Origin of the sequence: Mycoplasmopsis edwardii (genome assembly GCF_900476105.1) — a bacterium.
Taxonomy (GTDB): domain Bacteria; phylum Bacillota_I; class Bacilli_A; order Mycoplasmatales; family Metamycoplasmataceae; genus Mycoplasmopsis; species Mycoplasmopsis edwardii.
In genome coordinates, this window is sequence record NZ_LS991951.1 from 57672 (window position 1) to 519044 (window position 461373).

The window sequence follows — 461373 nt, forward strand, 5'->3', positions numbered from 1 at the left end:
CAGTAATCTCTAATATACTAGAAAAACTACTATCAATTTGTTCTCATTGATATTCGATATCCTTAGTTAACTCAAGTAGCACAACTTGTTTTTTATTTATTTTTTTAAAAATTCTTGAAATTCTAAACAGCATAAATCAAGATTTAAGGATTTTACCTTTTTTAACATATTCTTTGTTAATATCAAAGTTTTTGTAAAGGTATCCAATTTTTTGAGATATATCAAAATTAATTTTTTGCACATCTAATGAAAGTTTTTCAAACTGCGGATCACTTTTTGCAAGTTGAGATAATTTTTGAATTGAAGTTTTATTACTGTTTTTAATTCTTCTTGCTTCGTTTCCTAGTTTTTCATTTTTATTTTCAAGTTTATTTAAAATTAGTTTTCTTAATAAAAAGAAAATTACGACTAAAAAAAGGATGATGAATAAAGATAAAAGTACTCATATAAATATTTTTAAATTCATTTCACCTCCTTTTTAGAATTATTTTTTAGTACTTTGTCTTTGAGAGATTTCTCTTTTTAAATCAAAATCTACTCTGTATAAAAAGTCATCAATAGCTTCTGCTAAACCGGCTTGTTCAACTGTTGATGTATAGTATTTTGCAAATTGCATTGTGTATGGATCAGTATTTTCCATTGCATATGAATAACCTGCAACTTGGAACATTGAGATATCATTTTGACTATCTCCAATAGCCATAACTTCAGACAAATCAGCATTAAAAACATTTTTACAGAATCATTCAATTCCTGAACCTTTTGAAACTCCAGGTTTTGTTATTTCAATGTGTTTTTCAAGAACAACAATGTTTAAATTGATTTTTCTTTCTTTTGCAAGCTCTGCAAATTTGTGTAATTTTTCTGGTTTTCCATATGTTTCAATTTTGTGTAAATCATTTGGAATTTCACCATTTTCAATTCATTGGTCATATTCACAAAACTCTGTAAAGAATTGTCTTTGATTATCAGTTGCATCTTTTAAGTAAAATCTATCTGTTGCAAAATAATAAAGTGGTAAACCTACTTCTTCAGCAAGATCTCATATTTTTTTAGCTTCATCTAAATCAATGTATTCTATATGAAGAACTTTTTTCTCATGGTTATCGTATAAAAACGCACCATTTGAAAAAGAAATATATCTACCTCCAAGCTCATCAGCAAGCTTTTTAATTTTGTCATAAGGTCCATTTCCGGTACTTATAACAAAGTGAACTCCTTTCTTAACTACTTCATTAACTTTTAATTTATTTAATTCTGGCAACTCTTTACCTGGAAAAGGGTAAATTGTTCCATCAACGTCACTAAAAATTGCTACATTTCTCATAGTATCACAATTATAAACTATTATAAAAAATCATAAAATTATGAGGAATTTTTAAGTCAAATTAACACTTTTTACTAAAGTAAAATATTAGAATTTTCGCAAGATAGTGTAAAATTTCTATTATGAATCCAATTATTAAAAGACTTAAAGAAAAACAACAACAAGACAAAAGAAAATTAAAAATTTACACAATACTTGACAACGTTATTTCATTCTCAATTATTATTTTGAATATTTCCTCAATTGCAATCGCAATTTATGCCTTAGTTAAATTGATTATGATTGCTCAAAAAGATCCGAAAACTACTCATAGTGCTTCATTTGTGCTTTTAATCGTTTTTGCTGCATTGCTTGTATTTTCATTCTTTTTAACAATAGCTTTATCAATTTACAAGCAAAATAGTAATACGGCCGAGTATCAAAAAATACTTAACACACTTTACTATGTGCAAGACAAATTCATTGCTAAAAAATTAACCGAAGAGCAATTAAATCAAATTTTAGATGCATTATGAGAAAAAGCTTCAATGAAAAGAAAACTTGCAATTAAAAATGCAATCCAAAGTGACTTAAAAACTTCGAATAAGGCGGTTAAATAATGGCTAAAAAACAATCACCATTTGTAAAAAGGTTTTTAGAAATTCAAAGAAATACTGAAATTAAAAAATATATCTTTGGAACACTATATTACTCACTTAATTTAGTCACATTTTTATCAGCTTTATATGTTGCTATTATTGCGGTTTATTTCATTGCAGGAAATAACAAAAATTACCCCGGGGATGTTAACCCATATCGTTTAGAGTTTTGAAAAGATAGTGCAAACTACATCTTATTTACAACAATTATTAACTCAGTTACAAGTGTTATTACTTCATGTATTTCATTTTTTGCTGTTAACTCAAAATTTGAGTTCCTAAAAAAGAAATCTAACTTATTAAAATTTGAATACATTTTATTCAAGAACAAAAAATGAATATATGCAAATGAAGTGGTTGCTGACAATGAATTTGTTCTATTTAAAAGAGCCTTAAGTATTTTAGAAACAAATAGATATAAATCTTCAACATTCTTAACATTTGATGAAGGGAATAAATAAGAAATATGAAACCAGAATTACAAGAAAAAATTAAAAAAGTTCAAAAGAAGTCATTAAAGAAATATTTAATTAGTAGATGAACATTCATTATCTTAAGCTTAACAGGGATTATCATTGCGGCCTTAATTGTTATCTTAAACTTATACGCAATTAGATGAAATGAAAAACCAGTTGAAACAATGGATTTATTTGTTAAAATCGCACTAACATCTGCTTTTACTACTTTCTTTTTAACAATCCAAGCTTTCTTAAATATTTCAGGAACTAAATCAAAAGTTAAACAAAATGTTGATAAAATCAATGAGATTGTAGATTTAGTTCAAAACAAAGAAACACTTGAACAAGAAGATGTTGATAATATTTTTGAGGTACTTTAGTGCAAAACAAAAATACAATATTAAATAAAATTAAATACTCTGAAATTGAGAACTTTGTTTTCGATTTAGATGGGACACTTTTAAATAAAGATTCAGAATTAATTCCAGAAAATTTACAAACAATTAAAGAACTTCAAGAAGACAATAAAAACATTATTATCGCAACAGGAAGACCACTTTATACAGCTCAGAAAATCATTGATCAAATTCAAGTTAAGTTTCCAGTCATTTTAGCTAATGGAGCATTGATTTGAGATAATAAAAAAGATCAGTTATACAAAAGTTTTGCAATCAAAAAATCCTCAGCTAAAGCTATTTACAAAAAATTAGTTGATATGCAATATGAATTCTTAGTTTATGTACCAGGAAAAATTCTTGGATTTAATTCAAATAAAACAGACTTTTTTGCTAAGAAAAATTACCCAATTAGAGTTGGTGAAAATCATTATGCTGAAGGTAACTTTTTAGAAACATTTGATAACTATGATGCATGTAAGTTTTTTGTTATAAAAAATTCAAACTCAGATGAAAGTTGAGATGAATTTAAAACATTTTTAAAAGATTATGATGAAGATGCTCATGGATTAATTTCAGAATGACCAAATTTAGATATTATGTCTAACAATTCATCAAAAGGTGAAGCACTTAAATACTTGTTTAAAGACTTTAATTTAGACATCAATAAAACAATTTCATTTGGTGATGCTGAAAACGATGTTTCAATGTTTCAAGTAACAAAATATTCAGGTTCATTTGCGAACTCAAAACATAAAGATGTTTTAAATCATGCATCAATTATCTTTGATTCAAATAACGAACCATGATTTGCAAATTTTATTAAACAAATTAGAAATAATAAATAATGCTACATTTTGAAATGTAGTTTTATTTTGCTTTCAATTACAGAGAATAATTTTAAGATTTATAAATTTCTTGTATAATAAAGTTCCAAATAAAAAAAGGTATAAAGAGGATGGTAGTTCGACAACAATAACCATCGCCAACCTGCATAATTGTAAGGTGGATAGTCAGGAGGCATTAGCCTTAACATACTATAAAAATTCTTTATACCTCCTAATAAAATAGAGAGGTTTTTTATATGAAAAAATTATTTACAAGTGAATCAGTTGGAAAAGGTCATCCAGATAAATTATGTGACCAAATTTCAGACACAATTTTAGATGCTTATTTAGCATTAGATCCGTCTTCTAAAGTTGCGATTGAAACAATGGCAAGTGGACACAACATTTTTATCGCAGGTGAAGTTCAATCAAATGCAGATATTCATGTTATTGAAATTGCTATTAACATTTTAAAATCATTAGGATATTTTACAAGTCAAACAAGTATTGTTACTGACATAAGAAAACAAAGCCCTGATATTGCCCAAGGTGTTAACTTACAAAACGATGAAATTGGTGCTGGTGATCAAGGTATTATGTTTGGTTATGCAACAAATGAAACTAAAGAATACATGCCTTTAGCAATCACATTAGCCCATGAATTAGTTAAAAGAGCAGAAAACTTAAGAAGTAATGGTCATTTCAGATGAGCGAAAGCAGACATGAAATCACAAGTTACATTAGATTACACAGATCCAAAACATACAAAAGTTGATACAGTTTTAATGAGCATCCAACACTCATCAAAATATGTTGAACAAGAATTTAAAGATTACATTAAAAACGAAATCATTGTACCTACATTAAAAGATTATGATTTAGATGAACCTACAAATATTTTAATTAACCCAACCGGGCAATTTATTATTGGTGGTCCAATTGGCGACACAGGTCTTACAGGTAGAAAAATTATTGTTGACACATATGGCGGTGCTTCAAGACATGGTGGTGGAGCATTCAGCGGAAAAGATGCTACTAAAGTTGATAGATCAGCAGCATATGCAGCTCGTTGAGTAGCTAAAAACTTAGTTGCAGCAGGATTATCTGATAGAATTGAAATTCAATTATCATATGCAATTGGTGTTGCTAAGCCCGTTTCAGTTTTAGTTGAAACATTTGGAACAGAAAAAGTAAAAGTTGAGTACATTGAACAAGTGGTAAGTCAAACCTTTGATTTAACACCAAAAGGAATTATTAATGCACTTGATTTAAAAAGACCGATTTTCTCAAAAACTTCATATTTTGGACATTTTGGTAGAACTGATGTAGAGTTTACATGAGAAAGACTTGACAAAGTGGAAGAAATTAAAGCTTTAGTTGCTAAGATTCAAAATGAAAATAAATAAGAAAAAGAACAAAGGTAAATTAAGTGACCTTTGTTTTTGTTAACCCTTACTTTTAACACTATGTGCAAGGCTTAAAGGTAAAATTAATCTATGAGTGTCTAAAAATTTTTAACTTGTTTGAAAGTGTTAATTTTCATTATTTTCAATTAAAAGAAAGAAAAAACCTACTTAAGTAAGTATATATACTTACTTGTTTTTTAATTTGAAATTATTTTACTCTTGGTTTTATAACTAAAAGTTATAAAATTAATTTATAAAGAAATCTTCAATCAGAGGCACAATGAAACATAAAAAACTTATTCCACTTTTCGCACTTTCTGTTGCCGCAGTTCCTCTTGCGGTTGTTTCGTCATTCAGAGATAATGACCACCACAGAATTATTTGACAAGATTCCAGTTTGTCATACTACAACAATAATAACTACAACATTAACGATTATGACTTTAGTACATGAATGAGCGAGATTAATGATAACAAATCATTCTTCGATTTAAGTATTCCAGGTTCTCATGACTCGGGTATGTGAGATGGTTCTGGTATTGCATGAGCTTTTGGAAGTAGACACGCTAGAACTCAGTCATTAAATATTCCAAACCAATTAAAAGCTGGTATTCGTGCTTTTGATATTAGGTTAGATAGCGAAATGTGATTAAGACACGGGGATACTTATTCAACATTGCGTTTTTGAGATTGAATGAACCAAATTGTAGATTTTTTAAAAGCTCACCCAAGAGAGTTCGTTGTTGCTAGAATTAAAGATGAAGGTTTCAATGTACATGATAGAGGATTGGCAAAACATGCTTCAGAATTGTATGAACATCAATTAAACTTACACAGTAGTCACATCTTCAACCACTGAGGTCGCTATAAAGATGACTTAGATTGAAGAGTTAAAAACCTTAGAGGTAAATTAATTATCATCAACAACTGACACCACAAAGTTAATGAGATGCGTCGTGGTGGTGCCCTTTACGATGATATTATTACTAGAACATATTCACTACAAGATCAATATCAACAAAGAAATACTAAAACAAAAGCTAGATTAGTTCATGAACACATGGAAAGATCTAACTCTGCTCCAATTAGGGATAAACAATTATTTGTTAACTTTACATCAATCAGTAGTGCTGGGGCACTTGGTAGTGACCCTTCTGGTTTTGCTGGAGACATGAATTGAAGAGTTAATGATAACGTTAAAAATAGACCTGACTTAACAAAATTAGGGATTGTATTTATGGATTTCCCAGGAGCGTCATTAATTCAAACAATTTTTAAAACAAACTACTACTTAAAGGACGAAGAACTTGCTTTAGGTTACCATAAGCCTTTAGCTACAAATGTAAGCGTTGATAGAATTTCTAACTCAAGCAACCAAGTTACAATTAATGGTAATAATTTAGCAGACTTAAGAATCGAAATTCGTTATAAAGGAAATACAGTTCAAAAAGTTATTGTTCCAGGTGATGTTGAAAACTCATATACTTTTAATTTTACTGGAGGAATTTTTGAAGTAGATGATAGCTATACTTTCCAATTCTACAAAGAATATCCTGCTTCATATTTCTACTCAAGTAAAAGATATAATCAATTCGAAATTACTCAACAAGCTCATGATGATGCATTCTATGAAAATGTAAATGCTCTTAAATCAAGAATTGAGAGTTTAATGGAAACTTACAATGGTAAGTCAAATGAAGTTAAGGATTATCTTAACAACTATTTCTTAAATAAAATTAAGTCATTAACAGTGTCAAATGCAACTAATAAAGAAAAGCTCAATTTATTGAGAGGTCAATTCATTCAATACCAAAGTGTATTTAATGATATTCGTACAATTATAACTGAATTCCAAACAGTTAATGATGAATTACAAAGATTGGCAGATGAGCTAAATGAATTTATTAAAAGTGACATTAGAAATGAATTCAATCAATTCTTAAATAACTTAAATCAATACTTAAGAACAGTTTTAATTGATAGTGTGAATATTGATCAAATTAGATTAAATGATATTTGAGATAACATTAGAAGTAAAAAACAAATAATGTCGAACATTATTATTTATTTAAAATCATTTAAGACAGTTAATGTGTCTCAACTTTTAAGTGAATTAAAATCTAAGGCAACTGAATTAGGTGTTGATCATGATTACATTAATAATGTTGATGAACCTACAAAATTAATCATCCTTAATGCTTCAAACCAATTAATGAGATCAGAAGAAACATACACTGAGCCACATTTAAATTCATTTAAACAAAAACTTGAAAGAGAAAAAAATAAATATCAAAAAACTCTTACAAAAATTAGAACAATTAAAACAAAATTAAATACCTTACAATTAACTCCGCAAGAAGTTAGTTTATTTGTTTCTAGAATTAATAACATTGTAAGAGAAGAAAATTCAAATCCTGAAGCATTAACAAATGACTTGCAAGAATACCAAAACTTAATTACTGAAGGTATTGCGTTAATTAATGCTGATGAAGAATTCCAATCAGATAATTACTTTGATAATATTACAGATCTAAAAACATCTTACTTAGATAAAATTGGTAACTTAAAAACATATATCTCTTTAAGAACAACAGAACCAGTTGACAAGTTAACATACAGTGACATCATTCCTGAGATTAAAAAAATCAAAGAACAAATTAAAGAAAAAACAAGAGTACAAAAAGAATTTGTTAATAAGATTAATGCTTTAGAGAAAATTTTCCCTAGACAAAAAGAATACTTTAACAACTTAGTTAAATCTGATGATAATGTAGGAACTCAAATTTTTGATAATGCAGAAGCTCTTAATGAAAGGGATTATGTTGGTAAATTTGCTCTTCTTACAGATTTAAATGAAGCTCAACATAATAGATATATTGATGAAATTGGTGAAATTGTCGATTATGAAGAAATTGAAACAATCTACAACAAATACATCATTTTAAACAGAAAAATGACTGAATTAAAAGAACTTATTAATGATTTAAGCGATTATGATAGTTTAGATAGTTTTGGGTCACTTACACAAGAAGAACAAAGAGCATTTATTTCAATTTATGATGCAGCAAGAGAAACATTTGAAGGTGATTCTGAAATGCCTGCAGTAATTAATGCAATTGAAAACCTTGAAAAATACTTCTACTTAAAATATGCTGAATTAAACAATAAAATTAATACACTTAGACAACAAATTAACTCAGATAAAAAACTTTATATTTTCTAAAAAAATAAACTTCTTACAAAACTAAAAAGAGTTAGAAACAATGACCAATTTGATGCTGTTCAATCAGATTATGACTCAATTATGTCTAATTACTTATATGACCAAGATTGAAGTTTCTTTTCAAGTTTAGCAGATGTAAAAATTGACCATATTATGAACTCATTAAAAACATTTACAAATGAAGATGAGTACAATGCTAGAAAAGCACATTACTATGCTGTTAAAGCTGCGCTTGATCAAGCATTAAATGTAAAAGCAAATAACGAAGACTACAAAAATGCTAGATATTATGTAAGAAACAATGAAGCAGCAAAAATAAAACTTGACCAAACATTCAATGAACTTAAACAAGTAATTGAAGATGATACATTAAGCATTACAGTTATTAATGAAAAAAGAGAAAACTTTATAAACGCTATTAGAGAAGCTGAAGAATCCAGTTTAGAATTCATCCATGATGAAGAGTTAAGGGCTGCAATCACAGAATATAGTCAAAGAAAAAATAATGTACTTGAAAGAATTCATAGAGAAAGAATAACAAACACATTCCCTCTTAAAAAACAATTTTTAGATGAGACAAATAAAAAAGTTGCAGCTTCTGAATCCATTGCTTTAGCGGCAAATGCTAGATTAGAAGACATTAAAGCGCAAATTAAAGTTATTAAAGATATAGCGGATGGTTTTGATGGAGAAATAAGAAAAATCGATGACCAAATCAACAAAGATTTAGAAATTCAAAGAAAGCTTGAAGAGTATGTCAAATTAATTTATTATACAATTGAGGATAAAACTAAATTATCTAGCCAATATACTCAAAATGAATTAACATTAGTAAATAATACACCTGCAAATGTTCTTAACTTAAGAATTACTCCAAATGATAGAAAAGGTAGAATGCTTTTAGAGTTCACTGTATCATATGAAGGATTTTCAAAAAGAAATAGACAAATCTTAGAAGGATTTAAACTAAATGAAGATGGTGCTAGAGAGCAACTTGAATCACTTAAAGCACAATTCAGAAAATTAAAAACAAAAGCCGAACAAAAACTTTCATATGTAAATGATTTAGGATTTAAACCAGTTTATGACAAGTTAAATAAATCATTAGTAAAAGCTGATGCTATATTTAATAGAGAGTCTTTAGTTTATTCAGATGGATTAAATGCATTTAATGAATTAAATGAAACATACAACAATATTGATGATCTTATCAACGAAGAAAAAAATAACTTAATTATTGAACTTCAAAAACTTAAAATTAATTCTAGGGAAGAAAGAAGAAAAATAATTCAAGGTTTACCAAACACAAACATTTTAACTAATGAACTTAATTCGATTACAAACTTCATAGATGAAATTGATGTTAACAATATTGTTGATTTAAGCAAATCATACAAAAGAGCTTCACAAAAATTTAATACACTGCATGGAACACTAACAGAAACATTAACTACTTTCTTGAAACAAGAAATTTCAAAATCGTCAGCTACATTAAGAAACTACAGTGTTATCCCATCAACAATTAAAGCTAATGAAGTTGTGTTCTCACACAATAACGCTTTAAATATTTCAAATATTGTACTTATACCAAATGATTTAGGTTTAACATTAACAGTTAGTGCAAGATTTAATTTATTTGATTTATATGAAGATAAAACATTCTATATTTCAGGATTTAGATTCGATAAAAGTGATTTAGATCAATTAAAAGCAAAATATGATGAGAATGCAGTTAAGATTAGAGAAAAATTAGTTGACTTAATTGAACATCATCAAGAATTTGTTAAAGAAAAATTATCAATAATTAGTGCATTAGATAAAGATATGACTACAGAAAATATCACAATCTACAAAAACTCATTAAAAGCATTAGAAACAATTGTTAAAGAAATTTCATCATTAGAGTCAAGTCAATCATCAAACCAAAATAACTCATTAGTAAATGATTTCAAATTGTCATTAGATATAGAAGATCGCGAAAACTATTGATCAACAGATATTAGTGAACAAAGTTTATCTTATGATTCAGAAAATTACAATGTAATTTCAATTAACTTAATTCCAAACCTTGAAGAAGGTAGATTATTAGTAGAAGTAAAAATCGATATAGATAATCAAACAGTTAATAAACACTTTGAATTTTTCGGTTTCCGTTCAAGAGAAACTCTTCAAAGTAAACTTAATAATATTCTTAATGAAATTAATGAGTTATCAAAAAACATTCAAAAAGCAAGCGATGAAGAAAAAGAGTTTATAAATAATTTCAAAGAATCAGTAAACGCTTCGAAAAATGACTCAAACATTTTATTATTACAAGATAAAGTTGAAAGAGCATATCCTACTCAAATGGAAAAACTTTATGAATATTTCAAAGATAAAGATATTAACAACTGAAATCTACTTTGAAGTTTACTTGGAATACCTGTTTTAGGAGCATTAGTAGGTATCTTTATCAAGTTTAAATGATTCAAAAAATAAAGCAGAGGAAACTCTGTTTTTTATTTAAGCTTTAATGAGATTATTTCCATATTAACTAATTTTGACTTTCTCATTTGGTATAATTATTAAGTTAAATAAGTTATATAAAGGAGAGTAATTATGCAAGAAAGAAAAGAAGTTACCATTGGTTTTGACTTAGGTGTTGCTTCAGTGGGTTGAGCAATTGTCGACAGTAATAAAAACACAGTTTACCACCTAGGTTCAAGGCTTTTTGATAACCCAGAAACAAGTGTAGAAAGAAGAGAAAAAAGAGGTGCTAGGCGTTTATTGAGAAGAAGAAAATATAGAAACAAAAAGTTTTATAACTTAATAAAACGCACAAAAGTATTTGGTTTTAAAACAAGAGAAGAGATTGAAACTAAATTTACAGAATTAGCAATTAAATATCCAAACATAATTGAACTTAAAGTTAAAGGATTAACTTCACAACTTAATTACGACGAAATTGTTTGAGTGCTTCATGATTATTTAAAAAATAGAGGGCATTTTTATGAAGTAAAAGACATTAGTATTGATCCAAATAATATTAAGTTAGAAGAATTACCTTCATTTAAACTTCATGAGTTTTACAAAAAGTATGGATATTTTAAAGGTGCATTAGGTGAAAAAACCATTAATGACAAATTTGGTCAATTCTTTAACTTTTCAAATAAAGATTGAACTAAAGAAGTTGATTATTTCTTTAATGTGCAAAAAGACTTAATCACAGAAGAATTCATTGAAGAGTTTAAAAAACTCTTCATGTTTACAAGAGATATGTCTAAAGGACCTGGAAGTGACAATATGCCTAGTCCATATAGTGTTTATGGAAAATACGGGGATGATGGTAAGGGTGGAAGATACGTAAATATTTGAGATAAAAATATCGGTAAATGTTCAATCTTCACATCTGAAATTAGAGCACCAAAATACTTACCATCTGCTCTTATCTTCAATTTATTAAATGAATTAACAAATATTAGGTTATATAACAAAGAAAACAAAAAACTTACTTTACTTTGAAGATTATCGCCAGAAGATAAATTTGCAATTGTTAAAGAAGTCTTAGAATATTCAAAACTAAAAGATGACAAATTAACAAACAGTAAAATCAATAAAATAGTTAAAAAAGTTTCTCTTAAATCAATTGATATTGAATTAGAGAAAAACGGATATGATATCGAAGCTATTAAACTGATGAATCAAAATAGTGAACCAAATGTTTATGGATTAGGTTTATCAGGTTTAGATATCGAAAAGAATGATTTTAAATTCCAAAAATTAGAAACATTAAATGAGTTTACAAAATATTTACACCAGTTAGAGATTGATTTTGATTTTCATAATTCAGAGGAATTATTTAAAACATTAAAAAATATTGATGATTTATATTTATTATTAATTTATCAAAACAATGCTAGATCAGTTAATTTTGAAATTAAACAATTTATCGAAAAACATAGTGAATGGCAGGTTGAGGGACTTGAACAAAAGATAATTAACTTATTTAATGAAATTGGAAATAAATTTGAAAATCATACTTCAAAAACACATAGTTTATCTTCAAAAGCTATTTACTTTATTTCACCAAAATTATTAAAGAATACAGAAGGTTGAAACCTAGAAGCTTTAAAATTTAAAGACCAAGAATTAATGGAAGAAATTGAAAAACAAAATTCTTTAATTATTAAACAAGATAAAAAATATTTATCAGATTCATTTTTACAAGAGGCGATTTTACCGCCAAGTGTCAAAGCGACTTTTAAACATGCAACAATTATTTTTAATCAGATAATTAAAGAATTTTCATCAAAATACGACATTACTAAAGTTGTTATTGAGCTTGCTAGAGATATGACCAAAGAACAACAAGAAGAAGCAAGCAAAAACCTCAAGAGTTCTGAGAAAGAAAAAAGACAAAAAGTTAAAAAATACTTACAAGAAAAAGGGGTAGATCTTTCAATTTTTTATGAAAATGGTACAGAAGAAATTTCTAACAAATATGTTTATAAATTATTCTTATGAATTTCACAAGATTTTAAAGACCCATACACAGGCGAGGAGATTAGACCAGAACATATTATTCGCAATAATGTTCAAATCGATCATATTATTCCTTATAGCTTATCTTATGATGATTCTGGAGCAAATAAAGTTTTAGTTTTTGATTCAACCAACCAAGTGAAGGGGCAATCATTACCATACAACTTTATTACTTTAAAAGGCGACAATCATCCGTGAAATTGATCGACATTTGAAAAATATGTTGAAAGAGTTATTGTTAAAAATCCTGAATCAATTTTGAGTCCTAAGGAAAGAAAACGAAAAGCAATTAATTTATTAACTAAATCATTTGATCAAAGCGAAAACTCTGGATTCTTAGCAAGAAATTTAAACGATACTAGATATGCAACAATTTTATTTAGAGATCAATTAATAAACTACTCAGAAAATCATAAAAGAGATAATGACAAAAACATGTTCCAAGTTATAGCTATGAATGGAGCTGTTACTTCATTTTTAAGAAAGAATATGACAAAAGACAGTGGTTTAAAAGTCAAAGACAGAGATGACTATTCACACCATGCTTATGACGCAGCTATTATTGCACTATTCTCAAATTATACAAAAACTTTATACCACTTACTTAATACTAAATTAAATGGAACAATCACAAAAAGAGATGAAGGTAATTGAGTAATTGAAAACCCAATAACAGGTGAGATCAAAAAGCTAAGCCATGAAGATTGACAAAGTATTAAAAATAATAAAGAAGCAAAATTAATAGCTAGAGATATAGAAAATTATTTAGTATATAAAGATGATGAAGTAATGTTCTATAGACAAACAAAAAGAAAAACAAATAGACAATTATTTAAAGAGACAATTTACAGTATAGAAACTATAACTAATGAGAATGGAGAGAAAGAATACTATAAAAAAGAAAAAATAAATATCATAAATGAGAAAAATATTTATTATCACCTTGTAAAAGATAGACATACATTAATTATAAATAAGTCAAATCCAGAAGTAATAGACAAGATGATCGAGATCATTGAAAAATATGGAGAGGGTAAAATTCCTTCTCGTCATGAAATATTAAATGGTAAATCATCAGAAAATAAAAGTATAAATTATAATGATTTCCTAAAAAAATATATGAATGATTTATATGTAGTGTTTCCAGATAAATTCACAAAAGAGTATATTGAACAAATGCTTACAAATAAAACTTTTATTCTTTATGACGAAATTAATGATACAGTTAGAAATCTTAAGTATTTAAGAGTTTTAAACGACAAACCAATCGAAGATATTAGAAAAAATCAAGTTATTAAAAAATTCAATGCGAAAGATGGTACTCCAAAAGCATTCTATGAAGATTTTAATTCACTTGGCGCAATTGTATTTAAAAACGCAAGAAACGAGTATAAGAAACTTGCAATTAATGGACAAATTGCAACTTTTGGAGATCCAAAATTTAACTTTGAAGACTTTAATAGTTATGATCAAGAAAAAATCAATTACTATAAAAATGTATATGGAATTGACGAATCATTTGAGTTTTATACATTCATTTTCCCGGGAACTACACTAGTTAATAAAGATACAAAAGAATTATGATATGTTTCTAGCATTCAAACTATCAACAATGTTTTTCAAATAAAATACATTAATATGGTTACCCCAAAACAAAAAATGGTTAATACACAGTCACTAATCAATAATTATGAACAGATAAAAATTAATCCTCTTGGTATAAGTAAAAAAAGTATTGTTGACAAATAAAATATGCTATAATATATGAGTACAAGATATTATTCTTTACCCAAATATTGTACATCCTAAATATAAGGCACTTTTTATAAGTTGCCGTAATTTACTGAAGGCATAGCCTTCAGTTTTTTATTAAATGACAAAGAAAGTAATCGAAATTTCACAAAGTGAATACGTTTCATATTTTTTAAATTCTTTAATTGTTAAAACAGAAAGCCAAAGAGTAATAATACCTATTTCACAAATTGATACAGTTTTAATTACTAATCCAAGGTGCACAATTTCTGTGCCCCTTATTAACGAGCTTGTAAATCAAAATGTTAATATCATTATGTGTGATTCAAAATTTAAGCCAACTGTTCAAATTTCACCAATTAATGGGTATTATTCAAATAAGAATTTTCTTTCGCAAATAAAATGAGATCAGGATTTCAAGGGATCCAATTGAAAGCAAATAATTAAGTTAAAGATACTTAATTACACAAAGTTGATACACTTTTTTGACATTTCTAATACAGAAGATATCGAGAAGTTAGTTTGATATTATGAAGCAGTATTAGATCACGATAAAACTAATGCAGAAGGCCATGCTGCTAAATTAACTTTTAAGATTTTATATGGTAGTGAATTTACAAGGGATGATGAGAGTATTATTAATTCATTTTTAGATTATGGGTATACAGTTTTAATGACTTATGTTTCAAGATCCATTGTTAAAAATGGATTAGATAATAGAATTGGAATCTTTCACAAAAGCTTTAATAATCATTTTGCATTATCATCTGATGTAATGGAACCATTAAGACCAATTATTGATAAACTTGTTTATTCACACATTCAGTCATATGATAAAAAAGATTTTATGCTTTTCAAAAAAGATTTATTTTGCTTATTTGAAGAGAAAATTAAAGTAAATAACTCATTGTTAACAGTCAATGAATATATTGATAAACTAATTAAAAAAATGATTCTTAATGACATTAATATCGAGGAGTTTGTCATTGAATGAGAGTAGAGGTCGTAAAATGAGAATCATTTTAATGTACGACATTTATAATGATGAGAATCAAAAAGAATCGGCAAACAAGTTTAGAAAGCACATAATTTCTCTTGGATATCACATGATTCAATATTCAGTTTATTCAAAGTGCATTGGGTCTCATACAATGTATAAATATGAACTTAATAAAGTAAAAAGCAAATTACCAAACAGAGCGAATATAAGGGTTTTAATGGTAACAGAAGATCAATATAAGAAAATAGAACTTTTAACAGGTCAAAAGTCATACAATAAATTAATTAGTGAAGAGGAGAAATACATAGAAATTTAATTATGCTAAAAATTAAAATACATTCAAAATCGATTGTTAATTTCACAGGATTAACATGCATAAATGTAGATAATACTACAAAATACTTACAAAAACTTTTTCAATATGAAACCACAAATAGTGAAAATGTATTACTAATTGATGGAATAAATATAAGTATAAAGGATTGTTTAATAATAAGCCCGTTAACCAAAATGGAAACATTATACAATTTTACAGCAAAAAGCATCTTAAACAAGATGGTAAATAACTATGACTGAGACATAAATAAAATTCTTAATTTCAATTATTTAAAAAATGTTGCAAATGATATTAATAGCAAAATTGGTGTAGAACTTTTAAATGTTAATGAGTCACCAAGCAAAATTTTTAAATCAATGTTAGATGTTGAAAATAATCAATTCATTCACCCTGAACAGCTATACAAATTCTTAAAAAACTCTGAAAGCGCGGAAAGACAAACTATTATACTTGTTGATTTTGATGATATTAGTGTTGCTGAATTGTTTAAATATATAAGTAACTTTAATATTATTATTTTAACTAATAATGCCTTTGATCTAGTTAAGAGCCCAGAAGAAGTGCCGTTAATTAATTTTATTGACAAAAACTACAAAACTTTAGAATTTATAGAAACACAAGAAATATTCAGATACTTTGTAGAAGAATATTTCCAAAAAGACTTCGACATCATTGATGTCGAACATATTTTTAATAAAGAATTTATGGAAAATATGAAAATTTCAATTTTTTTAAAATAAAAAAGTTGAAATGAGGTTTTAGCGTTGTACAATATTTGGGTAAAGAATAACTTTAATATTTCTCTCACTGCTATCGTTTCGGTTTTAGAGTTGTACAATATTTGGGTAAAGAATAACATATGTTAAAAATTCAAGAATTAAAAAATGGTTTTAGAGTTGTACAATATTTGGGTAAAGAATAACATATGTTAAAAATTCAAGAATTAAAAAATGGTTTTAGGGTTGTACAATATTTGGGTAAAGAATAACAAAGAGGTATTTAAAATGATTATTAAAGAAGTTTTAGAGTTGTACAATATTTGGGTAAAGAATAACAACATAATGGAAAATATTTATCAGTATATGGTTTTAGAGTTGTACAATATTTGGGTAAAGAATAACAATGAGTTTAAAAGGTTAATTGATTATATTGTTTTAGCGTTGTACAATATTTGGGTAAAGAATAACTAAATTAATGTTATATAAAATATTAGGTAAGTTTTAGCGTTGTACAATATTTGGGTAAAGAATAACAAAATATTGATACTACTATAGCTATACCAGGTTTTAGCGTTGTACAATGTTTGAACAAATAGTATTAAAAAAATATTTGGACTTATACACCAAATATTTTTTATATTTTGTTATGAAATTTTATTTTATAACCTTAAGTACTGGTTCTTCCATTGTTGCAACTTCTTCGCTCACAAATAATGAGTCAATATTTGATGCATTGCTTTCAGGTAAGATTGTCACAATAACATCGGATGAGAAATTATTAGCTCTAATTTTAGCTAGGTCAACTTCAACAAAACCATCACCTTTTTTAACTTCATCACCTATGTTAACTTTTTCAGTAAAACCATCACCTTGCATTTTTACAGTATCAATACCAATGTGAATAAATACTTTTAAACCATTTTTGCTTTCAAATACATATGCATGTTTAGTTGGAAACATAACTTCTAATTTTCCACTAATAGGTGCTTTTAATAAAACTTTTGTATCAGCATTACTAAATTCAACCGCAAAACCTTTTCCCATACTTTCGCTCGAGAAGGCAAGATCATTAACTTTAGCAAGTTCCTTTATTTTTCCAGGATAAACTGAAAAAACCTCTAATTCATTTGTTGAATTATTTTTTTAAATAAATTTGAAAAAAATCCCATAAAGACTCCTTAAGAAAACATTTGCATATATTATATAACTTTCTGCAGTTAAATCATATAATTTAATTCAAAGTGAATTCAAAAAAATGATTTATATACCTATACGAAATACAAAAACATTGCTAACCCACCCATTTTTAATTTATGAGCCAAACAAAGAAAAGTGGTATAATTTAATTGTTACGAATCATAAAGAGGAGTTGCACAAGTGCAACTCTTTACTATTTTTAAGGAGTTTTATGGATTACAAAAAAATGTTAACTGAAACATTTGGTGATGTGATCATCTCTGCTAAATTAACAGATACTTTTGGTAAAACACTAGAAGTTGTGGTTGATTATAGAGATTTAAACAAAGTAGAAGAGATTTCTAAAAAAATAAGTACATACCTAGATGAACAAGAGTGATTTAGTGATGAATACTTTTTAGAAGTCTTATCTAAAGGTGAAGATATTGAAATAGCTGTTGATAACATTCAAATGTTTATTAACGAAACGGTTAAAGTAAATTTAATTAAACCATTTAGTGGTCATGATACTTTAATTGTCAAGGTACTTGAAAATCAAGAAGCACAAATTATGTTTCAATGAAACCAAAAAGGTCGTATAAGAAAAATTTTAATCGACAAACAAAACATAAGTAAGATCGAGAAATACATAAAATTTTAATGAGGATATATGTCAAGAAAAAAAGAAGAAATCAAAGATAATAACTTATCACATTTCGAGCAAGTTCACTTTTTCGAATTATTAAGTGGATTCTCTGAAAGCAAAAAACTAAAAAAAGAAATTATTACTGAGATCTTTAGAAGTGAAATTCAAAAGGTTATTAATAAATCATTTGACCCTGAAGCTGAAATTGAAATCCAAATTAATGAAGATGAAAAAACAGCTAAGTTATTAAACGTTAAGGGTCAAGCGATTTCTAAAGAATCAATTGATTCATTTTATGATGGAGCAGAAAACTCAGAAGTTCACAAATTTATTTATTCAGTAATTGAGCAATTACCTTCAAAAGAACAATCTAAATATTCAGATGGTGATGAAATTGTTATTGAATTCACATTCAGTGATTTACCACAAAGATCAAAAGCGGCTATTTTAAATGGTGTTAGATCTGAAATCAAAATCGCTGAACAAGTAAGAGTTCAAACATTATTTGAAGATAAGATTGGACAAAACTTCCAAGCAGAAGTTAATACAGCTATGAAGTTTGGTTATGATATTGAAATCCATTTCGATGGTGACCACTTTAGAGCTTTTTTACCTAAAAATAAAGCTAATAGAAGTAAGAAACTTAACCCGGGTTCAATTATCGAAGTTATTTTGGAAAAAATTAACTTAGAAAAAACAGCTTTTTCACTAGAAGTTTCAATGATTGATCCTAAGGAAGTTGAAAAAGTATTAAAAGAAGAAATTTATGAAATTGAAAATGGTGATATTGAAATTGTAAAAGTTGAAAGAGATGGGGGGAACAGAACAAAAGTTGCTGTTAGATCAAATCCTTCAAGAACATTTGATTTTGATGTTATTGGTTCGATTTTTGGTGAAGGTGCTAAAAGAATTTTAGCTGTATCTGAAAGAGTTGGTGAATCAATTGATATTGTTAGATATTCAGACAATAAAAAAGAATTTATTAAGAATGCAATTTCGCCAATCAAACCAGTTGATGTTTTAGTTACAAGGAATTTTGAAAAAGCATTTGCAATTGTGCATGATGAGGATGTTACAAAGGCAATTGGTAGACGTGGTATTAACGTTGAGTTAGCTTCAAAATTAACTCAAATTAAAATTGAAGTTTTAAGTGTATCTGATGCAGATAAGAAAAAATTACCATACAATAAAGACAACTTACACACTACACCAAAAAGTTCTCTTATTGATAAACCATTATTCAAGAAATCTCAACCAAAAATTAATAAGAAATCAAAAGCTGCAAAATTCCTTGATGCTATCGAAATGGAAAGGGCTTTAAGCAATTTTGATGACGATTTACAAACATTTATTTCACAAGATGTTCAATTAGAGCAACAATCACAAAAAGCTTCACCAAAACCTGAGAAAGTGCAAAAACAATTGAACTCACAAGATATTGATAGTATTTTTGATGAGTTAAACAACACAATTGAATCAGAAGAATCAACAAAATATGATTTTGTTGAAAACTTAAATGAAATGTGAGACCCAAGCTTCGTTGATGGAGATGAAGAGTTCGATAACCTTGAAGAACAAGTTGAAAAAGAAGAAGTTAAAGAAAATAAAAAAACAAATAACAAAGAAAATAAAACAATTATTAAGGAATACAAAAAGATTAAAGATTTCAAAGTTGATAATGATTTAGCTAACTATGGTTTAGATAGTGATATTGACTTAAGTGATTTTGATGAAGATGACTGAAAATAATTCTTTTACAAGAAAATGTATTGTTACTAATCAAATTATTGAAGTATCTAACTTAATTAGATTTGATTATAAAAAACAAACAAATGAAATTAAAATCGATTGAAATAATAATCTAAATGGAAGAGGTGCATACTTCATTCCGACAGTAGATAATTGACAAAAACTCAAAAAGACTAAATCCTTAAATAGAGTTTTTAAAACCAATTTTACCTTTGAGAAGTACGAAGAAATCGAAAATGAATTAAAGGAGTTACTATGAGCAAAAAGAACAACAGAATAAGTAACGTTAAAGATATTAAAGAACAATTACAAACTACTAAAACAGAGTTAAAAGATGGTATTTTTGTTTTTACTGGAAAAATGTCAATTAGCGACTTTTCTCAACTAACAAAAATCAATGCTAATGATATTATTAAAAAATTCTTTTTAAAAGGAAAAATGTATAACTTAAACCACATTCTGGACGAAGAAGAAATTGCAGAACTTTGTATAGAAAATGGTTACGACTTCAAAAAAGAAACAAATGTTGACGGTTCTAACTTTTTAGATGAAGTTTTCTTTGAAGACGAAGAAAAAGATCTTGTAAGAAGATATCCTATCATTGCTGTTATGGGGCACGTTGACCATGGTAAAACAACACTTATTGATAAAATTAGAAATTCAAACATTGTTTCAACAGAATCAAGTGGTATCACACAACATACAGGTGCTTATCAGATTTCACACAAAAATAGCAAGATTACGTTCTTAGATACACCAGGGCACGAAGCTTTCACAAAAATGCGTGCTAGAGGCGCTAAAGTTACAGATATTATTATCTTAGTTGTTGCTGCTGATGATGGGGTTATGCCTCAAACTAAAGAAGCAATTATTCATGCTAAAGCTGCTAATGTTCCTGTTATTGTTTTTGTTAACAAGATGGATAAACCAAATAAAGATTTAGATAGATTGAAAGGTGAATTAGCTGAAGCAGAAGTCGTTATTGAAGAATATGGTGGTGATACACAAATTGTTTATGGTTCAGCTTTAAAAGGCGAAGGGATTACTGAATTATTTGATGCAATTATGTTACTTTCTGAAATACTTGACTTAAAAGCAAACCCTAAAAGATACCCAATTGGTACAATTATTGAATCAAGAATTGATAAAGGTTCTGGTGCTGTATCAACAATTATTGTTGAGAACGGTACTTTAATGAAAGGTGACTTTATTGTTGCTGGTTCAAAATATGGAAGAATTAGAACATTAACTGATTCATTAGGTAATTCATTAGAAAAAGTTATTCCTGGATCACCTGCTATTATTACTGGATTAAACTATGCTCCAGATGCAGGGGATAGATTTGTTGGGTTTAACGATGAAAAATTCGCTAAGAAATTAGCAAATGAAAAAGCTATTTCAGAAAAAATGAACTTATTACATGACAAGAGCTTAACAGCAGTTAACGCTGACGGTAAAAAAGTTATTAATGTTATTGTAAAAAGTGATGTTCACGGAACAAGTGAAGCCATTAAAGGTCAAATTAATGGTTTAGAAAATAGTGATGCTATTATTAAAGTTATTGCAGCAAGTGCAGGGCATGTAAATGGAAGTGATTTATTACTTGCTCAAGCTTCAAAAGCTATTATCTTTGTGTTTAACTTAAGAACACCAGTTACTATGAAACAAAATGCTGCTAACCAAAACATTAGTATTATTGAGCATGATGTTATTTACAAAATTATTGAAGACTGTAATAACTTCCTTGATGGGGAAAAGGCCCCAATTTATGAAGAAAGAAAAACAGGGGATGCACACATTATCAAAGTCTTTTTCTATTCAAAAGTTGGTAAGATTGCTGGATGTATGATGGATGCTGGTTTTGTAAAAGACAAAGCAAAAGTTAAAGTTTATAGACGCGGAAAATTAATTCATGAAGGAGTTATTGATAGCTTACGTCGTGAATTAAATGATGTTAAAGAAGTTGTTAAGGGTAAAGATTTTGGTACACATATCAAAAACTTTAACGATATCGAGGAAGATGATGTTCTTGAATTCTTTGAGGACGTCAGAATTAATTAAGGATAATTATGAATATAAAAAATCTTATTAGAGATGTTAAAGACTTTCCCAAACAAGGTATAGTTTTTAAAGACATTTCACCATTATTAGCAGATGGAGAAGCATTGAATTACACAATTAAAGAAATTGCTAAACACGCTGCTAGTGCCGATATTATTGTAGGGCCAGATGCTAGAGGTTTCTTATTTGGTACACCAGCTGCTGCTTTCCTTAAAAAGCCATTTATTATGGTTAGAAAGCCAAAAAAATTACCAGGTGAAGTTATTTCGATGTCTTATGACTTAGAATATGGTTCAAATGTTTTAGAAATTCAAAAAGGTTTCGTTAAACCTGGTCAAAAAGCAGTTATTGTTGATGATGTTCTAGCAACAGGTGGAACAACAAAGGCAATCATCAAGTTACTGGAATCACAAGGTGTAGAAGTAACAAAAGTTGTTGTTCTTTTAGAATTAGAAGAACTTAAAGGAAGAGAATTAATTGGACAAAATATTGAAATTGTTTCATTAATCAAAGTTTAAAACATACAAAAAAGTAAGCCTTAAAACTTACTTTTTATTTATTTCTTTTCGAAATTTCTTCAACATTATTATTAAACTCATCAATTAATTGACCAGAAATTTCTAACTTGCTATCAAAGTTATGTGCAATTTGGGTATTTCTTTTATGTAATTTTAAAATACGTTTTTCATTTAAGTAAAATTTGTATGTACCTGCAAATTTAATTACGACATAAACTAAGGTTGCAATGAATAATAAAGCAGAAAGAGTTACTTATAAAAGTCACATAACTGATCATGAATTTGAAAAATCAAAATTAGGATCTCATTTTTCTTGTAATCAAGCTGAAAGTTCTCAAATTCCTGAAACAGAAATAAATGAAGTACCCATAATCACGAATAGAGAAAGAACAGTTTGTTTAAAAGCTTTTTTTGACTCGTATTTTGTAATGATACTTAATTTCTTTTTATCTTTGTACTCATTTATTTTTTCAAATAATTCATCAAACTTTTGACTTAACACATCACTTAAAGAAGTTGCAAAAGTAGAATACTTCTCAATTAAATCGATATCATATATAGTAAAGAATCTATCATCCTCTGTGTATGATCCTTTGTTGTTAAATGAATCATTCATCTTTCTCTTTATCAATCTATTTTGATATGTATTTAAGAGATTTCAACCTCATGTTAAGTAATAAAAAGCTTTTGTCCAATTTGGGTTAATATTAGGATTTAATAACTCGTGTTCAAATTTATAATTATTAAAGAATTCAAGATCAACAACTCTAATATCTCATTCTTGAATATCGAATATATCATTATTACTTGAAGTTAAGTTCACTTTAAATTTATTAATAATTTCTCGATCAAGATCAGCATCATTAAAAAATGTAACATCTCTAGTTTTTGTTTTAAGTGACTTGATTAAGTACTTTTCAAAAATATCAGGTACTATATCAGCTTTAACAACCTTAAACAAAATTTGATAAAAGATTTTTTTAGCTACTTCAAAATTTAATTGTTTCACTTTATTTAAGTCTTCTTCAAAGTTTTCATATTCATTTGCAAAAGCGGTTTGAATAATAATTGATTCATTTGGTAATACAAATAAATTAGCATTATTGTCAATTGATTTTGATTCACCAAAAGTTTCTTTAATTGCATCTTGAATATTAAGTTTGTAAATTCTTTTTATTTTGTCTTCGATTGAATTTTCTACAATCTTGATCTTATTATCGATATTGATCATTCCATCAAAAACTGAATCACTATAATCAAATTTTTTGTTTTTCTCTAGTTTATCAAAAATCAATTCATGATAAATTGCATTTAAAGAATTTTTTTTAGCTTCTCATCCGCTTGTTGAAGTTTTGAAGTTTAAGATCAAATCTTTTACATTGATTTTTGTAATAACTCTTGAATAAACTGTTTGTTTATTTATAATCTTTGACTTATTTTGTTTCATGCTTGATATTATAATTTTTTTTAATTAATTTAGAAATTAATTAGGGATAAATGAATAATTAAAATCCTCTTGATAGAGGACCGAATTATTATTAATTTGTTGCTTGCGCAGGGAATGTTGCTTCAAATTTTGAACTTACTTCTGTTTCAACTGTTTGAACATTGTTTAAGTTTTCCCTAGTTGCATAATTAACAACAGCATTTAATTTAGTGTTAAAAATTACTTTATTATTTGTTTTATCAAATTCTAAAACAGTTCTTTTGAAATTAATAGATGAATTAGATGATGTTTCAAAAGTAGAAATAATTTTTCTTAAGAAATTCTCTTTTTCATTAACATTGTCTTTGACTTTGTTATATTCTTCTTCAAGTTTATTTATGTTATCAAATTTCTTAACTTCAGCTTCATTTCAAGAAATATTTTTAACATACATTCCATCTTGAAATACTTTTTCAGAATACTTTTGGAAACCCTTTAATTCATAAACATATTCAATGTTATCACTTAAGTAATTTGCACTTTTGTTTTTGAAAATAACTTTTAAATATAATGTTCCTTCAATGTCGTTAGCATATGATTTAAAGTCTAAATTATAATCACTTAAGAAGTAGTTTAATGTTAATCCGTTTGGTTGGTTAAATCCGAATAATTTTTCTTTATTTAATTTATCTTTTGTGAATAAAGTTTTAAAAATTAATTGTTTTTTTCAGAAATCTTTATCACCTTTTGGTGTGTTGTATGAATATCTAATGAATGTAGGATAATTAGCATATTTACTTGCTAATGTTTGTGATTTATCTAAATTACCTGTTTCAAGCGCAAATGAAGATAATTCAACATTTAAAATAAGATTTGAGTTAGTTTTGCTTTCATTATTTTGATTTTTTTCTGCTTGTTTTTTAGAATTAGTCGCTAAGTAAACAAGCGTTAAAGACGTTACTGTAGTGATTCCTAAAAATAAAGCACCAAGTTTCATTATTTTACTCATTTGATTCCTCCATAAAGTTTTCATTAATATCATTCATTAATTCATTAATTCTAAATCCTGTTTCAGATGAAACAATAAAGTATTTAAAGCTTCCATATTTAAGTTGAGATGCTTTAATATCTTTAAGTAATTTTGATTTATCTTTTTGTTTAAGTTTATCTGCTTTTGTATAAATTAAAGTAAATGGTAAATTAATGTCTTTTAAGTAGTTTATAACCACATCATCGTTTTTGGTGATTCCATGTCTAGAATCGATTAATAAATAAATGTGTTTAAGATTTTTTCTTGTTTCTAAATAGTTTTCAACCATTAACATCATTTTCTTTGACTGCTCAATTGATACCCTAGCATATCCATAACCAGGAAGGTCAACAAACACTGCTCCATTTTCATTTTCAAAGAAATTTAATAATTGTGTTCTACCAGGAGTTTTAGATACTCTGGCCATTTTTCTATTTAAAACAATTGCATTTATAAGACTACTTTTACCTACATTAGAGCGCCCTCAAAAAGCGATTTCGTAATTAGGATGTTGATATCAATTTGATTCATTTGTAGCAGATTTAACAAACTTAAACATTATTTACCTTTCATTGCCTTAATTAATGAGGAAGAGTGATTTAAATATTGATCATCAGGTATTAATAAAATAGTTTCAAGATCATTGTTAATAATCTTATTACCACTAGCTAAATCTAACTCATATTTATAATCTAAATTATTTCTAGCTGACCTAATTAAAAATTTAATATTTAATTCTTTAGCCACATTTGCTGTAAGCATTTCTTGGCACCCCTCAAGAACTTCTGCGTTTGTGATGTCTTTAATCTTTGATTTAACATCATTAATGTTTTTAATTATATCATTTTTTTCTTTTTCTGGATTTTGAGCAACTAGTACATAAACCTTATCAAATAGTTTGCAAGCTTTTTTTAAAACAGACAAATGCCCTTCATGCATCGGGTTGAAAGAACCTGCATAAAGGGCATTTTTCTTTTTAATTTGCATTATTTACTAATATTAACTGAATTTCTTGCAATAACTAATTCTTCGTTTGTTCTAATTACGTATACTGGCACTTCACTATCAGGTGTAGAGATTAATTTGTAATCACCGATTTTACCTCAGTTTAAATCTTTGTCTAATTTAATTTTTCTAAAGAATAATTTTGAAACAATTTCTTCACGAATTGCTGCACCGTTTTCTCCAATACCTGCTGTGAAAACAATAGCATCAGGATTTCCTCCAATTTTGTTGAAGTAAATTGAAGTATAGTCGGCAATTTTTTGTGAGAAAAGATCTAATGCAAAAATAGCATCTTGATTACCTTCGTCAGCTTTTGATCTTAAATCTCTCATATCACTTGAAATACCCGAAACACCTAATAAACCACTTTGTTTATTTAAAATATTTGTGAATTCTGAAATAGAGTAGTTTTTGGCCTTCATAACAAACTCATGGATAGAAGGATCAATATCACCACTTCTTGTTCCCATCATAATACCTGCTAATGGTGTCATACCCATTGAAGTATCAAATGATTTAGAATCCTTAACAGCACATAAACTTGCTCCATTACCTAAGTGTAAGTTAATGAAGTTAACTTTATCTTTTTTAAGAATTTCTTGAAGTTTTTCTGTGATGAATTGGTGACTAATTCCGTGTGCACCAAATTTTTTGATACCTAATTCATCTGTTAATTTTTTAGAAATTGGGTATGAATAGTTTACTTTTTGAATTGTTGTATGGAAAGCTGTATCAAAGTCAGCTGTTAATTTTGCGTCTGGGAATACTTTTTTGAACCCTAAGATTGATTGCAATGCACCAGGGTTGTGTAATGGTGCATAGATTGAACATTTATCAATAATATCAATAACTTTTTCATCAATAACTGTTGTGCTTTTAATGTAATCTCCACCTTGAACAACCCTGAATCCAATATTTTCAATTTCTTCTTTTGATTTAACTAAGTTGATTTCTAACATTAATTTGTATAACTCATTAACTGCAACTTCATGGTTTGGAAGCGGTAATTCTTTTTCAAATTTTTCGCCATTAAATTTAATACTAATAACACCCACTGGCAATGTAATTCTTTCGGCAAGACCACTTGCAATTAAACTAAAATCACTTTTTGAGAATAAACTCATTTTTATTGAGCTACTTCCTGCATTAATAACTAAAACTTTACTCATGTTTTCTCCCTTGTGCTCTTTGAGCAACTAAATATATTGTATTTTTAATATCTTCTACACTTAGGTTTCCTGAAATGTGAGCGATATTTTCTTTAACACCTAAAAAGATTTGGCCTGAAGTTTCATATTTACTAATTAAACTGATAATATCATAAGAAACATCATATGTATTTTTGTTGGCAAAAATCAATCAATTTTGATTTGTGTCTAACGCTTCATTCAATCTAACCTGGTTTTGAACTTTAATAGATGGATCAATATTTTTAATTACCTCTAATAGTTTAGATTGATTTAAGTCTTTATTTAATAATACTAAATCACCTAAGTCTGAAATTTCTTTTTTGTACTCATTTAAGTTCACAGCAACTTGTGAAAGTAAATTAACTTCATTTTTCTTAACTTCATTTGTATAAGACATAAAGAAGTGTTTTTCTTCATTTTGTGCAAATGAAACAAATGAAATAATTTTATCTTCATTTAAATAACTTAAACTTGATTTTAACGAATCAACAAATGTCTCAAAAGAACTTGTTAAGCCACCAATAATTCCATCAATTCTTTTTTCCTTCAATAACACTAAAGAATGAAATAATGTTTTGTTAGTAGCGAATAACTTTTTAGTGCTTTCATAATTAAACGTACCATTCGTTAATTCAATAAATCTTGCAAGGTTATTTTCCTCTTCTTTTATATTCTTTATATCAATTAAATCTTCCAACTTAAAGAACTTAATATTACTTAAAATTCCGATGCTTTGAACTGCTTGTTTTACTTTTTCATTTTGACTATCTAAAAGTAAAATTCTTACACCAGAACTCTTCTTTAATTTTTGTTCTACTTGTTTAAAATAACTCATAATTTTCCTTGTATTAATTTTACTTTTAAAAAAAAGATTTTTTAACAAAATCTTTTCTTTTGTTTTTTAAATAATTTAGACTACTTTAATAAGTACTTCTTTTGAAAAGTGTTCACCTTTTAAATGATCTCTCTCGACGTGAATAATTTCAATTTTCTCGTTTGCTTTTGTGTGAACACCGTGTTTTTGACCACGACGGAATCCTTTTATTAATCCTTCTAATTCTTCTAATGAATTAGCTTTAGCGATAATTTCGCTGCTTGATAATAATTTAGCTTTGTATTTGTACATAACTACCTCCGTAATACATATTTATTATATAAACTTACGATAAAAATATCTTAAAAAAGAACAAAAACTTGACTAACTTATGTTAATTTTTCATATTTTTTCCACCTTTAAGACAAAATAAAACAGAACAAAAAGGCACAAAATACTAAAAATTACAAAAAAATGTTATTTTTATGCACTTTTCTAACTTTTTCCAAAAAATAACTATTTTTAATTGAAATATAATATATAATTTTTTTATAAATAATTTTTTAAACAAGAAAGGCTTCAATATGAAAAAAGTATTATTTTTAGATGGTGCAGTTTTTAGCAATAACGCATCATTCTCATCAGCTTTAATGAATGAATTTCACTCATTATTAGGTAAACCAGAAAGAATCAACTTAAACGACACAGAATTTGGTCAAGTTTCATTATGCAAAAACACATTCCCAGCTTTCTATGGACAAGTTGAAAGCGACAAATGAATTAATAAATTAAAAGAAACAGATTTATTAGTTCTTTCATCATCAATGATTAACTTTACAGTTCCAACAGTTGTTAAAAACTTCTTTGATGGAATCGCAGTTCCAGACAAAACATTCTCATACAGATTATCAAAAGATGGAAACCCTGTTGGATTATTAAACAACTTAAACGTTATTTTTGTTACAACACAAGGTGGACCTCAAGCAGAAGGTACAAAATCATTACAAGTTCAATGATTAGAACAAGTATTCAAATTTGTTGGTGCTAAATCAATTAACTTCATCGAAGTTAATGGTACAAAATTACCTCCATTAGCTGGAATTAACCCAGAAGAATACGCTAAAACACGTGCAGCTGAATTCAAAAAACTTGTTGACAGCTTATAATTAAAAAATCGCAGAATTCTTTCTGCTTTTTTTCATGCCTTTTATAAGGCATTAACTTTAAAAATTTTATAGTAAAATTTAAATGTAATTCGAGGGAGGGGAAAATGAATTTAAAAAAGTTTTTTAAATTACCATTAATCTTAGCTTTCGCTTCAGGAGCTTCATTTTTAACATCATGCAGCTTTCTAGAAAGAATTATTGAAAATGTTATTGGTGACGAAGAGGAAACAACTCACAACACATATGAGGTAAAACCAAATTATCCTAATGTTGATGAAATTTCAACATTCAAAGAACTTTTACCAATAACAGATAAAGAAGTTTATATTACATCAGGTATTAGTGAAAAAGATAAAGAAGCAACTTTAAAAAGTTATAATGCTACATCAATTAATGATTATTCAGAAATTAAAGAATACAAAAGAAAAAATACTTCAAAAAGTCAATACTATTTAGAGTACAAAGATAAACATACAAATGTTATTTTTAGAGATTTTAGTTACCATGTTGATGAACAAGGAAAAAGAAGATACTTACTTGGAAAACGTGGTTTAGTAATTCTTGCTCAAGAGTTTAAAAGAAAAATTCCATTTGGTAGTGAGATTTATGATTTTAACTCAGTCAATATTAATGATTTTGAAGTTATTAATGATAAAGCAAATGGATTATATATCCCATTAAGTAAGAAAATGTATATTAATGGATCTACATATGCTGAAAAGAACTTTTCTATTTATGAAATTATTGGTGGAATGATGCCAACAATTTTCCATGAATACATGCACCATTGAGCAACTATTTATGCTGAGTCAGCTTTAGTTAATGATGCTAAAGTTGATGTTGCAAACGGCGATAATATTGAAGAAAGAAAAACAACATTAATTTATTATGATCCAACTACAACTGCGGATAATGTTGATCACAATCATGGTGTTACACAGTTTTGAAATGCTTATTTTGCCTCTAAGTTTTACAAACTTTTAAACTTTGATGTTGATAAAAAAGCAAGCTTAAAATTTTCAGCCTTGCAAAAATTAGGTGTCGACCTTAATGATCTACCAAACTTTTTATATACAAGACTTTCTTTAAATGATATTTGAAGAATTTCAAATGAATTAGAAGTCCCCGATCATTTAAAAAATAACCCGCCAGCTAATTTATCAATGCATTTTTCACCAAGTGGAACATTCTCAGTAACTAAATCTAAATTAAAATATACATTCTCATTAACTGAATTGGTGCCTAGAGAATATTCAAAATATGCTTTTGAATCATACTTCTCAATTAGGGATGAAAATGAATCATATAATAATGTTGCAACAAAAAAACCTACATTAAATTGATTCGGAATTAGATACTTTTCAAAGGATTCAAACGGTAAAGAAGTTAAAGTTTTCTCACCATCAGGAAATGCTGAAGACTGATCTAAAACATACTTAAATAATTTTGACTCATTAAGAAGACAATATTGATTCCAAAACGGAATTGGTAAAAATGAGTATGATGATGAAGACAAATTTAATGCAACAGTCTTTCCAAATTCTGTTTTTGATATTAGTGCATTCAGATATAAAGTTCAAGGATATCCAAATTATTTAGCAGCTTTACCAAGCGATAAAACCAGATTAAGATCTGTTGAATTTTACAAAATGTTTCTTGAAACAATGGGTTATGGAAAAACCATCAGTCAAATCTATTATCAAAATGCTTTTGCTTCAGAATCAGCTAAAAATGTTGCAATTGATAAAACAAAAGTAACTAATATTAAGTTTACTGGTTTTGTTAAAACAGACGAAGTTGTTACAGGTATTGCTGTTAAAAATAAAAACGGAATTTATAAACAATCCCCATTTGATTATTCAGCTTCATTTAGCTTCTTTGGTCACAAAAACTATGATGAAGGGGCAACTTTATTTAAAGAAGAAAATAACAAAATCACAGTTAGCGAAGATCGTAAAAAACAAATTGATAATAGACTTTACCCTAAAGATGCAGGTTATGCAGATAATTATTTAAGTTACATAACTCGAGATTGAATTAATGTTGATGAAGATGGAATGTCTGTTTACTTATGAAATGATTTAAATAATGATGGAAAAGCTTCTGAAGATGAATTGCTTGATAGAGAAATTTCACTTCCAAAACAAAGAGCTGTTTCAACCTCAAGATCTACAAATTACTCTGATAGAGACTTTAAAAAATACTATGTTGAAAAGATTGATGGTAAAACAATACTTAAAGGAATTAAATAATGGAATGAGATTTTAGCGCGATAAAAGTTGGAAAAATGGTTAATATTCAAGCGTACAAACATGATGGTTTTCTTTATAGACAATGATCAAATGCTAAAATCATTTTTCACAACAAAAGACATATAGTTTTATCATTAAAAGGAACAAGAGTAACTGAAACATTAAAGAGTCGTAAAGGGTGATCTTATAAAGATGATGCTTTATGATTTATTCCTAAAAAATCATTTTATAACACAATCGTAATGTTTAAAGCCGGTGTTGGTAAGTCATATTATACAAATCTAGCTTCATATCCAATTTTTGAAGAAAACACAATTAAGTTCATAGACTATGATTTAGATCTTAAAAGTTACCCAACAAAAGAACTTCAAATTGTTGATAAAGAAGAGTTCAATGAAAATTCACTTGCTTATGGTTATTCACCACAAATTAAGAGCAAGATCTTAAATGAAGTTAAAAACATTGTTGAACTTTATAGTACAAATGAATACTTTTTTAATGATGGAATAATTGATTATTACCTCGAAATAATGCACAATGACAAACTTATTTCAGAAAACAAATTCAATGCTTATCGAAGTGTAAAAAGACATAGTTTATGCGAAGAAACAGATATGATTAAAAATCTTAAAAACTTCAAAAGAAATAAATAAGATATCACTTTATGTGACTGGGAAAAAATCATTCGGAGACTTCCGAGTGATTTTTTCACATATTTAAAAAAGAATATTTATAAGACATTTAAAAACAGAAAAATGAGTAAAAATCTTTAACGCATATGATGATTTCAAAAATCTAAAGATCGGTAAATTTGAATTCGAACAAATTTCTTTTTCTATTAGACAAAATTATTGGAATAAAGAATCATTAAAAAAGAATGTTGAAAAAATAAAAATGTATAAGTTTAAAATGAATATTCAATCTAAAACTGGTAAATCAACCAATAAAGCAAAGATTTTATTAATAGCAAGATCAACATATTACGAAAATTAAAAGTTAAAAAAGTCGAGAAACAAAAACTTATTAAACACGAAGAAGTTATTCGTCAAAGTTTTGTGGATAACAAAATGAGATATGGCAGAAGAAGATTATCCAAATATTTATTTTTAACTTATAACATTGAAGTGAACTCAATAACCCTTGGTAACTACATGAAAAGATTAAATCTATTCACTTTTGTACGTAGAAAAAAACAAAAAGAACATAAAAATATTAATGTTAAGTTTGCGGATTTGGTTCAAAGAGATTATAATTCAAAAAATAATATAATTTGCGCAACTGATGTAACTTATATACCAACACCAAAAGATATTAATCAAAACCATATTTATTTATCAGATATAATTGATCATAAACAAAGTTTGTAACATATGAAATATCATAAAATAATGATACTAAATTAGTTTTAAATATATATTAGTCATTATTTAGACAAAATGTATGTTTTTAAATAATATTAATAACCAATTCAATTAGTAACCAGTTACCTTTTATTTTCTTGATAATATATTTCGTTATACACATGGAAACATTTCCTAAAAACTAATTTTTTTCTTTAAAAAAAGATATAATTAAATTGTTGATAAAAACAATAAAGGATAAATAACATGAAAAAAAGATTTTGATCACTATTGGTTTTACCATTTTTCTTAACTGTTGGATGTACTGCCGGTAACCCAAATACCGAACAAGATAAAAAAGTTATTAATGAAAACGATGTAACTGACTATGATTTTAGTGAAAAAAATTTTTTTGTCGATAAACGTTGATATGATTTATTAAATATTTATCACAAGAATAATTTTGATAATAAAGAAAAATTAAAACTATTAACAAACGACCAATCATGAGTTATATTAAAAATTATCAAAGACAAAAAATATAATAATGAATACAAGGGAATAATTGAAAATTTTCTAAAATCATTAACAATTGAAAAATTAGATAAGTCAGCTTCTTTAAATTTAAGTTATTTAATGCATATTAAGTCAGTAATGATAGATAATGAACCGAATAATATTGATTACTTAAATTTTGTGGATGAATCAAAACTAAACAATGACAAAGTAATAAAAAGTAAATTAAATTTTGATAGTCTTTTTCAAAATGTTTTAAACAGACAAAAAGAGGATTTAGTTGAATTAAGAAATTCTTTTTATAATTTAAATCACAAAAACATCATTTTTAACTTTAGTAACTACCGATTAAAATTTTATAGTGATAATATTTTTGAAAGGAAATATAAAGATATTTTTGATACTTTTAATGATTATAACATTTATCAAATGCATGAAACAAGACCACACCCATTTTATAATGACGGATTGCCAAGAGATTTGTTTCCGCCTTATGCTTCTTTTATAGATAAAATGGAAGCTCCTTGACCAGAAGGCTTTCTTGATGATCTTAGAATTGTTATGAAGAAAGAAGAAATTAATGCAGATGATATTAAAGCAATAACTAATAAATCATATGAAGAAGGAGTTAAAGTATCAGTTAAGGACCCTTATTTATATAATGATTTAAACTCATCAGGTTTACCAACAACATATATAAATTTTAAAGTAAAAAGAAACTTAGATAGTAATAAAAAATATTATATTCAATCAGATGAAACTGTAGTTAATAATAAATATATTTTAAGAACAATTGCCATTAACGAAAATAAAAAAATAATACCTGCCAAGGAATTTGAAAGCTACTTTAAAGGAATAAAAGAAGAACCTAATTCTCAAAAAGAGTTTTCAATGAGTTTAGATACATCAAAATTATTTGATAAAAATAACTCACAACTACCAGTAGTTTATTTTATGATCCCTGATTTAGTTTTTAGTAAAGGAGTTATAGAATCAATACAAAAAATTTTGAATAATTATCTGGATAGTGTAAAAGAATTACCACCTACTTCGATTATTTCTTTGAACAATTTATTTCCCTTCTTTAAAAGCAAAGAAGAATATGAAAGATTTTTCAATTAAAAATAAAATTTTAATTGAAAAACCAAAAGCAATAGACTGCAAAAAATCATTCGGACACTTCCGAGTGATTTTTTCAAAAAAACTTATTAGTAAGTGAGTTCTCTTATTAAATATAAAAACCTGCTTCTCTGATCACGTTTTTATAATGTTTTTTTAGATTATAGTCCATGTTGTAACTTACAACAGTTAGATATCTTTTAAAGCTGTTAAAAGAGGCTCACACAGCACTTAGGTATTCAACGCTATTATTTTCAACTTCTATAAAGTGTTTATTACACAAAAACCCGCCTTTATATAGATCAAAACTAATTAAGTTATTCCTGCTTTTGCAAATTCTGCAACCATCATAACTAGGATTAATACCAAAATAAAACATACTTTGTGCATAAAAAAAAGTAAGTAATTTTTTATTATTATCTTTACTTAAGTATTCAAAAGTTCTTAAATATAATTCGAATAAGTGGTTGCTTTCTTTGATGTTTGAAAACAGCTTCTCAAGAGAGTTAAAATATGAACTATTTGAGTAATTTGTCATGTCAAAAATTTGCAACATATTAGCTGTTTTTAAGCGTCCAATTGAGCCTTTTAACCTTGCTCCAAAATACTCAATTTCAACTATTGAACCTGGGTGTAAATTAGCTCTATTTTTTGATAAAGGCTTGTGTAAGCCGTTAGCAACTAAGTCAAAAACACCATTGTGATTAAAGAGTCTCACAATGTGATTATTATCATGTCTTAATGTGACTTTTAACACTAATGCTTTAGTTATTTTGCTAGACATTTTACCCCGATTTAGCTGTTATTTTATTTCTTTTAAAAATGTAATTATATTTTATAATATAAATTATTATATTTTCACTAAAAATGAGAATATTAGAATATTTAATTTTTTTCTTAAATTAAGTAAACGAGGTAATTATGAATATTGAAGAAATCAAAAAAATTTTTATTAAGATTATTACATCAACACCAGGTATTAAAAAACTACATGGACTATCATATGTTGACTCTATTCTAACTATTTCAGAAGATTCGACTGATATGTCTCTTGAAGATATGGTTATTGCGAATGAGACTCCAGAAGGATGAAACTTTCAAATCGCCATTTCGGTTTTAGAAGAAATCAGAGTTAAAGATTTAAATACCGAGTTATACAAAAAGTTATTTTACGAATTTAGAAGAAAAAAAATTAAGTTAAAAAATTTAACAATTATTTTGAAAGGAGTTGTTAATGGCTAGAAAAGTATTTTTAGATGGTCTGACATTTGCTAAAGCAATGGTCTCTGGTGCAAACGCACTTAAAAATTCCAAAGACCGTATTGATGCACTTAATGTCTTTCCTGTACCTGATGGTGATACAGGAACAAACATGTCATCAACAGCTATTTCGATTGTTCCTAAAATGCAATTAGTAACAAAAGATACTGATATTGCAGAAGTTACTAAAACAATTTCGACAAGCATGATTTATGAAGCTAGAGGAAACTCTGGTGTTATCCTAAGTCAAATTTTTAAAGGGTTTGCTTTAGGGTGTGAAGAAAAAATGGATTTAGACTTACAAGAGTTTCTTGTGGCTTTACAATCTGCAGTTGACAGATCTTACAAATCTGTTTTCAAACCAGTTGAGGGAACAATCTTAACAGTTATTAGAGAAACAACAGAAAACATTGTTAAAAAATATAAAGGAGTGGATGAGGATAAAGTAACCATCAAAGAAGTTTGAGGTGACTTATTAGAATTTTGTAGAAGAAGTTGTGACGAAACTCCAAACAAATTAAAAACTCTTAGAGAAGTTGGTGTAACTGACTCAGGTGGTGAAGGGCTATACAAAATCTTCTGAGGAATTAACGAATACTTAAATGATAGACCAGTTGAAATTTCTGATGTTGCTGAAGATGTTTCTGTGTTCTTGAGTGATACAGAAGTTTATGAAGGTGAATTTGGATATTGTACAGAGGTTTTAATTGATCTTAACGAACCAGAAAAATTTGATAGAGAAGCTTTTGTTAAGAAAGTTGAAAAGAAAGCTAACTCACTTGTTGTTGTTAGTGATGATAATATCTTAAAAGTTCATGGTCATACATTAAAACCAGGTGAATTCTTAAATATTGCTCAACAATATGGAGAGTTTATTAAGATTAAATCTGAGAACATGACTTTACAAGCAAATAACTCAAAAGCAAATAACGAAAAGTTTAATGAAGCTAAAAAAGATCAAGATAGAGTTAAATGTGCAATTATCTCATGTAACTTAGGAAGTGGAATTATTGAGAAAATGAAAGAACTTGGTGCAAGTTATGTAATTGAATCAGGTGAAACTCAAAACCCTTCTGCTCAAGATATCATTAATGCAATTCAAGCAACTAATGCTGACAACATCTTTGTTTTACCAAACAGTTCAAATGTTATTTTGGTTGCTCAACAAGCTGCACAAGTAGTTGATGACAAGAACATTATTGTTATTCCAACCAAAACACAAATTCAAGGTTTAACAGCTGTGCTTAACTTTAGCCCAGAAGCAGACGCTGAAGATAACTTAGAAATGATGACTGATTCAATTAGTGAAGTTCAAACTGGTGAAGTTACTAGAGCAATTAGACAAACTAAACTTAACGGTGTTGAAATTAACAATGGTGATTATTTATCAATTCTAAATGGAAAAATAATTGCTTCTTCAAAAACAGCAAATCAAGCCTTAAGAAAACTTGTTAAGAAAATGATTAAAGGTTCAAGTGAAATCATCTCAATTTACTATGGTGATGAAGGTAACTTAAGTGAAGCTGAAGAACTTGCGAACTTCATTGATGCCAACTATGATATCGAAGTAGATATCATTGAAGGGAATCAACCAAACTATCATTACTTAATAGGGGTTGAATAATATGAAGAAAATCATAATCGACACTAATGGTCTTGATAATGGAGCTCAAGTAGTTTATGATGCTGCAGTTACCATTCTCAAAAAAATTAGTGATTTAGAAATTACTTTAATTGGTGATACTTCAAATATTAACAAACACACTGAAATTCAAAATATCAATTTTATAGAAAACACAACCAAATTATCTGACCCAAGAAATATTAGACAATCATTAAGAGAAAATACTTCGATGAATCAAGCAATCATGGATTTAAAAGAAGGAAATTATGATGGAGTTATTTCTGGTGGTGATAGCGGGAGCTACATGGCTTCGTTAACATTCAAGTCAGGAAGAATCGAAGGTATTTCTCGTCCAGTCTTTATGCCAATTGCAACAGGATTGAATAAAAGAAAAACTTTATTCATGGATGTTGGAGCTAACTTAGAAGTAAAATCAGATAATTTATATGAATGAGCAAAATTAGGAACTGCATTTTACAAAACAATGTTTAATGAAAATTTTCCAAAAGTAACTTTATTAAATATCGGAACCGAAGATTACAAAGGTTTTGATTTTATAAAAGAAGCAGCAGAATTAATAAAGAATGATCATTCATTAAACTACATAGGTTTCTCAGAGCCGAGAAATCTTTTAAAAGGTGAATATGATATTGCTTTAATAGATGGGTATGGTGGTAACTTAATTCTTAAAAGCTATGAAGGTGCTATATTCACATTCAAAGATGCTATCAAGGAATCTGCATTCAAGAGTCTTAGAACTAAAATTGGTGCATGATTAATGAAACCTGCATTTAAAGATGTTATGAAAAAACTAGATTATCGTAATGTAGGTGCTGCATGAGTGCTTGGTGTTCAAAACTTAGCATTAAAAATACATGGTTCAAGTGATGCAAAAGCTGTTTACAGTTCAATTGAACAAATGTATCATGCAATTGATAAGAAACTTGCAGAAAAACTCAATGGGTGAAAAAATGTCTAATAGCTATACTCAAAACATTTTGAACTTCTTAAAACAGGAAAAAATAGAAGCAAAAAACATTGAAGTTTTTTATCAAGCTACAACTCACAAATCTTTCAAACACAATAAAAAAGATATGAGAAAAGTCAACTATGAAAAGCTAGAATTTTTAGGTGATTCAGTTTTAGACTTTATCGTTTCAGCTCACATTTTTCAAAACAATCGCGAAAGTTCACAAGGGGAATTAACAAGATATCGTGCATCACTTGTTCAAACAGATACACTTTCAGCAATAAGCAAAAAACTTGGTATTTTAAAATTGATCAGAACAGGGCCAGGTCAAATGAAAAATGAAGTTTTAAATTCAACTAAAGTTCAAGCAGATGTTTTTGAAGCAATGGTTGGAGCAATATTTGTTGACCAAGGTTTTATTGAAGCTAAAAACTTTGTAGACAAACATTTACTTTCTCAAATTAAAAGAAATGAAAGCTTAGCGATCTCTGATCATAAGGATCCAAAAACAGAATTGCAAGAACATTTCCAAAGTTTTAGTAGAGAAAATATTTCTTATTATGTCGAAGAAAGAGAAAACAAAACTTTCGAAGCAAAAGCAATGCATGACAAGAAAGTTTACGGTATTGGTACAGGTCTTTCTAAAAAAGAAGCTGAAATTAATGCTGCAAAAGATGCATTAAATAAATTAAAATAGGGGTTAAAATGAAATTAATTAAATTAGAAGCTCACGGATTTAAGTCTTTTGCTGATCCTGTTGTTCTACGTTTTGATGGTGGAGTTGCTGGAATCGTTGGGCCAAATGGTTCAGGTAAAAGTAACATTAATGATGCCATTAGATGAGTTTTAGGGGAACAAAGTTCTAAAGAATTACGTGGTGATAACATGGAAGATGTTATCTTTGCTGGTTCAAAAACAGTGCAGCCAATGAACAAAGCTCAAGTTTCTTTAACATTTGAAAACAAAGACAGATTATGTTCAATTGATTCTGATTATGTTGTGATTACTCGTGCTTTAGAACGTGGTAAAGGAATTAACGATTACTTTATTAATGGTGAAAAAGCTAGATATAAAGATATTAAAACAATCGCAATGGAAACAGGGATTGGTAAGAGTTCACTTGCCATTATTTCTCAAGGTACAGTTTCTGACATTGCACAATCTTCTGACGAAGATAGAAGATTAATTTTTGAAGAAGCAGCTGGAATTTCAAAATATAGAACAAGAAAACTTGAAGCTCAAAGAAAACTTGAATCAGCTGAACAAACTTTAAAAATTGTTGATACAAAAATTAGTGAAGTTGAAAAGAGGCTTGAAATTCTTAAAAAGCAAGCTGAGAAAGCTTACAAATACAAACAAATTAGCGATGATCTTAAAAATGTTGAAATTGGATATTTAGCATACAACATCGAAAAAAATGCTGCTATTCATGATAAATTATCAGAAGAGCTTGCTGGTGTTAAAGAAACAGAAGAAGCATACAGAAAAGACATTGACACAATTAATGAGCAACTTCAAGAAAAATCAGAAAGTCTTAAAGGTATTAACAAATTAATTCAAGAAATTTCTGCTGGTAAAAATGTTCTTGAATTACGTATTAAAGCTTTAGAAGAAAACATTGCTCAAGCTAAAGCACGTAGAGATGTTATGCTTGAAGGTAAAGGGACTCTTGATGAGAAATCAAGATTACAAGCTGTTATAAGTGCTGTAAATAGTCTTGAGTTCGAATTAACAACTCACAAACAATCATTTGATGAACTTTACTCAAAAGAAACTTCATTATCAAATGAAATTGAAGAATTAGAGAAAAAAGTTAACGAGCTTAATATTTCTGTAAATAAATATAAAGAAGAAGAAAGAACTATTAAAGCAAACTTAAATCTTTTAAAACAAACAAAACAAAACAAAACAAACTTATTCAAAGGAACTAAAACAATCCTTGATAACAAAGCAAGTTTTAGAGGATTCAAAGGTATTGTCGCAGATTTAATTACTGCACCAAACGAATATCTTCCAGCATTAGAAACAATTCTTAAAAATGCTGCGCAACACATTGTTGTGGATCACTCAGATACAGCTGTTAAAGCAATTAACTTCTTAAAAGCAAACGATGGTGGTAGAGCTACATTTATTCCTCTTTCATCTATTAATGCCAAATTCGTTCGTGATGATTATTTATTAGTAACAAGAAATAATCCAGGTTTCATTGGTGTTGCTTCAGAGCTAGTTACAGTTGCAGAAGAATATAGAGTATTAAGCCAATTCTTATTAGGTAACGTTATTGTTGTTACTGATATTAAAGCAGCCAATGAAATTGCTACAATCATCGAGAAAAAATACATGGTTGTTACACTTGAAGGTGACATCATTAGAGTTGGTGGTGTTATGGTTGGAGGTACTCAAGAAGCTTCAGAAAATATTCTTGGTATCGAACAAAAAATTAAAGAAAACGAAGAACTTATTCCAGGGTTACACGCAATGATTGAAAAATTAAATGCACAAGCCCTTGAATCTACAGAATTAATTAAAACAAAAACCAGAGAGTTATCTCAAACAAGTGTTCAAGTAAGACTTTTAAATCAAAAAATCAAAGAACTTGAAAATGATATTGAAAAACACAAAACAGATTTACACGTTAATAAATCAATTTTAGATGGAAAACAACTTGATGGTGATTTAGAAAACTTAACTTCTGCAGAAGCAGAAATTGCAAAACAAAAGAAAGATCTTGCTTTACTTGATTTCAATTTATTAACAAACATTGAACAAAAAGAAGCTGTTGCTGCTGATAGAGAAGTTCTTTCAAAAAGATTAGCAGATCAATCAAATCTTTTAAACAACTTGCTTTCTTCATTTACTAAAAAATCTGAAGATAACATTAAAGCAAAATCGCAATTAGAAGTTGATAAAGAAAGATTGAACACATACTATGGGTTAACTTTAGAGAATGCTAAAGAAAATTATCAATTAACAATGTCTCCTGACGCTGCCGCTGAAAATGTTAGAGAGTTAAGAATTGCTATTTCTGAATTAGGAAGCGTCAACTTAGAATCAATCGCAGAATATGAAGAAGTAAATGAAAGATACCAAAACGATATTCAAAACCGTGATGAAGTTATTGAAGCTAAAAATATTTGTTTAGCTGCTATTGATGAAATGGACAAGAAAATTGTTACAAGATTAACAAACATTGTTAACGATGTTAATCAAGAAATGCACAAAGTATTCTCATCAATGTTTGGTGGTGGTACTGCAAAAGTTGAATTTGTAGATCCTAAAAACATTTTAGAAACAGGAATTAGTATTTACGCTCAACCTCCAGGTAAAACAGTTAAAAACTTAAAATTATTCTCAGGTGGTGAAAAATCACTTATCGCTATCTCATTATTATTCGCGATCTTAAGGGCTAGACCATTACCATTATGTATCTTAGACGAGGTTGAAGCTGCACTTGATGAAGCCAACGTTGTTAGATATGCAGAATACTTACAAGAACTTAAACACCAAACACAATTCTTAGTTATTACACATAGAACAGGAACAATGACAAGGGTTGATGCTTTATTTGGTGCCACAATGCAAAAACGTGGTGTTACAAACTTCTTTAGTGTTGAATTAGAAGAAGCTAAAAAACTTATTGATCAAGATTAATAAATAAAAATTACAACCATTTTTGTGGCTGTAATTTTTTTAATTTGCCTGTGTTTTAACAAAATCAAAAATATAGTAGTAAATTAAAATCAATTCATAGTAGTAAGGAATGTAATTTTTATCTTCAAAAATTTTCTTTAATAATCTACCGACATATTCTTTTTTGATAATGATTTTTTGCACACCGTCTGCAAGTGGAACAACTTGCAATTCATTTTCAAGATTTTTTTGTCTACTTTTAACTAAATTATAGTTATCTGCGATATATTTTGCAAGTTTTTGATGCTCATTTGCAAAAAATTCCTTATCTGTAAAAGTGCTATAAAAATTATTTCCACTAACTACAAGTCTAATCATGTAGTAAATTTCTTCTAACATTTTTCTCATTGTTGTAGTGTTTTCATTGTTAAAAATAGACTCAAAATTTGAAAAGTTATTATCAACTGCATCTGAATTTCAAATTAAATTTACCATGTGGTTTGGGTATTTTTTAACAACTGTTCTAGTTGCTTGATTTGCAGCTTTAAGTCTATCATTCATTTGTTTTTCTTTTCCAAGTATTTTCCTATTAGCTGTGAAAATATAATAAATAGTATTACTTTGAAAATCATGAGGACGTGATGAAAATACTTTTCATGCAAAATCATCTCAGTTGTAATCTGTTTTACCTTGTGAAAGACTTATTGCTTCTAATCTAAATTCATTGTTTGGATCTTGAGGATTATCTGATGAACTATTTCTGCTGCTATCAGGCTCTGAAGCAACAGGAGGATTAGATGTTTCTCCTTCTTTGGTAACGTCTGCATTTGATGCATTTGAACTGTCTGGTTTATTTGCGTCAGTTGATGGATTTTCTTGGTTATTTGAACCTTTATCATCTTTTGAGTTTTCAGATTGTTCAGAAGCAGGAGTTTCCACTTTTGGGTGTTCACTTGGTTTTGAACCATCTTTGCTAGGCTCTGATGTTGATGAACCACTTTGTGTATCCTTCTCTGTAGAATTGTCTGTAGTTTTAGTGTCTTCACTATTATCTTTTGAAATGTTACTTGGTTGTTGTGTTTCAGTCTTAGTATCATTACATGATAATGAAATTAACATGGGTAAACTAGCCGAAACTGCAATTGCAAGAAGTTTGATTTTTTTATACATAACACTCACCTTTCTTTAAATGTTAAGTAACCCCACGTTTCCATTATACCAAACATTTAATAAAAAAATCAACTTTAATTTCAAGTTGACTTAAAAAATATAAATATTTTATAAATTTAAAATAATTCATCCTTAGCTATTAATTTATATTCGCCCAACTTAAGGTTGTTTGGCAAGTCCAGGTTATTAAACTTGATTCTTTTAAGGTAAATGACTTTTAAATCAAATTTTTGAAACATTCTTTTAATTTGATGAAACTTACCTTCGCTTATAGTTAAGTTTGCTTCATTTTTCTTTAATATTATTAACTCAGATGGTTTTGTTATTTTGTCTTCCTTAATATCAACGCCATTTTTAAATTCATCAACCAATTCTGGTTTAATTTCTCCATCAACTCTTACGAAATAAGTTTTTGGTACATGTTTTTTAGGTGCTAATAAATTATGAGTAAGCTCACCATCATTTGTGATAATTAATAACCCTTCGGTATCGATATCTAAACGTCCTACAGTGTGTAAATCTTCTAAGTTTTGATACTTTGGATCAAGTAAATCAAAGACAGTTTTATGTAAACTATCACGATTTGCACATACATAATTTGCAGGTTTATTCATTAAAATATAAACATTACTTAAATCTTCAATAACATTGTTATTAACTTTAATAATATCATTTTTAGATATCAAAACTGATGATTTAATGACTTGTTCATTAATAGTTATTTTTCCTTGTTTCATTAAGTTTTTAATTTCAGATCTTGAGTAATTTGTATTATTAGAAATGAATTTTTCAAGTTTAATTTTTTTCATATTTTTAATTATATATTTTTTATTTAACTATATAAGTACAAAATGAGTTATTAAGCTAGTTTTAAATGTGAAAAATTTACATAGTTTTCAAGCTTATAAAATTATGTATAAGCAACAATTCTAGTATAATTTATATTACATAATTCAAGAATATTATTAAGGAGTAATTATGAACAAAAAAGTTATTGCTTTCTCAAGTGATCATGCCGCATTCGGTTTAAAAGAAGAATTAAAAAAATATGTAGAATCATTAGGATACGAAGTAGTTGATTTAGGTCCAGAAACAGATAAAGTTTCAGTAAGTTATGCTGAACAAGGCCATGCATTAGCTAACTATGTTAATGAGAAAAAACCAGAATTTGGAATCGCTATGTGTGGAACAGGTTTAGGTATTTCATATGCATTAAACAGACACAAACACATTAGAGCTGCTAGAGTTGTATCAGTAGAAGATGCACACTTAGCAAAATTACACAATGACGCTAACGTTTTAGTTTTCGGTGGTCGTCAAATTGATTTTGAAGAAGCAAAAAGAATGGTTGATGAATACATTAAAACAGAATTTGAAGGTGGACGCCACCAAGCAAGAATCGACCAGATTGATGAGGATTAAAATATGGATAAAAAAGAATTAAAAGCTGTATGACACATTACAAAAGATAAAGAAAAAGATAAATGAAGAGTTTATAGAGAAGGTGCCGAAAGAGCAACGATCTTATTCGATACACAAAAAGAAGCTATTCCTTACGCAAGAGATTTAGCAAAGAAAAATAATGGAACATACTACATTCACGGTGAAAACGGAAAAATCCGTGATGGTAAAGGGTACAAAGATAAATAAAAAAACAAAAGCCATTTGGCTTTTGTTTTTTATCTTGATAAATACTAAGGTTTAGTATCTGGATCAGCTTTCCCCATAGCTTTTCACTTTTCTAATAAAGCAATTCATTCTTCTTCGTTTGAACATGATAAATACTCTAAATCATCTGCATTGATGCTTCTATCAAATTGTGGAGAAGTGTTGCTTTGTGTGTATTTAGCATATCAATCTTTAACTTCTTTTATATCTGATAAAACTTCATGTTCATTAACTTTAAATGGATATGCTTTAATGATTCTTTCATTTAAGTCAACTTTTTCAGGTTCTAAATAGTCGTTAATATTAAGTTGTTTATCTTCTTTTAAAAATGCAGCAACAATTGTATACATTTCAACTTTTTCGTTTAACTTTTTACTCATTAAGTATGCATATAATTGAGCTTGTTTTCTGTAAGCTGGATCAACATTACTTTTGTTTCACAGCTCATATTTTTTTTCACCTGCCGTTTTAATTTCCAAGATGATTTTCTTGCTTGGTATATAACCATCAGGAACCCCGCTAATAACATCATCAATACCTTTAAAGTAATCATATTCCACTTCAGAAGCAACGAAGTTCTGAATTTCTAGCCCTTTAAAACTAGATCTTAAAACATCAAAGATTTTTGGCTCAAGAACTACCCCAGCATTAATATATTTTTTACTTAAAACAGGCATTTTAAGTCTTGTGATATGGCAATAAGCCTTAAACTCATTTTTAAATGCATCACCTTTGATTAAGATGTCACCTACCGAACTACCCCCAATTTTCTTAAAACCATTTCACTTATCAAAAGTTAGTAACTCTTTATGAAATTCAGACTTTAAAACAAGTACCTTGTTTTCTCAATCAATTGTGTAATGTACATTATTGTAATATTTTCTTGATACTTTCATATATTTATTATACTCCTTTTGCCTATTGATTTTAAAAACTTGAGTATATCTCAAGTTTTTAAATTTATTTTATAAAGTTTTCAATAACTGTATTTGCAACTATTTCTACTGCAGTAAAGTTAGCTGCTCAGTTTCTATCAATTAATGTATCTTGAGGAACGATGTGGTTAAATGTGAATGTTAATTTATCAAAACTAATTTCTGTTGAATTATCATCAACTCCAGGTACGAATTTTTCAGCATCCATGAATTTTTCAATTCTAATTGATACAACTTTAACTTCATGCCCTTCTTTAATGTTTTCATTTAACATTTTTACATTTCTAATAAAGTAATCAAGTTCGTTTGGAAATCTAAGGTCATCGATTAAATATAAACTGCTTGATTCATGTTTAATTGACTCTTGGATTGTTTCGTTAATCTTATCAAATACTTTACCACATCAAATATTATTATCGATGTTTCTACCAACTTCTCCCATTGCGATTCAAAGTGGCCTAACAACTTCTTTGTTTTTACCATCTCACTCTAATTGTTTTAAGATAGGTTCAGTAATATCTTTAATTGGTTGCGCGAATGAAAAGATGTGTACATTATCATTGAATCTTTTTAATGACTTTTCTTTAATCGCGTTTGTTAAAAGGCCCTTTCCACTTCTTCTTTTACCATTTATAAGAACGATTATGTGTTTTTTCTTTTTCATATTTTCTCCCCGTTATTAGTTGTGGTTTATTTATTATATAAAAAGATTTACCATTGGTAAGAAAAAAACAATTTTATGTGCACTTATAAATGACATAAAACTGTTTAATACTATATATCATATGTTTTAGTTAATTTTGATATGTGAAATATTCCACATTTAACTAAACAAGTTTAAATAATTGTTTTGATTTTTCTGCTTTAGAAGCAACTTCTTGAATGTTGTTTAATGAAGAGAATTTTGTTGTAGAAACAACAATGTGTTTATCAATGTTTTCTGAATCAAATTTTTTAAGATTTAATTCAAATAATAATGTTCCAGCTTTAACTTCTTCATTTAATTTTACTTTTGGTTCTAAACCAATTCCATCAAGTTTATAGCTGTCTTGGCCTAAAACTACAACTAATTCAACACCCTCTTTTGAAGAGAAAATAAATTGATTTTTGTTAGCGGGCATCATTGTAATTTTTCCATCAAAAGGAGCAACAACTTTACTATCATCAGATATTAAGATAGCGACTCCGTTACCAACTAAACCTTCTGAGAAAATTCCGTCTTTTAAATCTTTAAGTGCAACAATTTTACCATTAACTGGTGATAAAACAACTTGTTCACTTACTTCACTTACAACTTGATTATTTGTGTTTTTGTTTTGTTCAATAGCTGATTTAACTTGCTTACTCATTGCTCTTAAAAGTGGTGAGTATTTTTTAACATTAAAGTTAAGTTCTTCAACACCTTCACCTAGTTCAACTTGAACGTGTTTTGTTCCTTCAAAAATAACAACTTTCTTAGCACCAAGTTTTTTAAACTGTTCTTCATTAACTAGTTTAACATTTTTTAAATCATATCTTAATTCTGAAACACTTGCATTGAATCCATTGATGTTATCGATTCCTCCAAATGCTTCTACAATATTCATGATATTTTGTGGAACTTCTTGACCACATACACAACCAAAAAATGGTTTGCATGAACAACTATTATTTAATTTTTCCATTAGTAACTCCTGTATTTATGAAACTTTATATATTTTACCAAATTATGTATTCTTCAAAAATAAATGAAAAAATACTCTAACTGAGGGATTAGAGTATTTTTTATGTTTTTATCTAAATATCCTACTTGAATAAATCTATGAATAATATAAGAAGTTAAAAGTAACCAAATTTATACTGTTACCAAATATAATAATTGTGAGTTTAAACTATGCAAAGTGAATAAATTGTTTTTTATAAAGTATGCGACATAAAGTTAAAGGAAAGAGAATTTACATAACAAATTATAAAAAAAGAAAGGATATGTAGAATATTTAGATCAGTATTAAGACCAAAATACTTTAAACATTTAGTAATTTTAATAAATGTTGCTTAGATACGAGATCTAAACATCAAAGTATAACACAGAAATACATTGCTATAAAGTAAAATAAAAATAAATTGTGGTAAAGTTACCACAAATCTTGATATTAAAGCAATTATGAGGTCAAATTTTAGTAATTTGCTATCATATCGTTTTGTGAAATACCTTTATAAAAAACAGCATAAAAAAATGGTGGAGATAACGGGAGTCGAACCCGTGTCCACACATAAATTATTTAATGCGTCTACAGTTTATGTTATTTTGTAATATTGTTAACAAAAAATAACCAAAACAATTAACAATATTTAGCTAAATCTCATTATCAGTTCGCAACACTGAAAACCATCCTTTAAGACCTACTTATACACTAAAGGAGTCATGTATAAGCAACTTGTTGCTATTTATTAAGCAAAAGCAAGATTTGTGTTTTGTGCATACATTGGGTATGCGAATTTTTCTTCTTGTTTTCCGTTTAAGAAAGCCTAGTAAGAATTATAGTCTCTCACACTACTGCAACACTAAATAACCCATGCATGTCGAAACCATTATATCCCCATTAAAAGTTTTTAAGAAGTTTGTTAATTCTTTTTTGAGTCTCTTCTTTTGCGATTTTTTCACGCTTATCATATTTCTTAAGACCTCTAGCAAGCGCTATTTCTATTTTTAATAAAGAGTCTTTATTAAAATATAGTTTTAAAGGAATTAAAGTAATTGGTTGAGTATCTAGTTGAAATTTAATCTTACGAATTTCATTTTTATGCATCAATAATTTACGATCAGCTGTTTCATCGCCTTTAACCTGCATGTATTGTTTAAAAAAGGAATCTTTGATTCATAATTCATTTTTATAAATTGAACAAAAAGCATTAGTTAATGAGACTTCACCAGCTCTAGCGCTTTTTACTTCTCAACCTTTTAAAGCAATACCTGCTTCAAATTTTTCTAAGATTTCATAATCCCTGAAAGCAATTTTATTATTTGACACTATCTTCATAAGCAATATAAATTTTACTATAAATAATCTAAAGTGATTACTAATTGCGTTAATGAATGTTTAAATGTACTTTTAAAGTATATCTTATGAGTTTTAGTTGTGAAAAATTTTCATAACTTGAGTTTTTTTCTAGCACATTAAACAAAAATGTTATAGAATAATAAGTACATGGAAACTTTTTCAATATAAGTTTCTTTTGTAATTAGTTTTTTTTATATGTTTTTAAGGGGGTTTAATGGAAGATAACAAAGATTTAATCGAACAAATTGATGAAGAAGTTATTGAAGAAGTTAAAAAGGATAAAAATCTATTTTCAAACAAAAGTAAAAAAGATGAAATTGCAGATGCATTAATGGGAAAAGAGATATTTTCAAACAGTCTGGTTAAGAAAAATACTGTTTATAACCGTACCAAAATGTCAAACTTTGGTATTAAGTTAAGTAGTTTATATTCACAAATGCCTGCATGAAAATTAGTATTAATAACAACAGTGACCGCTTTATTCTTTGGAGTAATCAGTGTATTCTTTGTTAAAAACGTAGGTATTTATAATTTTGGTCTAGCAGCTTTCGGGCAATCAATTGCTAGGTTAACAGTTGTCCTTTTTAAAGAAGGACAAATTACACCGGTATTAAGGAATTTAATTGAACAATTCATTTTCTGAATTGCTTATATTATTTTAAGTATTCCAATATTTATTTTTGGGTACAAAAGAATTGGTAAAACTTTTTCTAACTTAACAGTTTTATTTTTAGTTGTTTCGTCAATTACATCATTTTCAATTGGATTGATACCAGGAGCAAATGAAATTTATTTAATTGGTGATTTCTCAAATGGTGAAGTTAAAGCTGCTTTACCTGAATTCAAGAAAAAATTAAGTTCAATTATCCCTTTACTTTGAAAAGACGGTGGTAATATTATTGCGTTATTTGTTTATGCAATTGTTTATGGATATTTATTAGCATGAATCTTTGCGATTATTCAAATAATCGGAGGAACTGCAGGAGTAACAGGAATTATTGGTGAATGATATGCGAATGAAAAACAAAAATCATTTGGAACAATTTCAGGTTACATGAATATTGTAATTGTTTTAATAGGGGTTGGTGTTGGTTCATGATTACCAGGTTCATTATTATTATCTGAAGCCGGTAAATTAGGAACAGATGAACATCTAAAATTAATTACATCTAAAGCTTGAAGTTTTGAACTTTACCTTTCACCAAACTTTATAGCAACAGTTTTAACAAACGTTGTGTACATTATTGCACTTAACAAACTTTATCCTAAATTCAAACTTGTTAGAGTTGAAATCTTTTCTTTAAATAAATCAGCAGATATTGCAACAATTATTACACAAGATAAGAAAATTGTTACAGGATTAACTGAATTTCATGCGCATGGAGGATTCTCAAAAGAAAAATTAAATGTAATTACAACAATTACACTATTCAGGCAAGTTAACAGGATTATAAAAGATGTAAGAAAAATTGATGCAGAAGCATTTATATCTGTATCAGATGTCAAAAGTATAGACGGGCACATTTACTTACCGAAAAATAAATTCTAATACTAAAAAGCCATATAAGCATTGACTTGTATGGTTTTTATATTTTTATTTTCAAAGCACAAAAATCCTTTTATTAATTATGGAAAACATACCATATTTAACCACTTTTACACGAAGAATTAGGAATATATATTTATACATATAATTTTAAAAAACAATTTAAGTACAGGATTATGAAGAAATTTTTCAGGAATATCATTTTTTTGTAACGCTTATTAGTTTGTCTGTTATCACAATATCTTGTTCAACAAAACAAGAAATCGAAGTAAGTGAAACAAATAAGTTAGAAAACGAGTATTGAGAATTGTGATTAAAAGAGAAAAAATTAAATGCTGAATTATATAAATCTGAAGAAGCGCTATTTTCTGGTAGTGTAATGAAAGAAAGATTTAATATAAAATTATTAGAGTTAAAGAAAAAACAGATTATATATCTAAATGTAAAAAAAAGGAATTAGAAGAGGCTATTAAATGGATGAAAGTTATCATTAAAGATTATGAATGACGCATTTGAGACAAAAAGAGAAAGAATGATTGAAGACAATAATAGATTAATTCAAACAAAAAGACCATACAAGTTAATTCTTATATGGTCTTTTTGTTTTGTTTAAAAATGATTTGCTTAGGTTATTTCTTGTGTTTTTTATTCAATTAAATAGTTTATTTAATTTAAAATCATTTTTAATGATTCAATAAAATATCTCGAGCAATATAAAGAATAAAAATGCAGGTAAAATTAATGGGAATATGCGACCATATAGGTTCTTTTCTTGATAATCGTTGATTTTTTCAGTTATTGTTATAGTCGCAAAAACACCATATGAAATACCATTTCTAAATGTATTTTCATATTCAAAAACAATTAATGATCTAATGTCCTTGAATGCTTCAGGAAGAATTCTCTTTCTGTATATTCATCATGTTGAAAAACCTAATGAAGAACAAAGTTTTAATTCATAATTTGAGAATGCATTTATTTTGCTATTAAAATGCTTTGTAAGTGATCTAAAAGCAACTAATGATAAAACAATTGTTATTGAAGTTACTGGCTCTAAAAACGTGTTAAATAACACAAAATAAACTACTACTGGTAATGACTTAATTACTACTAATAGCACTTTGAATGTAAATGAAACTCATACATTGTTTATTCTCTCGCTCATGTAAAATGCAAAAACAATCGAAATTAAAACTGCAAAATATAAACTCACATAAGTTTTCATAAAGATTACTCAGTAGTCTAAATAATAAACATAATTTACTTTTATATCGCTAAAATCAAAAACATAAAAGTCTTTTAAGTATTTTCCAAATTTTGTGAAATTAATAGTTGAATTTGCTAAATCGACAAAGCTTATTATGTAAATCACAAGAAAAACAATTTTAACTATTAAAAGGATAATTCATGTTAAGTTATAAATTGGAGACTTTCAATAATCTTGATCTTTTGTTCTTTTGTGAATGTATGATTTTAAGTATTTGTTATATAAGAACATAAATATCTCGATAACAAATACAACCATAAATAAGTAAAATAAACTAATACCTAAGTATGAAAAATCACTTGAAAATGTATCGATTCAAAATCCTATACCGATAATTCCTATTCTTCCTAAAATTGCGCTTCAACGTACGTTTGATTCATATGATAAAAATGAATTCATTACGTATCTGTTTCTATTTGATAAATAAATGTTTTTATAAAAGCTCACAAGTTTACTTTTACCAAGTTTGATATCTAATCAATAATATTTAGTTTCGGCACTTTCTATAATTTCTAAATAATATTTATGCATTCACAATCATGTACTTCAACAAAATATCATTCATGCAGCTAGAAAGCTGCTAAATATACTTTTGAATAATAATATAAATACAACAAATGGAAACGCCCTAAAAAACACTAAAATGAATTTTAAAATAAATGATGGTTCCCTATTTTTGTGGATATTTGTAGCTGATAAGTATGAAGTGATTGATGATAAAATCAATCCTGTTATAGTTCCTCCAGTTACTGTTTTAAGTGTAATTCAAATGTAATCCAAGTTTAATTTTCATAGCGAATCACCAGGTAAATCCGGGTGTTGACTATTAAATTTAAACAATTCGCTTAAATGGTGTTTTAACCTTACAAAACCTTTTGTATATATATGACTAAAGAAATTTAGTTCATACATAAAGTAAATTAATATGACGAATGAAAAAGCCCAAAGAAATATTTTGATAAAATTTCTTTTATCAATCTCACAATTGAATTTTTTATATGTCATAGTAATATTTCCCAAGACTTTCGATATCAAACTCATTAGAAGGAATTTCGAACACACCATCATTAACTCGATCAAAAGTAAATAATCTGTCAAAATGATATGCAGAACTTAAATCATGAATTGCTATAAAAATGATTTTGTCACTTTTATATCTGTTTAATATTTCAAATACATGTTTTGAATTCAGGATATCTAAATTGCTTGTTGGTTCATCAGCTAATATAATTTCAGGTTTGTTAAATAACATTTGCACTATGCTTAATCTTTGTTTCTGACCTGACGATAGATTTGAAATTTTTTCAAATGCTAAGTCTTCTACATTAAATTCTTTTAATAAATAAAATAATTCAATTCTTTGGTGTTTAGTTAAAATCCTAAAGAATTTATAAAACATGTTTTTATAATGTGGGTAACTTATTAAAATGTTTTGGTAAAAATCGGTAAATTCTAATAAGTTATGATCGGGCCTTAAATAATATATTTTGTTTTTAAATTTTTTGAGTAATGATTTTGATGCTTGTTTAATTGATACATTATCAAAAATAATTTCACCATCAATTAACATTTCTTTATCAAATATTGCTTTGAGTAATGTGGACTTTCCACACCCACTTTTACCAATTATTCCGTTAATCTGCCCCTTAAAAAGTTCTAGATTAACATTCTTTAATACAACTTCTTTGTTATACCCTATGTTTGCATTTTTAAACTTCATTTAATTCCTTATTCAAAAGATTTTTTTACTATGTTTCAGAATTGATCATTTTCATTTTCAATAAATGAATATCCGTGGAATCCTGAATGCGGACCTCATGGGTCTTGTTTTTGTGTTGCGAGTTCATTAAGAACTTCTGATAAAACTTTGATTTGTTTTTTAGAAATTTTATTACTGAAAAGTCCTACATTGTATGGAAGAACATCAGATACAGTTAAGAAAGAAACCTTTTGATTTGCTCTTTTTGATTCATCAACTGATAATTTATCATTATCTTTGTATTTTGTTCATGTGTAAACACCTTCATTGTCGAAGAAGATTTTCTTATTAATATTACTTTCCTCGTTCATGTTTTTTCAAGCAGCTTTACTTACTTTATCACTATGGTTACGTACTAAGTTTAAAAATGAAGTAAATTTATCGCCAAAGTGTTTTTTCATTAAGGCTTGAGGCAATAAGTATTTGCTTCCAGAACTTGAACTACCAATTCCGATTCCATAACTCACGAATTTTTCTAAGTCTTTTTCATTTCAAGCTTTAATAATGTTGTTTGTATCCTCTTCGTTAGCTACAACAACAATTAAACCTCTTTGGTAAGGTGTTGTACCTTCATTAAAAAAACTTCTATATACACTTCCATCTCAATTATTTCCATTTTCTTTATCATTTCAATTTGATCTCGGAATTCTATTAAATAATTCTAATTGAGCTTTTGCAATCTCTCTAAGAGGATCATTTTCTAAACCATCTTTATAAACTTCATTGTTAGAATTTTTAGAGCCTTTAAATGAAAGTCCTCTTGTTTGGATACCTACAGAAATATTGTTTGCAACAATTTCTTTTTGATTAGAAAAAACTTGTCCTGCAGATACAAAGACAACATCTTGCTTTTCTTTTAAAATATCATCAAAGTTAACCTTGTAGTTATCTTCACCTTCAAACGAGAATTTAACATCAAAGTTAAAACCTTTTGCTTTTATTAGTTCATTAACCTTAGATTCAAATTCAATTGCTTTTGGATCTTGGCCATTTAAACTATTGTTTAATTTAATTCTGATTAATTTTGCTTCTGCAACATTTCCTTGATTTTGTTTTTGTTCTGAACAAGAACTTACAATTAATGGTACAGAAACTAAACATGTAGTTAATAATAATTTGTTAAATATTTTTTTCATAATTTCTCCTTAATTTTAGGACAAAAGTAGGAGAGTTGAAGACTCGCTACGCTAGTATTAACTAGATCAGCTATTAAGAGTATTTCTCAACTATTTAAAAATAGTACCCCTGTCCATGTTTTATATTATATTACAATAGTCAAATTAATAAAAAAACTAGCATAGCTAGAATTTTATTTAGTTTTAATTTTTAAGATTGCTTTTCATGCAAAACCTAGTCCTGCTGGTGCTAAAAATGCAATTACAAATAATAATAAATCAAGAGTAACAATTAACCCTACACTACTTGTTTTGATAAAGAACGGTCTATAGAAATGCAAGAATGAATAAATGATAGCTCCATTTTTAAAATCATATTGTGAACCACTTCCAAGATACACAAACATTGCAAAGAAAAAGTATGCAACAACAATTAAAGATAATGAATAAATGTTTTTAAAACTCACTTTAATTTGTCTTCTCATTAAGAATAAAACGATGAATCCTAAAACAGGATTAACACAATGCGTAACAAGTGAACTAATTACACTATGAATTTTGTTCCATTTTTGTGTTCATGAAATTAGTCCTCAATAAATAAAGAATGTAATTGTGATTAAAACAACTGAATTAAAGAATCAAATTTTAACTTTCTCACTTTCTGGTTTATAAGCTACCAAAAGAAGCATAACACCTAAAAATATATTAGTTAAACTTGTGTAATATAGCAAGTGAACAAAAACACCAAACACTTCATGAAACTTAATGTAGTATGAATTTGTTGACTTTTCATAACCAAAAAAACCTTGAAAAACCATTGCAAAAGTTATAAAGAAAACACTTGATAATAAAACAAATATCCCTGATCAAAATGCAATCTTTTGTTGTTTAGGATAAGATATAAAATTTTTCATAAAAAAATTATACAAAAGAAAGGTTTTTCAGCAAGTTTTTTACAATTTTGCATAATATTTACATTCAAAAAAGCACATTTTTTTATATAATATTAAACAATTATGAATAAATCAAAAATCAAAAATTTTGCCATCATTGCGCATATAGATCACGGAAAGAGTACTTTAGCTGACGGTATTTTAGAATTAACTAATACAGTTGCAAAAAGAGAACTTAATGAGCAATTTTTAGATTCAATGGATCTTGAAAAAGAGCGTGGAATCACTATTAAGTTAAATGCTGTTCAAATTAAGTATAAAGATTATATTTTCCACTTAATAGACACCCCAGGACATGTTGACTTTACATATGAAGTTTCAAGGTCACTTGCAGCTTGTGAAGGTGCTTTATTAATTGTTGACGCAACACAAGGCATTGAAGCTCAAACATTGGCTAATGTTTATTTAGCATTAGAAAATAATTTAGAGATTATTCCTGTAATTAATAAAATTGACTTACCAAGTGCTGACATTGAAGGTGTAAAACGTGAAATTGAAGAAGTTATTGGTATTTCAACAGAAAATGCTGTTTTAGTTTCTGCTAAAACGCGTTTAGGTGTAGATAACTTGCTTGAAGCAATTGTTGAACACATTCCTAGCCCAAAAGATGCTGATGATGATAAGCCACTTAAAGCGCTAATTTTCGATAGTTACTTTGATCCTTATCGTGGTGTAGTTATGCTTGTTCGTATTTTTGAAGGTCAACTTAAAACGGGTGATAAATTCAAATTTATGTCTAGAACAGATGAAGAAAACTCATACCATGTTATTGATTTAGGGGTTAGAAATCCACATGAATCAAAAAAAGATCTTCTTTCAGCAGGTGAAGTTGGTTGAGTTTCAGCAGCCATCCGTGATGCTAAAGAAGTTAACGTAGGAGATACAATTACTTTAATTGAAAATCCAACTAAAGAAGCTTTACCCGGATACAAAAAAATGAAACCAGTTGTTTTCACAGGATTTTATCCAGTTGATACTAGAGACTACTCAATGTTAAAAGAGAGTTTAGAAAAAATTTCATTAAGCGACTCTTCAATAACATGAGAACAAGAAACTTCAAAAGCATTAGGATTTGGATTCAGGGTAGGTTTTTTAGGTCTATTACACATGGAGATTTTACAAGAAAGACTTGATAGAGAATATAAAGTTGGAATTATAGCAACCAGCCCTAGTGTTGAGTATAGAGTTACAATGACTAATGGTGAAGTTGAAATGATTGCCAACCCAACATTACTTCCAGATCGTACATTTATTGAAAAAATTGAAGAACCTTATGTTGAAGCACACATATTTGTTCCAAATGAATACATCGGAAACGTTATGGAACTTTGTCAAAACAAGAGAGGTATATATAAATCATTAGATATGATTGATTCAAAGAGAAGTTCAGTTGTTTATGAATTACCACTGGCTGAAACAATTTTTGATTTCTTTGATAGATTAAAATCGACTACAAAAGGTTATGCATCATTTGAATATGAATGATTAGGATACAGAGAAAGTGATTTAGTTAAAGTTGATATCTTACTTAATGGGGATAAAGTTGATGCTTTCTCATTAATCACACACCGTGAACGAGCTTATGAAAATGCGCGTGAGTTATGTCAAAAACTTAAAGAAGCAATTCCGAGGCAAAACTTTGAAGTTCCAGTTCAAGCAACTATTGGTGGTAAGATAATTGCAAGAGAAACCATTAAGGCATATAGAAAAGACGTTACTGCTAAGTTATATGGTGGTGATGTTACTAGACGTCAAAAGCTTCTTAAAAAACAAAAAGAAGGTAAAAAAAGAATGAAAAAACTTGGGAGCATTGAAGTTCCGCAAGAAGCATTCTTATCAATCCTTAAAAATAATATTGATCCCAAAAAATAAGGAGGTTTTATGAAACCAAATTTAAGAGATGATTTTTACGAATACGTAAATCATGATTGACTTAAGGAAGCAAAAATTCCTGAAGATAGATCATCAATTGGTTCATTTGTTGAAATGGACATCGAATTAGAAAAATTATTAAAAACAACAATTGATAAATGATATAAAGATGCATCTACTTTACCAGATGATAAATTAATCCACGAGTATGTAAAATTTTATTCAATGGTAATTGATGAAGAAAAAAGAGCAGAATTAAAATGAGAACCTGTTAGAGAATTTTTAAACAAAATTGAAGAAATCAAATCATTTAAAGAATTATTTAATAAAGAAAGAGAATTCTGATTAAAGTACACTGCTTTACCATTTGATGTTGAAATTTATGATGACTTTGTTGATAACTCAAAAAGAATTTTATGAGTATCAAATTCAAGTTCACATATTTTACCTTCAAAAGAAACTTATTCAAATGAAACAGAAAGTACAAAATTACTTACAGCATGATCAAACATGGTGATTGACTTATTAGTAAGTTACGGTTTTTCAAATGAAGAAGCTAAAGCTAAAGTCGAAAAAGCATTAGACTTTGATTTATTCTACAAAGACTTTTTATTAAGTTCAGTTGAAAAAGCTAATTATGTTGCAATGTACAACTTACAATCAATGGATAAAATCAAATCTTATTCAAAACAATATGATTTAGAAAAAGTTGTAACAAGCATTCTGAAACAAAGACCAGAAAATGGTTCAGTTGTTAATGCAAGATTCTTTGAAAACTTTGACCAAATTTTCACTGAAGAAAGATTCGAATCTTATAAAGCCCACATGTTTATCTTTAACTTACTTTCAACTACTTCATTTTTAAGCGAAGAAATTAGACTTAAAGCAAATGAATTCAAAAAAGCTTTATACTCAATTGATAAATCAAGAAGTTTAAGTGATTTTAGTTTTGATTTAACTAATAAATTTTTCGGAATGCCTTTAGGTATGTATTATGCTAGAGAATACTTCGGTGAAAAAGCTAAAAAAGATGTTGAACATATGGTTCAAAGTATGATTCAAATCTACAAAAATAGATTAACAGAAAATAAATGACTTTCAAAAGAAACAATTGAAAAAGCAATTAAAAAACTTTCAAAAATGGATGTTATGGTAGGATACCCAGAAGTTATTAGACCATATTACCAAGAATTCAAGGTTACAACATATCAAGAAGGTGGCAACTTATTCAAGAATGTTAAAGAATTTTCAAGAATAATTGCTGAATATACATTATCTTTATACCTTAAGAATGAAGATAAAAGATTTTGAAGCATGTCTCCGGCAACAATTAATGCTTACTATAGTCCACTAAAAAATCATATCGTATTCCCGGCAGCCATTTTATCTTGACCATTTTACAACTTAGATAGAGTTTCATCTGCAAATTATGGTGGAATTGGTGCAGTTATCGCTCATGAAATTTCACATGGATTTGACAACAATGGTTCACAATTCGATGAAAATGGTTCATTAAACAACTGATGAACAGATTCAGATAGAAAAGAATTTGAATTAAGAACTCAAAAAGCAATTGAATTATTTGATGGAAGAGAAACAAAGTTTGGAAAAGTTAACGGTAAACTTACAGTGTCTGAAAACATTGCTGACCTTGGTGGTTTTGAATGTGCTTTAGCAGCAGCCAGTTTAGAAAAAGATTTTGTTATTGAAGAATTCTTTAAATCATGAGCAACAATTTGACGTTCAATTTATAAAGAAGGCGCAGCTAAAAGACAACTTGAAGTTGATGTTCACTCACCAACAAAAATTAGAGCAAATGTGATTTTAGCTAACAATGAAGAATTTGCAAAATTATATGAAATTAAAGAAACAGACAAAATGTATGTTTCACCTGAAAAAAGAGTTAAAATCTGATAAATTAAATAATGTCAAAAGTCATGACCTTCTCATGGCTTTTGATTTTTTTAAACTACATAATATTGACTAACTTTTTGCAAAAAGTACTTTTTTAATTTAAATTTTAACTATATAATTAATTTATATGAAAAATGCTAGAGTTTACAAATTAGTTAATCAAGACAAAGAAAACTTTTTAAAAGAATTTAATATTAGTGAAAAACAAGTTCAAGAAAACAATTTATTTATTACAGATATTAACCTTGATGAAAACCTTTTTCAAGTATTTACTTTTATTAAAAACACAATTAATATTACAATTTCAAAACTTAAAAAATTAAACTGAGAAACAAAAAATTCAAAAGATTTTCAATACGTGGATAAAACAATTAAATTTGAAGATAAAATCAAAAGTCTTATCGAATTTGAGCAATTTGATGATATTAATGATTTTGTTGCAAAAATTATGTTAGTTCTATTGCAAAACCCTCGTTTAATCAAATCTAATAAAAGATTTTATTTAACATTTTTATTAGTGTTACTTAAGTCATTAGGATATAACTTTAAACTTGGTGGTAACTTTGAAAAAGAATTTGATTTATATTACTTTTTTATTGCCCTTTCAAATGTTGATTCTAATTTTATTTTAAGTGATTCATTTTTCTCTTCAGAAAGAGGAGATATTGATTTAAGTCAATTACACAAAAAAGTTCAAGAAAGATTACACAATAATTGTTCAAATATTTCAGTCAAAGAAAGACATTTACAAATCTTAAGTGAAATCAAAGAATTCTTAAAAGAAAAAATGTTAATTGATTTTGATCAAAACTATGAACCAAACAAATTATTAATAGAAAGAAAAATTATTTTACCTACCGAAACGGATATAGAAAAAGCTTTTGATTCACTTATTAATTCAATTGAATGAGAAAGAATTTATAATAAACTTATTTCACTTTCTAAGATTTAATTACTCAATGTGGAAATTTATTTCCACATTGAGTTTTTTTATTATTTTAAACTTTATAAAATTATAAAATTATTATATGGCTAATGAATATCAAATAATTGAAGATTACTTACTAAAGAATATGAAAAAGATACCTAAAAAAGGTGATTCAAAATGAAAAATTCTTGACATGATTGAGAATCGTACAGATGAGTTTTTAGAATGTAATACGATTTCACTTTCTAAAAAACTTGGAGTAAGTCAAGCTGCCGTTTCAAGGTTTGCAAGTGCACTTGAGTTTGCGACGTTTAATGATTTACAAATTTATGTTTCATCAAGAAGTCAAAAAAGAGAAGACATTGAACTAAATTTAGTACAAAAGAAAGGCATGTCTTTAACAGACATGATTTCTAACATTAGATCACATTATATTTATGCAATTGAAAAAACAATCGAATTAATAGCAACAAATAAAGAAGTTAAAGAATATATTGATAGAATGTTAAAACACCCAAAAGTTACAATTATTTTCGGAATTGGTGAATCGGCGCTCGTCGCAAAATACTTTGCAAATAATTTAAGAAAAGTAGGATTTAACGCCATTTTCTTAGATGATGTACATGACTTTTTCTCATTTAGTCAAATAATGAAAGATAAAATTCATGTTACCTTAATTTCGAAATCAGGATCAACTTTAGAGATCAAAAAAGTTTTAAATTATTTAGATGAAAATAATCTTGATTATGCAATGTGAACAAAAAATAAAGAGTTAATCAATGATAAAAGAAATATTATTTTATTTGATAGCATTAAGCAATCTTACAGAATAGGGCCACTTGGTTCAAAAATTTCTGCCTTCTTAGTTGCTGATATTATCTTCTCATATTTAGCTTATAAAATTGACAAAGATAAAACCATTTTTAAAAATGTAGATCACTTATTAGAAGATTGAAACTCTTTGATACCAAATCAAGATAAGTGATAAATCACACCTGCTTTATATAGTTAATTTATATAAAGCATTTTTCATATATTTTTTTGTAATATATTGTATTGTGCTATAATAGTATTGCCTTTTGAATAGGCAAACTAAATTTAAAATAAAAAAATAAAATAATATTTTGAAATTTTAAAAACATGTTATAATATTCAAGCACAAAAGATATGACGTTGCCGATTTAGCTCAGCGGTAGAGCAGCTGGCTGTTAACCAGTTGGTCGTTGGTTCAATCCCAATAATCGGCGCCATTGTTTGGTCTGTTGGTGAAGCGGTTAACACACATGGTTTTCATCCATGCATGCACGGGTTCGATTCCCGTACAGACTGCCATTATGGAAGATTAGCTCAGCTGGGAGAGCGTCGCCCTTACAAGGCGAATGTCATGGGTTCGAGTCCCTTATCTTCCACCACGCCGTCTTAGCTCAGTTGGTAGAGCAACTGACTTGTAATCAGTAGGTCGTAGGTTCGAGTCCTATAGACGGCACCATATTGAGTGCTTTTTTTAATGAAAAAATTGACTTACAACAAGTAGTGCGCGAATGGTGAAATTGGCAGACACGCTAGATTTAGGCTCTAGTGCCTTACGGTATGAGGGTTCGAGTCCCTCTTCGCGCACCATTTTTTTATGAACTTATCCATATTATTTTACAAAATTAACCCCTCATATTTTTATATGCTAAGTTTGTAAGAAAAACAATTTGATGTAATTATTATTTTATTATCTTATTTTTTAAAGTTCATAGATTATAAACTTGCCCTTGCGAGTCGAACTACTAGGTGAATCATTTTTGCATTCTCCTTCTCCTATCATCTTGATATATTACAGTTAGATTTATTTTTTTATTTGTTTTTGTAATATTTTGTTTTTATCCCTTTTGTACATTACATCAAATCATAAACATTATTCTATATATTTTATTTATAACTTTTATAACATATTATTTATTACAAAAAAATCACTATTAATTTAGTGATTTTCTTTTTTATTTTTTATTAATTGACATTAAGTTTAATATTATTATAAATAAGTTGAAGTAAGTAATTAAGAATTCAAGAGCATAATACATGCTCTTTTTGAAAAGTGTTTCATTATTATCAAAGTAAATGTTTTGAGCTTCATTACTCATCATTTTAAAAGTTCAAATAGTCATAACACTTAATAAGACAACTTCTAAAACTAATAATCAGAAGTATGCCCTATATACAAAGAATGAAACAATGAATGTTATAAATACTGCTAATCCTAATGCGATTAATAAGTAATTTAATCTGGCGAAGCTAATTACATTAAATACTGATAAACATGCTCCAATGGCAATAATAATAATCGGGATTAATGCTGCAAATAATAAACTTCTTGTATCAAATGTAGATCCTAATCTTAAAATAACAAATTTAAGAACAACCGAAGCAACGAATGATCAAGCAAGTATATTTAGAACAAGCAAGATAACATTGACTACCATTCCTTTATTAATTGTATTTCTACTTCTAAATCAACTTAGCAACATTATTACTATTCATGCTGGTATCATTAAGTAAAATGTTAATGAGTTATCAATTCTTGCAATTAATGATAGGAATAAAAACATTAAACCAAAGAATGCTAAAATCCCTAAGGCAAAAATCCCAAATACAGATCCCCAAAAAATATTTACTTGTTTTGTTCTTAGCTTACTGTAATTAATATCTAAATTCATAAGTTAAATTATAACATATTTTATCTTCAAAAAATAACAAAAGTGTTCGTAAAATGTCTACTTATAAATTACTTTTAAGTCTATGAGACACACATTTTAGTAAGAATTTAGCAATAAAAAATATTGTCTCTTTATATGAAAAAATTTCAATTTATCTAATTTTTAATTACTAAAAAATCAATAAATTGAACTTTTAGTCCTATATTTAAGTGACTTTTTAGCAAAAATCTTTTTTTAAGATTTAACAAATAATATATATAATATTATTAAGTTATAAAAATAACAAAATCAAAATAAAAATATTAAAAAGGACATTTATGAAACGTTTATTATGTTTATATAAACCAAGTTTAGACAAAAACTACCCTTGAGCTTTAAAACACCCAAAAGTTGACTCAGCTTTAGCTCTTTTCAAAACACGTAAAGATGCTTTAAACTGATTCTTATCATTAGATTATGATTGTGCAACATGATTCCAAACAAGCAAAAAAATCTTTGGTGGATTATTAATCTCAGAAAAAAATAGTGATTCAGTATTTGAATTTGACTTAGACGTTGAAAGATTCGATGGAAAAGTTAACTATGCAGAAGCATTAGAAGAAATCTATGTTTCACCAAAAACAGGATTAAGAGATCAAAAATTAGCTGATAAATATGTTGATCAATTAAAAGATTTCAAAATTTTAAGAGACCACAGAACATACTTCCCGGCAGATGACGATTATGTAGTTGAGAGAAAGAAATCATCAAAAGATATTCAAATTGAAAAATTAACACAAGAAGTTAATGAATTAGATGAATTATTAAAAGACTCAAACGGAAAATTCACAAAAGAAATCGAAGAATTAAAACTTAAATTACAAGACAGTAACGCTGACAAAGAAGCTTTATTAAAAGAAATCGAAGCTTTAAGAAAGAAAATTGTTGCTGAATCAGTAACACAAACTAAAGCTGCTGAAAAAGCTGTTGCTGAAAGTAAAAACTCAAAAGAAGAGAAAAAAGTTGTAGAAAAAGTTGAAGTTATTAAGGAAGTTATTAAAGAAGTTCCTGTCTACATTGAAAAAGAAGTTATTAAAGAAGTTTTTGTTGAAAGCAAAGGAGCAAAAGCTCAACCAGTTGAAAGCAAGAAATATGCTTACATTAATGATTTAGTTTTAAACAAACAATTAGAATCATTAGCTTTATACGCTAAAAAATTAGAAAAAGTAGCTAACTCATACGAAAAAGAAGTTATTACTTCAGAAAAAGACTTTAACGAAATTAAAGTTGAATTAGATAGAGTTTTAGTATTAGAAAAATCATTATCAAAATCATTAACAGATAAAGATGCAAAACACTTATTAAAATTAGTTTCTAAATCATTAGCAGTTTCAGTAGAAAAACTTTCAAAAGTTGTTAAAGGTTCAAAAGATGTAGAATACATCCCTGCAAAATTTGTTTACTACAGAGACTCAAAAGAAAACATTAGATTAGCTCAAGTTATTTCATACGTAGCATATGAAGGAAAACACATCGGATTCGTTGCTGAAAAAGATTATAAATACTCAGTATTTGCTTCACCTTCTAAAGATTCACACTTTTTAGTGTTTGAATCAATTGCAGATGCACAAGTTGTTGCATCATCATCTTCAAAAGAAGTTGTTAAAGTTAAAGATGAAAATTCATGAATTTACACATTCTGATCAATCATTTTATATGGTTTAGCATACATCATTTTATTAGCATTAGTTATTGTTTTAGCTATCGCTTACTTCGGATAATATAAAAAAATAGAGGCATTATTTGCTTCTATTTTTTATACACTTTGAAGATTGTTATGATTTATTAGACCATCATTATATAAACGCAATAAAAAAACTTATAACATGAAGCTATAAGTTTTTTTATTATTATAAATCAATATTTTTAACGTATTTAGCGTTTTGTGAAATGAATTCTTTTCTGGGTTCAACGTTTTCGCCCATTAATGTTTCAAATATTCTATCTGCTCTATATGCATCTTCAATTTGAACTTGTAGCATTTTTCTTTTCTCAGGTAACATTGTTGTTTCTTTTAATTGTTGTGCATCCATTTCTCCAAGTCCTTTATAACGTTGAATTGTTATTTTTGTAGAACTATTTAATGAAGCTAATATTTCTTCTTTTTCTTTATCGTTGAATGCATAAAACACTGATTTATTTTGTTGAATTTTATATAAAGGAGGTTGAGCGATATAAATAAATCCATATTCAATTAAAGGTTTAAAATATCTATAGAAGAATGTTAATAATAATGTTCTAATGTGAGCACCATCAACGTCAGCGTCAGTCATAATAATAATTTTATGGTATCTAAGTTTATTGATGTTAAAAGTACTATCGATTCCGGCACCCATAGCGTTTATTAATGACATAATTTCTTCATTCATAAAGATCTTATCTCTTTTAGCTCTTTCAGTGTTAAGAATTTTACCTTTAAGTGGTAAAATGGCTTGAAAAACCTTATCTCTACCCATTTTAGCTGAACCACCAGCTGATTGCCCCTCGACTATAAATAGTTCACAAATTTCAGCATTTTTAGACGAACAAGGCGCAAGTTTACCAGGCATTGTTCCACTTTCAAATGGAATTTTCTTTCTTTCATTATCTCTAGCTGCATTAGAAGCAATTCTACTTCTTCTTGCTGAAATAGCTTTTTCAATAATCTTTTTAGCTAAGTCTGGATTTTCATTTAAGAATCTTTCAAAGATTGATGAGTAAACTTCATTAACTGCTTTACGAGCATCTTTAGAACCTAACTTACCTTTGGTTTGACCTTCGAACTGAGGGTCTGGGTGTTTAATAGAAATAACTGCAACAAGACCTTCAACTAAGTCATCTCTAATGAATTTATCGGCTTCAGATTTAATAAAACCTTTTTCAATTGCATAGTTATTAACTAATCTCATTAATGCATCATAGTATCCTGTTAGGTGAGATCCACCTTCATGTGTTGAGATGTTATTTGTATATGTTATTAAGTTTGATCTATAAAAATCAGAAAGATATTGAGAAGCAACTTCTACACCAATAACTACATCTTTACCTGTGATTTCATGTTTGTATGTATAATCACCACTTGCATATAAAATGCTTGTTAATGGTGTTGATCCTCTATTTAATTCTGTTACATAATCAACAATACCATTTTCGTACTTGAATTCTTGATATGTGTTGTCTCTTTCATCTGTAACACTTACAAATAAACCTTTATTTAAATAAGCAATTTGTTTAGCGTGATCAGCAATTAACTCTTTATCAAAAGGAAGTTTTTCCATAATTGTGTAATCTGGTTTAAATTGAATTTTAGTACCTGTTCCACCTTCAGAATAAGTATCAATAATTTTTGTATGTTGTTTAGTTACACCACCATCAGCGAATTCTGCGAAATAAACATTACCATCTCTTTTTACTCAAGCTTTCATCGAAGTACTTAAAGCATTAACAACACTGGCTCCAACCCCGTGTAATCCACCACTAACTTTATAAGCATTAGATTCGAACTTACCACCAGCGTTTAACTTTGTTAAAACAACCTCTAAAGCACTAATTCCAAAAGTAGGGTGTGTACCAACAGGAATACCTCTACCATTATCTTCGACGATGATTTCATTATCTTTTGTGATTGTAATGTTAATTTTGTTAGCAAAACCAGCCATACATTCATCAACTGAGTTATCCACAATTTCTCAAACCATGTGGTGTAAACCAGTTTTTGAAGTACTACCAATATACATTCCAGGACGTTTTCTAACGTGAGCAAGACCTTCTAAATAGGTAATATTAGAAGCATCATAATTTTGTTGCTTTTCTGACATTCTTATCTCCTTTTTTATTACATATATTTATATATGTAATAAATTATATCACAAAACTCAATTTTTAGTTTTGATCTAACTTATGATATATATCGCTTAGTTTGAACTTTCAAATTCCTAACTGTTTTATTTTGGCACTTTCTTGTTGCTGTATTAAAGTTTTATGAAAGTTGTACATTTCTTGTGTTTTGGTGTAAAACATTTTATTTGGCGAATGAGATTGTATGAATGCAACTCTTGCAAATCCTTGCGCAATTAACTCTTCATTTAGGGAAGGATTTTTATTGTTGAGGTAAAGTATTGCAACGGTTCTATTATACTGATCACTTGTTATTCGCTTTAGATAAATCATATTAGAATTGTCTTTTAATCTCATTATTACATAATTTTTTGCTATATTTGCATGGATATTTTCATACTTTGCTAATTCGTTTTCATTAACATTTTTCTTCAATGTTTCTGGTGTATCAATACCATAAAACCGTATAGTTTCTGCCTTGTTATTCTCATTTTTAAGAACTATAGTATCACCATCAAGAACTTTTAACACTTGCATTTTGGTGTTTTGTTCATTGAATGTAAATGAACAAGAAATTGAAGGTATAGAGATAAATAACAATAATGTTAGGATTAATCATTTCATATATTTTAATGATATAGTTAATAAAAATGTGAACAAAAAAAGCACCAAAAGGTGCCTTTAATTATGATTAATTATGCTTTGTTGTTTGAACCAAATTCATGAATTTTTTCTTTAACAGTTTCACACATTGCTTCAAATCCTGGTTTGTAAAGTTTACGTGGGTCAAAGTTTTTGCCTTCTAAGTCTTTACCACTTAAAATGTATTCTCTTAAGGCTTTGTGGTTAGCTTGTTGTAATTCTGTGTTAACGTTAATTTTTGTAACACCTAAACTAATAGCTTTTTTAATTTGTTCTGTTGGAATACCACTTCCACCATGTAAAACAATTCCAATACCTGCTGCTGCAGAAATTTCTTGTAATTTATCAAAGTTTAATGATTCTCATGAAGCTGGGTATGGACCATGAATGTTTCCAATACCTGCTGCTAAAACATCGATTCCTAATTGTGAGATTTTTCTTGCTTCTTCTGGATCTGCAAATTCTCCGTTACCAACAATACCATCTTCTTCACCACCGATTGTACCAACTTCAGCTTCGAATGACATATTTTTAGATTTAGCTAATTCAACTAATTCTCTTGTTTTTGTGTAGTTTTCTTCAAATGGGAAGTGTGATCCATCAAACATTAATGATGTATATCCATCTGTTTCAATAGCTTTTTTAGCACCTTCATATGATCCATGGTCTAAATGTAAAGCAACTGGAACTGTGATGTTTAAGTCATTAATTAAACCTAAAACCATTCCACTTACAACGTTAAAACCACCCATGTATTTAACTGCACCTTCACTTGTTGCTATGATGATTGGTGATTTTTCTTTTTCTGCTGTTAATAAAGCAGCTTTTGCTCATTCTAAGTTATTGATGTTAATGTGAGGGATAGCATATTTCCCTTGTTTAGCTCTTTTTAAAATTTCTTTTGCATTAACTAATGCCATTTCAAACTCCTTTAATTAAAATTTTTGTGTCTTGAACTTCAAGTTCCATCTTCATTTCTAAAGAATTTTTTATCAACAGTTAATAAACGGTATAATTCACCAATTCTTTTTTCTCTAATTTTTTCATATGTTTCATTAGGATCTGTGATTAAAAATCTTTTCATTCAAATTTCTTTTAACTCATTTTCAACAATTTCAAAGATTTCGTCAAAAGTAAAGTTTCTATTTGGTTCACTTAAAATTACTTGGCTAGCAACTTCTAGCATTGTAGTATTTTTCATATTACACCTAACCTTCCAGATGATTGTAATTTTTAATAATTATATATTAAAAACCATTTTTTTAAACTCAAAAACTGGAATAGTCATGTTGTACTACAAAAGAAAAAATAAAAAAGTCATGTTATAAACATGACTAAGATTATTTTAAATAAATAATTACATTGTTTCAGGCGCATTTACGCCAATTAAATCTAATGCAACTTTAAAGACTACTTGAACAGCTAAAACTAATGAACTGTAGTGTTCTTCATATTCATGACCTATTAATTTTGTCTCAGCATAAAAACTATTGAACAAGTTTGATAAGTTAAGTAAATATTGACTTAATAAATTAACTTTTGAAGTATTAATAATTGTTCTAATTAATTCAGGAAATTCGTCAAGTAATAAGATGATTTTCTTAGCTTTTTCGGTAATATTTGCTTCAAAATCAATTTTGTAAGGTTTTAAGTTTTTCAGTAATGAAACTGTTCTCGCATATGAATATTGAACATTAAATACTGGGTTATTTGCATCTTTTGAGTTAGCTTCATCAATATCAAAATCGTATTTTGTATTGATTTCTCTTGTTAACATCATAAATCTAATCGCATCAGATGAAGTGTTATCAAGTAAGTCTGCTAATGTAACGCTTGTACCAGCTCTTTTAGACATCTTGAATTCTTCGCCATTTTTAATTAATCTAACTAATTGAATAATTAAAAATTCAAGATTTTTTGGATCATAACCTAATGATTCAATGGCGATTCTCATTCTATCAACATAACCTGAGTGATCTGCTCCCCAAATATTTACTAAATAATCACATTTTTGAAGTTTTGTTTCATGGTAAGCAATATCTGGTGTTAAGTATGTATAAAATCCATCACTCTTAATTAAAACCCTATCTTTATCATCTCCAAATTTAGTTGTTTCTAAAAATAATGCACCATCTTTTGTATATGTATTTTTTGAAAGTTTTTCTAAAACAGGCTTAATTAAGTTATTTTCTGTAAGTTTTTTTTCACTTGAAAATGTATCAAAGAAAACATTAATTTTAGATAAATCTGATTTAATTTTGTTTAATAAAATTTCAGTTGCAACTTCTTTAAGTTTATCGATTTTAGTTTCGTAATCATGTAAAAAGAAGTCGCCATATTTTTCTTTAATTTGTTCAGCTGCTCAAATAATATCTGTTCCTCTATAAGAATCTTCAGGCATTTGCGTAGAGATGCCGAATAATTCTTTATATCTAACAATAATTGATTCAGCTAAAATATTAATTTGATTACCAGCATCATTAACATAATATTCTGCTTCAACTTTGTGACCTGCATGTCTTAAAATTCTCACTAAAGAATCTCCGAACACTGCACCTCTAACATGACCAACATGTAAAAATCCTGTTGGGTTAGCCGAAACAAATTCAACATTAATTTTTTTTGAATCAACAAAGTTTGAACCATAAGATTTGTCTTGATCAATAATGTTTTTAATAACTTCTGAGTATAAAGTTTTATTTACAACAATATTAATGAATCCAGGCGCAGTAACACTTACATATTCAAGATTTTTATCAGATTCTAAAACTTCTTTTACTTTATTTGCAATTTCTAATGGTGCTGCTTTTTTGAACTTTTTAAGAACAAATGCTAAGTTAGTAGAAAAGTCATAATTAATTTGATTTAGATTACTGCTTTCAGGCACATTGGGTTCAGTGATTAAGAAATTTAAATTCTCTAAATCAACTTCTGAATCAAAAAAGTTTTCTTGATTAAGTTTAGCAATAGAATTACTTAAAATTTGTTTAATTTTTTGCTTTAATGTCATAATTAACCTTTCGTTTTTATTAAGATTTAATAGGTATTCTGTATTGATTATTTATATTAATTTTATAAAAAATAAAAAATATTTATAATATAAATATGCTAAAAATTTATGTTTGTGGCCCAACAGTCTACAATTTTGTTCATATCGGTAATTTAAGACCTATTTTAACTTATGATTTAATGCTTAAAGCAGCAAGAAAGCTAGGTATTGAATTCAAGTTTATTCACAATATTACAGACATTGATGACAAAATAATTAATCAAGCTTTAAAAGAAGGTACTAGCGAAAAAGTAGTCGCTTCAAAATATGCAAATGATTATTTAGATTTATTAAAAAAATTTAATGTAGACACTATTTCGAATATAGAATATGTGACTGAAAATTTAGGTGAAATTGATGCTTTAATTAATCAGATGAAACAAAAAGGTGATGCTTACCAAATTAATGGTAATGTATGATTTAATGTTCAAAAAAATGTTGCAAATTATGGTTTGGTTTCAGGTCAAAAACTTGAAAATATGAATTATGAAGATCAAGAGTTTGAAAAGCAAAATGCAGCAGATTTCGCTTTATGAAAAGAAACTGAAGTTGGTATCAAATATGATTCTTCATTGGGTTTGGGAAGACCAGGATGACATACAGAATGTGTTGCTATGATACATAAACATTTTGGTGATGAAGGATTAGATTTACATGGTGGAGGAATGGATTTAACCTTTCCTCATCATGAAAACGAAAACATTCAATATTTTAGTATAACAGGTAAACCGATTACTAAAAAATGATTAAGGACAGGACAAATAAATTTAAACAATGAAAAAATGTCTAAATCATTAAACAATGTTTTCTTAGCAAGAGACTTTATCGCTAAATATTCAACAGATCATTTGAGAATGGCTTTTTTATTAAATTCAATTACATCAATTATTAATTTTGATGAGAATTTATTAAATAACATAAATTTACTATTCAAAAAAATTAAGAAAATTTACTTTTTTAGTTCACTATCAAACGACGATAAAAATCAATATAATGAAAGTGAATTTAAAAGTTTCATGACCGAAATCTATGGACTTAGATTTTCAAACTTTAATAAGAAGTTAAATGAACTTATTAAAGAAATTAATGTTTCAAAAAACCCTTTAAGCATTAATTTATTAATAAATATTCTTGACTCATTAGGATTTAATTTCAAGCAATTTGATTATGATAAATTTGTTCCAATTTATCATGAATGACAAGACTTGTTGAAAGGTAAAAATTATCAAGAAGCTGACAAATTAAGAACAATTTTGCTTGAAAATGACCTTGTTTAAAGTTTACTAATATTATGAAAAATAGGAGCTAGTTATATGAAAGAATTATTAGTGTGTGGAAAAAATTCAGTTATTGATGCATACAACAGCGATATCAAAATTAAGAAGATTTTAATTAGTAATAAAGAAAACATGAAAATGTTCGATAACAAGAAAGTGTTAGTAGAAGTTAAGGATAATGCATTCTTAAATAAATTAACAAATGACAACCACCAAGGATTTGTCGCCTTAATTGAAGAATTGGCATATAGAGATATTGAATATTTAATCAAAAATAAACCAAATATTGTTTTAGTTCTTGATAAAATTCAAGACCCACATAATTTAGGAGCTATTTTAAGAACGGCGAATGCTTCAGGAGTTAAACATATCATTTTTCCAAAAGAGCATTCAGCCTCAATCAACTCTACTTCATTAAAGGTTTCTTCAGGTGGTTTTGTCGGAATGAATTTTTATAGAGTAAATAGTTTATCTGCAACAATAACAAAATTAAAAAAAGCCGGATATTGAATTTATGCTACAGCACTAGATGAACAAGCTGTTCCACACACAAAAGTTAATTACAATGACCCAACTGTTATTGTAGTCGGAAATGAAGGGGATGGTGTATCAAAAAGTGTATTATCAGTTAGTGATACAAAAGTTTATATTAATCAAAGAGGATCAGTGCAATCATTAAATGTTTCAGTAGCGACTGGAATTATACTTTTTGATTACTTAGCAAAATATGAAAAGGATAAAAATTAAGGTTAGTACCTTAAATCAAAATATTATTAATTTTCTTGAATTATCAAATTTAGAAACAATTTCTGAAACTAGATTAATCAATAGATTTCAAACAATGTATGCCAAAGATATTAATATAATGTCTAGAAAACTACATTGGTTATATACTAAAAATAATATTGAATATGATGAAATTAAAAACCAGTTATTAATATGTTTTTGAGATCTTGTAATAGATCCAAATTCCTTAAGTCAACCATACGGGAACTTTAAGTCTTACTTTTGACAAACAATTAAACTTAATTTGCTTAATAGGTTTAACAAAATGTACAATACTCAATACTCATTTGAGTCAACAGTAAGCTATAATAAAACAAATTTAGCTTCACTAAGTCAAAAAATTGCAAGAGCAAATATTGATGTTAAAAATAACTTAACATTAGATAATCTTAAAAGATTTTTAACAAGTGATGAAATGACTTATTTAAACAATAAATTAAACTGTAGAAAACAACTTTTATCAAATCACAAACAGTCAGAAATGTTACAAAATATTAAAAAGAAAATTCAACTATACTTATAAAACAAAGCAACCACTAAAATTGTGGTTGTTTTTTGTGAAATTTTTGTTATTTCTTTTCATTTAATTAGAAAAGTGCTAATATTAAGTTATATAACTTAAAAGTAAAATAAAAGGAGTATTTTATGCCAAAATTTAGAAGAGTATTCATGATCGTAACTGACGGTCTTGGAATTGGGCCTGATCGAGATCAAAAAGCTTTTGGTGATGCAGGTGCAAATACAATTAGATCAGCTTCAATGGTTGAAGAATTTAAAATTGATAATTGAAAAAAATTAGGAATTGGTAATATTACAGATTTAAATGGTAACTATCATGTTTCTAAACCATTAGCTTACATGGCTAAAGTTCAAGAGGTCTCAAATGCTAAAGATACATTAGCGGGACACTGAGAAATGATGGGTATTAAAACACTTGTTCCATTTCCTACATTTACAGAAAATGGTTTCCCAGAAGACTTAATTAATGAACTTTCAAAAGCTTGAGATGGAAGACCAATTGTTGGTAATAAATCATCTTCAGGTACAGATATTATTAATGAATTAGCGCACGAAGAAAAAGAAAGAGGAGCAATTATTGTTTATACTTCAAATGACTCAGTATTACAAATTTGTGCTCATGAAGAATGAACAGGATTAGATAACCTTTATAGATATGCTAAAGCAGCAAGAGAAATTTGTTCATCACGTCCAGAATGAAACGTAGGTCGTATTATTGCTAGACCATATGTTGGTGATTTTGGAAACTTTACAAGAACTTTCAACCGTCACGATTACGCAAATAAACCAGATGAATTAATTTTAAATCGTTTACAAGAAAAAGGTGTTGAAGTTATTTCAATCGGTAAAATTAATGATATTTTTGTTGGTCAAGGTATTTCAACTCACTACCCAAGTGAAGGTGATGCTCATGGAATGGATATCACAATTGACTTAGCAACAAAAGATGGAGAAAACCAATTAATCTTCACAAACTTAGTTCAATTTGACTCTCATTATGGTCACAGAAGAAATGTAAGAGGATACGCTCAAAATATTGCAAACCTTGATGATAAAATCGGTAAACTTATTAATGCTATGAGAGAAGATGACTTATTAATTATGACATCTGACCATGGTAATGACCCATTATATCCAGGCTTCAACCATACTAGGGAATTCTTACCAGCAACAATCTTTTCAAAATCATTTAAGAGCCCAAAAGTTTTACCAAACTTTGAAGGTCTTGGTACATTAGGAAATATTATTGCAAGAAACTTTGGTGCTGAAATTGTAAAAGAAACTGGTGATGACGTTTTCGATCAATTAGTTTAATAAATTTAATACATAAGATAGCCTCTTATGTATTTTTTACACCAAATATATAATTAGATCTTTATTTATATTAAAAATAATATTAGAAATAACTTTGAGCTTTTAAATTCAAGGATACCTAACCTAGAAAAATATTCAAATAACATTCAAAAAAATTCAATTAGAAAAATTGAAAAAGCATTCGAGGAGAAGTTTTACAAACAAAGTTTACTATTAAAATTAGAAAATATTAAAACTCTAGGATATGATAAAGTAGTTGATATAAAAGATGCAGAAACTATTGAATTAGTTTCATTAGAAGAAAAAGAATAAAAGCCATTTTTCTAACAAAAAACACAAAATATGATTGAAAAAAATAAAACAAATACACAAAAGTTACCATTTGCTTATTTTTTTACACCATTAAAAAAGTGCTTTTTTACTCAAAAATAGTAAAAAAATTAAACTTTTTTTATTTTTTAAAAAATAATAAACATACTATAATTTATTAAGTTTTATAAGGATTTATATGAAAAACAAATTTACAGAAAAACAATTTTTATTTTATGGATTAAATTACATTATTGGATTTGGTTTTATAGCAACTATTTCTAGCGTTGTAAGCAAAGGACTATGAGGTATTTTAATTTTCGTTTTAACAGCATTTATCTCAATGTCAGTTATGCTTGCTTTTGCAAGAGGAAGCCAAAACTACGGTAAGGAAGTTGGTGGGACTTATGCATATGCAAAAAAAGCCTTTCCAGGTGATGATTTAAAAAGCAGATTAATTTTATTTTTACAAGGTTGAAACCAATTTGCACAGGTACCATTGTTTTCAGCTACAACACCATTATTTTTTATCGGTTTACTTGGTGAATTTGATTCAGGACATAAAACAATTTATCAATTCTCCGCAATCGCATTCTTTGTTTTATTAACTGTAATTAGTTCCTTTGGTATAAGAACTTCAAAATGATTTATTTTCTTTACTGCAATTATTAAATGATTAACAATTGCAATTGGTTTAAGCATAGTTGCATATTACTCATTTTCAAGTTTCCAATTTGGGGCTAACTTCGAAAAAAACCCAACAATTGATATTAGTATTATAGTTACTTCAGTACTTTCATTCATTTATGCATTTGCTGGTGGTGAAGGTTTAGCGGGTATTTCTGCTGATGTAGAAACAAAAAGATTCAAAAAGATTTTAATGATTATTTTTGGTGTTGTTTTAACATTCTACTTCGTGTTTTACATGGTTTATTTAGGTTTAGATAAAGCAGTATTAAATGGCGAAGGAAGTAGTTCAGTAAACTTTGCAAGAATATTTAGAGTCGGAATGGGTCTTACAGGTGTAATTATGTTTACAGTTGGAACATTCTTTAATAGAGTTGGTTCATCACTCAGTTCATTAATTTACTATGCAAGAACAGTTGTTCCTTTAGCGCAAGATGGATTTATCCCTGGAATTTTTGCTAAAAAATCTAAGAAAACAGGAGAATATAGAAACGCAATTATTTTTGTTGCAATTTTCTCGATTTCATCAATGTTAATTTTTACAACCATTCCTTACTTTTTAGGTATTGAAGACCAATTTGGTGCAGTTTTAAATGCAGGTAATATAGTGTTCTTGATGCAATACTTACTAACAATGTCAACAATTTTATATTTATCAAGAAAAGATAAAACATTCGTTGTACCAATTTGAGAAAAAATTCTATACGTATTAGCGATTTCACTTATCGCATTTATCGTTTTAACAGCTTTAATTCCGCCAATTGTTGGTACAAAATACAGTGTTTCAAGCGCAATTTTATTACCAAGTTATGTTGGTACAATGTTGATTGGTTACTTAATTTGATACATTTGATATTTAATTCAAAAATACCACCCAAACAACTGATTTACAAGAAGTGAAAAAGAAGAAAAAATAGAACCAGCATTCATTTATTCTGCAAATGAAATTGAATAAAAGTGAGCTTTGGCTCATTTTTATTTCGAATTTTACTAGTTAAGAAAACTTGTATACATTTACACATAATTAGGGTAAAATTTATTTATAAATTTAAAACTCATTTTAGGAGAAAGAGATGAAAAAAATTAGAACACGTTATGCACCAAGTCCAACAGGATATTTACACATTGGTGGTGCAAGAACTGCATTATTTAGTTACTTATTTGCTAAACACTTTAATGGAGATTTTGTTTTTAGACTAGAAGACACAGATGTTAAAAGAAATGTTGAAGGTGGTGAAGAATCTCAACTTAATAACCTTGCCTGATTAGGCATTATTCCTGATGAATCTCCGCTTAAACCAAATCCTAAACATGGTAAATATAGACAAAGTGAAAAACTTGAAAGATACTTATCAATTGCTAATGAATTAATTGCTAAAGGTTTTGCTTATAAAGCTTATGATAACACTGAAGAACTTGAAAAGCAAAAAGAAGAAAGCGATGCAAAAGGGATTCCAAGCTTTAGATATGATAAAAATTGATTAAAAATTTCTGATGAGGAAAAATCTAGAAGAGATGCAAATGGCGAATACTCAATTAGATTTTCAATGCCTAAAAATCAAGAACTTTCATGAAACGATATTGTTAGAGGTGAAATTTCATTTAATTCAGATGAAATTGCAGACTGAGTTATTTATAAATCAGATGGGTTTCCAACATATAACTTTGCTGTAGTTATTGATGATTATGATATGGAAATAACACATATTTTAAGAGGAGAAGAACATATCGGAAACACTCCAAAACAACTTGCTATTTATAATGCTTTAGGTTGAGAAATTCCACAATTTGGACACTTAACTATCATCACAAATATGGAAGGAAAAAAACTTTCAAAAAGAGATACTTCATTAAAACAATTTATTGAAGACTACAAAAATGAAGGTTACATTCCTCAAGCAATTTTCAACTTCTTAACTTTATTAGGTTGAACAGCTGAAGATGCTTCTGAATTAATGTCAAAAGAAGAAATTATTCAGAAATTTGACCCAAATAGACTAAGTAAAAGCCCTTCAAAATTTGATATCCAAAAAATGAATTGATTCTCAAAACAATACTTCAAAAACTTAGATAATAATCTAATTTTAGAACAGTTAAATTTAAGCAACATCAATAAAAGTAGTAAATGATTAACTTTATTTGTAGATACATTTAAATCAAGTGTTGCTACAATTTCAGAACTTAAAAATGAACTTAATGTTTACTTAAATTCAAACATTGAAAAATTTGATTTTAATGAAGAAGAATTAAAGGTTGTTAGCGAATTCAAGAACCTATTAAATCAAGCAAACGAATTTACAGTTGAAAATATTCAAGCATGCATTAATAAAACATCTGAAAATACTTCTGCGAAAGGTAAAAAATTATTCTTGCCTATTAGAAAAGCTACTACATCACTTGAACATGGCCCAGAACTTGCTAAAGCAATCTTTTTATTTGGAAAAGAGAAAGTCGATAAATCATTGGAGCAATACTAATGCAACTAAAATTTAAATCAGAAATCAATCAAAATGATAATGTAAAGAACATTGAATTTACAGTTCCAGTAACCGTTTATGATGAAGAAAAATTTAAAGTTCTTGCATTTGATGAACCAAATACAAACTTAAAGAGTATGATTGAACTAAGCGAAGATGAAATCAATATTCACAACAGTAGTTCAACAATATATTTAAAGTATCAGCAAGAACATGAATTCACATTTCATTTAGATCACCAAGGTAAGTTATTTGAGCTTTTATGAGTAACAAATTGAACTAAAAAAGAGTTTAAAGAAAACTATTATAACTTTACATATTCAATCAAATCAAATAATTCACATATTGGTGAATTTACAATAACTTTAGAACTTGTAGAATAAGATTATCACTAGCATTTTGCTAGTGATTTTTTACATCAAAAGAAACTAAAAAATGGTATAATGATTTTAATTAATAAATATATTTATTAAACCTTTTTGTCATTAAATAATTATTTTAGGAGGAAGAATGGAAAATGTTCGCATTTTTGCATTAGGTGGACAAGATGAAAACGGTAAGAACTCATATGTTTTTGCTCATGAAGAAGATTTATATGTTATAAACGCAGGGGTTAAGGTTCCAATTAACTCACAAAACGGTGTTGATACTTTAATACCTGACTTTACACACTTAGAAAAAAACAAGGATAAGATTAAAGGTATTTTTATAAGTGATATTCGTAACGAAAGTTTTTCAGCTTTACCGTGATTAATTATGAAAGTTCCCGGGTTAAGAATCTATACTTCACAACTTAGTAAAGAAATTATTCTTGAAAGACTTTCGAAATATGGAATCAAGAAAGATTCATATAAAATCATTGTTTTAGATGAAAGAAAAAAAATTGGTAACATTTATGTTCAACCAATTTCATTACCAGGTAGTGTTCCAGGAAATATAGGATTTGACTTTATTACAAAAACCGGTGATTATGTTTTTATGTTTAACTTTGTTGAAGGTGATTTAGATATTTTTGGAAGAACTTGATTTTTACATTTACCAAAATTATTTAACAAAAGAAAAGTTGTTGCATTAGTATCTGATGCAGGTAAAACAAACTTTAATGGTAGAGCAATTGATAAGAATAAACTTCCTGACTCAATTACTAAAACTTTTGAAACTGCCAAAAACAATGAAAGAATTATTGTTGGTGCATATAGTGAAGATATGGTTTCATTACACAAAATTCTTAAACTTGCAATTAAGCACAAAAGACCAGTTGTTACATATGGTAAAACTTATGCAGATCTTTTAGAAATCACAAAGAAGCTTGCAGATCAACTTAATAAACCATTAGAATTACCAGAAATTATTGATTACAAACAAATTTCAAAAAATAAAAACGCAGTTGTTTTAGTAACTGGAGCAATTGAAAGATTATTTAGTAGATTTTTAAGAATTACATCAGATGAAGATGTTTACTTAAAATTACTTCCATCAGATAACATTATCATGATAGCTCCCCCAGTAAATGGACTTGAATCACAAGCCGCCTTTACGTTAGATGAAATTGCTAGAGTTTCTAAAAAATTAATTGATGTAGCAGATAATGAATATTTCTACTGTAGACCATACAAAGATGATATTTTAAATTTAATCAAGAATTTAAAACCTAATTTCTTTGTTCCGGCTCAAGGGCTTTATAGATATTTAACTGATGCAGCCAATCACATTGAAAGTGATGATCTTTCAAAAGAAACACAAAGCATTGTTTTATTAAATGGTAAAATACTTCATTTCCAAGATGGTCATAAAATATCACACAGCGGAAAAATTAAAGAAGTTGGTGATGTTATTGTTGATGGTTTTGGAGTTGGTGACATTTCATCTGAAGTTATTGCTGAAAGAGAAGTTTTAGGCAGAGAAGGTGTAATTATCATTAATTCACTTTATGATGCAAAGCAAAGAAAAATTATTGGTAAATTACACATTAACTATGTTGGTGTAATTGACGGCAATGAGCAAGAAGAAATGAATAAATTAATTAAGTCTGTAATCATTGAGTTAATCTCAGGCAGAGTATATTCATCAATGTTTGAACTAAATGAAAAAGTTAGAAAATCAATTAGAAAGAAAATATTTAAAACAACAGGCAAAGAACCATTGGTTGCTTTAACGCTTACACAGGTTTAATCTTATGAAATTAAAACACATATACAATAAATTAAATATTAAGTATGTTGAAAAAAATGACAAAATTTCTTTATCAAGAAAATGAAATAAAAAAGACATTATTTTAAATAGTATCTTTATTACTTTATTTTTATTTATGGTTGCAAATGCAATTGCATACTTAGTACCTAATGTTGCAGACAATTTTAAAATATTTTATATATTCTCATTTGGTATTGCTTTTGGTGGAGCAATATGAATCTTTATTCCATTCATTGCAATTATCTTATTATTAAGAATAATTAATTCAAACATGGAATCAAAAAGCATTTACTGAACTACAAGAAGACATAAAGTTTATTGATGAGTTTTCAAAAAGAAAGTTACTTCAATTGCCTTAATGTTATTTATTGCTTTAGTATTACTTTATCACGTTGTTTTACATTTTGTTAATCCAGAACTAAACACATTTGATTTTAACACCGCGAACCTTGATGTTTTATTTACAAAAGGATGATGATACCAATTTTATGATTTATATAAAGACTCAAATGATATTAACTTAAATTTAATTAACAACTATTCGGTTTTTAGAAATGTAGGATTTTTATTTGATACTTTATCAAATATTACATACTATCTTTCTATATCATTCATTTCACCAATCTTATTAATTATTATTTTAATATTAGCGTCAATCAAAATTTTATTTGCACCAAAATTATTTATCAAAATCAATGGTAAACGAAAATTATGATTCAAAAAATCAATCATTGATGAAAAGACATACATCAAATCACCTAAATCTATATTTATATTGACTGAATCAACTGAATTGATTTTTGAATTCTTTGAATTTTTAGAAACTTTAAACAAAGATTTAAGGCTTAAAAATGAAACAGTTAGAAGTTTAAGGAAAAAGGTTCTTAAATCATTATCTATTAATAACTTAGATAAAGCAATCGAATCATTCTTAAAACTTAAAGCAAACGAGCAAATTGAACAAGCACCTGAAATATTTGAAGAAACCTATATTGATGATCAAGTTGATGAAGCACACCAAATAGATGATAAACTATTTTATGAGACAGCTGAACTTGATATTCCTGAATTTGAGCAACCAATTTTAGTACAACAAGAAATTAAGAAACCAGAACCTATTATTGAAGAACATATAAATAATATAGAAGTTGCAGTTCAAAAAGAATTTAATGTTAAGCATCAAGAACAACAACCTTCAATTAATAATGAAGGAAAAGTTGAAGATAAAAAACCAGAGTCTAAAAAAGAGAATGAAAAACCAAACTTAGAATGGCTTGATAAATTAGCGCCATTTGATTAGGAGTTATAATGTTTGAAAAAATGACATGAAAAAATGCTGAAAACGAAATTAAGAAAAATAAAGATTTAATTTTCCTTACTTTTACAACTGAATGATGTGGTGATTGTAAGATGATGAAAAGAACTTTTGATAATATCGCAAATAAATTTAATGACAAATCAGAGATTCGTTTCATTAACGTGGACGCTGAAGAAGCCAACTTATTTAGAAATCCCGATACAAAATGAAAAGTTTTAAAAGTCCCAACAATGATTTTACTTGAAGGAGAAGAAATCGTTCAAAAAGCATTTGAATATGTTCCTGAAGAAGTGTTATCAAACTGAATTGAGAAGAAAGCTTTATAGTTGATACACCAAAAGGAGTTGTTAGAAAATAAAACGGAAAAAAATGATTTCCGTTTTTTATTTTTTGAATTATAATAGATTAGCAACTATAACTGTGAACTATAAGGTTGTTAGCCCGCCAAATGTTGTTGAGGACGTGCTAAGTTTTTATAGGGAGTTATGTTCAAAAAATAGAACAAAGGAGACAACCCAAATGAGTAAATTAAACATCAAGGTTAAAGGGTTTGACCACGTTACTGTTGACCAAGCAGCTAAAAAAATCTTTTTAGCAGCCAAAGAAGAAGGTGCAAAAGTAAGTGGACCAATTCCATTACCAACAAAAAGAGATGAAATTACTATTTTAAGATCTGTTCACGTTAACAAAAAATCACGTGAGCAATTTGAAAGCAGAACACACCAAAGATTAGTTGTAATTACTGATGCTTCTGCAAAAGCAAAAGATAAAATCGAAAGACTTGAATTACCAGTTGGTGTAGGAATTCAAATCAAAGTTAAATAAAAAAATATCTTAAGGAGAAAATATGAAAGGAATCTTAGGACGTAAAGTTGGTATGACTCAAATTTACAGCGAAACAGGTGCAAGAATACCTGTTACTGTAATAGAAGTACAACCAAATGTTGTATCAAAAGTTTTAACAAATGATAAAAATGGTTACGTTGCTACACAATTAGCATCATTTGATAAAAAAGAAAACAGATCAAACAACCCAGAAAAAGGTCATTTCAAAAAAGCTAATACAACACCTAAGCGCTACGTAAAAGAAGTTCGTGACATGTCAGGTTATGAACTTGGACAAATTATTAAAGCTGACATTTTTGCAGCAGGTGAACTTGTAGACATTACAGGAACATCAAAAGGTAAAGGATTTGCTGGAACAATTAAAAGACACAACCAACACATTGGACCTAAATCACACGGTGGTGGTGGTGGATCACAACCGGTAAGACAAACAGGATCACTTGGGGACATCTCAGGTAACAGAGTTTTCAAAGGTATGACAATGCCTGGACACTTAGGACACGTTAAAACAACAGTTCAAAACTTAGAAGTTGTTAAAGTTGATTCAGAAAACAATTTATTATTAATTAAAGGATCAATTCCTGGTCCTAAAAAATCATTTGTTGTTATTAAACAAGCTGTTAAAGGGTTACCAAACCGTGAACAAATTAAACTTGTTGACATTGCTGAAGTTTTAAAAATGAATGAATTAGTTGAACATGCTAAAAAATATGGAATTGAAGTTAAAGTTGGAATGCATTCATCAGAACTTGAAGCTTTAATTAAAGAAGCAGAAGAAAAAGCTGAAGGAGATAAATAATGGCTGAAACAAAGAAAAAAGTTGCTTCTACTGCAACTGCAACAAAAAAACCAGCAGCTAAAAAAGCTACATCAACAACTACAAAATCTACAACAGCTAAAAAGACTACTTCTACATCATCAAAAACAACTACAGCTAAAAAACCAGCAGCTGTTAAATCAGTTAAAGTAAGTGTACAAAAAGAAGCAAAAGTACAAAAAGTTTCATTTGAAGCTAAAAACTTACCACAAAACTTATTTGCAAGTGAAAAAATTTATGAACAAGCAATCTTTGACTCTATTCTTTCAGAAAGAGCTTCAAGAAGACAAGGTACACACCAAGTTAAAAACCGTGCTGAAGTTTCAGGTAGTGGTAAAAAACCATGAAGACAAAAAGGAACAGGTAGAGCACGTCATAGCTCAATGCGTTCACCTATTTGAGTAGGTGGTGGTAGAGCATTTGGTCCACAAGCTAACAAAAATTACTCACTTAAAGTTAATAAAAAAGTTAAATACGCAGCATTCTTATCTGCATTAACATTATTAGCAAATGATAAAGCAGTTTTAGTAAACGATTTATCATTAAAAGAAATTAAAACAAAAGCTTTAGTTAAACAATTAGAAGAATTAAAAGTAAATCACTTAAAACACATTTTAGTTGTTACAGAAAATGAATTTGTATTTAAATCATCATTAAACTTACAAAATGTTAATGCTGTTAAAGCGAACTCAGTTACTGTTGAAAACTTAATTGGTGCAGATGTTATGATTATTTCAAATGAAAGTCTTGAAATCTTAAAAGAAAGAGGTAGATAATTATGGAATTAACAAAAGTTATTAAATCACCTATTCTTACAGAAAAATCAGATAGATTAAGATCAAACGAAAAAAACCCAGTTTTCACATTTAAAGTTGACTATGCAGCAAACAAATACCAAATTAAAGAAGCTGTTGAAACAATTTTTAATGTAAAAGTTGAATCAGTAAACACAATTAAAATTGATAAACAACCAAGAAACATTGGTCGTTACCACGGGTTTACAAACCGTTACAAAAAAGCAATGGTTAAATTAGTTGAAGGAAGCAACCTTAACTACTTACCAAGTGATGAACAAGAAGCAAAAATCGTTTCTGACGATAAAAAAGTTGCTAAAAAAGAAGCTAAAGCTAAAAAATCTTCAGATGTTGAAGCAAAAGTTGCTAAAAAAATAGCTACTAAAAAATCAGTTGCTACAAAAACAACTGCAGTTAAAAAACCTGCTACAACAAAACGTAAAGTTGGTGGAGAATAATTATTTCACCTTCTAAAAAAGAAAAATAATAAGATATTAAATATAAATAAGCGGAAATAAGTGCTTAAAAGACAGATCCGCAACTATTTTTAAGCAAAGGAGAACATATTATGGCAATGAAATATCATAAGCCAACTACTAACGGTCGTAGAAATATGTCATCTCTTGATTTCAAACAAAACTTATCAGGTCACGCACCAGAAAAATCATTATTGGTTAATTTAAAAAACCATGCTGGTCGTAACAACCAAGGTAAGATTACTGTTAGACATCATGGAGGACGTGTTAAACGTTTCTACAGATTAGTAGATTTCAAACGTAATAAAGATAACATTCCAGCTATTGTTAAAACAATCGAATATGATCCAAATAGATCAGCAAACATTTGTTTATTAGCATATGCTGATGGAGAAAAAAGATACATTTTAGCTCCAAAAGGTATTAAATTAGGACAAGTTGTTGTTTCTGGTGAAACAGCTGATATTGTTGTTGGTAATGCTTTACCATTAACAAACATTCCAGAAGGTACATTTGTTCACAATATTGAAATGCAACCAGGTGGAGGTGGAATTATTGCACGTAGTGCTGGAGTTTCAGCTCAAATTCTAGGTAAAGATGACAACGGTAAATATGTTGTCTTAAAATTAAAATCAGGTGAAACACGTCGTGTGTTAGCACGTTGTCGTGCTACAATCGGGGTTGTAGGAAACGAAGAACACTTATTAGTTAATGTTGGTAAAGCTGGAATTAACAGACATAAAGGTATTAGACCTACAGTTCGTGGTTCAGTTATGAACCCAGTAGACCACCCACACGGGGGAGGGGAAGGGAAACAACCAGTTGGTCGTAAAGCTCCTCTTACTCCATGAGGTAAAAAAGCTCTTGGTGTTAAAACTAGAAAAACTAAAAAATCTTCAAACAAACTTATTTTAAGAAGAAGAAAGGATGCTAAATAATGGCTCGTAGTCTTAAAAAAGGTCCATTCGCAGATGACCATTTACTTAAAAAAGTAGATGCCATTGTTGAAGGGAAAGCACCTAAAAAACCAATTAAAACTTGATCAAGACGTTCAACAATCTTCCCAAGTTTCGTTGGGTTAACATTTGCAGTACACAATGGAAAACAATTTAATGAAGTTTATGTAACTGACGATATGGTTGGTCACAAATTAGGAGAATTTTCACCTACAAGAACATTCTCAGGTCACGGTGCAGATAAAGGTAAGAAAAAATAATGAAAAACCAACAAGCTCAAGCACACGTTAAATTACAAAGAGTAAGTGTATCAAAAGCTAAATTAGTAGCTGCATTATTCAGAGGAAAAAACGTAGATATTGCTTTAGGTATCTTATACAACACATCTAAAAAATCAGCGCCAATTTTCATTAAATTATTAAACTCAGCTATTGCAAACGCTACAAACAACCACGGAATGAACGCATCAAAATTATTCGTAAAAGAAGTTCGTGTAAATGAAGGTCCTACTCTTAAAAGATTTCAACCAAGAAGTAGGGGAAATGCTTATTCAATTTTCAAACGTACATCTAATTTATCAATTATTTTAGAGGAGAGAAACTAATGGGACAAAAAGTCAATCCTAATGGATTCCGTTATGGAGTTTCAAAAGAACACAATTCAAAATGATTCGCAGATAAAGACAACTTTGGTTCATACTTAGTTGAAGATGCTAAAATTTACAAATTCTTTGATAAATTAATTCGTCAATACCAAATTGGAAAATTAGAAGTAAGAAGAAATAAAGAAAATAAAGTTACAGTTTTAATCCACACAGTTAAACCAGCAGCAGTTTTAGGTCAAGAAGGTAAAAATATCCAAGAATTAACTGTTAAATTACAAAAATTTGTTCAAAACAGAAAACTTAATGTTAACTTACAAGTTGTTGAACTTAAAAAACCTGATTTAAATGCAAAATTATTAGCAGAAATGATTGCTACAAAATTAGAAAACCGTGAAAGCTTCCGTTCAGCACAAAAATTAGCTATTAGATTAGCTATGAAATCTGGTGCTAAAGGTATCAAAACAATGGTAAGCGGACGTTTAAATGGTGTTGATATGGCTCGTTCAGAAGGTTATTCTGAAGGAGAAATGAAATTACATACATTAAGACAAGATGTTGATTATGCAACAGCTACAGCTAGAACTACATACGGTGCTATCGGTGTTAAAGTGTGAGTTTCATTAGGAGAAATTTTAGGAGGTGATAAATAATGTTACAACCTAAAAGAACCAAATACAGAAAACCTTTCTTAGTAAAACACGATAAACGTAAAGCTACTAAAGGTAACACAGTTTCATTTGGTGAGTTTGGATTACAAGCAGTCACATCTGCATGAGTTACAGCTCGTCAAATTGAGTCAGCTCGTATTGCAGCTACTCGTAGAATGGGTCGTGAAGGACAAGTTATTATTAGAATCTTCCCTCACTTCGCAAAAACTTCTAAACCAATCGGTGTACGTATGGGATCAGGGAAAGGTACACCTGAATTATGATATACAGCAGTTAAAGTAAACACAATGATGTTTGAAGTTAGTGGTGTTGCTGAAGACATTGCACGTGATGCATTACGTCTTGCAGGTCACAAATTACCAGTTAAATGAAAAATTGTTAAAAAAGAAGGAGATAATTAATTATGGCTTATGCAGATTTAAAGAAAAAGTCAGTTGAAGAACTTGAAACATTAGTTTTACAACTTAAAGCAGAATTATTCTCTTTAAAATACAAAAACACAATTGGTGACTTAAAAGAAACACACAAAATTAAAGAACTAAGAAACAACGTTGCAAAAGCCCTTACAGCTTTAAACGAGAAAAAAGGAGCTAAATAGTTATGGAAAGAAATACAAGAAAAACCTTAACAGGTACAGTTGTTTCAGCTGGTAAATCAGCTAAAACAATTATTGTAGCAGTTGATACATACAAAAAACACCCATTATACTCAAAACGTTTCAAATCTACAAAAAGATTTGCAGTACACGATGAAAACCAAGTAGCGAAATTAGATGACGTTGTTGTTATCATGGAAACAAGACCACTTTCAAAAACAAAACGTTTTAGATTAGTATCAGTAACATCTTCAAAAGAAGGAAATAATTAATGTTATTAGAATTATCAAGAGCAAACGTTGCAGATAACTCAGGTGCAAAAGAAATCGGTGTTATCCGTGTTTTAGGTGGATCAAAGAAAAAAGTTGCTAATATTGGTGATATCGTTGTATGTTCAGTTAAAAAAGCTATTCCTAACGGAATGGTAAAAGAAGGTCAAGTTGTTAAAGCGGTTATTGTTCGTTCATCATACGGAATTCACCGTAACAATGGTACATACATTCGTTTTGATGACAACGCAGTTGTAATACTTAAAGAAGATTTAACTCCACGTGGAACTCGTGTTTTCGGACCAGTTGCTCGTGAAATCCGTGAAAAGTTTCCAAAAATCGTTTCTTTAGCACCAGAAGTTTTATAGGAGTCAATTATTATGTCTAAAATTAAATTTAAGAAAAATGATGAAGTTATAGTTATTGCTGGTAAAGAAAAAGGAAAAATCGGAACAATTGAAAAAGTATTACACGAAAAACAAAGAGTTGTTATTAAGGATGTCAATATCGTTAAAAAACACAATAAACCTACACAACAAAATCAAGATGGGTCAATTACAGAATTTGCTGCTCCAATCCATGTTTCAAACGTTGCATACTTAGTTAAAAAAGCTTCAAAAAATCAACCAAATCAATTCTCAAAACTTGGATACAAACTTAATAAAGATGGAAAAAAAGTGAGAGTTGTAAGAAAAACTCAAAAGGAAATCTAATATATGTTAAAACAAAGATATTTAGAAAAAGCAGTTCCTGCTCTTAAAGAAAAATACAATTACTCATCATCAATGCAAGTTCCAAGAATTGAAAAAGTTATTTTAAACATGACTGCTGGTAAAGAAGTTTCAAACTCAAAAGCTATTGAAGAAGTTTTACAAGAATTAACACTTATTTCAGGACAAAAACCATTCGAAACAAAAGCTAAAAAATCAAACGCTTCATGAAAATTACGTGAAGGTATGCCTATGGGTGGAAAAGTTACACTTCGTAGAGAAAGAATGTGAGATTTCTTAGAAAAATTAATTAACATTTCATTACCACGTGTTCGTGATTTCCGTGGTGTAAATCCTAAAGCATTTGACGGTAGAGGTAACTTTGCTTTAGGTATTAAAGAACAAATCATTTTCCCAGAAATCGAATTTGACAAAATTCGTCGTATCAAAGGGCTTGATGTACTTATTGTTACTTCAGCAAATACTGATGATGAAGCTAGAAGTTTATTAGAACTTTTAGGTGTACCATTTGAAAAAAAAGGAGCTAAATAATGGCTAGAAAAGCATTAATTGAAAAAGCTAAACGTCATCCAAAATTCTCTACACGTGCTTACACACGTTGTGAATTATGTGGAAGACCACATTCAGTTTTAAGAAAATACAAAGTTTGCCGTATTTGTTTTAGAAATTTAGCACACGAAGGAAAAATTCCAGGTGTTAAGAAAGCGAGTTGATAATTATGTTTATTACAGATCCAATTTCAGATTTAATCGTTCGTATTAAGAACGCAAACGCTAGAAAACATAAAACTGTTTCAATTCCATTTTCAGTTAAGAAAGAAGCTATTGTTAAGTTAATTGAAAGTCAAGGGTACATTTCTTCATACACAGTTGAAGGTGAAGGAACACAAAAATCATTAGTAATTACATTAAAATACAAAAAAGGTCAAGCAGCTATCGTGGGAATTAAAAGAGTTTCAAAACCAGGTTTAAGAGTATATGTAAAATCAGAAGAAATTCCATCTATTCTTTCAGGTTATGGAACAGTAATTATCTCAACTTCAAAAGGATTAATGACAGGAGCAGAAGCTAGAAAGGAAAATGTAGGTGGTGAAATTATCGCTTACATTTGATAGGTATTTAATATGTCACGTGTTGGAAATCGTGTTTTAACAATACCTGCTGGTACATCTGTAGTAGTAGAAGGTTCAAAAGTTACTGTTAAAGGTGCTTTAGGAGTATTAGAAAGAGAATTCAGTCCATTAATCTCAGTTGTAGTTGAAGGAAATCAAGTTACAACAGTTCGTGCAAACGATGAAAAAGTTACAAAACAATTACACGGAACAACTAACTCTCATATTTCAAATATGATCGAAGGTGTTTCAAAAGGATTCCGTAAAGATTTAGAAATTAAAGGGGTTGGGTACAAAGCTGTTTTAACAGGTTCACAACTTGTTATTTCTGCAGGATACAGCCACAACGTTACTTTAAATGTTCCATCAGACGTTAAAGTAACAGTAGCAAAACCTACTGAAGTTTCAGTAACAGGAATCAATAAACAAAGTGTAGGACACTTTGCATCAATAATTCGTGATGTTAGAAGACCAAGCGTTTATTCAGGTAAAGGTATTTCATACAAAGGTGAACAAATTAGACGTAAAGAAGGGAAAACTGCTTCTAAAAAATAATAAGAAGCTAGTTAGGTGAAAATTATGGCAAAATTATCAAGAAATGAAGCTAGAAAACAAAAACACTTTCGTGCTCGTTACCGTGTTAGCGGTACAGCTACAAAACCTCGTCTAAACGTATTTAAATCACACCAAAACTTTTATGCTCAATTAATCGATGACGTTAAAGGTGTTACATTAGCAAGTGCATCAACATTATCATCAAAAGAATACGGTGGAAATGTTGAATCTGCAAAAAAACTTGGTTTATTAATGGGAGATAAAATTAATAAATTAGGAATTAAAGAAATCGTTTTTGACCGTAGTGGATACATTTTCCATGGGCGTGTTAAAGCATTTGCAGAATCAGTAAGAGAGAAAGGAGTTAAATTCTAATTATGTCACAAGAAAAAGAAACAAAATTAGTTAAAAATGAAGCAGGAACAAAAGAAGTTGTTGCTAAAAGAGCTCCAAGACCTAAAAAAGTTGAAGAATCAGCTAATGGTGAAAAACAACAAGATCGTCGTCCAAGAAGAAATAACCAATCAAGAGATCGTCGTCCAAAAGTAGAATCAGAATACACAGAAAAATTAATTGATGTTGCTCGTGTTACAAAAGTTGTTAAAGGTGGAAGAAGATTCAGCTTCTCAGCTTTCGTAGTTATCGGTAACAAAAAAGGTAGCGTTGGATACGGACACGGAAAAGCAAACGAAGTTCCAGATGCTATCAAAAAAGCAGTTAAAGATGCTAAAAACAATTTAGTAAATGTTCCATTAAATGAAAAAACAGGTACAATTCCTCATGAAACAAATGCTAAATTTTTATCATCAAAAGTTATGCTAAAACCTGCTCCAAAAGGAAAAGGACTTATTGCTTCAGGAACAGTTCGTGCTGTTGTTGAATTAGCAGGATATTCTGATATTGTTACAAAAACATACGGATCACGTTCAAAAGCTAACATTGTTAAAGCTACAGTTAAAGCGCTTCAAGCATTAAGAACACCAGAACAAATTGCTGAAATCAGAGATAAAGATGTAAAGGATCTTAAATAATTATGGCTATTAAATTACATTCATTAAAATTCACAGAAGGTTCAAGACCAGAAAAACACCGTAAAGGTCGTGGGCATGCGGCTGGTAAAGGTAAACAAGCTGGTAAAGGACAATCAGGTCAAAACAAACGTAAAGGACACAGACTAGGATTCGAAGGGGGTCAAACACCATGATTCCGTCGTATCGGGAAACGTGGATTTACAAATGTTAACCATGTTGAATACCAAGTTGTTAACTTAAAAGACATCGAATTAAGATTTGAAAATAACTCTGAAATTACAATTGAAAGCTTATTTGCTTCTGGATTAATTAAAAGAAACTTACCAATCAAATTACTTGGAAATGGAACTTTAACAAAAAAAGTTACAATTTACGTAAACAAAGCTAGTGAATCAGCTAAAGAATCTGTTGAAAAAGCTGGTGGAAAAATCATCGAATTATAATTATAAAATCAACCATTACGGTTGATTTTTTGTATCTTAATAAACAAATTTAATGTTGATAAGTAAAAATATTCAAAAACGCATGAAATGAAAGTTTATTTGGTTATTTAAATCAATTTTATTACCCTTTTAAACTTAATTTATGAATAAATATCAACTGTTAATTAGTTTATTTGAAAGTTATAGAAAAACTAGCTTAATTTAAGCTAGTTCTTTTATTATATTTTGAATGATTTTTTAATGTAGTCAGCAACTTCTTTTGATTCTTTTTCTTTACCAATTTTTTCTAAGATGCTAATGCTTGTTGATAAGTAATCTGAAATATTTTTAGATTCTTCTGCGCTTGCAAGTTTTTCAAATAAAGCAACAAATTCATTTTCTTTTGCTTTAATTCCTTCTTTCATGTACTCTCTAACAAATTCAATAGCAACTTGTTTTTCAGCTAATTGTTTAAATTCTTCTTCAACTTTCTCTTCTGTTGATTTAACTAATTTTAAGTATTCACGCTTTTTCATTCCGAATGATTCTAATGATTTTTCAAATTCTTTTCTTAATTCATCAATTCTTGAACTTACAAAAACACCATTTAATTTCATACCTGCTTTTTCAAATGCACTGTATGCTAAATCATCTAAGTAAGCATTAAGTTTTGTTGTAAGACCATTTAAGTGTAATTTAAATGTTGTGAATTTTTCAAAGTCTTTTAATGATTCAACGTTTGGTATTCCTAATGATTTAATCATTTCATCTGAAACGTTAACTGTTTGTTGTCTAAAAATCTTATTAATTTTAACTTGGAATACCGCTTCTTTGTTTGCATATTCTTTAACAAAGTAATTTGCTGGGAACTTAACATTAACATCACCTTTGTAACCAACTTTTTTATCTAATAATTGATCTTCAAAACCAGCAATAAAACTATTTGAACCTAATTCTAAATCATATCCATTAGCTTCACCACCTTCGAAGGCTTCATTATTAATGAACCCCTTGAAGTCAATGTTAACTGTATCGTGCAATTTTGTTTTTTCAGCTTTATCTTTAACTTCTGTTTTTTGTGTTAAATGACTTGTAACGTGACTCATTTCTGTTTCAACGTCTTTTTTAGAAACTTTAGGTAATTCAAATTTAACATCAACTTTTTTGAAATCTAAATCATCAAAAACTGGTAATGTTGGATAAGTAACGATAATTGTTAAATCTTTTTCTTTTTCATTTTTAACATCAATGTTAGAAATCATTGGAATGTATTTAATTTCTTTTTCCATTAAGTGTTTTGCGATTTCTAGTCTTTTTGAATCAAGGTATTCATTTAAAACTTTGTTTTCAATTGCATGGTAATCAACTCTAGCAAGTAATTTATCTTTAGGTGCTTTACCAGGTCTATAACCAGGAACTTTAATTTTTGCGCTAGCTTCTTGAACTAATTTATCAAATCTTGCTTTAAAATCTTCAAATTTATAAACAAGTTCAACAGTAACTAAACTACTTTTTTTGTCATATTTGTGTTTTAACATTATGTCTCCATTTCTTATAAAAATATATGAAATATATTTTACACTATTTCCTTACTAATTTTTAAAAATGAATTAATTTTATCAGGTTCAGTTTTGCCCATTAAAATTGAAATAATCAATTTAAAAATAGTTGTTTGTATTTTTTCTACATATAAAATTTCAGCAAGAACTTTAGCAGCTTCTTTTCCTTCAACAGTACTAGTATACTCACTATTAGCTCTTTCTAAACCGTTTTCAGCTAAATATTTACCATAGCTATAATTTCTACTTTTGTCTGATGTGCATGTTAGAACAACATCACCAAAAGTTGAGAAATCAAACATTGATTTATATTTCTTTTCCTTTGCGATTTTATTGTAAATTGCTAGAATTTCTTTCACACCCATTGTTAAGAAAGCAATTGTTGTATTTTTTGAATCATCATAATGAGATAAGATACCCATACCAATCGCCAATGTATTTTTTAATGAAGCAAATAACTCGGCCATAAACCAATCATTCATTTGTGATAAAGCGAAATAATCGGTTCTAAACGCTTGAGCAACTAGTTTATTGAATTTAATATCATCACCAATAATATTTATTACTGTAGTTTTCTTTTCAAATAATTCTTGCGCAAATGAAGGTCCAAGGATTGTGGCGAAGCCATTTAAATTGTTTTTCATTTTTTGCTTAATAAACTCTGAGAAAAACATCCTTGTTGAGCTTTCAAAACCTTTAGCGATATTTATAATATTAAATTTTTGATCACTTCTTAATTCAATTATTTTGTCGATAACATCACCTATTGCAAATGATGGAACAGCCAAAACAATTATTTCTGAATTATCCAAAACATATTCTAAGCTTTTAGTAGCAGAAATTAATTCAGGATTTGTAAATTTTGTTTGATTAAAATATTTAGTATTGAGTCCATTATTTATATCTGATATTTCTTTTTCATTGATACCATACATAATAACTTCATAGTTATTAGTTGTTAAAGCGTTTGCTAAGGCCGATCCATAAGCTCCGGTACCTATGAATCCAAATTTATATTTCTTTTCCATACAATTTAAATTATATAAAAAATGTTTAATAAATAATTACAAATATCTCATAATCATTTATTAAACATTTATTTGGCAGGAGTAGCAGGATTCGAACCCACAACACACGGGGTTGAAGCCCGTTGTTCTACCGTTGAACTATACTCCTAATTGCTCAATTATTATACAATAAAATTAGGTTAAAAAAAATTTTTTTATTATTGATTTTTTTAAACTTTGTGTATAATATTATAGCAATCCGGGGGGATAGCAAAGCGGCCAAATGCGGGTGGCTGTAACCCACTTTCTTAGGATTCGGGGGTTCGAATCCCTCTCCCCCCACCATTTTGCCCCATAGCCAAGCGGTAAGGCATCGGGTTTTGGTTCCGACACGCGTTAGTTCGAATCTAACTGGGGCAGCCATATCATCACTCTCTAAGTGATGTTTTTTATACTCTTTTTCTATAAAAAAGGTATAATAGAATAACTTATGAACAAAAGAGAATTAGATAAAATTACACCAATGGAAGTGGATTTTGCCAAATGATATACAGATGTTGTTAAGAATGGTAATTTAATTGCTTATGGGCCAACAAAAGGTTCATTAATTTTAAAACCAAATTCATACGGTATTTGAGAAATGATCCAAAAAGAATTAAATGAAATTTTTAAATCAAAAGGTGTGCAAAATGTTTATATGCCTTTATTAATACCTGAAAGTTTATTCTCAATTGAAAAAGAGCATATTGCTGGATTTAATCCTGAATTAGCAACTGTAACTCATGTAGGTGATAAAGAGTTGAGTGAAAAATTATTTATTAGACCAACATCAGAAGTTTTATTTGCTGACTTATTTAAAAAATCAATTAATTCGCACAATGATTTACCGATGGTATTAAACCAATGAGCAAATGTTGTTAGATGAGAAAAAACAACAAATCCATTTTTAAGATCAAGAGAGTTCCTTTGACAAGAAGGACACACATGTCATTCAGAAACAACAGAAGCCAGAAGATTCACAAGAGAAATGATTAATACATATGCTAAATTTCTTAAAAACTATTTAGCTATCCCTACAATTGTTGGGAGAAAAACACCAAGAGAAAAATTTGCTGGCGCTTGTTCAACATATACAATTGAAGCAATGATGAAAGATGGTAAAGCGCTGCAATCTGGAACTAGCCATTATTTAGCGCAAAACTTTTCAAAACCATATAACATTAAATTTAAAACAAGTGAAAACACAGAAGAATTTGTTTATCAAACTTCATGAGGTGTTACAACAAGATTAATTGGCGCTTTAATTATGACTCATGGTGATAATAGAGGAATCATTATTCCACCTCGTATTGCTCCTACTCAAATTGATGTTTTAGAAATTTTTGGTAACAAAGATGAAAACGTTGGTAAAGTTGCTAAAAAGATTGCAATTGATTTAGGTAGAAAATTCAGAGTTAATCTTGATTCAAGTGATAAAAATCCAGGATTTAAAGCTTCAAACAGTGAAATTCAAGGAGTTCCATTAAGAGTTGAAGTTGGACCTAGAGATTTACAAAACGATGAAGTAACCGTTGTTAGAAGAGATACTTTAGAAAAAGAAGTTATTAAAATCAAAGATCTTAAAGAAAGAGTAACTGCTCTTTTAGATGAAATCCATGATAATTTATACAACTCAGCAAAAGCAAGAATGGAAGCAAGAACTGTTTCAGTTTCAAATTACGAAGATTTCAAAAAAGAAATTGCAAATTCCAACTTTGTTATTGCGCCATTTTGTTGTTCAGATGAGGCTGAAGAATTTATTCAACAAGAAACAGGGGCAACAGCTCGTTGCATACCAATTAAAGATTTAGTTAAACCAGAAGAAAACGCAACATGTATTTTCCCAGAATGTAAAAATGGAACAAAAAGATACGTTGTATTCGCTAAAGCCTATTAAAATGTGGAAAAAACCAGGGTTTTTTTCCTTTTTTTGTTCCTTTTTTAGTTTTTTTCTTGCTCTATCAAGAAAAAGTCATAAACTTTAATTGAAGGAGATCAAGATGAGCGAATTTGAAATGAAAATGTTTGAGCTTGAAATTGAAGGTAACAAAGACTTTTATGCGAAGGTTTTAAAATTTATCGAAGACCTATTTGCGAACTATTTATCATTTCAAAAAGTATATAAACAATATTTACTAAAAATGAAATTAGAGGAAAGATTTTTCCCTGACGACAAAGAAATAAAAGAAGTTAGAAAAATTTTAGAAAGACGACTAAATAGTAAAACACACTTAATTACAATGATTTTAAAATCACTTTCGCCTGAATCTTCATGAATTATTGAAAATTGTTATTTAAACGAAAATACAAGAGATTACACTGAGTGATATTTAAAACATTTTTCAAAAACAACTTTTTATAAAAAGAAAAGAATTGCAATTTTAGAGTTCGCAAATTACTACTTTGGTTTATTTTAATCAATCATTACAAGTCAGAGAAAAAGAAAAAGAATCTAATATTTTAGTTCGTAATCAAATCGAAAGTAAACTTTACTTAAATGACGAATACAAAAACTTTGATATTTCTAAATTAAATTTTGAAATAGAAATATTTAACACATTAAAAAGCCCTAAGCAATATATCTATTTTGATTTTTCAGATAAAAGTAAAATGCATTACTTAAGTTATTATTACATTGTAAAAATTAACAGGGAAAAGTCACTATCAATCATTAGATCAAGTAAATTATTTTTAGATCTTAACACTATATTAAAAGGCAATGATCAACTAAATGATATAAGTATTGAAATATACAAAACCCATTCAGAAAAACATATTGGTACATATAAGTTTAGTTTTAATGATGAAAAAAGAAACAATTTATCAATCAAAAGCAGCGACAAAATCAAAAGAGTGAAAGTAGAATATTCAACTATTTTCCAAATTAATAAAGGAAAAATAAATACAACTCACAAATATCTTAATTTAGCTATTAAATGAAATGATTTATCTAAAGAAGAAGAGATTAAAGAAGTTGGAGAAATTACGTATTATTTTGATATACAAAGGAAAGATATATTAAAACTATATGATATAAACAATGAAAATTGAGTATTTAAAAATCCAAAATTATTTATCCCTAAAATTTATAAAGATAAGTTGGGTATTGAGTTGGTTGAACGAAAAGTTTTTAATGATAAAGTTAAAAAATCAAAATTAATTGTTAATGATTCATTGTTAACAAATTTTGAAAAAGGTGAAATTACTAAAAGTGATACATACGAAGCGCAACGAAGTATAAAAATGCCTAAACAAGTTAGTCCCAAACAAGAATTCACTTTATCATTTACTTTCTTAAATTCACAAATTAACTTTTCATTAAATAATGCTGGCTTTAAAAGAGAATTTACTTTTACATCTACAGTTCCTAAAATTTTAGAAAATAATTTAACAAAACAAGGTAGTTATAGATATAAAATTAGCGGTGAAGAATTGTTAAAAATATTAAATTCAGATAACAAGAATTTTAGAATTGAAAAGTTCTATGTTCCAAATAAAAAAGAAGATTACTAAATCAAAAATACTTGCAACACTTTTATTATCAGTTTTTGTAGGAACAATTTTTTACATTGTGATAAAAGAAGTTACCAAAGTTAGCACCAAAAAAGAACAAGAAACTGAAGAAATAATATTTGACAAACCTCAAAAAGAATATAGGAGCATTTTTCCTGAGATAACTTCAGATTTTATTCAAGAAATAATTGAAAAAGATGAAAGTGGAAAAGTAATTTTTGATGAAAAACTAATTAATAAAATATTCAAATCGATTTTTATAAGGTTAAACGTTTTTGTAGGTAACATAGAGTTTGATTATGAAATCTTTGAAGAAGATAACAAGATAGTTTTATACTTTAAACATGTAAATGGTGAGGAAATTCTGGAAACTAAAAGTTATGAGATTATTTTATAATTTTGTATAATTTGGTTATGAAGAATATTAAACAACAGGTTTTAGATAATTTTACAAGAGTAGCTAGAAAGAAAGTTACAGAAAATGATGATATAAAAGCATTGAATATTGATTCATTAGATTTAGCTGAAATTATTGTTTTAGCAGAAGAAGAGTTTAATATTTCAATATCAGATGAAGAACTAATGTCTTTAGTTCTAGTATCAGATGTCATCAAATTAATCAAAAGCAAACATGAGTAGTCATTTTTAAAAAACTGGTCCTTAGACCAGTTTTTCTAATTCTTATTTAAATTTTCCAAGAATTGATTGGATTCTTTCTTTTGTCGGTTCAACAACTAAGAATGTACCCGCAACAACAGCATCAGCACCTGCTTTTAAACATAATGGACCAGTTTCTGAATTAATTCCACCATCTACTTGAATTAAGTAATCATAAGAGTTATTATTTCTGATAGATTTTAATTCTTTAACTTTATCAAGTGAAGATTCCATAAATTTTTGTCCACCTTTTCCAGGTTCAACAGACATAACTAAAACAAGTGATAATTTATCTAAAAAGTTTTTGATTGTTGCAACACTTGTGTTCGGTTTGATTGCTAAACCAATTTTTAATTCATGTTTATTTTTTTCTAAAAATTCATTAAATTTATCTAAATCATTTTCAATAGCTTCATAATGGAAAGTTAAAATATCAACATTATTTTTTAACTGTTCAACATAGTCATATGGGTTAACAACCATTAAGTGAGCATCTTTAATGTGTTTTTTAGCATTTTTATCAATATTAACAATTTCTTCAACTTCAATAGCTGTATTAGGAACAAAATTTCCATCCATAACGTCATAGTGGATTCATTTAATTCCATTTTCAATTAATGTTTCAGCCATTTGTAATCTTTGTTCTTTTTCAACGTTTAATAAACTTGGTGTAACGTATTTTAACATTATCTTTTCTCCTTAATTTCTTTTAAAAGTTTTAAATAGTTTTCGTATCTAAACTCTTCAATTTCTTGATTTTGTAAGGCTAACTTTATAGCACAATCATTTTCATTTTCATTAAAGTGTAAGCAACTTCTGTATTTACAAAATTGAGCAAATTCCCTAAAGTTTTTAAAGCTTTTAGCTAATTCTATTTCTTCCATTGGTACTTCAAGAGATGAAAAACCCGGTGTATCAATTAAAAAACCATCTAAAAAGTCAATTATTTGAGTGACTCTTGTGGTGTGCTTTCCTCTACCTAGAGCTTTTGAAATAGTTTGTGTATTATAATTAAAGCTTCCTAATTTATTTATAGCAGTTGTTTTACCAACCCCACTTTGCCCCATAAACAAAGTAAACTTATTTGTGAATAAATGGTGCAAGTGATCTAGATTTTCTTCTTTTCCTAATAAAAAGACATCATACCCCATCTTTTTATATTTTTCACTTCAATAGATTGCATCATTTTCATTTAAGTCAGATTTTGTAATAAAAATAATTGGTTTAATATTCTTAAATTCAATAATACTTAAATACTTATCAATTAAGAAACTACTAAATTTTGGTTCTTCAATAGACATAACAATAACCACTTGATCAATGTTAGCAACTTTTGGCCTAACTAACTCATTTTCACGTTCTTTAATATCGACAATTAAATCGTTTTTAATTTCAACAATATCTCCAACTAAAGGAGAAATATTATTATATCTTAATTTACCTGCTGCGGGAATTTTGATTCTTTCTCTATTTTCAAGATTACAGATTTCAAAACTACCAGCAACAATTGAAAATATTCTAAAATTACCCATTGAAAACCCCTAACTGTCAACCCGTGATTGCGAGTGCAGCAATTATTAAAAGAATAACGATTACTGCAACAATCATAAATGTAGTTGAGTTTATAATATCTATAAGAGATTTCTTAGTCTTCAGAGTTTTGATTGAAATAGGCTTCTCAAGTTTCCTATAGTCTTTTAATGATGTTAAAACATCTGATCTAAAGTCTCAAACCGATTTATATCTATCATTAGGATTTTTTGCCGTTGCTTTAATAATGATGTTGCAAACAGATTGAGGTAAGTCGCGATAATTTTTAGGATTTGGAAATTCCATATCTCTATGCATTAAAATAGTTTGATGTTGTTGTTCACTTTCGAAAGGATATTTACCAATTAACATTTCATAATAAACAATACCAATTGCATAAATATCAACTGCCTTTGTGATTTTAGCGTTCTTTGTAACATATTCGGGCGCTGAATAATGTGGTGAACAAACTACAGCATTTGTTTTAGTGAATCTATGTGATTCTTCATCAACAGATATCCCAAGATCTATAATCTTGATATAATAGTCATCTTGAATCATAATGTTTTGTGACTTAATATCACGGTGAATTATTCCGTTTGAATGAAGTTCACCAATTGCATTAGCGATTTGTCTAATGAAATTGTTTGCTAAATTTACAGGTAGTTGCCTATTTTTTTTAAGCATGTCATATAAAGTTTCGCCTTTTACAAGTTCCATTACATAAAACTGTTCTTTTTCATCTGAATGAAACTCAATTAATTTTGGGAAATGTTCTGAATTAATTTTCTTAAGAAGTTTAATTTCACTAAGGAATCTTTTTTTAGAAACCTCATTAAAATCATCATATCTATACTTAAGTGCATATTCAACAGTTGGATCACTTTTTAATCTTACTGAACAAACAACACCCATTCCGCCATACCCTAGAATTCTACCAATCTTGTACTTTTGGTGAACAATTGAAGTTTCTCGAATTTGTAAACTTTTAACATTACTCATAATCAATCTCCATTAAAACAGCACTTATATTATCATTTGATTCATTGATTAAAGCGCTTTGAACCAATTTATTAAGTTTTGTTTCTGTTTCTCAATCTTGATTACTTACAACAAAATACATTTCATCATTATTTAAGAATTCATGCATTCCATCAGATGTTAATAAAATTTTTGTAATTGGGTTTTCAGGATCATAATCAAGGCTGATAATATCGACTTTTGTATCAAGTTCAGCCCCTAAAGCACTTGTTAAATATCTGTGGTAATGGTAATTATCTACAAAGTTCTTTTCTTCGATTCCTTCATCAATTCACCTATTGAGTAAATTATGATCTTTTGTTGCTTGAATAAATTCCCCTTTTTGTTTATAAATGTAGCATCTTGAATCACCACTATAAAATAGAATAATCTTTTTAATTTCTTTTAAGTAAATAAAAGCAACAATTGTACTACCCATATTCTTTTTATCAGGTTGTTCAAAAATTACTTTTTTCATTTCATTTTTAATATTTGAAATAGAGTTAAAAATAAATTCTCTAACATCAGGATATTCAATACTTTTAAATGCATTCATGAAATCTCAACTTAAAACATTAATTGCAATGCTGGCTGCATAATCTCCATTTTTATGACCACCCATTCCGTCACACAATACACCTAAATAAGCATGATCATTAATAAAATATCCAACACGATCTTCGTTGTTGGATCTAACATTACCTTTTTCGCTTATTTTACTTATTCTTATCAATGCCTAACTCCTTGTGTAAGATTTCTCTAATTTCGTTGGCGGCTCTTTCAGGTATATCGTTAATTATTTTGTATCTAAAAATTACTGATTCAGCAATTTCGGTTTCAGCTTTTTTAAGTCTTTCTTTTAAGGTTTGACTATTTTCTGAACCTCTTGTAATAATTCTTTTTCTTAAGTCATCAATTGAAGGTGGTGCTAAAAAGATGGTAATTAAGTTATATTTTTCATCAAGCTTTTCGTTCTTGAATTTATTAATAACTTTTTTAACTCCAGTTGTTTCAATTTCAAGCATAGGAACCATTTTTTTATCATGAATCTTTTTTAATTCAGAATAAAGTGTTCCATAGTAATTATTTAAGTGATATGAAAATTCTAAAAATTTACGACTTTTCATCTTGTCTCTAAAATTCTCAGTGTCGATAAAATAGTAATGAATTCCATTAAGTTCACCATTTCTTGGTTTTCTTGTAGTAGCAGAACATGAAAGTGAAAGATTAAGTTCTTCAAACTCAAAAAGTAGCCTCTCAATTGTGCCTTTTCCTACTCCACTTGGGCCAGTTAAAATAATAATGGGTTCTTTAGAATTCATTTCTTTTTTCATAATGCTATTTTACCACATATTATGATCTTTTTGATATATAAAAATTATAGTTATTTAATAATAAATAAAAACATAAATGATAAAATACATATAGCTAAATTTACTACTATAAAGGATTCTATGTTTTACAAATTTTATAAAAAGATTGGTGACTTTTCAAACAAGACAATTCGTCAAATAGCAAAAGAAGTTAATGCTGATAAAATTGGTCATATTGGAATTTTAGATCCTCTTGCAGAAGGATTAATGATCTTTGCTACAAATGAAGATACCAAGTTATTTGAATACATTAAAAATGATAATAAAACTTATATTGCTTCAGCTAAGTTTTTTCAAAGTAGCGACACTTTAGATATAACCGGAAATGTTATTAGTCATGATAAAAAAGTTATAACTAAAGAAAAGCTTGATGAAGCAATAAGTTGAGCTAAAAGTTTAAAAGAACAAATTCCGCCGATTTATAGTGCTAAAAAAATTAATGGTAAAAAAGCTTATGAATATGCTAGAAATGGTGAAGAAGTAAAAATGAGAACTCAAAAAATCACTATTCACAATATTGAGTTACTTGAATTTAATGGTGAAGATTTTTTAATTAAAACAACTGTATCATCAGGAACGTATATAAGAGCACTTTTGGTAGATATTGCTAAATATTTAGGTACAACATGTGTAATGACAAAACTTAAAAGATCAGCTGTTGGCCAAGTTAAATTAGGAAACTTAGAGCCTGATCAATACTCATTAATTAACAATAATGAACTTTTTGATATCGAAACTTATGAAGCAAATCAAAAAGAACTTGCTGAATTAAGTTTTGGAAGAAAAATTTATATTAAAACAAATGATAAAACATTGTTTATAATCAATCCAATAACAAAAGAAATTTGCTCAGTTGGTAAAGTTGAAAAAAATTACTTTTATCCTAAAAAAGTTTTTAACAAGAGGTTACAATGAAACAATTAAAAGACATTATTAAAATTGCTGCATTTGATGTAGATGGAACAATATTACCTAATGGACATACAAAATTCCAAGAAAAAACTAAAGAAATGTTCAAATTACTTAAGGAGAACAATATTACCACTGTTGTTGCGAGCGCAAGAGAATTCGCAACAATTGGTGACTTTTTAGAACAATTAGGTCATGTAGATTACTTTATTGGTGCTAATGGTTCATTTATTTGAGATGTAAAGAATCAAAAATTCATTTATAAAGCCACAATTGATAAAGAAGTTGTTAAACAAGTTTACAACAAATTCAAAGATCAAATGGTCGCTATGGCTGTAACTGACTTTGATAAAGTGTATAAAACACCAAACTTAAAAACTGATACATGATTTATTAAGCCATTCCAAGAAAATTACTTAGACTATGATGAAGAAAAGCTTAATAACACAGATTTATATTTAATTACTTTTAACACTACAGACCCAAGAAGCCTTTCAGATCAAGTCGAAGAGTTTATTAAAGAAAAAAACTTTGATGTTGAAATTGCTTCAAGGTGATCAAGAGGATTTTGAATCAGCCCTAAAAACATTAATAAAAGTAGCACTTTACAAATTTTATGCAGACATTTAGGTATTTCGATGGATAACTTAATTGCATTTGGAGATAGTTCAAATGATTATGAAATGCTTAGAGATGCATATTACGGTGTTGCAATGGAAAGAGCAAATAATAAACTTAAAGAAATTGCTAATGATGTTGCAATCGACTGTGAATATGAAGGATGTTATTTAAAACTTAAGGAATTACATTTAATTTAATATGAATGACTTAAAAATTTATAGTTTAAAAAACTTTGAAACACTTCAAAACGATATTTTCATGTTAGGTAGTTTTGAATCATTTCACCTAGGTCATTACCAAATTTATAAAAAGGCACAAAGCCTTAAAAAAGAAAATCAAAGGTTAATTTTAGTTACTTTTAAACAAGAAACTTTTGATTTCAAAAACAAAGGCAGCTTTTTTCAAAGCAACAATGCAAATTACTTTAATTTAGTGGAACTTGAATTTGATGCAGTTTTAGAAATTGATTTTCAAGAAATTAAAAACTTGCAAGCTCTAGAATTTTTAAATTTACTTAAAAAAGATAAAGCTATTAATTTATGTTTTGGTCAAGACTTTAAGCTTGGAAAAGATAAGCAAGCATTGAATGAAATTGATTTAAAACTAATACATAATATTAATTTACATATGGTTGAAATTTTTAAGTTTAAAAACAAAAAAATTTCAACATCATTTTTAAAAGAACTGGTCACTTTTGGTGATATTAAGTTTTTAAATGAATTATTAGTTTATAACTTCACAATTGAAGCAGATTTAAAAGAAAATGAACTAACAGCTAACAGAAAACAGCTTTTACCTCATGCCGGATTTTATGTTGCCAAAGTTTATTTAAATAACTTAATTTATTTTTCAATAATTCAAGTTAATAAACAAAATAAACTAAAATGACATTTAATTGACTTAGACGAGTTATTCCAGAATAGCATTAAAGATGGAAAAATGTATATTGAGTTACTTGATAAAATTCATTTAACAGTCTCTGATTATGATGATTTTTTACAAGAAGAATTTAAGGAAAAAGCTAAAAAATATTTTTTAGAATCACAACTATAAAGTGATATAATAAGCAAGCTTAAATATAGCAAACACAAATTTTAGACTTGGTTAGTTCACAAAAGTACTTGCTAGGTTTAAAACATAATACAAAAAAACAGGAGATATTATGGTTTCAAAAGAAAGAAAAGCTGAATTAATCAAAAAATTCGGTAAAAATGCAAAAGACACAGGAAACACAGCTGTGCAAATCGCTATCTTAACAGAAGATATCGAATCATTAAAACCTCACTTTTTAAATAACCCTAAAGATAACCACTCACGTAGAGGTTTCTTAGCTAAAATTTCACAACGTAAAGTTTTATTAAAACACCTTAAAGAAGCAAACTTAGAAGAATACAACAAAGTTATCGAAGCTTTAAACATTCGTAAGTAATTGGTGAATTAGGAGAATTAGATTATGGCAAGAAGATGTCAATTATCAGGTGTTGGTCCTTTAACAGGAAACACACGTTCACACGCTATGAATGCTTCTAAAAGAAAATTTAACGTTAACTTACAAAAAGTTAGAGTTACAATCGATGGTCAAAGAATGACTTTACGTGTTAGTGCAAAAACTTTAAAAACTTTAAAAACAAAAGGTTTAGTATAATTAAAAAAGTTAGCCATTTAATGGTTAACTTTTTTAAATTATTCTTGATTACAATTATCGAAAATCTTTCAACGGGTTTATCATCCAAGAGTTGATAATTTATATTGACTTTAAATTCAAATAAATAACTACCATCTCTTTTCTTAGTATGTTTTGTAATTTCTAATGGCTATCATTCAAGAACTCAGAGTCACTAATTGCGCTAAGTTCAAAGTTTTCAATTGTCATTTGATCAACAGGTTTTTCAACTTTTCTTTTAATCACAATTGAATTACTGCAACAAAATTTTTTTATTAATAAACTCTGCATTTTCATACATTCCTGAATGACTTTTATAAAAGATATTATATTGATCACCAAATTCACTTGCAATTTTATCGATTAAGTCTTGATCATTTTTGCTATATGTACCAAGAACAATCAAACTTTCTTTACCATTCCCGCTTTTTGCTTTAGAACTTTATCTTTTTCTCTTCTTCAATAATTACCAATGATTGCAGTTCAATAAGTAGATAATCTTTTCTTATTTATATCCCTTGTGTTAAAAATTATATCTTTGAGTTTTTAAGAAGCTTTATATTCAAAAAATGAATAATGATTTTTTAATTCTAAATGTTCAAAAAGTTTTGTTGTTGTGGATTGCTTCATAAAATATTAACATTTTTAAAATAGCTAGAAACAATATATTGATTACCTCTATCTGAATCTTTATATTTGTTAACTACACTAACTCAAGCATTTGCCATTCTTTATAATTAACATTTTTAAATCAAGTCTGATCAAAATAATTTTCAATAATTCATTTGAGCTTTCTAAATCTTTGGTATTTTTTTACAACTCTATTATTTTTAAAAACTTTCAATGAACTAATATTAATATCCTTATGTTAGTTACCAAAATCAGGAGAGACATAAAAATGTGACTCAGTTTTTGATAACATAGCTAGCCCTTATTAAATTATAAAAAGGTTGTACACCGAAACTTTAGAAGTATAAATTAACATCTGTTTGATCTTGTAAGCCTAAAATATTTTGTGTTTTATCTATTTCAAAATTTATTGTGTCAATTTTTGATTTTCCATAACAAATTTATTAATTTTATTTTTCCTAATTTCATTTGCACCATATAAAGAAAAAACTGATATCCCCCCACCTATTAATAAAATTTCTAAACCAAAAAGAAAAGTTTTAGTAATTTTTTTCATGTTTTTAGTAATATCACTTTTTTAATTTACAGTAAAAGCAAAATGAAAAAAGCACAAACTGGATTCGTTCCATTTATATAATTAATTTTATTAAATAATGAAAAAATAACGCTTTAATTGCGTTATCTTTAAATAAGAAAAGGGTTATCAAATGTCGAGAGAGATAACACTTAACTTAAAATAATTGTAAACTAAAAAAATAATTCAACTAAATAAAAAAATATTTTTGTTCATTTTTTTATTTCATATATAAATAATATAACTTTTTTTTGAATGAATTTTCTTTTTAAAATAAAATATAAAAAATTCTTTGCAAAAAAAATTATGTGCTATAATTATCTTGCGCTTTTGATAAGCGTGAAGTTCTTTGAAAACTAGATATACACAAAACATGACAGTCAATTTTTTCGAGAGTTTGATCCTGGCTCAGGATGAACGCTGGCTGTGTGCCTAATACATGCATGTCGAGCGGAGTTCTTAGGAACTTAGCGGCGAATGGGTGAGTAACACGTACTTAACATGCCTTTTAGATTGGGACAACGATGAGAAATTATCGCTAATACCGGATACTTATATGGTTCGCATGAACTATATATAAAAGGAGCTTTACGGCTTCACTAAAAGATTGGGGTGCGGAACATTAGCTAGTTGGTAAGGTAATGGCTTACCAAGGCGATGATGTTTAGCGGGGTTGAGAGACTGATCCGCCACACTGGGACTGAGATACGGCCCAGACTCCTACGGGAGGCAGCAGTAGGGAATTTTCCACAATGGACGAAAGTCTGATGGAGCGACACAGCGTGCAGGATGAAGGCCTTCGGGTTGTAAACTGCTGTTATAAGGGAAGAAAAAGCAGTAGAGGAAATGCTATTGCCTTGACGGTACCTTGTCAGAAAGCAACGGCTAACTATGTGCCAGCAGCCGCGGTAATACATAGGTTGCAAGCGTTATCCGGAATTATTGGGCGTAAAGCGTCTGTAGGTTGTTTGTTAAGTCTGGCGTGAAAACTTGGGGCTCAACCCCAAATTGCGTTGGATACTGGCAAGCTAGAATTGTGTAGAGGTTAGCGGAATTCCTAGTGAAGCGGTGAAATGCGTAGATATTAGGAAGAACACCAACATGGCGAAGGCAGCTAACTGGGCACATATTGACACTGAGAGACGAAAGCGTGGGGAGCAAACAGGATTAGATACCCTGGTAGTCCACGCTGTAAACGATGATGATTAGCTGATAGAAAACTATCGGCGCAGCTAACGCATTAAATCATCCGCCTGAGTAGTATGCTCGCAAGAGTGAAACTTAAAGGAATTGACGGGGATCCGCACAAGCGGTGGAGCATGTGGTTTAATTTGAAGATACGCGTAGAACCTTACCCACTCTTGACATCTTCCGCAAAGCTATAGAGATATAGTGGAGGCTAACGGAATGACAGATGGTGCATGGTTGTCGTCAGCTCGTGTCGTGAGATGTTCGGTTAAGTCCTGCAACGAGCGCAACCCTTGTCCTTAGTTAATTTTCTAGGGAGACTGCCCGAGTAATTGGGAGGAAGGTGGGGACGACGTCAAATCATCATGCCTCTTACGAGTGGGGCAACACACGTGCTACAATGGACGGTACAAAGAGAAGCAAGACGGCGACGTGGAGCAAATCTCAAAAAACCGTTCTCAGTTCGGATTGTAGTCTGCAACTCGACTACATGAAGTCGGAATCGCTAGTAATCGTAGATCAGCTACGCTACGGTGAATACGTTCTCGGGTCTTGTACACACCGCCCGTCACACCATGGGAGCTGGTAATGCCCGAAGTCGGTTTTGTTAACTACGGAGACAACTGCCTAAGGCAGGGCCGGTGACTGGGGTGAAGTCGTAACAAGGTATCCCTACGAGAACGTGGGGATGGATTACCTCCTTTCTACGGAGTACATTAAGTTACAATTCATTTTAGTAACAATTACCTATTTTACATGGTTATCAATTATTTAATTTTAACGTCATGTGTCGCATGATAACCCGACAGTATATCTAGTTTTGAGAGAATTTCTCTCTTTGTTCTTTGAAAACTAAATAGTAAAGATAAATTAATATAACAACGACATCAAAAAATAAATTAGTCAATTTGTTTTGTGATACCGAGTAATTATTATTAATATAATAATTTATTAAAATGTCTTTGAATACATCAACAACAATAGGAAAATATTGATCTTTTAAATAAGTAAGAGTTTGTGGTGGATGCCTTGGGTCTGGAAGTCGATGAAGGACGTGATTACCTGCGATAAGCCTCGTGGAGCTGGATATAAGCTACGATACGGGGATTTCCGAATGGGGAAACCTAGTTAGAGTAATTTCTAACTGCATCAAGATGAATACATAGTCTTGATAGCGAGACACGTTGTGAACTGAAACATCTTAGTAGCAACAGGAAGAGAAAATAAATAATGATTCCATCAGTAGCGGCGAGCGAACGTGGAACAGCCCAAACCATCTATATGATGGGGTTGTAGGACTATCTACACGAAGTTACAAATTTTTGTTATAGCAGAAAAAGTTGGGAAACTTTAGCATAGAGGGTGATACTCCCGTATGCGAAATGGCAAGAACTTCTGATAGTATCCTGAGTAGGGCGGGGCACGTGAAACCCTGTCTGAATCTGCCGGGACCATCCGGTAAGGCTAAATACTAACCAGACACCGATAGTGAACTAGTACCGTGAGGGAAAGGTGAAAAGAACCCCGGGAGGGGAGTGAAATAGATTCTGAAACCACTTACTTACAATTAGTCAGAGGCCGTTAATGGCTGATGGCGTACATCTTGCAGTATGGACCGGCGAGTTATGTTAACATGCGAGGTTAAGCAGAAAAAAGCGGAGCCGTAGAGAAATCGAGTCTTAATAGGGCGTTTAGTATGTTGATATATACCCGAAACCATGTGATCTATTCATGAGCAGGCTGAAGCTTGGATAACACCAAGTGGAGGGCCGAACCGTAGTACGCTGAAAAGTGCCCGGATGACTTGTGAATAGTGGAGAAATTCCAATCGAACTTGGAGATAGCTGGTTCTCCTCGAAATAGCTTTAGGGCTAGCGTGTGATGTTAAACTTTGGTGGTAGAGCACTGAATATGGAATGGCCGCGCCTAGCGGTACTGACTATAATCAAACTCCGAATACCATTGTGTATTGTCATGCAGTCGGAACCGGGGTGCTAACGTCCCGGCTCGCGAGGGCAACAACCCAGATCGTCGGCTAAGGTCCCAAAATTATGTTAAGTCAGAAAGGTTGTGAGATTTCATAAACAACTAGGAGGTTGGCTTAGAAGCAGCCACCCTTTAAAGAGTGCGTAATAGCTCACTAGTCAAGAGATCTTGCGCCAATAATGTAACGGGAGTAAAACATAATACCGAAGCCACGGGTACGAAAGTACGTTAGAGGAGCGTTCTTAGTGCGGCGAAGTCAGACCGTGAGGACTGGTGGAGCGCTAAGAAGTGAGAATGCCGGTATGAGTAACGATTCGTGGTGAGAATCCACGACGCCTATTGGGAAAGGTTTCCTGGGGAAGGTTCGTCCACCCAGGGTTAGTCAGGGCCTAAGGAGAGGCTGAAAAGCGTATCCGATGGACAACAGGTTAATATTCCTGTACCGCCTTGATATAGTGATGGAGTGACGGAGAAGGATAACACTACCTATTATTGGATTTAGGGGTAAGTAATAACTGGTGAATATAGTCAAATGCGTATTCTACAACCGGGAGTTACGATGCATAGAACTTAGGTTTGAATTGTGTGATTTCATGCTTCCAAGAAAAGCTTCTAAACGTTTAAATATCAGGGTGCCTGTACCGAGAACGGACACACGTTCCCAAGATGAGTATTCTAAGGCGAGCGAGAAAACCAATGTTAAGGAACTCTGCAAATTAACCCCGTAAGTTCGCGAAAAGGGGTGCCAACCCTAAAAAGTTGGCCACAGTAAATTGTGAGGGGCAACTGTTTATCAAAAACACAGCTCTCTGCTAAACCGCAAGGTGATGTATAGGGGGTGAAGCCTGCCCAGTGCCCGAAGGTTAAGTGGATGCGTTAGCTTATGCGAAGCGTTGAAATGAAGCCCGGGTGAACGGCGGCCGTAACTATAACGGTCCTAAGGTAGCGAAATTCCTTGTCGGCTAAATACTGACCTGCACGAAAGGCGCAATGATCTCTCAACTGTCTCAACATTGGACTCGGTGAAATTATGGTCCCAGTGAAAACGCTGGGTACCCGCATCAAGACGAAAAGACCCCATGGAGCTTTACTACAACTTCGTATTGGAACTTGGCCTAACATGTGTAGGATAGGTGGGAGACGGTGATGCTGAGGCGCTAGCCTTAGAGGAGTCGACCTTGAAATACCACCCTTGGTATGTTGAGTTTCTAACCTGCCGCCGTTATCCGGCGGGGAGACAGTGCGTGGTGGGTAGTTTGACTGGGGCGGTCGCCTCCTAAAAGGTAACGGAGGCGTTCAAAGGTACACTCAATACGGTCAGAAACCGTATGTAGAGCGCAAAGGTAGAAGTGTGCTTGACTGCGAGACCTACAAGTCGAGCAGGTGCGAAAGCAGGACTTAGTGATCCGGCTGTACGTCATGGAACGGCAGTCGCTCAACGGATAAAAGTTACCCTGGGGATAACAGGCTTATCTTGCCCAAGAGATCACATCGACGGCAAGGTTTGGCACCTCGATGTCGGCTCATCGCATCCTGGAGCTGGAGTCGGTTCCAAGGGTTTGGCTGTTCGCCAATTAAAGCGGTACGCGAGCTGGGTTCAGAACGTCGTGAGACAGTTCGGTCCCTATCTGATGTGGGCGTTGGAATATTGATGAGAGCTGCTCTTAGTACGAGAGGACCGGAGTGGACGTACCGCTGGTGTTCCAGTTGTTCCGCCAGGAGCATAGCTGGGTAGCTAAGTACGGAAGGGATAACCGCTGAAAGCATCTAAGTGGGAAGCCTCCTCAGAGATAAGTATTCCCTTGAAATTCCTTGTAGACTACGAGGTTGATAGGATGGAAGTGTAAGTGTGGTAACACATTCAGCTGACCATTACTAATAAATTGATAGGTTTAAAAGAAATGTATTCAAGACATTTTAATGAATTATTAATTACTATTTAGTTTTCAGAGAACACGCTCCATATGGAGTATTTTTTTATACTTTGTAAAAAAAATATTCAATTTTTTATATGTATTAAGAAAAATATGCTATACTATATGAGCAATAAAAAATAAACAAAAAATATTTTTGGATATTAAAACTTTTATTGTATAATACTATAGCCTAAAAAAACGGAGAAGTAGCTCAGCTTGGTAGAGCACTACATTTGGGCTGTAGTGGTCGCAGGTTCAAATCCTGTCTTCTTCACCATTTATGGGGGGTTAGCTCATTTGGCTAGAGCGCCTGCCTTGCACGCAGGAGGTGGTGGGTTCGAATCCCATACTCTCCACCATATTATGGCACTGTAGCTCAGTTGGTTAGAGCATCCGGTTCATACCCGGAAGGTCAAGAGTTCGACTCTCTTCGGTGCTACCATTAAATAACCTAAGCTTCAGGACCTATAGCTCAATGGTTAGAGCAACCGGCTCATAACCGGTCGGTTACAGGTTCGAGTCCTGTTAGGTCCACCAAATATAATGGGTGATTACCCAAGTCCGGCTGAAGGGAGCAGTCTTGAAAACTGCCAGGGGCTTCACGGCCCGCGGGGGTTCAAATCCCTCATCACCCGCCATTATAACAAACTGATATATTCACATCGCGGAGTGGAGCAGTTTGGCAGCTCGTCGGGCTCATAACCCGAAGGTCACAGGTTCGAGTCCTGTCTCCGCAACCAAAAGGTCCAGTGGTAAAGTGGTTTAATACGCCTCCCTGTCACGGAGGAGAACGCGGGTTCGATCCCCGTCTGGACCGCCATTTATGGCCCTGTAGCTCAGTTGGTAGAGCAACAGATTGAAGCTCTGTGTGTCGCTGGTTCGATTCCTGCCGGGGCCACCATAAAAGTAATAACTCTATTTTATAAATTGATGATTTCACTTTATAAAATAGAGTTATTTTTTTACAAAAAATGCATCTATAAAATGCTAAATTTATATAGTAAATTTTGTATAATTTAAATATTATATTTAGATAATAAAAAGGAGTTAAAATGGATTATAAAAACACCTTAAATATGCCTCAAACAGACTTTGAAATGAGAGCAAATTTAACAAGTAAAGAAACAGATTATAGAAAGTTTTGAGAAGAAAACCAAATTTACAATAAAGCAATTTTAAAAAATAAAAATAATGAAAAATTTATTTTACATGATGGGCCACCATATGCAAATGGCGATATTCATATTGGTCATGCTTTAAATAAGATTCTTAAAGATATTATTGTAAGATACAAATCAATTAAGGGTTTTTACTCACCTTTTGTTTTGGGTTGAGATACACATGGTTTACCAATTGAACACAAGATGCTTTCAGTGGCTAACTTAAATAAAGAAGACTTAAATGCTGTAACTTTAAGAAAAAGAGCTGCCGAATATGCAACTGAACAAATTAAGAATCAAAAAATACAGTTTGCTTCATTACAATTATTTACTGATATGAACAAAGTTTATATCACAATGGATAAAAAATATGAAGTAGAGCAATTAAAAGTTCTTAAAAAACTTTCTCTTGATGGACTTGTTTATAAAGCGTTAAAACCTGTTTATTGATCACCAAGTTCACAAAGTGCTTTAGCTGAATCAGAAGTTGAATATCATGATGTTGTTTCACCTTCAATCTTCGTAGCTTTTGATGTTGTGAAATCAGAATTTGATAAAATCCAAGCTGGTGATCACTTAATCATTTGAACAACAACTCCTTGAACATTAATTGCTAATTCCGGGGTTGCAGTTGGTAAAGATATTGAATACTCAAGAGTAAAATACAATAATAAATACTACGTAATTGCTTCTGAATTACTTGATAATGTTTTAGCTACTTTAGAATGAGAAGGTTTTGAAGTTATTTCAACATTCTTTGGTAAAGATATTAATGATGTTTGATATTCAACACCAATTTTCAAAAAAGATGCTCCAGTTGTGTTAGGACACCATGTTACTACAGAAAGTGGATCAGGATTAGTTCATATTGCTCCATTATTTGGTGAAGATGACTTCCAAATTGGTAAGGCAAATAATTTAGACATGATTATGCATATTTCAGATAAAGGATACATCTACAACACAAATACTAAATTTGATGGTATGTTCTATGATGATGCTAATAAAGCAATCTCAGAATTCTTAGGTGAAAAATTATTACACTTCAAAAGATTTAAACACTCATACCCACATGACTGAAGAACAAATAAACCAATTATCTTTAGAGGAACACCGCAATGATTCGTTTCGATTGATAAAATTAGAGACAAAATTCTATATGAAATCGAACACAAAGTTAAAACACATTCAGACTGAGCTAAAAAACGTTTAAGCAAAATGATCGAAAACAGAAATGATTGAACAATCTCAAGACAACGTTCATGAGGTGTACCACTTATTTTCTTCTATGATCAAAATGATAATCCTGTAATTGAAGAAGAAATCTTTGATTATGTAATTAACTTAGTTGCAGAACACGGAACAGATGTTTGATGAGAAAAAGAAACAGATGAATTATTACCTGAAAAATATAGAAACAAAGGTTTCAAAAGAGAAATGGACATTATGGATGTTTGATTTGATTCAGGTGTTTCATCAGTTGCAACAAACATTGATGATGGATTTAGTCAATCACCATTTGACGCTTACTTAGAAGGTTCAGACCAATACAGAGGATGATTTAACTCTTCAATTATTAATTCAGTTGCATACAAAGGTGTTAGTCCATATATTAACTTAATTTCTCACGGTTTCACATTAGACGAAAAAGGTGAGAAAATGTCTAAATCAAAAGGTAACACAATTTCACCACTTGATGTTGTTAATAAGCGTGGTGCTGATATTTTAAGATTGTGAGTAGCAAATAGTGAATATACAAATGATGTTACTATCTCAGATAAAATCTTAGATCAAAATGCTGAAATTTACCGTAAGATTAGAAACACAATTAGATTCTTACTTGGTAACCTAAATGGTTATACATATAATCCAAACACAAAACGCGAAGGAATTCACTTATTTATTAAAGAGCAACTTGAAGAACTTAAATTAAACATTCAAAATGCTTATGATCAATTTAAATTCATTAACGTTGTTAAGTTAATTAATAACTACATAGTTGAATTATCAAGCTTTTACTTATCGGTTACAAAAGACATTTTATACATTAGAGAATTCAATGATCAAGAAAGATTAATGACATTAGCTAACATGTATGAAATTGTAGAATACTTAATTATTGCTTTAGCTCCTATTTTACCTACAACAAGTGAAGAAGCTTACAAATTCTTAAACAAAGCAAATAAACAAGAGTCAGTAATGCTTGAAACACTTGAAAACATTTCAAAAGCAAACATTAATTACGAGGTATTAGAACAATACAAAGAATTCTTTGAATTAAGAGATAAAGTTAATGTTTTAATTGAAAATGAAGTTAAAAACGGAAGTGTTAAACGTGCTAATGAATTAGAGTTATTCCTTAATGTTAAAGATAATGAATTCTTAAACTCACTAGATCTTAAAAACTTATTATCAGTTGGTAAAATCACATTTTCAAATGATGAATTTAAAGTTCAAAAATTCGAATCTGAAAAATGCTTAAGATGTTGAAATCATTTTGAAAAAGACCAAATTAAAGAAGATCTTTGTTTAAATTGTTATGGAATCATTAAAAAACAAATTTAATAAATTTTTAACAAATATTAAAGTTAACAAAGACAAAATTATTATTTCATATATTATTTGTCTTACAGCATTTATTATCTTCTTGTCTATAGATCAAGTTACTAAAAGTTTACTTTTTGAACATGGATCAGTTTTTGAAGGTAAATATGATGGTGATTTATTTTATGTAAAGCTTGCAGATGAAAGATTCGTTATTGCTGAAAGTATTTACCCAAAGGAATCAGATCAATGAATAAATTATAAAATTATTGGAATAAGAAGTATTTGACATGGAGGAGTAACCTTCTTAAAAACAAGGAACCAAACCTTCATTCAAGGACTAAGTATTTTATTCTTGATAGTTATGCCGTTTACTTTATTATTTAACCACAAACGTTATAAATTAATCGGATTCATTATTGGTTTAGTTCTTGCAGGAACTGCAGGAAACATGATTGATAGATTTGTTTTCTTAGGACACGTTAAAGATATTTTATTCATTCCATTTGTTAGAGATAGAGGCACATTTAATGCTGCTGATGTGGAAATAATGTTAGGAATTGCTATCTTTGTAATAAATACATTATTTGGTTCATTTAGAAAACGTGAATATCAAAATATACAAGACTTAGTTGTTTAGCAACTTAGTCTTTTTATTTTTGTTTATTATAAATATCTTATAATATAAATCCATATAATAAGGTATGCAATACCTATGATTCATACTTAATTTTAATACCAAAATGTCATTAAGTTTTTTATACTTTTGAATATCAAAAAAGCAAAAAAATAGTAAAATTTTCTTAATATGAAAATGACTTCAAATTTCACGAAAAAAATTAAAAATAAATGTTGTAGAATGCTTGGTATTAAGCATGAAGAAAACCTTGATGATTTAGAAAAAGTTGACCCAGAAGTACACCTAAACTCAATTGATATTGAGATGCACAAACTTAAGTATAAAATGGGTAAATACTTATACAATACTAAAAAAGAAAAATTATCAATCCAAATTCTCTTTAAAAGATATTGATATAAAGTTTTACTTCTTTTAGTTGCTGCCGCAATATTCAATGCTGGAATTCAAATTTTTTTAAATAGAGCAGAAACTATTCCTTCCGGTGTTACAGGGATACCAACATTAATTCAATATGTTGCTAAGGATACAAAAAAATATTTCGCTTTAATTTATTTAGGATGTAATATACCTTTATTCTTACTATTTGGTTTCAAAATTAAGAAGAGCTTTGTTATTTTAACTCTAATCTTTATGATTTTCCAAATACTTACAAACTTAATTTTTACTCAACCCACTGTAGCTCAATGATTTGAAGAAAACATAAAATTAACTGAGAAATATGATTCCTACACAGGGTGAAGTAACTTAATATATACATTCATTGGAGCAATGTTTGTCGCTGTTGGGATTGCCATTTCATGAAAAGCTGGTGGATCAACTGGAGGAACTGATATTGTCGGATATTACTTTTCAACTAAATCTAAAAAAAGTGTTGGACAAGTTTTATCAATTATTGGATTCACTACAGCAATTATTTTCCTTGTAATATTTGCGTTTATTAAACCAAACTACTTAAAAGAAGAACCATTAAGCATTGAAAAAGTTCTTGCGTTACCAACTAATGAATATGTTGAATTACATGATTATAAAGGTATCGCTCAAGAAGAAGCAGCTGTAACTCAAAGATATCAATTGCTATATAAAAATTGAAAAGAATCAAGAATTTATTTTGGAATGCGTGAAGTAAGTACATTCTTTTATATCTTAGTAACTAACATTGTTATTAATATCTTATATCCGAAATACAAAAAAGTTTCATTAACTATTGTAAGTTCAAATCCCGAAAAAGTCTTAGCTTACTTTAAATTAATTAACTATTGACATTCATATAGAATTGAAAAATATACATCAGGATATACAGGTAAAGAAGGTTACAAAATTGAAACAGTAATGCTTTTACTTGAAACAAATAACATCATTTCTGACCTTAAGAAAATCGATAGCAAAATCTGAATTTCAATCAAGGGTGTTTCGAATATCGTAGGAAGCTTTACCACAGACTTTGTTGAATAATAAAGAATCATCGCATGATGATTTTTTTATTCCTTTTATTGTTTATTATTCACAAAAAAATATTTGTGAAATGAAAGGAGGTAAAATGAAACTAAGTAATTTGAACAAAGTTCCTAAAGATAAATGGAAAATGATTAAGCCATCATTTGCAATATCAAGCTTAATTGCAAGCATCCCAATGCTTATGGGTTCATTAGGAAGCATTGTAGGACTATTTAAAGCAAGTTTCTCGATAAGCGGAGAAATCAAAGATAAATTAACAGCGTACAAATGAGATAACACTAAAAAAGTGCAAGAAGATGCATCATTTAATATTTTTTAAAATAACAGAAAAAAATCATGCAAGGCAGCATGATTTTTTCATCTTATAAGTTTTCTTTAAGTAATTCTTCAACTTGTCCCATAGTTGATAAATTAATCGCTTTTTCAGCTAATTCTTGCATTTTATTAAACTCTAATGAGTTAATTAATTCTCTTGTAGCTAAGATATTGCTTGAACTCATTGAAAATTCATCAAGTCCTAAACCAAGTAATAAAGGAACTGCTCTTTTATCACCGGCCATTTCTCCACACATACCGGCTCATTTTCCGTGTTTATGTGCACCATCAATAACCATTTTAATTAATCTTAAAATAGATGGGTTAAGTGGTTGGTATAAGTAAGAAATGTTTTCATTCATTCTATCTGCAGCCATCGAGTATTGAATTAAGTCATTTGTTCCAATTGAAACGAAGTCTGCATGTTCACAGAATTTATCACTTAAAACAGCTGCCGCTGGAGTTTCCATCATTAAACCAACTTCAATTTCATTCATTGGTTTAATGTTCTTATTATCTTTAGCAACTTCTAAGTAAGCTTCTTGATAAACTTTTTTAGCTTCTAAGAATTCATCAACATTAGTGATCATAGGGAACATAATAGCAACTTTTCCAAATTCACTTGCTCTAATTAAAGCTCTAAGTTGCGTTTTAAAAATATCTGGATTTTGTAAACAAAATCTAATTGCTCTATAACCTAAAAATGGATTCATTTCTTCAGGGAACTTAAAGTATTTTAAAGTTTTATCTCCACCAATATCAAGTGTTCTAATAACAACTCTTTTACCATTCATTCCTTGTACAACTTTTTTATATGCTTCGAATTGTTCTTCTTCTGTTGGTCAATTATCATTATCCATGTATAAAAATTCAGATCTAAATAATCCAACTGCTTCACCATCATTTTCGAGCACACTATCTAAGTCTTTAGGTGTACCAATGTTACCTGCTAATTCAACATGTTTTCCATCTGATGTTTTAGATTCTTTTCCTTTTAATTTAGATAATCTTTCTAAGTATTCTTGATATTTAATTTTTGCTTTCTCAAATTTAGCTAATTCATCACCTGTAGGATTCAAAACAACTTCACCAGTTGAACCATCCAAAGCAATATAATCATTAGATTTTGCATGTTCCATAATAACATTTGTTCCAACAACAGAAGGAATACCTAAACTTCTAGCCATAATTGCAGTATGTGATGTAGGACCACCAATATTAGTTACAAAACCTTTAACATATTTTTTGTTTAATCTAACAGTTTGAGATGGGCTTAAATCTTCTGCTACAATAACAACTTCTTCTGAAATGTTTTCTAAATCTGGTTCTTCGATATTATTAAACGCATATAAAAGTTTTTTAAGAACATCTTTAACATCAGCTGCTCTTTCTTTTAAATATGGGTCATCTAACATAGCAAATGTTTCAGCAAAACCATTGTAAAATTCGCTGGCAGCATATTCTGCTGTTTGTGAATTGTCTTTAATGCTATTTTCAATTGTTTCAATTGCATATGGATCTAAAACAAAACCAATATGTGCATCAAAAATTGCGCTGTGTTCTGGATCATGTGCTAAAGCTTTTGTTTTCTCAATTTTGTTTACAACAATATCTCTAGCACTTTTGTATAATTCTAATTCTTTTTCAATATTATTTGTTGTTTGTGTAATTTCTAAAGGAAGTTCTTCAATCTTAAAAATCTTTGAGATTGCAACACCTTTAGAAGCACCAATACCTTTGATTTTCATAAATACCTCTTTTTGAATGTCTTATACATTAATTTTATAAAAATATTTTGATTAAAAACCTTTCTCATAAATTTATCACAAAAAATAATGGAAACAATTCCATCGCTTTTGATAAATAAACAATTTATTTAATTCTTATCAGCTACTTAATATAAAAAATAGGTTAAGACCTATCAATATTTGAAAAAAACTTATGAGTTTTAAAATTACATGTTATAATATCCATGATCCTTACGTAAGTAAGAGTGTGTATTATTTATAAATATACTTCTTGAGCCGCTATATAATGCTCCTTTCCCTTGAATAATACATTAAAAAAGTTTCACATTTGTGGAACTTTTTTCATATTTTTTTTGTTATAATGTCTTTTATGAAAAATAAAGACAAAAAAACGATCTCATATAAAGAAATTGCTGAACAAGCTAAAACATCAATCTCAACAATTAGTAGATACTATAATGATGGTTATGTTTCAGAAAGAACAAAAGAAAAAATCTTAGAAGTAGTTACAAAAAATGAATACTTTCCTAACCATGGCGCAAGATTAATTAGAGGTAAAGATAATTCGATTTTTGTTGTTATGCCTATTTGAACACAAAGCTTATACAACTCAATTATCAGTGGAATAATTACAGCCGCAACAAAAAATGGAAGAAGAGTTAACGCAACTTATTCAAACACAAGTACAGTAGATTATATTGAAACAATTAGATATGCACTTTCATGAAAACCTTTAGCTGTTGTTGTTTTAGTGCCTCAATATGATAAAGACTTATTTGACTTCTTAAGAAAGATTCAAGATACTACAATAGTTGTTTACGGACATAAAGTTACAGGTTTAAACTGAATTAAACCAGATTTAAAACAAGGATTTTATGATGTAGTTAAAAAGTTTATTGAACCACAATCTAAGAAAGTTGCGTTTGTTGTAGATACAAGATTAAGTGAAAGTCAAAAAACAGAAAGAATTTCTGGTTTCGAAGCTGCATGTAGAGAACTTGATGTTGAAGGTGTGGTTTTAACAATTGAAGGTAAAAAAGATTTAGCAGCTCTAGTTGAATTGAGCAAAAACCTTAAAAACCTTGGGATTAGAAATGTTGTATGTTCAACACACGAAACATATGTTTCAATTACAACAACATTAGGAACTAAAGAATTTAATGTTACAGATATTGGTTACCAATCAATTTATGATAATATCAAAAACTATAAAGCTAAAATATTTATTGATTACCCTAGAATTGGTTTGATTATTGACAAAATGATTACTGATGTTAAAGAAACAGGTGAATTACAAGAAAAAGTTATTAACACCATGATTATTTCATCAGATAAAAACTAATTTAAGGAAACACAATGAAAATTGATCTTAAAAAGAACTATAACTATTTATTTGATAATTTCACAAACATTATTTGAAATATCGAAGTCGACAAGCAAAAATTCTCACCAATTAATTACAGAATCTTTAGATGAATTAGAAATACTTATTTAATTTTGGTTGCAATTACATGTTTAATTTCACTGCTTACTTTGTTTAAACCAATTGATAGTATTGCGTTTGTTTGAAATATTATTATTTCCATTTTACAAATTTTTTCATTCTTCTTCTTTGTTTTTGATTATGTAAGTCACTTCATCACTTATCAAAATTTTTTAGCAAAACAAGGTAAGAAATACAAATCATATAAAATGGTTCTTAAATACATTTTCTCATTTTTTGGAATTTTATTATTTTTATGTATTTTAAGCTCCATTCATGTTATTTCAAATATTGGTGCAATTAGTCATGATGCACAAAGAGTTTTTGATACAATGAAAATCCTTAACTTAGCAAGAGTTGTAAGATTCTTTGCTGTATTAACAATTTTTGCACCATTCAGAACAATCTTTGGAGTATTTAAAAAACAAAGAAAAGTATTAATTAACGTGCTTTTAATCTCGTTATTTTTAATTGTTATCTTCGCATTGATTATCTGAAATGCAGAAGTGCAACACTTAGAAGATACTAAAGCTGAATTCTTATCACAAAACAATATTCAAAACACTTGAATCTCAATTTACCAAAACTTTATTAAAGAACAATTTGTAACAGAAGAAGCTAAAACACAATGATTACAGGCGAATAAAGTTACACAAGCTAATATGGACTTAGTTGCTTCAAAAATTGATGCATATGAAGGCTTAAGTTCAGGCTACATCACAACATTCTTTGATGCAGTTTACTTCGCAACAATTACATTAACAACAATTGGATATGGTGATTTATTACCACATGCTACAATGAGTAGAATTATTGTTACAATCAATAGCTTACTTGCCTTAGCAATTATCGCTATCCCATCCGGGGTTATCGCAAGTGAATTCCTTTCTGCAACTCAAGACAGAATAACTACTAAGAAAAAAGAAAAAGAAAATAACGAAGGAAAATAATAAAATGATTAAATTAGGTTCTCATATATCATTTAAAAAACCAGGTTATTTACCAGAAGCAATTCAAGAGTCAATTGATAATGGTGCTAACACAATGATGATTTATTTAGGTGCTCCACAAAGCACTCAAAGGGTTCCGGTCGAAAATTATAGACTTCAAGAATACTTAGAAAAATATGCTCAACATATTCCACAAGAAGATATTATCGTTCATGCTCCATATGTTATCAACCCTGCTAATCCAGATAAAGCAGACTACTCTAATAACTTTTTAATTCAAGAAATCAAAAGAATGAACTATGTAGGTGCAAAATATTTAGTTTTACATCCAGGAGCTTCAACAACATTCGAAACTCAAGAAGCTTTAGATCAGCTTGTAGATAGTTTAAAATTCATTTTAGAGCAAACTAAAGATGTTGTAATTTGTATTGAAACAATGGCTGGTAAAGGTACTGAAATTGGAATTAATTTTGAACAAATTAAATTCATTCTCGATTGAGTTAAATCAGATCGTTTAGCTGTTTGTCTTGATACTTGTCATTTATGAGATGCAGGATACGATTTACAAGAATATGAAGAATTTAAAAAAGAATTAGTTAAATATGACTTACTTAAAGATGTTAAAGTTATTCATTTAAATGATTCTAAACATGAAGTATTCTCAAGAAAGGATCGTCACGCAAATATTGGTCAAGGTACAATTGGACTTGAAACATTAAGAAAATTTGTTCATGACAAAGATTTTCATAATATTCCAATTATTCTAGAAACACCATGAGTTGATGATAAACCAATTTATAAAGAAGAAATTCAAATGCTTCTTAACAAATAATAACAGACTCCTTTTAAATATGGGAAAAACCATTCGGAAGTGCCCGAATGATTTTTCCCAGTCTATTTATAGGAGTTTTTTTATTCCCTTTTTAGTTTATCACTTCATAAATAACATTTTTTTAGTACAATTTAAATTAGTAATTACAAATAACATTACACTATTAAATAAGGAGACATTCATGAAAAAAACAGTATTAATTGTTATTGATGGTTTAGGTCTAAGGAAAGAAACTCAAGGTAATGGGTTTGCATTAGCTGATACACCAACATTTGATAAATTATTTAAAGAATATCCAAACTCAATCATTCAAGCATCAGGTCAATATGTAGGGTTGCCAGAAGGGCAAATGGGTAACTCAGAAGTAGGTCACTTGAACATTGGTGCAGGTACAATTGTTTACACAGGATTATCATTAATCAAAAAAGCTTTAAATGACGGAACATACAAAGATACAAAAGCCTTTGTTGAAGTATTTGAAGATGTTAAGAAAAACAATTCAACACTACACTTAATGGGACTTTTATCACCTGGAGGAGTTCACTCACTAGAAGATCACTTATTTGAGTTATTACATGCAGCAAACGCATACGGACTTAAAAAAGTTTCTGTTCATGTTTTCGGTGACGGAAGAGACGTTGCTCCAAAATCAATCAAGGCTTCAATGGTTAAACTTGATGAAATTTGCCAAAAATATGGATACAACATCGCTACAGTAGCGGGTAGATTCTACGCAATGGATCGTGATAAGATGTTTGATAGAGTCGAAAAAGCTTACCAAGCTATTTTAGGTAACTCAGAAAGTAAATTTGAAAATGCAATTGATTTTGTTGAATCACAATATTCACAAGATATTACAGATGAGTTCTTTGTTCCTTCAATAAATTCAAAACTTTCAAAAGATGCATTCGCTAAAGATGGAGACTCAATTATTTTCTTTAACTTCCGTCCAGATAGAGCAAGACAATTAACTCACTTATTCATCAATTCAGATTTATATGATGTCAAAGCATCACAACCAGTTAAAATTAATAAATTTGCTTCAATGATGAAATATGAAGGTTTAAACACAATTATTGCTTTTGATGAAATGGAAATTCCAATGCCCATTGGTAAAGTTCTTGAGCTTGCTGGTAAAAAACAATTAAGAATTGCTGAAACACAAAAATACGCTCACGTAACATTCTTTATGGATGGTGGAAATGATATTGAATTCAAAAATTCAAAACGTATTATGGTTGACTCATTAAAAGTTGAATCATATGCTGATGCGCCAGAAATGTCTGCTAAAGGTATAACAGATGAATTACTTAAAAACGCACTTGATTATGATGTAACAATCATGAACTTTGCTAACCCAGATATGGTTGGTCACACAGGTAACTTACAATCAACAATTAAAGCTGTTGCATTTTTAGATACACAAATTAAACGTATTGTCGAGTGAGCTGAAGCAAATGATGTAACAGTATTTATTACAGCAGATCACGGTAATGCTGAAATTACAGAAGACGAAAATGGTAAACCAGCTACAAAACACACAAGTAGCCCAGTAATGTTAATTTGTACAGATAAAAATGTTAAATTAAAAGACGGAGCATTAGCTAATGTTGCTCCAACAGTACTTGATTATATTAAAGTAGCACAACCAAAAGAAATGGATCAAGATTCACTTTTAGTGAAATAATTTTGCCTCACTTTTTATAAAGTGATGCTTTTTATTAATTTTTTAAAGGAGTTATTATGAAAAAACAAACAAAATTTATTATTCAAACTGGTGGAGTTTTATCAGGTTTAGGAAAAGGCGTTACCCTAGCAAGTATTGGTAATTTACTTAAAATGCAAGGTTTTAGTGTTTTTGTTATGAAACTAGACCCATACTTAAATATTGACCCAGGAGTTATGTCGCCAGTAGAACATGGTGAAGTATATGTTACTAGCGACGGAGGAGAAACAGATCTAGATTTAGGACACTATGAAAGATTTATTGACGTTAAGTTAACTAAAAAAAGTAACTATACAACAGGTAAAATCCTCACTCATGTTTTTGAAAAAGAAAGAAAGGGATTATACAATGGTAAAACAGTTCAAATCGTTCCGCATGTTGTTGATGAAATAATTGAAATAATTGAGAATATTGAAAAAGAACAAAAACCTGACTTTATGTTAATAGAAATTGGTGGTACAGTTGGTGATATTGAATCAAACCCATACATTTATGCTATTTCGAAATTTAAATCACTAAGGAAAAACGATATTTTATTAAGTCACCTTGCTTTTGTTCCTTATCTAAGTGCTTCAAATGAATATAAATCAAAACCTTCCCAAGTATCAATCTCAACACTTCGTTCATTTGGTTTAAACCCTGATTTACTTTTATTAAGATCACAAGGTAAAGTAGACCAAAAAATTGTACAAAAAGTAGCAGAAGCATCATTTTTAGATTCTCAAAATGTTATTAATATTCCTGATAAAGCGAACATTTATGAGATCCCACTATTCTTAAAAGTTCAAAATGTACTTGAAGTAATATATAAACACTTTGGGATTAAGAAAACTATTAAAGAAAACGTTTACAATAAATGAATTAACTTTGTAAGTCAATACCTTAAAGAAAATAAAAACAAAATTAAATTACTATTAGTAGGTAAGTACACCGAACTAGAAGATGCGTATTTATCAATCATCACATCATTAAAAATATCAGCAGCACACAATGATATTGAGTTAGAATACAAATTAATTAATGCGGATTATATTAATGAAGAAAACATTTCTGAAACAATCGACAAGTATGACGGTGTATTGATCTTACCTGGTTTTGGAGCTAGGGGCTTTGAAGCTAAAGTTAGAGTAGCAAAATACACTAGAGAAAAACAAATACCAACTTTAGGAATTTGTTTAGGGTTTCAAGCAATGAGTGTTGCACAAGCTAGAATTAAAGGTATTTCAAATGCAACAAGTAAAGAATTTGCAGATGAAAGCATGAGCCAAACATTTGTATTAACTCCTTTTTATGAAAACGGTGATAAAGATATTCTTGGTGGAACATTAAGACTTGGCGAATACCCAATTATCGCTAAAGACAACACGCTAGCAAAAGAAATTTATGGTTCAAATATATTTTATGAAAGACATCGCCACAGATATGAAATTAACCCTGAATATAGAAATAAATTAGAGGATAATGAATTTAAGTTCTCAGGAGTACATCCTGAAACTGGTGTAGCAGAAATTTGTGAAGTTAAAAATCATCCGTTTTATTTAGGTGTTCAATACCACCCTGAGTTTACAACAAGAGTTTTAACTTCGAATCCACTATTTGATAAATTTATAAGTGTTGTAAAAAATATCAAATAATGTGTAATATCAATAAAAAAGCAATAGTATATTAGTTACTATTGTTTTTTATTTGTACCAAATGTAATTGTGAATTACAAAGAAAACATTACTCTAAATATCAGACAAACCAATTAATAAATCTAAGAGTTATTTAATTGTAAATAATTACTAAAATAATTTAATCATAACTTTAGTAAATAATTTTATAAGAGATATTTTCAATGTTTAAGTGATTATCAATAAATCAAAAAAACTTGCACAAGTGATTTTTAAATTTTATAATAAAAAAAAGTTAACTTAATAGTTAACATTAGTTAAATATTTAAAACCTCATCCGGAACACTTATCATGTATATGGCAGGGGTTAAAGGAATCGAACCCTTACATTCAGTTTTGGAGACTGCAGCACTACCATTATACTAAACCCCCACAAATATTTACTATTTGATAATATTATAACTTATTTAAGAAATCTACACAAGAGCTTAGTTATTGTATTTTAATATTTGATGAGAAAATTTTACTTAATTTAATCAAATTTTTATTAGTGTTCGCAATTCTTTTGAATAGTAAAAATCATTTAAAATGTTATAATACAATTTATGAAAAAGATAGCTAAAAAGATAATAAAAATTAATTTTCAAGAGATAAATTTATTGCCAAAATGAACCATTAAAAAGATGGTTTTTGTTGCCATATTAATAGCGATTTCAGTAAGTTTTGCTGTTGTTGTTGTACAAATTATGCCTTTAGCTATTATTCCTTCATTTAAGATTTCATTTATTGGATTGCCAATCAAAATTACAGGGTTTATTTTTGGACCAGCTATTGGGGTTTTTGTTGGTTTGATAAGTGATTTACTTTCGATTTTATTTATTCCCCCTGCTGGATATCATCCACTATATACTGTAGCTGCAGCTATTAACGGACTAGTATCCGGAATTTTCGGGGTTTATTTTACCCATGTCTTAAAAACAGCATTTAGTCCTGAATATAAAATTCAAAGAATAGTTCAAAAAATTTCAATTCTTGGAGTTAAGTATAATGCAGCAAAAATGAATCAAAATTATAAACTTGCAGATAAGTATGCATTAGCCATTATTAAACTTGACAACAAAAAAGCATACATTAAAGAAAATGAAAGCATAAGAACACTTAAAAATATCAATGTTATTGTTTCTTTAGTTATCTTAACTTTAGTTCTTGGTATTATTTCAATCATAATTTATTATAGTCCACAAGAAATTTTAGACAGATCATTTATTTCGGATAAAAGAATTTTACTTCCGCTTATGAGTTTAGGAACTATTTCGATGATGTTCTTTGTTTCGATCGGTAGGTTTAAATTTAAATCAAAAACTTTCTTAGCGCTTGCGCCAATAGTTTCATTTAGTGCAGTGCTTGAATTAGTTAATTTACCAGTTCTTTCATATGCAGATTTATATTCAATTGGTGGTGGTGAAAAATCTGATATTTTCATTTGAATTACTCAACATGTAATCTTAAGCCCAGTTAAAATTTGGTTTAATGTTTTTGTTATTTATTTCTCTTATTCAATTGTTTATAAATTAATAAACAAAAATAATGCTCTTTCTTACAAATAATTATGAAAAGTAATAACTTCTTAAAAATTTCAAATATATTTGAAAATTTTGAAAAACCATACACTCTCAAAAACGAAAATAATACAAAATTAGAGCATTATATTAACATACCAGAAATATATCTTGATAAAAGAAGCACAGCCTTTTATATTTCGAGAAATAACAAAAACTTAAACTTTAAAAACATTTGGAAATCATTAAAGTCAAATAAGAATAGCACTATTTTCTTCAAAAACCTTATTGATGGCAAAGAAACATTTTTAACTAAAAAAGCTGATATTTTCAAGAAGATTGCATTTGTTGATTTTCACGAAGAAGACAACAATACAAACAACATTTTACCCTTTGTAGATATTTGGCAAGCTTGTGTTGATTCATATGAAAATAACAAAAAAGAATTTGATTTAAGGATTTTTAATAAAGATTTTGAGTTAACAATGAAGAATTCATTTTTCTCAAAGATTTCATTTTATTCAAATAGTATACATTCAATAAACTTATCGTATGAAACATATTTTAGTAACATTATTCGCCAGTTCCATGAAAAACAAGGTAAAAATAAATATTCACATGAGTCAATTATAAATTTACTTAATTCAACAAAAGGAACATTATCAGAATATAGATTTTTAATGTCTAATACTTTAATTGCTTTCTTTAAAGAGTTAAAAGAAAACCACACTAGATTAATTGATGAATATGAGAAAACTGACTTCAACCTTTCTAGAAAATCAATTGAACAAAACCAAACAGCTCTTAGATATATGAAGAAAATTAATCATTCTTCTATCCAAAAAGTTTGAGCAGATATTCAAAAAAGAGATGTCGAAACAGAGCTTAATTTTTTCAAAAGTTACAAAGCTAAAATTACTAAGAAAAATAAAACATACATTCTTTCAATTATTAAAAAAATTAAAGGTGAAAGAAAAATTCTTAAAATCAAACTTAAGAATCTTCCTCGCGATGATGATAAGTGATTAGAAGTTTATAAAAACTTATTAATCAAGAAGAGTTTAGTTAAATTCTGAAAAAAGCACTTCAGGGATATTTTATACCTTAAAACCAACATGATTTTTGAACTAGAAAATTACATAAATCACGAAATTAAAATGTTCTCTGAAAACCGCTTCTTCCCGATTCTTAAATCTAAGAAAAGTAAATATGAAAAAATCAAAAGAATAAAAGAAGTTGTTCATTATGAATTTGATATTCAAATCGATTTATATACTTCTGAGTCTAATAAAACAAAAGCAAAAATCAATAATGAATTTCAATGCTTATATAATAAGAAAAAAGAATTATCTAGCCTTGTTTTCACAAGAAAAGAAATTACAGCAGAAAAATCAAGTATTTTTAACTTTGAACAATCAATCAAACTTGCCGAAGCAGAAGTTAGATGAAGTGATTCGTCACAAGAAAAATTATTTAATTCATTTTTAAATAAAAAAGAATTAAAGGTTTCTAAGTTAGAAAAAAATATTAAGAATTATAAAAAAATGATCGATCCACTCCTTAGCTTAATTGAGTCTGCGGTATCAAAATCATTTGACCCAAAAGCTATTAGAGAAACACCTGTTTATAATGAAATAAAAAGGCTTAAAAAGCTTTTAACATTCAAAGAATGGGCGTTAGATTTACTTATTTCTTTAGCTAAGTTCACTTCTTCGAAAGGAAGAGTTCCAAAAAGCCTTGAGATTGAGTATTTAGCATCTTTAAAGTTTATTAACATATATGAAAACATATCAATTAAAATTGATAAGTTCTTTGAACCATATAAGAACCTTGACTTTAAAGATAGATTTAAACTGAAATTTGTTAAACATAGTCTTGAAGGTATTAAAATCTTGTTTGTTCAAGATGATGAAGAAAATGTTTCATATGACTCTAAAAAAGAGATTTTAAGAACATTGAATAATATTTCTGATAAGTTCAAAAATTCATTTGTCTTTATTACTGATGATTTAGAAATTATTGAAGATTTATTTGACGAAGTTTACTTTTTTGATGATTATAAACTTCTTGAATGAGGATCACAAAAAGAAATTAAGAAAAAACCAATTAACCCATTTGTTTATGAATTGATCAAAAAAGGAAGAGTTGGTGAACAACTTAATGAAATGTATAGAAATAATCAATTCTATATTAACGACGGCGTTATTACAGCCGGTAACAAAAAGCATTTTGTTTTAGCTAGTTTACAAGATTTTGATAGATGAATTATTAAGAACTATAATGATTCTAAATTGCGCTTTTTAAATGATTCTAAGGTCATTTCTCCAACACAAAAAACTAAGACAATGGAAGCCGTTATTATGAAAGGATACTTTGATGGTAACGAAGTCTTTTTAGATGAAGTTAATGAAGATTACTATGATTCGTACTTACAAAAAAGTTATATGGTTGATGACTATGTTAACTGAAGCAAAGAAAACGAACAAATCAAGCACGAAGTTTCTCAAGAAGAAACTGAAAAAGTTGTATAAAAAGAAGGCAATTGCCTTCATTTTTTATAATTTAGAAACTTCAATAATTGCTTTTTTGTTTTTAAGATTGCTTTCAATAACCTTAAAGGCAATCTCATTTTCAAGAACAAAGCGCATGTTTTTATATAGTTTATTTTTATTAGTCTTTTTAGTTAATCAATCTGCAAGACTCATATCTTCTTCATCTTCTTCAAGATGACTTGTTTCAATTTCAAGTTGTTTAAATAATTCTCACATGATAACATCTTCTTCAACTCTAGATTTTTCTAAAGAAATTTCATAGATCTTTTCTTCGTTATCATATTCATCATATATTTCACCAATGATTTCTTCAATGATGTCTTCAATAGTGATAATTCCAATGATTTCTGAACTGTTGTTATTTTCTGTAACAAAAGCCATTTGTGCTCTAGCGGTTCTCATTTTTTCAAGAGCACTTGACAAAATTGAGTTAGCCGAAACAGTAGGCACTTGTTTCATATAATTCATGATTTTACCTTTTTGCAAGTGGAAAATATCTTTAAGAAGTAAAATCCCAATTAGTTTTCCATCTTGTTCAATAGGTAAACGTGAGTAGTTAGTTTCTTTAAAAATTTCATGAGCTTCTTTTATGTTTGCTTTAAATCTTATTGATGTAACATCTTTTAATCTAATATAGTGTGATAAAACTTTTGTTGAGTCTAAGTCCAATGCTTTTTGAGCAAGGATACTTTCTCCAGTTTGTAATACACCTTCTTCTTGAGCTAAGTTAATAATTGATTTTAAATCTTCTTCAGAGTTTGTTACATAAACCTTTTTTGAAATTTTAGAAATAGGTCATGTTAAAAGTCAAAAGATTCAATAATTTAAGTCAATATATCAACCAAAAAATTGTAAATATCTTTTTGGATATTGTTTAGCAATTAACTTTGGTGTAATTTCTCCGAAAATAACTAATAAAGGAGTAACAACAGCTGTAGAAATGATAATAACTAATTCATCATTATCAACAATCATTTTACCTAATAAAAAGGCTGTTAAAGTTGAAGAAACAACGTTTACTAAGTTATTACCAATTAATATTGTTGTTAAGATTCTATTGTATCTTTTATGGTGTTTTTCAATTAAAGAAGCAAACTTCTCGTTGTTTTCTTTCATTTCATGAATTTTAACACTCGAAAATGAAGAATAAGCAGTTTCACACCCACTATAAATAGCACTAAGCATGAAAAGAAAGATTAAGAGAACTAAAAGTCCTATTTGAGCTCCTAGACTAATTGAATGCATAAGAACCCACTTTATTTAATGTTTTAAGTAATTGTTTACTATAATACGTTTCCATTTTTGCCCCTAAATTATTATGATTTTTCATCAAAGAAAGTAACAATATTACCTTTATATAACATTTCTGTATAGCCTGGTTGTCCGTTACGGTTTTTTGCAACTGTTACTTGTGTTAAGCTATATTCATCAAATTTACTTGCATCATCGTCTTTTTTTGGATCGAGAATATTTCTGCTTAAAAAGATAACAATGTCAGCATCTTGTTCGATTGCCCCTGATTCCCTTAAGTCACTTAATTGTGGTCTTTTTTCGGTTCTTTGCTCAACTGAACGAGAAAGTTGCGATAATGCAATGATCGGAATTTTAAGGTCTAATGCAAGCACTTTTAAACTTCTAGAAATCTGAGCAACTTCATTTTGTCTGTTACCATTTAAATTGTGCCCACTTATAAGTTGTAAGTAATCAATTACAACTAGCTTTAAACCACCAGGAACAATCTTGTGTAAGTGCTTGATTTTTCAAATTAAATCAGTGATTCTACTTGATGTATTATCATCAAGGAATAAATTTTCATTATTAATGTTTTCCTTGAATGAATTAGCTAGAATTTCAAGTTCATTTGATTGTAATAAACTTGGTTTTTGTAATTTTGCCAAGTGGATATTTGTTATAGAAGAAAATAAACGGTATGTTAATTCAGTATATGGCATTTCAAGAGAAATAAATGCACAATGGTTTGGTTTGATAGTTGTTATACCATCTTCTGATATCTCTGTAACACTAGAAATGTTTTTAACAATATTTAATGCTAATGCTGTTTTACCGACTCCAGGACGAGCAGCTAAAACTATTAATTGTCCTGGTTTAAATCCTTTGATAATTTGATCTAGTTTATCAAATCCAGTTAACAAACCTTCAGGAAGCTTGTTTTCAAGCGCAAGGCCTATTAACTCTTCCATTTCCTTTGTCGCAGATGCAAAACTAATGAAAGAACTGTTTTGTAGTGAACTTAAGTTATTTTCTTCTAAAAATGTTTCAAAATCTTGAACTGAACCATCTCATGTGATTTTCTTGTTATGGCTCATTGCGTCAAGGGATAAGTTGTAGAAGACTTCAAGGTTTCTCATTTTGTTTAACTCAATTAAGTTTTCAACGTTATTTAAGAAGTTTTCTTCATTAACAAACATTGAACTAATTTCGTTAATTAAATTGGTTGTTACCAATGGATATTTAATTTTTGATTCTTCATCTTCAATCATGTTTCTGATTTCAAAGAAGTCAACTGAAGAACCAAAACCAATAAGTTCTCTTTTATCTTTTATATATCTAAATAAGTCTTTATGTCCTTGATAAAAAAAGTGTTCATCAGTAAGATATTGAGTTGCTAATTGTTGTTTTTCTGAATCCGCCATCATGAGGTTTAAAACAGTTTTTTCAATCACACGATTTTGGAATAAGGTATTTTCATTTGTTTGTTTTATAAAGTTTTCAAAGTTATTGTACTTTACAAAATTCTTATTTTTACTTTTTGACATTAGTAATGTTGATTTCTATTCTTAATTTTGCCTCGATATCTTTGTATACATAAACTGCAATTTCATGAGATCCATGTGAAACAAGGTGGATTTTTTGTAATGCATGTTTTTGTAAGTTGAACCCAAGTTCTTTAAGTTTTTTATCTACATCTTTAGTAGAAACTGAACCATGAACGTTTAAGTTGCCATTGCCGTCAATGTTTGATGTTAAGTTGAATTTTAATGTTAACTCTTCAAGTTTTTCTTTTAATCTTAAAGCATTTGTTCTGTGTTCATGTTCATCTGCTGCAAGATTATCTAATCTTTTGTTTAATTGAGCTAATGTTTGTTCGTTGTAAGGCACAGCTAAACCTTTTTTGATTAAGAAGTTAGTTCCATATCCTCCTGATACTTCAATAACTGTATTTGCTTTTCCGTCTTTAGAATCTTTAATTAATATTACTTTCATTGTTAATTTGTCTCCCTGATGTTGTTATTGCGAATTTTATGTTATCAACAAAAATTTCTAGATCTTCTTCACTTGTTGCAGCAGCAGTACTAAAGTGTCCACCACCACCAACAGCTTCACAAATAATCTGAACATTTGTTTCTATACCTCTAGCACTTAATTTGTAAGTGTTAGTTCCTTCTAATTTAGCTACTACAAAGGATGCAATTCTACCTTTGATTTTTAAGATCTCATTAGCAGCAATTGAAATTACGTCATTTGTTGCTTCAATATCTGAATAAGCTAAATAGTATCCTTCTTTAATCTCTAGTGTATTAGCAAGGATCTTCTTAATTTTTTCTTCTGTATCTTCATCGATTTTTAATAATTCACCACTTTTAAGTGAACTTGCTCCTTTTGCTTCTAATCAAGAAGCAGCTTCATAAGTTCTTGGTGTAACTGATTTTGAGAATTGGATTGTATCTAAATAAATTCCGTTTAATAATAATTGTGCACAAGTTTTAGAAATAAGTACTTTGTATTCTAAGAATGAAATTATTTCGGTAACAATTTCTGAAGCACTTGAGGAACTGGTTTCTACGTAGCAATTTGTTTTTGGTGCAAACTCAATTGATCTTGCAAGCCTATGGTGGTCAAAAACAAATATGTTTTCTCTATGCACATCGTCAATTGCGTTTGGATTATCAGTTCTATTTGGATCTGCAATATCTACAAAAACAACAAGTGTTTTGTGTGTTGTGTGTTTAAGTGCGTAATTAGATTTAACAAATACACTAGCAGATTCTGTAGCAAAAGAATCTTTGGTATCTTTAAATAAACTTTTTACTGTATTATCAAATGTGTCTAAAACAATATGAACATCCTTATTAAAGTTTTTAGCTATTTCATAAATACCATAAGCTGCACCAATTGCGTCCAAGTCAGCTCATTTATGCCCATAAATAAAGATATTTTCGATTTCAGGATCATTAAGTTTTTTCTCAAGGTTCCTTGTTATGTTTTTGATAATTGTTCTATTATTATCGATTAAGATCTCTGTATTTGATCCTAAGTAGATAGGAGGTTGATTGTTTGAATAAATGGTAATTTGATCTCCACCACGTGATTGTGCTTGAACTAAGGCTTTTTTAGCTTGTTCAATTTTTTTCTTAAGCGATGTTCACCCATATGCAAAACCACCACTTAAAGAAATTTTGTTAATTGATGGATCATCTAATCTTTTGTTAACTTGTAAAAATAAATCAAAGTTTTCATTTATTAGTTGTTTTAAACTTTGCTCATTAGTAAAGATTAAGAATTTACCATTAGTGTATTGTCTATAAGCTAAGTTATATTTTTCTGTATATTCGTTGATTGAGTCGATTACAACTTTATTAATTTTGAATAATTGCTCTTCAGAAAGTATTGATTGATAAAGTTGGTAGTTATCAATTTCAATTTCACCAATAACAGGCATTTGTTCTAGTGTTTGAATTTTGTAAATTAATTCAGGTGTAATATCTCTAATGATAATTAAGTTACTCAAAGGTCAAAACTGAACTTCATATGTTTTGTTTGAATACTCAAATTCAAAAATTTTTTGAGATAAGTCTTTTGAAACTTTGTACTTAGAGTCAATTTTTAGTAGTAGTTCATTAATTTTCATTCCTACGAAGTCTCTACCAAAAGTTGATCTAATAAAGTGACTTGATCAAACAATTTGTTGTTTGGTGTCAAAGATGCAAACTCCTATGTTGTTCTTGGTCATGATTTCTTCAATAAATCCATTGAATGATTTTTTGATAAGATCACGTGAACGAGAGAATTCTAAAAGTGCATAGAAACCTAACATCATACCTGAAATTAAGATAATTAAAATTCCTAATGCAACAAGTGCTGATATTCTCTTATCGTTCTCTAAAACAATAAACATTGCTAGAAAACTAATGAAAAGAATAAAAATCAGTGAAATAAGTACAATTAGCAATCATTTCTTCTGTCTTTTTGTCATATTACCTCTATCTAATATTTATTTTATAAATATTATTTAATTATATCATTTATTCTATAGAATAAAAAAACACATCTTTATGATGTGCAATAAAACCATATTTTAGTGACTGTGTGTATGGAATGATAATACAAACGCAGCTAAAATTACTCCTAAAAATAAAGTTACGATTGTTAAAATTCAGCTTTTTTTACTAAAGTTTACATGGTAAAACTCTGGGAAGAACTCTACAAGCGAAGTGAATAAGAAAATTCCTGAAACTGAGGCATAAATAAGGGATTTACCTGCATTATTTATTGAACCACCTGCATACATTCCGATTATCATGAATGGTAAAAATAATGATAATCCTAAAAATGATAATAATAATGCTTTTATTGGTGAATAACCAGCATCTTTTAGTCTCACGTAAAACACTACTTCTTCTGGTATTAAATGTAAGATTAAAGAAAGGAAATAAGCAGTTGTAATTGAAGAAATATTTGACTTAACTTCTCCTATACTGTTAGGCACAAATAAACTTAAGTTATATCCTAATAAAAGGCCTTCTGGAATTCTGTGAGTAAGTAATAATAGTAGTGCAATTACTTTTAATCTTGTTTCAGTTTTCTTAAATAAAGCTTGATCTGCTATTTCTAATTTATCATCATTATTAAAGATGAAATCTTCATGTGAATGTGTGTGGTCATGGGTATGTCCGTCTTCAACTGAATGCTCGTGTACAAAGACGCTTAACCTTTTCGAAGCAAGTAGTTTTTTATTAAATTTATATGAGATCACGAATTTAATAAAAAATGAAAATGCGATACCTAAAATTAAACCACCAACAACAAATAAGATGTTATAACCATATAAAGTTACTTTAGCTACATTTAATCCGAATGTTGTATTAACAAATAAATTAGAATTCTCTAATGCTTCTCTTAAAAAACCAAATGTAGCTAGAACAATAAAGAAACCTGTTGAAAATGAATAAACATAAATACTAAATGTTTTCTTTAATTTTTTACCAATAACTGGTAAGAAAAGAGCTATTAATACTGGTATAAATAACATAGCTCCTAAAAAGATAAAAATTAAGAATAATTGTGAAAGTCAAGCAATTTGAACTGAATCATTAATTGCTTCATATAAATTTTCAATTCATTGCATATTTATTAGTTATTGAATTTGATTTCGATATTGTGGTAAACCTCTTGAACATCGTCATCTTCTTTTAATTTGTCGACAAAGTCTAAAAGTTTTTTCTCTTTTTCTTCATCATATTCTGCATACATGTTAGGAATGTATGTAACTTCACATTGAATAAATGTATCAATATTTAAAGCACTTTCAATTGAATTTTTTAATGTACTAAAGTTTTCTGGAGCACATAATAAAACAAATGAATCACCTTCATTTTCAATGTTTTCAACATTGTTTTCTAAAGCAATCATCATTAAATCATCTTCTGAAACAAATTCTTTAGAAATCTCAATAATTCCTTTTTTATCAAAGGCAAAAGGAATTTGACCTGTTTTACCTAAAGTTGCATTTTGTTTGTTAAAGTAAGCTTGAATATTTGATTTAACTCTATTAACATTATCACTAAGTGTAACTACGATAAAAGTAGCTCCACCACTTACTGTAGCATTGAAAAGTAATTCTGTATAAGCTTCTGAACTTTTAGCTCCTTTAGCTTTAGCAATCGCTCTTTCAATATTATCCTTAGGCATATTTTTAGATTTAGCTTTAGCAATCGCTAATTTTAATGCTGGGTTCATGTCAGGATCTGGTCCTGCTGAAGCTGCTACATAAATTTCTTTTGAAAGCTTTTGGAAAATTTTCCCTCTAGCTGCATCTTGTGCACCTTTACGGTGTGCGATATTGGCTGCGTGTGAGTGTCCTGCCATAATAAATCTCCTTATTTAATATTTCTTACTGTATAAATTTTATCTCTCTTATGTTGAGTGATTTTATGTTTAAATTCAATTTTTTTAATTGTGTCTGAATTTAAATACTTTTTCAATAAAGTTGGATTATCAATGTGATTTAAGTAAAAATCTAGTTCATCATAACTGAATCCAAGTTCACTTTCATCAGTTTGACCTTCTCATAAACCAGCAGATGGTGCTTTATTGATGATTGAACCGGGAACATTCATTAAACTAGCTAAAAATCTAACTTCACCTTTTGTGATTTTAGAAATTGGTAATAAATCAGCTCCACCATCACCAAACTTTGTGAAATAACCAATAAAAACTTCATCTGCGTTATCAGTTCCAAGCACTAAATAGTCGTTTTCTTGTGCTAACGCATATAAAGTAGTCATTCTTAATCTTGGTTTAATATTCGAAATAGCCAGTTTATTTGATAAATCAAAATTACTTACAAGTGATTCAAATGTTTTGGTCAAATCAACTGTTAGAAATTTATCATTAAATGCTTTTTCTAGTTCTCAAATATGATTTTTATCACTATCAGTCATGCTGATAATAGGCATAATTACACCTAAAGTATCATTTGGTGCAACTGATTTTGCAAGGGCATAAACTAAACTTGAATCAATCCCACCACTAATACCAACAATAAATCCTTTTGCATTAGCCTTTTTTAACTTATTTTTAAGAAAATTTTGTATTTTTAAGATGTATGAATTTGCAATATTTTCATCATATTGAACAATGTTGTTCTTGTAACTTGAAATTTTACTCATTAATCCTCCTTTAATATTCATATATTTTACAATAATCTGTCCAAAATCCTATAACTATATAAGTGAAATGAAAGGAAACGAAAATGGCCGATACAAAAATTTTAAAATATGTAAGATTTGTTAAATTTTTAAATTATTTTGTTAAAAGATTCCTATTTTTGGACACTCTGAAAGTTATTTTATTGATATTTTGAGTAATACAAAAAAATAACACTTTTTATTGTATAATAATAAAAAATTTGTTGATAGGAGAAGATGTGCTTAAAATACTAAAACACCCACTTATTGATATTAAATTAACCAAAATGAGAGATGTTAATTGCAATCATAATGAATTCAGAAGAAACCTTAATGAAATAGGTTCTTTAATGGTTTATGAAATTATGCGTAATTATGAAACAAAGAAAGTTACTGTTAAAACCCCTTTAAACCAAGAATTTGATGGTGATAACTTTAATAAAGAAATTGTCCTAGTACCTATTTTGAGAGCAGGTTTAGGAATGACTGATGGACTTTTAAACTTGATTCCTGAATCAAGAGTTGGACATATTGGAATGTATAGAGATGAAAACACTTTAACACCAAAGGAATACTTCTACAAAATTCCAAATGTTGATAAAGATAGTTTATTAATTGTTGTCGATCCGATGCTTGCGACCGGTAATTCAGCAGTTGATGCAATCAGAAGATTAAAACAAGATGGTTTTACAAATATTAAACTTGTGTGTTTAGTAGGTGTGCAAGAAGGTGTTGATAATATTGAAAATAATTTTGGAAAAGATTTTGAAATTTATCTAGCATCACTTGATTACAAATTAAATAAACATGGATATATTGAACCAGGTTTAGGTGACGCAGGTGATAGAATCTTTGGAACAAAATAAAAGGAGAAATAATGAACGAAAACAAAAAAATAATTTTACATACTATTGTTTTTAAAGAAAAAGCAGTTGCATTTCCTGGCGCAATTGTTGAAAGAGAATTTGAAAATGTTGATGACTTTTTAAGTTTTGAAAAAGCAAAGAAAGGTGATACATTCGCAGTTCTTTATCAAGTAGAAAATACTGGTTTAAACTCTAGAGGTATTATTGCTACATTTTTAAAATTAAACAAGTATGATGGTTCAAAAAAATCAAAACCCAAATATACAATTACATTTAAAGTTAAATCATTTTATGATGCAGAAGAACTTGGTCTTGTAGTTTTTGATAAAGAAAAAGGCGGGATTATTAAAGAATTAATTGATCAAGCCCGTATTGATGAATTATTAGAAACAAAAGGATTAGGTGGTTTTGGATTTGGGACTGCTGGTTTTAGAGATGATATTGATCCATTTGATACAATTCTTAATATTAATGATTTAACGTCTGAATTAACTAAAATGACAGATATGTTAAAAAATCTTGCAAAACCAATTGAGAATGATAGCAAAACAAGCAGTACATTTGAAAGTTTTGTTCTTGACAAATTACCATTAGAAAAATCAAAAAACGCAACTATTTCATGAATTGAAACTTTAATCAATGAAAATAGCGAATATTCAAAATCAGAAAATTATACACAAAGAACTAGAGAATTATTATTTACAATATTGTCATATTTAAACGATGAGTTCTTTAACAAAAGTGAACTTTTTGAAGAATTTAGTATGTCAAAAATTACAGAAGTTTTAGTTAAAGTTTCTGATGTACTTGGTTTAAGTGCAGAAATTAATCAACAAGTTCAAACAAATATGAATAAAAAGTTATCTATTCAACAAAAAGAATTTATCCTGCGTGAAAAAGTTAAAGTTCTACAAGAAGAACTTTCAAACATTAATGTCCCAATAAATGAAGATGATTATTCAAGAGATTTAAAAGATAAGGTAAAAAATAAAATTTATCCTGATTCTGTAAAAAAATTAATTTCAGAAGAAAATAAAAGATCAAGCGAAATGATGCCTGTTTCTCCTGAAGCATCAATTTCAAAAACATATGTTGCTAACCTTAAAAAACTTCCATGAAGAAAAACACAAAAAGAGTTCTTAGATATCAAATATGCAAGAGAAGTTTTAGATAAATATCATTATGGTCTTGATAAAGTTAAGGAAAGAATTATTGAATATATCGCTGTTATTATTAACCAAAAATTAAATGACAAAGATACTTCTAAAAAACTTTCTTTAGATTCAGAACATGAAGTTGATATGTCATTATTCAAAGAAGATAAAAATGAAAAAGAAACATTTAATAATGTTCCAATCATTTGTTTAGTAGGTCCTCCTGGTACAGGTAAAACTTCATTATCAAAAGCAATTGCTGAGTCACTGAAAAGAAAATTCATCAAAATTTCATTAGGTGGAGTTCATGATGAAAGTGAAATTAGAGGACATCGTAGAACTTATGTTGGTGCTATGCCTGGTAAATTAATTAAAGGTATTTTAAAAGCAGAAGTTTCTAACCCTGTTATTTTACTTGATGAAATTGATAAAATGGCTTCTACAAATAAAGGAGATCCTGCTTCAGCAATGCTTGAAGTGTTAGATCCTGAACAAAATTCAAAATTCCAAGATCACTACCTTGAACATGAATATGACCTTTCAAAAGCAATCTTCATTGCTACTGCAAATTATTATGAAAATATTCCTCACGCATTAATTGACCGTGTAGAAGTAATTGAGCTTTCTTCATACACATTAACCGAAAAAATCAATATTGCTAAAAATCACTTATTACCAAAAGTTATTGAACAAGTAGGATTAAAAGAAAACTTCTTTAACATTGATGATAAAACTTTTGAATACATCATTAAACATTACACAAATGAAGCCGGTGTTCGTGGACTTAAGCGAATTTTAGATAAAATTGCTAGAAAATACACATTAAAATTATTGGAAACACCTGAAAAAGATAGACCATCTTCATACACAGTAAAAGTTGAAGATTTAGAAGATTTAATTGGGGTTGTTATCTATAAAAGAGAAAGTGAACTAGAAGAAGAAAAACCAGGTACAGTAAATGGTTTAGCATATACTTCATATGGTGGTTCAACTTTACAAATCGAAGTAAATATTTACCCAGGTAAAGAGGAAATCAAAATTACTGGTTCATTAAAAGATGTTATGAAAGAATCTGCGCAAATCTCTTTATCATATGTTAAATCAAATGCAAGTAGATTTGGTATTGAAGAGTTTGATTTTGATAAAAACACAATTCACATCCACGTTCCAGAAGGTGCGGTTCCAAAAGATGGACCAAGTGCTGGTGTAACATTTACAACAGCATTAATCTCAGCGCTTAAAAAATTCTCTGTGCCATCAAAATATGGTATGACAGGAGAAATCACATTACGTGGTAAAGTTTTAGATATTGGTGGTTTAAAAGAGAAATCATTTGCAGCAAGTCAAAAAAGCATTAGTACAGTATTTATTCCTGAAGGAAATGTTAAAAACTTAAAAGACATTCCCGAAGAAATCAAAAAAACAATTACTTATATTCCAGTTAAAAATTACGAAGAAATTTATGATGTAATTTTTATGAATAAAAAACATTTGAAAGAGATTAAAGTTAAATAATGAATAAGCATTTTACTGCTAAATCATTTACATTTTTTACTATTAACTTTATTGTTGGTTTAGGTTTTATATCAACAATAACCACAGTTTTAAAATTAGGATATTGAGGCTACTTAGTTATTGCTTTATCTTTATTAACTGTTTTAGGAACTTCATTAGTATTTTCTAGATTATCAAATAAGTATAGCGATCACTATGGTGGATCATACGCTTTTGCTAGAAATATTGATGATGATATTGCTAATAACACTTATTCAATGGAATATAATTCGAAACAAAATACTTCAACAAGAACGAAAAAAAGTTTTTTAAGAAACTTTATTTTCTTTATTGGGTGAAACCAATTTATACAAAGTCCAATTTTATCTTCGATTTCACCATTACTTTTATCAAGTGTTATTGAAGGTATTTTAGGAGAAAATGTCCCAAACAAACTTGCAATATTATGAATTATCAGAACACTTTCTGTTGTTATATTTGCATTATTAATAATTATTTCAACACTAGGATTAAAACTAAGTACAAAAGTAATTTTTGCAACATCAATTGTTAAATGATCAATTTTAGCCATTGGTATTGTTTTGATCATGACTCAAATTTCGTTAGATGGATATTCTCAAAGTTTAGAAGCAACAAAAAATATTTCAGCTAAAACCATTTTCTCAAGCACATTATTATTCATTTTTGCTTTTGCAGGAATTGAAGATATGGCTGCAATGACCAAAGATGTTCACTTTAAAAACTTTAGAACAATTTTACTAACAGCAATTGGTGCTATATTTGTGTTTTATATGGGTGTTTATACAGTTATGCTTGGTCTTGAACAAAGCGGAGCAATAAACAATAAGTTTTACCATTATTATTCACTTGCTTTAGGTACATTTGGTTTGGTTTTATTCATCATTGGATTTATATCAAATGATATCGGATATAAAATTACTCAAACTGTTTCAACAGCAAGAAAACTTGTTCCTTTAGCAGAAGATAATTTAATTCACGAAATGTTTTCCGAACACAACTCAAAACAAGAATATAAAAAGGCAATTATATTTGTCGCAATATTTACATTAATATCAATGATTTCATTATCATTATATGTTTTATTGGCACAAAAACCTGGTGAAGAAAACTACTTCGATGCTGTTATCAATATGAGCTGTGTTGCATTGCTAGTAGAAGATATTTTCACATTCATTGTCGCTTTTGTTTTACAAAAGAAAAAGAAAATTGAAAAAATACCATTTTGAGAACAAGTTATTTATTTTTTAAGTATTATTTGAGCAGGGTTTTTAGTTTTAACATTCTTTGTTCCTAACATCTTAGGAGAAAGCATAAGCGCATCAGAAATCTTCACAATTATTGGATATTTTGTATTTATTTTAATAGGATTTGGAATAAGATATTATTCATATAGACACAAGAAATATTTATTAAAGAAACAAATTAAAATTAGTTAATTATTTATATAAGCTAACCAAGTTGTTGGTTAGTTTTTGTATACATATTGATAAAGTAAGTTGATAAAAAAGCAATATATAAATAATTAATACTAAAAAGATGTTTACTAAAGATTATTCTAATCTAAAAAATTATTTAGTGAAAAATGATAATATTTTTACTTATTCTCAAAACTCATCATACCCATTCATGTTAAAAAAAATTTATTAAATATTATTACTAAAAATACTATATTAAGAAAAGTTTATTAGCGTTATCTTTAGATGATTTTTTCCAAAATTAAAAAAATGCTGAAGAGTATAAAGAATTATTGTGTGCATTTATAAGAAAAGTGGTTAGATGGTATTTTTTCCCTTATAAAACACATAGTTTTAAATCTATACATTTTATTAAATTAAAAAAATCTTGACTACTCATTTTTTAATTATTTTTATTAGTTTTTTAATATTAAAAGTAAAATTTTATTTATGGTACAAAATTTAAAGTATCAACAAGAACAATAACAAGATATGGAACTTTTTTAAAACAAAATCCAAATCAAAATTTAAATGAAATTAAACACGGAAATAGGAGAATCAAAAATGAGAAATAAATCAAACAGAAGCTGAATAGCATTAGTATTACTTTCATTTTTCTTAGGAGTATTAGGAATAGATAGATTTTATGCAGGTAGAACACTTTTAGGTCTACTAAAACTATTTACAGCAGGCGGTTTTGGTATAATAGCACTTATTGACTTTATACTTGCTTTATTAGGATTAATGAAAGATTCAGATGGTCTTTACATTAGACCATAAAAAATAAAAAACAACAATCTAAACAGGTAAAATTTTTTCGGACACTTTGATCCTATTCGGATTCAATTCTTGGATTTAACAAAAATTGAATCCGAATAGGATTTTGTTTTTACATTTTTATTCTTTTATAATTATATAAATTTACAAATTCATTAATTTTGTATGATAATTCATCAAAATTCATTTGATGACACTTCATAGAAAAGCCAAAAAAAATTTCGCTTTTAAGTATCGAAAAAAATACTCAATTTCACGATTATCTAAACTATTACCAATTCTAGACATTGATATCTTTCCGTTTAAAGATTTAATTTTATCAATATAATCTATTGAAGAATATGCAGAACCACGATCTGAATGCAAAATAAAATTATTTTTTAAATTTTGTATTATTAATATTACTTAAAACTAATTGAGTATCATTATTTAATGATATTTCATATGTTACAAACTTTGTTTTATGATCAGTTATATCTGATAAATATGATTTTGATTAATATCTTTTGGTGCTGGTATATAAGTTACATCGGTTGCGTAAATTATATTATTTTTTGAATTATAATCTCTTTGAACCAAATCCGCAAACTTAACATTAGTATTTTTATGTTCTTTTTGTCTCTTTTTTCTACGTACAAAAGTGAATAAATTTAATCTTTTCATATAGTTACCAAGTGTTTTTGGGTTCACTTTAATGTTATAAGTTAAAAATAAATATTTGGATAATCTTCTTCCATATCTCATTTTGTTATCAGTAAAACTTTGACGAATAACTTCTTCGTGTTTAATAAGTTTTTGTTTTTTAATTTTTTAACTTTTAACTTTTCATAATATGTTGATCTGGCTATTAATAGAATCTTTGCTATGTTTCTAGATGAAAGCTTTTCTATTTTTTTGATATTTTTAACATCAAGATCAATGTTATTTTTATTAAAAATTATGTAGTAATATTTTATAACCGCATCTTTTTCATCATCTTTTAGGGTATCAATTCATGTATAGTCGAGAACTTTCCTTTTCTTTCTCCCTACGCCTTTACATTTTTTGCTTGCTCTACCAGTTTTTGACTGAATATTCATATTCAAATGATACATTTTTCTTTTTTCAACATTCCTTTTAATGATTCTTTATTCCAATAATTTTGTCTAATTGAAAAAGAGATTTGTTCAAACTCAAATTTCTAATCCTGCGATTCTTGAAGTCATCATATGCATTGAAGATTTTTACTCATTCTCCTGTTTTTAAACATCTCATAAATATTATTCTTTTAAATGTGTGAAAAAATCACCCGGAAGTGTCCGAATGATTTTTACCATACTAAAAAGTGTTCGTTTGTTTTTTCTGATCTAATATCTTAGAAAACTTTTTTATTCTTCAGTTACTTCTTCTGAAATATCTTTAATATTGCCGATTTGATTTTGTGTTATTCGATTAACATCAAGTAAAAAGTTTTGTTTATAAAACTTTTCTTGGAAAGCTTTATCAATTTTTTTAATTGTATTTTCTTCTATATTTCTAATTTTATCTTTAATTTTTTCTGACTCTAACTTGATTGTATCTGCAAATTTAGAAATATCTGATAATCTTTCTTGTAGTCTTTCAAAATTTTCTCTAATGTTTTTATCGAAGAATTCTTCAAACTCTTTTATTATTCTTTCTTTTTGTTTAAAATTCATTTCTTTATAAGAAATTTCAGTTTGTTTTTCAAAAAGCATTCTTAACATTTTGACTAAAGAAATAAATGTTACGTCTCTAACAACAAAAATATTATTATAGTTTCTTGCAAAATTTATGAATATAGACTCATCAGGGTTCAATTCTGTAACCAATATTCCAAAATTAGCTCCATAATTTTTGACATCTTTGGCTAATTTGTCATAAAATTCCGCATTTTTCTTTGAACCGTCTTCTGTTAATTTTGCCTTTGCTTCTATCACTAATTTCCCGATTACATTATCTTCATTTTTTTTATCTAGAAACTCTATAACAATATCTGGCATTCTGCCGTTTATTGCTTGTGTTGCTTTATTAAATCTAATACTTGTATCCATACTAAAAGAATCTTCAAGCATATTTAATAAGTGATCTTCAAATTCATTACCGATTGTCTTAATATTATTGTTTTTTCAACTTGATTTTGATCTTGCTTCAATTAATTGTCCATTTAATTTATTAATTTCTGCAACTTTATCATTAATAATATTATCTTTATTATTTTTCTCTTCCTCGAGGAATTTTATTTTTTCATCTTTGTATAATGAATTCGCATTTAACATATTTATTTTATCTTCAAGTTCTTTACGAAGATATAAAAGAGCCATTTCTTTTTCTTGCTTATGATTTGACACTTGAGCTTTTAACGTATTTATTTCTGTTTCAAACTTTGAAATTTTTTCTTGCATTTCAAGTTTTTTATTTAAATTAAATCTTTTTTCATTCTCATCATTTTCCTTTTTTAATAAAGAGACTTTTTCATTAAATTCTTTCTCTTTGCGAGAAAGTAATTCTGCTTGATTTTTTATCTTGTTTTGAATATCATTAAATTCAAGTTCTTTTTTAGTAGCTATAAGTTCTCTTTCTTTTCTTAAAGCTTCATTTAAATCTGCATTGAACTTTGTTGATAATAATTTTGTATTTTTTTCAATTTCTTCTTTTAATAAAGATTGATGCTTTTCTAATAACTCATTTTTTTCTGATTCAAATTTAATGATTAAATCATTATATTCTTTTGATTCAGTAACTTTTTTTGAAAAGTGTTCTTGTGCCTTATTATATATTTCCTCTTCTTTGGCTCTTGAAATAATATTTGAAGCTTTAGATATATAACTAGTTATTTCTTTTGAACCAGCATCTAAAATTTCTTTTAATGAAATAAAATCACCAGGTTGTGCATTTTCAAGAAGTTCAAATTCCATTTCATCTAAATTTTTAATTTTTATAAGTATTTTTTTCATATTAATTCCTTTCGTTTTTTTGATAATTTAATTATATACTTTTCGAAAACCAAAAACCCAAAAAACAAGTAAATCTTCTTTTTTATTAGAGTAAAATATGAGGGAATTCTGTCATGGAAAAACTAACTTTTATCTCTATATAATAGTGATAAAAGTTTTATCAATAATTTATTTTTATACTTTATCATTCAATTTAAATACTGTTTTTACAGGACATTTTTAAAAAATTTTTTCTTGCAAAAAAACTAAATTAATAAAAAAGTTATTTTTTGCAAAAGATAGACTAGGAAAAATCACACGGAAGTGTCTGAATGGTTTTCCCGGTCTAGAACTTTAACCTTAGTGACTTTTTTAAAACAATTGTTACATTGAAATTTTTGATATTTTAATAAATCTTTAGAATGTTTGCTAGTTATAAGATTAATTTCGTTTTTTATTGCTATCATGTCTCTTTTTATTTTTTTAGATACTTTTTTGAATTGATATACCTTGACTAATTTCAAAAAAAGCATTATAAATTGAATCAATGTCCATTTGTTTTTTCTGCAAATTTCTAGTTAGTTCTAATTTTTTGAAACTTTCAAATGGCATCAATATTTTCAGCAATCTCATAATGAGTATATTTATTTTCTTTCTTTGATTGATCAAAAATACAGATTCATTTTTCTAAATTTTTCTTTAAAATATTAATGTATCATTTCTTATTTTTGCACAATTATTTTATTATAGGATACATAAAAAAGTCATATGCATGTTTAACTTGCATATGACTTTTCTAATTAATATTTTTTATGCAAAATCAATGTTGTGCTTGACTTTGTATTTTGAAAACATTGACTTTTTGAGCCAATGTTTTCTTTGTTTGAATACTACCTTTTTATGTAAGACTCCTATTTATTGATTTTAAATATTTTTTTCACTTTTTTTATTATGAATCATTTTGAAATGAATATTATTAAAACTGTGATTGATATAATAGCAATCATTGTGAATAAAAATATATTATTGATTTCAGCTATGGAAATGAAATGTTTGAACCAATTAATGAAAATAGCGATAAATAAAATATCTATTAAAAGTGCAACAATTAAAGACAATAATAAATATATAAAGTTATTTCTTTTTGTTGTAGTATATATGTCTTTTCTGATTTCATTATTAACTAACGATATATCTATTTGTTTGAGATATTTTAATAATAATAAGTTAAAATATGAAGGAAATTTTGGTTCTTTAAAATTTTTATCAAATTCTTCATCAGATAAACCCTGAGCATTACTTTTATAGCTTTTATATGCAAAAAATAAACAAATAACTAATAAATTAGCCGCAATAACCAACGAAATGGGTTGTATATAAAATAAGAAAATTTCAATAATTTTTTGTGTATATTCATTAGTCTTTGATTTTTGAAACGGTATTAAAAATCCTAAAATGATTAATAAAAAGAAATTAACATATATGAAAATAATAAAAGTTAAAGTCAATTTTTTCTTTTTTAACCATCTTTCAAGATAAAAAACAATAGATTCCATTAGTAACCACCTCCTATGTATATAATCAGTTAACAAATCAATTTCATCAAAAGTTAATTCAAATTCATTAAAATTAATTATATTATTAGTTAATCTATTTACATTTAAAATGATTTCCTTAATTTTTTGATATCAATTTTCATTAATTGATTTTACAAATATAGCTTCAATATTAACATCATCTATTTTTGGAATCAGAAACTTTGGATAAAATCCTAAATTCTTTTCTATAATAATTTTTTGAATATGTTTTATATCATTAAAAAACAATGAATTTAGATGCGAAATTCTAATATCATATTTGTTAAAAATTAATAAATCAATATCGTTATTTTTCCTTTTTAATAAGTTATAAAATTTTAAAACAGTACTTCCTTGAATAATTTTGGCATAATTAGGATTATTGTTATTTAATATATTTTTTAAATCTTTTTTTGTACATAATAAACTTAAATTTGATAACTGATATAAAATAAAAATTTATTTTCCCCTTTCTTAATAATATTATAACCAAAGTCAGAAATGTGCTATTCATATTGGGTAATATCATATATTTTTTGTGAAAACTTTTCATACTACATTTGTGTGTAAAAAACTGAATTGTCAACCAAGTTCAAGTAAACGGTGATTTTTTATACACTTTAACACTTTTCTGATCCTATTGATTAGACAAGTCAAGCGCAAAAGTATAAAACAAAATCCTATTCGAATTCAATTTTTGGTTAAATCCAAGAATTGAATTCGAATAGGATTAAAGTGTCCGAAAAAATTTTCCCTATTTATTTTGATGTGTTTTTTAAATTCATATAATGAGCCGATTATTCATATAATTTTCTGAACTTTAATTTCAATAAAGTCAAAAATCCTTTAAAATTTCATAGAAAGGAAAAAATGATAAAAAATATTAATGAAGAATATGTTAAAAACCGTATTGGTTTAACAAAAAAACAAGTGCAAGAAGCGCTTGCTCAATATGGTGAAAACAAAATTAGAAGTGATAAAAAAATCAATATCTTTAAAGTGTTCTTTTCACAATTTAAAGACTTCATGATTATTTTACTTTTAATCGCAGCAACATTCAGTTTAAGTGTTGCATTTTATGAAACATTTGGTTCAAGTCATAAACCTGAAACTAAAGATATCATCATTAGTTTCGTTGAACCATTTATTATTTTGGTTGTTATTATTCTTAACTCTTGTTTAGGTACTTATCAAGAGATTAAAAGTGATCAAGCTGTTAAAGCGCTCGAGAAAAATAATCAATTAAGTGCCAAGGTTATTAGAGACGGAAAAATTATTTCTGTTCCTTCTTTAAAAGTTGTGCCTGGCGATTTATTAATTGTTGAAGCAGGTGACTCGGTTAGTGCTGATGGTATTTTACTTGAAGCATACTCATTGCAAGCAGTTGAATCGGCTTTAACAGGTGAATCATTACCAGTTGATAAAAAAGTGAATTTAGAATTAGATGTTACAAACCTTGCTTTAGGAGAAAGATCTAATTATTTATTTTCAGGTACTCATATTACAAATGGTAGAGGTATTATCTTAGTTACGCAAACAGGATTAAATACTGAAATAGGTAAAATTAATAAGTTAATTGAAATTCAAGAAGTGCAATTAACACCATTACAACTTAAATTAAACAAACTAAGTAGAATATTTGGTATCACAGGTGTTATCTTATTATTCTTAACAACGATTTCACAATTAATAATTACAAATACAGTTTTAATCGAAAATGGTTGAAGCTCACCAAACACTTATTCAAGTGCTTTAATTGTAGGTATTTCATTAGCAGTTGCAGCGATACCAGAAGGATTAATTACCTTCACAACAGTTTTACTTGCAATTGGTGTTTCAAAAATGACCAAAGAAAACGTTATTATTAAAGCGTTTCCAGCTGTTGAAACACTTGGTTCAACAAGTATTATTTGTTCAGATAAAACCGGTACATTAACTGAAAACAAAATGACTGTAGTCAAATTCTGAGACGTTGAAAGTAATCAAACACCAGACAACTCAAAAGCATTATCATACTTAGTGGCATGTTGTGATGCTTCTGTTACTTTAAAAGAAAACGGTGAATATACAGAAGTTGGAGATCCAACAGAAACAGGAATCTTAATTTACGGATTACAAAACAAAAATTCAGCAAACAACTTCTTCTTATCACACAACAAATTGGATTCTATCCCATTTGATAGTGATAGAAAGGCAATGTCTATTTTAGTTGACTCTAACAAAGATAAAAACATCATCATTGTTAAAGGTGCTCCAGATGTTATTTTATCTAAATCAAACAATGTAAAACCTGAATACATGCAAACAATCGAACAATGATCAAATAACGCATATAGGGTTATTGCGGTTGCTTATAAAGAAGTTTCTAAAGATAAACAGTCATTATCATTAGAAGATGAAAGTGACTTAACATTCTTAGGAATCATTGGAATGATCGATCCAGCTAGAAGCGGGGTTAAAGAAAGTATTGACGAAGCTTTAGAGGCAGGTATTAAACCAATTATGATTACAGGAGACCACTTAACAACAGCAGTTGCTATTGCAAAAGAACTTGGAATTTACCAAGAAGGCGATTTAGCCATCACAGGTGCTCAATTAGCGCAAATGAGTGATGAAGAATTATTTAATACAGTAAGAAAAATTTCAGTTTATGCAAGAGTTAACCCTTCAGATAAATTAAGAATTGTTAAATCATGACAAGCTCACAAAGAAGTTGTTGCTATGACTGGTGACGGAGTTAACGATGCTCCTGCACTTAAAGCAAGTGATGTTGGTCTTGCGATGGGTATCACAGGAACTGATGTTTCTAAACAAGCTGCAGATGTTATCTTAACTGATGATAACTTTACAACAATTGTTAAAGGTATTAAAAGCGGTAGAGAAACATTTGACAGAATAAAATCAGTTATTTTAAACTTATTAGTTTCTTCATTAACAGAAATAATTGTTATGTTAATTGGATTATTTGTTTTATCATTTATCTTCAAAGATTCTATTAAAGGAAAAGATTTAATTATTCTTTCAGCTTCACAATTATTATGAATTAACTTATTAACACACGGATTACCTGCAATTGCCTTAGGTATGACTCCAAATGATGTTGACGTAATGAAAAGAAAACCTTTTGCCAAAACAGAAAGTATTTTCTCAAGAGGTATGGGTGTTCAATTAATTATCCAAAGTAGCATTTTAAGTTTAGCATCAGTTGTATCATACTTAATTGTAGGTTTCTATACTCAAAGTCAAAGCATTACTGGCGATGATTTTATTAGATTAACATCAACAGCAATGTTTATCACATTAGGTGTTGGAGCAAGTTTAAACTCATTAAACTTAATGAGTAAAAACTCAATTTTTGTTTCAAGTATTGCTAAATATAAACTTGTTTATTTAGCAAGTTCATTCTCAACAATTTGTGTTTTATTTGCAGCATTTGTACCAGGTGTTAGAGATGTCTTTAAAATGGCTGAAATCTCAAACATCGCAAACTACAATTACATTTACTGATTAATTCCAATTTTACTTGGATTTACTCTTGTGTTTTACAGCGAAGTAAAAAAACTTTACACAAATGTGTTAGCTCAAAAATTACAATTTCAACATTAATTAAACTTAAAGTCACCATTAAGGTGGCTTTATTTTTTATAAAATAAAGTTAATAACATTTGAATTGAAGTTCAAAAATAAGCGAAAAAACTAAATTTATCTTAAATATAAAGCTGATATCATATATAATTTAGTAATGAAAACTAAAGCACCACGATACTCAAGAAGAAAGATTAAAACATCAATTTTAATCTTAGGTTTTTTATACAAAATCCATAAACCATACCAAAAAATGATAGTGCTTGCGCTAATTGCAATTATTGCATCATTTTTAGGGGTTTTATTCTTACAAAATGTTGGTTTATATGCTTTAGGAATTGAATCGCTTGGTCAAGCAATCGGGAACTTACTTTACTATACAACAGGAAGCAAAACCTTGTTTGATATCGCCTTCTGGGTTATTTTCTTTTTATTAAATATCCCATTATTCATTTTGTCATATTTTAAAATTAGTAAACATTTCACATATTGAAATATTTACTTTATCTTCTTTTATTCATTTTCAGGTCTTGCATTTGCATCAATTCCAGGAATTGATAAAGTCTTTGTCTTTGCTAACTTAGATGCTAATCCAGCGGTTGCTAATGGTGTTGAAAATATCTTTGCATTTTTAGGAAAAAGTAATATTAAAGTTGTTTTATGAAATAATCCAACTGATAACTTTAAACAAGTTTCTATTTTCTTGTATGCAATTTCATCAGCTCTTATCCAAAGTTTTGCAATAGTTGCAACATTGATTATCGGTGGTTCAACTGGTGGATTTGATATTTATGGAATGTATGAAGCAAAAGTTAAATCAAGAGATATTGCTTCAGTGTTCTTTATCTTAAATATTGTTTCATTATTTATTGCCAATGTTTTAGGTACTTATGTACCTTCATCATTAGCGATCTCAAACTTTATAAATCATAATCAAGATATGCCGGATGGTATCAAAGAATTAATGAAACTTAATTCACCATGAGGTTTTGATTTATTCTTTAATCCGAACTTAATTGCAGGTATTTTCTTAATTTTAGTTAACGCAATATTTGTTAACTTAACTTATCCAAAATATAAACTTGTGCAAACTCAGATATATTGCACCAATCCATTTGAGTTAATTGAACAAATCAATAAAGCATCCCACAGGGTTTATACTTTCTCTGTGCACAAAGTTTATGGTGGATATTCAAGACAAGTGCAACACATGATTGTTACTAATACTCAATATCTAGATGCTGCAGGTTTATTCGAAGTGACTAAGAAAATCAACAGCGAATTATTTATCTCTATCATTGACCTTAAAAAAGGTGATGGATATATGTTTATTGAAGAATAATTAAAATGAAAAACCATGCTAAGCATGGTTTTTTGTTATTTAATTTCTAACCTAATTTCTTTCATTAAAGTTTCTTTCGCTTTTTCAAAATCATCATGTTGTTTTTGAGCTGCATCTTTATCTTCTTGGCTAGAAGCATTATTTACATTTAATGTTGGATAATTTAATGAATTTAATCTTTTTCCAAATAGATTTTGATATTCTTCATCGCTTAAGGCGAAGTAGATATCAAAATCAATTTCATTAGCAAGTTGAATTTGCGGCAATGCAGTAATAAATGCATATTTTTGATTATAAATAACATCAAATGAATTATCATCAATAACTTTATTTGACTCTAAATCATATGAAGGAGATAAATCAACTTTAATTGTGTTGTTTTCAACTAATACAGATTTAACTAATAATCTATTAAATTGATAAAGTCCTAAATTAATAGAATTAAGTTCTTTTGAGATATCATTATTCACAACTTCGAACCCAATTTTATTTTGTACATCTTTGTTAATTGGTAAAGTTAATTTAATTATATGATTTACATCACTTGGAACAAGTGAAGAAAGCTTTTTAATTGTGCTCATATTTTCAGTTGATGCTTGATCTTCATCTGAATTAATTGGCGCATCATCTTCAACTAAATCAAATGATTTTGTAGATTTGTTTTTATTATATAAAACAACTTTAGCTTCACTTTCTGAATTATTATTAACTAAAGTCACACTAACAAAATCACTAGCTATTAAATTATTTTCAATTGAAGTGAATAAAAGATTTTTATAACTATCATAAAACTTATCTAAAATCTTAATTTGAGTTTCTTCTTTTAAAATTTCTTTTAATGATTCAACATTATTAAATGCAACATTTAATGTTTGATTTTCTTGAATTTGTAGCTTTTTATCAAATAAATTAGTATTAATTAAACTGAATTTTGTTGAAGCGCTTGGTAAATTTTCTGAAAAATAAGATTTAGCTAATTTTTCATCAAATGTTTTAATTATTTCTAATGACTCGTTATTAAATTTTTTGATCAATTCACTATCTTGTAAAAATGAACTAAATTTCTCTTTTTCATAATAAACAGAAAGTTCATTTTTAAAACTTTTAATATTATTTTGTAGGATTAAAACTTCACTTTCTTGTTTTAATAAACTAATTTTTGAATTAATATAATCAACTTGTAAATTAGATCTGAAAACAGTTGCAAAGTTTACAAATGAATCAATAATTTTTCCAATTTTGTTACGTGTATCTTCAGGTATTTTAATTAATTGGCTTACCGGACTTAAAATATCAACAATTCACTTTCTTCCGAAATCATTTAATAAGCTAAATTTTGCAACATCTTTTAGGTCTTTTACAGTAAGTTGATCACTAAAACTTTTTATAATTTTAGTTGAGTTTTCATCGAATTTTTTATCATCTTTTAAACTTTCTAAAAGTTCAATAATTTCACTTTGAGACTGTTTTCAGTTTTCTATTTTGTCTTTATTTTGAGTATTTTTAAAGAATTTAGTAATTTCAACTGCAAGAATCTTTCTTGTTTCATAAAGGAAATTATTAAAAGCATAAGCAACATTTTTGTCTGAAAAACTTGTTTGTGAACTAACTTTTTCAGCTTGTTTTGGTGCACAAGCAACAAAGGCAAACATTAAAGGTGTTGATGATAAAGTCCACAATGTTTTATATATATTTTTTAATTTCATGTATTTATTATATTAAAAAGAGTCATTTTTGTGGTATTATTTTAATAAATATATTTATTAATAAATATAAAGGGGTTTATATGTCAATATTAACAGTTGTTTTAATTATGATTAGTTTTTTCATTATTATTGTTTCATTCTTAATGTCTCCAGATTCAAATGGTTTTTCAGGAGCATTAGTAGGTAGTGGTGATTTAGATTTATTTAAAGTATCAAAAGAAAGAGGAGTTAAGAAAGTTCTAAAATACTCAATGATGATTTTTGGTTTTATCTTATTAGGAACATCATTATTAATTAGACTTTTTATTTAAAACATGAATCAAGAAAAAATATTAAAGTATATTCGTGAAGCAAAATCAAGAACTTTTTTAGAAATTGCAAAGTATTTTAGAATTTCGCCATCAAATAACAAAGAATTAACATCTTTATTATCAGTATTACAAAAACAATATAAGGTTTTTAAAAACAATAAAGATGAATATTATGCCCCAATTTTAAAAGATACTATTGTAGGTAACTTACAAGTTTCTGCTAAAGGAACTTTTGGATTCGTGGATTATGATATTGACGAAGTAAATAACACAAAGAATAGTGCATATATAAAAAACTTTAATTTTAATGGAGCTTTACACAATGACACAGTTAAAGTTAATCTTTATGAAAATACTAAAGAAGATGCAAAACTACTTGACGGCGTAATTGTTGAAGTTGTCCAAAGAAATAATGAAGAAATTCAAGGATTCATTAAAGAAAAGAATTCAAATACATATTTTGTTCCTGTTGACGCAAGGTTTCAAGGTTTTACATGAACAATTGTTTCAAGTTTAGTTCAAACAAAACTTAATGACTTAGTAGTTGCCAAAATTGTTAAATACGAAAACAAAAATATTTTAATTCAACTTGATAGAGTTATCACAAACGAAGCGGATCCAATGGTGTATGTAAAATATTATTTAGAAAATATTAAGGCACCAAGCGGATTTCCGAAAGAGTTAGATAAAGAAGTAGCTAACATTCCATCAACAATTGATAATGAACTTTTAGATAATAGAGTTGATTTAACAAATAGAATTATTGTTACAATTGATGGTGATGATACCAAGGATTTTGACGATGCTATTTATGTTGAAAAACTTGCTAACGGAAATTATCTTCTTGGAGTTTATATTGCCGATGTTTCATACTATGTTAAAGAAGGAACAGCAATCGATGATGAAGCTTTAAAAAGAGGGACAAGTATTTATTTAGTTGATAGAGTTATCCCGATGCTCCCTGTCGAATTATCAAACGGTATCTGTTCATTAAACCCAAATGAGAAAAGATTTGTAATGGCATGCGAAATGGAAATTGACACCCAAGGTAACAATGTAAATGTAAATGTTTTCCAAGGTATTATTGAAAGTAAATTCCGTTTAACATATAAACAAGTTGATAAATTCTATAACTCTAATGATTTAGGTAATGCTGAAGGACACAAAGACACTAGAGAACTTAAAGACATGTTGAATAAAGCTAAAGAATTAAGTTTAGTTTTACATAAATATAAAGTTGATCAAGGTTATGTAGATTTTGAAATTTCTGAACCTAAAATTAAACTTGATGAGTTTGGTTCAGTTAAAGAAATTATTATTAACCAACGTGGTTTTTCAGAAGTTTTAATCGAAGACTTCATGGTTAGAGCTAACGAAACCATTGCTAAGTTTTTATTTGATAAAAAACTACCAGCATTATATAGGATCCATGAATCACCTGATGAACTTAAATTAACAAATTTAAAAAACTCATTATCAGCAATTGATATCAAAAATATTAAACTTAATGCTAATAACATTACTCCAAAATCATTTGCTTCATTTGTTGAAAACATTAAAACAGTTCGTGATGATGATTTTGTAAAATTAATGTTTTTGAGAACAATGCAAAAAGCTGTATACTCAAGTCAAAATATTGGTCACTTTGGACTTGCATCTGAATTTTATTGCCACTTTACTAGTCCAATCAGAAGATATCCAGATTTAGTAATACATAGAGTTTTAAGAGAATTAGTTTTAAACAAAAACTTTGATCTATATGACAAGTTTGTTGAAAATATGACTACTTATGGTGATTTAAATACAAAAGCTGAGCAAAAAGCAGTGCAAATTGAAAGAAATGTAAATGATTTAAAATTTGCTGAATTCTTAAAAAACAAAGTTGGTCAAGTTTATAAAGCACAAATTCTAAGCATTTTACCTTTTGGTTTCTTTGTTGAATTTGAATTTAAAGCAAGTGGCTTAGTTCATAAAACAACATTAGTTGACGGAGTTTATGAAGCAAATGAAACTTTAACAACTTTATCAAATGGCAAAAGAACCTTTAAATTAGGTGATTTTGTTAATGTTGTGATTTTAGGAACTGATCTTGTTGAAGGTAAAGTTGATTGTTCTTTAGAAGATTTATATCAAGACTATATTGCTTCAAAATCTAAACCATTTGATGCAAGAAAAAATAATTTAAAGAAAAATGATAAAAATGATAACAAACGAAAATTTAAAAAATAGAAAACTTGAAAAGAATTCTTTAGGATTTGATTCAGATCTTTATATATATCAAGATAAAGAAATGTTTAATTATTCAGTAGACACAATTTTATTAGGGAACTTTATTTACCTTAATTCCAAAATCAAGAGAACACTTGAAATTGGTGCTAATAATGGAGCTTTATCAATTTTTGTTGCTGCAAGAAATAAGGAATTAAAAATTGATGCAGTCGAAATTCAAGAAAAAGCTGCTGAACTTGCAATAGAAAATGTTAAGTTAAACAACTTGCAAGATCAAATTAACATTATTAATCAAGACTTTAAAGAATTTTGAAAAATACACACAAAAAACACTGCTAAAAAATACCAAAGTATTTTTTGCAATCCACCTTTTTATGAAGCTGATAAATCAAAAATCAAAAAAGATGTTAATCAAGAAATGCTCATTGCAACTCATGAAATCATGCTTACTCTTGATGAATTAGTTTTAGGATGCTCAAAAATTATCGAACAAAAAGGTTTCTTAACAATTGTTTTACCAATCGAAAGATCGATTGATGCATTTGTTGCTTTAAGAAAATATAAATTCGAACCAAAAAGAATTCAATATGTATACACAAGATTAACTGAAAAACCAAAATTTGCATTAATAGAAGCAAGATATCAAACTGGTTCAGGAACACATTTTCTTAAAAACATTTATTTACATGATCATAATGATAAATTAAATCATGACTACTTACCAGAAGTCAAAGAATTATACAAACCAATTAAAGTTTAGGAGAGATATGAAAAAAAGATCATATATTACGACACCAATTTACTATGCTAGTGGTAATTTACACATTGGGCATTTATATACAACTACATTAGCTTGAACAATTGCTAATTTCAAAAAACTTTTAGGTTATGAAGTTAAAATGCTTACTGGTAGTGACGAACATGGTTTAAAAATCCAACAAAAAGCAGAAGAGTTAGGTAAAAAGCCACAAGAATTAGTAGACGAACTTTCTGCAAAGTTTATACAAATGTGAAAAGATTTTGGCATTAATTATGATTATTTTTGAAGAACAAGCAATAAAGATCATAAAGAAAGAGTTCAAAAAATATTTAGCTACTTCTTAAAAAATGGTTTTATTTATAAAGATGAGTATAAAGGATTGTATTCAGTTAGCGATGAAGAATTTTTAACAGAGACTCAAGCGCTCAAAAAAGATGGTAAACTTTATCATCCTGTTAGTCATAAAGAGTTAACTATCGTGTCTGAAGAAAGCTACTTTTTTGACATGCAAAAGTTTGTTCCATGACTTGAAGAGTATATTGATCAAAACCCAAACTGATTAATGCCACACAAAACAAAAAATGAAATTTTAACTAACTTTATTAAAGCAGGGCTTGAAAATCTTTCAGTAACAAGAATTAATATTGACTGAGGAATTAGGGTTTTAGAAGATCCAAAACATACTTTATATGTTTGATTAGATGCATTATGCAACTATATAACAGCTTTAGAATATGATGTTGAAAACCCAACTTCAAAGAACTTTTTAGATTTTTGACAAGACGAAAACGCTGAAGTTATCCATTTAGTTGGTAAAGAAATCACAAGATTTCATATGATTTATTGACCAATTTTTCTTAAAGCTTTAAACATCAAACAACCAACAAGAGTGCAATCACATGGTTGAATTTTAGATGACCAAGGTAGAAAAATGTCTAAATCATTAAACAACGTTGTTGATCCATATGAACTTTTATCTAAGTATCACCCAGAAATGATTAAATACTTTTTAGCTTCTCAAATTAATTTTGGCGAGGATGGTCTTTTTGATGAAAAAAGATTTGTTGATATTATCAACTCAGATTTAATTAATAGTTTTGGTAACTTAGTATCTAGAACATTAAAAATGAAATTTAATTCATTTAATCAAACACCTTTAAATTACACAGAAAGCAACAATGAATTAGATTCCGAAATAGAAAACAAAATCAAAGAAAACTTAGATTCATACATTGAAGAGTTTAACGAATTAAAAGTTGATAAGGCATTAAAACATGCAATTAGTTTATCAAATGCGCTAAACAAGTATATTGATGAAACAAAACCATGAACTTTAAAAGAAGACTTAATTAGGCTTGAAGAAGTTTTAGTTAGATTATTAAACGGTATTTATGCAGTGGCCACATGTTTACAAGTTGTTTTACCACAAAAAATGCAAGAAGTTCAAGAGGCATTAGGTCTTAGTGAACTTAAAATTGAAGATATTTTAAACTTCAATAAATTTGCAGATAAAATTCAACATGAACAATTCATGTTATTTGAAAGAATTAAGAGGTAATTATGATATATTCCAAATCATTTAAATATATAATCAATCCTGAAAAATTAAAAGGATTTATTGATTATTTATACATTTTTACTCAAAAAGTAAGAATGCAAGAAACAAACTTATCATTTGAATATGGTCTTGAAGGAAAAGATAAAATTGTAATTTTACAAAGATGATCTACAAGAAATGATTATGAACAATTTATCAAACAGCCAGAGTTTGATAATGAATTAAAAACATTAGAAAAAATGGCTAAAAAAACAGAAATTCTATTTGACCTTGATTTAGAAAGATAAAATTTTAAACAAAAATAGTTATAAAATTAACTTTATTAAAATATGTGGAAACTTTCCACATTTTTTATATTTTATTTAACCAAGAATTAAGCAAAATGAGTATTTCTAATATAATATAAATAGAAATTATGAGATGAACTTGTTTTGTAATTTCTTGTTTTTTAAAGAATAAAAAACTATTTGAAATAAGAGAATTTTATTAGTATAAGGAGACTTAAATATGTCTAAAAAAATTAAAAAGTACTTATTAGCCGGTACAAGTGTAGCTTCTTTAGCATTAGTTGCAGGTGCTATTTCTTGTACACCAAGTCAAGCAGGGCTTTCAGAAAGTCAAATTGAATTATACAAAGATCAACTTGAAAGTTTTTCAAAGAAACTTCCTGAATCAGAAAGAGAAGCAATTGAAGCAAAAATTGCAAATTTAAAAACTCTTTCAGATATTGATGCAATTAAAACAAAAATTCAAGAAATCATGGATGAAACAAAACCTGGTTACTTCGAGAGACTTGATGCTTCAACAGAAACAAATAGACTTTTCGCACAAGAAGTTAAAGATCAAATCGTTTTAGCAACAACTTTCTCAGAAAGCGGTTCACAAGCAAGAACAATTAAAAGTATTTTAGAAGAATACAACAAATTAGTAGATCAAATGCTTGCAGTTAAAAATGACTCAACTAAAACTGATGAAGAAAAAGCTGCTAAATACAAAGAATTAGGAATTTCTCCATTAGCAAAAAAAGTTGTTCATAAAGTTCTTGGTTCAGGATATCAAGTTGGTGCTGAAAAAGTTGGATTAGGGTTATCATCTAAAGATGAAAAAACATTCTTCAACTTAATCGTTAACTACTCAACAGTTGCTGCCAAATTAGCTGAAAAAGATATGCTTTTAAGCTTTAACTCATTAGATGACTCAATCAATGTTGACGTCGACTACTTCGACAAAGGTTTTGCAGCAGTTAATAACTCAATTGAAAACGTTAATAAAAAATCTACATATGTTTTACCAATCTTCAAAAGTACTAAAGTATTAGCTATTAACTCACCAGTATTAGGATACATTTTAAAAACAATGAGAGATCATGGCGTTGTGTTCGAGACAGAAGATCAGTCAAACACTTTCTTTGAGGACATTATTGCAAAAGGTGCAAATGATGCAACTACAGTTGAAACATTATGAGGTGCACCAGTCGCAACAATTGATACAGTATTACAAGAATATAAAGCAACAGGCTTCAAACTTTCTAAATCAATTTTTGATTCATATACATCACTTTTAGATTTTGCTAACATTGCTCAAAAAATGTTCGAAATATCAAGTAAAGGACTTGACTCAGATGTTCATGTTTTCGGTATTGATGACATGACTGGAGTTTATGAACAAGCATTATATGCTGCAATTGGAGCAAATCCAGACAAAATGCTACAAACAGTTTCAAATAATGATAACAAAATCAAAGTTAACTATTCATCAATTAGACAAAAAGATGGTGATGCATATATTAATTCACAAAAAATCTACACTAAGTTTACAGAAGCATTTAGAAGTGGTTCAACATATGCATTCCCATCAGGGCAATATAGTTCAAATGATCAAACAAAACACAAGTTTGCATTTTCTATTGGTTCAACAGCTGGTTACTTCCATAACTTTAAAGCGCAAGGTGACGCAGTTTCAGTTTTAAAACACACAGAAACAAAATATGAATTTGAGGCTGCACCAAACTTTTTCACAGATAATGATAAAGCCCCTGAAGGTTCATTAGCATGAGTCGGAAAGTACAAAAATAGTATTTTTGGAGCATCTCGTGTTGAAGCGCTTCCTCCATATACATATAAATTAAAAAACACTGATGATGAACAAAAAATTACAGCATTGCAAGCAGCTCAAACTTCATTAAACTTCTTTGTAAATCCTGCTTCGGCAGATCCAAAACAACTTAGTTGATTTGAAGCAATGAAAAAAGTTGGTTCAGATAAAGTTGAAGTTATTGCATTAGTTAATAATAACAAACAAGAAGTGTTTTTAGTTGCTATTAAAGATGTTGCAGAAAAAGGTAAAGCAAATGTTAGAGAAGGAAACACAAACTTAGAAGCTGCTGGAATTACTTATAAATCATTAAGTGATACAGGATTATTAAACCAAAACGAATTAGTTTCACATGCTACACCAAGCAAATGATTACCTACAGACAGTAAAAAAGTTTTATTTGCACAAGGTCCATCATTAATTGGTATTAAATCAAATAACGAAGATGAAGATGCAACAAGAGCTTTCGTAAAATGATTATTAGAATCTAAAAAAGAAATTACATTCGGTAAAGCAAAAAGCACAGCGCTTGACCAACTTCAAAAAAGTGCAAGCTACATTACAGCAACAGCTGATTTAAATACAAAAAATGGTCAATCAATTTATGGAAAAAATGAATACTTAAAAATTGCTTACGAAGAATTTAAGGCTTCATCATTAGATGACAATTATGTTGTATTTGAAGAACCAGCTGGTGTTAATGCCGATGCATTCAGAAAACAAATTGCTACAGCTTGAGAAACAACACAATCAAACATTGTAAACAAAACATCAGGAAACAGTTTTGAAAGCTTTGTACAATACCTTACAGAAGGTCAAAAATAATTAATAAACTATAATGCAATATAAATATAATTTGTTAAAGCAAATTATATTTATTATTATTATTATTTTAGTAAATTCACATTATAAGGAGAGGAATGAAAAGTAACAAAAAGAAATTCTTATTGTTTTTATCAAGCATCTCAACAATAGGTGTGTTCGGAAGTGTTGTTTCATGTAGTGCACCAAACTCAAGTAAACAAATTGACACTTCAAAAGAAGAATTGGTTGAATCAAGTGATTCATTTCCAATTTATTCAAACGAAAAATTAATTTATTCTGATAATAAAATTAGTAATGATGAGTTTTTAACAATTAGAATGCAAAATGCCAAATTAAGTTTTGACGACAAAGAAAGTAAATATACTTTATTTGCAAGAGGGATTAAAACTGACTCAGGAAAAAGAGTTAAATATCACAAAGCAATTTCATTACTAGAAGAAAGAATTAATAAATTTTTAAATGAAAAATATGCTAATAAAATTCAATTAGCAAAACCAGCAGGAAATAAAATTTTCGTAGATGAATCAAAATCTACTGGGTTGCCTAAAGAAGTTACAATCGGACTAAATGGACAAGTTGTAACATTAAAACTTGCAGGAGCACAAAAACACCTTAACTTAGGAAACTTAGGTAAAAAAGGTGTTAGTCATGATGATCAGTATCTTGCACAATCAATCAGTTCAATTAAGACTCTATATTCATTTAAATACAATGCTTTTTTAAATGATAAGTTAATTAAATCCTTAGAACATTTAAATATCGAATATTCACATGATACACCTTTAAAACCAATGCTTAAAGATTTACCTATAAACTCAGATGAATCTAACTTTAAAGCAACAAATATTTCATTTACAAATGAAAAATTTGGTTCACGAGGATTTAGGGCAACAGTTATTGATGTTTCAGATGGAGATACAGTAACAGTTACAGCTAACGAAACAAAACAAGTAGGTACTGTAAAAATTGACCAAGGGAAATCATACAAAATTAGATTAGCTGGAATTGATACACCTGAAAAAGCTGTTGGTAATAATAAATCTGGTTCAATTACATCGCCAGCATTTGAATATTCGTTTGCATTACATGCAACAAAATTTGCCGAAACACTTTTAGGTAATGGTTCTAAATTTGGGCAAGATGTATTTATTGGTTTTGTTAATGGACAAGATACATACGGAAGAATAACAGCAGATGTTTTCTTTGGTGAAAACTACAAATATTCATACAATACAGAAATTGTTAGAGCTGGACATTCATTACCATATAAAAATCAAACATGAGAAGCAAAATTCAAAGAAAAAGATACCGACTCTTATGAATACAATGTTTACCCATTAATTGCAAAAGCATTTAAAGAAGCAATTCAAAATAATAAAGGTATCTTTAATTACTTTACAAATCCTTACGTTGCTTCACAAAATATTTATTTAATTAAAAATAATAGTGAATGAACACCATTCTACTGAGAAAAAACTACAAAAGAAAATACTGTATATGACTATATAACAGAAAAATAATCGAAAGGAAATTCAATGATTATCTTAAAGAAAATTATCAATGCTTTAAAAGAAAAAGCTGTTAAATTAGATCAAGTATCTTTAGAAAAAATCTCAAATTACTATAATGAATTCAATCAAAGTACTAATGTTGATTTACCAGCAATTGAATTAAAGAACTTAAATATTGACTTTGGTGAAACATTAGCCGTTGACAATGTTAGTTTCAAGATTCCAGAAGGAAAATTAGTAACACTTTTAGGACCATCTGGATCAGGTAAAACAACAACATTAAACGCTATTGCTGGATTATTAACAGTAACATCAGGTAAAATTCTTTTCAAAGGAAAAGATGTTACTGATTTTACACCTCAAAAAAGAAAAATTGGTTTTGTTTTCCAAAACTATGCTCTTTATCCACACTTAAGTGTTTATGCTAATATTGCTTTCCCATTAAAAAATGATTTTAACTGACAATTTAAAACATTCTTAAAAAGAGAAAAAGCTCGTAATGAAATCAAAATTTTATACTTAGAAAAATTAGGTGCTACAAAAAGCGAAATTCAAGACTTAAGAGACGCCTTTAACAAGTGAGAAGTAATCTCAGAAGAATTACCACACAAACTTAACAAAAAATATGCTCAACTTGTTGAAGATTACGAAAAAGCTCACACTGAATATAAATTAGCTTCAGTTCACGAAACATCAAAAATTTCATTATTAACAAAAAATGTTTTAAAAACAAATGAAAAATTACGTAAGGATTCTAAAGAAAAATTATTAAGAATTACTGAAAAATACAATAATGATTTAGATAACAACTTATTACCAAAAACATTAGTTAAAGCAGAAATCTTAAAAAATGTTCCTTCAAAATTTGTTAAATATCAACCATTGCCATATGAATCAATTGAAGAAAGAACAAAAGAATTAAACAATTTTGCTGCTGAATTAATGTCTGTTAAATTTGAAGAATTAGTACTTGAAGATAGAAAATTAGTTGTTAAATTAGAAGAAAAAGTTTTAAAACTTTTAACAAGATACAAATTCATTCAAAAACAAAAAGAAATTGTTGATGAATATGCTTTAATCAAAAAAGAAAAACAAGAAGCGTATAATGCTGCTAAAAAAGAATTTAGCAACACATTAAAAACAAACAATGATTATTTAACATTAAAAAAAGATGCTTTAAATTTACCTCTTGTTGCTAAAAAACACTTCTACAAGTTATCATCAGCTTTAGAATTAAAATATCACTTAAAAGAAACAATGAAACAAGTAAGAAGTAATGAACTTAAAAACTTCTTATCAGATGAAGATAAAGCAAAAATTAAAGAGCTTTCAAAAGATAATATTTCACTTAAAAAAGCAATCCACAATGAAGTTATGGAAGTTGCAAACCGTGTTGAAATTGTTAAAATCCTTCAAAAGAAACCAACAAGATTATCTGGAGGACAACAACAACGTGTTTCTATTGCTAGAGCGATTGTTAAAAAACCAGAAATTCTTTTAATGGATGAGCCTCTTTCAAACTTAGATGCAAAATTACGTATTTCTACACGTCAATGAATTAGAGAAATTCAACAATCATTAGGTATTACAACTGTTTTCGTTACACACGACCAAGAAGAAGCTATGTCTATCTCAGATATTATCGTATGTATGTCAACAGCTAAAGTTCAACAATTAGGTTCACCACTTGAACTTTATAACATGCCTAAAAATCAATTCGTTGCTCGCTTCTTAGGTATGCCAGAAATGGGATTATTCCCATCTGAACTTAAAGATGGAAAATTATTCATTGCAAATAAAGAAGTAAAAGAAATTTCATTCAAAGACAGATCAAATTCAACATTAAATGTTGGAGTTCGTTCAGAAGACTACATTATTAAAGCCGGAAATCAAAGATACATGTTTAAAGGTAAGGTTGTAGTTCAAGAAAACTTTGGAAAAGAAAGTAAATTAGTTGTTGAAATTGAAAACGTAGGACGTATTAATTTCTTATTAGACAACTCAAGAAATTACAAAGTTGGAGATTCAATTTTCTTTGACTTACCATTAAATAAATTACATATTTTTGATGCAGCTACAGAAGAAAGAATTTCATATGAATTCAATGACAAATAAGTTACACTTATTTATTTCTAAATACATACCATTTTTACTAAATTGATCACTAAAAACTCAATCTAGAAAAAAAGCTGCACTTTCGCATTCAATTTTAGATAGAAGAACACCATTATGAATGCCACTTTTATTCTTACTTCCTGGTGTGATTCTATTAGTTATGTTCACAATAGTTCCGCTTGTCTTAAATTTAAAAGAATCATTATTTAATAGTGATGGTGAATTAACATTTGATAACTATATAGCTACATTCACTGACCCTCGTTTTGCAGTAGGGGTGAGAAACTCATTTATTTATGGATTAGCTGTTTTACCTTTTGTTATGGCAATTTCATTAACAATTTCATCTGTTATTGCTAAATTACACAGAAAATGAGCAAAAGGATTCTGACAAACAGTATTCTTCTTACCATACATCACAAACGCGGTAGCTGCATCTACAGCATTCATTCAGTTATTCAGCTCAAATGGTCTCCTAAACGCAGTTTTAGGTTCAAAAACACCATGACTTGAAACAAGTAACCAATTTACTTTTAATGCCTTATTAGCTATGTTTATTAACGGTATTTGAAGTGGACTTGCATTTAACATCTTAATCTTCACAACAGCTATGCTTGGAGTTGATAAAAACTTATACAAATCAGCTTCAATTGATGGCTGTGGAGAAGTTAAACAATTTTTCACAATTACATTACCTTCAATTAGAGGTACAATTAACTTCTTAATTACACTTGGTATAATCGGTGGATTAAAAGTATTCCCACTAGCATTATTCAACAACAAACCAGAAAATGCATTCGCATATGGTGGTGGTACATTAATGCTTTATGTTTACTTAGTTACTAAAAATGGTAACTTTGCCTTAGCTGGAGCTTCAGCTATCTCATTATTTATTATTGGGGTAAGTTACTCTTCAGTTATTAGAGGTGGATTCTTTATGGTTCAATTAACACTTAATAATTTAGGAGAAAGAAATGTTTGAGTTAAAGTTAAAGCTACAAAAATTCCTGATAGCCAAAAAGCTTAGAAGAAATCAAGAAACAGTTTCTTCACAAGTAACCGAAAAGAATCTATTAAACATTGCATTTAGTGTTATTTTAAAACTATTATTATTATCATTCTTTGGATTAGTAATAATTTTCCCATTTATCTTTATGATTAACATCTCTTTAATGACTGATGATGAATCTGAAGCATTAAAAAGATCATTCCAATTTGCTTCTGATTTTACTGTAGGTAAAACTTACTTTGTTCAAGCAGAAGGTGGTTCAGGTGGTTTTGACATTAGACCATGATCAGAAGTTGTGCAAAACACATATTCTAGAGCCATAACATCAGGATATTGACAATCATTAATGGTTACATCTGTTAATGTGCTCTTATCAGTATTCTTCAAAATATTCATTACATTCTTAATGGGGTACGCATTCTCATTAAGAAATTGAAGATTCAAAGGATTAATTTGATTCTTAGCACTAGCGTTGCTAGTTTTACCTGAAGTAGCCTTACTTTCAGGACAATATACAGTTGTTGTTAAAACAAACTTAAGATCTTCATTATTTACAGTCTTATTAGCAATGGTTTTACCATTCTCAGCAAGTATTTTCAATACTGTTATGTACAAAAATGCTTTTGAAGCAATTCCAGGAAGAATTAAAGAGGTTTCATTAGTTGATGGAGCCGGAGGAATGAAATACTTATTCAAAGTTGCTTTCCCAATGGTTATTCCTACAACTTTAACAATCGTTATCTTAACAGCTTTAGCTTCATGAAATGCTTACTTATGACCATCAATCGTTAATGGTGATAACAAAAGCTGACAATTAATTTCAGTTTGATTATTCAAAGCGGGAATTGATGAAAGAGACTCTAATGCAGGTTCAAATGTTCAATTAAACATTAGAATGGCTGCTGCAATTATCGTTATCTTACCAATGTTTGTAGTTTACTTATTATTTAGAAAAAGAATTATGAATGCAATTAGTAGACAAGGTTCTACAATTAAAGGATAGTTATGAGCGGATACAAAAGAAAAGTTATTACATGAACAATAATTTCTGTTATTGCTCTTGCTGCTATTATTGGATTAGCTATATTTATTTCGCAATTAAGTGACATTATTGCACTTAATGAAAATGTAACTTTAGATGAAAAAATTATTGATACATATAACTTCGCAAGATCATACTCAATAGGAGGTTTAGCATTTGCTTGCATCATTTTCATAATGGGTGTTGTAATTTCATATGCCGGAATTAAATCATGAAAATATGTAGAAATGTTTAGTTAATATGAAAAAAGTATTTAACAAAAAATTTAAATTTATTTTTGCTGGATCAATTTTAACAAGCATGATTCCTTTAACAGCTGTTTCATGTCTTTATGAAAAAGATGATACAGTTGTTTATGCGAGAGAATTCCTTCAAGAAAATCCATTTTTATCTAAAACTAGAGTAGCTAACCAAAATAATAAAGTTCTTAAAAACTTTGAAGATAATTTATATACTACAAACATCTTAACATTTGACTTTTCAATTATTGACTTAAGATTCAAATTTAATACAATGAAAGTTAACAACGAACATTTAGTTCAAACAATTGACAACATAGTTAAAATTGAAGGTCAAAATATTTCTCTTAACCAAAAAAACTATGACAAGTTCAAAAAACTTATTAATGAAACAGAAACTAACTTCTATAAATATATTACTTCACACCCTGATCTTTCACAAAGAACAAATGATGATATTGTATTATTAATTAATCAAAATAAACTTATTTCTCAAGATTTCGATAAAAAATTTGAAGAATTAAAGGAATTAATTAATGAATACAAAAATGACTACAAAGGTACTAAAAGCCTTTTAGAAATTTTAAAAACAATCTTTGCAACTGATAAAACAAGTTCAATTATCGAATTAGAGAAAAAAATTCAAAGTAGTTTAAGTTCACTGCTTTCAAAATCTATTTACTATATTCATGTAAGTGACTTTGACCAAGTAGTAACATATGATCAATTAGATGCTATTGTTCAAAACTTCGTTAAAAATACACCATGAGCTGCATATTACTACTGATCAAAAGTTGAAAGCAGCAAACCTGCATCAAGTAGATCAGAATATGCTCCAACACCAGAATTTATTACTTTTGATCAAACAAGCTTATCGTATAAAATAGAATTCAGAGTCGATATCGTTAACAATGGTATCCCATCACCTGCATTCCAAGAAATTTGAAATTCAATCAAAAAAGAATACTCTCAAAAAGCAAGAAAAGAAGATGCTAAAAAAGTGTTTTCATTAGTATGAAATAAATTCCTTGAACTTTCACCATCATACAAAGTTGATGAAACATTATTAGAAAGCACAAAATTCGGTATTCGTCAAGGATTTGGACCATTTTACCTTGCTTTAGGTATTAACCCATCAACAAAAGCAGAAGATTTAAATTATAGAGTTTTTAGAGAACCACTTTCACCAACTGAAACATTAGAGTTCTTAGAAAACCCAAGTGCATATGTTGATAACAACCTTGATAAAATCTTATTAACTAATAAAGAATATGCAAAAGAATCTAAAATTAAAAGCGAAAATGAAGAAATTAAAAAATTAAGATCAGCTTCTGGTGACAGAGCACTTAACGAACAAAAAATTGCAGTTTCAAAAAATAGAATTGCATTATTAAAAGAAGAATTGCAAGTTGTGCATGAATTTAGAGCTAAATACTTAGCACTAAAATCACAACTTAAAGACAATCCTGGCTCACAAGAAATTCTTGATAAAATTAAAAAACTTAAAGCTCCATATGAAAAAGATATCGAGATAGTTCACAAGAAAATTGAAGAAAAAGGATTGGCTGATTCAAAAACAACACACTTCAGTTTAGCTGATTTATTCTCAAAATTATTATTCTTAAACGGAGTTTACAAAACTCAAGTTACTAAAGTATTCAAAACAAATGATCAAGGTGAAAAAGTTTATAGATACATAGTTGAATTCTTTGATGAAAAAGAAAACAAATGATTCGCAATAAGTATTTATGACTTATTAAAAGCGCAACAAAGTAATAAAGCTACAAAAGTAGATATTTCTAATTACATCAAAGATAATTTAGATGGATATCAAGTTGATGAACATTCATTAGAAAACGCAAACATAAGAAATTAAACTAATATAAAAATATTTGGATTTAACTCCAAGTATTTTTTATTTATCACTAAAATAAATTAGAGAATAAATTAAATTTAAACTTGATAACAACCTATAATCCCTAGATTTAGGAAATTTTGCCTGTTTATTATTTTCAATAATTTAGTAAAATTAAATTATGAAAATGAAAAACAAATTTAAGTTTTGATTTCTTTCATCAACCTTTATTTCAATTCCGATAATTACAGTCTCATGTACGGCTGAAAAGAGAACAAAAGATAGCATTAAAGATTTTAATGATTACTTAAATAATATTGAAAAGAAAAATGATCCAAGATACAAATATTTCATTCCAATTTTAAAATACACAGTTGGTTCTTTAAATGGACTAATTGATTCAGTTCAACAAAGAGCTTATTATTTTTCAGAATCTCAATGAAATAATATCAATGCACAAGTTGCTGCTAGAAAAGTTTTATTTCAAGAAGTTGAAAATGAATTAAATAAAGTAAGTGAAGAAAAAATCAATGACCCTAGTGAAGGAATTAAATCAAACAAATTTTTAGATTTTTATTTTACATTGCACGGACTTGGTGAAACTAAATTCACATCATTTAAAGATGCCTCAGAAAATTTAAATCTAACACAATGATGAACAAAATATTCAAAAGCCTTCATCTTAAATGATTTATTAAACAAAACTCCACTTGCTTTAGCTGCTGGTGCATCTAATGAACTCAAAAATCTTCATAGCACAACACTTAATATCTTTAAAAGCCAAGATAAGAAAAAGCCAACCAAAGAAATTGTCTTAATTGATAATTTTGTATCAGATTACTCAAAGGAAATTGAAAAAAGAATTAAAGAGTTAATTGAAGTTGATGATAGATACTTTGAAACATTAAATAAGTTTAACTTACTAAATGATGAATTCGAAAAAAATGAGACTTTAATCAAAGAATCATTTAAGAAATACTTTGATTTAATTTCTGAAGTTAGGTCTTCATATTTAGAAACATTATTAATTGACCCAATTTTATCTCCGGTAACATATGATGAATGAGGGATTTTCTTCTTTAGCTTCTCATATAGAATCACAGAAATTTTACTTAACATAATCAACTATAAACTAGAAGAGAATATTAAGTATGTTTCAGAATTATTAAAATCAATTAAAGATGAAATATCTGAAAATGAATATAATGCCTTAGAAGATAAAATTTCTAAATCTAACAATAAAGAAGAAAATGATAAAGTTTTTGATGAAGTCTACCAGAAGGTTTTAAGTTTTATTAAAAAAGACATTCAGATCAATGAATCAAAAGAAATCATCAAAAAATATTTAGAAGAAAATAAAGGTAATTAAATTATGATGCAAATAGGGAATTCTAAAGTAGCAATTGATGCTATTGAAAAATATGACAACATTATAATCTTTCACCATATTAGACCTGATGGTGATTGTCTTGGTTCACAAGGTGGATTAGCAGAACTCATCAAAACAAATTATCCAAACAAAAAAGTTTATAAAGTAGGAAATAATGAAAATATCTTTCCATTCATGAACTTTGACTTTCAAGATGAAAGTGAAATTGATTATAAAAACTCATTAGCAATTGTAGTTGATGCTTCAAGTGGCGACAGGATTCAATGTTCAGAAATCTTGTATCAAAATAAAACAACTGCTAAATTAAGAATTGACCATCACCCAAATGAAAGTGATATTGTATATGACTATGTTTATGTTGATGAGAAATTTGTAGCAGCTGCTGAAATGGTTGCGCAAATTGCATATGATGCAAAATGAAAAATAACTAAAAGAGCTTCTGAATTTATTTATTTAGGAATTAACACTGATTCAGGGAGGTTTTCATTACCTGATACGTCAGCTAGAACTCATAAGTTAGTTGCGTATTTAATGCACAATGGTTTTCATCCACAAACAATTTTAAGAAACCTAAACCAAAGAAATTTAAGAGATATTCAAATTTCAGGCCACATCTTATCAAACTTTAAAAAAGATGGAGATGTTTTATATTTTGAAGCTAATAAAAAGTTTATGGAGCAATTTTCTTTAAACTCATTTGAAGCTTCACAATTTGTTAACGTTTTAGCAAACATAGATGATAATAGATGTTGAGCTTTATTCATTGAGCTTGAAGAGGGGCCAATAAGAGTTAGAATCAGATCTAATGGTCCATCAATGATATCTGTAGCTAAATACTTTGGCGGAGGCGGTCATGATGATAGAGGCGGATTTAACATCGAATCATTTGATCAAGTTAAAAAAGTAACTAATAAATTAAATCAAGCAATTAAAGAATGAAGGGAAAAGTAATTTTATGCAAATAGGAAATTCTAAAGTAGCAATTGAAGCTATTGAAAAATATGACAACATTATAATCTTTCACCACATTAGACCTGATGGTGATTGCCTTGGTTCACAAGCAGGACTTGCTGAATTAATTAAAACAAACTATCCAAACAAAAAAGTTTATACAGTAGGAAACAACCAACATACGTTTGACTTTATGAACTATCACTATGATGATATTGATACAATTGACTTTAATAACTCATTAGCAATTGTAGTTGATGCTTCAAGTGGAGACAGAATTGAATGCTCAGAGCTTTTATATGAAAAAAGAACTACAGCTAGATTAAGAATTGACCACCATCCTAATGGCGCAGATATTGATTATGAATACAACTATATTGATGAAAAATTTGTAGCAGCTGCTGAGATGGTTGCGCAAATTGCATATGATGCAAAATGAAAAGTAACACAAAAAGCTTCTGGACACATTTATTTAGGAATCAACACAGATTCAGGCAGATTCTTATATCCAGACACATCTGCTAGAACACATGAATTAGTTGCTTTCTTAATGCAAAACGGATTCCATCCACAAAACATCTTAAGAGAACTAAATAAAAGAAGCTTAAAAGACATCCAAGTATCAGGAAAAATTTTAAGTAACTTTAAAAAAGAAGGCAGAGTATTATATTATGTAATTGATGAAGCTTTCTTAAAAGAGTTTGAACTAGATTCGCTTAGAGCAGCTTTATATGTAAATGAATTAGCAAACATTGATGATAATTCATGTTGAGCTTTATTTGTGCAAATGGAAGATGGAAAAATTAGAGGACGTTTAAGATCTAACGGACCATTAGTAAATGAAGTGGCTAGGGAATTCAATGGTGGTGGACATGATAATGCAGCTGGTTGCACACTTGATTCATTCGATCAAATCCCACAAGTACTTAAATTATTAAATCAAGCTATTACAAAATGAGAGGAAAAATAATTATGAAAATCGGTAATTTAGAATTAGTAACAAAAGAACTTTACAAATATGATAGTATTGTAATTTTTCACCATATTAGACCTGATGGAGATTGCCTTGGTTCACAATTTGGGTTGAAAGAATTAATAAAAACTAACTTCCCAAATAAAAAAGTTTACGCAATTGGTGACCACAAAGATACTTTTGACTTCTTAGACTTCACAATGGATAAAGTTCCAAGTGATGAAATCTTAAAAAACTCACTTGGTGTTGTAGTTGATGCAAATCACAAAGAAAGAATTGAATCTCGTGAAGTATTAGATAAAAACTTATTTGCCCAAGTTATTAGAATCGACCATCACCCTAACGATGATGATTTAGGTGATAATGCAGTTAGATGAGTAGATAGCTCATATTCAGCAGCTGATGAAATGGTTACAGAAATCGCCGTAGTTAATGGCTGAAAAATTACACCTAAAGCAGCAAACTACTTATATTTAGGAATCAACACAGATTCAGGTAGATTTTTATTCAATAATGTTAAAGCAAGAACTTTATACTTAGCTTCAAAATTATATGAAGCAGGTCTTGAAGCAGATTATATTCACACAAGCTTATCAAAAACTTCATTAGAAGATCTTAAATTTAATTCATGATTATTATCAACATTAAAAACAAGAGATGGTGTTGCATACATTCAAAACAGATTAGAAGATACAAAAAAATTAGGCAAAACATCTCAATCATCAATGAGAGTTAACAGTATTGCAAATATTAAAGGATTCCCATTCTGAGTTCAATTCCTTGAAGAAGAAGATGGAAGAGTTAGAGTGGAATTTAGATCTAATGGACCAATCGTTAGAAATGTTGCTGTTAAATGAGGAGGTGGAGGTCACGAAAGAGCCTCAGGCGCAATTATTGATTCATTTGACTTAGTTGAAAAAGTTATTGATGATTGTGCAGCGGAAGTTAAGAGATATCAAGCAGAAAATAAAATGGCTTAGGCTATTTTATTTTTTATACTTGTTTTTTAAAACTTTATAATATAATAGATCTCAGAAATTTCAATAAGAGAAATTCCTACAATAAAAAAAGTTAAAAATATTTTTTGTTTTAAAAAATTTGTACTATAATTCTAGTGCACATTTTGAGAAAAATGAAGTTCTTTGAAAACTAGATATACACAAAACATGACAGTCAATTTTTTCGAGAGTTTGATCCTGGCTCAGGATGAACGCTGGCTGTGTGCCTAATACATGCATGTCGAGCGGAGTTCTTCGGAACTTAGCGGCGAATGGGTGAGTAACACGTACTTAACATGCCTTTTAGATTGGGACAACGATGAGAAATTATCGCTAATACCGGATACTTATATGGTTCGCATGAACTATATATAAAAGGAGCTTTACGGCTTCACTAAAAGATTGGGGTGCGGAACATTAGCTAGTTGGTAAGGTAATGGCTTACCAAGGCGATGATGTTTAGCGGGGTTGAGAGACTGATCCGCCACACTGGGACTGAGATACGGCCCAGACTCCTACGGGAGGCAGCAGTAGGGAATTTTCCACAATGGACGAAAGTCTGATGGAGCGACACAGCGTGCAGGATGAAGGCCTTCGGGTTGTAAACTGCTGTTATAAGGGAAGAAAAAGCAGTAGAGGAAATGCTATTGCCTTGACGGTACCTTGTCAGAAAGCAACGGCTAACTATGTGCCAGCAGCCGCGGTAATACATAGGTTGCAAGCATTATCCGGAATTATTGGGCGTAAAGCGTCTGTAGGTTGTTTGTTAAGTCTGGCGTGAAAACTTGGGGCTCAACCCCAAATTGCGTTGGATACTGGCAAGCTAGAATTGTGTAGAGGTTAGCGGAATTCCTAGTGAAGCGGTGAAATGCGTAGATATTAGGAAGAACACCAACATGGCGAAGGCAGCTAACTGGGCACATATTGACACTGAGAGACGAAAGCGTGGGGAGCAAACAGGATTAGATACCCTGGTAGTCCACGCTGTAAACGATGATGATTAGCTGATAGAAAACTATCGGCGCAGCTAACGCATTAAATCATCCGCCTGAGTAGTATGCTCGCAAGAGTGAAACTTAAAGGAATTGACGGGGATCCGCACAAGCGGTGGAGCATGTGGTTTAATTTGAAGATACGCGTAGAACCTTACCCACTCTTGACATCTTCCGCAAAGCTATAGAGATATAGTGGAGGCTAACGGAATGACAGATGGTGCATGGTTGTCGTCAGCTCGTGTCGTGAGATGTTCGGTTAAGTCCTGCAACGAGCGCAACCCTTGTCCTTAGTTAATTTTCTAGGGAGACTGCCCGAGTAATTGGGAGGAAGGTGGGGACGACGTCAAATCATCATGCCTCTTACGAGTGGGGCAACACACGTGCTACAATGGACGGTACAAAGAGAAGCAAGACGGCGACGTGGAGCAAATCTCAAAAAACCGTTCTCAGTTCGGATTGTAGTCTGCAACTCGACTACATGAAGTCGGAATCGCTAGTAATCGTAGATCAGCTACGCTACGGTGAATACGTTCTCGGGTCTTGTACACACCGCCCGTCACACCATGGGAGCTGGTAATGCCCGAAGTCGGTTTTGTTAACTACGGAGACAACTGCCTAAGGCAGGGCCGGTGACTGGGGTGAAGTCGTAACAAGGTATCCCTACGAGAACGTGGGGATGGATTACCTCCTTTCTACGGAGTACATTAAGTTACAATTCATTTTAGTAACAATTACCTATTTTACATGGTTATCAATTATTTAATTTTAACGTCATGTGTCGCATGATAACCCGACAGTATATCTAGTTTTGAGAGAATTTCTCTCTTTGTTCTTTGAAAACTAAATAGTAAAGATAAATTAATATAACAACGACATCAAAAAAATAAATTAGTCAATTTGTTTTGTGATACCGAGTAATTATTATTAAATATAATAATTTATTAAAATGTCTTTGAATACATCAACAACAATAGGAAAATATTGATCTTTTAAATAAGTAAGAGTTTGTGGTGGATGCCTTGGGTCTGGAAGTCGATGAAGGACGTGATTACCTGCGATAAGCCTCGTGGAGCTGGATATAAGCTACGATACGGGGATTTCCGAATGGGGAAACCTAGTTAGAGTAATTTCTAACTGCATCAAGATGAATACATAGTCTTGATAGCGAGACACGTTGTGAACTGAAACATCTTAGTAGCAACAGGAAGAGAAAATAAATAATGATTCCATCAGTAGCGGCGAGCGAACGTGGAAGAGCCCAAACCATCTATATGATGGGGTTGTAGGACTATCTACACGAAGTTACAAATTCTTGTTATAGCAGAAAAAGTTGGGAAACTTTAGCATAGAGGGTGATACTCCCGTATGCAAAATGGCAAGAACTTCTGATAGTATCCTGAGTAGGGCGGGGCACGTGAAACCCTGTCTGAATCTGCCGGGACCATCCGGTAAGGCTAAATACTAACCAGACACCGATAGTGAACTAGTACCGTGAGGGAAAGGTGAAAAGAACCCCGGGAGGGGAGTGAAATAGATTCTGAAACCACTTACTTACAATTAGTCAGAGGCCGTTAATGGCTGATGGCGTACATCTTGCAGTATGGACCGGCGAGTTATGTTAACATGCGAGGTTAAGCAGAAAAAAGCGGAGCCGTAGAGAAATCGAGTCTTAATAGGGCGTTTAGTATGTTGATATATACCCGAAACCATGTGATCTATTCATGAGCAGGCTGAAGCTTGGATAACACCAAGTGGAGGGCCGAACCGTAGTACGCTGAAAAGTGCCCGGATGACTTGTGAATAGTGGAGAAATTCCAATCGAACTTGGAGATAGCTGGTTCTCCTCGAAATAGCTTTAGGGCTAGCGTGTGATGTTAAACTTTGGTGGTAGAGCACTGAATATGGAATGGCCGCGCCTAGCGGTACTGACTATAATCAAACTCCGAATACCATTGTGTATTGTCATGCAGTCGGAACCGGGGTGCTAACGTCCCGGCTCGCGAGGGCAACAACCCAGATCGTCGGCTAAGGTCCCAAAATTATGTTAAGTCAGAAAGGTTGTGAGATTTCATAAACAACTAGGAGGTTGGCTTAGAAGCAGCCACCCTTTAAAGAGTGCGTAATAGCTCACTAGTCAAGAGATCTTGCGCCAATAATGTAACGGGAGTAAAACATAATACCGAAGCCACGGGTACGAAAGTACGTTAGAGGAGCGTTCTTAGTGCGGCGAAGTCAGACCGTGAGGACTGGTGGAGCGCTAAGAAGTGAGAATGCCGGTATGAGTAACGATTCGTGGTGAGAATCCACGACGCCTATTGGGAAAGGTTTCCTGGGGAAGGTTCGTCCACCCAGGGTTAGTCAGGGCCTAAGGAGAGGCTGAAAAGCGTATCCGATGGACAACAGGTTAATATTCCTGTACCGCCTTGATATAGTGATGGAGTGACGGAGAAGGATAACACTACCTATTATTGGATTTAGGGGTAAGTAATAACTGGTGAATATAGTCAAATGCGTATTCTACAACCGGGAGTTACGATGCATAGAACTTAGGTTTGAATTGTGTGATTTCATGCTTCCAAGAAAAGCTTCTAAACGTTTAAATATCAGGGTGCCTGTACCGAGAACGGACACACGTTCCCAAGATGAGTATTCTAAGGCGAGCGAGAAAACCAATGTTAAGGAACTCTGCAAATTAACCCCGTAAGTTCGCGAAAAGGGGTGCCAACCCTAAAAAGTTGGCCACAGTAAATTGTGAGGGGCAACTGTTTATCAAAAACACAGCTCTCTGCTAAACCGCAAGGTGATGTATAGGGGGTGAAGCCTGCCCAGTGCCCGAAGGTTAAGTGGATGCGTTAGCTTATGCGAAGCGTTGAAATGAAGCCCGGGTGAACGGCGGCCGTAACTATAACGGTCCTAAGGTAGCGAAATTCCTTGTCGGCTAAATACTGACCTGCACGAAAGGCGCAATGATCTCTCAACTGTCTCAACATTGGACTCGGTGAAATTATGGTCCCAGTGAAAACGCTGGGTACCCGCATCAAGACGAAAAGACCCCATGGAGCTTTACTACAACTTCGTATTGGAACTTGGCCTAACATGTGTAGGATAGGTGGGAGACGGTGATGCTGAGGCGCTAGCCTTAGAGGAGTCGACCTTGAAATACCACCCTTGGTATGTTGAGTTTCTAACCTGCCGCCGTTATCCGGCGGGGAGACAGTGCGTGGTGGGTAGTTTGACTGGGGCGGTCGCCTCCTAAAAGGTAACGGAGGCGTTCAAAGGTACACTCAATACGGTCAGAAACCGTATGTAGAGCGCAAAGGTAGAAGTGTGCTTGACTGCGAGACCTACAAGTCGAGCAGGTGCGAAAGCAGGACTTAGTGATCCGGCTGTACGTCATGGAACGGCAGTCGCTCAACGGATAAAAGTTACCCTGGGGATAACAGGCTTATCTTGCCCAAGAGATCACATCGACGGCAAGGTTTGGCACCTCGATGTCGGCTCATCGCATCCTGGAGCTGGAGTCGGTTCCAAGGGTTTGGCTGTTCGCCAATTAAAGCGGTACGCGAGCTGGGTTCAGAACGTCGTGAGACAGTTCGGTCCCTATCTGATGTGGGCGTTGGAATATTGATGAGAGCTGCTCTTAGTACGAGAGGACCGGAGTGGACGTACCGCTGGTGTTCCAGTTGTTCCGCCAGGAGCATAGCTGGGTAGCTAAGTACGGAAGGGATAACCGCTGAAAGCATCTAAGTGGGAAGCCTCCTCAGAGATAAGTATTCCCTTGAAATTCCTTGTAGACTACGAGGTTGATAGGATGGAAGTGTAAGTGTGGTAACACATTCAGCTGACCATTACTAATAAATTGATAGGTTTAAAAGAAATGTATTCAAGACATTTTAATGAATTATTAATTACTATTTAGTTTTCAGAGAACACGCTCCATATGGAGTATTTTTTTATTTCTTAAATTTCATTTTTATGATAAAATACATAAGCATTAATTAAACAGCAGTTTGTTATATTTATTTTGTAATTTAGACATGCATCAAATATTGTTAGTAAGTATGCTGAAAAACTGAAAACATTAAGTACTAAATTAACATAAATAGAAACAAACCCTCTATAATTATGCAGAAAGAGGAAATAACATGTCAAGATATACAGGACCAGTATTTAAAAAAGCTCGTCGTTTAGGTTTCTCTATTTTAGAAAATGGAAAAGAATTTTCAAAAGGTAGAAAAAGAACATATGCACCTGGACAACACGGAAACAAAAGAGTTAAATTATCAGATTACGGATTACACTTATATGAAAAACAAAAAGTTAAACACTTATTTGGTGTAAGTGAAAAACAATTACGTAAAACATTTGAAAAAGCTATTAAAATCAAAGGTGTTACAGGTACAAACTTATTACAATTATTAGAAGTTCGTTTAGATAACATTGTTTACAGAGCAGGATTTGCTACAACAAGAAGACAAGCTCGTCAATTAGTTAATCACGGACACTTTACTTTAAACGGTAAAAAAGCAAACATCCCTTCAATGGTTGTTTCAATCAATGACGTTGTTGAATTAAAAGAAAAATCAAGATCAAACAAACAAATTACTGAAGCATTAGAAGCTAAAACAACTGCTGCATGATTAACAAGAAAAGACTTTAACGTTAAATTAGATAGATTACCAGAAAGAAGCGAAATTCATCAAGAAATTAAAGATGCATTAATCGTTGAGTTCTACTCTAAATAATTAGTTAGGAGAATTGATATATGAAAAAAAATCTTCACCCACAATACCACGAAGTTAAAATTAGTTGTTCAACATGTGGTACAAACTTTTCTTTTAAATCAGTAAGAAAAAACTTTTCAGTTGATGTTTGTTCAGGTTGCCATGCAGTGTTCACAGGAAATAGAACACAAGTTAAAGCAACAGGAAGAATCGATAAATTTAACAAACGTTTAGAAAAAATGAGTAAATAATACAAAAATCAGCCAAAAGCTGATTTTTTCTTTTAACACAAAAATCTTCAAATAAAAAATATTATATTTAAAGATGCAACAAAAATGTGAAAATTTTCCATATATAAAACAAGTATGGAAAAAATTCCATGCATTTTTTTACTTGACTAGTCAAGTTGGAAAAAACATCATCAAAATAGAAAAATTTCTTTTTTATAATTTCACCATGTAAATTTTTTAATTTGCAAAAATGCTAAAGGAGAACGCATGAAAAATAAATACGATGTAGTAATAGTAGGGGGTGGTATTATCGGTGGTGTAATTGCCTATGAATTATCACAATATAAATTAAAAACCTTATTATTAGAAAAAAACCCAGTTTTCGCTGATGAAACATCTAAAGGTAACTCGGGTGCTATTCATGGTGGATTTGACCCAGAACCACACAAAATTGAGGCTAAATTAAACGTTCTTGGTAACGAATTATGAAGAACAAAAATCTTCAAAGACCTTGATTTTCCACATGTTCAAGTTGATTCATTAATTCTTGCTTTTAATGAAGAGGAAATGAAACATGTTCACATGTTATACGACCGTGGACTTAAAAACAAAGTGCCAGCAGAATTTTTAAAAGTTATTAGTAAAGAAGAAGTTCTAAAAAGAGAACCTAATGTAAATCCTAAAGTTGTAGGAGCCTTGTTATGTACAAGTTCATGAGCTATTGACCCAGTTAGAGCAACATATGCATTTATGGGTGCAAGTGAACAAAATGGTACAGAATTAAGAAGAAGTGCTGAAGTAACAGATATTAAATTTAAAAATGATGAATTTGATATTACTTTAGCAAATGGTGATGTAGTAACATCTAAAGTTGTTATTAATGCCGCAGGTCACTATGCAGACGTTTTAGCTGAAAAAGCAGGATATGGTGACTTCAAACAAACAACACGTAGAGGTGAATATAGAATTTTAGCTAGAACAGAAGCAGGAATTGTTAACTCAATTTGCTTCAAAGTTCCAACAATTCACGGTAAAGGTGTTATTGTTGCCCCAATGTTAGATGGACGTGTTTTAGTAGGACCAACTGCAGAAGAAGGCGTACCAAAAGAAGAAACAAGATTAGTAACAAAAGAAAAATTTGATTACATTGGCCAAATTGGAAAAGAAATTATTCCATCAATCAGACTTGAAAAAACAGAAATGACTTTAGCAGGTTCAAGACCAATTGATATTGAAACAAATGACTTTGTTATTAGACCAGCAAAAGACAATGCTAGATTTATTAACGCTGCAGGTATGCAATCTCCAGCTATTGCTTCAGCACCAGCTATCGCAATCGAAATTGCTAAATTAGTTGAAGCTGCAGGACTTAAACTAGAGAAAAACCCTAATTACAATCCTAAATTCAAAGTACAATTCTAATATTAAACTTAAAGGAGAAATATGAAAGATAAATATGTAATTACACTTGACTCAGGTACAACATCTTGTCGTACATTAGTTGTTAACCATGCAGGTGAAATTGTTGCAAGTAGTCAAACAGAGTTTACTCAACACTTTCCAAAATCAGGTTGAGTAGAACATGACCCACTTGAAATTTGAAACGTTCAATTATCTACAATGCAATCTGCAAAACATAAAGCAAAAATTAAATCACACGATATTGTTGCTTTGGGTATCACAAACCAACGTGAAACAGTTGTTCTTTGAGATAAAGAAACAGGATTACCTGTATACAATGCAATTGTTTGACAAGATCGTAGAACATCAGATTACTGTGATGGTCTTGTAGCGGAAGGGTGATCAGAAAAAATTACTGAAAAAACAGGATTAATTATTAATCCATACTTCAGTGCAACAAAAATTCGTTGAATCCTTAAAAATGTTCCTGAAGCGCAACAAAAACTTAAAGAAGGTAAGTTATTAGCAGGAACAATTGATACATGATTAATGTGAAAATTAACAGATGGTAAAGTACACGCAACTGACGTATCAAATGCATCAAGAACAATGATCTTTAACATCCATACATTAGACTGAGATCAAGAAATCTTAGACTTATTAGAAATTCCTAGATGAATTTTACCTGAAGTTAAATCATCTTCAGAACACTATGGATATGTAAAACCACAACACTTATCAAATAAAGCCGTTGGACAAGTTCCAATTACAGGTATCGCAGGAGACCAACAATCAGCATTATTCGGACAAATGTGTACAGAAGTTGGTATGGTTAAAAATACATATGGAACAGGATGTTTCACATTAGTTAACACAGGGACAACCGCTGTAAAAAGTAAAAACAAACTTTTAACAACAATTGCATGAAAACTCGGAAAAGAAAAAACAGTTTATGCATTAGAAGGATCAGTTTTCATTGCTGGTGCTGCTATTAAATGATTAAGAGATTCAATCAGGATTATTTACGATTGAGCTGAATCAGACTTCTTTGCATCATTAGTAGATGATGATCAAAGAGTTTATGTAGTTCCATCATTCACAGGTTTAGGGGCACCATACTGAGATTCAAATTCACGTGGAGCAATATTCGGACTTGAAAGAGGAACAAAAAGAGAACACATAGTTAAAGCTACATTAGACTCAATTGCTTACCAATCAAACGACTTAATTAAAGCTATGCAAAAAGATTTAGGTAAACCTATTATCTTATTAAAAGTTGACGGTGGAGCATCAAAATCAAACTACTTAATGCAATTCCAAGCATCCATTGCTGACATTAAAGTAGAAAGACCATCAAACATTGAAACTACAGGATTAGGAGCATCATACTTAGCTGGTTTAGCAGTAGGGTTCTGAAAAGATATTGAAGAACTTAAAGAATTAAACAAACCAGAAAAAGTATTCGAACCTAAATTCGAAAAACATGAAATTGAAAAATTATTAAAAGGTTGAGATTTAGCTGTTAATAAAACTCTAAACTGAACAAAAGATATTGAATAAAATAAGAATAGAAATATAAAAATATAAAACAAATAAATAGGAAGGTATTATAAAATGTTATACTTATCAGAATTTTTAGGTACATTACTTCTTGTTTTACTTGGTAACGGTGTTGTATACAGCGTTTCAGCAAAACGTATGTTCGCAAACCAACCAGGTAAATGAGTTGTAATTGCTTTAGCATGAGGACTTGCTGTTTTCGTAGGTGTTGTTGTAGCAAGTTCATTAGGTGGACCAGCACACTTAAACCCTGCAGTTACTGTCTTTTCATTAATTAGTGGAAAATTCGCAAACCCAAGCGAACTTGCATATATTCCATTACAAATCTTAGGAGCAATGACTGCTCAAATTATCTTAAACTTTATTAATTGAAAACACATTGGAGAAACAGATTTAGCTTCAGTTCGTGGTGCACACGCAACAGGACCTGCATTCTCAAATAAAAAAGAAAAAGCAACAATTTTCAACTTCTCATATGAATTAGTTGGAACATTAGTATTAGTTGGAGTAATCTTTGCGTTTGGTAAAGGTGGTAATAAAGAAGCATTAAGTCATTTAGGACCATTACCAGTTACATTATTAGTTATGTCAATCGGTATGTCACTTGGTTCATCAACAGGATACGCAATTAACCCTGCTCGTGATTTAGGACCAAGAATTGTTTACTTCGCAATGGAAAAATTATTATTAACAGCTAGAAAAGAAGAACATGTTGGAGGAAACTTTGAATATGGATGAGTACCAGCTGTAGCACCATTATTAGGTGGAGCAATTATTGGAGCATTAGCTTTAATTTAATAACTAAATCATAAGCATATAAAAATAAAAATAAATTTGTGCCTTGGCGCAAATTTATTGCTATAACATAAAAAAATATTCTTTGGAGAAATTATGAAAAAATTCATTAATAAAAAAGAAAATATCGTTGAAGAAATGATTAACGGGATTTTAAAAACAAACCCAAATGTAGAAAGAGTTGAAGGATTTAATGTTATTGTTAACAAACACTTCGATAAAAATAAAGTTGCCTTAATTTCAGGTGGTGGATCAGGACATGAACCAGCACACATGGGATTTGTTGGTGACGGAATGCTTTCAGGAGCAGTTGCTGGTGAAGTTTTCACATCACCAACACCAGATCAAGTTGAAGCAGCTATTAATGCACTTGACTCAAAAGCTGGTACATTATTAATTATCAAAAACTATACAGGTGATAAATTAAACTTCGAAATCGCACAACAATTAGCACAAGCAAGCGGTAAAGATGTTGAAACAGTTTTAGTAAACGATGATGTTGCTGTTGAAAACTCAACATGAACAATTGGACGTAGAGAAATCGCAGGAACAGTATATGTTCATAAAATTGCTGGAGCATTAGCTCAAAGAGGTGGATCATTAGCAGAAGTTAAAGCGGTTGCTCAAAAAGTTATTGACAACGTTAGAACATTTGGTATCTCACTTAACTCAATTTACATTCCTACAACAGGTAAAAAATCATTTGAATTAAATGAAACAGAAATTGAATTTGGATTAGGAATTCACGGTGAACCTGGAATTAAAAGAGAATCAATTAAGAGTTCAAAAGAAATCGTTGAAGAAATGATTGATTTAATCTTAAAAGATTATGATTACAAAGGTTCAGAAGTTGCTTTAATGATTAACGGACTTGGTGGAACACCAGAAATGGAGTTATTCATTGTCGCAAATGACGCACACAACTATTTAGCGCAAAAAGGAATTAAAGTATACACATCAAATGTTGGTAACTTTATGACATCATTAGAAATGCAAGGTGTTTCAATTTCATTATTAAAATTAGACTCACAATTAAAAGAATTATTAATGGATAAAAACGAGGTAAAATCTTGAAAATAGATGTAAATAAATTTAACAGTATTGTTAATAATATTTATTCTGAATTAAAAGCAAACGAAGACTTTATTTCAGGGTTAGATCAATCAATTGGTGACGGAGATCACGGATACAATATTGTAAGAGGATTTAATGCAGTTTTAGAATTAAATCACACTTCAATGAATCTTGAAACATACTTCATGCAAATTGGTAGAACATTAATGGCTAAAGTCGGTGGTGCTTCAGGACCATTATACGGTATGAGTTTCATGAAAGGTGCTTCAGCATTTAAAGGACTTGATGAAATTACATTTGATTCATTTAAAGTATTTGTTAATAACTTTGCTGCAAGCTTAGAATTATTAGGTAAAGTACAATTAAATGAAAAAACAATGTACGACATTTGAAAACCATTAGCTATTAAATTAGAAACAGTATCAGAAATTAACGAATCTACTAAAGAAGAAATTACAAAATATTTAGATGAACTTTTAGCAAATACAGCAAACATGGTGGCTACAAAAGGTAGAGCATCATATTTAAAAGATAGGTCAAAAGGAACAATGGATCCTGGATCATTCACATCTACAATTATTCTTAAAAACATTTTAAAAGGATTTTAATGAATAAAAAATTATTTATATTAATTAGTCACTACAATGACTTAGCAAGAGTTATAAAAGAATACGTTTCAAAAATGCTCCCAATTAACAACGAAAATATTGAAATAGTTGCTTTAGGGGGAATTAATAACGGAACAGAAATTGGTACAGAGCCAATGCAAATTTTAGAAACTATTGAAGCACGTCCAGAAATTAATGAAATCTTTATCTTTTCAGACCTTGGGTCAGCAACATTAGCAGCTGAATCAATCGCAACAATGGTAATGGACAAAAAAGTACATGTTTCAAAAGGTTCTTTTGTTGAAAACACATTCTCAGCATATGTTTTAGCAAATGTTGGAGCTTCATTTGAAGAAGTTCAAGTCGCTGCTGAAGAAAAAGTTGTTAAATAATTAAATAAAAATAAAAAGAAAAAAGTTCAAGTTTATACTTGAACTTTTTTAAAAAAATAAAAATACATCATTCATGTAATGTTTAATTATTTAAAACTTTGTATTACATGAAAAAAGCCATTTTTTGATTAAAAAAAATGGGGCGGTCGACGGGATTCGAACCCGCGCATGACGGGACCACAACCCGCTGTGTTAACCACTTCACCACGACCGCCATTTAAAGCTAACTTATTATATATCATTTAATCAACTATCAAAGAAAAAATAATCAAGTTTATCAAATTTGCAATATTGCTAACTTTAAATTAAACTAATTAATAATATTTTTTATTTCATTAAATATCCATTCTCAATATCTTTCTTTTTGAACAGAAATAAAAATATTATGCATGAATAAATTATTTTGTTTCATATACATAACTAATTCATCACTATGAATTTTGATTCCTTCATTATTGAATTCATTTGTAAAGTTTGTTTGAAAAGTTTTTATCTTACCATCTATATTTATATTAATATTAAATTCGCTATTATTAATTTGTTTTTCAGTTAAATTAAGTAAATAAAGATCATTATCTTCCCTTTTAACAATTCCGTTAAAATATTCATAATTATGAAGTGATAAAACAAAATAAATTAATAAACCAACCAAAGCAAACAAAATGCAAAGCACTAAAAATAAAATTAATTGATCAATTTTAAATTTCATTCAAGATAACCTCGCTTGCATTTTGAAAAATATATCTATCTGTATGGCTAATTTCAATCACTAACTTATCATTTAAGTACTCCTGCAAAACTTCTTTTAAAGTTTTAAAAACATTTTGATTAAGATTTTCAAATGATTCATCAAAAATAATTACATCATAGTCATTAAGAAAAATTTTAAGTATTTTAATTATTGCTATTTGACCTTTTGATAATTCATTAACATTCTTTCAGTTGATATTTTCAATATCAAAGTTTATATCCTTGAAAATTAGGTCAAGTTGATATTTTTTAATAATCGCTTTTAAATGTACAAAATCATTGATTCCAAGATATTCTAAAATACTTGTTTTTATGGTACTTAACTCAGAATTTAAGTAGCACATTTTTTCTTTTAAATCCTCATTATTGAATAATTCAATAATTTGATCATTAACCATAATTTCACCTTTATCAGAAGGCAATAAACCTACAAGAATTTTGCTTAATGTGCTTTTACCAGAACCATTTCTCCCAATCAATTTAACTTTATCTTGAAATATCATGCGATCAATATTAATGATTTTGTTTGAATTAGGATATGAAAAATCAACATATGAAACTTTTAAAGTTTTTATTTTGTTAATAAAATTCTTTAAAGAAGGTTGATACTCTTTTTTGTTTTGATAAAAAACCTGAGTTAACTTTACTTTAGCTCTAAAATTAATTAAACCGCTTATATTTTCGAAGAAACCTTTTAAAGGTTTTATAAATAAATTAAGCGAAGTAAGAAAATATATAAAATTAGGCAACTCTAATCTATTTTCTCAAATCTCATTTGCACCAACTAAACATATTACTAGTGGTGTTATTATTTCAATTAATGAATTTAGAGAATTTACTAAAATTAATTTCTTATTGTATTCTAATGACTGATTAACAAATTTTTCATTACTTAAAGTTCATTTACTTAAAATTGAATTTGATAATATATGGTGTTCAAATTCTTTAATAGAGTTGACATAATTTTCGAAATGCAAATCTCCTTCAAAGTTTTGGGTAAGAATTTTATGAAAATTTGAATCAAATATTTTTTTCTTTATAAAACTTAAAATTAATATAAAAATTCCTAAAGCGCCTAAAATGATCAACATAATATTATTAATATTTTTCAAAATTAATAATGAGATACTGAAACTAAGAATATTTATGATAAGACTAGGAAAAAACATTTGTTTTATAGATAATATCTCATAAATGCTTGCGAAACGATTTTTGATCTCTAGTGTTGATAACTTGAGTGCCATTTTTTTATTTGATATATTAAATTGATTTAACAGATATATAAATATTTCTGAAACTTTTTTATTGTAAATTATGTTAGTGATCCTATTTGTTATATTTTGTATCAAATACAAAATAACAATCATTATTATCGATGAAATACCAATTAATAGTATCTCATTTTTTAATTTATACACAATGATTGTGTTTATGATCTTTTTATTAATCAATGGTAATACTATTAAAAATATTAATTCAAGCATAAGCATTAATGTTATATATAAATGTTCTTTGTTAAATTCAAATAAACTAAAATAACTTCCCTTATTTTTATTATCTTTTACTTCATTTACTTCGTTTTTTACGTTTTTAAACTCAATAAACTCAATTAATAAACCTCTAAAAATACTTTGGAATTCATTAAATTCAAGTGTGTTTTCTTTACCAATATTTGGATCATAGTATGTTATATGACTATTTGATTTATTTGTTATTAAAACCATGTGTTCATAGTTATTTAATCTAACGATTGCACCAAAAGGCAATTCAGTTTTATCAAGTTTCACAAGTTGCGAATATTCTGTTTCATAAACTTCGATACTTCAGTTATAAAGATTAATAATTTTATCAAAATTACTTAAAGAAACACCATTTTCATCATATGTAGTTTGGAATTTAAGTTCATCAATATTAACATGTTTATCTTTGAAATTTTCTAAAAAGTATTTAAAAACATAAAGCGAACAATCTCTTGTATCTATTTGTTTGTATTTACTAGTCATAATATATCTCCATCTTATTTCGCTTATTAAATAATTTTTAATTAATGACGAACTAAAACAGAACAAATTATTTTGGAAAAAGTAATAAAAAAACTGGCTAATCACCAGAAATTAATTTAATTTTTTGAGTTTATTCATTGCATGAGCAATTTGTACATGTGCAATTTGTGCATGAGCAATTTTTGCATGAGCAAATTTTTTTGTTTTCCATAAACTCTCCTAATTTAATTTTGGTGCCCAAGACAGGACTTGAACCTGCACGGATTGCTCCACTAGATCCTTAGTCTAGCGTGTCTGCCAATTTCACCACTCGGGCATGTATAAATATTTTACCACAATTTTAAAAAATGGAAGTTTTCCATAAAAAAATATCTTTTTTGAATCTTTTTAATCCTTATGTAAAAAAATATATATAATTCCTACTATCTAAAAGATTATGGTTAAAGGAGAAATATGTCATTTCAAAAAGAATTAGAAAATAAATTATCAGAAATGAATAATGCTATTAATTCTAAAAAAACAATTTTATTAATAGATGGTGAAGACCAAAGATCAATTGAAACAGTGAAAATGATTTCTAAAACAAACTTAGTAAATGTTGTTTTATTAGTAAAAGAAAAAAACAATGAATTACCTTCAAATATTATTCAAGAAGTTATTTCGAATGAAAAGAAAGAACAATACGCAAACCAATTCTTCGAATTTAGAAATGGTAAAGAAACAATGGAGTCGGCTAAGAAAAGTCTAGAAGGTGCTCCATTTTATGCAATGATGATGTTAAAGAACAAAGAAGTTGACGGAGTAGTAGGTGGATTAAATTATACAACAGCAGATATTCTTAGAGCTGGTTTTAAAGTTATTGGTCCTAAAAAAGGTATCAAAACAATTTCATCAGCGATGATTATGCACAAAGAAACTGAAAAATACATTTTTTCAGATATTTCAGTTAACATTAAACCTAATGCAGATCAATTATCTGAAATCGGATTAAATGCAAGTGATTTTGCAAAGGGTTTAGGATTAGAACCTAAAATTGCTTTCTTATCATTTTCAACTGATGGTTCAGGGATGAGTGATGAATCAAAATTAGTTGCCGAAGCAGTTGCTAAATTTAATGAAGTAAGCGATGTTAAAGCGATTGGTGAAATTCAATTTGATGCAGCATTTGATGAAACAGTTAGAAAAGCAAAATACAAAAAAGAATCATATTCAGGAAAAACAAATGTTTTTGTATTCCCTACATTAGATGCAGGAAACATTGGTTATAAAATTGCACAACGTTTAGGTGGATTTGGAGCTATTGGCCCAGTTATTACAGGTATCTCAAGTCCTGTTAATGATCTTTCAAGAGGTTCAACACCAGAAGATGTATACAACACAATTTTAATTACAGCTTTACAAGCATTTCAAGAAAAGAAATAAGCGTCATGCTTATTTTTTTCATATTTTTTCCACATTTTTGAAAAAGATAAAATAATGTGGAAAATTTTCATAAAATTTTGCATTTTTATTTTAAAAAAACAAAATGTATCATAAAAAATTTATAATTTATCACATACTTAACAAAATTAATATATATCGGAGGTTAATGTGAAAATTATATCTATAGGAGCAAACCATGCTGGTACTTCATTTTTAAGAACAATGAAGAAAGTATCACCAGATGCGCAATTAGTTGCTTACGAAAGAAATACAGACATTTCATTTTTAGGATGTGGTATTGCGTTATGAGTAGGAGGAGAATTCGAAAGTCCAGATGGATTATTCTACTCAAGCATTGAAGAATTAAAAGGATTAGGGATCGATATTAAAATTTCTCATGAAGTTATTGGAATTAACAAAGAAGAAAAATATGTAACAGTTAAAAACTTAGTTACAGGAGAAACATTTAATGACAACTATGACAAATTAGTTTTTGCTGGAGGAACATGACCAATTATTCCACCATTTGAAAACGTTGGATTAGAAAATATCTTAATTTCAAAAATCTTTGCACATGCAAAAGAAATTAAAGCAAAAGCACTTTCAAAAGATGTTAAAAACGTTGTTGTTGTAGGTGCTGGATACATCGGAATCGAATTAGTTGAAGCTTTCCACAAATACGGTAAAAAAGTTACATTAATTGATATGCAAGACAGAATCATTCCAAACTACTTTGATGAAGAATTCACAAGCAAAATTGAAGCTAAAATGGCTCAAAGTGGAATTAGAATGCAACTTGGAGAAAAAGTTCAAAAATTTGAAACAAAAGATGGAAAAACAGTTTCAGCAGTTGTAACAGATAAAGGAACATACGAAGCTGATTTAGTAATTATGTCAATTGGATTCAAACCAAGAACAGATGTTTTACAAGGTGTTGAAAAAACCGCAAATGGAGCTATTAAAGTCGACCAATTCCAAAGATCATTAAGTGATAAAGATATTTATGCAATTGGAGATGCAGCTTCAATGGTAAGTAATGTTACAGGAGAACACACACACATTGCTCTCGCTACAAACGCTGTTAAATCAGGTATTGTTGCTGCATTCCACCTAGCAGGAAATGAAGGAATTCCATTCCCAGGATACTCAGGAACAAATGCAATTAACGTATTTAACTTCAACTACTCATCAACAGGATTAACAGAAGTTTCTGCTGGTAAAAATGATGTAGTTAAAGATAGTTTCGCTGTTGAATACTTTGAAGACAATGATAGACCAGAATTCATGCAACATCACTACAAAGTATGATTCAAAATTACATACGATAAAAATACTTTAAGACTTCTTGGGGCACAAATTGGTTCAGAAGGTAGAGAAGCTAACCATACAGAAGTAATTTACATGTTATCATTAGCAATTCAACAAAAATTAACATTACCACAAATTGCTTTAATGGACTTCTACTTCTTACCGCACTTCAATAAACCATTTAACTTTGTTATCCAAACAATCTTAAATGCTTTAAACTTAAATTACAGCAAAAAATAATACATAAAAACCAACCAAAATGGAGTTGCTTGCTCCATTTTGTTAATATTTATAAGTAAATAAATTCAATTTTATGAAAGGATCAAAATGGAATTTAAATTTATTAAACCAGGTAAAATAATGTTTTCTAAAGATGAATTAATTCGTTTCTTAGACATCGATGGAAAACTTACAAAAGATGGTAAAACTAATGAACCAAAGTTAAGTAAAGATGAACTTCTTAAAGCTTACAAATTTATGGTTTTATCAAGAAGACAAGACGAATACATGACTCAATTACAAAGACAAGGTAGAATGTTGACATTTGCTCCTAACTTTGGTGAAGAAGCTTTACAAGTTGCTTCTGCTATGGCTTTACAAAAAGATGACTGATTTGTTCCTGCCTTTAGATCAAATGCCACAATGCTTTACATGGGTATGCCGGTTAAGAACCAAATGTTATACTGAAATGGTAACGAAAGAGGTAGTGTTACACCCGAAGGAATTAACTTATTACCAGTAAATATTCCTATTGCTACTCAATGTTCTCATGCTGCTGGTATTGCTTACGCAGCTAAATTAATGGGTAAAAAAATAGTTTCAATGTCTTTCATTGGTAATGGTGGAACAGCAGAAGGTGAATTCTATGAAGCAATTAACACATCAGCTATTTGAAAATGACCATCAGTATTTTGTGTAAACAACAACCAATGATCAATCTCAACACCTGAGCACTTAGAGACAGGATCTGAAACAATTGCTGCTAAAGCTGCTGCTGCTGGTATCCCAGGTGTTAGGGTTGATGGTAATGACTTATTAGCATCATATGCAGTAATTAAAGAAGCTGTAGAATTTGCTAGAGAAGGAAATGGACCAGTTGTTGTTGAATTTGTAACATGAAGACAAGGGCCACATACAACAAGTGATAACCCAAGAGTTTATAGAACAAAAGAACAAGAAGAAGAAAAAGAAAAATGAGAACCAATGCATCGTATTGAAACATACTTAAAATCTAAAAAATATTTAACAGATGCTGAGAAAGATAAAATATGAGATGATGCATTAGAACAAGTTAAAGAAGCATATCAACAATCATTAACAGAATTGGATGTTGATATTAATGAAGTTTTTGATTATACATACGAAAGCTTAACTCCAGAATTACAAGAACAAAAAGCTGAAGCTATGGCTTACTACGCATCAAAGGAGAATAAATAATGGATAAAGAAATATTAGAAGTTAATAACATTGGTGCTGTTACAAATGCAATTGACTTAATGATGGAAAAAGACAACAGAGTTGTTCTTTGAGGTCAAGATGCAGGTTATGAAGGTGGAGTTTTCAGGGCTACTGAAGGTCTACAAAAGAAATATGGTGTAGAAAGAGTATGAGATACACCTATTGCTGAAGCTTCAATGTGTGGAATTGGAGTTGGGGCTGCAATTTATGGTCTTAGACCAATTGTAGAAATGCAATTCCAAGGATTCTCATATCCAGCTTTCCAACAATTAATGACTCACGCTGCAAGATATAGAAATAGATCAAGAGGTCGTTTCACAGTTCCTATGGTATTAAGAATGCCTATGGCTGGAGGAGTTAGGGCTCTAGAACACCACTCAGAAGCTATTGAAGCATTATTTGCACACATCCCTGGATTAAAAGTTGTTATGCCATCTACTCCTTATGATACAAAAGGATTAATGATTGCGGCTATTAATGACCCAGATCCAGTTGTTTTCTTAGAACCTAAGAAAATTTATCGTTCATTCAAGCAACAAATTCCAGCTGGAATTTATGAAGTTCCAATTGGTAAAGCAAATGTTTTAGTTGAAGGAAGTGACTTAACACTTGTTACATATGGTGCCCAAGTTCATGACTCAATTGAAGCAATTAAAAAATTAATGGAAATTGATCCATCAATTAGTGTAGAGTTAATCGACTTAAGAACAATTAAACCAATTGATACAGAAACAATTATTAACTCAGTTAAAAAGACAGGTAGATTACTTGTTGTGCATGAAGCTGTTAAATCATTCTCAGTCTCAGCGGAAATTATTACAAGAGTAAACGAAAAAGCTTTTGAATACTTAAAAGCACCTTTAACAAGATTGACAGGTTACGATATCACAGTTCCATTAGCAAGAGGTGAAAAATACCATGCAATTGATAGTGATAAAATTGTTGCTAAAATTCAAGAAGTTGTTAAATTCAAATTTTAATTAGAAAGGAAGTTATGGAAAAAATAATTTCAACCCCACTAGCAAGAGCACTTGCTGCTAAATTAGGTATAGATATTACACAAGTTAAAGGAACAGGACCTCAAGGTAGAATTTTAAAAGATGACGTCGCAAACTTTTCTAAAGCTCCAACGTCAGCGCCACAAACTACACCTGTTGCTTCAACAGAAGCTCCAAAAGCAGTTGCTCCAGTAGCCTCACTTGATGGTAAAAGAGAGAAAATTACACCTATTAGAAAAACTATTGCTAAAGCTATGGTTAACTCAAGAGATTCAGTTGCATACTTTAGTTTAGTTAACGAAATTAATGTATCTCGTTTATGAGATTTAAGAAAAGCTGTTGTTGATGATGTTTTAAAAACAACAGGTGTTAAATTAACATTCTTACCATACATTGCAAAAGCAATCATTATTGCATTAAAAGAATTCCCAATTCTTGCTGCTAAGTATGATGAAGCGAACGGTGAGATTGTCTACCCAACAACAATTAACTTAGGAATCGCTGTTGATACAGCTGCAGGATTAATGGTTCCAGTTGTTAAAGACTCACAAAACTTATCAATGGTAGATTTAGCGCAAGAAATATCAAGATTAGCACTTGCTGCTAGAGATAAAAAAATCAAACCAAATGAAATGTCAAATGGTTCATTCACAATTACAAACTATGGGTCAATTGGCGCATTATTCGGAACACCAGTTATTAACTACCCTGAATTAGCTATCGCAGGTGTAGGTGCTATTGTTGATAGACCAGTTGTTAAAGATGGACAAATCGTTCCAGGAAAAGTTATGAACTTAACAGTTTCAGCAGACCACAGATGAATCGATGGAGCAACTGTTGGTAGATTTGCTACAAGAGTTAAAGAATTACTTGAAAAACCAGAAATATTAGGAGTACTATAAGATGCTAAAATTTAAATTCGCAGATATTGGTGAAGGACTTCACGAAGGTGTTGTAGGTGAAATTTATAAAAAAGAAGGTGATGAAGTAAAAGAAGGAGATCCTCTTTTCTCAGTTGAAACTGATAAAGTTACTTCAGACATCCCTTCTCCCGCAACTGGTAAAATCTTAAAAGTTTTAATGGCTGTTGGTGATACAATTCATGTTGGTCAAGAAGTTTACCACATTGACGATGGATCAGCAGATACTCCAGAAGCATTAGCTCCACAACAACCAGCTAAAGAAGAAAAACAAGAAGGTGGAGGTGCGTCAGTTGTTGGAGAAGTTAAAGTTTCAAACCAATTATTTGATTTATCTTCATTAAGAAAACCAGCTACTGTACAACAAGTTAAAGAATCACCAAAACAAGAAGTAGCTTCAGAATCTTCAGCAAAAGACAAAGGTAAAGTTTACACAGGTACTATTGAAGAAGACTTTGACGTTATTGTTATTGGATCAGGGCCTGGTGGATATGTTGCAGCCGAAGAATCTGGATCAGCAGGATTAAAAACTTTAATTATTGAAAAAGAATTCTGAGGAGGGGTTTGTTTAAATGTTGGATGTATTCCTACAAAAGCAATCTTAAAAACTACAGAAATCTTACATTACATTAATCATGCACATGATTACGGTATAGTTGGTAAATTAGATGCTAAAATTGATTGAACAAAAATGCATGAGAAAAAATCTGAAGTTGTTAAACAACTTACAGGTGGTGTTCAAGCATTAATGAGAATGAACAAAGTAAAAACAATTTTTGGTGAAGCAAAATTTGTTGGAGCTCACGAAGTTCAAGTTGAAGGTAAAGTATATAGAGCTAAAAATATTATTATTGCTACAGGTTCAAGCGATAGAAAAATTCCACTTTCAGGATTTGCAGAAGGATATGCAAGTGGTAAATTAATTACATCTAAAGAAGCAATCAATCTTAAAGATAAACCTAAATCATTAACAATCATTGGTGGTGGGGTTATCGGGGTAGAATTCGCCCAAGTGTTTGCTGCTACAGGTGTTAAAGTTACAATCTTACAAAACTTACCAACAATTTTAGCAATGCTTGATAAAGATATCGTTAAACAAGTTTCAAATGACTTAAAAGAAGCGAATGTTGAAGTTATCACAAATGCTAATACAACAAAATTTGAAAACAACAAAATTTACTATGAAGTTGATGGAAAGGAACACTCTATTGAATCAGACGTTGTTTTAGTTTCAGTTGGTAGAATTCCTGAATCATTAGGGCTTGAAGAAGTTGGTATTAAACTTGGTGAAAGAAAACAACTTATTGTTGACGAATTATGTCAAACAAATGTTGAAGGTGTTTACGGTATTGGGGACGTTGTAGGTCAAGCAATGTTAGCACACGTTGCTTACCGTCACGCTGTTGTAGCAATTTCTAACATTCTTAAGAAAAATGTTAAATACTCAGCAAAAACAGTTCCAGCATGTATTTATACACACCCTGAAATCGCTGCTGTTGGTTTAACAGAAGAACAAGCTAGAGCAGAAGGAAGAGATATTATTGTTGCAAAACATGAATTCAAATTCGTTGGTAAAGCATTAGCAGCTCACGAATCAAAAGGATTTGCTAAATTCATTATCGGCAAGGAATTTGGTGAAATTATCGGTTGCCACATTATTGGCGCCGCTGCAACAGATTTAATCTCAGAAGTTGTTTTAGCAATGGATATTGAAGCGACAATTTACGATATTGCTTCAGCAATCCATCCACATCCAACATTTAGTGAAATTTTATGAGAAGCTGCTAGAAATGCAGTTCACCAATTACACAAACTTAAAAAATAATTTAAAAAAAACAAACGCTATAAAAAGCGTTTGTTTTTTATACTTAATTTATTTAGCGCTTATTATTTTACTTGAAAACGCAAAATATAGTCCAACTGGCACAACAAGTGCAATTAATGAGCCTGCTGCTTGAATATTGATAAAGTGTCCTCCAGAAGGGGTTGCACCTATTTGTCTAAATCAAATTCCAACAGTTTTATATTCGGTATTACTTAATAAAAAGTTTGGTCATAAATAATCATTTCAAATTGAGATAAAGCTAAAAATAATTAATAAAAAGTACATATTTTTAAGCTCTTTTCAATAAACAAAATAAAATCTTTCTCATCACTTTAAATTATCATTTTTAATAAGCTTATCATACTTTTGCTCAGTTTTTTTATAACTCAAAAGTAAGTTATAAATAAAGAAATATGAAAATAATGAATTAGTTACAAGTGATAAAGGTGTTAATGAGTTTAATAACTTCATTTTGCCTAAGAGTTCTCTTAATGATAAATAAATTGAGAACTCAGGCACAAAAGAGAATATCAAAATAATTAATAACATGAGCTTTTGAACTCTTTCCCCTAGCTTATTAATCCCTATAATAAAACTACTATAAAAGGATAACCTAATTAAAATCAATAATAACGCACTAGCAAATGAAATTAAAAGAGCATTTCAAAAACTTGTATCCTTTAAAAAAACAAAATTACTAAACTCAAACTCATTAAAATAAAGATTATATTCTTTTAAAACAACTGAATTAGTTGATTTAAAAGCTACTAAAATAAGAATATAAATTGGAAACAATAAAGCAAGTGTAATCATCATTAATAATAAAATAATAATAATATCTTTATAAATTTTTCTATACATTTAACATCCTTTTTCTAATCTTTATAAATGTAATTTGAGTAACTTTAATAATTATTAACGAACATAAAAATAAACAAATTAAATATAATAAAGCAATAAAACTTGCTGCATATGCTTTATTATTATCAACTGAAATTGTGTTATCTATTGGTTTAATTAAACTTAAAATATAACTTGTTAAGGTATGAGCCTTAAGCATTGATACATCACTTTCATTAATAATAGCTCCTGGATACATTAAAAACGAAAAAATGATATTTGTGTAAACTAATAAAAATAAATGTTTTTTGAATTCTTTAAAGTATAAGAGTTTAAGTTTATCAGCAATGTTTAAATTATCAATTTGCATAATCTTTTTATATTTATTATTAACAGACATAAATACAAAAGATAAGATAACTATATTAAATGGTAAAGACCTTCACATTTGAAAGATAAATAAATATAGCTTAATGTTTAATTTATTTTGGCCATATAAAAAACTTTTATTAGAGTTAAACAACTTAAAAAATAAATTCTGTTCACCAAAAAGTAAAATAAATGCAATACCAACCACAAAGCTAGAAATAAAGAACTGCGAATAAATCATTTTTAAAAAGAAACTTTTAGTTCTTTTTAAAGTTAATGCACTTAGTCAATAACTTAGAAATATCGCCATTAATAAGGAAATAAGTGGAGGGATAAAAAATAGAAATGTTGAATTACTGATGGCTACCTTAAAATCATAATCATTAATAACATTTTTATAGTTATTAATATCATAAATATAAAATGTTTTTTTATTTTGGCTAGGGAAGACAATAAATGATTCTTTTAAGGTTGTAATAATTGGAACAATATAGAAAATGATTAATAAAATTATTAATGGTAAGATTAATGAAAGTGCTTTTCAATATCTTTTTAATATACCATTTATATTTTTAAGTTTATTCATTTTCAAATCTTAAGATTTTTTCATTTTCTACATTTAATGTTACATAATCACCGATATTTAACTGAGAGCCAATACTTAATGATTTAATAATTTTACCTTCATGATTTTGGATTGTATAAAGAATTAAATTACCTAGATTTTCTTTTGCAACAACTTTATATTCTTGGACTATATCAGAAGAACTTAACTTAACATCAATTGGTCTTAAATACTCAGTATAAGAATCATTTTTGTTTCAAAAGTTTAAACTTGGATTACTAAAGAAATTTGCTACAAAGTAGTTTTTAGGTTTATTTAAAATATTTTCTTTTGTATCAAACTGCTCAAGTTTTCCTTTGTTTAAAACAAGTATATAATCACTTAGTTTTAATGCATCATATTGATCATGTGTAATTAAAATAATAGAAAGATTAAAATCATTTTTAATTTTAATTATTCAGTCAATTGCTTTTTCTTTGATCTTAATATCAAGTGCTGAAAAAGGTTCATCCATTAAGATTAAGTTTGCTTTTTTGATGATAGCTTTAGCTATTAATACTCTTTGTTTTTGTCCGCCGGAGATATTTTTCGCCTTATTATTTAAAATATCGCTGATTTGCATTTTATTAGCAATATTATTCAAATCTTTTTGAAAGATATTTTTTAGTTTAATAGCCTTAATAAACTGCGTAGCAACTTTATTTTTTAAACTAACAAACAACACTAAAGTAAATAAATTAGCAAATAAAATAGCTTCTTTATTTTCTTTTTCATTATTAAGATATTCATTTAATTTTTTATCAATTCAGTTATTAGAAATATTATTTGTAGCAATAAAGTTAGAAAGTGTTTGCTTTCTTGCTTGCTTTCTTCATTTAAATGAATTTTTGGCACTTAAATAAATATTGTTTAATACTGTAGCTTCTTCATATATTAAATTGTCTTGTAAAATATAACCCATTTCATGAGTTTTTAGGTCTCCTAAAACATTGAGTTCTCCACTTGTTGGTTTATCAAGTTTAGCAATTAAATTTAATAATGAAGTTTTACCGGCACCTGAAGGTCCAACAATTGAAACAATCTTGTTTTCAGGTATTTTAAGCTCTTTAATATTTAAAATTTCTTTCTTGTTTTTAGTTAAAATTAAGTCTTTTAATATTGCTATCATATTCATATTTTAATTTTATCAAAAATTATAGATGTATTTAATTTTACGTTGCTTTACAAAATGAAAAATTGATAAGTAAAATATATAAAAGTCAAATAAAAACCGCACTAGTAGTACGGAAATTTATTTAATTATTTATTTAAATTTTCATAAAGTAAAATCATTGACTTAATAACCATTTCTTCCACTATATTTACAGTGATTTCATTTTTAAGGAAACTTAAGTTACCTCCTGTAAATAAAACTGGCAAATTATCATGATTTAATGCATTTAAGAATCCTTGAATCATAAAGTAATTACCTTTGATTATCCCTGAAGATATTGCATCTTTTGTGTTGGTTGCTAAAATGTCTGATAATTCATAATTTAATTCAACTTGATTTAATAAAAAAGCATTTGAAAATAATGATTCCATTGAGTTTTTAATACCAGGAGCAATAATAACTCCCTTTAAAGTTTTGTTTTCTATTTTTGTTATTACAGTAGCGGTGCCAAAAGAGACCACAAAACCACTATAATAATTTTTAGCCATATAATAAGATGTAAGTAAAATATCTGTTCCAACTTCATCAAGAGTGATTTCTCCATGTCCATAAACTTCATTTTTAAACATTTCATGGTTAATATTTTGTAAGTTTACTTTGTGTTTTTTTAATACTTTTTGAACAACTTTACTTTTATCATAGTTCACAGAAGAAAGTAATGCATCATTAAATGTATAACCCTTTGCAATAAGGTTTTTGAAGTATTTATTAAGGTTTCATTTAGTCAATGATTTAGTTGGTAATTTATCAATTATTAATTCATTTTTATTATTAAAGTATCCAATTTTCAAAAGTGAATTACCAAGGTCTAAGAATAAGATGTTTTTCATTTTTTACCTATTTCATGCTATTTATTATTTGATTAATTTTGTCATTAATTAATTCTGGTTGTTCGAAAAATAATGCATGACCACAATTTTCGAGCTCTGTTAATTCTTTATTTAACTGAATTGCGATTTTTTTAACTGAATTAAGCGGAACAAATCTATCATTAATTCCACTTATTATTTGGTAATCATTATTTGCTTCATATAAAGGTTTAATTGAATTTTGTAAATAAAAATCATTGGTTATTTGATTTTTAGCCATATTTTTAAATATTGAAAGTTTTTTCTGTGAAACATTTAAAAACATTTGAGCAATTTTGCTTAAGTTTTCTTTATAGTTATTTTTATTTAAATAAATTAAATTATCTGAACTTTCAAACGCTTCATCATATGTACTTGGCATTAATCATCTAATTAATCTTTTAGTAGTTTGTGATAAAGTTTCATCAACTACATCATATAGAATATTGTGATTGATTGGGGCTGCAAGCAATGCTTTTGACACTAAGTTATTATTCAATAAATATAAAGCGCTTGCACCACCTAATGAATGGCCAATTACTAATTTAATGTCAAAGCCTGATTGCTTGACAAATGCACTTGCGATTTGTTGATAATACTCAATTGATATTTCATTATTAGCTGAGCTTAGTCCACAACCTGGAAAATCAAATGAAACTACATCATAATCTCTATTTGCTAAATTGTAAACTTGTTGAGCAAAAGAAGTTGACGAACCAAAACCATGTAAGAATAAGACTTTTGCTTTTTGATTATCTTCATAAATTACATTAATTGTTTCGTTTAAGATTTGTATTTTTTCTTTTTTAAACATTAGTTAAATAATACTTCCAATATTTCTTCTATACTAATTGCACCAAAATAGTTTTTAAGATCATCTAGATTTTCGAAAAATGTTTTTAAGTTATTTTTAGAAAAGTCTTGACCAATTAATTTTTCTTCAATATAACTTGTTCCTAATAATGTTAAAAAGTCACCTTCAAATTTAATTTCTTGAATTTTATTTTCTTTGATGTTAGCACTAATTTGTAAGATACCAGCACCAGTTTTTTTCTCACTAAAGAATGAGAATTCTGGGTTTTTGCCTAAAACTCATTCGTTTGATTCTCTTAGTTTTCTAACTTCAGCTACTTGGTCTAAATATTTTTGAGGAATGTCTAAAATTTTTGCCTGGTATTTTTCTTTCAAAAATGTTGCAAACTTTTCAATAAACTCTTGAATGGTTATTTTTTCTTCAAGTTCATTTAATAAGTTTGTAACTCTTTGCTTTGCACTTGTGATACCTTTTGATTCCATTTTTAATTTACTTGGGTTTAAGACATTTCCTAACACTGTTAAGTTAGCATTAAATAAAATTGTTCCATGGTGCACAATTTTATTTTTATAAATGAATTGGGCATTACCGGAGAATTTTGCATCATTAACAACCAAATCATTTCTTCCTTTAAATTGTGCATTAAGACCTAATGATTGCAAGAAACTCAAAACTGGTTCCAGGAATTTTTGATAACTTCTGTCGCTATTATTTAGTGTGATAAATGAGAAGTTTAAGTTACCTAAATCATGGTAAACTGCACCTCCTCCTGAAAGTCTTCTATATAACCCAATTTTTTGCTCTTCTAAAACATTGAATTTTACTTCTTTATAAGCGTTTTGGTTTCTACCGATAATTACATCATTTGCATGTTGATATAAGAAGATAACATCTTCAGTATTATCTTGATCTTTTGTAATGATTTCTTCAAGTACTAAATTGAAAAATGGTGAATACTCTTTACTAATATATATTTTCATATTACTCCTTATTAATTAAATCAAAGCTTGTAATGCTTTTAAATTGTTTTAAAAAGTTTGCTTTTTCTTCTGTTTTTAAGTTTAAATTATCAATTCCAAAAATATTAATTTGACCATAATCTCATCTTTTCTGATATCTATTTTTATCTAATAAGAATAATAAATCTTCAATGAATCAATCAAAGTATGAAGCGTTATATTTAATATCCCTTAAAAGTCCATTAATCTTAATATCAATAGTTCTGTTTGCATGATTTAAAATACTTAAATCGAATGATAATTCTAGCTCTTTACTAGCTATTGTTTGATATAAATTACTCATAATATATTAAATTATAAACTTTTATATTTATTTTCTAAGGTTATTAAATATTATTCGATAAAAAAAAGTCATGCTTAAGCACGACCTTTTAAATTATTATAATTCTTTGCCAATGTTTGCAACTATTTCGTTGTTTAATGATTCTGCTTCAACACCAATAATTGCTTGGAAAGAAGTGTCTGACATTTTAGCTAATCCAAAAGCACCTGCTTTTTTAATTAACTCTTCATCAACTTTTGAACCATCTTTAACAACGTATCTTAATCTAGTTGAACAATTATTGTATTCAACAATGTTATCTCATCCACCAAAACCTTGAACAATTTGTTTAGCTTTTGTTGAGAACCCTGAAGATTGTTCTGATGCTTCTTGTGCTTTTTCTTCTTGTAAGATAACACCTGCACCACGTCCTGGAGTTGCTAAGTTTAATTTTTTGATTAAGTATTTTCCAATAAAGAAGTAACTTGCTGCTGTTAATAATCCGATTGGAATAATTCAAGCAGGGTTAGCGAATACTCTTGCTGCACCTGTGAAGTTTGAATCGTTAATAATTGCCATTGATTTAGGAATTGAAGTAATGTAGTCCATTAATCCAGCTGAGAATCCAAATCCTAATTGAATTCCAAATGCACCAGTAATGAATGCAAATACACCAGTTAAAACGGCATGTACAAAATATAATAAAGGAGAAGCATATAAGAATGCAAATTCAATTGGTTCTGTAATTCCAGAAAGGAAGCTAACTAAAGCTGCTGAACCAAATAAAGCAATAACTCTTGTTCTTTGAACTTTGTTTTCTGCAGTATATACAAACGCTGCAACTAATGCAGGCAATCCAAACATCATCATTGGGAAGAATCCAGCTTGGAAGATTCCACCTGGGTTATCTTTTGCAACACCTTGTAAGAAGATGAAGATATCACCATTTACAGTTTCACCAGCTTTAGCACCTTCTTTAGCTCATGAACCTAATTGGAATCAGAATAAGTTGTTAGGAATGTGGTGTAATCCAAATGGAATTAATAAACGGTTAATAAATCCATATACACCCATAATTGAAGCTCTTGTAAATCTTGTTCCAAGTGTTGCTTTTTCTCCAACACTTGTTGCATCTGAAAGAGCTTTAGAAATTAAGTAAATTAGATAAGCAATTCATGGGAAAACGATTGCTCAAATTATTGAGAATACTGTTGCTGCAATGATTGCTAAAGCAGGAATTAGTCTTTTTCCTGAGAAAAATCCTAATACTTTAGGTAATTCAACACTGTTTGTTCTATTGTAAATGTAAGCAACTAATGCACCAACAAAAATAGAAGTTAAAATGTTGTTTCCTAAGATTGCATCATATTTACCACCAAATAAAGCTTTGAAACCTACAATTCCGTTTCCAAAGTTAACTTGATTGTAAAATTGATCTGCTAAAAACGGAACTAAGAAAGTTGTTATTAATACAGCAATCAATCCTGCAAATGCAGCTTCACCACGTTTATCTTTTGAAAAACCAAAAGCTAAACCTACTGCAAAGATTAAGTGTAAATTGTCAAATACAATTCCACCACTTTTAATTGTTATTGTTTGCACAATATTTGCGAATTGTGTTTGTGTTGGGATTTCAGCACCTATTCTTAATAAAATAGCTGCTACAGGTAAAATCGCAATTGGGAACATTAAAGTTGACCCAATTTTGCTCAACACCTGCATCATCTTTTTAAAGATATTTTGTTGAGGTTTTAAATGACTTAGAGCACTCATTATTTTCTACCTCCTGATTTTGCCATTGAACGAACTAACGCTTTTTTAGAAATGTAAATTTGAACAACGACTGTTGAAACGATTGCACTAAAGAATACTATTAAGAACATTAAAGCTACTGAAGCTACAATATTAGAATGTCTTTTAATTCCATCTTCGTCAACTGGAGCTTTATATAATGTTGATAATAAAACTAGTGCAATTAATAATAAAGCTCATAATGCTCAAAGACCAATGTAGATTCATTGAAACTTGTGAACTTTATTCAAGAAACTGATTTTATTTAACATTTTTAAACCTTTCTAAAAATACTAGGAGTGAGTTTCTCCCACTCATAATAATTGTAAACCTATTTATAAAAATATTTCAAACCATTCAGTTTAATTCACTTTTTTTGCGTTTTTCCCTATTTTTATATGAAAATTTTTCCACAAAGTGAATGAATCATTCACTTTTTAACATTTTTGCACCATAGTACTAGAATAAAAGCGAAGTGAGGCACAATGAAAGAACTAGATAAATTAAGTATTAAAAATCTTGTAAATTTATTTAATGAAACAAATTTAGAGGTGCATCAAGCATTAAAAAATATTGAAGGTGACCTTGAGCTAATAATTCAAAAAATAATAAAAACTATTCAAAATAGAGGAAGAGTAATTTATGTAGGTGCTGGATCCAGCGGAAGAATTGGATTGCTTGATGCATTAGACGTTTTACCTACTTTTAATGAAGAAAATTGATTTACTTATTCCATGGCTGGTGGCAACCAAGCGGTTTTAAAATCACTTGAAGGATTTGAAGATGATTATCAACTTGGTTTTAATGATGCAAAACGAATGAATGTAAATCAAAAAGACTTAATAATAGGTCTTTCAGCTTCAGGTAATACTAAATATATTAAAGGTTTTTTTGACTTTGGAAAGTCTCAAAATGCTTACAATGTTTTAATTGAAAATAAACTTGGCGGTGCTTGTGAAGGTGTTAGTGACTTTATATTATTTGTCGATACCGGTAAAGAAATAATTGATGGTTCAACTAGGTTAAAAGCTGCAACTGCACAAAAATTAATTTTAAATATGTTCTCAAGCATTGGTGCAATTAAAAATAATAAAGTTTACAATGATTTAATGATAGATTTAACACCTATTAATGAAAAACTTGTTTTAAGAAGCTATCAAATTATTAGCTTAATTAATAATGTATCATTAGAAAAGGCAAAAGAATATTATGAACTAGCTGATTATAATATTAAACAAGCTTGCGTTATGCTGAAGTATAATATTAATAAAGAAAGCGCTAAAAATCTATTAGATAAATCAAATAATAATTTAAGAAAGGCACTTGAAAATGGAATCAATAATTAAAGATGTTAAAGTAATTAATCCTGATAGCACTATTAATAATGCTGATGTTATTATTGAAAATAATTTTATTAAAGAAATAATCCCAAAAAGCGGAGAAGGCTCAATGCTTTTAATCCCTGGATTTATTGATACTCATATTCATGGAATGGGTAATTATGATGTTATGGAAGGCGCAAAAGCATTACAAAATATCTCAACACAACTTTCCCGTTATGGTACAACCTCATTTATGCCTACATTAATGACTAATTCTTGAGAAACAATTATTAAATCATTAAAAGAAATAGCTCATAATGAATTTTGAGTTTCAAGAAACCTTGGTTTTCACATTGAAGGCCCTTTTATAGGTAATGATAAAAAAGGAGCTCATAAGCAAGAATTCTTACTGAAGGCAACAAAACAAAGAATTAAACAACTTGCAGTAGAAAGTGAATATAATCTTAAAAAAATCTCATTTGACCCAAGTATGATGAGTATTAAAAACTTCAAGTTCATGCAAGAAGAACTTCACATTATAGGCTCAATTGGTCATTCAAGCGCTAGTTATGCTTTAGCTGAAGAATTCTTTAAAAATGGATGTACTTTAGTTTGTCATTTATGAAATGCAATGTCTGGAGTTGATTCAAGAAATCCAGGTATTGCTCAAGCAGCACTTTATCATGATGATGTTTATACAGAATTAATTATCGACTTTGTACATAGTTCTAAAGAAACAATTTTATTTACAATTAAAAACAAAACGCCAGATAAAATTATAGCTGTATCTGATGCAATAAAACCTGCGTATTATGAAGATGGAGAAAATATCTCTGGTGGAGTACCTGTATTTAAAAAAGGTAAATTAATCACCTTATTAAATACAAACACAATTGCGGGTTCTGGAATAATGATTTACGATGCATTTGTTAATTTAGTAAAAATAGGAATCTCACTTAATGATGCAGTTAAAATGACTTCATATAATGCCGCAAAGCATCTTGGGCATTGCAAATTAGGTAAAATTGAGAAAAACTTTTTAGCAGATTTTATAATCATGAATCCAAAAAATTACAAAATTAAGTCAGTTTATATTGATGGAAGAAGGATAAAGTAAAATGAAAGTATTAATTAAACCAAACACCCAAGTTCAAGCAGAATTTGCTGCTAATCTTATTAAAGAAGAAATCTTAGCAAAACCAGATCTTAAAATCTGTTTTGCAACTGGTAATTCACCTATTAAAACTTATCAAGAACTAATTAAAATGAACAAAAATAAGGATGTATCATTTTCAAAAGTTACTTCGTTTAATCTTGATGAATATGTAGGCATTCAAAAAGAAAATAAATGCTCATATCATTACTTCATGCATAAAACCTTATTTGATTATATTGATATAAATAAAGCAAATATTAATTTACCAAATGGAATTGGAAATATTGTTGATAACTCAAACAAATATGAAGCCTTAATTAAAGAAAAAGGTGGAATTGATTTAATGATTTTAGGTATTGGTAAAAATGCTCATATAGCCTTTAATGAACCAGGTTCATTACCAACTGAAAGAACAAGAGAAGTGAAATTAACAAAAAGCACAATAGACGCAAACAAAATTTATTTTGATAGTGAAAATGATGTTCCTAAAACAGCAATTTCCATGGGTATTAAAACAATTTTAGAGGCCAAAAAAATCATTTTATTAGCTGACGGAGAATCAAAGGCAAAAGCATTATTTGATACAATTTTTGGTGAAGTAAGTCCTGAAATTCCTTCGAGTTATTTAAAAACACATCCAGATGTTACTTTAATAGTTGATGAAAGTTCGGCAAAAATGATTTTAGAAAAAGTTAAAAAATAATTATTAGTGCACCATGGGTGTGCTTTTAATTTATGAAGTATATGAAAAAATACCATAAATGAAACAGGTGCAAGAACATTCTTGAGCGAAGTGGTTTTAAAAGATTACAATAAATACTTTAAGTCAGATTTTTCAATTGAAAAAGGTGGTTTTGAAGATTATTATAAAGACCCTTCAAAACAAGTGAAAGATAAGAAAATTGATTTATTAACCGTTGTGGGAATGTTTTTTAACTGGTTTTGACGCTCCATGACTAAACACATTATTTGTAGATAAAAACCTTAAATATCATGGTTTAATTCAAGCTTTCTCAAGAACAAATAGAATTTTAGGTAAAAGCAAAGCATTTGATAATATTGTTTGCTTTAGAGACCTAATCGCTAATACACAAAGAGCAATTGAGATTTTTGGTGATGAAAATAGTGCAAACATTATTTTAGAAAAATCATATAATGATTATATTTATTGTTTCGAAGATCCAATTACCCAAAAAAGATATAAAGGATTTGTCGAAATTTCGGAAGAGCTTAATGAGAAATTTAGTGATCTTTCTAAAATTGAATTCTAAAAAGATAAACTTGAATTTGTTAAATTATTTGGTCAATTCTTAGTACTACAAAATAAATTAAGAAACTACTTTGAGTTTAAAAGTTTTGACCAAATATTAACTCCAAGACAAATTCAAGACATGAAGGCTTTTTATCTTGATTTCAAAAACCAATTCAAGAATGAAGAAAGATCTAGACAACAAGAAGAGCAAGGTTTTGCATTTGATGAAGTTGTTTTCTACATTGATCTTTTACGTACAGATGAAATTAATTTAGACTACATTTTTAGCTTAATTTATGATGAAAATCGTCTTAAAAATCTTTCAATTGACCAAATCAAAAGGATGATTAGATCAAGTATTGGATTAAGGGCAAAAGAAGAATTAATTATTAATTTTATTGAAAAAGAAATCGCTTTAAAAAATATTAAATCAAAAGAAGAAGTTATTACAAAATTTTATGAATATGCCCAAAATATAGGTGAAAAAGAAATTCAGTCAATGATAAACGAAATGAAACTAGACTCAACAAAATCACAGGAAGTAATTAAAGCATGAATTGTTAACGGAAATGTTGAAACTCTTGAAACTAACTTTAATGAAATTTTACCTAAAGTTTCTCGTATTGGCAGAAAAAGAAAAACGATAAAAGATAAAGTTATTGAGAAAGCCAATCAGTTAGTAGAAATTTTCAATGAAATCTTCTATAAATAACTTCTTTATAGCACAAACATATATGTTTGTGCTTTTTTAGTTCTTTAACTTATTTTAACTCAAAAATTAAAAAGAAAATAGTATAATGATAAAGATTAATAATGAGGAGTAAGTAAAATGAATGATAAAAAGAAAAAGAAAAAGCTTGCAATAGTGATTGGTGCTGTTGTTGGAACAGCAGCTTTAATTGGAGGAACTACTGCAGGAGTTTTTTTAGGTACTAAAAAAATTAATAATCCAAGTAATAATAGTGTTGCACAAAGAAAAGATTCATTAGAAGATATTTTAAATGATAAAAATCTTAACATCCCATCTGAGTTAAGAGTTTATTTATCATCAATGTCATCAGAAGAAATAGAAAATCAAGTTGATAAAAATAAATTAAAAAATACTTTAGTAAATTGAACAGTTATTCAAAAAACATCAAAAGAATTTTCGAACAATAAACCTACACCTAAACACTTGAAATTTATTGAAGATGCTTTAGAACTCAATTTAGCAAATTTACAAACATCAAAATCTAAACTTGAAAAATCAATTAACAAAAATGATAAAGAAGCATTTTTACATTTAATGGATAAATCAAATGAAGTTAAAGCATTAGAAAATGATTTTTCAAATTTAAAAAAATATTTAAACCTAACTAAAAATGATTTTGCAAATATTGAAAAATTATTAAATAAAAATGAATCAATATTTAGTGTAGAAGGTAAAAAATTAATTAATCAAAAATTAATTGATGATTTTAAGGTGTCAAAAAACTTAAATATAAATTATAAAAAATTAATTGACCTAGATCAAAAAGCAACAGAATTACTTGAAGCTATTAAACCAATTAAAGCCAAACCAAATAAAAATGAGAAAGAACAAGCAATTGTTGATAAATTTAACATTATCTTTAATTCACAAAACATTCTTAAAGATAACAAAGTATTAGAAGATAATACAACTCAAGAAATTTCGTTTTTAATTGATGAAATTAATAATCAATCATCAAGTTCAAATGATAATCAAATTAATGAAGCTAAACAAAATGCAAAAGCATATATTAACTCATTATCTAACTTATCAAATTCACTAAAAAGCAAATATATTCAGGAAGTTGATAAAAATAATATTGAATCATCGATTAATGCCCTTAAATCTAGAGCTAAACTTTATGATGATGTAGCCATAAAAATTATCAGTGCAATTGCGAAAGCAAATGAATTAAAAAGTACCCAAAAATATATCAATGCTACAAATAAACAAGAATTTGATAACAAACTTGCGCAAATTCAAACACTTTTAGAATCGAATAAATTAAGAGCAAATGATGCATACATCAAAAATAACTCAAATATTGAGAACATTAAACAAGACTTAAATGATTTAGAAACATTATCAAGCGAATTAAACGGACAAGAACCAAGTGATGATATCGAAAGGTTTAAACAAGATGTTGAAAGCAAATTAACATCATCAATTAGTGAAAGAGCAAAAGCTTATTCCCTTGAAAATCTTTTATACAGCACAATGATTACAAAAGAAAATAAAGAGCTTTTCATTGATGAAAACAAGGTTGACGGAGTTGAATTAACTTTTAAAGATGTATTTGTTTCTCCGAACAATATTAATGAGTTAAATGTTGTTTATAAAGCTCAAAGTAAAACTAATACTGGTCTAGTAACTGATGTTGTAGAAAAAGTTGTTTTCAGAAAAGACTTTAATGAAAAATTAAGATCATTATCATTTAATAACCTAGACGAATTATTTGATTTTAATTATCAATCATTTAATGAATATTTTGCAAGTGAACTATCAACCAAAAAAGAGGAAATTATTACTTTATTTAAAAAGAAAATTCCAAACATAAATGGATTTTTCTCTTTTGAAGTTAATAAAGATGAGCTATTTTATGAAAACAACAAACTTGGATTTAACGTTGATTTTTACTTTAATTCTAAAAAGGTTAAAACTCTTAAATTATTAACTGCCCAAAATGTTGAGTTTAATGATGAATTTTGAAAAGGTATAACTTTTGATTTTAGTGATGAATTCAAACAAAGTAGTTACTATCAAAATCCTAATAGCATTTTTTATGATGCTGAAGCTATGAAAGTTTGAACTAAGCAAGCAACTGCATTTAACACATGATTTACTTTAAACGTATTCAATCCAGCGAAACAAACTTTTGCTAACCTTTCTTCAAAAGAACTTGATTCTGTTGTGAATTTAGTTAATCCAACTTCTTCAAGTAAACAAAATGCATTGTCACCTGATGAAGTTAAACAAATAATGGGTAAAGTCAAACAAAACTTGCATACTAAATTATTTAATATTAAAGCAAACGGTGCTACATATCGTTTGGTTGATTTTGATTCAGAACATATTTTTGACTCTCAAAGAACCTCAACTAACCAAGCGAAATTTAAATTTATGGTTACCAAAAATGGTCAAACAAAAGAAAAGATTGTTACAGTTTACACAAAACAAGAAAATCCAAATGAACAAGACATTAGAGACCTTAAATATTTAAGGGATTTAATTGAAACATCAACAAAAGAAGATGCTTCAGGAATTTTAAAATTAATAAAAGTTAAAAATCCATCACAAACACATAATCAAGTAAATTCAAAAGATGCTGTCGAAGCATTTAATACCTTATATGAATTGCCGAAAAAAGGTAAATTTGAAATTTATGCGCATTCATTAGCAGAACACACAAATATTGTAAATAGTAATGTGGGTGGTACTGCAAAAATTCGTTTTTGAATTAAGGAAAATGGAACACCATTAGATGAAAGCAACAATCAATATGGGTTTATTTTCGGAATTAATAGAAGTGGTACATATACATTTACTTCTACAAGCTTAGGTTCTTTTGCCAAAACAATTCAATACTTTAAGCCATTAACATACAGAGATTTAAAACCTGCAAATCAAAGTGAATGATTTAAATCAAGCGACTTTGCTGAATCCACAACAAGAATTGATAATGCACACAAAAATCTTATTGATTCAATAAATAGTACAAACTTTGAATATAGAAGGGTTGATGGTTCAATAGTTCGTAATGCAAATAAAAACTTTGCTGTTGTTGATGTCCAAGATATTATTGCTCAAAAAGCTTTTGAATCCCTTAATTTAGTACTTAAACTTAAAGCGGCTCCGCAAGAACCTGAAAGAGGAAATGGTAATTTCACAAACGAAGCACCTGGCAAAACAAGCGATGACCAACCAATTAATTCTAATGTTAGTTCAACAACTTTTTATGCTTCAAATGACAATTTCGCTAAACAAGGTGATAGAGCTAATACAAGCGAATTTAAACCAATTGTAGATAATTACTTTATGTACTTTTACGATGTTAAATCAACAGCATCTAATTCAATTACATTTAAATTAGGTTTTATTAATAAAAATAACAATGCTATTAGATACACAAACAATAAAGAAATTACCCTAGTCAACTTAAGAAATGACTATAAAGAAAACTTATATCCAGAAGTAATTTTAAATAGACTTAAGTTAAGTGATATAACCATATCAGGACACTCAAACATAACTGCAAATGATTTTATAAATAAAGTAAAATCAAATGATCAACAAATTTCAAACATGATAAGTTTTAAAGAATCATCATTAACATACAATAACTTTAAGCTTGATAAAACAAAAATTAAAATTGAAGAAGCAAAAAGAGTCGAAGTTGAAAATGGTCAATATTCTGTATATGTTAAATTAAGTTACACAAGTCCAGTCACAAGTAGAAAAGCGATAGGAAACATTTGATATAAATTAACTGGTTTTGCAAGATCTAATGCAACTAATGATGTCTTAAACTTTTCAAACGGATCTTTAAAAACTGTTTTTAACTCAACTAGTTCAATAACAAGAGAAAGACAAATTGAACCATATTACAAAGATTTATTATGAACTTTTGATGAAGAAACTTCAAAAGCAAAATGATTATTTAAAGAAAAATACATTCAAAAAACATTATTATCAAACAATGCATCAAATAGAAAACTTAAAGTTAGATTATATGGAAACTTATTAATCCAAGATGTAAACAGACTCAAAAGAATTTCTGATAGTGATAAAAACTATTTATTTGAAATTGATTTTGAACAATTATCAAGAGGCCAAGAAATTGTTATCACAAAACAAACCAATGAGTATTATATTGAAGGAAGTCATAATAAATATCCTAGACCAACAATGATTTTTAAAGCTAGATACATTAGCGGAGAAGGTGTTCACTTTAGTCTAGAACTTCAAGAAAAAGAGTATAAACTATTTTTAGGTAACCCTTATGTTGAATCAATCACAGCAAGAGAATTATCAGGCCCTAGATATAGTGAATTTAAAAAAGATAAAGCATTCTTATTAAATTACGCAGGGGCTCATGTTGACGTTGTCTATACAAATAATGTAGAACATGAAGAATTTGGTCAAAGAACAAATGAGTTTAATTATAAACACCTTGATTATAATCAAGAAAACCAACCTATAACATTCTATACACCGGAAGAAGTAATTAATTCTGATATTTATAATCCAAACCAAAATGTGTCTTATGAATTACACAATGGTTATTTACAAGATCAAGAATATATGCATGCATCATGAAGAAACATTGATTTAGTAAATAACATTAGAAACCGTAGTTTTGCATTTAGTCAAGGTACAGCAACACAATTTGGTAAAGTAAGTAAATCAAGTGATAATACAAAACACTATATAATAACAAACAACCACGTTGAACATATTGGTAGATTTAGTGAATTACAAGGTGAAAATGTAGTAAAACCACAAACAAGAGGATACATAACAAAAACATCAAATAACTTTGGAAACGATATCGATGCAGGATTCTCATACTGAGGTGGATTAAACACTGCAAATTCAATTCCAATTGAAGTATTATGATCTGGTGTCGATCAAATTAATAAAGAAGGACAACAGAGTTCAGGTCTTACAGTTGATATAACAGTTTTTGCTGTTGATACAAAAGATCTAATCAAGAAAGCTAAAGAAGTAGGAAAATTCGATTTAGCACTATGATTTGAAAACTGAAGTAAACTCGATAATACAACATTAGATTTTAGTGGTGTTCAAAAAGGAGTTTACTTTGGCCCAAATGTTAAGAAGTTCGGAATGAGCGGATTCCCTTACGGGAAACAATCAGGATACTACTTAAATAGAGCTTCATCATCAACAACAGCTATTGGACTAACAAGACAAAATGGATATGCTCCAACATATTACAATGCAGGTAACTCAGGTACTGGTATTTTAGGAAATGATAACGAATACATTTCAACAATTAACTCAGGTGCTCCAAAAACATTCTTGCAATCATGAAATAATGAAAATGCAAGTTACAATTATTTTGGAATTAACTATGATAATGAAAATCCACTTGATTTAAAAAATACAAATTCCTTAGCTGCACAAATTATTAAGTGACATTTACTTAAACCATTAGAAGTAGATATGCCTTGATACTTTAAAGATATTAAAAAATAATAAAAAATATTTGGTTAGTTTTTAGCCAAATCTTTTTTATATCACTTTTTAACTAAAACATATTGTATATAGTTATAAAAATATTTAACTAAAATTTTCATAAATATCCTTTTTTAATATAATTAAAAAGCAATATTAAGTTATTGCCTCTACTAGTGGGAGATATAAAGAATATCGCTAGACCACAATATCGAAAGGATACAATTATGGCAAAAAAAGAAATTCAACGTATTGCTAAATTGCAATTCCCAGCAGGGAAAGCTAAACCAGGTCCAGCACTTGCCGGTGTTGGTGTAAATATGCCTGAGTTTACAAAAGCATTTAACGATGCAACAAGAGATAGAGGGGACGAACCAGTTCCAGTACAAATTACTGTTTACAAAGATAAAACATTTGAATTCAAATTATTCACATCACCTGCTTCATACAAAATTAAACAAGCTGCTAAATTACAATCAGGTTCAAAAAATGCTAAAACTACTATTGTAGGAACAATTTCTAAAGATCAATTAAGAGAAATTGCTGAATACAAAATGCCAGACTTAAACACAAATGATATCGATGCTGCTATGGCTACAATTGCAGGAACAGCAAAACAAATGGGTGTTTTAGTAGAAGGATACGACGACATTTTCAAAGCTAAAGCTGCTGCCAAAGCCGCTGCCAAAGCCGCTGCTCTTGCTGATGCAAAAGCTGCTGCATTAGACGCTGACTTAGCTAACTTAGCTGAAACAAAAGGCCAAGGAATTGAAGTTACTACAATTAGTGACGAAGAAAAAGCAAACGAAGGAGATGAATAATGGCTAAACGTTTATCAAAAAACTTAAAAAATGCTCGTGAGCAATTTGATAGAACAATTGCATATGAATTAGAAGAAGCTATTGAATTAGCAAAGAAAACTTCATACGCAAAATTTGACGCTTCAATCGACCTTGCTTTTAACTTAAATCTTGACGTTCGTAAAGCAGACCAACAATTACGTGGTGCTGTATTACTTCCAAATGGTACAGGAAAAACAATTAGAGTTTTAGTAGCAACAAACAGCCCTGAAAAAGCTAAATTATCTAAAGAAGCTGGAGCAGACATTGTTGTTGATGGACAAGCATTAGAACAAAAAATTAAAGAAGATGACTTTAACTTTGATGTTATGGTTGCTGACCCAGCAATGATGCCTTTATTAGGGAAATACGGTAAAAAATTAGGGCCTAAAGGTTTAATGCCTAACCCTAAAACAGGTACAGTTACTCCAACTCCTGAAAAAGCTGTAGAAGAACTTAAAAAAGGTAAAGCAAACTATCGTACAGATAAAGCAGGTATTGTACACTCATTAATCGGTAAAAAATCTATGTCAACAGAAGCATTAGTAGAAAATGCTAAAGTACTTATCTCTTTAATTAAAAAACTTAAACCAGCTGCTGTTAAAGGTACATACATGTTAAACTTAACAGTTTCAGCATCAATGGGACCAAGTGTAAAAATTAAAATTGAAAAATAATAAAAGTAAAGGGTCATCCCTTTATTTTTTTATTTAATTGTCACTATAATTACATGCAACTTTATAGATATTTTTTCTTAAAAATCGACATTTTTTAGTCTCAAATGTACACATAAAAAATAACACTTTTGTGGTATAATTAAATTAATAAAATATAATTTTATTAATTAACAATATTTTGGAGGAAATATGTCAAAAGATTTAAACAAAGATGATGATAAAAAACTTTTAGACGACGAAGTTAAAGTAGAATTAGAAACTAAAACAGAATATGATTATGAAGAAGACAATAGAATGATCTTCAGAAAAAATGTAAAAGTTAAAGAAGAAATAGAAGAAGAGGAAGACGCTCCACAAAATAGTGATGAGTATGAAGTTAGTTCACAATTAATTTCAGAGCCAATTGATGGATTAAACCCAGTTGTCTTAGATAGTGAAATGAAAACTTCATTCTTAGAATATGCAATGAGCGTTATTGTTTCACGTGCTTTACCCGATGCTCGTGATGGATTAAAACCTGTTCACAGAAGAATTCTTTATGATATGTTTGAGTTAGGTATTACTTCTGGTTCTCAACACAGAAAGTCGGCTCGTATTGTTGGGGACGTACTTGGTAAGTACCACCCACATGGTGACTCATCAGTTTATGATGCTATGGTTCGTATGGCACAAGATTTCTCTATGCGTTATCCACTTGTTGATGGACACGGTAACTTCGGTTCAATCGACGGGGATCAAGCAGCTGCTATGCGTTATACAGAAGCAAGAATGACTAAACTTTCTGGTGAGTTATTAGAAAGCATTAGAAAAGACACAGTTGACTTTGTCGATAACTATGATGCTACAGAAAAAGAGCCTGTTGTTTTACCATCAAGATTCCCTAACTTATTTGTTACAGGTGCTTCAGGTATTGCGGTTGGTATGGCTACAGAAATTCCTCCTCACAACTTAGGAGAAATTATTGATGCAACAGTAGCACTTGCTAAAAATCCTGAAATTACTACACAAGAATTAATGAAACATGTTAAGGGACCTGATTTCCCAACTGGTGGAATTATCTTGGGTACTAAAGGTATTTTAGACACATACGAAACAGGGCGTGGAAGTATTATTGTTCGTTCAAAAACTGAAATCATTGAAAACGCAAATGGAAAATCTAGAATTATTGTTACAGAAATTCCATATGCAGTTAAAACAAGTACAATCGTTCAAAAAATTGTTGATTTAGTTAAAGAAAAAGTTATTGAAGGTATTGCTGACATTAGAGATGAAACTAACTTAAATGGTATTAGAATTGTTCTTGATATCAAAAAAGGTTTCAATCCTCACATTATCTTAAACCAATTATTCCAAAAATCATATTTACAAGTTTCATACAGCTCAAACATTGTTGCTTTAGTTAATGGTGAACCAAAATTATTAAACTTAAAACAAGGATTAGAAGTTTATATCGATCACCAAAAAGAAGTTGTTACTCGTAGATTAAATTATGACTTAGCAAAAGCTGAAGAAAAAGTTCACATTTTAGAAGGTTTAAAAATTGCAGTTCAAAATATTGATGAAGTTGTAAGAATTATTAAAACATCTAAAACAGATCAAATTGCTCAAGAAAGACTTGCAGAAAGATTTGATTTAAGTGAAAGACAAACAAAAGCTATCCTAGACATGAACTTACGTCGTTTAACAGGATTAAACTACGAAAAAATGGTTGATGAAATCAATGCTTTATACATTGAAATCAAAGGATACAAAGAAATATTAGCTAGCGAAGAAAGATTAATTAACTTAATTGTTGAAGAATTAACAACAATTAAAGAAAAATACTCAGATGAAAGAAGAACACACATTGACTACTTTGGTGTAGGTAAAATTAATGATGAAGACTTAATTCCTCAAAGTGATATTGTTATTACTACATCAGTTAATGGATATGTAAAAAGAATCAATCTTGATGAATACAACACACAGAACCGTGGTGGTGTAGGAAGCATTAGTATGAAAACTTATGGTGATGATGATATTTCAATGATTATCAAAGCTTCAACACATACAGATTTATTATTATTCTCAAACTTTGGTAAAGCTTACGCTTTAAGAGGTTACCAAATTCCAGAAGGTTCAAAACAAAGTAAGGGTGTACCATTTATTAACATCATTGATACACTAAATGTTAATGAGGGCGAAAAAATTATCTCAATTATTGATGCAGGATCATTTGAAGATAACTTATTCCTTGCAACAATTACCAAAAAAGGTATTTTCAAGAAAACACCATTATCATTATTCAGTAATGTAAGAAGAAACGGATTGCTTGCTTTCAAATTACAAGAAGGTGACCAATTAGTGCGTGCTTTCATTGCTTCAGAAGGTGATAACATTATGGTAGCTAATAACTACAAAAATATTGCTTTATTTAGTATTGATGATGTTAGAGCACTTGGAAGAACAGCAATGGGTGTTAAAGCAATTAAACTTACAGATGATCAATATGTAATTAATGCTTCGTCAAATAAAGATGGAAACTTAATCCTTTCATTAGGTACAAAAGGTTTTGGAAAAATTACAGATGAATCTGAATATAGATTAGCAAAAAGAGGTGCTAAAGGTATTTCTGGAATTAACCCAGAAAAAGCTGGAAACTTAGTTTTTGCTTCATATGTAAAGTTAAGTGATGAACTTTTAGTCATTACTTCAAGCGGAACAACAATCAGAGTTAGAATTAACCAAATTAGTGAAACTTCAAGAAACACAAAAGGAGTTAAAATTATTAACTTAAAAGAAAATGATGACATTGTCGCAGTTGAAGTTATTAAAACTGAACTTAATAATGAAGAAAGTCAAGAAAATAAACAAATTGATTCTCAAGAAAACCATGAATAATTTTTGCGATTAATAAGTAATAAATAAAAAATTTGTAACATTGTTTACAAGTTTTTTTAATTCTCTTAATAAAGACTTTTTGCATTTATAAGTTTTAATTTATAATTGTTATTATGAGACTTAGACATGATAATACAGCGCAAGAAAAGTTAAATAATTCACCGTTTTACTTAAACAATTTTCCAATCAATGTTAACTCAAATGACATCATTGAAATTGGTACAGGTAAAGGTGAAATGATAGCTAAACTCGCTCTAAATAATCCAAACAAAAGATTTTTTGCAGTTGAAAAATATCCAACAGTAGCTAATAAAATCTTAAAAAAAATCAATGAACTAAACTTAAATAACTTATTTATCATCACAAAAGATGCTACAAGTTTACTTGAAATCTTTCAAGGAAATGTTGATACAATTTGACTTACTTTTTCAGATCCATGACCAAAAAATGCACATGAAAAAAGAAGACTTACATACAAAACATTTTTAAACTTATACAAAGAATTATTAAGTAACGAAGGTAAATTATTGTTTAAAACTGATAATGATAAATTATTTGCATATTCACTTGAATCACTAGCTCAAAACAATTGAAATATTATTGATCATACAAATGACTTACATAATTCAAAATATAACGAAAACAACTACAAAACAGGTTATGAAGAAAAATGATCTTCAAAAGGTAAAAATATTAACTTTTTAATAGCACAATATAAAGGATAAACATGAAAGCACAAGAATTTAAAAATAGACTTAAAAAATACATGAGCATTGAAGCAATGTCGAGATATGAAGAACCAGTTGCTAATGAATTAAGAGAAAATATTAGCAACCAATACGAAGTTAGTCGTGATAAATTTGGTTCAATAATCTTTTTCAAAAAATCTAAAAAGCAAAATGCACCTAAAGTTATGATCGCAGCACACATGGACGAAGTAGGGTATGTTGTTAAATCAATTAACAAATTAGGACAAATCTTATTATCACCAATTGGTGGAATTTGAGCTTCAACTGTAATTGGCACTAAAGCAAAATTAATTACTTCAAAAGGTGAAGAGTTTTTAGGTGTTTTTGGTCACACAAGTATTCACATTATGGAACGTGAAAAAATGGTAAAAGCCTTAACAAATGATGAGCTTTATGCAGACTTTGGATTTTTAAATAAAGATGAGGCAATTGAGGCTGGTGTTGAAATCGGTGATAGAGTTCAAATGAGTGGTGAAACTATTGAATTTAAAAACCCTGATTTAATTGGTGGTAAAGCGATGGATAACCGTGCAGGTGTTACTGTATTAGAAACAATAGCTAACACAGTTGCTAACATCGATTTAGATGTTGACTTATACTTAGTAGGAACAGTTCAAGAAGAAGTAGGAACAAGAGGCGCAAGAACTTCAGTTAGCATAATTAAACCAGACATTGCTATTGCTCTTGATACAACATCTTCACATGATACATTCGGAACAATTGAAGGAACTACAGCATTATTTAAAGGTGCTGCTTTAAGAGTTAAAGATGGCGGAACTTTAATGGATCCAAAATTATTAGCATTCTTTGAAAAAACAGCACAAAAGCATAATATAAAGGCTTATAAGTTTGTTGCAGCAGGTGGTGGAACAGATGCTAAGGAATTACAATTCTCACCTGATGGAGGTGCTGCCACTATCACAATTTCACTTCCACAAAGATACTTACACAGTCCAATTGGTGTTTGTGCAATTAGTGACTTATTAGCTGCATCTGACTTAATTACAAACTTTTTACAAGACTTAAATGAAGAAGAATTTTCAAACATTAAGTATAAATAATGAATAAAAAACCAAAATTTTTAAACAGGGATTTTTTTCGAACACTTTAATCCTATGCGAACTCAATTTTTGGATTTAACCAAAATTGAATTCCATAGGATTTTATTTGTATAATTTTATTTTTTTGTAGAATAATTAATCAAAATTCATTTGACAGCATTTCATAGAAAAGTCAGGAAAAATTTTGCTTTTAAGTATCAAGAAAAAATACTCAATTTCACTATTATCTAAACTATTACCGATTCTTGACATTGATATCTTTCCATTTAAAGATTTAATTTTATTGATATAGTCTATTGAGGAATATGCAGAACCATGATCTGAATGTAAAATAAAATTATTTTTAAATTTTGTATTTTTAATATTATTTAAAACTAATTCAGTATCATTATTTAATGATATTTCATATGTTACAAACTTATATTTATGATCAATTATAGCTGATAAGTAAATATGATTTTGATTAATGTCTTTTGAAGCTAGTATATAAGTTACATTAGTTGTGTAAATTACATTATTCCTTGAATTATAATCTCTTTGAACCAAATCTGTAAACTTAACATTAGTATTTTTGTATTCTTTTTATCTCTTTTTTCTACGTACAAAAGTGAATAAATGAAAACATTCTAGTTTCTATCTTCGGTATTGAAAAATCTTTATAAATACAAGCATGTAATTTTGAAAAAGTTTAAATTTCTTTTTTGTCTAGATTCTCAATTTTCACTATCCCACCAGCTTTATCGGTAGTGATATTAATAGCTTCAGAAATTCTATTGTAGTTTTCTTCGTTAACTTTAACTCTATCGATAACTAAATCAATCGTGTGTTTGTAATTTTTATCAAGATCAATTTTATCTTTAAGTGATAATATTTCACCATCAACTGTAGCTCTTAGATATTTAACATTTTTTAATTTCTCTACTAAATTAGCATGAGTACCTTTTTCATTATCAGCAATTGGTGCATAAATAATTAATTGAGTGTTTTGGGATTTTTATAAGCTAAATTTAAAATATATTTTGTGGTTTGTGGAGTTATTTCAATATTATGTCTTGGACAGTATGATTTTACAATTCTTGCATAAAGCAATCTTAAATAATCATAAATTTCTGTAACTGTACTAACAGTTGAACGAGGGTTATTATGAATGGTTTTTTGTTCAATAGAAATTGAAGGACTTAACCCTTCAATTTTTTTCAACATTAGGCTTTTTTGTTCCACTCAAAAAAGTTATTGAATATGAACTAAGAAAATCAACGTATCTCCTTATCTCTTCTTAGTAAATAGTACTAAAAACCAGCGAACTTTTACCACTAACGCTAAGACCTGTAAATAGTACTAATTTATTTTTGGAACTTCTAAAGAAACATTTTTTAAATTATTTTCTTTTGCCCCGTGATAATGATTTTGTTGTTATTTTTATTCATGTTGAACACTGAATTTAAAATATAAATATATTTTACTTTTATTAAGGAAAATATAACAAATTCATTTTAATGTTTTTTATGCAAAAATATGGAAATTTCATAATTATTTTAACATTAATGCTGTTTTAATTATAAAATGTATAAGAAATAGCGAATTAAAAAAGAGATTCAATTAAAATAGTTGCTTATGAACTTTTTCAAGTTAATTTAGATATAGGAAGTATTATTAAGTTTAAAAAAATAAAAAATTTTAACGGAGGTAATTTATGTCTTGATTATTATTATTCGTTTTCTTTTCGTTGTTTATTTCTTATTGAGCTGTTATTTTTGCTCTTTATTTTAAGGTATTTAAAATATTTAAAATAGCAAAATTTCAATTAAATTTAATGGTAAAAATTAATCAAAATAAAAAAGAAATCTCATTAAATTCTAAATATGTTGAAGGTTTTAATTTGCTTGAAGAACTTTGAAAATCAGGAAAAAAGAAATTTTGAATTTTATTTATTTTTTCTTTAGCAATTTGTTGAGTATTTAATTTGATTTTTTTATTTATGTTAGGATTTAAAAATTCTTTATTGTGAAATTTAATATTATTTTCGTCATTTTTGCCAGTAATACTATTTGTTTTATGTTGAATAATGAAAGACTGCTATATTTTTAAGAAAAGTTTAGTTCAAATGAAAGACATTATTTCAAAATCATCCATTAAAAACCAACTAACTGATATTTTTGGTTACAAAGAATTTTTGTTAGAGGAAAATAAAAAGAAAGAATATTATTACATTGGTGATGTCGAAAAAGATCTTTTTTTAAATTACAATATAGTTCTAAAGTTAAGTAAATTAGAAAAAGATCAAGCTCTTTCTTTATATTATTTTTTTATTTGAGGTTCTCATTTTGAAGAATCAGAAACAAGCATTGATGATTATGAAATGCTTTATTTAGAATGCATTAACTTGTCGGAGAAATTATGGAAATAAAAATACTTTTTTCAATGGACCTTTTTCACTTGTTTTTGCCATTTTTAGTCATTTTAATTTCAATTTTCACTATTTATGCATTATTAAAAAGCGTTTATATACCAGGAATTTTATTTAAAAATGTTTTAAGAAGAATAAAGGTTTTAAGTAAAAAAAGAGATGAAATAGTAGTTAATAAAATTTTTAAAGACGGATTTAGATTAATGAAAAAAAATTCAAATTACATAAACAAAATATATCTTATTGTTTTATTCCTGCAAATTTTTAGTGCTATTGGTTTAGGTTATTGAAGTTATATTAATTGAACTTATTTTAATTTACACGCTTTTTTACTTTGTATAATTCCGTGTCCTTCTTTAGTTTTTTTCTTTTATGTTTATACTCCTAAAAAAATGATAAAAAACGCTGAAAAAAGGTTAGAAAAATGAACATTTCTAGATGATTCATATTGCTTTGATAAAGAGTATATACCGAATGAAACCCCGCCAAACACATATTTATTTTTTCAATTTATTCAATTAGTGCCTTTTGTGTTTTCTTATAAAGTTTATAACAAAAGATTTAAGTATAAAGATTGATCAATTTATTATATGATGATTTGAGGAATTCATTTGCCAGAAGTTGATAATATAGAAGAAAAGAAAATCAATATTTATCAAGAATTTATTAATTTAATTCATAAAGAAACTAGAAAAAATCAAAATTAAAATTTTATTTTTTCTAATTATTTTTAGAATTATAAGTAGAACTTAAAAGTGAATAAAACATTATTTTTTTTGAATTAAGCTTTTTTGCAATATTGTCAGTTTGATTTTCATATTTACTATTATTTAAATATAAGAGTATGAGTTTTAAATCAAGAAATATTTAAAACAAATAAAAAAGTATTATCAAATATACAATTTATGCTTATTTCGAGTTGCTAGTATCGATTATTTTTGCTATCTTAATATTGAACCAGAACATAGTTATCGGAACATTGATTAAAGATAAGAATGATATAAGGATAGATGAAGATAATAGAGTTTATAATATTTGATTAAGTATTGAAGGGATGCTTTCTATTATTTTTGTAATTAGCTCATTGATGCCTGTTTCACTTATGAGTTTTTATTTAATTCTAAAGTAAATGTCGAACTTAAACCAGATGAACTCGAAGAATTTTCTTTAAATACTGTTTTTAAAGTTGAAAAAGCAGAGAGAAGTTTTTACATCTTGAAATCATCTAAAAAAGAAATCAAGCAGAAAGAAATGTTGTTTTCGGTCAATATATTTCTTCAAGTTTAATATTTTTAATCATTAGTAAAAAACTTTTTATAAAAGTATTATAAAAAAACAATTTCCTTTTTGCAAAGGCCTATTTCAACACCAGAATTTACTTGAGAAAAGAATGCTAAAAATTTGGTTATGATATTCTTAATTTCATCAATCAAAATTTTGAATAAAAGTTCTAAACATAAGTTAGAACTTCAAGATATTATGAGTTATTTAAAAGGGATAACTTTTTAAAAGACAATTTTTGTTGACTTTTTTATTATTTATTTTTAGATATAAAAATACTATGTAAAATATAAAATAATGCAAAAGCAAATAAATTTGTAAATTTAGACTTTCAAGGATTGGATGAATATGAAAGAATTAGATTTTTAAGCATTAATAATTCAAAAGATTTAGCAAAAGATAAAGAATGAATAATTGAAATTGATAATATGAATAATTAAAAGGAGTCATTATGAAAGTAAATATAGCAATTGCGAGCATAAATAAAATCGATTTAACTGAAATTATTCTTGAAAAAGATAAAGAAGCTTCTATTAGATATGACCACAAGATAAATCTAACTGAGTTTATTGGAAAGAGAAAATAGTTAAAATGAACTCATACATAATCTTTATGTCATTATTTTTTGGTGCTTTTCTTATAGTGAGTGTTCTATTCATTCTTTTTATGAAAAAACAGTTAATATATAAATTTGTTTTTGAAAAAACTCATTACATAAAAAATGAATATATTAAAGTTAATATTCTATTTAAGGAATCTTTTGAATCTATATTAAAAAAAGTTAGAAGAAATCATTTCATTATAATGTTATTTTATTTATTTCTAACTTTAATGCTCATTACATATTTATTAATTAATTTTTTAGTTTTCAAAAGTGAATTAAATGATCAGACAGATTATATAATGCTAGTATGGCCAATTATTCCTTTCTTTATATCTGCATTTCACTTGAAAATACTATTTATTCCTAAAAAACGCATCAAAGATGCATCGGCAAAAATCTCAAAATGGTCATTTGATAATGAAAGTTTTTATTTTGATAAAGAATATGCTAAAAACGAAAACCCGATAACTGGTAATCTAAAATTAAAAATTAAAAAAAGTTTAGCAATCAATTTTAATTTATTAAAAAACGTAAAGAAAAAAATCTCATTAGGAGAGATTTATTTAATTATTTGAGGAGTTCATTTTTCTGACGTAAAGAACGTAGAATATAATAACTTAGATATATATCAAGATTTTGTTAATTTATATTATGAAGAAAACGACATGAAAAATCACTAATTACTTAGTGATTTTTCTTTTGATTATTAAGGATTATTGTTAGGTTCTTTTAGTGTATTTGTGTAAGCTTCGCTTGGAATATTAACAACTTATTTTTTATATGTTTCTGGATTTAAATATCTCATAAATATTCTCCTTTTAAATTTGTGAAAAAATCACCCGGAAGTGTCCAAATGATTTCTCCCAGTCTAATTTTTTATTCCTTTTTTAAATGATTTCCGAAATATTCAAAATGTGGAAAATGTGAAAATTTTAGTGTTCTCACTCTTTTTGTTTTAAAATTTTATTAAGTCACTAAAATATTTGGAGGTAAAATGAAAAAAACAATATTCTTACTAAATATATTAGCCATTTCTTCACCATTAGTTATTACATCTTGTAATTTTAATTCAAACAATATTCATAATGAAACTAAACAAAATAAATATAGTCAATTTCAATACTTGTTAGAAAAATATTATGAAGAAGACAATTTTAAAAGAGATACAACATTTATTTTGGATTTAGTAATGAAAGATGATTATCTAAAATATTTTAAAGATAAACCAACCGGAGAATATTATTTTGATACTTACATAGATAGTGTGCAAGACTTTAATGAATTAGTAATTGATAGGTTTTATGAACTTTTATCAAAAACCAATATAAAAGATAGACCAACAAAAGAAGAAATAGTAAAAGAATTTGAAAGTAAATTTTTAAATAACAAAAAACTTGAAGAAGTTTTAGACAAAAAAAGATTATATTTAAAAATATCGAATGATATTCATTTTTTTGATGAAATGCGTTATGCGATAAAAGATAGCGAAGGAAAATTTAACTGAGTTTTTCTTAATGACGCAAATTCTGATGGGCCCATGCATAAAAATGCTGAGATAATTGATAATACACAGTATTTAAATGTTTTTGTATTAGAGAAAGAAGAAAAATTTAAAACGAAGAACTTTTTCTTTAAGTCAAAAAGCCAAAGATATAATTATTTTTATAATTTGCTTAACAAAAAATATTTTATTGAAAATAAAGAAATAATAAATTTTGAAACATCAATGATTAAAGATGTTGTAGAAATATCACGAAAAAAATTCGGTATTAAACAATCTGATTCTTACTTATTATCTTCAATAAACTATAATGTTGCTGAAAAAGATGATAATTTTTTAAATAATAACCATTTTATTATAAAGAATGAATTAGATTTAAATACTATTTTTGAAAAATGATATTCAATTTTACAACTAAAAAATCCTAATTCTAACAAAGAATTAGAAATTAAAAAAGCCAAAAAAGATTTTGAAGAAACTTTTTTTGAAAACAAAACATTTGAAGAAGTGTTACTTAAAAATAACATTTTTATATTTGAAGCCAAAAAAGATAAGTATCGTGTTTACAAAGATAAATATGAAACTTTAATGGTCACAAAAGAAAATGATACTCAGATTCATTTGACAAATATAAGAGTTTCTGACTTTCTTTTAGGTTGAAATAATTGAAGAGGGCCTTATGACTTTTCTAATGAACCAAAATCTGAAAGATGATTAGAAGTAGTGATAATCCCTAAAAATAAAGAAATAATTTATACTCCTAAAGTTAAAAAATCTGATTTAATTGTTGATTTATCTTTTTATAACAATTTCGTTAAAAATAACTAAAAAGCATTGTCTTTTAAATGCTTCATGTATTAAATATTGCTTAATGTCTAAGTTAAGTGGAATAGATTAATTTATTAGACTGGGAAAAATCACCCGGAAGTGTCCGGATGATTTTTCCCAGTCTATTTTACTTTGGTTTTTTATAATTCAATCATTTCAAATCGGTTTGGATTTTCTTTAATTTTTGCTTCTAATTTATGTTTAAATGAATTTGGATTATTTGTTGTTTCATAACCAAAATAATCAAATTCATGTGAAGCTAATAAACCAAATCCATAATTATTATCATCAATATTTTGCATGAAAACAGCTACTATATCACCATTTTTGTCATAAACTAAACTACCAGAAGCACCAGAAGTCAAGTCTAACTTTTGAGGAAATCCACGATCAGAAAGTGCAAAACTTTTAAAATGACCGTATTTAGCATATTCAGGAGCTTGATCACTAAGAACCATATAATCAATATTATTAATTATGTGTTCACGATATCTTCTACCCATAAAACCTGCATAATTATCTTGCGGGAAACTAGCAAGTGATAATGAGATATTTGAACCTGATTCAATAAATTTAGTTGCTTTACTTAATTTGAGTGGTTTTAAATCTTTTCAGCTTTCTAAGTAAGAAATAATTCTAGTCATATTTTTATTTTTTGCTCTTTGTAAAATTGGTTGGATATCAATTATAGAAATTGAAATATCTGCATTTTGTGTATTATCTCTTTTTAAAATACCTCTACGATTTGTTTGATCTTTTGCTTCTCAGAAATTAAATTCAAAATAATCTTTTTCAACATCAATTGATATTTCATTTGACTCAGAAGAAATTTTATCGTCTTCAAAATCATGGATCATAAATTTTTTCATAACTCTAGAATTGCTTCAACGAGTTTGCAAAATATCACTTACGTGTCTATTTGTTAAAAAGTAATATCTATGGTCATTTGGGTCATTTGGTTTAACTTTAGCTATCATCGTCGAAGTTCCTCCCCCAACAACAAAAACCCTTTTTCTGATATTTTCAAATAGCTTATCATTATTTTGTGATGCATCTAATCTTTGTGAACTTTTATAGTTTTTAAATAAATCTCCATTTGATGAAATTTTAGGATGAATTTGATTTATATAATTTTCAAACCCCAAAGAAAAGTTTTGATCTTTATCTTCATCAACAAGATAAGAAATCATTGTTAAAGTATTATATTTATCAAGATAAACTTTATTCGGAACCTCTGTTTCATCAAAACTTAATTGTTTGTTTTCGAGTTTTACTTTAATTTTTAAAATATTATTTTCCAAGCTAACTTGATATTTACCATTGATTTCACTGACATTCAGTGCAACCTCGTTACTTACAATATTATCCAAATTAATTTTTATTTTAATTAAACTATAGTCAAATTGATTAGGTCTTGATTTTACTCTAACAATGAATTCAATGTTTTTATCTTTGAATTCATCTAAACTAAAATTAGAAATATCTTTAGTGATTACAAATGAATTATCTGATTCAAGCACTAATTCATTTTCCAACATATTAATTGGCATAATTTTTTTAACGTATTTAGTTAACTTAACTTGATCTTTAAATCTAACTACTAAGTCAGGAATTCTTGAAAATGGATTTATTTGACTCAATGAATAATATTCATCATTTTTAGTAAATCATTTTGGTAATACAACATAAGAAGGTTTTAATGCAAAATGTGAATCTAATACTTTTTCTAATTCTTTTTCAAAATAATTTTTCGATAAATTCATATTATGTAAATTATTTTCTAAAATAACATTATTTGGAAAATCTACTTTGTCAAACACTAATTTAGGATCTCTTAAATTTCCTTTTAATGTTGTGTTTAATGAGTAACTTAACACTTCTGGTTTAGGGAATTTATAAACTTCTTTTTCAGAACTATTTTCAGGTTCATAATCTTTATTTTCATCAATTGAATCACTTTGTGTTTTTGAATTTTCACCACCTTCTTTAGGAGTATTTGGTTCGTTTAAAGTGTTTGGATTTGAGGTAATTGGTTCTTTTTCTTCAGGTTTATTAGTTATTGTTCCTTCTTGGTTAACTTTTGAAACATTTGGTTGATTATTGCTATTTGTTGAGTTTTGAGTTGAACATGAACTTATTATTAATGGCAATGTTAAAGAACTTAATAATAAAAGTTTCTTAGCTTTCATATATCTCCTTATCTAAAAATTCTGCTTAATATAGTTAAAAATAATTTCATAATTATCACTTAGATATTTATCGTTTAATTCTTTATATGTTGCTTTAACAAATTTTTCTAAATCAAATTTATCTTCAAAGTTTTTAAGTTTACTGATTAAATTTTTAAATAGTTTATCATTTTCAATATTTTGAATATTATTGAATACATCTTGGTAATAATCTTTTATTTGTGCAAAATAATTATCCTTTTCATCTTGTGCAAATCTATTTATAAAAACACTTATGAAAATATTTTTTGTATCTGTATATTTAGTTTTTAGTTTATATTCGTTATAAATTTCTTGTTTAATTTCTTCTGCTACTTGTTTATTTTCATTACTAAAGTCATTATAAAACCAAATTACAGGAATAATTTTTGAAGTAGGATAAATATTTGTGTATTCAACAAATGTATTATAAATATCATTTTTAATATCTTTTGTTATGTCTTTGTTTATAACAAAAATCACAAATATTGCATTACCACTTTGATAAGTGACTTTTTTGATATTTTGATTTAAATATCATTGACTATCATCAATTTTTGTTAATCATGTATGATCTAAAAAATACTTTAATACATCAGATTCAAAACTATTTTTTGAATTGTTAAGTGTTTCTTGTAATTTAAATTTCAGTTCATTAATAACATCTTTATTTTCATTATTAATTGCATTAAAAATTAAAGTATCTAGTAAATTTTTCTCAGTTCAAATATTGTGTTTTTCTTTTAAATTTAGAAATTTTTCATTGCTTAAAATCATAATAAAACCTATATGCAAATTTTAGCACAGCATTGCCAAAACTTATGATAATAATTTAGTCAAAATAAAAAATACTTGGATCGAATATCCAAATATTTTTTTCATTAATTCAAGTTATCAATATCAACAATTTCTTTATTTTCCAATTCTTCTACATCAGCAATTTTTTCAAGTGATTTGTCTAATTTGGTATTTGATAATTTTGCATATACTGAATTTGTTTCATTTCTAATTAATCCAATTGCCTTTTTAACGCTATCAGTATTCTTATCGGCAAAATCAAGTTTTTTAATAATATTTTCATGACTTTTTTTGATGTCTTCAATTGTTTCTCTAATTAAATTAATATTTTTAAATATAAAATTACGTGCATGAGCAATTTTACTATAGTTGATAATTGTCATAATTGTTGAAGGTCCAACAATTGTGACGTTATATTTATCACTAATTTTAAATATTAAGTCATCGTTAGAAATTATTAAGTTATATATACTTTCGCTAGGTATATACATAATAGCATTATCTAAGGTAACATCTTTTACAATGTATTTGTTTGAAATGCTTTTTGCCATTTCTTGAATAGTTTTATAAAAGTCTTTTAAGTAAGTTTCTTGTTCTTCTTTTGAAGTTGCTTCTGAGTATTTTGAAAAACTTTCTGTTGGGAATTTAGAGTCAATCACTAATAATAATTCACTATCTCCATTTGGTACTTTAATAGCAAAATCAACTGTGTCATTTTTACTAATTTTATATTGTTTGTAAAAATGATCGCTTAAGTGATCTCTTAAAATATTCTCAAGATGAAATTCACCAAAATTACCCTTAGTTTTTACGCCAGTCATTATCTTGTTTAAGTTTCCTACAGAGTTTTGTAAGGTTTCTAGCTTAATCATATCATCATCAAGTTTTTGAATTTTTTCACCCACACTTTTGAAGTTTTCATTAATTTGATTTGTTAATTTTTCATTAAAGTAATCATCAACGCCCTTTTTAATGTTTCCTAAACCTTCATTAATTTTTGTCTCGATATGTCTATTTAAGTTTAAAAATTCATTAACAACTTTTTTATTGTTTTCATCAACCAATTTGTCAAAAAGAGTTTTATTGTCATTATCAAGTTTTTCACGAAATATTTTAATGTCATTAAGTGTTCTATTAAGTTTTTCATTAATTGCATTTTGATAATTATTAATTTTATTATTTAAGGCTAATTCTTTTTCGTTTGCTTCTTCAATTATTTTTTGCAAATATTCAGAATTAGATTTAATTAACGCAATTTTTTCATCAGAAATTTCATTTTTAGCTTCATTAATGGTTTTAAATAATGAATTTGATAAACTCTCTTTTAATTCATTGATTAATTTATTGCTCATCCCATTTTCATTGTTATGTTTAAATAAGTTACTTTTTAAAGCAACAAACGCAAACGTAACGAATAAACTAATTACTAAAAGTAAACAAATAATATTCAATATTAATGATGTTGTTTCCATTTTTTCTCCTATATTATGTCTTTATTATTATAAAAATATTATAAATAAATATTTCTAAAGCTTAATTTTATAAAAGAACTTTCCATAAAATTACCATACCAAACTATTTTTAAATAGTTTAAAATGTTCAGGACAAAAAACATTAGATTATTGCGTTAAACCGATTTAAGCTTGATGATAACAATTTACTATATTATAAAAATTACTAATGATATTAATTACTTTTTAAAACAAAAATATAGAAGTATAAAACGAAAAAAATGGAAAATTTACAAAGTCTTAAAAAGTATTCAAAAATCAGTTTACTTTTAATTGGTATTGCGATAATTTTTGGAATATTATTGGGCACTTCTGCTTTAGCGGCCGTGTCTTGTAATAATACAAAATTTGCTATAGCCAGACTTGCGGGTTCAGGTGTTTTAAGAACCGTTTCTTTAATTTTTTCAATAGCTGCAGGAATTGCAATTTTTGTATTATCAATCTTAGGTTCTATTAAGCTTGAAAATTAAGTAAATCAAATGAACATTTTGCATAATTATTTGTACTTTGATTAATACTAGCAATTTTAAACTGAATTTCTGTTTTCATGCTACTTGTAATAAATGGATCATATATTTAAATTGTTTTCTTTATTTTTGCTATTGTTGTTTATTCGATTTTAATTTCCAAAGCAAATAAAGTACAATTCTCATAAAACTACAAAAATCATGTGTGTGCATGTTTTTTATCTTCAAATATTTTTTATTGATAATATTTTTATATAATCCAACAAACACAAAAACAAGACAAAATATTCAAATATTGCTAGAGATATTAAATTAACTTAAAAATGTAATTTCATCAAATAAGTTTAGTATAATTAAATTACTTATATATAGTATAATAAATAAATTACTTAAGGAGGAATAATGGTTGAATTAGGAACAGGATACTTTATTTTAATGATAATTATGGTGGTTATAGGTGTTGCAGCTACTGCTGCTATTGTAACTTTCTTTTTAACAAAACGTTTCTTTGAAAAACAATTAAGAGAAAATCCACCTGTAAATGAAAAAATGATCCGTGTTATGTTTGCTCAAATGGGAAGAAAAGCTTCTGAAACACAAATTAGACAAATCATGCGTTCAATGAAAAATGCAAAAGATAACTAATAATTTTTTATAATAATTCATTATGAAAATAATGAGTTTTTTATTTTATAAAGGAGTTTATGGAACATTTTCTAAGATTTATTCGCAATAGTAAATTAACGAAACTTTTTTCAAGATTTTTCTTGTACATGAAAAAAGTTTCTAAACTGAAATATTTATTATTAGTTTATTTTTTAATAATTTCGCTTTCAAGTCTTTTACTATGAAGTCCATATACACAACAAAATCCTGAATCAAATTGATTTACTGCACAAAACTATGTTGATGCTTTATTTACAACAGCTAGTGCATTCAGTGATACAGGTCTAGTTGTTAAAAATACATATTCTCATTGAAATATTTTAGGACAAGCGGTTATTGCAATTTTAATTTTGTCAGGTGGAATTGGGATTTTTGCTCTTAAGTTCTTCTTGATTAACTTAGTTTTCAAGAAAAAAGTTACTTCATTAGATACCTTAAAAATGATCCAACATGAAAGGGGTCATGAGGATGTTAATAAAATTTCGAACGTTTTAAAATCATCAGTAACTTTTATTTTAATCACTTCCTTGCTTTCAGGTGTTGGTATGAGTTTTTACTTTTATTATTCAGAACCAACATCAACTTATGGAATCGAGCAAGTTGTAGGTGAATTTGTTAATCCACAATACAATTGAGAATTATCGTTTAGATTTGGTTTTTTCCATACTATTTCAGCTATTAATAATGCTGGTTTTGATATCATATCCGGCAATTCATTAATGCCATATTACGGAAACATTACATTACAAGTTTGATTTATTGTGCTTTTAATCATTGGTGGTCTAGGTTATCCGGTAATTTATGATATTCATAGATTCTTTAAACACATTATTAAAAGAAAAGCTGGTAAATACCGTTTTTCATTATTCACAAAAGTTTCAACATTAACATACTTTTTAGTTTTCCTTGTTGGTTTCTTAATCTTCTTTGGTTTTGAATATACATCAACAACAGCTAATTCATTATGAAATAAAGTTTATGTTCCAAACAACTTAATTGATAACTATACAAAATGAGTTACAGTTGTTGGACAATACAAACAAAACAACTCAGAGCTTGGAGTTGTAACATATAAAGAATTATTAAGCTTAGTAACATTAGAAGATAAAAACGTTTTAAAAACAGAAGTTGCAAAGGAGTTTTTTGATCTTTTAAATACAGAAACTGAAACAGGGACTTTAAAATTTTACCTATCTAAAGGTTACATGTATGGAGATGACTTCCATAAAGTCTTTGCAATTTTATTCTCTTCACTTTCAACAAGGAGTGCAGGATTTGCAACCGTTAACATGCGCGACTTCACAAGAAGCTCAATCATGGTTATGATTATAATGATGATTATAGGTGCAGCTCCTGCTTCAACAGGCGGAGGAATTAGAACCACAACCTTTGCTGTTATTATCTTAAGCGTTATTTCAGTTATCTTAAGTAGAAATAGAGTAAGAGTGTTTAAAAGAGCAATTGAACCCAAAACTGTTTTTATGTCAGTTCAGGTATTTGTCATTGCATTGATTATTTTAATTATTGCAACTTTAATTTGTTTTACTTCATTTGATTTACATGGAGGAAACATTCATACAAATGAGCTTTCAATTAATAATGGTCAAGATGTTCATAATTCATTCTATGAATCAGAACATATTTGATTTGAAGTAGCTAGTGCCTTTGGAACTACTGGATTATCAGCTGGTGTAACAAAAGAATTTAATATAGCTTCAAAAATTACATTAATCTTTGTTATGTTCATCGGTCAATTTGGTATTTCTTCAACATTACTTGTGTGAAAACGTAAAAATTCAAATAAAAGAAATTATGAATATGTCACAGCGGACATTGTTATAGGATAGGAGAAAAATGAAAGTTAGATATTCAGATGATATAGCTGTTATTGGATCAGGTCGTTTTGGTCAAGCTGTTGTTGACCAATTACTTAAACTTGGTAAAACATTAACACTGATTGATAAAGATGAAGAAAATTTAAAATCATATAAAGATGATATTGAAAATTTAATTATTGGTGATGCAGCTGATGTTAAGTTATTAAAAGCTAATAGAGTTGATAAAATCGGAACAATAGTTGTTGTTGTTCCTGAAAATATAGAAATTGTTGCTGCATTATTAGAAATCCAAGCTAAAAATATTATTGCAAGAGCAACAAGTTCAAGACATGCTAGAGTTTTAAGACAAATTGGAGTTGAAATTATTGTCAACCCAGAATTTGAAGCTGGTAAAAGAGCCGCTTTAATCGCGGCTAACAAAAGCTTTCTACAATATAGTGAAAACTTACAAGAAATTGGAGATGATTTTGTTATAGGGACTACTGTTGTTAAAAACAAAAGCCTTGATTCAAAATTTGTTAAAGACATCGACTTTAATAAAAAAGGTGTTACTTTAGTTTTAATTAAATCAAAAGGTAAAAGTATTCGTCCAACAGGTTCATCAAAAATACACGAAAATGACGTATTAACTTTAATCGGAGAAATCTCAGATGTTAATGCTGCCTTTGAATGATTAAACAAAACACAATAATATATATAATTAATAATAAAATTTTCAAGCCGCTTTTGGCTTGTTTTTTTTATAAAATAACACTCATTTTTTCTGAAATTTTTTTGAAAAAAATTATGAAAATATTTGTGCCTAAAAAAGTTAGTGGTAAAATTTGGTAGGATAGTGGGAAAAAATGGTAAATATAATTTATGGACAACATTCTCGAAATGCTGATGATAAGAACAGAGTTATCTTGCCGCCAGCGATTAGAGATTACTTAGGAACAAATTTTATGGTTTCAATCGGATTCGACGGAAATGCTGATTTACGCACAAAAGAAGAATTTATGAAATATATTAAAATCCTAGAAGACAAAAGTTCTTTTGATAAAAGAACAAGAATTTTAACTAGAACCATTTTAGGTAATAGTTTCGAAATAACACTTGATGCCATGAATAGAATGAGTTTACCTAAACATATTGTTGAAAAACTTGCTATCCAAAAAGAAATTATTTTTGTTGGTGCCGGTTCACTTGTTGAAATGTGATCAAAAGAAAAACTTGAAAGTTTCGAAAGTCAATATAGTCACGATGATTTAGCGGCTATTGCTCAAGATCTTTCTGATAAATAAAATGGATAAATTACATTATTCAGTTATGTTAAATGAAACAATAGATAGCCTAGGGATTAAACCTGATGGTATTTATGTGGATTTAACACTCGGTATGGGGGGACATTCAGCAAAAATCCTTGAAAAATTAACAACAGGACATTTATACTCTTTTGATAAAGATGGGTACGCTATAAAAATGGCGGATCAAAGATTATCAAAAATTAGTGATAAATATACCTTAATTAAAAGTGATTTCCAAAATATAAAATCAGAATTAAGGGCTCTTGGTGTTGAAAAAGTAGACGGAATAATAGCTGATTTAGGATTCTCTTCGCCACAAGTTGATCAAGTTGAAAGAGGTTTTAGCTACAACAAAGATGCGATTTTAGATATGCGTATGGATAAAGATCAAGAGTTTAGTGCTCTTGACGTTGTTAACACATATTCTGAACAAAAATTAGGACAAATTTTATTAGATTACGCTGATGTAAAGCTTTTCAAAAAAGTTGCTAAGGCTATCGTTTCCAAACGTCCTATTAATACTACTTTGGAATTAGTTGATATTATCAAAAGTGCATATCCTGCAGCATTATTAAGAGCAAAAAACCCTGCAAAAGCAGTGTTCCAAGCAATAAGAATAGAAGTAAATAATGAAATTGATTCATTAAAAACAATGCTTAATGATTCGATGAAACTTCTTGATAAAGGTGGCGTTATTTCAATAATAACTTTCCATTCAATAGAAGACAGAATTGTTAAAAACTTTTTTAAAAAACTTACTGTTTCAAATATACCTGATAAGATGCCAATTCAGGTTGAGAAAGAGTATCAAATTAAACAAATATTACCATCAGATGATGAAATCAAAGAAAATAAGAGATCTAAAAGTGCAAAATTAAGAATAATAAAAAAATGTTTATAAAAAAATAATATGGAGGTAGATATGAAAGACAAAATGTTTGTTACTTTTAACATTTCTAAAACATTTTTAAACATATCTTCAATCCTTCAGAAAAATAACAGCTTTATTAAAGCTGAAAAAAATGAATATATATCATTTAATTCGTTAAATGAATTAAATGAAAAAATTCAAAATAAGCTTGATTCATTTTCAAGAAATAAACAAGAAAAAGTATTTTTAAATTTTATTTTTGAAGATAATTTCTTTGAGAATTACACATATGTTTTAGAAGAAACAAAAACTTTATCATATGAAGATTTTATAAGTAAAAACAATATATCTTTAAAACAAACTGACGAAAATTGAATAATAAATTCTGAAATATACAAATTTCAATTAATAAATAATGGGATTTCAAAAACTTATAGTCAATTTCCGGAAAACACAGACTATGAACAAATAATAATTCATACATCAAATTTATTCTTAAAAAGAAGTGAATTAGTAGATATTTTTCTTTCAAAATTAGTTGCTGATCTCAATGAAATTGAGAGAAGAATTAGCTGTAAATTCAAGATCATGAACAGCTCACAAATATTAGCTAGCGAAAATAGAACAGAAAAACCTGAACTTTTAATTGATTTAAATGAAAATTATCTTGCGATTAACTTAGTTAGAAACGGGATAATTATTAAGAATTCATTAATAAATTTTAGTTATAACAATTATTTGAAATTCCTTAGTGAAAAGTTTCAAATATTATCAAATGAAGTTAAATACAGAGTAAAATATCTTTTAGGTGAAAAAAATATTTCTGAAAGCGCAAATACAGAAATGGAAATAATTAATCAAAAGATTGCTGAAAATATTAACTTAACTAACAAGCGTTTAGCTCAAATGCTAACAAATTACATTTTACAAATAAAATCCAAAATTAATATTGTTGATGTATTATTCACAACTACAGAAAACACATTCTTTAATCATTTATTTAAACAAATAAGTAAAGATTTAGAAACAGCAAATGTACCTTTAATATTTGATAAAAAAAGTCAATACACAAACATTGATTTTGCTAAAAATATTGAGTACAAAACTTCAATTCTCATTAACAAAATGTCAAAAATTGAGACAATTAGATCTCAAAATAAGACAATTACAACAGAAATTGTATTAGAGAAGTTATTTGATAAAAAACTTAAAATGAACTTTCTTTCATCAATATTTAGTTTTTTATATACTAAGAAAATTCTTTAATTATTAAAGTATAGATCAGTCAAATTTTAATCCTTTTCATAACTTTTGTATCTATATTGTAGGCCGATTATTCACAAATGAGGTAATTAATTGAACAAAAATTAGCTTTCTAATTTTTGTTTTTTTATACCTTTTTTTTACACCATATTCACACGTGTAAATTTTTCTTTTTTTGTGGTATTATATACTAAGTATATAATATGAAGTTAAAATAAAGGGGTAAAAATTATGAAAAGTAAAAAAGTTTTAACATCAGTCTTCGCCTTGCTTGTGAGTGCTTCGGTGCTTACAGCATGTAATGCACCAGGCTCTTCAAAGCCGATTTCATCGGGTGGTAAGGATATTAAAGTCACTCAACCAGGAGATGGTGTAGAAGTTCCTGGATTACCAACTAATCCAATAATCGGTGGTAGAGTTGGAGGAATAGAATCACTTGTAGATAGTGGTGATATCTCGAATCCAAAAGAAAGAAACTTCATTAGAAGTAGATCATTAAAATTCATTAGTAAGAATCAACCAATCAAATATGTCGCATTTGGTGACTCACTAACAGCTGGTTTTGATGGTACATTACCAAAAGACTATAAAGGAAAACTAGAAGTTGATGGTTCAATTTCTGGACTTTCTTATCCTTCATTTTTAGCAAGAATGCTTAATGTTAATGGAAGAGTTCAATCATATGATAACTTTGCTATCTCAGGTTCAAGAGTTCTTGACTGAATTAAATTATTCGAAATGAACTATGATGGCAAAGATGTTTCTGATAAAGTAATCACAAGCATCTTCCCTAACAAAGAAGAATTTAAAAATGAAGTAAAAAGCAAGTTAGCAGAAGCTAACTTAGTTACATTCACATTAGGAGCTAACGATTTATTTAGCTTAATTTTAGACTCAGTTAAAACACAAGATGCCTTAAAAATTGTTAAAAAATTCCTGGACAAAAAACCCCTTTTAAATGACGCGATTATTTTCTTTAATAATTTATTTAAAGATAGCTTACCTGAAATTAGAAAAAGATTAATCACTTTTATTAGTAATTTAAAAACTCTTGCCCCTAAGGCAAACATTAACTTAATTTCATATCCGATCCCAATGCAACTTTTATTTAATGTTTTAAATAAATATGTTTCAAACCAATTACTTCAAGACTTAGTTAAATTGGATGCTTCAAACATCTTTATTGAAATTATTAACGATAACTTACAAGAAGTTGCAGAGATTACATCAATTAATTTTATTCAAACATACAATAATAAATTCTGAAATGCAAACGTAAAAGACCTTTCTTCAATTTACTTAGACATTCACCCTGGTACAAAAGGTTACAAAAAAATTGCGCTTGATTTATATTTAAAAATTACAAAACCATACCTTAACTTAAAATACTATGAAGGTTATGATTTTGATAAAGATTACATTTTAAAAGATGCAGCCTCATCCAAATACCAAATCGAAGTTGGTTTAAGTGATAAAGAAGCAATAGGCGCAAGCAATACATTTGATTATTTAAATCATGAAGTTGCTGACGAAATTGAAGTTAAGACACAAAGATCACCATTTAACTTTGGCAAAAGAATTTCTGAACTTTCAAATATCTTCCAATACCTTGTTGTCGAATTTGTTGAGTTCTTAACTGATAATGCAATTTACAATGAACTTGACCCTGAAAGAAAATTAAAACAATTATTAGTTGATAACAATCACTTAGGAACACCTGCTCTTGTTAACTTAGTTCAAGAGGTAATGAGTTCAGGAAAACTTGAAAGTATTTTTGCAAACATTCAAAACCAACTTTCTGCTTCACTTGAGCAAGGTGATATTACATTTGAGAAATTTACAAAAATATTTATTGATAATTTTGTGAATTTAGATAATATTGCTTACTTAATTAAAGTTATTTCAAAAAGCCAATTATTAAGTAATAACAAAGAAGAACTTGCAAATGTATTCAAAACAATTATTGACAACTTTTTCAAAAGTTATAGTGCAAAAGTTAGTGAAATAGTTGAAAAGCCAATTTTTGAAACAGTTGGAAGTGAATATTTCGAAGAAGGAGAAATCACTTCATTGGTTGCTGAATTATTAGGTTCTCAAGACTTTGTAAACTTAATCAAAAAATTTGTTGATGTATACATCTATAATTCAGAAGACTTTGCTGAAATCGAATCAATAAATGATTTCATTTTATCGTTCTTCAAAAATCAAGCAAATAATAGAGAAATTGCAACATTAATTAATCAAAACTTACAGAATGTTTTAGAAAACAAGAAAGTTAAGCAAATTTTTGGTAACTTATTGTACAATGTTCTAAAAAGCAAAAACTTAACAAACCAAATCACAAAAGAACAAATTGTTCAAGCAGTTGATGATTTATTAAGCTTAGCAAACGGTTTAAATAATGAATTTGATTTAACAAATGTATTAATTAAAAATCTTCTTAATGAATTACCTGTACATGGAATTACAAACTTTTCACAATTAATTTCAAATTCATTAAAAGCAACTTTCAATGAAGTATTTGGTGGACAAAACTTTAACAAAAACTTTGTAGCATTAGTAAAAACATTTTCTAATTCAGATTTAATTGAAAATAATAAACCTTTATTAAAACAATTAGTTACAAATTACTTAGAGTCACAAAGCTTTGCTTCACTATCAACAGTTGTTAGAAATGCAGTTGAAGGAAGAAGAATTACAAGATACTTCTCAGCAGCAGCTTTCGAAAGACTTAGTCAAGTTGTTTTTGGTGGGCAATACATTAAAAACTTATTCTCAAGAGCAGTCGACTCAACAATTGAAAATCACGATGCATTTAAAAATGTAACTTCTACAAATGAAATTATTATTAAAGTTCTTGAACACACAGATCTTGATGAAGTTAAAAATAATATCTCAGGTTTAATTAACTCAATTAAAGATTCAAAAGATTTCCCATACTTAATTAAGGACATCTTTACAAGCTTCTTTACAAAATACAATATTCCTGTTGATCCAAGAGCTCAACAGTTCTTTGATGATCTATCAAATGATGCTAAAGCAATTATTGATGATTTAAACTTTATTGAACCATTTATTACTGATGTTTTTGATTTCATTAAAACTATTAGAAATTCAGAAAATGCAATTGAAGAATTTGATAAATTACCAGACATTATTTCAAAAAGCTTAAGCAAACATCTTTTAAATGATCCAATTGGGTTAATCAAAAAACTAGTTGCTAAGCCATATGTTAGAAATAACGTTGATGCTATTGCATTATTATCAAAAGTTGTATTCAATGATGTTAAAGCTAGAGGATATTGAGCAGGAGTTGTTGAAGCAAACATTGATAAAATTTTAAAAATCAATGACTTTAATAAATATGTAGATAAAGATGAAGTGAGATTAATTACTTTAATGGTAGTTAACAATGAAAACTTAGGCGAATTACTTGAAGAGTTAATTAAAACATTCATTAACAACCAATCACTTTTAGATAAAGTAACTTCACCAAAAGAATTATTTGATGCATTAATCACAAATAGAGAATTAAAAAATACTTTAATCGCACACTCTAAACCAATTGTTAAAGAAGTATTAGCTTCTGGTTCATACAAAAGAAGTATTGCGAAAGCAGTTATTGAAACATCAAAAGGAAGCTTCTTTGAAGTAGATGAAAAATACAAAGTATTATTCGAGAACGCTACAAGAAGTATTATTGAAGTTCTTAACGCAACAAACAAATTTGATCAATTTATTGATACTATTTTTGAAGTATTAGCAGTTTCAGAAAATATTGAAGAAATTGTTAAAAAGTTACCTTCAAAAATGAGTGATATCTTTGATTTATCAATTTCTGAAATTTACCGTGCAGTATTGAACTCAACAGTCTTAAATTTTGATAGAGATTTATTAAAAGAGTTCTTAAAAGAATTCATTACAAGAATTCAAGACAACAAATTTGTAAATACAGCATTTAAGTTACTTCCAGACAAATTCCCATACTCATTAACTAAAGATGAAGTGAAAGCAACATTTACAAAAGTAACACAAAATGAAGATTTTAGAGCAATTCTTGATAAATCAGTAGACTTTATGTTTGCTAACTTAGATAGATTTAAAGAATCAACTTCTGCAATTGATAACTTAAATATTGTTTTAGCTGATAAAGACTATTTAGAAACAGTTAAATCACATCTAAAAGCATTTATTTCAGCAATTAAAGACGATACAACAATTAAGAAAATTGTAGTCAACTTAATTCTTTCATTTGAATCAAAAGAAGAGTACTCATGAATTTTAAATGAAGTAACAAATAAAGAAAGATTTATCGAAAACGTTTATAGTTCATTATTAAAAGAATTTGATCACTTAAATGTAATTCCTAACTTATTCAAAGGTCTTGAATCATTCTCAAAATTAAATGTTAAAACTCCACAAACATTAACTAAATCAATTGTAGATGAATTTGTAGCTGAGCTTAAAGGACGAAACTTAGAATCAAACTTCACAAGAGTGTTAAGATCACTAAGTAATGAATTCTTTAGAGATAACTCACAGAACATTGTGCAAGTTGTAAAAAACATTTACAACCATTACTTATTAAATAGAGAAAACTTAGAAAGTGTTTTACACCTTGTTAATGAAGGAACAAATAATTCATTAAGTAATTTAACAGAAATAACAGAACTTACAGAATTAGCTATAAATATTTTTGAAGATCAAGAAATTAAAAACTATATTTCTGGTCAATTAACAAACTTAGTAAGCAATGAAAATAAATTCAGTCAAGTTCAAAACTTTAATGAAATTTTAAAAGTAATCTTAATCAATCTTGATAAGGAACAATTAAAATCATTAATTAAAAACTTATTTGATAAAGTTAAAACTAACCCAACATTAAGAAGGCTTGTAGCTAAAATATTAACAAACTACATCAAACAAAATCATCCAAGTGTATATGATGAAGTTCAAACAAGCTCATTCTTTAATAACTTATTAACAGATATTTTCAAACTTGAAGAAATCTTGGATGTTAAAGATCAAGTAGTAGACAAGTTTATTGAAGCAATTTCATTAACAAACACAAATGATGATTTAAATCAAAAACTTAAAAACTTTGTATCAGAAGTTAATAATATCTTTGTTACACGTGCTAAAGAAAAAATGAATGACATTATTTCATTTGTATTCAGATCAAATGTCTTTACACACAACAAACCATACACACTTCGCTTAATTAAATTCTTTGCAGAACATGTAATAGAAAATACAGATTTATTATGAGAACCAATCAATAGTTTCTTATCTACAAATAATTTAATTGATACAAATAGAAAACTAAACAAAGAGCAATTTGATAAATTAAGAGCATTTATCTTACATGTAAATAACTATAGCTCAACTTCAACAATCATTAATAATGTTCTTTCATTTACAGATGAAGAAGTAAGTAAAATTGTTGATTTAGAGACATTTAAAAATGTAATTGGTAAAAAAACAATTAATGCCTTAAACTTAAGTGAATACCAATTATTAAAAGCAATTTTAAGTTCAGATTACTTATCAAGTGAAAGAGAATTTGTTAAACATGTTCTTGAAAAAGTTCTTAATAAATACTTAACACAAGAAACAATTAATAGTTTACTTGAAAATGCTTCATTAAATTCACTTTCATCATCGTTAGGTATTCAAGAAGCTAACTTAAAATCATTTATTACTAAAGTATTAACAAACGACAAAATTAAAGATGTAATAAAAATCATTGCAGACCATGTTTTAAGCAACTTAGATTCATTAAGAGGAGCAAACTCATACAATGATTTAATTAAACAAATTTTCCGTATCGAAAATCTTAAACCTGCTTTAAGAGAAAAATTAATTGCATTAATTAATGATGTAGTTAACAATGATAAATTCAAAGAAGATATTAAGTCATTTATTTTAAGTGTTCTTAATAACGAATTATTCAGTGTGTTCTTTAAAGGTGTTCAAAACAAACAAAGAATCGCAGATAACATCATTGAAGTTTACGACATTTTTGATAATAACTTAAGCTTAAATCAAATCATTTTCGATACATTGTTTGAACACTTAAAAGAAAATGGATATCAATTTAATATCACAAGTCTTTTAAGTAGCTTTGGCTCATCATTAAAAGATAGATTAAACTCTGAAGAAGGTGCTGAAGCTAAAGTTGTAAAAATGGTTAAAGAATTAGTTAACTCTAAACTACTTAACCAAAATAAAGAAGACTTATCAAGAATTATTGTTAACGCTTTAGAGAGTTTAGGAAACAAAGAATCATTCAATAAAATTATTGATTCATTAAGCAAGGCTCAAAAAGACAAAATTACTCAATATATCCAGATTTCAGACTTAAAAGTTCTTTTAAACTTTGTTTTAGGAAATACTCATTTCCACTCAATTTTAGATAACTTAATTAAAAGGGTGTTTGACAACCTTTCAACACTTAATGATGTAACTTCATACTTTGATATTATTAAGAGAGTTTTAGCTATCTTAGACCTTGAAAGCCTTGAAACACATGTTTTAGGATTAATGGAAGATATCTTATCTAGAAATGAAGTTAATGATTCAGTTTATAGATTATTAAAACAAACATTAGGTAACTTTGGTGTTAATACAAATGATGGGGGAATCGATGTCTTTATTAGAGACTTATCAAGAAACCTTGATACATTATTAAACCAAACAGATTTACTCAAACCAATCATTAAGAAATTCTTCGAAAAACTTAAACATGCTTCAAGAAGTAATAATAAAGAAAAGCTGATTAACACCCTTTCAACTATCTCAGTTGATATAGTAAAAATTATGAAAGATAAAGTCACAAGTGATCCAAAATCATTTGTTGACAATCTTTTAGAAATTCAATTTATTAAAGACAACAAACCAGCCCTTATCAAAACAATTGCACAATTATTAATTGGACTTAAAGATAAAGGAACATTAAAAACAATTGCTTATGGTATTATTGACGATTTAAATCTTTCAGCAGATACACTTGAAGTGTTAGACAAAACAACACTTAAAAAGTTAGTTGATATTGTTTTAAGTAAAGAAAACTTAAACAACTTAATTACAAACATAGTACCTGAATTATTGAATGATACAAACTGATTGAATCACATTAATGATCCATTTAGATTGATTAAATCATTAATGGCTAAACCAAATGTTTTAAGATTAATTAAATCATTTATCAATACCTTTGTAGATGGTTTTGTTTCAGATCCCAAAACACCAGCTGTAATGTTAAGACTAGTTGAGAACTTCGCTAGAAAATACGACATTAACTTAAGAGGGTTTGACAAAACTATATTAATTAGAAATGTAACAAATTCAATAATTCCGTTTGCTAAGGATATTGATTTATACCCAAGAATAATTGATATTGTTGCAGAACAAATTAAGGTTTCATTAAATGTTAATGACCTTCTTGCAAATGTTAAGTTAAAATTATCAAAATCATTTGATTTAACAGATTACAAATATCTTAAAGCATTCTTAAACAGATTTTCATGAGTAACACAGAGCAAAAGTGAAGTTTCAGCTATTGCTTTAAGATTGTTTGATAAATTCATGGCTTCAGAAGAATGACAAGAAGTCCTTGTTAAACAAGTATTAAAAGTACCTTTTGTAAGCAAATATGGTGTTAGAAATTCAGATATTAAATTAATACTTAAAGCACTTAAAGAAGCTCCGGCTTTTGAAACAGGTATTTTAATCATAATTACTCATATCCTAAATAACTGAGATACATTAAAAGAAGCAAATAGCTACTCAGAATTATTTGATAAATTAATCAATATCGAACCATTAACAAACACACTAAAAAGATTTGCTGAATACACAATTAAAACTGTGCTTGAAAGTAGAGATTTTTCACAAGTTGGTGCAAGAATATTTGTTACTGAAATCAATAAAACAAAATACAAAACATTATTAAAAGATATTACTAATCCAGAAAACTTAATTAGCAACATTTTCGGTATTATCTCTGTTGTTAACAAAAACCTTTCAATATCAGATAATATAATTGATGAAGTATTTAAAAAACTTCAAGCTAATGAAACAATTGATACAACACTTTTAACTAACTCACTTCAAACAACAATTAACAAATTTATTAATAATCCAAGATTTGAAGCTAACTTAATTAACTTATTAAAAGAAATTGTTAAAACAGAAGGGATCAGAAATAATAAATCACAATTTGGAATTTTATTTAAAAATACTCTAAATCTTTTATTCAGTGAACTTAACCCTGGTCAACTAGTTTGACAATCATTTAACGATCAAATTAAAGCATTTATTAATGAAAACTTTGTATCTGGTGAACAATTCGCAAATGTAATTAATGATTTTGCACAATTACCAGATCTTAGAGATCTTATAGGTAACTTAACAAATTACTTTATCGACAATATTGATGACTTTAATGAAGTAACAACAATTTCTGGATTAATCAGAACATACTTTAGAAACCACGATAATGAAACATCATTTAAAAATAATTTAAAACAAATTATTACTAAAGGATTAAGTAAAAATAACATTAAGTCATCATTAAGATCTATGTTAAATAAATTATTTAGATTCATTAATGTTCACAACAATCAACATGCTGAACACTTAATCAATGTGATTTCAAATGATTTTGGTGACTTATTAAATAGATCAGGTGTATTTGATCAAACAATTAACATTTTAATTGAAGAAATTAAAAATAATGAAGGCATCAATGATGTTCTATCACATGCAAAAGATAGAATATTAAATGAATTAACACCTGCAAACTTCAACTTTATTAAGAAATTAGTTAATGATCCATTAGTACAAAATAATAAAGAAAAAGTACTTTCAGTAGTATTAGAAGGTATTACAAACTTCTTGAATGATGAAACAAAAATTAGAAAAGTTATTAATGACTTAAATCTTGCTAGTTTACTTGTAACAAACGAACAAGATTCACCAATTAACCTTGAATTAATTAATAATATGATTGTTCTCGCGATCAAAAACCCAGATTTAAGAGATGCATTAAAAATTTCAATTAACGATTTTATTGAAAGAGCAAATGTTTATAATGAAAATCAAAGCTGATTAGGAGCATTAAATACATTATTAAAAACACCTAAATCTGCAGAATTAAAAACTAAGTTTACAAGATGAATTAAAGCAACACTAACAAATCCAGATACACAATTAGTACAAGGTGCTGCACAATTCTTAATTTCAAAATTAAGAAACTCAGGATTCATGTTAGAAACAGTTGGTGATGATCATAGATTATTATCAAACATTATTAATTCATTCTTTAGAACACTTGCAGAACGTCCAGAGCTTAATACAATCATTGATAAAATCTATGAAAACATCAAAGCAATTGATTTTAGTAAAGGCGAAAGAGAAAATATTAAATTAGTTAAAGATGCAATTTCAAATGGTGCCTTTAGCTTAATCTTAACAGAGGATAATAGAAATATTTCATTTAGTAAAGTTCTCTCACAATATGACTTTTTAAAATACATGCTTGATAGAATCGGTGATAATAATTATGTAACATTTATTACTAGATTATTTGAATCAAGTGATAGAAAACAAATGACAGGTATTTATGCAACAATTAAAAACCAATTAATACCTGGATATAATTCATCTCACTCATCAAATGAAACATCTTCATCATCTAATAACGGTGGAGGTAGCCAATCAAGTGATTCATATGGTTTCACATTTGATGAAAGTATCTTTACAGTTGTAGAAAGAACCAAAAAGCTTATTTCATTACTATTTAGACCTATTTATAGAGACATGATATATCAAGCTGCAAAGGGCAACTATAACTTTGATCAACCAAAAGCAAACATGCATTATAAAGCAATCTTCAGACTTTCAACTCTAATGTTATGATACGTACATGATAAAGCAGTTAGTGGATTTAAGTTCTGAAATGGTACTTCATTAGACGTTGAAACAATCTTTGTTTCAGCACTTGATGATGCCTTCTTAACAGCAAAAGGATGATATCCAAACCAATTCAATTCACTTCCTAATTGAAAAAAACAAGTAATTGGGGCTGACTGAAGAGGGAACTATAATTGAGACTTCGTTGTGGGTAATAGAAGTATCTCAACAAACTTAAGAAACTACTGAAAAGATCAATTATTCGCATATATTTACTATAGAAAAAATAACCTTGATCGTCACACAGGTAAAACAATGACTGATGCATTATTAGATGCACTTAAAAAAGGTAGTTTTTAATTAATAATCATAAGTTAAATGCCATATTTAAGTATGGCATTTTTCTTTTGTTATACCAAATTATTAAACTAGAAACTTTTTGTAAATTCCTTAATAATGTATAATAAACGCATCGAATGGAGTTTTATGAAAAGTTACAAACATATTCATTTTTCACTAGCAGTTAACTTTGTTTTATCTATTTTCTTTATGCTATGAATTTTCTTATCATTAAGAGTTTCAGAATTGTACAATTCAAGTTTGCTATACAAAACAGTTTTACCAGTGTTTTTAGCTCTTTTATTAATTAACGAACTATTTAATTTACTTATTATTAAAAGTGATCTTAAATGATATAAAAGATTATTAATTATGCCTTATTGATTATTAAAAAATAAAAATCAAGTTAAGTTAAATGAAAATAAAAAGGTTCAAAAACTATTTGTATTTTTAAGTTTCTTAATTGGGCTAACAATATTAATTACTTATCTAGCGTTAGGGTTTCGAACAAGTAATTGAGAGTACTTAAATTTAATTTCTGCTGGTTTAATCCCATTAGTTATTTGACCAATTTCACAACTTTTATTTTATAAATCAATTTTTAATAATTAAAAAACAGACTTACTTTTACAAGTCTGTTTTTTAATTATTTTAATTTTAAGTATGCTCTAGCTGGTACACCAATTTCATAAATGAATTTATCAGCAAACTCTGTCAAAAGAGTTTGAGTGATATCGCTTAGCTTTGGATTAATATATCTTTGAATAATTAAGAATTCTTGTTCAGAACTAATTGCGCGAGGAGTTACATTTGTTGCATTTAAAAAGTAAATAATTTCTGAATCAACATTAATTTTTCCATCAACTAAATAAAGTCTAAAGAGCATTTTATTAAACGCTACATAAACAGATTTATTACCATCTTTTTCAGATGTAAATGGTTTGGATACACCACTTGCTAAAGTAAAGACTTTAACGGTACTTGGGAATGTGATATGAGCATGTTGCACAGCTTTTTCATCTTGAATTTTAACAAGACCAATACTGTGTTTATAAAGAGGATTATAAGCTGCGTTTTCTGACTCAGGGTGTAAATATCATTTATTATTAGGTATTTGTGCTACGTTAAATAATTTTGCATTCGCAATTAATAATGCTCAATTTTTTTGAAGTAATTTTTGAAACTCTTTATTATATGAAGGTGAACTAATATCAAGTTTATTAAACTCATCTTTAAATTCACTTCATTTTAAGCCATTTTGGTTAACCGTTACATTAAAGTCTGTTATATCAAAAGCTTTTAAAACCATTTTAACATTTGTGTCTTGCTCAAGGTTTTCATCTTTTCCTTTTACTTCTTGTTTTTCATTAGAACAAGAAGTAACAAAAACAATAGGTGCAGCTACAAATGAACTTAGTGATCAAAGTAATTTTTTCATATTATTCCTTTACATTTACTAATGTATATCTAAATTCTTTTTTACCATATTCATCAGCAAAAATTGTTTTTCTAGTTACACTAGCTCTACGATAATTAGGGTCACCTCATTCTCTTGCTATTTCAATATATTTTTTAAGATCAAATTCTGCAAGTTTATCAGGACTTTTAATTAGTTTTGGGTATGAGTATAATCAACTATGTAAATTAGGTTTTAAGCTTGTTGAAATGGTATTCAATGTTTCATTACCAGCGACTTGGAATCATAAAATTCTTCCGTCTTTAGTTAACATAAAAATACGATCTTGGTATAGATATTCATCCACCTTATTTGGATCTTTTTCATCTTCGTCATCATAATCATCACTTTTTTCATAACTATATCTTTGGATAACAAAGTCGATGATCTCATTACTTTCAGGGTTATAAAAGTCATTAAATACTTTTTTGTTTGATTCAATTTCATCGATGATTTCCTTGTTTTCTAAAATATCAGTCGCAACGTCTGGGAATTGAATAAAAACAAATCTATCAAGATGGAATAAAAAGAATAATCAGTTTTCATTATAAAGTGTTTTTAATGTTTCACTACCTGAACTAACTAAATAGTTTTTAGTTGAAATGTACTTAAATGTTTTAAAATCAAAATATGATTCACCTTTATCGTATGGGAAAACAATATTGTTTGCATATCTTAAGGCTTCTTTAATTTCTTTGAAATATTCTTCACCAAGTGCTTTTTGCGATTTAATATATTTATCTTTTGTTTCTTTATCTTTAAAAACAGCATTTAATATTGCGTTGATGTGAGGTCTTTGTAAAAATAAATCTCATTTTTCATTAACGCTTTTATCTTTATAATCAACAACAGATTTTAAGCTTTCAAGTTGTTTATCCTTTGTTGAATAATCATTTAAATTGTGTGAACAAGAAACGACTAAAGCTAAAGGAATAGTTGCAGAAAATGTTAATAGTTTTTTAAAAAGTTTTTTCATAACGCTCCTTTATTTTAGTGTTGGGAAAACAAAAGATGGCGAACCATATTTTTGGTTTTTTACCATAACTTCTTCAAAGTCTTGTTTTCCTGTTTCATATCCATGTATAAATAATTGGTGCACAACCTCTGATATTAATGCAAGAGAAATTGTTATAGCACTTGAATGTGCAAAATATCAATTAAGTGGTCTAAATGAAATTTGAGGATCTCCATCTTTTCCTTTTAGGTTGCTAATTACAATTCTAAACACAAGTTTATTTTTCTTAACATAATAAACAGTTGCATCACCTAATTCTTGAGCCTCGTTACCTTCTCTAATTTCATCTAAATATGAATTGTCAAATTTAATCGCTTTATGACCTTCTTTGAATTGAACTTTTTGTTTATATTCTTCTGAAGTTGAGTAATTTTTCGACAAGTCTTTTGTAATATATTCAATAAAGTTAAATTGTAATTTATCTAAGTTAGTTAAGATAAAGTATCAGTTTTTATTGAAGAATTCATGTTGAGCGCTTGCGTATGTTTTTTTATCATCCGTTGTTTTAAAACCTTCAGAAATAACTTGGAATTCTTTGAGTATTTCATCAGCATCGTTTTTTTGTTGATTTACATATTCGACTATTTTGACATTATCATTTTTAAAAGTATCACTTAAGATTTTTTTAAGAATCTCTGATGTAGTTTTTTCTTTATTAGTTTCATTTACACTTTTAACAACATCTTCATCACCGATTAATGAATTAAGTTCGCCTTGCTTTTCATAATTTGCACAAGAAACACTAACAATAGGCATCATAGATAATGATGCAAAAATTCATTTAAGCTTATTTTTCATCTATGTAACCTCATGTGTATCTTTTTATTTCATTATCTGAATTTGCTTTATTAAACTCATTTGTTGCGTAATAAAATGAGTTCATATAACTATTTTCATTGTAAATTGTTAAGTAGTTTTTATCTCTAAATGAAGGTGTAAATCTGTTTTGAATATCTTCTTTACTATTTGTGATTTGATTTTGCTTTTCTTGTAATTTTGCTTTTAATTCTTCTAATGTTAAGTTTTTATATTCATTATCTTCATCTTCATCTTCTACATCGGTATTACTTGATTCATTAGATGAAGGATTTTCTTTGATTTTAATTCATTTTTCAATTTCTTTAATCTCTAACTCAATATCTTCAAGATCATTTAAGTTTTCTTGATAATCCAAAGTGAGTTTTAAAAAGTATTTTCTACCTTGCGAAATTAAGCTTGCTAAGCTTTTAGCAACTTCTTCAACATTACTTAATTGATTTTTAAAACTAAAAATATCACCTGTAACTAAAATTTGAGTTTCGTTATTAGCGATTTCATATAAGAAAAACGGTAATAATGCATAATTATTATTTTCACTCTTAAGAACTACAAATTGAATTCTTAAATTATTATATTCATCACTTTTAAGTCTTTCAATTATGTGAGATTTAGTGATTTGAATGATTGAATAATTTTCAAATGTTTTTAAAAGTCGTTTTTCTTTTTGAACTTTTTTAAAGATTTCTTGATCTGTAAGATCTTTTTTCTTTTCAATATTTCTATAATCTTTGAATAAACTATTTCAGTTATTAAAGATAAATGTGAAGTTTTTAATGTTTTCTAAGTATCATAATCATTTTTGAGATAAAGTTTCTTCAACTATGTATGATGATCTAATTGCTTGTTTTAAGGTGAACTCTGTAGCAACATTTCCGTCAGTTACCCTAGGTATAAATAAAGGTGCAAATGTTAAGGAAATATTAAGTTCATTATAGAATTTTTTATCAATTGATAATTGTTGGTTATAAAATTCATTTTCTGAATTTGAATTATTCTTAAAGAATGTTTGTGATGTAAATTCCTTTAGTATTGGGTTAACTTTATTATCTTCTCTTATTAAACTTGCATAAGGGCTTTTTGCTTCTTGACTTTCATGATAATTTTTAGATGTTGAGCAAGAAACTAAAACGCCTGAAGTTGTAACAAATGAAGCTAATAATAAACTAGTTTTTAATAACTTTTTCATAGAATAAATCTTCTAAACTCTTTTGTTTTGGTCCAGAATAAACGATGTGACCTTTGTGAATTAAAGTTAAAGAATCTACATATTTATCTATTTCACTTAAGATGTGTGAACTAATAAAAATTGTTTTACCTTGTTCATTAAGTTTTTTAAGTAATGAGAATAATTGATATCTACCAGTTGGATCTAAGTTTGCAGCTGGTTCATCTAAAATAATAATTTCCGGGTCATTTAAAAGAGCTTGAATTAATAATATTTTTTTCTTTTGACCTGAAGAAAAGTTGTATGGCTTTTTATTTTTTAAGTTTTCAATATCAAATTCTTTTAACATTTCATTAATCTTGTTTTCTAACTCTTTCTTGTTTTGTCCTGTTAAAAGCCCGAGATATTTTAAATACTCAAATACTGTGATTTCTTTTGGGAAAATTGCATTTTCAGGAATATATCCTAATGATGCTCTACTTTTTTCATTTTTGATGTTGTGACCATTTAAAATAATTTCACCATCATAGTTGATATATGAGCTAATAATACTTTTAATTGTAGTGGTTTTTCCTGCACCATTTTCACCAATAAATGCATGAAAAGAACCTTTTTGAACAGCAAAGTTTAAGTCAAAAATACCGGTTTGTTCTTTATTGTTTTTATATATTTTTGAGAGGTTTTTGATTTCTAAAATATTATTATTCATTATCTATAATCCTTTTTGTAGTATAGTTTGTTATTTAATAGAACAAAAACTGTTCCAAGTGCTATTCAAATTAAGAAGTAATAGTTTTTATCAACTGTTTGAGTTTTGTTTCTTGAAATTTGTCATACTTGATCAAGTGGCTGGAATAAATAGTTATCTGATTTTTGTAAGTCATATCTAATGATTACTTTTCTATCACTTTTATCTTCGTCTCTTTCGCTAGGAATAACTTGAATTTCTTGCTTTGCTGTATATGATCCATAACCACCAATGTTGTATCTGAAATCATCTATTAAAATGTTATATGAATGAGGATCTTCGTTTTGGTTGGCTACATTAAATAATAGTGCATCAGTTAAGTAAGAATTGTTATATGTTAAATAAATGTAATAAATAAATGCTGTAGCTAAATAAATTTTCTTTTCACTAAGAGTTTTAATTTTTTTACTTTCTAATGAGTCGAAGTTTAAAACTATTGAGTTAATGTCATGGACTCTTAAAAGTTCAAAGTTTTTATCTGCTAAAAATGTCTCTAATGTTCTAAAAATAATTGATTTAACTTCTTCTTTATTATCTTGATCAATTTCTTTTAAGTTTTCTTTAATACTTTTTACAATTTGGTGAGCATAATAAATGAAAATTTTGTTTTCTAAAAGTTCTTTAATGTAATCTCATTTAAGCTCACCAACCAAGTTGTCTGATGTTGAGTGAACAAATTTATCTTCTGGGAATTCAATTTTGAATGATTCAGCGTTTTCACGAGCATAAATAATATTTGTATTTAATAAGTTATCAATGTGTGAATATGACTTAAGTGAACCAGGAACTAAGTAAGCAACTTTATTAACTCTAGAATCAATAATATCAAGACCGTTTTGATCCTTTACATAGTTACCGTTATTATCCTGTTTTTTAATAACTTTATCAGTTACTTTATATTGTTTTAAAGCAACATTATTATTTAAATCATAGTTATATGTATATGTGTCATTATTTTTGTAATACAAGTAATTTTTTAAGTTATTTGAATTGTTTGAACCAAACGCATCAGAAATTGATTTGTTATCTAAATTAAAGTAATCAACAAATTGGTATGGTAATGATAAATATGAATAAACTTGTCAATATAAAGCTGAGTCTTTTGAAAATTCATATGCTTTAGATAAATATTTAATTTGATCATCTCTAAATTCATTTTTATTGTATCCGTTAGGAATTACATAAAAATTATCTTGATTATTATTTAAATAGAATTTTTCTAAGTTGGGAACATTGCCTGAAGTGTGGTTTGTGTAAGGTGCATTTAAATAATATGCAACATTATTACTTGTTGATGTGCTTCTTGTTGAAAGAATTGTTCCACCAATTACAAGAGGACTAAATACAACTAATGGAGCTGTAATAGCTACTTTAGCATTCATTTTGAATGCAATTAGTGAACTTAAGTTACCAAATAAAATATATGAAATAGCAACGACAGGAATAGTAACAAATGTTAATAATACAACGTTTAAATCGTTGATAACTAATAAAATAATTATGTTTGAAATAGCCATAACAAATGATCAATAAATTGCAAATAAAGTATTTGTTAAAGTTTTACCTCAAATAATCTTTTTCCTTGAAATCGGTTTTGATAAAGTAAGAAGTTCAATTCCTTCTTCTTCAAAGTCTTTATATATATTAATAGACTTTATTGAAGCAAATAAAACTGTTAATAATGCTTCAATAAAAATAAATACATAAAACACTAATGGTTTTACTTTTTCTTCTAAATTAACAACACCTAAAGTTATTGCTAAAATAATTGAAACTACAAATCATAAAATCGGGATTATGATTGTGTTTTTCTTTTTTAATATAAGTTTATGTATAAAAAATACATAATTAAAAAATGCTTTCATTTTACTCCTTTTTTAATATATTACTCAATAGTAATATATATTATATATGATAATTATAAAACAATAATCAAAAAGTAGAAAATAAGTATATTTTTATTTATTTTAAAGAAATATTAAAGTCAATTCAATAGACATTTTGAATAATTAATTTCATCATTTTTAACAAATAAGATTACTATATAGTAATTTTTAATCTAGTATAATATAAATATAGGTATGTTAACTTAATTAACACTTATTTTGAAAGGTGTAAACATGAGAAAAAAACTAATGTTTAGTATGTTATCTGCTATGTCGATAACATCATTTGCAAGCTTAATTGCTTGTTCCCCAAATAAAGAAGCTCCAAAGCAACCTGAAAAAAATGAACCTGAAACAGGAACTCAACCAATTGAAACCCCTCAACCGATTGCAAAAAGCTCTCTTTCATACGAAGAAGCAAAGAGATATGTAGCAAGTAAACAATTTAATGAATTATTTAAAGTTGAAGGTGAAAGAATTTTTGAAGATAACTATAAAACCACCTATACAAAAAATGATTTTGCTTCAAAAGCTGCATCTGGTGAAATTTCAGTAACTTATAAAGGTGAAACAAACCTTAATTTATCATTACTAAATGCAATTCCAAGCAAAAGTGAAAATAAAGTAACTTTAATTTTTTCATATGATACAGATGTTGAAAAATTAATTTCTTATGATATTGACGGTTTTAAAGAGGACTTATCAGAAAGATTTAATTCTAATAGTGATGAAAACAAAATTGATGTAAGAAAATACGTTAATGATACTCAAGAAGATCGTTATAAAGTCGATGCTAAAAACTATTATGAAGGCTTAGTTAATAACTCAACACGTCGTGATTTAGGTGCTACTGAAGCTAAAATAAATGAATTTAATGCAAAAGCTGAAAAATTACATTTACCAAATTATGATATGTCAAACTTAATGGGTATGACAATTCCAAAATATGATGCAAGTGGTAACATGGTTGGTTTAGACATGAAGCTATCAGAGACTGGAAAAGCTCCTTCATGAGTTGACAATTACAATAAAGATGCTCCAAAAAATAGAGGTTTAGCTAGAACGATCACAAACGAAACATATGCAAATATTGCAATGCAAACTTTCAATTTCAATATTTCTAATTACCATATTTCCAAAGATGAATCAATTAGAAATCAAGTCACAGAAGCACTAAAAAACGATGAAGATGTTTCTATATTAATTAATATGATTAATACTGAGTCTAAGAAAAATGAATTATTAGATAAGTACAATAAAACTAAAACTAATCCTCCTGTTGTTAAACAAATTTTAGATCAAGCTTGAAAAGCACTAGTTGAAGAAAATGGTGGTGACGAAGAAAAAGCTGCAGTGTTTTACACAAGATATATTAGACAACAACAACAAAAAATAATTGATAGAACTGCAAATATTAATTTAACTGAAAAAACTAGAGCAAGATTAATTAAAAAAATAAAAGATACTACAGACTTTTATGAATTAGAACGTTATGGAAAATCAGAAAGTGGAGCCTCTGGTACTGCGTGAATTATGGACTACGAATTAACAAGTAATGGTAAATATCCAATGAAATGATATTTTGCAACTAACTTACATGTTTTAGATGGTATTGACAATGAAAACTTAACTGGTTTTAGTTTAGCAAGACTTGGTAAAGACACCCCATCAATTTTTAGTACATTAGGAACTGTTGGTAAAGATGATAAATTTAAAGCATTTAATACTCAACATACAGAATCACTTACAAGAATTTTCGATGGTAGAGATTACTTAACCGCTGATCCAGTTAACTTCATGGCAGATAAACAATTTAATAAAAAAGAATATATTGATATTGCAATTTTCGAAGTTGATTTCTCAAAAACAGAGTTCACTGAAGAACAAGTTAAAGAATTAACAAATGATTATGCAAACCTTGCTCCTGAAAAGAAAGCACAATTTGCTGATTATGATTATTTAACTAACTATGAAAAAATTAATCATCCACTTCGTGCTAATGTGGATACAAGTTCATTAGATAGTTTATATATTCTAGGATTCCCTAAAACACAAACAAATACTTTTAGAGATTACTACTTAAAAGAATATGAAGATGCTGATTTAATTAAAAGTGGAAAATGAACATTCTCATTATGAACAAACGCTTCATACCACTGATATGGATTACCTGCTCCATCTGATGATAAAAACAGAAAACTTGCAGAAGAAGGATATGGATTATCATACAATATTGGTTATAGAACATTTACAAACAAACCTGGTATAACAGATCAATTCTTAACATTCCCAGTTACAGGTAAAGCTCCTTATGTGTCTAATGATGATGGTAAAGAATATGTATCAATGAACCTTGGCTACTTACCAAGAAGATATATTCCTGGTGGAGGTGCTTCAGGTTCATCTGTAAGAACTAAAGATAATAAAGTTGTTGCTATTTTCCATACTGCAAACGAATTTGCTTCAACAGGTATTGCTGCTGCTTTAAGATCAAGTGGATTTGATTATCAAGGTCTATATGGTGGATACAACTTACCACAATATGATGTTATTTATGGAACAGGAAAAGATCAAAAGAATTCATATCGTCACGAAATGCTTAGAAGAAATAAAGGCAGAACATGATTATTTAAAGATGGATTTGCAGAATCTAATGTTCCAAATAAATTTAAATTCAATAAATAATTTATTAAAAAATATGGTGATATAAACAGGGAAAATTTTTTCGGACACTTTAATTCTATTCAGATTCAATTCTTGGATTTAACCAAAAATTGAATCTGAATAGGATTTTGTTTTTACAATTTTATTCTTTTATAATTATATCAATTTACAAATTCGCTAATTTTGTATGATAATTCATCAAAATTCATTTGACGACACTTCATAGAAAAGTCAGGAAAAATTTCGCTTTTAAGTATCGAGAAAAAATACTCAATTTCACGATTATCTAAACTATTTCCAATTCTTGACATTGATATCTTTCCATTTAAAGATTTGATTTTATTGATATAGTCTATTGATGAATATGCAGAACCATGATCTGAATGTAAAATAAAATTATTTTTAAATTTTGTATTTTTAATATTATTTAAAACTAATTCAGTATCATTATTTAATGATATTTCATATGTTACAAATTTTGTTTTATGATCAATTATAGCTGATAAATAAATATGATTTTGATTAATGTCTTTTGGAGCTGGTATATAAGTTACATCGGTTGCGTAAATTATGTTATTTTTTGAATTATAATCTCTTTGAACCAAATCCGCAAACTTAACATTAGTATTTTTATGTTCTTTTTGTCTCTTTTTTCTACGTACAAAAGTGAATAAATTTAATCTTTTCATATAGTTACCAAGGGTTCTTGGGTTCACTTTAATGTTATAAGTTAAAAATAAATATTTGGATAATCTTCTTCTACCATATCTCATTTTGTTATCAGCAAAACTTTGACGAATGACTTCTTCGTGTTTAATATATTCTTGTTTTTCAATTTTTTTAACTTTTAACTTTTCATAATATGTTGATCTGGATATTAATAGAATCTTTGATTTATTACTTGATGAAAGCTTTTCAATTTCTTTAATATTTTTAATATCAACATCAATGTTATTTTCATTAAAAATTCTATAGTAGTATTTTATAACCGCATCTTTTTCATCATCTTTTAAGGTATCAATTCACGTATAGTCAAGAACTTTCCTTTTCTTTCTACCTACACCTTTGCCTTTTTTACTTGATTTACCAGTTTTAGATTGAATATTCATGTTCAAATTATACATTTTTCTTTTTCTCAACATTCATTCTAATGATTTGTTATTTCAATAATTTTGTCTAATTGAAAAAGAGATTTGTTCGAACTCAAATTTACTAATCTTGCGACTTTTGAAGTCATCATATGCGTTAAAGATTTTTATTCATTCTTCTTTTTTTAAATGTCTCATAAATATTCTCCTTTTAAATTTGTGAAAAAATCACCCGAAAGTGTCCGGATGATTTTTCCCAGTCTAATAAGCACCATATTTTTTAATAGATTTCAAATTCATCTTCAGGGTTATTGTATCTAACGTTAAATCCACTGTTTTTAAGTGTGTTGTATAGTTCCACTGCTCCGTCTGTTACAATGATTTCAGTTGAACTCTTAGAAAAGTTTCCATCTGAATAAGCCATAAGTGTACCTAAATGTCTTAAACCATTATAGTTAAGTGTTTGTACATTATTTGTCGGCTTAATTTTAATTTTGTTAGTTCTGTCTCTGTTGCTGAATATAATTTTTGATCTTGGGTAATTATTGTTTTTAACAATTACATCATCGAATTGAGCTTCATTTAAATCAGCTGTAGTTACTTCTCAAGTATCTGAGTCATTGAAAAGTTTAATTTTATTTAATTTTCTTGTATTTGATGGGTTTTTAATATCATAAAATACAAGACCTCTTAATGTTTTAATTGTTGGAATTCTAGAAAAATCAAGTCCCATAGGGTATGAGTTTCCGTTTGAATTTCTATCTGGTGTTAATCCAGGACCAAAACCACCTTGGAAAATACGTTCATTATTTCTTACTCAATAAGCCATTCTAAGACCGTTGTTAATTGTTGTTCAATCACCTTCTCTTGTGTAGTCTTCTGGATCAAAAGCAAGATTATCAAATGTTATACGTGAGTAAATTGTATCATTTGGATTATATGAAGATGATACGTTATAGTCAGCCATATTTACTCAAGCAACTTTATTTAATGCTCATGGGTTAATTGCTCAGTCATCTGCTAAAGTATTAACTTTGTTATTTGAAATCATTGATAATTCATCAATTTCTTTATTTTTAATGTACTTAAGTGCCGAAGTATTTTTTGACTCAAAGAATAATTCTAATAATGGTAGTTTGTTTGGTAATGCGGCAAATATTTTTGCCATATTTTGATCGCTACCTCTTTTACCGATATTAGTAATTCTATATCCAGTAATATCTACATTTCTCTCTTTAAGGTCTTTAATTAATTTTTCTGCTTTATCATATGCATTTTTTTGAAGAACATCAATCGTAACAACAACACCTTTTGTTCTATTAACACCTTCAATTTCTTCTTTACGTGTGTATTCTTTAATGGTGATTCCGCCGCCAGTAACATCGAATCCTCTACTTGCATATTCTGAAGTAACATCTCTATCATTTCAGTTATGGAATTTACCTTTTAAGATATCATCACCACTACGTCAGTAGTAATTATTGTTTCCAAATACACGTTTTTCTTTATTGTTTCTAGTCATTTCACCAGTAACTTTATTTACAGCTGGTTCAAAAGTTCTAGACATTCATTCACCTTGTGAGTTAACGTAAACATCACCACCATAAGTAGGTATTGTTTCACCTTTTGCAAGAGCATCTAAAACTTGTTTACTTAATTTAGTAATTTTATCTGGGTCAATATTCATTAAAAGAAGCATTTTACCAAGAGGCCTTGTTTCAGTTCCCATTCTTCTTGGTCATGAAATTGTTTCTTCCATATCTCATCATTTGTCAAGATTCTCAAGGCCCTTTGCATTAAGATATTGTTTAATGTTATCTTTTGAACTTAATAATTCATGATATCTAGCTCATAAGTTACCAAAGTGATCCGGAGCATTTCCGTCCGCATTAATGTAAGCTTGTTTTTCTTCAATAGTTTTATTATCATTGCTTAATGCTGCACCATAACCATAGTCATTGTTAAAGTGTGCACCAATTTCTTTAGCTTTTGTAGTTGCTCTACCTAAGGTTTTCTTAATATTAGCAGCACTTGCTCCGTTTGAAACATTTGTTACGTCAGGAGTTACTTCAGCAATATACGGAATACGGTTTGTGATTCCTTTATCAATATCTGAAACATCATATTCTCTATCTGGAATAACTTCTAAATCAGCTTCAAACTCAATATCACCATGTTTAATTTTCTTTTTAATTTTTAAAGGTTTTTTAGGTTCGTCTTTAGGAGGAATAATAGGAACCGGTTGAGGTTCAGGTACAGGTTGTGGCTTTGGTTCTGGAATAGGTTCAGGTTCAGGTATTGGTTGAGGTTTAGGTTTCTCAGGATTTTTAATTATTGGATCAACTAAAACTTTTGGTGGTTCCACAATTGGTTTAGGATCTGGCTGAACGATCTTTTTCTCTTTTTTAGGTAAGTTGTAGTCAAAGGCGCTTACTTTTGACTTACTTAAATCAACATCCTCATTTTGAATGTTTGGTTTTGCATTATTATCAATTACGAATTTAAATTTCTTTTGCTCTGGTGTTGTTGTATAAACAATTGTTGATAAAGCAGCTGTTGATGTTAAACCAACACCCGAAATTAACAAAATCAATTTAGCTTTTTTAGGCATCATATTAGACCTCCGATCAATAAGACTTAATATGTATACCTATATTATACCTTTTTTGTCAAAAAAAGTTGCGTATATATTAATTTAGATTAATATATAAAAAAATCACACAAATGTGCGACTTTGTTATTGTTCATCTTCTCACTCGAATTCGAATCCATAGATAGAAACAGTATCACCTCTTTGGATATCTTGTCTAATTAATTCTTCTCATACCCCAATTTTCTTTAAGATATTATTAAAACGAACTAAATTATCATATGTATTAATAGGGATTTTGTGATAAAGTTCTTCAACTTTTTTACCTGTAACTTCAAAGTGACCTTTATATGGTGATGAAACTACATAATCAGGTTCAAATTCAATAACTTTAACTTCTTCTTCATCATTTTCTACTGTTGCGTATTGATTTTTTTCAATTAAATTTCATAATTTTGCTTTAACTAAATCAAGATTTTCTCTAAAGATTGCTGAAATTTCAACAACTTCAACATCGGGAAATTCTTTTTTAAATTTCTTAATGTTATCTTTGAAAACATCCATATCTGATTTGTTAGCAATAACTAATTGCGGTTTGCTTTCAAGTTTTAAATTGTAACTTTTCAACTCATTATTAATGACTTTAAAATCTTCAATTGGATCTTTATCTTCTGAACCAAAATCAACAATATGAGCAATTATTCTACAACGTTCAATGTGTTTTAAGAATTGAATTCCTAACCCTTTTCCTAATGATGCACCTTTTATTAAACCAGGTAAATCAGCTACAGTAAATGAATTTTCATGGAACTGCACCATACCAAGTTGTGGAACTAATGTTGTGAATTCATAATCTGCAACTTTAGCATTTGCATTAGAAACTGCATTTAAGAATGTTGATTTTCCAGCTGATGGTTTTCCAACAACCCCAACATCTGAAAGGATTTTAAGAACAATTTTTGCCTCATATTTTTCGCCAGGCATACCATTTTCTGCAATTTTAGGCGCTGTATTTTTGGTTGTTTTGAATTTATTATTACCACGACCACCTTTACCACCGCTTGCAATTAAGTAAGGAACATCTGGCTCGATAATATCGGCAACTAATTTTTTACCATTGTAAACAAGTGTACCAATTGGAACTTTAATGTAAGTATCTTCGGCGTTTGCACCATATAAGTTTTTAGGACCACCATTAACCCCGTCTTTAGCTACAATGTGTTTATTTTTGTAAAAGCTTAATAAAGTATTTTTTCCTAAGTCACCAACAAAGTAGATGTGTCCTCCACGACCACCATCTCCACCGTCTGGCCCACCTTTATCAACGTGTGCTTCACGTCTAAAAGAAATCATTCCATTTCCACCCTTACCAGCTTGAACTGAAATAGTGATTTCATCAATAAATCTTGCCATAATTCCTCCTTAATAAAGTATATTCATAATATTACCATATTTTCTTATCTTTTAAAGTTAAAAACACTTATCTAAGTGCAATTAAAGATAACAATGTTTAAGATATTAAAAAATTAATATATAATTAAATAACTATGTATAATCACAAAAAAGTTGAACAAAAATGACAAAAAATTTGAGAAGAAACTCACGCATTTAAAACTACAGATAACAAAGATAAAAAATTCTATGCTTTAGATATGTTTCCGTACCCTTCTGCATCAGGATTACATGTTGGGCACCCTGAAGGATATACAGCAACAGATATTGTTTCTAGATTTAAACGTTTAAATGGATTTGATGTTTTACACCCAATTGGATGAGATGCATTTGGCCTACCTGCTGAGCAATATGCTTTAAAAACAGGTAACCATCCCGCTCCATTTACTCAAGCAAACATAAAAACATTTAAAAAACAATTAAAAAGTTTAGGTATGTCTTTTGATTGAGACAAAGAAGTAGATACAACTGATCCAAAGTTTTACAAATGAACTCAATGAATTTTTAAAAAACTTTATGAACATGGATTAGCAGAAATAAAAGAAATTGATGTTAATTGATGTGAAGGTTTAGGGACTGTATTAGCTAATGAAGAAGTTATCACTGATGAAAATGGAAATAGAGTTAGTGAAAGAGGTAATTTCCCTGTTGTTAGAAAACCAATGAAACAATGAGTTCTTAAAATAACTGCTTATGCTGAAAAATTATTAGAAGGACTTAAAGATGTTGAGTTTTCTGAATCATTAAAAACATTACAAGAAAATTGAATTGGTAAATCTGAAGGTCATGTAGTTAAATTCCAAATCGAAAATTCTGATAACTTTATTGAAGTATTTTCAACAAGAATTGATACATTATTTGGTGTAAGTTTCTTAGTTCTTGCTCCAGAGCATGAATTATTATCAAATATTAAAAGTGATCAAAATCTTGTAGAGTTTTTAGAATACTCAAAAACCTTAAGTGATCGTGACCGTATTTCGAATAATAAAGAAAAAATTGGTACATATACAGGTGTAAATGTAATTCACCCAATTACTAAAAAAGTTTTACCAGTTTGAACTTCAAATTATGTTTTAAATACATATGGAACAGGTGCTATCATGGCTGTTCCTGCTGAAGATGAACGTGATAAAGACTTTGCCATAAGATACAATTTACCAATTTTAGAAATCATTAAAGATAACCAACTAATTAATTCTGGTGATTTCGATGGTTTAGAGCCCTCTAAAGCTAAAAAAGCTATTTATGAAGTTTTAGCCGATAAAGACCTTGCAAAAAGCGAAATATCATACAAAATTAGAGACTGAATTTTTTCAAGACAAAGATACTGAGGGGAGCCATTCCCGGTTTACTTTGATGAACAAGACAATATTTATATTGAAGAAAACATTGTTGAATTGCCTTACATGGAAAACATCAAACCTTCATCAACTGGTGAATCACCACTAGCTAATAATAAAGAATGATTATACTTTGAAAAAGATGGTAAAAGATATAAAAGAGAAACTAACACTATGCCACAATGAGCAGGTAGTTCTTGATATTTCTTAGCTTACATCATTAAAAATGCTGATGGAACTTATTTAGATTTAGATAGTAAAGAAGCATATCAAAGATTCCAAAAATGACTTCCTGTTGACTTATACATAGGAGGTCAAGAACATGCTGTTGGACACTTAATTTACTCAAGATTCTGACATAAATTTTTATACGATATTAATGTATTACCTGTTTCAGAGCCGTTTATCAAAGTAGTTAACCAAGGTATGATTTTAGGGCCTGATGGTCAAAAAATGTCTAAGAGCCGTGGAAATGTAATTAACCCTGATGAAATTGTTGAAGAATATGGTGCTGATACATTAAGAGTTTATGAAATGTTTATGGGACCTTTAACTGATACTAAAGAATGAAGTGTTGATTCAATTCGTGGAATTAGAAAATGATTAGATAGAGTTGAAGTTATTATTTCTAAATTTACAAACGATTCTAGTTTAATTGATCCTAACTTTAAAGATTCAGAATTTAACTCATTATGACAAAGCACAATTAAAGATTTTACAAACGCTATTGAAACACTTAAATTTAATATTGCAATTAGTAAATTAATGGTCTTTATTAACGGGTTATACAAAGTTGAAAAATTATCATCAACTAAACCTTTAATTGACTTTGCAATTATGCTTTCTACACTAGCTCCACATCTTGCAGAAGAGTTATTGGAAGCGCTAAAAGAAAAACAAATTAAAGATCAAAGCTGACCTGTAGTTGATGAAAAATTAATACAAAATACAGTGATTAAACTTGTTGTGCAAGTTAATGGTAAGGTGCGTGCAGTTATTGAAAAAGAGGGTGACTTAAGCGAAGATGAAATCTTTGCATTAGCATTAGCTCAACCAAATGTTCAAAAGTTTATTGATGGAAATGAAATTAAGCGTAAACAATACATTAAAGACAAAATAATTATCTTTAATGTTTAATAATGAATAAAAAATAATTCCACTTACACGGAATTATTTTTTATTCAACAAAATTGCTATTTAGTGAATTTAGAATTTTTTTGATTTCATCAATTTCGTTATCTTTTGATAAATCAATGAAGTGTGCTTCTAAAATGACTTTTTCATCTACTTCAGGATGCATATATTTTAAAGGAAATTCGTTTGCATTTGAACATGGGAAAAGCAAGACAACTTTTTCAGCATTATACTTAATTAAATATAAATACATTTGATAAATATCGTCTTTATGTATTTCATTTCTTTTAGAAACATTTTTTCACTTTGTATCTAAAACAAAGACTGTTTTACTTTCGGTGTCAGTAATTACAATATCTGGTTTAAGAGTATAACTATTTTTGAATAATTTTTTACTCTTGTCTTGTAAACTAACTTTAAATTTATTTGTTTTAAAGGCCATTTTTTTGAATAAATTACCAATATAGTTTTCAAACAAGTCATCCATTTTAAAGAATAGAGCTTTTGTATTATTTTTACCACTAAAATTAACAAAGCTTTGATTCTTTAAAAAATCATTGATCATTCAATAGTTTCTTTGTAATATAAATTTAATCTTGTAAAGATAATTTTCTTATAATCTTTTTCGAAGTTTTTGGACACTTTAACATCTTTAAATATCTTGAGCAAAGTGTTTATATCATTTTTGTTAACAATGCTTGTAGTAATATTTTTTAGCTTTAATAAAGTGGCTTTTATGATCATGTTTTTAGGGTTATTTAAATCATACTCATCATAGCTAACAAAAAAACGTTTTGCTAAAGCATAGTTATTAATAATATGTTCTTTAAGCAGTAACTTGCCTTTTAAGAATGTCTCATTGGATTTTATTTCAATATAGTTACGCTTAATACCTTTTTTAATTATATCTTTAATTCCATCTAAATATTTGCTGATGAATGTTTCGTAAATACTCATTTTTTCAGTCTTTTGACTAGATTTACTTAAAGAAATAGATTTAGAATCAATTACTTGATTAAGCATTTTTTCGAATATTAATTTAGCCTTATTATCATCAATATCATTATACCCATATAATTTTGGTAAGATTTCAATTCTTAAACCATTTTGAAGTTGAACCATACCTACATAATTAAAGATTCTAACATTTTCACCACCAGTTTTATTGTATTCGATCCTCATAAAGTTTTTTAAATCAGGAAAGTGTTTATAATTATCATCACTTTCAATATTTTTAACAAAGTCCTTAAAGCTTTCAAATAATTTATCACCATCATTACCTAAATTTTGAATAAAGAAATTTTTGGTTACTTTTTGATGTTCAATAAGTTTGATTGTTTTATTTTTTATCATAAATTTTTTGGTAGTTTCCTGGATTTTGTAATGCATTTATATTGATACTGTAGCTATATTCATTCACGATATCAACATTATCATCATACATTGCAAGAGAGTCTTTATTAATTTTAGTTTTAGTAATAAAGTTATTGTCCTTGTTTTGGTTTTTATCACTATTAGAAAGTATTGTCATTATTTTTTCATAATCACCATAAAAAATCTCTTCTAAAAGTGGAATAATATTGTTTTCAAAAACAGAAACTAATTTTTGGAATTTTACATCTTCGCTTTCATCAGAATTAATTAATTCGATAAAGTATGAATGACCAATAATTTGATCTTTTTCACTAAATGCTTCAATTCTTTTATTAATAATTTCTAATAATTTACTTAAATCAATGTTTTTAATCTTTGAATTTTTAAGTATTTCATAATCAGGATGCTTTTCAATAAATTTAAAACGTCTCCTCATTGCAGTATCCATTGAAGTAATAGATTTATCTGCTGTGTTCATTGTACCGATAATATATAAGTTATTTGGGATATACATTTCTTCGCCAGAATGAGTTAACTTAATTTTATTATCTTTACCTCTTTTTGACTCTTCAACAAGAGTGATAAGTTCCCCAAATATTTTTGAAATATTACCTCTATTTATTTCATCGATAATTAAAACATAATTGTTATTTGGGTCCTGGATTGCTAGATCATTTATTTGCTTAAAAATACCAGGTTCTATTTCATATTTTGTTTCTCCACCATTTGTTTTAACTGTTAAACCTTCAATAAAATTTTCATATCCATATGCTTGGTTAAATGTTATTTTTCAAATATTTTCATCTTTTTTAGCTATTTCTTTAGCCTTTAAATTTGCTGCATAAGTTTTGCCTGTACCAGGCACACCATAATAAATTGTATTTAAGTGTTGAATTTGTTTAGCTTCTTTTTTGGTATTATTTGCATTTTGGTTTTGTTGTTTTTGTTTATTTTCCTTTTGATTTGCTGAAGATTCTTGTTTTTGTTGATTTTGCCTTCTTTTTGCTCTAGGGTCTTCAACTTTAATACCTTTTGAAATCTCGAATAAACTTGTGAACGGAAGTTCTTGTTTTTCGATTTTTTCTTTAACAAATTTACAAATTTCAAAGTATTCACCAAAATCAATATTTTTGCTTTCACCATTTAGACCATCTGCATATTTTTTGATTCTCTTGTATATTTCATGGTTTAAACCAATTTTTTTGTTTAATAATTCTAATGCTCAATCATCGATTGCTAAGAATATTTCGTCATTTATTCATGACAATCCAACTGTTATTTTAACTTTTTGAACTTTTATTTTATGTATTTTATCTAGTTGATTTTTTAAAGACTCAATTAAAATTTGGTCGTCATTTGAATAACTTAAATTAATAGCAATTTCGAATGTGTCTCATAAATCATTGATTCATTTAGTTTTTTCATTTTTTCCTGCTGAAAAGAATTTTTTACCTCTTCGATTTCACTCTCTTATAGGTATTATTTTATTCAAATTAGAAAGTGAATTTTTTTGAATCATGAATTCATCTCTAACTTTTTTAAGCATTTGGTCAAAATCATTAGTTTCATAAATTCTTCCAAACAAGTGAGAAAGTCAAGTAAATGGATCAATATCATCAAATTGGCTTTTTTTAATTAATCCAATTTTCATTGATTTAGAAATTAAATCAGAACGGTTATTTTTGTATGTTAATATTTTCGAACATAACTCTGACATAAAAATTTTAGCCATATCTTTATCTTTTTTATTTAATAAAAATTTTGATTTCATAAATCTCCTTTTTTATTATTCTATAATAAAAAAATAAGAAAGTTAAAAAATACAGTTTTCTTGTACTATAATGTGGATACTTTTTCATATTTGTTATTTTTAAAAAAATAACAACCGTTTAATAACGATTGTTATCAATATTTTATTTGTTTTTAGTTTCTTTCATGAATCAAGGAAGTGCAAATGCATTTGGATCATGTGCATTAGCTCTAATCATCATTGAACCAAGTGATCTATTATTTTTAAGTGTTAAAGGATCTTCATTATCTCAGTTGATACCAAAGTAATTGTATTCTTCAGTATCATAGTTTCTACCGTATAGTTCACTTCCTAAGTGTCCACCATATAGTGTAGAAGCATATTGATCTGGTCCGATAAAGAACCCAGAACCTGAGTTCCCACCTGTTATACGAACAAATAAATAATCATTTTGAACTGAAATTATTGTAGTTTTTTCATTTGATTTAGCTCTATGGTTAATATAACCTGTTTGATCTCCTAAAGGATAACCAATATGAACTATATCTTTAATATGTGGTCCAGGGATGTATGAATATTGTGATGCTTTTCAATTAAATTCCAATTCTGGTAAATTAAATCAATTTAATAAATGTTTTGCAACATGCATCATTCCACGCTCTCTAAGAGCCTTGATAATAGGATTAACATCTCAAATAACAACAGTTAAGTCTGCATCAATTGTTTTAGTTCCTGTGTATTTATCAAGTTGTTTTCTAGCTGTTCAAATAACTCTTGTAGAAACCTTGAAACCAGGGTCTTTAACATTATCACTAACATAACTTACACCTCAACCATTAATATCAGTTGTTGGTCCTGAAATTATGTTGTTTCTAACATGTTCGAAAGGTACAGTTAAATATAATTTTAAATTTCTATCTGGTGTATTTACATATTCTTTTAAAAAGTTTACACCACTATAGTCTTCTCAATTATTAATTCTGTCATCTTGACCTTGAACATGATGGTTTGTAAGAATGTAGAATCTTCCGTCTTTAGGGTCTGAACTAACTTTCCCGATCATGGTTGCTGTACCTTGAGTATATCTCATTGTTCTATTTCAAACACTATTAATGTAATTGTTAGTTCTGTGTTGTTTAAATCTAATGTGATCAAGATTCATCTTAAATCCATCGTTAAGTTTAAAGCTTACGTTTTGGTTTGGGTTATATACTTCTTTATTCATTAAATCATCAATGTTATTTGAGAATAAAATCGGTTGATTTAATTGGTTGTAATCAACATCGTTGTAATCAAATCTATTTGTTTTAAGACCAAAGTTTTCTTGCTCGATATTATTTGTGTATTCAACACTTACTTTTACCCCTCCTGGAAGCATTACAAATGATTTATCTTCTTCAAATACAGCATTTGCTTCTTTGAATTTAACACTATCAGGTTGAGCTAAAACAATTTTTTGAGTTTTACTTACTAAAACTAATGAAACTTGGATACCTTTGTTTTCATCTCATGTAAAGATTGCTCTAACTTTAATTGCAGGAACATTTTGATTTTTAACTACTGTCGCAGGAATTAAATAATCTTGAACTAATGTGCCTTCATTTAATAATTTATCAAAATCAATCTGAAAGTTCATTCCATCTGTATTTGCATTAATACGATCGTTTTTTCTAAAGTCATTTACAAATCTATATCCATAAATGTGTAAGTTAACTTTTCTATTTTTAGAGTTACTTAATAAAGTTTTTTCAAGGTATTTTTTATTTAACATTCATGTTGCAATGTTTTGTTCATAATTAATTTTTCATGTTAAATCACTTCAATATGGCTCTAGAACCCTTTTTCTATAAATGTTGTTTGAATCTTGAACTATTGTTTCTAAGTTTGAGCCTTCAAAGTTAAGGTCTTGGTTTGGAGAGTTATCTTCAGAACTAGCAGGAGCAAAACCTGAAATCTTAAATCATGTTCTTGATTTAATTTCAACTTTTGTATGAACTACTTCATTGTTTTTTAAATCATGTACATATTTAAATGTTCCAAATCTTATATATGCTGAATCATTATTAATTCTTTTAACTTCAACAATTTTAAAATCACTTTTACTTAATTTAAAGTTATTGTGTTTTAAATATCCATCATCAGAATTGATTGTTATCGCTTGATTTAAGGCATCAAGATCATTTGAAAACTCTTTTGCTGATTTAGAAGCCAATAATGATTTATTGATTGATAAATCACTTAAATTAATGTTGTTTAAAATTATTTCTGGATAAAGATTTTGCTCATAATCATTAATGATGTTAATTAAAGTAAATGTTTTATCAAGTTTGTATCTTATTTTATTATTATTCTTATTAATAAATCCTAGTTTAAAACTTAATCCTCTTTTGCCTACTCTTTGAAAATCAAATCCATATACATAGTAGTTATCTATGATTTTCTTTATAACTTGCGCATCATTTACGATTTCGATATTTTTTGTGTATAAACCTGCATTAAATGGAAGAAATTCACTATTATCAAGGTTTTCACCTTGTCTGTTTTTTGCTGCTTCTAGACTGAAAAAGTATGGGAATTTATTAAATGCTTCTTGTTCAAAGAAATCATCTAAGTTTAATGATCTATATTTAATGGCTTTTTCAGCATCATATGTTTTTCCATTTGCAAGTCTATGATTAATGTTTGCTTCAGTGATTGAATTAAACATAGTGATGTCTGCTTCTGGAACTACAGCATTGTCGATTTTTTCAAAATCTTGAGCTGTATAAAATTTTGAATTTAATGGCGCTATATCTTCAAAATTTTGTTTTCTAAAATGGAATACTAATTTATGTTTTTTGTATAAATAATTTGGGCCTGGTAAAGGAGCGATTTTTCCATTTTCTTTATATCATAATGTTAATCATGCATACCCATCTTTATTTGAGTGATGATGAATTCCTCTGATGTAAATTTCATATTTACCAAATCTTGGTAATACATATTCATTGTTGAATGCTTCTATAGCGTTACCCGCTAAATAGTAGCTATGGTTTTTAGTAGCGCCTTCTTTAAATTTTAATTGTGATAAAAATAGTTCTGGTCCCCCGTTAATGATGCTTAGAATTTTATTTAAATCTCTTTCGTCGACTGCTTCTTGTTTAGGTTTTGAAGCACTTCTAAAAGTGATATTTTGAGCAGTAGAAACTTCTAATTCTTTAACTATTTGATCACCAAATGTAATTTGAATTGTGGCCTTAACTTTTTCGCCTTCAACCTTAAGTGAATCTTTAATTTTGTAGCCAAAAAACTTACCTATACCATTTAATTTTGAATTTAAAATAGCATTTATTTGGTCTGTATTTAACTGATTTACTTCATCAGTAGTTAAAACATTTAATTCATCGTAATTAACTTCAAATATTTCATCTAAGTTTGCAATTGTTAATGAATCAATCACAGTATTTAAATTATTTTCAGCTTTGAATCCATTAATTTCTTTTGTTAGAGTTTTCTTAATTTGTGGGTTTGTTTTTAGGGTTGCTTCGATTGTTAAGTTTAAGATATTTTTATCACTATCCTTTAATTTAATATCTTTAACTTCATAATCGATAAGATCTGTATCACCATCGTTTAAATACATTTTGCTATTTGATTTGTTAATAGAAGCAGAATATAAGTAATTATCTAACTCGAAGTGTTGTAAGTTGTTTTTAAGGTTATATGTAAGGTTTTTTGTTGCTTCAGCATCAAATAATGATTGTAACGTATCATTGTTTGCTTGAATGTTTTGATCATTAGATTCTAATTCACTTAATTTAGTTAATAAAGCATTTAATTCGTTAGTTTTTTGAGTAAGGTTTGATAAGTCAATTGTTTCTAGTGCGCCATTTTTGAATAATTTATCATATTCAATTTTAGTTTTATAAAATTCAAATTGCGTTTGTGCTTTAACTTGATTTGAATTAACCTTAGCTTTTAATTGTGAATACTTTTCATTTAATGCATTATATTTTTCTTCTAATACATCTAATTCAGATTTGTATTGATCTAGTTCAGTTTTAGAACTCAATGTAAATAAATAGCTTTTAAAGTTATTTAGATTTTCGCCAAAAATTGGATTGTACTTACTATCATCTTTTAAAGCCATGACTTTGTTTTTAATATTATTTGAAGCATTTCTTAATTCTTTTTCAATTTCATTTAATTGGTAATTTGTTTTTGCTTCATTTAGTTTATTTAATAATGTTTGTTTTTCTTCTTCGCTTAAGTTGTCATTAGAGTTAATTGAATTTTTTAATGCACTTTTTTGAGCTTTTACAGAAGTAGAAACTAGATTGTTAGCTTCAATTTTGTCCGAAATTGCAGTAGTTAATGCTGATAATTTGTTTAATAATGATTGTAAGTCAGAAGTTGTTTTTAATTCTTCTTTTAAGTCGTTGAATTTACTTATTTCAGTTACAAAAACTTCGCTGTTATTAAATTCCGCTAAAATTCCTGCGATACTTTTAAGCTTATTATCAATAGCAATGATGTCTTGTGTTGTTTTTTCTTTTTGATTATTGATGTTTGAAAAATTATTTGATATATATTCTTTAAATAAAACAGAACTAATACCTAGATTATTAATGTTTTGTACAAAATCAATAAATGATGATTCGATATTTTTTAAAAATTCATTTGCTTTTAACAATTCATTATATGTCTTTTGAATACCGCTTACTAAACTTGCATTAATGCTATTAAAGTCTAAATTATTTGAGTTTACAATTTTGTCATATTCTTTTAATTTATTTGAAATTTCTTCTTTATTAAACGGTGTCTCGATATTTTTGATACTTATCTTTTTGGTTTCAAGTTCATAGATTTTTTTGTAATTATTTAAAAATTCCATCAAGCTTTGGTTGAAAACTTTTGAATCAAATTCATTATCAAAATATTCTGATAAAACTGTCTCTTTAATGTTGTTGAAGATTGGTTCATTGTGATCAAAGAATTTTTCAATTTCTTGATATTCCTTACTTGTTTTCTTTTTATCTTCAACCACTTTTTCTTCAGGTTTTGAACATGAGCAAGAGGTTATTAAACCTAATGTTGATAAAGCCGAGATTGCAAATAAACTTCTTTTTAATTTTTTACTCATTTTATTAGTTTTCCTTTTTTAATGTAATTGTGTAAATTTCTTTTGAATTTAAGTCATTAATAGCAATTAATTTGTAAATTTTCTTATTTTCATTTTTGAAAATTAGTTCTTTTTGAACTTTTGATGCATTATGATCAAAAGTCATTTCTTGATCTAAATTTGAAACTGTAAAAGTTTCTTCATTTGAGTTTAGTCTAAAGCTTTGGTCTCCAACTCTAATGCTATTAATTCTATTATTAAAATTAATTTCATTATTTGTCTCATCACTAGAGTAAGGACCAAATCATTTAATATCAGTTAAAGCAATACCTAAATCTTGATTATTTTCATTTTTAGCAGCTTTTCAAGTAAAACTAATTCATTTAGTTTTTGTAGTATTAAAATTAATTGTAAATGTTTTTGACGATCCAGCCCATTCGTGGTGATTGCCTAATGGCCCAAAATCATTTTGAAAAACTTTATCTTGATCTTTTACTTCAATTCAGTTTTCGCCATCATTTGAATATTTAATTCTAATTTCTGATGGTGTAGTATTGTTACTTATTTCTGCTCATCCAGGTTTTGCAAAAACAAATTTTATAGAACTAACATTTACAAAACTTTCTGAGTTAAATACAATAATATTGTTTTGAGGTTTATTGAATACAGGTCAGTTGTTTCAATTTGATGAAATACTTTCTGATGATTCTGTTCTATCTACAAGCTTTCTGATATCAGAGTTTCTTCAATTTCCGTCTTTTGTACTTTTTGCAATATTAAGTTGTAATTTATCATCAAGTAATGATAATTCGGATTTACTAAAATTTTCACTTTTAGATGTTTTTAAAGTTATTTTTGCTTTTTTATCAACAAATCCTTCAACTCTACCAAAAATTTCTAAATCATTACTTGCATTAATTGAATCATTAATTTCCCATGTAACTTGTTTCATTTCTGAATAACCATTTTTATCGAAAGTCAAAACTTCTGTTGGTAAATTGCTTGATGTGATTTTGCTTCCTTCTTCAAATTTTAAAACATCATAACTAATAAAGTCATTAAGTTTATTAAATTCAACTGAAATGTTATCAGAAGTTTGATTATTCAACTTGTTTATAAAGCTTTCGTTTGGACTATATTTATCTTCTCTAGCAATTTTTTTATTTTCTTCAACTTTCGGTTGTTCTTGTTGAGAACATGAAATTATTGTTGTTGGTATAAAAGTTAATGGTAACAATGTTAGTATTAGTTTTTTTCTTTTCATAAAACCTCATTTTCATATTATTTTTAATAATATGAAATTATACCAAATAAGTTTTTAAACAAATTATTTCTATCATTCTTTGTATTGCTTGTGTAAGTTAAAAAAATATTAAATAAAAAAGCAGATTTACTGCCTTTTTTGAAATATTAATTAGTTTTTATTTTTTAATTAATTTGTTTAATTTGATGATTGATACAACATAAATTACAGCTGCAAATACAAATAAAATAAGAGCAACGATTCATGTGTATCATGTAACTAAACTTAATGCTGTAGTTACAAGTGTGAAGATAGCGACGAAAACTCAAGCTGTGTAAATTGAATTTAATTCTCTACCTTCTTTGAATTCTTTAATAAATTTGTTCATTTTCACTAATGTAACAACTGCGATAATGAATAAGAATAATGATGTAAATGCAGCAAATAATACTGCAAAAACAATATCCATACTGTTATTTGTGTACTCGTGAGCTTTTTTGTAGAATTCTTCAAATCCTGGTTGGATGATAAGTAAGCTAAGTAATGATAAGAATGGAATGAATAAAACTACTAAGCTTGCAATTGATTGCTTTCTGAACAATCTTAATTTTTGCATCATAATATACCTCTTTGTTATATTTTTTTCAAAATAAATTTAGTTATTTTTAATGTAAGTTTTGTTACCTCTTAATTTTACAAAAAAAATTAATAAGTTTTATAAAAAAGTTATGCATTTTATTTCATGTATTTTTTTACTAATATGCGTTAATAGTACGTATAGAAGTGAAAAAAATCAAATGATTCAAAAATTACATTTTATATTAATTAAAAAACAAAATTTAAATAAATTTATATAAAAACGTAATCAGATACACTGGAATATTTTTGTTTAATTTACATATATTTATATAAATCAAATAAATTTTGTGCTTTAAATTTCCTCAAAAAACAAAAAATACACTTTGAAAAATATATAAATTTATTTATATATTTTTTTAAATTATAAAAGTAAAAATCCCGCTTTACATTTTTGTCAATCAAAAAAATGAATGAAAGAAGCAAATACATTCTTTTTTACCTATAAATAAGGGCTTTTTAGAACTTTTTCCATATTTCTACAAATTTACTTTTATATATAAAAGTGATATAGTATTAAATTGAAAAAATAAAAATGAGTAAAAAAACATGAAGTAAAGTACTTGGTGTAGCATTAGCTGGATCTACATTATTACTTTCAACAAGTATTGCTACATGAGTCCTAGCTAAAATAGGGATAATAGTATAAAAATATGAGGATACTTTAAAACTTGCAGATCAATTAAACAAATTAATGAAATAAAAATTGCTCTTTTGATGTAGGGAAATTTAGAAAAAATGCGTAAATTTATAAATTTAAAAAAAGCAGAAAATAAAAATTTTTTTGCTTAAGTTTTTAGCAACTTTTTTGGAAAAAAGCGCACACCTCTATAAATAAAAAAAAGAAAAATCATTTAACTCCGAAATAAGGAGTTAAATGTTCAAAAAATAAGTCAAAATACATGTTATTCTATAATCACTTTAAAAAACTGGACACATGAAATAACCATTTAAATTTATTCATTTAACAAAAATTAAAAAGCAAAATATAAGCCCATCGTCCATTATTGTGCATAGTATGTAAATAATTCTATATAATTAGAATATGGAGGGAAAATGAAAAGATATGATTTTTTAAAAATTTATAAACCATTAAATGAGCTTGTTGATGATATAGAGCTTCTTGATTCTTTAGTTAAGAATGGCTTCAGTGATGCAAAAGATATATTGAATATGGATGAATCGGAAATTCAAAGAATTTCTAAAAACAAATTAAAAGCAAAAAAATTAAAAAATATAATAAAAGAAGTATATAAAATAACCACTTTTTTGAAAACTGACCAAAAGGCGACATATAACTTAAATAATGAATACTTTCTCGATTACGACATAATTGATTTTTATAATTTGGAAACCGTTAATCATGATTTTTTAAAAAATGAAAATATAAAAACTATATCTGATATGTATACATTCTTAGATATACCTGTTTCTGTCCCTAAAATAAAAAGAGCGAATATTATCTTGAAGGAAATAGAAAAAATTAAAATATCGGAGTTAAATGATATAAAAAATGAGCACGTATTGTTTTTAGACTTATGAAACTCTCTTTTTAAAGTATCGCCAATTATAGATAATAAGATTGAATCATTAATTGTTAAAAATAACAGCATCGAATCCATCAAGACTCAAAAAATAGAAATAATATCACTCTACATCGAATATTATTTAAAAAAATCTAATATGCTTACTAAAATTGATGAGTTTAATGAAATCATAAAAGACTTCGAACAACTAAAAGAAGAAGTTTTCAAATTTTTATCAAACAAAATTGAATTTATAAATGAATTTATAAAATTGAAAAAACCTTCTATAAAACAAGTTGACCTCATAAATTTAGAAGATGAGGAATATAAGCGTCTATACGATATTGTATTCGGTGAAAAAGAAATTGTACCAGACGTAGGTTATTACTTAAACAAATTTAAACTAATTAATAAAAAAATGAATATTTCATTTGATGAAGAATATTTTGTATATTTAAATAATACTTATGATATTAAAAATAATGAATTAAAAGATTACTTCTATTTAAACGAAATGCAAGTATATTATATAAACTCATTTTCAATTTCCAAAACAACAAGAGCTTCGATAGATGAAGCAATAGATGATGATTTAATACCGAATGATTGAAAAAGAAAAATTGAACAAATAATTTTTAAATCAAGGCATTATTTAGATTTACCTAACGGAAAATATATAAAAAATAATAAAAGAGATATTCTTGAGTTTATAATAACGAATTTTGCACAGGATTATATCCATATTGATGAAATACATGCACACTACCAAAGAATTGTTAATGAAAGTTCTTTAGCTGATGATGCAAAAGAAAAAACCCTAAAAGATTTGAAATTACATGATATAGAATCTATATTGCAAAGGGTGGAATGCGTTATTTTAAACCTAAATAAAAAGTATAGATACTATTCATTAATTAAGTATAATTTCGATCATTTTTTAGAAGAGTTAAACTTAGAACAATATGAGGATTCAATATTTTCAACAAGTTTTTTCATGAAAAAATTCCCAAAACTCATGGAAGAATATGATATCAGAAATGAGTATGATCTTCACAACATTTTAAAAAAAGTTCTACAAAACAAATTTAGTAAAATTAATTTCGGGAGAATGCCTATAATTAAAATTGGTACACCCAATGAAGAAGAACAAATATTAAACTTTTTAAAAGAATTAAAGAAATGCCATCATGACGATTTTTTTGAAAAATATAGTGAAAAATTTGGGTTTCATAAAGCATCTGCAATTTCTAACTATAGTAAATATTTAGAAAAATATTTTTCCAATGGTTATTACTCTATTGAAAGTGGAAAAATTAATACAAATATAGATAATTTTGAATTTCAAAAATTAAAAAATGAATTGAAAAAGGATTTTTACACGAAAGAGGAATTTTTAGAAGAAGCCAAAAATATATTAAATAAAGAAGTTTTAATTAATCAATACTTATGTAGACAAATCGAATTTAATGAATTAGATGGTTATTTATATAGAAGTTTTGGTTGCAAAAATATTTTAGAAGTAATACAATACCACCTAAATAATTGTGAAAAATTTGAAATAAAAAGTTATTTAGAGAGCTTGGGGTTTAGTAAAGAATATTTTAAAACTAACACTTTTTATTATGCAATAGCTGAATTAAAAAGAAATTTCGAAATTATAAAGGTAGAAAATAAAAACATCTTTTCTTCTTTTAACACAATAAACAAGAATACAGGAATAAAAAAAGAAGAAATAATAGATTTTTGCGAAAAAGCAAAAGAATATACTAACAATGAATCATTAACTTATTATGAACTTTTAGAACATGGTTTTCAACACCCATTAATAAAATACAATATGAGTGACACTTTTTATAAGTATCTTATAGATTGAAACAATTCCTTTGGCAAAAATATAGATCTAAAAAAGGGCGAAATAAAAACTAATGAAACTGACAAAGAAAGTACTATCGAAATTGAAGAAAAGGAGCAAAACAACGAAGTCACAAAGAATGCAAGCAATTCAAGAGAAGTACTAATATTATTAAATTTCTTAACCTCATGATTTATCGAAAATGAAGAAGACCCAATATCTATAGATGTATTAAAGAGAAATATTCAAGAACAGTTTAATATTGAAATTAATGAAAAATATATTATTGAGTTACTATCTGTTGTCCCATTCTACTACCATAATAAATTAGGATTAATTTTTAAAGATAAAAATACTTATTTAAAAATAATTAGTGAGTATTAATTTTAAAAAACAATTTTGAATAAAAAAGTATTAATCAGAAAAGCCATATGCATGTTTAACTTGCATATGACTTTTATAATTAATGAAAAAATGTTTTCAAATCCTGGTTATGAACAAAAATAACTCTAATTAAAAGCTAGAACTATATTTTAGCAATTTTTAGTGGTAAAATTAATATTATAAGAAGGAAGTTAAAATGAAGAATATTAAAAAAATAACATTTTTAGCCACTTTATCTTCACTTTGTTTTATTAATGTTGCTTGCGCACCGAACCATAAAACAACAATAAGTAAAGAAGCTAAGGTAACTAAAATTGATTACAATTTTGATGATGAATCAAAAACTCAAATTATATTAACAATAGAAAATATTAGCATCTTTAAAAATTTAAATGATGTCCAATTAGAAGTTTCTAATATTGAAGGTATAAAGGCGATTTCAAACGGCATTTTCATTAGTAAGAATAAAATTTTATTTAATTTTAATGATTTAGTAAATAATGTTGAATATCAGATTCAATCATTGACAATTAATAATAATGCTATATATTTCTCCAATAAGGTTTCAAATAAAAGTTTTATTACTAAATCAAAAAAAGACAAAAAGCTGGATTCTAACGCTTTAAATATATCTAAAATTTCTATAAGTAATATTACAAGTAATTCAGCGACAATAAGTCTTAATGTTACAAATTGAGATTCTAAAAATATAATTTATTTAGTAATTGATGACAAAAAATATGATTTATATAATTTGAATAACAATACTATAACATTTAAATTAAGTAATTTAAAAAGCGATACTTTTTATGATAATTACAAAATTTTCGTGAATGAAGACTTAATTAATGTGGATAAAAATACTTTTAAACCTTTTAGCACTTTAAAAGATTCATTTCAAAAAGAACAAGAAACAGTAGCAGTTAACTCTATTATTTTGAACTCTTTAAGTAAAAATGCAGCAAAAATAAGGATCAATCTAAGTAAGAATGATTTCAAAAAAGTAGATATCAAGTTTAATGATATAGATAATATCGTTAAATTTAATATCGATAATAAAAACTATATTGATATTGATTTAGTAAATTTAGTATCAAACAAAAAATATACTTTAGAAAAGCTAAAGATTGATAACCAAGAAATATTATTAACAAATGTATTTAGTTTCAATACAAATATTGATAGATATTATGTTGATGACCTTTATTTTTATAATGTAACAAAAAGTAGCGCAATTTTAAAATTTAGATTAAATGACTCGAATAATATTGATGAAAATAATGTTTCATTTACCCTCTCAAATAACAAAGAATATAAGGGTCTAATTAAAGAAAATAACTATTTTCTTTTTCACATTAAAAATCTAGAAAAAAATACAACATTCTCTATTTTAAATATTAAGTTTGGCGACAAAAATATAGAAATTTCTAAGGAATATAAAAAAGAATTTACAACTAAAAATAGTGACCTATCAGATGATGAGCCTATCAATAATTCTGGTGGAAGGTATGATTCAAGAATTAATGAAACATCTAACTTTATAGAATTTATTAACGAAGATAGAAATATTGAAATCTCTGAAAATTTTAGCGATACTTTTATAAAGTCAAAAAGTGAATGACAAGGGTATTTTAACTTTATAGATAAACCAAAAGTTGAGCATTATAATGAAGATTTCGAGAAAACCAACCAAGATAATAGCTCTGAAAAGTATGCTAGAATCATTGATGTAAATATAAAAAATAATCTAATTGAATATGATATAGAAATTAATGATGAAGAAAGTTCGAGTTATAGTTTAAGAATAGAGAAAAACACAAATAATACTAAAAATGAGGAAATAATAAATTCACAAAGTTTAGGGAATTCAAAATATCGATTTATTGTTAATGATTTAACTTCCAATGTTTTGGTAAGTCCAATTGAAGTAATGAATGACGAAAACACAAAACTTAGTATAACAAACTTAACAACTACACCTTATAAAGTGTACGATGTTGACACTGATTCAAATGGTTTCATTTTTGAACCAACTTATAATTGAGAGTTATATAGTTCTAATAGTAATTACTACTCAATAGCTTTTAATGTTTTATTAAAAGATGAAAATATAAATTGGCCAACAAGGTTTGAATTAGAATACTTCGATAATAATTTCAATATTCATAGCCAACCGTTTACACTTCATGGAAGTAGTAGAGAAAATAGAAGAAAAATAGAATTCTATGGCCTTCCTAAAACAAATGTTAACAAGGTTTTGGGTATTAGCTTTACTAAAAATGGCAAAAAATATATTATTACAGGAATAAATCAAATTAACAAGCCTTCAGAAGATCTTAGAGATAATAATAGCAATAGTTTAGTTGTAATTAATTCAATTACTAAGAACGACAACTTTGTGACCGTTAATTTAGTTAAAAGCTTACCACTAAATATTTCTCATATAGATTTCAAAATAAAAAGCTTAAACCCTTTCGAGCCTTATTCAAAAATAATGGCAGCTAATATAAGTAGTGATAGATTAAGTGCTAATATTCCTATAGATTTGTTGCCTAAAAATATTAATAATTTTATTATTGTTGGAAGTAAAGTAAACAATAAAATTGAAAAATTCGGATTTCAAAATAGATTTAAATTTAGTATTAATAATTTAGAATCCAAAAATATAAGGTTAGAAAAGATTGATTTTATTAAAAATGAACACAACAAGAGGTTATTCGCTTCTGCAAGATTCAATTTTGAACAAGAAGATTTTGTGTTCTTTAAAAATAAATGATTCCAATTTACTTTTGAGCCAGAAGTCGATGAAAGCACAAAACAATATTATGGATTTAATTTTGTTACGGAATATAAAATTTACGTTCCATTTGAAAAAATTTGAAAATTTGGATTAAATGGTTTCTATGAAAATGTTCAATATAAATTAAAATCAGTAAAAGTGGTTGATCCATACACATTAAATTCTTATTTTGATAATATAAGTATTTCGAGCACAATTAATAACTCATTTGTTTATAAATTTAATTATAACGAGAATGAAAATAAATTAATTAGCTCAGAGATTGAAGGATCTATTGATTACGAAGATAATTCAGAATTTATAAGCAGAAGAAAGGATCTTACTTTTGATGATTTAATAAATTATTGATTATCTTCTAGTGAGAAAAATAAAATACCTTATTCCCTTCGAAACCATTATGCACTTATGGAATATGAAAAATTTTACTTTTACAAAAAAGTATTAACAAGTGGATTAAAAGAAAAGAAAAAATTTATTATGGTAGATGACAATGGCAAACATATAAACTACAGATTCTTAGCGCCTAGAGAAATTATAGATAAAACATTTTTTAATTTTAATACAGAAAGAACAGAGGCTACATTAATAAAAGATCTTTCTGAATATAAAAACCTTGAAAATCATGATGAATCATTTTTTGTTCTTAGATTAGAATTAGATACTAAGAAAAGAATTCTTTCAGAACTCAGTTCAATAATACAAACTGAGTCAAGAAATGCTAAAGCATTTGTTCAAATAGCTATTCCATATAAGTTATTAAAAGAACAAGGTGAAATAGATAGTGCCACTTTCACATTTTTCCAAGCAAGGGGAAACAGAAAGATTCATGAGGTTTTAGAAAAGGAAATTGCTGATAAGTTTAAGTTCAATATTAAGTTAGATAAAAATAATAAAATGTCAATAAGGATACTATCTAAGGATAATAAAACTAGGCTTTTTGATTATCTACCAGATCATTATTTCTCATTAGAGAATTCTGCATTTATTGGTAATTCAACCTTTTTTGTTCACTGGATTCATAAAAAAGAGTCTCAAGATATCACTTTTGAAGGAAAACCTTTGGAAAATAATTTATCAATTGACACAGATAAGTTATATATAGATAGTGAATCTAATACTGATAGATCATTATTTGATAAATATATTAATTTTTCTAAAAAAGATGGAACTAGAAGGCTATTTAAACAAGACTCAGCTCCTACAATAAATGACATAAGAAAAAGAACATTTACATTTGGAGAATACTATGGAACTTGAAGTGTTCTTGGGAAAGTTAAGCCAAGTGATGAAAGTGATCATAGATTTTATGTAATTACAAATCAACATGTTTGAGTAGATTTAAATCGTGGTGATATAAGTGCGGATGGTGATTTAACAAAATATATTAATGATGCTTCATTATTAGTGCCCATACTAGTTGATAAACCAAGTAACAACGACACTAGCGTTATAAACCCAATATATACCTCAGAAAATAAATGAAGAGCCAAAGATATCAGGTTTTCATTAGAACTTATAACTGACTTTAATACTGAAACGAGCTTTCCTAGTCCTAAAGACGTCAAAGATGGTTATGGTAATACGCTTGATCCTAAATTTGAAGTAGAAGGAAGAGCTGATATGGCTATTGCTATATTGGATTTAAGTTTCTTTTACAATAATTTTAAATCGAAGGACGAAAATAGTTGAAGTTATAATGGAAATGAATTGACAGAATACGAAAAAAGTGTAGTTAAATTCTTTTTAGGTTGAGAAAAGTTATCTATGGTCAAAGCAAGCAGAATGGTATTGCACTTAAATGAATCTGTTAATCTAAACTGATATTATGGTGCTTATCCATATAATGCTTCATTTAATAAAGATAGTAGCAATGCAGATATAAAAAGATATAGAGAATATTTATTAGGTAACATACCTTCTTCTATAGGTCGTGTATCTTACTTAGGTAGCACTGTAAATAATCTTGCTATTTCATATAGTACAGAATTTGTTGATTTAGGAACAGGAGCATCTGGAACAAGTATTTATGATTCACAAGGTAATATTGTTGGATTGCACGTCCAAGGAGGGAACGCTGGAGCAAATCAACCAGGTTTTGGAAGCTTTTTCGTTGTCGATGGACATAAAATATCATTTATCGGAAGAGGTGATACACCACAAAACCAAGGTTCATTTTATGAGAGAATGAGACTATTGTCATATCTATATCCAGAAAAATATGACCCAATAAATTTCGCTGAAGTAAAGAAAAATTATTTTGATTAGAACTTAGAAAAAATATACACAATGCATTGTGTATATTTTTTAATCTTCATCTATATTGTAAATTTTAGGAGTTTTTAAGAAATTGGTATTTTCATATCTTTCGGGATATAAATAAGATAATAATCTTACCCTTTCATAGAAAGAAGCAGGGTTTTGCGGTGTTGTACCATCACCTATAAACTTATATTTATGTCCATCAACAACAAATATACCGGATACACCTTTTTCATCTTTTTTAGCACCTTTTGTTGCTTCAACTACAAACCCGGCTATTTTATTTTTTGAGTCATATACTGTTGTTCCAGATGCTCCACCAGCTATATCCACAACATCTGTGTCAAATTGCACCAAAAGATTTTTAGATGTTGCACCTAAATAACTTACAACACTAAATACATTATTCGTGTTACCTAGTAAGTATTCACGATAACGCTTCCCTTTACGTGAATCTTTATTATTTGATGCTAAACCTGGGTATGGTGCTGTAAATCAATTAAGATTGTAGTATTCACTTAAATGATGATTGAAAGAGCTGATCTCAACAAATGGTAAGTTTTTTCAGTTTAAGAAGAATTTAATAATTTCTTTTTGTCTTTCATTTAACGGAATCCCATTATATGTTGCTTGATCCAAAGTTTCTAAACTAAAGTTCTTAAAAAAGAAGCTCATATCAACTTTTGCAACAATTAAATCGGCTCTACCTAGTAGTCAAGGATCTTTTCCGGTGTTTGTTTTGATAGATTCAGCATATGTATCTTTGAAATCACTTGGATGAGGATAATAAGAGTCATCATCGAAGTCTACTATTGATTCGATTTTGAATTCAACACCGTTAAGATTTCAAACATTTGAATTATCGAAATAAGGTGTGGGATTTGAATCGTTTATGTTTTCAGGTTTTTCAGTAATAATAGGAACCTTGAATCAGGTATTATTTAAAACTTTATATTCATTACCATCTATAGAGACACCTGATTTTTTCGCAAAAACTTTTCAAACATGAGAATTGCTAACAACATAATAGTTGTAGTCCAAATCATCATGTGGTTTTACTTTACCCATAACACTTCATGTTCCGTTAGGTACATTTTGAAAACTAAACGAACGACTTCTGATATGTTCTGTACTTGATGTTTTATCTTCTTTATACAAACGCTTTGTGCTTTCTTGTTTATTTTTTAAAGTTATATTTTTTTCAAATAATTTATCGTTTCCCTTGTTTTCGTTATTGATAAAAGTTTCGTTTAAACTCGTAGAAAGATTATCTTTTAAAGGAGTTGCGCTAAAACTTATTTCATGATTATTATTAATTGTTTTGATTCAATGTAATGTTGTTGAAACATTACCTATAAAAGTGGAATTAGCTAGCGAAAAGTAATGATCTGAAAGTTTATCAAATATTAGAACATTATCATATTTAGGTATAATTTCAAGTTTCAAGTTATTATCAGCTAAACTAACCTTAAATTGAAAACGATCTTTAATTTGTTTAGAAATAACTTCATGAATTCTAATATCTCCACGAGTTTGTAAAAATGTAAATGTTGCATCATCAATAACTTGTTTTTGTTTTATATCCTTATAACTAATAGGTATACTTATAAATGATTTAGCAGTAGTAGAAGCGGGATCTAGTGGAGTTGTTTCAGATAACTTACGTTTATGATTATCTAGCTCTAGTCTAAAAATAAATATAGCCTCATTCCCTATTGAGCTTAACCCATTATATTGATCGATGTTTTCTGTTATTGTAACTTTTTTATGGTTATCATCCAAAATAGGTACAGCATTATCTAAAATTTTACGACCAGCAATCACTCTTAGATTTACTTCATTGCCTTCCTCATTAATCATTATAAAGTTTTTTCTTGGTTTAATAGAACCGGCAGCATTTTTATAAAAATGACAACGCTCATATTCAATTAATGCGTAGTGATTTTGGATAGAATATGGTATTTTAGATTTAGTTTCATTTGATAATCAAATATTTATTAAGTCTTGTTTTTGTAAATTTAGATTTTTAGTTATTAAATCTGAATCATTAAAATTAAATTCAGTATGGACTTTATCACTTTTTATCACATAATTATTTAAAGTGTTAGGATAGTTAAACTTATAAATAAAATCCTTTTTAAGATTACTTGAAATACTAATGTTTTCATAATAAAGATCTTGAGTAAATGGTTCAATAACTTTAATCGATTTTAAACTATATTTGGTATTTTCATAAAAACCATTTAGTCCGAATTTTCATAAATTTTTAAATGGCACATTAATTTTATATTCCGTAACAAAATTGAATCCATAATATTCTTTTGAACTTTCATCGACTTCTGGCTCAAAAGTAAATTGAAACCATTTATCTTCAAAGAAAGCAAAATCTTCTTGTTCAAAATCAAATATTGCAGAAGCTAATAATTGTTTTTTGTTTTCATCTTTAATTATTCTAAAATCAAGTAAATTAAACTCTTTTTGACTATTATTAACCGCAAATTTATATTTTTCATTCAACCCATAGTCAATAACTTCGTTTTGTAATTTTGTAGCAACAATAATATACTTTGAAATATTTTTGGGAAGCATTTCTGTATTAAATGAACTAATTTTTTGGTTATGGTCTATATTTGCTCTGATTATTTTTGATCAAGGTTGAAATGGATTAGTACTTTTGACTAAAAAATCAACATAATTAATTGATGATTGAATATCATTTGTATAGTTAACATTAACTATATTGTTTGTTACACTAACTGAATTAATATTAAAATTAGAAATTTTATCACCATCGTTAGCATTTGGTTTTTCTATAACATGATCAAAATTTGTTAAATCATAATATTCATTACCATTCTTTAAAACCAAATTCAAAACTTTATTGACTTTTGATCTTTCAAAATACGCCTCAACTCTTCTTGGTTCTGCTTCGCTTCTTTTATTTACATAGTTTAAATCAATATATTCGATTTTATTTTGGTTATTTATTATTCTTAAAGCAAATGCATTAGGTCATTCTATATTAGAAACTGATCTTCATACATCTATAGCAAAACTATATTGTGATGAAGATGCCTCTCAAAGTTTTCATTCAGTTAAATTTTGAAAAGTAAATGCTCCAGATTGCTCGTTTACTTTTTTATTTGATATAGAAAAGTTTTTATTTTTGAAATTATTTATTTCTTCATCATTTTGAAATAGTCCTATAATATTAATATTTTCACCGTTTTGGATATTTTGTATTTCAAACTCAGCAATATTATTTTTATTATTCTTTTGATCAATAAAACTTATATTTCTTTTTCTTTCTATTTTTAATTTTAGGTGATCATAATTGCTGTTTATTTTTATTTTAACTTTAAGTATATTGTTTGTAATTTTTAAGTCAATAATTTCACTTTGTTCTTTTCGTTCAAATTTTTCATTTGGAATATTAGACTTAGATTTTTTTATAAAATTAAAGTAATTATTAAGTTTTGGGTCGTTTTTGATATTTTCGAAATTTTGGCTATCTTTTTCGACTACATTTAACTCATCATTGTAAAAAGTTGTGTAAGAAGAAATCGATGGTTCATTTTTTTCTATATTTTGATGATCATTATTATGGTTATTGTTATTATTATATTCTCTTGTAACAAAATCAAATTGTTTTTGTATTGATAATTTGTTGCTATTCAATTTTATTTCAAGCACTCTATAATTTGTATTAGGTTTTAGGCTATTGATAACAAAATCTACATAATTTTGATCATAATTAATAACATTACTTGTTTGATATTTATCATCTGATAAAGTAATTTCAAGAAAATTTCTTTGACTTTTATCAAATAATTTTGAAAAGTACACACGTATTGTTACTGATGTTTCAGTATCATTAATTAATTCAAAATTATTCACAAAAATATTTTTATTATCTGAATCACTTGTTGTAGGTTTATCTTGTTCGTTGTTTTGATTTTTTAAATTTTCCGGAGTTATGAATGAAACATTGTTAGGGCTATATAGAATTTCATTATTATCTAATTTAACACTTTTTAACATATATTTAGTTTTTGGTTTTAAATTAGTTATACTATATATCGCATAATCACCCTGGTATGACACCATTTTATATTTTAAATTAGGTTCGAACTCGAATTTAATTTTGGAAATCAATGAGTCATTTTTTGAACTATAATTTATTTTTAATTTAGCATTCGAATGATCAATATCATAGACTTCTATATTTTTTATCAATAATTCATTATCATTAGAAATTGTTTGAAAATCCGTTTTGATTCAATTAGGTATTTCGACTTTTTCATTATTAATTGTTAGACTCTTGATAAAGTAGCGAGAATCTTGTTGTAAGTTATTAACTGTGAAAATAATTTTATTATTATTAATACCTTCTGGGTTTGAATATATATCATAAGAATCTATAAGTCCACTAACATTAATATATGACTCTTCAGCATTTGCATTAATATTATTTTTCAGTTCAATTATTATTGTCGCTTTGTTTTGTGTCACTTTAGAAAACTCAATTTTTTTAACTTCGTTTTTTTGAATTTCTGTTTCAACCTTTTTGTCATAACTGCATGATGCCAGGAATGGTGTAGTTAAACCTAGAAAGGGAATTAAATTTATTTTTTTAAATATATTTTTCTTTACAGATCTTTTCATCAATACCCCGCTATTATAAAATAAATATACTCTTCTTATTTTATATTTTACACCTTTATCAATAAGATGACTTGTTTTTTGTAATAGTAAATAAATTTATGTGGGAAGAATGTTTTTAATTCAATTACATATAATTTTAATATTTTTTAAAACTAAGGTTAAAGGTGTGGTTTTTTTGTATTAATAAAATTTAATCGTAAAGTTTTTTGCAATTTTTAATAAAGTTTTATATGATTTTTTTATTACCCATAATACAATTCTTAAAAAGACTTGTTTAATTTTAATTAACTGCTTAATATTTCTTTTATTAAGTAAAAATTAATTAGACATAAATTTCGCTATTAAAAAATATTACAATTTTAAAAAAACACCCATTCTTTTGTTATAGACTGGGAAAAATCATTCAGACACTTCCAAATGATTTTTTCGCATATTTAAAAGGAGAATATTTACGAGGCATTTAAAAACAGAAGAATGAGTAAAAATCTTTAACGTATATGATGATTTAAAAAATTGCAAGATCGGTAAATTCAAATTCAAACAAAATTCTTTTTCTATTAAACAAAATTATTGGAATAAAGAATCATTAAAAAGAATGTTGAAAAAAGAAAAACGTATAATTTGAATATAAATATTCAATCTAAAACTGGCAAAGCAAGCAAAAAAAGCAAAGGGTAGGCGGAAAGAAAAGGAAAGTTCTTGACTATACATGAATTGATACCCTAAAGATGATGAAAAAGATGCGGTGATAAAAAATACTACAGAATTTTTAATGAAAATAACATTGATACCGATATCAAAAAAATTAAAGAAATAGAAAAACTTTCATAGAGTAACATAACAAAGATTTTATTAATAGCAAGATCAATATATTATGAAAGGTTAAAGATTAAAAATCGAAGAAACAAAAACTTATTAGACACGAAGAAGTTATTCGTCAAAATTTTACTGATAACAAAATGAGATACGGAAGAAGAAGATTATCCAAATATTTACTTTTGACTTATAATATTGAAGTGAACCCAAGAACCCTTGAAAACTATATTAAAAGATTAAGTTCATTCACTTTCGTACGTAGAAAAAAGAGACAAAACGAAGATAAAAATACTAATTTTAAGTTTACAGATTTGGTTCAAAGAGATTATATTTCAAGAAATAATGTAATTTATGCAACTGATGTAACTTATATACCAGCTCCAAAAGACATTAATCAAAATCATATTTACTTATCAGCTATAATTGATCATAAAACAAAGTTTGTAACATATGAAATATCATTAAATAATGATACTCAATTAGTTTAAAATAGTATTAAAAATACAAAATTAAAAATAATTTTTTTACATTCAGATCATGGCTCTACATATTCTTCAATCGATTATATTAATAAAATTAAATCTTTAAACGAGAAGATATCAATGTCTATAATTGGTAATAGTCTAAATAATCGTAAAAATTGAGTATTTTTTTCAATACTTAATAGCGAAATTTTTCCTGATTTTCTATGAAGTGTCGTCAAATGAATTTTGATGAATTATCATACAAAATTAGAGAATTTGTAAATTGATATAATTATAAAAGAATAAAATTGTAAAAACAAAATCCTATTCGGATTTAATTTTGGATTAAATTCAAGAATTGAATCCGAATAGGATTAAAGTGTCCGAAAACATTTCCCCTGTTTAAAGATGTTTTCTGAAGAAAAATCAAACATTTCTTCAATAAGATTCAACGAATTCACTAACGCTTGAGAACAAGAAAAGTTGAGTAACTTAGGAAAGACATATTCAGGTTTGTCAGGTAAAACTAAAAAAGATTTCGGACACGGGAATGCTAAATACGTAACATACTTAAATGTCTTTAAAAATCCAATAACTAGCATATATGATTTAGATTTGATAAAAAAAGATACAAAACAAAATAGCGTGAAATACGGAGATATTTTTGTTACAACTTCTTCTGAAACTCCTGAAGAAGTAGGAATGACTTCTGTATGATCTTTTAATATAGAAAACGTTTATTTAAACTCCTTTTGTTTTAGTTTAAGATTCGATAACATTGACAGTTACGATATTTATTTCCTTGCAAATAATTTGAGAAATAAAAAAATGAGAAAAAAGATTATTTTATTAGCTCAGGGAATATCTAGATTTAATATATCTAAACAGAAATTTATGAATATTAACATTGATTTCCCGAATATTAATGAGCAAAATAAAATTGGACAAACCTTTCGTTTGTTAAATAACCTTATCACCCTTCATCATCGTAAGTTAAAGGCCATTGAAAATATTAAAAAGACACTATTAGATAAGATGTTTCCTGACGCGAAATTTAAGATTTCTTCTATAAAATCTAAGAAATTTACTCACACTTGAGAACAGGAAAAGTTGGGAAATTTATTAAATTATTATAATGGAGTATCTAATGAAGCAAACCAGCTTAATAAAGGAAAATACAAAATAATAAACTTAAACTCCATATCTACAAATGGGTATTTAAAACCTTCTGGAAAATTTTTGAATTATTCAAAAGAAACACTTAAAAAAGATGATATTGTAATTATCCTTAGCGATATTGCCTTGGGTAAATTATTAGGTATGACTGCTGTTATTCCTTCGGATAATGAGTATGTTTTAAACCAAAGAGTAGGATTACTTAGAAATAATAATTATCAAAGAATTGATTCGCACTTTATTTCATTTTGCATAAATAGAAAGCAAAAAGAAATAATGAAAAAAGGTGGTGGATCTTCTCAATTAAATTTATCAAAATGAAGTGTTATAAATTTTAAAATTAATATGACTGTTTTAAAAGAACAAGAGAAAATATCTAAATTATTTAATAATTTAAAAACTCTTATCACCCTTCATCAGCGTAAGTTAAAAGCTCTTGAAAATATTAAAAAGACGCTATTAGATAAGATGTTTCCTGATGAAAAATCAAACATTCCTTCAATAAGATTCAAGGAATTCACTAACGCTTGAGAACAGGAAAAGTTGGGAAATATTTCAACAATTTTTACTGGAGAATTTATTCATCAAAATATGCAATCACATCTTTTTAAATTTCCTGTATATAATGGAGGGACAAATTTTACTGGTTTTTACAAATATTTTAATCAAGAAAAAGGAAAAATTGTTATGAGTTCAAGAGGCATTGGGGCAGGATTTGCAAATTATGTAGATTGCAATTTTTGAGCCGGAAATTCAGTGTTTTCTATTAATGTAAAAGAAAGCCATCTAAAGTTTGTATTTTGGAATTTAAAAAAACAAAAAAAACAAATTTCTAAATTAATAAAAAATTCCGGAATACCTTCATTATTATTAAATGATGTTTTGGATATTTTGATTTATACAACATCCTCTTTAGAAGAACAAAAAATTAGCAAAATACATGATTATTTAAATAACCTTATCACCCTTCATCAGCGTGGGCTTTTTTGGAGGGAAAATGAAGAAAAAATCAGAAATATTGTTTTATAAATATTTTCAAAATTGAATATATGTTTATAAAAAAGGTTCTATAAGAAAGGTTAGTTTTATGAAATATGAGCTATCGCTTGATTGAATAATAAAACTAGCACCAGAATTAAGATTATGCGATATTGATAGAACAAATTATCAAAAATTACTCAATGATTATGCATATTATCACGAGAGACAAACAACAATGGATTTTCATCACCATTTAAAAAGTTGTTTATTAGATGCGTTTGATGAAGGTTTATTAGATAATGATCCAACAAGAAAGGTTGTTGTAAAAGGCAAACCACCTAGAGCTAAAAGACAAAAATTTTTAAGTCAGTTTGAATTACAATTACTTTTAAAATCTTTAAAACTAAAAGATAAATTAAACCCTGATTGGTTATTACTATTGATAGCTAAAACTGGATTAAGGTTTTCTGAGGCTATAGCAATAACCCCTGAAGATTTTGATTTTGCTAAGCAAACTTTAAATATTTCTAAAACATGAAATTATAAAGAAAATGGTGGTTTTTTACCAACTAAAAATAAATCATTAATAAGAAAAATACCGCTAGATTGATTAACGATATCACAATTTTCTGGGTTAATTAAGGATTTGCCTGTTGATAAACCAATTTTTTTATTAAAAGAAAAAATTTATAATTCGACTATAAATGACACTCTTAAAAGAAGGTGTAAAATAGCTAATGTACCTATAATAACAATTCATGGACTTAGACACACGCATGCATCTATTTTATTATATGCAGGTGTTTCTATTGCTTCTGTTGCAAAACGTTTAGGGCATTCAAGTATGAACACAACGGAAAGAATTTACTTACACATTATAAATGAACTCGAAAATAAAGATATTGATGTTGTAATGCGCTCGATATCTAGTTTAAATTAGAAAAATAAATAAGCCCACAAAAAAATATAGGTTTTAACCCCTATATTTTTCTTTTAAATTTTTAATTTGTTTTTTTAGCTCATCCTTCAATTCCAATCTTTGAGGTCCTTTTAACTCTGTAAAACTTCAAAGTCTATCAAAGTTATTATTTTTTTCTATATCATCAGGCTCTATGTAAATTTCTGTTATAAATTCTAGGATCTTTTCTTCACTAATTAAAAATTTATTTGAAATTTCATTCACAAGTTTATTTATAGAGAGTTTTTTTCTTTCTCTAACATATTCTTGTAAGCTTTTATCATATTTTCCTTGGCGGTGTTTATCATACCATTCTTTTATAAGTTCGTTGTCTGGAGAAGAAGTATAACTTAAAATTTCATCAACCTGATCCTTAGTCGCATTTTTTAACTCTTTCTCAAGTTTTATAAAAAATTCTTTATCATATTCTTCAGTTCTGGCATTTGTATTAATATATTCTAATGAATCATAAAATATATTTACATCAGGATCAAATTCATATTCATCTTTTTCGCTAGGTAATTGTGCTAAAATTCTATTTATATCTCTTATTTTGGGGTCTATTGTTTTTTCTATTTTACTATCAAATTCGATATTTTTACCATGTATTTCTCAATCAAAACCTAACAAACTAACATTTCGCATTTTGCTGGCGAGAGAAAGTAAATGCCTTAAAAGTTTTTTGATTTTTTTAATTTTTTCAACATCTTCATACTCAAAATTTTGTGGTATTCTTTCGAATCATTTTAAATTTAAATCTGTAAGTAAATTTGATATTTCTTGAAAATTTTTGTTGATATCAGGGAAATGTTCTTCTAATTTTTTTGCACTTATTTCTTCTAAATTCTGAAAGGAATATTTTTTAAATGACTCTTGTACTTCTTGTTTCATATGGTTAGGTTTTCTATAAAAAAAAGATCTTCCATATTTTTTATTTGAGTGCAATAATTTTCTATTAGTTCTAGAAACATTTTGAATTAATTCATAAGATTTTGGTGTTTTATCAAAGTAAACGGTTTGAATATATTTTGAATCAAAACCTGTTAACATTTGGTTGACAACAATTAATAAATCTAAAACTTTGCCTTCTTTCTTTCTTTTTAGCCTAGTTGAGATATCTTTCTTAAACTCAGAATATTCATAAATTTTTTGATCGAAATCTGCTTCATATTTTGAATACAATTTTTCAAAAAATTCTTCATGTACTTCAATTTTTTGCGGTGATTCTTCGTTGTTTTCTGTTTTAGTAAATAACACTGTAAATTTAAAATTTTTAATTTTTTCATTCTCTGAATTTTCTATATGATTTTCAAAAATATTAAAATACTTCATAGCATCTTGAATATTTGAAGTTGCCAGCAATGATGAGTAAGGTGTTTCTTGATTTGAATAATCAGATAAAATATCCTCTACAACCAAATTTTTAAACAAATCAGAATCATAGATGTATTCAATTTCTTTTTCTAATTTAATAAGTTTATTTAAATTGTTCGATTTCTCTGTAAATTCTTCTATTATACTTTGTACTTTATAAGAAATAGAGTTTTGCTCATTTTTAAAATCATTTTTAAAATCAACGATTGAATTAAAACTATTTAATCTTTCTAAACAATATTCATTATTATTTTTTTCATTACATTTAAATGCTCATTTATATAATTTTTCAAAGATCAAATATTTGAACGCAAATTTTAATACTTGATCATGAATAATTGAGTCTCCCATAGTGTATCTATCTAATTGTTCTCCAAAAATATCTTCAGTAGTCAATTCATTATTATCGAAAATGGGAGTTCCTGTAAATCCAAAAATAATTGTCCTTTTATTAAATAATTTTTTAATATCCTTCATCATCTCACTACTTGTGCTTCTATGAGCTTCATCAAAAATTAAAACAATTCTTTTTTTGTCAATTATATGTTTATATGTTTCTGATTGTTTAGATAATTTGTTTATAGATGTAACAATGATTTTTTGTTCTTTAGATTTTATATGTTTACTTAAATCTTTTGCTGAAGATGTTTCTTCAATATCTTCTTTTTTATCGATATAAATACCAAATTCTTCATAGGTTTGATCAACTAATTCTATTCTATCAGCAACAAAAATTACTATATCTGCTAAATTATAATCTATTATCAAAGAACTTGCTTTAAAACTTGTGAAAGTTTTTCCGGATCCTGTAGAGTGTCAAATGTAACCTCCTTTTATAGGTTTATCACAATCCGCTTCTGATAAATTACTTTTTTTAATTTTTTCTAATATCTTTTTCACTGCGTAATATTGATAACTTCTTAACATTTTTAATTCATTTTTGTCAGCCATAGTGTAATGACAAATCAATTCTAATGATTTAGGAATTGATAAAAAGTCTCTAACAACATCTTCTCAATAATTAATTTCTTTATGTTCGTTTTTGTTATACCATTTTTGAAAATTTAACTCTTTATTTCTGAGAGCATACTTCATTGAATAAGGTGTCATAGCAATAACAATATGAACCAATTTTAGTATTCCAGAATATATCGATCTATTGTGCAAGTCATAATTTTCTATGTTATTAGTGGCACGATCAATTGATTTATCATCTCTTTTTAATTCAATATGTATTAAAGGCATTCCGTTTATTAACAATAAAAGATCTGGTCTTTTATCGTCATCTTTTTGATCTTTGGTTCTAAATTGTCTTGCTATTTGGAAATAATTTTTTCCGCCATCATCATTAAATTGAAATTTATTTATTAAACTTAAGTTAATTTGTTCTTCACCTCTTCTCAGCACTCCTCATGTATTTTTTTTAATCATATTTGTGTTAATTGACGAAATATTTTCATAGTTATTTATAGAATTTATTAAAGTTTTTAACTCATCTTTTGTTATTGGTTGACCCTTTAACTTTTCTCTATTCATATGGTTTAATATTTTTAATCAATTTAACTCCAAATCCTCGATTGTTGCGTTATTTAATTCATCTTTTATACCGATTTCATGGTTAATATTATTTCTCCACCCATTTTCTAATAATTTTTTATTAATTTAGTTTCAAAATCATATTCATTTTTGAAATCATTGTTGTAGTTTGAATTTGTCATATTTGCCCCCCTTTTTTATGGAAACATCTTTTCTAATAGTGTTTTTTTTATGTTTTCTATCTTTTTTATTTTACGCTGATGAAGGGTGATAAGGTTATTTAGTGAATCTAATAATTTTGATATTTTCTCTTGTTCTTTTAAGTTTGTCACAAAAATATTCATATTTCCATACTCTGAAAAATATAAATGTTTAATAGTTGAGCCTATAGAAAATTTTAATAATTTTTCAACTTTTATTGAATGAAATAAAAACTCAGTCAAATAATTAGAGTTCGGATATATCCCCTCAATCGTAGATGTAAAATTGGAATTAGGGGGTAATATAAGTTTTTTACCTACCGAACCATCCTTAACTATTAATATTGAACTTTTATCATTGAACTTTGGAGGAAAAACAGTCTTGCCAATATAACCATTAACTCCATACAAATTGTATTTACCACTTTTGTCAATATCATTAATTTTTATAAAACTTTTGTATGATTGAGATATCTCTCCCAACTTTTCCTGTTCTCAAGCGTTAGTGAATTCTTCGAATCTTATAGAAGGAATGTTTGATTTTTCATCAGGAAACATCTTATCTAGTAGCGTCATTTTAATATTTTCAAGAGCTTTTAACTTACGCTGATGAAGGGTGATAAGGTTGTTTAAGTGCAAAAACAATTTAGATATGTTATTTTCTTCATGTAAACTTGTAACTAGTACTTTACAACCTAATATTATAGAATTTGATAGATTTGTTTGGTTAACCTTGTCATCAAAACTTAAGAAGTATTTGTTCCTATTTAATATCAAGTTAATAAATTTAGCATTATGAATTCCTGAAACTTTAAATGATCCTATTCTTTGATTTAAAGTAAATTTATTGTTTTCTTCTATAATAACTGTCTTTGCAAGCGCTTTACCATTAGGGATATCACTTAGAACCATAACAATTTCATCCTTAAACAATGGTGTTAAACAAATGTTTGATCTTTTAATAATTTCTTTGTTAGATGAGATAAATTTAGAATTAATAATAATATATTTTCCGTTTTTTTGTACATATTGTTCATGAGCTTTACCGTTCTTAAACTTACAAATATCTCCCAACTTTTCCTGTTCTCAAGCGTTAGTGAATTCTTTGAATCTTATAGAAGGTCATAAAATATTTTTATTCATTTTTTATCCCGCCCAAAATTTTAATTAGTTCATCTAAAGCTTTTTTATCGTATTCGTCTCCGTTCAATTCAGAAAGTAAGTTTTTTAATTCATTTTCATTTTTCTCAATTTCAGTATTAATTTCATTTAAGGTGTCATTATATTTATTGAATAAGTGTTCGATTTTTTCAATAAAAATTTCCATTTCTTTGTTAGCGTTATTTACCAATTTTTCTGCAATTTCATGTGTTCACTTATAAAATAATAATTGATAAAATTCTTCTTTATTTAAAGAGTTGTATCTTTCTAAAGAGTTTTTTATTAACGAATCTTCCATTATTTTTAAATTATTTTTTACTCTTACCATTTCATTGTATTTTTCGTGGGCTAAAATTAATTTTTCACTTAAATTTTTATTTTCTATCAGATTAGGTTTCTTTGAAAGTGTTGTAACAATTTTAGACAATTCTTTAGTATCAAAACCATTTTCTTTAAAAACAGGTATATCTTTTTCTTCGTCATCAATTGATTCAAAAATATCTTTTATTTCATTCTCAATAAATTCTATTTTTTCTTTTGATTCTGATATTAAATTTAATTCTCTTTTAAAATAGTTTTCAATAATTATATTTTTGTTCAAAATTCTTGCATCTCATTCTTTTACATTAGAATTTTTATCTTTTATTTCTAGTTTTTCTTCGTTTTTTATCTCTTCAAAAGAAATATTGTCTCTCATATAATTTTTCAAAATATCAATATCTTGTTTTAATTCTTCAAATTTTTCAATAGCAATTTGATAAATGTCATATTTTTCTATAAAATCATCATCATCTTTTTTTAGAATATACTTTTCTAAATTATTTTCAAAATCAAAAATATTTGTTATTTTTATTTCATCAAATGAGCCAATATTATTTTTGAATACATTCTTAATTTCGTTCCCTATTGATTTATTGTCATTTATAAATTTTATTACATCAAAATCATTTAAAATTTCTTTTCTTAATTCTTCTTCTTTTTTATTTAATAGATAATATCCATCATTTCTTTTTGACATTATTTTTTCTTTTACATTTTTAAATTTATTTCAATATTTATTCAAAGAAGATAATTCTTGTTCTGATACTCCGCCGTACATAGTTGAATATAAGTCAAAAATATCTTCTTTTTCAAAATTATCAATATACCTAGAAATATTTAAGTTGTATTCATTATTTCTTATTTCGTCAATAGACACAATTCTTGAGAATCCTTCTTTTTCAATTCTATTGTTAACAATATCAGCCATTTTTATAATATGAGATTTATCGAGTTTATTTTTATTTCCATCTTTAGAGAATAATTTTGAAGCATCAACAAACATGAAATCATCAGTTTTTTTATTTTCCTTCAAAATCATTATAATAGTTGAAATACCTGTTCCCATAAACATATTATTTGGTAAACCAATAATCGTATCTATTTTTTGTTTTTCAACTAATGTTTTTCTTATTTCTAACTCAGAACCACCTCTAAACAGTACTCCATGAGGAAGTACTATTGCCATTATTCCATCATTGTCTAAGTGATATAAAGAGTGTAATAAAAATGCATAATCAGCCTTTGATTTAGGTGCGAGACCATAAGACATGAAGCGAGGGTCATTATTTTTATTTTCGGGTTTTCACGGTTGTGAATAAGGTGGATTTGCAACAATTGCCTTAACCCTTCTGTCATCATGGGTGTTTGCAGGTCAATCATCTTCCAAAGTATCTGCTTGTCTTATTAATATTAATTCAGGATCAATGTTATGCATTATCAAATTCATGCGCAAAGTGTTGAAAGAAGTAGATTTAATTTCTTGAGCAATATATTTTATACTAATATCCTTTTGAATTTCATCCATATGTTTTTGGAATTTTTCTGCTACCCTAATTAGTAATGATCCTGAACCCGCGGTAGGATCATAGATTCTTAATGGTACATTATTGTTATGTTTAAGTTGACTTAAGTGGTGAGAGATAATTTCTGACATTAATATACTTGCTTCTATAGGTGTATAGAATTCCCCGGCTTTTTTACCTGCTGATGACGCAAACATACCTATTAAATATTGATAAATAAAACCTAAAACATCATAATCCTGTTTTTTTGTTGGGATTTCATCAATAATTTTAACTACTTTTTTAAGAGTATCTTCTTTTTTTATCTTTTGTATTGAAGAATAAAATTCGTTAAAAATATTTTTATATAAAATAGCATCTTTTTCACTTAATTCTCGTATTACACTATTAAAATTATTTATAGAATCTATAATGTAATTTCTATCAAAAATATTTTTATATTCCTTTTTATTTCATGTTGAAAATAAATATTTGTATGGTATAAAATACTTTAGTCTATCTTTTATAGATTCAATTAAATTAGGGTGACTCTTATTATCTAAATCTTCTATATATACAACTGGTTGATCTTTGTATATTATTTCTTCACCTTTTTCATATAAACAAAAATCATCATTTTTATCCAATAATATTTCTTCTTGTTTAGAAGACAAAAATTTATAGAAAATTAAACCAAGAATAATTTTGTCATATTCTGTTGCATCAAGTTCTGATCTTAACTGATTTGCTGCAGCCCATACTTTATTACTTAATTCTTGTTTACTTATTTTTCTAAATTCTTTATTTTTTTCAATATTTTCGTTCATCTATGCTCCTTATTTTTATTATTAATTTATACTAATATTTTAATTATAGATTATTTAGTAATTAAAAAGAATCAAAATAACTAAAATTACATTTAATTTTAGAATTTATTATTAATCATTTATTATCAAATTAAAAATGAAAATTACCAACATTCCGTTGGTGATTTTCATTTTTATTTTTTATACTTTGCAAATTTATTAATCAAAAAGACTAAACATAAATTATTAAACTTTTTATACTTATTTTCTTTCTCTTTCTTCATTTATCATGTCATCAACCAATTTACCGATTTGATCTAAATCTTCTTTTTTGTCATTCTTTGTATTTAACAATAATAAGGCAGTTGATCTTTTGCTTGTGTCTTTTATACGATTAATTCTACTATTAATATTTGAATAAGAATTTCGATTTTTAAGAGCATGCCGATCTAATGCTCTTTCGACAAGTGATCTAACACAATAAGCATACATAAAAGGAATAAATATTATCGTAATATTACATATTGCAAAAAATATCCATAAATTTTTCCCTTCTCTCTTCTCTATTACAGCAACCGTTATTGATAAGATAACAGATATTAAATAAGCAAAAAGAGAAGTCAATACTAATATTGTTTGTGTTGTGGTTTTGAAAATTTCACTAAATTCTTGTTCGAATATGAATACCAACAAAGATATTGCAAAAATCGGTAAATAATACATATTTAAGATAAAGATTATTATTTTGAAGCTAAGTTTCATTTTAATTCTCCTTTAATACATTATACTCATCATTTCATTTATCAAATATATTTAAAATTTCTTCAATCAATTTCTCGTTTCTCTTCTTGATATCATTTATTCCTCAATAAATTTGATCATTATGTTCTTGGACAAATGTTTTAACTATTTTTATATTAGATTTTTTGTATTCATCTAATTTCTTTTTTAAAAATTTATCACCAGATAATACATTAGCTTTTTTCTCTAGTGGTATTTTATTCCCCAGTTCTTCTATACTCTTATTAATTAAATTACTATCATCAGTTGAATGATAAATCTTTTCTCAATTTTTAGGGAGTATATGTTCTATTTCCCACTTTTCTGGCAATAAATTCATTTCATCTTCAACATTATAAGAAATCAACTTTAAAATCATTTTCAAAATATTAGGATGAGGCTCTTTTAATTCACTTCTTAAGTCTTCGTTTGTTATTTTTCTTTTAAAATCCATTTTTGGTATCAAATTGTTAATAGAATTAGCATTTATTTGTAAGATAGATCCTTTAATACCATTTACTGAAGGTATTTCTATATATTTTGTTATTAAAGAAATAATAAGTTTTTTTAAGAAAAAATCAAAATGGTAAACAAAATCATCTTTCTTATGATGCGACATATAATAATTAATAACAGGATATTTTCAAAATTCGTTTGGATAAGATCTTAAAATATCAAGTTTCTGAATTATGCCAATATCCTTTGATCATTCTTGATTTTCTATGGTATTTCTTTTATTTACTACCCCCATAAAATCATTTATATTACTTAATCATCATAATAATTTGTCAGGATCTTCCAAAAACGATGAACCATGTTGTTTTAAAAAGTAATCTCTTACCTTAGGGGTTGTTGAAGAAGTATCGTCATTTAAAGACCTTATATAAAACATACAATAAGTAAATATTTTTTGCATTGTTTCATTATTATCATTAATTTCTAAATCTAAAGATTTTCAATTTTTAATAAAATCATCTTTTTCATTTGATCCTTTAATTTTTGAGTATATTACTGATTTAAATATATCTGCATCAGAAAGTTGTAACCCTCTATTATTTAAAGTAGAAAATATATTTAAAGCGGTATCAAAATTATTTAATTCTATTTTTAATATTAAAACTCTTTCTATTATAAATCTATAAAAATTTATAAGACCTGTTGTTATTTCTTCTGATTTTTCTTTTATTAAATCTAGAATGACATTATAATTTTTTGAATAATTATCTTTGGATTTTTCGTTATATGTGCCGTTTTTGATAATTTCTTCGAATATTAATTTGTTTTTATCATTTATAACTTTAGAATAAAGTTTAAATTTTGAAAAATCAGGATTATATGACGAATCTTTTTGCTGCCATAAAATAGTTCCTAATTTGTGCTTCAAAATATCAACATCTTCATTATTACTATCCACATTTTTTTCTAGCATAAGATACATAGCTCTAATCAAAAGTGATATAGTTGTTATTCTTTGTTGACCATCTATTACTTCATATTCACCGTTGCTATTTTTAAAAATAACAATATTACCCAAAAAGTAAGGGTCACGTTCATCGCTTCCGTTATTAAAAATATAATATTCTCATAGATCATTAAACAAAGTAATCACTTCATCTTCACTTCATGAGTAAGGTCTTTGGTAATCGGGTATTAAAAAATAAGAATTTTTTAAATCACCAAATAATTCTTCAATATTTTTATTTGTTGCATAAATACCTTTTTCTTTATACATTTTTATCTCCTTTATCTATTATTAATTAAAACAAAAAAAAAAAAAGACAAGCAAATAGTTTGTTTCCTGAATTAAATATTATTAATTTTGTAATAGTTTTTGTTGCTTTTTTCTCTAATGCTATTTTTGCTAGCTTATAACTTTTCTTAGAAGTTTTTTGGTGCATATAAGTAAATTAGATTAGCTTTTTTATTATTAAAATTCGTTCATTTCTTATTTTTTCTAAATCTCATATATTTTGTTCTGCTAATAAGATTTGAATTTGTTCCCTTATATATCTAGCTCATCAGCACCTTTCTTATGCTCAGAAATTTTGGAATTTAAATCAAAATTATAGCTTATCGAGTGAAACGCTAAAGATAATGCAACTGTAATGACTATTATAATATTTGAAATTTGGGTTTTTCCAAGAATACTAGTTATAACTACACTAGAAATAATGGCTGATAAAATAATTAATGCAATTTTTAGCATATGTCATCACCGCATTAATCTTTCAACCTTTTTTTATGGGTTACCTGGGAATAAATTACATTATCATGAATTTCATTAATATTATTAATTATATTTTTATTTAACTTTTTCAAAATCTTTTACCATATATTTCCCTTAAAAAATATTCCTACAATACTAACTATTAGTAAGAATTACCGGTAATGAAATTGCTTTTTTAGCATATATAAATGCTTGATATATTTTTTCTTTAACAATTCTTTATTTTCTTATACAAAGCAAGAATTTAAATGAAGAACAAGTATTTGAAAAGGCTAAAGAAATTATTGAAAATTTCGATAAAAACAAGATAGATAAAACTGTTATAGCAGAAGCGGAATGATAAGGAACAGGAAAGGTACTTTAACAAAGGAATTGAAAGAAATATACAAAAAATTCTATACTTGTTGAGGAGTTTCCTGGTGAAGACCCTGTATTTAATAAATTTTTAAAATGAATTTATGAAAAAGAACATAATATTAATATAGTGTCTCAATCTTACATAATAGAGTCATTATCCGATACTTTTAAGAAAGAAGAAAAAAAGTTTTTTAAAACTTTATAACAGTCATAAGAATGAATATATGTTTCTTGAAAGATTTACATATAACATTATATTTTTGTGATTGTAACTTTAGGAAAAAAGATAGAAAGTATTTAAAGGCTTTTGATGCTTTATTTCAACATATAGTTGATCCAAGTAATAATCCTGATTTAGCTATCTATCTATATGCTAATTTTGACGTTATAAAAGAAAGAATTTTAGCAAGATGACGAGTAGTGGAAATAGATAATACAAAAAATTATTTGTGAAATTATGCTCAATTTATAACATTCCATATAAAATTATTAATACTAACAACAAAAAAGATCATGAAGTTTAAGAAGAAGCTGAAGAAATAATAAATAATTTTTAATTTAGTGGTTCTAAAAGAGTTTAACAATTATTTCTAATTATGCCTATTTTTGATAAGTTTGTAATTCATGATTAAAACTTATTAATATAAAAATTCATTAATAAAAATCCACATGGCCATGCTACATGTGGATTTTTATTAATGGTTTTTACTTTTCTTGTTTGATATCATTAAAAATTTCACCAGCAACAGTCATTGTCGAAGCAATGTTGCTCAAATTAGGAGGTATTATAATTTTGGTAGCTTTACCATCAGCTAATTTACCTAATTCTTCAATAGATTTAAGAGTAAGAACATCTTTAGAAATCTTTGATTCTTTTAATAAATCGATTGCTTTTTGCTGACCTTCAGCTCTTAATATTTCTGACTGTTTGTCTGCTTCAGCTTTAAGTATATTCGCCTGTTTAAGCCCTTCTGCTTTTAATATATCAGAAGCTTTTTGGCCTTCTGCGATAAGTATTGCAGAAGCCTTCATTCCCTCAGCTTCTAAGATGTTAGCCCTTTTTTCTCTTTCTGCTCTCATTTGTTTTTCCATAGCATTTTGAATATCAACAGGTGGTTTTATGTTTTTAATTTCGACTCTATAAACTTTTATACCTCATGAGTTTGAAGCTTCGTCCAATATTAAAGTTAACTTAGAATTTATTGTATCTCTTGAAGTTAATGTTTCATCTAACTCTAATTCACCTAATAAATTTCTTAACGTTGTTGCAGAAAGGTTTTCAATAGCTTTCATAGGATTTTCCGCACCGTAAACATATAATTTAGGATCAGTTATAGATAAATAAACCACTGTATCTACTCTTATCCCGGCATTATCCTTTGTTATTACATCTTGCTCAGGAAAATCCATAACTTTTTCCTTATAATTACCTTTTTTCACTATCTTTTCTATAAATGGTATTATAAAATTGATACCGTTTTTTAATGTTCTATTATAATTACCAATTCTTTCAACAACAGCGAATTCTGATTGAGGAATGATTTTTATTCCTTTTATCATAGATAAAATTAAAAGTAATAATAAAATAATTATCACTATTGATAAAATAGTTATACTAGTAGTTGACATCTTTCTCCTTTGTGGCAGCAATATATAAAATATTGCCTCTAATTTCTTTTATAGTCACTTGTGTACCTTTTTTTATTAACCCTTCATTTTTGATTGATAGAGTTCTAAATTTTTTATCACCAATTTTTATTGCTCCATAAAGATTATTTTCAGATTTTTCCTCGTAACTATCTTCTTCTAAAATGAATATTTCAGTTTTATCAATCCCATTAAAATTAGATTCTTTGTACTTATAGTTTAAAAATTTATTTTTAAAAACTTTAAATATAATTAGATATAGTAATACTCATGATATTATGAACATAATTATTTGCAATGCTATTGATGATACCGACATCTTAACAAATATAGAAATAAATAAAGAAGGTATAGCTGAAAATGATGTTAACCCTGCTCACAATCCTGTTGTTAATATTTCTAAAATAAAAAATAGAAGAATAATAAATGATCATAATACTATGAATACTATTCTTAACGAATCCATGAATATCCTTTCTTTATTCGTTTCCTTAAAATGTTTTTTTAACAAGTGCTAAATTTTCTATTATTTTTAATGCTTCAATCTTATTCATAGCCTCTAGTAATTTCACTTGCTTATCGACATCATACTGAATAATTAAATCACCTGTATTAGCATCAATAATAACATGGTCAACATATGATATTCTTATAAAATAGAATTCTATTTTATTATTAATGATTCTTTTACCATTAGTCGAAGAATTATAAACAAATTTATGTCCATTTATTCTCTTGTTAGTTATGGTATATTCTTGCCTTGCATAGTCAGTTCAAGATAATACATATCAAAGATAGAAAAAGAAATTACAATTGCTAAAATAGATATTGTTGCATTAATTGTACTACTCAAATTGGAAAAATTAATTAATAAATTCAAAGTTGAAACAATACTGAATAAAAATGCAATCATTGATATTATGATCGTTAAAATATTATTTCCTTTTTGTATTTTGTAATTTTTCTGCTTCTTTCATGTTACTACTTTCATTTATAGTAATAAATTACAAAAATATTATACAAAAAAACAAGTTTTTCATAAATTGAATGTTCTAAAAGTCATTTGAAATGAAACAATTAAAAACGTAAAATAATTTTTATCAAATTTTAGATGTACAAAAAGGTATAGGAAAATAGAAAACTTTAAAAGTTTTATCAGTGCTTTTGCTCATTTTTTTCAAAAAGTAAGGCTCCCTTGATTGTAATCAAAGGCGTGGGACCAAAATAATCAAAGATTGATTAATAATTTTTCTATAGTCATTTATTCATTCCATCATAATATCAATTTCTTCTTGAGTATAACTATCAAGACCTTTAACCTTAGGAATAAAGTGCCTTATTAATCTAAGCATATTTTCGATGAAACCTTTTTGACATGAATTATATGGGAGAAATTTGAATAATTTTTCTTTAGGAATGATTTTGTGTAATAAAACATTTTCCTTACCATTATTGACAGTTAAGAACTTAATGTTTAAGTCAAACTTTTCAACCATATTTTTTCAAAGCTTGATAAATATATTTAGAACCTCTTTTAGTTATTGTGGCATATGATTCTCTAGTTTTTCTTTCTAACAAAGTTACTAAACACTTTTTATCATCAATTTTACCCATTAGAGTGTCAAGTTCGTAATGATACATTTCTGATCTATCGTCAATATAATTTGGTCTTTTAGATATTTCTGTAACATTATTCAATGTTACTGACTTAGTCTTCTTTCTTGTTTTCCTAATATATTACCTTCTGATTTTCTAATTATATGCTCATAATCTGGGTAAAATGGTAAGGATTGCATATTTTTATACATCGCACCAACAAAAAAAGGGATTAAAGCCAATGTAAAATTTTTTTTAAAAAATTTACAAAAATATTTGGTGCTTTTTCTTTAATGTTTTTTAAATTTTTGTATTTATTATATCTATGTCTAATATCATTTCAATATTCTTTAAAAGGTTCTCATTTTTCCCGCATCTTAGTATTCCTGAAAAACAATTTTGAGTATCTATAATCCAATAAACGATCATACATTTTAGAAAAAATGAATAACTTTTAACCTTAGTGACTTTTTAAAACAATTGTTACATTGAAATTTTTGTGGTATTTTAATAAATCATTAGAATGTTTACTAGTCATAAGATTAATTTTGTTTTTCATTGTTCTCGCGTATCTTTTTATTTTCTAGAGGCTTTTTGAATTGATATACCTTGACTAATTTCAAACAAAGTGTTATAAATTGAATCAATGTCCATTTGTTTTTTGCAAATTTCTAGTTAGTTCTAATTTTTTTGAAAATTTCAAATGGTATCAATATTTTCTGCAATCTCATAATGAGTATATTTATTTTCTTTTTTGATTGATCAAAAATACAAATTTATTTTTTTAAATTTTTTATTCTAATATTAATGTATTTTTTCTTATTTTGCACATTTATTTTATTACAGCATACATAAAAACAAAGTCATATGCATGTTTAACTTGCATATGACTTTTCTAATTAATATTTAATTTTCTGTCTTAATTATTCTTTATTAAAAAATTAACTATTAACTCATTGTCTTTATATTTTTCTAAAAGTCATGATATAAATTCAGGTGAGTATTTTTCTATATTATTTAAGACACATGTTACTGAAGCTGGATTTATTTTTATTATTTCTTTAATAAATTCGTTATTATAGATAATTTTTTTAGAAGCGTATTCTAAAGCTATAGTATCGATTTCAACAGCTTTTAAAATAAATTCTTTATCATTTTTCAACTCATCCGAAGCATATTTTAATGCTCATCAATGATTTTCAATAGCCTTCAAAACCACTTCTTTATCATTCTTTAATTCGTCCGAAGCAAATCTCAAAGCTGATCCATTATTTTCAACAGCCTTCAAAACCACATCTCTATCATTCTTTAACTCATCCGAAGCATATCTTAAAGTTCATTCATGAATTTCAACAGCTTTTAAAATAAATTCTTTATCATTTTTCAACTCATCCGAAGCATATTCTAAAGCTAATCCATAATTTTCAACAGCCTTCAAAACCACATCTTTATCATTTTTCAACTCATCCGAAGCATATTCTAAAGCTAATCCATAATTTTCAAGAGCCTTCAAAACCACTTCCTTATCGTTCTTTAACTCATCTGAAGCATATCTTAAAGATAATCCATCAATTTCAACAGCTTTTAAGAGAAATTCTTTATCATTTTTCAACTCATCCGAAGCATATTCTAAAGCTAATCCATGAATTTCAACAGCCTTTAAGAAAGTTTCTTTATCATTTCTCAATTCATCCGAAGCATATTCTAAAGCTAATCAATTAATTTCAACAGCTTTTAAGAAAAATTCTTTATCATTCTTCAACTCATCCGAAGCATATTTTAATACATAGTTCCTATCTTCAACAGCTTTTAAGAGAAATTCTTTATCATTTTTCAACTCATCCGAAGCATATTCTAAGGCATAACCGTTATTTTCAATAGCCTTTAAAACCACATCTTTATCATTTCTCAATTCATCCGAAGCATATTCTAATGCATACCCATGAGTTTCGGTTTTTGATTCATTTCCATTATTTTCGATAGCTTTCAAAACCACTTCTTTATCATTCTTCAACTCACCCGAAGCATATCTTAAAGCTAATGCATCAATTTCAACAGCTTTTAAGAGAAATTCTTTATCATTTTTCATCTTATCCGAAGCATATCTTAAAGCTAATGCATCAATTTCAACAGCTTTTAAGAGAAATTCTTTATCGTTTTTCATCTTATCTGAAGCATAATCCAAAACTAGCCCATTATTTTCAAGAGCCTTCAAGACAACTTCTTTATCATTTTTCAATTCATCCGAAGCATATTTTAAAGCTGATCCATAATTTTCAACAACTTTTAAGAGAAATTCTTTATTATTTCTCAATTCATCTGAAGCATATTTTAATGCATAATCATTATTTGCGATAGCCTTCAAAACAACTTCTTTATCATTTTTCAACTCATCCGAAGCATATTTTAATGCATAATCATTATTTGCGACCGCCTTCAAAACCAGATCTTTATTATTTCTTCACTTATATTCAATGATTTCTAATAAAGACCCATCTTTTTCAATGAGTTTTCAAATAATATCTTTATCAGAAGTTCATTTCTCAGGAATTCATCATATAACTTTTTTATCATTAATAATGAAATTTATTGCATCATCTATTTTTTTACTATTTTTCTTATTTAAATCAATCTTATTTATTTCAATATTTTTCTTTATATCTTCATCATTAAAGTCTTCAGGATCTAAATCTTTGATAGATATATAATTTTGTATCAATAATTTAGAAATTAAAAATTCTGTAGAATTCAATTGAGAGATATTTGAAAATAAAATTTCTAAAAATGCTTTATCAGAAAATATATCTTTTGTAAGATATTTTCAATTATCTGTTCATTGATTATCTTTGGTTAAGAAATCAATTGACGTAATAAGTTGTACTATTATTTTTGCTTTATCATCATCAAAATTTATATCCATTTCTAAATTATTTGCTTTATATATTTCTTTTATTTCTTTAATTACTTTATCGTATAATAAATCTTTTTCCATTTTTTTCTCCTTGTGTCACAACTAATAACTAAAAAATAAGGAAAATTTCTATAATCATGTTAGAAATTTAATCCTTTTATTGAAAATTAAAAAAATCACTATTACAAAAACTCTAGCACTAAGCCTCATTTTACAAGGTGAGTTGCTGAAGGTTTATCGATTTTTTGTCTCCCTTTCTCTTTATAGTTACTAAATTATTATAAATAATTTTACTTAATTTAAATTAAAAAATCTATATTCAATAATTATTTTATAAAACAAAAATCATTCATATATTTATTTAAATGAATGTAATAAAAAAACTGTAAAATAATTTCATCAAATTTTAGATATAGGGAAAAATATAGGAAAATAGGAAACTTTAAAGATTTTATCATTGCTTTAACTTACTTTTTTAAAAAAGTAAGGCACCCTCTATTACAGTCAAAAGAGGGTTAAAATCAGCTAAGATTGATTAATATTTTTTTATAGTTATTTATTCACTCCATCATAAAATCAATTTCTTGTTGAGTATAACTATCAAGGTTTTTTTTCTTAGGAATAAAATGCATTATTAATTTATGCGTATTTTCGGTGGAGCCTTTTTGTCATGAACTTATTCGGAAGACATTTGAACAATCTTTCTTTAAGAATTATTTTGTGCAATAAAACATTTTTCTTACATTATCTTAAGTTAAGGATTTAACGTTTAATCCAGACTTATTAATCATATTATTTAAAGCTTTATAAATATATTTATAACCTATTTTAGTTATTGTGGTATATGACTTTCTGGTTTGTCTTTCTAACAAGGTTACTAAACACTTTTTATCATCAATTTTGCCTATTACAGTATCAAGTTCGTAATGCCTCATTTCTAACCTATCGTTAATATAATTTGGTCCTTTAACTATTTCTGTAGCATTATTCAATGTTACTCATTTAGTTTTCCTGATTGTTTTTCTAATATATTTACCTTCTTATTTCCTGATTATATGCTCATAATCTAGGTAAAATGGTAAGGATTGCATATTTTTATACACCTCACTAACAGAAGGTTTAAAACCAATGTGGATTTCTTAAAAGAATTTATCAAAAACTTTACCGAAGTCTTTGGTATTTTTTTATATTTCTTTTGATTTTTTATTTATTATATCTATATCTAATATCGTTTCAATACTCTTTAAATGGCTCTCGTTTTTCTTGTAACTTTGTATTTCTGAGAAACAATCTTCAGTATATATAATACAGTAAGTGATCATATATTTTAGAAAAATGAAGAATTTTAATCTTAGTGACTTTTTTAAAGCAATTGTTACATTGAAATCTTTGGTATTTTGATAAATCATTAGAATGTTTACTAGTCATAAGATCAATTTTTGTTTTTTATTGTTCTTACATCTCTTTTTATTTTTCTAGAGACTTTTTGAATTGATATACCTTGACTAATTTCAAACAAAGCGTTGTAAATTGAATCAATTTCCATTTGTTTTTTCTGTAAATTTCTAATTAGTTCTAATTTTCTTGGAATTTCCAAATTGTATCAATATTTTCTGCAATCTTATAATGAGTATATTTATTTTCTTTTTTTTATTGATTAAAATACAAATTCATTTTCTTAAATTTTTCAATATAAAATTAATGTATCCTTTTTTATTTTTGCACATTTATTTTATTACAGGATACATAAAAAACAAAGTCATATGCATGTTTAACTTGCATATGACTTTTCTAATTAATTAAATCATTTATTCGCATTTTTACTACCTTTTTTCCGAACAAAAAAGTGGTTAGTTTTTACTCTAATCACCTTTTGATTCTATGACCTTGTTTATTCTATTTCATTACTACCCATTTACCTGATTTGGTAGAGCCTTCTCTTTTAATTTTACCGTCTGCTCTTAGTTTTTTTATGTGATAACGAACCCCGTCAAAAGAAACATTTAAATGTTCTGCAATTTGTTTTGCTGTAATATTTGGCTCCACCATCATTAATTCAATAATTCTATTCGGTACAGATTTCTCAATTTTTATTTCTTGGGTAGTTTCTTGGGTAGTTTCTTGGGTAATACTACGATTAAACTCTTTCAAAAATTCTTCATTTATACCCATAACTGCGTTAGTATAGTTATCTTCTTCATTGTCCGGATAAAACTTAAGCTCAGGAGAAGCATTTTCTAATAGTGCATCTTTTGCGCGTCTTATTCCTGATCCGTAAGATTCTATCAAGTTTAATGAAAAGAACATATCTTTAAGTTCTTTGTTAAGATACTGCCTTCTATCAAAACTTCTATCCCTATTAAGAGCCTCGATAGTAACCGAAGTAAGTGGTCTATTATGGTTTACAAAAGAAATTCTATCCTTGTAAATATAGATTCCTACATATTCAGGAGTATCATATTATTTATGCAAAATAGCATTAGTAGCAAGTTCCTCAAATGCCGTAAAAGGATAGTTATATATAATCTTATGCTCAATTTTATCAGCTTCCCTTATAGTGTATGAAGTCATAATATTATCTTCAAAATATTTGCTGACTTGTTTTGCCTGTATCCAAACCGGTCCATCAAATCTTTTTGATTCCATTTTATCCGTTCCGTCAATTTCTCTTATGATTTCAACATGAGCATTTGGAATAAATTTATTTGGCGTTTCCGCAAACATCAGCACAGCAAAATTTTTAGCTCTATAACCACCATACTCACTTTCACTGACAAGTCCCATACTCTTTGCCATATCCAACTTAGACATTTCTCTAATATCTTTCTTTGCTCCTGTCTGAAGCAGATATTCTTTCATATATTCATAGCTTAAATCATCTATGGTAGCTGTATCATTGAGATTGGAACTAAAAGAAAAGTTTGCAAATTTCTTCAAAAGTTCAAATTCTTCGGTTGGGTTTGGTAGTCTTGAATCTCTGCCAACTCTGATATATCTTCCTGCCTTTAGCCTAATATCTTTATCTCTTTCCGCCCTTTCACTTGTTTGAAACGGTCCGTTACTTCCGTTTTCTACTGCAACGACAATATAATATTCATTGTCAATTTTATCCGTAATAATGTGATAGTTTATTTTAGGGTGGATATTGGAAAGCAGAGATTTTAATTCATTTTCGATACCTTCAATTTTAGATTCTTTTATACCTTCTATCGGTCTTTTAGGAATTGCCTTTTCTCCAGTTTCTTTATCATCAACTTCTTCAATTCCGACAAACAACAAACCTATCTCATTGTTCATATAGTTATTGGCAAAGGCACAAGCAGTTTTTAGAATTTTATCTTTAAAATTTACCGATTTTTTATATTCGATAAAACTGCTTTCTATGTTTTGATTTTCAAGAATGTTATGAGCCATTCTCTTTATGTCTAAAAGCTGCATAATACCTCCTTTTCGAAAAAATATTCCAGTATATTATAGCACTTTTAGGACATTTTTTCCACTCCGAAATTAGTTGCCTCTTATGTGTAATAACATATATTTTGACCCTACATTAATCTCATATAATATAACCTATTTAACAGGAAAGTGGTATAAATTGTTTATGAAAATAACACACAACTTATTTAAGTATAAAAATTGAACAAAATTTGAAATAAAAAACAACAATCTTTAAAATTGATTGCTGAAAATATTGAAAAATCCTTACCTTAGTTTAATTATAGGGATTAGTTTATTTACTGTGAATATTCTAAAAGTCATTTGCAAGAAAGCAATGAAAAACTGTAAAATAATTTTATTAAATTTTAGATGTACAAAAGGTATAGGAAAAAACTTTAAAAGTTTTCTTGGTACTTTTGCTTACTTTTATAAAAAGTAAGGCTTCCTTGATTGTAATCAAGGGTGGGAGGATTAAAATAATCTAAGGTTGATTAATAATTTTTCTATAGTTATTTATTCATTCCATCATAAAATCAATTTCTTCTTGAGTATAACCATTAAGACTTTGACCTTCAGGAATAAAATATCTTATTAATCTATGCATATTTTCGACGGAACTTTTTGCCATGAACTATATGGAAGACATTTAAACAGTCTTTCTTTAGGAATGATTTTGTGTAATAAAACATTTTCCTTACCATTATCAACAGTTAAGGTTTTAATGTTTAAACCAAACTTCTTAATCATATTATTTAAAGCTTGATGAATATATTTTGAACCTCTTTTAGTTATTGTATCATATGATTTTTAGTTTGTATTTCTAACAAAGTTACTAAACACTTTTTATCATCAATTTTACCCATTACAGTGTCAAGTTCGTAATTATCCATTTCTGATCTATCATTAATATAATTTGGTCTTTTAGATATTTCTGTAGCATTATTCGATGTTACTAATTTAGTCTTTTTGGTTGTTTTCCTAATATATTTACCTTCTGATTTTCTGATTATATGCCCACAATCTAGGTAAAATGGTAAGGATTGCATATTTTTATACAACTCACTAACGTAAGGGTTAAAGCCAATGTGAAATTTTTTAAAAGAATTTACTAAAAACCTTACAGAAGTCTTTGGTATCTTTTTTTAATATTTCTTTTGATTTTGTATTTATTATATCTATGTCTAATATCATTTCAATACTCTTTAAATGGTTCTCATTTTTCTGTAACTTAATATTTATGAGAAACAATCTTGAGTATCTATAATCCAATAAATGATCATATATTTTAGAAAAATGAAGAATTTTAACCTTAGTGACTTTTTTAAAACAATTGTTACATTGAATTTTTTGATATTTTAATAAATCTTTAGAATATTTGATAGTCATAAGAGTAATTTTGTTTTTTATTGTTTTCACATTTCTTTTTATTTTTTTGAGTCTTTTTTTCAATTGATATACCTTGACTAATTTTTAACAAAGTATGATAAATTGAATGAATATGCATTTGTTTTTTCTGTAAATTTCTGCTTATTTCTAATTTTCCTTTGAATTTCTAAATAGCATCAATATTTTCAGCAATCTCATAATGGTATACTTATTTTCTTTTTTGATTGATCAAAAATACAAAGTTATTTTTCTAAATTTTTTATTCTAATATTAATTTATTCTCTTTTATTTCGTTATAATTATTTTATTGTACAAGATATATAAAAACAAAACCATATGCATGTTTAACATGCACATGGCTTTTCTAATTAATATTTAATTTTCTGTCTTAATTATTCTTTAATAAAAAATTGACTATTAACTCATTGTCTTTATATTTTTCTAAAAGTCATGATATAAATTCAGATGAGTATTTTTCTATATTATTTAAAACGTATGTTACTGAACCTGGATTTATTTTTATTATTTCTTTAATAAATTCGTTATTATAGATAACTTTTTTAGAAGCGTATTCTAAAGCTAATGGATCAATTTCAATAACTTTTAAAATAAATTCTTTATCATTTTTCAATTCATTCGAAGCGTATTTTAACGCTTTACCATTATTTTCAACAGCCTTTAAAACCACCTCTTTATCATTTTTTAGTTCATCTGAAGCATATTCTAATGCATAACCATAATTTCCAACAGCCTTTAAAACCACCTCTTTATCATTTTTTAGTTCATCTGAAGCGTATTCTAATGCATAACCATCGTTTCTAACAGCCTTTAAAACCACCTCTTTATCATTCTTTAACTCATCGGAAACGCATTGTAAAGATAATCCATTTTCTTCAACAGACTTCAAAACAACTTCTTTATCATTCTTTAACTCATCCGAAGCACATTTTAATGCATAACCATCAATTTCAACAGCTTTTAAGAGAAATTCTTTATTATTTCTCAAATAATCCGAAGCATATTCTAATGCAAGACCATTATTTCCAACAGCCTTTAAAACCACTTCTTTATCGTTCTTTAGCTCATCCGAAGCATATTCTAAATTTAATCCATTTTTTCCAACAGCCTTTAAAACCACTTCTTTATCATTCTTTAGATTATCCGAAGCACATTTTAATGCATAACCATCAATTTCAGCAACTTTTAAAAGAGTTTCTTCTAATGCATAACTATCGATTTCGAGAGCCTTAAAAACAACTTCTTTATCATTTTTTAACCTATCTGAAGCATATTCTAATGCAAGACCATTATTTCCAACAGCCTTCAAAACAACTTCTTTATCGTTCTTTAGATTATTCAAAGCACTTTTTAATGCATACCCATCAATTCCAACAGCCTTTAAGAGAAATTCTTTATTACTTCTTAAGTTATCTGAAGCATATTCTAATGCAAGACCATTATTTCCAACAGCCTTTAAAACAACTTCTTTATCATTCTTTAACTCATCTGAAGCATATTCTAATGCAAGACCATTATTTCCAACAGCCTTCAAAACAACTTCTTTATCGTTCTTTAGATTATTCAAAGCACTTTTTAATGCATAACCATCAATTCCAACAACCTTTAAGAGAAATTCTTTATTACTTCTTAAGTTATTTGAAGCATATTCTAATGCATAACCGCTATTTCCAACAGCCTTCAAAACAACTTCTTTATCATCTTTTAACCTATCTGAAGCATATTCTAATGCAAGACCTTTATTTCTTACAGCCTTCAAAACAACTTCTTTATCATTTCTCAAATCATCCAAAGCATATCTTAAAGCTCATCCATCATTTTCAACAGCCTTCAAAACAACTTCTTTATCATTCTTTAACTCATCTGAAGCATATTCTAATGCATAACCATCATTTTCAACAGCCTTCAAAACTAGATCTTTATTATTTCTTCACTTATATTCAATGATTTTTAATAAACGTCCATCTTTTTCAATGAGTTTTCAAATAATATCTTTATCATAAGTTCATTGTTTAGGAATTCATCATATAACTTCTTGATCATTAATAATTCAATTTATTGCATCATCTATTTTTTTACTATTTTTCTCATTTAAATCAATCTTATTTATTTCAATAATTTTCTTTATACTTTCATCACTGAAATCTTTAGGATCTAAATTTTTGATAGGCATATAATTTTTCATCAATAATTTGGAAACTAAAGATTCTGTGAAATCCAAGTAATAAATATTTGAAAATAAAATTTCTAAAAATGCTTTATCAGAAAATATATCTTTTGTAAGATATTTTCAATTATCTATTCATACATTATCTTTAGTTAAGAAATCAATTGACGTAATAAGTTGTGCTATTATTTCTGCTTTATCATAATCGAAATTTATATCAATTTCTAAATTATTTGCTTTATATATTTCTTTTATTTCTTTAATTACTTTATCGTATAATAAATTTTTTTCCATTTTTTCCCTTCTAAGAGCGACTAGTAACTAAAAAGGAAAGAAAAATTCCTATGATTATGATAGGAATTTAATTATTTCATTAGAAGTTAAAAAAATTCACTATCATAAAAGTTTTAGCACTTTGCCTTATTTCAAAGGTAAGTTGCTGAAGGTTCATCGAGCTTTTCTCTCCCCTTCTCTTTATAGTTACTAAATTATTATAAATAATTTTTCTTTAATTTAAATTAAAAAATCTATATTTAATAATTATTTTATAAAACAAAAATCATTCATATATTTATTTAAATGAATATAAGTTTTTGTTTACTGTTTACTTTATAAAAAATAAAATATAATGTAGAAATAATCACACCAATTTCATGAATTACACAACAAAATAAAATCAATGATTGATTTGATGTTACTGAAAACGAATCAACCAACATTTATAATTTTCGACCAACATCTTCATACATTTTAAACAAATCAAACAACGAACAATTTCGCAATAAAGAAAATATTACTGGAATAAATGAATTAAGAAAGTAAAGTCTAAAAATAACCTAGAAGGTGAACTTAGTATTCAAGATTTTAAAAGATCTGTAAATAAAGGCGAAATTTTAATTAAATATATTTAGCTTTACATTGATATTTTTGCTCATCATAAATTACTTAAACTCTGTTGAATAAATGTAATTTTGAGCAAAAGTAAATGGATGAAAATGAGTAATTTAGAAAAACAATATGAAAAATTTTTTTAATTTATATAAAGTTATAATGAAAACCTAAAATAACAAACAAACTAAAAAATTATTACCCCTTTTAAACAAGAAAAATAGGAATTTTATAAAGCTGTTTTATATGTTGATTCAAACTATAATCTAGACCCTTTAACTAAAGAACCTGACGAAAAATTTATGTTTAAATTAAACTTGATCATGAAGGGCGAGAAAAAAGAGCTAGAAGGTTATGCTGGCTCATCATCATACTGATTTAAAAGGGTTATGTAAACTGATGAAAATACTAAAGTTGAATACAAAAAAGCAATCTTGGGATCTATAATTTCTATTGATAGAAGTAATTCAACTCATTTGGAAGCAATTAAAGGAACAAGGTTAGAAATTCTTAATAGAATAATCGAAATTGCGCCAAATAAAGAACAATTAGAAAAAGAATTAAAAAATGATGTTCTAAACGAAAATCATATATTGTTTAAAATAGCAGATGCAGTATCAGGTAAAGATAATAAAAAAAGATTTAACTTATCTTTTGCTTCTAAATTTTGTGCATACGCTTCAAAAATAATTTTAGGAAAAGTTAAATACCCCAAATATGATAGTGTAGTTTCTCATAATCTTTTTTATTATTACAATAAATACGTAGATGAAAATTCTAATAAAAATGAAAATACATATAAAATTAATTCTGCAGTTAAAAAAATAGATGAATACATTAACAAATATCTCTTATATACTAATGATATAAATAATATAGTCGAAAAAGTACAAATAAATAATGAATTTAGTGATTTTAATATAGAAGATTTAGACCACATTATTTGATACTTTTTAAAAGGTCAAAAATAAAACTTTTAAAAATATAAAAAAACATTCATAATTAGTATAGGAAATACATTATGAATATTTTTTCTTACTTGCAAATTTAATTATAAATTCATAAAATACCCGAAATCAACCGTTTCTATTATTATAGAAACTTTAATATTTAATCTTCACTTGTTTCAAAATACATTGCAGAACTTGTTTCAAAATACATTGCTGCAATAATTAATCTTAATTCGGTTGCATTATTTAAATTTAATATTTTTATCACATTTTCTTCATTAATTTTAACAATATTATTATCAATAAATTTGTAATATTTATACCCTTTTAACACACCGACAAAGTTTATCCCATATAATCTTTTTAATTCTCACATTTCATTTAAATTATCTAATCTTGCCAATCTCATTTATTTTCTCCTTTAATTATTATTAATAATATTATTTTTCTCTGTAAGCATCTGCTATTCATTTAAATACATCAGGGTCATTCTTGATTTCTTTAGACACATATTCTGAATGTTTTAAAAAATAAATATCTCGCATAGATTTTTTGACTATTTCTTTATCTCCTTTTAATCTATCTGATGAGTTCATTATTTCAGAAGGTGATAATGAAATAGCAAGTAATACAACTTCTTTATCATCTTTTAGTTCATCAGACAGAAATTGTAAAGAACCAGGTCTTTTACTGATTGCTAATAATGCTAATTCTTTATCGTTTTTCAATCTGTCTGAAGCATATCTTATTGAATAAGGGTCTTTCTTTATTGCTTTTAAAACAAAATCTCTTTCATCTTTCAATCAACTTGATACATATTTTAAATTATCACCTTTTTTATTAATAGCTATTGATGCAAAATCAAAATCATTTTTAAGTCGATCCGAAGCATATTTAAAGTTGTTTGGTAGTCTTTTAATTGCTAACTCCATTACTTGAAAATCATCTTTAAATTTATCAAATATATCAGCCAATATGTTTGGATTTTTGTCTATGGCATCCATTACAAATTTTTTATTATTTTTAAAATCATAACTTAACATTTTAAATAAATATCCATGATCTATTATTTGGTTTAAAACAATATTATAATGATCTTCATTATTAATATCAAAATCAAATAAATTAAAAAAACTTCATGAACTTAAAACTTGCTGAATAAATTTAGTGTTATTTAATATTTTTTTATCAACATGTTTTTTCAAAAAAAGTGCAATAAAATCAATTTTTGAATCGTATCATATTTTTTCTAAAAATTTAATTATAAAATCAGGACTCTTTAAATGAGTATTTTCTAATAAATTTCATGCAGATTCAACTTTTTCATAATTCAATATAAATTCTTCTGTGGAAATTATTGAAACTATTGCATCTATTTCGTTATATTCATTTTTGAATTCCTCGATTTTTTGTTTTTTAATTATGTTATTTTTAATACAAATACTTGCAAATTCATCAAATATTTTTATCATTTTTCTCCTTTTTTATTAATTAATAGCAACTAAAAAAGAAAGAAAAAACTTCCTATAGTTATGATAGGAAGTTAATTATTTTTATGAAATTAAACCTTCACTATCATACAAGCTTTAGCACTTTGCCTTTTTTTAGGTAAGTTGCTGAAGGTTCATAGAGCTTGTCTCTCCCCTTCTCTTTATAGTTACGTTAATATTATAAAAGATTTAATAATTAATCCAAATTGGAAAATTTAATTTTTGAATTCACTAACATTATAGTTTTTTGTTTTTTGTTTAACAGCTAGCTTTATATTATTTTTTATTATTTATAAAATAATACATCGAAAAAGTCAAATAAAATTACTAAGAATAAAACTATAAGTAATATAGTCAATATTAATACTGAAAAGGCCCATAAAATAATCAATTACATTGTATTTTGTATTTTAATTAAAACTTGTTCAGTTACTAATTTAATATGCATATCCGTTTTTAAATAAATGATCTTTTTTATCTTCTAAATAAATTATTTTGTTTTAAGTAATCATATTCCTTAATAGTTTCTTCTAATTTTTGGATGCAATATTCATCACTAAAAGGCATTACATCTTGTGCATGAATCCACAAGATAGTTAAATAATATACTAAAATTTTTTGTTGAATTAAATATTCTTCTCAATAACTATCATATGCATCTAGAAAAATTCTTTCTTGTTCTTTTGTTAAGAATGATCCACAAATAAAATATGCTAAATCAAAATGCTTATCACCCATTGAAGCATATTCTCAATCAATAAACATAATTTTTTTAGTCTTTTTATCTAATAAAAGATTTCCGGTGTATAAATCATTGTGTAATGGTCTATTGTGTTCGCTATTTGCTAAGATAGTATTAATTCTTCTGTAATATTTATTCAAGATATCAATATTCACATTTTTATTTTTTAAAATACTACGATATTCTTTAACTCTCTGTGCATGATTTGATTTAGGAAATTTCAAGTCTGAATTATGCAATTGTAAAAAGTTATTAGCAATTTCTTTGAGTTGTTCAGGTGTAAATTTTATTTCTTCAGATTCAATTCAAGCCCACTCAATATCTTTATCAGTATTAGAAAGTAATTTTGGAACAAAATCAAAATTTTCTAGTAGCTCATAGTCTATTTTATGATTAAATTTATTGAGTTTTTTTATTTGATAAAATGTTTTTCCTGTGCAAAAACTTTCGTTTGTAAAACCTTTTTTATTCTTTCCATAATTACCTCCATTTATTTATGAAATATTATAATACTAATTTAATTTATAACTATAAAAGTAATAAAAAAGCAACCCTTAGGCTGCGATTAATTTTAATACCCCAAAAATAATTGCTAGTATAATTAAAAATCCTATTAAGGCCAATCCTATTCTGATAACTCTCATTATAAAAGAACCAATCATAAAAAGAACTACAATTCCAATGATAACATATAATATAGTCATAAATATACCTCTTATTCTATATATAAAATTATATAAAATACTAGACATTTTAAAATTCAGTAGTATAAAAAATAACTAGTTTATGAAATTTTTTTCACAAAAAAGCAATAAAAAAAGTTTGACTAAGTCAAACAATATAATTTGGCGCGCCCGGCAGGAGTCGAACCCGCAACCTTTAGGGCCGTAACCTAACACTCTGTCCAATTGAGCTACGGGCGCATATGTTTTAAATGGAGGCACTAACGGGATTCGAACCCGTAATCAAGGTTTTGCAGACCCATGCCTTGGCCATTTGGCTATAGTGCCATTCTTAAAATGCTTACTTATTATAATAAATTTTTTTAAAATCATAAATAAAAAACAAAAATTGGACTGTAAAACAAAAATAAAAAAAAACTACACACAAATTTGTGTGTAGAATACTATCAAATCTTATTAATGATTTTTTGTCAGTTTGTAATTGCCTTTTTGCCCTGTTCTGATTCTATTATTGTTTTGACTTTGAAAAATGATGAATATAAATCGTTATCTAAAAATACAATGTTTTTAGCAAATCTTTTGCAGAACTTATATTTGTTGTATTTTTGATAATTTCTTGAGTTATAGAAGACAAAAATATAACTAGCTTTATCTTGTAATGCCAACGATATTTTAAATCTAAATTTAAGTGCAATGATTTGAATTTTAGCTCATAAAGTTTTTTCATTATATTCATCAAGTGATAATATAAGGTCTAAAAGATAATCATTGAACACCACATTGTCATTAACCTGGTTATACTTGATTGAAGTTAATGCATTTTTTAAATTTTTCTTAACTTCTTTGTAATTGAAATCTTTTGTATTTAATAATTGATTACCACTAAATGTAAAATGCTTATCTTTTAACATATTACTAATTTCATTAAAATTAATCTTGTTTGAGAAAACAATTCTTAATTTTGCTTTGTTAGTTGTAAATAAGTATAGATAAAGTGAAATAAGCATATAAATAATGTTGATTAATAAAGTAGTGATGTTTACAAATCCGATTCCACCAAAAAACATAAATGAAAAAATATTTTTAATAATTCATACAATTCAAGAATCTCTAAAACCTAACACCATCATTGTTAAGGCAACAATTGATAAAGCATTAATTAATGAGTTAAGGAGTGAAGCAGCAACATAATATCTAAAGATTCCTCCATATGGATAAACTTTATCGGCTCCAAAAACCTTAATTGCTACTTTATTTAATTCCGGATTAGTGAAGTAAAATACAATTGTTAACACTATTGTTAAGAAAACAAAAAAGATAGTTGAATAAATATTAGATCTAAAGGATTCGAAGTTGCTTTTATTGGTTTTTATTCTAGTAGTTTTATAACTCATTAATAACATAATTGGAATATAAATAAATAAGTTAATAAATCCTTCAATTGCTAGTCCAAACGAGAATGCAAACAAAGCAAACAATGCAGCATTTATAATACCCAAAACATAGGCAACATATTTATGCAAAGCAAATAAAATAACTGATAAAACACCTAATATTGCTGATAAAGAAACCGAAATTCCTATAACTTTTTGCCATCAAGTTATCTTATCTTCTCAAATTCATAAACCATTATCAAATGAATATATAGTGTTAAATATTAAAAAGCCTATTAACAAACTAATTGCTATAATTTTTCAGTTTTTTACTCAAAAAGTTCCAAAAATCTCATTTTTTCTTGATGCATTCATAATTTTTAAATTATACATTTTTTGAAACAAACTCTTATAAAATTGTGATATTATTAAAAAGTATCGGCTGATAGCTACAACTTTGTAGAGGAAAGTCCGTGCTAGCACCGACTGAGATGTTGGTAGTGTTCATGTTAAGCCAAATAAGCTTAAGCCTAGACGACTAGTGCCACAGAGACGAGAATTGTGAAACGCGGTAAACTCCATGAGCTAGAAACCCAAATTTGGTAGGGGAACCTTGAATAAGAAATGAATGATTTCAAGGAGCATATTTTTAATATGTTAGATAAATTATCAGCGCATTTTTAATGTACAGAACACGGCTTATAGATACAAAAGAAAATACTTTCATGTATTTTCTTTTTTTATTTTTTGTAATTGCGAAATGTAATAAAATTAAGAAAAATAATTTAAAGGAAGGTTATGGAGAGCATAAAGAATTTTTTCTCTTTTAAAAACATAAAAAATATTTTAATTTTAACTTTTTCAATCATAGGATTTGTAATTGTTTCATTACTTATTGGAATTAAAATTTCTAGCCCATTTAGACCAGCATTTTTCAATTATAAGTCATATATGAGCAAAGCTAATATTGACACAATCAATGAAAAATATGAATACAAAACATTTAATGAAGTTGATGAATTTACAGTTGCATTAAACAACAATAAAGCAATTGCTGGAATTGGAAGTGATTTCCAAGCGATCACATTAATTAAAAAAGGATTTATTCAGAAGATTAATTTTGAAAAACTTTTAAATAGACAACAACCAATTAAAAATCAAAAAGAATTAAAAGAAATTTTAAAACAAATTTATACACCTGCTGTTTTTGCACACTTAGAAAGTTATGATGAAGAACTTTTAACAGATGAGTATGGTAATAATTTTACAGAACCAAAACACTTATGAGAGTATTTTGTGCCTTATTTCCACCAAGAAGGTGTACTTGCTGTAAATAAACTTAAATCAAAGAAAAAGAATGTTGAAATTAATGAAGAATTATTCAATCAAAACTTAAAAGAATTATCAAGTAAATCAAAACTTACCAATTTTAATGAGCAAATTTCAAGTTACTCATTATTCAACATGCTTAATGCTATCCAAAAAAATGGATATGATAATTTATTAATTACTGATGCAGTTAGAGTTAATATGCTATATGGATCTCCATTTCAATTTAAAGATAACAAAATCATTTCAAATTATGGTGAAATAGTAGATGAAAATAACTATAAAACTTTAGTAAATAGTTTTATCGATTTAATAACTACATCAACAAATAAAGCAATTGATGATAGTAAAATTTCATTTAATGGTGATGGTCAAGAAATCTTAAGAACTCTTTTAGATATGAATAGACAAGATATTGACTCATCAATTATGTTTAATGGTGATGCTTTAGATGCTTATTTTTCAGAAGATAATGAATTAGAATACACTGACGAAAATGGTAAAAAACAAGTTATTCCAAATGGTTCAATTGAAGTTTTTGAATTCGCAGAAAACATTTTATTCGCTGATGGTCTAGTTGTTGCTAATAATATTTCAAGATCAAGTGAAGACGAATTATACAAAACACTAAGAAATAGTTTTTATGCGAATATTGATGCTACTTCCCACACAAGCAATGAGAAATATCAAGTATCACTTTATGACGAATATTTAAATAATGCCTTTAGAGATAAATTTATTGAAACATATGATTCTATAGCCATAAATTCACAAGGAGCTGTTGAATTTAATAATTTCAAAAATAACTTAGTTGAAATTTTCAAAACGACTATTAATAAAGATTTAGAAGATGGGGACTTATTAAAATACAATGCATTTGTAGAAACAAGAATTTTAAATGATCCAATTTATAAATCAGTTTTTATTAATATTCTTGAATTAGAAAAAGAAATTTCAAATGAAGACTTCATAACTTCAGTTTCGTTTGCATTATCACACATTGACTTTGATAACGAAAAATGAGCATCAATTTTAGAAACTAAATACCAAAACCTCGAAAACTTCGCTTTTGTTAACTATACACCAAGTATTCTTGCTGAATATGAGTTAGTAAAAAGAAATTACTTCATTAATGAAGACAATACATATGATAAAAAAGCAATTAGTATTTTTGAAGTTAATGACAATGGTGGTAGAACAAAACATAAAAGACTTTCTGGCGCAAGTGAGAAAGTTCAATCACTTTTAAACACATATTATTACTTAAAAATTAAACACTAATAAGACAACTTAGGTCATAAAATGGCTTAAGTTTTTTATCGCATTTTAATTAAAATACACAGGTAAATTGTCTAATAAATTAATAATAATCATAAGTTTATAAAGTGTTATAATTAAAATATAGTTCTAAAAAAATATATAGCAATTTCATTTTTGTAAAGGAGTTCATATGCTTTCAAGAAAGAAAAAAGTATTTATCTTAGCGGCTGCTACTGGCGCAGTTGCACCATTATCAATAGGGGTAGTACACTCTTTATTATCAAGTAATAACAAAGAATATAAATTTAACATTAAAGGGTCTGCAAAAACATTCGTCGATAATGATACTGCAGACATCTCAAAAGCTGTAAATGGTTCATTTGACTCAAATTTACCAAGAAAACCAAAAGAACCTGAACCAATAAAAAAACCAGAGCCAAAACCAATAACTCCGGTTGTTGAAGTCCCAATTGTAGAAGAACCTCAACCAGAGACAAAACCAGAGCCAAAGCCTGAACCAGCTCCAATTCCTACTCCTCAACCAGAACCTCAACCTATCCCAGAACCTGAACCAATTCCTGTTCCAACACCAGAGCCAGAGCCCGTTCCAAAACCTCAACCTGAACCGGAACCAATTTCGGATGTTAATGTTCCTATCTATGTTGCACCAGAACCAAAACCTCAACCAGAAGAAATTGAAAAAGAAATTAGAACAAGAAAGAAAATTAAAAAAGACGAAATTGAATACTTCGCTGATATTGTTGAGTTCCCTCCTAGAAAAGATAAAAAATCTGATGTTGAAAGAGGGATCACAAACCGTGTACCATATCGTGCTGAAATCTTACCTGATGTCGAAAATATATCAGGTGCTTTAACAGAAGAAAACATTAGAAATAGTGTTAATCGTGCAATTCGTCACGGTAAAAGCTCAGACCAATTCTTTGGTAAAGGCTCAACATATAGAGAAGTTTTAGAAAATGATGATAAACCAATTGAAGAAAAAATCGCACACTATAATGCTGATGGTAACTCTCCAGAACACTTTAGTAGTTTATGATTTAGATATTATAGACTTCTTAAAGGTGGACCAGATGTTCTTAAGAAATACCTTGATGAAGAGGGATTAAAAAATCTAGATAAGTGATGAAATGATAAAAGAATTTTCTCATGAACTCCGCCAAGAGCATATGAACCTAAAAAAATTCCATTAGGTCACTTACTTTTAATTATGCATATTGACCATACAAAAATTACAAAAATTAGTGATATGGTTAAGAGAGAGCTTGAAAAAGGTAATGTTATTCCTAAAGATCATGGTAATGTTGGTGTTAATGAAAACGGGGAATGAGAAGCTTATAACTATGAACCTCCAATTAACGGTGTTGTAGGTGAAATTAAACGTAATAATAAATTTAAACGTGTTCTTGGAAACAACAACATTTGATCTCGTTCAGCTGAAGATATAGAACGTGGAAAATTCCATAACTGAAATGATAGAGATGTTACTGAATTCTATCGTCAAAAATATGGTTTTGGCACAATAATGAAACGTGGTGGTGGTATTTATGTAACTGAATATACACGTAATGAAAAAATTGATGGTGTTGATAGAGACAAGGCCATTGTTGTTACTATTGACGTACTTTCAAAATATGCATATGAAAATGCTGAGGCCGTAATTAAAAGATTCAAAGAAAAAGAAATTGAAATTACTGGTTATAGAATGAAAAATATTGGTAAAAAAGGTGCAACACAAAGTATGGAAAAAATACTTTCAGCACTTCCAAAAAAATTACCAATGTTAGAATTATTCTTCGAATCTAAGAATACAAGTGACTTGAAATACTTAAAAAACAAAGAAATTGATGAACTATCAATGATTTCAAACAGTAAAGTTAATACTTTAGCAGATGACTGAGCATTTAATCCATGAGCTCTTAATAAAGTTGCATGAGTAAATATGGCAGACTACAATGTTTCAAGTGATTACAATAAAGATTTAACAATTTATTCACGTATAACATTTGATAATCTTGCTTTTGACCCCGAAGACTATAAAGAAGGTGATTTAACAGCTATTAATAATGGTCTTAGAATGGCGTATTGAGTAAGAAATAATGAACGTATTTTCCAAGGTGGATTTGGACCTGGATTAAAACCAGATAGAGATGCTGGCGGTAACTCTTATCCAATGGGAATTGATTTAAGTAGAATACCTCAAATGAAAACACTTCGTGGTCTAATTTTCTATAATGAAGATAATCCATCGCAAATACGTAAACTTAATAAAATTAAATTATTTAATGATAGTGATACATGAACTGTTTCTACTGTTGAAATGAATGAAGCCCAATTCGCTGATATTCTAGTAACAAGTCAACCACAAATGCCTCGTTCAAAAATTATGTTTAGTAATGGAAGCACAACTCAAAAAATCAAAATTTTACCAACAAGAAATACAATTAGTCTTAATTCAGATGGTATAAGACATCTTAAAACATTATTATCATATTCAGAAAATATGCAACTTAGCATAAGTAAAACAGAAATCATTGTTCCAAACGGTGCAACAAGTTTATTTTCAACATTAAAAAATGCTGGATTTAAAGTTAGATTTGAATCAGCTGATGAAGATGATCTTTACATCCCATAATTACTTTATTAAAAAATCAGGATATATAATCCTGATTTTTATTATTTAAGACGTTTTGATTGTGAAAAGTCAAAATTATTAATAATTTGCTCTGCTTCTTCTAAAACTTCATAATCTTTTTTAAAATTAGTGTTAATTATTCTGTAAGGAATATTATAAAAAGTACATAATTTAACAAATAATTCTTTATAAAGTTCATGTAATCTTTGGAAATATGGCTCATTTATTTCGAAGTTATCAACTTCAACTTTTCTACCTCTTGATAATATTCTTTCCTTAATAACCTCAAAATTAGCATCTAAGAAAATAGCTAAATCAGGATTATCTCTTGTGTCTATTATATGTCTAAAAAGAATATCAAAAGCCTTTAAATACTTTTGTTGTTTTTTCTCAAGAGTTACAATAGCAAAAATATAGTGTTCGATATTAAATCTATCTAAAAACATATAAGCTTTTTTATGGCTCTCAAATTTGTTTAAAAAAGTTTCTTCTTCTTTTTTAAATGTGTCTGATAAAGATTCAATAATATAAGATTGAAATGCTATATCAATGTTTGGTTCCTGTTCATAAACTCATTTTAAAAAGGTATTAAATACTTCATCATTATCACTAAATTCTTCAACTAAAATTGAATTATTGTAGATATTACTTAATTCCTTAGAAAGCGTGCTTTTCCCGCTTCCTATCATTCCGCTGATAGCAATAACCATTATTTTCTATTTACCTTGCTTAAATCGAAGTTATTGATGATTTCTAAAGCCTTTTGGAAGACTTGTTCTTCATTTAATGAGTTAGTATTAATAACAACATAGTTTAAATTATATTTAGCTGCTTGTTTTTCAAATAATGTTTTATATAGAGCATAAAGCTGTTCAAAATATGGCTTATTTAATTGATAATTATCAATTTCAACAGCTCTACCACGTTCGAATAACCTTTTTTCAAATGTTTCATAGCTCATATCTAAATAAATAGCTAAATCTGGTGTTTCTTCTTTTGTGATTAAGTGCTCAAACAATGCATCATAACCATCTAAATATGATTTACCCTTTGCTTGTAAATTAACGTTAGCAAAAATATAGTGTTCGATACTAAATCTATCTAAAAAGATGTGATCTTTTTTGAAGTCTTTACCTAAGTCTTTGAATTTTTGAATAATTTCAGCTAACTTTGTTGTATGGTTTTCAACAACGTAAGTTTGAAATCCCATAGTTAAATTAGGTTGTTTTTGATAAAGTCATTTTAAAAATGTATTAAAGACTACATTGTTTTCTTCATACTCCTCTAACATTAAAGAACTATTAAAGTGTTCGTGTAATTTTTTAGTAAGTGTGCTTTTTCCACTACTTATCATTCCGCTTATTCCAATTAACATAATTTCTCCTTTTGAAGTTTTCTGGGTTTATTAGTATAACAAAAAAAATCATCATTTTTAAACATTAATTTTTTTATTTTTTTATTTGGATTTTTCATAAAAAAACATTAAAATATTCTTTCCAACAAAACACAAAATAGATAAAGGAGAACAAATGACATTAAAAAAACCAGAAGGTACTTTAGAAGTTATTACAGGACCAATGTTTTCAGGTAAAACTGAAGAGTTATTAAAAAGAATTAAGATTTTAGAGATTGCCGAAATTGATACTTTAGTTTTTAAACCAGCCTTTGATACAAGATTTGACGAAACAAAAATTGTAAGTAGAACAGGCGCAAAAACAAAAGCAGTTGTTATCAAAGAATCGAAAGAGATTTTAGAGCACTGAACACCTAAATATAAAGCAGTTGCTATTGATGAAGTAAACTTTATTGATGAAGGTATTTTTAAAGTAATTGATAAACTTGTTTTAAATGGTGTAAGAGTTATTGTAAGTGGTCTAGATATGGACTTCTTAAGGAGACCTTTCGGTGTTACTCCAGGTCTTTTGGCAGTTGCTGATGAAATTAAAAAGTTAAAAGCTGTTTGTTTAGTATGTAAATCAGATGCTGCATTTTCATTTAGAAAAGAATCGAATAATGAATTAAATGTTCTTGGTGATGATGAGTATGAAGCACGTTGCAGAAGATGTCATATCTTAGGTGAAAAAGAAAAAGCTAAGAAAAATAAATAATCCAATAATAACATTGGATTTTTTTCATCTTGTACCATCAAAAAGTAATTAAGTTATTTATTAAAATATATTATAATAATTCCAAAATTTTAATTAGGGAGAACAATGTTAAAATATTTAAATTTAGATGTTAAAAATGCCCTTAAAGACGGTGTTAAAACTTTAGATAACTTACAAACAAAAGTAACACAAATTCACAATGATGTTCACAAAAAAGAAGTGGCAGAAAAAGATTGATTAGGTTGATATGACTTGCCTAATAAATATGATAAAGATGAATTTATTAGAATGTACAACAAATCACAAGAATGAAAAAAACAAGGTGTAGAACTTGTTGTTGTGATTGGTATTGGTGGTTCATACTTAGGTGCTAAGTCAGGATATGATTTTATATATGGACCATATTCAATTAAAAAACCAGATATGGAGTTAATGTTTGCTGGTAATGATATTTCAGCTGAGGCACTTGTAGCAAAATTACAATATGCTAAAAACAAAAAATTCGCTATTAATGTTATTTCAAAATCAGGTACAACTTTAGAACCTTCAATCGCTTTTAGAGAGTTCAGAAACCTTTTAGAGAAAAAAGAAGGTGAAAAAGCTAGTTCATTAATAGCTGCAACAACAGATAAAGCTAAAGGTGTATTATTTGAATTATCAGTTAAAAAAGGATATGAAAAATTCATTATTCCTGATGATGTTGGTGGTAGATTTTCAGTTCTTACACCAGTTGGATTGTTCCCATTCATGTGTGCTGGAATAGATGCTTCAAAAGTATTAAAAGGTGCTCAAGAAACAAATGAACAACTTTCTTCAGATAAACTAGAATTAAACCCTGCTTATTTATATGCTGCAACTAGATATTTCTTACACACTGAAAAAGGTTTTGATATTGAAATGATGGTTTCTTATGAACCTAAATTACAATATTTTGCTGAATGATGAAAACAATTATTTGGTGAATCAGAAGGTAAAGATGGTAAGGGTATTTGACCAACAAGTTCTATTTTTTCAACAGATTTACACTCATTAGGACAAATGATTCAAGAAGGTAATAAAATTCTTTTCGAAACAGTATTAACCTTAAAAAATACTAGTGAAAACATTTACTTTGAAAAAGATCAAAATGATTATGATAAATTAAACTACCTAGCAGGAAACAACTTGCACAATGTTAATAATGTTGCTTTTGAAGCTACAACAAAAGCACATACAGAAGTTGGAAATGTCCCAAATATTCACTTATTATTTGATAGCTTTAATGAAGAAACATTGGGTGCATTATTCATGTTCTTCGAAAGAGCCTTAACAATGAGTGCATACCTATTAGGTGTTAACCCATTTAATCAACCAGGTGTAGAAGTTTACAAAAAAAATATGTTTAGTATTCTTGAAAAGAAATAAAAAATCCCGAAATGGGATTTTTATTTTACTCTTCATCTAATTCAAGTTCGAATTCAATTTCTTCACCATTAATTTTTGGGTTAAGATTGTTTTCATCAACATCTGTTACAACAGTTGAATTCATTCATGATGGTTCTTCTGTTTTTGTTTCTTCTTCATCTATATCATCATCTTCTTCTGAATTATTTTTGTTGTTCTCTTCTAAATCTGTTTCAACTTCAGTTGGATTTTTGATAACATTTGAATTTATATTTTCATCAATCTCTGTTGAATCGATTTCAAATTTATTTGCTTCATATCCTTTGTTTAAATCTTCTAGGTTCACATCATTAACAACTGTTTAGCCTAAAACTTCATCACTTGCAGTTGCATTTGAGCTTTAGGAGTATTTTCTGCGATAGGATCATATTCATTAGTCTCAGTATCTAAAACAACATCTTTAGTCCTTGTGTAAGGATTAATATTTACATATTTACCATTAAGCATGGTATATAGGTAAATATGTATTTTAATCAGTTCCAGAAATATTCTTTTTTTGAAAAACAAAAAATAAACTTTGAAAAAAGTCTACTTTTTTGTTTTTAACTCTTAAAAATTTATTAATTAGCAGCCGCTTTAGAAACTGGTATTTGAATTTCTTGAACAAAAACTTTATCTGCAGGAACATTATTATTTGAAACTTTGTATTCAATTGTTAAAACTCTTGTTTCTTCATTGTAATTTGCTTTAAAATATTTGCCATTAGGTTGCAATGTAGAAATTATCTCAGATGCTTCTATACCTTCTTTAAGTTTAAATATATTTGCAGCTCCTTTTGCTCATTCGCTATCTTTGAAAAAGTTATCACCACCTGTTCCTTTAACTCCGAAAAATTCATATGATATTTTCTTTTTTTTATTTTGTGCATATTTTTGAATTTCTAGTTTGTAATCTTTGTTCTTTCCTTCTGCTTCAGATTTTTTTCTTCTATATGCAAATTCAAATTTTCCACCAATATTATCTACAGATGATTCTAATATAAATACATTAGTATATTTTTCAATTGCATTTGATTGATCGCTGTTGGGAGTATCGCCATTAGGTGTTGTTGCTTCAGAACCTTCTGTATTTGTAGGTGGAGTTGTTGTACCTGATGATGTTGATCCACCTTGTGCTCCTTCATTTGTTGTCGGTTTTGAAGGATCTGCTGTAGATGTTGAACCATCATTACTTGGTGTAGGTGCTGCTGGTTGTGGTTGCGGACTAGATGATGTTTCTCCGTTATTAGTTGGTTTTGATGCATCTGGAGAAGTGGTGTCTTCTGCGATGATTGTTGTACCAGGCCCTTGTTGTTTTTCATCTTTTTTTACTTCACTATTTGTAGATGAATTAGGTTTTTCATTATTTTTATCTTTAAAATTACATGATACAGCTGAAATTGCTAATGCAGATGTTATTGATAAACTTAAAGTTGAAAATATTGATTTTCATTTTCTCATAATATTAATACCTCTTTTTTTATAATACTTAATAATTAACTAATCTTATGATATATTTAAATATAATTTTCTATAGTTTAAAAGTTTATTCTTGAACATCTAGTTTTTTTATTTAGGTAAAAAAATAATAAAAAAATTAACTCATATCATTGAGTTAATTTTTGTTTAAGACTATATATGTTACTTTTGGTAAATAATTTTAAATATTTAAATTATTGTTTTCAACCATTAATAGTGATATGAAAATTTTTCATATTTTGAGCTTTAACCTAAATTATTTTGATGTTTAACTAATTCAAAATACTTACCTTTTGAATTGATTAATTGTTCATGATTGCCTTGTTCAAGGATTTGCCCATCATTTATGACTAAGATATTATCACAATCTTTAATTGTACTTAATCTGTGTGCGATGATTATTGAGGTTGAGTTAATAGTTAAATTATTCATTGATTCTTGAATTTCTTTTTCTGTTAGTGAATCGACATTAGATGTGGCTTCATCCATAATTATGATACTTGGTTTTTTGTAATTTACTCTAGAAATAGCTAATAGTTGTTTTTGACCTTGTGATAAAAAGTTACCTGAGTTCTTTAAGATGGTATTTGTATCATTATTAAATTTTTCTAAATGACGATCAAAATTTGAGTTTTTTAAAGCTTGATTAATATCTTCATAATTAATTATTTCGTTATTTGATCCATATGCAACGTTTTTTGCAATTGTATCTGTAAATAATTGTGTTTCTTGTAAAACAAACCCTAAAGTATTTCTAAGTGAATGAAGTTTAATATCATTTATATTAATTCCATCAATTAATATTTCGCCTTCATTAATTTCATAAAATCTTCCAATTAAGTTAATAATTGTTGTTTTACCTGCGCCAGTTGGCCCAACTAATGCAATTTTTTGACCTTTATTAACATTAAAAGAAATGTTTTTTAATATATACTTATCTTCATATTTAAAACTAACATTACTAAAAATAATTTCTCCATTAACTTCTTTTTCAAAGTTTGGAACATTTATATTTTTTCAAACTTTATGATTATTTGGTTTGTTTTCAATATAGTAGCTTCCTAGATCTTTTTCTTCAGGTTGATCCATAATTGAAAAAATTCTTTTTGCACCTGCTAGTGCTCTTAAAATATCATTTGAACTAAGCATTATTGTCCCTATTGGGTTTGCAAAACTTTTTGAGAATTGTGTAAAAGCAATTAAAGTTCCAATTGTTAAACCAACACCCTCGTATCTACCTTTCAGAGTAATAATGGCACCAAAAACAGCGACAGAGGCATATCCTAATAACCCTAAGTTGAACGATAATGGAAAAAATATACCAGAGTATGTATAAGCTATTTTGCTTCTTTTACGATATTCTTCTGTTAGTTTGTTATGTTTATCAATTACTTCGCTAGCATTATTAAAGATTTTATTTGTGCTAAATCCTGAAAGAATCTCCTCAACATATCCTGAAATTTTAGCATTGATTTCTCTTTCTTTAGCAAAAGATTTTTTAGACTTTCTTGAGATAAAAAAGCTTGTAATGAAGATGATCAACATAAAACATAAAATAATTAATGAAAGTTGTCAACTCATAATAAACATTACAATAACTGAGACAATTAAAGTAATTATTGAGTTTATACTGTTTGGTATAACATCTCTAAAAAAGTTTTTTAATGTTTCTATATCAGAGTTAAAGCTCGCAATAATGACTCCTTTTAACTCTTTGTTTAGATAACCCATAGGCAATTTTTGAATTTTATAATATAAGTTATCTTGAATTAGTTTCATTGTTTTAAAGGTAATGTAACTTAATATAAAGTTACCTAAAAATTTAAAGATAATTGATCCTAAAAATCATAATGCTGAAAAAGCTATTACCAAATAAAAGAAACTTCAATTAAAATTCGATGCATCATTTGTTGCTAAATAATCTTTCAAAACCATATCGATAATAACTTTACCGATAAATACTTGGTTGTATAACATACCACCTGTTGCTAGTAGATAAAGTAAAACACCAATAATTAATAAAAACTTGTTATTTATTCATAGATAACTAAAAATCCTTTTTAGAGATTTATTTACATCTTTATTATTCATTAGTTACCTCTATCATTGAATTTTGTGATTCAAAAATATTTTTATATGTTTTATTTGTTTTTAATAATTGTTCATGTGAACTTAAGGCTGATAATTTACCTTTTTCTATAACTGCGATAAAATCACAATCTTTAATTGATGATATTTTTTGCGAAATTATGATTTTAGTCATTCCTAATGTTTCATTAATAGCAGTTTTAATTTTCTTTTCTGTTGTTGCATCAACTGCGCTTGTAGCATCATCTAGAATTAATAATTCTGGCTGTTTTAATAAAGCTCTAGCAATAGATAATCTTTGTTTTTGTCCACCAGAAAAGTTAGTTCCTTTTGGTTCAACTTTATGATTCAGTTTATCTTCTAATCCATTTACAAAGTTGTAAATATCAGATTTTTCGAGTGCATTATATATTTCTTGATCATCAATATTTTTATTAAATGAAGTTAAATTTGATCTAATTGTTCCTTTAAATAAGACGCTATCTTGAAATACAATTGAAATTTTTTCTCTAAGTTTATTAATGTCATATTCTTTGATATTAATGTTGTTGATTAAAATTTCACCTGAAGTAACATCAAAAAATCTAGCTAAAAGGTTAATTATTGTACTTTTACCTTCACCTGTTTGACCTAGTATTCCTAATGTTTGGTTCTTTTTGATAACAAAATTAATGTTTTTAAGAACAAGTAAATCAGAATTTTCGTGTTTAAAACTCACGTTTTTAAACTCTATTACATCAATTGAGAAATCTTTAATTGGGTTTAATGAATTTTTGATTAAACTTTGATAATTTAATATTTCTTTAATTCTTTGTGCACTTGGTTTAGCAATAAATAGGTTAAAGCCAATGTTTAAGATCCCGATAAATGAAAAAGTTATCATTCAAATATATGTGCTGAATAATACCATTGTACCAATTTGAATTTTGTTTTGTAAAACTTGATTTACACCAATTGTTGCTAATATGATTAACGACATAAAGATAATCATCATAAAAAATGATTCAGAAACAGAGTTTGCTACAGTAATTTTTAAGTTAGATTTTGTGAGTTTTTGTGTAAGTTTTTGAATAATACTGTATTCTTTTTCTTCAGTTGCATTAGCTTTAATAGTTTTAAGTGAGTTTAAGTTTTCTTGTAATTTTTGGTTGAATTCATCATTAAATATAAATAGTCTTTTAATGATTTTTTGAACATATGATACTACAAAAACCATAACTACAATAATTGGGATTGTTATAACAAATATAAGTGAAAGTTGTGGTGATGTTGTTATCGAAAAGAATAAAGCACTACCAAATACAAATATTGATCTAATTACGTTAAGTATAAGCATAGAAAGAGTTCTTTCTAAACTTAAAACATCCGCATTTAATCTGTTAAGTATTGCACCAATTGAAAGTTTACTTAAATCTTGTGGTGAAAGTTCTTGTATTTTTGCAAAAACTTTATTCTTTAAATTCATTGTAAATTGAGTTGTTATTTTAGGTATTAGTAATGTTTGAATAGTTAATGAAATGCATATAATTACAATTACAAACAATAATAAAAGTCCACCATTAAATCAAATCTCAGATTCTTTTTTTTGCGAACTTAAATCACTATTATTATCGGAAAGAATATTAATAATATTTTTAACATATTGTGGAGTCAATACTTCTAAAGCTATTTGACCTGCTAATAAAATAATTGTTAAAAGTATTAATATCCTCAATCCTTTAGTGAAATCAAAAATTTTGATTTCTTTTTGTTTCTTAGTTATTATTAACCTCCATGTGTCCATCATTAATACATATGCATTCGTTAATTCTGTCTTTGTCTAATAAATATACATCTTCCAAAATGTTTTTATATTTTGAAAGAAATTCTTGAGTTAAATAATAGTATGAGAAAATGCCATCTTTTTTAGCATCAATAATATTTGCTTTTTTGAGATCGTTTAAATGTTTTGAAACATTAGCTTGTTTTTCATCTAATATTTCAACTAATGTTTTAACATCACATTCAAATTCATGGCATGTATAAAGGTGCATAATAATATTTTTTTTGACTGTTTTTGATAAAAATGAAAACACTTCTTCTAAGCTAAAATCATTTTTAACCATATGTTATTCCTCCTCATCTTCTTCATTATCTAATTCTTCGTCTCATTCAGAATCATCATCTTCTAAAATTCATGTTGATGTCAAATCGTGTTTATTTTCATAAGTTTTAAAAGGCGGAATTGAAAATTCTTTAGTTAATTCAACTTCCTTAGTAGTATCTATTTTATTTTCAATTGTTTCTTGTTCAAGAACAAAAGTTGATGTTGATCCGTTTTTATCTTCAAATACCTTAAAAAATTCATTATCATTTTGATTTTGCTCTTGATTTTCCAAGTTATACATGTTTGAAGCATTTTCTTCTTCAAGCTCTACTTCTTGGTTTAGTTCATTATCATCATAAACTACATTAGAATTTAAGTTTAAGAAATTCTTAATTTCGTCGTCAACAGAGTTTGTATCGTATGGGACTTCTTCCTTGTCTTCAATTATAATTTCAGGTTCTTTTACTACTGGCTTAATTTCTCTTTCATATTCTTGGAAATTAAAGTCAAAATATTCACGTTCAACTTCAGGTTCTTTAGATTCTTTTTGATAAATAACTTCTTCTTCACCTTCTAAATCTTCGAAAATTTCATCATTAATTGTGAATGTGTTTGTTTTACCAAACTTAAATGAACTTGTTTTATCGAATTCGAATGTGTTTGTTAAAGCTTCTTTAGGTTGCTCAATTTGTTCTTCTTCATAAACAACTTCATTATTTTCACTAAATAATGATTCTTGAGTGTTTGATTCATTTATTTCGAATGAGTTAGTTTGTTTACTTGGCTCATAATTAAATTCTTTTGAATGTTCAAACCCTAAGTCAATGCCTTCAGTTTGTTGTGTGTGTGTTAAATTAATTTCTGAATCATGAAGTGTTTCAGATTGAACTGTATTATTATCTTCGAGTACTGAAATAATGTTTTGTTCAGCAACTGTTTTAATTTCTGAAAGTTGCTCGATTTTTACATCATCATTTTCATCATCTTTAAAGTTTTCTAAACTGTTTTTGTTTAAAATGTATGTTGATGTTGGTTGGAAGTTTGTGATATCACCATTACTTACTGGTTTAAATCAGTTTTTAAGATTGTTTTGAATGCTTATTCATGAAATTGGCGAGATGACATTGATGTCATATTTTTTAGATTCTAAAAATCTGAATCTATCTCTTAAAATCATGTATTTATCATTTTTATTACCATAGTCATAGTTATCAAATAAGAAACATTTGTATGGTTTTTTGTTTTTGGTTACAACTAAATCAATGCTAATTGATCCAACGTTGTAATCTTCAAAGATTTCATATTCAAGTTTGTTGTTAATTGCAGCTTCTATTGAGTCATAAACATGTTTTTTAAATCATTTAGAGTTTTCATTAAACTCCATTTTTGAATATTCTTCATTTTTGTTATATCTAAATAATGAATCAGAATCATCTTCAAGTTTTTTGTTAAATGAGTCGTAAACTTCTCTTCTTTTTTCTGAAGTTGGTTTTTCTAAGAATCTTAATCATTCTTTAAAAGTTAGCATATCTTCAGAGAAGTTACCTGATAAGTTAACTTCTCATGATTTAATTGTTTTAATAACAATCATTTTTTCTTTTGCACGTGAAATTGCTACATTAAGAGCATTTCTACCTGTTGGTCTACAAATATAAGTTGATGAAAGTTTTGTATTTTTGTCATATGAAACAGTTGCAATAACTAAGTCCGCTTCATCACCTTGAATATTTTCAATATTTTTAATTAAAAGTCTTCTATCGTTTAAAGCTTCTTCTAATTCTGGGTTATTATCTAAAATAACCTCATTGATGTAATCGCTTTGTTGAACGTTAAAAGCTAAAAGGATAATCTTCTTGTATTTATTAATATTTTGTTTAAGTAATTCAATTGCTTTATTGGCTTCTTCAACGTTTTTAGAGTCTTTTCATGCACCTTCTACTTCATGAACTTCAATTGGTTCAGTGTTAACTTGATCATTTGAATCAACTACATCTAACTGCGATTTATAAAAGTGTTTTGATGAGAATGACATTAACGCCGCATGATTTGAACGATAGTTTTTATCAAGAAGTATTTGAATAACGTTTAATGATGAAGCATAGTCTAATAATGACTCTACTCTACCAAAAATTGAATCATCAGTGCTTCTAGAACCAAATCAGTTACTTGGTCTCATTTGTTCTGGGTCACCAGCTAGAACTTTAACTTTAGCAAGATATAAAATTGGCAATCCTTTTTCAATAAAGATCTGACTTGATTCATCTAAAATAGCGTAATCTAATTCTTTTTGCTCTCATGAAGAAAGATCTGTATCTGGTGTAGCGACAATAACTGGGTAAATTATCTTAATAATTCTGGCGAATTTTTTAACAATTTTGTAAGGCTCATCTTTTTTGAGTCTAATATATTGAGAGAATTCAACATATTCTTTCTTTTCTTCTGGAGTCATTCTTTGGAATTTATCATTAATTCTTTGAGATAAAATTCTATGAATTACTTTTTCGTTTGATACAACTTGTTTAAAGTCAATTTCTTTTGAAAGTTCAATTAATTTGTTGATTTCACTAATTACTCTTCCATTTTCTTCTGATGTAGCTACATTTTGGAAGTATTTAACAACATCTGCAAAGCTACCATCAAAAACAGGGAAGTTCTCTTTGATTTCTTCAGCAACTTTTTTAACTTTACGTGATTTTGAAGTAAATGTAAATCATTTAGCATTGTTTTCCTTAAGCATAAGATTTACAACATCTTCATTTGTTAATTTTTTATCTGGGTAAATAATATCATTTGGTAAATTAATAATAAATTCAATATCATTTGAGTAATTAGGATTTTTAACACTCATTGCTAATTGATAATAAGCATAAAGAATTCTTTGAATGTCTTTGTTTGTTAATAATCCATTTACGATATTAATGTATTCAATTTCTTTAGCGCTAATAATTGGTGATGGGTCAGCTTGAGCTCCACCGTCAAATGATTCTAATTGATCTAAATATTTTTCAATTGGTTTATAAAACTCACTCTTATTCATGTTTTTGGTTTTTAAAATGAATAAACAAAAGTCTTGTAATGAGCCTAGTCTTTCTTTAATAACGTTTAATGCTGCTTTCTTTTGTGATGCGACAATAGCTGTTTTGTTATAAACTAAAATGTTTGTAATTAAGTTAACAATAGTTTGAGATTTACCTGTACCTGGTGGACCTCAAATGATTGTGTGTTGGTTTAAAGCAGAAATAATTGCTTTATCTTGTGAAAGGTTTGAAGGAGTTATCTTGAAAATCGAAATATGTGGATTGTTAAGATGTTTATTGATTTTTTCTTTATAAATGTTTTTGTTAATCTCAACATCAATAATGCTTTCAAGTTCATCTTTTTCAATAATTTCTTTCATTCTGTTTCTTGAGTATCCACCAGCTGGTTGAAATACACCTAAAACAGCACCTGGATGAAATACTATATTTTCATTATCGATTTCAATAGGTCCTTTAACTTTAAATTCTCCAAAGACATCATCTGGTAAAGAAAATAAATTATCTCAGTCATTTCTTAAAATGTTTACAAATGAACTCATTTTTCTTTCATTTAAATCTGGGTCAATATGTAAGTTAATTCCATTATTTTTTAAGAAGAACATAATTTTTTCGTTAACTTTGATTTCTCCTTCACTAACTAAGTAAGGCTTACTATTAACGAATTTAAAGTTTACTTCTTTTAAAAGTAATGGTGCATAAATAACTTTTTCATCTACTCTTAAGCTAGTAAATAAAAACCCAATGTGTAATGGTCAAATGTTTGTTTCTTCCAAAATTGATGTAGCTTCAAGGTTTAAAACTTTTCATTGTTTCACTGACTCTTGAACTCTATGTTCAATTTTGTTAATGATGAATCTTTTTGCTTCATTAAGGTTTTTCTGTGTTTCAACAAATTTATCAATTTTAAGTTTTCTTGTGTTTTTTGTAGCTAAAACATGTCTTAATTCATCAAAAGTTTGCGCTTGTTGCACATCCTTCTTAAAACTTAATAAATCACCATCAAGTAAAGAAATTTCGAAAGCATCATGGTAAATAATTTCATCAAATTGCTCATTTGAAATAACTTTTCTTAAATCAAAAAAGCTTTGATTGTTCATTTTAGTAAAAATAGATGAATCATTAGAATGAACATCTAGTAAATTGTTTAATATTGTGTCATATTTTTCGTTTCTTATAGCCATAATTATCCCTTATTTTTATTTAATAACGCATTGTAAACAGATGTTGAATAAACACCTAAAATTATTGAAATTACAGAACTTTTAACAAAAAGACCACTTACACCTTTTAAACCTTGAATTTTTTCTAATTGAACTTTATCAATATCTTTGATTTTTAACACAACCCTTGAAGGCATTTGTTTATCAAGTTCATAGTTGTCTTCGCCTAAAAATTCAATTAAACTTTCAATTTTAAAAGGTAAGTTATCTACCTGATAAAAAGTGTTCTTTTTATGCTCGATTTTTTTCTTTCATTTTATTCAAATTAACCCTAGTGTAATAACACTTAAAAATACCATTTTAAACTTATTATTAATCATAATTTATATCATACAATAAATTTGAGTTTTTTAAAGTCTGCGGAATCATTTTTTGATATCTAAAATATAGAATTTAAGCACTAAAAATTAAAAATATTAATTATTATATTAATCAAAATCTATTTATTTCTGCCAAAAATTTTGACCAGTTTTTGCTCAATTTTTTTAATTTTTATCGCTATTTATTGGGTGTTTATTTGTTATAATAAAAACATGAAAAAATTAGGAATAATATTAGATTCTTTTTCTTGTTTAACAGAAAAACAAGCTCGTGATTTAGGGTATAAATTCTTGCCATTGCAAGTTGAGATTGATGGAAAAATTTATCTTGATGGTATTGATGATAGATTAGAAACTTTAAAGAAAATCGAAAAAGCCGATAAAGTTTTATCTTCATTGCCAAAACTTGAAACAATTGAGAAAGTAGTTGTTGAAGCTTCTAAAGAATATGATGAAGTTATTTTTATGGGTATTTCATCAAATTTATCAAGTACAGCAAATTCAATTAGGACACTTGCCGCAGATTTAGGGAACGTTTATGTTATGGAAAACCACTTAATTGGTGACCAAATTGTTAAAACTGTAGAATACTTAAAAAATCTTTATGAAGTTAAAAACTATACAATCAATCAATTATTTGAAGAATTAAATTGAATTAATGAATCATCAATGACAATTATTGTTCCAGAAAAAATCGACTACATGATTAAAGGTGGTAGATTAAATGGACTTAAGAAATTTGTTTTAACTAAAATTTCTATGTTGCCAATCCTTTCATACGAAGAAGATGGTACTGTTAAATCTAAATACTTGAAAAGAACTGTTGCAAAAGGTGTTGAAAAAGCAATTGAAAGTGTTGTTGAATTTTGTGAAGAAAACAAAGATGAAACATCAAAAAACAAGTTTGTTGTTACATTTATTCACGGAATTAAAGACGAAATGAATAAAATTGTTGAAAATAACCAATACTTCAAGCCAACTTCAACATTCTTAACACCTTCAGTAATCGCTGTTCACACAGGTCCTGAAGCTCTTGCATTAGCTGTGATGCCTGATTTAAAATCTAAATATGAACAAAAATAAAAAAGAAAAAAGAAGCGAACAGCAATACACTAAATTAGTTAATAACATTATCAAAGCTAATCCATCATCTGCAAATGTAAGAAAAACATATTACAAAAATAGTTTTATATATGCTTTTGCAATCATTTCAATAATAATAATTATTACAATTACTATTTTAGTTTTTCTTATCTTATTTAAAATTATTTAACATTTTATATAGTGATGACCATGCATAATAATGCATGGTTTTTGCATAAAAAAATACTTAGACATTGTCTAAATACTTCTAATTAATGTAATTATTTTCCGAATTTAAAGTGACAAATATCACCATCATTCATTATGTATTGTTTACCTTCTTGTCTCATTTTTCCAGCGTTTTTAGCACCTTGTTCACCACCGTATTGAATGTAATCATTGAATGAAATAACTTCTGCTTTGATAAATTTTTTCTCAAAATCTGTATGGATTACACCAGCGCATCTTGGTGCAGCTCAACCTTTATGGTAAACTCAAGCTCTAGCTTCAATTTGACCTGCAGTAAAGTATGTTTCTAAATTCAATAAGTCAAATGCTTCTCTAGTTAATAAATCAAGTCCACTTGTTTTGATTCCGTATAAATCAAGTAATTCTTGTTTTTCTTCTTGATTTTCAATAGTAACAAGTTCTGACTCAACTTGAACAGAAATCGGAATTAATTTTTCATAATCTTTTAGCGAATTTTGTAATTCTAAGAATAATTTATCTTCTTTGTAATTTAAAAATTGTTCATTTCCTAAGTTAGCCACATAAATGATTGGTTTGAAAGTTAATAAGTGGTAACCTTTAATGAATTTTTCTTCATTTTCATCAAACTGAACTTCTCTAACTGGAATATTGTTTTCAAGTGCTTCTTTAACTTTTAATGCAGCATTTTGCTCAATAATTCCATCTTTATCACCAGATTTAGCTTTTTTAGCAACTCTATTAAGCACATTGTTAATTGTTTCTAAGTCAGCTAACATTAATTCATAGTTAATTACGTCTTTATCTCTAACTGGATCAACTGAATTGGCAACGTGCATAATGTTTTTATCTTCGAAACATCTAACAACATGAATGATTGCATCCACTTCCCTAATGTTGGCTAAAAACTTGTTACCAAGCCCTTCTCCCTTTGAAGCCCCTTTAACAAGGCCAGCAATATCGACAAAGTCAAAAGTAGCTCAAACAATTTTATCTGGTTTAATAATATCTGCAATTTGTTGAAGTCTTGGGTCGATTAATGGAACTGATGAAATATTTGGTTCAATGGTTGTGAAAGCATAATTAGATGATTCAACTTGTTTTTTAGTAATAGCGCTAAATAATGTGCTCTTTCCAACGTTTGGTAACCCTACAATACCTGCTTTTAGTGACATAGTCCTCCTAATATTTTTAACTATTAATATAGTCTATTTTACTCTAAATTTGGTAAAATTTGAAATAAATAAAGAAAGGTTTTTATATGAATGGGGATACATTAAAAGTCTGATATAACTTTTATAAAAATGAAGGCATATATAACGATTCATTTGAAAGTTTTCTACAAATAATTAATAATGATAAAAAAATATATGAAAGTTTTACAAGTAAACCAGAAGCCACAATTCATGGAATTAAGTTTAAAGGTGATGGAATGCTAGGGTTTAATCAATTAAACTTTTTCACATTAATTGCTATTTCATATATTTTTGTTAAAAATTATGAATTTCAAAAAAATAAAAAAATTGTAATTGGTTTAAATTCAAACTCACCACATGAACTTAAAATGAAAGATTTTTTAATTAAATTTTTCAACAGATATAAGTTTCAAGTTTTTGTACATAATACAAGCGTTGTTAGTGAGTTCATGATCTCTGAAACAACTAAAACATGAGACATTACAAATGGTATTTTAATCAATAAAGATCCAAATACAAATAATTATTATTTAAAAATCTTTTATAAAAATAATGAAATTAGTTTAGAAGAACAAAACTCGTTTATCATAGAGTTATTAAACTTTCAAAATATGTTAATTCTAAGTAAACTTAGAGAAACATCAACCTTAAATATTGATAAAATTATTACATTCTACTCTGAAAAATTATTAAGAGAAAACCTTGATAAGTATTCAAAATTATCTAAAAAACCTACTTTTAATGTTTACACTTTAATTTCAGACAGTGAAAAAAGTTACATAATCAACAAATTATTGGTTAACTCAGGGTTCAAAGTTCATAAAATGAATTCTTTATACAAGAATTCCTTATATTTTGATGAACTTAATTTTAGATTTTGAAGAAGTTTAAAATTTAATACATATAAAGCTGATATTTTAATTGTACTGAACGCAAATAATGAATTAAAAATGTATGTAAAAGCTAAAAATAAGTATGTTTTATTAACTGAAGATGATTTAGCTTATATGTATATAAATGATTATTATTTATCATGAAAAAGAGATGGAGTATTAAACAAAAACAAAATTTTTGTTCCTTTTTATGCATCTAAAAACATATATAAGTTACTTTATAGATACAAAATTCCATTTGGAGAAAATAGTGAAATAACAACAAATAATGTGCTTATGAGCTTTGTAGACGGTAAGTTTTCAACAAACTTAAACAGAAACTTAGATCATAACAATATTCCATTTATTATTCAATTTTGTTTTATGCTTTATAACCAAAAAATTAATAATGATCTTTTTTACTATAAATACAAAAAGATGAAAGAATCAAATAAAAATGTTTTTTTATTATCGAATGATATAAAAATCAGTTACAAAAATGCAACTGATATTTTAACATCATACTTTGTAGGTGAAAAAATTTACAAGAAATATAAAATTAGTGAAATTAACAAAATTAACAAAATCAATAAGTGATCACACAATCTTCTAACATTCAAAATTGCAAACAAAAAAACATTCTTTAATAGTTATATTTACTATAGCTATGATAAAAAGTCACTTGTTATAAAAAGTGAAATGGAATTGAGTAAAGAACTAGGAACTTTTAAAAGATTTTTATCTAAAATAAGATTCAAATTCTTAGTTAAAAAGCTTGTAAAAAATGTAAAACAACTAAAATCTTCGAAGGTAAAAAATGGATAAAAATATTAAAAAATCACAAATTTTAAAGCTGTATTTAAAGTTCCAGTTTACCCAAAAAAGACTTTATATAATATCTTTAGCTCTAATTTTAGTGTTTTTCACTTCATCTCTTGTTTCTTATTTAGTTGAACACAATAACCAATCTTACAAACTTATTAATTCTTTTGCATTAGCAAGTCTTGTGACATTTTTAATCTCATTAACAATTTTTGGTTTAAAGATTGGAATTTTATCAAGAACAATCAATAAAATTAAAAATGGTTCACCAGAATATCAAGAAAAAAGAGAGAAAAAGAAACTAAGCTCAATGTCTGAAACTGAGAAAAGAATATATCTAGAGACCAAAAAAAGAGATCACGAATTTAAAGAATCTTTTCCTAATAAAACAGTCTTTCCATATTTCTTAAATTTATTAATTTCTTTTTTAGTTTTCATTATCTTTATCATTGTAAGTTACATTTAACCCTATATTTCAACATTTTTTAAACTACTTTTATTTAATAAATAAAAGTGGTTTTTTGATATAATAGAAATCTATGTTAGATAAGAAAAAAAATATGGACGAATTAGTTAGCCATTTAAAGAATTTTGGATTTGTTTATCAAGGTAGTGAAATTTATGGAGGTCTTTCAAATACCTGAGATTATGGACCATTAGGTGCACTTTTAAAAGATAATATTCGTGATTTTTGAAAAAGACATTTTATCTTAAAAGAACCTAATAACTTTTTAATAGACTCAAAGATTCTTATGAATCCTCAAGTTTGAGTTACAAGTGGTCACGTTTCAAACTTTAGTGATCCACTTATTGAAAATAAAGTTAATGGAAAAAGATATAGAGCAGATAAGTTAATTCAAGAAATCGATGAAACAATGGTTCCTGAAAAAATGTCAAACCAAGAGATTCAAGATTTCTTAAATGAAAACTTAAAAGAATATGAAGGTTCAAAAACCCAATGAAGCGAAATCAAACAATTTAACTTAATGTTTGAAACACATCAAGGAGTTGTTGAAGGTGCTAAATCAAAAGTTTACTTAAGACCAGAAACAGCTCAAGGTATCTTTGTTAACTTTAAAAACGTTTTAAGAACTTCAAGAGCAAAATTACCATTTGGAATTGGGCAAGTAGGAAAAAGTTTTAGAAATGAAGTAACACCAGGAAACTTTATTTTTAGAACAAGAGAATTTGAACAAATGGAATTAGAATTCTTCACAAAACCAGAAGAAGCAGATAAATGATTTAAATATTACATTGATAAAGCGCATCAATTTGTTTTAAAACTTGGTTTAAAAGAAGAAAACGTAAAATTAAGAGCCCACGAAAAAGAAGAGCTTTCACATTATTCTGCAGGAACAACAGATATTGAATATAAATTCCCATTTGGTTGAGGTGAGTTGCTTGGGGTTGCTAACAGAACTGATTATGATTTATCTTCTCATTCAAAAGCAACAAACGAAAGTTTAGATTACTTAGACCCAGAAACAAACAAAAAGGTAATTCCTTATGTTATTGAGCCAAGCATTGGATTAGATAGATTAATGCTAGCTGTTATTTCAGATGCATATGAAGTTGAAGATTTACAAGAAAATGATTCAAGAGTTGTTTTAAGGTTCCCGAAAGAAATTGCACCATACAAAGTTGCAGTTTTACCACTTGTTAAAAAACTTTCTGATAAAGCTCAAGAAGTTTTTGATCTTTTACTCGATAAAGGTTTATCAGTAACTTATGATGAAGCTGGATCAATCGGAAAAAGATACAGAAGACAAGATGCAATTGGAACATACTGATGTTTAACAGTTGATTATGATTCATTGAATGATAATTCTGTTACATTAAGAAACAGAGATACAATGGAACAAATTAGAGTTTCAATCGATGATCTAATCAAACACATCTAATTTATGTCGAAAATAGATTTAGAAACAATTAAAAACGAAATTCTTGAAAAAACCGATATTGTAAATGTAATTTCAAATCATATTTCTTTAAACAAAAAAGGAAATAGCTTTGTAGGACTTTGTCCTTTTCATCAAGATACAACACCGAGTTTTTCGGTTTCACAAACAAAACAACTTTATAAATGTTTTGCTTGTCAAGAAGGCGGAAATGTAATTAGTTTTATAGTTAAATTTTTAGGTAAATCTTATTATGAGGCTCTAGAATTACTTGCAGCTGATTTAAATATTCAATTTGATTTTACATCGTACAAACCATCAAACACTGCATCGAAAAGTGTCGAAGATACAGAATCATTAGAAATTCTAAATGTTGTTAACTCATTTTACAAGATTGAAATTATCAAAAACCAAAATGCAATCAAATATCTTGAATCAAGAAACTTATGAGATGCTGAAATAAGAAAAATATTTGATATTGGTTATGCGCCATCGAATAAACTTTTAGAGTATTTAAATACGAACACAAAATTTAACAATAATACAATCTACAATTCAGGTATAGTTAATGCAAACTTAAAAGAATTATTTTTTAATAGAATTACTTTTGCTATTAGAAATAACTACGGAGAAGTTGTTGGGTTTAGTGCTAGAGCACTTGATAATAATGAAAAACCAAAATATATTAACTCACCTGAAACAAAATTATTCAAAAAATCAAAAATACTTTATAACTACCATAATGCTAAAGAGGAAATCAATAAACAAAAGAAAGTTTATATTGTTGAAGGATTTATGGATGTTATTTCATTATATAAAGCAGGAATTCATAATACTGTTGCAATAATGGGCACCGCTTTAACTAGTGATCACTTATACCTTTTAAACAAACATGAAGTAATTTTATTCTTGGATAGCGATCAAGCAGGTAGAGATGCAACGCTTAAATCAATTAAAACATTATATGCTGGTAAAGTTAATAATGTATCAGTAGTTATAAACACACTCGAAAAAGACGCTGGTGAAATTTTAGATAAACACGGAAAAGAAACTTTACTAGATGTAATAAATCAAAAAGTTTCTGCTGTTGACTTTATTTATGAATCATTTGTTAACAAACATAATTTACGTACAAATTTTAAATACAATTCTGTCAAAGATTTTAATAAAGACATCAAAGAATATATGCTAGTTTTAAATTATGATCAAAAATCATATATTTCTAACAGAATGAAATCTGAATTTAACTACGACTTAATCGGAAATATTAATTCAACTACCGCATATCAAAATAGCGATGATGATGGTTATAATCAATATTATGATGATTATTATCAACCTCCATATCAAGAATTTTTAAAACAACCATTTGATCAATATTATGAACAAGACAATAGATATTTAACACATACCAATAAATTTAATGAAATAAAAAATATCTTAGCTTCAAATATAAGAATTAAGTTTTTAATATACTTTATTTTAAAACCTGAATTAGCAAAGAAATTTTACAACTTAGAAAACTCAAGGATTCTTTTTAGTAAACCAGAATCCTTGCTTAATACATTTGATTCAATTAAAGAAGAGCAAATGAAATACTTTGACCTTTTAAATGGACAAGAAGAGCCAACAATTAAAGAAATAATCAATAATAGTGAATTATTGATGCATAATAAAATAAAAAAATTAATCATAAACCTTTCACAAAATATAAGTGAAAAAGATGTTAATGATTTTTATGAAAAAAGTTTAGAAGAAATTAAAGAAACAATTAGTAATGGTGGAAAAGTATCCTTGAATCCATTAATTACTGAATTTCAACAAGCATTCAAAAACGAAAATCAAGAAATGAAAATTGTTTTAAATTCAAAACTAAACTTAAACATTAAAAACACATTATTAGAGTTTAAAGATAAAAAGATATAAAGGAGTATCATGAAAAAAGAATTCGATCCTTTCATAAAATTTTTAAAGAAAGAGTTAAAAAGACTTAAAAGAGATTATTTAACTCAAGAAGAAGTAATGAATTCACTTCTTGATAACCGTTTGGAAGTTGAAGATGACCAAATGGATGATTTATTATCACTTTTAATGGAATTAGGAATCCTTAAAAATGAATTAGATTTCGGAGATAATGATGATGTTGATTTTGACTACCTTCAAAATGAAGTTGGAAAATCAAAGAAAAAATCAACATCAAAAGAAATCGATTTTGATGAAGATGACTTTGAAAAAAGTTCTAATCTTGATGATATTGATGATGCAGAAATCACTGAAGATATCGATAGTGAAGATGATGAAGACTTCATCGATGAAGATTTAGAGGGTCTTGGCGATTGAGATGATGAATTAACTGAAGCTTCAAATTATTCTGAAGAAGAAGAAAAAGAAGAAGAGGACGAGGAAGAAGAAGTCGAAGAGGAAGAAAATATTTATCAAGATTATAATGATGATGATGATTTTGGTCTTGGCGAAGAAATTAACCTTAATGATCCCAATTCTTCATTAATGTATTCTTTTGATGAAAAGAAACCAGAAAATCTATCAAACAAACTTACTGAAACTAATGATATTGTTAAATGATACATGCGTTGAATTGGTAAATATGGTAAGTTATTAACTGAAGAAGAAGAAAAAGAACTTGCAAGCAGAATGGATAAAGGTGGTTTCAGAGGTAAAAAAGCTCGTGATACATTAATTAACAGAAACTTACGTTTAGTTATTAATAATGCTAAAAAATACAAAAACAGGGGTCTTTCATTTATTGACTTAATTTCTGAAGGTAATGCAGGAATTATGAAAGCCGTACAAAAGTACGATGTATCAAGAGGGTTTAAATTCTCAACATATGCAACATGATGAATTAGACAAGCAATTACTAGAGCTGTTGCTGATCAGGCAAGAACTATTCGTGTACCGGTTCACATGGTTGAAACAATCAATAAAGTTTCAAAAGTAGAAAGAGAATTACACCAAGAACTTGGCTATGAGCCATCTGATGAAGAAATCGCAAAAAGAATTAGTCCAAGTTTTACAGCTGAAAAAGTAAGGTATATCAGAAAAATCAACACAGATCCTATTTCGCTTGATAAACAAGTCGGAAAAGAAAATGACTCTCAATTTAGTGACTTTGTTAAAGATGATATAGTAATTAGTCCAATTGACCACTCTTCAAAAGAAGAATTAAGTGTTATTTTAAAAGAAATGTTAGAGTGACTTGAACCAGATGAAAGAGAATTAATTTGTAAACGTTATGGTGTTGGTGAAGATGAAAATGGTAATCCATATGAAGTTCACAGCCTTGAAGAATTAGCTAAACTAAGAAATAATGTTTCAAAAGAAAGAATTAGACAAATTGAAAATAAAATTCTTAAAAAATTAAGAAATCACCCAAAATATGGTTCTGTACTTAAGAACTTTGCATAATCATGACAATTAAAGAATTTATAAATAAATTACAAACACTATATCCAGAACAAAATGCTGAACCATGAGACAAAACAGGGTATTCAGTTAAATCAAAACAACACAAAAAATTCACAGGTGCAGTTTTAGCAATTGATTTGACAACAGAAGTTTTAGAATTTGCTATAAATAATAACTGTAATGTGATCTTAACACATCATCCTTTTATCTTCCAAGACACACTAAAAGACGAATTTGAACAATCTCCTTATAAATTACCAATTTACAAAAAACTAAAAGAGTTACAAATAACAGCGTATTCTATGCATACTAATTATGATTCAGATTTGTTTGGAACTTCATATCAAATTTTTAACTTTTTAGACTTGCCGAAAGAATGATTTGATAAAACATCACCAACATATAGTGCAATATTCAATAACTCACTAAAATTAGGTGAATTAATTGAAAAGTTTAATCAAATTTTCTCATTTAAGGATAAAATGAGGTCAAACTTTGAAAAAGATAATAATAAAGTTTTTTCAAAAGTTGCAATGTTAAGTGGTTCTGGATCAATGGATCAAATAATCAAAATGCACAATGAATTAAACATTGATTTATTCATAACAAGCGATATTAAATGAAATGAATGAATCACATATTATGAACTAAAAATTAATATAATTGAAATTCCTCACATGATTGAACAAGTTTATGCTTGAGGTTTTTATCAAGAATTAAATAAAATTTATCCAAATGAAAAGTTTTATATCAAGAATTTTGATACACCTTTTAAAAATATCAAATAAGGACTAAAATGAAATTAAGTTTTAATGTTAAAAGAATGATTTTATTTATAATCCAACTTTTAATAGCCATCATTATTATCTTTGGTATTATCTTTTCAACTGTATTCTTTAACTCGCTTTTAATTTGGTTGCTATTAGTAGGTATGTATTTAGCTAATGTAATTTTTATCTTAGTGATATACAGCCAAAATAGGAATAATGAAGCTAAGTTTAGTTGAATTTACTTAATCTTATTTTTACCTATAATAGGACATATTCTATTTTTAATCTTCGGATTAGATATCAAGAAAAAAAGAGAGTTAAAACTTGACTCTCTTCCAGATTATAAGATATCTCATTATAAAGAGCAAATTCATGGCAGCTTACCTGCATCTAACTCGAATATAGTTACAAAAGTTCAAAACTCTAAACATAGTACTTCCTATGATGCACAAATAACATTAGAAACTGAAGGTTACAGGTTTTATCAAAAACTAATTAAAGAACTTAAAAAAGCTAAAAAAAGTATTTTTATTGTTACATATATAATTAAGAATTCTGAAATCTCGAAAGAAATCATTAATATTTTAAAAAAGAAACAATCTGAAGGTGTTGAAGTTAAATGACTAATTGACGATTTTGGAGCAATTGGTAAACAACGTAAATATTTAAAAAACCTCATCAAATCAAATTCATTCAAAATCAAAATGATTGGAAAAATTTATTACCCATTCATTAATTATTCATCATTTAGTAGAAACCACCAAAAATTTATTTTAATTGATTCACAAAAAGTATTTTCTGGTGGAAATAACATCTCAGATGAATATGCATCATTAAGCCCAAAATACGGACATTGAATTGATTTAAACTATGAAATACAAGGTCCATATGTTAATGAATATATCTTGCTATTTTTCAAATTATGAAGATTAATAGCACGAGAAAAAATTGATGTAACTAAATACTTGAATTATGAAATTGATCCAACTTTAAATATTAATTCAAACGCTTTATTATTAACTGATTCACCATCATACAATCATTCAAAAATTGAAGACTTTTTCTTATTATCTTTAGCAAACGCAAAGCAAAGTATAAAAATAGCAACTCCATACTTTACAATCACTAACTCATTAGAAAAACAATTAATAATTGCTTTAAAAAGCAATGTAGATATTACTATTTATTTCCCTGGATTACCAGACAAAAATTTTGTTTATAAAGTAGGATTAAACCAACTCAATAAATTCATCAAATTTGGACTTAAAGTAAAAATTTACGATGATCACTTCTTACATACTAAAATGGGTATCATAGATGACCAAGTAGCATGAGTGGGAACAAATAACTTAGATCCACGTAGCATGTTTTCTCAATATGAAACTGTTGATATTCTAGAAGGAAAAATAGTAAATGAAATAAATGGAATCTTCAATGAATATGATAAACGTTCTTCAGATTTCCACTTAATACCTCATGGTGAAAGAGAATATAATAAATTAGAAAACTTCTTTTTTGATTGAGTAAAAACATTAATCTAAAATTATGGTATAATAATTTAGATAAGTAAATCTATTAAATTTCGAAAGGTACTTATGAAAGAATTTACATGTAAAATTATTGATCCAATTGGATTACACGCTCGTCCAACTTCATTAGTTACAGCTATCGCTGCTAAATATAAATCAGAAGCAAAATTATCATACAACGGACGTGAAGGTAATTTAAAATCAATTATGAATATTATGGCACTTGGAATTAAATACGGTGCTGAAATTACAATTAAAACATCTGGTGAAGATGAACAAGAAGCAATTGATGCTATCAGAAAATCATTAGAAGATCACCAATTAATTTAATTTAAAAAAAGATATATATCTAAGAAAATTCCTTATCACACTAAGTAGACTGGGAAAAATCATCCGGACACTTTCGGGTGATTTTTTCACAAATTTAAAAGGAGAATATTTATGAGACATTTAAAAAAAGAAGAATGAATAAAAATCTTTAACGCATATGATGACTTCAAAAGTCGCAAGATTAGTAAATTTGAGTTCGAACAAATCTCTTTTTCAATTAGACAAAATTATTGAAATAACAAATCATTAGAATGAATGTTGAGAAAAAGAAAAATGTATAATTTGAACATGAATATTCAATCTAAAACTGGTAAATCAAGTAAAAAAGGCAAAGGTGTAGGTAGAAAGAAAAGGAAAGTTCTTGACTATACGTGAATTGATACCTTAAAAGATGATGAAAAAGATGCGGTTATAAAATACTACTATAGAATTTTTAATGAAAATAACATTGATGTTGATATTAAAAATATTAAAGAAATTGAAAAGCTTTCATCAAGTAATAAATCAAAGATTCTATTAATATCCAGATCAACATATTATGAAAAGTTAAAAGTTAAAAAAATTGAAAAACAAGAATATATTAAACACGAAGAAGTCATTCGTCAAAGTTTTGCTGATAACAAAATGAGATATGGTAGAAGAAGATTATCCAAATATTTATTTTTAACTTATAACATTAAAGTGAACCCAAGAACCCTTGGTAACTATATGAAAAGATTAAATTTATTCACTTTTGTACGTAGAAAAAAGAGACAAAAAGAACATAAAAATACTAATGTTAAGTTTGCGGATTTGGTTCAAAGAGATTATAATTCAAAAAATAACATAATTTACGCAACCGATGTAACTTATATACCAGCTCCAAAAGACATTAATCAAAATCATATTTATTTATCAGCTATAATTGATCATAAAACAAAATTTGTAACATATGAAATATCATTAAATAATGATACTGAATTAGTTTTAAATAATATTAAAAATACAAAATTTAAAAATAATTTTATTTTACATTCAGATCATGGTTCTGCATATTCATCAATAGACTATATCAATAAAATCAAATCTTTAAATGGAAAGATATCAATGTCAAGAATTGGAAATAGTTTAGATAATCGTGAAATTGAGTATTTTTTCTCGATACTTAAAAGCGAAATTTTTCCTGACTTTTCTATGAAGTGTCGTCAAATGAATTTTGATGAATTATCATACAAAATTAGCGAATTTGTAAATTGATATAATTATAAAAGAATAAAATTGTAAAAACAAAATCCTATTCAGATTCAATTTTTGGTTAAATCCAAGAATTGAATCTGAATAGAATTAAAGTGTCCGAAAAAAATTTCCCTGTTTAAAGTGATAAGGTTTTTTATTTTTGTAGCATTTTTTCATATATATACTAATATGTAAAAATATACTAATTATAGTTTATAACTGCTTTTTTAAAAAATGAACATTTTGTTTATAAAATGCTATTTTATAGTTGTTTAAGTCAAAATCAAATATTAAAATTTTTAGTAATTTTTAATTACTAAAAATAATTTTTTGTTATGATTATTTTATAACAAGGGGTTAAAATGACAAAAAATAACAAATTATCAAAATTATTATTTCTTCTTTCTGGAGTTTCTTTTATTTCAATTTCTTTAAGTTGTTCAGTAAATAAGAATAATTTTTTTAAAGTTAAAGATTTAAATTTTGAAAGTACTTCTGATAGAAGTGTCTTAATAACAATAAAGACAGATTTAAAATTAAACAAAAATATTGTTTCTAAATTAGTTTATTTAGTTAATGGGGAAAAATATGAAAAAACCTATAGTAAAGTTAATTTAGAACAAAACCAAGTTTTATTTGAAATAGAAAATTTACCATTAAATTCAAAGATTAATGTTATAAGTATTTTTATAAATAATATTGAAAATAATTTTTCAAATTTAAAAACAGAGTTTGTAAATTCTAAAAAAACTGATACTAGCAATGATTCAATTAATCAATTAGAATTGGAAAATAGCAAGAAAGAGGCTTTTAATGAAATTATAAAAATTGAAAACAAAGCCAAGAAACAGGAATTACAAGATTTATTGAATAATGCTAAAACTAAAGTAGATGCAAATGAAATTAGAATGCAAGCTATTGATTATAAAAACAAAGAACTAGCTAATAATCAAAAAGCCCATGAATTAAGAGAAAGAATTAATGTTATTGAAAATGAAACCAAGAAACAGGAATTACTTAATGCATTTAATTTAGCTTTAAATGATGATAATGGTGTGCCTATTGTAAATACAGAAATTATTAAGAACAATTTACAAAATTTATCAAATAAAATAGATCAAGCGTTTTCTGATGATCAAAGTGCTTTAAAGAATTTAGAAGTTAAAAAACAACAATTAAGAGATAAAATAGCTCAAATTTCTGATACAGCTAAAAAAACTCAATATGAAAGAGAATTAGAAAAAATTAATTCAATTACAGATCCTTCGCAAGCTACAACAGAAGCAAATACATTAGATAATAAAGTTACAACACAAAAAGCTTTCGAAATTAAAAAAGCTGAAGCTCAAGTCGAAATCAATAGATTAAGAACAAAGGATTCAGCTAAAAAAACTGAATTACAATCTAGATTAGATTCAGCTACTACTGAAGCTCAAGCAGTAACAATCTTACAAGAAGCTCAAGATGAAAAAGCAAAAGAAGACAAGCAAATCGAAGCTAAAAGAAAAGTCGTTAATGAAGCCCTTGCAAAACTTCAAGATGGTACTGATTTCAAAAATTCACTTGTTTCCAGAAAAGATCAAGCCGCTCCTTTTGATGATGCAAGTCATAGAACTGTTGATTTAGTTGAATTAGATAATATTGTTACAGCTATAAATAATAAAATTAAAGAACTTAAAAATGCCGCTAAAGCCGCTATTGCATTGGCGTATGGATTGGAAGCTAGTGGTGATAATACTACTTCATATGATTCGCTAAATGCAGATGTTAATAATGAAACAAATCAAACAGAAGAAAAATTAAATGAATTAAAACAAAAAGCACAAGCAGAAGTTGCAAAAGCAAGAAATGCTGCTATTGATGCTTTAGGCCAATCTGAAGGTAAAGAACTTTCTAATAAGAAAAAAGCTTTACAAAAACTTATAAATGATCCAGCAAAAACTATTGCTGATCTTAAAGATTTATTAAATAGAGTAAACAAAGAAACTTAATTAGAAACAAAAGCAGCTGAATTAATAGCTAAAATTAATAAAATTCAAAATCCACAACAAAGACAAAACTTTATTGATAGAGTTAATAATTTAATGAACGGCAATAATGATTCTGAAAGAACAACAAATAACTTACAAGAAATAGAAAATGAAATCTCTTCAAGTTATGCAAGACAAGAAGCAGCTAGATCACAAGCTTACACTGAAGCTAAAGCAGTTATTGATTCAATTACTGATAATACAGAAAGACAAAGACTACTAACGCAATTGAAGAAAGCTGATTCAAACGAACCAAAAGATGAATTAACAATTAGCGATATTCAAAGTATAAAAAATGAAGCTGAAGAAATTAAAAATAATGAAGAATTAAATAAAAATAGAGAAGACAATTTTTCAATTTCAGAAATAACTTTTTCAAATATTACTAATGATACAGCAAATGTAAAAATAACATTTTCTAATTATGAATTAGCTAACCCTCTATATAAAAGATTTCTTATTGAATATAATGATGGTCAAAATAAAAATATTTTAATTGATGATTACGATCAAGCGAATAATTATTTAGAAGTTAAATTAATAGATTTAAATAGTAATTCAAACATTTCATTAACAAGAATTTCATTAAATGGAAAAAATATAGATATTACTAATAAAAATACTTCTTTCAATACTTTAGAACATGTGAAGGAAACAAAAATAACAAATTTTGACTATAAATTAATTTTTGAAGGCGATTCTAAAAAAGCTTCATTATCATTTGATATTTCAAATTTTGAAATAACAACATCAACTAACGCAATGTTAAAAGTTTTTAATAATACAGATAACAAAGATGTTTATATTTCATTTACACTTATGCCTAATATGAGTCCTGATTTTGATAATATATTATTCAGTATTTTGGATGAATATGATGATGAAGAGTACGGTGATAGTATTGATTCATTTGCAGATGGATTTTTAGTGGATAAATCATATGAATTAAAGGAAATATTATTAGTTAACAATAATAATGAAGTATCAAAAACAATAACAATTAATGATGGAATAGAAACAAATATTAATACAACAAATAACGCATTAACATTTAATTCTTTAAATATAGTAAATCGTGAAAATAATTTAAATATTTCGCTTAATTTATCTGAAACAATAGAAACTTCTAAATCTGTAAATGCTAGAATAACAGGATCAAATGGTTGATTATCTAATATACAATTAACATTTGATAACTCAGATTCAAAATGAAAAAGTCATTTAAATAATGTTGAATATGGAGCTACATATACAGTTTCACAAGTTATGGTAGACGATAATAGAATTTTCAGTTATACAAATGATAATAATTTAAGTGTTTCATTAGAAAATAACACAAATTTAAATAATGATATTTTTATTAAAAGTGTATTAATTTCAGATACTGAAAATAAAATTGGCAAAAAAATAATAGTTAATTTAAATGGCAATGATTATTCTAAGTTTTTACAACAATACCAAAGTCCTAGATTAGTAATTCAAAAACAAGATACAACAAAGATTTTTATTGATTTAAAGCAAAAGAATATTGAAAATAATAGTATTGAATATATTTATTATGACTTAGAAGAAAATTCAACATATACTATAAAAGGAATATCATTCTTAAATAAAAATGTTGAATATAATCAAGAGTTTAACACTAATCTTTCTCAAACAAAACAAACTTTATCTGTTGAAAACTTAAATAATATATTAACTAATATAACCACAATAAATTTAAATAAAAAATGATGAGCTTCTAGAATTAAACACAAAATAACTAATTTAAAAACGTTATTACTAGAATCAAATTTAAATATATCAAATTATAATTTAAAAGATTATGACATTGAATTAGTTATAGATGAGTCAAAATGATCAAATATAGATGATTTAAATGGAACTTTAAATTTACAATTGCAACTTAAAAGTGGTAGCAATTATTCTAATACAAAAGTTATTAGTTTTAACAATTTATACTCTCAATCATGAATAGTCGCAAATAAAACAAATACAAAATTATTTGCTGAATTAATAACAATTTCTGAAACAGGAAAAACAAAATCAACAAAAGATTTTGATGACGCTTTTAAAAATGACGAATCAAAAATAAATCATGGTGACTTAGATACATCTTTAGGTGGAAAACCGTCAATAATAACAGAGATAACAGATCCAACTTTGGCACAATTTATTAATATAGACGAAAGTTTAATGAACGCACAAAACTCGAACTTTAAAATATTTTTTGTTAAATACTTAGACGTAGAAAATGGTTTTGGTATAGAGCAAACAACACCATATGCAATGTTAGGTTATATACAATACAAGATTCTTTATTGATTTAATACAAGCAATTTTGATGCTAAATATAAAAATGCTGTAGTTCCTGTTTGATTAGGTGGATATAATAACTATACAAACAAAGGTTTAAGTGATTTATTTACTAACATAAAAAATGCTTTAGAATTAGCTTCAAACAACAACATAAGCGCATTTAATAATAATTTTGGATTTAGAAAAGATTTAAATAAAAATTCAGATGAAATATTATCTGAAATAAACACACAAACAAACGATGAAGAAAAATGAAAAGTTTTAATGTCATTAACAAACTTAGAAAAACAAATTGATCATATAGTTTCAATAACACAAAACAATTATGATCCTATTATTAAACGTTCAAATGTAAGATACGGAATTTATAAAGCTGAAAAAGTACAGTTAGGTGAAAATAATTTTATTAAATTTAAAATGTACATAAAACCAGCATATACAAAAGATTCTGAAAAACAAGTAAGCTCAGTAGTTAATGGAAACTACATAGAATTTAAACTACTAGTTAAATAAGATTTACATTTCACAAAAATAAAAAATAGTAATTAAAACGCATAATAGACTGGGAAAAATCATCCGGACACTTTCGGGTGATTTTTTCACAAATTTAAAAGGAGAATATTTATGAGACATTTAAAAAAAGAAGAATGAATAAAAATCTTTAACGCATATGACGACTTCAAAAGTCGCAAGATTAGTAAATTTGAGTTCGAACAAATCTCTTTTTCAATTAGACAAAATTATTGAAATAACAAATCATTAGAATGAATGTTGAGAAAAAGAAAAATGTATAATTTGAACATGAATATTCAATCTAAAACTGGTAAATCAAGTAAAAAAGACAAAGGTGTAGGTAGAAAGAAAAGGAAAGTTCTTGACTATACGTGAATTGATACCTTAAAAGATGATGAAAAAGATGCGGTTATAAAATACTACTATAGAATTTTTAATGAAAATAACATTGATGTTGATATTAAAAATATTAAAGAAATTGAAAAGCTTTCATCAAGTAATAAATCAAAGATTCTATTAATATCCAGATCAACATATTATGAAAAGTTAAAAGTTAAAAAAATTGAAAAACAAGAATATATTAAACACGAAGAAGTCATTCGTCAAAGTTTTGCTGATAACAAAATGAGATATGGTAGAAGAAGATTATCCAAATATTTATTTTTAACTTATAACATTAAAGTGAACCCAAGAACCCTTGGTAACTATATGAAAAGATTAAATTTATTCACTTTTGTACGTAGAAAAAAGAGACAAAAAGAACATAAAAATACTAATGTTAAGTTTGCGGATTTGGTTCAAAGAGATTATAATTCAAAAAATAACATAATTTACGCAACCGATGTAACTTATATACCAGCTCCAAAAGACATTAATCAAAATCATATTTATTTATCAGCTATAATTGATCATAAAACAAAATTTGTAACATATGAAATATCATTAAATAATGATACTGAATTAGTTTTAAATAATATTAAAAATACAAAATTTAAAAATAATTTTATTTTACATTCAGATCATGGTTCTGCATATTCATCAATAGACTATATCAATAAAATTAAATCTTTAAATGGAAAGATATCAATGTCAAGAATTGGAAATAGTTTAGATAATCGTGAAATTGAGTATTTTTTCTCGATACTTAAAAGCGAAATTTTTCCTGATTTTCTATGAAGTGTCGTCAAATGAATTTTGATGAATTATCATACAAAATTAGTGAATTTGTAAATTGATATAATTATAAAAGAATAAAATTGTAAAAACAAAATCCTATTCAAATTCAATTTTTGGTTAAATCCAAGAATTGAATTTGAATAGGATTAAAGTGTCCGAAAAAATTTTCCCTGTTTATAATTACTATTTTTTTATAAAAAGCTTATCTATAACTTCTATATAATGTTCTAGATGAATATACAAAAAACAAAGAAAACAATATAAAAAATAAATCAAAAATCATAAATATAAGCATAGAATTGTATTTAAAAATACTTGAATTTTTTAAAGTCACTATTTTATATATTAAAGTATAAAAATTCAAGCAAAAATTCACATCGAAATATATAAAAGTTATCCAATAATTATTTTTCCAATATTGTTGTCATCTTTATTTTTTTATAAATAAATAATAATGAGATATTTAAATTTAATAAAAAAAATAACAGTTGCTTTCAATGAAAATAACTATTATTTTTTATATTTTAGAAAGTTAAAAAATTAATTTCTCTTATTTGCTTCATTATATGATAATTCTCATACTTGTGCAGTTTCATCAAATCCGATTCTTCCGTTCCCTCTTAATAAAGGTCCTAAATCAGGATCGGTGTTTTTAAGATTTATTAATTTATCATATACACTTCCATTATTATCATATTGAAGATTTGTAATTTTATAAACATTTTCATAAATCTTATCGATTGATCAATCTGTTTTTGCTTTTATTTTATCTAATGTTTTTGTGATAATTGAAAGGCTAATTTTGTTTCTAACATTATCTGTTGAGTTATCTACATTACCACCCGAAAATCTTACTGAATACTTAAATTGAGCAGTAATATTTCATGCCTTGTGTAGACGTTCATAGTAGAAATTATAAGCCGAATTATTTCTTGGTTCCATGTCATCACTTAACTCTTGAACAAGTTTAATTAAAGTTCTTTCATCTTTTCCATCAGATCTTAATTTTCTATCATATTTTGCACTAAAACGATAATTACCTGCATATGCTCTCAATTCAGTAACAAGCTTTTCACAATCTCTTCTCGCAATATCAGACTTTGATCCTCAATTACCAAATGTAAAATCTCTGTAAAAATATTTAGGTAAAGATAATGCTATAGCTCTCATTCTTATAGAATCTGCATATCTACTAAAAATGAAATCTTTTTCCTTGTTTCTAATATCTGTGATAGTTGTTAATCTATTAACCTCATTATCAAATCATTCTAAATACATTTCTTCAGAACGAGTCATTATTTTTGAAGCATCATCTTCTGGACGAAGTAATCCAGCAGCAGCACTTAATTTTGCTCTGGCTCTTGTTTTGACTTCTTCTTTAACTTTTGTTAATGCTTTTATTTGGTCAACATGTGTGCATGATAAAGTTACAGATAAAGGAATAAAACCTAATGTAGTAGTTAAAATAATTTTTGATAATTTATTTTTCATATTATCTCCTTTTTTATTTTATTAATATACATTTTTTTATTGAGTTAATTATATATTAGAAACTTGTTGCATTAAATTTTAAATTAAACTTTTTTGAAAAATGCTAATTATTTGTACATCAAAAAACAAAAAACAACAATCTAAACAGGTAAAATTTTTTCGGACACTTTAATCCTATCCAGATTCAATTCTTGGATTTAACCAAAAATTGAATCTGGATAGGATTTTGTTTTTACAATTTTATTCTTTTATAATTATATCAATTTACAAATTCACTAATTTTATATGATAATTCATCAAAATTCATTTGACGACACTTCATAGAAAAATCAGGAAAAATTTCGCTTGTAAGTATCGAGAAAAAAATACTCAATTTCACGATTATCTAAACTATTACCAATTCTAGACATTGAAATCTTTCCATTTAAAGATTTAATTTTATCAATATAATCGATTGAAGAATATGCAAAACCATGATCTGAATGCAAAATAAAATTATTTTTAAATTTTGTATTTTTAATATTATTTAAAACTAATTCAGTATCATTATTTAATGATATTTCATATGTTACAAACTTTGTTTTATGATCAATTATAGCTGATAAGTAAATATGATTTTGATTAATGTCTTTTGGAGCTGGTATATAAGTTACATCAGTTGCGTAAATTACATTATTCCTTGAATTATAATCTCTTTGAACCAAATCTGTAAACTTAACATTAGTATTTTTATGTTCTTTTTGTCTCTTTTTTCTACGTACAAAAGTGAATAAATTTAATCTTTTCATATAGTTTCCAAGAGTTCTTGGGTTCACTTCAATGTTATAAGTTAAAAATAAATATTTGGATAATCTTCTTCTGCCATATCTCCTTTTGTTATCCACAAAACTTTGACGAATAACTTCTTCGTGTTTAATAAGTTTTTGTTTTTCGACTTTCTTAACTTTTAACTTTTCGTAATATGTTGATCTTGCTATTAATAAAATCTTTGCTATGTTTTTCGATGAAAGTTTTTCTATTTCTTTAATATTTTTGATATCAGCATCAATGTTATTTTCATTAAAAATTCTGTAGTAATATTTTATTACTGCATCTTTTTCATCATCTTTTAGGGTATCAATTCATGTATAGTCGAGAACTTTCCTTTTCTTTCTCCCTACACCTTTACCTTTTTTGCTTGCTTTACCAGATTTAGACTGAATATTCATATTTAAATTATACATTTTTCTTTTTTTCAACATTCTTCTTAATGATTCTTTACTCCAATGATTGTGTCTAATAGAAAAAGAAATTTGTTTGAATTCAAATTTACTGATCTTGCGACTTTTGAAGTCGTCATATGCGTTAAAGATTTTTATTCATTCTTCTGTTTTTAAATGTCTCATAAATATTCTCCTTTTAAATTTGTGAAAAAATCACCCGGAAGTGTCCGGATGATTTTTCCCAGTCTAATCATTAATATTGATTGTTGTTTTTATAAATAATTATTATTAAAGTTGAATAATTAACTTCTATAGTTTCCTTCAATTAATGAATCTTGATATACATGACCACTTCTATCAAAACCATATTTTCCATCTCCTTGAAGAAGAGGGCGTAAGTCTGGGTCATTATCTCTTAAGTTTACGAGTTTATTATATACATTACCTGAATTATCTGAAACTATACTTGTTAACTTGTAAATTACATCATATTTCTTGTCAATTGATCAATCATCTTTTGCTCTTACTTTTTCAATTGCTTTGGTAATAATAGAAGAACTTATTTTTGATCTTATTGCATTATCATCTGAGTTAGCTTCATATCTTATAGTAACACCAAACTGAGCTGATAAGTTTCATGATTTTCTAATATTTCTATCATATTCTGTTCCTTGTAATGCAATTGAAGGTTGAGCTTCTGGGGCATATTCTTTTACAAAATTAAATAATGTTCTTGAATTTGCGCTTTCGGTAAATCCTCTAGCGTTGTAATTATAGTTACTTACATAATTTCTTAAAAATTCAGATTTTTTAACTCAGTCATTTCTATCTCTATCACCAGCGAATCTGTATGATCCTGAGAAGTATTTATGAATTGATAAAACAATAGCTCTCATTCTTACAGCATCTACAAATCTTCCGAAAATAAAATCTGATTCTTTTGTTCTTACATCATTAACTGAAGTTTTTGCATTAACTTCTCGTTTGAAAGCTTCAAGATACAATTCTTCAGAACGAGTCATAGTTTTTGAAGTATTATCAGAAGGCCTCATTAATTGAGCAGCTCTTCTTAATTCTCTCTCTACTCTGTTATTTACTTCAGTTTTTACTTTATTTAAAACTTTACCTTTAATTGTATTCATTTCAGCAACAGTTGATGCTGCAAATAATTCATTGTTTAATTCATTTTTATCATAATCATAAGTTAATAAATTAATTTCTGATTTTGTTGAATCTAATGCTGCTCTTACATCTTGGATAGTAGTTTTTAAATTATTAACTTGATCTACTGATGTTGCAGCGTCAATACTTTCATTCAATTTAGTAACTCCAGATTTCGGTGCAGCAGTATTATTTACACTAGTACTTCAATTTGGATATGTCATTGCGTTAACTAATTTCTTAGCGTCAACTTTTGCTGCAACTAAACGAGCTTCTCTTTCAATGGAATCAACTGTTGATTGTTCTGTAGCAGCATCAAGTCTACTTTGTAAGTCACCTCTATGTGCTGCATCTATTGCATTAATAGCATTTTGTGCATTTGTTTTATTTAAAGTTTTATATTGTCTAATCTTGTTATATAAAGCATCTGCTTTTTGTTGTGTATCAACATCAGCTAATTCAAAATAAAACGCTTGTTTTTTATTAAAGTCTGAAATACCTTCAATTTCTCTTATAATATCGGTCACTTTATTACTTAAATTGTTCAATTGTGTTTGAACACTTTGTTTTCTTGTTTCGATTGTGTTTTTCTCATTTGGTTTAACAATACTATTAATAATGTTATTTTTTGAAGTTTGAGAAAGTTCTGGAATGCCATTAACTAAATTTGTAAAGTTAGTAATCATAGCATCATTTAGTTTTTCATCCATTTTGTCAATAACTTCTGTTTTAAAGTTTTCAAAACTTGTTGTAGAGTTAATTTTATCATCAGATTTTAAAGAGTTAATATCATTTGTGAATTGTGTTCTTTGAGCTTGAGTTAAATTGCTTAAATTACTATCATTAAATTTCTTATTAATGTAGTTACTGTATTCATTAGCAATTTCTTTTCTCATATTGTTTTCGCCATATGTTACATCAGTATTATCTGCTAATTTGTTAGCATCTAACTCATTTGGAATCATTTGGTTTAATCTTGTGTTTAAATTATTAATTTCTCCATTTGTGTTGTGGTTAGCAAATTTAGTTGAAATTAAGTTTTTATATTTATTTACATTTGCATTTCAATCAGCAGGAACTACATTAGTTTGAGCAACAGTTGTTGCTTTATCTAATTCATTTTTCAAGTTGGTTAAAGCTTGTGCACCTGTAGAATATGCATCAAGAGCATTAATCTCATCTTTTTCAGCTTGTATAGCTTGTGATAAATTATTAATTTCTGTAACTTTTGGATCTAAACTAGTTGCAGTTACAGCTTTTAATGTAGTTAATTGTTGTTCATTACTTTGTCCATTTACGTTAGGTAAAATAGAGTTTAATAATGTGTTTTTTGCTGTAGTAGCATTTTGTGATGTTGGGTTTGGATATGGTAAATTCTTAATACTTGAACTTATAGCAGTTACTTTTGCTAATACTTCATCGAAATGATCCATATCGCTAATTGATGCTGCATTATTTAATAATTTTTCTAATTTTTGAATAGTTTCTGTTGCACCTGGATAAGTTCTCTTGTATTCTTCTAACTTTTCTCTAGATGGTCTAAGCCTGTTACCAAAAGCTCTTGCATCACTATTAAAGCTATCAATCTTTGTTAATACATCACTATCATTATTGGATGTCGCTAAATCATCAAATCTAGCTTGTCATGCCGGTCTATTTGATTCTGGTATTGCATTCAATTGAGCTCTTGCATCTTCAAAAAATCCACTTGTTACATTTCCTTGTGAAGCAACTCTTGATCCTACATACTTGGTTACATTAGCACGATTTTGTCTTGTTGTTTCTGATACAAGTTTCTCACGAATAGAAAGTTTAACATCTTCAGGCAGATTATTTCTGTTTTCTTTTTCTTTTATTCTGTGATTAATAACATCTAAATAAAGATCAACTTCGTTTGTAACTAATTCTTCTAATGCATTTAAATCAGTTGTTGAACGCATTTTACGAACTAATGCATCATAGTTAAATTGTTTTCCGTTGGTATCGAATAAGTTAGAACTTTGTTCTCTAATTCTATCACCTCTATCACCATGTCAGAATCTACGAATTTTTGCGCCAATTTCAGGTATTCTTCTGTTTAAGGCTTCAATTTGGTCAGCATTACTTACTTTTACTTCGTCAACTATAGTTTTAATCATTAAAATTTCTTGGCTATTGTTATTTGAAAACGCTCTTTTTGCATGGTTAACAGTTTCAATAGCTTTATCAACTTTTGTTTCAAATGCGTCTAAATCTGAAGCGCTAGATAACTCATTATATAATGAGATTTTTAATTGATCAATAGCTTGACTGGTTTCTCTGAAAGAAGAGTCTCTTCTGTTTATGTTACTGTCATTTATGTTGCTAATTTTATCCGCTATTCTTTTGTATTTATCTAATTTATTTTTTAACTCTTCTAATTTTTCTACAGTAGAAGCATTCATTAATAAATTATTTAATGCATCTTTTACTGCTTGATTATTAATTTGATTGATTTTTCCACTAATTTCATTCATTAATGGTTGTAGTTTATTTAATTTAACTTCTGTATCGGTATAGTTATCACCATAATTTAAATTATCTACATATTCTGCTTTAATTCTTGCTACAGCTGGATTCTTATCTGCTGCATCTGTTTTAGGGAATGGTAAGTTTTCAATCTGTGCAGAATAGTTCTTTTTATGTAAATCATTTAATCTATTCTTAAGATCTTGTAATCCAGCTGATAAATCACCATTATTTAATGTTAATGCATTAATTGTTTGATGTTCAGCGCCTTTATCTGGTAAATGAGCAGCTGAATCAATATACTCATTTACTTTGTCTTTGAATTTATTAAATATTTCTTGATCTAAGTTCGCAAAATCCTTATTCTCTACTGTTCCGCTATTTGTTGTTTTAGCAAGAAGAGCTTTTAATTCATCTTTAATAGGCTGGGTTAAATCTAATCCATCAATTAGTGCTTTGTACTCTTCTAATTTAGCTTTTAGATTGTCTGGAACTAAATTATCTAAAGCTTGTGTTGTTGTAGCTTCATTAACCTTAGCTAATAATGCATTTCTTGTAGCTTCAGAATTTAAATCATTTCCTAAACTATTAATTATTTGCACTTTTGCAGAAACTTTATCTTTAAGGTCATTTAATTCTTGCTCTTTATTAGAAATTTGATCAGCTGTTAAAGCATCGATTTGACTCTTAAGTTCTGCTATAGCATTTGCTGCTGCAGTTTTATCAGGATAAGCAATTTGGTCAACAATAGCTTTAAGTCTTTCTTTTTCTGCTTTTAAATCATTAAGTGCTCTTGCTTCTTCTTTAATGTTACTTCTTTCAACTTGATTATCTTGTGCACTTATTCTATCTTTAAATCCATTCTTTTCTGCTTCTGATAAGTTTGTTAAAGTATCAATATAATCTTTATCTAATGCTTTTGCTATTGGAGTATCTAGTGAGCTAAAGTTATCAGCGTTTGTAATTTTGTCTGCTTCAGCTAATAATGAATCTTTTTCTGTTTGGTCTTGAACTTGATTAATTTTATTTTTTGTTCTTACTAATTCATCTTTATATCTATCTAATAAATCTTTTTGTGCATTATAAGTTGCTTCATTTGTTATTGAATCAACAGCATTCTTTAAGCTTTGTTTTGTCTCAGTTGCATCACCTGTAAATGGTAAAGCATCAATTTTTGCTTTTAAATCTTCTTTTCTTGATTCTGTAAGTTTAGATGTAATTTCATCAATTTTGTTTTTAAATGTGTCAATATCTGAACTTGCTAAAGATTCTTCTCATGAAGGTAGTTGACTTAGTAATTGATTTCTTTTCTCTTCACTTAAACTTGGTAAACCATTTATAGCAGCAATAGCCGCATTTTTCTTAGCATCGAAAATTTCTTTACGTAATGCACTTTCTGCACCATTTTTAGGTAATTTATCAAGTTCACTAATTAAATCACTTTTTTGAGTTTGACTTAATGGGTTGTTAACATCATTAATAATATCTTTATAAGTTGATAATTTGCTATTAACTTCTGATGGAGTTACTAATGAAGCAACATCTGTAGCTGTAGTTAAATTGTTTAGTCTATCTTTTAAATCATTTTTACCTTCAGCATCATCAGAAGAGTAATTAATTTGATCAATTTCAGCTTTTTCATTTTCGATTGCTGTTTTAAGAGCTTCTAATTCTGTTAATTTATTATCTAACTCATTTTCAGGTGTTGTTTCAACTGCACCTCTCAATGATGTTCTAGCTGGAGCAGGTAAAGTTTCAGAATCGTTGTATCCAAGTTTATTTACTAATGCTAATAAATTATCTCTTTTAGCTCTTTCTAAAACATCGTCCATTTCTGAATATGTTTTATTATCTAATTTAGCTTTAGCTGCATCTTTTTGTTCTGGTGTTAAATGTGCTAAGGCATCAATCTTAGCTGCGATTGCTGCTTTTTCATCATTAATTGCTTTAGTAATTTCTGCATCTATAGCTGCTAATTCTTCTGGTGTAGAAGCGTTATTTAATTTTTCATTTAACTTAGCAATATTTTCTGGACTACGTTTTGCAATTTCTTCTTTTAACTCATTGATTTTGTTAAGCATTGAAGGAATTGTTTGATTTTGTAATTTTTCAAGTTCAGCAATATCATTTTCTTCTTCAATTCTTCTTTCTAATGCTGTTTTTGCTGCTGCATTAGAATCTGGGTATGGTAAACGAGCTGCTTGTTCTTTTAAACACTCTTTTAATTTACCTGAATATTCAGCATCACCTTGTGCTTTGTATTTTTCTATATTTTTAAATAAAGCAGCAAATTCTTCATCTGTGTCAGCTTCATCTAATTGTCTATTTAAATCTTGCTTACGTGTTGTAGTTTCACTATCTCTAACTTCTGCTATTTTGGCTTTAGCTTCTGCTATTTTGTTAGGTAAAACATTTTTAATTCTATTATCTAATTCAGTAAGCTTCTCTTGTGTTGTAACTGCTTCAATTTGTGCTTGCAATTCCTTAATTGCTGCATTATTTGGTTTACCAGGGTAATCTAAATCAGAAGCAACTTTTTTAAGTTTAGCTTTAGCAATTTCTAAATCAAGGTTAGGGAATTGATCTTTGTTAGAAATTTTTGCTAACTCTTTTGCTAAATCAACTTTTGTTTCAGCAGGATTATTAACTTCATTTTCAGTTAAAGCTTCGATTTGGTTCTTGTATTCTTTAAGTTTTTCATTTAACTTATCTAATTCATCTTTCTTAGCTGCAACTTGATCTTCAGTTAAACCTTCAATTTGGTTCTTTAATGATTTAATTGTTTCATCAATAATAGCTTTTACTTCTGGATTTTCATCTAATGCATAACTTTCAGGAGTAATTATAGATTTTGCTTCTTCAATCTTATCTAGTAATTGTGCTCTATCAACTATTTTCTTGATATCAGCAAAATCAGTTGCTTGATCAATTTGATTTTTAAGAGCCTCTTTTTGTTCAGGGCTTAAGTGAGTTAAATCATCAATAACTGATTTTTGAGCTTCTTTAGAATTATTGAATGCTTCATTAATTTTAGCTAATAATGCATCAAGTTTTTCTTCAGAACCAGCATTTTTAAATTCTGCATTTAATTTTGCTTGATCATCAGAAGAAAGTTTAGAAATTTTCTTTTTAGCTTCTGAAACTTTTGGTTCAATTTTTTCTCTAATTTCTTGTTCTTTTTGTTCAAGTTGAGTAAATGTTAAATCTTCATTTGCATAAGCAGCTTTTAATTCATTTTTAGCTGCTTCACTTCCTTCTGGGTAAGGTAATGAATCAATAATAGAAGAAATTTTTGCTCTCTTAGCCGCTAATACTTCTTTATGTTTTTCGTCAGCAATATGTTGTAATAATGCTTCTAATTTTTCTTTTGTATCAGCATTATTGAATTCATTTGTTAAGTTGGTTTTATCACCTTCGATTGTATTTAAACTATCATTTGCATTGTCAACTAATTGTGAAAGTTCTTTAAGTCTATTTAATTCTTCTAAGTATTTTTCGTTATCTGCATATTTGTCAGGATTATCTGTTAATGCTTGAATTAAAGCATTTTGTGCTGCAGAGTCTGGTTTAGCAGGATAATCCATTTTCTTAATAAAGTTTTCTAAATCTTTTTTGTATGCTTCTTTCAATTTGTTCTTGATGTCAGCATCACTTGATCCTTTAGGTAATGAATTAATAAATTCTTGTTTTTCTTCTGGTGACAAGTTTTCTAATGCATTAATACCTTTTGTAAATTCTGCTAGTTCAGCATCTTGTAAAGCTTTAACTTCATTTAATAAACTATCAAATTCTTTTGTTTTATTTAAATCGTCATGTAAAAATTTGGCATTGTCTAATTTATCTAATAAAACTTGTTGTTTTGATGGTTCAAGCTTTTCAATTTCAACTTTGACTTCTTTGATTTTATTGTTGTGATCATCAAAAGTGTTTGCTATTTTTTCAGCTAAAGCCATTTTGGTTTTATCGTCATTATCTGAATTTTGGATTGCATTTAATTTGTTTATAACATCTTGAGTACCGTTAGCGTTAACTCCGCCAGGGTATGCAAGTTCCATCATTTTAGCTTTTATTGCTTCAATTGCATCATTTGTTTCTTTTGCAACTTGTTGTTGAGCTTCTTTAGCAATTGTGTCAATATCAGTTAATGTTTCATCAGCATGTTCTGTTTCTTTTGATAATCTATCTAAAAGATTTTGTTTAACAGCATCATCTTTAATTTGATCGATTATAGATTTTGCAAAATCAGATTTATCTTTAATTTTCTTTTCTCATTCTTTTGCAATTTGTTTTTTGGCTTTTTCTAATATTTCAGAACGAACATCTCAAGTTTTAGCTTCCTTAAGTTCATCTAATAAAGCTTGACGTTTTTTAGGATCATTGATTTGATTAATATGATCAAGAATATTCTTTCTTTCATCAGCTTCTTTAACTAACATCTTTTTGATTTCATCTTCTAATTTAATTCTATTTTCTTTACTTTGTTCTAGTTTTAAAAGATCTCTAATTTTTTCTCTATCAGGGTGATTTATTAAAAGTTCATTTAAGTCACTAGCTAGTTTAGAAATTTTTTCATATGTTTTCTTTTCATTATATCATCTTGATCTTAGTAATACTCAAACAGCAACACCAGTTGATGTTGCTAATACTACTGAAGAAAGACCAAGTAATACTTTTTTCATTGTATCTTGTTTCATTTTTTGCCTTTCATATAAATTTAAAATTTCAATAATATTATAAACTTTTTTTCTTTTTTAAATATATATATATTGTAAACTTTTTATTAATTGAAAATTTACTTAATAAGACAATTAACAGATTATATATTTTGTATATTTATAGTGTTTTTTAAGTAAATTGTCTAATAGTTTTGAAGTTAAAATTTAACAAAATTAAGTCAAAAAAAATTTAATATTTATATTTTTGAAAATAATTACTAAAATTCATGATTTAAATCACTTTACTTAAATTTATATATGTGTTGAAGTATAACTATTATACTCATTGAGTTTATTTAAGGAGAAATAATTATGGATAGAAAAAAATGATCAAATGTTTGAATTAGATAATGATTATTTAATTAATGTTATAAATATAAGAAAAATAACAAAATCACTAAAATATAGTGAATTTAAAGAACATTATATTAAGGATCAATTCAAAAAATGATACCTAAAAATAATGTAAAAAAGAAAACGAGTATTTATTAGATACATATAAGTTAAGTCTATTTAATAATGCAAAAATATAAAAAAATTATTTATTTAGTGACAACCAGTGATGCATTTACAATAAATGAATACAATTATAGAGATATTATTGATTTACTATACTCTGACAAATAGAATAATAATCAAGAACAAAACATGTATATTTTATCGCTAGAAGATTTTATACCTAAGTTCAATGTCGAGTAAAAACAAAAAGAATTTTATAAAAAAGATGTACTTTGAATATGAATATGATTGAGACAAAAAACGAAGAAAAAATAGTTTTTAATGATTTTTAATAAAAAACTCCTTGAAAGATCAACTAAATAAAAATCATATTTAAAAATATTAATTTAAAAAATAATGGCAGATCAAATCAGTTTTGCCATTATTTTTTATTTTATAATTACAAACTATTTAAAATAGTTTGATGTTTAGTCTTGTTTTTATTAGTTTCTATCTTTGATAGCTACAACACCTGGTAATTGAACACCTTGAAGTAATTCTAAGCTAGCTCCACCACCTGTTGAAACGTGTGAGAATTTATCTTCCATACCTAATTTTTCAACAGCAGCAACACTATCTCCACCACCAACAACAGTGTAGCAATCTTTTAATGCTGCAACAGCTTTACATACAGCCATTGTTCCGTGTTTGTAGTTTTCAAATTCAGCAACTCCCATAGGTCCATTTCAAACAACTGTTTTAGCATTTTCTAATGTTTTGTAAACAGCTTCGATTGATTTTGGCCCTAAGTCTAAAGCCATGTATCCATCTTTAATTTCTTTTTCTTGGATTTCTGGTTTAACATCAGCAAATTCTTTAGCAACAGCATGATCTACTGGTAATACAACTTTATCTTTGTATTTTGCTAAGAAGTCTTTTGCTAATTGTAAGAAATCATCTTCAACTAATGATTTACCAACTTTGATTCCTTGTGCTTTTAAGAATGTGTAAGCCATTCCTCCACCAATAATCATTTTATCAGCAATTTTAACTAATTTCTCTAAAACTTGAATTTTGTCTGAAACTTTAGCTCCACCAATGATAGCTACATATGGATGAGCAGGATTGTTAATTGCTTTTTCTAATGATGAAACTTCTTTTTCCATTAAGTAACCTAATGCTGATTCTTTAATGTTGTTTGAAATTCCAACGTTTGAAGCATGGGCTCTGTGAGCTGTACCAAAAGCATCATTAACAAATACATCAGCTAAAGAAGCTCAGTATTTTCCTAATTCAGGGCTATTTTTACTTTCGGCTTTATTATTTAAGTCTTCAAAACGTGTGTTTTGAATTAATAAAACATCACCTTGTTTCATTGAGTTAATTGCACTTTCAACAACTTCTCCCCTTGTTTCTTCAACAAAGTAAACTGTTTTACCAAGTTGTCTTGCAAGTTCAACAGCAACTGGTTTTAATGAACCTTTTTGTTTGTCTGCCTCTTCTTTAATTCTTCCTAAGTGTGATAATAAGATTGCTTTTCCACCATCTTTAATAATTTTTTTAATTGTTGGTAAAGCAGCAGTAATTCTTTTTGTAGATGTAATAACACCATCTTTAACTGGAACGTTAAAATCTACTCTAACTAAGACTTTCTTGTTATTTAATTTTAAGTCATTAATTGTTTTTTTCATCAATTCTCCTAAATGTATATGTATATATAGCTCTATTATAAATGATTTTTCATTTACCACTTTTGAAATTTATGATTATTTTACAAATAAATAATGGAAATATTACCACTATAAAATGATATAATTAAAATGGAGCAATTATGAAAAAGAGCGTTTTAAAAAAAATATTTAGAATTCTACCTTTTGGAATGGTTCCAACTTTTTTAACAACTATTTCTTGCAATAAAAGCGAAGAAAATCAAGTTAAAAATAATGAAACTTCTAATAACAATCAGGTAGATAAACCAATAATCGATGATAAAAAAATCATAAAACCAGAAGCATCAAAACCAATAGTTGAAGAAACTAAGTATGAAAATATCTTCAAACTATCATATGAAGATGAAAATGAAGATATAGGATATAAATTTGATTTATTATTAACTAAGGCAAAAAATCCATCAAAGTTAATGATACAAAAATACAAAAAAGGACAATTTTTCAGCATAGCTGGAACTGGTAATTTCTTTCAAGATAATTCTGATTTTAAATCAAATAAATTATTAGTAATTAAAGACAACAAAGCGGAATTTGACGAAGTTCAAAGCACAATTCCAGAATCAAAAAATAAATACGAAGCAACATTTGATCAAAGTACAAGAGTTTTAACAATTAAATATTTAGTAAACTCAATGGAAGTTGAATACATTCAAGAAATCCAAATCCCTAAATCATTACATAGTGACAAAAACACCAAAACAACTCATCCAAAAACAGATACAGAAAGTCCTTCAACTAATGATGATAACAATCAAACAGAAGAAAGCAAAGCTCAAGATAACAATGTCAAACCATCAGATTCAAACACTCAAGAAAATCCACAAAATGGTTCACAAAATCAACCTGAAAAACCAACAAAATCAGATAATTCTAATGATAATAATGGTTCAAATGAAACCCCAAAACCAAGCACAGAAGATAATTTAGGATTAAATCATGAAGATTATTTTGTTTTTGGTAGTTGAAATATTTTAAACTTTGGTAAAGATTCATTAAAAGAAAATAGTGTTAAAGTTACTGGGCTTTCTGAAATTATTGCTGCAAGTAAAGCAAGTTTAATTTCATTACAAGAAGTTAACTTCAATAAACATGAATCAGTTGATTTAATTAAAAATAGCTTAAGAAAAAACTTTAATAAAAACTTTGCTTCTGTTTGATCACCAAAAGACATTGTTTCAACAAAATACCCTAATTCAAAGGAATCATATGCTATTTTATATGATCCCGAATTGTTAACAAATGTACCACTATCAAAAGAAGAAAGTATTTTTAGGGGTACAAATACAACATTTACAAGACCATTATGATTAAGTAAGTTTATTGATAAGAAAAACAATGAATTTTATATTCTTAATGCCCACTTAGATTCACCAGGTCCGAAAAAAAGTAATGGTGAAACAAGTAATCCTACTATAAATGGTTACACATGAAGACAACAAGGTTCTCAAGAAGTTAATGAGTTTATTGAAGTTATTTCAATAATAAATAACTTAAAAGTAAAATACCCAAATGCAACAATAATTTTTAATGGTGATACAAATATTAAATCAAGTAACTTTGTTCATTCAGAAAAAATAATTGCTGACTCAAATCTTGAATCAGGTTACAAAGAAAAGCAATTAACTATCAAACAAATAGAAACATACTACAACTCAAGTATTGGTTCGAAAGCTGATAGTTACTCTCAACCATACGATAAATTTATTATTTATGATCCAAACGATAAAGTTGATGCATTTGATAAAGAAAAATTTAGATTTGATTACATCAACGCATTTCAAAAAATCTTCGATAAACAAAAATACTTAAAATTAATTGAAGAAGATAATAAATATCAACGAAAACAAAAACCAGTTTCTATTCAAACTGTTTTAAAAGAAGTTTCAGACCATACAATGGTATTAATAAAAGTTAAAAAATAGACATTTTAGTAAACATAATAATGTTTATTTTTTTATATTTTCTTTAAAGGTAACTTAATTAACCTTGCAAAATTGCTCAAAATATGGTAAAATATTAACTATAAAAAATTGGTGGTATAAATGAAATTATCTTTAATATCTTTAGTTACAAAAAATGTTGAAAATGTTCAAAATTATCTTGATTCTTTAGCAGTTCAAACAGTTAGTGATTTTGAAGTTATTTTATGTTTAAATGGTAAAGAAAGCGAAAATAAACAAGTAATGAACATCATTACAAAATACTATGAAAAATTAAATGGAAGAATCACAGTTATTTACAATTCAAAATTAAATAGTAATCAATTTAATTTACTTAGCGCATTTAGACAAGCAAAAGGTGACTATATTTCAGTGTTTAACTCTGATATTCAATCAATCAGAAATAATTACATAGAAAAAATGATTGATGCTGCTGAAAAATCAGATGTTGATGTTTTGGAATTTAAACCAAGATTAACTGGTTCTATTTCTTGAAAGCCAAAAGCAAGAATTGTTAACAATGAAAAAATTGATTTAACAAAAAATCCTTTACCTTTTGCTTATGTATTTCCTTTTATTTTTAACAAAATTCTTAAAAAATCATTAGTTTCAAAATTATCAAAATACAAAATCAAAAACTATGTTGATACAAAAATGTGTGTTGAATTAACATATTTATTAATGTTAGAGGCTAAATCATATTCATATCTCGATTATAGAGTTTTTAGAGAATACTTCCCAGAAGATATTTGATTAAACACTAAAAAATCAATGACTATGTTCGATGAAATTGAAAAACATTTAAACCTTACAAATAGAAAACTATATGAAGAAATCAGGTATGCTAAATACTATTTCTTAAAATTGTTAATGACTGCATTTTTTAAAGAAACAAGTTTCACATACAGAAGTATTTACAAAACTAAAGAAGAAATCTGAGAAAAAAGAAGCGATTTCTCTTTAAACAAACACATCGAAATCATTAAAAAATTAGAAGACTCATATAAAGCAGAAAACTACTTATTAACAAATCCATATTTTTCAAGAAACAACGAAGAAGTTTTATTAATGTTACAACCAATTAATAAGTTAAAAGATAAAAAGATCTTAAAACAACTTGATTAATATGATCTATAAAAATTCAAACTTCATAAGAAGGTTCCTAGCAAATATTATTGATTTATTTTTAACAATTTCATTAATATTGCTTATTTTTTATTTAGTTTCAAGAAATTCAAGTAAACCGAACAATATATCTTTTTATTCTGGTTTTATATATTCAATAGTTATTATTAACTTATTTTATCTATTTGTACCTTTCCTTAGTGAAGGGAGAACCATTGGGCTATGATTATGTAAGTTAAAAATAATTGATTCAGAATCTAAAACATTTAAAATTAAAACCTTGCTTCATCGTAATGTTTTTGCATCTTTTTACTTCACATTAATTTTTATTGCAATAATGGCTTTTTATTCAGAAAATAGTTTTATAGCAACACAAGTTAATCAAAAAGAAGTAATATCTCTGAAAAACGATTTATACCACAAAGTTGTAACTCAATTTATAGTTACATTCTTAGCAATTGGTTTCTTTATACACACAATTGGTTATCTTTTCATTATTTTTAAAGCAAAAAAACTATCAATTGTTGACTTTTTAACAAACAGTAGAATTGTTGAAAATAAACCTTATTCAACACAAAATAAAGAAAAACAATTTACACCAATTTATTTTGAAAAACGTAAATTCTTTTACGTTGATGAAAAATAATTTAAAGGAGATTTTATGTTATTAAAAAAAGTTGATTTATTAAGTGACTTAAACGAAAAACAACGTCAAGCCGTTGAATATTTCGATAAACCATTACGTATTATCGCTGGTGCAGGAACTGGTAAAACAAAAGTATTAACAAGAAAAGTTGCATACTTAATTAATGACCTAAATGTATCTCCGAAATCAATTTTAGCTGTGACATTTACAAATAAAGCGGCTAAAGAAATGATCAATCGTATCGAAAAATACTGTCAACAAATTAAAGAGAAACTTAATGTTTTAACATTCCACTCATTTTGTACAACTATCTTAAGAAACGATATTCGTGAACTAGGTTATCGTAGAGAGTTTTACATTATTGACGAGCATGATAAAGAACAAATCTTTAAAAAGATTTATTCAAAATTAGAAATTACAACTCATGAAATTAGTTATAAAACAACAGCTCAATATATTTCATGAGCTAAAAACTTTTCAGAAGACCCTAATGAATTTGCAAAAGTTTTAAACGAAGAAAACAAACCAACAATACTTGCAAAAATTTATTTAGAATACTTAAATGAATTAGCACTTCATGGTTCATTAGACTTTGATGATTTAATTATCTTAACGCACAGGTTATTTACTTTAAGACCTGATATCTTAAAGAAATATCAAGAAATCTATAGATACATTTTAATTGACGAGTTTCAAGATACATCATCATTACAATATGAAATTATGAAGATGTTATATACCGAAAATACACATGTAACAATTGTTGGTGACCCTGACCAAACAATTTACAACTGACGGGGAGCTGATGTTAACTTAATTTTAGATTTTGATAAAGATTTTAAAGATTCAAAAACTGTTATTTTAGACATCAACTACCGTTCAACAAAGAAAATCTTAGAAACAGCAAACAAATTAATTAAACATAACAACATCAGATATAGCAAAGATCTAGTAACTGAAAATGAAGAAGGAACAGAACCTGAATTCTTCCATAGCTTCAATGAAGAAGGTGAAGCTAGATGGGTTGTAAATAAAATTAATGAACTTAAAAAACAAAAAAACCAGCTTAAATCAATTGCTATTTTATTTAGATCAAACTACTACTCAAGGGTTTTTGAACAAGCTTTGATTGAAGAAAACATTCCTCACAAATTGATAAACGGAGTTAAATTCTACCAACGTTCAGAAATTAAGGATGTTTTAGCCTTTTTAAGAGTTCTTTTTGATGGACAAGAAATTTCATTAGAGAGAATTATTAATGTTCCTAATAGAGGTATCGGAGAGGCTAGATTAGCAAAATTAAGAGAATTTTCTAGAAAACACAACAAAACAATTTTCTTTGCATTAAAAGATCACTTTAAACAATTACCAGTTAAAGAATTAGGTAAAGAGTTCATTATTCAAAAACTTCATCCATTCATGAAGACATTGATGAAATATAAAAAATTATTATTAAGCAAAAGTAATAAGATTTATAGACTACTTGATGCATTTTTACAAGAAATTGGTTTTTATGAAAGTATTGAAAACAACAAAAACCTTAGAGGTACAGCGAAAGAAAACGTTAAAGAGTTAATTAAGTCAATTGAAACCTGAGAAAAGAAAAACCCAGGCAAAGATTTACAAGATTACTTAAACATGGTTAACTTATTAACTGTAACTGATGAATTCCATAACGAAACAAACTATGTAACATTAATGACGATTCACTCAGCTAAAGGTCTTGAATATGATAACATCTTCCTTGTAGGATTAAACAAAGGTGTTTTTCCAACATTTAGAATCTTTGAAAAAGGTGACTTTATCAATAACTCAAAAGACAAAAATAGCGATGAATTAATTGAAGAGGAAAGAAGACTTGCATATGTTGCTGTAACTAGAGCAAGAAACAAGTTATTCTTATCATCTTCAAGAGGTAAAATTTTAGGAACCAATACCCCTAAAGAAATCTCACAATTTTTAGAAGAAATGGGAATTAATACTAAAGAAAAAATCTTATTAAATGACCAAACTAATATCGTTCCATTTGATGAAGATTCAGATGCATTAGCAAGAAATTCAAAAATTATTATTGGAGACATTATTTCACATATTATCTTTGGAGAAGGTGAAGTTATTGACTCAAAATCAACTGGTGATATTGATGTAAGATTCCATAATGATGGAAAAGTAAGAACCTTAAACAAAATGCATAATTCAATAAGGCTAATTAGTAGGTAACAATGAATATTTTTGACATTTTATCGGTTATTTTAATATGCTTATTTGTTTTAGCGATAACAATTGGTATATTGTTAATGTTATACATTTACTATAGATCTTCATCAGGGATCATTATCTTTAAAGTAGATAAGATTAACAACAGAGTTTTACGTATCAGTAACACTTATCACTTTATGTCTACTATATTTGATTCTAAAAAATCAGGTTTCAAAGAGTTCAATTACATTTCTTTAGATGACTTCTTAGAACACTTTGATAAAACAAGTAAAGACAAATTCAACAATGTCTTCGATATGTCTTGAAACGAAAATAAAGTTGAAGTTATTAGTGTAAATATTAATCAAAAATATCGCAAAAACTTTACAATTTGAGAAAGACTTGCAGTAAGATTTGATAAGTCAATCACAAAAACCCCAGAATATCAAGTTACAATTAGACAAGATAGAACAACGAATTTTATATGTGCCTTAAGATGAAATAAAGCATCTAAAAAAATTCAAAACCTTACAATTAAAAATCATAAAGATTCAAGATATTTCAGTCTAAATGAGAAAAACTTAACAGTCATTGGAATGATGCTTAAATCAGTTTTTAACTTAAAAGAAATTAGAAATTCAGATATTTATGAAATTTACTCAATGTTTGATTTTAAAAGCAAAAAAACCTTTTACTTTAAAGAAGATGGAATTATTTATTTCGTTCTAAAAGGTGTTTCAAACAAACGTTATAAAGAATATCAAAACATTATTAATGACCTTAATAAAAACAAATACATTAACAAGATCTTTAATTACAGTACAATGTTTAAAACTTCAAGTATTAAAAATGAGCAAGATCTAATTAATATCAAAAACATGCTCAAATATTCTTTATATAACATTTACTCAAACAACGTTGATTATTCTAAGTATATGTTTTTTGATGAAAAAATAATCAAAAATGCTGATTTTCAAGACTTTATTAACAATTTAAATAAATATGATGTAATTAACTCATCATCTGATAATGAAATCAAAATAAAAGAATACATGATTACTAAATATTCAACCAAACAAAAAGGTTCATTAGTATTAGTTGAATGCAGTCTGAAAGATGATGTTTTGGACTCTAAATGAATTGAATTATTCAAGAAAATTTTTTATCTCGAATACAAATATCAAAAAAGTTGATATAGTCACATTGGTGAATTAAAAAAATACAATTCAAGCAATTCAATGTTCAAAGTTTCTCAAGAAGTTTTCTTAGACCAAAACTTTGTGCCAACTACCAATAAACCAATTTGTTTAGTTTATGCAAATGACAACGAATTCTTAGCTAATTTATTAAAAGTAAAAATTGATAAATTTGCAAAAGATCACAAAATTTATACTGCACTTTATATCGATAGAATCGACAGAACTTTAATTAATATTATTAACACAATTGAAAAAATTAAAGCTATTGTTATTGGTGAAAATATTTCACAAAATCTTAATGATTGATCAGTATTTTATGATTGTTTAAACCTTGTAAAACTTGCTAAAGACAAAAATACAAGAATCATTTTTGAAAAGCCTAAAAAGGATTTAGACTCTTTAATAATCGAGAAATTAGACATACAATTCTCATTTGATTCATAATTATTTATAAAGTGGAAAAATTCAGGAAACAACCTGAATTTTTCTTTAAATTTAATCCAAAATAAGTTGAAATCATATAAAATTAATTTATGAAGGAAATTATCTATTTACACACAAATACTGAATACTCATTTTTACAATCAACAATAAGATTAGAAAGACTTTTTAAGCTAGCAAAAGAACAAAACCTTAAGTACTTAACATTAACAGATGTTGAGAATTTTCACGCTTTACAATTCTTTTGAAACTTTCAAAATGACCATAATTTTAAACTAATTTTAGGGTCCGAATTCATTTTAAAGGAAGGATTTAGAGTTATTATATTAGCTAAAAATGACCAAGGATTTTTATTTATTAAAGATCTAGTTAACCAAAAAAGCAAACAACAAGAAATCTCTTATTATGACTTAGATAATGAGAACATTTTTGTAATCGACCATTACGAACTTGGGTCTTTCGCCTTAGGGATCACAATAGATAAATTCCACAATAACTTTTATTTAAATAATAAAAAACAACAATCAATTCAAACTGTTTTTGCTCCAACAAAAAAGGTTTTAGAATTTGATGATAATGAACTTTTACCTGTTTTAAATAATATTGCCGGAAGCACACATGAACAGCAAAAAATTTACAATGAATACTTAAATCAAGAAGAATTTCAAGATATTGATGATATTGTTTACCAAAATATTTTAAGCATTGTCAACCAAATAAATGTTTCTAAACCTGATTCACAAATTAAGTTAGCAAAATTTTCTGATAACTCACTTGATGAATTTCAAAAATTAATTACAGGAGAAAGATACAAAAACATCTTAAAACACTATGATAAAGAATTAGTTAATGAACGTATTAAACAAGAATATAAGGTCATTACAAAATTAGGCTTTGTTGATTATTTTTTAATCATTCAAGATGCATTAGAGTTCGCACGTCAAAATAATATTTTAATCGGACCAGGCCGTGGTTCAGCAGCAGGTTCTTTAATTTCCTATCTTTTAAAAATAACATCAGTTAACCCTCTTGAATTTGACTTACTTTTTGAAAGATTCTTAAATGTAGATAGAGTAAGTTTACCTGATATTGATATTGATATCCAAGATAACCGAAGAGATGAAATTTTCACTTATTTAGCAAGCAAATATGGCGAAGATAAAGTTGCTTTTATTTCAACATTCCAAACTTTAGCAGCTAAAAACTCAATTCGTGATGTAGGAAGATTTTTAAACATTCCAAGAACTGAAATAGATAATATTTCATCAAGTATTTCTTTAAATGATGAAAACTTAAAATATGCATTTGAAAAAAATAAAAAATACAACTTATATGCAAATAAATATCCTAAATTACATGAACTAGCTTCCAAAATTGAAGGGTTACCAAGACAAACTGGAATCCATGCTGCTGGGTTTATTATTTCAAATCAACCTATTAAAGAAATTGTTCCGGTACAACAAAGTTCATTTAACTTGCAACAAGTTCAAATGACAATGAACAACCTTGAAAAATATGGACTAATTAAGATTGACTTCTTAGGTCTTAAAAACCTTACTTTTATCAACCAAATCGAAAGCTTAATACCCCAAAATCAACTATTTGATAACATGATCAATGACTCAGTTTCAATGTTTAATGATAAACAAACTTTTGATATCTTAAATTCACTAAATACTGATGGTATTTTCCAGTTAGAATCTCCTGGTATGCGTAACGCAATTAAACAAGTTGGAATTGATTCATTTGACGACATTTATGCAATCTTGTCATTATTTAGACCCGGACCAAGTGTTTATATCCAAGAATATGCAAAAGGTAAAAGGAATAATTTATTCATAGAAAAAGTTCATCCTAAGTATGACAAAATAGTTAAAAGTACTTTTGGTATCATTGTTTACCAAGAGCAAATTATGCAAATTGTGCAAGAAGTTGCAAATATGCCTTTCTCAAAAGCAGATTTATTCAGAAGAGCAATTTCTAAAAAAGACGAAAGCAAACTTCATGAATATAAAAATGAGTTTTTTAAAGGTGGTTTAGAAAACGGTTTAAGCACAAATGATTTGAACAAAATTTATTCAAATATTGAAAAATTTGCAGATTATGGTTTTAACAAATCTCATGCTGTTGCTTATTCACTTGTTAGTTATAAACTAGCTTATTATAAATCTCGTTTCCCAATGATCTTTTATAAAGTTTTACTTTCTAATTATTCTTCTGATCAGCAACATATTAAAACTTATTCCGAAGAAGCTCATAAAATTGGAATAAAAGTTAATATTCCTAACATTAATATCTCAAGTGAACAAGCCGAAATCTTTTTTGATGAAATTTATTTACCTTTTAACTTAATTAAAGGTATTGGACAAAGTGTTGTAGAAAAAGTTGTTAACGAAAGAAAACAAAATGGTCCATTTTTAGACTTTATTTCAACATGATTAAGATTAAGAGTTGCTGGTGTTGGTGAAGTTGCTATTGAAACATTAATTAAAGCTGGTGCTTTTAGTGATTTCGGAAATCAAAACTCATTATTAAACTCACTAGATATTTGCTTTGACTTTTACGAAATTTATAAAGCTAGAGCAAAAAAAGAACCAGATGTTTTAAATAAATTTATAGAAGAAAATGACATTGGTAATATTCCATTAGTTATAAAAGAAGCTGATAAAGTTCAAGAAGATGAAAATGAAATTAAATTATTAGGAAGCAGATACACAAATGAAACATGAAACTTCAATTCTAAATTATCACAACAATTTGAATCACTTTGTTTAGCTAACTTAAGCGATAAAGCTGAATGATTAAGAGTTACCTTATTAGAAGTAAAAAAAGGCAAAAAAGACAAACAAACTATTTTGAAATTAAAAGATGATTCAAAAGTAATCACTGCATCAGGTTGAAATCAAACTGTTCAAAACCTACTTTATAACAATAACCCAAGAAACATTATGGTATTAATTGTTAAAAAAGATATATTTTACAATGTAAAAGACTTTAAGGAGATTTTAGATGAATAATCAAGCTAAAACATTAGTAATCGATGGAAACTATATGATGTTTCAATCATTTTACGCAACATATAGAGGTGATATTAATGCTATCTTAAGAACATCTTTTGGAATACCAACAAACGCAATTGCAGTGTTTTTATCTCAATTACTTAAATTAATTAAGTTTATTAATCCGACACATTTATTAATAGCATTTGATGCACATGGAAAAACTAAAAGACATGAAATTTTTCCTGAATATAAATCAGGTCGTATGAAAGCACCAATTGAAATTTTTGAACAATTTGACACAATTAAAAAACTTTTAAGTAGTCTAAATGTAAAAATTATTGAACAAGTTGGTGATGAAGCTGATGATATCATTGGTACATATTGTAAAAGAGCAAGTGGAGAAAAATATATCTTTTCATCTGATAAAGATCTTTTACAACTTGTAGATAAGAATACTTATTATGTAATTAAAAAAGGTTTAGACATTAGTTTTATAACCATTGACAACTTCTTTGAAAATTTTGGATTATATCCAAATCAAATTACTACATTCAAAGGTCTCAAAGGCGATTCAAGTGATAATTTACCTGGTGTTAAAGGAATTGGCGAAAAAACTGCATTAAAATTAATTGAAGAATACAAAAACTTTGAATCAATTTACCAAGCAGTGGAAAATAATTCACTTAATGCAACTCAATCAGTAATTAAAAAACTACAAGATGGTAAAGAGCAAGGCTTTATGTCTTATGAACTATCTAAAATTAACACAGATGTCCAAAATATCGATTTAGATTTAAAGCACTATTTACTGAATTTAAATTATGAAAATGCAAAGGAAACAATTGAATATTTAGAGCTATTTTCATTCCAAAGAGAATTGCTTAAATATTTAAAAAAATAATGGTTGCAATAGTTGGAAAAATAGCAAGTGGAAAAACTAGATTATTAAATGAGTTAAAACAATTAGGTCATAAAGTTTTTGAAGCTGACTATTTTGTTTCAAAGTTATATAATGATCCAAAATTTGCTTTAGAAGTCGCTAAAAAAGTATCTTTAGATTTAGTAAGTGATTCAAAAGTTCTCAAAGATAAAATTAAAAATGAACTGTTAAATAACTCAGATGCTTTTATCAAATTAGAAAACCTAGTTATTGATAAAGTTTTAGAACATTTAGAAGCTAACTATTACCATTTTGTAGAGCTGCCGATTCTTTTCAAAATGAATAAAGCGCAAACTAAAAGTATCAAAGAAATTTGATTCCTTGAAATTGATGAAAGTAAAAGACAAGAGTACTTAAAAACTAAACATATTGATAAAGCCATTTTATCAACACTTGATGCCAAAAACAATTATATATGGTCACAAACAAACAATTTTAATGGGATTAAAGTTGTGAATATCTTAGTGGATAAAGATAGAAAAATTAAAGAAATTTCAAAATATAATTGTCATTGCCAAATAAATATTTAAAATTATTGTACTAATGAAAACAGGAGAAATTATGAGTAAAAAGTTATCACTTGATTTTGATCATTTTGCCGTTACAAGGGCAGGTATTATTTCTAATGCAGATCTAACTAATTTAAGACAATTATATGGGCCAATTATTGGTGGTCTTGGTGTTTTATTATATGAATATTTAATTGATTTATCTAGAAATGTTGAATTTGCAACAATTCCATTTAATTTTTCTTCATTAAATATCTTATTAAACTCACATGAAAATGACTTAAATAAAAGTAGAGCAGAATTAGAGGCATTAGGTCTTATTAATACATATAAAGATAGCAATAGAGCTGTTACAATTTTTATCTTACAAAGACCTCTTACTCCTGAACAATTTACAACGAATCCATTTTTAACTAAATTATTAATTAAACATGTTGGTAAAACAAATTTTGAAAGATTAACAAAACGTAAAGAGTCATCTAAAATCAGTGTTAACCCATTTGAATTTGAAGATATTTCAGAAAACTTCTTTAATGTATTCCAAAATTCATTAACTGATTCTTCTAACAATTTAAAAAATTTCTTAATTTCTAGCGGAAGCAAAGAAGTTAATGATGCAGAAATTCATGTAATGTCTAAAAACAACGATATTTATACACCATTGCCAATTGGTAACATTAAATATACAAATATTTATCAAGCTGTTTTAAATTTAGACACAATAGCATTTATTAAACAATGTTTAAATCGTGAACCATTAATAAATGAATTAGAAAACTTAGAAACTTGAAAATCAATTATTAACGATACAAAAGCTCTGAACATTATTATTTTTTATGCATTCAAGAGAAGAAATCAAAATTGATTTAAATATACCAATAATTTAATTGCAGAGCTTAAATCAAATAAAATCTTTGAATTTGATAAAGTCGAAAATTATTTAGATGGTAAATTCAAAAACAATCTTAGAACTAAAAAAATTTATGAAGAAAAAACTGTTTTGAAAGCGCAATATATTAAATAATTATGAATGATCCTAAAAAAATAGATTTTGCTTTCATGCAAGATGAAAAATTCAAAAAAATTATTAGTTCAAAAATTGATAACAATGTAATTCTAAATGATGCAAAGAAAAATAAAATTATCGGAAAAATAATAACCGATCTTGAAATGACTGATGCAGAAATTCTAAAATTTGTGCCTACTTTATTCATTATTAATGAAGAGCAAAAAAATAAAACAAATCTTTTATGAGAAACAGTTTTATATAGAAATGATAACAATCAATTAAGAGTTGGTAAGCGCGCAGTTCAAAATAATTTAAATAATGAATTTAAGATTGAACAAAACATCATGTTTAAAGAGTTTTCTAAACCAATTACGAATCATTTAATTAAAACTTCAAAATTAAAACTTGATTCAGATCACAGTGATATTATCGAATACATTAATGAATTTTTAAAAGATCCAATCAAAGCAAATTCGCTTTATTTAAGTGGAAATATTAAATCAAATAGAAGTTATATTTTGAGCGTAATTGCAAATGAATATGCCTTAATTGGTAAAGAAGTAGCTTACATTGATATCAATATGTTAGATGATAAAATTAGAAGAAGCTTTGAAAAAAGAGATATTGATATTGATATATTAATTAAAGACTTCTCAACAGTTGATGTTTTAATTTTCGATGAAATCGGGTTTAAAAATGTTTCAAAATGATTTTTAGAAAGTATCTTTATACCTATTTTATGAAATAGATATCAAAATCCTGAATTAAAAACTTTCTTTGGTGCTTATTACAACTTTGATGATTTATTCAAACAATTATTCAAAAAATCATCAACAGAATCAATAGATGTTAATTCACCTATTGTTCAAAAAATGATTTTCTTAATTGATAAGATTTCTTTAGAAAAGGTGTGAATTAGCGAATATGAATAATTTAAAAATAGTTTTAGCAGGGACACCAGAATTTTCTGTTCCAGCTTTTGAAGAAGTTATTAAAAACTTCAACGTTGTTGCAATTGTATCGCAACCAGATAGACCAGCAAATAGAGGATATAAATTACTTCCAACACCAACAAAATTACTCGCTGAAAAATATAACATTAAGTTATTTCAACCAGAAAAAATTGGAGAAATATATCAAGAATTAAAAGAATTAGATTACGATATTTTGTTAACTTGTGCATTTGGACAATACATTCCAACAAATGTTTTGGAATTGGCTAAAATAGCCTCAATTAATATCCATGGTTCTTTATTACCTAAATATAGAGGCGCAGCCCCTATTCAACATTCTCTTTGAAATGGAGATAAAGAAACTGGAATCAATTTAATTTATATGACTAAGGCAATGGATGCTGGAGATATTATTTTCAAAGCAAAAATTGATATTTTAGATAAAGACACATCGGATTCAATTTTTGCAAAACTTTCAGTTCTTGCGAAAGAAAAAATTAGTGCTTGATTGTTTGATTTTGCAAAAGGTAATTTTAAAGCTATTAAACAAGATGAATCAAAAGTTGTTTTATCTCCAAAATTAAGAAAAGAAGATGCAATTTTAGAGCCTAGTTTAACAACAGAACAAGCATTTAACAAAATTAGAGCTTTCTCATCAAATCCAGGAGCATATTTAATCATTGAAAACAAAAGAGTTAAAATCTTTTATGCTCAAAAAGATAAATTACCAAATTCTATTAAATTAGATTTTTCAGATGGTCAATTATATGCAACTGATTATCAATATGAATCTAAAAAAAGAGTAACTTTAACAAAATAATTTGTTAATATGTTAATGTTTATATATTATTTGAATTATTGGATCATTTTAACTATATAATAATCTAAAAATTTATTATAATAGTGTTGTAAATCGATTTTACACAAAAATAATATATTATTAAAATTCAGAAACTTTGTAAAAAGTTATCTATAAGAAAGGAAAAATATGAAAAAAGTAGCAATTAACGGATTCGGTAGAATCGGTAGATTATTCTTCCGTAGATTATTAGAATCAGGATCAAACTTAGAGGTAGTTGCTGTTAATGATTTAACAGATGCAAAAACATTAGCTCACTTATTAAAATTCGATACAGCATTTGGGAGATTAAATGCAACAGTAGAAGCTAAAGAAGGTGCTATTATTGTTAATGGTAAAGAAATTAAAGTTACAGCTGAAAGAGACCCAGAAAACTTACCATGAGCAGAATTAGGAATTGACTTAGTTGTTGAATCAACAGGGTTCTTTACAAAACGTGAAGGTGCAGAAAAACACTTAAAAGCTGGTGCTAAAAAAGTTGTTGTTTCAGCTCCATCAGATAAAGATGTTAAAACAGTTGTTTACAACGTTAACCACGACATTTTAGATGCAAATGATACAGTTATTTCAGCTGCATCATGTACAACAAACAGCTTAGCTCCTATGGTTAAAGTTTTAGTTGATGAATTCGGAATTAAATCAGGATACATGACAACAATCCACGCTTACACAGGAGACCAAAGATTACAAGATGCTCCACACAAAGACTTACGTAGAGCACGTGCAGCAGCTTCAAACATGGTTCCTACATCAACAGGTGCTGCTAAAGCTATTGGATTAGTAGTTCCAGAAGCTTCAGGAAAATTAGATGGTATTGCAGTTCGTGTTCCTTTATTAACAGGATCATTAGTTGACTTATCAGTATTCTTAGAAAAACAACCAACAGTTGAAGAGCTTAACGCAGCTATGAAAAAAGCAGCTAACGAAACAATGAAATACGAAACAGATGAAATCGTTTCATCAGACATCGTAAACTCAACATTCGGTTCAATCTTTGACTCAGCATTAACAACAGTTAAACCTACACCAGAAGGAAACTTATACAAATTATTCTCATGATACGATAATGAAATGTCATACGTTTCACAATTAGTAAGAACAGTTGTTCACTTTGCTAACTTAAAAAAATAATAAAAAACTAAAATCAAAGGTGTTATAGCCTTTGATTTTTCATATATATTTTGGTTCTAATTTAACTTTAGTTTGTCTACTAATTCATAGTTATTAAATCTTAATAAATTGTTTATAATTAAATTGTATTTAATTATGGAGGTATAAAATGAAGAAAATTAAATCATTTTTATTATCTAATTTAGCAGCTTTAGGTATTATACCTATCGCTATTGCTGCATCGTGTTCAAAACAACCAGTTGAAAATAATCAAAAAGATAAAACTGATTCAAATAAAAAAGACACTAAAGACCCATCAAATGACTTAGACACCACAAGTCCTTCAACACCAATTCCAGGAACACAAGGAACACCGGGAGCAAATGGTTCAAGAAATAATAACCCAGAAGTAAATGGTGAAGAAGTTAAAAAATTCATTGCTAACAAAAGCTTTGATCAACTTTTCAAAATCAAAAATCAAACATTTAACAATACAATTGAAACTTCAAGCATTAGTGCAAATGAATTTACCAACAAACTTTCAAGTGATGAATTAAAAATCGAATCACTTAATGATATTGTAAAAGTTGAATTTGCAAATCCTATCAAAAACAGTGACAATCAATCAGTTACACTTTATGTTAAAATCGCAGGTATTGAGACTCCAAAACAATTTACTTTAACAGGATTTAAACGTGAACAAGTTTTGGATATCCAACCACCTCAAAAACAAGAATCAGAGTTCTCTTTATATAGAAAAATGACTCAAGTTGAAAGATATAAAAAAGATATCCAAGACTATGATCCAATCTTAGCACGTAACTCACAACCAAGAAACCTTGGTATTTCAGATGCAGAAAAAGCAAAATTTGATGAAAAAGCAAATAGCTTAAACTTACCAACATATGATAGAGCCAACTTATTAGGAATGACAATACCTAAATATGACTCAAATGGAACTTTCCTTGGTTTAGACATCAAAACAGATGGAGAAACACCAAAAGGTCCATCATGAGTTGATAACTATAGAAAAGATGGTCCAAAAAATAGAGGGCTTGCTAGAACTATAACAAATGAAACATACTCAAATATCGCTATGCAAACATATCAGTTTTCAATTGTTAACTGAAAAATTTCATCAGATGCAAATGAAAGAAAAATTACAGGTGAATTATTAAAAAATGATGAAGATTTAACAATCTTAATTAATAGAGTTCAAAATACTGAAAAAAGAAAAGAATTCTTAGATAAATACAAAAAAATCAAAGGTGTTCCTGCTGCAGTTAAATTATTAGTTGATGACAAAGATAACATTGGTATTTGACAACAATTAATCATTGAAAATGGAAGCGAAACTGAAGCTGCAAAAATTTATACAGAATACATCAAACAACATCGTGAAAAAATTAAAAATAAAGTTAATGCTAATACTGTTTTAAAACAAGATACAAAAGAAAGAATTAATAAATTTGTTGATGAGGCAACAGACTTTTATGAATTATCTTACTTACATCAACAAATGTCTGGAGTAGATGGTACTGCTTGAATTATGGACTACGAAATTCCAGAAAATGGTAAATACCCAACTAAATTCTACTTTGGAACAAACTTACACGTTATCGATGGGATGAGTCCTGATACATTTGTCAGCTTTGGTTTAGCAAGGCTTTCAAAAGATAGACCTTCTATCTTAAACACTTTAAAAGTTATTACTCAAGATGATGCGTTTAAAATGTATGGTTTTGGTAAAAATGCCTTAACTAGAATCTTCGATGGTAGAGATTATTTAAAAGCAGACCCAGTTAACTTCTTAGCAGATAAAAGTTTTGATAAAAAAGAATACATTGACTTTGCAATCTTTGAAGTTGACTTTGCTAAAACAGAAGAAAATACTGAAGAAAAAATCAGAGAAATTACAAATGATTATGCAGATCTTCCTGCTGAGAAAAAGGCGCAATTCGCAAACTACGACTACTTAACAAGTTATGACAAAATTAATGTTCCTTTAGCAGGTAAAGGTCCTACAGAACTTGAAAAATTTGATAACTTATATATTTTAGGTTATCCAAAAACAAATTCTGGTCAATTCTTAGATTACTATCTTGATAAATATGAAGACGAAAACCAATTAAAACATGCAAGAAATACATTTAGTTTATGAACAAACGCTTCATATAAATTTTATAAATCACATGCGCCAAGTGATACAGATGTTAACAAGAAAAAAGAACTTGAATTAGGAAGCTGACTGTCATATAACATTGGTTATAGAACATTTATTGATAAGCCGGGAATTAATGATCAATTCTTAAGTACACCTGTAAATGGAAATGGTTTATATAGATCTAATGATGGTAAACAATATGTTTCAATGAACCTTGCATATGCTCCAAAACAATATATTCCTGGTGGTGGAGCTTCAGGTTCTTCAATTAGAACAAAAGAAAACAAAATCGTTGCTATTTTCCACTCAGCCAATGCATTTGCTAGCGTCGGATTATCAGCAGCATTAAGATCAAGCGGATTTGATTATCAAGGTTTATATGGTACATATAACTTACCACAATATGATGTTATTTATGGAACAGGAAAAGATCAACAAAATTCATATCGTCATGAAATGTTAAAAAGAAATAAAGGTAGAACATGATTATTCCAAAATGGATTTGAAGAATCAAATGTTCCAAAAGAATTCAAATTTAAATAATTTTTTAACATAGTCAACAATGACTATGTTTTTTAAAAAGCATTACAAACATTTTTAAATTAGTTTATAATTTAGTCATAAATTGCAAAAAATGCAAAAAGGAGCTAAAATTATGAAAAAAATACTATTTTTAGATGGTTCATTAAATAATTCAGAAATTTCATACACAACAGCAACAATGAATTATTTAGAAACTTTATTTGATAAAAAAGAATATCAAGTTGAAAGAGTTAACTTAAACAACTCTAAATTTGCAGAATACAGCTTAAGTGCAAAAACATCAGCAACATACTGACAAGATATTGAAAGTGATAAATGAATCGATAAACTTAAAGAAACAGATTTATTAGTTATTTCTATGTCAATGGTTAACTATGGACCTACAGCAGTTGTTAAAAACTTTATCGATGGTGTAGCAGTTGCTAACAAAACATTCTCATACAAATACTCAACAACACAAGACGCAGTTGGTTTCTTAACAAACTTAAACGTTTTGGTTATTGGTTCACAAGGCGCTAACTTTGGTACATACCCATGAGGTGACCACATCAAATGATTAAAAGGAACATTCAACTTCTTAGGAGCTAAATCAACACAAAGCTTTGATATCTTAGGAACAAAAGTTTCAGAAATCTCAAAACAAACAGCGCAAGAATTTGTTGAATCAAAACAAAAAGAATTAAATTTATTAGTTGAAAATATTAAAAAATCATTATAATTATAAAAAGAAGTTTTACGACTTCTTTTTTATATCACGCAAGCAAATATGGATTTAAGAAAACTTGAATTTGTGGTAAAATAAAAACTATGAAACAAACCAATAAAGTAGCTTTATCTTGCGAAGAATGTCGTAGAAAAAATTATTATACAAATAAAAGTTTAGGAAATGCAAAACGTTTAGTTGTTAAAAAGTTTTGCATTCACTGCGGAATTCATACAACACACAAAGAAGAGGTTTAGTAATGGAAAATAAAGAAAGCCTTTTAACTAGCCAAACAAATAAAAAAGAAAAACCAAAAAGAGTTAAAAAATATTGATTAAGAAAAGTAGTTAAAGAAATCAAAAGAGTTCGTTGACCTGATTTCAAAACAAACAAAAAGAACTTTATTATAACTATAATCTTTGCAATTTTATTTACTATTTTTGTTTCATTAATAACATATGGACTTACACAATTATGAAGTACATTAGGTTTAAGCTAATATTAAATTGGAGATACTTATGACACAAATTAAATGATATATGATTTCAACAATTAGAGGTAAAGAAGACCAAGTTTTAGAATCATTAAACAACCGTATTCAAGCTGAAGGATTGATTCATGACTTTGACTTAAACGCTAATAATGGATCAGCTTTTAAAATATTTAAAAAACCTACTTTATCTCAAAAAGAATTCCAAAAGAAAAATGAAGGTTTAGATTACAAAGTTAAATATGTTAACTTATATCCAGGATACATCTTTGCAAAAATGCATATGTCTGATGAAGCTTGATTCTTAGTACGTAACACTCAATATGTTACAGGACTTATTGGATCATCAGGAAAAGGAGCAAAACCTACCCCATTAAGTAATTTAGAAATCAAAAAAATGATGCAACAAGAAGCAGAATTCCAACGTGCATTTGATGTTGGAGAAAATGTTTTTGGTTACACAGTTGGTGACTTTGTAGAAATTATTGATGGGATCTACATCGGTAAAGATGGAGAAATTCTTTCAATTAACTCAAAAGAAAACACAGTTACACTCAAAAGTGAAAGCTACGGAAAACAAGTTGAAATTATCATTTCAATGGAAATGATTAGAAAAGTTGAAAAATAATCTTAAAAGCACAAATTGTAAAATTTGTGTTTTATTAAAAAGGAAATGAACATGTTAAGAATAATTAGTGGAAAATATCGCAATCTTAAAATTGAAGAACCTAATTTAAAAATCACAAGACCAACAACAGATAAAGTTCGTGAAGCTATTTTCTCTTCATTACAATTTAAAATCGTAGACAAAAAAGTTTTAGACCTTTTTGCAGGATCAGGAGCTTTATCAATAGAAGCAATAAGCAGGGGAACATCATCAGCAACTGCAATTGAAAAAAATCGCGAAGTATTTAATGTGCTTTCCAAAAATGTTGCATATATTAACGATTCAAATTTAAAAATCCTAAATAATGATGCTTTAGTATTTTTAGAAAAAACTTCAGAGCAATTTGATTTTATTTTTATTGATGCACCATATCATGAATATGAACTAGTAAATAAAACCTTAAAAACAATTGCTGAAAAAGACTTATTAATTGAAAATGGTGAAATTATAATAGAAACAAATAGTGTAAAAAGTATTATTATACCTTCTGGTTTAAGAACATTTAAAGCAAAAAGATACGGAAGAATAGATGTTTTATACATCTGCAAAGATGAGTAAAATTAAAGAAAACGACATTCTCACAGTCACATGTCAAGAATTAAGTTATGAAGGTTTAGGTGTTTTTAGGATCGATAATTACCCTATTATAATCAAAGACTTTTTTCCAGGTGAAGTTGCTAAAATTAAGGTCACTAAAAAATTTGCTAAATATGCAAAAGCAAACGTAATTGAATTAATAAAAAGATCAAATGATCGTAATGACTTGGATATCAAACAAACTGATTCAATGCCTCTTGTTAACTTACAGTACCAAAAACAAATAGATTACAAAGATCAATATTTAATAAATTTATTTAAAAGAAATTTATTATTTGATAACTTACAAAACTTTGTACCTAGTGATCATATTTTTAACTATCGTAATAAAGCTAAATACCCATTAACAGTTCTTAATAATAAATTAGTTATTGGAACTTTTATAAAAGATTCCAATGATATTACAGACGAAGTATCAAATGATCTACTTAATAATCATCTAATCAATAAAGCTTTAGATCAAATTCTTAACATCATAAACCAACACTTTGAAACAATCAGCAAACAAAGTAATTTAAATTTATTTAAAGAAATAACCTTAAGAGTTAATCAAGAAAACAAAATGCAAGTTTTAGTTAACTTGCATAGTGATTTTGATTTACCAAAAAAATTACAGGAAAAATTATTTCAAATTGATTATATAATTAATCTTTCAGTTATTAAGAATAATAAAGTTATTGAACTATTTAAAAAAGAAGATTTTTATTTAAGCTTACTAGATAAAAGATTTATAGTTAACTCTCAATCATTTTTCCAAGTTAATAATAATGTAGCAGCTAAACTTTTTTCAAAGTTAAAAGAACTTAATCATGATAGCAAAAAAACATTATTAGATATCTTTTGTGGTGTTGGTGTTATCTCGAACTTAATCGCAAACAAAAACCAAAAAGTTATGGGGATTGATATTGTTAAAGAAGCCATATTAGATGCAAATAATAATGCTATACTAAATGATTTAAGTAATTATGATTATTATGCAAATGACGTCTTTAAATCAGTAAATATCATATCAAAATATACTGATGATTCTCTTACTATATTCGATCCGCCCAGAAGCGGTTTAAATAGCGATATAATCGATTTCATTTCACAAAACAACATGAATAATATTGCTTATATTTCATGTAATCCAAGAACACTTATTAGAGATTTAAAGGACTTCACTAAACATGGTTATAAAATAAAATATGTTCAGGGATTTGATATGTTTCCAAACACTAACCATATTGAAGTTCTAACAATATTAGCAAAAAAATAAAGCCATATCGGCTTTATTTTTATTTCTTAATTATCTTTTAATTTGATTTCAATGTCTTTTGAGTCATTTCCTAAAAATTGAAATGTATAAGTAGTAATAAGTGTCCCTTCTAATGTAGCGATTCTAGATAATTGGATTACTCTTGTATCTGAAGATGATAATTTAGAAGTAGGTCATATTTGAAGGATTGTATTTTCAACATCACTACCTTCTTTTGTTAAAACTTGAAATTCAACATCTTCATCACTAGTTCAACTAAAAGGGTTGCTATCTTTTATAAAGCTGATATTAAACATTTTTGATTTTATGTTTTTATCAAATTCTACATAAAGTTTATTATCAATAACATATGTATCAATAATTGATGGCGATTCTCTATTAAATTCTTTTGCGTTCTTTACTACAGGTGCATCAAAAACATATTCTTTTTCATCTATAATAACACTTTTAACAAAGAATTTTTCAACTTCAACTGTTCTGCCGTTTTCTTCATATGTTGCAGGAACTGGATGAGCACCTTCTACTGCTATTTTATCTGTTTTAGCAAGAACATGAATTATATCCCTTCTTTCAGAAGTAGAATATTTCACTGATTTTGGATCACTAGGGTCACCAATCCCTAAAACCATTTTTGCAAATTTTCTTTCTACAGTTGTTGATGAACTTTCATAAGTACCTTTTGGAGCTTCACCTGTGTAGTTAGTAACAATTTGTTTTCCGTTTCTTGTTCTCTTTGATTCTTCTCTTGCTTCTGGTAATTTCACAAGTTTTAAATCATCTTTTACTTTGATTTGAATTTTTGAACTATCGTTATTTGCATATGGTGCATGGAATAAGTATAGGTGGTAGTAATCATCTTTTTTAAGGATTATTTTGTTTAATTGTGCATATAAAGCACCATCTGCATGTTCTTCATTTAATCTAACTTCAAGAACATTTTTTTCTTCACTACCTTCTCTTTTCACAACTTCTCAGTCTAATGCTTCTTCTTTAAGTTCGCTTGAAGAATTTCCATTTTTATTTGCTCTTAAGTAGAATTTGTATTCGCTAATATCGCCGCTAAATTCAATATAAACTTTTTTATCTTTTGCATATACATCAAGAATGTTTACAACTGATTCATTTGGATTACCAGTGATTGGTTGATCTAAGTTGTATGTTTGGTTTTCAAGTTTAACTTGTTTAATTGTATATTCTGCAATATTTACTTCTTTACCGTTAACTGTTGCTTGTTGTGGTAATGAAACATTTCCTTTTAATTCTAATTTTTGTGTATCAGCTTTGTATGTTGCATAAAATTGAGAATTAAATTCTAATACTTTAACAGTGTTTTCTGCATCACTAAGTTTTGCTTCATAAACAACTGTAGCATTTTCAACTTTATTAGAGTATTGGTTGTATTTTTCTGGTGTATTTGAAACTGTAAATGATAAATCTTTTAATGTCATTCTAATTGACTGGAATCTTTGTGATTCTTCAGGCATTTGTGGTAAAGCAACACTTCTGTATTCTCTTGGTTTGTCTTTAACTTGAATACGGAATTTTTCTTTATCGTTTTCAATTCATGGTGAATGGAAAACAGATAAGTGGTAGTGTCCGTCTTTTTTAAGCATAATTTTGCTTAACTCAGCAAAGTATAGATCTTCATCTAATGTTCCTTTTAATGAAACTTCAAGAATTGTGTTTGTTTGAGCGCCTTCTCTTTTCATAACTTTAAAATCAATTTTGTTATCATTAATTTGCTCATTTGAGTTACCATTTTTAACCGCACTTATGTGGAATAAGTGATTACTAATGTCTTCGCTAAATTCAATGTAAAGTTTGTTATCTTTTGAATGAATATCTAAAATATCTACAACTGTATTATTTGGATTGCCAACAATTGGTTGATCTAAGTTGTATGTTGTGCCTTCGAGTTTAACTTGTTTAACTTTGTATTCGACAACTTTAACTTTTTCACCATCAACTGTAGCTTCTTGCGGCAATGTAACATTTCCTTTTAATTCTAATTTTTGCGAATCTGTTTTATATGTTGCGTAAAATGGTGAATCGAATTCTAATTCTTTAATAGTATTTTTTGCATCACTGAGTTTTGCTTCATAAACAACTGTAGCTTTTTCAACTTTATTAGAGTATTGGTTGTATTTTGCAGGAACATTTGAAACTGTAAATGTTAAATCTTTTAAAGACATTCTAATTGATTTAAATCTTTTTTCTGCTTCAGGTAATTCTGGTAATTTAACACTATCGTATTCCCTTTCAATAGGTTTTTCGATTGGGGTAACTACATCTTTTTTATTATCTGCTGGTTTAACATCTTCTTTTCTTCCACATGAACATGAAATTGTGGCTGACAAGGTTGATAAACCTAAAACACTAACCAATAATGGTTTTAAAAGTTTTTTCTTCATAATTTTCTCCTTTTTGTTTTTACAAACAAATATTTATGTACTTGTATTTTACAACTTTTTGCAATGTTTTAAAAAGAACAAGAAAAAATATGAAAATAAGACATTTTGAACAAAAACACATAATTAACCTAAAATTAAGGCTTTTAAAGTTTTTTTTTTTTTTTGTGATGTCTATTTATTTTAAAGCATAATCACCTTTTTTAAAAAAACAATAAAAGTTGAACTTTTATTATCTTTGTCATTATTGTAAAAATTATAAATTTCTTTTGCTTGTTTTTTAGAAACAACTTGTTCTAATTCCGATTAGACTGGAAAAATCATTCGGACACTTCCGAGTTATTTTTCCTGGTCTAATACATATTTCGATTTTACAAATTTTTATTTTCGAATTAATCAAGAAAATGACTTTAGAAAAAAAGGACCATCAAAGAAAGAAGGGTTAATCCTATCGTTTCAATGAGTTTGCTTTTAGGTGCAGATATGATACCTTTAAATATAAAGATTTTCCTAAGAAATCAATCTGAGAAACCAATGTTATATAAAACTATTAGAGACATGAAAAATTCAATAAATATATCTGAAAAAACAATACAAATTGCAGATAAAAGCTTAAATACAGCTAATAATATAATAGAAAGCATTGAATCAAGGTATGAATATATTTTTGGAAAATCAATTAAAAAGATGAGTTCTGAAGATAGGAATAAACTTTTAAAAGACCTGGATTTTGATATACTTAAATCATACAAATTAGGTGAAATTGACATTGCAAACAGGGAAAATTTTCAAAAGTCAAGTTTTAGATTACGAATTTTTATATTATGGTAACTTAAATTCAATTATTTCATATTTTTGCTAATGAAAAATATTAGGGAAGAAATATATGTCAAAGAAGAAACTATTTAAATTGTTATGAGTGATTTAACTAACTTCTGGTGTGCCCTTATTAATTGGATGTACCACAAACCAAAAAGAAGATACAAATGAAAAGGAAATGATTGATCATAAGAAAAATTTAAATGATGCTAAAGTATAATTAAATGTACTTCAAAATCATCGATATTCTGGTGATTTTCAAGATATTATCAAGTCTTGACTTTCGAAAAAAAGGACCATCAAAAGAAAGAAGATTCAATCATAGGGCATTTCTTGTTTTGCAATATATCAGTGCTTTTCACAAGACTTTTTAGAATTCAAATTTTTCGAAAATAAATATAATGCAAATACGATTTTTAGGGCTATTAGAGTTTTACAATGTACAAAAATCCAATATAAAAATAAGTATATAAACTTATTATCAAGAACGAAAGAATTAGAAGAAATTGCTGATGAATTATCGGCTAAATTATTAAATTATTATTTTTCTCAAAATGAACTAAAAAAATTTTAAATAAAAAAGCATCATTTTTTTATGAAAATTTGTGAAAGTCAAGTTTTGTATTTATATGTTAAATCAACTGAAAAAAATGCTAAATAATCTACTCAAAATCCTATTTAAATATTAAAAAAACCTAATAACAAATATTTTAATTTCAATATTTGTTATTAGGTTTTTTATTAAACTATTTATTTTTTTGTAATTCGTAAGATTGTTTAATGATATCCATAACATCGTCCACATCTTTTAGATTATTTAAAATTATTTTTGTGTCGCCAGTTCCTCAACTGCCTACTTTAGAAATGTCTTCTAACGGTACTTCTTGAGGGTTGTTTATTTCATTAACTTTCATATCAACAACAATAGTTAATCCTTTTTTTCTAAAAACTATGCAAACAAAATTACTTTTAAATTTATAAGCAATATAAATTTTTGTATAATTTCTACTTACATCTTTAAGTTTAAGAATTTTTTCTTCAAGATTATCAAATAAAACTCTAGCTTTATCACTGATATCATATGAATCAATTGTGTAAATTGGTTTATTTTTGTCATTATCTTTTTATAATGTTCTAATTCTTCTTCCGTGATATATGGATAGTTTCATATTTTCAATGCTATTACACTTAATTGATCAGCTCTTTCTACTATCTGTTCTTTGGTCCATTCAGATTGTTCAACAACATATTTATTAATCCGTAATGGTGTATCATTAAATCCACCTCTAATTGTTCTTTTATCTTCGAATGTTCTATCCCCCATTTCAGAATTATAATTTGTTAATGTTAAATTACCAATTGTGTGAAGATACTTATCTTGAACTTCTTCTCATTTATCATTAGAATTAGCTTTCAGCATGTTTTTTCATTCTTTGGAAAGATTTTTATTTTGTGGCATAATGTGTTCGATTGACATATTGCCTGTAACCATTACATTTTTAGTGTCATAATGTTCCAATTTGGTCAAAATGTATTTAATATATGTCTTTTTATATATCTGGCTATTTTTAAAAGCTTTTTTAAATTCTTCATCATCAGGAAATTTATTATAATTATTTGCTTGTTTAAAAAATGCTTTTATTGAATTTAAATAGTTACCATCAAAATTTTCATTTGCAGACTTTGCCAAAGCCAAAAATACTTTGTTCAATGCATTCGTAGCCATTCCACATATACTTCTTCTCAAAACATAGCTAATACACAATTTAAGAATTTCAATTAAATCATTTTGAAAAATTTTTTCATCTTTAAATTTTTTAAGAATTACCATTAAAAATGGGTTCATAACACTTATGTCTAGTATATTAATTTCTTCAAATAATTTATTTAATTTTTCACTAAATTTTTTAGGAGTTTTGATATTAATATAAATTTCAGCCATATTTCTCATATCGGCACAAAGTTCTTTGATACTTTCAAAGTTATTATTACCGCTTCAATCTTTAAATTGTTTATATATTTTGTCTTTTCTAAAAATTTTATTAAGTTTAATACTCAAATAATCTCTAATAAAATCATCCATGTGGATATCTTGATTTGCACCTTCAAATAATTTTTCAAAAGGTTTTCAGTATTCTTTATATAATTCTTTTTGATTTTTTCCACTAAAATTCATTAATATATAGTTTCTAACTAAATCAGATTGAGATAATACTTTTCCAGTCGAGTTTAAACATTCAAATATACTTTGCGGGTCATCTTCTCCATGCTTTAGTATTATTGATACAATTTGAAGCTTACCAATTGCTTCTAAGAGTTTTTCTAAATCAAATTCATTTTTGATAATACTATTTTGAATACTATTTTTAAAGAAATTATAAGAATTTAGTATTTTTGATTTAACTTTTTCGGGCAAATTTCAATTTTCATCAGGTTTATCAATTAAACAGTTAAAAACAACCCTATCATCTTCTGTTAATAATAGTTTATATTTTTTATCGTCAGATTCATTGGTATTTAATAAAAATTTGTTTAATGACTCTAATGATTTCGATTTCTCTTCTATTAATTTCAATTTGCAATTATTATTTGTAGATTCATCGGTGCTTATCTCCGATTTACATAGTTTCAAATCATTAAAAACGATATTTCTCAATGCAATCAATAACAAAGTTAAAGTAGTTATTCTTTGTTGTCCGTCAATAATCATGTACTTATTTGCACCAGCAATATCTTCTTCTTCAAGAACACTAACAATTGAACCTAAAAAATGACTTTTTTTATTCTGGCTTTGTATCTGTAAAATGTCGTTTCAAAGTCTATTACAATTACTTGTATCTCAACTATATAAACGCTGAAAAATAGGGATTGTATATTGGTTATTTTGTTCGAAAATTGTTTCTATATTCGTTGCTTTTACTATCATTATTGCACTCCTATATATCATCAAAAGTTAATAACTAATTATTTATATGCAGATTAATATTTTGAACATTAATTAATAATATTGTACCATAAGGGCCTTGACTTTCGAAAGAGCACCACCTTATTTTAAAAATATAAAGCAGTTAATTCAAAAATACACTAAATTGTGTATTTTTTTAAAATATTTTATAAATTTTATGTATATTTAACATAGTGCTTTTTAGTGCTTAAAATACATAAAAAATAGGTTAAAAATGGCTTATTATCTTAAAAGAACAAAGAAAAAAAGATGATGTTTATTTTCGAATATACGAAACTTTTTATGAGAAAAAAATAAAGAAGGTCGTTAGTTAATCAGTAAAAGCAATAGGACTGTCATCAAAACTTTTTAAAAGTGGTATAAATGATCCTGAAAAATATTTCATTGAGCTAGTTAAAGAAATTAATGACAAAATAAAAATTGAAATAAAAAATGGAAAAGAAACATTAAAACTTGCTCACAAAGCAATAAACATGAATAAGTATCAATATAAAAGATTTCTTTAGGCAAACAAATAAGTATATTAAAAGCAGTGTAAAAAATGACGTTGAATTTGAAGTTGACTATGACAAAATTGAAGAAGATTTAAAAATTTGTGGATTTAATTTGCAAGTAACATCAGAAACCAAAATGGATGAATTGCAAATAATAAATTCTTATTCGAATTTATATAGAATTGAAGAAAGTTTTAAAATTCTGAAATCAGAATTAGATGCTCGCCCAATATATTTACAGAAAGAATATTCAATCGTAGAACATTTCTTAATTTGCTATAAATCGTTGCTTTTTCACAAGACTTTTAGAATTCAATTTTTTTAAAATAAATATAATGCAAATACGATTTTTAGGGTTGTTAAAGATTTAAAATGTGCAAAAATCCAAGATGAAGATAAGTATATAAACTTATCATCAAGAACGAAAGAATTAGAAGAAATTACTGATGAATTATCGGCTAATTTATTAAATTATTATTTTTATCAAAATGAGCTAAAAAAATTTTTAAATAAAAAAGTACCATTTTTTTATGAAAATTTTCAAAAGTCAAATTGAAATAGTGCAAGAAAAAATATGAAAATAAGACATTTTGAACAAAAACACATAATTAACCTAAAATTAAGGCTTTTAAAGTTTTTTTTTTTTTTTTGTTTTGTGATGTCTATTTATTTTAAAGCATAATCACCTTTTTTAAAAAACAATAAAAGTTTAACTTTTATTATCTTTGTCATTATTGTAAAAATTATAAATTTCTTTTGCTTGTTTTTTAGAAACAACTTGTTCTAATTCCGATAAAGTTGCTTTTTTTAAATTATCAAAAGTTTGAAACTTTTTAATTAGTTTTAATTCAGTTTTCTCACCAACTCCAGGAATGTTTAAAACTTCTGAATTTAGTAATTTATCAATTCTTCTTTTGTTTAAATATTCTTTGGCTCTTTTGTCAACTTTAAATTGTGCACTTTCAAAAAATTTAAATGTTGTTTGGCTAAAACTTAATGTATTATTGTTTTCATCAATAACTTTTTGTGTTTTATGAAAATCATTTTTTACTAAACCAATAATTTTATTTTTAAATCCATAATTTTTAAGAGCTTCTTGAATTTCTTTAATTTGATTGATTGCTCCGTCTGCGACAAAAACATCATTTTCTTTTACACTCGCTTCATATAGTTTTAAGAATTTCAAAACATTAAAATACATGTATTTAAGGTCATTTTCTTTTTCGAAATTTGCAATTTCTTTTTCTAAATTCCACTTATGTAAAATAGGTTTATTATAGTTGAATTGATTAATTTCTAGCACCGCTCCTACACCATCTTTGTTTTTTTCAAACGAATTATCAAAAATATAAAGATTATTAACTTCAATACCTAGTTTTTGTGATATTTCTTTAAAAATACTTTCGCCTTTGTCGTTTGAAAGTGACTTATACTTTTCATCAAGATTAAGCTCAATATTTTTTAAAATATTTGCGTTAGTACCAATTTTAGCGATACTAATTAGTGACTTAAATTGTGTGTTAATTTCATTAATATATTGAACAGAAGTTTCATTAATGAAAATTTGTTTAGGTAAAATTTTATCTTTATAAAATGTATCTAAAAAGTTTTCTATAAATTCTTCCAAAAGGCCATTTCAGTAAAAATATTTAATAAAAAAATTTGTTGTGATTCCGTAGTTATAACTCTTGACACCAACTAATGCAATGTTATTAATTTGCTTAAAAACAATATAATCAACTTTAAAAATTTTCTCAATCTCAGTTACTTGTGGCTCTTTTGTTTTTCTTAAGAATTCCTGGGCTTTTTGATATTTAATTGCATTATCAAATTCAAATAATGAAGCAAAACGCAATTCTTCATCATATAACTTATTAACAAAATCATTGTTTTTAAATTTAAAAATTTCAATAATTTCATCAAAAATTATTTTAGCTTCTCGATAACTTTGTTTAGTTATTAAAATACCCTCTTTATAAGTATAAAAACTCTTTAAAACATCAATAAAGTTTTTATGTTCATCATTATAAAATAATGGCCCATAATAAAATTCATTTTCTGAATTATGTTTTTTGCTAACTTTTTCACTAAAACCAAATTTAATAAGGTTTTTACTATCAATAAATACCTTAATATAAGGGCTTTTTGAACTATATACAAGTTTAATATTATATTTTGGGGTATTTTCTTTAATCATTCTTTCTTCAAGATGTAGTGCATCACGTTCATTAAGTGTATAGATAACTTCATAATCAGCGATTTGTTCAAACATTTTTGAAGTTTTGTATGAATTTAATGATCCAGTAAAATACTGTTTCATACGTTTTTTTAGCTTTTTAGCTTTACCAATATAAATAATTTCACCATTAATATCTTTTCAGAGATAAATACCTGGAGATTCTTTTACTTGTTCAATTTTTTGTAAAATTTCTTGATGTTTTTGAGTCATAATATTAATCAAATTATAGTTTAAAAACCATTAAAATAAAAATCTTTTTAATGAATATAATGCAGGAATTTACGTTAATTTTAGTAAAAGTTTTTTCAAACTTTCATGCCTTAAATATAGTTATATATATTATAATTTAATAAATATGAAGAAAAATCTCGCAAATAGTTTACGTCCATCAAATTTATCACAAATTATAGGCCAAGATCACATTAAAGAACTTTTGCAAAAAGTAGCATATAAAAAACTTCAAAATAGTTTTATCTTTTTTGGAGAAAGTGGAATTGGTAAAACTTCAACAGCTATAGCTCTAGCAAAGGAAATGGATTTACCGTTTGATTATTTTAATGCATCTATCGGATCTAAAGGTGAATTAGTAGAATTATTAAAAACTAATAAGATTTTAATAATTGATGAAATACATAGGTTAAATAAAGATAAACAAGAGATTTTATTATCATATTTAGAATTTGACAAAATTATTGTTTATGCAACTACTACAGAAAACCCATATTTTAAAGTTGTGCCCGCTATTAGAAGTAGGATGCAAATTCTTGAGTTTCATAAACTTTCAATTCAAGATATTGTTTATGGATTAAGGGAAATAATTAAAAATAATTTTCCAGATCTAAAAATCAGTAATGAAAAACTTGCTATGTTAGCAAGTTATTCATCTGGAGATTATCGTGCAAGTATTAATAACTTGCAAATGCTTGCATTCTTAAAACAAGATTTAAATGAAATATCAGAAAAAGACTTGAAAACAATTATCCCTAACGTTAGCTTTTATACTGATAAAAATTCTTCAGAACATTATAATAATCTTTCAGCATTTCATAAGTCATTGCGTGGTTCAGATGTTAATGCAAGTTTATATTATGGATTTTTAATTTTAGCAAGCGGTGATCATGATGGTCTTTTCAGAAGAATGCTTGCCATGGCTTATGAAGATATTGGTTTAGCAAATCCTTCAATTGGTCAAAGAACTTTAGCTGCAATTCAAACATTTGAAAGATTAGGTATGCCTGAAGGGGAATTACCAATATCAGTAGCTATTGCAGAACTTGCTTTATCACCAAAAAGTAATTCAGTTTACTTAGCAAAAGAAAAAGTAAAAGATTTTATTTTAAATCAAGGAAAAGTTTTTAGGATACCAAGTCACTTAAGAGATTCACATTATAAATCATCAGTAAAACTTGGGGATGGGATTGGGTATAAATATCCTCATGATTATCCTAAAAATTGAGTAAGGCAATTTTATCTACCTAAAGAAATTAAAGATGAAGTATTTTATCATCCAGGAAATAATAAATACGAAAATGATGTTAAAAAATATTGAGATTCAATTAAAGAAGCTCATAATAATGATAAGGAGTAAGTATGTTAAATTTAGAACAAATTAATAACTTAGAAGATCTTAAAAAAGCTAAAGCAGATGCTTTTGGTAATGAAGGTGAAATTTTTAAATTACAAAAAAAACTTAAAAGTGCTTCAATTGAAGAAAAAAAAGCATTAGGTCAAGAAATTAATAAACTTAAAAAATCTTATGAAGAATTCTTTGCACAAGCAGAGCAAAGAGTAAAAGATATTTTAATTAATAACAAAATTAATAGTGAGTTTATTGATGTATCTGAACCTTCAAGAAAACCAGGTTCATTAAATCCAATCACTATTATTGAAGAAAGATTAAAAGATTGATTTATTCAACATGGTTATTATGAACAAAAAGCAAGTGAAATTGTTTCTGACTTATATAACTTTGAAAAACTTAATATTCCACAAGATCATCCCGCTAGAGCAATGCATGATTCATTATATTTAAATGCAACTACTTTATTAAGAACTCATAACACAGGTGTTACAGCAGTTGTTTTAGAAGAAAATAAAAATAAAGAATTAGGAACTTTTGCTATTGGTAAAGTGTATCGTAATGATGAAGATGACGCAACACATTCACACCAATTTACTCAACTTGACTTTGTTGCTGTTGGTAAAGTAAGTTTCCCTAATTTAATATGAACACTTAAGTCAATGCTTTCATATGTTTTAGAAGAAGAAGTTGAAATTAGACTTCGTCCAAGTTATTTCCCATTCACTGAACCTAGTGTTGAAGTTGATGTTTTCTACAACAACAGATGAATTGAAATTCTAGGTGCAGGAATGCTACACCCTAGAGTTTTAGAGATGGCTGGTTTTGATAACCAAATGAACGGATTTGCTGCAGGTCTTGGGATTGAAAGAATTACAATGATTAAATATGGATTTAGCGATATTAGAGATCTTTATAGAAATGATTTAAGAGTTATGGAGCAATTTAATAATGAAAGATAGTTTTTTAAATATTTTACAATTTGAAGGTAAAAAAGAATATTTTCAAGTTATCTTAAAAGAATTAGCAAACTCAGAAAAAAATGGAAAAGCAGTTTTTCCGCACCAAATGGACTTATTTAGACCATTTGAATATTTTCAAGTTAAAGATACGAAATTAATTATTTTGGGACAAGATCCTTATCCACAAATTAATATTGCTGATGGTCTTGCATTTTCAACAGGGCACATTAAAACACCGGCAAGTTTAAAAAATATTTTTAGAGAAATTCAAAAAGATTTTCCTAAAACAACATTCAAAACGAATTCATTACAAAAATGAGCTAAGCAAGGTGTTTTATTATTAAACTCAGTTTTAACGGTTGAAGAAAATAATCCTAATTCTCACAAAGGAATTGGATGAGAAGAATTTGTTAAAGCAACAATTCAAGAAGTAATTAAACAAAACCCTAAAGTTTTAGTTCTTGCTTTAGGTAATCAAGCACATAACGTTTTAGATAGTGCACTTAAATTTATGAACTATGATCAAGATAATGTTTTCAAACTATCACATCCTTCGCCACTTGGATATAGACATAGCTTTGAAAACTCAGGTGTTTTCAAAAAAATTAATCAAAAATTAATTGCATTAAAACAAGAACCAATTGATTGAAATTTATAGGAGGTAATGATGATTTTATCACTAAAACATCTAAATAAATATTTACCTAAAATCAAATTAGAGGTAAATGAATTAGAAAAAGCTCTCAATGAGTTAGGTTTTGAAGTTGAGGAAATTAAGCCTTTCTCAAATGTTAAAGGCGTTGTATTTGCAGAAGTGTTAAATGTTTTTCAAAACCCTAACTCAGATAGACTAGATGTAGTTGAATTAAATACAAAAAATGGACAAATAACAATTCAGACAAACAACAGAATCCTACAAAAAGGTAACTTAGTTATTTGTTTTCCAGTTGGTGCTTCAAAAGATGGAGTTGAATTTAAAGAAGTTGAATTAAAAGGTTATAAATCACAAGGTATGTTGGCTTCTTGAAGTGAAATTGGATATGATTATTCATTATTAACAGATAAAGACCAATTATTAGTTTTACCTAATGATTTTGCTTCAATTAATGATGATGCAATGGAACTTTTAAATATCAATGATACTATTATTCAAATTAGTACCACAGCAAATAGAAATGATGCTAATTCATATTATTTCTTAGCAAGAGAACTAGCCGCATACTTTAAAACTGAATTTAAACCTTTATTTGAAAAAGTACAAAAACAAGATTTTGTTTCAAGATTTAATTCAAAACCAAATAAAGCAAAAGAACTTTCATTTTTAGAAGTTAATGGGAAAAATCAAACAAGCATTTACCATAAAACATTATTAGCTAAACACGGAATTTCTTCATTATTTGATTGAGCAGTTAACTTAACTAATTTGACTTTACTTGAAATTGGTTCACCTGCGCATGTTTATGATGCTTCAAAACTTTCAAGTAATCTTAGTGCAGAGTTATATTCAGGAGATTTAACTATCTTAGGAAACAAAGAAGTATCAGTTAAAGAAGTCTTAGCAATTAAAGATGATAAAAATGTTGTTTCACTTGCTTCTGTAATGGGATTAGAAGCAACTAAATCAACGGAGCAAACAACAAATTACTTATTTGAAATCGGAATCTTTGATTCAAAATTAATTAGACATGGAGCAAAAGAAATTAAACTTGCATCTAATTCATCAAATCAAGGTTCAAGATTCATTTCACAAGAAGTTGCTAAGTTAGGTTTAGAGTATATTAAAGCAGCAAGTTCAAACCTTGAAGTTTCAAACATTGTAAATGAAATTAAAGTTGATGAGCTTAAAAGAATTAAATTTGATGAAAATAAATTAAAAACATATTCTGGTTTAAACGATTTATCAGTATTTGATGAAGCTATTAAGCAGCTTTCAAGATTAGGATTTGTATTTTCAAAAGATGAAGTTATTGTGCCTAATTATAGATATGATGTAAATTACTTTGAAGATATTATTGAAGAAATTTTCAGATTTTACTCATATCAAAAATTCACACCAGAAAAAATTAATATTACTTCTTTAAGAACACAAAAAAGAAGTAATGATAAATTATATTGAATGCATAATGGATATAATGAAGCAAGAACATTTACTTTAGTATCTAAAGAGAAAAATCAATTTAACCCATTAATGCATAAAGAAAGTATTGATTTACTTACTTTTGTTTCTAAAGAAAGAGAATCTGTGCGTCATTCAATCATTACTTCACTACAAGAAGTAATTGAATATAATCAAAAAAGAAAGATGGATACTTTAAATATTTTTGAAGAAGGTATGATTTCAACTCAAGAATTTGTTTATGGATTAGCTTCAACTACTAAAACATTTAATGAACTTAAACAAGATATTATTAACTTTTTAAACCTTCAACTTGAATTTGTTAAGTTTAATGATAATCCTATGATTCATCAGAATGTTTCAGCTAAAATTCTTTATCAAAATAAACAAATTGGATGAATTGGAAAAATCCACCCTAAATTTGATAACACAAATGCATTTTACGCAGAGTTTAAAGTTCCTGTAGCTATAAATAAAACTAAATTTAAAGCTATTAATCCAGAACCTTTAAAAACAATTGATTTAACTTTTGAAATCAAAAATGATCAAAGTATTGCAGAGGCAATTAATAAAATTAAAGCGATTCATAATCCTTTTGAAATCAAAATTATTGATGATTACAAAAAAGAAACTACTCATAATGTAACATTAAGAATTACTGATTATGAAGTAAATATCGAAAAGATTAATAAAGCCTTTAATTAGAAAGGAATTATATGTATTCAAAAATTACCTTAAAAGATAAACTCATTCAAGATGCTATTAATAATGAACTTACTAGACAAGAAGATCATGTTGAGTTAATTGCTTCTGAAAATTTTGTTTCAGAAGATGTTTTAAGAGCTCAAGGAAGCATTTTAACTAATAAATATGGTGAAGGTTATCCCGGAGCTAGATATTATGGCGGTTGTGAGTATGTTGATATTCTTGAACAGGCCGCTATTGATAGATTAAAAGAGTTATTTGGAGTTAAGTACGCAAATGTGCAACCATATTCAGGTTCAACAGCAAATGCTGCTGCAATTGCTTCAGTAGTACCTAGTGGTGGTAAAATTATGGGACTTTCACTTAGCTCAGGTGGCCATTTAACTCATGGATATAAAATTAGTTTTAGTGGAATTTTCTATGATTCAGTTTCATATGATTTAAACCAAGAAGGCATTTTAGATTATGATGCAATTGAAAAGTTAGCAATTCAAGAAAAACCAGATTTAATTATTTGTGGATATTCAGCTTATTCAAGAACAATTGACTTTAAACGTTTTAAAGAAATTGCAGATAAAGTAGGCGCTAAGTTAATGGCTGATATTGCTCATATAGCAGGATTAATCGCAGCAAATGTACATCCATCACCAGTAGGATATGCTGATGTTATTACATCAACAACACATAAAACCTTACGTGGGGGTCGTGGCGGGATCATCATGACTAATGATGAAGAAATTGCTAAGAAAATAAATAGATGAGTATTCCCTGGATACCAAGGCGGACCTTTATTTCATGCTATCGCAGGTAAAGCAGTTGCATTTTATGAAGCATTACAACCACAATTTAAAGAGTATGCTAAAAATATAATCAAAAATGCTAAAACAATGTCCGAAAGATTCAAGTCATTAGGAGCTAAAATCATAAGTAATGGAACAGATAATCACTTATTCATGATTGATGTTTATAATACATACAAAATAAACGGTAAACAAGCTGAAGACATATTACATAAAGTAAATATAACCTTAAACAAAAATACCATCCCATTCGATACTTTAAATCCACGTTTAGGAAGCGGTATCAGAATTGGTACTGCCGCTATGACAAGTAGAGGATTTGAAAATTGAGAAGAGTTAGCAAATATAATTCATAATATTTTAAGCAATTATGAAAAATTGAATGATAATTCTGATGAATCAAATAATATTTTAAATGAATATAAAAAACAAATATTAGAGTTTTTACATAATTCCCCAATCAAAAAATCATATATTTAGAAAATAAAAACGCAATGGTAAGTTTAATTTAACCATTGCGTTTTTAAAACTTAGTGTATATTTAAAATTAAAAAATCTAAAGATTACTTTAGATTTTTTAATGTTTATTATTATTTTTTCTTAACAGCAACAATAATTCCTAATGAAACTAATGCTAAGATAACTGATAATACTGTAAATGTAATGATAAGAGCTTTATCAATAGCAGTTTTTGTTCTATTTTGAACATCTTTTTTAGCATCTTCGTATTGTTTGAATTCATCAAATGCTGTATTTTTATTATCATTTGAGTTTCATTTATCTAAAATACTTTTAGCTAGTGCTCTATCTTTTCCTCAGCTTTCAATGTTTTCTAATTCTTTTTTGTATTTTGCAACATCTTCATTTCTAGCTTTTGGATATTTTGTTAAGTCTAATTTGTATGAATCACCATTAATTTCATTGAATAATTTTTTATATTTATTTTCATTATCTAGTAATTCATCATAAAGATCTTTTAATGATTTTGTATATTCTTCTGGTGTATAGTTAGCTTTAAGTTCTTCAACTTTGTTTGCAAAGGCATCTTTGAAAGGTTGAGGTAAAATGTCAGCTTTTTTGTTTAATAATTCAACAAGTGCATCATTTGTGTTGTAGAATGTTTTACGTTTTAATGCATCAACATCATCTTCTTGAACTTGTCTAATGATATTGTCAAGAGCTGGGTTTTCTGTAGCTGCAAAGTTAAAGTCATCTGGTAATTGAATTGATAATTTACCATTTTCATCTAATTTAGCAATAATTTGGTTTGCTTTTTCAACTTTTTCATTTGATAATTGTGAATCATCAATTAAAGGTTGAACATTATTTTTATAGTTATCTATTAAACCTTTTAGTTCATCAACTTTTGCATTTAATTTTGAGAAGTTTTCAAATGCTTTTTTAGCATCTTCTAAAGATGTGTTTGCATCATTGATGTAATCTAAGAATTTTTTACGAGCTGGATCAGCGATTGATGAGTCAACAACTAAATCACTTAAAGCGATTTTTTCATTAAATGCATCAACTTTAGCTTTTTTATCTTTTGTATCTTGTAAACCATCATCACTATTTAATTGGTTAAATAATACATTAGCTAAGTCTTGATCATTTCCTAGTTGTTTTAATGGAGATGATAATTCTGTTTGTTTTTCTTCTAGTTTTGAAGCTAATTCCGGATTTACTGCTTTAATTTTAGACAAGTCAGCATCTTTTAATGTGTTGATGTCGTTGTATAATTTTGCAATTTCATCTTTTTTATCCATTAATTTATCAAAAGCTGTTTTTAATTTTTCACTATCCGCTTTTGAAGTTGAATCATTCATAATTCCATCAGCAAAGTTGTTAAATGAATTTTTAAGTTCATTTGGTAAATCTGATTTACCCACTAATGCTTTAAGAGCTTCTCTTAAGATTTCAAATTCTTTTTCTTTTAGCTTATCAATTTGTTCTGTTTGAATTGAAGAATTAATTGCTTCAATTGGTGCATTATCATCACTTGTAAAGTTAAATCCTTCAGGTAAATCAACTGAGAATTTTCCTTTATCATCAATTTTAGCTAATAAGTCATTTGCTTCTTTAACATTTTCGTTATTTTCAGATGTTAAACCAGCTTGTGTAACGTGTGGTTTAACGTTTTCATTGTAATTATCTACTTCAGCTTTAAATTCACCAACTTTTTCATTAAGTAAAGCGAATTTTTCATATGCTTTTTGAGCATCTTCAGGTGTAGTTGTCTCAGCATTAATGTAATCTAAAAATTTTTGACGAGCTGGGTCACCAACTGCTGAATCCGCAATTTTTCCATTGATATCAAGTTTTTTCATGAAAGTATCGTATTTTTCTTTTTGAGCTTTTAAGTCTTCGATACCATTTTCTTGATTTGTTTTTGCAATTAATGCATCAGCTAAATCAGCATTTTTGCCTAATGAACTTAATGGTGTAGAAAGTTGATTGTATTTTTCTTGTAATTTTTGTGCTAGTTCTGGATTAATTTCTGTTAATTTGTCAAAATTAAATGGTTCCATTGCATTAATGTCTTCATATAATTTTTTCATTTCTTCAGCTTGTTTTAATTTTTCATATCCATTTTTAGCAACTGAGTTATCTTTGAATGTTTCTGGTGTGAAAGCAACATTATCAACAGCCTTATCAAATGCTGTTTTAAGTTCATTAGGAACTTCAAGAGGTTCTACCAACTTTTTGTAAGCATCATTTGCTGAATCAAATGAATTATGTTGTAAGTCGGTTAAAGTGCTTTTAAGAGTTTGTTTTAACTCTTCTACTTGCTCGTCAGTAATATTTGTTATAGTTACACCATCAGGTAAAGTAAGAGGGTATTTTCCGTCAACTACTTTATCAGAAGTTGCATTTGCAGCATTTACTTTGTCATTTTCTAATGAAGCTTCAGTAACTACTGGTTTAACATTTAATTTATAATGCTCAGCAGCATCAACAATACCCGCAAGTTCAGTATCTAATTTTCTAAATAATTCTAAGGTAGCTAAGCGATCTGCTTCTGATAAATCATCTTGTTTAACTCTATCTAAGAATTGTTGTAATGTAGGAGCACCTAAAGAACCATCTTTAATTTTGTTTTCTGCATATGTTTTGTCATCTAATAGTGTGTCCATCGCAAAAACATTATCACTTGTTTTTGCAGATTCAATATCAGCTATTCATTCATCGATTGATCCAGCTGCTTCTGGATGTTTTTCTTTTAGTTGTAATAATTGAGCTTTTTTAGCTTCTAAAGCAGCTAATCTCTCCCTTATTCTTTCAAGACCATTAACGTCTCTTGGATTTTTAAAGAACCCACCTTCTCTATCATTAAATACTGAATAGTTTTGAGCAGCAAAATTTAGTTGTCAGTTAGAGTCTGTATAACCATTATTACTATCTAGTACTTTTGTTTTTCATGGAATAACATTATCATATCTAATGTTGTAGTATTCACCTGTATATGCAGGTCTTTTACCAAAGTTTGATCCTTTTCTTCATTTATAAATTGACATAGGCATATCTGATGGTTTAAAGTTAAAGTTTTCAATAAAGTATTTATGACCTTGAATATTTTTAAAATAGAATTCATCAACACTATTAATTGAATTAATATATTTAGTCTTTTTACCTTCTTCTGATTCAACTAAATTTAAGTCTGTATAGTTATATAAGTAACCAAAAAGATCTCTTGATCATTTTGCATGATAGAATGGGAAACGATAATTATTCCCTGTTTCTTCTAATCATGAAATTGATTGGAAGTGAGCAAATAAAGGTACACTACCTTCACCATTTTTAGCCTTAAAGTGGTTGTGGTTATCATTTGTACCTTCAATATTCCATTTAAATAAAAGTCTTTCTAATTCAGTATCGCTTGATAAGTTACCAATAAGCAATGTTCAGTTAGCTGCTAACCCAGTATAGAAATCTTTGAAATTTCATTCATTTGGATTACCATTTACTTTTGTTCTATTTGTTTCGCTATAGAAATAACCTTGTAAGTATTCATGATATCTAACAAACTCTTTTAATTTATTAAATTGTGGTGTAGTAATAGATTTAATGGCTGCTGTGAATTTTCTATATGAATCATATGCTCTCTCAAGAATATTTTTTAATTTAGCATTATCATTATTAATCCCATTTTTCATTTCTTCAAATAATGCATCACCTGTTGCTTTGAATTCATCAAAAGCAGCTTTATATGTCTCATTTGATAATAAGTCTTGTCTTTCAAAAACTCTTAATGAATCAAATGCTCATGTAATTGTGTTATTTAAACTTGAGTTTGTTCCTTGAGTCATTAAATTTTTAAAATATGAACCACCAAATGTGTAAGTAATTAATCTACTAAATGCTTCTTTTGTTTCGAAACCAAGCTTAATAATTTCTTTTCTTACATCTTTATAATTAGAACCATCCATTGAATCAATTTTTGAAACTAAATATTCTTTTTGAGAAGCAGTAATACCACCTTCAAAATCATCTCAAATTCTTTTTTCAATTAAGGCTTTGTATTCATCTGCCTTTGTTTTTGCAAATTCATTTAATCTATTTGAAACATACTTGTTAAATGAAGATGTTTGTGCTTCATTTGAAGTATTGTTATTTTCTGTCGCTGCAGTTTCAGCAGAAACAGCAAACACTGTACCAACAAGAGTTGTTCCTAAAAGAGCTCCTGTAGATAACAATTTAAATTTATTTTTCTTCATAATTATTCCTTTTCATTTTGATTGTATTTAAATTTTTAAATCAATATCAATATTATAATACTAAAATAAAAAATGAAAAATAGCTTGAAAACAACTTTTATAATTATATATGAGTGTTAAAAGTATTTTTCTCGATAAAAAAGACATATAACCAAGTGAAAATATCATTATTAGACATTTGTGCCTGTGGTGTAGGCATAAAAGTTCAATTAATGTTCATTTTGATGTAAAAAAATAATCAATAAACTTTTATAATAAATGTATAAATTTAATTCAAAAAACAAAGAAAAAAGTAAGAATTATAAGTTCTTACTTTTTATTTTTTTGAATTTTTTATATTTTTTGTAGACAAAATTTATTGTTTTTTTGTACAAAAAACTATTTTACAACCATGCTTGCAACTTCAGCTGCGAAGTCTGATTGTGCCTTAACAATACCTTCACCAACTTCAAATCTAACAACTTGAACTAATGTAGCGTTATTGTTTGCTAAATATTTTTCAACAGATAATGAATCTTCCATTACAAATGGTTGTTTAACTAAAACAAATTCTGATAATTGTTTTTCGAATCAACCTTCTTTAATTTTTTCTTGAATGTTAGCAGGTTTTTTATCAAATCCAGCTGGTTCTTCAAAAGCAGCTTTAACAGACTCTAAACGATCTGTTGGGATATCACTTAATAAAGCAAATTCTGGGTTCATAGCAGAAACGTGCATTGCAACATTTTTTGCTGCATCAACATTTGAACCTTTTACTTTAACTACAGCAGCAACTTGTTGGTTAGCGTGTACATAGATTCCTAAAACTTCACCTTCACTTGCTTTTAATGAGTGAATACGACGTAAAGAAATTTTTTCACCAATAACAGCTGTTGCTTCTAATAATGAGTTTTCTACTGTAACACCGCTTGATAATTTAACTTGTAAAGCTTCTTCTAATGTTTCAACATCACTTGCTAAAATAGCGTTTGATACTTCATTTAATAATGAAATGAATTTATCGTTTTTAGCAACGAAATCTGTTTCTGAATTAATTTCAACTAAAACAGCATGTTTTTCGTTTCCTACCGCAATAACTGCACCTTCAGCAGCAATTCTTCCTGCCTTTTTAGCAGCTTTTACAATACCATTTTCTTTTAATCAGTTAATAGCAGCTTCAATATCGTAGTTTGAAGCTTCTAAAGCTTTTTTACAATCAATTAATGAAGAGTTTGTTCTTGCTCTTAATTCTTTGATTAATTCCATTTTGTTATCGCTCATAATAACTCCTTTAATTAAAATATAAAATTAGTTTTCTCTGTCTTCAGTTGCAACAACTGTTTTTTGTTGAAATTCTGGTAAAACAACTTTACTATCATCTTGATATGCGTAAACTTGTTCTCCACCTTTTGCTTTAACAATAGCGTCAGCAATAATTGTCATGAATACGTGGATGAATTTTGCTGAATCATCGTTTCCAGGTACACCCAAATCTACTGAATCTGGGTTTGAATTTGAGTCTAAAATTGAAATAACTTTAAGACCTTTTCTTTTTGCTTCTTTAACAGCAATTTCATCTTCATTAGGATCAGCAACGATCATAACTTGTGGTAAACGTTTCATTGTACGGATACCATTTAAGTTTTTGTGTAATTTTTCTAATTCTTTTTCAAAAATTAAAGCTTCTTTCTTTGTGTAACCTTTGAAGTTTGCAGCTGCTTTAGCTTCTAATTCTTCCATTGTCCCAACACGACGCATAATTGTTTCGTTGTTAGTTAATGTTCCACCTAATCATCTTTCAGTTACGTAGAATGAATTTGTTCTTTCAGCAGCAGCTTTAACAGCTTCACGAGCTTGTTTTTTTGTACCAACAAAAATGAATTGTGTACCCTTTGATGCTAAGTTGTTTACTAATTTGTAAGCATATTCTAAGTGGCTTTGTGTTTTGTAAACATCAATAATGTGAGCACCTTTAACTTTTCTTCCAAGTACTAAATACTCTTTCATTTTAGGGTTTCAAGCGTGTGTTTTGTGTCCAAAGTATGAACCTGCTTCTAATAATTTATCTTTAGAAATAATTGGAGTTCTTTCTTGTTTAACTTCAACTTTTTTCTCAACTTTTTTGTTTTCTGTTGTCATTTTAATTTAATTTCCTTTAGTTTGTTTTTTCTAAACAATATTTCTAACGTTTAGCACCCAAAATTATTGAGGCACACCCAAACGAATCCATATTGTCGATTAATTTTAGTATGTTTAATATTTGTATTTATTAATAAATACGTTGGTAATTTTACCATAAAATGTGCTATTTTTGCAGGTTGGCTTTTTTTTTTTTTTTTTTTGAATCACAAATCGATATTATTTTATATAATATAAAATATATTCGAAAAGAATAAAATGTTGCAAAAAATAAAAGGAGATTTATGAAAAAAAGAGTTTCAAAGATTACAATAATGTCTTTAATTTCTTTAGTGATTCCTATCACTATAGCTTCATGCTCTCCTACTGCAAATAAAAATGTTATCAAAAAGTATTATGATGATGTTAAAAATAGCAACATGCTTGAAATTTTAGCTTACATCAACGAAAATAATCAATCATATTTCACAAATCTAAAAAACCATATTCACAATAACATTTGAGATAGTATCGATGATGTGCAAACCGCAAACCTTATCAAATTACTTGATTTATACAAACAAATTAATGATGTAAAAGTTGCCAGTCTTTATAAAGGACTTTCTCTTACAAATAACATTTCTGAAGAGGATGTAACAAATAGTCTTATTAAAATTGATAAAGTTATCAATACAACAGATGACTCATACAAAAAAGTTGATGATGCCTTAATAGAAGAAGCAATACAAACTTTATCATTATTAGAAAGCAAAAATAAAATGGTTATCGAACTCAATGATGAGTTTGATATTTTCGCTAATGAGCTAAAAAGCATCAGCTTCTCAAATGAAAAATTAACAAAAATTATCAACATTAACATCGTTAGGTTTTTCAATGATAAACAAATAAAAAACAAATTAGTTGAACTCATTCAATCTATTGAAAAAAATATTAAGATCTCACAAGAAATTATTGATTTCTATGAAGGTCATAGCAATAGTTCAGTTACTTCAAGAGTTGCGAAAATAAAAAGATATCTAGAAACATTTGATACATACACAAATGTCGACTTAATTAAAAGAACATTCGAAACTAACGTTAGAGAATTTAACGATTTTGTTTTAACAAATAACTTAGTTATCCCTGATTTAAAATACAAAAAAGATAACTTAGAAAATTACATTGAAACAATCGAGTTCAGTGGTGATGCAAGAAAAGAAATTGAAAATCAAATTAAAAAAGTTTACTTATATTCACAATATGATAGTGTTGTAGAAATGATCAACAATTTCGACGTAAAAGTCGATGAACTTAAAAATGAATTTAAAGAAACAGTTAAAAATTCACAAATTACTAAAGAAAACAAAAACTACCTATATGAAATTATTGATGCTACTGAATCATACAAAGATTTAGAAAAACTATATTCTGAATTCAAAAAGGTTAATGAATCATTATCTAAACTTAATTCAACAATCGCAAACATTAATTCAAGAATTTCAAGAAATAACTTTAACGAAAAATACCAATTAGAGTTTTACAAAAAACTTGCTGACTATAACTCTATATTGGAGGATGATCATTTAGATGATTTCAATTTATTCAACTTCAATGAGACAAATTCAAAATTAGAAAATTTACAAAATGATTTTGAAGCAATTAATCGTGATGAGAAGAAAAACCACACTCTTGACAATAGAACATTACTTGAAATAGTAAAACAAGAAACAAAAGATAGATGAAGTCTTGATATTACTGATAAAGCAAGAGATTACGGTCTTGAACAATTCACATATTCAGCTTCACACAATTTTAAAAACTCAAAAATATTATTTGACACAAAAGATACAGAACAATATGATTATGAAATTGTTGATCTTCAATTAGATAGAAACAATTGAAACAAACTTAAGGCTTCTGTAAAAGTGACTTTAAAAGCTAAACCAGAAATTAACTATACTTTTGAAGTTACTAAAGTTTATGAAAATGATGTTAGACCGTTTATTGAAAAAACAAAATTAAATAACTTAGATCAAATCTATAAAGTAGATTATCATTCACTTAGAAAAATGACTTTTAAAGATTTTGAATTTTTAACACATGAAGAAAAATTAAAATACTTTAAAACTACTTCTACAAAAATTGGAACATTCTTTGATTTTGAATTGTCAAATGACTTCAAATATAAAGATAACAGAATTTATGTAACTTTCAAAGTTATGTTTAATAACCAAATCATTAGTCAAAAAGAATTATCAACAATTAATAATGTTGACTTTATAACCAACGCTAATGAAAAAGAAAGTTTAAGCGACAGAATAGATGAAGAAGAAATCTTAAAACTTCTTAATGGAAATATATCAACATTAATGTCTAATGTTAAAATCAAACCAGATGCAAAATATTCTCACTTAAGCTTTTTAGCTTCAGAAGGTGTGAAAGCGCTAAACGAGCTTTACGAATGACCAAAATTTGGTAAATATCAAATCTTTGTAAAAGATGTAAAGAATATTGATGACTTTAATGGTAGAGCAGACTTTATTTTTTGATACAAAAGAGATGGTATTGAAGTTCCTGTAACTAACCACTTCCAATTAAATAGAACAACTAAACGTTTAGGAAGTTTTAAACTATTAAGCTTCAATGATATCAAACCTATTAGTGGAAGAAACTTTACTGCTGCTGATTTTGATACAACATCAAAACCAAACGCAACACATCAAGGAATGATTAATTCAATTAATGAGTCCAACTTTTTCTTAAGAAAAGCATATGGTGTTTTCAATAACGTTAATTTCAGATCACTTAATCCAAAGGATGTTGTTGAGCAAAATTACTTCACTAACCTTGAATATATTATTGACTTAAGAAATGGACAAAACCAAAAAGGTGATAATTTAGATAACCAAGCATATGTTCCGCTTGATGCAAAAACATATGATAAAGATATCGAAGTTAACTCAACTAATATTAACGACTTAAGAAACAACTACTTTGTTTACTACTATGATGTTAAATCAACTGGTAAAAGAAGTATGACATTTAAGTTAGGATTTATTAACAAACAAAATACTTCAATTAGATTCACAAATGGTCAAGAATATACATTAATCAACATGGTTAATGACTTCCAACAATCACTATACCCTGAAGTAATGGTTAATAATATCAAACTTAGCGATATTCAAATCAACCAAACATTATTATCAGAAAACGATATTAATTACTTCGCCAACAATAATGAACAATTAAATAATGCAATCAAGTTACGTCCTACACCCGATAGTGAAGTGTGATACAAAAACTTTAGCTTGCCAATCAATTTATTTAAAGTAAGTCAAATTAAGAAAATTAATTCTAATGAAGCGTACATCAGATTCTCAGTAAGAAACCAAGCTGGTGCAGAAGTTTTAGCAGATACATGATTTAGAGTTTCAGGATTTAAAGATATCCCCGGAAATGTACAACAAGATGAATTAGAATTCAAAAACCAAAACCTGAAAGTGATTCAAAACTCAGAAACTGAAATCATCAGAGAAAGGGTTATTGAACCATTTTGACAAGATTTACTTTGAAAACTTGATAAGAAAATTAATGTTGCTTCATGAACATTTGATAAAAAATACATTGAAAAAACATTATTAAAAACAAATGCAAAAAATAGAACAATTAAATTTAATATTCTTGCAAACTCACTAATTAATTCACCAAGCAAAAACTCAAGAATTAGAGATATTGCAAGTTCAATTCAATTATTAGTTGATTTTGATGAATTATTAATTAAGAAAAATCTTGAATTTAAAAAATCAGCAACAACAAGTTCAGAAAGATTTAATTACTTTATTAAGTTGAAATGAAACCCTGAAAAAGGTATTGAGTTCAAAATCTCGATGGAAGATAATTCATACAAAATTATTGTTGATGAACCAGAAGTGCAAAGCTTTAGTGAAGGTCAAACATTTGATAAAAATAGAGCATTTGTTATTTTACCTGCAGCAGTAAAAGCAACAATTAGATATACAAATGATGAAGAACAAGAAAACTATAACATTGATCAAAATAGATTTGATTATGAAAAAGTTTACTACAATGAATCTAACCAACCTATTATGTTCTATAGTGATCTTGATTTTCAAAAAGATCGTTCAGTTTACTATCCTAACCAAAATGTTCCATACAAATTACACGAAGGCTATAAATTAAATGTTGATTACTTAAGAATCAAAGACTATAGAGGTTGAGATATTGTTGATTCAGCATACTCAAGGGCAATTGCTATTGATGGTGGTACATGATGAGGAACATTAAGTATTATCGGTAAAGTTAACAACAATCCAAATGATGCTACATTCTATGTGATTACTAACCACCATGTTGAAAATGGAGGATTATCATCATTTAGCCAATTAACAGGAAATAACTTTATGCCTTCTCGTTGAGGAAGAAATTATATTTTCGCTCTAGAAGGGCAAGCTAACAACGTCGATAGAAACTACAACGTAAGGCTTTCAGGCGTCACAACAATTAGAAATAATGAAATTAAATTATTATGAATCGGAAGAGATCAAATCTCGACAGATGGAAAAATAACAAACAAAGAACAAGACCTTTCAATTTTCTCAGTTGACTTAAACAAAGTTCGAGAAAGTGCTAGAGCAGCTGGTAATATGCAAATTGTGTGAAAAATTGAAAACTTAATGAGAATGCCAAATGCAAAAATGGATATCAGTTATGCACTTGGAAAAATTTCAGTACCAAGTATTAGAGAGGTTGCCACTTTAGGATGACCAAGAGTTCAACTTGCTGGTTCTATTAACAGAAGACCTTCTGTAATTAACCACTCTGCTGTTCAAGTGCACGTTCAAAATTACTACTCACAGGTATTTAATGGAGGGGGTGGTTCAGGAAGCGGTATGTATGTTAACAATGATACATACATTGCCACATGAGAAAGAGGATGAAACGGATATTGATCACAAGGATCAAAATATGATAACCGTTCATTTAACTTCTTAGGTGTTAACTGAAAAAACGAAAACCCACTTAGTTTAGCAAACCACAGATCGCTTGCTTCACAAATTTTTAAAGCAAACTTAAAATACCCAGATAAATATGATTTACCATGATACTTTAAAGAAATTGATGATTAGGAGATAAAATGAAGATAAAAAGATTGTTAAATTTAGCTTTATGTTCAGGAATAATAATCCCTACACTAGTTGTATCATGCTCATCAAATAAAGTAGAAATCCAAACAGAAGAAAAAGAAAAACAAAGACCTAAAACAGAAGCAAGGTATTCTGAAAACAAAAACTTTACAAACAAACTTAATCAAAACCAAAAATCACAAAAAAATAAATTCACACCGGAAAACATGAATACAATTGATGATTATTTACCAATTGCTCAAGTTTTTAAAGTATGAGTTAACTCAGAATTTAAAATTTCAAACTTGCCTAAAAAAATTAGATTAATTAACAGTGAACTAAAAGAAAAATGAGTTAATGTTTCATGAGGCGTTTCAACAGATATTACTATTGATCAAAACAAAACAATCCTTGGAACTTATACATATAAAGGAAGAGAGCAAACTGTTGATGCTGTAATAATCGCACAAAACAGAGGAAGCTTTTCTTCTAATCAGTTATTTAGCAAAATAGAAGGCCTTTCAGTTGACAAAGATAAAAGCTCAAAAGACGGAAGTGATGACGGACTTGATAAATTAATTGATAGATCAGGTGATTATATCAATACAGGTTCAAGATGAGATAACTGACACGCTTACAATAAACAACAAGATACAAAACTCGTTTTCAAATGAGAAGAAACAACAAGTATATCAAGAGTTGAAATACACTTTTGAAGATATGCTGATAAAGGTGATTCTTTAGGTGTAATGCCAAAAAATATTTACATTAAATATTCAAGTGACGGTATTAATTGAAAAAGCGTTGAAAATCAAGATAAAATAACTTCGCAAGATTTTGGCCCAATGCAACCTTACAAATCATCACACCAAGGTGTTTCAGATGCGAAAATAATTAATTTTGATGCAGTTAAAACAAAATGAATAAAAATTAGTTGAGATCCTGCTCAAGATGCTCAGAACAGAAACTTAATTATTGGTATTACACACGTTAACTTCAAAGGTCCTGAAAGTACTGACAAACTTCATATTAATCAAATTAATTCAATTGATAACATCTGATACAAAGGTAAAACTTTATTCCTTGCAGAAGGTGACAACGAGTTTGTTGTTGAAGACCTTAATGCAACATACAAATTTAATTCAAAATCTTCATACATTCAAACAAATATATTAGAACAAAACAGTGAACATATTAAATATAGATTCACTTCATACAACGATTTAGGAAACTTTAAAATATATAATGTAACTTTTAAATTAAGGTAAGGAGGTTGATATGAAAAAAAATGTAAAGAAAATCTTAAGTTCTTTCTTTATTTCATCTCCACTTAGTTTATTACCAATTGCATTCATTTCATCAAACACTGCAACAAACAAAAGTTCAGAATTATATAAATTAACTTTTCCAATTGAATCTCTAACATTTAAAAACGAATCATTTAACCTTAAACAAAAGGTTAATTTTGTTGTATCGAAAAATATTAAAAAAGAAATTTTCACTTGATTTATTAATTACTTAAGTTCAAAAAATATTCAAGCAACAATTTCTGATGAAATTAAACATGATTCAACTAACTTCATCATTTCAAATAAATATGATAATGATGAAAAAGTTAAAAAACTTTTTGCTGACAATGAAATTAGATTTTCATTTGAAAACAACATAATTAGCAAGTACTTTATCGAAACTAAAAATAACATGTTTTTTGTTCAAGGTAATGACTTAGCAAGTATCATTGTTGCTTTAAAAACATTACACCAAATTATCTCGAACCTTGATAACAATGTTGTTATTGGTTTTAATGCTTCAGAAAGACTTAAAAAAGAATCAAAATTAATTGCTTATGATGATTTATCATCTTCATATGACAAAAGAAAAAATAATATTATTAATGCTGGTTTAAATTATTTTGATAAATATGTTTATGCAGCTTCAAATGATGAAAAAAACTCTTTAAGATGAACTGAGTTTTATTCAGAATCTGAACTTAACGAAATCATCGAATATAAAAATCTTGCTGAAGATATGCTTGTTGACTTCGTTTATAACATTGATGTCTTTACACATGAGCCATTATCTTCATCAAATTATGAAGCAGGGCTTCAATCACTTAAAAATAAATTAAAACAATTGATAAATGCAGGTATTTCTTCATTCTCATTTTCATCAACAAATGTTAATAGACCAAGTGAACAACTTCAAGTTGAACTGCTAAATGATATTGCTAATTGATTTAAGCAAATTCAAAATGATGAAAATGTTAATCAAGAAGTCTTATACTTCATTAATAACCAAATAATTAGTGAAGTTCCAAATTATTTTGCAACATTCAACGAAAATGTTCACCCTGTCATCAACCATGATAAATCATACAATAGACTTTCAGAAGATTTTAGTATTGCATATAACGAAAGATTAAGAAAAAAAGCTAACTTCTCGCTCAATTGAGCAAAGTTATTTGATCAAGGGAAATTATCATTAAATAACTTTAAAGAAATCCTTGATGTTGGTGATAGAGAAAAAGTGGGCTTATTATCATTTAGTCTTTCAGAAAGTAATGAATTCAATAATTACACTTTCAAAAACATTGCAAGAAGATGATTATACTTAGATAATGAATTAGATTATAAAAACTCAATTGTTAAAGATGTTTTAGAGCTCAATTCATTAGATTCTAACCTTATAAGAGATTTTAACTTAGTTGCAGACCACATTAACTTTATTAACATTTCAGAAAGTGATGTTCATCAACTTGTTGAAAGTAGCGATATTAAAGATAAAGTTATCTTACTTGAATCACGTATTAAAGATGATACATACGAGCCACAAGATATTTCAGTTCTTAAAGATTTCTTTACTAAATTAAAAACAGCAATTAAAAATCTTAAAAAATCTAATTCCAAATTTATTAGCTTAATTGATCCATGACTTACAAACTTAGATCAATTAGCCACAACATATAATTACTTATTAGAAGCATTAACTTACAAAAAGCAAAATATCCAATCTGAATTTAATACATTTGTATATAAAGCTTCAGATTCGTTAAAGACTTTAGAAAGTCAAAAAAATGCTTCTAAAGATTTTCAAATTCGTACAGGTACAAAATACCTTTTACCTTCATTACAAAGAGTTATTCACTACTTAAAAAATAATTATGTTATTTACGAAAAAAATAGCATTTACAAAGTACAACAAAACTTCTTTAGTAGTAGGGGTGAACATTCAAACTTAACACACGGAACTACGCCTGATAAAATCTTTTTAAAATCAAACACAAACGTTGTTGTCTTCAATGGATACAATGAAAAAATCAGAGAAAACGAATACTTTGGAGCAGAGTTTTCACAACCTATTTATCTTGAGAAAATTTTCTTAAAAATGGGTGATGGTACTGATCACTTTTACAATTTTGTCTTTGAATATAAACAAGGTAACAATGATGAATGGTTACCTTTAAATAATGTTACATATAGTCAAGGTAATCAAAACTTCCAAGATGTTGTATTAGAAAACTTAAACAAAATCAATGTTAGTGCAGTGAGAGTTAGAAACCTAAGACAAAACCAAGATAATGGTTGAGTAAGAATTTTTAACTTTGTAATTAATGATTATGATGTTCAAACAAAAGAAACTCAATGATATTCTGATTTAAGTTATAATGCACAAGCAAGTCAAAATATATATATTAATGAAATTGATTTTGATAAGATCAATGATAATAATGATTCTACTTCTTTAAGTATTTCTACTTCGACTGACAATTTACAAGCAAATGCAGCATTAGGTATTTCATTATCTAAGAAAAGAGAAATAACCAGAATCTTATTAAAACAAGGTAGAAGCTCAACTTCAAAACGATTATCATCAATTAGAGTAGAATATTTTGATTATTCAGATAATACTTGAAAACAATTCGGTTCATATAACCTTGATAATAGCGTTGAGCAATATTTGGCTGGTTATGCAATTACAGATAAAATTAGATTAGTTAATTTAGAAAACCATTCGAATGTATGAGAAATTAATGAGCTTAAAATTAGTGATAAACAAAATGATAAAGATAGATTTATTGTAAAAAGTAATAATTTATCAATCGCAAGTAACCGTGCAATTTCTGCATCAAGAAGAAATAACAATTTACAATTTATTGTTGATAATAATCCTTCCACATATGCTTGAATGTCTAAAAAATCAAATAATGGTGGAATTGCTGCTAACGACTCAATAGATATTTACTTTAATGATATTAAAGAAGTATCAACAGTTAGAATTCTTCAAGAAAGTTGAGATGAATCTTTAAAATACTTTAAGATACAAAAAATCCTAAATGGAACATATGAAGATATAACAGATGAAATTTACATTAATTACAACGTTGATTTAACAATTAAAGTTAAAGAAAATGCAGGTAAAATGGATGGAATCAGAATTCTTTCAACAAGAAATTCAGGCAGATGATGAGCTTTAAAAGAAGTCTGAGTTACAGAAAATGTTTCTTACTCATCAGATAATGTTTATGCTGAACAAACATTTAAAAATGAATTAATTGTAAAAAATAATTTAGACAAATTTACATTAAGGAAAAAAGTTGATGCAGCAGATTCAAATATCACTTTACCTCCAAATAAATATATTGGTATTGACTTAAAAGATATTCATTATTTAACTGGTTTAAAAACTAATGTTGAATTAAACGATAATTTAAAAATATTTGTTTCAAATAACTCACATTCATGAACTAGACTTGATCAAATCACTTCATTATCACCTGAACTAAAAGGTAGATATGTAGTATTGATGAATGTCTCAAACACTAGCCAAACATTTAATTTTGATCACCTTGAAGTAACTACAAAAAGCAATGAAGAATATAGCGAAATTGTTACAAGTAACTTCAAATTAGAAGAAAACAACTTTAACCAAGGTGAATTTGATAATGATTTAGAAACTTATAACGAATATAAAAATCCTACACCTGGTAAATATGTATTATATAACTTAGGAAATATTAATTTAAATTCTCTTAAGTTATACTCAAATACAAACTCTTATAATTATCCACGCAATCTTATTGTAGACGTTTCTACTGATAAAGAAGTGTGAAAAAGAGTTATGACTATTACAAACAATGACTCAAGATTCATAAATAGCAAATTAATCGACACACCATATGGACTTTTAGATACAGATTATAAAGAGCACAGATTTTGAGAAGCTAATAATATAAATGTTCAAGGCGCTAAATTCTTAAGAATTTCTGTGACAGGTAATTATCCAAATAATAGAAGTTTAATTATTAATGAGATAGTTATTAATGATAATGTAAGTATCACAAAAAGTAATAATGCTAAATTTGAAGGAACTTATACAGTATCTCCTTCCGCAAAAACACCTGATAAAATCTTTGATAAAAACTTTTTATCATACTTTGAGCCAGATAATGAAAATAGTAACTTAATAATAAATATTAAAGAGTCTGATTATAAAGATAAAGCAATAAGAATCTTCGCACTTGAAAATAATCTTGACGCAACTATAAGTGCTATCGTATATGATTCAAACACAAATCCTAAGGAACAAGAAATTGAATTAGGTAAATTATCAAGAAACTTAACATTTTTTAACTTACCAAGTCAACCTGATAAAAAGTTAATTAAGTTAAAAATCAAGTGAACTAACAAGTTACCTAAAATTAGTGAGATTAGTATTCTTGATAAATCGAATGAACAACTCAACAAAACAGAATTAAGCAATTTAATCGCAAGTGATCCAAGTGATCTAAATAATTGAACAAAAGAAGCTAAAGATAAATATCTTGCTTTAAAAGAGCAAGCATCAAATGCTATTAGTTCAAGTTATGTATGACAAAGTGTTATTAATGAAATTAAGAGTCAAATTCAAGAATTAATTAATCATCATGATAATAAACAAGATACAAGTGAATTAGAATCTTTAGTAAATTCAATTCAACCTAAAGAACATAGTGAAAAAGTTTATACAGATCAAACATTTTCTAGGTTACTTTATAACTTAAATAAAGCAAAAGAAGCATTATTAAATAAAGAAAACATTGGTCAAAATGATTTAAGAACATTAACAAATGAGTTAAGAGAATCAGATGAATCATTAAAATATTCAAAATGATATAAAAACCTGGCATCTGAAAATATTACTAAATACGAGTTATTAAATAAAAACATTTATACACAACAATCATTAAATAATTTAAAAGAAATAGTAGATAGAATTAATTCTTTAGTATCAAATGGAGAAAATGATGCACTTGTGTACAAAAACATTAATGATTTATATAGCCAAAAAGTTAGATCATTAGAAAAAAGTGAGCTTGGCGCATTAATAGAACGTTTTGAAATCTTAAAAGAGACAGCTGAAAATAATGCAAATCAAAACAAACTATTTTGACCTTCATACACAAAATCAGTTGAAACTAAAATTAAAGAATTAGATAAGAAAATTGATTATGAAACATTAACAATAGAGAAAATTAATTCATACATTACAGATCTAAGGAATTCAATCAATTCATTAGAAAGTATGAAGAATTATAAAGCTTCATTATTGAGAAACAAAATTAATATCGATTTTGACTTATATGAAGATATTTATACTAAAGCAAGTTACGCTCCTTTATTAGAAGCTATTAATCAAGGTAAAGTTTATTTATCATATCCAGACTTATTAAATGAAAAAATTATTGATGACCAAATTGGTAATATCGATAAATTAATCCCTAATTTAGTTCTTGATAAAGATAAATTAACTCAACAAGTTAATTTAATCGAAGATGCCTTTGTTAAAAATAATTTAATTAGAAAAATTGAAGGCATTAACTCAAAAGAAAAATACCTTGAAGTTAGAGCAGAAATTAAAGCTTATAACCCTAATAAAACCAAGGTTATTGCTAACGATATTAATGAATATCGTGAAGCAATCAAAAACTTAATTAATAAAATTATTGAAAACAAGCAAAAACAACAATTCTTAGATAAACTAAATGGAGCTGAATCTGAATACCAGCTTGACAATATTAAAAATGAGGTTACTTCATATTTAAATAGATCACAAGATTTAAAAGAAAGCGAAAAGCAAAATAACTCTAAAGACTATGCACCAATTGCAAGTAAAAAAGACTATGCGACTTTAATTTTATCGATCGCATTCCCTGTTGCAGCTGTATTATCACTTGGAATCATCTTGATTGTTTATTTAATTAAACGTAAAAAATAGTGAGCCATTAAGCTCACTTTTTTAACTCTTGAAATCTTAAAAAATAAATTCTCTTGCCTTTTTAATGTATAAGTATCCTGAATATAAACTTAATCCAAGAGCCACAACCATTGTGATATTGATTAAGATATTAAACCCTGGATTTGCAAAGATACCTGGAACTGATAAATAAATAATTGTAGACAAGATAATTCCGATGCTCATTACAAGCGTTTTGATTTTTCCATAAATATTAGCTGCAATTTCAACGTTGTTTTTGTACATAACAACTCTAATTCCGTCAATAATAATATCTCTTAGCACAAAGATAACTACGATTCAAAATGGAACTACGTTAATTGATGCTAAGAAAATTAATACTGAAGTAGTCATAACTTTATCAGCTAATGGATCTCAAAGCTTACCAAAGTTAGAAACAACTTTTCATCTCCTTGCTAAATATCCATCTAAAAAGTCAGTTACCATTGAAATAATAAAGATTATTAAGATTAATGAAATAATTGTTTTTGATACTGGCATAAATTCATATGGATTAAATGCATACCTAAAAACTCAATAGAAAATCATTAATAATAATGCAGGAGCAATTAAAATCATTCTTAAGATTGTTAATCAGTTTGGAATATTGCTTCTATTACTTTGAAAGAAAACTTTTACTTTAGTCATAAAGTTTGAAGTTTTCTCACTTAGTCGATTGAAGAAAGATTTAATTTTGTTCATTGATTACCTCTTCTTGTTTATTAAGTTTTGATAAATATTTTTCTTTAATTTCTTCTTTTAAAGTTTCAGGTGATTTAAGTTCATTTAACTCTGTTGAGTTAGCTTCTTTTGCAGCTTTTTCTGATTTTTCAACTTCTTGTTCAAAGAACTTTAATACAGTATTAGAAAGTTTTTTATCTCATAAGTTTGAGTTGAGGTCTTTTAAAACTCTTACATTACCGACAAAGTTAGTATATTTTTCAGATGAAATTAAGAAGTTTTTAAATTCGTATTCATTCATCATTTCTTCAAGTGTTTCAGAAGCAGCGTTGTTAAGTTCTCTCATTTTGAACTCACCAATACTTACAACAAAGTTATCTTGTTTTTCTCGATTTAATTTTATTAATTCATTGATTTTTACTGCGATTTCATTTCAATAAATAACTGAATTTTTCTCCATTTGAATAGCTGCTAATTTATTTTTCTTTTTCTTAATTCTCTCTTTAATTCAAGAATAAATGAAGTATGCAACTAATAATGCAATTAATACACCAAGTATAATTCAAATAATAATTGATGAATCACCACCAAAAATTCCACCTGATGAACTATTTGATGTAGAAGAATTGCTTTCACTATATAGTATATTCATAGGTCTCCTTTACTTTTTATATTGATAAATTTGTATGTCTTTGTCTTTATATATTAATTCGTTTGTTTTAAAATCTTTTAATAAATTATTTAAATCAAGTTTAACTAAATCTTCAGTTTGATTTAAAAGTTTGTTATTTACTGTTGTTAAATAAACTTCATTTGCATAGTTAATAAAGTTTTCATAAACAAATTTTCCACCACATAAATAAATGTCTTTTTTACCATTATAAGTTGCTAAAAACTCTTTAAGGTCACTTATTGAATTAAATTGATTATCAATAAACTTGTTGGGATGGATTTTATCTTTTGACAAGATGTAAAATGCTCTATTTTGTTTATTAAGGTGGATTTTATTAGGTAAATTTCTAAAGGTATTAAAACCAAAAATTAATATCGAATTATTTGTTTGCTCACTAAAGAATTTCATATCTTTTGGAATATTTTTTCATGGTAAATTATTTTTATAACCAATAATTCCTTCTTTAGTACTTGCTAAAATTGCTTTTATCATTATTTACTTTTGATTGATAGTTTTCATTTAAATTCTTTGAAAACTTGGCAATCAGTTCTAATTTTTTCTTCAAGTTCTTGATTGGTAGGAATAACTTCAGGGTTGTTTTTTGAATTTAAAACAATGTTAAATAATAATTGTGTTACAAGTTTTCTATCTATAACTGTTTTACTTTCAGGTTTATGGTAAGTGATTCTTCCACCTTCTGATAAAGCTTCATCAAACTCAACTTCTGTATCCTTAACTATTTCATTCATCATTTTTTTAAGTTCTTTTGCTTCATTTGTTAATCTTAAGTATTCTTCAGCCAAAAGTTTTAATTTTTCAATATCTGCTACTGTTCTCATAATTTCCTAACTTAATAGCATATTTGGAATGCTATTATTTTGAATGATATTTACAATTTCAAATGCTTTACCTGCATTAGCTGGTTCATTATTAGTTAAAAACGTACCTATGATACCTGCTTTTCATGCAATGTATAAAACTAAAATGTTTAATCCAAAGAAGATTAAGGTTGATAAAGCGTCACTTAATGTTGTAAGAATTGGAGCAGACATAACTGCTGGATCTTTTTTAAATTTAATAGCTAAAAGTGGAATTATTGTCCCTAAGAATTTAGCAAAGATAACAACAAATCATAATGAAAGTGAACTTGCTAAAATAATAAATGAAAGTGAAACTCAATCTTTTTTGTTTGGATCATCAAAAGCATCACTACTGAACACAGGAATTGCATAGTAAATATATAATCTTGCAATATTAATAACAAACATGATGAACCCAATAATTGTGGCTACTAAAATTTCTTTTAAGATAACTTTCTTATAATCAGAACTTTCAAACTCACCAAGTGCTGCTGAACGCGTTACTGTGGTTGTAGACTGAGAACCAGCATTACCAGCTGAACCACTAATAATAGGTATTAAAGATACAATAACGGCAGTTGAAATTGAGATTCCAAATTGTTGAATGCTTTGTTCGCTTATGTTAGTAAATTTTTGAATGATATATTGTGAAATTGTTGCTGAAAGCATCAAGATAATTAATCATAAAACACGCGATTTAACAATGCTTCTAATAGAAGTTTTTAAGTAGCTTTCTTCTGAAGCTGAAGCACTAATCCCGGCCATTTTATAAATATCTTCTGTGGCTTCATCATTAATAACGTCAATAATATCATCAGAAGTAATCATACCAATTAAACGGTTATCTAAAGAAACTACAGGTAATGATGATCTATCGTTATCCGAGAAAACTTTGGCTGCTGATTCTTTATCATCAGTTGGGTGCACAAAGTTAACTGGACTACATACTTCAGAAAGGTTTTTGTCTTCACCATTGAAAATAAGCTCTTCTAAAGTAATGTCTCCAAGTAATTTTCCGTCTTGGTCTACAACATAAAAGTTGTGCCCCATTGTCATGTTGTTGTTATAATCGACTTTAATTTTTGCTAAAGCTTTTTGTGTGTTTCAATTTCCTCTTAAAATAGAAATATCCACTTGCATGAAACTCCCGACCTGGTCATCTTTATAAAGAAGAATTTGGTTAATAATATCTCTTTTTTCTTTTGGAGTTTGAGAAAGGATTTTTCTCATTAAGTTAACTGGTAATTCTTCTAAGATATCTACAAGTTCTGCAGTTTCAATTTCTTGTAAAACTTTTTGACCTAATTCATCACTAAATAAACCAACAAGTCTTTTTTTAGTATCATCTTCAAGGTAACTAAATACTTCTGCAGCTTCAACTGTTCTAAGAATTCTTAAAATATATAAACGATCTTCATCTGTTAAAATTTCATCTTCAAAAGCTTCTGCAAACTCAGTGTAAGTTACATCTTCTTGTAATTCTCTAAGTAATTTAACACTTTTGTTCTCAATTAAATCTTTAATTCTTTCAACAAGAAGATCGTGATTGATTTCTTTAACTTTGTTCTCCATATTACTCCTTAAGGTATTTAATTAATTCCTCTTGGAATCCTTCGATTTTTACAGATTGAACAACTGAACCTTTAAGAATTCTTACGTTTCCCGTTTCTTCTGAAACAACAATTGTAGTTGCATCACATTGCTCTGAAATCCCCATTGCTGCACGGTGTCTTGAACCATAGTTAGCAGATACAGAACGACGTGTAATTTTGTAAAATGTTGCAGCATAGTAAATTTTGTTATTTCTAATAATAACTGCACCATCATGTAAAGGAGAATATTTATTGAAAATCGAGATTAATAATCCACTTGAAATATTTGCGTCAAGAATAACACCATCTGTTCTTAAGTTATCGATGTTATCATTATTTTCGATTGTGATTAATGCACCAATTTTGTTTTTTGATAAATATTCAACTGACTCTCTTAATTGGTTAATAAGTCTAATTTGACTACTTTTACCCATTTTGTCATAACTACTTTTTCTAAGTTTTCCACTTAAAAATGGGAAGATAATTGGTTTTACAATAACAACTAATGTTACAACTGATATAAAGAACAAAATTGATAATAGTACTATTATAATAATAATTTCGATTGACATATTAAAGTTTCCCTATAAAGTATGCACCAATTAAAGTTACTATTATGATTAAAAGTACTATTAATGAACTTAGAACATTAAAGAAAACATCTCTTTTATGAAATGGTAATGCTTTTTGTTCTGAAGCTTTTTTGTTTTTCTCTTGCTCTAGTTTATGCTTTTGGATAGCATATTCAATTTCTTCTTTTCTAAACTTAATAAAGTCAATTTTAATTTCTTGTTTTTTCATATGACCTCTTTTTAAACTTCATCTTCTTCATCTAAATCTGAATCAGTATCGATTTCTCCAATATATGATAATTCTTCGATTTCTTTTATTTTCTTATCAAGGAATTTTTTCATTTTTGGACTTAATTCTTTTTTAGATTTTGTATATTCTTGTTGTTCTTCATTTGTTTTTGAGTTACCAAATTTGATTTTAAATTTAGCTAATTCTTTATCTGGTTCTTCATCTGTGAAAATAATTGTTGGAATAATAACTGGGTTACGTCTTTTCTCTTTATAAAATAGTGAAGATAATCTATCAATTAAGATCTTTTCTAAATCTTCTTTTGTTCAATTTTGAACGTTTTTGATTTGGTATAAAACTGCTCCGTGTGATACTCTTCTACTTTCATCGATTAAAGCTTTTGAGTTTTTAACAAAGAAGCTTCCTCTTGTAATAATCTGTGGACGCCCAATAATTTGGTTGTTCTTTTTATCAATTAAGAATACAATGCTTACGAATCCAGAATCTTTTAATTGTGATCTTTCTTTTAAAATGTTTTCTGAAAATGATAAAACTGAATTACCATCAATATAAACAGGACCAAAGTCAATAGTTTCTTTAGTTTCCTTGATTTCATTGTTAAGCATTTCAAAAACAACACCCTTACGAACTAATAAAACATTCTTTGGATCAACTCCGTTTTCAATAGCAGTTTGTCCATGAATGGTGCTCATACGGTATTCACCATGGTATGGTAAGAAATATTTAGGCTTTGTTAATTGGAAGATTTTGTCATGTTCTCATTTATATGCATGCCCCGATGTATGTAAGAAACCATCTGTACCATTTTCTTTAATAATAGCACCAAGTTTATAAAGTCTATTTATTAATAGTTCAATAACCATTCTGTTTCCAGGAATTGGACTTGAAGAAAAAATAACCATGTCGCCTTTAGTAATTTTAATAGTTGCATGTTTCCCATAACTCATACGAGATAAAGCGGCGAGTTGTTCACCTTGTGACCCTGTTGTTAAGATAACTAAATCTGAATCTTTAATATCATTGGCTGCCTTTTTATCAATTAACACATTGTCAGCCACATTAATGTAACCTAATTTTTTACCAATCTTAACACCTTGAATCATTGAACGACCGAATGTAAGTACTTTCTTACCAAGTTTTTCAGCTAATTCAATAATAACTTTAATTCTTGTTAAGTTTGATGCGAAGGCTGTAACAATGATTTTCTTTTTAGCTGACATCATGTGCCTTTCGATATCAGTTAAGATGTCGCTTTCAGAAGGTGAATGGTTTGGTCTCATTGAGTTAGTTGAATCTGATAATAAAGCAGTTAAACCTTGTTTTCCCATTTCATCTAGTCTAGCAAAGTCAGTGAAATTTCCTATTGGTGTATAGTCAAATCTGAAATCACCTGTACACATAATGCTTCCATTAGGTGTTGTTACTCTAATTCCAAAAGCATCAGGAATTGAGTGTTGAGCTGTTCAAAAATCTACTTTACAGTTATTAGCAAACTTATGTATATCACTTTTCTTAATTTCAATAAATTCAACTTTCTTTCTAATTCCATGCTCATCAAATTTTAATTGTAAATATTGAATTGCAATTCTTGGCGCATAAATTTTATTAAGTTTTGTTTTCTTAACTAAATATACAACACCACCGATATGATCCTCGTGACCATGAGTAATAAATAAACCTTCAATAACTTTGTTAGGTTGGTTTAAATAATCATAGTTTGGAATAATTCCTTTGATACCTGTATTAAATGTATCAGCAAACTTAATACCAGAGTCAATAATGAAAATGTGATCATTATGTTCAATTAATAATGTTGATTTCCCGATCTCCTCAAAACCACCAAGAGCAATTAATCTTGTTGGTATTTTTTTGTTTTTATTCATAATAATGTTTCTCCTTAAATTTCTAATTATTTGATTGAATTAAATGGTTAAATTAATTAATAATTAATATTATTAATTATAGCATTTTAACCTAAATTTAGGAAATATAGTTTTAGAAACTTTTAAGCCTACAAGAAATAAAAAAATACACAAAAGTGTACTTTTACATTCTGATATTTCCTGTTGTTCTTGGGTAAGGAATAGAATCTCTAATGTTATCCATACCTGTTACATACATAACTAATCTTTCAAATCCTATACCAAATCCAGAAGACATCATGTGACCAAATCTACGTAAGTCTAAATATCATTGTAAGTCTTCCTGATCAATTTTAAGTTCATTAACTCTAGCAACTAATTTGTCATAATCACATTCTCTTTGACTACCACCAATTAATTCACCAATCCCAGGAACTAATAAGTCAAATGAAGCAACTGATTTATTATCATCATTTTGTTTCATGTAAAAAGCTTTAAAGTCTTTAGGGAAGTTAATAACAGCGATTGGAGCTTTGTAAACTTGTTCTGTTAAGTATTTTTCATGTTCACTTCCTAAATCAAGACCATACTTAATATCTTTATTTTCAAAAATGTCTTTAACTTGAGAAAGTTTTTCAATCGCTTCTGTATATTCAACAATTTGTAATGGTGTATCAATAAAGTGTTGAAGTCTTTCTAAAAGTCCATTATTTGTATAATCATTTAAGAATTCGATTTCTCTTTTATGCTTGTGCATTGTGTTTCTGATAACAACCTTTAACATATCATCAGCAAGCTCAATTGTATCTTTTAAATCATAAAAAGCAATTTCTGGTTCAATCATTCAGAACTCAGCTAAGTGTCTTTTAGTGTTTGATCTTTCTGCCCTAAATGTAGGTCCAAAAGTATAAATTTTTTGCATTCCTAATGAGTAACTTTCACCATGTAATTGACCTGTAACACCTAAAGTTGCTTTTTTACCTTTTCCAAAAAATGGATCATTAGTTGAGTTATCCGAAACATTAAATGTTTCACCTGCTCCTTCACCATCATTACTTGTAATAATTGGACTATTAAGGTAGTGGAAATCTTTATTAATAAAGTATTTGTGAACTTCTTGAGCAAGTGTAGATCTAACTAACATTACTGCTCTCATTAATGTAGTTCTGTGTCTTACATGAGGAATATCCCTTAATGTTTCAAGTTTCATTTCTTGTGATTGAATTGGATAATCATCATCAACATTTTTATAGTCAACAATTTTATCAACCATCATTTCAATTGGTTGTTTTGCACTTGGTGTAGCGTTTAAAGTTCCAACAACAACTAAAGCAGCACCTGGTTTAAGTTGATCCAATATTTCAAAATCAAATTCTTCACCTTTAAAAACAAGTTGTAAATTATCAATTGTTGAACCATCATTTAATTCAATGAAACGAATTTTTTTGTTTCCTCTATTTGATGAAATTCACCCTTTAACTTCTACGTTTGTTCATGTGTCATAGAAGTTTGGTTTCATAATTATTGATTTAATTGAGTTCATAATAACCTCTTTATAATTTCTTATTTATCTTATTTTAGGTATTAAAAGTTATTTTTAACTCTTAAAATACCAATAAAAAAATTGATATAACAATTTATATGTGTTTAAATTATATATTTTTATTCTAAATTAGAAAACAAAAGCATTAGAATAAAATTTTTTTAGCCTAATTAACTTAAAAATTAATCAAAAAATGGACAAAGTTCAAACAATTATATTAATACAAGTTTTAAAAATAATCAAAATGGTGTAAAATAAAATAACTATGGAAAACACAATGTATAAATCATTAATGCAAATTAAAGAAAAGCACGATGAACTAGAAGGAAAATTATTAAATCCAGATATCATTTCTGATATTAAAATGTACACTAAAATCAATAAAGAAATTAACTCAATTAAAGATATCGTTGACGCTTTTAATAAGTTTTTAAACTCAGAAAGTAACTTAAAATCAGCTAAAGAAATTTTAACAATTGAAAAAAATCCAGATTTAATTGAACTTGCTAAAATGGAGATCCAAGAAAATGAAGCTTTACTAGAAAAATTAACTGAAGAGCTCAAAATCTTAATTCTTCCTAAAGATGAGAACGACGAAAAAGACGTTATTGTTGAAATTCGTGGTGCAGCTGGTGGAGATGAGGCGAACATTTTTGCTGGTGATCTTTTCAGGATGTATTCAAAATGAGCTGCTCAAAATGCAATGAAAATCACTTTATTAGACTCTACAGCCGCTGAAGCAGGTGGATTCACTTTAGTTACATTTTCAGTTAAAGGTGATAAGCCTTATTCAAAATTAAAATTTGAATCAGGTGTTCATAGAGTTCAAAGGGTTCCAGTCACTGAAACAAAAGGTAGAGTTCATACATCTACAGCAACAGTTACAGTTATGCCTGAAATTGATGAAGATATCGATATTGAAATTAAGTCAGAAGATATTAGAGTTGACGTTTTCCGTTCAAGTGGTAATGGTGGTCAATCAGTTAACACAACTGACTCTGCCGTTCGTATTACACACTTCCCATCAGGTATTGTAGTAAGCTGTCAAGAAGGAAAAAGCCAGATTCAAAATAAAGAAATTGCAATGCGTATTTTAAAGTCAAAACTTTATGACATTGAAATTCAAAAGAAACAAGAAGAAGAATCAGGCTATAGAAAACTTGCAGGTTCTGGTGATCGTTCAGAAAAAATCAGAACATACAACTACCCACAAGATAGAGTTACAGATCATAGAATTGGTTATTCAACATCACTTTCACCAGTAATGGAAGGTAAATTAAATGCAATTATTAATGCCTTATTAGTTGAAGAGCAAAACGAAAAAATCAAGGAAGCTGGTATTTAGTGCCAACTAAAGAAGATTTATTATTAGAAAAAAGAAGATATGGTCTACCTCAAACTATATCTTTTTTTGAAGAAAAACAACTAGAAAAAGGTACTCCTGTCCAAAAAATTATTGGCTATATTGAAATGCAAGATGTAGTTATAGATGTAACTCATAATGTTCTAATACCAAGATATGAAACAGAAGAATTAATAATAAAAGTTAATAATGACAATAAAGGTAAAACTAATCTAAAAGTACTGGATTTGTGTACTGGTTCAGGTTTTATTGGACTTGCTTTAAAAAAAGCAAATCCAACCTGAGATATTTATATGAGTGATATTTCAAATGAAGCCATTACTCAAGCAAATATTAATGCGAAGAAAAATGATTTAGATGTAAAAGTTATTCAAAGTGATTTATTCAAAAAAATTAACGTTAATGATTTTGATGTTATTGTTTCTAACCCTCCATATATTTCTTATGACGAAAAGCTTTCAAGTTCAGTACTGGATTTTGAACCTCATAATGCACTTTTTGCAGATGATCAAGGTCTTTACTTTTATAAAGAAATTATTAAGCAGGCAAAAAGCAAACTGAAAGAAAATGGTTCATTGTATTTTGAGATTAATCCATTCCATATTGATTGATGAATTTTGCAAAAAGAAAAATATAATATTGAAATTTTAAAAGATATTAATAATAAAGATAGAATTGTTAAATTAACTTATAAATAAACGGCAAAATATTTAGTTATCTAAGTATTTTGTTTTTTTATTTAAAATAATCAAATTCTAATAAATTTGAATTTTATATTAACCTTAAGATTATTTTTTATAAAGTTAATAAATTATGTTATAATTCTTGAGCAATTGGAACAGTACTCAAGAGGCTGAAGAGGCGGTCCTGCTAAGACTGTAGGGGAGGCAACTCCCGCGGAGGTTCAAATCCTCTCTGTTCCGCCATTTTTTTATACTTTTTTATTTAGCAAAAAAATGGCTTTTTTGCTAAATTAGTTATTTGTGCCAAATAAAATTATTTGTAAATATTAAAAATTTTTATTTACAAATAAGGAGTTATGGCACTTTTTTAATCAAATTTGGGGAAAAAGCTTGTTTTTCTATCAAAAATACAATTTTTTAAAACTTTTTCTAATTTTGGCTGATTTTTTTTGAAAGTACTATAATAATTATGCAACAAAAAACGGAGATTATTATGAAAATCGAATTAGGAATTTCAACCTTTGGTGAAACAACTATTCTCGAAAAAACAGGTAAAGCGATTTCTCATCAACAAAGAATTAAAAACTTAGTTGAAGAAATTGAGTTAGCTGATAAAGTAGGTTTAGATGTTTTTGCGATTGGCGAACATCATAGACAAGATTTTGCAGTTTCTAGCCCTGAGATGATCCTTGCTGCTGGTGCAGTTAATACAAAGAATATTAAGTTAACTAGCGCTGTTACAGTTTTATCATCAAATGATCCTGTAAGGGTTTACCAAAATTTCGCACACATTGATGCATTATCAAACGGTAGAGCTGAAATTATGGTTGGTAGAGGTTCATTTACAGAGTCATTCCCATTATTTGGTTATGACTTAAAAGATTACAGTGAACTTTTCACAGAAAAACTTGATATGTTATTACATATAAAGGATAATGAAATTGTGACTTGAAAAGGAAAATTAACACAGTCAATTGATGCTAAGGGCGTATACCCTAGAGCTATTGATTTACCAATTTGAGTAGCTACTGGTGGAAATGCTAATTCTACAATCGAAATTGCGAAAAAAGGTCTTCCAATTGTTTATGCAATAATTGGTGGAAATCCTATCGGTTTTAAAAGATTAATTAATGGATATAGAGAAATTGGATTAAAAGAAGGTCACTCACCTGAACAATTAAAAGTTGGTGCTCACTCATGAGGTTACATCGCTGAAACTGATGAAAAAGCAAGAAAAGATTTCTTTTTTCCAACACAATTACTAGTTAATAGAATTGCGAAAGAAAGAGCTCATTGAAGAGAACTTGACTATAAAGGTTATTTAGAAATGATTGGACCACATGGTTCAATGTTTGTAGGAAGTCCTGAAAGCGTTGCGCAGAAACTTATTAGAATTATAGATACCTTAAATTTAGATAGATTTTTATTACATTTACCAGTGGGTTCTATACCACATGAAGATACACTAAATTCTATTAAGTTATTTGGAGAAAAAGTTGCTCCAATAATAAGAGAATACTTTGCAAATAAAAATTAAGGAGATATTATGAAAAAAGTTGAATTAGGAATTTCAACATTTGGTGAAACAACTATCTTAGAAAAAACAGGAAAAGCTATTTCACATGATGAAAGAATTAGAAACATGATTGAAGAAGTTGAGCTTGCAGATAAAGTTGGTTTAGACGTTTATGCTGTTGGTGAGCACCACAGAGAAGACTTTGCTATCTCAAGTCCAGAAATGATTTTAGCAGCTGGTGCAGTTAACACAAAAAACATTAGATTAACAAGTGCTGTAACAGTTTTATCATCAAACGATCCTGTTAGAGTTTACCAAAACTTTGCACACGTTGATGCTTTATCAAACGGTAGAACAGAAATTATGGTTGGTAGGGGTTCATTTATCGAATCATTCCCATTATTCGGATATGACTTAAAAGATTACAGTGAACTTTTCACAGAAAAACTTGATATGTTATTACACATTAAAGAAAATGAAATCGTTACATGAAAAGGAAAATTAACACAATCAATCGATGCTAAAGGTGTATACCCAAGAGCTATTGATTTACCTATTTGAGTAGCTACAGGTGGAAATATCCAATCAACAATTGATATTGCTATGAGAGGATTACCAATCGTTTATGCAATTATTGGTGGAAATCCTTTCTCATTTAAACCATTAGTTCAAGCTTACAAACAAGTTGGTATTGAAGCTGGTCACTCACCAGAACAATTAAAAGTTGGTGCTCACTCATGAGGTTACATTGCTGAAACAGATCAGAAAGCTAAAGATGATTTCTTCTGACCTACAAAACAATTAGTTGATAATATTGCTAGAACAAGAGAAAGTTGAAGAGAACTTGAAAGAAGATCATACGACCACATGGTTTCTGAAGAAGGTGCTATGTTAGTTGGTAGTCCAGAAACAGTTGCTAGAAAAATTATTAAATTAATGGAAGAATTAGACTTAGATAGATTTATGATGCACTTACCTACAGGTTCAGTTCCACATGAAGATTTATTAACAGCAATTAGATTATATGGTGAAAAAGTTGCCCCAATTGTTAGAGAATACTTCGCTTCAAAATAATAAAAAAATATTAATAAAAGATATTTGGGTTATTCCAAATATTTTTTTTAATCAATAAATTAATGAAGCAATTAATGCGGTCTGCTGCATTTTTTGATCAAGGAATTTAATTTTATTTATTTTGTAACGATCAAATAATATGCTACTAGTGACTAATATAAGATGCTTTTAAAGTTATTTTCGTACGAGAATTTGCAAGCCAAATTTAAAGCCATTTCGATAATATTGTTTGCCCAAATGGGTGACCTATATTATATTAATCGTTATGTTATTAATATAGGAATTCAACTATTTAGTTTAATGATATAAATATTTACTCATTATTTAGAAGTTCTGCTGTTTATTAGTTGCAAGTAAATATTTTAAATTTCTATGATTTTATTTGCAGATCTATTTGTTAATTAATTTTAATGTATTAATTAACAATTTCACTGAAAATACATTTTTGTTTCTAGGTAAAATTACCAATTATTTATATAAAATAATTGGTAGCTCACTAATATTACTTTTGTTAATTTAAAAGCAAGAAAATAAAAAAGGCCTTATTGGTCTTTTTTGTATACAAAAAACATCAGAGATATTCTGATGTTTTATTTTGAAAATTTATATTATTTTGCTCTGTTTAAGTTATTAAATTTAATTGCTTTTTGAACAAATTTATTTTTAGAAGCGTTTTCCATTGAAAGAGCTTCTAAAATAGGAACACCAACAATATCATTTTTGATAATTCCTACTGCAAGACCTGATTTACCTTCTAAAAGTAAATCAACAGCTTTTTGCCCTAATAATGAGGCTAAAATTCTTTCTTGAGCTGTTGGAACTCCACCTCTTTGAATGTGGTTAAGAGGGTTAACTCTTGTATCTCATCCAGTAGCATTTTGAACATCTTTTTCTAATTGTTTAATGTCATATGTTTTTTCTGATACAACAATAACAATACTTCTTCTACCTTCTTGTTTTGTTAACTCAACAGCAATGTTTGAAATTTCTTCATGAGAAAGTCTGTATTGGTTTGTCACAATGATTTCAGCTCCTGTTGCAAGTCCTGAATATAATGCAAGATCACCACATCCGTTACCCATAACTTCAACAATCATAATTCTTTTATGACTTTTAGCTGTGTCTCTAATTTTATCAATTGCATCAACAATTGTGTTTAATGCTGTGTCATATCCAATTGTGAAATCACTTGAAGCAATATCATTATCAATTGTTCCTGGTAACCCAATTGTTTTAACACCAGCTTCGTGTAATAATTGTGCACCCCTGTAGCTTCCATCTCCACCAACTACAACTAATGCTTCAATACCTCTTTTTTTAAGGTTTTCGATAGCAACTTGTCTAATTGATGCTTCTTTAAACTCTGGAAATCTAGCAGAATAAATAAAAGTTCCACCTTGGTTTAAGTAAAAGTCTAAATCTACATTATCCGCAGATACTATTTGATCATTGTATAACCCTTTGTATCCTTCATAAACTAAGTATGCTTCAAGTCCATTTGCTTTAGCATGTTTAGCAATGGCTCTAACAGCATTATTCATTCCTGGCGCATCACCGCCTGATGTTAAAATAGCAATTTTTTTCATATTTAATCTCCTTATTTAATAGCGTCTACTAAGTTTTTAAGTAAACAAATTACTGTCATTGGTCCAACTCCACCAGGAACTGGTGTGATAGCTGAAGCTTTTTCTTTAACTGATTCAAAATCAACATCACCGTATAATTCTTTTGTTAATTCACCATCAAGGTTTGTACCAACATCAATTACAACAGCGCCTTCTTTAATGTTTTCTGCTTTAATGTGATTTGCAACGCCGATCGCAACAATAACAACATCACCTGATTCAACACCCTTAAGCCCTGTTTTTTCATTAAAGGTAGCTACATCAGCACCTTCTTTTTTGATAATGTGGGCTAATGGTTTCCCCACTACATGACTTCTTCCTACAACGCAAACTTTAACGTCTTTTTTATAGTTGATTTTGTAATGGTCCATAATTTCTAAAACAGCTCTGGCTGTTGCTGGTACAAAGAATCTTTGATCAGAATCATTGTATAGTTTAAATTCGTTTCTTGTTGTAAGTCCATCTAAATCTTTTTCAAATGGAACTGCATCCAAAATAACTTGAGTAGGAATATGATCTGGTAATGGTAATTGAACAATAATACCATCTGATTCATCGTTAATAATGTCCAATTTCTTTAATAAAGCATTTTGAGTAATAGTTTCTTTGAATTTGTGTAACCTTCCTTCAATACCAACTTCTTCACATTTTCTTAATTTAGCATTAATATATTTGTTTGAAGCAGGATTATCACCAACTTGAATAATTGAAAGAATTGGTTTTCTAACCAAATTCATTTCTTGTAATTCTTTTTTAAGTTTTTCAGTTTCAAACTGAGCTAATTCTTTTCCGCTTAGTATTTTCATTTTAACTCTTCCTCATATTTTTTGAGATCATTTGTATATTTCTCAAGTTTGTCTTTTTCTGCTTGAACTTTTTCAGCGGGTGCAGATGCAACGAATCTTTCATTAGCTAAAATATTTTTAGCTCTGTTGATTTCGAATTTAATTTGTTCAATTTTATTTAATAATTCTTTTTTGTTTTGTTCTTTTAGTTCATCTGATTGTTTAATGAATAAACTATCTTCACCAAGTGAAATTAAGAAATCTTTGTTTTTAAAATATTCTGAGTTACTCATTCTGTTAATGATTTTAATTCATTCATCACCAATTTTTTTACTAAAGCAATATTGAACTAATTCTTTTTTAGATAAGTTCATATCTTCACGATATTTTCTTATTTCAGTAACAATTCTAATTACATCATCAACGTTATTTGAATCTTTATAATTCATTAATTTTGGTCATTTTTGTTCTAATAATTCTTCATTAAATACTTCATTGAAAATTCTGTCTGTAATAAATGGTAAAAATGGATGTAGAACAATTAAAGTCTTTCTTAAAACATCTAAAGCAGCCTTTTTGTTTTTAGTTGTTTTTAAAAACTCAATGTATCAGCTACTTAAGTCATTAAATAAGAATTTGTAAATTTCTGAACCAATAACTGCAAATTCATATTTTTTCATTAACTTAGTAATTTTTGAGCTAAGTAAGCTTAATTTACTTAGAATTCATTTGTCATAATATGTTCTGCCTTCAACATTTTCATCAGGCATATCTTTGATGTAGTTAGCGATGTTTCAAAGTTTATTATTAAGTCTTCATGCTGTTTCAACTTTTTCAACAGAGAACTTAATGTCCATTCCTGGTGATGTATTTGTTAATAAGAATCATCTTAATGAGTCAGATCCATATTTTTCGATCATGTCGATTGGATCAACACCATTGTTAAGAGATTTAGACATTTTTTGGCCTTTAGCATCTCTTATTAACCCGTGAAATAAAACTTCTTTAAAAGGAATTTCTTTCATGAATTCTAAACCAAAGAAGTACATTCTAGCTACTCAGAAAAAGATAATGTCATAACCAGTTACTAATAAACTTGTTGGGTAGTATCTTTTTAGCATTTCTGTTTTATTTGGTCAACCCATAAAAACAAATGGAGCAATACCAGAAGAGAATCATGTATCTAACACATCCTCATCTTGTACTCAATCTTGTCCTGGAGATTCGATTTGAACTTTAATTTCATTCCCTTTGTATCATGCAGGAATTCTGTGTCCTCATCAAAGTTGCCTTGAAATGTTTCAATCATGAACCTTATCCATTCATTGTTTCATTGTTTTCTTTAATCTTGTTGGATAAAACTTAATGCTGTCTTTTGATTTTAAATTACTTAAAATTCCATTTTTGAAGTGATCCATTTTAACAAATCATTGTGGTAAAACTAAAATCTCAACTGGTGTTTTTGAACGTTCTGAATAAGAAACATTAGAAACTACTTCTTCTTTTTTATCTAAAAAGTTGTTTTCTTCTAAATAATTAGCAATAACTTTTCTTGCTTCAAATCTTTCTAAACCTTTGAATCTTGAATCATCATATGTAATGAATCCATCTTTTGAAATTGATTCAATAATCTCCATGTTTAATTTTTGAATAATCTCAATATCTGCTTCTGCGTGTGCTGAAAGTTTCATTAAACCTGTACCAAAGTTTGGATCAACATATTCATCTGCAATAATAGGTAATTTCTTATTTGTTAATGGATGAATAACATGCATACCCTTGTATTTTGAATATTTTTGATCTTTTGGATTATAAACAATAGCAATATCGCTTAATAATGTTTCTGGCCTTACAGTAGCAACAATTAAATCTTCATTTGTTTCGGCAACTTTGTACTTGATGTAGTACATAATTTGTTTTATCGGTTCATTAATTACCTCAATATTTGAAATAGCTGTTTGTAATTTAACGTCTCAACTAACTGCTTTAACACCTTTATAAATAAAGCCTTTGTTATATAAATCAATGAAGACTTTTTGAACGGCTAGGTTAGCTTCAACATCTAAAGTGAATCTTTCCTTGCTATAATCAAGGGCTAAACCAACTTTAGCTCATTGTTTACGGAATAAATTAGCATATTCTTCTTTTCATTCTCATAATTTTTCTAAGAAAGCTTCTCTACCAAAATCATGTCTTGTTTTACCTGTTTCTTTATAAATAACATCTTCGACTTTTGATTGAGTAGCGATACCAGCATGATCCATACCTGGTATTCACATAACATCAAAACCTTTAAGTTTTTTGTATCTTATTAGTGTATCTGGAATATAAGAATCTAAAGCGTGACCTAAATGAAGTTTACCAGTAACATTTGGTGGTGGTAATAAAATTGCAAAAGGTTTGGCTTTTTGCTTATGAGTCATAAAGTATTTTTTATCTTTTCACTTTTGTTCAATACCTTTTTCAACTTCTGAATGATCGTAATTCTTATTCATTTTAAAACCTTTCTAATTTAGAGATTTAATGTATATATAAGTTTTTATATTATACCAAATTTTGAGACATTTTTGTTGGTTATAATTTCACTATTAATAATGTATAATTAAATAATTATGATATATAAAGTTGGAGATGTAGTTATTGGTAAAATAATCAAAATGGGAGCTAAATTTATAACCGTCAAATCAAGGGAAGGTTATATTTTTATCATTCACAAAAAAGAGTTAACTGACTTTAATAAAAAGTCTATTTGCGACATGTTTAACCTAGGCGAAACCATTAACTTTATTGCTCTTAAGTTTGATGAAGAAAGTAAAAGTGGTTTAGGAAGTTTTAAAAGAAATCACCCTAATGAATTAAAAGAAAATATTAATAACAAACTTAAAGAAACATCAAGTGGCTTTGAAAACCTATTAAAACATGCAATGGATAGTTTTATGAGTGACGAAGGCAAAAATAAAGGTCAATAGTTTATGAGTAACAAAGTAAAAATTACTTGAAATGAGGACGGTTTAGAAAACTACTCAAATAAAAACCAAGAACTAATTGAACAAATTAAATCATTAAATTTTAAAGGTTCGGAAAACTTACACTTTGATGATATTGCAATTAATTATTCAATTAATGGCATTTCAGAAATCGTTAAGTTTTGTAACAAAATTTATAAAAATGGAGTTGAACATTTAATTGTTTGAGCTTCACACAAAACCAAACAAAGCATTCAAGCATGTTTAAACTTTTTATTCGGTCAATATGATCCAAATGCAGAAAATAAGATTAAAATTTACTTTATTTCAGGTTTAGATGAATTAAGAGTAACAAAGAAAAAGTTAAATAAATATTTTCAAGAAGACGTTGATAATAAAATTGCTATTGCTTTTTTAGATGGATTCATTGAAGCAAGTCCAGAAAAAATTAATCAAATTATCAATATTACACTTTCTAAATTTAATGAAAAAACAAGTAGATTCTTAATTAAAAAATTAATTTATTTCATTGGTAAAAATGAATGATTAAAGTATCTTGAAAATCATGAAATACCTAATGAAAACATCTTTTTAATTTCATCTGATATTCATGATAAATATGCATTTTTCTCAGAGATTTCATTAGTTATTTTGGCTACTCAAGGTGTTAATATACAAAAGTTAGTTGAAGGTTATAAAAACAGTGTTCAAAATATTTTTAATTATGACTTATACTTCAATTCAGCATTAAAATTAGCTTGATACTTAAGTCAAAATGACGGAAATATTAGAAAAGTTGAAAGACACAAATTAAGCCACATAAATCTTTTTATTTCATATGATACATTTTTAAATAATTCTGCTGGTTTAATGTCTTATTTATTAAACTTTTCAACATTACAAAAAAATGCATTTTGCGATTTTGCGGCCTTCCCGGAAGATATTACTAAAGTTGGGCAAGCTGTTTTATCTGATAGTATTAGTAAATTAATAATCTATTTAAATTTTCAACAAAAAGAATATGATTTTCAACCTACATCATTAATTAGTGATGAAGATATGCTTTCAAAATACGAGCATGCATCTCTTCAACAAATTAACAAAAACAGTTTAAATGCCTTCAATGATTATTTACTTTCGTTTAATGATTATGTTGATGTTTTAAAAATTGATTTTGATAGAAACTCTGAAGAAGTCTTTGGTGAATTTATGTCAATTCTTTATTGAAGCAAGATATTTTATTGCATCATTAATGACTTAAATCCATTTAAAACATAATTTATATGAAATATAAATAATGTTATAATTAAAGTTATGCTTAGTAATGGTGTTGATTTAACAACAATTTCTAGATTCAAAAATAAAACTAGTAAATTTGCACAAAGGATTTTAAGTCCTTCTGAATTAATAAAATATGAACAAATAAATAACAATAATCAGAAAGCTTTATTTTTAGCTAGAGCATGAGCAATCAAGGAAGCAATTTTTAAATGTGATAATCAATTTTATGATTTTGCAAAAATTGAATTAATTAAAAAAGATGAGAGATGAACTTTTTTAGATTTTAAAATAAGCATTAGTCACGAAAATGATTTGTTAATTGCTTTTGTCATAAGAGAACAAAATAATAAAGGAGAATAATATGTCAATAAATGTAAGATTAAAAATGGTTTTATTCGCCATTCCATGACTTATTAGAATGCTATCTGTTAAGCGTTTAGCAAGAAAATATAGAAAAACACCAGAACTTGTACATAGTTTTCAAAGATATAGCTTTCTTTTAGGATTATCAAAAAAACTTTTAAGATTGTATAACATTGATTTAGAAGTTAGAGGAAAAGACAACCTTCCTAAAAATGGTTCAGTAATTCTCGCTCCAAACCACAAATCATATACAGATGTTTTAGCTTTAATTGCTGCATTAGAAAAAGAAGAACATCAAGAAAATATTGAACAAAGAATTCCGACATTTGTTGCTAAAAAAGAATTAGGGGATAAATTTAGTACAAAACATGCTTTAAAGTTATTAGATTCATTCTTAATTGACCCTAATGATTTTAGAAAAAGTTTAAAAGTTTTAGGAGAATTTGCTGAGTTCGTAAGAAAAAATCAAACATTTGGTATCGTGTTTCCAGAAGCGCACAGAATTGAAAAAGAAGAACTTGGAGATTTCAAAGCAGGTGCATTTAAAGCTGCTTTACAATCATATTTACCTGTTGTTCCAGTTGCTATTTCTGGTACATTAAATTCATTTAGTTCAACTAAAAAAGGTAGAACAAAAGTTATTGTTTCATTTTTACCTGTGCTTAAAGCAAGAGAAATAATTGCACAAGAGCCATCAGCTGTTGCAAACAGAGTTAAACAATTAATCAGTAACGAATTAGAGGGGATAAAAAACAATGGCTAAAAAATACCAAGTCAATTATTCATCAGATTATGTTTTTAAATTAAATGATTTTGATGGTCCATTAGATCTTTTATTATCACTTATTAAAGATAAGAAAATCGATATTATGGATGTTAACTTAATTGAATTAGCAACACAATATATTGATATTATTAATCAAATCAAAGAAACAGAAATTGATATTGCTGGTGATTATCTTTTAATGGCTTCAACATTAATTAACCTAAAAGCAAAAATGATTTTACAAGAACCAGGTGAAATTGATGAAGAAGTTGAAGAAGAGAAAAAAGTGTTCCTTCAAGACTTGATTGAATACCAACAAATGAAAAAAATTCAGGAAGCTCTTAGAACTTTCCAAGACAATAGAAATAATATTTTTATTAAAAAACAAAGTGATATTTTAGATTATATTGAAGACAGCGACGATGCAAAATTAGATGGTCACTCAAGTCCAATGACTTTAATCGTTACACTTAGAAAAATGTTCGAAAGAGTGTATGCAAAAGAATTAAGAAAAACTAAACTTGAAAAATTCAATATTACTCCATCTGAAATGTTCCCATTTATTAAGGGATTATTAGCACAAAAAGAAAGAGTTGAATTCGAAGAGGTTTTTGCTCAACCATCAATCCAACACTTTGTTATTACATTAATAGCATTATTAGACTTAGCAAGACAACAATTCTTAACAATTAATCAAAATGAACAATTTGATACAATTTACATAACAAGAGGGGAATTCTATAATGAAAAATAAAATTTTAGAAGCTTTATTATACATTCAAGGTGATGAAGGATTAATATTAGAACAAGTAAAAGAAGTATTTAATTTAAACAATACTGCAGAAGCTAAAAAAGTTATGCAAGATTTTCACAAAAGCTACAATGATGAAGATAGAGGATTGAAAGTTGTAGTTTATGATGAAATTTACAAACTTGCTACACGTGAAACAGTTAAAGAATACGTTTCAAAATTAGTTACAATTGTAAGACCTAACAGATTATCAAATGCAGCAATCGAAGTAGCTGGAATTATCGCTTACAAACAACCTATTACTAGATCACAAATTACAAAAATCAGAGGTGGTGCTTCATCTGACCAAGTTATTAATAAATTATTATTAAAAGGTGTTATTGAAGAAGTTGGAGTTTCACCAACACCAGGTAGACCTATTTTATATGGTGTTACAAGTAAATTCTATGATCACTTCAGAATTTCATCATTAAGAGATTTACCAAAAATGGAAGACTTCAACTATATTGATGGAGTTGAATCAGAAAACAATGACTTTGATTTATTCTCAAGTCAACGTGAAGACAATTAATTGAACTTAGGTTCAATTTTTTTTATTCCTTTTTTAGTTTCAACTTCCAGGTTTTTTATTTACTAAGTGGAGGGAAATTATGAATAAAGCACTTTTTTATTATGCACACAAAAACAAGGGCAATAATATTAAAATCTTTGATGCAATTAAAAATATTGAGAAAATTGATACAGATGAATTAAATACCTTGTTAACTAAGTATAAAGAACAAAAAGTTAACTTTGTTACTATATTAGACTATGAATACCCTTCAAGTCTTCTTTTTAGTTACAAACCACCATTTGTTTTATTCTACAGAGGTAATATAGATATCTTAAAAAAGTTAACCAAAGTTTATTTAGTAAATGAAGTGCATAATCAAAATACAGAAACAAATATACAAAACAACATTGAGCAACTAACGAAAAATACAACCCTTGTAACAAATGGTTACAAAAATACAGAGGCAGAGTTTATAAAAGAATACAGAAAAAACAACGGAAAAATTATACACATCGCAAAAGGCGGAATTGATTCATTTAACTTTGATGATTTTAATGAACAAAATGAGCTAGTAATTAGTCAATACCCAATTGAATCACATCCTAAGAGAGATTATTTTAAACAAGACAATTATTTAGCTTCATTGCTAGCAGATCAACTAATTTATTTTTCATCAATTGAAAATTCAAAAACACATAATTTAGTTAATTATTTTTTAAATGTAGGAAAAGATATTTCATGCTTTCCGGGAGTTGAATTAAACGATGGTAATAACCATTTAATTAAGCTTGGTGCAAGAATGATAACGTATATTGCAGAGGCGATAAGAATATAAAAAAATAAGCAAATTAAATGCTTATTTTTAAATTAATTTTTTCTTTCAGTGTATACAGAAACATACTTTCTATTTCTTCTGCTTTCGTATTTTACATATCCATCGATTAATGTAAATAAAGTGTCATCAGCTCCACGTCCAACATTTTGTCCAGGGTGAATTTTTGTCCCTCTTTGACGATAAATAATTGAACCTGCTGTTGCAAACTGTCCATCACCTAACTTAGCACCTAAACGTTTTGAGTGAGAATCACGACCATTTCTGGTAGAACCACCAGCTTTTGTTTTTGCCATTTTCTAACTATCCTTGAATTGATGTAATTTTTACACGTGTGTATGGTTGACGGTGACCAAGTTTTCTTTTGTGTGTAGACTTTGCATTGTGACGGTAAACAACGATTTTTTTCGCTCTCCCTTGTTTTTCGATAACACCTGATACGACTGCATTTTTCACTAAAGGTGAACCAATTTTTGAACTTTTTTCTGAAACAACAACAAGAACTTTATCGAATTTGATTTCAGCTCCTTCTTGTCCTTCAACTTTTTCGATATAAATTGTTTGACCTTCTTTAACTAGAAGTTGTTTCCCACCTGTTTCGATAATTGCTAACATGCAATACCTCCATTTAGTGGCTCGTCCTTAAGGTGAGTTATAAACTGCTTAAACCTGTTTGGAACGGTTACTATAAGAGTAACTTTCATATTATACAAAAAAGTTATTATTTTCAATATATAAATTCTAATTTTTTAACTATAATTTTAATTATGAAAATTATGTCTAAAAAAGATGAAATACAGCAACTTTGTGTACTAAATAAGTGAGATTTTACACTTTTTGAAAAATACGTCAATTTAATTGAAGAAAAAAATAAAGTAATGAATTTAACTGGTTTTACTGGAGAAACATTATGAGAAGAAGGAATATGAGAATCTCTTATTTTCATGTTAAAAATAACAGAAAATCAAGAAGGCATTAATATCCTTGATGTTGGTGCAGGTGCAGGTTTTCCTTCAATTCCATATGTTTTAACTAAACCAAAAAATAAAGTTACCATTTATGAGCCATTGTTAAAGAGAGTTAACTTTTTAAAAGAAGTTATTGAAACACTTAATTTAAGTGATTATGTAACAGTATATAGACAAAGAGTTGAAGAAGTTAAGGAAAAAAATATTTTTGAAATCGTTACTGCTAGAGCAGTCGCAAGTGTAAAAGGATTAATGATGTCTTCATTTCACTTAGTTAAAATTAATGGTTCATTAATAATGCTAAAAAGTAAAAAATATCAAGACGAAATCAATGAAGCTGAAAATATTCTAAAGTTAACTAAAAATAATATTGAAGTTTTAGACCTTGATAATGATTACAAAAGAGATAATAAAATTGTAAAAATCACTAAATTGAGGTCAACACCAAGTCAATTCCCATTTAGTTGGAAAGATATTAAAAAACAACAATAAAGGAATAAAATGAAAAAAATTGCTCTTGCTAAAGAAAGTCAAAAACAAAAAATACTAGACTTTTTATACAAAAAAGATCCTATTCAATATCTTTTCTTAATATCTGATATTGAACAATTTGGTTTGCAATCAGAAATTCATAATACTTATGTTTTAAATGCTCCACATTCATTTGATGCAATTGTTATGAGTTTTTACAACAATTTATTAATTTTCAAAAAAGACGAAGCGAGAATCAGTCATGACTTCTTAACAAATATTATTAAAGAAAAGTCAATTAAAAATGTAATTTATGCTTCAAATTACTACAACGAGTTTAAATATTTTGCTAAAAAGAATGATTTAAATATTAAAGTACATAAAGAATTTATTTTATCTTTAAATCAAAAAGACTTTTACTCAAATAATTACCTTGATAATCTCAAATCTATTAAAATTATTCAAGAAGACTTGCAAGGTATTATTGACTCTAGATCAAAAATAAAAGAGTTTGAAAACTTAAGTGCTCAAGCATTAGATATTAACTTCCTTAAAGATTCATTTGAAAAAGGTTATTACAAAGGCTTCATTATTAAAGATAACAATCAAGTTGTATCACATGCTTCAACATCAGCAAAAGTTGATGGAGTCGCAATGGTTGGAGGAGTTTTTACATTAGATTCACACCGTCAAAAAGGTTACGCATACGATTGTGTGGTTAATTTATGCGACAATTTATTATGTGACAAAATAACACCTGTTTTATTCTTTGATAACCCAAATGCAGGTAAAATGTATTACAAAATCGGGTTCAAAGACTATTCAAAAATTTATGTAACTGAAATTATTGATTAAATATATGGAAAAAAATGTGAAAAAAGTAGACATTTTAAACTTTTGCCTCTATTTTATAGGACTTTTTATTTTGTAATGAAAAAAAATAAACTATAATAATGGAAATTAAATAGAATTACTTAGGAGAAAAAATGACAAAAAAAGAATTTGTTACTCAAGTTGCTGAAATGACAGAAGACACACTTAAATTAACACCAAAACAAGTTGATGAAGTTCTTGAAACAATGTTATTCGTTTTAAAAGAACAATTATTAGCTGAAGAATCAGTTAGATTATCACACTTTGGTATCTTCTCAACAGTAGTAAAACCACAACGTACAATTATTAACAGATTTTCAAAACAAGAACAAGTTGTTCCAAGAAAACGTGTTATTAAATACAAACCTTCTAAATACTTACGCGACTTAGTTGACTTTAAATAATTAATTAAGTATTTATAAGGCCTTATATACAAAAGCTTTTAAGTTCTGCTTAAAAGCTTTTTATTACAATAAATTTAAAATACCAGGAAATTCTAAATATAAAAGTTCACTTTCGCTTTTTATTTCATCCAATGATACACTATTAAGACCTTGTTTAATTCATTTATTTAATGAACCAACTTTAACTTTAAAAAACATGTTTTGAGTTGCAAAGAAAATAATAACAAAAGCTATACCTCCATTTTTATCGATTAAATTTAAATAATCCAATTGATGTTGTTTAATATTTTTAAAATCGAATCTTTCAATATTGCAACTCTTAGCTTCAAAACAAACAAATTTACCTTTAAACATACCGATATAATCAACTGTTGACTTTTTGCACAATTTTGCATTTTGTAACTCAAGGTTATTATTTCTCTCCTTTATAGAGCTAAAAACAATGGGTAAACCTTTCTTTTCAATAAATGCATAACTTGATATTCAATAGTTTTCAATTGTGATATTAATGATTTTTTCTAAAAACATACCGCGATTTTTATTCATACAATATAACGATAAAAAATTAAATGAAAAAATACAAAAAACAAACTAATTTGCTAAAATTGATTTATATATTTTATATGGAGGACTTATGAAAAATAAAGTTATTGTTGGTAACTGAAAAATGAATAAAACTTATTCAGAAACAGTTGACTTCCTAGAAAAATTCGAAACAATTTACAAAAGCAAAAAAGATTTAGTTATTTCTGATTTAGCATTTGGGATCGCGGTTCCATTTGCAAACTTATCAGCATTCAAAGCTAACAAAGTTAAAGAATTAAAACTTTCAGCTCAAGATATGTCTAAACATGTTAAAGGTGCTTACACAGGTGAAGTTTCAGTTGAGATGCTTAAAGATTTAGCAGTTGATTATGTTGTTTTAGGACACTCAGAAAGAAGAACATACCACAACGAAACAAATGAATTAGTTTATGAAAAAGCTAAATTAGCACTAGAAAATGGAATTACACCAATTATTTGTGTTGGTGAAACATTAGAAGAATATGAAAAAGGAATTACAAAGGATGTTGTTAAATTCCAAATTGAAAATTCTTTAAAAGATTTAGATCACTCAAAAGTTGTTGTTGCTTATGAACCAGTATGAGCTATTGGTACAGGTAAAGTTGCAACTCCAGAAATTGCGCAAGATATTTGTGCTTACATCCATAACATTACTTCAGATAAATTAGTAGTTCAATATGGTGGTAGTGTTTCACCTAAAAATATTGCAGAGCTTTCATCACAAAAAGATATCAATGGATTCTTAGTTGGTGGAGCTTCATTAGAACCAGAAAGCTTTATGCAGTTATTAACATTAGGAAAATAATTATAAGACTCGCTCTGGCGAGTTTTTTTCACATTTGTGGAAAAATTTCCAATTAAATAATTATTTTCCAGCCATATAGGTAATTATTTGATACAATAAATTTTATTAATTAGGAGAAACTATGAAAAATAAATTCAAAATCATTTCATCATTATTAGCTTTAGCAGCACTTCCTATAGCTTCTTTAAGCTGTTCACCAAATGAAAAACAACAGAAACAAATCTCATACCCAACAACTGAGGCCATTGATAACGAAATTGTATTCACAGCAGCTCAAAGTGGCGTTTATCCTCTTATGATTGCTTTAAAACAAATTATCCCTTTATACAATGAAACTATGAACGGACATAAAGATTATGTACCAGTTAAATTAGTCACACAAAACGAAAATAACGCAAGCTCAGAACTTGAATTAGGTGTGCAACAAGCAAACTACATTAAAGAAAATTCAAAAAATGTAGCTAACATTATTTTAGGTAACCAAGGTACAGCTTATTTGGTTAATCAATATGATAAATTATTAAACGTCAGTTCAGTTATCAAAAGTCAAGATTTCTTAGATAAGGTTTTAAATACTCATACAAAATTAGTTGGTGAAGATGTTAATAGTAAAAAAATCTTTAACTTACCTTTTAATATCACAGATATCGATGCATTATCAATTAACTTAGACTTACTTGCTAAATTATTTGAAATTTTAGAAACAGCCAATGCAAAGATTGACAAATCAAGTAAACTTTATCAAAAAGTTCAAGCATCAAGAAACCAAGGAAACGAAATTCCTACTGACTCAATTATCCACTTCGTTAAAGTAAAAGAAAATAACAAATTAAGCCAATTAACAATTAATGATCAAACATTTGAAAACATTTTGGACTTAATGAATTTCTCAAAAGTTTTATTAGATAACTTGGAAATTGATAGAACTAAAGTTAATGCTGAAAAATATCCTACAAGGGATTTAGCTATTTTTTCAGTTGATTACCAACAAGATACATTCTTCAAAGTTTTAAACAATAAATTAAAAGGTAAAAAACTTTGAACATTAAAAGACTCAGAAAACCCATATGATTTATCAGAAATAAACTACCACATTAGTAGTGATAAAGATATTCAAAAAGTATTTATCGAAACACTTGATGAGTTTATTGCACAAAACAAAAAGCTTGTAGAAAATAAGAACGTTTTATACAATGTAAAATATGAAAACAACAAAAATGAATGAGCTTCTTGAGAAATTAGAGAATATAGAACCGTTTTTGCTTTTGCTGCTGCAGTTGGATATGAACAATCAATTAAAAGTCCTACATCAGTAGCATTCTTTGCTGGCGGATCGGAAGAAAAAGCTGCACACTTCGCTACTGCTGATGATGTATTCTTACAGCCACAATTAACAAAAAATAATGCTACAGATACTTACACAAGTTATTGTGAAGGTGGTTCAAGCTTAATTCCTGTTTCTGTAGATAACAATGGAAAAGAAGATAAAGGTACAATTTTATTCTTAGATTGATTATATAACGGTGAAGTTGAATACGATGGAGAAAAAATTAAAGTTAGAGATTTATTAACTAAAAAATCTTCATACATCTTACCTTTAAAAGAAAAATTAACTACTGCAAGTGAAAATTGATTTGATACAGAAATTAATAAACTTTCTGCTAAAATCAATCATGAAAAAGCCTTACTAAGAAATGAAGAAAATGCAGAAACACAAGGTCAACTTAAAAAATCAATAGCAAAACACACAACTGAAATTAACTACTTAAAAGCTGGAAAAGTATCTTACCAAAGTTTAAAAACATTTGTCAAAAAAGAAGACCAAGATTTCTCATACTTACCAATTGATGCTAAATCATCAAAAATTATTAAATTAATTAAAGATGTTTTAGAACAATCAACACTGAAAGAAAATGAAATCAAAAACTCAGGTCAAAGTGTTTTAAATAATATTTTAAATATAATAAATGAAAAATAGGCCAAATGGTCTATTTTTCGTACAAAATATTAAGATCAAACTTTAAGAAAAAATCTAAAATTTTTCACACATTAACGAGCCAATTTATATACACTTATTTAAATATAATATATAATTTTAATTGTGAAAAAATACCTAATGAATATTAATATAGATAACAAAATTAAAGCGCCTGAAGTCTTTGAAAAGGAAATGTATTTAATATTAGAAAACTTTGCTAATTTCTTTAAGTTAGATACTAAAAAAGAAATTATTCTAGATGTTTCTATTGTATCTAGAAACGAGATTAGAAAGCTTAATAAAGAATATCGTAATAAAGATTACATTACAGATATTTTATCTTTTGACTTCAGAGATCATGAGCTATATGCTAAATTACCAATCATACACCTTGGAGAATTAGTAATTTCATGAGATAGAGTCAAAAGACAGGCTAAAAAGTTTAATCATTCAATTAAAAGAGAATTTTGTTATTTATTCACCCATGGTTTAGTGCATTTACAAGGTTATGACCATGAGGTTGAAAATGAAAGAATTCAAATGAACAAAATGGTAGATGATATATTTAATCCATTAGGTATCAAAAGAGAGGTTTAAAATGAAATTTGAAACATTAAGAGATTTATTAAAAAAATCATACGCACCATACTCAAACTTCCAAGTAGCTGCTATTGCTATTGATGAAGATGG

At 27.5% G+C, this 461373-nt stretch carries 358 protein-coding genes, 22 tRNA genes, 4 rRNA genes, 2 other RNA genes, 3 pseudogenes and 3 riboswitches (2 of these 392 running past the window's edge); of the genes and pseudogenes, 242 read left to right on the forward strand and 147 right to left on the reverse strand.

The window, feature by feature from the left end:
* Both D2846_RS00290 and D2846_RS00295 read right to left on the reverse strand, forming a co-directional pair.
* Positions 1-466, reverse strand: the 5' portion of a protein-coding gene (locus D2846_RS00290) for a hypothetical protein (RefSeq protein ID WP_117274945.1). 1085 nt of this gene lie to the left of the window's left edge; 466 of the gene's 1551 nt are visible here — the first part of the coding sequence; its start codon is at positions 464-466; the stop codon falls past the left edge of the window.
* An 18-nt stretch (positions 467-484) separates the two neighbouring features.
* On the reverse strand, positions 485-1327 hold the full coding sequence (locus D2846_RS00295; protein WP_117274946.1) for an HAD family hydrolase: 843 nt from the start codon (positions 1325-1327) through the stop codon (positions 485-487).
* A 122-nt stretch (positions 1328-1449) separates the two neighbouring features.
* Between D2846_RS00295 and D2846_RS00300 the strand changes: the two genes are divergently transcribed.
* The 11 genes from D2846_RS00300 (at position 1450) to D2846_RS00350 (ending at position 16624) form a co-directional block, all read left to right on the forward strand.
* The gene (locus D2846_RS00300; protein ID WP_117274947.1) at positions 1450-1926 is read left to right on the forward strand and encodes a hypothetical protein; all 477 of its coding nucleotides are present in this window, start codon (positions 1450-1452) and stop codon (positions 1924-1926) included.
* Positions 1926-2426 carry a DUF4231 domain-containing protein gene (locus tag D2846_RS00305; protein WP_223211518.1) on the forward strand — a complete coding sequence of 167 codons (501 nt, stop codon included), beginning with the start codon at positions 1926-1928 and terminating at the stop codon, positions 2424-2426. Before D2846_RS00300 ends, D2846_RS00305 begins: the two co-directional genes overlap by 1 nt.
* 5 nt (positions 2427-2431) lie before the next feature.
* The gene (locus D2846_RS00310; protein ID WP_117274949.1) at positions 2432-2803 is read left to right on the forward strand and encodes a hypothetical protein; all 372 of its coding nucleotides are present in this window, start codon (positions 2432-2434) and stop codon (positions 2801-2803) included.
* Positions 2803-3666 carry an HAD family hydrolase gene (locus D2846_RS00315; protein WP_117274950.1) on the forward strand — a complete coding sequence of 288 codons (864 nt, stop codon included), beginning with the start codon at positions 2803-2805 and terminating at the stop codon, positions 3664-3666. The genes D2846_RS00310 and D2846_RS00315 overlap by 1 nt, the downstream gene beginning before the upstream one ends.
* A 236-nt stretch (positions 3667-3902) precedes the next feature.
* On the forward strand, positions 3903-5051 hold the full coding sequence (gene metK / locus D2846_RS00320; protein ID WP_117274951.1) for a methionine adenosyltransferase: 1149 nt from the start codon (positions 3903-3905) through the stop codon (positions 5049-5051).
* Between the two features lie 280 nt (positions 5052-5331).
* Positions 5332-8274, forward strand: coding sequence for a PI-PLC domain-containing protein (locus D2846_RS00325; protein WP_117274952.1), 2943 nt, complete (start codon positions 5332-5334; stop codon positions 8272-8274).
* Between the two features lie 81 nt (positions 8275-8355).
* Entirely contained in the window at positions 8356-10752 is a 2397-nt protein-coding gene (locus D2846_RS00330) for a hypothetical protein (protein WP_117274953.1), read from the forward strand.
* Positions 10753-10872: 120 nt separating this feature from the next.
* A complete protein-coding gene (cas9, locus tag D2846_RS00335; protein WP_117274954.1) occupies positions 10873-14544 on the forward strand; it encodes a type II CRISPR RNA-guided endonuclease Cas9 in 3672 nt (1223 codons plus the stop codon).
* A gap of 124 nt (positions 14545-14668) precedes the next feature.
* Positions 14669-15547 carry a type II CRISPR-associated endonuclease Cas1 gene (cas1, locus tag D2846_RS00340; protein WP_117274955.1) on the forward strand — a complete coding sequence of 293 codons (879 nt, stop codon included), beginning with the start codon at positions 14669-14671 and terminating at the stop codon, positions 15545-15547.
* Positions 15548-15557: 10 nt separating this feature from the next.
* Positions 15558-15863, forward strand: a complete 306-nt coding sequence (cas2, locus tag D2846_RS00345) for a CRISPR-associated endonuclease Cas2 (RefSeq protein WP_117274956.1) — start codon at positions 15558-15560, stop codon at positions 15861-15863.
* A 2-nt stretch (positions 15864-15865) separates the two neighbouring features.
* On the forward strand, positions 15866-16624 hold the full coding sequence (locus D2846_RS00350) for a hypothetical protein (RefSeq protein WP_117274957.1): 759 nt from the start codon (positions 15866-15868) through the stop codon (positions 16622-16624).
* A 633-nt stretch (positions 16625-17257) separates the two neighbouring features.
* Here the strand turns inward: D2846_RS00350 and D2846_RS00355 are convergent.
* Complete coding sequence (locus D2846_RS00355; protein ID WP_223211531.1) at positions 17258-17725, reverse strand: PTS sugar transporter subunit IIA; 468 nt, start codon at positions 17723-17725, stop codon at positions 17258-17260.
* Between the two features lie 286 nt (positions 17726-18011).
* Here D2846_RS00355 and D2846_RS00360 point away from each other — a divergent pair, with 286 nt between their 5' ends.
* Genes D2846_RS00360 through D2846_RS00380 form a run of 5 tightly spaced genes read left to right on the forward strand, consistent with a single transcriptional unit; the run spans position 18012 to position 22753 of the window.
* Positions 18012-18440 (forward strand): LSm family protein, encoded by a 429-nt coding sequence (locus D2846_RS00360; protein ID WP_117274958.1) that lies wholly within the window; start codon positions 18012-18014, stop codon positions 18438-18440.
* A gap of 9 nt (positions 18441-18449) precedes the next feature.
* Positions 18450-20174 (forward strand): NusA N-terminal domain-containing protein, encoded by a 1725-nt coding sequence (locus D2846_RS00365; RefSeq protein WP_117274959.1) that lies wholly within the window; start codon positions 18450-18452, stop codon positions 20172-20174.
* On the forward strand, positions 20155-20454 hold the full coding sequence (locus D2846_RS00370; protein ID WP_318024301.1) for a YlxR family protein: 300 nt from the start codon (positions 20155-20157) through the stop codon (positions 20452-20454). Before D2846_RS00365 ends, D2846_RS00370 begins: the two co-directional genes overlap by 20 nt.
* Positions 20430-22235, forward strand: coding sequence for a translation initiation factor IF-2 (gene infB, locus D2846_RS00375; RefSeq protein ID WP_117274960.1), 1806 nt, complete (start codon positions 20430-20432; stop codon positions 22233-22235). Before D2846_RS00370 ends, infB begins: the two co-directional genes overlap by 25 nt.
* Positions 22236-22243: 8 nt before the next feature.
* Positions 22244-22753, forward strand: coding sequence for an adenine phosphoribosyltransferase (locus D2846_RS00380; RefSeq protein WP_117274961.1), 510 nt, complete (start codon positions 22244-22246; stop codon positions 22751-22753).
* A gap of 253 nt (positions 22754-23006) precedes the next feature.
* On the opposite strand, the gene D2846_RS00385 is transcribed toward D2846_RS00380, so the two are convergent.
* The 7 genes from D2846_RS00385 to D2846_RS00415 all read right to left on the reverse strand — a co-directional run bounded on the left by D2846_RS00385 (position 23007) and on the right by D2846_RS00415 (position 28530).
* Positions 23007-24200, reverse strand: a complete 1194-nt coding sequence (locus tag D2846_RS00385; protein WP_117274962.1) for a hypothetical protein — start codon at positions 24198-24200, stop codon at positions 23007-23009.
* A 91-nt stretch (positions 24201-24291) separates the two neighbouring features.
* Positions 24292-25188: an MAG1430 family protein gene (locus D2846_RS00390; protein WP_170128412.1), complete on the reverse strand. Its 897-nt coding sequence runs from the start codon at positions 25186-25188 to the stop codon at positions 24292-24294.
* Complete coding sequence (gene yihA, locus D2846_RS00395) at positions 25181-25768, reverse strand: ribosome biogenesis GTP-binding protein YihA/YsxC (protein WP_117274964.1); 588 nt, start codon at positions 25766-25768, stop codon at positions 25181-25183. Before yihA ends, D2846_RS00390 begins: the two co-directional genes overlap by 8 nt.
* On the reverse strand, positions 25768-26196 hold the full coding sequence (coaD, locus tag D2846_RS00400; protein WP_117274965.1) for a pantetheine-phosphate adenylyltransferase: 429 nt from the start codon (positions 26194-26196) through the stop codon (positions 25768-25770). The genes yihA and coaD overlap by 1 nt, the downstream gene beginning before the upstream one ends.
* Positions 26196-27383 (reverse strand): acetate/propionate family kinase, encoded by a 1188-nt coding sequence (locus D2846_RS00405; protein WP_117274966.1) that lies wholly within the window; start codon positions 27381-27383, stop codon positions 26196-26198. The genes coaD and D2846_RS00405 overlap by 1 nt, the downstream gene beginning before the upstream one ends.
* A complete protein-coding gene (locus D2846_RS00410; RefSeq protein ID WP_117274967.1) occupies positions 27376-28239 on the reverse strand; it encodes a hypothetical protein in 864 nt (287 codons plus the stop codon). Before D2846_RS00410 ends, D2846_RS00405 begins: the two co-directional genes overlap by 8 nt.
* Positions 28240-28314: 75 nt before the next feature.
* Entirely contained in the window at positions 28315-28530 is a 216-nt protein-coding gene (locus D2846_RS00415; RefSeq protein WP_117274968.1) for an MAG6790 family protein, read from the reverse strand.
* Between the two features lie 272 nt (positions 28531-28802).
* Here D2846_RS00415 and D2846_RS00420 point away from each other — a divergent pair, with 272 nt between their 5' ends.
* The 5 genes from D2846_RS00420 to D2846_RS00445 all read left to right on the forward strand — a co-directional run bounded on the left by D2846_RS00420 (position 28803) and on the right by D2846_RS00445 (position 34614).
* Positions 28803-29384: an FMN-dependent NADH-azoreductase gene (locus D2846_RS00420; RefSeq protein WP_117274969.1), complete on the forward strand. Its 582-nt coding sequence runs from the start codon at positions 28803-28805 to the stop codon at positions 29382-29384.
* A gap of 104 nt (positions 29385-29488) precedes the next feature.
* Positions 29489-31636, forward strand: coding sequence for an MYPU_1760 family metalloprotease (locus D2846_RS00425; protein WP_117274970.1), 2148 nt, complete (start codon positions 29489-29491; stop codon positions 31634-31636).
* The gene (locus D2846_RS00430; RefSeq protein ID WP_117274971.1) at positions 31636-32289 is read left to right on the forward strand and encodes a DUF402 domain-containing protein; all 654 of its coding nucleotides are present in this window, start codon (positions 31636-31638) and stop codon (positions 32287-32289) included. Before D2846_RS00425 ends, D2846_RS00430 begins: the two co-directional genes overlap by 1 nt.
* Before the next feature lie 414 nt (positions 32290-32703).
* Positions 32704-33003, forward strand: a complete 300-nt coding sequence (locus D2846_RS03575) for a hypothetical protein (RefSeq protein WP_235657965.1) — start codon at positions 32704-32706, stop codon at positions 33001-33003.
* Positions 33004-33243: 240 nt separating this feature from the next.
* On the forward strand, positions 33244-34614 hold the full coding sequence (locus D2846_RS00445; RefSeq protein WP_223211519.1) for a hypothetical protein: 1371 nt from the start codon (positions 33244-33246) through the stop codon (positions 34612-34614).
* A gap of 106 nt (positions 34615-34720) precedes the next feature.
* On the opposite strand, the gene recO is transcribed toward D2846_RS00445, so the two are convergent.
* Positions 34721-35395 carry a DNA repair protein RecO gene (gene recO, locus D2846_RS00450; RefSeq protein ID WP_117274972.1) on the reverse strand — a complete coding sequence of 225 codons (675 nt, stop codon included), beginning with the start codon at positions 35393-35395 and terminating at the stop codon, positions 34721-34723.
* Positions 35396-35532: 137 nt separating this feature from the next.
* Here recO and D2846_RS00455 point away from each other — a divergent pair, with 137 nt between their 5' ends.
* The 5 genes from D2846_RS00455 to D2846_RS00475 are packed head-to-tail and all read left to right on the forward strand — an operon-like array spanning position 35533 to position 42116.
* Entirely contained in the window at positions 35533-35853 is a 321-nt protein-coding gene (locus D2846_RS00455) for a hypothetical protein (RefSeq protein ID WP_117274973.1), read from the forward strand.
* Positions 35846-37495 (forward strand): DAK2 domain-containing protein, encoded by a 1650-nt coding sequence (locus tag D2846_RS00460; protein WP_117274974.1) that lies wholly within the window; start codon positions 35846-35848, stop codon positions 37493-37495. Before D2846_RS00455 ends, D2846_RS00460 begins: the two co-directional genes overlap by 8 nt.
* A 1-nt stretch (position 37496) precedes the next feature.
* Positions 37497-38474: a phosphate acyltransferase PlsX gene (gene plsX / locus D2846_RS00465; protein WP_117274975.1), complete on the forward strand. Its 978-nt coding sequence runs from the start codon at positions 37497-37499 to the stop codon at positions 38472-38474.
* Positions 38467-39162: a ribonuclease III gene (gene rnc, locus D2846_RS00470; RefSeq protein WP_117275880.1), complete on the forward strand. Its 696-nt coding sequence runs from the start codon at positions 38467-38469 to the stop codon at positions 39160-39162. The genes plsX and rnc overlap by 8 nt, the downstream gene beginning before the upstream one ends.
* A gap of 8 nt (positions 39163-39170) precedes the next feature.
* On the forward strand, positions 39171-42116 hold the full coding sequence (locus tag D2846_RS00475) for an AAA family ATPase (RefSeq protein ID WP_117274976.1): 2946 nt from the start codon (positions 39171-39173) through the stop codon (positions 42114-42116).
* 39 nt (positions 42117-42155) lie between these two features.
* Here the strand turns inward: D2846_RS00475 and D2846_RS00480 are convergent, their stop codons facing one another.
* Together D2846_RS00480 and D2846_RS00485 are read right to left on the reverse strand one after the other, a co-directional pair.
* Positions 42156-43265 (reverse strand): hypothetical protein, encoded by a 1110-nt coding sequence (locus D2846_RS00480; RefSeq protein WP_117274977.1) that lies wholly within the window; start codon positions 43263-43265, stop codon positions 42156-42158.
* A 116-nt stretch (positions 43266-43381) separates the two neighbouring features.
* Positions 43382-44074: a pseudouridine synthase gene (locus D2846_RS00485; protein WP_117274978.1), complete on the reverse strand. Its 693-nt coding sequence runs from the start codon at positions 44072-44074 to the stop codon at positions 43382-43384.
* A 169-nt stretch (positions 44075-44243) separates the two neighbouring features.
* Between D2846_RS00485 and D2846_RS00490 the strand changes: the two genes are divergently transcribed.
* Positions 44244-44687: an RpiB/LacA/LacB family sugar-phosphate isomerase gene (locus tag D2846_RS00490; protein ID WP_117274979.1), complete on the forward strand. Its 444-nt coding sequence runs from the start codon at positions 44244-44246 to the stop codon at positions 44685-44687.
* Positions 44688-44690: 3 nt separating this feature from the next.
* Positions 44691-44915, forward strand: coding sequence for a DUF2188 domain-containing protein (locus D2846_RS00495; RefSeq protein WP_117274980.1), 225 nt, complete (start codon positions 44691-44693; stop codon positions 44913-44915).
* Positions 44916-44959: 44 nt separating this feature from the next.
* Here the strand turns inward: D2846_RS00495 and D2846_RS00500 are convergent, their stop codons facing one another.
* From D2846_RS00500 to smpB, 5 genes are all read right to left on the reverse strand, one after another.
* Positions 44960-45829 carry an MAGa7180 family putative nuclease gene (locus tag D2846_RS00500; protein ID WP_117274981.1) on the reverse strand — a complete coding sequence of 290 codons (870 nt, stop codon included), beginning with the start codon at positions 45827-45829 and terminating at the stop codon, positions 44960-44962.
* 64 nt (positions 45830-45893) lie between these two features.
* The gene (locus tag D2846_RS00505; RefSeq protein ID WP_117274982.1) at positions 45894-46532 is read right to left on the reverse strand and encodes a hypothetical protein; all 639 of its coding nucleotides are present in this window, start codon (positions 46530-46532) and stop codon (positions 45894-45896) included.
* Positions 46533-46695: 163 nt separating this feature from the next.
* A complete protein-coding gene (locus D2846_RS00510; RefSeq protein WP_117274983.1) occupies positions 46696-47532 on the reverse strand; it encodes a PTS glucose transporter subunit IIA in 837 nt (278 codons plus the stop codon).
* Between the two features lie 552 nt (positions 47533-48084).
* Positions 48085-48449, reverse strand: a transfer-messenger RNA (tmRNA) gene (gene ssrA, locus D2846_RS00515).
* 1 nt (position 48450) lies between these two features.
* The gene (smpB, locus tag D2846_RS00520) at positions 48451-48888 is read right to left on the reverse strand and encodes an SsrA-binding protein (protein WP_117274984.1); all 438 of its coding nucleotides are present in this window, start codon (positions 48886-48888) and stop codon (positions 48451-48453) included.
* Positions 48889-49240: 352 nt separating this feature from the next.
* Between smpB and D2846_RS00525 the strand changes: the two genes are divergently transcribed.
* On the forward strand, positions 49241-50458 hold the full coding sequence (locus D2846_RS00525; protein ID WP_334294067.1) for a DUF2179 domain-containing protein: 1218 nt from the start codon (positions 49241-49243) through the stop codon (positions 50456-50458).
* Positions 50459-50678: 220 nt separating this feature from the next.
* On the forward strand, positions 50679-50915 hold the full coding sequence (locus D2846_RS03510; protein ID WP_117274986.1) for a hypothetical protein: 237 nt from the start codon (positions 50679-50681) through the stop codon (positions 50913-50915).
* Positions 50916-51035: 120 nt separating this feature from the next.
* Here D2846_RS03510 and D2846_RS00535 read toward each other — a convergent pair whose 3' ends face one another.
* From D2846_RS00535 to D2846_RS00550, 4 genes are all read right to left on the reverse strand, one after another.
* The gene (locus D2846_RS00535) at positions 51036-52634 is read right to left on the reverse strand and encodes an ABC transporter permease (RefSeq protein WP_223211520.1); all 1599 of its coding nucleotides are present in this window, start codon (positions 52632-52634) and stop codon (positions 51036-51038) included.
* An 82-nt stretch (positions 52635-52716) separates the two neighbouring features.
* A complete protein-coding gene (locus D2846_RS00540) occupies positions 52717-53442 on the reverse strand; it encodes an ATP-binding cassette domain-containing protein (protein WP_117274987.1) in 726 nt (241 codons plus the stop codon).
* An 8-nt stretch (positions 53443-53450) separates the two neighbouring features.
* Positions 53451-54617, reverse strand: a complete 1167-nt coding sequence (gene cypl / locus D2846_RS00545) for an ABC transporter thiamine pyrophosphate-binding lipoprotein p37/Cypl (protein WP_117274988.1) — start codon at positions 54615-54617, stop codon at positions 53451-53453.
* Between the two features lie 26 nt (positions 54618-54643).
* A riboswitch (TPP riboswitch) is annotated at positions 54644-54738 on the reverse strand.
* Between the two features lie 52 nt (positions 54739-54790).
* Complete coding sequence (locus tag D2846_RS00550) at positions 54791-55510, reverse strand: MAGa3780 family membrane protein (protein WP_117274989.1); 720 nt, start codon at positions 55508-55510, stop codon at positions 54791-54793.
* Positions 55511-55612: 102 nt separating this feature from the next.
* Between D2846_RS00550 and lepA the strand changes: the two genes are divergently transcribed.
* The 9 genes from lepA to D2846_RS00595 all read left to right on the forward strand — a co-directional run bounded on the left by lepA (position 55613) and on the right by D2846_RS00595 (position 61883).
* Positions 55613-57421 (forward strand): translation elongation factor 4, encoded by a 1809-nt coding sequence (gene lepA / locus D2846_RS00555; RefSeq protein ID WP_117274990.1) that lies wholly within the window; start codon positions 55613-55615, stop codon positions 57419-57421.
* Positions 57422-57430: 9 nt separating this feature from the next.
* A complete protein-coding gene (locus D2846_RS00560; RefSeq protein ID WP_117274991.1) occupies positions 57431-59338 on the forward strand; it encodes a M13 family metallopeptidase in 1908 nt (635 codons plus the stop codon).
* 124 nt (positions 59339-59462) lie between these two features.
* Entirely contained in the window at positions 59463-60287 is an 825-nt protein-coding gene (locus tag D2846_RS00565) for a hypothetical protein (RefSeq protein ID WP_117274992.1), read from the forward strand.
* 76 nt (positions 60288-60363) lie between these two features.
* On the forward strand, positions 60364-61251 hold the full coding sequence (locus tag D2846_RS00570) for a MurR/RpiR family transcriptional regulator (RefSeq protein WP_117274993.1): 888 nt from the start codon (positions 60364-60366) through the stop codon (positions 61249-61251).
* Positions 61252-61438: 187 nt separating this feature from the next.
* Positions 61439-61513, forward strand: a tRNA-Asn gene (locus D2846_RS00575).
* A gap of 6 nt (positions 61514-61519) precedes the next feature.
* Positions 61520-61595, forward strand: a tRNA-Glu gene (locus tag D2846_RS00580).
* Positions 61596-61599: 4 nt separating this feature from the next.
* Positions 61600-61675: transfer RNA gene (locus D2846_RS00585), tRNA-Val, on the forward strand.
* A gap of 1 nt (position 61676) precedes the next feature.
* Positions 61677-61752 (forward strand) — tRNA-Thr (locus tag D2846_RS00590).
* Positions 61753-61798: 46 nt separating this feature from the next.
* A tRNA-Leu gene (locus tag D2846_RS00595) sits at positions 61799-61883 on the forward strand.
* Between the two features lie 365 nt (positions 61884-62248).
* Here the strand turns inward: D2846_RS00595 and D2846_RS00600 are convergent.
* Positions 62249-62965: an MAG0110 family membrane protein gene (locus tag D2846_RS00600; protein ID WP_117274994.1), complete on the reverse strand. Its 717-nt coding sequence runs from the start codon at positions 62963-62965 to the stop codon at positions 62249-62251.
* A 317-nt stretch (positions 62966-63282) separates the two neighbouring features.
* Here D2846_RS00600 and D2846_RS00605 point away from each other — a divergent pair, with 317 nt between their 5' ends.
* Positions 63283-64725, forward strand: coding sequence for an MAG3090 family protein (locus D2846_RS00605; protein ID WP_117274995.1), 1443 nt, complete (start codon positions 63283-63285; stop codon positions 64723-64725).
* A 129-nt stretch (positions 64726-64854) separates the two neighbouring features.
* Here the strand turns inward: D2846_RS00605 and D2846_RS00610 are convergent, their stop codons facing one another.
* The 5 genes from D2846_RS00610 to argS all read right to left on the reverse strand — a co-directional run bounded on the left by D2846_RS00610 (position 64855) and on the right by argS (position 70472).
* Complete coding sequence (locus D2846_RS00610) at positions 64855-66801, reverse strand: DNA topoisomerase subunit B (RefSeq protein WP_117274996.1); 1947 nt, start codon at positions 66799-66801, stop codon at positions 64855-64857.
* A gap of 64 nt (positions 66802-66865) precedes the next feature.
* On the reverse strand, positions 66866-67444 hold the full coding sequence (locus tag D2846_RS00615; RefSeq protein WP_145960838.1) for a thermonuclease family protein: 579 nt from the start codon (positions 67442-67444) through the stop codon (positions 66866-66868).
* 71 nt (positions 67445-67515) lie between these two features.
* Positions 67516-68382, reverse strand: coding sequence for a class II fructose-1,6-bisphosphate aldolase (gene fba, locus D2846_RS00620; RefSeq protein ID WP_117274998.1), 867 nt, complete (start codon positions 68380-68382; stop codon positions 67516-67518).
* Positions 68383-68393: 11 nt separating this feature from the next.
* Positions 68394-68663, reverse strand: coding sequence for a DNA-directed RNA polymerase subunit delta (gene rpoE, locus D2846_RS00625; RefSeq protein ID WP_117274999.1), 270 nt, complete (start codon positions 68661-68663; stop codon positions 68394-68396).
* Between the two features lie 156 nt (positions 68664-68819).
* A complete protein-coding gene (gene argS / locus D2846_RS00630; RefSeq protein WP_117275000.1) occupies positions 68820-70472 on the reverse strand; it encodes an arginine--tRNA ligase in 1653 nt (550 codons plus the stop codon).
* A gap of 95 nt (positions 70473-70567) precedes the next feature.
* Here argS and D2846_RS00635 point away from each other — a divergent pair, with 95 nt between their 5' ends.
* The 30 genes from D2846_RS00635 (at position 70568) to rplO (ending at position 91287) form a co-directional block, all read left to right on the forward strand.
* Entirely contained in the window at positions 70568-71788 is a 1221-nt protein-coding gene (locus D2846_RS00635; protein WP_117275001.1) for a class I tRNA ligase family protein, read from the forward strand.
* A gap of 36 nt (positions 71789-71824) precedes the next feature.
* The gene (gene rlmB / locus D2846_RS00640; RefSeq protein WP_117275002.1) at positions 71825-72535 is read left to right on the forward strand and encodes a 23S rRNA (guanosine(2251)-2'-O)-methyltransferase RlmB; all 711 of its coding nucleotides are present in this window, start codon (positions 71825-71827) and stop codon (positions 72533-72535) included.
* Entirely contained in the window at positions 72516-73097 is a 582-nt protein-coding gene (locus D2846_RS00645) for a hypothetical protein (protein ID WP_117275003.1), read from the forward strand. The genes rlmB and D2846_RS00645 overlap by 20 nt, the downstream gene beginning before the upstream one ends.
* A gap of 122 nt (positions 73098-73219) precedes the next feature.
* Entirely contained in the window at positions 73220-74407 is a 1188-nt protein-coding gene (locus D2846_RS00650) for a phosphopentomutase (protein ID WP_117275004.1), read from the forward strand.
* Positions 74408-74915: 508 nt separating this feature from the next.
* Complete coding sequence (locus D2846_RS00655) at positions 74916-76358, forward strand: APC family permease (RefSeq protein WP_117275005.1); 1443 nt, start codon at positions 74916-74918, stop codon at positions 76356-76358.
* A 118-nt stretch (positions 76359-76476) separates the two neighbouring features.
* The gene (gene gltX, locus D2846_RS00660) at positions 76477-77880 is read left to right on the forward strand and encodes a glutamate--tRNA ligase (RefSeq protein ID WP_117275006.1); all 1404 of its coding nucleotides are present in this window, start codon (positions 76477-76479) and stop codon (positions 77878-77880) included.
* Entirely contained in the window at positions 77880-78263 is a 384-nt protein-coding gene (locus tag D2846_RS00665) for a DUF1934 family protein (protein WP_117275007.1), read from the forward strand. Before gltX ends, D2846_RS00665 begins: the two co-directional genes overlap by 1 nt.
* Before the next feature lie 127 nt (positions 78264-78390).
* Entirely contained in the window at positions 78391-80052 is a 1662-nt protein-coding gene (locus D2846_RS00670; RefSeq protein WP_117275008.1) for a ribonuclease J, read from the forward strand.
* 4 nt (positions 80053-80056) lie between these two features.
* Positions 80057-81373 carry a hypothetical protein gene (locus D2846_RS00675; RefSeq protein WP_117275009.1) on the forward strand — a complete coding sequence of 439 codons (1317 nt, stop codon included), beginning with the start codon at positions 80057-80059 and terminating at the stop codon, positions 81371-81373.
* 8 nt (positions 81374-81381) lie between these two features.
* Complete coding sequence (locus D2846_RS00680; RefSeq protein ID WP_117275010.1) at positions 81382-81717, forward strand: thioredoxin family protein; 336 nt, start codon at positions 81382-81384, stop codon at positions 81715-81717.
* Between the two features lie 193 nt (positions 81718-81910).
* Positions 81911-82216 (forward strand): 30S ribosomal protein S10, encoded by a 306-nt coding sequence (gene rpsJ, locus D2846_RS00685; RefSeq protein WP_117275011.1) that lies wholly within the window; start codon positions 81911-81913, stop codon positions 82214-82216.
* 22 nt (positions 82217-82238) lie between these two features.
* Positions 82239-83036, forward strand: a complete 798-nt coding sequence (rplC, locus tag D2846_RS00690; RefSeq protein WP_117275012.1) for a 50S ribosomal protein L3 — start codon at positions 82239-82241, stop codon at positions 83034-83036.
* Positions 83036-83830 carry a 50S ribosomal protein L4 gene (gene rplD, locus D2846_RS00695; RefSeq protein ID WP_117275013.1) on the forward strand — a complete coding sequence of 265 codons (795 nt, stop codon included), beginning with the start codon at positions 83036-83038 and terminating at the stop codon, positions 83828-83830. The genes rplC and rplD overlap by 1 nt, the downstream gene beginning before the upstream one ends.
* Positions 83831-83832: 2 nt before the next feature.
* Positions 83833-84306 (forward strand): 50S ribosomal protein L23, encoded by a 474-nt coding sequence (gene rplW, locus D2846_RS00700; RefSeq protein ID WP_117275014.1) that lies wholly within the window; start codon positions 83833-83835, stop codon positions 84304-84306.
* A 110-nt stretch (positions 84307-84416) separates the two neighbouring features.
* The gene (rplB, locus tag D2846_RS00705; RefSeq protein WP_117275015.1) at positions 84417-85262 is read left to right on the forward strand and encodes a 50S ribosomal protein L2; all 846 of its coding nucleotides are present in this window, start codon (positions 84417-84419) and stop codon (positions 85260-85262) included.
* Positions 85262-85540 (forward strand): 30S ribosomal protein S19, encoded by a 279-nt coding sequence (gene rpsS / locus D2846_RS00710; protein WP_099309244.1) that lies wholly within the window; start codon positions 85262-85264, stop codon positions 85538-85540. The genes rplB and rpsS overlap by 1 nt, the downstream gene beginning before the upstream one ends.
* Positions 85540-85884 carry a 50S ribosomal protein L22 gene (gene rplV / locus D2846_RS00715; RefSeq protein WP_117275016.1) on the forward strand — a complete coding sequence of 115 codons (345 nt, stop codon included), beginning with the start codon at positions 85540-85542 and terminating at the stop codon, positions 85882-85884. The genes rpsS and rplV overlap by 1 nt, the downstream gene beginning before the upstream one ends.
* The gene (gene rpsC / locus D2846_RS00720; protein ID WP_117275017.1) at positions 85884-86534 is read left to right on the forward strand and encodes a 30S ribosomal protein S3; all 651 of its coding nucleotides are present in this window, start codon (positions 85884-85886) and stop codon (positions 86532-86534) included. Before rplV ends, rpsC begins: the two co-directional genes overlap by 1 nt.
* Entirely contained in the window at positions 86534-86953 is a 420-nt protein-coding gene (rplP, locus tag D2846_RS00725) for a 50S ribosomal protein L16 (RefSeq protein ID WP_117275018.1), read from the forward strand. Before rpsC ends, rplP begins: the two co-directional genes overlap by 1 nt.
* Before the next feature lie 2 nt (positions 86954-86955).
* Positions 86956-87150 carry a 50S ribosomal protein L29 gene (rpmC, locus tag D2846_RS00730; protein ID WP_117275019.1) on the forward strand — a complete coding sequence of 65 codons (195 nt, stop codon included), beginning with the start codon at positions 86956-86958 and terminating at the stop codon, positions 87148-87150.
* Between the two features lie 2 nt (positions 87151-87152).
* Entirely contained in the window at positions 87153-87419 is a 267-nt protein-coding gene (gene rpsQ, locus D2846_RS00735; RefSeq protein WP_117275020.1) for a 30S ribosomal protein S17, read from the forward strand.
* Complete coding sequence (gene rplN / locus D2846_RS00740) at positions 87419-87784, forward strand: 50S ribosomal protein L14 (protein ID WP_117275021.1); 366 nt, start codon at positions 87419-87421, stop codon at positions 87782-87784. The genes rpsQ and rplN overlap by 1 nt, the downstream gene beginning before the upstream one ends.
* 12 nt (positions 87785-87796) lie before the next feature.
* Complete coding sequence (rplX, locus tag D2846_RS00745; protein ID WP_117275022.1) at positions 87797-88129, forward strand: 50S ribosomal protein L24; 333 nt, start codon at positions 87797-87799, stop codon at positions 88127-88129.
* A gap of 3 nt (positions 88130-88132) precedes the next feature.
* The gene (gene rplE / locus D2846_RS00750; protein ID WP_117275023.1) at positions 88133-88678 is read left to right on the forward strand and encodes a 50S ribosomal protein L5; all 546 of its coding nucleotides are present in this window, start codon (positions 88133-88135) and stop codon (positions 88676-88678) included.
* A complete protein-coding gene (locus D2846_RS00755) occupies positions 88678-88863 on the forward strand; it encodes a type Z 30S ribosomal protein S14 (protein WP_004795389.1) in 186 nt (61 codons plus the stop codon). Before rplE ends, D2846_RS00755 begins: the two co-directional genes overlap by 1 nt.
* A 2-nt stretch (positions 88864-88865) precedes the next feature.
* Positions 88866-89261: a 30S ribosomal protein S8 gene (gene rpsH / locus D2846_RS00760; protein ID WP_117275024.1), complete on the forward strand. Its 396-nt coding sequence runs from the start codon at positions 88866-88868 to the stop codon at positions 89259-89261.
* Positions 89262-89270: 9 nt separating this feature from the next.
* Positions 89271-89813, forward strand: a complete 543-nt coding sequence (gene rplF, locus D2846_RS00765) for a 50S ribosomal protein L6 (protein WP_117275025.1) — start codon at positions 89271-89273, stop codon at positions 89811-89813.
* A gap of 24 nt (positions 89814-89837) precedes the next feature.
* Positions 89838-90188, forward strand: coding sequence for a 50S ribosomal protein L18 (gene rplR, locus D2846_RS00770; RefSeq protein ID WP_117275026.1), 351 nt, complete (start codon positions 89838-89840; stop codon positions 90186-90188).
* Between the two features lie 2 nt (positions 90189-90190).
* Positions 90191-90844, forward strand: coding sequence for a 30S ribosomal protein S5 (rpsE, locus tag D2846_RS00775; RefSeq protein WP_117275027.1), 654 nt, complete (start codon positions 90191-90193; stop codon positions 90842-90844).
* Between the two features lie 2 nt (positions 90845-90846).
* Complete coding sequence (rplO, locus tag D2846_RS00780) at positions 90847-91287, forward strand: 50S ribosomal protein L15 (protein ID WP_117275028.1); 441 nt, start codon at positions 90847-90849, stop codon at positions 91285-91287.
* Between the two features lie 218 nt (positions 91288-91505).
* Here the strand turns inward: rplO and tig are convergent, their stop codons facing one another.
* The 3 genes from tig to D2846_RS00795 all read right to left on the reverse strand — a co-directional run bounded on the left by tig (position 91506) and on the right by D2846_RS00795 (position 94001).
* On the reverse strand, positions 91506-92804 hold the full coding sequence (gene tig / locus D2846_RS00785) for a trigger factor (protein ID WP_117275029.1): 1299 nt from the start codon (positions 92802-92804) through the stop codon (positions 91506-91508).
* Positions 92805-92842: 38 nt separating this feature from the next.
* Entirely contained in the window at positions 92843-93853 is a 1011-nt protein-coding gene (locus D2846_RS00790; protein WP_117275030.1) for an NAD(P)H-dependent glycerol-3-phosphate dehydrogenase, read from the reverse strand.
* A gap of 73 nt (positions 93854-93926) precedes the next feature.
* A tRNA-Trp gene (locus D2846_RS00795) sits at positions 93927-94001 on the reverse strand.
* 92 nt (positions 94002-94093) lie between these two features.
* On the opposite strand from D2846_RS00795, the gene D2846_RS00800 reads away from it, so the two are divergent.
* From D2846_RS00800 to D2846_RS00830, 7 genes are all read left to right on the forward strand, one after another.
* Positions 94094-94177 (forward strand) — tRNA-Tyr (locus D2846_RS00800).
* Between the two features lie 3 nt (positions 94178-94180).
* Positions 94181-94255, forward strand: a tRNA-Gln gene (locus D2846_RS00805).
* 67 nt (positions 94256-94322) lie between these two features.
* Positions 94323-95768 carry a proline--tRNA ligase gene (gene proS, locus D2846_RS00810; RefSeq protein WP_117275031.1) on the forward strand — a complete coding sequence of 482 codons (1446 nt, stop codon included), beginning with the start codon at positions 94323-94325 and terminating at the stop codon, positions 95766-95768.
* A 103-nt stretch (positions 95769-95871) separates the two neighbouring features.
* On the forward strand, positions 95872-96288 hold the full coding sequence (locus tag D2846_RS00815) for an MG284/MPN403 family protein (RefSeq protein WP_117275032.1): 417 nt from the start codon (positions 95872-95874) through the stop codon (positions 96286-96288).
* Complete coding sequence (locus tag D2846_RS00820; RefSeq protein ID WP_117275033.1) at positions 96275-97384, forward strand: hypothetical protein; 1110 nt, start codon at positions 96275-96277, stop codon at positions 97382-97384. The genes D2846_RS00815 and D2846_RS00820 overlap by 14 nt, the downstream gene beginning before the upstream one ends.
* Positions 97356-97781: an MHO_1590 family protein gene (locus D2846_RS00825; protein ID WP_117275034.1), complete on the forward strand. Its 426-nt coding sequence runs from the start codon at positions 97356-97358 to the stop codon at positions 97779-97781. The genes D2846_RS00820 and D2846_RS00825 overlap by 29 nt, the downstream gene beginning before the upstream one ends.
* Positions 97782-97798: 17 nt before the next feature.
* Positions 97799-98023 carry a phosphopantetheine-binding protein gene (locus D2846_RS00830; protein ID WP_117275035.1) on the forward strand — a complete coding sequence of 75 codons (225 nt, stop codon included), beginning with the start codon at positions 97799-97801 and terminating at the stop codon, positions 98021-98023.
* Between the two features lie 42 nt (positions 98024-98065).
* Here D2846_RS00830 and D2846_RS00835 read toward each other — a convergent pair whose 3' ends face one another.
* The 5 genes from D2846_RS00835 to gmk are packed head-to-tail and all read right to left on the reverse strand — an operon-like array spanning position 98066 to position 101925.
* Positions 98066-98728: a ribulose-phosphate 3-epimerase gene (locus D2846_RS00835; protein WP_117275036.1), complete on the reverse strand. Its 663-nt coding sequence runs from the start codon at positions 98726-98728 to the stop codon at positions 98066-98068.
* Positions 98728-99573: a ribosome small subunit-dependent GTPase A gene (rsgA, locus tag D2846_RS00840; RefSeq protein WP_117275037.1), complete on the reverse strand. Its 846-nt coding sequence runs from the start codon at positions 99571-99573 to the stop codon at positions 98728-98730. Before rsgA ends, D2846_RS00835 begins: the two co-directional genes overlap by 1 nt.
* Positions 99566-100573, reverse strand: a complete 1008-nt coding sequence (locus tag D2846_RS00845) for a serine/threonine-protein kinase (RefSeq protein ID WP_117275038.1) — start codon at positions 100571-100573, stop codon at positions 99566-99568. Before D2846_RS00845 ends, rsgA begins: the two co-directional genes overlap by 8 nt.
* A complete protein-coding gene (locus tag D2846_RS00850) occupies positions 100566-101324 on the reverse strand; it encodes a PP2C family protein-serine/threonine phosphatase (protein ID WP_117275039.1) in 759 nt (252 codons plus the stop codon). The genes D2846_RS00845 and D2846_RS00850 overlap by 8 nt, the downstream gene beginning before the upstream one ends.
* The gene (gene gmk / locus D2846_RS00855) at positions 101308-101925 is read right to left on the reverse strand and encodes a guanylate kinase (protein WP_197712772.1); all 618 of its coding nucleotides are present in this window, start codon (positions 101923-101925) and stop codon (positions 101308-101310) included. Before gmk ends, D2846_RS00850 begins: the two co-directional genes overlap by 17 nt.
* A 120-nt stretch (positions 101926-102045) precedes the next feature.
* Here gmk and truB point away from each other — a divergent pair, with 120 nt between their 5' ends.
* The 5 genes from truB (at position 102046) to rpmB (ending at position 105139) form a co-directional block, all read left to right on the forward strand.
* A complete protein-coding gene (truB, locus tag D2846_RS00860) occupies positions 102046-102888 on the forward strand; it encodes a tRNA pseudouridine(55) synthase TruB (protein WP_117275040.1) in 843 nt (280 codons plus the stop codon).
* Entirely contained in the window at positions 102876-103691 is an 816-nt protein-coding gene (locus D2846_RS00865) for a YcsE-related riboflavin metabolism phosphatase (RefSeq protein ID WP_117275041.1), read from the forward strand. The genes truB and D2846_RS00865 overlap by 13 nt, the downstream gene beginning before the upstream one ends.
* Before the next feature lies 1 nt (position 103692).
* Complete coding sequence (locus tag D2846_RS00870; protein WP_117275042.1) at positions 103693-104547, forward strand: FAD synthase; 855 nt, start codon at positions 103693-103695, stop codon at positions 104545-104547.
* Positions 104548-104656: 109 nt separating this feature from the next.
* A complete protein-coding gene (gene rpsO, locus D2846_RS00875; protein ID WP_117275043.1) occupies positions 104657-104923 on the forward strand; it encodes a 30S ribosomal protein S15 in 267 nt (88 codons plus the stop codon).
* A 24-nt stretch (positions 104924-104947) separates the two neighbouring features.
* The gene (rpmB, locus tag D2846_RS00880) at positions 104948-105139 is read left to right on the forward strand and encodes a 50S ribosomal protein L28 (RefSeq protein ID WP_117275044.1); all 192 of its coding nucleotides are present in this window, start codon (positions 104948-104950) and stop codon (positions 105137-105139) included.
* Positions 105140-105747: 608 nt separating this feature from the next.
* On the opposite strand, the gene D2846_RS03515 is transcribed toward rpmB, so the two are convergent.
* Both D2846_RS03515 and D2846_RS03520 read right to left on the reverse strand, forming a co-directional pair.
* Positions 105748-105885: a hypothetical protein gene (locus tag D2846_RS03515; RefSeq protein WP_170128413.1), complete on the reverse strand. Its 138-nt coding sequence runs from the start codon at positions 105883-105885 to the stop codon at positions 105748-105750.
* Between the two features lie 308 nt (positions 105886-106193).
* Complete coding sequence (locus D2846_RS03520) at positions 106194-106343, reverse strand: hypothetical protein (protein ID WP_170128414.1); 150 nt, start codon at positions 106341-106343, stop codon at positions 106194-106196.
* A 403-nt stretch (positions 106344-106746) separates the two neighbouring features.
* Between D2846_RS03520 and D2846_RS00885 the strand changes: the two genes are divergently transcribed.
* The 14 genes from D2846_RS00885 (at position 106747) to D2846_RS00950 (ending at position 117569) form a co-directional block, all read left to right on the forward strand.
* A 16S ribosomal RNA gene (locus tag D2846_RS00885) occupies positions 106747-108253 on the forward strand.
* A 293-nt stretch (positions 108254-108546) separates the two neighbouring features.
* Positions 108547-111435: ribosomal RNA gene (locus D2846_RS00890) — 23S ribosomal RNA — on the forward strand.
* Together the 16S and 23S rRNA genes with 8 tRNA genes alongside form the textbook arrangement of a ribosomal RNA operon.
* Before the next feature lie 216 nt (positions 111436-111651).
* Positions 111652-111728, forward strand: a tRNA-Pro gene (locus tag D2846_RS00895).
* Positions 111729-111733: 5 nt separating this feature from the next.
* Positions 111734-111810: transfer RNA gene (locus tag D2846_RS00900), tRNA-Ala, on the forward strand.
* Between the two features lie 6 nt (positions 111811-111816).
* Positions 111817-111893 (forward strand) — tRNA-Met (locus D2846_RS00905).
* 19 nt (positions 111894-111912) lie between these two features.
* Positions 111913-111988: transfer RNA gene (locus D2846_RS00910), tRNA-Ile, on the forward strand.
* Positions 111989-111996: 8 nt separating this feature from the next.
* Positions 111997-112089, forward strand: a tRNA-Ser gene (locus tag D2846_RS00915).
* A gap of 25 nt (positions 112090-112114) precedes the next feature.
* Positions 112115-112191 (forward strand) — tRNA-Met (locus tag D2846_RS00920).
* A 3-nt stretch (positions 112192-112194) separates the two neighbouring features.
* A tRNA-Asp gene (locus D2846_RS00925) sits at positions 112195-112271 on the forward strand.
* Between the two features lie 5 nt (positions 112272-112276).
* Positions 112277-112352: transfer RNA gene (locus tag D2846_RS00930), tRNA-Phe, on the forward strand.
* 151 nt (positions 112353-112503) lie between these two features.
* Entirely contained in the window at positions 112504-115176 is a 2673-nt protein-coding gene (gene ileS, locus D2846_RS00935) for an isoleucine--tRNA ligase (RefSeq protein ID WP_117275045.1), read from the forward strand.
* Positions 115151-115795 (forward strand): signal peptidase II, encoded by a 645-nt coding sequence (locus D2846_RS00940; protein ID WP_117275046.1) that lies wholly within the window; start codon positions 115151-115153, stop codon positions 115793-115795. The genes ileS and D2846_RS00940 overlap by 26 nt, the downstream gene beginning before the upstream one ends.
* A gap of 168 nt (positions 115796-115963) precedes the next feature.
* Positions 115964-117247 (forward strand): YitT family protein, encoded by a 1284-nt coding sequence (locus D2846_RS00945; RefSeq protein ID WP_117275047.1) that lies wholly within the window; start codon positions 115964-115966, stop codon positions 117245-117247.
* Between the two features lie 85 nt (positions 117248-117332).
* Positions 117333-117569, forward strand: a complete 237-nt coding sequence (locus tag D2846_RS00950) for a hypothetical protein (protein WP_117275884.1) — start codon at positions 117333-117335, stop codon at positions 117567-117569.
* Positions 117570-117612: 43 nt separating this feature from the next.
* On the opposite strand, the gene ptsP is transcribed toward D2846_RS00950, so the two are convergent.
* A complete protein-coding gene (ptsP, locus tag D2846_RS00955; protein WP_117275048.1) occupies positions 117613-119313 on the reverse strand; it encodes a phosphoenolpyruvate--protein phosphotransferase in 1701 nt (566 codons plus the stop codon).
* Between the two features lie 370 nt (positions 119314-119683).
* On the opposite strand from ptsP, the gene D2846_RS00960 reads away from it, so the two are divergent.
* The 5 genes from D2846_RS00960 (at position 119684) to D2846_RS00980 (ending at position 125938) form a co-directional block, all read left to right on the forward strand.
* Positions 119684-120655 carry a LacI family DNA-binding transcriptional regulator gene (locus D2846_RS00960; RefSeq protein ID WP_117275049.1) on the forward strand — a complete coding sequence of 324 codons (972 nt, stop codon included), beginning with the start codon at positions 119684-119686 and terminating at the stop codon, positions 120653-120655.
* Positions 120656-120669: 14 nt separating this feature from the next.
* The gene (locus tag D2846_RS00965; protein WP_117275050.1) at positions 120670-121746 is read left to right on the forward strand and encodes a potassium channel family protein; all 1077 of its coding nucleotides are present in this window, start codon (positions 120670-120672) and stop codon (positions 121744-121746) included.
* Positions 121747-121750: 4 nt separating this feature from the next.
* On the forward strand, positions 121751-122578 hold the full coding sequence (locus D2846_RS00970) for a deoxyribonuclease IV (RefSeq protein ID WP_117275051.1): 828 nt from the start codon (positions 121751-121753) through the stop codon (positions 122576-122578).
* 181 nt (positions 122579-122759) lie between these two features.
* The gene (gene gpmI, locus D2846_RS00975) at positions 122760-124265 is read left to right on the forward strand and encodes a 2,3-bisphosphoglycerate-independent phosphoglycerate mutase (RefSeq protein ID WP_117275052.1); all 1506 of its coding nucleotides are present in this window, start codon (positions 122760-122762) and stop codon (positions 124263-124265) included.
* Positions 124266-124321: 56 nt separating this feature from the next.
* Positions 124322-125938 (forward strand): CTP synthase, encoded by a 1617-nt coding sequence (locus D2846_RS00980; RefSeq protein ID WP_117275053.1) that lies wholly within the window; start codon positions 124322-124324, stop codon positions 125936-125938.
* A gap of 337 nt (positions 125939-126275) precedes the next feature.
* On the opposite strand, the gene D2846_RS00985 is transcribed toward D2846_RS00980, so the two are convergent.
* Positions 126276-126349: transfer RNA gene (locus tag D2846_RS00985), tRNA-Trp, on the reverse strand.
* Positions 126350-126522: 173 nt separating this feature from the next.
* Between D2846_RS00985 and D2846_RS00990 the strand changes: the two genes are divergently transcribed.
* The gene (locus tag D2846_RS00990; protein ID WP_117275054.1) at positions 126523-127524 is read left to right on the forward strand and encodes an ECF transporter S component; all 1002 of its coding nucleotides are present in this window, start codon (positions 126523-126525) and stop codon (positions 127522-127524) included.
* A 2-nt stretch (positions 127525-127526) separates the two neighbouring features.
* Complete coding sequence (locus D2846_RS00995; RefSeq protein WP_117275055.1) at positions 127527-130007, forward strand: MAG1360 family OppF-related protein; 2481 nt, start codon at positions 127527-127529, stop codon at positions 130005-130007.
* A gap of 24 nt (positions 130008-130031) precedes the next feature.
* Here D2846_RS00995 and D2846_RS01000 read toward each other — a convergent pair whose 3' ends face one another.
* From D2846_RS01000 to nadE, 7 genes are all read right to left on the reverse strand, one after another.
* Positions 130032-131273 (reverse strand): CNNM domain-containing protein, encoded by a 1242-nt coding sequence (locus D2846_RS01000; protein ID WP_117275056.1) that lies wholly within the window; start codon positions 131271-131273, stop codon positions 130032-130034.
* A gap of 71 nt (positions 131274-131344) precedes the next feature.
* The gene (locus tag D2846_RS01005) at positions 131345-132805 is read right to left on the reverse strand and encodes a DnaB-like helicase C-terminal domain-containing protein (RefSeq protein WP_117275057.1); all 1461 of its coding nucleotides are present in this window, start codon (positions 132803-132805) and stop codon (positions 131345-131347) included.
* A complete protein-coding gene (gene rplI / locus D2846_RS01010; RefSeq protein ID WP_117275058.1) occupies positions 132792-133253 on the reverse strand; it encodes a 50S ribosomal protein L9 in 462 nt (153 codons plus the stop codon). Before rplI ends, D2846_RS01005 begins: the two co-directional genes overlap by 14 nt.
* The gene (locus tag D2846_RS01015) at positions 133234-135243 is read right to left on the reverse strand and encodes a GGDEF domain-containing protein (RefSeq protein WP_117275059.1); all 2010 of its coding nucleotides are present in this window, start codon (positions 135241-135243) and stop codon (positions 133234-133236) included. Before D2846_RS01015 ends, rplI begins: the two co-directional genes overlap by 20 nt.
* A 102-nt stretch (positions 135244-135345) precedes the next feature.
* A complete protein-coding gene (locus tag D2846_RS01020; RefSeq protein ID WP_117275060.1) occupies positions 135346-136395 on the reverse strand; it encodes a ZIP family metal transporter in 1050 nt (349 codons plus the stop codon).
* Between the two features lie 5 nt (positions 136396-136400).
* On the reverse strand, positions 136401-137135 hold the full coding sequence (locus tag D2846_RS01025) for a YebC/PmpR family DNA-binding transcriptional regulator (protein ID WP_117275061.1): 735 nt from the start codon (positions 137133-137135) through the stop codon (positions 136401-136403).
* Between the two features lie 11 nt (positions 137136-137146).
* A complete protein-coding gene (gene nadE, locus D2846_RS01030; RefSeq protein ID WP_117275062.1) occupies positions 137147-137938 on the reverse strand; it encodes an NAD(+) synthase in 792 nt (263 codons plus the stop codon).
* Positions 137939-138195: 257 nt separating this feature from the next.
* Between nadE and upp the strand changes: the two genes are divergently transcribed.
* The 4 genes from upp to D2846_RS01055 all read left to right on the forward strand — a co-directional run bounded on the left by upp (position 138196) and on the right by D2846_RS01055 (position 143746).
* On the forward strand, positions 138196-138822 hold the full coding sequence (gene upp / locus D2846_RS01035; RefSeq protein WP_117275063.1) for a uracil phosphoribosyltransferase: 627 nt from the start codon (positions 138196-138198) through the stop codon (positions 138820-138822).
* An 11-nt stretch (positions 138823-138833) separates the two neighbouring features.
* Positions 138834-141491, forward strand: coding sequence for an endopeptidase La (gene lon, locus D2846_RS01040; protein WP_117275064.1), 2658 nt, complete (start codon positions 138834-138836; stop codon positions 141489-141491).
* Positions 141491-142948: an APC family permease gene (locus D2846_RS01045; protein ID WP_117275065.1), complete on the forward strand. Its 1458-nt coding sequence runs from the start codon at positions 141491-141493 to the stop codon at positions 142946-142948. Before lon ends, D2846_RS01045 begins: the two co-directional genes overlap by 1 nt.
* A 582-nt stretch (positions 142949-143530) precedes the next feature.
* Positions 143531-143746 carry a TM2 domain-containing protein gene (locus D2846_RS01055; RefSeq protein WP_117275066.1) on the forward strand — a complete coding sequence of 72 codons (216 nt, stop codon included), beginning with the start codon at positions 143531-143533 and terminating at the stop codon, positions 143744-143746.
* A gap of 109 nt (positions 143747-143855) precedes the next feature.
* Here the strand turns inward: D2846_RS01055 and D2846_RS03695 are convergent, their stop codons facing one another.
* The 5 genes from D2846_RS03695 to D2846_RS01075 all read right to left on the reverse strand — a co-directional run bounded on the left by D2846_RS03695 (position 143856) and on the right by D2846_RS01075 (position 148502).
* Positions 143856-143945: an IS3 family transposase gene (locus D2846_RS03695; protein ID WP_235657966.1), complete on the reverse strand. Its 90-nt coding sequence runs from the start codon at positions 143943-143945 to the stop codon at positions 143856-143858.
* Positions 143946-144214: 269 nt separating this feature from the next.
* On the reverse strand, positions 144215-144487 hold the full coding sequence (locus D2846_RS03585) for a hypothetical protein (RefSeq protein ID WP_235657967.1): 273 nt from the start codon (positions 144485-144487) through the stop codon (positions 144215-144217).
* Entirely contained in the window at positions 144448-144822 is a 375-nt protein-coding gene (locus tag D2846_RS03590; protein ID WP_223211522.1) for a hypothetical protein, read from the reverse strand. The genes D2846_RS03585 and D2846_RS03590 overlap by 40 nt, the downstream gene beginning before the upstream one ends.
* A gap of 288 nt (positions 144823-145110) precedes the next feature.
* Complete coding sequence (locus tag D2846_RS01065) at positions 145111-146697, reverse strand: DUF2130 domain-containing protein (protein WP_117275067.1); 1587 nt, start codon at positions 146695-146697, stop codon at positions 145111-145113.
* Positions 146698-147587: 890 nt separating this feature from the next.
* Positions 147588-148502 (reverse strand): hypothetical protein, encoded by a 915-nt coding sequence (locus tag D2846_RS01075; RefSeq protein ID WP_117275069.1) that lies wholly within the window; start codon positions 148500-148502, stop codon positions 147588-147590.
* Between the two features lie 621 nt (positions 148503-149123).
* Here D2846_RS01075 and D2846_RS01080 point away from each other — a divergent pair.
* Together D2846_RS01080 and D2846_RS01085 are read left to right on the forward strand one after the other, a co-directional pair.
* Complete coding sequence (locus tag D2846_RS01080) at positions 149124-151859, forward strand: cation-translocating P-type ATPase (RefSeq protein WP_117275070.1); 2736 nt, start codon at positions 149124-149126, stop codon at positions 151857-151859.
* 136 nt (positions 151860-151995) lie between these two features.
* Entirely contained in the window at positions 151996-153180 is a 1185-nt protein-coding gene (locus D2846_RS01085) for a YitT family protein (protein WP_117275071.1), read from the forward strand.
* A 35-nt stretch (positions 153181-153215) separates the two neighbouring features.
* Here the strand turns inward: D2846_RS01085 and D2846_RS01090 are convergent, their stop codons facing one another.
* Positions 153216-154886, reverse strand: coding sequence for a hypothetical protein (locus tag D2846_RS01090; protein WP_145960839.1), 1671 nt, complete (start codon positions 154884-154886; stop codon positions 153216-153218).
* 80 nt (positions 154887-154966) lie between these two features.
* Here D2846_RS01090 and secG point away from each other — a divergent pair, with 80 nt between their 5' ends.
* From secG to D2846_RS01225, 26 genes are all read left to right on the forward strand, one after another.
* Positions 154967-155197: a preprotein translocase subunit SecG gene (secG, locus tag D2846_RS01095; RefSeq protein WP_117275073.1), complete on the forward strand. Its 231-nt coding sequence runs from the start codon at positions 154967-154969 to the stop codon at positions 155195-155197.
* Between the two features lie 3 nt (positions 155198-155200).
* The gene (gene rnr / locus D2846_RS01100; protein WP_117275074.1) at positions 155201-157426 is read left to right on the forward strand and encodes a ribonuclease R; all 2226 of its coding nucleotides are present in this window, start codon (positions 155201-155203) and stop codon (positions 157424-157426) included.
* The gene (locus tag D2846_RS01105) at positions 157398-158186 is read left to right on the forward strand and encodes a tRNA1(Val) (adenine(37)-N6)-methyltransferase (protein WP_117275886.1); all 789 of its coding nucleotides are present in this window, start codon (positions 157398-157400) and stop codon (positions 158184-158186) included. The genes rnr and D2846_RS01105 overlap by 29 nt, the downstream gene beginning before the upstream one ends.
* A gap of 7 nt (positions 158187-158193) precedes the next feature.
* Entirely contained in the window at positions 158194-159744 is a 1551-nt protein-coding gene (gene metG, locus D2846_RS01110) for a methionine--tRNA ligase (protein ID WP_117275075.1), read from the forward strand.
* A gap of 2 nt (positions 159745-159746) precedes the next feature.
* Positions 159747-160031, forward strand: coding sequence for an antibiotic biosynthesis monooxygenase (locus tag D2846_RS01115; RefSeq protein ID WP_117275076.1), 285 nt, complete (start codon positions 159747-159749; stop codon positions 160029-160031).
* Positions 160032-160251: 220 nt separating this feature from the next.
* Entirely contained in the window at positions 160252-162663 is a 2412-nt protein-coding gene (locus tag D2846_RS01120; protein ID WP_117275077.1) for a P68 family surface lipoprotein, read from the forward strand.
* Between the two features lie 95 nt (positions 162664-162758).
* Positions 162759-164183, forward strand: a complete 1425-nt coding sequence (locus tag D2846_RS01125; RefSeq protein WP_117275078.1) for a thermonuclease family protein — start codon at positions 162759-162761, stop codon at positions 164181-164183.
* A gap of 15 nt (positions 164184-164198) precedes the next feature.
* Positions 164199-166289 (forward strand): ATP-binding cassette domain-containing protein, encoded by a 2091-nt coding sequence (locus D2846_RS01130; protein ID WP_117275079.1) that lies wholly within the window; start codon positions 164199-164201, stop codon positions 166287-166289.
* Positions 166270-167316 carry a carbohydrate ABC transporter permease gene (locus tag D2846_RS01135; protein ID WP_117275080.1) on the forward strand — a complete coding sequence of 349 codons (1047 nt, stop codon included), beginning with the start codon at positions 166270-166272 and terminating at the stop codon, positions 167314-167316. The genes D2846_RS01130 and D2846_RS01135 overlap by 20 nt, the downstream gene beginning before the upstream one ends.
* A complete protein-coding gene (locus tag D2846_RS01140; protein ID WP_117275081.1) occupies positions 167264-168301 on the forward strand; it encodes a carbohydrate ABC transporter permease in 1038 nt (345 codons plus the stop codon). Before D2846_RS01135 ends, D2846_RS01140 begins: the two co-directional genes overlap by 53 nt.
* A 2-nt stretch (positions 168302-168303) precedes the next feature.
* Positions 168304-168579 (forward strand): hypothetical protein, encoded by a 276-nt coding sequence (locus tag D2846_RS01145; RefSeq protein ID WP_117275082.1) that lies wholly within the window; start codon positions 168304-168306, stop codon positions 168577-168579.
* A 1-nt stretch (position 168580) separates the two neighbouring features.
* Positions 168581-170455, forward strand: coding sequence for a hypothetical protein (locus D2846_RS01150; protein ID WP_117275083.1), 1875 nt, complete (start codon positions 168581-168583; stop codon positions 170453-170455).
* Positions 170456-170621: 166 nt separating this feature from the next.
* Entirely contained in the window at positions 170622-171803 is a 1182-nt protein-coding gene (locus tag D2846_RS01155) for a hypothetical protein (protein WP_145960840.1), read from the forward strand.
* A 6-nt stretch (positions 171804-171809) separates the two neighbouring features.
* Entirely contained in the window at positions 171810-172775 is a 966-nt protein-coding gene (locus D2846_RS01160) for a DHH family phosphoesterase (protein ID WP_117275888.1), read from the forward strand.
* 4 nt (positions 172776-172779) lie between these two features.
* Positions 172780-173745: a DHH family phosphoesterase gene (locus D2846_RS01165; RefSeq protein WP_117275085.1), complete on the forward strand. Its 966-nt coding sequence runs from the start codon at positions 172780-172782 to the stop codon at positions 173743-173745.
* Between the two features lie 2 nt (positions 173746-173747).
* The gene (locus tag D2846_RS01170) at positions 173748-174728 is read left to right on the forward strand and encodes a DHH family phosphoesterase (protein ID WP_117275890.1); all 981 of its coding nucleotides are present in this window, start codon (positions 173748-173750) and stop codon (positions 174726-174728) included.
* A 198-nt stretch (positions 174729-174926) separates the two neighbouring features.
* A 16S ribosomal RNA gene (locus D2846_RS01175) occupies positions 174927-176433 on the forward strand.
* A 295-nt stretch (positions 176434-176728) separates the two neighbouring features.
* Positions 176729-179617: ribosomal RNA gene (locus D2846_RS01180) — 23S ribosomal RNA — on the forward strand.
* Positions 179618-179886: 269 nt separating this feature from the next.
* Complete coding sequence (rpsD, locus tag D2846_RS01190; protein WP_117275087.1) at positions 179887-180486, forward strand: 30S ribosomal protein S4; 600 nt, start codon at positions 179887-179889, stop codon at positions 180484-180486.
* Between the two features lie 20 nt (positions 180487-180506).
* A complete protein-coding gene (gene rpmE, locus D2846_RS01195; RefSeq protein WP_117275088.1) occupies positions 180507-180716 on the forward strand; it encodes a 50S ribosomal protein L31 in 210 nt (69 codons plus the stop codon).
* A 246-nt stretch (positions 180717-180962) separates the two neighbouring features.
* Positions 180963-182117: a type 2 glycerol-3-phosphate oxidase gene (glpO, locus tag D2846_RS01200; RefSeq protein ID WP_117275089.1), complete on the forward strand. Its 1155-nt coding sequence runs from the start codon at positions 180963-180965 to the stop codon at positions 182115-182117.
* Positions 182118-182138: 21 nt separating this feature from the next.
* Positions 182139-183656: a glycerol kinase GlpK gene (glpK, locus tag D2846_RS01205; protein WP_117275090.1), complete on the forward strand. Its 1518-nt coding sequence runs from the start codon at positions 182139-182141 to the stop codon at positions 183654-183656.
* A 54-nt stretch (positions 183657-183710) separates the two neighbouring features.
* Positions 183711-184454, forward strand: a complete 744-nt coding sequence (locus tag D2846_RS01210) for an MIP/aquaporin family protein (protein ID WP_117275091.1) — start codon at positions 183711-183713, stop codon at positions 184452-184454.
* 93 nt (positions 184455-184547) lie between these two features.
* Complete coding sequence (gene dhaK / locus D2846_RS01215) at positions 184548-185531, forward strand: dihydroxyacetone kinase subunit DhaK (RefSeq protein WP_117275092.1); 984 nt, start codon at positions 184548-184550, stop codon at positions 185529-185531.
* On the forward strand, positions 185522-186133 hold the full coding sequence (dhaL, locus tag D2846_RS01220; RefSeq protein ID WP_117275093.1) for a dihydroxyacetone kinase subunit DhaL: 612 nt from the start codon (positions 185522-185524) through the stop codon (positions 186131-186133). The genes dhaK and dhaL overlap by 10 nt, the downstream gene beginning before the upstream one ends.
* On the forward strand, positions 186133-186525 hold the full coding sequence (locus D2846_RS01225) for a PTS-dependent dihydroxyacetone kinase phosphotransferase subunit DhaM (RefSeq protein WP_117275094.1): 393 nt from the start codon (positions 186133-186135) through the stop codon (positions 186523-186525). The genes dhaL and D2846_RS01225 overlap by 1 nt, the downstream gene beginning before the upstream one ends.
* Positions 186526-186663: 138 nt before the next feature.
* Here the strand turns inward: D2846_RS01225 and D2846_RS01230 are convergent.
* The 4 genes from D2846_RS01230 to D2846_RS01245 form a co-directional block, all read right to left on the reverse strand.
* A tRNA-His gene (locus tag D2846_RS01230) sits at positions 186664-186739 on the reverse strand.
* A 96-nt stretch (positions 186740-186835) separates the two neighbouring features.
* Positions 186836-187234 (reverse strand): MAG1140 family protein, encoded by a 399-nt coding sequence (locus tag D2846_RS01235; RefSeq protein WP_117275095.1) that lies wholly within the window; start codon positions 187232-187234, stop codon positions 186836-186838.
* Positions 187224-189278: an Mbov_0121 family peptidase domain-containing ABC transporter gene (locus D2846_RS01240; protein WP_117275096.1), complete on the reverse strand. Its 2055-nt coding sequence runs from the start codon at positions 189276-189278 to the stop codon at positions 187224-187226. The genes D2846_RS01235 and D2846_RS01240 overlap by 11 nt, the downstream gene beginning before the upstream one ends.
* Before the next feature lie 231 nt (positions 189279-189509).
* Positions 189510-189594: transfer RNA gene (locus D2846_RS01245), tRNA-Leu, on the reverse strand.
* Positions 189595-189731: 137 nt separating this feature from the next.
* Between D2846_RS01245 and D2846_RS01250 the strand changes: the two genes are divergently transcribed.
* The 6 genes from D2846_RS01250 to lpdA all read left to right on the forward strand — a co-directional run bounded on the left by D2846_RS01250 (position 189732) and on the right by lpdA (position 197209).
* A complete protein-coding gene (locus tag D2846_RS01250; protein ID WP_117275097.1) occupies positions 189732-190700 on the forward strand; it encodes a phosphate acetyltransferase in 969 nt (322 codons plus the stop codon).
* Between the two features lie 168 nt (positions 190701-190868).
* Complete coding sequence (locus D2846_RS01255; RefSeq protein WP_117275098.1) at positions 190869-192248, forward strand: FAD-dependent oxidoreductase; 1380 nt, start codon at positions 190869-190871, stop codon at positions 192246-192248.
* Between the two features lie 87 nt (positions 192249-192335).
* Positions 192336-193445: a pyruvate dehydrogenase (acetyl-transferring) E1 component subunit alpha gene (gene pdhA, locus D2846_RS01260; RefSeq protein WP_117275099.1), complete on the forward strand. Its 1110-nt coding sequence runs from the start codon at positions 192336-192338 to the stop codon at positions 193443-193445.
* Positions 193445-194446: an alpha-ketoacid dehydrogenase subunit beta gene (locus D2846_RS01265; protein WP_170128415.1), complete on the forward strand. Its 1002-nt coding sequence runs from the start codon at positions 193445-193447 to the stop codon at positions 194444-194446. Before pdhA ends, D2846_RS01265 begins: the two co-directional genes overlap by 1 nt.
* A 14-nt stretch (positions 194447-194460) precedes the next feature.
* Positions 194461-195366, forward strand: a complete 906-nt coding sequence (locus D2846_RS01270) for a 2-oxo acid dehydrogenase subunit E2 (protein ID WP_117275101.1) — start codon at positions 194461-194463, stop codon at positions 195364-195366.
* A gap of 1 nt (position 195367) precedes the next feature.
* Positions 195368-197209: a dihydrolipoyl dehydrogenase gene (gene lpdA / locus D2846_RS01275; protein WP_117275102.1), complete on the forward strand. Its 1842-nt coding sequence runs from the start codon at positions 195368-195370 to the stop codon at positions 197207-197209.
* 48 nt (positions 197210-197257) lie between these two features.
* Here lpdA and D2846_RS01280 read toward each other — a convergent pair whose 3' ends face one another.
* From D2846_RS01280 to D2846_RS01320, 9 genes are all read right to left on the reverse strand, one after another.
* The gene (locus D2846_RS01280; RefSeq protein ID WP_117275103.1) at positions 197258-198070 is read right to left on the reverse strand and encodes an ABC transporter permease subunit; all 813 of its coding nucleotides are present in this window, start codon (positions 198068-198070) and stop codon (positions 197258-197260) included.
* Complete coding sequence (locus D2846_RS01285) at positions 198063-199004, reverse strand: sugar ABC transporter permease (RefSeq protein ID WP_117275104.1); 942 nt, start codon at positions 199002-199004, stop codon at positions 198063-198065. Before D2846_RS01285 ends, D2846_RS01280 begins: the two co-directional genes overlap by 8 nt.
* Positions 198997-200151, reverse strand: coding sequence for an ATP-binding cassette domain-containing protein (locus D2846_RS01290; protein WP_170128416.1), 1155 nt, complete (start codon positions 200149-200151; stop codon positions 198997-198999). The genes D2846_RS01285 and D2846_RS01290 overlap by 8 nt, the downstream gene beginning before the upstream one ends.
* A 131-nt stretch (positions 200152-200282) precedes the next feature.
* Entirely contained in the window at positions 200283-201026 is a 744-nt protein-coding gene (locus D2846_RS01295; protein ID WP_117275106.1) for a type III pantothenate kinase, read from the reverse strand.
* A 7-nt stretch (positions 201027-201033) separates the two neighbouring features.
* Positions 201034-201858 carry an alpha/beta fold hydrolase gene (locus D2846_RS01300; protein WP_117275107.1) on the reverse strand — a complete coding sequence of 275 codons (825 nt, stop codon included), beginning with the start codon at positions 201856-201858 and terminating at the stop codon, positions 201034-201036.
* On the reverse strand, positions 201858-202838 hold the full coding sequence (locus D2846_RS01305; protein ID WP_117275108.1) for a lipoate--protein ligase: 981 nt from the start codon (positions 202836-202838) through the stop codon (positions 201858-201860). Before D2846_RS01305 ends, D2846_RS01300 begins: the two co-directional genes overlap by 1 nt.
* A 1-nt stretch (position 202839) precedes the next feature.
* Positions 202840-203160, reverse strand: a complete 321-nt coding sequence (locus D2846_RS01310) for a hypothetical protein (protein ID WP_117275109.1) — start codon at positions 203158-203160, stop codon at positions 202840-202842.
* A gap of 96 nt (positions 203161-203256) precedes the next feature.
* The gene (locus D2846_RS01315) at positions 203257-204912 is read right to left on the reverse strand and encodes a PTS transporter subunit EIIC (RefSeq protein WP_117275110.1); all 1656 of its coding nucleotides are present in this window, start codon (positions 204910-204912) and stop codon (positions 203257-203259) included.
* Positions 204912-205202: a hypothetical protein gene (locus D2846_RS01320; RefSeq protein ID WP_223211523.1), complete on the reverse strand. Its 291-nt coding sequence runs from the start codon at positions 205200-205202 to the stop codon at positions 204912-204914. Before D2846_RS01320 ends, D2846_RS01315 begins: the two co-directional genes overlap by 1 nt.
* Before the next feature lie 213 nt (positions 205203-205415).
* On the opposite strand from D2846_RS01320, the gene D2846_RS01330 reads away from it, so the two are divergent.
* The 12 genes and pseudogenes from D2846_RS01330 (at position 205416) to D2846_RS01380 (ending at position 221071) form a co-directional block, all read left to right on the forward strand.
* Positions 205416-206276 carry an N-acetylmuramic acid 6-phosphate etherase gene (locus D2846_RS01330; protein WP_117275112.1) on the forward strand — a complete coding sequence of 287 codons (861 nt, stop codon included), beginning with the start codon at positions 205416-205418 and terminating at the stop codon, positions 206274-206276.
* Positions 206260-207369 carry an N-acetylglucosamine-6-phosphate deacetylase gene (gene nagA / locus D2846_RS01335; protein WP_117275113.1) on the forward strand — a complete coding sequence of 370 codons (1110 nt, stop codon included), beginning with the start codon at positions 206260-206262 and terminating at the stop codon, positions 207367-207369. The genes D2846_RS01330 and nagA overlap by 17 nt, the downstream gene beginning before the upstream one ends.
* Before the next feature lies 1 nt (position 207370).
* Positions 207371-208111 carry a glucosamine-6-phosphate deaminase gene (gene nagB, locus D2846_RS01340; RefSeq protein ID WP_117275114.1) on the forward strand — a complete coding sequence of 247 codons (741 nt, stop codon included), beginning with the start codon at positions 207371-207373 and terminating at the stop codon, positions 208109-208111.
* Positions 208112-208201: 90 nt separating this feature from the next.
* The gene (locus D2846_RS03720; protein WP_408633945.1) at positions 208202-208387 is read left to right on the forward strand and encodes a type I restriction enzyme subunit R domain-containing protein; all 186 of its coding nucleotides are present in this window, start codon (positions 208202-208204) and stop codon (positions 208385-208387) included.
* Positions 208326-208529, forward strand: a pseudogene (locus D2846_RS03725) (type I restriction enzyme subunit R domain-containing protein); the annotation flags it as partial. The gene D2846_RS03720 and the pseudogene D2846_RS03725, both read left to right, overlap by 62 nt.
* Before the next feature lie 207 nt (positions 208530-208736).
* Complete coding sequence (locus D2846_RS01350; RefSeq protein WP_235657970.1) at positions 208737-209372, forward strand: type I restriction endonuclease subunit R, EcoR124 family; 636 nt, start codon at positions 208737-208739, stop codon at positions 209370-209372.
* Between the two features lie 117 nt (positions 209373-209489).
* The gene (locus tag D2846_RS01355; protein ID WP_117275117.1) at positions 209490-214886 is read left to right on the forward strand and encodes an MGA_1079 family surface serine endopeptidase; all 5397 of its coding nucleotides are present in this window, start codon (positions 209490-209492) and stop codon (positions 214884-214886) included.
* Between the two features lie 206 nt (positions 214887-215092).
* A complete protein-coding gene (gene rplK, locus D2846_RS01360; protein ID WP_117275118.1) occupies positions 215093-215686 on the forward strand; it encodes a 50S ribosomal protein L11 in 594 nt (197 codons plus the stop codon).
* Entirely contained in the window at positions 215686-216381 is a 696-nt protein-coding gene (gene rplA / locus D2846_RS01365) for a 50S ribosomal protein L1 (protein WP_117275119.1), read from the forward strand. Before rplK ends, rplA begins: the two co-directional genes overlap by 1 nt.
* Before the next feature lie 189 nt (positions 216382-216570).
* Positions 216571-219261, forward strand: coding sequence for a DNA gyrase subunit A (gene gyrA, locus D2846_RS01370; RefSeq protein ID WP_117275120.1), 2691 nt, complete (start codon positions 216571-216573; stop codon positions 219259-219261).
* Positions 219262-219374: 113 nt separating this feature from the next.
* Positions 219375-219986, forward strand: coding sequence for a tRNA (guanosine(46)-N7)-methyltransferase TrmB (gene trmB, locus D2846_RS01375; protein WP_117275121.1), 612 nt, complete (start codon positions 219375-219377; stop codon positions 219984-219986).
* Positions 219987-219988: 2 nt separating this feature from the next.
* On the forward strand, positions 219989-221071 hold the full coding sequence (locus D2846_RS01380) for a M42 family metallopeptidase (protein ID WP_117275122.1): 1083 nt from the start codon (positions 219989-219991) through the stop codon (positions 221069-221071).
* Between the two features lie 135 nt (positions 221072-221206).
* Here the strand turns inward: D2846_RS01380 and D2846_RS01385 are convergent, their stop codons facing one another.
* Both D2846_RS01385 and D2846_RS03700 read right to left on the reverse strand, forming a co-directional pair.
* The gene (locus D2846_RS01385) at positions 221207-221617 is read right to left on the reverse strand and encodes a hypothetical protein (protein WP_223211524.1); all 411 of its coding nucleotides are present in this window, start codon (positions 221615-221617) and stop codon (positions 221207-221209) included.
* 67 nt (positions 221618-221684) lie between these two features.
* Positions 221685-222448 (reverse strand): annotated as a pseudogene (locus D2846_RS03700) (excinuclease ABC subunit UvrA); the annotation flags it as partial.
* A gap of 316 nt (positions 222449-222764) precedes the next feature.
* Here D2846_RS03700 and D2846_RS01395 point away from each other — a divergent pair.
* The 5 genes from D2846_RS01395 to D2846_RS01420 all read left to right on the forward strand — a co-directional run bounded on the left by D2846_RS01395 (position 222765) and on the right by D2846_RS01420 (position 227692).
* A complete protein-coding gene (locus D2846_RS01395) occupies positions 222765-223478 on the forward strand; it encodes a hypothetical protein (protein WP_117275123.1) in 714 nt (237 codons plus the stop codon).
* A 392-nt stretch (positions 223479-223870) separates the two neighbouring features.
* The gene (locus tag D2846_RS03595) at positions 223871-224185 is read left to right on the forward strand and encodes a hypothetical protein (RefSeq protein WP_223211525.1); all 315 of its coding nucleotides are present in this window, start codon (positions 223871-223873) and stop codon (positions 224183-224185) included.
* Positions 224186-225210: 1025 nt separating this feature from the next.
* Positions 225211-225345 (forward strand): nucleoside triphosphate pyrophosphohydrolase family protein, encoded by a 135-nt coding sequence (locus tag D2846_RS03640; RefSeq protein ID WP_268876958.1) that lies wholly within the window; start codon positions 225211-225213, stop codon positions 225343-225345.
* Between the two features lie 80 nt (positions 225346-225425).
* Complete coding sequence (locus tag D2846_RS01415) at positions 225426-226043, forward strand: hypothetical protein (RefSeq protein WP_223211526.1); 618 nt, start codon at positions 225426-225428, stop codon at positions 226041-226043.
* Between the two features lie 314 nt (positions 226044-226357).
* Complete coding sequence (locus D2846_RS01420) at positions 226358-227692, forward strand: hypothetical protein (protein WP_117275127.1); 1335 nt, start codon at positions 226358-226360, stop codon at positions 227690-227692.
* Between the two features lie 140 nt (positions 227693-227832).
* Here D2846_RS01420 and D2846_RS01425 read toward each other — a convergent pair whose 3' ends face one another.
* The 3 genes from D2846_RS01425 to rmuC all read right to left on the reverse strand — a co-directional run bounded on the left by D2846_RS01425 (position 227833) and on the right by rmuC (position 232169).
* Positions 227833-229881 (reverse strand): hypothetical protein, encoded by a 2049-nt coding sequence (locus D2846_RS01425; protein ID WP_117275129.1) that lies wholly within the window; start codon positions 229879-229881, stop codon positions 227833-227835.
* Positions 229882-229893: 12 nt separating this feature from the next.
* Positions 229894-230676 carry a hypothetical protein gene (locus tag D2846_RS01430; RefSeq protein ID WP_117275131.1) on the reverse strand — a complete coding sequence of 261 codons (783 nt, stop codon included), beginning with the start codon at positions 230674-230676 and terminating at the stop codon, positions 229894-229896.
* A 104-nt stretch (positions 230677-230780) separates the two neighbouring features.
* A complete protein-coding gene (rmuC, locus tag D2846_RS01435) occupies positions 230781-232169 on the reverse strand; it encodes a DNA recombination protein RmuC (RefSeq protein WP_117275133.1) in 1389 nt (462 codons plus the stop codon).
* 260 nt (positions 232170-232429) lie between these two features.
* On the opposite strand from rmuC, the gene D2846_RS01440 reads away from it, so the two are divergent.
* The 9 genes from D2846_RS01440 (at position 232430) to D2846_RS01480 (ending at position 249465) form a co-directional block, all read left to right on the forward strand.
* A complete protein-coding gene (locus tag D2846_RS01440) occupies positions 232430-232678 on the forward strand; it encodes a hypothetical protein (protein ID WP_117275135.1) in 249 nt (82 codons plus the stop codon).
* Between the two features lie 399 nt (positions 232679-233077).
* Complete coding sequence (locus tag D2846_RS01445; RefSeq protein ID WP_117275137.1) at positions 233078-233320, forward strand: YneF family protein; 243 nt, start codon at positions 233078-233080, stop codon at positions 233318-233320.
* A 128-nt stretch (positions 233321-233448) separates the two neighbouring features.
* A complete protein-coding gene (locus D2846_RS01450; protein WP_223211527.1) occupies positions 233449-235188 on the forward strand; it encodes a potassium transporter TrkG in 1740 nt (579 codons plus the stop codon).
* A 7-nt stretch (positions 235189-235195) separates the two neighbouring features.
* On the forward strand, positions 235196-235870 hold the full coding sequence (locus tag D2846_RS01455; RefSeq protein WP_117275141.1) for a potassium channel family protein: 675 nt from the start codon (positions 235196-235198) through the stop codon (positions 235868-235870).
* Positions 235871-236024: 154 nt separating this feature from the next.
* Complete coding sequence (locus tag D2846_RS01460; RefSeq protein WP_117275143.1) at positions 236025-236462, forward strand: division/cell wall cluster transcriptional repressor MraZ; 438 nt, start codon at positions 236025-236027, stop codon at positions 236460-236462.
* A 1-nt stretch (position 236463) separates the two neighbouring features.
* On the forward strand, positions 236464-237366 hold the full coding sequence (rsmH, locus tag D2846_RS01465; RefSeq protein WP_117275145.1) for a 16S rRNA (cytosine(1402)-N(4))-methyltransferase RsmH: 903 nt from the start codon (positions 236464-236466) through the stop codon (positions 237364-237366).
* Positions 237367-237387: 21 nt separating this feature from the next.
* Positions 237388-238602, forward strand: a complete 1215-nt coding sequence (locus D2846_RS01470; RefSeq protein ID WP_117275147.1) for an MAG3720 family protein — start codon at positions 237388-237390, stop codon at positions 238600-238602.
* A 228-nt stretch (positions 238603-238830) separates the two neighbouring features.
* Positions 238831-248874, forward strand: a complete 10044-nt coding sequence (locus D2846_RS01475; RefSeq protein ID WP_117275149.1) for an SGNH/GDSL hydrolase family protein — start codon at positions 238831-238833, stop codon at positions 248872-248874.
* Positions 248875-249000: 126 nt separating this feature from the next.
* On the forward strand, positions 249001-249465 hold the full coding sequence (locus D2846_RS01480) for a hypothetical protein (protein WP_117275151.1): 465 nt from the start codon (positions 249001-249003) through the stop codon (positions 249463-249465).
* A gap of 34 nt (positions 249466-249499) precedes the next feature.
* On the opposite strand, the gene D2846_RS01485 is transcribed toward D2846_RS01480, so the two are convergent.
* From D2846_RS01485 to D2846_RS01510, 6 genes are read right to left on the reverse strand one after another with little or no spacing between them, the layout of a single operon-like run.
* Positions 249500-250291: a hypothetical protein gene (locus D2846_RS01485; protein ID WP_117275153.1), complete on the reverse strand. Its 792-nt coding sequence runs from the start codon at positions 250289-250291 to the stop codon at positions 249500-249502.
* A gap of 1 nt (position 250292) precedes the next feature.
* On the reverse strand, positions 250293-251285 hold the full coding sequence (locus tag D2846_RS01490; RefSeq protein ID WP_117275155.1) for an aromatic motif membrane protein: 993 nt from the start codon (positions 251283-251285) through the stop codon (positions 250293-250295).
* A 9-nt stretch (positions 251286-251294) separates the two neighbouring features.
* Positions 251295-252122: an aromatic motif membrane protein gene (locus D2846_RS01495; RefSeq protein WP_117275157.1), complete on the reverse strand. Its 828-nt coding sequence runs from the start codon at positions 252120-252122 to the stop codon at positions 251295-251297.
* Positions 252112-253329 (reverse strand): aromatic motif membrane protein, encoded by a 1218-nt coding sequence (locus D2846_RS01500; protein WP_117275159.1) that lies wholly within the window; start codon positions 253327-253329, stop codon positions 252112-252114. The genes D2846_RS01495 and D2846_RS01500 overlap by 11 nt, the downstream gene beginning before the upstream one ends.
* Positions 253307-254017, reverse strand: coding sequence for an ABC transporter ATP-binding protein (locus D2846_RS01505; protein WP_117275161.1), 711 nt, complete (start codon positions 254015-254017; stop codon positions 253307-253309). Before D2846_RS01505 ends, D2846_RS01500 begins: the two co-directional genes overlap by 23 nt.
* Positions 254017-255921, reverse strand: a complete 1905-nt coding sequence (locus D2846_RS01510) for an ABC transporter permease (protein ID WP_117275163.1) — start codon at positions 255919-255921, stop codon at positions 254017-254019. The genes D2846_RS01505 and D2846_RS01510 overlap by 1 nt, the downstream gene beginning before the upstream one ends.
* Before the next feature lie 255 nt (positions 255922-256176).
* Between D2846_RS01510 and mip (D2846_RS01515) the strand changes: the two genes are divergently transcribed.
* Positions 256177-258627, forward strand: coding sequence for an Ig-specific serine endopeptidase MIP (gene mip, locus D2846_RS01515; RefSeq protein WP_117275165.1), 2451 nt, complete (start codon positions 256177-256179; stop codon positions 258625-258627).
* 113 nt (positions 258628-258740) lie between these two features.
* Here the strand turns inward: mip (D2846_RS01515) and D2846_RS01520 are convergent, their stop codons facing one another.
* The 3 genes from D2846_RS01520 to obgE all read right to left on the reverse strand — a co-directional run bounded on the left by D2846_RS01520 (position 258741) and on the right by obgE (position 263697).
* Positions 258741-259892, reverse strand: a complete 1152-nt coding sequence (locus tag D2846_RS01520; protein ID WP_117275167.1) for an IS3 family transposase — start codon at positions 259890-259892, stop codon at positions 258741-258743.
* A gap of 82 nt (positions 259893-259974) precedes the next feature.
* On the reverse strand, positions 259975-262308 hold the full coding sequence (locus tag D2846_RS01525; protein ID WP_117275170.1) for a putative immunoglobulin-blocking virulence protein: 2334 nt from the start codon (positions 262306-262308) through the stop codon (positions 259975-259977).
* 123 nt (positions 262309-262431) lie between these two features.
* Positions 262432-263697 carry a GTPase ObgE gene (obgE, locus tag D2846_RS01530; protein WP_117275172.1) on the reverse strand — a complete coding sequence of 422 codons (1266 nt, stop codon included), beginning with the start codon at positions 263695-263697 and terminating at the stop codon, positions 262432-262434.
* 134 nt (positions 263698-263831) lie between these two features.
* Between obgE and leuS the strand changes: the two genes are divergently transcribed.
* On the forward strand, positions 263832-266213 hold the full coding sequence (gene leuS, locus D2846_RS01535) for a leucine--tRNA ligase (protein ID WP_117275174.1): 2382 nt from the start codon (positions 263832-263834) through the stop codon (positions 266211-266213).
* Between the two features lie 40 nt (positions 266214-266253).
* On the opposite strand, the gene D2846_RS03645 is transcribed toward leuS, so the two are convergent.
* The 6 genes from D2846_RS03645 to D2846_RS01565 form a co-directional block, all read right to left on the reverse strand.
* A complete protein-coding gene (locus D2846_RS03645; RefSeq protein WP_117275176.1) occupies positions 266254-266775 on the reverse strand; it encodes a 5-methylcytosine restriction system specificity protein McrC in 522 nt (173 codons plus the stop codon).
* On the reverse strand, positions 266757-267563 hold the full coding sequence (locus D2846_RS03650; protein ID WP_170128417.1) for a 5-methylcytosine restriction system specificity protein McrC: 807 nt from the start codon (positions 267561-267563) through the stop codon (positions 266757-266759). Before D2846_RS03650 ends, D2846_RS03645 begins: the two co-directional genes overlap by 19 nt.
* The gene (locus D2846_RS01550; RefSeq protein ID WP_117275180.1) at positions 267550-269355 is read right to left on the reverse strand and encodes an McrB family protein; all 1806 of its coding nucleotides are present in this window, start codon (positions 269353-269355) and stop codon (positions 267550-267552) included. Before D2846_RS01550 ends, D2846_RS03650 begins: the two co-directional genes overlap by 14 nt.
* Positions 269356-269497: 142 nt before the next feature.
* A complete protein-coding gene (locus D2846_RS01555; protein WP_117275182.1) occupies positions 269498-274456 on the reverse strand; it encodes an MGA_1079 family surface serine endopeptidase in 4959 nt (1652 codons plus the stop codon).
* A gap of 4 nt (positions 274457-274460) precedes the next feature.
* Positions 274461-275699 (reverse strand): hypothetical protein, encoded by a 1239-nt coding sequence (locus D2846_RS01560; RefSeq protein WP_117275184.1) that lies wholly within the window; start codon positions 275697-275699, stop codon positions 274461-274463.
* A gap of 157 nt (positions 275700-275856) precedes the next feature.
* The gene (locus tag D2846_RS01565) at positions 275857-276297 is read right to left on the reverse strand and encodes a hypothetical protein (RefSeq protein ID WP_117275186.1); all 441 of its coding nucleotides are present in this window, start codon (positions 276295-276297) and stop codon (positions 275857-275859) included.
* A 1073-nt stretch (positions 276298-277370) separates the two neighbouring features.
* On the opposite strand from D2846_RS01565, the gene D2846_RS01570 reads away from it, so the two are divergent.
* Positions 277371-280076 carry an RNA polymerase subunit sigma gene (locus tag D2846_RS01570; protein WP_117275188.1) on the forward strand — a complete coding sequence of 902 codons (2706 nt, stop codon included), beginning with the start codon at positions 277371-277373 and terminating at the stop codon, positions 280074-280076.
* A 196-nt stretch (positions 280077-280272) separates the two neighbouring features.
* Positions 280273-285141 carry a hypothetical protein gene (locus D2846_RS01575; RefSeq protein WP_117275190.1) on the forward strand — a complete coding sequence of 1623 codons (4869 nt, stop codon included), beginning with the start codon at positions 280273-280275 and terminating at the stop codon, positions 285139-285141.
* 39 nt (positions 285142-285180) lie between these two features.
* On the opposite strand, the gene D2846_RS01580 is transcribed toward D2846_RS01575, so the two are convergent.
* The gene (locus D2846_RS01580) at positions 285181-289800 is read right to left on the reverse strand and encodes a hypothetical protein (RefSeq protein ID WP_117275192.1); all 4620 of its coding nucleotides are present in this window, start codon (positions 289798-289800) and stop codon (positions 285181-285183) included.
* A gap of 959 nt (positions 289801-290759) precedes the next feature.
* Here D2846_RS01580 and D2846_RS03605 point away from each other — a divergent pair.
* The 3 genes from D2846_RS03605 (at position 290760) to D2846_RS01595 (ending at position 294177) form a co-directional block, all read left to right on the forward strand.
* On the forward strand, positions 290760-291104 hold the full coding sequence (locus tag D2846_RS03605; protein ID WP_223211528.1) for a hypothetical protein: 345 nt from the start codon (positions 290760-290762) through the stop codon (positions 291102-291104).
* A 384-nt stretch (positions 291105-291488) separates the two neighbouring features.
* Entirely contained in the window at positions 291489-293285 is a 1797-nt protein-coding gene (locus D2846_RS01590) for a restriction endonuclease subunit S (protein ID WP_117275194.1), read from the forward strand.
* Complete coding sequence (locus D2846_RS01595) at positions 293254-294177, forward strand: site-specific integrase (RefSeq protein ID WP_117275196.1); 924 nt, start codon at positions 293254-293256, stop codon at positions 294175-294177. Before D2846_RS01590 ends, D2846_RS01595 begins: the two co-directional genes overlap by 32 nt.
* Positions 294178-294210: 33 nt before the next feature.
* Here D2846_RS01595 and D2846_RS01600 read toward each other — a convergent pair whose 3' ends face one another.
* From D2846_RS01600 to D2846_RS03610, 6 genes are all read right to left on the reverse strand, one after another.
* Positions 294211-297105: an HsdR family type I site-specific deoxyribonuclease gene (locus D2846_RS01600; protein ID WP_117275210.1), complete on the reverse strand. Its 2895-nt coding sequence runs from the start codon at positions 297103-297105 to the stop codon at positions 294211-294213.
* A 197-nt stretch (positions 297106-297302) separates the two neighbouring features.
* A complete protein-coding gene (locus D2846_RS01605; RefSeq protein ID WP_117275212.1) occupies positions 297303-298448 on the reverse strand; it encodes a restriction endonuclease subunit S in 1146 nt (381 codons plus the stop codon).
* Complete coding sequence (locus D2846_RS01610) at positions 298441-301116, reverse strand: type I restriction-modification system subunit M (protein WP_117275214.1); 2676 nt, start codon at positions 301114-301116, stop codon at positions 298441-298443. The genes D2846_RS01605 and D2846_RS01610 overlap by 8 nt, the downstream gene beginning before the upstream one ends.
* A gap of 240 nt (positions 301117-301356) precedes the next feature.
* Positions 301357-301587, reverse strand: coding sequence for a hypothetical protein (locus D2846_RS03500; protein WP_145960841.1), 231 nt, complete (start codon positions 301585-301587; stop codon positions 301357-301359).
* A gap of 271 nt (positions 301588-301858) precedes the next feature.
* Complete coding sequence (locus D2846_RS01620; protein ID WP_117275219.1) at positions 301859-303607, reverse strand: DUF262 domain-containing protein; 1749 nt, start codon at positions 303605-303607, stop codon at positions 301859-301861.
* Between the two features lie 270 nt (positions 303608-303877).
* Complete coding sequence (locus D2846_RS03610) at positions 303878-304081, reverse strand: hypothetical protein (RefSeq protein ID WP_223211529.1); 204 nt, start codon at positions 304079-304081, stop codon at positions 303878-303880.
* A 357-nt stretch (positions 304082-304438) separates the two neighbouring features.
* Here D2846_RS03610 and D2846_RS03730 point away from each other — a divergent pair.
* A pseudogene (locus D2846_RS03730) lies at positions 304439-304983 on the forward strand (deoxynucleoside kinase).
* Positions 304984-305164: 181 nt separating this feature from the next.
* Here D2846_RS03730 and D2846_RS01635 read toward each other — a convergent pair.
* From D2846_RS01635 to D2846_RS01680, 12 genes are all read right to left on the reverse strand, one after another.
* Positions 305165-306088, reverse strand: coding sequence for an SPFH domain-containing protein (locus D2846_RS01635; protein ID WP_117275221.1), 924 nt, complete (start codon positions 306086-306088; stop codon positions 305165-305167).
* Complete coding sequence (locus tag D2846_RS01640; RefSeq protein ID WP_117275224.1) at positions 306075-306572, reverse strand: NfeD family protein; 498 nt, start codon at positions 306570-306572, stop codon at positions 306075-306077. Before D2846_RS01640 ends, D2846_RS01635 begins: the two co-directional genes overlap by 14 nt.
* 631 nt (positions 306573-307203) lie before the next feature.
* The gene (locus D2846_RS01645; RefSeq protein ID WP_117275226.1) at positions 307204-307602 is read right to left on the reverse strand and encodes a hypothetical protein; all 399 of its coding nucleotides are present in this window, start codon (positions 307600-307602) and stop codon (positions 307204-307206) included.
* Positions 307574-307804: a hypothetical protein gene (locus D2846_RS01650; RefSeq protein WP_117275228.1), complete on the reverse strand. Its 231-nt coding sequence runs from the start codon at positions 307802-307804 to the stop codon at positions 307574-307576. The genes D2846_RS01645 and D2846_RS01650 overlap by 29 nt, the downstream gene beginning before the upstream one ends.
* A gap of 817 nt (positions 307805-308621) precedes the next feature.
* The gene (locus tag D2846_RS01655) at positions 308622-310694 is read right to left on the reverse strand and encodes a DUF4116 domain-containing protein (protein WP_117275230.1); all 2073 of its coding nucleotides are present in this window, start codon (positions 310692-310694) and stop codon (positions 308622-308624) included.
* 668 nt (positions 310695-311362) lie between these two features.
* The gene (locus D2846_RS01660) at positions 311363-311605 is read right to left on the reverse strand and encodes a hypothetical protein (protein WP_117275232.1); all 243 of its coding nucleotides are present in this window, start codon (positions 311603-311605) and stop codon (positions 311363-311365) included.
* A gap of 428 nt (positions 311606-312033) precedes the next feature.
* Positions 312034-312210 carry a hypothetical protein gene (locus tag D2846_RS03525; RefSeq protein ID WP_170128418.1) on the reverse strand — a complete coding sequence of 59 codons (177 nt, stop codon included), beginning with the start codon at positions 312208-312210 and terminating at the stop codon, positions 312034-312036.
* Between the two features lie 299 nt (positions 312211-312509).
* Entirely contained in the window at positions 312510-313049 is a 540-nt protein-coding gene (locus D2846_RS03745) for an ATP-binding protein (RefSeq protein WP_223211535.1), read from the reverse strand.
* A gap of 24 nt (positions 313050-313073) precedes the next feature.
* Positions 313074-314051: an AlbA family DNA-binding domain-containing protein gene (locus D2846_RS03750; RefSeq protein ID WP_223211530.1), complete on the reverse strand. Its 978-nt coding sequence runs from the start codon at positions 314049-314051 to the stop codon at positions 313074-313076.
* 481 nt (positions 314052-314532) lie between these two features.
* The gene (locus tag D2846_RS03530) at positions 314533-314679 is read right to left on the reverse strand and encodes a hypothetical protein (RefSeq protein ID WP_170128419.1); all 147 of its coding nucleotides are present in this window, start codon (positions 314677-314679) and stop codon (positions 314533-314535) included.
* A 160-nt stretch (positions 314680-314839) separates the two neighbouring features.
* A complete protein-coding gene (locus D2846_RS01670; RefSeq protein WP_117275234.1) occupies positions 314840-315097 on the reverse strand; it encodes a hypothetical protein in 258 nt (85 codons plus the stop codon).
* 728 nt (positions 315098-315825) lie between these two features.
* Positions 315826-317916 (reverse strand): DUF4116 domain-containing protein, encoded by a 2091-nt coding sequence (locus D2846_RS01680; protein WP_117275238.1) that lies wholly within the window; start codon positions 317914-317916, stop codon positions 315826-315828.
* A gap of 96 nt (positions 317917-318012) precedes the next feature.
* Positions 318013-318105, reverse strand: a riboswitch (SAM riboswitch).
* Positions 318106-318986: 881 nt separating this feature from the next.
* On the opposite strand from D2846_RS01680, the gene D2846_RS01685 reads away from it, so the two are divergent.
* Entirely contained in the window at positions 318987-319481 is a 495-nt protein-coding gene (locus D2846_RS01685) for a hypothetical protein (RefSeq protein ID WP_117275240.1), read from the forward strand.
* A gap of 139 nt (positions 319482-319620) precedes the next feature.
* Here the strand turns inward: D2846_RS01685 and D2846_RS01690 are convergent, their stop codons facing one another.
* The 6 genes from D2846_RS01690 to pnuC form a co-directional block, all read right to left on the reverse strand.
* Positions 319621-319869 (reverse strand): hypothetical protein, encoded by a 249-nt coding sequence (locus tag D2846_RS01690; RefSeq protein WP_117275242.1) that lies wholly within the window; start codon positions 319867-319869, stop codon positions 319621-319623.
* A gap of 31 nt (positions 319870-319900) precedes the next feature.
* Entirely contained in the window at positions 319901-320932 is a 1032-nt protein-coding gene (locus tag D2846_RS01695) for a DUF4116 domain-containing protein (protein WP_117275244.1), read from the reverse strand.
* 97 nt (positions 320933-321029) lie between these two features.
* Positions 321030-321120: riboswitch (SAM riboswitch) on the reverse strand.
* A 304-nt stretch (positions 321121-321424) separates the two neighbouring features.
* Positions 321425-322186 carry a phosphotransferase family protein gene (locus tag D2846_RS03740; RefSeq protein WP_117275246.1) on the reverse strand — a complete coding sequence of 254 codons (762 nt, stop codon included), beginning with the start codon at positions 322184-322186 and terminating at the stop codon, positions 321425-321427.
* A gap of 352 nt (positions 322187-322538) precedes the next feature.
* Positions 322539-322615 (reverse strand) — tRNA-Arg (locus D2846_RS01705).
* A 12-nt stretch (positions 322616-322627) separates the two neighbouring features.
* A tRNA-Cys gene (locus D2846_RS01710) sits at positions 322628-322702 on the reverse strand.
* Positions 322703-322818: 116 nt separating this feature from the next.
* Positions 322819-324123: a nicotinamide riboside transporter PnuC gene (pnuC, locus tag D2846_RS01715; RefSeq protein WP_117275894.1), complete on the reverse strand. Its 1305-nt coding sequence runs from the start codon at positions 324121-324123 to the stop codon at positions 322819-322821.
* 59 nt (positions 324124-324182) lie between these two features.
* On the opposite strand from pnuC, the gene rnpB reads away from it, so the two are divergent.
* The 3 genes from rnpB (at position 324183) to D2846_RS01730 (ending at position 328990) form a co-directional block, all read left to right on the forward strand.
* Positions 324183-324455: RNase P RNA component class B (gene rnpB, locus D2846_RS01720), an RNA gene on the forward strand.
* Between the two features lie 91 nt (positions 324456-324546).
* Positions 324547-326358: a type 2 periplasmic-binding domain-containing protein gene (locus D2846_RS01725; protein ID WP_117275248.1), complete on the forward strand. Its 1812-nt coding sequence runs from the start codon at positions 324547-324549 to the stop codon at positions 326356-326358.
* Between the two features lie 169 nt (positions 326359-326527).
* On the forward strand, positions 326528-328990 hold the full coding sequence (locus tag D2846_RS01730) for a putative immunoglobulin-blocking virulence protein (protein ID WP_117275250.1): 2463 nt from the start codon (positions 326528-326530) through the stop codon (positions 328988-328990).
* Between the two features lie 41 nt (positions 328991-329031).
* Here D2846_RS01730 and D2846_RS01735 read toward each other — a convergent pair whose 3' ends face one another.
* Positions 329032-329700, reverse strand: a complete 669-nt coding sequence (locus D2846_RS01735; protein ID WP_117275252.1) for a deoxynucleoside kinase — start codon at positions 329698-329700, stop codon at positions 329032-329034.
* A complete protein-coding gene (locus tag D2846_RS01740; protein ID WP_117275254.1) occupies positions 329700-330365 on the reverse strand; it encodes a deoxynucleoside kinase in 666 nt (221 codons plus the stop codon). The genes D2846_RS01735 and D2846_RS01740 overlap by 1 nt, the downstream gene beginning before the upstream one ends.
* 154 nt (positions 330366-330519) lie before the next feature.
* Here D2846_RS01740 and D2846_RS01745 point away from each other — a divergent pair, with 154 nt between their 5' ends.
* Both D2846_RS01745 and D2846_RS01750 read left to right on the forward strand, forming a co-directional pair.
* Positions 330520-331098, forward strand: a complete 579-nt coding sequence (locus tag D2846_RS01745) for a thymidine kinase (protein ID WP_117275256.1) — start codon at positions 330520-330522, stop codon at positions 331096-331098.
* A 105-nt stretch (positions 331099-331203) separates the two neighbouring features.
* On the forward strand, positions 331204-332502 hold the full coding sequence (locus D2846_RS01750; protein ID WP_117275258.1) for a glucose-6-phosphate isomerase: 1299 nt from the start codon (positions 331204-331206) through the stop codon (positions 332500-332502).
* Positions 332503-332527: 25 nt separating this feature from the next.
* On the opposite strand, the gene D2846_RS01755 is transcribed toward D2846_RS01750, so the two are convergent.
* From D2846_RS01755 to D2846_RS01790, 7 genes are all read right to left on the reverse strand, one after another.
* On the reverse strand, positions 332528-332827 hold the full coding sequence (locus D2846_RS01755; RefSeq protein ID WP_117275260.1) for a hypothetical protein: 300 nt from the start codon (positions 332825-332827) through the stop codon (positions 332528-332530).
* A 274-nt stretch (positions 332828-333101) separates the two neighbouring features.
* Positions 333102-333980: a hypothetical protein gene (locus tag D2846_RS01765; RefSeq protein WP_117275264.1), complete on the reverse strand. Its 879-nt coding sequence runs from the start codon at positions 333978-333980 to the stop codon at positions 333102-333104.
* Positions 333981-334244: 264 nt separating this feature from the next.
* Entirely contained in the window at positions 334245-336089 is a 1845-nt protein-coding gene (locus D2846_RS01770) for an ABC transporter ATP-binding protein (protein ID WP_117275266.1), read from the reverse strand.
* Complete coding sequence (locus D2846_RS01775; RefSeq protein ID WP_117275268.1) at positions 336082-337869, reverse strand: ABC transporter ATP-binding protein; 1788 nt, start codon at positions 337867-337869, stop codon at positions 336082-336084. The genes D2846_RS01770 and D2846_RS01775 overlap by 8 nt, the downstream gene beginning before the upstream one ends.
* Entirely contained in the window at positions 337841-338191 is a 351-nt protein-coding gene (locus D2846_RS01780; RefSeq protein WP_117275270.1) for an ArsR/SmtB family transcription factor, read from the reverse strand. The genes D2846_RS01775 and D2846_RS01780 overlap by 29 nt, the downstream gene beginning before the upstream one ends.
* Before the next feature lie 3 nt (positions 338192-338194).
* On the reverse strand, positions 338195-342391 hold the full coding sequence (locus D2846_RS01785; RefSeq protein ID WP_117275272.1) for an AAA domain-containing protein: 4197 nt from the start codon (positions 342389-342391) through the stop codon (positions 338195-338197).
* A 2-nt stretch (positions 342392-342393) separates the two neighbouring features.
* A complete protein-coding gene (locus D2846_RS01790; RefSeq protein WP_117275274.1) occupies positions 342394-342750 on the reverse strand; it encodes a PTS sugar transporter subunit IIABC in 357 nt (118 codons plus the stop codon).
* Between the two features lie 213 nt (positions 342751-342963).
* Between D2846_RS01790 and D2846_RS01795 the strand changes: the two genes are divergently transcribed.
* Together D2846_RS01795 and D2846_RS01800 are read left to right on the forward strand one after the other, a co-directional pair.
* Positions 342964-343833, forward strand: coding sequence for a DegV family protein (locus D2846_RS01795; protein WP_117275276.1), 870 nt, complete (start codon positions 342964-342966; stop codon positions 343831-343833).
* On the forward strand, positions 343820-344023 hold the full coding sequence (locus D2846_RS01800) for a hypothetical protein (RefSeq protein WP_117275278.1): 204 nt from the start codon (positions 343820-343822) through the stop codon (positions 344021-344023). The genes D2846_RS01795 and D2846_RS01800 overlap by 14 nt, the downstream gene beginning before the upstream one ends.
* Positions 344024-344114: 91 nt before the next feature.
* On the opposite strand, the gene ychF is transcribed toward D2846_RS01800, so the two are convergent.
* Positions 344115-345215 carry a redox-regulated ATPase YchF gene (gene ychF, locus D2846_RS01805; protein WP_117275280.1) on the reverse strand — a complete coding sequence of 367 codons (1101 nt, stop codon included), beginning with the start codon at positions 345213-345215 and terminating at the stop codon, positions 344115-344117.
* Between the two features lie 86 nt (positions 345216-345301).
* Between ychF and D2846_RS01810 the strand changes: the two genes are divergently transcribed.
* The 12 genes from D2846_RS01810 (at position 345302) to D2846_RS01865 (ending at position 362190) form a co-directional block, all read left to right on the forward strand.
* The gene (locus D2846_RS01810; protein ID WP_117275282.1) at positions 345302-346933 is read left to right on the forward strand and encodes an MAG5620 family putative phospho-sugar mutase; all 1632 of its coding nucleotides are present in this window, start codon (positions 345302-345304) and stop codon (positions 346931-346933) included.
* Entirely contained in the window at positions 346926-347396 is a 471-nt protein-coding gene (locus tag D2846_RS01815) for a hypothetical protein (RefSeq protein WP_117275284.1), read from the forward strand. Before D2846_RS01810 ends, D2846_RS01815 begins: the two co-directional genes overlap by 8 nt.
* A gap of 73 nt (positions 347397-347469) precedes the next feature.
* Positions 347470-348831, forward strand: coding sequence for a glycine--tRNA ligase (locus tag D2846_RS01820; RefSeq protein ID WP_170128420.1), 1362 nt, complete (start codon positions 347470-347472; stop codon positions 348829-348831).
* A gap of 3 nt (positions 348832-348834) precedes the next feature.
* Positions 348835-350754: a DNA primase gene (gene dnaG, locus D2846_RS01825; RefSeq protein WP_117275286.1), complete on the forward strand. Its 1920-nt coding sequence runs from the start codon at positions 348835-348837 to the stop codon at positions 350752-350754.
* 9 nt (positions 350755-350763) lie between these two features.
* Positions 350764-352254 (forward strand): RNA polymerase sigma factor, encoded by a 1491-nt coding sequence (locus tag D2846_RS01830; protein ID WP_117275288.1) that lies wholly within the window; start codon positions 350764-350766, stop codon positions 352252-352254.
* 2 nt (positions 352255-352256) lie between these two features.
* Positions 352257-353042: a Nif3-like dinuclear metal center hexameric protein gene (locus D2846_RS01835; protein ID WP_117275290.1), complete on the forward strand. Its 786-nt coding sequence runs from the start codon at positions 352257-352259 to the stop codon at positions 353040-353042.
* A gap of 8 nt (positions 353043-353050) precedes the next feature.
* Positions 353051-354565, forward strand: a complete 1515-nt coding sequence (locus D2846_RS01840) for a phospholipase D-like domain-containing protein (protein ID WP_117275292.1) — start codon at positions 353051-353053, stop codon at positions 354563-354565.
* 54 nt (positions 354566-354619) lie between these two features.
* Entirely contained in the window at positions 354620-354883 is a 264-nt protein-coding gene (locus tag D2846_RS01845; protein ID WP_004795906.1) for an HPr family phosphocarrier protein, read from the forward strand.
* 111 nt (positions 354884-354994) lie between these two features.
* Positions 354995-356146: an IS3 family transposase gene (locus tag D2846_RS01850; RefSeq protein WP_117275167.1), complete on the forward strand. Its 1152-nt coding sequence runs from the start codon at positions 354995-354997 to the stop codon at positions 356144-356146.
* Between the two features lie 314 nt (positions 356147-356460).
* Positions 356461-358089 carry a hypothetical protein gene (locus tag D2846_RS01855; protein WP_117275294.1) on the forward strand — a complete coding sequence of 543 codons (1629 nt, stop codon included), beginning with the start codon at positions 356461-356463 and terminating at the stop codon, positions 358087-358089.
* A gap of 93 nt (positions 358090-358182) precedes the next feature.
* Positions 358183-360960 (forward strand): hypothetical protein, encoded by a 2778-nt coding sequence (locus D2846_RS01860; RefSeq protein WP_117275296.1) that lies wholly within the window; start codon positions 358183-358185, stop codon positions 360958-360960.
* 111 nt (positions 360961-361071) lie between these two features.
* The gene (locus D2846_RS01865; protein ID WP_223211497.1) at positions 361072-362190 is read left to right on the forward strand and encodes an IS3 family transposase; all 1119 of its coding nucleotides are present in this window, start codon (positions 361072-361074) and stop codon (positions 362188-362190) included.
* Between the two features lie 486 nt (positions 362191-362676).
* Here the strand turns inward: D2846_RS01865 and D2846_RS01870 are convergent, their stop codons facing one another.
* From D2846_RS01870 to D2846_RS01885, 4 genes are all read right to left on the reverse strand, one after another.
* A complete protein-coding gene (locus D2846_RS01870; RefSeq protein WP_117275298.1) occupies positions 362677-363627 on the reverse strand; it encodes a hypothetical protein in 951 nt (316 codons plus the stop codon).
* Between the two features lie 281 nt (positions 363628-363908).
* Positions 363909-365012 carry an IS3 family transposase gene (locus tag D2846_RS01875; protein ID WP_223211498.1) on the reverse strand — a complete coding sequence of 368 codons (1104 nt, stop codon included), beginning with the start codon at positions 365010-365012 and terminating at the stop codon, positions 363909-363911.
* A gap of 119 nt (positions 365013-365131) precedes the next feature.
* Positions 365132-373171, reverse strand: coding sequence for a GA module-containing protein (locus D2846_RS01880; protein WP_117275300.1), 8040 nt, complete (start codon positions 373169-373171; stop codon positions 365132-365134).
* A gap of 962 nt (positions 373172-374133) precedes the next feature.
* A complete protein-coding gene (locus D2846_RS01885) occupies positions 374134-375321 on the reverse strand; it encodes a phosphoglycerate kinase (RefSeq protein WP_117275302.1) in 1188 nt (395 codons plus the stop codon).
* Between the two features lie 140 nt (positions 375322-375461).
* Between D2846_RS01885 and D2846_RS01890 the strand changes: the two genes are divergently transcribed.
* The 19 genes from D2846_RS01890 to rlmD all read left to right on the forward strand — a co-directional run bounded on the left by D2846_RS01890 (position 375462) and on the right by rlmD (position 397714).
* Positions 375462-377282 (forward strand): MnuA family membrane nuclease, encoded by a 1821-nt coding sequence (locus tag D2846_RS01890; protein ID WP_117275304.1) that lies wholly within the window; start codon positions 375462-375464, stop codon positions 377280-377282.
* Between the two features lie 120 nt (positions 377283-377402).
* Positions 377403-378425, forward strand: coding sequence for a glycosyltransferase family 2 protein (locus D2846_RS01895; protein WP_117275306.1), 1023 nt, complete (start codon positions 377403-377405; stop codon positions 378423-378425).
* A 1-nt stretch (position 378426) separates the two neighbouring features.
* Complete coding sequence (locus tag D2846_RS01900) at positions 378427-379071, forward strand: RDD family protein (protein ID WP_117275308.1); 645 nt, start codon at positions 378427-378429, stop codon at positions 379069-379071.
* Between the two features lie 15 nt (positions 379072-379086).
* Positions 379087-381291 carry an ATP-dependent helicase gene (locus tag D2846_RS01905; RefSeq protein ID WP_117275310.1) on the forward strand — a complete coding sequence of 735 codons (2205 nt, stop codon included), beginning with the start codon at positions 379087-379089 and terminating at the stop codon, positions 381289-381291.
* Between the two features lie 77 nt (positions 381292-381368).
* Positions 381369-382913, forward strand: a complete 1545-nt coding sequence (locus D2846_RS01910; RefSeq protein ID WP_223211499.1) for an MHO_4530 family protein — start codon at positions 381369-381371, stop codon at positions 382911-382913.
* 89 nt (positions 382914-383002) lie between these two features.
* Complete coding sequence (gene dnaE, locus D2846_RS01915; RefSeq protein ID WP_117275314.1) at positions 383003-385927, forward strand: DNA polymerase III subunit alpha; 2925 nt, start codon at positions 383003-383005, stop codon at positions 385925-385927.
* Complete coding sequence (locus D2846_RS01920; RefSeq protein ID WP_117275316.1) at positions 385920-386813, forward strand: 5'-3' exonuclease; 894 nt, start codon at positions 385920-385922, stop codon at positions 386811-386813. Before dnaE ends, D2846_RS01920 begins: the two co-directional genes overlap by 8 nt.
* The gene (locus D2846_RS01925) at positions 386813-387382 is read left to right on the forward strand and encodes a dephospho-CoA kinase (protein ID WP_117275318.1); all 570 of its coding nucleotides are present in this window, start codon (positions 386813-386815) and stop codon (positions 387380-387382) included. The genes D2846_RS01920 and D2846_RS01925 overlap by 1 nt, the downstream gene beginning before the upstream one ends.
* Positions 387383-387413: 31 nt before the next feature.
* A complete protein-coding gene (locus D2846_RS01930; protein WP_117275320.1) occupies positions 387414-388385 on the forward strand; it encodes a replication initiation and membrane attachment family protein in 972 nt (323 codons plus the stop codon).
* 2 nt (positions 388386-388387) lie between these two features.
* On the forward strand, positions 388388-389302 hold the full coding sequence (locus D2846_RS01935) for a hypothetical protein (protein WP_117275322.1): 915 nt from the start codon (positions 388388-388390) through the stop codon (positions 389300-389302).
* Entirely contained in the window at positions 389295-390143 is an 849-nt protein-coding gene (gene fmt, locus D2846_RS01940; RefSeq protein ID WP_117275324.1) for a methionyl-tRNA formyltransferase, read from the forward strand. The genes D2846_RS01935 and fmt overlap by 8 nt, the downstream gene beginning before the upstream one ends.
* A 168-nt stretch (positions 390144-390311) precedes the next feature.
* The gene (gene gap / locus D2846_RS01945) at positions 390312-391313 is read left to right on the forward strand and encodes a type I glyceraldehyde-3-phosphate dehydrogenase (protein ID WP_117275326.1); all 1002 of its coding nucleotides are present in this window, start codon (positions 390312-390314) and stop codon (positions 391311-391313) included.
* A gap of 148 nt (positions 391314-391461) precedes the next feature.
* A complete protein-coding gene (gene mip / locus D2846_RS01950; protein ID WP_117275328.1) occupies positions 391462-393999 on the forward strand; it encodes an Ig-specific serine endopeptidase MIP in 2538 nt (845 codons plus the stop codon).
* 112 nt (positions 394000-394111) lie between these two features.
* Entirely contained in the window at positions 394112-394717 is a 606-nt protein-coding gene (locus tag D2846_RS01955; RefSeq protein WP_117275330.1) for an FMN-dependent NADH-azoreductase, read from the forward strand.
* Between the two features lie 89 nt (positions 394718-394806).
* Positions 394807-394959, forward strand: a complete 153-nt coding sequence (gene rpmG / locus D2846_RS01960) for a 50S ribosomal protein L33 (protein WP_117275332.1) — start codon at positions 394807-394809, stop codon at positions 394957-394959.
* A 2-nt stretch (positions 394960-394961) separates the two neighbouring features.
* Positions 394962-395201 carry a preprotein translocase subunit SecE gene (secE, locus tag D2846_RS01965; protein ID WP_117275334.1) on the forward strand — a complete coding sequence of 80 codons (240 nt, stop codon included), beginning with the start codon at positions 394962-394964 and terminating at the stop codon, positions 395199-395201.
* Positions 395202-395220: 19 nt separating this feature from the next.
* Positions 395221-395820 (forward strand): transcription termination/antitermination protein NusG, encoded by a 600-nt coding sequence (nusG, locus tag D2846_RS01970; protein WP_117275336.1) that lies wholly within the window; start codon positions 395221-395223, stop codon positions 395818-395820.
* A gap of 51 nt (positions 395821-395871) precedes the next feature.
* Positions 395872-396417: a 16S rRNA (guanine(966)-N(2))-methyltransferase RsmD gene (gene rsmD, locus D2846_RS01975; RefSeq protein WP_235657963.1), complete on the forward strand. Its 546-nt coding sequence runs from the start codon at positions 395872-395874 to the stop codon at positions 396415-396417.
* Positions 396410-397714: a 23S rRNA (uracil(1939)-C(5))-methyltransferase RlmD gene (gene rlmD, locus D2846_RS01980; RefSeq protein WP_223211500.1), complete on the forward strand. Its 1305-nt coding sequence runs from the start codon at positions 396410-396412 to the stop codon at positions 397712-397714. The genes rsmD and rlmD overlap by 8 nt, the downstream gene beginning before the upstream one ends.
* Before the next feature lie 26 nt (positions 397715-397740).
* Here the strand turns inward: rlmD and D2846_RS01985 are convergent, their stop codons facing one another.
* The gene (locus D2846_RS01985; protein WP_117275342.1) at positions 397741-400125 is read right to left on the reverse strand and encodes a hypothetical protein; all 2385 of its coding nucleotides are present in this window, start codon (positions 400123-400125) and stop codon (positions 397741-397743) included.
* A 456-nt stretch (positions 400126-400581) separates the two neighbouring features.
* On the opposite strand from D2846_RS01985, the gene D2846_RS01990 reads away from it, so the two are divergent.
* Positions 400582-400953 (forward strand): hypothetical protein, encoded by a 372-nt coding sequence (locus D2846_RS01990; protein ID WP_117275344.1) that lies wholly within the window; start codon positions 400582-400584, stop codon positions 400951-400953.
* A gap of 734 nt (positions 400954-401687) precedes the next feature.
* Here D2846_RS01990 and D2846_RS03565 read toward each other — a convergent pair.
* The 3 genes from D2846_RS03565 to D2846_RS02000 form a co-directional block, all read right to left on the reverse strand.
* Complete coding sequence (locus tag D2846_RS03565) at positions 401688-402041, reverse strand: DUF5655 domain-containing protein (RefSeq protein ID WP_220096525.1); 354 nt, start codon at positions 402039-402041, stop codon at positions 401688-401690.
* Positions 401951-403867 (reverse strand): DUF262 domain-containing protein, encoded by a 1917-nt coding sequence (locus tag D2846_RS01995; RefSeq protein ID WP_170128422.1) that lies wholly within the window; start codon positions 403865-403867, stop codon positions 401951-401953. Before D2846_RS01995 ends, D2846_RS03565 begins: the two co-directional genes overlap by 91 nt.
* A gap of 1242 nt (positions 403868-405109) precedes the next feature.
* Positions 405110-406849, reverse strand: a complete 1740-nt coding sequence (locus tag D2846_RS02000) for a GIY-YIG nuclease family protein (protein ID WP_117275348.1) — start codon at positions 406847-406849, stop codon at positions 405110-405112.
* A 145-nt stretch (positions 406850-406994) separates the two neighbouring features.
* On the opposite strand from D2846_RS02000, the gene D2846_RS02005 reads away from it, so the two are divergent.
* Genes D2846_RS02005 through glyA form a run of 5 tightly spaced genes read left to right on the forward strand, consistent with a single transcriptional unit; the run spans position 406995 to position 413281 of the window.
* Positions 406995-408227, forward strand: coding sequence for a replication-associated recombination protein A (locus D2846_RS02005; protein WP_117275350.1), 1233 nt, complete (start codon positions 406995-406997; stop codon positions 408225-408227).
* A gap of 2 nt (positions 408228-408229) precedes the next feature.
* Positions 408230-409180 (forward strand): phenylalanine--tRNA ligase subunit alpha, encoded by a 951-nt coding sequence (locus D2846_RS02010; RefSeq protein ID WP_117275352.1) that lies wholly within the window; start codon positions 408230-408232, stop codon positions 409178-409180.
* Positions 409170-409838 carry a uracil-DNA glycosylase gene (locus D2846_RS02015; RefSeq protein WP_117275354.1) on the forward strand — a complete coding sequence of 223 codons (669 nt, stop codon included), beginning with the start codon at positions 409170-409172 and terminating at the stop codon, positions 409836-409838. The genes D2846_RS02010 and D2846_RS02015 overlap by 11 nt, the downstream gene beginning before the upstream one ends.
* Before the next feature lie 9 nt (positions 409839-409847).
* Positions 409848-412001, forward strand: coding sequence for a phenylalanine--tRNA ligase subunit beta (locus D2846_RS02020; protein WP_117275356.1), 2154 nt, complete (start codon positions 409848-409850; stop codon positions 411999-412001).
* Positions 412002-412012: 11 nt separating this feature from the next.
* Complete coding sequence (gene glyA / locus D2846_RS02025; RefSeq protein ID WP_117275358.1) at positions 412013-413281, forward strand: serine hydroxymethyltransferase; 1269 nt, start codon at positions 412013-412015, stop codon at positions 413279-413281.
* 110 nt (positions 413282-413391) lie between these two features.
* On the opposite strand, the gene D2846_RS02030 is transcribed toward glyA, so the two are convergent.
* From D2846_RS02030 to rpsB, 3 genes are all read right to left on the reverse strand, one after another.
* Positions 413392-417513 carry a hypothetical protein gene (locus D2846_RS02030; RefSeq protein WP_117275360.1) on the reverse strand — a complete coding sequence of 1374 codons (4122 nt, stop codon included), beginning with the start codon at positions 417511-417513 and terminating at the stop codon, positions 413392-413394.
* Positions 417514-417891: 378 nt separating this feature from the next.
* Entirely contained in the window at positions 417892-418773 is an 882-nt protein-coding gene (gene tsf, locus D2846_RS02035) for a translation elongation factor Ts (RefSeq protein ID WP_117275362.1), read from the reverse strand.
* A 27-nt stretch (positions 418774-418800) separates the two neighbouring features.
* On the reverse strand, positions 418801-419631 hold the full coding sequence (gene rpsB, locus D2846_RS02040) for a 30S ribosomal protein S2 (RefSeq protein WP_117275364.1): 831 nt from the start codon (positions 419629-419631) through the stop codon (positions 418801-418803).
* A 284-nt stretch (positions 419632-419915) separates the two neighbouring features.
* Here rpsB and D2846_RS02045 point away from each other — a divergent pair, with 284 nt between their 5' ends.
* From D2846_RS02045 to D2846_RS02055, 3 genes are read left to right on the forward strand one after another with little or no spacing between them, the layout of a single operon-like run.
* Entirely contained in the window at positions 419916-424760 is a 4845-nt protein-coding gene (locus D2846_RS02045; protein WP_117275366.1) for an MGA_1079 family surface serine endopeptidase, read from the forward strand.
* Positions 424761-424768: 8 nt separating this feature from the next.
* Positions 424769-426025 carry a discoidin/SUN/FTP domain-containing protein gene (locus D2846_RS02050; protein ID WP_117275368.1) on the forward strand — a complete coding sequence of 419 codons (1257 nt, stop codon included), beginning with the start codon at positions 424769-424771 and terminating at the stop codon, positions 426023-426025.
* 10 nt (positions 426026-426035) lie between these two features.
* Complete coding sequence (locus tag D2846_RS02055; RefSeq protein WP_117275370.1) at positions 426036-432011, forward strand: beta-N-acetylglucosaminidase domain-containing protein; 5976 nt, start codon at positions 426036-426038, stop codon at positions 432009-432011.
* A gap of 36 nt (positions 432012-432047) precedes the next feature.
* On the opposite strand, the gene pgsA is transcribed toward D2846_RS02055, so the two are convergent.
* The 9 genes from pgsA to asnS all read right to left on the reverse strand — a co-directional run bounded on the left by pgsA (position 432048) and on the right by asnS (position 440062).
* On the reverse strand, positions 432048-432731 hold the full coding sequence (pgsA, locus tag D2846_RS02060) for a CDP-diacylglycerol--glycerol-3-phosphate 3-phosphatidyltransferase (protein WP_223211502.1): 684 nt from the start codon (positions 432729-432731) through the stop codon (positions 432048-432050).
* A complete protein-coding gene (locus D2846_RS02065; RefSeq protein ID WP_117275372.1) occupies positions 432718-433362 on the reverse strand; it encodes an MHJ_0274 family protein in 645 nt (214 codons plus the stop codon). The genes pgsA and D2846_RS02065 overlap by 14 nt, the downstream gene beginning before the upstream one ends.
* A 9-nt stretch (positions 433363-433371) precedes the next feature.
* Positions 433372-433875, reverse strand: a complete 504-nt coding sequence (locus D2846_RS02070) for a dihydrofolate reductase (protein ID WP_117275374.1) — start codon at positions 433873-433875, stop codon at positions 433372-433374.
* Entirely contained in the window at positions 433875-434222 is a 348-nt protein-coding gene (locus tag D2846_RS02075) for a hypothetical protein (protein WP_117275376.1), read from the reverse strand. The genes D2846_RS02070 and D2846_RS02075 overlap by 1 nt, the downstream gene beginning before the upstream one ends.
* Before the next feature lie 6 nt (positions 434223-434228).
* The gene (mgtE, locus tag D2846_RS02080) at positions 434229-435815 is read right to left on the reverse strand and encodes a magnesium transporter (RefSeq protein ID WP_117275378.1); all 1587 of its coding nucleotides are present in this window, start codon (positions 435813-435815) and stop codon (positions 434229-434231) included.
* A gap of 1 nt (position 435816) precedes the next feature.
* Complete coding sequence (locus D2846_RS02085; RefSeq protein ID WP_117275380.1) at positions 435817-436407, reverse strand: diadenylate cyclase; 591 nt, start codon at positions 436405-436407, stop codon at positions 435817-435819.
* A 1-nt stretch (position 436408) separates the two neighbouring features.
* Positions 436409-436636 (reverse strand): hypothetical protein, encoded by a 228-nt coding sequence (locus tag D2846_RS02090; RefSeq protein WP_117275383.1) that lies wholly within the window; start codon positions 436634-436636, stop codon positions 436409-436411.
* Positions 436637-436647: 11 nt separating this feature from the next.
* Positions 436648-438540, reverse strand: coding sequence for a ribonuclease J (locus tag D2846_RS02095; RefSeq protein ID WP_117275386.1), 1893 nt, complete (start codon positions 438538-438540; stop codon positions 436648-436650).
* Positions 438541-438703: 163 nt separating this feature from the next.
* Positions 438704-440062 (reverse strand): asparagine--tRNA ligase, encoded by a 1359-nt coding sequence (gene asnS / locus D2846_RS02100; RefSeq protein ID WP_117275389.1) that lies wholly within the window; start codon positions 440060-440062, stop codon positions 438704-438706.
* Between the two features lie 265 nt (positions 440063-440327).
* Here asnS and prfA point away from each other — a divergent pair, with 265 nt between their 5' ends.
* From prfA to D2846_RS02125, 5 genes are all read left to right on the forward strand, one after another.
* Positions 440328-441407 (forward strand): peptide chain release factor 1, encoded by a 1080-nt coding sequence (prfA, locus tag D2846_RS02105; RefSeq protein WP_117275392.1) that lies wholly within the window; start codon positions 440328-440330, stop codon positions 441405-441407.
* Positions 441407-442123 (forward strand): peptide chain release factor N(5)-glutamine methyltransferase, encoded by a 717-nt coding sequence (prmC, locus tag D2846_RS02110; RefSeq protein ID WP_117275394.1) that lies wholly within the window; start codon positions 441407-441409, stop codon positions 442121-442123. Before prfA ends, prmC begins: the two co-directional genes overlap by 1 nt.
* Positions 442124-442260: 137 nt before the next feature.
* Positions 442261-442351: transfer RNA gene (locus D2846_RS02115), tRNA-Ser, on the forward strand.
* Between the two features lie 250 nt (positions 442352-442601).
* The gene (locus D2846_RS02120; protein WP_117275397.1) at positions 442602-443645 is read left to right on the forward strand and encodes an LLM class flavin-dependent oxidoreductase; all 1044 of its coding nucleotides are present in this window, start codon (positions 442602-442604) and stop codon (positions 443643-443645) included.
* 9 nt (positions 443646-443654) lie between these two features.
* A complete protein-coding gene (locus D2846_RS02125) occupies positions 443655-444698 on the forward strand; it encodes an LLM class flavin-dependent oxidoreductase (RefSeq protein WP_117275399.1) in 1044 nt (347 codons plus the stop codon).
* 608 nt (positions 444699-445306) lie between these two features.
* Here the strand turns inward: D2846_RS02125 and pfkA are convergent.
* Genes pfkA through D2846_RS02140 form a run of 3 tightly spaced genes read right to left on the reverse strand, consistent with a single transcriptional unit; the run spans position 445307 to position 449603 of the window.
* The gene (pfkA, locus tag D2846_RS02130) at positions 445307-446284 is read right to left on the reverse strand and encodes a 6-phosphofructokinase (RefSeq protein ID WP_117275400.1); all 978 of its coding nucleotides are present in this window, start codon (positions 446282-446284) and stop codon (positions 445307-445309) included.
* 11 nt (positions 446285-446295) lie between these two features.
* A complete protein-coding gene (locus D2846_RS02135) occupies positions 446296-447129 on the reverse strand; it encodes a bifunctional 5,10-methylenetetrahydrofolate dehydrogenase/5,10-methenyltetrahydrofolate cyclohydrolase (RefSeq protein WP_117275401.1) in 834 nt (277 codons plus the stop codon).
* Positions 447117-449603: a valine--tRNA ligase gene (locus tag D2846_RS02140; RefSeq protein ID WP_117275402.1), complete on the reverse strand. Its 2487-nt coding sequence runs from the start codon at positions 449601-449603 to the stop codon at positions 447117-447119. Before D2846_RS02140 ends, D2846_RS02135 begins: the two co-directional genes overlap by 13 nt.
* Positions 449604-449720: 117 nt before the next feature.
* On the opposite strand from D2846_RS02140, the gene D2846_RS02145 reads away from it, so the two are divergent.
* The 7 genes from D2846_RS02145 to D2846_RS02175 all read left to right on the forward strand — a co-directional run bounded on the left by D2846_RS02145 (position 449721) and on the right by D2846_RS02175 (position 454623).
* Positions 449721-450077, forward strand: a complete 357-nt coding sequence (locus D2846_RS02145) for an RNA-binding protein (protein ID WP_117275404.1) — start codon at positions 449721-449723, stop codon at positions 450075-450077.
* Positions 450078-450080: 3 nt separating this feature from the next.
* On the forward strand, positions 450081-451352 hold the full coding sequence (locus D2846_RS02150) for a hypothetical protein (RefSeq protein ID WP_117275405.1): 1272 nt from the start codon (positions 450081-450083) through the stop codon (positions 451350-451352).
* 36 nt (positions 451353-451388) lie between these two features.
* The gene (locus D2846_RS02155) at positions 451389-451715 is read left to right on the forward strand and encodes a 4'-phosphopantetheinyl transferase superfamily protein (protein WP_117275406.1); all 327 of its coding nucleotides are present in this window, start codon (positions 451389-451391) and stop codon (positions 451713-451715) included.
* A gap of 1 nt (position 451716) precedes the next feature.
* Positions 451717-452481 carry a lysophospholipid acyltransferase family protein gene (locus D2846_RS02160; RefSeq protein ID WP_117275407.1) on the forward strand — a complete coding sequence of 255 codons (765 nt, stop codon included), beginning with the start codon at positions 451717-451719 and terminating at the stop codon, positions 452479-452481.
* Positions 452474-453238 (forward strand): segregation/condensation protein A, encoded by a 765-nt coding sequence (locus D2846_RS02165; RefSeq protein WP_117275408.1) that lies wholly within the window; start codon positions 452474-452476, stop codon positions 453236-453238. The genes D2846_RS02160 and D2846_RS02165 overlap by 8 nt, the downstream gene beginning before the upstream one ends.
* Positions 453228-453806: an SMC-Scp complex subunit ScpB gene (scpB, locus tag D2846_RS02170; protein WP_117275410.1), complete on the forward strand. Its 579-nt coding sequence runs from the start codon at positions 453228-453230 to the stop codon at positions 453804-453806. The genes D2846_RS02165 and scpB overlap by 11 nt, the downstream gene beginning before the upstream one ends.
* 79 nt (positions 453807-453885) lie before the next feature.
* The gene (locus tag D2846_RS02175; RefSeq protein WP_117275411.1) at positions 453886-454623 is read left to right on the forward strand and encodes a DNA-processing protein DprA; all 738 of its coding nucleotides are present in this window, start codon (positions 453886-453888) and stop codon (positions 454621-454623) included.
* A gap of 32 nt (positions 454624-454655) precedes the next feature.
* Here the strand turns inward: D2846_RS02175 and rpmA are convergent, their stop codons facing one another.
* Both rpmA and rplU read right to left on the reverse strand, forming a co-directional pair.
* The gene (gene rpmA / locus D2846_RS02180; RefSeq protein ID WP_117275412.1) at positions 454656-454916 is read right to left on the reverse strand and encodes a 50S ribosomal protein L27; all 261 of its coding nucleotides are present in this window, start codon (positions 454914-454916) and stop codon (positions 454656-454658) included.
* 7 nt (positions 454917-454923) lie between these two features.
* The gene (gene rplU / locus D2846_RS02185; protein ID WP_117275413.1) at positions 454924-455235 is read right to left on the reverse strand and encodes a 50S ribosomal protein L21; all 312 of its coding nucleotides are present in this window, start codon (positions 455233-455235) and stop codon (positions 454924-454926) included.
* 152 nt (positions 455236-455387) lie between these two features.
* On the opposite strand from rplU, the gene rsmG reads away from it, so the two are divergent.
* The 3 genes from rsmG (at position 455388) to D2846_RS02200 (ending at position 457336) form a co-directional block, all read left to right on the forward strand.
* The gene (gene rsmG, locus D2846_RS02190; RefSeq protein WP_117275414.1) at positions 455388-456080 is read left to right on the forward strand and encodes a 16S rRNA (guanine(527)-N(7))-methyltransferase RsmG; all 693 of its coding nucleotides are present in this window, start codon (positions 455388-455390) and stop codon (positions 456078-456080) included.
* A 9-nt stretch (positions 456081-456089) separates the two neighbouring features.
* Positions 456090-456914: a GNAT family N-acetyltransferase gene (locus tag D2846_RS02195; protein WP_117275415.1), complete on the forward strand. Its 825-nt coding sequence runs from the start codon at positions 456090-456092 to the stop codon at positions 456912-456914.
* Positions 456915-457045: 131 nt separating this feature from the next.
* Positions 457046-457336, forward strand: coding sequence for an HU family DNA-binding protein (locus tag D2846_RS02200; RefSeq protein WP_117275417.1), 291 nt, complete (start codon positions 457046-457048; stop codon positions 457334-457336).
* Positions 457337-457399: 63 nt separating this feature from the next.
* On the opposite strand, the gene recU is transcribed toward D2846_RS02200, so the two are convergent.
* On the reverse strand, positions 457400-457882 hold the full coding sequence (gene recU, locus D2846_RS02205) for a Holliday junction resolvase RecU (RefSeq protein WP_117275418.1): 483 nt from the start codon (positions 457880-457882) through the stop codon (positions 457400-457402).
* An 88-nt stretch (positions 457883-457970) separates the two neighbouring features.
* Between recU and tpiA the strand changes: the two genes are divergently transcribed.
* The 4 genes from tpiA to cdd all read left to right on the forward strand — a co-directional run.
* Positions 457971-458705, forward strand: coding sequence for a triose-phosphate isomerase (gene tpiA, locus D2846_RS02210; protein WP_117275419.1), 735 nt, complete (start codon positions 457971-457973; stop codon positions 458703-458705).
* A gap of 121 nt (positions 458706-458826) precedes the next feature.
* The gene (locus tag D2846_RS02215; protein ID WP_117275420.1) at positions 458827-460683 is read left to right on the forward strand and encodes a P68 family surface lipoprotein; all 1857 of its coding nucleotides are present in this window, start codon (positions 458827-458829) and stop codon (positions 460681-460683) included.
* 138 nt (positions 460684-460821) lie between these two features.
* Positions 460822-461280 carry an rRNA maturation RNase YbeY gene (gene ybeY, locus D2846_RS02220; protein WP_117275421.1) on the forward strand — a complete coding sequence of 153 codons (459 nt, stop codon included), beginning with the start codon at positions 460822-460824 and terminating at the stop codon, positions 461278-461280.
* Between the two features lies 1 nt (position 461281).
* On the forward strand, positions 461282-461373 hold the 5' portion of the coding sequence (gene cdd, locus D2846_RS02225) for a cytidine deaminase (RefSeq protein ID WP_117275423.1). The gene runs 301 nt beyond the window's last position; only the first 92 of its 393 coding nucleotides appear in the window; its start codon is at positions 461282-461284; its stop codon lies beyond the right edge, outside the window.